General features: G+C 33.3%; 305 protein-coding genes, 24 tRNA genes and 2 pseudogenes (1 of these 331 cut by a window edge). 144 read left to right on the top strand and 187 right to left on the bottom strand.

The features are described from left to right. A pseudogene (locus tag ABD940_RS15160) lies at nt 1-695 on the bottom strand (T9SS type A sorting domain-containing protein); the annotation flags it as partial. Nucleotides 696-1,912: 1,217 nt separating this feature from the next. Between ABD940_RS15160 and ABD940_RS15155 the strand changes: the two are divergent. From ABD940_RS15155 to ABD940_RS15140, 4 genes are read left to right on the top strand one after another with little or no spacing between them, the layout of a single operon-like run. Further along, on the top strand, nt 1,913-2,539 hold the full coding sequence (locus ABD940_RS15155) for an NUDIX hydrolase (RefSeq protein WP_345205647.1): 627 nt from the start codon (nt 1,913-1,915) through the stop codon (nt 2,537-2,539). A gap of 27 nt (nt 2,540-2,566) precedes the next feature. Next, nucleotides 2,567-3,373, top strand: coding sequence for a lysophospholipid acyltransferase family protein (locus ABD940_RS15150; protein ID WP_345205644.1), 807 nt, complete (start codon nt 2,567-2,569; stop codon nt 3,371-3,373). A 13-nt stretch (nt 3,374-3,386) separates the two neighbouring features. Next, the gene (locus ABD940_RS15145) at nt 3,387-3,824 is read left to right on the top strand and encodes a hypothetical protein (RefSeq protein ID WP_345205642.1); all 438 of its coding nucleotides are present in this window, start codon (nt 3,387-3,389) and stop codon (nt 3,822-3,824) included. A gap of 6 nt (nt 3,825-3,830) precedes the next feature. Beyond that, complete coding sequence (locus ABD940_RS15140) at nt 3,831-5,168, top strand: UDP-N-acetylmuramate--L-alanine ligase (protein ID WP_345205638.1); 1,338 nt, start codon at nt 3,831-3,833, stop codon at nt 5,166-5,168. Between the two features lie 66 nt (nt 5,169-5,234). On the opposite strand, the gene ABD940_RS15135 is transcribed toward ABD940_RS15140, so the two are convergent. From ABD940_RS15135 to ABD940_RS15125, 3 genes are all read right to left on the bottom strand, one after another. Then, nucleotides 5,235-5,627 carry a RebB family R body protein gene (locus tag ABD940_RS15135; RefSeq protein WP_345205635.1) on the bottom strand — a complete coding sequence of 131 codons (393 nt, stop codon included), beginning with the start codon at nt 5,625-5,627 and terminating at the stop codon, nt 5,235-5,237. A 103-nt stretch (nt 5,628-5,730) separates the two neighbouring features. Continuing rightward, complete coding sequence (locus ABD940_RS15130) at nt 5,731-6,552, bottom strand: tetratricopeptide repeat protein (RefSeq protein WP_345205632.1); 822 nt, start codon at nt 6,550-6,552, stop codon at nt 5,731-5,733. 18 nt (nt 6,553-6,570) lie between these two features. Next, on the bottom strand, nt 6,571-7,446 hold the full coding sequence (locus ABD940_RS15125) for an aldo/keto reductase (RefSeq protein WP_345205629.1): 876 nt from the start codon (nt 7,444-7,446) through the stop codon (nt 6,571-6,573). A 131-nt stretch (nt 7,447-7,577) separates the two neighbouring features. Here ABD940_RS15125 and ABD940_RS15120 point away from each other — a divergent pair, with 131 nt between their 5' ends. Then, nucleotides 7,578-8,012 (top strand): GNAT family N-acetyltransferase, encoded by a 435-nt coding sequence (locus ABD940_RS15120; protein ID WP_345205625.1) that lies wholly within the window; start codon nt 7,578-7,580, stop codon nt 8,010-8,012. Nucleotides 8,013-8,120: 108 nt separating this feature from the next. Here ABD940_RS15120 and ABD940_RS15115 read toward each other — a convergent pair whose 3' ends face one another. Both ABD940_RS15115 and ABD940_RS15110 read right to left on the bottom strand, forming a co-directional pair. Next, nucleotides 8,121-9,038, bottom strand: a complete 918-nt coding sequence (locus ABD940_RS15115) for a LysR family transcriptional regulator (protein ID WP_345205622.1) — start codon at nt 9,036-9,038, stop codon at nt 8,121-8,123. Between the two features lie 218 nt (nt 9,039-9,256). Next, the gene (locus ABD940_RS15110) at nt 9,257-9,736 is read right to left on the bottom strand and encodes a metallophosphoesterase family protein (protein ID WP_345205619.1); all 480 of its coding nucleotides are present in this window, start codon (nt 9,734-9,736) and stop codon (nt 9,257-9,259) included. A 352-nt stretch (nt 9,737-10,088) separates the two neighbouring features. Between ABD940_RS15110 and ABD940_RS15105 the strand changes: the two genes are divergently transcribed. The 3 genes from ABD940_RS15105 (at nt 10,089) to ABD940_RS15095 (ending at nt 11,903) form a co-directional block, all read left to right on the top strand. Beyond that, nucleotides 10,089-10,703 (top strand): NAD(P)H-dependent oxidoreductase, encoded by a 615-nt coding sequence (locus tag ABD940_RS15105; protein WP_345205616.1) that lies wholly within the window; start codon nt 10,089-10,091, stop codon nt 10,701-10,703. Next, nucleotides 10,703-10,990: a putative quinol monooxygenase gene (locus ABD940_RS15100; RefSeq protein ID WP_345205614.1), complete on the top strand. Its 288-nt coding sequence runs from the start codon at nt 10,703-10,705 to the stop codon at nt 10,988-10,990. The genes ABD940_RS15105 and ABD940_RS15100 overlap by 1 nt, the downstream gene beginning before the upstream one ends. Nucleotides 10,991-11,228: 238 nt before the next feature. Then, the gene (locus tag ABD940_RS15095; protein WP_345205611.1) at nt 11,229-11,903 is read left to right on the top strand and encodes a type 1 glutamine amidotransferase domain-containing protein; all 675 of its coding nucleotides are present in this window, start codon (nt 11,229-11,231) and stop codon (nt 11,901-11,903) included. Between the two features lie 122 nt (nt 11,904-12,025). Here the strand turns inward: ABD940_RS15095 and ABD940_RS15090 are convergent, their stop codons facing one another. From ABD940_RS15090 to ABD940_RS15080, 3 genes are all read right to left on the bottom strand, one after another. After that, on the bottom strand, nt 12,026-12,469 hold the full coding sequence (locus ABD940_RS15090) for a carboxymuconolactone decarboxylase family protein (protein WP_345205607.1): 444 nt from the start codon (nt 12,467-12,469) through the stop codon (nt 12,026-12,028). Between the two features lie 6 nt (nt 12,470-12,475). Then, on the bottom strand, nt 12,476-12,907 hold the full coding sequence (locus tag ABD940_RS15085) for a DoxX family protein (protein ID WP_345205605.1): 432 nt from the start codon (nt 12,905-12,907) through the stop codon (nt 12,476-12,478). A 63-nt stretch (nt 12,908-12,970) separates the two neighbouring features. Then, on the bottom strand, nt 12,971-13,543 hold the full coding sequence (locus ABD940_RS15080) for a Crp/Fnr family transcriptional regulator (RefSeq protein ID WP_345205602.1): 573 nt from the start codon (nt 13,541-13,543) through the stop codon (nt 12,971-12,973). Nucleotides 13,544-13,608: 65 nt separating this feature from the next. Here ABD940_RS15080 and ABD940_RS15075 point away from each other — a divergent pair, with 65 nt between their 5' ends. Together ABD940_RS15075 and ABD940_RS15070 are read left to right on the top strand one after the other, a co-directional pair. Further along, nucleotides 13,609-13,974, top strand: a complete 366-nt coding sequence (locus ABD940_RS15075; protein ID WP_345205600.1) for a DUF1304 domain-containing protein — start codon at nt 13,609-13,611, stop codon at nt 13,972-13,974. 10 nt (nt 13,975-13,984) lie between these two features. Continuing rightward, nucleotides 13,985-14,827: a hypothetical protein gene (locus tag ABD940_RS15070; RefSeq protein WP_345205597.1), complete on the top strand. Its 843-nt coding sequence runs from the start codon at nt 13,985-13,987 to the stop codon at nt 14,825-14,827. A gap of 1 nt (nt 14,828) precedes the next feature. On the opposite strand, the gene ABD940_RS15065 is transcribed toward ABD940_RS15070, so the two are convergent. Then, nucleotides 14,829-15,320 (bottom strand): redoxin family protein, encoded by a 492-nt coding sequence (locus ABD940_RS15065; protein ID WP_345205594.1) that lies wholly within the window; start codon nt 15,318-15,320, stop codon nt 14,829-14,831. Nucleotides 15,321-15,468: 148 nt separating this feature from the next. Beyond that, nucleotides 15,469-17,541 (bottom strand): TonB-dependent receptor plug domain-containing protein, encoded by a 2,073-nt coding sequence (locus tag ABD940_RS15060; protein WP_345205591.1) that lies wholly within the window; start codon nt 17,539-17,541, stop codon nt 15,469-15,471. A 123-nt stretch (nt 17,542-17,664) separates the two neighbouring features. Here ABD940_RS15060 and ABD940_RS15055 point away from each other — a divergent pair, with 123 nt between their 5' ends. The 7 genes from ABD940_RS15055 (at nt 17,665) to ABD940_RS15025 (ending at nt 25,529) form a co-directional block, all read left to right on the top strand. Beyond that, nucleotides 17,665-18,852: a homogentisate 1,2-dioxygenase gene (locus ABD940_RS15055; RefSeq protein WP_345205586.1), complete on the top strand. Its 1,188-nt coding sequence runs from the start codon at nt 17,665-17,667 to the stop codon at nt 18,850-18,852. Between the two features lie 166 nt (nt 18,853-19,018). Beyond that, nucleotides 19,019-20,293 (top strand): acetyl-CoA hydrolase/transferase family protein, encoded by a 1,275-nt coding sequence (locus ABD940_RS15050; protein ID WP_345205583.1) that lies wholly within the window; start codon nt 19,019-19,021, stop codon nt 20,291-20,293. Between the two features lie 141 nt (nt 20,294-20,434). Then, the gene (locus ABD940_RS15045) at nt 20,435-21,214 is read left to right on the top strand and encodes a hypothetical protein (RefSeq protein ID WP_345205580.1); all 780 of its coding nucleotides are present in this window, start codon (nt 20,435-20,437) and stop codon (nt 21,212-21,214) included. Between the two features lie 232 nt (nt 21,215-21,446). Next, the gene (hppD, locus tag ABD940_RS15040; protein ID WP_345205576.1) at nt 21,447-22,577 is read left to right on the top strand and encodes a 4-hydroxyphenylpyruvate dioxygenase; all 1,131 of its coding nucleotides are present in this window, start codon (nt 21,447-21,449) and stop codon (nt 22,575-22,577) included. A gap of 71 nt (nt 22,578-22,648) precedes the next feature. Then, complete coding sequence (locus tag ABD940_RS15035) at nt 22,649-23,134, top strand: hypothetical protein (protein WP_345205572.1); 486 nt, start codon at nt 22,649-22,651, stop codon at nt 23,132-23,134. A 159-nt stretch (nt 23,135-23,293) separates the two neighbouring features. Beyond that, nucleotides 23,294-24,541, top strand: a complete 1,248-nt coding sequence (gene fahA / locus ABD940_RS15030) for a fumarylacetoacetase (RefSeq protein WP_345205570.1) — start codon at nt 23,294-23,296, stop codon at nt 24,539-24,541. 166 nt (nt 24,542-24,707) lie between these two features. Then, entirely contained in the window at nt 24,708-25,529 is an 822-nt protein-coding gene (locus ABD940_RS15025) for a flavin reductase family protein (protein WP_345205567.1), read from the top strand. Nucleotides 25,530-25,603: 74 nt separating this feature from the next. On the opposite strand, the gene ABD940_RS15020 is transcribed toward ABD940_RS15025, so the two are convergent. Together ABD940_RS15020 and ABD940_RS15015 are read right to left on the bottom strand one after the other, a co-directional pair. Beyond that, a complete protein-coding gene (locus ABD940_RS15020; protein WP_345205565.1) occupies nt 25,604-25,816 on the bottom strand; it encodes a hypothetical protein in 213 nt (70 codons plus the stop codon). 104 nt (nt 25,817-25,920) lie between these two features. Beyond that, on the bottom strand, nt 25,921-26,760 hold the full coding sequence (locus ABD940_RS15015) for an alpha/beta hydrolase family protein (RefSeq protein ID WP_345205563.1): 840 nt from the start codon (nt 26,758-26,760) through the stop codon (nt 25,921-25,923). 198 nt (nt 26,761-26,958) lie between these two features. Between ABD940_RS15015 and ABD940_RS15010 the strand changes: the two genes are divergently transcribed. The 4 genes from ABD940_RS15010 to ABD940_RS14995 all read left to right on the top strand — a co-directional run bounded on the left by ABD940_RS15010 (nt 26,959) and on the right by ABD940_RS14995 (nt 30,332). Next, the gene (locus ABD940_RS15010; protein WP_345205560.1) at nt 26,959-27,732 is read left to right on the top strand and encodes a HipA family kinase; all 774 of its coding nucleotides are present in this window, start codon (nt 26,959-26,961) and stop codon (nt 27,730-27,732) included. Then, entirely contained in the window at nt 27,719-28,102 is a 384-nt protein-coding gene (locus ABD940_RS15005; RefSeq protein WP_345205558.1) for a DUF3037 domain-containing protein, read from the top strand. Before ABD940_RS15010 ends, ABD940_RS15005 begins: the two co-directional genes overlap by 14 nt. Before the next feature lie 21 nt (nt 28,103-28,123). Continuing rightward, entirely contained in the window at nt 28,124-29,146 is a 1,023-nt protein-coding gene (locus ABD940_RS15000; protein WP_345205556.1) for a prolyl oligopeptidase family serine peptidase, read from the top strand. Nucleotides 29,147-29,243: 97 nt separating this feature from the next. Beyond that, a complete protein-coding gene (locus ABD940_RS14995; protein WP_345205554.1) occupies nt 29,244-30,332 on the top strand; it encodes a serine hydrolase domain-containing protein in 1,089 nt (362 codons plus the stop codon). 49 nt (nt 30,333-30,381) lie between these two features. Here ABD940_RS14995 and ABD940_RS14990 read toward each other — a convergent pair whose 3' ends face one another. The 10 genes from ABD940_RS14990 to ABD940_RS14945 all read right to left on the bottom strand — a co-directional run bounded on the left by ABD940_RS14990 (nt 30,382) and on the right by ABD940_RS14945 (nt 40,383). Beyond that, a complete protein-coding gene (locus ABD940_RS14990; RefSeq protein ID WP_345205552.1) occupies nt 30,382-31,143 on the bottom strand; it encodes a phospholipase D family protein in 762 nt (253 codons plus the stop codon). Nucleotides 31,144-31,239: 96 nt separating this feature from the next. After that, nucleotides 31,240-32,064 (bottom strand): alpha/beta hydrolase, encoded by an 825-nt coding sequence (locus ABD940_RS14985; protein ID WP_345205549.1) that lies wholly within the window; start codon nt 32,062-32,064, stop codon nt 31,240-31,242. Between the two features lie 169 nt (nt 32,065-32,233). Further along, nucleotides 32,234-34,567 carry an ATP-dependent helicase gene (locus ABD940_RS14980; RefSeq protein WP_345205545.1) on the bottom strand — a complete coding sequence of 778 codons (2,334 nt, stop codon included), beginning with the start codon at nt 34,565-34,567 and terminating at the stop codon, nt 32,234-32,236. Nucleotides 34,568-35,004: 437 nt separating this feature from the next. Further along, entirely contained in the window at nt 35,005-35,760 is a 756-nt protein-coding gene (locus tag ABD940_RS14975; RefSeq protein WP_345205543.1) for a hypothetical protein, read from the bottom strand. Next, nucleotides 35,757-36,026 (bottom strand): hypothetical protein, encoded by a 270-nt coding sequence (locus tag ABD940_RS14970; protein ID WP_345205540.1) that lies wholly within the window; start codon nt 36,024-36,026, stop codon nt 35,757-35,759. The genes ABD940_RS14975 and ABD940_RS14970 overlap by 4 nt, the downstream gene beginning before the upstream one ends. Before the next feature lie 144 nt (nt 36,027-36,170). Next, nucleotides 36,171-37,160 carry a hypothetical protein gene (locus ABD940_RS14965; RefSeq protein WP_345205537.1) on the bottom strand — a complete coding sequence of 330 codons (990 nt, stop codon included), beginning with the start codon at nt 37,158-37,160 and terminating at the stop codon, nt 36,171-36,173. 12 nt (nt 37,161-37,172) lie between these two features. Then, the gene (locus tag ABD940_RS14960; RefSeq protein ID WP_345205535.1) at nt 37,173-37,571 is read right to left on the bottom strand and encodes a hypothetical protein; all 399 of its coding nucleotides are present in this window, start codon (nt 37,569-37,571) and stop codon (nt 37,173-37,175) included. Between the two features lie 115 nt (nt 37,572-37,686). Further along, nucleotides 37,687-38,181 carry a DUF6705 family protein gene (locus ABD940_RS14955; protein ID WP_345205533.1) on the bottom strand — a complete coding sequence of 165 codons (495 nt, stop codon included), beginning with the start codon at nt 38,179-38,181 and terminating at the stop codon, nt 37,687-37,689. Between the two features lie 40 nt (nt 38,182-38,221). Beyond that, nucleotides 38,222-38,800 (bottom strand): DUF6705 family protein, encoded by a 579-nt coding sequence (locus ABD940_RS14950; protein ID WP_345205530.1) that lies wholly within the window; start codon nt 38,798-38,800, stop codon nt 38,222-38,224. 2 nt (nt 38,801-38,802) lie between these two features. Next, the gene (locus ABD940_RS14945) at nt 38,803-40,383 is read right to left on the bottom strand and encodes a hypothetical protein (protein WP_345205528.1); all 1,581 of its coding nucleotides are present in this window, start codon (nt 40,381-40,383) and stop codon (nt 38,803-38,805) included. 182 nt (nt 40,384-40,565) lie between these two features. On the opposite strand from ABD940_RS14945, the gene ABD940_RS14940 reads away from it, so the two are divergent. Beyond that, nucleotides 40,566-40,931, top strand: coding sequence for a helix-turn-helix domain-containing protein (locus ABD940_RS14940; RefSeq protein ID WP_345205525.1), 366 nt, complete (start codon nt 40,566-40,568; stop codon nt 40,929-40,931). 335 nt (nt 40,932-41,266) lie between these two features. On the opposite strand, the gene ABD940_RS14935 is transcribed toward ABD940_RS14940, so the two are convergent. After that, nucleotides 41,267-41,635 (bottom strand): response regulator transcription factor, encoded by a 369-nt coding sequence (locus ABD940_RS14935; RefSeq protein ID WP_345205522.1) that lies wholly within the window; start codon nt 41,633-41,635, stop codon nt 41,267-41,269. Nucleotides 41,636-41,638: 3 nt separating this feature from the next. After that, nucleotides 41,639-43,492 (bottom strand): sensor histidine kinase, encoded by a 1,854-nt coding sequence (locus ABD940_RS14930; RefSeq protein ID WP_345205519.1) that lies wholly within the window; start codon nt 43,490-43,492, stop codon nt 41,639-41,641. A 181-nt stretch (nt 43,493-43,673) separates the two neighbouring features. Here ABD940_RS14930 and ABD940_RS14925 point away from each other — a divergent pair, with 181 nt between their 5' ends. The 3 genes from ABD940_RS14925 (at nt 43,674) to secG (ending at nt 47,567) form a co-directional block, all read left to right on the top strand. Next, entirely contained in the window at nt 43,674-44,987 is a 1,314-nt protein-coding gene (locus tag ABD940_RS14925) for a M16 family metallopeptidase (protein ID WP_345205517.1), read from the top strand. A gap of 54 nt (nt 44,988-45,041) precedes the next feature. After that, on the top strand, nt 45,042-47,087 hold the full coding sequence (locus ABD940_RS14920) for a M16 family metallopeptidase (RefSeq protein WP_345205514.1): 2,046 nt from the start codon (nt 45,042-45,044) through the stop codon (nt 47,085-47,087). A 132-nt stretch (nt 47,088-47,219) separates the two neighbouring features. Next, a complete protein-coding gene (gene secG, locus ABD940_RS14915) occupies nt 47,220-47,567 on the top strand; it encodes a preprotein translocase subunit SecG (RefSeq protein ID WP_345205511.1) in 348 nt (115 codons plus the stop codon). Between the two features lie 76 nt (nt 47,568-47,643). Here secG and ABD940_RS14910 read toward each other — a convergent pair whose 3' ends face one another. The 4 genes from ABD940_RS14910 to recR are packed head-to-tail and all read right to left on the bottom strand — an operon-like array spanning nt 47,644 to nt 51,267. Beyond that, nucleotides 47,644-48,672, bottom strand: coding sequence for a WaaS/CpsH family glycosyltransferase (locus tag ABD940_RS14910; RefSeq protein ID WP_345205508.1), 1,029 nt, complete (start codon nt 48,670-48,672; stop codon nt 47,644-47,646). Next, on the bottom strand, nt 48,669-49,799 hold the full coding sequence (locus tag ABD940_RS14905) for an NAD-dependent epimerase/dehydratase family protein (protein ID WP_345205505.1): 1,131 nt from the start codon (nt 49,797-49,799) through the stop codon (nt 48,669-48,671). The genes ABD940_RS14910 and ABD940_RS14905 overlap by 4 nt, the downstream gene beginning before the upstream one ends. A gap of 19 nt (nt 49,800-49,818) precedes the next feature. Next, the gene (locus ABD940_RS14900; protein ID WP_345205503.1) at nt 49,819-50,631 is read right to left on the bottom strand and encodes a glycosyltransferase family 2 protein; all 813 of its coding nucleotides are present in this window, start codon (nt 50,629-50,631) and stop codon (nt 49,819-49,821) included. A 21-nt stretch (nt 50,632-50,652) separates the two neighbouring features. Next, nucleotides 50,653-51,267 carry a recombination mediator RecR gene (gene recR / locus ABD940_RS14895; RefSeq protein WP_345205500.1) on the bottom strand — a complete coding sequence of 205 codons (615 nt, stop codon included), beginning with the start codon at nt 51,265-51,267 and terminating at the stop codon, nt 50,653-50,655. Between the two features lie 212 nt (nt 51,268-51,479). Between recR and ABD940_RS14890 the strand changes: the two genes are divergently transcribed. The 7 genes from ABD940_RS14890 to ABD940_RS14860 all read left to right on the top strand — a co-directional run bounded on the left by ABD940_RS14890 (nt 51,480) and on the right by ABD940_RS14860 (nt 59,091). Beyond that, complete coding sequence (locus ABD940_RS14890) at nt 51,480-52,085, top strand: LURP-one-related family protein (RefSeq protein WP_345205498.1); 606 nt, start codon at nt 51,480-51,482, stop codon at nt 52,083-52,085. A gap of 19 nt (nt 52,086-52,104) precedes the next feature. After that, nucleotides 52,105-52,596 (top strand): hypothetical protein, encoded by a 492-nt coding sequence (locus ABD940_RS14885; RefSeq protein WP_345205496.1) that lies wholly within the window; start codon nt 52,105-52,107, stop codon nt 52,594-52,596. Between the two features lie 81 nt (nt 52,597-52,677). Continuing rightward, entirely contained in the window at nt 52,678-54,123 is a 1,446-nt protein-coding gene (locus ABD940_RS14880; protein WP_345205493.1) for an aminoacyl-histidine dipeptidase, read from the top strand. Nucleotides 54,124-54,198: 75 nt separating this feature from the next. Then, nucleotides 54,199-55,164: a tetratricopeptide repeat protein gene (locus ABD940_RS14875; RefSeq protein ID WP_345205491.1), complete on the top strand. Its 966-nt coding sequence runs from the start codon at nt 54,199-54,201 to the stop codon at nt 55,162-55,164. 1 nt (nt 55,165) lies between these two features. Then, nucleotides 55,166-55,747 (top strand): LOG family protein, encoded by a 582-nt coding sequence (locus ABD940_RS14870; protein WP_345205489.1) that lies wholly within the window; start codon nt 55,166-55,168, stop codon nt 55,745-55,747. Nucleotides 55,748-55,792: 45 nt separating this feature from the next. Then, nucleotides 55,793-57,946 carry a prolyl oligopeptidase family serine peptidase gene (locus ABD940_RS14865; RefSeq protein WP_345205486.1) on the top strand — a complete coding sequence of 718 codons (2,154 nt, stop codon included), beginning with the start codon at nt 55,793-55,795 and terminating at the stop codon, nt 57,944-57,946. 143 nt (nt 57,947-58,089) lie between these two features. Beyond that, nucleotides 58,090-59,091 carry a GTP pyrophosphokinase gene (locus tag ABD940_RS14860; protein ID WP_345205483.1) on the top strand — a complete coding sequence of 334 codons (1,002 nt, stop codon included), beginning with the start codon at nt 58,090-58,092 and terminating at the stop codon, nt 59,089-59,091. Nucleotides 59,092-59,149: 58 nt separating this feature from the next. On the opposite strand, the gene ABD940_RS14855 is transcribed toward ABD940_RS14860, so the two are convergent. Continuing rightward, a complete protein-coding gene (locus ABD940_RS14855) occupies nt 59,150-59,479 on the bottom strand; it encodes a 2Fe-2S iron-sulfur cluster-binding family protein (protein ID WP_345205481.1) in 330 nt (109 codons plus the stop codon). Nucleotides 59,480-59,491: 12 nt separating this feature from the next. Next, entirely contained in the window at nt 59,492-60,547 is a 1,056-nt protein-coding gene (locus ABD940_RS14850) for an NAD(P)/FAD-dependent oxidoreductase (RefSeq protein ID WP_345205478.1), read from the bottom strand. Nucleotides 60,548-60,703: 156 nt separating this feature from the next. On the opposite strand from ABD940_RS14850, the gene ABD940_RS14845 reads away from it, so the two are divergent. Together ABD940_RS14845 and ABD940_RS14840 are read left to right on the top strand one after the other, a co-directional pair. Then, nucleotides 60,704-61,474, top strand: a complete 771-nt coding sequence (locus ABD940_RS14845) for a DUF3108 domain-containing protein (RefSeq protein ID WP_345205475.1) — start codon at nt 60,704-60,706, stop codon at nt 61,472-61,474. Nucleotides 61,475-61,595: 121 nt separating this feature from the next. Next, the gene (locus tag ABD940_RS14840; RefSeq protein WP_345205473.1) at nt 61,596-64,025 is read left to right on the top strand and encodes a DUF5916 domain-containing protein; all 2,430 of its coding nucleotides are present in this window, start codon (nt 61,596-61,598) and stop codon (nt 64,023-64,025) included. A gap of 677 nt (nt 64,026-64,702) precedes the next feature. On the opposite strand, the gene ABD940_RS14835 is transcribed toward ABD940_RS14840, so the two are convergent. The 4 genes from ABD940_RS14835 to ABD940_RS14820 form a co-directional block, all read right to left on the bottom strand. After that, on the bottom strand, nt 64,703-65,344 hold the full coding sequence (locus ABD940_RS14835) for a response regulator (RefSeq protein ID WP_345205471.1): 642 nt from the start codon (nt 65,342-65,344) through the stop codon (nt 64,703-64,705). Next, nucleotides 65,341-66,906, bottom strand: coding sequence for a sensor histidine kinase (locus ABD940_RS14830; RefSeq protein WP_345205467.1), 1,566 nt, complete (start codon nt 66,904-66,906; stop codon nt 65,341-65,343). The genes ABD940_RS14835 and ABD940_RS14830 overlap by 4 nt, the downstream gene beginning before the upstream one ends. Nucleotides 66,907-67,158: 252 nt before the next feature. Beyond that, nucleotides 67,159-68,169 carry a phenylalanine--tRNA ligase subunit alpha gene (pheS, locus tag ABD940_RS14825; protein WP_345205464.1) on the bottom strand — a complete coding sequence of 337 codons (1,011 nt, stop codon included), beginning with the start codon at nt 68,167-68,169 and terminating at the stop codon, nt 67,159-67,161. Nucleotides 68,170-68,301: 132 nt separating this feature from the next. Further along, complete coding sequence (locus ABD940_RS14820; RefSeq protein WP_345205462.1) at nt 68,302-68,961, bottom strand: YceI family protein; 660 nt, start codon at nt 68,959-68,961, stop codon at nt 68,302-68,304. 85 nt (nt 68,962-69,046) lie between these two features. On the opposite strand from ABD940_RS14820, the gene ABD940_RS14815 reads away from it, so the two are divergent. Next, nucleotides 69,047-69,982: a sulfate/molybdate ABC transporter ATP-binding protein gene (locus ABD940_RS14815; RefSeq protein ID WP_345205460.1), complete on the top strand. Its 936-nt coding sequence runs from the start codon at nt 69,047-69,049 to the stop codon at nt 69,980-69,982. A 364-nt stretch (nt 69,983-70,346) separates the two neighbouring features. On the opposite strand, the gene ABD940_RS14810 is transcribed toward ABD940_RS14815, so the two are convergent. Next, nucleotides 70,347-70,709: a hypothetical protein gene (locus ABD940_RS14810; RefSeq protein WP_345205457.1), complete on the bottom strand. Its 363-nt coding sequence runs from the start codon at nt 70,707-70,709 to the stop codon at nt 70,347-70,349. A gap of 6 nt (nt 70,710-70,715) precedes the next feature. Then, nucleotides 70,716-71,060, bottom strand: a complete 345-nt coding sequence (locus tag ABD940_RS14805; RefSeq protein WP_345205455.1) for a zinc ribbon domain-containing protein YjdM — start codon at nt 71,058-71,060, stop codon at nt 70,716-70,718. Between the two features lie 55 nt (nt 71,061-71,115). Here ABD940_RS14805 and ABD940_RS14800 point away from each other — a divergent pair, with 55 nt between their 5' ends. From ABD940_RS14800 to gwsS, 23 genes and pseudogenes are all read left to right on the top strand, one after another. Next, nucleotides 71,116-71,562 carry a hypothetical protein gene (locus ABD940_RS14800; RefSeq protein ID WP_345205452.1) on the top strand — a complete coding sequence of 149 codons (447 nt, stop codon included), beginning with the start codon at nt 71,116-71,118 and terminating at the stop codon, nt 71,560-71,562. An 83-nt stretch (nt 71,563-71,645) separates the two neighbouring features. Continuing rightward, nucleotides 71,646-72,851 carry an RsmB/NOP family class I SAM-dependent RNA methyltransferase gene (locus tag ABD940_RS14795; RefSeq protein WP_345205450.1) on the top strand — a complete coding sequence of 402 codons (1,206 nt, stop codon included), beginning with the start codon at nt 71,646-71,648 and terminating at the stop codon, nt 72,849-72,851. 213 nt (nt 72,852-73,064) lie between these two features. Continuing rightward, complete coding sequence (locus ABD940_RS14790; RefSeq protein WP_345205447.1) at nt 73,065-74,729, top strand: GLPGLI family protein; 1,665 nt, start codon at nt 73,065-73,067, stop codon at nt 74,727-74,729. A gap of 322 nt (nt 74,730-75,051) precedes the next feature. Continuing rightward, nucleotides 75,052-76,725 carry an asparagine synthase B gene (gene asnB, locus ABD940_RS14785; protein ID WP_345205444.1) on the top strand — a complete coding sequence of 558 codons (1,674 nt, stop codon included), beginning with the start codon at nt 75,052-75,054 and terminating at the stop codon, nt 76,723-76,725. Further along, nucleotides 76,703-76,882: a hypothetical protein gene (locus tag ABD940_RS14780; protein ID WP_345205441.1), complete on the top strand. Its 180-nt coding sequence runs from the start codon at nt 76,703-76,705 to the stop codon at nt 76,880-76,882. Before asnB ends, ABD940_RS14780 begins: the two co-directional genes overlap by 23 nt. Before the next feature lie 260 nt (nt 76,883-77,142). Next, a complete protein-coding gene (locus tag ABD940_RS14775; protein ID WP_345205438.1) occupies nt 77,143-77,955 on the top strand; it encodes a hypothetical protein in 813 nt (270 codons plus the stop codon). 145 nt (nt 77,956-78,100) lie between these two features. Continuing rightward, entirely contained in the window at nt 78,101-79,510 is a 1,410-nt protein-coding gene (locus ABD940_RS14770) for an MFS transporter (protein ID WP_345205435.1), read from the top strand. A 452-nt stretch (nt 79,511-79,962) separates the two neighbouring features. Beyond that, a complete protein-coding gene (locus ABD940_RS14765; protein WP_345205432.1) occupies nt 79,963-80,838 on the top strand; it encodes a pirin family protein in 876 nt (291 codons plus the stop codon). Between the two features lie 200 nt (nt 80,839-81,038). Further along, nucleotides 81,039-81,349 (top strand): annotated as a pseudogene (locus tag ABD940_RS14760) (GNAT family N-acetyltransferase). Nucleotides 81,350-81,428: 79 nt separating this feature from the next. Further along, a complete protein-coding gene (locus ABD940_RS14755; protein WP_345205429.1) occupies nt 81,429-82,331 on the top strand; it encodes a pirin family protein in 903 nt (300 codons plus the stop codon). Nucleotides 82,332-82,350: 19 nt separating this feature from the next. After that, a complete protein-coding gene (locus tag ABD940_RS14750; RefSeq protein WP_345205661.1) occupies nt 82,351-82,884 on the top strand; it encodes an NADPH-dependent FMN reductase in 534 nt (177 codons plus the stop codon). Further along, nucleotides 82,884-83,462, top strand: a complete 579-nt coding sequence (locus ABD940_RS14745) for a TMEM175 family protein (RefSeq protein ID WP_345205427.1) — start codon at nt 82,884-82,886, stop codon at nt 83,460-83,462. Before ABD940_RS14750 ends, ABD940_RS14745 begins: the two co-directional genes overlap by 1 nt. Before the next feature lies 1 nt (nt 83,463). Next, nucleotides 83,464-83,682: a (4Fe-4S)-binding protein gene (locus ABD940_RS14740; protein WP_345205424.1), complete on the top strand. Its 219-nt coding sequence runs from the start codon at nt 83,464-83,466 to the stop codon at nt 83,680-83,682. Beyond that, nucleotides 83,682-84,080: an OsmC family protein gene (locus tag ABD940_RS14735; protein WP_345205422.1), complete on the top strand. Its 399-nt coding sequence runs from the start codon at nt 83,682-83,684 to the stop codon at nt 84,078-84,080. The genes ABD940_RS14740 and ABD940_RS14735 overlap by 1 nt, the downstream gene beginning before the upstream one ends. 1 nt (nt 84,081) lies before the next feature. After that, on the top strand, nt 84,082-84,381 hold the full coding sequence (locus ABD940_RS14730; RefSeq protein WP_345205420.1) for a GNAT family N-acetyltransferase: 300 nt from the start codon (nt 84,082-84,084) through the stop codon (nt 84,379-84,381). Nucleotides 84,382-84,531: 150 nt separating this feature from the next. After that, nucleotides 84,532-86,091, top strand: coding sequence for a sodium:solute symporter (locus ABD940_RS14725; RefSeq protein WP_345205417.1), 1,560 nt, complete (start codon nt 84,532-84,534; stop codon nt 86,089-86,091). 109 nt (nt 86,092-86,200) lie between these two features. Then, nucleotides 86,201-87,052, top strand: coding sequence for a transketolase (locus ABD940_RS14720; RefSeq protein ID WP_345205415.1), 852 nt, complete (start codon nt 86,201-86,203; stop codon nt 87,050-87,052). Between the two features lie 97 nt (nt 87,053-87,149). Beyond that, complete coding sequence (locus ABD940_RS14715) at nt 87,150-88,094, top strand: transketolase family protein (protein WP_345205413.1); 945 nt, start codon at nt 87,150-87,152, stop codon at nt 88,092-88,094. A 326-nt stretch (nt 88,095-88,420) separates the two neighbouring features. Next, nucleotides 88,421-88,594, top strand: a complete 174-nt coding sequence (locus ABD940_RS14710; protein WP_345205411.1) for a hypothetical protein — start codon at nt 88,421-88,423, stop codon at nt 88,592-88,594. A gap of 46 nt (nt 88,595-88,640) precedes the next feature. Continuing rightward, nucleotides 88,641-88,814 carry a hypothetical protein gene (locus tag ABD940_RS14705; protein WP_345205409.1) on the top strand — a complete coding sequence of 58 codons (174 nt, stop codon included), beginning with the start codon at nt 88,641-88,643 and terminating at the stop codon, nt 88,812-88,814. Between the two features lie 65 nt (nt 88,815-88,879). Continuing rightward, the gene (locus ABD940_RS14700) at nt 88,880-89,869 is read left to right on the top strand and encodes a hypothetical protein (RefSeq protein WP_345205407.1); all 990 of its coding nucleotides are present in this window, start codon (nt 88,880-88,882) and stop codon (nt 89,867-89,869) included. Then, the gene (locus ABD940_RS14695; protein ID WP_345205405.1) at nt 89,866-90,825 is read left to right on the top strand and encodes an ATP-grasp domain-containing protein; all 960 of its coding nucleotides are present in this window, start codon (nt 89,866-89,868) and stop codon (nt 90,823-90,825) included. Before ABD940_RS14700 ends, ABD940_RS14695 begins: the two co-directional genes overlap by 4 nt. 134 nt (nt 90,826-90,959) lie before the next feature. Beyond that, on the top strand, nt 90,960-92,042 hold the full coding sequence (gwsS, locus tag ABD940_RS14690) for a grasp-with-spasm system SPASM domain peptide maturase (RefSeq protein ID WP_345205402.1): 1,083 nt from the start codon (nt 90,960-90,962) through the stop codon (nt 92,040-92,042). Nucleotides 92,043-92,071: 29 nt separating this feature from the next. On the opposite strand, the gene ABD940_RS14685 is transcribed toward gwsS, so the two are convergent. The 3 genes from ABD940_RS14685 to ABD940_RS14675 all read right to left on the bottom strand — a co-directional run bounded on the left by ABD940_RS14685 (nt 92,072) and on the right by ABD940_RS14675 (nt 97,919). Beyond that, a complete protein-coding gene (locus ABD940_RS14685) occupies nt 92,072-92,449 on the bottom strand; it encodes a hypothetical protein (protein ID WP_345205400.1) in 378 nt (125 codons plus the stop codon). A gap of 68 nt (nt 92,450-92,517) precedes the next feature. Beyond that, nucleotides 92,518-92,988: an Lrp/AsnC family transcriptional regulator gene (locus ABD940_RS14680; protein WP_039371059.1), complete on the bottom strand. Its 471-nt coding sequence runs from the start codon at nt 92,986-92,988 to the stop codon at nt 92,518-92,520. 134 nt (nt 92,989-93,122) lie between these two features. Then, on the bottom strand, nt 93,123-97,919 hold the full coding sequence (locus tag ABD940_RS14675; protein ID WP_345205394.1) for a translocation/assembly module TamB: 4,797 nt from the start codon (nt 97,917-97,919) through the stop codon (nt 93,123-93,125). A gap of 4 nt (nt 97,920-97,923) precedes the next feature. Here ABD940_RS14675 and tsaD point away from each other — a divergent pair, with 4 nt between their 5' ends. Genes tsaD through ABD940_RS14660 form a run of 3 tightly spaced genes read left to right on the top strand, consistent with a single transcriptional unit; the run spans nt 97,924 to nt 100,074 of the window. Then, on the top strand, nt 97,924-98,940 hold the full coding sequence (gene tsaD / locus ABD940_RS14670) for a tRNA (adenosine(37)-N6)-threonylcarbamoyltransferase complex transferase subunit TsaD (RefSeq protein ID WP_345205391.1): 1,017 nt from the start codon (nt 97,924-97,926) through the stop codon (nt 98,938-98,940). Further along, nucleotides 98,937-99,347, top strand: a complete 411-nt coding sequence (locus ABD940_RS14665; protein WP_345205389.1) for a hypothetical protein — start codon at nt 98,937-98,939, stop codon at nt 99,345-99,347. Before tsaD ends, ABD940_RS14665 begins: the two co-directional genes overlap by 4 nt. A 31-nt stretch (nt 99,348-99,378) precedes the next feature. Next, entirely contained in the window at nt 99,379-100,074 is a 696-nt protein-coding gene (locus ABD940_RS14660) for an RsmE family RNA methyltransferase (RefSeq protein ID WP_345205386.1), read from the top strand. On the opposite strand, the gene ABD940_RS14655 is transcribed toward ABD940_RS14660, so the two are convergent. Both ABD940_RS14655 and ABD940_RS14650 read right to left on the bottom strand, forming a co-directional pair. Beyond that, nucleotides 100,071-100,736, bottom strand: a complete 666-nt coding sequence (locus ABD940_RS14655; RefSeq protein ID WP_345205383.1) for an XAC2610-related protein — start codon at nt 100,734-100,736, stop codon at nt 100,071-100,073. The genes ABD940_RS14660 and ABD940_RS14655 overlap by 4 nt on opposite strands. Beyond that, nucleotides 100,736-101,410 (bottom strand): TrmH family RNA methyltransferase, encoded by a 675-nt coding sequence (locus ABD940_RS14650; protein ID WP_345205381.1) that lies wholly within the window; start codon nt 101,408-101,410, stop codon nt 100,736-100,738. The genes ABD940_RS14655 and ABD940_RS14650 overlap by 1 nt, the downstream gene beginning before the upstream one ends. Before the next feature lie 80 nt (nt 101,411-101,490). On the opposite strand from ABD940_RS14650, the gene ABD940_RS14645 reads away from it, so the two are divergent. Continuing rightward, the gene (locus ABD940_RS14645; RefSeq protein WP_345205379.1) at nt 101,491-102,507 is read left to right on the top strand and encodes an asparaginase; all 1,017 of its coding nucleotides are present in this window, start codon (nt 101,491-101,493) and stop codon (nt 102,505-102,507) included. 56 nt (nt 102,508-102,563) lie between these two features. Then, nucleotides 102,564-102,650, top strand: a tRNA-Ser gene (locus ABD940_RS14640). A gap of 54 nt (nt 102,651-102,704) precedes the next feature. Here ABD940_RS14640 and ABD940_RS14635 read toward each other — a convergent pair. The 10 genes from ABD940_RS14635 to ABD940_RS14590 all read right to left on the bottom strand — a co-directional run bounded on the left by ABD940_RS14635 (nt 102,705) and on the right by ABD940_RS14590 (nt 114,984). Further along, nucleotides 102,705-102,947: a hypothetical protein gene (locus ABD940_RS14635; RefSeq protein WP_345205377.1), complete on the bottom strand. Its 243-nt coding sequence runs from the start codon at nt 102,945-102,947 to the stop codon at nt 102,705-102,707. Nucleotides 102,948-103,092: 145 nt separating this feature from the next. Beyond that, nucleotides 103,093-103,788, bottom strand: coding sequence for a hypothetical protein (locus ABD940_RS14630; RefSeq protein ID WP_345205375.1), 696 nt, complete (start codon nt 103,786-103,788; stop codon nt 103,093-103,095). A 248-nt stretch (nt 103,789-104,036) separates the two neighbouring features. Continuing rightward, nucleotides 104,037-105,569 carry a M20/M25/M40 family metallo-hydrolase gene (locus ABD940_RS14625; RefSeq protein WP_345205372.1) on the bottom strand — a complete coding sequence of 511 codons (1,533 nt, stop codon included), beginning with the start codon at nt 105,567-105,569 and terminating at the stop codon, nt 104,037-104,039. A 38-nt stretch (nt 105,570-105,607) separates the two neighbouring features. Further along, nucleotides 105,608-105,967, bottom strand: coding sequence for a hypothetical protein (locus ABD940_RS14620; protein ID WP_345205370.1), 360 nt, complete (start codon nt 105,965-105,967; stop codon nt 105,608-105,610). A 3-nt stretch (nt 105,968-105,970) separates the two neighbouring features. Beyond that, on the bottom strand, nt 105,971-106,360 hold the full coding sequence (locus ABD940_RS14615; RefSeq protein ID WP_345205367.1) for a hypothetical protein: 390 nt from the start codon (nt 106,358-106,360) through the stop codon (nt 105,971-105,973). An 8-nt stretch (nt 106,361-106,368) separates the two neighbouring features. Then, a complete protein-coding gene (locus tag ABD940_RS14610) occupies nt 106,369-108,081 on the bottom strand; it encodes an AraC family transcriptional regulator (RefSeq protein ID WP_345205364.1) in 1,713 nt (570 codons plus the stop codon). Nucleotides 108,082-108,709: 628 nt separating this feature from the next. Continuing rightward, nucleotides 108,710-110,158, bottom strand: a complete 1,449-nt coding sequence (locus ABD940_RS14605) for a TolC family protein (RefSeq protein ID WP_345205360.1) — start codon at nt 110,156-110,158, stop codon at nt 108,710-108,712. Then, nucleotides 110,145-113,339, bottom strand: coding sequence for an efflux RND transporter permease subunit (locus tag ABD940_RS14600; RefSeq protein ID WP_345205357.1), 3,195 nt, complete (start codon nt 113,337-113,339; stop codon nt 110,145-110,147). Before ABD940_RS14600 ends, ABD940_RS14605 begins: the two co-directional genes overlap by 14 nt. Before the next feature lie 23 nt (nt 113,340-113,362). Beyond that, a complete protein-coding gene (locus ABD940_RS14595; protein ID WP_425550369.1) occupies nt 113,363-114,445 on the bottom strand; it encodes an efflux RND transporter periplasmic adaptor subunit in 1,083 nt (360 codons plus the stop codon). A 146-nt stretch (nt 114,446-114,591) separates the two neighbouring features. Further along, complete coding sequence (locus tag ABD940_RS14590) at nt 114,592-114,984, bottom strand: hypothetical protein (RefSeq protein ID WP_345205352.1); 393 nt, start codon at nt 114,982-114,984, stop codon at nt 114,592-114,594. Between the two features lie 424 nt (nt 114,985-115,408). Between ABD940_RS14590 and ABD940_RS14585 the strand changes: the two genes are divergently transcribed. The 3 genes from ABD940_RS14585 to ABD940_RS14575 all read left to right on the top strand — a co-directional run bounded on the left by ABD940_RS14585 (nt 115,409) and on the right by ABD940_RS14575 (nt 117,499). Continuing rightward, on the top strand, nt 115,409-116,284 hold the full coding sequence (locus ABD940_RS14585) for a hypothetical protein (protein ID WP_345205349.1): 876 nt from the start codon (nt 115,409-115,411) through the stop codon (nt 116,282-116,284). A 327-nt stretch (nt 116,285-116,611) separates the two neighbouring features. Beyond that, on the top strand, nt 116,612-117,013 hold the full coding sequence (locus ABD940_RS14580) for a hypothetical protein (protein WP_345205347.1): 402 nt from the start codon (nt 116,612-116,614) through the stop codon (nt 117,011-117,013). A gap of 42 nt (nt 117,014-117,055) precedes the next feature. Next, nucleotides 117,056-117,499: an META domain-containing protein gene (locus ABD940_RS14575; RefSeq protein ID WP_345205345.1), complete on the top strand. Its 444-nt coding sequence runs from the start codon at nt 117,056-117,058 to the stop codon at nt 117,497-117,499. Nucleotides 117,500-117,575: 76 nt separating this feature from the next. Here the strand turns inward: ABD940_RS14575 and ABD940_RS14570 are convergent, their stop codons facing one another. The 9 genes from ABD940_RS14570 to ABD940_RS14530 all read right to left on the bottom strand — a co-directional run bounded on the left by ABD940_RS14570 (nt 117,576) and on the right by ABD940_RS14530 (nt 128,141). Continuing rightward, complete coding sequence (locus tag ABD940_RS14570; protein WP_345205343.1) at nt 117,576-117,833, bottom strand: SemiSWEET transporter; 258 nt, start codon at nt 117,831-117,833, stop codon at nt 117,576-117,578. Nucleotides 117,834-117,919: 86 nt separating this feature from the next. Next, a complete protein-coding gene (locus tag ABD940_RS14565; RefSeq protein WP_345205341.1) occupies nt 117,920-118,954 on the bottom strand; it encodes an NAD(P)/FAD-dependent oxidoreductase in 1,035 nt (344 codons plus the stop codon). 57 nt (nt 118,955-119,011) lie between these two features. After that, nucleotides 119,012-119,950 carry a type IX secretion system ring subunit PorN/GldN gene (gene porN, locus ABD940_RS14560; protein WP_345205338.1) on the bottom strand — a complete coding sequence of 313 codons (939 nt, stop codon included), beginning with the start codon at nt 119,948-119,950 and terminating at the stop codon, nt 119,012-119,014. A gap of 9 nt (nt 119,951-119,959) precedes the next feature. After that, nucleotides 119,960-121,549 carry a type IX secretion system motor protein PorM/GldM gene (porM, locus tag ABD940_RS14555; protein WP_345205335.1) on the bottom strand — a complete coding sequence of 530 codons (1,590 nt, stop codon included), beginning with the start codon at nt 121,547-121,549 and terminating at the stop codon, nt 119,960-119,962. A gap of 53 nt (nt 121,550-121,602) precedes the next feature. Then, complete coding sequence (gene porL, locus ABD940_RS14550) at nt 121,603-122,295, bottom strand: type IX secretion system motor protein PorL/GldL (RefSeq protein WP_345205333.1); 693 nt, start codon at nt 122,293-122,295, stop codon at nt 121,603-121,605. 60 nt (nt 122,296-122,355) lie between these two features. Then, a complete protein-coding gene (gene porK, locus ABD940_RS14545) occupies nt 122,356-123,774 on the bottom strand; it encodes a T9SS ring complex lipoprotein PorK/GldK (RefSeq protein ID WP_345205330.1) in 1,419 nt (472 codons plus the stop codon). A 108-nt stretch (nt 123,775-123,882) separates the two neighbouring features. After that, nucleotides 123,883-125,736, bottom strand: a complete 1,854-nt coding sequence (glmS, locus tag ABD940_RS14540) for a glutamine--fructose-6-phosphate transaminase (isomerizing) (RefSeq protein WP_345205327.1) — start codon at nt 125,734-125,736, stop codon at nt 123,883-123,885. A gap of 27 nt (nt 125,737-125,763) precedes the next feature. Continuing rightward, a complete protein-coding gene (locus ABD940_RS14535) occupies nt 125,764-127,356 on the bottom strand; it encodes a DUF4270 family protein (protein WP_345205324.1) in 1,593 nt (530 codons plus the stop codon). A gap of 14 nt (nt 127,357-127,370) precedes the next feature. Then, on the bottom strand, nt 127,371-128,141 hold the full coding sequence (locus tag ABD940_RS14530) for a glycogen/starch synthase (RefSeq protein ID WP_345205321.1): 771 nt from the start codon (nt 128,139-128,141) through the stop codon (nt 127,371-127,373). A gap of 181 nt (nt 128,142-128,322) precedes the next feature. On the opposite strand from ABD940_RS14530, the gene panC reads away from it, so the two are divergent. Beyond that, the gene (gene panC / locus ABD940_RS14525; RefSeq protein WP_345205319.1) at nt 128,323-129,171 is read left to right on the top strand and encodes a pantoate--beta-alanine ligase; all 849 of its coding nucleotides are present in this window, start codon (nt 128,323-128,325) and stop codon (nt 129,169-129,171) included. Nucleotides 129,172-129,608: 437 nt separating this feature from the next. Here panC and ABD940_RS14520 read toward each other — a convergent pair. From ABD940_RS14520 to ABD940_RS14505, 4 genes are all read right to left on the bottom strand, one after another. Further along, a tRNA-Lys gene (locus tag ABD940_RS14520) sits at nt 129,609-129,681 on the bottom strand. Between the two features lie 178 nt (nt 129,682-129,859). Next, a tRNA-Lys gene (locus ABD940_RS14515) sits at nt 129,860-129,932 on the bottom strand. A 73-nt stretch (nt 129,933-130,005) separates the two neighbouring features. After that, nucleotides 130,006-130,088 (bottom strand) — tRNA-Leu (locus ABD940_RS14510). 35 nt (nt 130,089-130,123) lie between these two features. Continuing rightward, nucleotides 130,124-130,196, bottom strand: a tRNA-Lys gene (locus ABD940_RS14505). A gap of 114 nt (nt 130,197-130,310) precedes the next feature. Here ABD940_RS14505 and ABD940_RS14500 point away from each other — a divergent pair. After that, nucleotides 130,311-130,826 (top strand): shikimate kinase, encoded by a 516-nt coding sequence (locus tag ABD940_RS14500; protein WP_345205316.1) that lies wholly within the window; start codon nt 130,311-130,313, stop codon nt 130,824-130,826. Nucleotides 130,827-130,835: 9 nt separating this feature from the next. Here the strand turns inward: ABD940_RS14500 and ABD940_RS14495 are convergent, their stop codons facing one another. Next, nucleotides 130,836-131,276, bottom strand: coding sequence for an RNA-binding S4 domain-containing protein (locus ABD940_RS14495; RefSeq protein ID WP_345205313.1), 441 nt, complete (start codon nt 131,274-131,276; stop codon nt 130,836-130,838). Nucleotides 131,277-131,333: 57 nt separating this feature from the next. Between ABD940_RS14495 and ABD940_RS14490 the strand changes: the two genes are divergently transcribed. After that, on the top strand, nt 131,334-132,080 hold the full coding sequence (locus ABD940_RS14490) for a hypothetical protein (RefSeq protein WP_345205311.1): 747 nt from the start codon (nt 131,334-131,336) through the stop codon (nt 132,078-132,080). 47 nt (nt 132,081-132,127) lie between these two features. Here ABD940_RS14490 and ABD940_RS14485 read toward each other — a convergent pair whose 3' ends face one another. Both ABD940_RS14485 and mtaB read right to left on the bottom strand, forming a co-directional pair. Beyond that, nucleotides 132,128-133,645 (bottom strand): glutamate synthase-related protein, encoded by a 1,518-nt coding sequence (locus ABD940_RS14485; protein ID WP_345205308.1) that lies wholly within the window; start codon nt 133,643-133,645, stop codon nt 132,128-132,130. A gap of 201 nt (nt 133,646-133,846) precedes the next feature. After that, a complete protein-coding gene (gene mtaB, locus ABD940_RS14480; RefSeq protein WP_345205306.1) occupies nt 133,847-135,193 on the bottom strand; it encodes a tRNA (N(6)-L-threonylcarbamoyladenosine(37)-C(2))-methylthiotransferase MtaB in 1,347 nt (448 codons plus the stop codon). 141 nt (nt 135,194-135,334) lie between these two features. Here mtaB and ABD940_RS14475 point away from each other — a divergent pair, with 141 nt between their 5' ends. Next, nucleotides 135,335-135,694 (top strand): nuclear transport factor 2 family protein, encoded by a 360-nt coding sequence (locus ABD940_RS14475; RefSeq protein ID WP_345205304.1) that lies wholly within the window; start codon nt 135,335-135,337, stop codon nt 135,692-135,694. A gap of 42 nt (nt 135,695-135,736) precedes the next feature. On the opposite strand, the gene ABD940_RS14470 is transcribed toward ABD940_RS14475, so the two are convergent. Both ABD940_RS14470 and ABD940_RS14465 read right to left on the bottom strand, forming a co-directional pair. Beyond that, the gene (locus ABD940_RS14470; protein WP_345205302.1) at nt 135,737-137,830 is read right to left on the bottom strand and encodes a T9SS type B sorting domain-containing protein; all 2,094 of its coding nucleotides are present in this window, start codon (nt 137,828-137,830) and stop codon (nt 135,737-135,739) included. 134 nt (nt 137,831-137,964) lie between these two features. Further along, complete coding sequence (locus ABD940_RS14465; RefSeq protein ID WP_345205300.1) at nt 137,965-138,762, bottom strand: hypothetical protein; 798 nt, start codon at nt 138,760-138,762, stop codon at nt 137,965-137,967. 204 nt (nt 138,763-138,966) lie between these two features. Here ABD940_RS14465 and glgP point away from each other — a divergent pair, with 204 nt between their 5' ends. Continuing rightward, nucleotides 138,967-140,631, top strand: coding sequence for an alpha-glucan family phosphorylase (glgP, locus tag ABD940_RS14460; RefSeq protein WP_345205298.1), 1,665 nt, complete (start codon nt 138,967-138,969; stop codon nt 140,629-140,631). Between the two features lie 154 nt (nt 140,632-140,785). Here glgP and ABD940_RS14455 read toward each other — a convergent pair whose 3' ends face one another. The 5 genes from ABD940_RS14455 to ABD940_RS14435 all read right to left on the bottom strand — a co-directional run bounded on the left by ABD940_RS14455 (nt 140,786) and on the right by ABD940_RS14435 (nt 145,357). Then, on the bottom strand, nt 140,786-140,971 hold the full coding sequence (locus tag ABD940_RS14455; protein ID WP_345205295.1) for a DUF6496 domain-containing protein: 186 nt from the start codon (nt 140,969-140,971) through the stop codon (nt 140,786-140,788). Between the two features lie 12 nt (nt 140,972-140,983). Further along, entirely contained in the window at nt 140,984-141,457 is a 474-nt protein-coding gene (locus ABD940_RS14450) for a hypothetical protein (protein WP_345205293.1), read from the bottom strand. Nucleotides 141,458-141,654: 197 nt separating this feature from the next. Continuing rightward, entirely contained in the window at nt 141,655-142,566 is a 912-nt protein-coding gene (locus ABD940_RS14445) for a hypothetical protein (protein ID WP_345205290.1), read from the bottom strand. A 10-nt stretch (nt 142,567-142,576) separates the two neighbouring features. Then, a complete protein-coding gene (locus tag ABD940_RS14440; protein ID WP_345205287.1) occupies nt 142,577-143,494 on the bottom strand; it encodes a hypothetical protein in 918 nt (305 codons plus the stop codon). A gap of 483 nt (nt 143,495-143,977) precedes the next feature. Further along, nucleotides 143,978-145,357: a hypothetical protein gene (locus ABD940_RS14435; protein WP_345205286.1), complete on the bottom strand. Its 1,380-nt coding sequence runs from the start codon at nt 145,355-145,357 to the stop codon at nt 143,978-143,980. A gap of 453 nt (nt 145,358-145,810) precedes the next feature. Here ABD940_RS14435 and ABD940_RS14430 point away from each other — a divergent pair, with 453 nt between their 5' ends. Then, nucleotides 145,811-147,940, top strand: a complete 2,130-nt coding sequence (locus ABD940_RS14430; RefSeq protein WP_345205285.1) for a S9 family peptidase — start codon at nt 145,811-145,813, stop codon at nt 147,938-147,940. An 88-nt stretch (nt 147,941-148,028) separates the two neighbouring features. On the opposite strand, the gene ABD940_RS14425 is transcribed toward ABD940_RS14430, so the two are convergent. Further along, nucleotides 148,029-148,286: a DUF2281 domain-containing protein gene (locus ABD940_RS14425; protein WP_345205284.1), complete on the bottom strand. Its 258-nt coding sequence runs from the start codon at nt 148,284-148,286 to the stop codon at nt 148,029-148,031. An 87-nt stretch (nt 148,287-148,373) separates the two neighbouring features. Here ABD940_RS14425 and ABD940_RS14420 point away from each other — a divergent pair, with 87 nt between their 5' ends. The 5 genes from ABD940_RS14420 (at nt 148,374) to recG (ending at nt 156,412) form a co-directional block, all read left to right on the top strand. Next, nucleotides 148,374-150,029 (top strand): peptide MFS transporter, encoded by a 1,656-nt coding sequence (locus ABD940_RS14420; RefSeq protein ID WP_345205281.1) that lies wholly within the window; start codon nt 148,374-148,376, stop codon nt 150,027-150,029. Nucleotides 150,030-150,163: 134 nt separating this feature from the next. Further along, on the top strand, nt 150,164-152,050 hold the full coding sequence (locus ABD940_RS14415) for a peptide MFS transporter (RefSeq protein WP_345205279.1): 1,887 nt from the start codon (nt 150,164-150,166) through the stop codon (nt 152,048-152,050). 153 nt (nt 152,051-152,203) lie between these two features. Then, entirely contained in the window at nt 152,204-153,682 is a 1,479-nt protein-coding gene (locus ABD940_RS14410; RefSeq protein ID WP_345205276.1) for a peptide MFS transporter, read from the top strand. 39 nt (nt 153,683-153,721) lie between these two features. Next, nucleotides 153,722-154,255, top strand: coding sequence for a thioredoxin family protein (locus ABD940_RS14405; protein ID WP_345205273.1), 534 nt, complete (start codon nt 153,722-153,724; stop codon nt 154,253-154,255). 72 nt (nt 154,256-154,327) lie between these two features. Beyond that, nucleotides 154,328-156,412, top strand: coding sequence for an ATP-dependent DNA helicase RecG (recG, locus tag ABD940_RS14400; RefSeq protein ID WP_345205271.1), 2,085 nt, complete (start codon nt 154,328-154,330; stop codon nt 156,410-156,412). 592 nt (nt 156,413-157,004) lie between these two features. Here the strand turns inward: recG and ABD940_RS14395 are convergent. The 4 genes from ABD940_RS14395 to dapA form a co-directional block, all read right to left on the bottom strand. Continuing rightward, nucleotides 157,005-157,451: a response regulator gene (locus ABD940_RS14395; RefSeq protein ID WP_345205267.1), complete on the bottom strand. Its 447-nt coding sequence runs from the start codon at nt 157,449-157,451 to the stop codon at nt 157,005-157,007. After that, nucleotides 157,448-158,026, bottom strand: coding sequence for a helix-turn-helix domain-containing protein (locus tag ABD940_RS14390; protein ID WP_345205264.1), 579 nt, complete (start codon nt 158,024-158,026; stop codon nt 157,448-157,450). The genes ABD940_RS14395 and ABD940_RS14390 overlap by 4 nt, the downstream gene beginning before the upstream one ends. 293 nt (nt 158,027-158,319) lie before the next feature. Continuing rightward, entirely contained in the window at nt 158,320-158,823 is a 504-nt protein-coding gene (locus ABD940_RS14385; protein ID WP_345205261.1) for a GNAT family N-acetyltransferase, read from the bottom strand. A 94-nt stretch (nt 158,824-158,917) separates the two neighbouring features. Then, complete coding sequence (gene dapA, locus ABD940_RS14380; protein WP_345205259.1) at nt 158,918-159,790, bottom strand: 4-hydroxy-tetrahydrodipicolinate synthase; 873 nt, start codon at nt 159,788-159,790, stop codon at nt 158,918-158,920. A 195-nt stretch (nt 159,791-159,985) separates the two neighbouring features. Between dapA and ABD940_RS14375 the strand changes: the two genes are divergently transcribed. The 4 genes from ABD940_RS14375 to recO are packed head-to-tail and all read left to right on the top strand — an operon-like array spanning nt 159,986 to nt 164,677. After that, the gene (locus tag ABD940_RS14375) at nt 159,986-160,753 is read left to right on the top strand and encodes a 5'-nucleotidase C-terminal domain-containing protein (protein ID WP_345205256.1); all 768 of its coding nucleotides are present in this window, start codon (nt 159,986-159,988) and stop codon (nt 160,751-160,753) included. Then, complete coding sequence (locus tag ABD940_RS14370) at nt 160,753-161,703, top strand: bifunctional metallophosphatase/5'-nucleotidase (protein ID WP_345205253.1); 951 nt, start codon at nt 160,753-160,755, stop codon at nt 161,701-161,703. The genes ABD940_RS14375 and ABD940_RS14370 overlap by 1 nt, the downstream gene beginning before the upstream one ends. Nucleotides 161,704-161,705: 2 nt before the next feature. Beyond that, the gene (porZ, locus tag ABD940_RS14365; RefSeq protein WP_345205250.1) at nt 161,706-163,991 is read left to right on the top strand and encodes a type IX secretion system anionic LPS delivery protein PorZ; all 2,286 of its coding nucleotides are present in this window, start codon (nt 161,706-161,708) and stop codon (nt 163,989-163,991) included. Further along, nucleotides 163,991-164,677, top strand: a complete 687-nt coding sequence (gene recO, locus ABD940_RS14360; RefSeq protein ID WP_345205247.1) for a DNA repair protein RecO — start codon at nt 163,991-163,993, stop codon at nt 164,675-164,677. Before porZ ends, recO begins: the two co-directional genes overlap by 1 nt. A gap of 20 nt (nt 164,678-164,697) precedes the next feature. Here recO and ABD940_RS14355 read toward each other — a convergent pair whose 3' ends face one another. The 7 genes from ABD940_RS14355 to ABD940_RS14325 form a co-directional block, all read right to left on the bottom strand. Then, nucleotides 164,698-167,352 (bottom strand): MGH1-like glycoside hydrolase domain-containing protein, encoded by a 2,655-nt coding sequence (locus ABD940_RS14355; RefSeq protein WP_345205658.1) that lies wholly within the window; start codon nt 167,350-167,352, stop codon nt 164,698-164,700. 439 nt (nt 167,353-167,791) lie between these two features. Continuing rightward, on the bottom strand, nt 167,792-168,601 hold the full coding sequence (locus ABD940_RS14350) for a glucose 1-dehydrogenase (RefSeq protein ID WP_345205245.1): 810 nt from the start codon (nt 168,599-168,601) through the stop codon (nt 167,792-167,794). Between the two features lie 75 nt (nt 168,602-168,676). Continuing rightward, entirely contained in the window at nt 168,677-169,150 is a 474-nt protein-coding gene (locus ABD940_RS14345) for a GNAT family N-acetyltransferase (RefSeq protein WP_345205242.1), read from the bottom strand. 3 nt (nt 169,151-169,153) lie between these two features. Continuing rightward, nucleotides 169,154-169,768 (bottom strand): DUF1684 domain-containing protein, encoded by a 615-nt coding sequence (locus tag ABD940_RS14340; protein WP_345205240.1) that lies wholly within the window; start codon nt 169,766-169,768, stop codon nt 169,154-169,156. A gap of 119 nt (nt 169,769-169,887) precedes the next feature. Beyond that, a complete protein-coding gene (locus tag ABD940_RS14335) occupies nt 169,888-170,289 on the bottom strand; it encodes a hypothetical protein (RefSeq protein ID WP_345205238.1) in 402 nt (133 codons plus the stop codon). Nucleotides 170,290-170,364: 75 nt separating this feature from the next. Next, the gene (gene mqo / locus ABD940_RS14330; protein WP_345205236.1) at nt 170,365-171,870 is read right to left on the bottom strand and encodes a malate dehydrogenase (quinone); all 1,506 of its coding nucleotides are present in this window, start codon (nt 171,868-171,870) and stop codon (nt 170,365-170,367) included. Between the two features lie 367 nt (nt 171,871-172,237). After that, the gene (locus tag ABD940_RS14325; RefSeq protein WP_345205234.1) at nt 172,238-173,275 is read right to left on the bottom strand and encodes an NAD(P)H-dependent glycerol-3-phosphate dehydrogenase; all 1,038 of its coding nucleotides are present in this window, start codon (nt 173,273-173,275) and stop codon (nt 172,238-172,240) included. Between the two features lie 227 nt (nt 173,276-173,502). Here ABD940_RS14325 and ABD940_RS14320 point away from each other — a divergent pair, with 227 nt between their 5' ends. Continuing rightward, nucleotides 173,503-174,540: a peptidoglycan DD-metalloendopeptidase family protein gene (locus tag ABD940_RS14320; RefSeq protein WP_345205231.1), complete on the top strand. Its 1,038-nt coding sequence runs from the start codon at nt 173,503-173,505 to the stop codon at nt 174,538-174,540. Nucleotides 174,541-174,619: 79 nt separating this feature from the next. On the opposite strand, the gene ABD940_RS14315 is transcribed toward ABD940_RS14320, so the two are convergent. The 4 genes from ABD940_RS14315 to ABD940_RS14300 form a co-directional block, all read right to left on the bottom strand. Next, entirely contained in the window at nt 174,620-175,270 is a 651-nt protein-coding gene (locus ABD940_RS14315; protein WP_345205228.1) for an NAD(P)-dependent oxidoreductase, read from the bottom strand. A gap of 60 nt (nt 175,271-175,330) precedes the next feature. Then, complete coding sequence (locus ABD940_RS14310) at nt 175,331-175,741, bottom strand: Rrf2 family transcriptional regulator (RefSeq protein ID WP_345205226.1); 411 nt, start codon at nt 175,739-175,741, stop codon at nt 175,331-175,333. A gap of 66 nt (nt 175,742-175,807) precedes the next feature. Then, nucleotides 175,808-176,758, bottom strand: coding sequence for a hypothetical protein (locus ABD940_RS14305; RefSeq protein WP_345205223.1), 951 nt, complete (start codon nt 176,756-176,758; stop codon nt 175,808-175,810). A 95-nt stretch (nt 176,759-176,853) separates the two neighbouring features. After that, nucleotides 176,854-177,288 carry an FKBP-type peptidyl-prolyl cis-trans isomerase gene (locus ABD940_RS14300; protein ID WP_345205221.1) on the bottom strand — a complete coding sequence of 145 codons (435 nt, stop codon included), beginning with the start codon at nt 177,286-177,288 and terminating at the stop codon, nt 176,854-176,856. Nucleotides 177,289-177,497: 209 nt separating this feature from the next. Here ABD940_RS14300 and ABD940_RS14295 point away from each other — a divergent pair, with 209 nt between their 5' ends. Further along, a complete protein-coding gene (locus tag ABD940_RS14295; RefSeq protein WP_345205218.1) occupies nt 177,498-178,496 on the top strand; it encodes a catalase family protein in 999 nt (332 codons plus the stop codon). Between the two features lie 73 nt (nt 178,497-178,569). On the opposite strand, the gene ABD940_RS14290 is transcribed toward ABD940_RS14295, so the two are convergent. From ABD940_RS14290 to ABD940_RS14260, 7 genes are all read right to left on the bottom strand, one after another. Next, nucleotides 178,570-179,607, bottom strand: coding sequence for a TerC/Alx family metal homeostasis membrane protein (locus tag ABD940_RS14290; RefSeq protein ID WP_345205215.1), 1,038 nt, complete (start codon nt 179,605-179,607; stop codon nt 178,570-178,572). An 86-nt stretch (nt 179,608-179,693) separates the two neighbouring features. Beyond that, complete coding sequence (locus ABD940_RS14285; protein ID WP_345205213.1) at nt 179,694-180,305, bottom strand: TerD family protein; 612 nt, start codon at nt 180,303-180,305, stop codon at nt 179,694-179,696. A 67-nt stretch (nt 180,306-180,372) separates the two neighbouring features. Further along, nucleotides 180,373-181,323: a hypothetical protein gene (locus ABD940_RS14280; RefSeq protein ID WP_345205210.1), complete on the bottom strand. Its 951-nt coding sequence runs from the start codon at nt 181,321-181,323 to the stop codon at nt 180,373-180,375. A 15-nt stretch (nt 181,324-181,338) separates the two neighbouring features. Continuing rightward, nucleotides 181,339-182,511 carry a toxic anion resistance protein gene (locus ABD940_RS14275; protein WP_345205207.1) on the bottom strand — a complete coding sequence of 391 codons (1,173 nt, stop codon included), beginning with the start codon at nt 182,509-182,511 and terminating at the stop codon, nt 181,339-181,341. A 6-nt stretch (nt 182,512-182,517) separates the two neighbouring features. Then, nucleotides 182,518-183,072, bottom strand: coding sequence for a TerD family protein (locus tag ABD940_RS14270; RefSeq protein WP_345205205.1), 555 nt, complete (start codon nt 183,070-183,072; stop codon nt 182,518-182,520). After that, nucleotides 183,062-183,886, bottom strand: a complete 825-nt coding sequence (locus tag ABD940_RS14265; RefSeq protein WP_345205202.1) for a phosphoribosyltransferase family protein — start codon at nt 183,884-183,886, stop codon at nt 183,062-183,064. Before ABD940_RS14265 ends, ABD940_RS14270 begins: the two co-directional genes overlap by 11 nt. After that, entirely contained in the window at nt 183,883-184,563 is a 681-nt protein-coding gene (locus tag ABD940_RS14260; RefSeq protein ID WP_345205200.1) for an HAD family hydrolase, read from the bottom strand. The genes ABD940_RS14265 and ABD940_RS14260 overlap by 4 nt, the downstream gene beginning before the upstream one ends. A gap of 607 nt (nt 184,564-185,170) precedes the next feature. Here ABD940_RS14260 and fusA point away from each other — a divergent pair. After that, nucleotides 185,171-187,237 carry an elongation factor G gene (gene fusA, locus ABD940_RS14255; protein WP_345205198.1) on the top strand — a complete coding sequence of 689 codons (2,067 nt, stop codon included), beginning with the start codon at nt 185,171-185,173 and terminating at the stop codon, nt 187,235-187,237. A gap of 220 nt (nt 187,238-187,457) precedes the next feature. On the opposite strand, the gene ABD940_RS14250 is transcribed toward fusA, so the two are convergent. After that, nucleotides 187,458-188,996 carry a SulP family inorganic anion transporter gene (locus tag ABD940_RS14250; RefSeq protein ID WP_345205196.1) on the bottom strand — a complete coding sequence of 513 codons (1,539 nt, stop codon included), beginning with the start codon at nt 188,994-188,996 and terminating at the stop codon, nt 187,458-187,460. 677 nt (nt 188,997-189,673) lie between these two features. Between ABD940_RS14250 and ABD940_RS14245 the strand changes: the two genes are divergently transcribed. Next, the gene (locus ABD940_RS14245) at nt 189,674-190,090 is read left to right on the top strand and encodes a transposase (protein WP_345205194.1); all 417 of its coding nucleotides are present in this window, start codon (nt 189,674-189,676) and stop codon (nt 190,088-190,090) included. Then, complete coding sequence (locus tag ABD940_RS14240; protein WP_345205191.1) at nt 190,091-190,447, top strand: helix-turn-helix domain-containing protein; 357 nt, start codon at nt 190,091-190,093, stop codon at nt 190,445-190,447. Nucleotides 190,448-191,824: 1,377 nt separating this feature from the next. Here ABD940_RS14240 and ABD940_RS14235 read toward each other — a convergent pair. From ABD940_RS14235 to ABD940_RS14225, 3 genes are all read right to left on the bottom strand, one after another. After that, nucleotides 191,825-192,046, bottom strand: a complete 222-nt coding sequence (locus ABD940_RS14235; RefSeq protein WP_345205189.1) for a phosphate ABC transporter substrate-binding protein — start codon at nt 192,044-192,046, stop codon at nt 191,825-191,827. A 130-nt stretch (nt 192,047-192,176) separates the two neighbouring features. Then, nucleotides 192,177-192,698: a DUF6584 family protein gene (locus ABD940_RS14230; protein WP_345205187.1), complete on the bottom strand. Its 522-nt coding sequence runs from the start codon at nt 192,696-192,698 to the stop codon at nt 192,177-192,179. A 279-nt stretch (nt 192,699-192,977) separates the two neighbouring features. Further along, nucleotides 192,978-194,495 carry a TROVE domain-containing protein gene (locus tag ABD940_RS14225; RefSeq protein WP_345205185.1) on the bottom strand — a complete coding sequence of 506 codons (1,518 nt, stop codon included), beginning with the start codon at nt 194,493-194,495 and terminating at the stop codon, nt 192,978-192,980. A gap of 479 nt (nt 194,496-194,974) precedes the next feature. Here ABD940_RS14225 and ABD940_RS14220 point away from each other — a divergent pair, with 479 nt between their 5' ends. Next, nucleotides 194,975-195,421 carry a VOC family protein gene (locus ABD940_RS14220; RefSeq protein WP_345205183.1) on the top strand — a complete coding sequence of 149 codons (447 nt, stop codon included), beginning with the start codon at nt 194,975-194,977 and terminating at the stop codon, nt 195,419-195,421. Nucleotides 195,422-195,478: 57 nt separating this feature from the next. Here ABD940_RS14220 and ABD940_RS14215 read toward each other — a convergent pair whose 3' ends face one another. From ABD940_RS14215 to ABD940_RS14050, 34 genes are all read right to left on the bottom strand, one after another. Then, nucleotides 195,479-196,030 (bottom strand): 3'-5' exonuclease, encoded by a 552-nt coding sequence (locus ABD940_RS14215; RefSeq protein WP_345205180.1) that lies wholly within the window; start codon nt 196,028-196,030, stop codon nt 195,479-195,481. 27 nt (nt 196,031-196,057) lie between these two features. After that, nucleotides 196,058-196,603: a 3'-5' exonuclease gene (locus tag ABD940_RS14210; protein WP_345205178.1), complete on the bottom strand. Its 546-nt coding sequence runs from the start codon at nt 196,601-196,603 to the stop codon at nt 196,058-196,060. Between the two features lie 185 nt (nt 196,604-196,788). Then, entirely contained in the window at nt 196,789-197,352 is a 564-nt protein-coding gene (locus ABD940_RS14205; RefSeq protein WP_345205175.1) for a metallophosphoesterase family protein, read from the bottom strand. A gap of 133 nt (nt 197,353-197,485) precedes the next feature. After that, nucleotides 197,486-197,929 carry an MBL fold metallo-hydrolase gene (locus ABD940_RS14200; RefSeq protein ID WP_345205173.1) on the bottom strand — a complete coding sequence of 148 codons (444 nt, stop codon included), beginning with the start codon at nt 197,927-197,929 and terminating at the stop codon, nt 197,486-197,488. A 194-nt stretch (nt 197,930-198,123) separates the two neighbouring features. Beyond that, nucleotides 198,124-199,137 (bottom strand): RNA ligase, Rnl2 family, encoded by a 1,014-nt coding sequence (locus tag ABD940_RS14195; RefSeq protein WP_345205170.1) that lies wholly within the window; start codon nt 199,135-199,137, stop codon nt 198,124-198,126. A 13-nt stretch (nt 199,138-199,150) separates the two neighbouring features. Further along, nucleotides 199,151-199,522 carry a cyclic-phosphate processing receiver domain-containing protein gene (locus tag ABD940_RS14190; RefSeq protein WP_345205167.1) on the bottom strand — a complete coding sequence of 124 codons (372 nt, stop codon included), beginning with the start codon at nt 199,520-199,522 and terminating at the stop codon, nt 199,151-199,153. 7 nt (nt 199,523-199,529) lie between these two features. Beyond that, a complete protein-coding gene (locus ABD940_RS14185; RefSeq protein ID WP_345205165.1) occupies nt 199,530-200,342 on the bottom strand; it encodes an ATP-grasp domain-containing protein in 813 nt (270 codons plus the stop codon). Nucleotides 200,343-200,438: 96 nt separating this feature from the next. Next, nucleotides 200,439-200,924, bottom strand: a complete 486-nt coding sequence (locus tag ABD940_RS14180) for a ribonuclease H-like YkuK family protein (RefSeq protein WP_259108854.1) — start codon at nt 200,922-200,924, stop codon at nt 200,439-200,441. A gap of 127 nt (nt 200,925-201,051) precedes the next feature. Then, nucleotides 201,052-201,122 (bottom strand) — tRNA-Trp (locus tag ABD940_RS14175). Between the two features lie 8 nt (nt 201,123-201,130). After that, a tRNA-Gln gene (locus ABD940_RS14170) sits at nt 201,131-201,203 on the bottom strand. Nucleotides 201,204-201,209: 6 nt separating this feature from the next. Then, nucleotides 201,210-201,282: transfer RNA gene (locus tag ABD940_RS14165), tRNA-Phe, on the bottom strand. An 88-nt stretch (nt 201,283-201,370) separates the two neighbouring features. Next, nucleotides 201,371-201,444: transfer RNA gene (locus tag ABD940_RS14160), tRNA-Leu, on the bottom strand. A 195-nt stretch (nt 201,445-201,639) separates the two neighbouring features. Continuing rightward, nucleotides 201,640-201,712: transfer RNA gene (locus tag ABD940_RS14155), tRNA-Glu, on the bottom strand. An 82-nt stretch (nt 201,713-201,794) separates the two neighbouring features. Continuing rightward, nucleotides 201,795-201,878 (bottom strand) — tRNA-Tyr (locus ABD940_RS14150). 184 nt (nt 201,879-202,062) lie between these two features. Then, nucleotides 202,063-202,144, bottom strand: a tRNA-Cys gene (locus tag ABD940_RS14145). Between the two features lie 288 nt (nt 202,145-202,432). Continuing rightward, nucleotides 202,433-202,507: transfer RNA gene (locus ABD940_RS14140), tRNA-Asn, on the bottom strand. A gap of 6 nt (nt 202,508-202,513) precedes the next feature. Continuing rightward, nucleotides 202,514-202,587, bottom strand: a tRNA-Met gene (locus ABD940_RS14135). Nucleotides 202,588-202,592: 5 nt separating this feature from the next. Continuing rightward, a tRNA-Glu gene (locus tag ABD940_RS14130) sits at nt 202,593-202,665 on the bottom strand. Between the two features lie 6 nt (nt 202,666-202,671). After that, nucleotides 202,672-202,743, bottom strand: a tRNA-Pro gene (locus ABD940_RS14125). 68 nt (nt 202,744-202,811) lie between these two features. Continuing rightward, nucleotides 202,812-202,883, bottom strand: a tRNA-Asp gene (locus tag ABD940_RS14120). Nucleotides 202,884-202,980: 97 nt separating this feature from the next. Beyond that, nucleotides 202,981-203,054: transfer RNA gene (locus ABD940_RS14115), tRNA-Arg, on the bottom strand. Nucleotides 203,055-203,130: 76 nt separating this feature from the next. Then, a tRNA-Ile gene (locus ABD940_RS14110) sits at nt 203,131-203,204 on the bottom strand. A gap of 836 nt (nt 203,205-204,040) precedes the next feature. Beyond that, nucleotides 204,041-204,316, bottom strand: a complete 276-nt coding sequence (locus ABD940_RS14105) for a hypothetical protein (protein WP_345205157.1) — start codon at nt 204,314-204,316, stop codon at nt 204,041-204,043. Further along, on the bottom strand, nt 204,317-204,604 hold the full coding sequence (locus ABD940_RS14100) for a hypothetical protein (protein WP_345205155.1): 288 nt from the start codon (nt 204,602-204,604) through the stop codon (nt 204,317-204,319). It abuts the gene before it with no gap. A gap of 55 nt (nt 204,605-204,659) precedes the next feature. Continuing rightward, nucleotides 204,660-205,682, bottom strand: a complete 1,023-nt coding sequence (locus ABD940_RS14095) for a tetratricopeptide repeat protein (RefSeq protein ID WP_345205153.1) — start codon at nt 205,680-205,682, stop codon at nt 204,660-204,662. Beyond that, nucleotides 205,675-207,381, bottom strand: a complete 1,707-nt coding sequence (locus ABD940_RS14090) for an APC family permease (protein WP_345205151.1) — start codon at nt 207,379-207,381, stop codon at nt 205,675-205,677. The genes ABD940_RS14095 and ABD940_RS14090 overlap by 8 nt, the downstream gene beginning before the upstream one ends. Continuing rightward, complete coding sequence (locus tag ABD940_RS14085; protein WP_345205148.1) at nt 207,371-209,767, bottom strand: hypothetical protein; 2,397 nt, start codon at nt 209,765-209,767, stop codon at nt 207,371-207,373. The genes ABD940_RS14090 and ABD940_RS14085 overlap by 11 nt, the downstream gene beginning before the upstream one ends. Then, complete coding sequence (locus ABD940_RS14080) at nt 209,758-210,501, bottom strand: hypothetical protein (RefSeq protein WP_345205146.1); 744 nt, start codon at nt 210,499-210,501, stop codon at nt 209,758-209,760. The genes ABD940_RS14085 and ABD940_RS14080 overlap by 10 nt, the downstream gene beginning before the upstream one ends. Then, a complete protein-coding gene (locus ABD940_RS14075) occupies nt 210,474-211,607 on the bottom strand; it encodes an AAA family ATPase (RefSeq protein WP_345205143.1) in 1,134 nt (377 codons plus the stop codon). The genes ABD940_RS14080 and ABD940_RS14075 overlap by 28 nt, the downstream gene beginning before the upstream one ends. Before the next feature lie 180 nt (nt 211,608-211,787). Next, nucleotides 211,788-212,489 (bottom strand): hypothetical protein, encoded by a 702-nt coding sequence (locus tag ABD940_RS14070; RefSeq protein ID WP_345205141.1) that lies wholly within the window; start codon nt 212,487-212,489, stop codon nt 211,788-211,790. Then, nucleotides 212,476-213,120 carry a hypothetical protein gene (locus tag ABD940_RS14065; RefSeq protein ID WP_345205138.1) on the bottom strand — a complete coding sequence of 215 codons (645 nt, stop codon included), beginning with the start codon at nt 213,118-213,120 and terminating at the stop codon, nt 212,476-212,478. The genes ABD940_RS14070 and ABD940_RS14065 overlap by 14 nt, the downstream gene beginning before the upstream one ends. Nucleotides 213,121-213,402: 282 nt before the next feature. Further along, entirely contained in the window at nt 213,403-213,792 is a 390-nt protein-coding gene (locus tag ABD940_RS14060) for a VOC family protein (RefSeq protein ID WP_345205136.1), read from the bottom strand. 8 nt (nt 213,793-213,800) lie between these two features. Further along, entirely contained in the window at nt 213,801-214,244 is a 444-nt protein-coding gene (locus ABD940_RS14055) for an acyltransferase family protein (protein WP_345205654.1), read from the bottom strand. Beyond that, complete coding sequence (locus ABD940_RS14050) at nt 214,223-214,942, bottom strand: acyltransferase family protein (protein WP_345205134.1); 720 nt, start codon at nt 214,940-214,942, stop codon at nt 214,223-214,225. Before ABD940_RS14050 ends, ABD940_RS14055 begins: the two co-directional genes overlap by 22 nt. 109 nt (nt 214,943-215,051) lie before the next feature. Here ABD940_RS14050 and ABD940_RS14045 point away from each other — a divergent pair, with 109 nt between their 5' ends. After that, nucleotides 215,052-215,906: an AraC family transcriptional regulator gene (locus ABD940_RS14045; RefSeq protein WP_345205132.1), complete on the top strand. Its 855-nt coding sequence runs from the start codon at nt 215,052-215,054 to the stop codon at nt 215,904-215,906. 153 nt (nt 215,907-216,059) lie between these two features. Here the strand turns inward: ABD940_RS14045 and ABD940_RS14040 are convergent, their stop codons facing one another. The 5 genes from ABD940_RS14040 to ABD940_RS14020 are packed head-to-tail and all read right to left on the bottom strand — an operon-like array spanning nt 216,060 to nt 224,239. Next, entirely contained in the window at nt 216,060-216,542 is a 483-nt protein-coding gene (locus ABD940_RS14040) for an SMI1/KNR4 family protein (RefSeq protein ID WP_345205130.1), read from the bottom strand. A gap of 48 nt (nt 216,543-216,590) precedes the next feature. Beyond that, nucleotides 216,591-216,974 carry a hypothetical protein gene (locus tag ABD940_RS14035; RefSeq protein WP_345205127.1) on the bottom strand — a complete coding sequence of 128 codons (384 nt, stop codon included), beginning with the start codon at nt 216,972-216,974 and terminating at the stop codon, nt 216,591-216,593. A gap of 1 nt (nt 216,975) precedes the next feature. Beyond that, complete coding sequence (locus tag ABD940_RS14030) at nt 216,976-219,732, bottom strand: hypothetical protein (RefSeq protein WP_345205125.1); 2,757 nt, start codon at nt 219,730-219,732, stop codon at nt 216,976-216,978. Next, complete coding sequence (locus ABD940_RS14025; RefSeq protein WP_345205122.1) at nt 219,725-220,087, bottom strand: hypothetical protein; 363 nt, start codon at nt 220,085-220,087, stop codon at nt 219,725-219,727. Before ABD940_RS14025 ends, ABD940_RS14030 begins: the two co-directional genes overlap by 8 nt. 18 nt (nt 220,088-220,105) lie before the next feature. Next, nucleotides 220,106-224,239 (bottom strand): hypothetical protein, encoded by a 4,134-nt coding sequence (locus tag ABD940_RS14020; protein WP_345205120.1) that lies wholly within the window; start codon nt 224,237-224,239, stop codon nt 220,106-220,108. A gap of 384 nt (nt 224,240-224,623) precedes the next feature. On the opposite strand from ABD940_RS14020, the gene deoD reads away from it, so the two are divergent. Next, nucleotides 224,624-225,334: a purine-nucleoside phosphorylase gene (gene deoD / locus ABD940_RS14015; protein ID WP_345205118.1), complete on the top strand. Its 711-nt coding sequence runs from the start codon at nt 224,624-224,626 to the stop codon at nt 225,332-225,334. Nucleotides 225,335-225,418: 84 nt separating this feature from the next. Here deoD and ABD940_RS14010 read toward each other — a convergent pair whose 3' ends face one another. The 12 genes from ABD940_RS14010 to ABD940_RS13955 form a co-directional block, all read right to left on the bottom strand. Further along, nucleotides 225,419-226,204: a TatD family hydrolase gene (locus tag ABD940_RS14010; protein WP_345205115.1), complete on the bottom strand. Its 786-nt coding sequence runs from the start codon at nt 226,202-226,204 to the stop codon at nt 225,419-225,421. 11 nt (nt 226,205-226,215) lie between these two features. After that, nucleotides 226,216-227,040 (bottom strand): SIR2 family NAD-dependent protein deacylase, encoded by an 825-nt coding sequence (locus tag ABD940_RS14005; RefSeq protein WP_345205112.1) that lies wholly within the window; start codon nt 227,038-227,040, stop codon nt 226,216-226,218. A gap of 17 nt (nt 227,041-227,057) precedes the next feature. Beyond that, nucleotides 227,058-227,127, bottom strand: a tRNA-OTHER gene (locus tag ABD940_RS14000). A 6-nt stretch (nt 227,128-227,133) separates the two neighbouring features. After that, nucleotides 227,134-229,050, bottom strand: coding sequence for a hypothetical protein (locus tag ABD940_RS13995; RefSeq protein ID WP_345205110.1), 1,917 nt, complete (start codon nt 229,048-229,050; stop codon nt 227,134-227,136). Then, nucleotides 229,043-229,540, bottom strand: coding sequence for a hypothetical protein (locus ABD940_RS13990; protein ID WP_345205107.1), 498 nt, complete (start codon nt 229,538-229,540; stop codon nt 229,043-229,045). The genes ABD940_RS13995 and ABD940_RS13990 overlap by 8 nt, the downstream gene beginning before the upstream one ends. A gap of 106 nt (nt 229,541-229,646) precedes the next feature. After that, nucleotides 229,647-229,717 (bottom strand) — tRNA-Asp (locus tag ABD940_RS13985). Nucleotides 229,718-229,720: 3 nt separating this feature from the next. Further along, nucleotides 229,721-229,793 (bottom strand) — tRNA-Gly (locus ABD940_RS13980). A gap of 86 nt (nt 229,794-229,879) precedes the next feature. Continuing rightward, nucleotides 229,880-229,953, bottom strand: a tRNA-Asp gene (locus ABD940_RS13975). Nucleotides 229,954-229,962: 9 nt separating this feature from the next. Continuing rightward, nucleotides 229,963-231,327 carry an SDR family NAD(P)-dependent oxidoreductase gene (locus tag ABD940_RS13970; RefSeq protein WP_345205105.1) on the bottom strand — a complete coding sequence of 455 codons (1,365 nt, stop codon included), beginning with the start codon at nt 231,325-231,327 and terminating at the stop codon, nt 229,963-229,965. Between the two features lie 121 nt (nt 231,328-231,448). Then, a complete protein-coding gene (locus ABD940_RS13965; protein ID WP_345205103.1) occupies nt 231,449-232,099 on the bottom strand; it encodes a hypothetical protein in 651 nt (216 codons plus the stop codon). A 2-nt stretch (nt 232,100-232,101) separates the two neighbouring features. After that, nucleotides 232,102-232,815 (bottom strand): DUF434 domain-containing protein, encoded by a 714-nt coding sequence (locus ABD940_RS13960; protein ID WP_345205100.1) that lies wholly within the window; start codon nt 232,813-232,815, stop codon nt 232,102-232,104. 15 nt (nt 232,816-232,830) lie between these two features. Continuing rightward, nucleotides 232,831-233,823, bottom strand: coding sequence for a hypothetical protein (locus ABD940_RS13955; RefSeq protein ID WP_345205098.1), 993 nt, complete (start codon nt 233,821-233,823; stop codon nt 232,831-232,833). A 433-nt stretch (nt 233,824-234,256) separates the two neighbouring features. On the opposite strand from ABD940_RS13955, the gene xylA reads away from it, so the two are divergent. From xylA to ABD940_RS13935, 4 genes are all read left to right on the top strand, one after another. Then, a complete protein-coding gene (gene xylA / locus ABD940_RS13950) occupies nt 234,257-235,585 on the top strand; it encodes a xylose isomerase (protein WP_345205095.1) in 1,329 nt (442 codons plus the stop codon). 223 nt (nt 235,586-235,808) lie between these two features. Continuing rightward, complete coding sequence (gene xylE, locus ABD940_RS13945) at nt 235,809-237,230, top strand: D-xylose transporter XylE (protein WP_345205093.1); 1,422 nt, start codon at nt 235,809-235,811, stop codon at nt 237,228-237,230. Between the two features lie 334 nt (nt 237,231-237,564). Then, on the top strand, nt 237,565-238,593 hold the full coding sequence (locus ABD940_RS13940) for a LacI family DNA-binding transcriptional regulator (protein WP_345205090.1): 1,029 nt from the start codon (nt 237,565-237,567) through the stop codon (nt 238,591-238,593). Nucleotides 238,594-238,599: 6 nt separating this feature from the next. Then, nucleotides 238,600-239,160, top strand: a complete 561-nt coding sequence (locus tag ABD940_RS13935; RefSeq protein WP_345205087.1) for a hypothetical protein — start codon at nt 238,600-238,602, stop codon at nt 239,158-239,160. Nucleotides 239,161-239,212: 52 nt separating this feature from the next. On the opposite strand, the gene ABD940_RS13930 is transcribed toward ABD940_RS13935, so the two are convergent. Next, nucleotides 239,213-239,770, bottom strand: coding sequence for a hypothetical protein (locus ABD940_RS13930; RefSeq protein WP_345205085.1), 558 nt, complete (start codon nt 239,768-239,770; stop codon nt 239,213-239,215). A 161-nt stretch (nt 239,771-239,931) separates the two neighbouring features. Between ABD940_RS13930 and ABD940_RS13925 the strand changes: the two genes are divergently transcribed. From ABD940_RS13925 to ABD940_RS13910, 4 genes are all read left to right on the top strand, one after another. Then, nucleotides 239,932-241,707 (top strand): leucine-rich repeat domain-containing protein, encoded by a 1,776-nt coding sequence (locus ABD940_RS13925; RefSeq protein WP_345205083.1) that lies wholly within the window; start codon nt 239,932-239,934, stop codon nt 241,705-241,707. A gap of 292 nt (nt 241,708-241,999) precedes the next feature. Further along, nucleotides 242,000-242,485, top strand: coding sequence for a hypothetical protein (locus ABD940_RS13920; protein WP_345205651.1), 486 nt, complete (start codon nt 242,000-242,002; stop codon nt 242,483-242,485). A gap of 469 nt (nt 242,486-242,954) precedes the next feature. After that, nucleotides 242,955-244,367 carry a dGTP triphosphohydrolase gene (gene dgt / locus ABD940_RS13915; RefSeq protein ID WP_345205080.1) on the top strand — a complete coding sequence of 471 codons (1,413 nt, stop codon included), beginning with the start codon at nt 242,955-242,957 and terminating at the stop codon, nt 244,365-244,367. Between the two features lie 54 nt (nt 244,368-244,421). Next, nucleotides 244,422-245,132: a hypothetical protein gene (locus ABD940_RS13910; protein WP_345205078.1), complete on the top strand. Its 711-nt coding sequence runs from the start codon at nt 244,422-244,424 to the stop codon at nt 245,130-245,132. 131 nt (nt 245,133-245,263) lie between these two features. On the opposite strand, the gene ABD940_RS13905 is transcribed toward ABD940_RS13910, so the two are convergent. The 8 genes from ABD940_RS13905 to kduI all read right to left on the bottom strand — a co-directional run bounded on the left by ABD940_RS13905 (nt 245,264) and on the right by kduI (nt 255,395). Continuing rightward, the gene (locus ABD940_RS13905; RefSeq protein WP_345205076.1) at nt 245,264-246,883 is read right to left on the bottom strand and encodes a UxaA family hydrolase; all 1,620 of its coding nucleotides are present in this window, start codon (nt 246,881-246,883) and stop codon (nt 245,264-245,266) included. Between the two features lie 6 nt (nt 246,884-246,889). Beyond that, complete coding sequence (locus tag ABD940_RS13900) at nt 246,890-248,353, bottom strand: tagaturonate reductase (protein ID WP_345205074.1); 1,464 nt, start codon at nt 248,351-248,353, stop codon at nt 246,890-246,892. Between the two features lie 179 nt (nt 248,354-248,532). Next, nucleotides 248,533-250,062, bottom strand: coding sequence for an MFS transporter (locus ABD940_RS13895; RefSeq protein WP_345205072.1), 1,530 nt, complete (start codon nt 250,060-250,062; stop codon nt 248,533-248,535). A 22-nt stretch (nt 250,063-250,084) separates the two neighbouring features. After that, nucleotides 250,085-250,744, bottom strand: a complete 660-nt coding sequence (locus tag ABD940_RS13890) for a beta/alpha barrel domain-containing protein (RefSeq protein ID WP_345205070.1) — start codon at nt 250,742-250,744, stop codon at nt 250,085-250,087. A gap of 220 nt (nt 250,745-250,964) precedes the next feature. Continuing rightward, nucleotides 250,965-251,969 (bottom strand): sugar kinase, encoded by a 1,005-nt coding sequence (locus tag ABD940_RS13885; RefSeq protein ID WP_345205068.1) that lies wholly within the window; start codon nt 251,967-251,969, stop codon nt 250,965-250,967. Between the two features lie 381 nt (nt 251,970-252,350). After that, the gene (gene uxaC, locus ABD940_RS13880) at nt 252,351-253,748 is read right to left on the bottom strand and encodes a glucuronate isomerase (RefSeq protein WP_345205065.1); all 1,398 of its coding nucleotides are present in this window, start codon (nt 253,746-253,748) and stop codon (nt 252,351-252,353) included. An 18-nt stretch (nt 253,749-253,766) separates the two neighbouring features. After that, complete coding sequence (locus ABD940_RS13875) at nt 253,767-254,549, bottom strand: gluconate 5-dehydrogenase (protein WP_345205063.1); 783 nt, start codon at nt 254,547-254,549, stop codon at nt 253,767-253,769. A 9-nt stretch (nt 254,550-254,558) separates the two neighbouring features. Beyond that, on the bottom strand, nt 254,559-255,395 hold the full coding sequence (gene kduI / locus ABD940_RS13870; RefSeq protein WP_345205060.1) for a 5-dehydro-4-deoxy-D-glucuronate isomerase: 837 nt from the start codon (nt 255,393-255,395) through the stop codon (nt 254,559-254,561). Between the two features lie 878 nt (nt 255,396-256,273). Between kduI and ABD940_RS13865 the strand changes: the two genes are divergently transcribed. The 17 genes from ABD940_RS13865 to ABD940_RS13785 all read left to right on the top strand — a co-directional run bounded on the left by ABD940_RS13865 (nt 256,274) and on the right by ABD940_RS13785 (nt 280,176). Next, nucleotides 256,274-259,288, top strand: coding sequence for a SusC/RagA family TonB-linked outer membrane protein (locus tag ABD940_RS13865; protein ID WP_345205058.1), 3,015 nt, complete (start codon nt 256,274-256,276; stop codon nt 259,286-259,288). An 11-nt stretch (nt 259,289-259,299) separates the two neighbouring features. Then, the gene (locus tag ABD940_RS13860) at nt 259,300-261,123 is read left to right on the top strand and encodes a RagB/SusD family nutrient uptake outer membrane protein (protein ID WP_345205055.1); all 1,824 of its coding nucleotides are present in this window, start codon (nt 259,300-259,302) and stop codon (nt 261,121-261,123) included. An 82-nt stretch (nt 261,124-261,205) separates the two neighbouring features. Further along, a complete protein-coding gene (locus ABD940_RS13855) occupies nt 261,206-262,228 on the top strand; it encodes a pectinesterase family protein (protein WP_345205053.1) in 1,023 nt (340 codons plus the stop codon). Between the two features lie 40 nt (nt 262,229-262,268). Continuing rightward, nucleotides 262,269-263,684: a pectate lyase family protein gene (locus ABD940_RS13850; protein ID WP_345205050.1), complete on the top strand. Its 1,416-nt coding sequence runs from the start codon at nt 262,269-262,271 to the stop codon at nt 263,682-263,684. A gap of 61 nt (nt 263,685-263,745) precedes the next feature. Then, nucleotides 263,746-265,005, top strand: a complete 1,260-nt coding sequence (locus ABD940_RS13845) for a glycoside hydrolase family 88/105 protein (protein WP_345205047.1) — start codon at nt 263,746-263,748, stop codon at nt 265,003-265,005. 213 nt (nt 265,006-265,218) lie between these two features. Further along, entirely contained in the window at nt 265,219-266,862 is a 1,644-nt protein-coding gene (locus tag ABD940_RS13840; RefSeq protein ID WP_345205045.1) for a glycoside hydrolase family 43 protein, read from the top strand. Nucleotides 266,863-267,054: 192 nt separating this feature from the next. After that, nucleotides 267,055-267,897, top strand: coding sequence for a rhamnogalacturonan acetylesterase (locus ABD940_RS13835; protein WP_345205042.1), 843 nt, complete (start codon nt 267,055-267,057; stop codon nt 267,895-267,897). 3 nt (nt 267,898-267,900) lie between these two features. Continuing rightward, nucleotides 267,901-269,568, top strand: a complete 1,668-nt coding sequence (locus ABD940_RS13830) for a glycoside hydrolase family 28 protein (RefSeq protein ID WP_345205040.1) — start codon at nt 267,901-267,903, stop codon at nt 269,566-269,568. A 214-nt stretch (nt 269,569-269,782) separates the two neighbouring features. Beyond that, on the top strand, nt 269,783-270,694 hold the full coding sequence (locus ABD940_RS13825) for an alpha/beta hydrolase (RefSeq protein ID WP_345205037.1): 912 nt from the start codon (nt 269,783-269,785) through the stop codon (nt 270,692-270,694). A gap of 51 nt (nt 270,695-270,745) precedes the next feature. Next, nucleotides 270,746-271,714, top strand: a complete 969-nt coding sequence (locus ABD940_RS13820) for a pectinesterase family protein (RefSeq protein ID WP_345205034.1) — start codon at nt 270,746-270,748, stop codon at nt 271,712-271,714. A gap of 147 nt (nt 271,715-271,861) precedes the next feature. After that, entirely contained in the window at nt 271,862-272,596 is a 735-nt protein-coding gene (locus ABD940_RS13815) for a rhamnogalacturonan acetylesterase (protein WP_345205031.1), read from the top strand. Between the two features lie 182 nt (nt 272,597-272,778). Further along, a complete protein-coding gene (locus ABD940_RS13810; protein WP_345205029.1) occupies nt 272,779-273,120 on the top strand; it encodes a cupin domain-containing protein in 342 nt (113 codons plus the stop codon). Nucleotides 273,121-273,125: 5 nt separating this feature from the next. Then, a complete protein-coding gene (locus ABD940_RS13805; RefSeq protein WP_345205026.1) occupies nt 273,126-274,031 on the top strand; it encodes an alpha/beta hydrolase in 906 nt (301 codons plus the stop codon). Between the two features lie 41 nt (nt 274,032-274,072). Further along, nucleotides 274,073-274,978 (top strand): alpha/beta hydrolase, encoded by a 906-nt coding sequence (locus ABD940_RS13800; protein ID WP_345205023.1) that lies wholly within the window; start codon nt 274,073-274,075, stop codon nt 274,976-274,978. A 16-nt stretch (nt 274,979-274,994) separates the two neighbouring features. Beyond that, nucleotides 274,995-277,469, top strand: coding sequence for a glycoside hydrolase family 95 protein (locus ABD940_RS13795; protein WP_345205021.1), 2,475 nt, complete (start codon nt 274,995-274,997; stop codon nt 277,467-277,469). A 15-nt stretch (nt 277,470-277,484) separates the two neighbouring features. Continuing rightward, nucleotides 277,485-278,774, top strand: a complete 1,290-nt coding sequence (locus tag ABD940_RS13790) for a DUF1593 domain-containing protein (RefSeq protein WP_345205019.1) — start codon at nt 277,485-277,487, stop codon at nt 278,772-278,774. A 283-nt stretch (nt 278,775-279,057) separates the two neighbouring features. Beyond that, nucleotides 279,058-280,176, top strand: a complete 1,119-nt coding sequence (locus ABD940_RS13785) for a pectate lyase family protein (RefSeq protein ID WP_345205017.1) — start codon at nt 279,058-279,060, stop codon at nt 280,174-280,176. A 127-nt stretch (nt 280,177-280,303) separates the two neighbouring features. Here the strand turns inward: ABD940_RS13785 and pelA are convergent, their stop codons facing one another. The 5 genes from pelA to ABD940_RS13760 all read right to left on the bottom strand — a co-directional run bounded on the left by pelA (nt 280,304) and on the right by ABD940_RS13760 (nt 284,447). Then, nucleotides 280,304-281,326 carry a pectate lyase gene (pelA, locus tag ABD940_RS13780; protein WP_345205015.1) on the bottom strand — a complete coding sequence of 341 codons (1,023 nt, stop codon included), beginning with the start codon at nt 281,324-281,326 and terminating at the stop codon, nt 280,304-280,306. Nucleotides 281,327-281,534: 208 nt separating this feature from the next. Beyond that, nucleotides 281,535-281,954, bottom strand: coding sequence for an ester cyclase (locus ABD940_RS13775; RefSeq protein WP_345205013.1), 420 nt, complete (start codon nt 281,952-281,954; stop codon nt 281,535-281,537). 36 nt (nt 281,955-281,990) lie between these two features. After that, a complete protein-coding gene (locus ABD940_RS13770; RefSeq protein ID WP_345205011.1) occupies nt 281,991-282,641 on the bottom strand; it encodes an HD domain-containing protein in 651 nt (216 codons plus the stop codon). 67 nt (nt 282,642-282,708) lie between these two features. After that, complete coding sequence (locus tag ABD940_RS13765) at nt 282,709-283,566, bottom strand: helix-turn-helix domain-containing protein (protein WP_345205009.1); 858 nt, start codon at nt 283,564-283,566, stop codon at nt 282,709-282,711. 158 nt (nt 283,567-283,724) lie between these two features. Continuing rightward, nucleotides 283,725-284,447 carry a hypothetical protein gene (locus ABD940_RS13760; protein WP_345205005.1) on the bottom strand — a complete coding sequence of 241 codons (723 nt, stop codon included), beginning with the start codon at nt 284,445-284,447 and terminating at the stop codon, nt 283,725-283,727. A gap of 231 nt (nt 284,448-284,678) precedes the next feature. Between ABD940_RS13760 and ABD940_RS13755 the strand changes: the two genes are divergently transcribed. From ABD940_RS13755 to ABD940_RS13745, 3 genes are all read left to right on the top strand, one after another. Beyond that, nucleotides 284,679-287,666, top strand: coding sequence for a ligand-binding sensor domain-containing protein (locus tag ABD940_RS13755; RefSeq protein WP_345205003.1), 2,988 nt, complete (start codon nt 284,679-284,681; stop codon nt 287,664-287,666). Then, nucleotides 287,666-288,292, top strand: a complete 627-nt coding sequence (locus ABD940_RS13750; RefSeq protein WP_345205000.1) for a response regulator transcription factor — start codon at nt 287,666-287,668, stop codon at nt 288,290-288,292. The genes ABD940_RS13755 and ABD940_RS13750 overlap by 1 nt, the downstream gene beginning before the upstream one ends. Nucleotides 288,293-288,448: 156 nt before the next feature. Next, nucleotides 288,449-288,928: a hypothetical protein gene (locus ABD940_RS13745; RefSeq protein ID WP_345204998.1), complete on the top strand. Its 480-nt coding sequence runs from the start codon at nt 288,449-288,451 to the stop codon at nt 288,926-288,928. Between the two features lie 213 nt (nt 288,929-289,141). Here the strand turns inward: ABD940_RS13745 and ABD940_RS13740 are convergent, their stop codons facing one another. Next, nucleotides 289,142-289,528, bottom strand: coding sequence for a helix-turn-helix transcriptional regulator (locus tag ABD940_RS13740; RefSeq protein ID WP_345204995.1), 387 nt, complete (start codon nt 289,526-289,528; stop codon nt 289,142-289,144). Nucleotides 289,529-289,696: 168 nt separating this feature from the next. On the opposite strand from ABD940_RS13740, the gene ABD940_RS13735 reads away from it, so the two are divergent. From ABD940_RS13735 to ABD940_RS13720, 4 genes are read left to right on the top strand one after another with little or no spacing between them, the layout of a single operon-like run. Next, nucleotides 289,697-291,307: a hypothetical protein gene (locus ABD940_RS13735; RefSeq protein ID WP_345204993.1), complete on the top strand. Its 1,611-nt coding sequence runs from the start codon at nt 289,697-289,699 to the stop codon at nt 291,305-291,307. 10 nt (nt 291,308-291,317) lie between these two features. Next, complete coding sequence (locus ABD940_RS13730; RefSeq protein ID WP_345204990.1) at nt 291,318-291,896, top strand: DUF6705 family protein; 579 nt, start codon at nt 291,318-291,320, stop codon at nt 291,894-291,896. A gap of 39 nt (nt 291,897-291,935) precedes the next feature. Further along, nucleotides 291,936-292,520, top strand: a complete 585-nt coding sequence (locus ABD940_RS13725; protein ID WP_345204988.1) for a DUF6705 family protein — start codon at nt 291,936-291,938, stop codon at nt 292,518-292,520. Between the two features lie 39 nt (nt 292,521-292,559). Continuing rightward, on the top strand, nt 292,560-293,039 hold the full coding sequence (locus ABD940_RS13720; RefSeq protein ID WP_345204986.1) for a hypothetical protein: 480 nt from the start codon (nt 292,560-292,562) through the stop codon (nt 293,037-293,039). A 79-nt stretch (nt 293,040-293,118) separates the two neighbouring features. Here ABD940_RS13720 and ABD940_RS13715 read toward each other — a convergent pair whose 3' ends face one another. From ABD940_RS13715 to ABD940_RS13640, 16 genes are all read right to left on the bottom strand, one after another. After that, the gene (locus ABD940_RS13715; RefSeq protein ID WP_345204984.1) at nt 293,119-294,894 is read right to left on the bottom strand and encodes a chloride channel protein; all 1,776 of its coding nucleotides are present in this window, start codon (nt 294,892-294,894) and stop codon (nt 293,119-293,121) included. Nucleotides 294,895-295,336: 442 nt separating this feature from the next. After that, nucleotides 295,337-296,104, bottom strand: coding sequence for a hypothetical protein (locus ABD940_RS13710; RefSeq protein ID WP_345204981.1), 768 nt, complete (start codon nt 296,102-296,104; stop codon nt 295,337-295,339). Between the two features lie 27 nt (nt 296,105-296,131). After that, nucleotides 296,132-296,893 (bottom strand): hypothetical protein, encoded by a 762-nt coding sequence (locus ABD940_RS13705; protein ID WP_345204978.1) that lies wholly within the window; start codon nt 296,891-296,893, stop codon nt 296,132-296,134. 18 nt (nt 296,894-296,911) lie between these two features. Next, nucleotides 296,912-297,667 carry a hypothetical protein gene (locus ABD940_RS13700; RefSeq protein WP_345204975.1) on the bottom strand — a complete coding sequence of 252 codons (756 nt, stop codon included), beginning with the start codon at nt 297,665-297,667 and terminating at the stop codon, nt 296,912-296,914. Between the two features lie 284 nt (nt 297,668-297,951). Next, entirely contained in the window at nt 297,952-298,284 is a 333-nt protein-coding gene (locus ABD940_RS13695) for a 7(1) septoil knot domain-containing protein (RefSeq protein WP_345204973.1), read from the bottom strand. Between the two features lie 335 nt (nt 298,285-298,619). Then, nucleotides 298,620-301,829: a VIT domain-containing protein gene (locus tag ABD940_RS13690; RefSeq protein WP_345204971.1), complete on the bottom strand. Its 3,210-nt coding sequence runs from the start codon at nt 301,827-301,829 to the stop codon at nt 298,620-298,622. Nucleotides 301,830-303,147: 1,318 nt separating this feature from the next. Continuing rightward, the gene (locus ABD940_RS13685; RefSeq protein WP_345204968.1) at nt 303,148-303,711 is read right to left on the bottom strand and encodes a hypothetical protein; all 564 of its coding nucleotides are present in this window, start codon (nt 303,709-303,711) and stop codon (nt 303,148-303,150) included. 183 nt (nt 303,712-303,894) lie between these two features. Continuing rightward, complete coding sequence (locus ABD940_RS13680) at nt 303,895-304,809, bottom strand: hypothetical protein (RefSeq protein WP_345204965.1); 915 nt, start codon at nt 304,807-304,809, stop codon at nt 303,895-303,897. A gap of 4 nt (nt 304,810-304,813) precedes the next feature. Continuing rightward, entirely contained in the window at nt 304,814-305,671 is an 858-nt protein-coding gene (locus ABD940_RS13675; protein ID WP_345204963.1) for a hypothetical protein, read from the bottom strand. A 23-nt stretch (nt 305,672-305,694) separates the two neighbouring features. Beyond that, entirely contained in the window at nt 305,695-306,615 is a 921-nt protein-coding gene (locus tag ABD940_RS13670; protein ID WP_345204961.1) for a hypothetical protein, read from the bottom strand. A gap of 1 nt (nt 306,616) precedes the next feature. Then, complete coding sequence (locus ABD940_RS13665) at nt 306,617-307,501, bottom strand: hypothetical protein (protein WP_345204959.1); 885 nt, start codon at nt 307,499-307,501, stop codon at nt 306,617-306,619. Nucleotides 307,502-307,503: 2 nt separating this feature from the next. Then, a complete protein-coding gene (locus tag ABD940_RS13660; RefSeq protein WP_345204957.1) occupies nt 307,504-310,545 on the bottom strand; it encodes a hypothetical protein in 3,042 nt (1,013 codons plus the stop codon). 2 nt (nt 310,546-310,547) lie between these two features. Then, nucleotides 310,548-311,024, bottom strand: coding sequence for a DUF4280 domain-containing protein (locus ABD940_RS13655; RefSeq protein WP_345204955.1), 477 nt, complete (start codon nt 311,022-311,024; stop codon nt 310,548-310,550). Between the two features lie 42 nt (nt 311,025-311,066). Continuing rightward, nucleotides 311,067-312,122, bottom strand: a complete 1,056-nt coding sequence (locus ABD940_RS13650; RefSeq protein ID WP_345204952.1) for a hypothetical protein — start codon at nt 312,120-312,122, stop codon at nt 311,067-311,069. Between the two features lie 845 nt (nt 312,123-312,967). Next, on the bottom strand, nt 312,968-313,126 hold the full coding sequence (locus tag ABD940_RS13645; RefSeq protein ID WP_345204949.1) for a hypothetical protein: 159 nt from the start codon (nt 313,124-313,126) through the stop codon (nt 312,968-312,970). A gap of 10 nt (nt 313,127-313,136) precedes the next feature. Continuing rightward, entirely contained in the window at nt 313,137-313,448 is a 312-nt protein-coding gene (locus ABD940_RS13640; RefSeq protein ID WP_345204947.1) for a hypothetical protein, read from the bottom strand. A 340-nt stretch (nt 313,449-313,788) separates the two neighbouring features. Between ABD940_RS13640 and ABD940_RS13635 the strand changes: the two genes are divergently transcribed. Next, nucleotides 313,789-313,986 carry a bacteriocin-like protein gene (locus ABD940_RS13635; protein WP_345204945.1) on the top strand — a complete coding sequence of 66 codons (198 nt, stop codon included), beginning with the start codon at nt 313,789-313,791 and terminating at the stop codon, nt 313,984-313,986. Between the two features lie 98 nt (nt 313,987-314,084). Here the strand turns inward: ABD940_RS13635 and ABD940_RS13630 are convergent. Both ABD940_RS13630 and mce read right to left on the bottom strand, forming a co-directional pair. Further along, a tRNA-Ile gene (locus ABD940_RS13630) sits at nt 314,085-314,158 on the bottom strand. Between the two features lie 62 nt (nt 314,159-314,220). Then, nucleotides 314,221-314,619 (bottom strand): methylmalonyl-CoA epimerase, encoded by a 399-nt coding sequence (gene mce, locus ABD940_RS13625; RefSeq protein ID WP_345204943.1) that lies wholly within the window; start codon nt 314,617-314,619, stop codon nt 314,221-314,223. Nucleotides 314,620-314,709: 90 nt separating this feature from the next. On the opposite strand from mce, the gene rbfA reads away from it, so the two are divergent. The 10 genes from rbfA (at nt 314,710) to ABD940_RS13575 (ending at nt 323,623) form a co-directional block, all read left to right on the top strand. Next, the gene (gene rbfA / locus ABD940_RS13620) at nt 314,710-315,069 is read left to right on the top strand and encodes a 30S ribosome-binding factor RbfA (RefSeq protein ID WP_345204940.1); all 360 of its coding nucleotides are present in this window, start codon (nt 314,710-314,712) and stop codon (nt 315,067-315,069) included. A gap of 3 nt (nt 315,070-315,072) precedes the next feature. Further along, nucleotides 315,073-316,278, top strand: a complete 1,206-nt coding sequence (locus tag ABD940_RS13615; protein ID WP_345204937.1) for an ABC transporter permease — start codon at nt 315,073-315,075, stop codon at nt 316,276-316,278. A gap of 48 nt (nt 316,279-316,326) precedes the next feature. Further along, nucleotides 316,327-318,135, top strand: coding sequence for an endonuclease (locus ABD940_RS13610; RefSeq protein ID WP_345204934.1), 1,809 nt, complete (start codon nt 316,327-316,329; stop codon nt 318,133-318,135). Nucleotides 318,136-318,196: 61 nt separating this feature from the next. Continuing rightward, nucleotides 318,197-318,934 (top strand): shikimate dehydrogenase family protein, encoded by a 738-nt coding sequence (locus ABD940_RS13605; protein ID WP_345204932.1) that lies wholly within the window; start codon nt 318,197-318,199, stop codon nt 318,932-318,934. Nucleotides 318,935-319,012: 78 nt separating this feature from the next. Further along, nucleotides 319,013-320,818: a DUF349 domain-containing protein gene (locus tag ABD940_RS13600; RefSeq protein ID WP_345204929.1), complete on the top strand. Its 1,806-nt coding sequence runs from the start codon at nt 319,013-319,015 to the stop codon at nt 320,816-320,818. A 60-nt stretch (nt 320,819-320,878) separates the two neighbouring features. Beyond that, a complete protein-coding gene (gene ribD / locus ABD940_RS13595) occupies nt 320,879-321,898 on the top strand; it encodes a bifunctional diaminohydroxyphosphoribosylaminopyrimidine deaminase/5-amino-6-(5-phosphoribosylamino)uracil reductase RibD (protein ID WP_345204927.1) in 1,020 nt (339 codons plus the stop codon). A 118-nt stretch (nt 321,899-322,016) separates the two neighbouring features. Continuing rightward, a complete protein-coding gene (locus ABD940_RS13590; RefSeq protein ID WP_345204925.1) occupies nt 322,017-322,238 on the top strand; it encodes a hypothetical protein in 222 nt (73 codons plus the stop codon). 264 nt (nt 322,239-322,502) lie between these two features. Beyond that, a complete protein-coding gene (locus tag ABD940_RS13585; protein ID WP_345204923.1) occupies nt 322,503-322,694 on the top strand; it encodes a bacteriocin-like protein in 192 nt (63 codons plus the stop codon). 35 nt (nt 322,695-322,729) lie between these two features. Continuing rightward, a complete protein-coding gene (locus ABD940_RS13580) occupies nt 322,730-322,894 on the top strand; it encodes a bacteriocin-like protein (RefSeq protein ID WP_345204921.1) in 165 nt (54 codons plus the stop codon). Between the two features lie 126 nt (nt 322,895-323,020). Continuing rightward, the gene (locus ABD940_RS13575; protein ID WP_345204919.1) at nt 323,021-323,623 is read left to right on the top strand and encodes an IMPACT family protein; all 603 of its coding nucleotides are present in this window, start codon (nt 323,021-323,023) and stop codon (nt 323,621-323,623) included. On the opposite strand, the gene ABD940_RS13570 is transcribed toward ABD940_RS13575, so the two are convergent. Then, nucleotides 323,620-324,309 carry a zinc metallopeptidase gene (locus ABD940_RS13570; RefSeq protein ID WP_345204917.1) on the bottom strand — a complete coding sequence of 230 codons (690 nt, stop codon included), beginning with the start codon at nt 324,307-324,309 and terminating at the stop codon, nt 323,620-323,622. The two genes, ABD940_RS13575 and ABD940_RS13570, sit on opposite strands and share 4 nt — an antisense overlap. 105 nt (nt 324,310-324,414) lie before the next feature. Between ABD940_RS13570 and ABD940_RS13565 the strand changes: the two genes are divergently transcribed. The 12 genes from ABD940_RS13565 to ABD940_RS13510 form a co-directional block, all read left to right on the top strand. Beyond that, nucleotides 324,415-325,542 carry a GTP cyclohydrolase gene (locus tag ABD940_RS13565; protein ID WP_345204915.1) on the top strand — a complete coding sequence of 376 codons (1,128 nt, stop codon included), beginning with the start codon at nt 324,415-324,417 and terminating at the stop codon, nt 325,540-325,542. 339 nt (nt 325,543-325,881) lie between these two features. Beyond that, nucleotides 325,882-326,253 carry an NADH-quinone oxidoreductase subunit A gene (locus ABD940_RS13560; protein WP_047397472.1) on the top strand — a complete coding sequence of 124 codons (372 nt, stop codon included), beginning with the start codon at nt 325,882-325,884 and terminating at the stop codon, nt 326,251-326,253. A gap of 101 nt (nt 326,254-326,354) precedes the next feature. Beyond that, the gene (locus ABD940_RS13555; protein ID WP_345204911.1) at nt 326,355-326,915 is read left to right on the top strand and encodes an NADH-quinone oxidoreductase subunit B; all 561 of its coding nucleotides are present in this window, start codon (nt 326,355-326,357) and stop codon (nt 326,913-326,915) included. Between the two features lie 4 nt (nt 326,916-326,919). After that, a complete protein-coding gene (locus ABD940_RS13550) occupies nt 326,920-327,414 on the top strand; it encodes an NADH-quinone oxidoreductase subunit C (RefSeq protein WP_345204909.1) in 495 nt (164 codons plus the stop codon). 75 nt (nt 327,415-327,489) lie between these two features. After that, nucleotides 327,490-328,713 (top strand): NADH-quinone oxidoreductase subunit D, encoded by a 1,224-nt coding sequence (locus ABD940_RS13545; protein WP_345204906.1) that lies wholly within the window; start codon nt 327,490-327,492, stop codon nt 328,711-328,713. A 103-nt stretch (nt 328,714-328,816) separates the two neighbouring features. Continuing rightward, on the top strand, nt 328,817-329,326 hold the full coding sequence (locus ABD940_RS13540) for an NADH-quinone oxidoreductase subunit NuoE family protein (RefSeq protein WP_034677026.1): 510 nt from the start codon (nt 328,817-328,819) through the stop codon (nt 329,324-329,326). Nucleotides 329,327-329,413: 87 nt separating this feature from the next. Continuing rightward, on the top strand, nt 329,414-330,772 hold the full coding sequence (gene nuoF / locus ABD940_RS13535; RefSeq protein WP_345204895.1) for an NADH-quinone oxidoreductase subunit NuoF: 1,359 nt from the start codon (nt 329,414-329,416) through the stop codon (nt 330,770-330,772). A gap of 1 nt (nt 330,773) precedes the next feature. Then, a complete protein-coding gene (locus ABD940_RS13530) occupies nt 330,774-331,655 on the top strand; it encodes a hypothetical protein (protein WP_345204892.1) in 882 nt (293 codons plus the stop codon). Nucleotides 331,656-331,697: 42 nt separating this feature from the next. After that, complete coding sequence (locus tag ABD940_RS13525; protein WP_345204889.1) at nt 331,698-332,696, top strand: NADH-quinone oxidoreductase subunit G; 999 nt, start codon at nt 331,698-331,700, stop codon at nt 332,694-332,696. Between the two features lie 93 nt (nt 332,697-332,789). Then, a complete protein-coding gene (nuoH, locus tag ABD940_RS13520) occupies nt 332,790-333,854 on the top strand; it encodes an NADH-quinone oxidoreductase subunit NuoH (RefSeq protein ID WP_345204887.1) in 1,065 nt (354 codons plus the stop codon). 58 nt (nt 333,855-333,912) lie between these two features. Further along, nucleotides 333,913-334,470 carry a NuoI/complex I 23 kDa subunit family protein gene (locus ABD940_RS13515; protein ID WP_345204884.1) on the top strand — a complete coding sequence of 186 codons (558 nt, stop codon included), beginning with the start codon at nt 333,913-333,915 and terminating at the stop codon, nt 334,468-334,470. Further along, nucleotides 334,470-334,824, top strand: partial view of an NADH-quinone oxidoreductase subunit J family protein gene (locus tag ABD940_RS13510; protein WP_345204882.1) — the 5' portion only. 143 nt of this gene lie beyond the right edge of the window; only the first 355 of its 498 coding nucleotides appear in the window; its start codon is at nt 334,470-334,472; its stop codon lies beyond the right edge, outside the window. The genes ABD940_RS13515 and ABD940_RS13510 overlap by 1 nt, the downstream gene beginning before the upstream one ends.

Here is a 334,824-nt window from a genome sequence, read left to right as displayed (position 1 = left end):
CTTCTTGAATAAACTCCCAGTAAAGCTCCGCCATCTTTTGTAGGGATCATTTTTTCAACTTCATCGAGTCCTTTTCCGCCTAAAACAATCTGAGATAATTCTTTCCCGTTTTTGTCCAGTCTTACAATCAAAACATCTTTGGAACCGTAGCCTTTGGCTGAGTTCTGAACATTACCTGCAACAAAATACCCGAAATCAGTCGTTTGGATTACGCTTCTTGCTTCTTCATCGCCTATAGAACCAATCGTTTTCTGCCACAATTCATCCCCGAATTCATTGATTCTGATCAGCCAAATGTCTGAACCTCCTTTTGATTCTTCTTTTTTATCCAAGCCTTTTCCTGAATAGGAAGTTCCGGCAAGTAAAAATCCTCCTTCCTGTGTATTTACCGTTGCCGATAAAAAATCATGGTTTTTCCCCGAGAAGTATTTCTCCCAGACTTCATCGCCCTGCTGATTCAGTTTGACCAAATGTAAATCGTAACCATTATTCTGCTTACTGCCTGCTGCCTGAAGATTACTGCTTTGAATACTGCTGCCTGTAATTAAATACTGCCCGTCAATTGTTGTGGTGACCTGGGAAAGGAAATCCTGCGTCGAGGATTTGATATCCTTTTGCCAGACTACCTGTGTTTCCTGAGCCTCAATACCCAGAACCGTGCACATGGAAAGTGCAGTCACATAGAGTCTTTTCATTCTTAGTGTTAAGTTTTTAGTTATTATTTGTGTCCTAAATTATGAAGAGTTTTTCGTTAGAAAATAAGGGAAACCCCAATCTTAAAGAATTGTTATTGCTGATGGAAATTATCCGAAAGTCATTTGTGTTGATCATGGTTTTTGTTTTTTTAGTTTTTATTATTAAAAGATTTCACCGTTAATTCTTCCCCTGTTTGGCAAAACTAATCCTTACAAACGTCAAAGTATGTCGTATTATTTTAAGGATGCCGTTTTTTGCCTTTAGGTTGGAAAATTGTTTTAACATGAAAAAGCACGGAGCAAAAGTCAATCCGTATTAGAGGTACTGCGAAGAACCCTGTATCCAAAAAGACTTAGCCCGTGCCATATGGATACACGGGCGTAAGTCTATCAAAATTTGGATACATGAAGATTCGCAGTTTTCTAATACCAATATGATAGCTTACGCTTGTTTCGTTAAAATTATAAGGCGAAATTAGAAAAAATAATTACATCTGCAAAAAATAGATGTTACAGACGGTCAGTAATAAAATAATTGGTGGTGAATAATATTTATATTTTCTTGCAGTTAAGATATTCTGATTCTTCATATTTTATATTTTAACAAATAATTTTCTACTATAAAACAAAATAAATTAATTTCAAAAAAGTGTAATTTGTTTGCTTATCCTGTTAAAAATCAACATTAAATAAAGCTTTCTACTATCGATTTCATCTCAGAATAGTATTCTTAATTATTAAATATTTGGTAAATAAAACTTAAAACTCTGTCATATTTTTTCCGAAAATCGTTCGGGTGTCCTTCGACAATCCTTCGGAAAAAATCCCATTTTTCCGAAGCCGACCCGAAGAAGACCCGAACATGATCCGAAGAAATGGGTTTTAATACCGGTCAAAACCGGTCAAAAGATGTCAAAACCGGTCATAGTTTTCACAGGTGATTAAAAATGAAAATTTCTGTTATACCTTCGTTTCTGTTAACCAAAAAAAATGACACAAAAATGGCAATCAGAACACAAAAAAGCTTTATCTACCCCGTAAATTTTTTCAGAATTTTCATTCATCATATAAGATCTGAAGCTTTTATAAACCGGAATTTATAAAATAATGATTAAAATATCAGCCTTCCCACTCCTTTTACAATGTTCTTATTCTTTTTACCATTAATTAACACTCATCACTCTTCCTTTCTTCAAAAGAAATTATTAAATTTGAGAATGAGTTTTGGAAAAGATTTATTAAGAAAAATAAAAACTGCGCAGTTACCTGGAATAAATGCTCACGGTGTTTTTTCACCACCTTCACGACCTGTTTTTACCTATGAAGAGGTTTTGGAAAAAAATCCGAAATTTGCAGCTGTCAATATTGTTTTGTATCTGAAAAACGATGAATGGCATTTTCCCTTAATTCAAAGGACTATCAATGAACATGACCGACACAGCGGACAAATTTCTCTACCGGGCGGAAAGCGCGAAGAAATGGATCAGGATTTTGCAGAAACGGCTGTCCGTGAGACTTCAGAAGAAATCGGGATCGACAAACATTATGTAAGAATTATAAGAGAAATGTCGCCAATCTACATTCCGCCAAGTAATTTTTACGTTTATCCTTACATTTCATATACTAAAAAGAATCCTGAATTCGTTTTGCAACAAAGCGAAGCAGTAGAAGTCATAGAATTTCCTATTACATGTTTCCTAAATCTTCCTGATCAGCCAGAAATAATGGCTTTACCCACTGCAGGAGGAAATGAAGTTCCGGTGATCAATTTCAACGGATATATCATTTGGGGAGCTACAGCGATGATATTGAGCGAATTCAGTCAGTTGCTGAAAAAAATGTAACTTTGCATTACCGTGTTTAATTGAGAGATGGCGAAGAAAAGTATTTTCACCGACGCGTTCGGAACTCCTTATTTTTTAAAAAGGTTTATTATTTTTATTTTAGGAATTGTGTCTTACAGAAGATTCAATGGCTTTAATAAATTAAAAATCACCGGAACCGAACATCTTGTGGATCTTCCGGATTCCAATGTTTTGTTTGTGGCAAATCATCAGACTTATTTTGCAGATGTAGCGGCAATGTATCACGCATTCTGTTCGGTAAACAACGGATATTTAAATACCATAAAAAACCCGATCTACCTTTTAAATCCAAAGATAGACTTTTACTATGTAGCTGCCGAAGAAACCATGAATAAAGGCATTCTTCCAAAAATTTTTAAAATTGCAGGCGCAGTAACTGTAAAAAGAACCTGGAGAGCTGAAGGCAAAAATGTCAATAGAATGGTGGATATGAGCGAGGTTGATAATATTATGAAAGCTCTTGACAACGGCTGGGTAGCAACTTTCCCTCAAGGAACTACTGCAGCTTTTGCACAGGGAAGAAGAGGTACAGCAAAATTGGTCAAAAATCAGCGACCAATCGTGATTCCGATAAAAATCAACGGATTCCGAAGAGCGTTTGACAAAAAGGGTCTCCGCGTAAAGGTTACAGGCGTAAAACCGACAATGGAGTTCAAACCGCCTCTTGATATAGATTATGACAAAGAAAATGCTCAGCAGATTTTATATAAAATCATGACTGCCATAGAGCAGACTGAGGATTTCAATATACTACACAGTTATGATGAAGAATTAAAAGCTAAAAAATTAGAACAAAAGGACTCAGATAATTAAAGTAGAAAAAATTATGAAAAGAATAATAGGGATCTTATTCGCCATCATAGTATTAATTTCATGTAACAGCCAGAAAGTATATTCGGATTTTGACATCAGTTATTCCAAAAGTGGGGGTTATACTCCTATATATGAGAATTTACTGATTAAAGGAAACAATGCGCACTATTCTTTCGAAGGGCAGGGAAAAAAGTATAAGCAAGATTTTAAAATTACAGATGAAGATCTGAAAAAACTAGACAATACGCTTTCTCAAAATAATTTTAGAAGAATACAGGAAGATCGCAAAAAGATCTACGACAATATCGCAACTTCTATCAATGTAAAGAAAGGTCCTAATGAAGGCAGTAAAACAGATGCGAGTTCAGTAATGCCAAATTTTAAAACAAACTGGGCGAACATCACCAATGCCTTTCAGGAGATCATAAATATTAATGTAAAAAAACCATAAATACAATTGAAGACCCATTTCATCGCTATCGGCGGAAGCGCTATGCATAATCTTGCGATTGCATTAAAAGATAAAGGATATCAGGTAACAGGTTCAGATGATGCTATTTTCGAACCCTCAAGATCAAGACTGGAAAAGAAAGGAATTTTGCCCGAAGAAATGGGTTGGTTTCCTGAAAAAATCACCTCTGATATTGAAGCCGTAATTCTTGGAATGCATGCTCATCAGGACAATCCTGAACTGGCAAAAGCAAAAGAACTGGGCTTAAAAATATATTCTTACCCTGAATTTTTATACGAACAGTCAAAAAATAAAACAAGAGTTGTTATCGCAGGTTCTCATGGGAAAACGACAATTACTTCAATGATTCTTCATGTCTTGAATTTCCATCAGAAAGATGTAGATTTCATGGTGGGAGCTCAGCTGGAAGGCTTTGATTGTATGGTGAAATTAACTCAGGACAATGATTTCATGGTATTGGAAGGTGATGAATATCTTTCCTCTCCTATCGATCTTCGTTCTAAATTTTTGCTGTATCAACCGAATATTGCTTTGATGAGCGGAATTGCATGGGATCACATCAATGTTTTTAAAACGTTTGATGATTATATTGAACAATTCAGAAAATTCGTCGCAAGCATTACTGCAGGCGGTGTTTTGGTATATAATGAAGAAGATGCTGAAGTGGTAAAAGTAGTGGAAGCAGCTGAAAATTATTTCAGAAAGATCCCTTACAAAACGCCTGAATACGAAATCATTAACGAAAAAGTTCATTTAAAAACCGAAATGGGAGATGTTCCGCTTTCTGTTTTTGGAGCTCACAATTTACTGAACCTTGAAGGGGCAAGACACATTTGCCATACTTTGGGAATTATGGATGAAGATTTCTATGAAGCAATTATGAGTTTCAAAGGGGCTTCTAAACGTTTGGAGAAAGTAGAAAGAGAAGATAAAGGAACGCTTTACAAAGATTTTGCACATGCTCCGAGCAAGGTAAAAGCTGCGGTAAAAGCCTTTAACGAACAATTTAAAAAAGATAAAAAATACGGATTCCTTGAATTACATACGTATTCAAGTTTAAATCCAGTATTTTTAGAACAATATGATCATGCGATGGATGGTTTGGATGAAGCTATTGTTTTCTATTCCGAAGATGCTTTAAAGATCAAAAGAATGGAACCAATTTCACCTGAATTCATTAAAGAAAAATTCAAAAATGAAAATTTAAAGGTTTTCACAAATGCTGAAGAACTTCATGCTTATTGGGATTTATTAGATAAAACAAAAGGTGTTTTTCTGATGATGAGTTCCGGTAACTTTGGCGGACTTGATTTAACGAAATAATTTCATTGATATAAAGCAAAACTCCTTTCGATTTGAAAGGAGTTTTTTATTGTTAAAAATTTTTTGTTAACCATTACCTACTCCACCTGAGCCAGTATTTTCACCTTCTTCATCATCAATTTGATTCTCATCATGTTCTGGTTCTACTTTCGCACTTGTAGGATTGAGCATTCTCTCAATAGAAATCGCATCTGCAACCGTATCCATACTATAAATTTGCATAACCCCTTGCGTCGTCGCAGCCTGTCCCAAAATATTCTGTTGATTTTGAGTATTTACAGCATTTTCAAACATAATTCCTGTGGAATGTGCTGCTGTTTGATATACATTACCTAAAGCAATTGCCGGAGCTTCATCAACAACTTTTACATTAGATTGCGTTACAGCGTCTGTAATTTGCTCATTAACTGATTCCGGAACCGCATTTGCTGTCGGTTTTTTGTTTTCTTCTGAATTCATAATATTAGTTTTTAGATTTAAGTAAAGTTAAGAATTACATAAATAAAAAAAGCAATAATTTAAATTATTGCTTTCCTTATAAAAATTAATGACAGGCAACTTCTCAGTTATCTGCCGTTATTGATTTTAAAGTGAATTTTGCCAGTTCTACATTTGATATAGTTGCATCAGGTGAAAAAATAAGATTTCCTAAAAGCTTTTTAGCTTTTTCCTTCTCACCGCTCTCGTTTAATATAATTGCTTTATTGATTTCTAAAATTCCTTTCGTATCTGCATCAGGATTTTTAGAAAGCCCCTTCTCAATAGCTTTTAATCTTTCTATTTTATTATCAAGCAAAATTGCAAGATCTTTCCAAGCCGGAGGAAAGTCTGGGATTTTTTCCGTTATGGCTCTTGCTATTTTCATTTTTTCACTTACGTCATCTGTCCATTCAATCTGCATATACGCAACATATAAACCTTTCGGGAATTTTCCTGATTTTTCCCCTTCCAAAGTATATAAAGCAGTTTTTGAAGTGAAAAATCCTTTAGGTTCTAATTCGTCTGTTTTCTTATAAAATTTTAAAGCATTATCATAATCACCTTTTAACAAATAAGTATATGCCAAGTCGTAAGTTGGATATGCCCAATTAGGCTGAATATCTATTGCTTCTTCAAGTTTTGCAATTGACAGGTCATAATTGCCCTTTTGTCCAAGTTCTCTCGCTTCATGATGTAAGCTTATTGCTTTTGGATCAATTGTTTGATTACTCATAATTTCATAATTTACCTTTCCTGTAATATTTTCAAGATCTTCTTTCTTTATAGAATGTCCTGAGCTATCTTTAAAAATTATGTTTTGCTGATTTTTATTTGTCTTATCTGATGAGTTTTGACATGAAAAAAATGATAATAAAAATAAGCCATAGAAATTCTTTGTAAGCATTATTTTAAATCGTAAGTATTAAATATCTGCTACAGAATTCAGCATCTTCTCTTCCCAAGCGGCATCTTTCGGATCGAAGAACAATCTTTTTCCAGTATCTAAAGAACGAACCACATTCATTTCATCTTCCGATAATTCAAAATCAAAAACATTGAAATTTTCCTCAATTCTAGAAGGCGTCACAGACTTCGGAATCACACAGAAACCTTCCTGTAAATGCCATCTCAAAATAACCTGAGCGACTGTTTTATTATATTTTAAAGCAATATTTTTTAATTCTGAATTATCTAAAAGTCCTGCATTTCCATTTCCAAGCGGGCTCCAAGGTTGAGTAACTATGTTATTTTCTCTATCGTAAATCTGCAATTCTTTTTGTTGGAAAATAGGGTGCAATTCTATTTGATTAATAACAGGCAAAACCGTTGAATTTACTTTCAATTCCTCCATTTTCTCAACGGTAAAGTTACAAACTCCGATCGCTTTGATTTTTCCCTCATGATACAATTCTTCCAACGCTTTCCAAGCACCCACAAAATCCGAATAAGGCCAGTGAATAAGGTACATATCCAAATAATCCAGCTGTAATCTGTCCAACGTTCTCTGAAAAGCACCTTTCGCCTTATCATAAGTTGTATCCTGAACCCAAAGTTTAGAAGTCACAAACAAATCTTCTCTGTCTATTCCACTATTTTTAATGGCATTTCCGACAGCCGTTTCATTTTGATAAATAGAAGCCGTATCGATCATTCTGTAACCAGTTTCAATTGCTCTGATCACGGCATTTTCACATTCCTGCATATCTTCCATCTGCCAAACTCCGAAACCTAAAGCCGGAATATCAACTCCATTGTTTAATGTAATTACAGGTTGTCCTGTATATGTTTTTTGTCCCATAATAATATCTTGTTTAATTTTAATTAAAGTCAAACAAATTTCCGACAAAATTTTGGAATTTCCAGTTACCAATTTTACTTTAGATTTTATGTTTTACTTAAATATTTTACTTTTACAGAAAATCTAAAACTATGTCACACCCAATCAGAATAGCTGTATCAGAAGATTATCCGAGAATTATGGAAATCTGGGAATCAGCTGTGAAAGCAACTCACAATTTTCTTACTGAAGAAGATTTTAATTATTTTAAAGAAATTATTCCTAAACATTATTTACCTAATCTTGAAGTATACCTTATTTTTCAACACGAATTAATACAAGGTTTTGCATCAATCTCAGAAGGAAATCTGGAAATGTTGTTCATTCATGATGATGTACGTGGAAAAGGTTTGGGAAAAGAATTGTATCGATTCATGAAAGAAAAAACCGGCTTAACAAAAGTTGATGTGAATGAACAAAACCCGCAAGCGATTGGGTTCTATGAAAAGATGGGATTCAAGCAAATTGGGAGATCTGAAAAAGATGGTTCCGGGAAAGATTATCCTATTATTCATATGAGTTTGTGAGAAAATAATCTACGCAGTGTCATTCTGACGAAGGAAGAATCCCACTATAAATGATTAGAGATTCTTCAATCCGCTTTGTTTCTTTCAGAATGACAAATCCTACAAAAATTAAACAATCAAAGCCTCATTCTTACTCATCATTTTTCTAAACAAACCTTTAATATGATCGATTTCTTCTACATAATTCGTTTTTTTTCTGCATCCGAAATATAATGTATTCTCTAATTTTTTTTCACCTTCCCAAATCAGTTTTACATCACCGCTTTCAATTTCGTTTTTACATAAAAAATCAGGAACGACAGCTAATCCTGTTCCACCTTTCAGACAACGGATAATGGAATTTAAATTAGGAACAATATAATTCGGACGGAAATTCGGTTTATGACCAAAATTCAAGATCCAGAACTGGAAAAGATGTTCCATATCTCCCGTTGTTCCGTACCATTTTTCCTGTTTCAGCCATTCTTCGACATGTTCTAAACCTTTTGTAGCAATCACTTCATTGAAACTTTCTGTATCCACATTTTTTCCACCAACCAAAATAATTTGTTCAGAAGAAAATGCTTCATGTAAAATATTAGGTGAAGTTCCTTTTTTGGGTGTAATAATTAAATCTAAAATCCCTTTATCCAGCTGATCCAACATTTCAGGATATTCTCCAAAACTGATGATTAAATTAAAAGGTAAAGTAGAAACATACTGCTCCAAAGTCGTCTGAAAAGTCTCAAAACACATTCCTACACTGATCGTCGGTGTATGTTTTTCCGTAGATTTCTGAAAGTTTTTCTCAACATCTTCCAGCTTTGTCAAAGGCTCGGAAACCGCATTGAATAAAACCTTTCCTCTTTCCGTAGGAATCATTTTTCTGCCGGTTCTGTCAAATAATTTATATCCGACATACGCTTCCAGAGAACTCAAATGTAAACTTACTCCCGGCTGAGAAATGAACAGAGAATCTGCCGCTCCCGTTAAAGTTCCTGTTTTATAAATTGCTTTAAAAGTTCGGTACCATTCTAAATTTACCATAATTTATAAATTTGTGAATTGTGAAAATTTTCAATTGAAATAAATGAAAAAGTGATTGCCTATTTACAATTTACCCATCATATTTCTAATACAAAATTACAAAATAATCATATTACTGATATCTTTTCATTTCTTAAAAACGAAGCGTAATAATCTGGAATTTCACTTTTCTCGATTTTTTGGGCAACTTCTTCAAGAGGATAATTCAACTGAATGATTTAGGGAATAATTTTTTCTTCATTTAAAGTCAAAATAACATAAGAAGCCAATCTGTTTTCTTCCCTTGAACGTCCTACAGAACCGGCGTTAATTGCCCACTTTCCGTTAAAATATTTCGTAAAAGATAAATGAGTATGTCCCATTAAAATTACATCAGACTGAGATTCATTCAAGATATTTTGAAAAATTCCATCGTCTTCATTTTCATACAAATAGACATCATTACTCTTTAAATTGGAATGTACCAATTGAATATTCCAATGTTTTTTGCCTATCTTATAGTTTAATTTTAAATAAAATGGTAATTCTGACAAAAATATTTTATTCTCTTTTGTAATATATTTTTTAGAATGATCAATTGCTAAAAATCTGGCTTCGGTTTCTTCCTGAGAATGTTTACTTAAAGGAACTACAGGAATGTCAAAAGCAATTCTTTCATCGTGATTTCCCATTAAACAAGGAATATTTAAAAACTTCATTTTTTCAATAACTTCATTTCCCCAAGGTGCAAAATCCACCAGATCTCCCAGACAAAACTTTTAACTTTTGTTGTATCCCTCTCTCTTCAATATCATTTAACACAACTTCCAACGCAGGAAGATTTCCATGCACATCACTAAAAACTGCAATCTGTATCATTTTATCCGTCAATTTTATCAAACAAATTTACAGTGCAGAATTTTAAAATAGATTTAATTATTAATGATATTCAACATGATTTAGAAATTTCAATATATCATTTTTATAATACTTAACTATAATTCATATTATTTTTATTATACAAAGCTCCATCCTAACTTTGCATCATAAAATTTAAACAATCATACAACAATGAAAAAAGTATTAATCATTAACGGTGGACAAAATTTCGGACATTCCGGAGGAAAATATAATCAGACAATCGCAGATAATACATTGGAAGTTTTAAAAGAATTTGAAAATGTAGAGGTAAAAATAACGAATGTAGGAGAAGGCTATGATAAAAACGAAGAGGTAGAAAAATTTGTTTGGGCAGATTATATTATTTATCACACCCCGATCTGGTGGTTTCAGTTACCGAATGGTTTGAAAAAATATATCGATGAAGTTTTTACAGCAGGTCATGCCAAAGGAATTTATATGAGCGACGGAAGAACTTCGGATAATCCAAAAATAAACTACGGAACAGGAGGAATGTTGGGTGGAAGAAAGTACATGGTAACAACAAGTTGGAATGCACCTGAAACGGCTTTCACACTTCCCGGAGAATTCTTTAACGAAACAAGCGTAGATAACGGACCATTATTTGGTTTTCATAGAATGAATTCTTTTGTTTCTTTGGAAAAGATAGAAAGTTTTCATTTCCATGATGTAGAAAAAAATGCGAATATTGAACGCGACATGAAACTTTACAGAGAACATCTTACAACAGTTTTTGAAAAAGAATTAAAACCACAATTAGTCTAATGAAAATTTATTTGACAGCCGTTATTAAGGCAAAAGAAGAACACAGATCTGAAGTCTTGGAAGTTCTTCAGAATATGGTAAAAGAAACCGTAAAGGAAGAAGCGAACGAATTATACTCGCTTCATCAGGGAATTGAAGATAAAAATCAATTTGTTTTCTATGAAATATGGAAAAGTGAGGAAGGTTTAGCGCAGCACAATCAACAATCATATATTCAAGCTTTTGGAGCTTTAGTTGATGAAAAATTGCAGGAAAAACCACAGATTTATTTAACTGAAATTATTTAATATTTTTACCGCAAAAGAATCAAAAGAAATGATTGAAAACAAGAAATACGAAAGAAGACAAAATTCCAAGTTCAATTTTGTACACTTTTAAAATTCTAAAAATGCAATAAAATCTATTGATTCTTTTGTGGTAAAAAATCCAAACCAATACAATTTAAACATGAAAAAATTAGTGTTTTTAGTGCTTGCCATTTTCACAATAGGATTCGTTCAATCGCAAACCAAAAAATCTAAAAATATGAAAAAGAAAATTTTATTTGTCGTGACCAGTCATGATAAAAAGGGCGATACAGGCGAGGAAACCGGATATTATCTTGGGGAAGTATCTCATCCTTGGGAAGTTCTTCACAATGCCGGTTACGAAATCGATTTTGTAAGTCCTAAAGGCGGAACTCCTCCTGTTGACGGATTTGATTTAAAGGATCCGGTAAACAAAGAATTCTGGGAAAATAAAGAATACAAAAATAAAATCGACCATTCTTTAAAGCCTTCCCAAGTGAATCCAGGTGATTATTCAACCATATTTTACGCAGGAGGTCACGGTGCAATGTGGGATTTTGCGGATAATGCAGAGTTATCAACAATTGCTTCAAAAATTTATGAAAACGGAGGAATTGTTGCAGGAGTTTGTCACGGTCCTGCAGGTTTGGTGAACATTAAACTAAACAATGGTAAATATTTAGTTGATGACAAAAAAATCAACGCTTTTACCAACGAAGAAGAATCTGAAGTAAAATTAACGAATGTTGTTCCTTTTCTTTTGGAAGATAAATTGAAAGAAAGAGGCGCAAAATTTGAAAAATCAGGACTTTGGCAGAATCATGTAGTGACGGATCAAAGAGTAATTACAGGGCAAAATCCACAGTCTGCAAAAAGTGTTGGTGAAGCTATTTTAAAAGAATTAAGTAAATAATATTTTAATATTTAATCCCAAAAGAAAATTTTTCAGACAAACGAAATGGAAAATCTTACAATAAACAAAAGCGCTTCTCAATATTGGGAAGTGCCTTTTAGTAAATAACTTAAACTCAAGATTTATTTCGCAATCGGCAAATGGGTACTAATTCCGATTCTGTTCCATGCATTAATTGTAATGATTGCCATGATGATCTGTGCAATTGTAGCTTCGTCAAAAACCTGTTTTGCCTTGTAATACGTTTCTTCTGTTAATCCTTTTTGACTGATTAAAGTAATTTCTTCTGTCATTTCCAAAATCACCTGTTCTTCTTCCGTGAACAATTCTTTCGCTTCTCTCCATGCATTTAAAAGGAAAATTCTTTGTGGAGTTTCGCCGTATTTTAAGGCATCTTTCGTGTGCATATCCAAACAGAATGCACATCCGTTGATTTGTGAAGCTCTGATTTTGATCAATTCCTTCTGAATTTTGTTTAAAGAAATTGTCTGAAGGTAACCTTCTAATCCTAACATTGCTTTGTAGGCAGCCTTATCGGTCGTTGCCATGTCTAGTCTTGTACTCATACTATTTTATTTTTTGTTTGTTAAATTATCTATTGTAAATGAATATTTTTCCTGATTTGCCAATAAAAATGCAGCTGCACTTCCTACCCAGACTGAGTAATCCAAAGGTGCTTTAATTCCCAATGCAACCGACATCGACAAAGCAAAAATCAACAATAAAAATCCCGCTCCATAAGCTGCTATCTTAGTTTTAAAACCTAAAATAAGCATTAATGGAAAAAGTATTTCTAAAAAAGTTGCAGCATATGCGGAAAATGTGCTTAAACTTTCAGGAAGAAAAAATGTGAGCTGTTTTGTATATTTTTCAAAATTTTCCCAGTTTCCCCAAGCGGAATTTTTACCCCAAAATCCAAATCTGTCGGCAATTGCAGAAAGCATTGTTACAGCAATTGCTATTCTCAAAAATAGCTGTGGAAATAAATTGTTTTTGTTTGTCATGATATTGGCTTTTTATTACATGACAAAGTTGCGACTTCTGAATCGCAAAAATCTTAAACTGGTTTAAGAACGTAATTTTGCTCTGATTTCACTTAAATATTCCGGAGTGAAACCTAAATAGGAAGCAATTAAATATTGTGGAATTCTTTGGATAAATTCAGGATATTGAGTGCTGAAATGAGTGTACAATTCTTCCCGGCTCATTTCATATAAATAGCGGATTCTCCTTTCTGATGCAGCATAAGCTCTCTGATAGATCATTCTGAAATAACGCTCCATTACCGGATGTTCTTTCAATAATTCTTCCTGAGTCTGAAGATTAATCTCCAAAATAACAGATTTTTCTACCGCCTGAATATAAAAGTCTGATTTTATTTGTCTTTCATAAGCGAAAGTATCGGTAATCCACCAGTTTTCTATAGCAAATTCTGTGGTCTGCTCTACTCCCTTTTCATTCACGAAAAACTTTCTCATACAACCTTTTACGACAAAAAACATCGATTTGCAAACTTCGCCATCATGCATCATATTGTGCTTTTTCTTTACTTCCAATACCTGAAAAAAAGAAACAACAGAAGCAAATTCTTCGTCATTTATATCAATGAATTTATCTAAATGTGTCTTGAAAGTTTCCATTTTTGAAATTGTGTAACCAAACTTAACTTTATTTTTTTAGTTTTACAATGACAAAACAGTAAATCATGGAAATCGTTGCTAAAATTTTAATCGCAATTGTCGCAATCGAACACATCTACATTCTTTGGATGGAAATGTTTGCATGGGAAACCAAAGGAAAAGAAGTCTTCAAAAAAGCACTTCCTGCAGAAATGTTTAAACCAACGAAAGGTTTAGCCGCTAATCAGGGGCTTTACAACGGTTTTCTTGCAGCAGGATTAATCTGGTCTTTTTTAATTGAAGATCCGAAATGGCAAACTAATATTTCCCTATTTTTCTTGGGTTGTGTTGCTGTAGCCGGAATTTATGGCGCAATTTCTGCGACGAAAAGAATATTTTTTGTTCAGGCTTTGCCGGCTATTTTGGGGATTCTTGCTGTTTTGTTGAAATAGTTTTTTATTAATGTCTAAAGAAAAATTTGAATTTAAAAGAAGCTTTTTTGATAATGATTTTAATTTAGCTTTTATTTCAATTTTAGGATTACCTTTTATTTTAATAAAAAAAGGTTCACTTGATTTGACATTCGGAAGTATTATTTTTACCATTTACTCATTGATAATTTATTTTTCATTATCAAATGTTTTTAAAATAATAATATTTAATAATGAAACAGAGCTAATTAACGTTTTTGGAAGAAAAAAATTAATACCCAACAGTAAAATATCCTTTTCAGAAGAATATTACAAAAAAGAGGCTAAAGATTTTGTTATACATACCCGTAAATTAAAAATTCAATTTCCAAATAATAAAATCACAATTTATAAAGACGATCAATTAAATTACAATGAATTAGTTGCTTATTGTAAAGAAAAATATGTGCAAGCAAATACTAAAAAAATAAATTCTCAATTTTATTTGATTTCGGCATCAATAATTTGTTTTGGAATATATTTTTTAATCTTAACAAAAAATTGTTTTAAAGAAAAAAAACACGATAATTTAGAAAGTATTCAAAAGTTTGGGTATGTAAAAATAGAAGGTACTTTTAATGATTATAAAAACATTGGAAGAGGCAGTTCTCAAATTCTTATTCATCTGGAAGAATATCCAGAGTTTGAATTTTCACCTAATGATTTCTCGCAAAACCAATCGACATACTATGACAAGCTAAATATGAAAGGAAAAAAAATTACTTTTTATATTTCGCCAAATGAATACAAGAAAAAAATTCAAAAATCTATTCCTCTAAAATTTTATGATAAATATTTTGAATATAATGAAATTACAATTTATAAATTGCAATAAATTATTCAAATCCTAAAAGTTCCGACAACTTCCTTTTCATTTCTTCAGTCTTGAAAACCCCTTCATGATATTCAACCAAATTCTGATCTTTATCTAAAATAATCCACAACGGATAAACAGGCTGATTTTTATTTTTAGATAAAGCCAAGACCAACTCATGAATTCCTGAATTTCCATTTGGAAGATAATTAAATTCTTTCCCCTGAAAATTGATTTTCTCTTTTGTTTTTTCAGCTTCAAAATTGATGAAATAAAAATCTTCATTAATCGTTTTAACCAAATCTTTATCTTTGTTCAAGTTAAAAAATTCGATTTTACAAACTGAGCACCAACTCGTATAAATATGAATAATAATCGGCTTAGGATTGTTTTTTTGCTGAATTTCCAAATCAGAAAAAGTGCCTGTTTTTATCTGTGAAAGACAAAAACACGGCACTAACATTAAAAATAAAAATATCGTTAAAAGTCTCATTTCATAAATTTTATGATTCATGATTTTATTTTTACCACAAAAGAGACAAAAGATTTTCAAACTTTCCTTAGTTATTTAAAAGCATAGCGTTTAAAATTTCACATTTTGTAAACTTTTTAAAATCTAATTTTTTCAATAATTTCTTTTGCTTCTTTTGCGGTAAAAACGTTTATTTCAAAATATATTTTACGCCCATAAATCCTCTTATTTTCTGCATCGGAGCATATCCGTAAGTAGTATCAAAAGTATAATGATTGGGATTATTAATCGGATCATCAACATTCTTATCAAACGGATCAAACGGTCGCATTAACGGATCTTTCGGAGTGAAATTGAATAAATTTTTCACCCCACAATACACCTCAAATCCGGATTTGAAACTCTTCGAAACCTGAATATTGGCAAGATTATAAAACGGCGAATATTCCGGTCTGTAATCATTCGGTAAAACCGGCAGTCGCATCGGTCCGTAAAACTGTCCTGTAAAATCTACCGTCACATTATTTTTGAATTTATAGGTCAGATTATAGGTTCCACTCCATTTTGGGGCGTGAAGTTGTTGTGATTTTTCATTTTCTCCATCAAATTTCTGATAAACATCGAGGTATGTCACTCCAACATTCACACTTAAATGAAAACTGAAGCTATAATCCACATTTAAAGAAGCACCTCTCGAAATCCCATAACCATGAAGATTATCATAAATAATTTTCTGAGGATCCGTATCAAAATCTCCTACAATTTTATTGCTGAAATAGGTGTAAAATGCAGAAGCATCGAGATTAAGTAATTTATCCCCAACAGGAATTTTCCACATATAATTTAAATTTCCATTGATAGATTTTTCTGGTTTTAAATTAGATTGAATCACAACATCCCGAGAACCTGTCAACGCTGCATGATCTTCCGTAAACAAGTTCACCACACGGAAACCTGTCCCAAAATTGAATCGTAACGTATGATACGGATTGGGTGAAAATTTCCACGCAAAACGCGGTGAATGCACAGAATGATGGATTTTATCATAATCAAATCTGTAACCCAACAACAACGTATTTTTTTCATTAATTTCCCATTGATCCTGAATAAATGCACCCAAAATTGGGGATTTCATCGGCTCGTTTGTAAATCCGTCGGAAGATGAAGTTCCTGGTGTATTATCGTCATAAAAAGTTCTTTTGAAAGTCACGCCCAAAATCAAATCATGATTTCCAAGTTTTTTATCCCAATATGTTTGTGCAAAAGCCACTTTTTGGGTTGCCATAAAAGGATTATTTCCATAAAAAGAATTCTGATCATGAAAATTATAAGAAAGCTGTGTCACTATATTTTCCTTCAAAGGCCATTGATAGACTCCAAAAGCTTCTACCCTATTTGTATAAATACTTTCACCGTAGACATCTCCACTTCCGCGATACGATTTATTCCACTGCATTTCTCCGCCGAAACGGTCTTCATATAAATATCTCAACGCAAAACTTGCCAATCGGTTTTCTTTTCTCTGGAAATTCCATTTATTAAATATTGAGATTCTGTTTTGCAATGCTGCATCCGTGAAATTATCTTTATTGTAATCGAATCTTTTGGTATAATTAAAATAATTCAAGCTTAATAAAGAAGCTACATTTTTTCCAAAATTAAATTTCGTTGACAAGTCCACATTATTCTCGTTCCAGGTCGTTGTCATCAGATCAACACTCAGTTTTGGAGCCGTTAAAGCGTTTTTAGTGATAATATTAATGACTCCGCCCATCGCTTCAGAACCATAAAGTGACGAAGCCGGACCTTTCACGACTTCAATTCTGTCAACTAAGCTATTTGGAATTCCACTCAATCCGTAAACTGTTGAAAGTGAACTCACAATTGGCATTCCATCAATTAAAATCATGGTATAAGGTCCCTCTAAGCCATTAATGTGAATATCTCCTGTATTACAAACCGAACAATTAAGTTGAGGTTTTACACCATTCACCATTGCAATTGATTCAAAAATATTGGGAGTAGGATTTTTCTGGAAAAATTTCTGAGTGTAAATTTCTACTGCAACAGGACTTTTCGATTTACTTATCGGTTTTATTGTTCCCGTAATTACAACATCTTCAATCAGTTTGGTTTTGATTTCCTTTTTGTTTAAAATTTTAACCGAATCCTGTTTTTTAGATTGATTTAATGCTAAACTATCCGTTTCCTGTGAGAAACAATAAGTTGATAAAAAGAGTAAAGAAAATAATATTCGTTGCATGAAATTAAAATTGTTAGACAAAACTAACATTTATTTTTAGAATAACAAAACTTGATTAAAAAATGTTATTTAAATCAATTCATGAAAAAGTATTAAATTTGAGAAACTAGATATAAAAGTAAAATGAGATATCATCAGTCGGGAAATATCCCACCAAAAAGACATACGATTTTCAAGTCTCCGGAAGATAAATTCTACTACGAACAGCTTTTCGGGACGGAAGGTTTTCACGGAATTTCTTCATTATTATACCATATTCACCGTCCGACTCAGATAAAATCTATCGGCGAAGCAAAAGATGTAGCGCCGAAAATTGCTGTTGAAAAAAATGTGACTCCAAGAATGTTTAAAGGAATGAATGTAACTCCTGAAGACGATTTTATGGACAGCCGAAAGTTTTTAATGGTAAACAATGACCTGAAAATGGGATTGTCGAAGCCTAGAAAATCAATGGATTATTTCTATAAAAATGCTGAATGTGACGAGCTTTTATACGTTCATAACGGAAGCGGAATTTTGAAGACTTTTGTAGGAAATTTAGAATTTTCTGTCGGTGATTATCTGATCATTCCGAGAGGAACAATTTATCAGGTTGAATTAAATTCTGATGACACTGTTTTCTTTGTAGTAGAAAGCCATTCTCCGATTTACACGCCAAAAAGATACAGAAACGAATTCGGACAACTTTTAGAGCATTCTCCGTTTTGTGAAAGAGATATCATCGCACCAACTTTTGTTGCACCAAAAGACGAAAAAGGAGAGTTTTTAATTAAAGTAAAAAAAGAAAACCAGATCACGGATTTCATTTACGCAACACATCCTTTCGATGTTGTAGGTTGGGACGGCTATTTTTATCCTTATAAATTTAATATTAAAAATTTCGAACCGATTACAGGTAGAATTCACCAACCGCCACCGGTTCACCAGACTTTTGAGGCACACAATTTTGTGGTTTGCTCGTTCTGTGCAAGAATGTATGACTATCATCCGATGGCAATTCCTGCGCCTTACAATCACTCGAATATCGATTCTGATGAAGTTTTATTCTATACAGAAGGTGATTTCATGAGCCGTAACCACATTGACTTAATGGACTTTACTCTTCATCCGGGAGGAATCGTTCACGGACCTCATCCAGGTGCGATGGAAAGAAGTATCGGAAAAAAATTCACCGAAGAATATGCTGTGATGGTTGATCCTTTCCGTCCTTTAAAACTTACGGAAGAGGCTTTAAAAGTAGAAGACCCTTCTTACAAAACTTCATGGTTGGAAGAACAGGATAAAACAATGGAAGACCGTTCACAAGAATAATTCTATTTTAACAATTAAACATATAAAAAGGACTGAATGTAGATCATTTAGTCCTTTTTTTGTTGGATTTAAACCAAAACATGACAAATATCTGCGAATATTTGGGTTCAATAAAAACAATATGAACTATCTTTAAGACAGAGAAAAATTCATAAAAAATTTCAATATGCCAAATTATATTACCGCAGAAGAAGCTATTTATACCATTAAAAGCGGAAACCGCGTTTTCTTTCACGGAAGTGCATGTACTCCAAATTATTTAATTGACGAATTAGCGAGACAATCACATCGTTTAGATAATATCGAAATGGTTTCCATTACTCAACAAGGAAATGTAGAAATCGCAAAACCTGAATATAAGGACAAATTTTTCGTAAATTCTTTGTTCGTTTCGACGCCGGTTCGCGATGCGGCGAACTCTGACAGAGGAGATTTTGTGCCGGTTTTTTTAAGTGAAATTCCTATTTTATTCAGAAAAAATATTTTACCGCTGGATGTTGCTTTAATTACGGTTTCTCCTCCCGACAAACATGGATTTTGTACATTGGGAACTTCCGTTGATGTAGCAAGATCAGCTGTTGATACGGCAAAAATTATTGTGGCAATTGTTAATCCTTTAATGCCAAGAACTCACGGTGATGGAATGATTCACATTAGCAGAATTCATAAGCTGGTTTGGCATGAAGAAGAACTTCCAACTGTTGATTATAGCGCAAAAGTTGGTCCGGATGAAATGCTTGTCGGAAAAAATGTGGCAGAGCTTATTGAAGACAGATCTACCCTTCAAATGGGAATCGGAACCATTCCTGATGCTGTTTTAAAATGTCTGGGAAACCATAAAGATCTTGGTGTTCATACGGAAATGTTGAGCGACGGAGTGATTGATTTAATTCAAAATGATGTCATTAACAATAAATACAAAGGTTATAACGATAATAAAACGATCACAAGTTTCTGTTTCGGAACAAGAAAACTGTATGATTATGTTGATGACAATACAGTGTTTTCGTTTGATGATGTAAGCAACGTCAACTTTCCTATCAATATCATGAGAAATAAGAAAATGGTTGCCATTAATTCTGCCATAGAAATTGATTTAACAGGACAAGTCTGCGCAGATTCTATCGGAACCATGCAGTACAGCGGAATTGGCGGACAAATGGATTTTATGAGAGGAGCAGCATTGAGTGAAGACGGAAAACCTATCATTGCTATTACTTCAAGAACAAAAAAAGGAGTTTCCAGAATTGTTCCTTATCTTAAACAAGGAGCAGGAGTTGTAACAACAAGAGGTCACATTCATTGGGTAGTTACAGAATACGGAACGGCTTATCTATACGGAAAAAATCTTCGCCAAAGAGCTCAGGAACTGATCAGCATTGCGCATCCGGATGACAGAGAAATGTTGGAAAAGGCAGCTTTCGAAAGATTTAAACATTAAATGTTTAAGCACTAAAAGTTTTTTTATTATATATTTGTCATGCTATCAAAATGTATTCCTCATTTAACATAATAAAATATTGAGAAAGTATTAAGTATTTGGCGGTATATTTGATAAAAAAGCTTTTAAAAACATTGGAGATTGAAAACTATATATAATTCGATAAGGGAGGAGGTTGTAAAGCATTCTAAGGTAAAGAATTCGGTTTTGGGGAATGTACAAGAATGGAAACGAAGCCATTATATTATTCTTTCCGAAATCATTAAAGATGAATTATCCGAAGCTGAGGAACTAAAAGGAGGAAAAAAATTCGAGATAGGAAATACTATTTCGCACGTTACATTGCAGCGTTTTTTTGAAAATGATTATCAGGATAAAACGCATAATGATCTGAGATTTCTAAAAACTTTAGATAAGATCTGTATTTTTTTAGGTTATAAAGATCTGAATGCCTACATACAGTTTGTCAAGGAAAAAAGACAGGAAAATGAGGAGAACAATAATCAGAAATTTCTTCAGATTGTATATGATTACTGTTCGACTGTTTTCGAATTTTACAAGCAATTTCCTGATCATAAGACAGAGATGTTCAAAGAATTAGTTTTCGATGAGTCTCCGTTTTTAGAAAGAGCATCGCAGTTCAGTAAGGAATTGTGTGACAGAGATTTTCAGTTGGTAACAAAAAATAACCGTTCCAATTATGAGGTTTTCGACATTCATGTTGTAACGGATGAACCTGATAAAAAAATCCTCGAATCTCAGGAATTTTGGAATCTTTTATTTAAAGTTGGCGAAACCGGGGAAGAACATTTTGTAAATCAACTGAACACTCAAATTTATTTCATTAGGAAAATAAATAATGTCTGGAAGATTTGGGATAATTATAATCCTGATGCAGGAAGATTGAACAATATTAAATAAAAAAAGCTGCAGGAAAATCCTACAGCTTTTGTGTTTCGAAATATTTTTTTTTCACTTGTTGTGAATACAAATGTATACATATTAGTTGCAACACAATAAACTTAAGCATACTTAAATGAACTCTTCTTTAAGCCTATATTAATCTTGCCTAACGTTTGTTTGTTTATATTTTTCGTATTAGTAAGAAATTCGTAATTTGCATACCCATAAATATAAAAGTAAAAATAGAAATATGTCAACACTTACATTTGCCGAAAAAATTGCTCAAGCTGAGAATTTTTTGCCAATCAACGGTACAGATTACATTGAGTTTTATGTAGGAAATGCTAAACAGGCTGCTCATTATTATAAAACCGCTTTCGGTTTTCAGTCTGTTGCATACGCTGGTCCTGAAACAGGAGTAAGAGATCGCGCTTCTTATGTTCTTCAACAAGGGAAAATAAGATTGATTTTAACGACTGGTCTTAAATCTGATTCTCCAATCAGCGAGCACGTAAAAAAACACGGTGACGGAGTGAAAATTTTGGCACTTTGGGTAGACGATGCTTATGCAGCTTTCGAAGAAACTACAAAAAGAGGCGGAAAACCATATTTAGAGCCTGTAACTTTGACAGATGAGCACGGTGAAGTAAGAATGTCCGGAATTTATACTTACGGAGAAACTGTTCACATGTTTATTGAAAGAAAAAACTATACAGGTCCTTTCATGCCTGGTTACGAAAAATGGGAAAGCGCTTATCAACCTGAAGAAGCCGGTTTATTATATGTTGACCACTGCGTAGGAAACGTAGATTGGGACAGAATGATCCCAACTGTTGAATGGTACGAAAAAGTAATGGGATTTGTAAACATCCTTTCTTTTGACGACAAACAGATCAACACAGAATATTCTGCTTTAATGTCTAAAGTAATGTCAAACGGAAACGGATTCGCAAAATTCCCGATCAACGAACCGGCAGAAGGTAAAAAGAAATCTCAGGTAGAAGAATACCTTGATTTCTATGAAGGTGAAGGAGTACAGCACATTGCAGTTGCCACAAAAGACATCATTCATACAGTAACAGAATTGAAAAAACGTGGTGTAGAATTCCTTTCAGCTCCACCAGAAGCATATTATGACATGGTTCCTGAAAGAGTTGGTCATATTGACGAAGATCTTAAAAAACTTCAGGATTTGGGTATCCTTATTGATCATGATGAAGAAGGATATTTACTTCAAATCTTTACTAAACCCGTAGAAGACCGTCCTACTCTATTCTTCGAAATTATTGAAAGACACGGAGCTCAGAGTTTCGGTGCAGGTAACTTCAAAGCTTTATTCGAAGCTTTGGAAAGAGAACAGGAAAGAAGAGGAAATCTTTAATTTTAACAACAATATAGAGTTTTGTCAGGATGAAAAGTCTTGACAAAACTTTTTTATAAAAACACATTATTATGAGAAAATTTTTAGTTGGAATTTTATTTTTTGGAGCAACATTTGGGTTAAAAGCACAATATGGTTCATTAAATGGTATTCTTGACCGACTTGAAGAAAGAAAAGGAGTCAACCAAAATCTGGAATCTGTAAATATCGATAACAAAAAATTTATCTTTATTAAAGATGAAGCAGATCATACGGAAAGGGATTTTATTGTAATTAAAGGCAATAAAGCGACTTATGTGGAAGTTTTCGACGACAAAGCAACAGGAGAAACAAGTTCAAACGTTTTTTCCGGTGATATTGTAAGAAACAGAAAAAACATTATTTCTTTAAGAGCAGATCTTTTGGAGAATAAAAAAGTTCCCATTCCGGTTACCAAAACTTTATTGCTAACAAGACAGGACAACATTTTGTATCTGATTGACGTTAACACTAAAGACAGATGGATTGACGAAGAATCTTTCTCTAAAACTAAGGCAAAAAATAAATCTAAAAAATAAATTCAATTGTCATTTCGAGAAACGAAGTGAAAAAGCAATTTTTAAACACAAATCCCAAATATCTTTCGCAAATATAGTTATCATAAAACTTGTGCTTATTCGTGTAAAGATTAATGAATTTGGTGTTTAAAATTCAAATCCAAATTAAATTTAAAAATTATGAAATCATTTGTAGAGTATTCATCAAATTCAGATTTTTCAATACATAATATTCCGTTCGGAGTAGCAGTTTTCAACAAAGAATATATCGCATGTTGTACAAGAATCGGAGATCAGATTGTTGATCTTGCAACATTACACGATCTTTCTTATTTTGAAGAGATAGAAGGTCTGGACGATAATTTTTTCGAAGCTTATACCTTAAATGAATTCATTGAATTGGGAAAACCAATTACAAATGCCGTTCGTTTGAAAATTCAGGAATTATTACTGGAAGGTTCAATTTTATCTAAAGACGAAAAAACAATCGAAGATGCTTTCTACGATTTAGATCAGGTAAAAATGATGATGCCTCTTCATATCCCGAATTACACAGATTTCTACAGCAGCATCGAACACGCAACCAACGTTGGAAAAATGTTCAGAGATCCTGCAAATGCTTTGTTGCCAAACTGGAAACATTTGCCTGTAGGTTATCACGGTAGAGCTTCATCGATCGTAGTTTCCGGAACCGATATTATTCGTCCAAAAGGTCAGACAAAACCTGCAGATGTAGAAAAACCAATTTTCGGACCTTCAAAACAATTGGATTTTGAACTGGAAATGGCTTTCATCATCAATCAGAACACCGAAATGGGCGAAAGTATTTCTACAAAAAATGCTGAAGATGCAATTTTCGGAATGCTGGTTTTCAACGACTGGTCTGCAAGAGATATCCAATCTTGGGAATATGTTCCGCTAGGACCATTTTTGGGTAAAAATTTCGGTTCGTCAGTTTCTCCATGGGTTGTTACTATGGAAGCTTTAGAACCATTCAGAACAACTTCTCCAACTCAGGATCCTGAAGTTTTAGATTATTTAAAATTTGAGGGAGATAAAAATTATGATATTAATTTAGAAGTTTATTTACAGCCAGAAAACGGTGAAGAAAATTTAATTTCTGAGAGTAATTATAAATTCATGTACTGGAATATGGCTCAGCAATTGGCTCATCATACAGTAAATGGCTGCAACGTTGAAGTTGGTGATCTATATGCAAGTGGAACAATCTCAGGAAGCGATCCGAAATCTTTCGGTTCTATGCTTGAATTAACTTGGAGAGGTCAGAATCCAATCCAATTAAGCAACGGACAAGAAAGAAAATTCATCGACGATAATGACACTGTAACTATGAAAGCTTGGGCTGAAAAAGATGGTGTGAGAGTTGGTTTCGGTGAAGTTTCAGGGAAAATCACTCCTGCGATTTAATTATAATTTTAAACAAATAATTGAGATGCTTCGACGAGCTCAGAGTGACATCGCTACAAACTGGTTGCTAAAACATTACGTTTATCACAGCTAGTATTAGAAATGTCACTCTGAGCTTGTCGAAGCATCTCTATTTAAGATATAAACACTTTCAGTATCAAAAAACATGAAAACAGTAATCCCCTCCGAAATAACACCCGTACAGCTACAACTTGTCATGCAAACAGCCGTTTCACCGCGTCCGATTGCATTGGCTTCGACAGTTGATAAGAATGGTGAAATCAATTTATCGCCGTTCAGTTTTTTCAATATGTTCAGTACGGTTCCTCCGATTTTAATTTTTTCACCATCGAGAAGAGTTCGTGACAATACCACAAAACATACTTTGGAAAACGTTTTGGAAACCTCTGAAGTAGTTATTGGAACTGTAAATTTTCCGATTGTGCAACAGATTTCTTTGGCTTCAACAGAATATGGAGATGGTGTAAATGAATTTATAAAATCCGGTTTGACGATGAAAGATGCTGATTTGGTTAAGCCTAAATTAATCGAAGAATGTCCTGTTAATTTTGAATGTAAAGTTTTAGAAGTAAAACCTTTAGGAGATCAAGGCGGTGCCGGAAATCTGGTTATTTGTGAAGTTCAGAAAATTCATATCAGAGAAGAATATTTGGATGAACAGGGAAATCTGGATCAGGCAAAACTGGATATGGTGGCTCGTTTAGGCGGAAACTGGTATTCGAGAAATAATGAAAATAATCTTTTTGAAGTCCCAAAACCTTTGGTAACAAAAGGAATTGGTTTCGATCTTCTTCCTAATGAAATTAAATTAAGCAAAATCTTTACAGGAAACGATTTGGGAATGCTTGCTAATGTTGAGGTTTTACCTGCAGGAGAGTATTATGCAGATGAAAATATTCATCAAAATGCTCAGAAATTGTTACTTGAAAGTAAAATTGAAGAAGCTTGGAAAATTTTAATTAAATAATTTTCAAATTATACTTAAAACATAAAAGGAGTGAAAAATTTTCACTCCTTTTTTTATTTCTTAATACTAAACATTTAATAGCAGCATTTCCATCGTCCTTGAGCATCTATAACTTCTGTTCCTAAATAAGGCGGTGCACACGGAGGTACAACACATCTGCCTTGTCCATCACCAATATAATCACTAAAGCAACCGCTTAAATTACATAGATTTTTTTCTCCACCTGTAATTTGCTTTTGAGCTTCTCTGCTTAATTTTTGACCATTTTTTAAATTTGAATTTTTCATAATAATTTTAATTCTTGGCGTTATTAATATTTTTCACTAATATATGAAAAATTCAATATAATTAAGAATATCAACATTGAAATTCAATAAATTACAAATAATCCTTACATCTTCTCTTTGATAAATTTAATAGATTTTTCCACAACGCCATTCAGATCTTTAGGTAATTCTTGCTCTTCCCAAGGTTCTTTTGCACCAAAAGTATGATTTGAATTTTCAATTAAATACAATTCAGAATTTGGGTTTAAAATATGAAGATGTTCCGCATTTTTCACATTCACACTTTCATCATTTGTACCATGAATAATTAAAACATGAGCTTTTGCCATTTCAGTTGCTCTCTCTACATCAAATCGATGCTCATCTTTTTCAAAATCTTCATAAAACTGATAATAATGAGGCATTTCTTGTTTCGTCCGTCCGTTTGTAACATAATAAACCCCTGCTTCTTTCCATTTTTCAAAAGCATCATTTTTTGGAAAACGATCCAAAGTATCGACACTTGCCAAAGTAATCAACCCATTGATTCTTTCATCCTCATATGTTTTAACAATAGAAACCCCTCCTCCTCTACTGTGACCAATTAAAACGATTTTCTGATCATCAACTTTTCCATTTTTTACAAAATAATCAATTACAGCTCCCAAATCAGAAAGTTCTTTTGAATAATTATTGTTCCCAAAAGCTTCCAAATCCGCAAAATTATGAGGATCTTCAACCGTCGTTCCGTTATGGGAAAAATTAAACTTAACAAAGAAAAATCCAGCTTCTGCAAACTTTTCCGCCATCAAATTCCAGGCTCCCCAATCTTTGTAGCCTTTGTAACCGTGAACGAAAATGACTAAAGGTAATTTTTCTTCTGTTTCAGGATAAAATGCATCGGCAAGGAAATCTCTGGTTTCCGGATTTGAGATGATGGTATTTTGTTGTTTTGTGATCTGCATATATTTTGTTTATAATTTGTTAAACGTTTTTTATCATTTCGACGAAGGAGAAATCTTTATATTTAATAGATTCTTCATTACGCTTCGCTTCGTTCTGAATGACAAACGTACCTCAAAAAAAGATTAATCAAAAATTATTTTCCACTTAAAAATATTAAAAATAGAATTAAACACAAAGGAAAACCTTATTTTTGCTTCATGTTGGATTTAAGAACGGTAACCGTGATGCGTTATATTCTGCCGCTTCGTGAGGGAGGTTCGCTTCCGGCCTTGGCAGAAGCTGATGATGATTTTAAGTATGTATTGAAATTCCGTGGCGCTGGTCATGGCGTTAAAATGTTGATCTCCGAATTATTAGGAGGAAAAATAACAGAAGCTTTAGGATTAAAAATTCCTGAACTCGTTTTTGTTAACCTTGATGTAGATTTCGGAAGAGCTGAAGCGGATGAGGAAATTCAGGATTTATTGAAAAATTCTGAAGGATTGAATTTAGGATTGCACTATCTTTCCGGCTCGATTACGTATGATCCAAGTGTAAAAATTGATTCAATTCTGGCTTCAAAAATTGTTTGGCTGGATGCATTTATCACGAATATTGACCGAACTTTCAAGAACACGAATATGCTAATGTGGCATAAAGAATTATGGGTGATTGACAACGGTGCATCTTTTTATTTCCACCATTCGTGGCAGAATTTTGATACGGCAGCAAAAACTCCGTTTAAATATGTAAAAGATCACGTTCTGCTTCCGCAAGCAACAAAATTGGATGAAGCCGATACGTTTGCGAAAGAAGTTTTAAATGACACTCTATTCAGAGAAATTGTCGATCTTATTCCTGAAGACTGGTTGCATTGGAATGATGCCGATGAAACTCCTGAAGAAATCCGTGAGATCTATTTCAACTTTTTGAAAACACGACTGGAAAATTCTGAAATCTTTTTAAACGAAGCCAAAAATGCAAGAGGATAAAATTTACGAATACGCTGTAATACGCTTGGTTCCGAAGGTTGAAAGAGAAGAATTTTTCAACATCGGATTGGTGATGTTTTCTAAAAGAGAGAAATTTATTAAGGTTGAATTTTATTTATGTCCCGATAAATTCAGATTAATGCACAGCAAACTGGATTACGATGATATCATTCAAAATCTGGAAAGCTTCAAAAAAATCGCGGAAGGAACGAAAGACGGAGGACCGATCGCTCAACTAGAAATTCCGGAACGTTTCCGTTGGTTAACGGCTGTGAGAAGTTCTGTGGTTCAGACTTCCCGACCTCATCCCGGAAAATCTAAGGATCTGGAAAAAACTTTTGGTAGACTTTTTGAGGAGTTAGTGAAATAACACTCTTCAAAATAATATTCTATGAAATCATTCAATAACAATATAATTTACAGGTTTTCCATGAACCTGTTTTTTATTTTACTTTTAAATTTATTCAGCTTAAGTTATTCTCAACCTCCAATTAATGAATCCAAGCTTCCTCCAAGTACTCTTCTTCCTGAGAAAACTACATTTTTAAAAGATATTTCCTATAAAAACGACAATTCAGGAAAACCTCTTCTTTTAGATATTTACAAACCGAAAAACTCGACTTCTGAAAATCTTCCTGTAGTCATTTATGTTCATGGCGGAGCATGGGCAAAAGGTGATAAAACAGTAAGAGCCGACAGTTATATCGAAAGTTTTATTTTAAAATTAGTAGAAAAAAATTACGCTGTCATCAGTATTGATAATACTTTGGTGAGTGAAACAGTTCATTTTCCATTGCCTGTTCAGGATACAAAAGATGCTGTAAGATGGGTAAGAAAAAATGCAGAAAAATATCATTTTGATCCCAATAATATAGGTTATTTCGGAGCTTCATCGGGCGCTCATTTGTCAATGCTTTCTGCTTATTCCAATGATAACGATTATGTTGGAAGTTCCGAACTTTCGTCTTATTCCGGAAAGGTAAATTATGTGGTAAGTAATTTTGGACCGACAGATTTAAATAAACTTTTACATACAAGATTAGGTAAAATTCCGGTAGCTATTGTCGGACTTTTCTTTAAACCAATTGTTGAAATCAGGCAAAAACTGGTATTTGGAATTTCAGGATATGATATTAAAAATGATAAAAGAAAAGCAGTTGATTATTTAAAAACAGTTTCTCCGATAAATTATACTGATAATGCTGTTCCTACCTTTATTCTTCATGGAGATAAAGATAAAGTTGCACCTATCAATCATTCAAAAAGATTGGTTAAAAAACTCAAAAAGCAAAATATTGAAACAAATTTAATTATTGTAAAAGATGGAACCCACGGTTTCGGAACAACTGATAAAACTTACATTAATCAACTGAATGATGAAATGGTGAATTTTATTGTTGCGCATACGAAGTAGTTTTTATGAAATAAACAAGATTAAACTTTATTTAACATTATAAATTTAACTAATATAAATTTTATTTATCTAAAAATCAGAATTAAAACTGATTTCCATGAAAATAAAAAATCTACTTTCAATTTCTGCATTTTGTTTCATTGCACTATCCTGTAGTTCCGATGATTCTATTGAGCAACCAACGCAAACCGACAATACATCAACGGAAGCCATGTATTTCCCGCCGTCAAACAGTGATACATGGGAAACAAAATCACTATCAAATTTAGGATGGCATCAGGATAAAGTTCAGGATCTGTTGACTTATCTTGATACAAAACATTCAAAAAGTTTCATGATTCTTCAAAACGGAAGAATTGTAATGGAAAATTATTTTTCGGGACATACTTCTACAACACCTTGGTATTGGGCAAGTGCAGGAAAAACATTAACCTCAACCATGACCGGAATTGCAGAACAGGAAGGATTTTTAAATATCAATAATAAAGTTTCAGCATATATCGGAACCGGCTGGACGAGCGAACCTTTAGCCAAAGAAAATCTCATCACCTGCAAAAATCTATTAACCATGACTTCAGGTTTGGATGATAGTTTAGGTGATGATGTAACTCCCGCAAACCTACAATATAAAGCAGATGCGGGAACAAGATGGGCTTATCACAATGTCTATGTAAAACTTCAGGATGTCGTTGCAGCCGCAACCGGACAAACCTGGTCGCAATATTTCAATACAAAACTGAGAGATAAAATCGGGATGACCGGAAGCTGGATTCAAAGTGGTGACAACAGTGTTTACTGGAGTACGACGAGAAGTATGGCTCGTTTTGGATTAATGGCTTTAAACAACGGCAACTGGAACGGAACGCAAATCATTAACTCTAATTATTTTCAAAGTGCTACAACCACTTCTCAAAATATCAATCTTGCTTATGGATATTTGTGGTGGCTGAATGGAAAAGCAAGTTATCATATGCCACAAACACAGTTTCAATTTAATGGAAAACTGATTCCGAGTGCGCCGGATGATATGTTTTGTGCTTTGGGTAAAAATGATCAGAAAATCTATGTCGTTCCGAGCAAAAAATTAGTCATTATCAGAATGGGAGATGCAGCGGATAATGTGAATCTTGCCCTTTCTGATTTTGATGATGTTTTGTGGCAAAAAATAAATGCAGTGATTAATTAAAAAAAGCAAATTCACCCATCAACTATTAATTAACAACCATCAACCAACTCTAATTAATCGGCTCATCATATAACTGGCTTCCCCAAAATTGTATATCTCGTTCGGGTAAACCTGAATGATAAAAAACTTCTTTCACTTCTTCTATAATCTGGGCAACTGCATTCGGGTCGGAAGTTCTGATTCTTGTTTCATGATTATCTTTTACCCCGCTTCCAGTGAAGTTAAGAGAACCCAGATAAGCAATTTCATCATCAATAATATAGATTTTACTATGAATGAAAGTTTTATTAGAAGAATTTCCGCTATTGGGTGACACAAAAACTTTAAATGGAAAAAGCTGTTTATAAGTGTAATGATAAACTTTTGTTCTTTTAATTTTTTTCACAACAGAATCTCTCAGAAAAAACATCAGAGCAACAATAATAAAACCAAAAGCAAGTTTAAAATTGTTCAAAAGATACATTAACGGAAGCAAAACCACACCTAAACCAATCATTGCAAAAAGCAAAGTTCCGGATAAACTCATAAGATTATCTCTTGTCTGTTTTGCCTTTTCATCAATTTTTTTATGTTGAATGATAAGCTTGTGGATATTTTTGTCATAGCCATAAAAATCCTCAATTTCATCGGTGGTAATCAGTCTGATTTTAATTCCTCTTGAATGAAGATTAATCAGTTCTTTAATCAAAAAAGGTGAAAGATAAGGCGAAACAATTTTCACATTTCTCTGAGCATTTCTGATGTCCTGCATCATCTTTGCACCCGCACTTTTCCCTATATAAATATCACAAACCGCGTTGTTATAAAACATATTTTCGAAATAATTTAATTTGCTCTAAAATAAAAAGCTTCGCAAGATAAAACCTGCAAAGCAATTATTAAATAAAATTTGTACTATTTATTAAAATTATTTTTCTTTTTTCAGCTTTTCTACCCTTTTGATTTCGTTGATTAATAACGGAAATGCGGGTTGCGCCATTCCGCCGTGATCAAAACCTTGCAATTCGTACAAAGTTGTTTCTTTATGACCTTTCAGTTTCATCATTCGAACCATGTAAGCGTTTTCTTCGTATCGTCCCAATAATTCTTTTTCACGATCACCTGTAATTAATAACAAAGGCGGCGCATCGGCTCTGATAAAATGAAGCGGCGCAAAATTATCAATTCTTGCATCCAGTTCATCTATTCCTTTTTCTTTTCTGATTGTAAAATGTGAAATCATCTGTCCGCTGAAAGGAATAATTCCGGCAAATTTATTGGCATCAATTCCGTATTTGTTTAAATAAGATTTGTCTAAACCTACCATAATAGCGAGATAACCTCCTGCAGAATGTCCTGAAATAAAGATTAAATCTTCACTGCCTCCATAATTTTTAATGTTTTTAAAAATCCATGCCGTTGCTGCGGCGGCATCTTCAATGTATTTCGGAGCATTTACTTTCGGTGAAAGTCTATAATTAACACCGATTACAGCAATTCCCTTATTTTTTAAAGCTTCTGGGATTTCCTTTTGTCCGCCAGTTAAACCTCCTCCATGAAACCAAATTACTGTCGGGAAATTTTTCACATTTTTCGGAATATAAATATCCAATACACATCTTTCATTGATGTAAGCATTAGATGTATTGATTTTTGCATCGTAATAATGAATATTATTTTCTGTACGATATTCCTGAGAAAAAAAAGGATTTGAAAATAGTGTTAGAATTAAAAATATCAGAATCTTTTTCATTGTAAGCTTTTAATATTTAAATATACAAAATTTACATTGTCTCATTTTGAGTTATAAATATTTATTTGACTTTTAAAATTAAAATTCCCACAGATTTCAGGGATTGAGATTTGTGAAATTTGTGGGAAATATTTTGAGATTGCTTCGTCGCTTTGCTCCTCGCAATGACCTAAATCTTCGTCAGTTTAGCATATTTTAAAATCAAATTCTTCTCGCCTTCATGCATGAAGATTACTTTTGCTTTAATATTTTGAGGATCGGTTCCGTCAAGGAAAGAAACTTCTCCGATTCCGAAACGGTCGTGTCTTACTTTATCTCCAACTTCAATATCCTGAGAAGAAGCTCCGCTTGGATTGATAATTTTTGCTGTAGCAACAGGTTTCAGTTTTCTTGGTTCAGCAATTGGTTTTGAGCCTTCTGCTCTTTCGATGGTTTTCTTTTCAACCCTTTTGAAGCCTTTCAGTTCAGAAGGATGTTCGTCGAAAATATTAGACTTAACTCCTGAATTATTAATAAAACGTTTTTCAATTGCCGGATTTACGAATTCAATAAATTGATCATCAATTTCGCTTAAGAATCTTGAAGGTTCTGCATCGGTAATTTTCCCCCACTGAAAACGGGAAATTGCATACGAGAAAAATGCCTGTTTTTCGGCTCTCGTTAAAGCAACATAGAACAAACGTCTTTCTTCCTCAAGATCTTCTCTGGTTGTAGAACTCATGAAACTTGGGAAAAGATTTTCTTCCAAACCAACCAAGTGAACAACCGGAAATTCCAATCCTTTTGACAAGTGAATCGTCATTAATGAAACCATTTCTTCCTCATCATCCTTATTTTGAGTATCTGCAGAAAGAGCAATATTTTCAAGGAAATTTGGTAAACTCGGATCTCCGTCTTCGATCTGCATTTGTTCTTCAATGAATCCCTGCATCGAGTTCATTAATTCCTGAACATTTTCTACACGTGAAATTCCTTCTGGAGTCTGGTCGTCTTTTAGAAATTTGATCAACCCGCTTCGTTTCGCAACTTCCATCGCAACGCTGTAAGCTGTTTCTGTTTTAAGCAATACCTGAAACGCTTTGATCATTGACCAAAAGTCATTCAATTTATTCAAAACTCCATTATTGAAGCCTAATTGCGGAGCGTACATCGGAAGATTGTCCAAAACTTTTGAAACCGCAACATTATGAGAATCTGCAAAAACGATCAGTTTATTCTGAGTAGTTTCTCCAATTCCTCTAGTCGGATAATTGATAATTCTCATCAATGCTTCCGAGTCATTTTCATTGACCAACAATCGAAGATAAGCGATTAAATCTTTCACCTCTTTCCTTTGGTAGAAAGACAGACCTCCGTAAACTTTGTACGGAATATTTTTACGTCTCAAAGCATCTTCAAAAGCTCGTGTCTGAGAGTTTGTTCTGTATAAAATGGCAAAATCGCTGTATTTTCTCTGTTCCCTGTTTCTTGTTTCCCAGATGTTTCCGGCTACGAAATTGGCTTCATCTGCATCGGAAAGTGAACGATAAACTTTAATTTTCTCCCCTTCTTCATTTTCACTGAAGACATTTTTCTTGAATTGCTGAAGGTTTTTTGCGATTACTGCATTTGCTGCATTTACAATATTTTGTGTTGAACGGTAATTCTGTTCCAAAGAAACTGTAATTGCGTCCGGATAATCTTTTTTGAAGTTTAAAATATTATAGATATTCGCGCCACGGAAAGAGTAAATCGACTGTGCATCGTCTCCTACTACGCAAATATTTTCAAATTTTGAAGCTAATGCTTTTACAATTAGATACTGCGAATGGTTTGTATCTTGGTACTCATCTACCAAAATATATCTGAATCTGTCCTGATATTTTGCTAAAACTTCCGGAAAACGTGTTAATAATTCATTGGTTTTTAACAATAAATCATCAAAATCCATCGCTCCGTTTTTGAAACATTGTTCTACATATTTCTGATAAATCTGCCCGATGAATTTCATGTTGGCTTTTTCATCGGCTTCCATTAATTCGGGATTGTTGAAATATGCTTTTACAGTAATCAGGTTATTTTTGTAAGTCGAAATTCTTGACTGAACTTTTTTAGGCTTATAAAGATCAGCGTCGATATTCATGTCTTTGATCACTTTTCGGATAACATTCAGGGTATCTTGCTGATCGTAAATGGTAAAATTGGACGGATAGCCCAAATAATGTCCTTCACTTCTCAGTATTCTTGCAAAAACAGAGTGAAAAGTTCCCATCCAAAGACTTCTCGCATTGCTTTGTCCAACTACTTTTGCAATACGTTCTTTCATTTCTTTTGCTGCCTTATTGGTAAAGGTCAACGCCAAAATATTGAAAGGGTCTACTCCATTCGTGATCAAATGAGCGATACGCATCGTAAGAACACGCGTCTTTCCGGAACCCGCTCCCGCAAGAACCATCAATGGTCCCTGTAATGTGGTAACGGCTTCAAATTGTGATTCATTCAGTCCTTTCAAATAATCCTCCATGCTGCAAAAAATTTTGGGAATACAAAATTAGTGTATTATAAGGAGAATTCAAATTTTGAAAAATATCTTCATAAAAAAGAGGCTATCTATTTTGATAGCCTCCTATGAAAACAACTAATTATTTATTGTCATTAAGGTTTCTTCTGAAACTTTATATTCACCTTTTGATATATAAATAACTTTAGTAGCAACTCCAGTATTATATAAATCTCCAACTATTTGACAGAAAGCTAACCCAGAAGTAAGATTATAATTCTCTTTTTCATAGCTGTAAAAAATTGTAGGAAACTACAGCTTAAGTTATTTTACTGTTTTATCAGATAATAAATTCCCTTATTTATTTCAAACTGTTTTAAATAATTCAAAGTATCTAATTGTGCTTTACTCTGAATGATAAAGAGCAAAACATAAAATAGAAATATTTTGAAGACTTTTCCTTAGCGATATACTTTGATGTCCGATATTATTTCATCCCGTAATAGTAGGATCTCTTTTGTTCCTAAAGTATTTTTATCTAACAGTAATTTATTATTCAATGGGTTTTTCCATATAATTTGAATTGAATCTTTATTACGTTTATCTTTATCGAAAACTTTTCCATAATTTAGAAAAAAGGTTGTTTTATATATTTTTCCAGATTCATTATGATCCTGCTTGTATTCAGTAAAATATACAGGCTTAATATTACATAAAAAATCTTCAAATCTTTTGCCTATATAATTCTTTTTATTATCAAAGAGATATTTTGTAAATTCTCTTGGAATCTTTTTGAACCCACAGTGCAAGAATCCAAAAGAAACCGCTTGATTTTGAACAGAAATATCTTTAATTATAATCTTTTCTAAAAATGATTTCTCTTCTTCTGTAAAATCTGAAACTTCTAACCATTTTTTATTTGTAAAAAACAGTGGAGTAGTAACTATAGAATTTTCCCATTCTATATTCATGCTCATAAAGGTCTTTGTATTTTTTGAAAAACCAAAGCTTGAAGCATAATAACAACCATTATTATCTAAACTCGATATTACTATTTTATATTTTAGCTTACTTAATAATTTAGCAAATGGTTTTCCAATATATTTGCCTTTATTTACTTCAAACTGTTTTAAATAATTCAAAGTATCTAATTGTGCTTTACTTTTAATTATAAAAAGCAAAGTACAAAATAGAAATATTTTAGAAAACCATTTCATCTTCGATATACCTGTATATCTTTCACTATTTTAGAATCAAAAAAAGATTCTTCATCTTTAGTAAAATAGTTATTATTTTTTTCCTCAAGAGAGCGATATCCTGAATCTCTGTAGTGCAGAGATTCTTCCCAAGTAATGGAGAGACAGCCTGCATTATCAGGATCAAAAGGACACCTTTTGTTAAAACAAAAAATTGTTGCACTCACTAACTTTACAATTCCATGTATAGGTCTTTTCCTCATCATGCTTGGCTTAGCAAATTTCATCTCATTAGCAATTTAGAAAAAGGTTGCCCTATATAATTTGCTTTATTAATTTCAACGGTCTTTACATAGGTAAACTTGTGCATTTATTTAAAGGAAGATGATATTATTAATAAAAATAAAATTATCATTTTCATATTAATCTTGTTATTCTAATTTGAAATTTTTATATCTTTCATTTATTATCTCTATTTTTAGTTTTACCAAATCATCAACATAAGTTCCCATGAGTGGTATTGCTTTACGGCTTTTAATTTTATAATATGGAGGTTCATATTCCTGTTCATTAGGTCTAAACGGGTCATTATTCAAAGTATCAATTTTTAAAGAGTTATCAAATTCAATATATTGAGCTTTAATAGATTTCTTTTTACTAGCCTTATCAAATTTGTATGGATCACCTGGGCTTGCCCATTTTCCGTCTTTAGTTTTGTATACGTCAAAGTATTGATCCGATTCATGATATAGTTTCCCGCAAGATTCTCCTACAAAAAGTAAGACTGTATTATATTTACTGAAACGAGGACTTCCATAATGATCATAAGTAGAAAAAGATATAGTATCTTTTGGATAATGCCCATAAATTTGTTGTTCTATCTTATAAACACTTTTGTATTCCGCACTTAATGGAATGATATCACAATAATATGGATCATCCTGCATATTTACAGAAATTTTTTTCGCAACAAAAATATAATAATTAGCAGGCTTACTCTGTTCACAATCTACTTTGTAGCTACAACGTTCAGGTTTCAGTTCTACTTTTATTTTATGTTTTATAATATCTACTACTTCATATTTTTGCGTGAAATGTCTGCTACTGTAAAAATATAGAGTGTCAGAAAGTTTTGCTTTTATCTCATAATTTCCATTTTTATCAACATTTGTATACAATTCAGCATTTTCAAGTAATTTAGTATAGCTATTTTTTTCTCTCCATTTTTTCCTCTTTCCTTTCATTTCTTTTAGAAACTCCATATGTTTTTTCAGTGTATCATTAACTACAATTCTTACAGATCTATAATCTTTTGTTGTGTCTCTAGCAATCCCTCGAATGATTATTTTTTGAGATTTATAAAATGTAGATATAATAATACATAAGAATAAAATAATCTTAAATACTATATGACGGATCATAATTATTTTCATTTAATTAGTTACATATATGGATATATTTTTTATAATCTTATTTCCATAATAACTTCTCTCATCATTAGTAAAATAGAAATGATTTTTATTTTCATAATATTCTGTTTCTGTTGCAGGAAGTGGAGTTTCCCAAGTAATAATCATATTCACTGTTCCGATATTAAATTCATCAGCTGCATTGCTAAATTTTATTAAAGAATAGCGAGGTTGATTTGTACATAATGATTTAGGTTGTAATAAATTCATTTCGTTAAGTAACTTTGAAAAAGGTTGTCCAATATAATTGGCTTTATTAGTTTCAAAATTTTTTACATAAGCCAATGTATCAGAAACCTGTGCATTTACTTTCGAAAAAGGAAATATTGTTAATATAATTAAGATCTTTATAATTGTTTTCATATTTGTGTAAAAAGGCTGTAGTTTTCGCTACAGCCTAAATTATTTTATTGCTTCATCAAATAATAAAAACCTCCAGGAATTATGGGATCACATGCCTGATACATATCATGAGGTTTCATTTTGAATATTTGTATAGCGGTTGTCCATTTAAAGTTAATACCCTTAAATAAATATTACTAAAACAATCATTTTCTTTAATAGATAATTTCACATAATTGTTATCAGTTGTATATTGATCAAATGGACTCAATGTTGGTTCTCCAATCCAATTACCTGAAATAGGATATTTTATAGGGTCACTTTGAATAATATTTAAATTATTAATAACTTCAACACCATTTTTTTTATATTGAAAACCTCCGATAATACAATCTTGAAAATACTGCCAAATCGGAAATTTTATCTTTTTAACTAATATTATTTTAAAATAAGATGTTCCATCATCATATACCCAAGTTCCTTCATAGGGGTTAAATTTATCACCAATATCTTTATAATAAGTATTGGGAGTGTTTGTGGGATAAGTATTATGTAAATCAATAATAGCTTGGCAGGATGTTAAACTTGAAATTAACATTCTTAAAGCTAAAATTGTAATTATGATTTTCATGGCTTTAAAAAGCTGTAGTTTTTGCTACAGCCTGTACTATTTATTGCTTCTTTAGATAATAAAAACCTCCCGGAATTACAGGATTACAATCTTGTGGTTGTTCAAATGGTTTTCCTTTGTCAATCTGTATAGTAGGTTGTCCGTTTAGTGTTAATGTTCTTACACTCATATGGCTAATACATCCATTTTCTATTACAGATAATCTTATTCGTGTATTATCAGATGTATATTGATGGAAAGGCGTTATTGGAGAATTAGAATAAAATTTTCCTCTTATTGAATAATCTCTTACATCAGCTAAATTAGTATTTAGTGTATTAAGAGTATTAATGATATCAATTCCACTTTTTTTATATTGGAATGCTCCGATAATGTAATCTTCATAATGAGTCCCAATAGGTGCTTTTACTTTTTTTATCAATACTATTTTTATATAGGATGTTCCATTATCATACACCCAAGTTCCTTGATAAGGATTAAATTTATCCCCGATATCTTTGTAATAGGTATCGGGAGTATTTATTGGATAACTATTATCATGTATGTCAACAATTGTTTGGCAGGATGCTAAACTTGAAAGTAATATCATTAAAGCGGTAAATAAGTGTATTTTTTTCATAATTATTCGCAAGGTGTTTCGGTTATTGTATTTCCATCTGTAGTTAGCTTCATCCATTTGTTGGTTGTTTTATTAAATCGGTATAAGGATAATCCAAAGTTACCATATTTCTGTAAAAATCTCTTTTCTAACTCTGTAGGATTATCATTTAATCCTTCGTAATATAAGTCATCTTCTTCCATTAGTAAGTCCCTCTTATTATCTTCTGTTTTACCAATCAAATCAGGGCGGTTATACAGATCTCCAAGTTTTGTATTGAGTTCATCTTTATTATCAGTCGCAATAGCATATAAATTGGCTGTAGTATAATCAGTTGGACTTAGATGATTGGCACAGACAGTAATGTTGTACGCAACAGCACTTATAGGGAATATATCTCTTTGACAGATACTCAGCCATTTAATGTCTCCTAAAGAAGGTATTCTTATCCCATCCTTTGGATGATTATGTGCATTTCCTTTTATAAATTCTCCTGTTGCTGCTACAGAACTGAATGAATCTCCCTCTCGCAAATTTGTTGTATAATCATAGTTTTGCGTTATATCATTATATTTTCTCTCAATTTCCTGAGTAAATTCTTTCTTATCTAAAAGTGTTTTTGGCTTCAATACATCTATTGCATTTTTTACAGTAGAATTTTCAATCATTTTTTGCAAGGTTTCACAGGGAGATTGTGGAGGCAGCAATTCTTCGTCTGTCACATTATCATTTTCATTACATTGTTGCGATATCCTGTAAAATACTGTTCCAGACAACGTACACGGATCTTTCGGAGGTTGAGGTCCTGGAGCTCCGCCTCCGCCATCACCACCTCCCGATGTGTTGGGAATCTGTGGCGTTGCATCACCATCCGGAACACTTATTACCACATCATAACATATATTCACATGGCATTTTTCCATGCAATTATCACATGAGCCTTCCCCATGATGAGAGCATTGCCAATAGACTCCACAGGATTGAAGCCATATCATTTTTCCGTTCTGCTGTGCGGTAGCCGTGGAAGTGGTGAAATTTTTAATTCGTATTCTTCCGTATTCATTATTATACTTCTTGCCGACAAAAAGATCTTTCGGGATATTGGTGAAATCTTCATTCCCAAAAGTCTTATTATCCATATACATAAAAGTATAAAACATCTGCTCCCGAAAATCCTTATCTATTTTTTCACTGTAGACAATATTTTCCAACAATTTATTGTCATAATCTTTCACGCCGATTATAGAATTTTCATCATCTAGTGTAGCAAAAAGCACAGAGCTCATCGTTTCGTTATCATCTGAAAGCGGAATCATCAATCCTGTTGCAGTTTCAGTATCTACAACCTGCATCTTATCCCAGATCGGCATTCCTTTTTGGTCAGGCATAGTGGTGAGGAAATCGTTTTCACGGTTATACTCTTCGAGAATGCTCACATAATCTACTCCTGATTTTGCAGTAGCGGAAGATACATGTTTAAAGAAATTGGCATTGTTTCTTTGAGGTTCAGCTTCGCCTTTGGCAAAGTCTTCATTGTGACACGACCATAGCAAGGTCAGAAAGACTGTCAGTATAGACAGCCACGAAATTAATTTTTTCGTCATGATCATTTTGTTTTTTATAAATTAAATAATAAATCTTTTTATATATAGATGTAGTATTTTGTCTTTAGGTTGGAAAAGATTTAAAAAAAATTTCAATCTATATATGAACAGGGACAAAACTATTATTTATTTTTGCTCAACATCATCAATATTTTAATATTTTTGATTAAAATTTTAATATTATGAGTTTAGGAACTAAAGTGAGACAATTTAGAGAAGCAAAAAGATTATCCCAAGACGATCTAGCTTTGCGTTTAGATGTTACACAGAGTACGATTTCAAATATAGAATCGGATAAAAGTATTCCTAATTCTCTGTTGTTAAAAAAAATTGCTGATGAATTGGAAGTTGATGTAAACAATTTATATGATGATAGAATTACAAATATTAGCAATATTGAGAAGAATGATGGTATTGTGAATACTGGAAGTGGTACTGTAAATATGCAATCGCCTGAATTAATAGAAAGTATACTAAAAAACCAAGAACAAATGGCAAAATTAATGGAATCCCAAAATAAATTAATTGAAGCTCTTCTAAAAAAATAAGCAGAACCTGTTTAGGTTTGCGTTTTCTCAGAGTGAGAAATTGCCATCCTAGATAAGTTCTCACCGTATCACTATTAGAAAGTCTAAACCTAAAAGAAGGGAAATCGTCTCAAGCTGAGAAACCTTCCAACAAAATAGATTTACCCTGTCTCAGATTGAGAAAGCTTAAATCTAAAATAAAAAACACGATAGTAAACTAATATCTTTCGGAAAACTTATAGAGTAATACGAAGAAAGAATAAAAGAAAAGGACGAACAAATCGCCTATTGAAAAAAAAAAGCAGAAGGAAAATAATAATAATAATAATAATCCTTCTGCTTTTTTATAAATTGATTTATTTTATATAAGATCTCATACGGGAAATCATATCTTCCATATCGAAAGGTTTAGCGATGAAATCGTTTGCACCTGCATCCAATGCAGACTGTTCAAGACCGCGGCTTGCAGACATTATCACAACAGGAATATCACGAAGGCTTTCATCGGCTCTTATAGTTCGGCAAATATCTCTTCCGTCTTCTCCGGAAAGCCACATATCCATCAAAATAACATCAGGTTTAGCCTCCGGATTTAGTGCATTGAGCATATCTGATCCTTTATAGAACTTAGATACTGTTAATCCTTCAAGCTCCATCATCATTTCGATAGAATCAACAATGGCAGGACTGTCATCCAGGACTAAGATTTGTGTAGAAGTAGACATGTATTATATTTTAATTTTAGGTATTTCGAAGCAAAAATCAGACCCATTTCCTTCTATAGAGTTAACATAAATTTTTCCGCCGGATCTTTTTATGATTTCTGATGAGATATAAAGTCCCAATCCTAATCCCGGAAAAGTATGTTCTTTTGTACCACTCACACGATAATATTGCTCAAAAACTTTATGCTGTTTGTCGGATGGAATTCCGATTCCGAAATCTTTTACACTGAATTTAATCGTATTATCTTTTAATTCTGTAGAGACGAGGATTTCATCTGCATCGGGAGAATATTTAATAGCATTACTTATCAAATTACTAATTACCTGAGAAATTCTGTGTCGGTCTGCAGTTATATTTCCGATATGATGTTTATCAAAAAGAATTTTATGTCTTGCCGTCATTTGCTGTTCTGCAATGACTTCTTCCACAAGCTGATCAAAATCAAAATCTGACTCATTAAGCTGAATTTTACCATTTTGAATTTTCGTAACATCCAGTAAATCATTAATTAGCTCTGTAAGTTTATCAATTTGATAATTCATTCTTTTTGCCACTTCTGCATTTTTCGAATCTCCTTGCTTGTTAAGATTCAATTCAATAAACTGAGTGTACAATTTCAAGCTGGTAAGTGGAGTTTTCAGCTCATGGCTTGCAATTCCTAGAAAATTATCTTTTTGGGTCTGTAACTGTTTAAAATCATCAATATCTGTAAAAGTTCCGATCCAGCGGTTTATTTCTCCGTTTTCATCATAATTGGCAACTGCTCTTCCTAAAAACCACCTGTAAACTTCAGGATTTTGAGGATCTAAAAATTCATATTCAACTTCAAATGGTTTTCCCGAATGAACACTTTCTTCCCAAATTCTTAAAATATTAGGATAGACTTCAGGTTTGATGATTTTTCGAATTTGTTCATTGGCGTCTTCATCTTTATTGAATCCCATGTATTTGTACCAACTCTCATTCATGTAAGTGATCTTACCGTTTTTGTCGCAAGTCCAGACAAACTGAGGCATAGAATCCGCAAGATCCTTATATTTTTTTTCGCTTTCCTGAATCTTCTTTCCTGCTATGATCTGATCCGTAACATTAATGGCTGTATTATAGATAGCATATACTTCACCGGAAGAATTTTTCAGAGGTTTGTAAGAAAAATTATAATAAAAAGTCTGCAGTTTTCCGTCTACAAAAAGATTCACCTGATCTTCAGTTGCGGTATATGTTTTTCCTGTTTTAAATATATCTTTTAAAATTCCGATAAATGGCTGTCCTTCCAGTTCAGGAAGCGCATCTTCCAGTTTCATTCCGATTACAGAAGCGTCTTTACCCCAGGTTTTCAGCATCGGTTCGTTGGCCAATTCCACATAAAGATCTTCTGAACGGTAAATAGCAATACAATAATCCGACTTTTTAATAAGGTCTTCAAAACGATATTCGCTTTCCTTTAGTTTTTGTTCTGAAATTACCTGATCCGTAACTTCTGTAGCTACAACACTTACTCCGATAATCTTTTTATCATCATTATAAACAGGTGCATAGATAAAATTGAAAAAATGCTCTTCATAATTTCCGTATTTATCTAAAAAAACCGGCCATTTATTTCCATTGAAAATTTCGCCTTTTCTGTAAACATCATTTAATATTTCAAAAAGACCCTGCGATTTTATTTCAGGAAGTGCGTCATACAAAGACATTCCGATTACAGAATCACCTCTTCCCCAAAGATCAAGAATCTGTTGATTTGCATTGGTAATGATAAAATCATCTCCCATAAGCAATGACATGGCAACCGGAGCCTGACTGAATAAAGTAGAGAGAGATTCCGGAGAAATATTGGGGTCTAAAAAATTTTTCATTGTTACAATGCTTTCTTGTTTACAAAATTAATCCTTATTCTAAATCTTATTAAAATTTTTAATACCACGTTTTTAAAACATTATGTTTAATTAAAAAACTTTTCCTGAATGTAATATTTTATTTTGAGAATGTAACAATTGATGTAATTTTGGCACTAATTGACAAAACAATTTCTACTTTATGAAAAAGCGACTTCTTTCTGTTGCTGCAGCGGCTTTCTTCGGAATGGCTCTTAATGCACAACAAATTAAATTCGAAGAGTATGACTTACCAAACGGTCTTCACGTAATTCTTCATCAGGACAATTCTGCGCCGGTTGTAACGACAGGTGTAATGTATCACGTAGGTGCAAAAGATGAAGTAAAAGGAAGAACAGGTTTCGCTCACTTCTTCGAGCATCTTTTATTTGAAGGAACACCAAACATCAAAAGAGGTGACTGGTTCAAGATAGTTTCTTCAAACGGAGGACAAAACAACGCTAACACGACAAATGACAGAACGTATTATTACGAAACTTTCCCATCGAACAACGAACAGTTGGGTCTTTGGATGGAAGCTGAAAGAATGCGTCACGCGGTAATCAACCAAGTTGGTGTAGATACTCAAAGAGAGGTTGTAAAAGAAGAAAAAAGATTGAGAATGGATAACCAGCCTTATGGAAATCTTTTCACAACAATTCAGAAAAACTTATTTACAAATCACCCATACAACTGGCCTACAATCGGTTCTATGGAAGATTTGAACTCTGCGAAATTAGAAGAATTCCAGGCTTTTTATAAAAAATATTACGTTCCGAATAATGCTACTTTGGTAGTTGCAGGAGATATCAAACCTGAAGAAACTAAAAAATGGATCGAAACTTATTACGGAAGCATTCCAAAAGGAACAGTTTATCCTAAAGATTTCCCGAAAGATGCTCCTATCACTCAGGAAAAAGAAGTTACGGCAACTGACCCGAACATCCAGCTTCCAGCTTACATTTTCGCGTACAGAACTCCGGGTAACAAAGAGAAAGATGCTTACGTTTTAGATATGCTTTCTTCTTATTTAAGTAATGGTAAATCTTCAGTTTTATACAAAAAATTAGTTGATCAGGATAAAAAAGCGCTTCAGGTAGCTGCTTTCAACCAAGGTCTTGAAGATTACAGTATTTTCGCATTCTTCGCAATCCCGATGGGACAGACTACAAAACAAGCTTTACAATCTGACATCGATGCTGAAATTAAAAAACTTCAGACTACTTTAATTTCTGAAGACGATTATCAGAAACTACAAAATCAATACGAAAACCAGTTTGTAAACGCAAACTCAAGCATCCAGGGAATTGCAGCTTCATTAGCTACAAACCATGTATTGATGGGTAACACGAATTTGATCAATAAAGAAATCGACATTTACAGAGGAATCACAAGACAGGATCTTCAAAATGCGGCTAAAAAGTATCTTAATTCCAACCAAAGAATAATCATTAATTACGTACCTGAGAAAAAGTAATCTACTAAACTTTTTAGGTTTAAAAAATGATTATTAAAAATTTAATTTTTACAAATGAAAAAGCAATTAACATATATAGCTGCAGCGTTTTTATTCGCGGGAACGATTTCAGCACAAAAAATAGATCTTAATGCAATGCCAAAGCCGGGACCAACTCCTGCAATCAACATTGCTAAGCCAAAGACTTTCCAACTAAGCAACGGTCTTACGGTAATGGTTGTGGAAAACAACAAATTGCCAAGAGTAAGTGCAAGTCTTTCTATGGACAGAGCGCCATACAACGAAGGTACTGTAACAGGGGTAAGCGAAATTATGGCGGAACAGTTCGAAAACGGAACGACAAACATGAGCAAAGATGATTTCAACAAAAAAGTTGATTATCTTGGAGCTAATCTTAATTTCTCTTCAAACGGAGCTTCTGCAAATTCACTTTCAAAATATTTCCCTCAGGTTTTAGGTTTAATGGCTGATGCGATTATCAATCCTAAATTTTCTGCTGATGAGATCCAAAACTCTAAAGAAAGAGCTATCGAAGGATTAAAATCTGACGAAAAAAATGCTTCTTCTATCGCAGGAAAAGTTTCTAACGCTTTGATGTACGGAAAAAATACTTCAAGAGGAGAATTTGAAACAGTTGAATCTATCAACAAAATTCAGTTAGCCGACGTTCAAAATACTTACAAAAAATATTACGCTCCGGACAATGCTTATTTGGTAATCGTTGGAGACGTGAAATTTGATCAGGTAAAACCTTTGATCGAAAAAGCATTTAACGGTTGGAAAAAAGCAAACACGCCAATTACACCACTAGAACCTGCTGCAAACGTTGCTAAAACTGAAATCAACGTGGTTGATGTACCTTCTGCTGTACAGTCTGTTGTTTCCCTGAACAACCTGAACACGCTGAAAATGAAAGATGCAAACTACTTCCCTGCAACAATCGCCAACTACATTCTTGGAGGTGGTGGTGAAGCAAGACTTTTCATGAATCTTCGTGAGAAAAACGGTTTCACTTACGGTGCTTATTCAAACATGAGCTCAAGCAAATATTCTCCGCAATTTTCTGCTAGTGCAAGTGTAAGAAATGAGGTTACTGATAAAGCTGTTAAGGAATTCATGAACGAACTTAACGCTATTTCTACAGTAAAACCTGAAGAACTAGAAAATGCTAAAGCTAAGTTGAAAGGATCTTTCATCATGTCTTTGGAGCAGCCTGCAACGATTGCAAGATTTGCTTTAAACCAAAAAGTTCAGGATCTTCCAGCTGATTTTTACACAAACTACTTAAAATCTATTGATAAAGTAACTGCTGCTGACGTTTCTAACGCTGTAAAAGCTACAATTTTACCAAACCAAAGCAGAATTTTCATCGCTGGTAAGGCTTCTGATATTTCTGAAGGATTGGAAAAATTGGGTTACCCTGTAAAATATTTCGATAAAGAAGCAAATCCTGTAGCAAAACCAACTGTACAGAAAGTTGATGCGGGTGTAACAGTAGCTTCTATCGCAGATAAATATATTAATGCGATCGGAGGAAAAGCTAATTTGGCTAAAATTACTTCTTATACCACGAACGCTTCAATGTCTATGCAAGGGCAAACTATTGATTTCAAAATCACTAAAGCTCAAGGTGGTAAAGAATCGACGACTGTAACGATGATGGGAAATGTAATGCAGAAGCAGGTATTTGACGGAAAAACAGGTTATTCTGAACAAATGGGCAAAAAGGTTGATATGAAGCCTGAGCAAATTGCTGAAAAACTTAAGAATACTGAACTTTTCGAAGAACTTGGTTTTGCAAAATCAGCTAATTATACATTAGGCGGAATTGAAAAAATAGGAGGTGAAGATTCTTACGTTGTAAAAGGAGGTGATACTACTTATTATTACAGCGTAAAAACAGGACTTAAAACAGGAGAAACAAGAACCGTAAAAGCTCAGGGACAGACTATGACTATTCCTACAACATTCTCGGATTATAAAGATGTAAGCGGTGTGAAAATGCCATATTCAATCTCTGTAAACCAAATGGGAATGGATATGACCATGACTGTAAAATCTTACGAAGTAAATCAGGCTAAAGATTCTGATTTTAAATAAAACATTCTATTTCTATAGAAAAAACGGCAACAATTGTTGCCGTTTTTATTTTTATTAACATTTGACAAGATCTTTCTTTGCTATTCGATAAAAAAAGATTAAATTTGCCCATTCAAAAAGATATCAAAATTAATGGATACTATATTTATACTCTTGATGGTTCTTATTATGATTGCTAGTGTTTTATTAGTAATCGTTGTTATGGCTCAAAACCCAAAAGGTGGAGGTCTTTCAAGCACATTTGGAGGTGCATCTTCTGCACAGTTTGGTGTACAGAGAACCAATGACTTCATGGAAAAAGCAACATGGACTCTTGGCGGAACAATTATTGTTCTTATCCTTTTAAGCGTTGTATTAACAGGGAAACCAACACAAGCTGCTCCGGTACAGGTACCAACTCAGAAAGAAGCTCCGGCTAAGCAATCTTCAGCTCCGGCTTCTAAAGCTACTCCGGCTCAGACTCCTGCGCCAACTAAATAAGCAAATAATATTTTTACATAATGAAAGCAACTCAATTGAGTTGCTTTTTTATTTTAATTAAGTCAAAAAATTGATTTTAATTTTCTCTGAAAGAATTCCAGTAATCGTCCTGATCGTGGTCGAAAATACATTCTATAAAAGAATCCAGAGACATTTTATATAACACATCTTTATCCATTTCTTTAAAATCAGTGTTAAAAAAATCAGGATCTACCTGAATATTCTCTCTGTCTATAACCAAAATATTATTCGGACAGTAAAAAGGATAATTTTTAATATCAGAATTGGTTGTAATCAACTTTCTTCCTGAAGCCAAAACTTCGAAAGTTCTTATCGTCAAACCATTTTGAAAAGGCTTATTAATATCTAATACAGATTTTGTTTTTTTATAAAAATCTATGATTTGCTGATGATTCAATTTATCAAAACTGACTTTATTGATATCGAATTGTTTTAGATTTTTATCGATAATCTTTTTTAATCTAAAAGCAATTCTTCCCATCGCATAATAATAAAAGTACGATTTTAGATTAAGTTTATCTGCGATCGTTCGGATATTTTCACCTACAATGTATCGGTCCGTATGTGCACTTCCGATAAAAACAATATCATAATCCGGATGGGAATTTTGTTTCAGATCTTTGTATTCATCAAGATAAAACAGCGGTCTGAAACCTATATTAAACTTAACTGAATCATTATATTCGAAAGTAAATTTTTTATCGAAATATTTTAAATTAGAAATAAGATTCGGATATTCCGTCAATGGATCAAAATTATAATAGATCATCTCCATTTCAGGGTTGTTTTCCTTTATTTTTTCAAGAAAAAAAGTAGGAATGGCTTCTCCTTTGATCAGAAAGAAATAATCGTATTTTTTGCCTTTAATTTCATCTAAAATATGATTGTAGTAGTTGTTTATTTTTAAATGGTAAAAACCTTTATTCAGGCGGATAATTCCTTTGGAAAGATTGGAATTGGAAGGTCTTTCATCATAAAAATCCACTTCAGCTCCAATCTCAGAAAGTCTTTTTGCTATGGCTTTCTCATATTTAAAAAAACTGACTGACAGAAAAAGAATTTTTTTGTCTTTTAAACTAATCATTTTAAAAGCCCTTTTACTTTCATTTCGTCCAAAGATTCTTTGAATTTCACGTCTTGAATATTCTGTTGCAATACCCAATTCGTAAACTTCGACATTCCTTCTTCGAAAGATATTTTCGGCTGAAATTTCAATTTAGATTTGATCTTGCTGATATCTGCAAAATTGTGTCTGATGTCTCCCAAACGAAATTGTCCTGAAACATTTATTTCAAAATCTATATCATAAAATTTTCTCAGATTTTCAGCTACAGTCGTAACCGAAGTTGAAACTCCCGTTCCTACGTTGAAAATTTCACCGTTTGCCGCTTCATTTTCAATACATTTTATAGTAGCTTCTACTGCATCATCGACGTGAATAAAATCTCTGGATTCATTTCCGTCTTCAAAAACATTAATATTATTTCCATTAAGAATCTGTGATGAAAAAATGGATAAAATTCCCGTGTATGGATTCAGTAAAGACTGACCTTCGCCGTAAACGTTCTGAAATCTTACCGCTACAGGAGCAACTCCCATTGAAGAACAAGCGGTCATTACCATCTGTTCCTGCGTATATTTTGTAATTCCGTAGATGGAAGTCGGATGTATTTTCGATTCTTCATCTGTAGGCAAAGCGCGAAGCATCTGTCCGTCCGGGTAAATGATTTCAAAGTTACCGTTTCGCATTTCTTCAACATTTCTTGGTCTGGGAAAAATCAATCCTAACTCAGGATGCAGATATTTTCCTTCACCATATACAGCTCTCGAAGATGCAATGATTACTTTTTTTACATTATGTGGCTTATTTACCAAAAGATCCAGCATTTTTGCTGTCCCTGAAACATTCACTTCTGTATATTTTTCGATCTGGTACATGGATTGTCCGGTTCCTGTCTCTGCCGCAAAATGCACAATTACTTCCTGCCCTTCAATTACTTTTTCCCAGTCTTCAAAATTAACAACATCCCCTTTAATGAAATTAACTTTACCTAAAATACTCTTATATAGTGGCGAATCCTCCTCAGGATTTTCACCGTGAATCTGAGAAGAAAGATTATCTAAAACCGTAACTTCATACCCCTTCTTCTTAAGTTCTAAAGACAACTTACTTCCAATAAATCCGGCTCCTCCTGTGATGAGTATTTTCATGCTAATATTTGTGAAATAATTATTTTTTTGTTTTGTTTAAATTATAATAAAAAGTTCGGAACAGCAAAAGTAAATATTTTGCTCTGTAAAAAAGTCTAAATGAAGCATATTGCAAATAATTTATTTCTTTCAAAGCATACATTTCTCTGAGATTTTTCTCAAAACCTTTCGCCATCTCCGGAAGATTTGCCGACAATCCGGAAACTCCAAAACTCCTTTTTCCCTTTCCCACAATCACAAGACTTTCGCTTAAGATATACATTTTGTTCTTTAATGATACTTTCATCCAATAGTTTACATCTTCTGCATATCTTTGGTTATCATCAAAATACCCTGTGTTCTCAAGAACTTTCTTCCTAAACATTACTGTTGAAGGCTGTGCTTCGTTTCTGATCAGAAGTTTTCTAAAAGTGATCTCTGCAAGTCCGTTTTTTATCTGATATGGAAATAAAATTTTATTATTATTTCTTGCTGTCGCCAAAAAGTCTATTTGCAGACTATTATTTTCAAAATAATGTATTTGTTTTTCGATTTTCGCTGAATTCCATTCGTCATCTGCGTCCAGTAAAGCAATATAATTACCTTTTGCAATCTTCAGACCTGTATTTCTGGCCTTTGAAACTCCTCCATTTTTCTGATGCAGCATTACAATATTCATCAGAGGATTTTCTTTGATATAATTTTCTACAATCGCAGAACTTTCGTCTGTAGAACCATCATTCACAATGATAATCTCAAATTCTTCCTGAGGAAAAGTCTGGCGTTTTACAGAATCTAAAGTCAGAACAATAGATTGTGAAGCGTTATACATTGGAATAATTACGGAAATCATGATTGGATTAAATTGAAAAATTTAAGAACTTCCTTCATTATAAGGCAATCTATTCATAATCGATCTTCCCAAAGAAATCTCATCCGCATATTCGAGTTCATCTCCTACTGAAATGCCTCTTGCAATGCTGGAAAAATTCACATTAAATCCTTTAAATTTTTTATAAATATAATATGCCGTTGTATCTCCTTCCATCGTCGCACTCAGAGCAAAAATAAACTCTTTTACCTTTCCGTCATTCAATTTCTTTTCAATACTTGGAATGTTCAGCTGATTGGGTCCTACTCCTTCCATCGGAGAAATCTTTCCGCCTAAAATTAAATATTTCCCTGTGTATTTTCCCGTATTTTCAATAGCAATCACGTCACGAACATCTTCAACAATACAAATTACCTCATCATTTCTTTTTTCATTACTGCAAATTTCACAAATTTCAAAATCGGAGAAATTATGACAATCTTTACAGTATTTTATTTCATTAACAAGATTAATCAGGGAATTTCCAAGGCTTGTTGCTCTGGAATTGGGCTGTTTCAATAAATGTAATGCTAATCGCAAAGCTGTTTTTCTTCCAATACCGGGTAATCCTGCAATTTCATCCACCGCTTTTGCCAAAACTTTACTTGGGTAATCCATAGAACAAAAATAACGATAATAGTTGAAAAAATGAGAGAATTATAGATGTTCGATTTTTACTTATAAAAGAATTGAAAATTCATCATTGAAGCAAAATTTTCAGTTATCATTAGCAAAAAAATAACATTCAGAATCCCATATCAACCATTCAAAAGTCTAAAAAAATCTTATCTTTGAGAATCTAAATATTAACTTGAAAAAATAAAAACTAAATGGCACTTAACAATTTAAATTATCCACTGGATTTTAAATTTAAGATTTCAACATTGGCAAGTGATTTCAATATCACTGATAGAAATGGTAATTATGTAGCTTACGTTCGTCAGAAGATGTTCAAATTGAAAGAAGATGTAATCGTTTTCAATGACGAGAGCAAATCCAAAGAACTTTTCAGAATTAAAGCCAACAAATGGATCGACTTTAATTCTTCATATTCTTTAACAGAAGTTGCAACAGGAAGAAGTTTCGGAAGACTTGCCAGAAAAGGGATGCGTTCTATCTGGAAAGCAAGCTATGATGTTTTGGATGGAAACGATCAGGCAAAATTCAAAATCCAGGAAGATAATGCATGGGTGAGATTTTTCGACGGAATGGTTGGCGAAATCCCTGTTATCGGAATGTTTACAGGATATTTTTTAAATCCGACTTACACAGTTTCTGGAATTGACGGAAAAGCCTATTTCAAACTAAAAAAAATGCCGTCTTTCTTCGGAAGAAGATTTCAGCTTGACAGATTAGTTGACATAAATGATGATGATGAAAGTGCAGTAATCCTTTCATTATTGATGATGACGCTCCTTGAAAGAGCAAGAGGATAAATAAATTAACCCACAAACAATGAAATATTTAATCATTTTCTTTTTTGCAATCCTGTTGGTTTCCTGTAAAAAAGAGCAGCAGACAGTTCAAAATCCGACATCAGCAGATTCTGTAAAAGTAATTCAGGATTCTGTGGCTATCGATACTTCTTCAGGAAAAATTTCAGTTGAAGAATTTCCTTTTCCAAAAGAGATTAAGGAATGTTCATGTTATTTTGCGAAAAATAAGGCTGATTTTGAAAACGAAAAATATATTTATGCCGATGATGCAGGAAAAATGGCTTATATGAAACTGGACGGAAAAAGATTGGCAATGAATCTGATTTCCTCAAGCGACATGGAAGTTGATGAGGAACTGAGCAAAGAAATCGAAAGTGATAATTATAAAATTTCTGTAAAAGGCAAGAAAATAAAAGGCGAAGAAGCTTTATTATTTCAAGGGACAATTACCATCGAAAAACCGGACGGGACAGTTGAAACACTGCCTATTTACGGTGAATGTGGGTGTTAAAAATCCAATTAAAACAATAAAAAAATGCTTCTGATTTACGGAAGCATTTTTTATTTCGTAATTTTGATAAAAATAAATTTCATGGAATTATCTAATATAGAACCGCAGATTATCTGGAAAAACTTTTCCAAGTTAAACGCTGTTCCAAGACCATCAAAAAAAGAAGAAAAAGTAATTGCTTTCATCAAAGAATTTGGTGAAAACTTAGGTTTGGAAACTAAAGTTGATGAAGTAGGAAATGTGATTATCAAAAAACCGGCAACTGCGGGAATGGAAAACCGTAAATCTGTTGTTTTACAATCGCATTTAGACATGGTTTGCCAAAAAAACAATGATGTAAATTTTGATTTCGAAACAGAAGGAATTAAAATGGAAATCGACGGAGACTGGGTAAAAGCAAAAGGAACAACTTTGGGAGCTGATAACGGTTTGGGAGTTGCAACGATTATGTCGATTCTTGAAAGTTCAGATATTCCTCACCCTGATTTGGAAGCGCTTTTTACGATTGATGAAGAAACCGGAATGACAGGAGCTTTAGGTTTAAAACCAGGACAATTAACAGGACAAATTTTATTAAATCTTGATACTGAAGAAGACGATGAAATCGATATCGGTTGCGCAGGAGGAATTGATGTTACGATCTCTCAAAGCTATGAAACCGAAGCTGCAAACGGACAAATTGTAAGGTTTGAAGTTAAGGGCTTACAAGGTGGTCATTCAGGAATGGATATCCATAAAGGTTTCGGGAATGCAAATATCATTTTGGGAAGATTATTTTATAAGGCTTTAGAAAAAGAAAATATTCAGTTGATTTCTATTGACGGAGGCGGATTGAGAAATGCAATTCCAAGAGAAGGTGTTGCGATTGCTTCCGTGAGAAATGCTCAGGAATTCATCGAAGAATTAACGAATGGGCTTAAAAAAGAAATTCTGGAAGAATTTGCAACTGTTGAACCTAATCTTCAAATCAATATTGAAAATGCTACTTCTTCCGAAAAAGCAATTTCTGAAGCAGATTCCAAGAAAATTATTTTGACTTTAAAATCTCTTCACAACGGAGTTTACAGAATGAGTCCCGATGTAAAAGATTTGGTAGAATCATCAAACAACGTAGCAAGAGTTGAATTAAGAGAGGGAGAATTGAAAATTTTAAACCTTTCAAGATCTTCTGTAGAATCATCTAAAGATTCTGTTGCAGAACAGTTGAAATCTGTTGCAGAATTAGCAGGAATGAATACTGTTTTCAGTGGTTCTTACCCAGGATGGAAACCAAAACCAGGTTCTGAAATTGTTCAGTTGATGGAGAAAATCTACACTGAAAAGTTCAATGAAAAACCTCACGTTGTAGCTTGTCATGCAGGTTTGGAATGCGGAATTATCGGAGCCAATTACCCTGAAATGGAAATGGTAAGTTTCGGACCGACAATTCGTGGAGCTCACTCTCCGGATGAAAAAGCGAATATTCCTTCTGCACAGAAATTCTGGGCTTTTACGAAAGATATTTTAGCGAATATTCCTCAAAAATAAAATTGTAAAATTGCTATATTGAATATCCAAAGTCGCTTTGATTTTGGATATTTGTTTTTAAATAAAACTAATTGCATGAAAAAACTATTATTGATCATTTTATTTATTTGTTACATCAAAAATTATTCACAATCACAACAATTAAAAGGCGAATGGATTTTAGATAAAATTGTAAAATCCGATGGAGAAAACTTAGAAATAAATAATTCAAAATATTCAATGGAAATTTTCTATAAAATCAACCCGAATGAATTATCTATTAATGAAATTAAATTTAAAGCGAAATTTTATCTTGATAAAATCAGCCTTGAAAACCGTAAATTTAAATATTGGTTTGAAGAAAAATATCTTCTTCTCCAAGAAGATAATGAAGTGTCTTTATTATTGAAAGCCGAAGATTTTATAAAAAAATATCCAGAATTCAAACCAAAAATTGAGATTAGGAATAATGACAGCCTATTAATTGCCAATAAAATAATTCACCCAATATTTAATAATGAAAAAACTTTTGACGATTTTATAATTCCATTGATGACACAGGAAGCATCAAAAGATATGGATGATTTATATTTTAAAATACAATATATTCTAACAAAAGATAATAAAATAACTAATATTGAAATACTTGATAAACGTACTCCACAATATGATACACAATTTATTCAGGCATTAAAAAAAGGAGAAAAATATTTTGAAAATCCTTATGGAATGAATATGCTTGTGACAAAAGAAATCCATTTTTTAAAGTTTTATCAGGATTTAAATGATAAGTCAGAAAAAGAACTGTATAATATTATTCATGAAGGTTCACAGTATTATGACAATAATAATTTCGACAAAGCAATTGAAAAATTCAATAAACTTAACGAATTAAAAATTAAAGAAAACCGTTTTACGATAAGACTTCATGAAGGATATACTAAATTAGCTATATCATATCTTGCTGTTGGTAAAAATGATGAAGCTTGCATTAATTTCAGAAAAGCGGGTGACTTAACTAATTTTGAAGTTAGAAATTATTTAATAAATTTTTGTAAATAATATGAAAAGCATCACAGTATTTTGCGGATCAAGCTTTGGTTCGGACGATATTTATAAAGAACAGGCTACTTTACTTGGTCAAACATTAGCAAAACAAAATATTCAATTAGTTTATGGCGGTGCAATCACTGGTTTGATGGGCGCTGTCGCAGACGGAGCTTTAAACGCAGATGGAAGAGTTGTAGGAGTTCTTCCCCACTTTTTACAATCTAAAGAAATTGCTCACAAACAATTGACGGAATTGATTTTGGTTGAAACCATGCACGAAAGAAAAACCAAAATGAATGAACTTTGCGACGGCGTGATCGTTCTTCCAGGAGGTTACGGAACGTTGGAAGAGTTTTTCGAGATGATAACTTGGGCACAACTCGGACTTCACAAAAAACCAATCGCTGTTTTGAATATTGACGGATTTTATGATGATTTAATCAAACTTGTTCAAACAATGGTTGATAAAGGGTTTTTGAAACAAATCAATAGAGATATGTTGTTGATCAATGATGACATTAATGATTTATTAGAGATGATGAAAAATTATGAAGCTCCGACGGTTGGAAAATGGATTTCAAAAGACGAAGTTTAGTACATTTGTAATATCAAAATTTATCACACACAAAAGAAATACATAATGAAAAATATTTTTTTGACAGCAGGATTATTTTTAAGTCAAATAATTCTTGCGCAGTACACTTATCCTACAACTCCTGAAAAAGTGGTTGTTGACGATTATTTCGGAACAAAAATCACAGACAATTATCGATGGATGGAAGATCTTACCAATCCCGAAGTACAGTCTTGGTTTAAAAATCAATCTGATTACAGTAACAGTATCATCAGTAAAATTCCTCATCGGGAAGATCTTTTCAACAGGATGAAGGAAGTTCAAAAAATGAATGGAGATACTTTTGGAAGTGTTTTAGAAAGGCAAAATGTATATTTTTATACAAAAACGAAAAAAGACGAAAACCTTTCAAAGCTTTATTCGAGAGATCTTTCTACAGGAAAAGAAACATTAATTTTTGATCCTGAATCGCTTGGCAAAAATACTCAGATCACAAACTTTAATATTGATTCAAAAGCTAAAAAAATTGCTATTTTATTATCAAAATCAGGTGGCGAGATTTGTGATCTTAAAATTTTTGATCTTACAACAAAGAAATTTCTGAATGATGAAATTGGTCCTATCTGGAGTGAATTTGCTTTTGATTTTACGCCGGATGACAAATCGATCATTTATACCAAAATGAGTACGGCAGATCCGAACAGCAATATGCTTTTAAAAGATATGAAAGCAATGCTTCACGTAATCGGAACTGATCCAAAAACGGATAAAATACTAGCTTCAAGAGAAGAATATCCGGAATTGAATGCTTTAACTGAACAATTTACAGATATTTCTTTCTCTGACGATTATCAATACATGGTTTTGAGATTAAGTTCTGTAAAGTCGGAAAGCCCGATCTTTGTAGCACCTTATTCAGAATTAAAAAATAAAAAAATCAATTGGAGACAAATCATTAAACCTTCAGATGATATTACTGATATTTGTATTTCTGGAGATAAACTTTTCTTATTGACTCATAAAGATGCCCCGAATTATAAAATCACGCTTACAAGTCTTTTAAAGCCAGATTTTAAGAATGCAAAAACAGTCGTTCCTGAAAGTAAAGATGCTGTGATTATTGCCATTCACAACTCTAAAAATTATATTTATTATTCTTTAGGAAACGGAATCACGAGAGATAAATATCAGATAAATCTCAATACATTAGCTACAAAAAAAATAGACCTCCCTACAGGTGTAAATACTTCATTATCATTAAATCGACATGAAAATGACAACATCTATTGTGATAATGTAAACTGGCTGACTCCACTTACAAATTATGAATACAATCCTGAAAAAGGCGTTGCTGTAAAAAGTAAATATCTTAATTCTGAAACAAATTTTCCGGATTACAATAAACTTTATACCGTAAAAGAAATCGAAGTAAAAAGCCACGACGGAGTAATGGTTCCACTTTCTATTATTTACCCTAAAAATATGAAAATGGACGGTAAAAATCCTGCTTATATAACAGGTTATGGTGGTTACGGATTTTCTTATGAACCACGTTTTTCAACCAGACTTTCCGTGTTGCTTGAGCAAGGAGTTGTAATTGCAATTGCGCACGTAAGAGGTGGCGGAGAAAAGGGCGAAAACTGGCACAAAGCGGGAATGAAAGCCACAAAGCCCAATACGTGGAAAGATTTTATTGCATGTGCAGAATATTTAGTAAATCAAAAATATACTTCCTCATCAAAATTAATTGGAAACGGAGTAAGTGCAGGAGGAATTCTTATCGGAAGAGCCCTTACCGAAAGACCTGATCTATTTGCCGTTGCTATTGCCGAAGTTGGTATGACCAATGCATTACGTTCCGAAACTACAGCAAACGGACCAAATCAAATTCCTGAAGTTGGAAGTATTAAAAATGAGGAAGATGCCAAACATTTAATGGAAATGGACGCTCAAAGTAAAGTAAAAAAAGGCGTAAAATATCCTGCAGTCATTATAAGAACAGGAATGAACGACTCAAGAATTGTTCCTTGGGAACCTGGAAAATTTGCTGCAACATTACAAAAAAATTCAGCTTCCGGAAAACCTGTTTTACTGTACGTAAATTACGAAAACGGGCATTTCACAAGTGACATGGATGTTGTTTTTAATGAATATGCAGATATTTATTCGTTTGCATTGTGGCAAGTAGGTGATCCGAAGTTTCAGCCTGTGAAGAATTAAAATAAAACTTTTCAATGATTTTAAGGTTCTTTTTGAAAAATTTTAATTTAAAATATATAGCGGGCTTTTCAATATTCCAGATTTATCAATAATAATTATGTTACTATTAAAAACTTTGTACATTTAAATAATAGCTAATCGGTATGATAAATGACGACCTAAATAAAATTCTGGCAGAATATGAGGAAAAATCCTCCCTGTATTCTTCTTTTAGTTTTAAAGTTGAAAAAGTATTAAAAAAATTATGTAGAAATTTTTCAATACATCAGATTACAAGCCGGGTAAAAACAAAAGAGAGCCTTGCCCAGAAAGTAATAAAAAAAAATAAATACATTCATCTCGATGATATTACAGATATTTTAGGGCTAAGAATTATCACTTATTTCGAAGATGATATTTCAAAAATAGAAGAAATTCTCAATAGAGAATTCAAAATTGACTGGATAAATTCTACAGATAAAGGAAATATTGAAATTGATAAGTTTGGGTACAGAAGTGTTCATTATATTTTACAATTGAGTGATAACAGAGCTCAATCTTCAGAGTTTGCAGAATATAAGGATATTAAATTTGAAATTCAGATCAGAAGCATCCTTCAGCATTCGTGGGCAGAAATAGAACACGATTTAGGTTACAAATCTTTCATCGAAATTCCCCAGAAAGCAAAGCGAACATTTTATAGAGTTGCCGCTTTATTGGAACAGGCAGATATTGAATTTACCAAATTAAAAAAAGAAATTCATTATTTTGAAAATTCAATCAGCAAAAATTCGAGAGATAAGAAAAAGCTTATAGAAATCAATGAATCTACCATTATTGCTTTTGTAAAAAAGAGTCAGCTTTTGCGGGAAATTGAAAATGAAATAAAAAAAGCACTGAAACTTCCTGAAATCCCTAAGTTCGACTCAACCTATATTTCTTTAAATAACCTCTCTGCAAAACTGAAAGATCTACAAATATTTAATCTGACACAGCTTGAAGAAAATCTCAGAAATCATAAAATAGAAATTATTGCCCGACAAATAGATTACCTGAAATCTTTAAACAAAAATTTACATCATAATAAAATTAAAATCTCTTTGATACAAGGTGCTCCGATAATTTGGTTAATAAATTATCTGGAAAATAAAAATATAAGTCTATAAACAGAAAACTCCCAAAGAAAAATCTTCGGGAGTTTTTTATAATTTAAAATTAAATTTTCTAAGGATAAGGAGCAATTTCCACTTCAAGACCTTCCATTGCCATTGCCATGTGCAATTGGCAACCCAATCTGCTGTTCTCTTTTACATGGAAAGCTTCGCCTAACATAGCATCTTCTTCATCTCCCATCGGCTCAAGTCCGGGATCGTTGATCACGTAAACCTGACAAGAAGCGCACATCGCCATTCCTCCGCAAACTCCAATTGTTCCCTCTTCTGCCAATTCATACGAACGAATAATTTCCATTAAATTCATGGACATATCCGTTGGCGCGACAACATCGTGGACTATACCTTCCCTATCGGTGATTTTTATATTAATATCTGACATAATTTTGCAAAATTAGTCAATTTTTTTCACAACTGCTTTTTCAGCTTCTTTTCTACTTCCGTCGAATCCATCTACACCACTTACTGTTGTATACTTTAATACGAATTTTTTACCCGGATTTAATCTGTTATAAACACTTTGACACATCAAAGTTGCTTCGTGGAAACCGCAAAGAATCAACTTCAGTTTTCCAGGATAAGTATTGATATCTCCGATTGCGTAAATTCCGTCGATATTAGTTTGATAATCAAGAGCGTTATTTACAACGATTGCATTTTTTTCGATATTTAATCCCCATTGAGCAATTTCACCCAATTTTGGAGTTAATCCAAATAATGGAATAAAATAATCCGTTTCAATATCGTAAGGATCCTGTCCGTCAACTGCAACAGTAATTGCTTCAACTTTTCCGTCACCTTTAATTGCTGTAACTTCAGCTGGAGTAATTAATTTAATTTTCCCTTGATTCTTTAAATCCTGAACTTTTTCTACGGAATCCAAAGCTCCACGGAATTCGTTTCTTCTGTGGATCAAAGTTACTTCACTTGCCACATTCGACAAGAAAACGCTCCAGTCCAGCGCAGAATCTCCACCTCCGGCGATTACTACTTTTTTATCTCTGAAATGTTCAGGTTCTTTTACGAAATATTCAAGACCTTTTTCTTCATAATCTGCAACGTTATCCATTGTAGGTTTTCTTGGTTCAAAAGTTCCCAATCCTCCTGCAATAGCAATTGCTTTACATCTGTGAAAAGTTCCTTTGTTAGTAACAACTTCAAACCATTCATCATCAACTTTCGTATAAGAAACGGCTGTCTCTCCTAAAGTGAATCCTGGTTGGAATTGCTTGATCTGTTCCATTAAATTATCCACCAATTCACCTGCATTTACAGATGGATAACCCGGAATATCGAAAATAGGTTTTTTAGGATAAAGCTCAGCCAATTGTCCTCCCGGTTGAGGAAGTGCGTCAATAATGTGGCACTTCATTTTTAATAAACCTGCTTCAAAAACAGCAAAAAGTCCAGTCGGGCCGGCTCCTATGATCAATATATCGGTCGTTATCATAATTATAAGATAATTTAATTATACTTGTGGCTGCAAATTTACTAATTTTAATGCGAAGCATATTTAATTCATTCTAAATAAAAAACTGAGATTTATCAAATATCCTGAAAATCTTATCGTTTTTTAATTTGGCAGTGTTTTTGTAAAATTTTATTTATGAAGAAAATTTTTAATTTTTTATCCCTATTTGTATTCTTTTTAGGTTTTGGCCAAATAGATAATATTGCAGACGGAGAATCTATTACGTTAAGAATTCACTATGGATTTTTAAATGCCGGAACTGCCAATCTTACGGCTCAGAAAACAAATTACAGAGGAATTCCCCATCTTCATGTAAGAGGCACCGGACAAACAACCGGAGCTGTAAGAGCTTTTTTTAAGGTTGAAGATTTTTATGAAAGCTATATCAATATGCAGACAGAACTTCCAAGTTTCTACGTGAGAAATGTAAAAGAAGGAAGCTACCGTCAACATTTTGAAACAACTTTTAATCATGATAATAACACATTAGTTTTAACTGATAAAAAAACTCCGGCAAACGGATCAAAAGTAATAAAATCAGTGAAAGGAGTTCAGGATATGCTTTCATGCTTTTATTATTTAAGAAGTAAAAGCCCGGCTGAATTAAAAACAGGAACAATTATTAATATGAATGTCTGGATCGATGATGAAATGTTTCCTTTTCAGCTAAAAGTGGTGGGAACAGAAACTCTTGATACAAAATTCGGGGAGATCAATTGTCTTAAAATAATTCCATCTGTAAAAAGCGGCAGAGTTTTTAAAGAAAAAGAAGGTGTAACGATGTGGGTTTCCAATGATGCCAATCATATTCCAATTTTATTGAAAGCCGAATTGGCGGTAGGTTCTTTGAAGGCAAGTATTGACGGATATAAAAACATAAAATATCCTTTAAAATTCACAAATTAAGCAAATCATTAATCTTTTATCATAACGAATGTCTGTAAAATTTACAGACATTTTTTTATTTCCATGTAATAGATCTTAAATCTTGGTTGTCTTCTTTTTATAAACATTAAGACCTAAGACTATGAAAACTCAACTGCTGATCATTTGCCTCATATTATGCTCAGTTTTTACATACGCTCAGAAAAAAGAGGATGAAAATATTGTGAGAAAAAAAATAGTAATTACAAAGACCTCATCATCTCCAAAAATCGATGGAATTCTGGATGATTCAGTATGGCAAAACGCGCCAATTGCAACTGGATTCATTGAAAGAAGCCCAAATAATGGAAAACCTCAAGCCGATTCTATAAAAACTGAGGTCAGAATTTTGTATGATGATACAGGAATTTATTTTGGAGCACAAATGTATGATCCTACTCCTAATAAAATTGCAAAAGAATTAACAGAAAGAGACGGCGTCGGTAATGACGATTTTTTCGGAGTTGCTTTGAATGGTTATAATGATAAACAGCAAAGTTTAGAATTTATGGTAACCGCAGCGGGCGTTCAATTTGATGCAAAATTAACGACAGATGGCGAGGATGATACATGGAATTCAATTTGGTACAGTGGTGCGAAAATCAATGAAAAAGGCTGGTCTGTAGAAATGAAAATTCCTTATTCCGAATTGAGATTTCCAAAAAGCAATGTTCAGGAATGGGGAATGAATATGTTCCGAAGAATCCAGAGAATTAAAGCTTCTTATGACTGGAATTTTGTGGATAATGCCAAAAATTCTTATACTTTATTCGATGGAGTTTTGCAGGGAATTGAAAATATAAATCCTCCTACCCGACTATCTTTTACCCCTTATATTTCGACTTATGTCAATAGTTTTGACGGAAAAACAACTTCTAATTTTAACGGAGGAATGGATATCAAATATGGAATTAATGATGCTTTTACCTTTGATATGACTTTGATTCCGGATTTCGGACAGGCGAATTTTGATAATTCAATTTTAAACCTGACTCCATTTGAACAGCAATTTTCTGAGCAACGAACATTCTTTACCGAAGGAACCGAATTGTTCAGTAAAGGAGGAATGTTTTACTCCAGAAGAGTCGGCGGAGAACCTTCAAGGTATCCTACAACCAGCGAAAACGAAGAAGTTACAGAATATCCTGCGAAAGTAAAATTATTTAATGCTTTTAAAATTTCAGGAAGAACAAAAAAGGGTCTTGGAATCGGGTTTTTCAATGGAGTAACACAGAAAATGGAAGCTACGATTTTAAACCATGAAACCGGAGAAGTCAGAAAAGAAGTTGTAGAACCCTGGACAAATTACAACGTCTTGGTTTTTGATCAAAGATTTAATGGAAATTCTTCTGTTTCATTAATCAATACCAATGTTACGAGAAATGGAGATTTCCGCGATGCCAATGCAACGGGAATTCTTTGGGATATCAACAATAAAAAGAATACATACAAAACTTTCGGAAGCTTAAAAGGAAGCTGGGTAATGGATGGCGAAACGAAATTCGGGACAAAAGGTGAACTTGGTGTCGAAAAAATTGCCGGAAAACATCGTTTTAATATTAACGGAAATATGACAACGAAAGATTGGGACATTAATGATGTAGGGTTTTCAACAAGAACCAATTTTGGAAATTATAATGCTTGGTACGGATACAGAATTTTGCAGCCGACAAAGACTCTCAACAATATGTATCTGAATTTTAATATTAATTATTTTCACAGATTAGAGCCGTTTATTTTCCAGAATATTATTTTTAACAACAATAACAGTTTTACGGATAAAAATTTCAGGGTTTTCGGTGGCGGAATTGAATTTTCTCCTCTTACTCAAAACGATATTTATGAACCGAGAACATTTGGAAGACACCTTAAAGTTCCGGGATATTTTGATTCGTGGATCTGGTTTGAAAGTGACAGCCGAAAAAAACTGCAATATAATTTTGAGTTCGATTATTATGCTTTTGATGAAAAAGGAAGAAATCAGATTATTACTAATTTCGGACTGCGTTATAGATTTTCAGATAAATTCAATGTTCATTGGACCTTTAACCCAAGCTTCAGTAACAATGAAACAGGTTTTGCAGGGAAAGATAATAATGATATTTTCATTGGAAGAAGACAGAGAAACACTTACGAAAATGCTTTAACCTCAAAATACACATTTAATGAAAAAATTGCTTTATCATTAACTTTTCGACATTATTTTTCTGATGTTACCTATAAACAGTTTTACACTTTAAATCAGGATGGAAGTTTGGCAGAAACCAATCTTTTTGATAAAAATTTAAATGGAACTTATAATGCATGGAATGTCGATTTAAGATTTTCATGGTGGTTTGCTCCGGGAAGTCAACTGACTTTATTGTACAGAAATGCGACATCAAATTATCTTGAATTTTCAAGGCTGAATGTGACAAAAAATTACGATATGCTCTTCAGTGAGCCCACAGTGAATAATTTTTCTTTAAAACTCACATACTTTTTAGATTACAACAGAGTAAAACATTGGACGAAGAAAAAAGCTAAAGGTTAATCAAGATTTGTTGAATCTCTTTCATACAAACTTTTCAAAACAACCCTAAATAAATTTTCAATGGAATCTAGTTTTTAATTACGTTTTGTTTCTTAGGTCAGTAATTAAAAACGTCAAGCCTCCGAAATTTCGGAGGCTTGATTTCATTGTGTGTGTTTTTTTAGGCTGCTTCTTACCTTTGCTACCCTTTTTAAGTATCCATCACAGAGCTTTTCAGCTCTGCAATAATGATACTAGTATCATTTGTGCTTTACGATCTTTGATTCTGAGTTGGTTTCATCATTTGTGTTTTCAGAACCAAAGACCATTTTTAAATTATTGGTTAAATAATTGTTTATTATTACTGATACAAAAATACCAACATCCTGATAAATAATTATGATAAATCATGTAGATATATATCGACAAGCACATAGATGTTTGTCTACAAACTCGGCTACTATTTTAAATAAAATCGTCAGATAAATTCATGTAACATCATAATAAAAAAACAACTTCTGAAAATCTCGGAAGTTGTTCTGTTTCATCTGTGCTTACGTCGTAAGTTTGAATTCTTTTTGATCTCTTGTGTTTTAATTTTTTTCCTTACAATGTTATTGCAAAGATAAAAACAAACCAGTATTCATTTATATTAAACCCAGTAGATATATATCGGTTACCTTGTAGAAATTTATCTATTAATGATCTTTAATTAATTCAATAAGTTCTACAATATTTTCAATTTTAAGTTTATCAAATATTCTCTTTTTTATTGTACTTACCGTGTTTTGTTTTACATCCAGTCTGTTTGCAATTTCAAGATTACCCAAACCTTCCGCGTACATTTCTGCAATCTGCCGTTCTCTTTCTGTTAAAGAAAATAAAGGATTTATCAGATTACGATTATGTAAGGAATTCATTAATAAAATCTGCGTTGCCGGTGAAATATATTCACCATGGCTCAACATTTTAAGAATAGCTTGTTTTACTTCTTCTTCTTCACTCAGCTTGCTTAGAAAACCGTTTGCTCCTGCATTAATAAATTTAAGAGCGTGTACATTTTCATCTATTCCCGTGAAGATCAAAACTTTAGTTTCCGGTCTTATCTTTTTGATTTCAGGTATGATCGAAAGGCTGTTTCCATCAGGAAAATGGGCATCAATAATAGCTACATCTATTGCATGTGTTTTTATGAATTCTACCGTCTGCTGCAAATTAGAGGCATGAAAAACTTCATAATCAATATCAATATCTTCAAGAAGAAAAACAATTCCCTGTCTTATCAGACTATGATCATCTGCAAGTAGAAAAATGGTAGATTTATTATCTAACTGATTCATTTATTAATATTTAAATTAACCGAAAAAGTTACTGTTGTTCCTTTTCCAACTTCACTTTCCACCGAAATATTTCCTGAGTATAATTCTACAATTTCCTTACACAAACTCAGTCCCAAACCTGCACCAAGATTTTCTACATCTTCCGATAATACTCCCTGATAATAAGGTTCAAATATTTTTTCAAGATCAGATTTTGAAATTCCTGCACCGGTGTCGCTTATTTTTGTAATTAAAGAAATTGTATTTTCGTTTATACTTTCAGTTTCAGTATTAGCGGTAATTTGTCCGTTTTCTGTAAACTTATTTGCATTTCCAAGAATATTCATGAAAATCTGGTTAATTTTCTTGTTATCAGAAAACACGACAAGATTCGGATCTATATTTTCATGAATGACAAACTTGTTATTTCTCGTTTCGATATAAGGTTCAATGGAAGTTAATATCGAAGTAATTTCATTTTTAAGATTAAAAACAACCGGAATCAATTTATTTTCAACAGCCTGATTTTTAGTATATTCTAAAATCTGATTTGCCTGCATCAATAAAGTATCATTCGTAAAGCTTATGGATTTCAGATATTCTTTAATTTGTTTATCCTCCGTTTTCTTATTAATTCTGTTAATAAAAAGACCGATAATTTTCAATGGCGACCTCAATTCATGGCTCAACATTCCCAAAATTCTGTTTTTAAAATTCAGATTTTCTTTGATCTGATTATTCGCCGCATTTAGTTTTCTTTCGTAAATAAACGCAATTCTGGTCATGAACATAATTAATATTGAAACAATGAACATTAAAATCATCGCCCCGAAAATTAAATTCTTTCTTACCCTATTGCTTTCAGAATTCTGCTTATTATATTCTTTTTCAAGATCAGATTTAGAATCTTTGATGGCAACTTCATAAATATTCATTAAACCATTACTGTAAACCAAAAGGTTGCCGAACATTTTATAAATTTTATCTTCATTATCTTTTTTCTTTGTAGCGTTGCCCGAAGTATTTATCTGTATTTTTTTAATTTCTCTGTAATAATGATTATTGACTAATTTCATGATACTGTCAAAATCCGACTTTATCAATGAAGAAATTGGCTTTTTACCTTGTTTTACAGTAACTACGGTACTGTCTTTACGTACACTTTCTTTTCCCGAAATCGCATCTCCCAAACGTCCGAATAATCCTTTTTTCTTTATAGTATCTGTAAAGGTTTTGGTTTCAACATCAAACTTATCAAAATTATAATCCGGAATATATTTTTCCAGTTTAGGCATATCATAATTTGGCTTAAACTGAGGCTGCGTAGAAAAATGATAAGTAGAATCAATTAAAACCTTTAATTTTTTAATTTCTGATGTATCTTTTTTCTGTGACGATAAAATGTTTTTTAATCTTGGGTATTTGTATCTGTAATTATTGATGCTGTCTAAATTCTCACCAAGTTTATTCAAAGACTGAAAATAAGAATCCAGATATTTTTCATCTTTATTCATTACATAATTCTGAAAATATCCCTGAGCATTCAAAAGTTCTTTTCTGGAATTGTCCGTAAAGTTTTCCAACGAATGAACATCTTTAAGTTGTTTCTCAATAAAGGTTAAATTTTTCCTATTAATGTACTCATTATAGAAAAATCCTACTATAAGTAACTGTATTAATAGAATACATATAATTAAAGAATAGTGAATTATCTTCCTTGATTTAAAATTCAATAATTTTTTAAACATTTTTGCGTAAGTTATAGGATAAAATTAATAAAAAAATCCTGTAAATTGAATTTTTACAGGATTTGAATTTATTTAAGTTTAAATTAATTATAAAGTTTTAAACTGTTCTAATGTTCTGATATCATTTTCGAAAAACATTCTGATGTCGCTCATTTGATAAAGAAGCATTACAATTCTTTCAATTCCCATTCCGAAAGCATATCCCGAATATTTTTCCGAATCGATGTCTACATTCTTTAGAACTGCAGGATCTACCATTCCACAACCCATAATTTCCAGCCAGCCCGTTCCTTTTGTGATTCTATAATCTGTTTCAGAATTCAGTCCCCAATAAACATCAATTTCTGCACTTGGCTCCGTAAAAGGAAAATATGATGGTCTTAATCTGATTTTCGACTTTCCGAAAAGTTCCGTTGTAAAGAACTGAATCGTTTGCTTCAAATCTGCGAAGCTTACGTTTTCATCAATGTACAAACCTTCAATTTGGTGGAAAATACAGTGTGAACGCGAAGAAACCGCTTCATTTCTGAACACTCTTCCAGGAGATAAAATCCTGATCGGCGGCTGATTTTCTTCCATATAGCGAATCTGTACCGAAGAAGTATGCGTTCTCAAAAGAATATCCGGGTTTTGTTCAATGAAGAAAGTATCCTGCATATCTCTTGCGGGGTGATATTCCGGAAGGTTCAATGCGGTAAAATTATGCCAGTCATCCTCGATTTCCGGTCCGTCTGCAACAGCAAAACCAATCGATTTGAAAATCTCGATGATTCTGTTTTTCACCAAATTAATTGGATGTCTGGAACCCAAATCCAAGGGAAAAGCAGGTCTTGTAAGATCTTCTTTTTCAAGTATAATAGAAGATGCGGAAGAATTTTTCAAATCCTCCAATTTTACGTTGACAGCATTCTTCAGAGTGTTGATCTTCTGTCCGAAATCTTTCTTCTGGTCGTTTGGAACTTCTTTAAATTTTTCAAAAAAATCATTCAGAATTCCTTTCTTACCATTATACTTGATTCGGAAGTTTTCGATCTCCTCCTTAGATGTAGTATTGAAGCTGTTTACCTCAACCAGTAATTCTTCTATCTTTTCTATCATTGTTTTACCCTTTCAAAATGTTTTGCAAAAATACGGTTTTTCAGTTAAATAATTTTCTTAAAAATGTTAAAAAAATCTGCCTCTTTTTTCGGGAGGCAGACTTCAATCACTTATTTCACTTAAATAAAAAAATTATTTTTTTTCTAAAGCTTTTACATTAATCTGAAGAGTCACCTCATCTTTTATCACCCCGTTTGCGGCAGGAGCCTGAAACTTCACACCAAACTCTTCTCTTTTAATATCTTTTGGCTCTGTAGCAATATTTACCAGACCTTCTTTCACAGAAACATTAGCTTTGAACTGGACAGGTTTTGTAATTCCCTTAATCGTTAAATTACCATCCAAAAGCGTATTGTAATCACCTTCTGCAGATGGAGTAACTTTTGTCACTTCAAAAGAAGCTGTTGGAAATTTTTCCACTTCGAAGAAATCTCCGCTTTTCAGATGTCCGTTTAGTTTTTTCAAATTTTCTGCGTCGTTCTGTAGATCTTCAGAAGTAAGAGAGGTCATATCTGCAACGAATTTTCCGCTTTCCAGTTTTCCGTCTTTTACAGTAACGTCACCGCTTTCAAATTTAATGGTTCCGAAATGACTTGTATTTTCAGATTTAAAAATTTTATAACCCTTCCACTCTACTCTGCTGTTCAGAGTATCAACCGTATATTGAGCTCCATCTTTAGTTGTTGCCATTTCATTACTCTCGCTGGAAAGAGGCTTGTCTTTTTTACAAGAAACCACTGTAGATATCGCGAAAAATGCGGGAATAACTAACGAAAACAGCTTTCTTTTCATAATTTATAAATTTTTATTACTTCTGCTAAAATAATAAAAAAAATTGTTCTTTCCTAAAAACATTTCAATTCATTACATTTGTATTATGCTATTAGAAATAAACAATTTATACTTTTCATATTCCAAAGAAAAACCCCTGTTTCAGAACCTAAACCTGAGATTTGAGGAAGGTAAAATCATCGCTCTTGCCGGAGAAAGCGGATGCGGAAAATCGACTTTACTCAATTTGGTTTATGGGCTTTTGGATTGGGAAAGCGGCGATATTATTTTTGATGGTGAAAAATTAATGGGACCAAAAGGAAATCTTGTTCCGGGTGAAGCACAGATGAAATTTGTGGCTCAAAATTTTGATTTGATGCCTTATGCAACAGTTGCGGAAAATGTAGGAAAATTTATTTCTAATATCAATTTAGCAAAGAAAAAAGAAACTGTAGCAGAGCTTTTGGAAGTTGTCGGCTTGGAAGAATTCGCCACTGTTCTGCCTAAATATTTAAGTGGCGGTCAACAGCAAAGAGTTGCCATTGCAAGAGCTCTTTCTGTACTTCCAAAACTTCTGATTCTTGATGAACCTTTCAGCAATCTGGATTTTCCGAGAAAAATTGAGTTGCGTGAAAAATTATTCAGATATGTAAAGCAAAATAATATTTCTTTGGTGATTTCCACTCATGAGCTTCAGGATATTATTCCGTGGCTGGATCAGATTATTGTTCTTGAAAATGGAAAACTGATTCAGAATGACAATCCGGAGGAAACTTTCAGAAATCCTTATAATTCTTATGTTGCCAAACTTTTTGGTGAAGTGAATATTTTTAATGAATCTGAAATTGAAGATTTTCAGCTTTCGAAATTTTCCTACTATCCAAAAGAAGTAAAAATCTCCGAAAATGGTTTTGAAGCCGAAGTTCTGGAAAGTCGGTTTGCAGGAAATCATTACTGGAACAAGGTGAAATCAAAAAATAAAGAACTTGTGATCTACACAGACAAAAAAATAGAAAATTCTGTTACTATCTCTTTTGTTTAAAAGTTTATATTTATTCCTGAGGTTGAGATGAATACGAAAATCCTAGCCCCGATTGACGTGGAAATCCTTTTTTGAAAAAAAAGATTGCAACAGAAAGCGGGAAATTGCTCCTAAAAAACAATACAACATAATTTGATGTAATCAAATCGCCTAATCATCACATTTACCAACACTTATTGTGAATTTGTGGATAAAAAAATACAAACATAAGAATTGCGTTTGAAACTTTTTCTTACATTTGTATTTCCACAGCATAAGGAAATTTTTGGTTAATTCTCTTTCTGCCTCCTGAGACGAAAATCAGCAATCTTGCGATCTAGTCTTTTGAAAGATTACACTGTCCAATTCTTTCCTTTTTTTTATTTTATAGACTTTTTTTCTTTCTGTAGTAATAAAATCCTCCAACCTGTAATATCAAAAATACAGAACCTGAAATACTATTTATAGCCTGCTCATAACCTTTTTCGTAAAAACAGTAAAAGAATAAAAAGATAAAAAGCATCGAATATGCAACCCAAAAAGCATTTACAGTATTGCCTTTGTATAAAAAAAGCAAAATATTTTCCATTACCAAACTGTATATCAAGAAAATAATATATAACAGAAATATCATCGCTACTGATAAAGCCGCTCCCTGTCCATTAATCTTGGAAAATGTCAGGAAAATAATACAGGACAGAAAAAAACCTGTCACGCATACTGAAATGCTTCTTAAAATATTTTGCACGAAAGATTAAGCCTTTTTTACAAATTCTGATTTCAAAGCCATTGAACCGAAACCATCGATTTTACAATCAATATTATGATCGCTTTCCGGTCTCAAACGAATATTTTTCACTTTTGTTCCTGCTTTTACAGGTTTTGGAGCACCTTTTACGGGAAGATCTTTAATTACTACGACAGAATCTCCATCTTGAAGTTCGTTACCATTTGAATCTAAAATCTTTCCTGAATTTGATGCACCTGCAACCTCTTCTTCCGGATTCCATTCGTAAAAACATTGGGAACATACCATCATATTATCACTTGGATATGTAAATTCGGAACTGCATTTTGGGCAAAGTAAAGTATCACTCATATTTTTAATTTTTGCAAAGGTAGATTTTTTAATATTTTTAATTAAAATTTTAAACATGAGATATTTTGGCTTTTTATTGTTGTTTCTTTTTCTTGGATGTAAAAAAGAAAGTGTCCTTGATGAAAACTATAAATATCTCGAAGGAAAATGGAGAATAAAAAGTCAGCCTTTCGATTTTTTCCCTTTTGATTATGATGAAACGAAATGTTCTCTAGATAAAAATGCCATCATTGAAATTAAAGATAATGGTGAAATTATTTTCAGCTCAAAAAACTGCAGTTTTCAGAAAAACTATCAAATATCTATGGACACCTTTCTTGAAACAATCTATAAAAACAAGCGGCTTAGCTATGGAATTACCAAGAAAAATAATAATGAAATTACATTATTTAGCGGAGATTTTCCAACGAATATCATTAAAAAAAGAAAAATAGATTTGTACGAAGTTGCAATGATTGAAAAAAGAGGTTTTGAAATCGAATTAGAGAAAATTAAAGAATAAACAATTACTCATTTATTGATAAATATTTACTTATAAATTAAAAGTCGTATTTTTGCAGATTCAAAATAGCAGAACCCAATTTTATGGAACTTATTCACAGAAACCTTGCAATCGGAATTCACGATGCTTTGCAGGAAACATTTTTCGAGAAAAATAAATATGCCGATAAAGTAATAGAAAGACTTTTAAAAGCACACAGAAAATGGGGAAGCCAAGACAGAGCCGTTGTTTCTGAGATTTTCTACAACATTATCCGTTGGAAAAAACGTCTTGAATATTACATGGGAGAAGGTGTAAAACCGAACAATATTTATAAATTAATTATTGCTTATCTTCTTTGGAGCAAAACAAATTATAAAAAGTTTGAAGAATTCGACGGAATAAAAGTTGCCGATATCCTTACAAAACTTAAAAAAGGTACGGTTCCTACAAAAGCTATCGAACATTCTATTCCTGAATGGCTTGCCGAAACTCTGGAAAAAGAATTGGGCGAAAAATGGGAAAAAGAAATGCACGCTTTGAATGAGCAGGCTCCGACAGTTTTAAGAGCAAATTCTTTAAGAACAACTCCTAGAGAACTGATTTCTGATCTTTCCGACGAAAGTATTGTTGCTTATCCTATTAAAAATTATCCCGATGCTGTTCAGCTTGAAGAGAAAAAGAATGTTTTCCTTACAACTGCCTTTAAAGAAGGATTGTTTGAAGTTCAGGATGCTTCTTCACAGAAAATCGGATATTTCCTTGATGTAAAAGAAGGACAGAGAGTTGTGGATGCTTGCGCAGGAGCGGGTGGAAAAACGCTTCACCTTGCAGCTTTGATGGGAAATAAAGGACAAATTATCGCTTTAGATATCTTCGAATGGAAACTTGCAGAGCTGAAACGCCGTGCAAAAAGAGCCGGAGCTCACAACATCGAAACACGTATGATCTCCGACAACAAAGTGATCAAAAGACTTCACGATAAAGTTGACAGATTATTGATCGACGCACCATGTTCAGGTCTTGGAGTTTTGAAAAGAAACCCGGACAGCAAGTGGAAAATCGATCAGGATTTTATCGACAGAATTAAAAAAGAACAACAGCAGATTCTTCAGGATTATTCTAAAATGCTTAAAGCAGGAGGGAAAATGGTGTATGCAACTTGTTCTATTCTCCCTTCTGAAAACAATAAACAGGTTGAAGAATTCGTTAAAAACAATCCTAATTTCAAAATGATTAAAGATGAAAAAGTAATGCCTAGTCAAGGTTACGATGGATTCTACATGGCTTTGATTGAAAGAGTTTCTTAATTAAAAACTTCATATCAAAATATATCAACTACTCTATTTTAGGGTAGTTTTTTTATTAAATAATTTCCATTGAATCAAATATTTATCACAAAAAATCACATAAGTGTAACTTTTACACAATCTTTAATACCTATCTCTAAAAACTAATGTAAAAACTCACAAAGTTGATATTATGTTAACTAAAATTATCTTTGTGAAAAACCATTCTCAATTATGCATCAAAGAATTTTATTAAGCTTCTTTACATTTTTATTCTGTTTGTCTTTCGGGCAGACTTACGAAGTTCAGTATATCAGTTCGTACAACGGAAAAATTCAGACGGAGCAATCTCCTACTCTGGTTTGGGCAAACGAAAAGGAAAATTTTATCCTGAATAATAAAATCAGAGAACAAAAAGCAGATCTCCCTTTCGAGATAACGAAAATTGAAAAGCCATCAAATACGGTAATTTCTTACGCATTCTTAAAGCCAAGCGAAATTATTTCGACTTCGGATTCAGAATCCATAGGAAAGCAAACTTTTGAATTAACGAATGAAACTAAGAAAATTTTAGGATATAGCTGTAAGAAAGCGGTTACAAAAATCAATTCAAATACGATTGAAGTTTGGTACACCTCCGATTTGAAAATACAGGGAGGGCCTTCAACAATCGGACAAAATCTTGGTTTTGTTTTAGAAATCGAAAGAAATAAAAATTCTGTAATTACAGCAAATTCCATTAAAAAAGTTAAGAAAACTGATATCGACAATATTCTTAAAGGTTCGATCAATTCTACAGACCAATTAGGCTACAGAGATCTTCTTTGGAAAAGCCGATTCACAACCTTGAAAGTTTTTGATAATGAAACAATCAATTTTTCTGATGAATCAAAATCTGACGAAAACATAAAAAGATTCGCGAATGGAACAATTATCCTGAAAAAAATTAAGTTCCCGAAAATTTCAGAAGGTGAAAATATTTTCGTTGAATTAAAACAACAATCGAACGGCGACGCTTACGATAGAACAGGAACCGTTTTCTTCGTTCCGCAAGACAAATCTCAGTCTTTCTTCGACGGACTGGAAAAAGGCGTAAAAACGCTTCCTATCTATGAAAACGGCAACGGAAAACAATATTACGGAATAAATGCAACCGAAAATTATAATCCTTCGGTTGAAATGATGAGATTTTTCACAGCTTTCGGAATCAATAAATTCAATCATATTCAATTAAAAGATAAAAACTGGCAAACAATCAGTCCATATCGGGAGGATATTACCGATTTAAAACCTTCTCTTTCTGAAAAGGAATTATGGATCGGGACATTCATCGGAAATTACGACAAAGGCGGTCACAAAGTAAGTCTGGAAATCACGATTCACAAAAGTGATCAGACAATCTATAAAAATAATACCGTGATTCCTTTATTTAACACTTTAAATATTATGGAAATGGCGGGACAGGATTATTCTACCATGTTCAATAATGATAAAGGATTATTTGTAGAATTTATCTTAAAAAAGGATCTGAAAAATGCTCAGTTAAAATATACTACAACAGGTCATGGCGGCTGGGAAAACGGCGACGAGTTCATTCCAAAAACCAATTCTATTTTCTTAGATGGCAAAATGACCTTTTCTTTTACACCGTGGAGGTCAGACTGCGGTTCTTACCGTCTTTACAATCCTGCATCAGGAAATTTTCCGGACGGATTATCATCATCGGATCTAAGCAGATCAAACTGGTGTCCCGGAACGGTTACCAATCCTAATTTTATTCCGCTTGGAGATTTAAAAGCAGGGAAACATACCATTCAGGTAAAGATTCCGCAAGGTCCAACGGAAGGAACAAGTTTCAGTTCTTGGAATGTCTCTGGAATTCTCTTAGGATCCGAATAAAAAAAAACCTTCTCGCAAATTGAATTGCAAGAAGGTAAAAACACAAATGATGAAAAAAAATTATTTCGAGCCACAAAGTAAGGGCGAAAATTCATTAAATAAATTATCATAGATTAAGAAATATCTCATAATAATTTCGTATACAGTTAAAGATTTCGATTGCACAGCGAAAAAAATTAACCATAATCACATTTTTCATTAAAAATAATTAAAATTTTTCTCTTTATGAGTTAATTTAATTAAAAATATAAACTTAATTAAAATTTTTGTTGTTAATTTTAAACTACACCTTTATTTTTGTTTCAAATTAAATGACAAAAAAATGTGTGGAATTGTATGTTTGTTTGATGCCAAACAAAAAACCGAAGTATTAAGACCCCAAGTTCTGGAAATGTCAAAAAAAATCCGTCACAGAGGTCCGGATTGGAGCGGAGTATTTCAGAACGACAAAGTAGTTTTCTCTCACGAAAGATTGGCAATCGTAGATCCTACTTCGGGAAAACAGCCTTTATTTACAAAAGACGGAAAAGTAGTTTTAGCTGTAAATGGAGAAATTTATAACCATAGAGAATTAAAAGAAGAATTTCCTGATTACGAATTTCAGACTCAGTCTGATTGCGAAGTTATTTTAGCACTTTATAGAAAATACGGAAAAGATTTTGTTGAAAAGCTGAACGGAATTTTCGCTTTCTCTTTATATGATACGGAAAATGACATTTACCTGATTGCCCGTGATCACATGGGAATTTGCCCGCTGTATCACGGTTGGGACAAAAATGGAAACTATTATGTAGCTTCAGAATTAAAAGCATTGGAAGGTGTTTGTAAAACAATTGAAACATTTTTACCAGGACATTTTGTGTACAGTAAAGATGGAAGCCAGCTTCAGCAATGGTACAAAAGAGACTGGGAAAGTTTTGATAATGTAAAAGACAACGAAACTGATATCGACAAGATAAGAAAAGGACTTGAAGATGCTGTTCACAGACAATTGATGAGCGACGTTCCTTATGGAGTTTTACTTTCCGGAGGGTTGGATTCTTCTGTGATTTCTGCGATTACTGCAAAATATGCAAGACAAAGAATTGAAAGTGGAGACACTCAGGAAGCTTGGTATCCTAGATTACACAGTTTTGCGGTTGGATTAGTCGGTTCGCCGGATTTGGCAGCGGCACAAAAAGCGGCAGAACATATTGGTTCGGTTCACCATGAAGTTAATTTTACGGTTCAGGAAGGTCTGGATGCAGTTCGTGATGTTATTTATCATTTGGAAACTTATGATGTAACAACGATAAGAGCTTCCACTCCGATGTATCTTTTGGCGAGAGTTATTAAATCGATGGGAATAAAAATGGTGCTTTCCGGAGAAGGTTCTGATGAATTATTTGGTGGATATTTATACTTTCATAAAGCTCCGAACGCAAAAGAATTCCATGATGAAACGGTAAGAAAATTAGGAAAACTTCACCTTTATGACTGTTTGAGAGCCAATAAAGCTTTGATGAGTTGGGGAATTGAAGGTCGTGTTCCTTTCTTAGATAAAGAATTTATGGACGTTGCGATGACCATTAATCCAAAAGACAAAATGGTACAAGCAAATGAAAGAAAAATCGAAAAGTGGGTTTTAAGAAAAGCTTTTGAAGATATTCTTCCGGAATCTATCGTTTGGAGACAAAAAGAACAATTCTCAGACGGTGTCGGATATTCTTGGATCGATACTTTAAAAGAAGTTGCCGAAAAAGAAGTGACCGATGAAATGATGGCAAATGCAAAATTCAGATTTCCATTAAATACTCCTCAAAACAAGGAAGAATATCGTTACAGAACAATCTTTGAAGAACATTTTCCAAGTGAAACTGCGGCGGCAACAGTTCCGTCCGTTCCTTCCGTTGCTTGTTCTACACCAATTGCTTTGGAATGGGATGAAGCTTTCAAAAATATGAACGACCCAAGCGGAAGAGCGGTGAAAGTACATGAAACCTCTTACGGAGAATAAAATTTTTCCAAGTGAAACTGCGGCGGCAACAGTTCCGTCCGTTCCTTCCGTTGCTTGTTCTACACCAATTGCTTTGGAATGGGATGAAGCTTTCAAAAATATGAACGACCCAAGCGGAAGAGCGGTGAAAGTACATGAAACCTCTTACGGAGAATAAAATTCGAGTGGTGTTGTAGGAAATCAGGATGTGAGGAAATAACTCTTTTCATGTTTCAGAAATATGAAATTATTAGCTCTAAAAAACTAAATCTTAAGTCCTAAAACCTACTACTCAAGATAAAAATTTATCAATCCTGTAGCAATACAGGATTTTCTTTTGAATTAACGTTAATAATATTGTCAGATTTTAACTGTTAATCAAAAATAATATCTAATAAATAATTATATTTGGAAAACGAAAATATCAATTATAAAAAAATGAGAAGAAACATTACTATCTTATTTGCTTTATTATCCATGACTTTTGCTTTTGGACAAGGAAAATATGGTAAATATCTTAGCTCCAAAAAACTGGCAATGGTGTATAAAAGTGTGAAAGATGGCGATAAAGACGACTTTTACCAGCAATACTATTGGTTGGCAAAAGCCGAGCAATTGAAAACTTATCCTCACCTGAAAGATGTAAAACCAAAAGTTTTATACGAATTTGTAAAAAAAGTAAACCCTCAGAATCCGACCAAAAAGCTTGATGCAAGAGGAAAAGAGCTGAGAACAACTGCAGAATTATCTTTGAACCAGTATTTTAAAAACAAAAATCTGGATAACAATTCTGTTTTAATGTACAACCTTGAGACGTATGTAGATCCGTCAAAAGGACAATACTATACAAAGGTAGATGCTGAAAAAATCAAGGAACTGGTTCCTAAAGAATTATATGCATTCAACTCGAACAACAGAAATACGGGAGAAGATAAAACATATTATCTTTGGATCAATAAAGAAAAAGACGATTTCAATATCGTAGATATTATTCCTGAAGAGAAAGAAAACAAAGCTTTCTATGCAAGAGTAAAGCAATATCTTCCAAGCTACAAATTCTCAAAATATGTTCCTTCAGTGAAAAAAGGTACAAAAACGGACAGAACAGATGCAGATTATTATTACATCATGCCGTTTGAACAAAACACTGATAACATTGAATACAAAACAAAAGATTTCAAAACTTTCGAATTGAGCCAGTACAGAAAAGCTGGTGATGAATGGAAAGGAGTAGAAAAACCTAGAAAATAAATCAAAAAAAGTCCTGTGAAATTTCGCAGGACTTTTTAATTTTTTACAGTATTCGTCATCTAAGGAATAGATGTTGCTTTCAAAACAGCATCCCTATTCCTTGAACTAAATAAATCTGGAAAGTTTAATTTTCAGTAACAACCAAATGTCAGAAGTAATTTCGCAACCCAACGATTCGATCAAGAAAATTTTACCATTGATTCTTGCTACAGCAATTTTCATGCAGATGCTCGATTCCACAATCTTAAACACATCTTTGCCTTCAATAGCAAAAGATTTACAGGAATCTCCGCTTAATATGCAGAATGCAATTATCAGTTATGTTTTAACTTTGGCTGTATTTATGCCTGCAAGCGGATTTTTGGCAGATCGGTTCGGAACAAAAAAAGTTTTTATTTTTTCTTTGGTTCTTTTCAGTTTGGGATCATTGTTTTGTGCTATGTCACAGAATCTTACTCATCTTGTAATCTCCCGCGTTATTCAGGGAGTTGGAGGAAGTTTGATGACACCGGTCGGAAAATTAGCTTTAATTAAAACTTTCGATAAAAACGAATTATTAAAAGCCATGAACTTCGCCATTATTCCAGCATTGATTGGTCCCGTTTTAGGACCTTTGGTTGGAGGTTATATGGTAGATTACCTTTCGTGGCACTGGATTTTTTTAATAAATATTCCGATTGGGGTTTTAGGAATTGTTTTAGGGCTAAAATATATGCCTAACTATAAAACCGAAAACGTAGACTTCGATCTAAAAGGCTTCCTAATTTTTGCAGCAGCCTCTCTCCTACTTTCTATTTCACTCGAACTTTTTGGAGATTTACAGAATACAACGCCTGTTTTGGTTGTTTTTATTTTAGGATTTCTTTTCATGTATTATTATTACAGACATGCAAAAAGAGACGACAGTCCCATTTTCCCGTTGAATTTATTTCAGGTCAGAACTTTCAGGGTTGGAATTGTGGGAAATCTTGCAACGAGATTGGGAATCAGCTCTGTTCCGCTATTATTACCTTTAATGATTCAAATTGCATACAAACAGTCAGCCGTAACTTCAGGCTGGATTATCGCTCCAATGGCATTGACAGCGATGTTCGGAAAATCTTATGTCATTAAAATTTTAGATAAATTCGGATATAGACAGACCTTGATGCTCAATACATTTATTATCGGAACTATGATCTGTCTTTTAGCTATTCCCAATGTTCATTCATCTTTATATTGGTTTGTTCCGATTATTTCAGTTTTGGGATTTTTCAACTCTATCCAATTCACTTCTATGAACACGATTTCCATTGCAGACCTCAGAAATTTCCAGACCAGCAGCGGAAATTCACTGTTATCCGTCAATCAACAACTTGCTATTGGGTTCGGAATTGCCTTTGGATTAATTGTTCTAAAAATTTTTGAAAATAGTCCCGAACTCATCAAACATGAAACTCACAACGCTTTCAGACTTACATTTTTAACGATCGGAATTCTTACCATCATTTCCGGTTTTGTTTTCCGTAGACTTCACATTTCAGACGGAAAAAACATGAAATCAAAAGAAGAATAAATAATTATAAATTCCGCTTATTTTCAAAGTTTGTCATTCTGACGAAGGAAGAACCTATTATCCTCAACAATATAACTCAAAAACTTCAAACCCCTTTAATTCTCAAATCCAATAAGGAGCTATTTCCCGCTTTCCACTATATCTTTTTCGCCAACGCTTTTCTAAGAAGCCATTTCAGAAAAAGGATGCCGTTGCAATCGGGGCTAGGAAATTGCGACTGTATAAGATAAACCGTTATTTACTTTATAAAAGCGTTTCGGGTTTGTTATTATAAACCACCCCGTCAAAAATTCCAAAGAATTTTCGCCAACCCTCCAAAGAAGGGGGATTCCAACTTCAACAAACTAAGAAAACCTAAAAACGATTAATTAACAAACCACGCTCTTATTACCACAGATCAATGCACCGGATTTTTAGTTAAAGTAAATTTGTTTCATAATACCAACAATATTATGGCAACAAAAAAAATACAAAATATAATACCTCCGAAACCTGCACATTTTGTAGGTGACGGATTTCGGGTTCATAATTTCATTCCCGGCGTTCAGGGAATGGATATGAAGAGAATGGATCCGTTTATTATGCTTGATTATAATTCAAAATTTCATTTCAACGGAACAGATCAGCCGAGAGGTGTCGGAGTTCATCCGCACAGAGGTTTTGAGACGGTGACGATAGCTTACCAAGGTAAAGTTCAGCATCACGACAGCGCAGGAGGCGGTGGAATTATCGGAGAAGGAGACGTTCAGTGGATGACAGCTGCAAAAGGTGTTCTTCACAAAGAATATCACGAAAAAGAATGGGCAAAAGAAGGCGGAATTTTCCAGATGGTTCAGCTTTGGGTAAATCTTCCGTCAGTGTACAAAATGAGCTGTCCAAAATATCAGTCAATCAAAAATTCGGATATGACGAAAGTTGATCTCGGTGAAAATGGTTTTATTGAAATCATTGCAGGAGATTATCAGGATCAGAAAGGTCCAGCTTTTACTTTCAGTCCGATTCACATGATGAATGCAAAATTGAAAAAAGGCGGAAAAGCAGATTTTAATTTTCCTGAAAATTTCAATACGACAGCTTTGGTTATTGAAGGAAATATTATTGTAAACGGAGAAGAAAAAGCACCGATTAATAATATGGTTTTGTTTAAAAATGAAGGAGAAACTTTCACGATTGAAGCAACAGAAGATTCAATTGTCTTAATTATCAGCGGAATGCCTTTAAATGAACCGATTTATCCTCATGGACCTTTCGTAATGAATTCCAGAGAAGAAATTATGCAGGCTTTTGAAGATTATAATTTGGGCAGATTCGGTTACTTAGCGGATTAATTTTAATTAAAAATCATTATTGAGCTATTCTTTTTCTTAATTTTATGTGATTATGTTTAACTCATAAAACATCAAAATTCAACACCATCTTTGTCATTCCGTAGGAATCTATACTTATTATTAGAGATTAATTTTTAATTATTATAGCTTAGATTCCTACGGAATGACAAACTAAGTGGAAAGATAAAAATCCCAAAACCATGAAACCAGAATTTGAAAATATCCCTTTAATAGATACAGGAAGTAGATTTGAAATAGAATTCAATGGAAGTTCTGCTTTTATAGATTACCGTCAAATGGGAAGCCAGATCGCTTTGAATCACACCGAATCTGATTTGTTGATTGCCGGAACAGGCGCTGCAGCCGCAGTTGTTGAGAAAACATTGAGTTATATTGAAGAACACAAAAAAAAGCACTTCCCTTTTGTCCGTACGTTGCAGCATTCATCAAAAAAAATCCGGAATGGAAGCGAGTCGTGGACGAAAGATTTCATGGATATGACCAGCTTTAATTTTCATTAAAGCACCATAAACATTAGAAAAATTGATTACATTAGCTTAAATATTATTTAAAAAATCACTTTACATATCATGTCAAACATCGGACTTATCATAGAAGAAAAATCAGCAGATATAGGAAACTTTTTGGTGGGAAGATTATTGCCTTTCCGTGAAAAAAGAGCAGTCGGACCTTTCGTATTTATCGATCATATGGGACCTTCAGAACTAAAAGATTATCAAAATCTTGATGTTCCGCCACATCCGCATATCGGACTTTCGACTTTAACCTATCTTTTGGAAGGCTCAATTTTCCACAGAGACAGCATTGGAAGCGCATTAGAAATCAAACCTGGAGCTGTAAATTGGATGACTGCAGGAAAAGGTGTCGTCCATTCCGAGAGAACTCCTGAATATTTGAGACATACAGACAAAAAACTTCATGGTTTTCAGATTTGGGTGGGACTTCCGAAACATTTGGAACAATCTGAACCAACTTTTCATCATATAGAAGCTGACGAAATTCCGGTTTGGGAAGAAGATGGAATTCAATATAAATTAATTGCAGGAGAAGCATTCGGAAGAAAATCTCCGGTTCCGGTTCACAGCAAATTATTTTTTATTGAAATTAAAACCAAAGACGCGAAAAAAATCAGCATCGGAAAAGATCTTTATGGAGAAGCTGCGATGTATGTTTTAGACGGAACAGTTACCACAGACGGAAATTCTTACGGCTCAAAACAATTAATGATTGCCAAAGAAACAAAACTTTGCGAGTTCGACATGAGCGAAAACGGAACAGTCTATCTTTTCGGCGGCGAACCTTTTGACGAGGAACGTTTTATATTCTGGAATTTTGTAAATTCAGACAAAGAATTGATCGACGAAGCAAAAGTAAACTGGAACGACCAGAATCACGACGCTTTTCCTTTGGTTCCAGGAGATGAAGAAGAATATGTTCCGCTTCCGAAAGCCATTTTAAACAGAAAACCTTAAAAATTTAAAAAAATAAATGATGAAAATATTAGCATTTGCAGGAAGTACATCTTCCACTTCGATCAACAGAGAACTGGTAAAATTTGTTTTGAAAGATTTTCAGAATGAGGAAATTAATTTAATTGATTTAAATGATTTCGATATGCCTGTTTTTTCCGTTGACCGTGAAAAGAAAGGTTTTCCTGATGAAGCTCACAATTTCTTAAAAGTAATCGAAGAATCCGATGTGATTATTTGTTCGCTTGCAGAGCATAACAGATCTTACAGTTCGGCTTTTAAAAACGTTTTTGACTGGGCTTCAAGAATTAATGTAAAAGTTTTTCAGAACAAACCGATGCTTTTAATGTCGACTTCTCCGGGAGGTTATGGCGGCGGAAATGTGATGAATACGGCAAAAACATTCTTTCCGAATTTTGGAGCGGATATTAAAGATACTTTTTCTTTACCGAAATTTTACGAAAATTTTGATCTGGAAACAGGTGTCATTAATCCTGAAATGTTGAAAGATCTGAAAGATAAAATCGAAAACTTCAAAAATCAGGTTAAAAACTAATGAGCAAGGGAAGATTAGAAGCTTTCAGTGATGGTGTTCTTGCAATTATTATTACCATCATGGTTCTTGAGTTAAAAGTTCCTGAAGGAAGCAATTGGCAGAGTCTCAAACCTCTTATTCCAAAATTTTTAGCTTATATTTTTAGTTTTTTATATGTAGGAATTTACTGGAACAACCATCATCATTTGTTTCAGGCTGTAAAGAAAATCAACGGAAGTGTTCTTTGGGCAAATCTTCATTTGCTGTTTTGGCTTTCATTAATGCCTTTTGCAACAGACTGGATCGGAGAAACTCATTTTGCAGAAAATCCCGTCGCAACTTACGGAGCCGGATTGGTAATGTGTGCCATTGCCTATACAATTCTGGAAAATGCAATTACGAAAGATGAACGTGAAAACTCGCAACTTAAAGAAGCCATCCAATCTAGATTCAAAGAATATGCTTCGATTGTTTTGTATGTTTCGGGAATTATCACTTCGTTTATTTATCCTTATATTGCAGTAGCTTTATATTACATCGCAGCATTGTTGTGGCTGATTCCGGACAGAAGAATTGAAAAATCATTAAACAAAAACTGATATGGAAACACATGAATATGTTAACGGAGAGATCACCGTTATTTGGCAGCCGCAGAAGTGCATTCACTCTGCTGTTTGTGTAAAAACGCTCCCAAAAGTTTATAATCCTAAAGAAAGACCTTGGATAAAAGTAGAAAATGCAACACCAACGGAGCTCAAAAATCAAATCGACTTATGTCCTTCAGGAGCATTAAGTTATAAATTCAATACAAAAAAATAATGGCGATTACCGTAAAAGCAAGCTTAGGCACAGAAAAATATTACACAGAAGTTGTCGCCGGAGAAAATACTCTGATAACGGATGAACCTGTAGATAAAGGCGGACAGAATAAAGGTTTCAATCCTTTTGAAATTCTAGCAACTTCTTTGGCAAGCTGTACCGCTGCGACATTAAGAATGTATATCGACAGAAAAGAATGGAATGTTGAAAAAATAAACGTAGAAGTAGAACTGGAAAACTTTCCTTTAACAAAAAGAACCATCTTCATTACCAATATCAGCTTTGAAGGCACAAATCTTGATGATGAACAGATGAAAAGGCTTCACACCATTGCCAATGCGTGTCCTGTTCATAAAATACTAACAAACGATATCGAAATACTAACCAAATTTTCATAATATGATTGAAGTAAAACAAAACAACGACGAAAAACACGGAAATTTTGAAGCATTCATAGAAGGAAACAGCGCAGGTTTAATGACTTACACATGGGCTGGAGAAGAAAGATTCATCATAGATCATACTGAAGTTGATGAAGCATACAACGGACAAGGCGTCGGTAAAGAAATGCTTTTGGCTGCTGTAGACTTTGCAAGAAAAAACGGAAAAACCATTATTCCGCTTTGTCCTTTTGCAAAAGCTACTTTCCAGAAACATGAAGAGCTTCAGGATGTTTTGGTAAACCAGACTCAGGCTTAATTTTCAGGATAATGCTAAGATTGAGATTGATAAAGTTTAAATTTAATCTCATCCTTTAAAACATAACCTTTCGGAACATCAATCCGGAAGGTTTTTTCTTTTTTTATCAGACCATAAAAAAACTATATTTGCTAAAATTTAAATTAAAGCATGAATTCCGGAACAACACTTCTGCTATTTGTTTTTATCTATTTCGTTGGACTTTTGGTAATTTCTTATTTTACCAGCCGAAACTCTGATAACCAGTCTTTTTTTATCGGTAATAAAAAAAGTAAATGGTGGCTTGTAGCTTTTGGAATGATTGGTACGAGTTTAAGCGGAGTGACTTTCATTTCCGTTCCCGGAACTGTCGGAAAAATGACGGGAAGTGAATACATCTACGGAGGTTTTGAATATTATATGATGGTGATCGGTTTCTTTATCGGTTATTTTATTGTTGCTGCGATCTTGCTTCCGTTGTATTATAAAATGAATCTTACCTCGATTTATACGTATTTAGGGAGAAGATTCAATGTTGAAGCACATAAAATTGGATCAATATTTTTTATCATTTCAAGGGCAATTGGTGCAACGGCAAGATTGTATTTGGTAGTGAATGTTTTACAGATCTTTTTGCTGGAAGGTTTGGGTGTTCCGTTTTGGCTGACCGCTTTGGTACTTTTATTAATGGTACTTTTATACACTTTTGAAGGTGGTGTGAAAACCATTGTAATTACAGATACTTTGCAGACTTCATTTATGATCATCAGTTTGGTTGCATGTATTGTTTATATTTTATCCAATTTAAATTTATCCTTTGGAGAAGCTTATACGATCTTAGAACAGAAAAATTATACACACTTTATTAATTTTGATCCTAATTCCAAGACGTTTTTCCTTAAAACAATTTTAGGAGGAATCTTCATTACGATCGCAATGACAGGTCTTGATCAGGAAATGATGCAGAAAAATATCTCTGTTGATAATCTTAAAAATTCCAAGAAAAATATGTTAACTTTTGCAGGAACACTACTTTTTGTGAATCTTGCATTCTTATTTTTAGGAGGACTTCTTTATCTTTTTGCAATACAAAACGGTGCTTCATACGGACAGATAAATGGAGAAACTATTACCAATATTTTCGGATTTAAAGATTCTGCAGGCGAGATTAAAAACATCATGGGAGACGATTTATTCCCGGCTTTATCACTTCAGGGACATTTTCCGATGATCATTTCCGTTATTTTTATTATTGGATTAATTTCGGCATTATTTCCTTCTGCGGATGGCGCTTTAACGGCTGTTACAAGTTCGTATTGTGTTGATTTGTTAAACCTTAATGAGGATAAAAATAAAACAGAAAAAGAGAAAAAATATCTTCGTATGAAAGTTCATTTAACTTTTACGATCATTTTCTTTATTTTAATAATGATTTTTAAAGCATTGAATGACAAATCAATAGTTTACCTGATCATGGAAATTGCAGGTTATACTTACGGACCTCTTTTAGGACTTTTTGCTTTCGGAATTTTTACAAAATTTCAAATCTCAAAAAAATATTCGATCCTTACTGTGACTATTTTAGCTCCAATTGTAACGTATTTAATCAATTATCTGGTAACAACTTACACAGATTACAGAATTGGTGTCGAGTTAATTGTTTTAAACGGATTGCTTACTTTTATTGGATTGTGGTTGGTAAGACATAAATCGTATTTGAAATTAGTTTAAGCAATAATTTATTTTCTAAATAATATAAAATCCGGACAAAAAATCCGGATTTTTGCATTTCCGTAAGCCAGTAAAAAATCGTAAATTCGCGTAAATAAATCTTTAAATAATGAGTAAAAGTATCGAAGAGCTAAAATCTCTTACTACGCAAATCAGAAGAGACATTTTAAGAATGGTTCATGCTGTAAATTCTGGTCACCCAGGTGGAAGTTTAGGTTGTACTGAATTCTTCACAGCACTTTACGGAAAGGTAATGAACTACAAACTTCCTTTCACTATGGAGGGTAAAAATGAAGATCATTTCTATCTTTCAAACGGACACATTTCTCCGGTATTCTATTCTACTTTGGCAAGATTTGGCTTTTTCCCTGTGGAAGAATTAAGCACTTTCAGAAAATTAAATTCAAGATTGCAGGGTCATCCGACAACTCACGAAGGTCTCCCGGGAATCAGAGTTGCTTCAGGTTCTCTTGGACAGGGACTTTCTGTTGCTTTAGGTGCGGCTCAAGGTAAAAAATTAGATGGAGACAGCTCTTTAGTTTATTCTTTACATGGAGATGGAGAATTGCAGGAAGGTCAGAATTGGGAAGCTATTATGTATGCAGCAGGTAAAAAAGTTGATAATATCATTTCTACAATCGATTATAACGGTCGTCAAATTGACGGTGATACAGATCAGGTATTAACTTTAGGAAATCTTCATGCAAAATTCGAGGCTTTCGGATGGATCGTTTTGGAAGAGAAAAACGGTAACGATCTTGAAGCGGTAATCGCGATTCTTGAAAGAGCAAAAACTGAGACAGGAAAAGGAAAACCTGTAGTAATTCTTCTTCATACAGAAATGGGTTATGGTGTAGATTACATGATGGGAAGCCACGCTTGGCACGGAAAAGCTCCTAATGACGAGCAATTGGAAACTGCAATCAAGCAATTATATTTGGAAGCTCCCGCTGATTATTAATTATAAATGATAAATTATTAACGATAAATGATGATTACAAGTCTTTACAATATCATTAATCAACCTGTCATTTATCAATTATTAAAACTTTAGTAAAATGAAATTTACATATACAGAAAAAAAAGATACACGTTCAGGATTCGGAGCCGGATTAGCTGAATTGGCTGATAAAAATCCTAATGTTGTAGCACTTTGTGCAGACCTTATCGGTTCTTTGAAAATGGAGAAATTCATTGAAAAGGCTCCTGAAAGATTTTTCCAAGTTGGTATCGCAGAAGCGAATATGATCGGTCTTGCTGCAGGTCTTAGCATCACAGGAAAAATTCCTTTTACGGGAACTTTCGCCAACTTTTCTACTTCAAGAGTGTATGACCAAATCCGTCAGTCTGTTGCTTATTCAAACAAAAACGTAAAAATCTGTGCTTCTCACGCAGGTCTTACTTTGGGAGAAGACGGAGCAACTCATCAGGTTTTGGAAGATATCGGAATGATGAAAATGCTTCCGGGAATGACAGTTATCAATACTTGTGACTATAATCAAACCAAAGCTGCAACGTTAGCAATCGCTGATTTTGAAGGTCCTGTTTATCTTAGATTCGGAAGACCTGTAGTTCCTGTTTTCATTCCGGAAGATATGCCTTTCGAGATCGGAAAGGGAATTTTGCTTCAGGAAGGAACTGATGTAACGATTGTTGCAACAGGTCACCTTGTTTGGGAATCTCTTGTAGCTGCAGATGAGCTTGAAAAAGAAGGTATTTCTTGTGAGGTGATCAATATCCACACAATTAAACCTTTGGATGAAGAAATCATCTTAAAATCTGTTGAAAAAACAGGAAAAATAGTGACTGCAGAAGAACACAATTATCTTGGTGGTTTAGGTGAATCTGTTGCCGGAATGTTGGCAAGAAAAAGACCTACAAGACAAGAGTTTGTTGCTGTAAATGATACTTTCGGAGAATCTGCTACACCAGCTGAATTGATGAAGAAATATAAAATTGATTCTACGGCTGTAATTGAAGCGGTGAAGAGAATTTTATCTTAAAATTTTCTTAAATAATAAATAAAAAAACATCCTTTTCAAGGATGTTTTTTTATTTTCCAAATCTTAATTTATTAAACAATAATAAATATATAATTATTATAAAAACACAAATCAAATAATTAATTGGAATATTTTTAACACAAAAGCAATTTTAATTGAAAAATATTCATAAAAAACTTAATTAACATAATAATTAAATAAAGTTAAATATTATTAATTTTATTTATAGTTTGATTTATGTTTTTATTTTTGAAATGTCAATAGTGACACAAAATTAAAACAAAAAATTCGAAGTGAAAAAACAAAAAATTTTGAAACCATCTGAAATGAGTAAATTATTTGGTGGAAAAACAATCAAAACGCAAGGCAAAACCGTTACCAACAGTACTACAGGTTGTCAAACTACAATCACAGATTCTTATGAAGATAACAATGGTAATGGTCACCTAGACTGTGGAGAAACCCATTCTGAAACAGTAACAATAGTTTGTCCAAATTAACAAATAAACAAATTAGGTCATGAAAAAAATTCTTAAGAAAAACACAATGTCTCAAATTTTGGGAGGGAAAGTAGTTAATACTAAAGGAACGGTTACAACAACCTGTGGTAACCAAACATGTACTACAACTCAAACTGATTCTTTCGATGATAAAAATGGAGATGGTATTAGAAATGAAAATGAATCTGGTACTTCAACAGTAACAACTGTTTGCCATTAAAAAGTAATAAGCTGTTTCATTAGTTTAAATGAAACAGCTTTCTTTATATTAAACACAAATTAAATATGAAATTCAATTTAATTCCAATTTTTCTTTGTTTATTTTTAGTATTATCTGGACAAACAAAAATAACGAAAGCATATAATTATATCTACGCAGGTGAAGTAATGCTTAAAGAAAAGAAATATAATGAAGCTTTAAATTATTTTGAAAAATCATTTAAATTAGCTTATACTGACAATCCAAATTATTTACTAGATGCTGCTCACTCGGCTTTCAAATTAAACCAAGATAAACTTGCAGGTAGTTTTTTAGAAAAATCAATATTAGAATACAAAGTACCTTTAATTTTTTTAAAAACATACGACAAATTAAAAGAATTTAAAAATAATGAAACTTTTCAAAAAGTAATTAACAATTATAATTCTATTTATGGCAAATTCTATAGTAATAAAAAGAATTTAGATGCCTTTTTAGAAGTCGAGGAACTAAAGCATTATGATCAATACGTTAGAGAGATAGACGCATATTATTCCGGATATAATTCTGATGATTTTAATCAATTGGATGAAAATCATCAACCAAAAGAAATAAGTAATAAAGATTATATAAATTTTAGAGACAAGCTTATGGACAAAACTGATTCCTTAAATGCTTTGCGACTAATTGAAATAACTAAAAAATATGGCTATCAAAAGAATTCTTGGCTATTAATATGGCATCATAGAACAACTTACAATAAAGATGATTATTTTTGGAGTTATTTTAAACCTTTTATTCAAAAACAAATAGAAATTGGAAATATTGAAAAGTCATTTTTAGCTCAATTCGAAGATACAATAGATAGTCTTTATAATGGAAAACAAAAATATGGAACAACGTGGGATTATTCAGTTCCAATTGAAGATATAAAAAATGTTGATAAATTGAGAGAAGAGATTAACCTCCCACCTCTTTATTACAACTATTATGTTTACGGCTCACCCTTACCTGAAGATTATAAGCTTGATTATAAGGATTTCATTAAGATAATAATAAATAATATTAAAGAATGATTAATATTATTTCAGAAGCAGGTGATGTTTCCAGTAATGAAGTTATAGAGTATTTATTATCTTTCAAAAAAAACTTTAAAAGATTTAATGTTGAAGATCAATCATCATTAACCATATCTATAGATGATAATAACTTAAATCTTCCTTTTAAAAATACATTCCATAGGAGAGCAAGATTGAACACATTATCTAACGATCATAAAAACAGTATTTTCCGTGTTTATCTTAAAAATGAAGAGAATCCTGTTATTAAATCATTGGAATATATTGCCAAAAAAGAAAATCATAATTATGTTGGTGAATATAATGATGAAGAACAACATAACAAAATCATAGATTTATATATTGCAAAAGGCGTTGGGTTGAAAATACCAAAAACAATTGTTTCTAATAATCGAAGTGATATTCTAGCTTTTTTCCATGATTGTAATAAAAAAATTATTACTAAATGCATCAAATACCCTCTTAATATAAGACTTCAAAATTCTTCAATTGTTGGAAAGAACACTTTTTTTGTAAAACAAAAAGATATTAAAACTCTCGCTCAAATCAATACTTTAGGAATTTATCAGGAATATATTGAAAAACAATTTGAAATAAGAGTATTTTTTTACAAAAATGAAATATTCCCGATGGCAATTTTCTCTCAACAAAATAAAAAAACTAAAATTGATTATAGAGAATATGATGAAGAAAATCCAAATCGATATGTTCCATATAAGCTTCCAATTAATATCGAAGAAAAAATTAAGTTATTTTGTGTTAATAAAAATATAAATACTGGCTCAATTGATGTAATACTTGATAATAAAGACAACTATATTTTTTTAGAAAATAATCCACAAGGACAATTTGATTGGGTTTCTAAAAGTTGCAATTATTATATCGAAAAATTCATAGCCGAAGATTTAGTAAATCATGAAGAAAAATCAATTATCAATTTATCTGAAAAATAATGATAAAATTATGTTTGAACCTCAAGCAAACAAAAAAAATAAATTAAAAAATAAAATAACAATTAAAAAAATATCCACAGACAAATTTACAAACAGCAGTTTTTACAAACCAATAACTAAATTTATAAATTTTGATGACTTCTAAAAAAATTAAAATTTATACGAACTGCATTGCTGTCAAAGGGAGCAAGAATGCTATTATATGTGATTTACAAAGACATACTTTTGAAAATATTTCAGTAGATCTTTATAATTTTATAAATAATTATGATTCTATTGATATTGTAACCATTACTAAAATAGAGGGTAAAAAAAAAGCTAAAAAATACATAAAGTTTCTTATTGACCATGATTTTGCATTTCTTACAAGCAATCCAAAAAATTTTCCAAAACTAGATGTATCTTTCAATTATCCATTTGAAGTTTCCAACGCATCAATTACTGTCAATAAAAATACACCTATTGATAAGGTATTGAATGAACTTGAAAATCTTAATTGTAAATTTTTAGAATTTATTGTAGAAGAAAATGTGTTGGAAATCATTTCATACATTAATAATTATATAGAGAAAGAGCAAATGATTCTTTCTTCAATTGGTTTCGTTATCAAATACGAAAAAGGAGTTACAAAAGAAAAACTTTCTATTTTATTAAAAAAATTTCCTAGACTAATCTATATAATTACAATGAATTATATAGAAAATGACTTTATCCCACCAATACGACCAAACAATACAGGATATTTAATTTTCTCAAATACTTTATTCTTTTCAGAGAAATCTTGTGGTGTAGTTTGCTCTGGTTATTTTGCTTCTAATATAAAATTATTTACGGAAGCAATTAAGCACAATTCATGTCTTCATAAAAAGATATCAATCGATAAAGATGGAAACATAAAAAATTGTTCTGCGATGTCTCAAAGTTTTGGAAATATATATACTACAACTTTAGAACAAGCTCTTAACCAAAAGGATTTTAAAAAATATTGGAATCTTACAAAGGATAATATTGAAGTATGTAAAGATTGTGAATTCAGATATATTTGTACAGATTGTAGAGCTTATACCGAACAAAATCATATGAATGAAGATGGTTTAGATATTTCGAAACCATTAAAATGCGGATATAACCCTTATTCTGGAGAATGGAAAGAATGGAGTACAAATCCATTAAAACAAAAAGCAATTCAATCTTATGGATTACATGAATTAATGTAAAATGAATCTTATCACTAAAAATTTTGTTTTCACCTAAAAAACTTCCATTTCGGAATAATCGCCAACATACCAAAACCTGTAAAAAGGAAAAGGTTTGTCACATCTGTATAAAGGAAAGTGGATAAATAATAGCTGTGCATAAAAAAATGCAGTATTAACAATGCTGGAAAAGTAAATATGCCTATTTTTTTATAAAAAAACATTAAAACTAAACTGATAACCATTAATGCATCAATTGCGAAAACAGTGTAAGCATACCAAGATGGAATATTTAATGTTTCATGTTGAAGATATTCATCCAGATCGATCCCGAATCCCATTATCGTAAACAACAACAAGGCTGCAAAAGCCAGAATAAATCCCCATCCTTTCTTCGGATCTTCGTCAAAATAGCTGTATTCTTCCATAGGTACAAAAATAAAGAACTTATGAGAGATTTCATAAGTTCTTTTATATAATTCGTTTAAAATTTGAATTAGATAGAGATTGCGTTTATCAATCTGTTTTTGTCACTTAGGAATTCCTCCATAGAGATCATACTCTCAGTTCTCATTACATCCTGAATATCATCTATTTGATAGATAATTCTCTTCGCATCATCAGTATTCTTCGCTCTTACTTTACAGAAAATGTTATATTTTCCAGAAATAACGCTTGCTTCAATTACGTTAGGAAGAGTAGACAATTCTTTCAAAACTTCCTGAGTTCTGTTAGATTTTGTCAATAAAATTCCGATGAAAGCTGTGAAGTGATAGTCTAGCTTTCCGTAATCGATGTTAAGAGATGATCCCAAAATAATACCTGCATCCTCCATCTTTTTCACTCTTACGTGAATTGTTCCTGCAGACACGTCCATCTGTTTTGCAATTTCAGTAAAAGGCATTCTTGTGTTTTCTACTAAGAAATCAAGAATTTTCTTGTCTATTTCGTCCAGTTGATAGTTCATATTAGTTAAATTACAATTTTCTTAAAAAAACAATGTATTTTTTGCAAATTTATGAAAAATAATTTAACTAAAAAAATTATATCAAACATTAACAATAATTAACACGGATGATAAAAATCATTAAAAAATTAGAATTATTTCGCTTCTGATTTTGTAGAATCTGTTTTTATTTCAGTTTGTGCAGGCGTCTGTTTTTTATCTTTTTTCTTCTTTTTGAATATAGAATTGAAACTCTTGGTCCAAACGATACCTCCTCCATACGCTTGATTCGCAGTTCCGTTTGACCCCGCTCCATTTACCATTCCGATATTGGAAGGTTTGGAATATCCTCTTAAAATAAGACCTCCGTCATTCTTTTTAGAAATATCGTATTCTATCGTTCCTTCTCCCGAAAGATAATTTGTTTCTGTATTTTCGGTTTTTGTTAAAGGAATTCCCAATCCTGTTTTTACTTTAATTCTTGGCGAAAGTGCAAAACTGACTCCCGCATTTGCTCTGTCCCCTGTATTGGAATATTGATCCCCTTTTACATAATTAAGGTCAATCTGAAATTCGTTACTCATTGTATTAAGAACGGATCCCAATTGTTTTAAAAGCATATTATATCCTGAAGATTCGGCTACTCCCGCAACATCGACATCTACTCCACCAGTATTGGAAACGTTAAAACTACTTAACAATAACACAGAACCAAACTGAAGAACTTTTTCTCCTTCTTGGCTCATTTTTGCCGCCAAAGTTTCTTTAACCTGGCTGGAAACATCCAATGCAGTCACATTTAGGTCAACTTTCGGATCAATAAGCGATTGTGTAATATTGGCTTGAAGTAAAATACTGATCGGCTGTAAACTACCCATATTCAGATATTCTCCGGCGTTTGAAACCATTCTTACATAATTTGCAGTAATGTCTAAAGCAGGTTTCATAGCATCACCATCCCAACGAATACTACTGGCTTTCTCGATCTGGAAAGTTTTGTTTAGGATAGCTTTAGAAATAAACGTTCCATTATCCACTCTATATGTTCCGTTCATGGCAATATTTCCTTGTCGGTTCATCTGGAAACGTAGTTTTTCAGCAGCTCCTTTTACCATAATGCTTCCTACATCATCACCAATCAAAACATTTACTGTGGTTCCTTTATCAACATCCAAAGCAAAATCTATATTCATATTTGCCCCGGATTTCTTTTTATCTTCAAGAGTTACCAATCCATCTTTTCCTTCTTTTAAAAACCTCAGCATTTTAAATTCTTCCACATTAGAAGTTGAGCCAGAATTGAAAGTAAAAGTACTTCCACTCAATGCTTTCATATTCGGAGTTGATATGTTTAAACCTGAAACAGGTCCGTCAACATACAAATCCCCTTGTCCATAAACTCTTCCCCAGAAAAGATCCAAATCTTTCTGAGTAGTATTCAACATTAATAAATTATCCGCTCTCATTACAAGGTTGACACCCATCGAGGAAAGTGTCTCAAACTGAATCGCACCGGAAATATTCCCTTTAGAATTCGTTCTTCCATCATGAACTTCAACATTGTTGAGAATCGCCAAACCTTTCGTTAAAGGAATTACCGTATCATCAAAGGAATAATCTACTCCTGTAAATAATAGTTTTAAACCAAAACCTTTCAAAGCAATATCTCCACTATAATCCAGATTGCTGAATTTTCCTGCGATTTTAAGATCTCCCGTTGCTTTTCCTCTTAAATTTCCAAAAACTGTGGTGACAAACTGTTGAGCAAAAGCTACATCAAAGTCTCTCATTTCCGCAGTTAAATCGATCGTTGGCGAAGAAGTATTATTATTAACTGTCCCTGTAACATGAAGACTGTTATTTCCAATAACTCCGGCAGAATTCACCTTGATATCAACATCGTAAACATTCAATGAGAAACCATTCGTGGCAGAAATAGTAATATCTCCCATGTCATTTCCGTTCATCATAATATCATCGATCGTCATATCGACTAAAGGCTGAAGTGTGTTCTTATCCATCTTGATTTTCACACTTCCGTTGGCAAGACCTTTAAGATTTAAGGAATTTCCTCCGGCTTGCATATCCATCAGTTTTTCGATAGCAAAATTGTTGACTTCTGCATCTACGTAAAAATCTTTTGCCGATTTAAACTGAGCTTCTTTCACAAATAATGCGCTGTTATCAGAATAAATCCTCAGATTCTGAATATCAAAATCACCTTCTTTTTTACGATAGGTAATAGAATGATTTAGTTCAGGACTTGTATCAATCGCCCAAGTCACATCATTAAATTTCACTTCCGTCGGCTCAAACCTGAAAACAAAATCCCCTCCTGCATTGGTTGACTGGTTGACATTGATCGCGTATTCTTTGAGATTATCATCCAATTCATCTTCAGGACTTCCATGTTTGAATTTTGTAGCTAAATGAAGAATTGAATTATTTTCGTTTCTTCCACTTAAGGTAATGTCTTTAAGAACATTTTTATTGTATAAGACTCTATTAATTTTAGCAAAAATTTGTTGATCAAGATTTGCCGTATTTATTCTTACCATCACACTGTCCACCATTGCGCTGTCTCGTGTGATGTTGTCTCTTTCATTAATTTTATATGCAGGATTAGAAGCAGCTAAAGCTTTATCAGCTTCCGTGATTTCCTGAGTTTTGGTCATTATATATTTTAATGATGCCGCGTCAAGATTTAAGATCAAATTATTTGAATTACCATCATATTGACCTTCAACTTTCGCACCTTGAGGAATTTTCAGATCCGGTAAAAAGTAACTTACCAAACCTTGCTGAACATCAAAATTCATCGCAAAATTCTGACCTCTGTATAATTTTCTCGGAGCAGGACCGACTAAGATTTTATTTAAACCGTTTTCTACCATTCCGGCAAGATCTCCTAAACTATATCTTCCTGAAATTTTTCCGTTTACTGCTCCAGGTGCATCAACATCGATGACACGACCGCCGTTTTCAATAAAAGTTTTCACTTTTGCATTCGGGATAGAGTATTTCTGCGTTGCTGTTGAGAAATTAATTCCGTTGGCTTCAACATCTAAAGTTAAATCATTAATGGAAGTCATTGCCATTTTACCGTTCACCTTTCCGCTTACAATCTGGTTGCCCGGTTTATTGGTAAAATAATTCATATTCAAATAATTAACATCAGCATCCACATTCATGGAAATTCTTGGAGTACTGAAATCAATTAAACCTTTAATTGTTGCTTTTGCCTGTTCATCATTTACGGTGATTAATCCGTTATATTTTTTATGATCCAATAATCCGTCTAAGTAAAGATTATTGATCTCTTTATTCATAATTTCAACGCTTGTGATCTGAGATTTTGTAGTTAATCTCATCGTATTCACATCGAAACTCTGTCCGTTAATATCAAACCTTCCGGAAATTAAACCAACCGATTTATTTTTAGTAATAACTGACGTATTCAAATCTTTAACCTCAGCAATTCCTACATATTTTGGCATTGGAGAACTATAATCTGTCAAAGAAAAGTTTGTGATTTTTGCCTGTCCGATTCCAGTCATTAAGTTTCCGTTCGAAACAAATACTCTATTAGAATTTACACTTGCTGTCCCGTTATATTTTAGCTTTCCAAAGTCATCCGCGAAATTCTTCATCTTTTTGGAAATAAATGAAGGCATCATCGCTTTCAGGTCTTTATAAGTAAAATCCGCAGAAAGATTATTGGTTTCAATTAAAAACTTACCGCCTTTAAGCAGTTTATCGACCTTCATTGTTTTGGTGGCGATGTTCACATCAGGATTTCGGATCAGAAAATTTTCAAGCTTAAAATTATTTAATGGACCAGTCATTTGCCCCGCGATATTAAATGGAATAAAATTATCCCAATTGGTAACAAAATAGCTGATATCATAACCACTCAACTGACTTCCCTGCTTGATATTCATTTCCCATTTTACTTTGTCAGCAAAATCAGCCCACGATCCGTCGTCGTGAAGATTAAATTTAATATCTCCCTGCAAAAGTGAGTGATCTGTATTCAAAGTCAGGTCTTTTAATGCAAGAAAATCTTTTGTCATTGACAATTCTGTAGAAAAAGTATCTACAAAATGAGATTTGCCCCATCTTTTTGTCGTGAAAGACATATTATTGATTAAAGCAGAGATATTTCGTCCGTTTACTTTTACGTTCGGAGCTTTAAGATTGAAATTTGTAGCTGTTAACCATTTTCCTTTTTCTCCTGGAGAATTAAGGTTAACAATAGAAACTTTAGAGTCCAGAATCTGCAACCTTGAATTTAACTGAAAAGGCGGTTTGTTCGGATCCCGTTTTTTCCCACTGTCGAATAATTGTGTAAAACGGATAAAATTTGAGATACTGTCACCTTTATAAGTAATGACTTTTACATCAGCATTTTTTAAGGTTAGAGAATTAAAACTTAGAGAATTGTGTTTTCCGATATTGGTAGCCAAAGAAAACCAATCTGAATTGGCAATGAATTCTTTTGACTGAATAAAATCATAGCCTTTGTAATCCTTTATTTTTAAGCCTTTAATCTTAACATTTCCGAAGAAATTCACTTCAACACTTTCTGTTGACATCTGTGCTTTGAAATCTTTATTTACAATTTGTAAAGCCTGATCTGCAGCCCATTGTTTCGTCACAGGAAGATTAATAATGATAAAAACAGCAGTAACAAGACCTAATATAAGCCAAAAAAGAATCAATAAAAGTCTTGCCCACCAAGAATAACTTGTAACATCTTTTACAGCCTGTTTTCCAAACTCTTCAGCTGTCTGTACGGGATGATGAATCGCGTCTGAAGCCAGTTCAGATGCTTCTTTAACTGTTTCCTTTACAACGCCTTCTGCATTCTCAACAGCCTTCTGTACCTGATCACCTAAGTTTCCAGCTACCGATTTTTTCTCATTCTCGTTATTATTCTCTAACTTTGCCATTATTATGAGCGACTCTATAATTTTAGGTATTGAATCGTCTTGCGACGACACATCAGCAGCTATCATCAAGGGAAATTCTATTCTGTCGAATATTGCAGCGAATCAGGCTATCCATAAAGAATATGGAGGTGTTGTTCCCGAATTGGCTTCGCGTGCACATCAGCAAAATATCATCCCCGTTGTTGAAAAATCTTTAACTAAAGCAAATATACAACAAAATGCAATTTCTGCGATAGGATTTACACGCGGACCCGGACTTTTGGGATCACTTCTCGTGGGAACTTCATTTGCTAAGTCTTTGGCAATGAGTTTGGATGTTCCGTTGATTGAAGTAAACCATCTCCAGGCGCACATTTTAGCCCATTTCATTGAGGATGCAAATCCTATGCCGCCCAAATTTCCGTTTCTGTGTCTTACGGTAAGCGGAGGTCATACAATGATCGTTTTGGTGAAGGATTATTTTGATATGGAAATTATCGGAAAAACCATTGATGATGCTGCAGGAGAAGCATTTGACAAGATCGGAAAAATCTTTGATCTGGATTATCCGGCAGGTCCGATTATTGACAGATTGGCTAAAGAAGGAAATCCTGATTCATATAAATTTAATAAACCAAAATTAGAGAATTACGATTATTCTTTCAGTGGAATTAAGACTTCTGTTTTGTATTTTATACAAAAAGAAGTTAAAAAAAATCCTGATTTTATTAAAAATAACATGAATGATCTTTGTGCTTCCGTTCAGAAAACCATCATTGAAATTCTGATGAATAAGTTAGAAAAAGCAACAAAAGATCTAGATATAAAAGAAGTGGCAATTGCAGGTGGAGTTTCTGCCAATTCGGCTTTGAGACAAGCGATGCAGGATAATCATGAAAAACTGGGATGGAATATTTACATCCCGAAATTTGAATATACAACTGATAATGCTGCAATGATTGCAATGGTTGCACAGCTGAAATTTGAGCGAGGAGAATTTACAGATTTAAGAACGTCTGCAACAGCAAAATACGATTTATGAAAATACTTTTAGAAGAAAAAATACTTGGAACTCAATCTAAGAAAAATTCAAAATATTATTGGGTACTGGAAACGATAACAGGAAAAAACGAAGTCGTTGCCGAAGCTGAAGAAGACGATTTTTTGATGAATAGTTCAGAGATTGGATATATTCAAAATATAAAGGAAGAGATCGTAGAGAAAATTAATTCAGAAAATGTATTTAGTTTTACTTACGAACCGAAAGAAGGAGATTATTTATCCATCAAAAATAATTTAAGAAAAAACGAATATTTGAATTTAATTTTCATGAACAATAAGTGGATTGAAGAAATCTACGCATGTTCATACAGAGATTGTGAAGGCGATATTTATACCACGATAAAAACCGGTGTGGCATTTTTAAGCGATAATGAAATTTACTTTTAATAATCACTTATCTATAAAATTCAGGCAGAATATGAAACTTTTTTTTGGCGAAATCAATAACGGAAAGGCAATAATTAATGATGAAGAGCAACAACATATTGTAAAAGTTCTTCGCATGAAAAATGGTGAAGAAATCTATGTGACAGATGGAAAAGGAAATCTAGCTTCGGGAAAACTGATGATTGAAGGTAAAAAAGCAAATATCGAAGTTTCCGAAATTAAAAGTGATTATCCTGATTTCAACCCAAAACTTCATATTGCCATTGCTCCAACGAAAAATATTGACCGTATCGAGTTTTTCGTAGAAAAAGCTGTAGAAATGGGAATTTCTGAGATCACCATTTTACAGACTGAAAAAACAGAACGTAGAAATATTAATATCGATAAATTAAGAAAACAAGCAATTGCCGCTTCTAAGCAAAGCTTGAGATTTCACTTTCCTATCATTAATGATTTGACTAAAATTCAGGATTTTCTGAAAAATATCAATCCTGAACATACTTTTGTGGCTCATTGTCACGAAAATTTAGATAGGATTGAATTAAAACAAATTCCTAAACTACAGGAAATTACATTCTTAATAGGTCCGGAAGGAGATTTTTCTGAAAAAGAAATTTCATTTTTGGCTGAAAATAATATAAAAGCAGTTTCATTAGGCAATCAAAGATTGAGAACGGAAACTGCGGGAATTTTTGTTGCAGCTTGGAATTACAATAAGATGATTTAGTAATCTTCACCTTCAACTTGTTCATAGGTTTTTACAAATTTCCCGTTTTTGTAATTGTATGTTTCAAAATGATATTCTGTTGGACCAATATGATATTTGGAAGTAATTTCTTTATCCTTTTTATTAAGTATAGGATTTAAAATACCGCTAAAGGATTGACAAAGATTATATTTCTTACTTTTTTTATCATAGATCCATAAATAGTATTCCACATCAACCATTCCAACAAATTTTATCATTTTAACATCTGGAAATCCATCAAAATTCCAGTCTTCATTGGATGAGAAATCGAATTCATAATCGTGATAAATAATTGCAGAATCTTTAGGAATTTTTATTTCCTGTATAAGTTTACCTGATTTAAGAATTTTTATTTTTCTAAGATTAACAACTTCATTTTTTTGCTCCTCGCAATAAATTTTATATTTAAAATTGTTATTTGTCTTTTCAATAGTATATTTCCTAATAATTTGCGATCTCTCTCTTTCCTCTTCCTGCTGAATCTTTAAAATTTCTTCATTGCTTAACTCTTTTTCAGGCTGATCATCTTTTATGACAACAGGAGAATCTTGTACAGCTTTACTTACTGTTGAATTTATTTTTTCGGCTTTTTTGCATGAAAAAAATGTGAGTGAAATAATCAATAAAATTATGATTCTCATTAACTAAAATCAATGTTATTATCCTTCAAATATTTATCAAAAATCTGTTGTCCGCTTCTGATGGAATTTACTGTCCAAAGAATTTTCTTTCTTAAAAGTTTTTCTTCGTTTAATTTATAATCAATGTCTGACTTGATCAGCTTTTGTTTCAATTCATACATACAGATTGAAGCAGCAACCGACACATTAAAACTTCTCGTAAAACCATACATCGGAATTGCCAATGTTTCATCTGCAAAATCCAGAATTTCCTGTGAAACACCTTCCATTTCTGTTCCGAAAACCAAAGCTATCGGTTCTGTAATTTCGTATTCAGGAAGCATTTTAGCGTTATTTTCCAGTGAAACAACGACTATTTTGTAACCTCTATCTTTAATTTTTTGAAAAGACTCCATATTTCTGGGAAGTTTTTCCACTTCAACCCAAGTATCTGCACCTTTTGTTACACGAAGATTGGGTTCAAAACTATACTCTTCCTGCAAAGCCACCACTTTATGAAAACCACAAGCTTCCACAGAGCGTACAATCGCCGCCGCATTTCGAAACTGATAAATATCTTCTACGACAGGAAGCACAAAATCTGAACTTTCCGGTGAGAAATGTTCAATTTTTGCTAATCTTTCCTCTGTTAAAAACTGTTTTAAATACTCAAAAGTTTGTTCTAAATCTTTCATTCATTTTCAAATCTTTGCAAATTAACGTAATTTTGAGGAACGAACCTGAATCAGGTTTAAAAATCTAAGAAAAGTCCTCTATGAAAAGAAAAGTCCTGTTGATATACACCGGTGGAACGATCGGTATGGAGAAAGATTATGAAACTGGAAGCCTTCGTGCCTTTGATTTTGGAAATATTTTTGAGAAAATGCCCGAAATGAAGCTCATGGAATGCGAAGTGTTTGTACATCCTTTCGAAAAACCGCTTGACTCTTCAGATATGGGACCCGAAGAATGGAAAATTATCGCTCATTACATTCATAAAAATTATGAAAAATATGATGGCTTTTTAATTCTTCACGGAACAGATACAATGTCTTATACTGCTTCTGCATTGAGTTTCATGTTAAAAGGATTGACAAAACCCGTAATTTTGACAGGTTCACAACTTCCGATCGGAGATTTAAGAACAGATGCAAAGGAAAATCTTTTGACGAGCTTGTATTACGCAAGTTTGTATGAAAATGATGAAGCAGTCATTCAGGAAGTTGCGATTTATTTTGAATATAAATTATTAAGAGGAAACCGTACGCTGAAATATTCTGCGGAGTATTTTGATGCTTATTCCAGTCCGAACTACCCTATTCTTGGGCAATCCGGAGTTCATTTAAATATTATTAAAGATAATCTTCACCGTGGCGATTCAAGTAGTGAATTTTATGTAGACGATCATATTTCGGAAGATATTATTTTCTGGAGAATCTTTCCGGGAATGAATCTTAATCATTTTAAAGAAATCCCGAAGATGAAGGTTTTAATTCTTCAGGTTTTTGGATCTGGAACTATTTTCAGTAGCGAAAAAACGGTAGAAACATTACAGCAAATCAGAAACAACGGAACAGAGATCGTAGTTGTAAGCCAGTGTATTTCAGGAGGAATATCATTCGGAAAATATGAAAATAGCAATATTTTCTCAAGAATCGGAGCCATCAGCGGAAAAGATATGACTGCGGAAAGTGCGATCACAAAAGCAATGCATTTAATTGATAATCCAAATTACGAAGGAAGTTTTGCTGATAACTTTTCCAAAAGCCTTTGTGGAGAAATTTCCGAGTAATTGCATTTTGAGTTTGCAGATTCAAGAAAATACCCTATTTTTGCAGTCTCAAATAAAGAGAGGTGTCCGAGTGGTTGAAGGAGCTACCCTGGAAAGGTAGTATGCGGGTAACTGTATCGAGGGTTCGAATCCCTTCCTCTCTGCAAAAAAAAGTCTTAGGTTTTATACCTGAGACTTTTTTTATTTCCAAATTTATTTTATTTTTTTTCTTTTACTGAGTTTGTCAAATCAACTTTCAAATGATACATTTTATCACTACTTCGATCTTTAACCTCTGTATAAATTATTCCTGTTTTTGTATCTAAAATTGACATATAAACATCACTATATTTTGTATCAATTGGAATATACCTTCCTGTGTTGTTGAAAAAAATAAATATTAACGAGGCACAAATGAAGCCTGCAACAAAAAACAATAAATGTATTAAATTTCTTCTCATTATATATTTTAAATGTTTTGAAAGGTAAAAAAATTTGTTGATTAAATAAAAATCCCAATCAAAAAGACTGGGATTTTCGTTTGAAAAAAAGTACCAACTCGTTTTCAAACTACAATTTAGCTATATGAATGTTTTGGTGTAAAAATTAATTGCACATGGTGAGAAACTGATGGCTCATCTGTACTTTGAATCTTGCCTCAGATTTTAATTTTATATAAATCATACTTTCGAAAGCGCGAACGTCTTTTAATTTCTGATCAATAAATTCTGCGATCTGAACAATAGAGAATAAAAAATCTCTGTAAACAGCAATATTTACCGTTTGTCCATAAACCGGAAGATAAGCTTTCAGGAAAGGGATTGTCGATTGATGCTGATTGTAATTCACACAATATTCAGCTCCGTTTCTTGAGGTAATTATTTCACAATTGTTGATGAAATCAAGTATATTTTTATTTTCCTGATCATTATTTTTAGAAAAATGTCTGTTGATTTTATCTAAAATATGTTGAGCATATTCCATCATCGTGATTGTTTTCCATTCGAACTGATGCTTTATATTTTTTGTATTTTTCACGGATTTTCCGTCTTCACAATTTGTGCAGAAAGAAATTCCGATCTTATCATAATCCGGGAAAAAGCAATCCTTGATCTGAATCGAAGCATCCGCCTGAAGTCTGTCATTCGCGAAATTATAATACAAATAAGAGCTGTATAATTTCGAAAGTTCTTTGAGATAATCTATCTCACTTGTATTCTGATATTCTTCAAACCATTTTTCAAGGTTGTCGTAATAGCGGTTTTCAAATTCATTAAAACTTAAATATAATGGCAGTTCCATAGCTTTGTATTTTTGATATGACAAAACTAATGGCGTAATACGACAAAACTTGACGTGTTATTTTTTGTTTTAATTTTTTTTTTGAATTGTCTCTAAGTTAGAGTGTAATAAAGTGAAAAATCTTAGGAATCCTTCGACTGCTTCGCGCTCAGGATGACATCTCTAATACTAACTGTTATTAATGTTGAGTTGTTTTTAATTGTAAAATTATCATTCATCATTCATCATTCATCATTCATCATTAAAAACTATTTATCATAATTCAACATAATGAATTCAAAATAATGGATCATTTTCATGTAATTTTCGATGCTTAGATATTCATTGGTGTTGTGAATGGACTGTTTTTCAGCATCATTGATTTTGATAGGCATAAAACGGTAAATATTTTTGCTGACAATCTGATATTTATAAGCATCGGTCGCACCTACTGTGAGATAAGGTGTCGCAATCGCTGTCGGATGAATTTCTTTGATTGCTGCTTCAATTAATTTAAATGCTTTTGTATTAGTTGGTGAAACATCTGAAGCTTCTTTTACACTGTCAACTTCTTCAATTTCCACATCAAAACCTTTGGTGGCATTGGCAATATGCTCTTTAACATCTTTAACTGAATTTCCGGGAAGAAGTCTAAAATTGACCACGAATTCCACTTCAGGCGAAAGAACGTTTGGTGCATCACTTCCTTTCATCATAGTTAACGCTGTTGTTGTTCGGACTAAAGCGTTGGTGGAATTATTTTTTGTCAATTGAGCTAAAAGTACTGGTTTTAATAACCATTGATTGGAAATTCCCATTCGATTCACAAACGACATTGATCCACCAATATTCGTAAAAAATTCATTGATCAATGGAGTAATCATAGGTTTCATCTGATCGTGTTCCAGTCTTTGCATAATAACTGCAGCTTTTCCGATTGCGCTTTCCATCGGAGGCATAGAAGCATGACCGCCTAATCCTTTTACTTTAATCTTAACGGAAAGAAAACCTTTTTCTGCACAGCCAATCACTGCAACATCGGAATCGATTCCCGCAACACTCCCCTTTTCTAAAATCAAGCCGCCTTCGTCATAAACAGCATCAAATTTTATGTTTTTACTTTTAAAATATTCAGCAATTTTTACTGCGCCCTGTTGTCCGCCAACTTCTTCGTCAAATCCAAAAGCTAAGTAAATATCACGTTGTGGAACATGCTTATTTTTAATTAAATTATTCATGGATTCCATCAGAGAGAAAAGCATTCCTTTCATATCGATTGATCCTCTTCCGTAGATTCTTCCATTGGCAACTGCTCCGGAAAACGGTCCGAAATCCCAATCTTCCGCAACTTTGGAAACAGCAGGTAAAGGTTTATCATCGGGTCTGAAAATATTTTCGCTTTTATCTTTCACATCCGCATCTCCGGGAGGAACGACATCTGTGTGAGAAAGAAATAAAATCGGATCAAGAGACGAATTTTTGCCTTTTAACTTAAAAACTAAACCGTATTTATTAACTTCTGTAAACTCTGTATTTTCGTAAATTAAGGGATAGGAAGTTCTTAGATATTCTTTTATTGTATCAAATGTGGAATAATCAAAAGTGCCCAATTCTCCTGAAGAAACTGTCGCAATTTTCAGTCCACCCGAAAATCTTTGAATAGCTGAATCGTTTTTAACAAATTTCCAACCTTCAGAAGTTTTTGAGTTTATTTTTTTGAAAGGATAGGTGAATGTTTTGATTAAAACAATAATTATTAAGACGATAACAACACTCAGAATAATGAAAAGAAGTTTCCTCATGATGATTTTATTTTAAATCAAATATAATGAAGATATTTTCATTTTAAAATCCTCAATTTCTTGTCATACATATCATAAATTATTTTACAATGATCTTTTTTATAGAGTGTGAGGTAAGTAACATTTTTCTTCTTTACTATAGAATCTCCTAATTTAATAAGTGTAAAAAAATCTAAATCATCTATATAAATCTTTTTATAGTCGGAAGATTTTATTAAATAAGTATGACTCATTTGATCATAAGAACGATAAATAACTCTCCCATTAAAATGCTGCTCAAAATATTCATATTTATCAGAATTTGGATCAAAAACCTGCTTTACAATTCCAAAACAGAAAACTCCAGCAAAGAAGTACAATATAATTTTGGTGAAATTTTGTTTTAAAAATTCCATCATGAACTAATTTACGTCTATAAAATAAGTACTTTTCTTTCCCTTAGTAAGTTTCTGCATAAAATTACTTTTATCAACTCGAATTGTATCTGATCCTTTTATTATTTTCAAATTTTCAAATGGAAAATAATCGGAATTTGGTGCTCCAATATATGAGAACAAAAAGATGTTTGTATTTTTATCTAACTTATATAAAGCATTTTTATCTGATGAATTACTCTTCTTTGAAACAATAGAATCATAAAATGGTCCTTCATTAGCCAATAAACGAGATTCTATTGCACGATTTGTTTCAACATAAATATTATCCTGTGATCTGTTCGCAACATATATTGAATAACCAGGATCACAACTTATCAACAAGCCAAATAAAAGTACAATGATTATTTTTTTCATAGTTATATTTAAACTGTTCCGTTATTTTCAATCTCCTGTTTCCTTTTTTTAATAAAATCCGTTGGACGAATTCCGTTGATTTCATAGAAAAGATCTGAAAAATTTTGTCTGGAAGCAATTCCGCATTCTTTTGCAAGAGTTTCGATGTTATATTTCAGATATTTTTTGTCTTCGAAAAGAAGATTTGTGATATAATTGATACGAAGTTCACTTAAATATTTATTGAAATTTGCCTTTTTATATTCATTGATAACTTGGGAAAGATAGTTGGAATTCGTTCCCAGTTGAGTTGCCAATTTACCGATCGTCAAACCTTTTTGAGTAAACTCTTTTTTATCTTCAAAAGTTTTCAGTTTTCGTAACAGTTCTCCTACTTTCCCTTCTGTAAGATTTATTTTCTTTTCTTCAATAACCGGAATTACATCTTCCTCAACAATATTTTGATGCGCTGCAAATTTTTCTTCCACCAAAATATATTTTTGCTGAATTTCTTTGGCTTTTTTATGCCTCCTTGTCAATAAAGTAACCAAACCGATTGCCCAAATCACTAAAACAATAATGATAATAGTTCCAAGATAATTTATACTCTGAAGCTTATCTTTTTCTTCCAACAACGTTTTTGTATCGTAATCTTTGTGGATTTTTGGAGAAAGATAGATGAAATCTTTAGACATTATGCTATCTGCTTTCAAAAGCTGACTTGTATAATACAATTGTTGAGTCTGATTTTTCTCTTTTTTTGAATAATCGATCAAAATTTCATAGTTTTCCCTCAATTCAGGAAGAATAAACTGATGTTTTTGAAAAATTGAATCTATCTTTTTAAAGTAGATAATGGATTCTTTAGTCTTTTTTAATCCGGAATAACTTTTTCCAATGTAAAAATAATCAACCGAAAGCCTTGCAAAATCCCGACTGTCTTTTATAGCCGGAAGCGATTCATTAAAGTTTTTCAAAGCCGCTTGAAATTGATTTCTTTTGTATTCAGAAATGCCTTTAGATACAAGAAAATAACCTTTTTCCAGATCATACTCAGGATTATTTCCTATTTCTGCAAGTCCGGTTTGTATTGCAGCATCAGCTTCCTTATTTTTCCCGAGATTTCTGTAACAGATAATTAATTGATGAAGACTGTTCAAATAGCCTTTTGTATTGTTATAAATTTCATTCGGATGAAGCTTTGTGATAGATCTTGCTTTTTCCCTGTAATAAACAAGACATTTTGTGAACAATTCCGAAGCATCTTCATGATATCCCAAATAACTTTTTACAACACCGATATGATAAAGGTTTTGATACTTTAAATATTCATTTTTTGTGTTTTTTGAATACTTATAAGCTTCAAGATATTCATTAAGAGCAAGTTGAAATTTTTTATAATGATAATAATAAATAACGCCTTTATCAACATGTGCAATAATCTTAAGATCTTCATTGCTCGATTGATTGGCTGCCCAAACCATACTGTCTGCATATTTTAATTTTTCTTCATTTAAAGAAGAATAAAATACACCGTCCTTATAGCCCTGAACTAATTTATCATAGTTCTTTTCTCTCTTTGCTTTATTGATGTAAGGTTGAATAAACGGAAAAGCCTTTGAATCATTTTCTGCAAAATTTTCATATTTCTCTCTCAATTTATAGAAGTCGCTATACGTTTCCTGAGACAGTAGAAGTTGAAAAACTCCTATTAAAAATATAAAGAATAGTTTTTTGATCACTTTTTGAATTATTCCGTGTCTAAATTTGACTCAAAAGTACATAAAATACATTAGTTTTTCTCAATGAATAATGAATTAATAATAACAATCGAACTATTTCTATTTTACAAAATAACAAACTAAATATCAACAAATTAAATAAACCTAATTCGCGAATTATGACGTCACAATTTACGAATAAAGACAACAAGTGTTTTTTTTTATCGTGGCAACGTTATAATTTCGGGCTCAGAAATCGAATATCAACAAAGCTAACTGAGACAATTTTTTAAAGAAACCTTGAATAGAAAAATAAGCACAAAAAAGACACATCAAGATAAATTTTGAAAAAACCGATATAAATGATGATTCTATTCATAAAAAAATCCACCTTCCTTAATCGAGGAAATTACTTTTAGGGAAGGATGGTATTTTAAAATTTAATTTAAAAACTAATAACCTCTTTTTTTGAGGTAAAAACTAATAGCCATTGAAAAAATTTAATTTAGTTGCGATCATTTCCTGCAGGTAAATTGGAGAAAAGGTTCAGTAAGATGAGCTTTTTTATTAAAGTTTTCAGTTTTAATCGAAAAGAGACTGTTCCTTGCGGGCAGCCTCTTTTCTTTTTAAAACATTAAGGATTTACAAATCACTTCCAGCCTCCGCCTAAGCTCTTGTAAATATCTACAACTGTACTCAGCTGTTTCTGTTTTGCTTCAACCAGTTCCATTTTTGCATCCAGTGCATCTCTTTGGTTCAGAAGAACTTCCAGATAATCTGCTCTTGAATTTCTAAATAACTGATTAGCAATATCGATAGATTGTTCCAAAGCCTTTGTTTCCTCAGACTTCAGTTTGTAATACTGATCTATGTTTTTCACTTTAGACATTAAATTGGCAACATCTAAATATGCATTAAGAATCGTTTTATCATACTCATACAAAGACTGAATCTGTCTTGCATCCGCTGTTTGGAAATTTGCTTTGATCGCACTTTTATTGATAAGCGGACCAGCCAGTTCTCCCACCAAACTTGAAGCAATAGATTCCGGTAATTTCACCAAGTAAGAAGGTTTGAAAGCTTCCAATCCTAAAGTTGCAGAAATTTCCAATGTAGGATAAAACTCTTTTCTCGCTGCTTCTACATCTAATTTTGTTGATTTTAATTCCAATTCAGCTTGTTTGATATCAGGACGGTTTGCCAATAATTGTGACGGAATTCCTGTATAAACCGTTTGCGGAATGGTTGTCATAAAATCTTCTTTCGTTCTTACGATCGGCTGTGGATAACGACCACAAAGAGCATTAATCTGATTCTCTTTTTCGGTAATTTCCTGGCGGATTGTATATTCTGACGCTTTTGATTTCGCTAATTCAGCCTCAAACTTTTTCACCGCCAATTCAGTTGCTGCTGCAGCTTCTTTCTGAATTTTTGAAATTTCCAAAGCTCTCTGCTGAAGTTTCGTGTACTGCTGAATAATATCCAACTGATTATCCAAAGCCAGCAATTCATAATAGTTATCCGCAACTTCTTCAATTAAATTTGAAAGAACGAAATTCTTTCCTTCAACTGTTGAAAGATAATGCGCAACTGCAGATTCTTTCTCTGTTCTTAATTTTTTCCAGATATCAACTTCCCAGTTCGCCATCAATCCTCCTTCGAAATTCCCAAGGATATCGGGTACTTCTTTTCCAGGTTCGATTTCCGTACTCGCGTCACCCGCTCCTTCGCTTGTGTAACGACCTGCTTTTGTTGCTCCGGCTCCAAGTCCTGCAGTAACAGTTGGAGTTAATCTTCCTTTTTTCGCTAAAACACCGCTTTTTGCAATTTCAATTTCCTGCAAAGTGATCATTAACTCCTGATTGTTCTTTAATGCCGTTTCAATTAAAGCGACTAAATTCGGGTCAGTAAAAAACTGTCTCCAAGGTGTTGTTCCGCTGTTATTATTTGCGTCACCCTGATCTTCCTGATTAAAATTCTGAGGCACATTTTCTTTTACCTCATCTTTTATGACGGTCGCCATTGGCGCCTTACAGCTTGCTAAAACAAGCGATAAGGCAATGGCTGCTATATATTTATTATAATTATAAGTCTTCATGTTTATCATCGTGTTGATAAGGTTCTGTTTGTTCTGTTAAAGGATTTTCTTCTTCATATTTTGCCAGTTTCGATTTTTCAGCAATCGTTCCGAAGATGTAATACAATCCAGGAATGATCATTAATCCGAAAATAGTTCCGATCAACATACCTCCTGCTGCAGCTGTACCGATTGTTCGGTTACCAATCGCACCCGGTCCGGTTGCCATTACCAAAGGAATCAAACCTGCAATGAATGCAAAAGATGTCATCAAAATCGGGCGGAAACGGATCGCAGCTCCTTCAATTGCAGCCTGTGCCACCGGAATTCCTTCTTCCGCTTTCTTCTGTACGGCAAATTCCACGATCAATACGGCATTTTTACCCAAAAGACCAATCAACATGACCATCGCCACCTGAGCGTAGATGTTGTTTTCCAATCCTAATAATTTCAAACATAAGAATGCTCCGAAAATCCCCGTCGGCAATGATAAAATTACCGGTAGCGGAAGAATGAAACTTTCATACTGCGCCGCAAGAATTAAATAAACAAATCCTAAACATACCAAGAAGATAAATATCGCTTCATTTCCACGACTTACTTCATCCTTAGAAATACCTGCCCAGTCGATACCAAAACCTCTCGGAAGTGTCTTATCTGCAACTTCCTGAATGGCAGCAATCGCCTGTCCGGAACTGTAACCCGGCGCAGGAGTTCCACTTACCTCGGAAGAGTTATACATATTATGTCTTGTGATCTCTGATAGACCATAAACTTTTTCCAAATGCATGAAATCTGAATACGGAACCATCTGATCTTTATCATTTTTAACATATAACTTCAATAGATCCGTTGGTAGCGCACGATATTGTGGACCAGCCTGAACAATCACTTTGTAAGGTCTGTCGAAACGAATGAAACTTGTCTCATAATTCGAACCAATTAAAGTGGAAAGATTGTCCATTGCTTTTTCAATCGTAACTCCTTTTTGTTCGGCAAGATCATTATCGATCTTTAGCATATATTGAGGGAAACTCGCAGAATAGAATGTAAATGCAGAACCCAGTTCAGGACGTTTTTTCAGTTCCTTTACAAAATCGTTACTTACTTTTTCCATTTTCTGATAATCTCCACTTCCTGCTTTATCCAAAAGACGAAGTTCAAAACCACCGGCTGCACCATAACCCGGAATTGAAGGCGGTTGGAAGAATTCTATATTTGCTCCCGGAATATTTTTAGCTTTTTCTTCAAGTTTTTCTATAATTTCCGCGGCAGATTCTTTACGGTCTTCCCAACTTTTAAGGTTGATCAAACAAGTACCTGAATTTGAACCTGTACCTTCTGTCAAAATTTCATAACCAGCCAATGAAGAAACAGACTGTACTCCATCAACGTCTTCAGACTCTCTTAATAATTCCTTAGCAATCTGATTCGTTCTTTCCAATGTAGAACCTGGAGGTGTCTGAATAATTGCATAAATCATCCCCTGATCTTCCGCCGGAATAAATCCTGAAGGAAGCGAGTTGCTTAAGAAGAATGTACAAGCACAAAATGCCAATAATAAAGGAAGAGTGAATGTTTTCTTTTTAACAGTTTTATTCAACATTTTCTCGTACTTCCCTGCTCCTTTTGTAAATAAATTGTTGAATTTATCTAAGAAAATAGTGATCGGAGTTCTCTTTTTAGCTTTTCCGTGGTTGTTCTTTAAAATTAAAGCACATAAAGCGGGAGTCAATGTCAAGGCTACAACTCCAGAAAGGATAATTGCAGAAGCCATTGTAATTGAGAACTGACGGTAAAATACCCCAACCGGACCAGACATGAATGCAATCGGAATGAATACTGATGCCATTACCAAAGTGATCGCGATAATCGCTCCACTGATTTCGTGCATTGCTTCTTCTGTTGCCTTTAATGGAGATAAGTGTTTCTCTTCCATCTTAGCGTGAACCGCTTCAATTACAACAATCGCATCATCGACGACAACCCCAATTGCCATTACCAAGGCAAATAGTGAGATCATGTTTAACGTAATTCCAAAAGCGGACATGACTGCGAACGTACCGATCAATGAAACGGGAACCGCAATTGCCGGAATCAATGTTGAACGCCAGTCTCCTAAGAAAAGGAATACCACAATTGCCACCAAAATGAAGGCTTCAAATAATGTATGGATTACTTTTTCAATCGACGCATCCAAGAATCTTGAAACGTCATAACTGATGTCATAATGCATTCCTTTCGGGAAGCTTGTTTTCTGCAAATCTGCCATCAAAGATTTTACATTTTTGATAACGTCACTTGCGTTGGAACCATACGATTGTTTTACCGTGATCGCTGCAGAAGGTTTACCATTCAATGTAGAATAAATATCGTACATCGAAGAACCGAATTCTATATCTGCAACATCTTTTAATCTGATAAATTCTCCGTCTGGTTTTGCTTTAAGAATAATATTTCCGTAATCTTTTTCATTATTAAAACGACCCGGATATTTTAAAATATATTCAAATGACTGCGATCTTTTCCCGGAACTTTCCCCCGTTTTACCCGGAGAAGCTTCCAAACTCTGTTCATTTAACGATTCCATTACTTCATCAGCTGAAATACTGTAAGCCGTTAATCTGTCAGGTTTAAGCCAGATACGCATTGCATATTCTCTTGTTCCTAAGATATCAGCGAAACCAACACCACCTACTCTTCTTAATTCAGACATCACGTTGATATCTGCGTAGTTGAAAAGGAATTTCTGGTCAGCTTTAGGATCATCACTATACAAATTGATATACATCAACATGTTAGGTTCTTCACGAGTAATTTTCACCCCTTCACGAACTACCAATGGCGGAAGTTTGTTCACAACTGAAGATACACGGTTCTGAACGTTTACGGCTGCTACGTTCGGATCGGTTCCTAAGTCGAAAACCACCTGAATCGAAGCTTCCCCGTCGTTTCCGGCATCGGAAGTCATATATTTCATTCCCGGTACACCATTTAAACCTCTTTCCAACGGAATAACCACGGATTTAATCAACAATTCGTTGTTAGCTCCCGGATATTCTGCGGTGATGTTTACTTTTGGCGGTGAAATGGATGGGAACTGAGTAACCGGTAATTTTACCAGTGACAGCACTCCCATAAATACAATAATCAATGAGATTACAATAGACAGAACAGGTCTGCGAATGAATTTCTTAAACATAATACTGCTTCATTTATAGAGTCCTACTCTGCTTTTAATTTCAATGATTGAAGAACTTTTTTCGGATCCTGAGCTTTAACCTGAACTTTCTGATCGTCTTTCACTTTCTGAACTCCTTCCAATAAGATCTGATCACCTGTTGCCAAGCCTGAAGCTACAACATATACATCCGGAAGCTCATAAGCTACTTTAATATTTCTTGATTTTGCTACTCCGTTTTTATCTATTACGAAAACATATTTCTGATCCTGAATTTCGTAGGTGGCTTTTTGAGGAATAATTAAAGCATTTTTCAATGGTAAAGTCATTCTTACTTTTCCTGTTTCTCCGTTTCTCAGTAATTTGTCGGGATTCGGGAATTTAGCTCTGAAAGCAATATTTCCTGTTTCACTGTCAAATTCTCCTTCGATCGTCTGAACTTCACCTTTTTGAGGAAAAACGTCTCCGTTTGCCATTACCAAAGCAACTTGATTGCTCCCTCTTGATGCCACATTTCTCTGATAATTCAGGTATTCCGGCTCTGAAACGTTGAAATACGTGTAAATGTCATTGTTATCAGACAAAGAAGTTAATAAATCTCCTTCGTCAACCAAGCTTCCTAATTTCAAAGGTAATCTGTCGATAATTCCTGAAAACGGTGCTTTGATGTTTGTAAATGACAAATGTGTCTGAGCAAGATTTACTTCTGCGTTTGCTGCATCCAATTTAGCTTTTGCCATTAATCTTTCGTTTTTAGAAACAATGTTGTTGTTGGCTAAAGTGCTTGCATTTTTCAATTCAATAGTAGCCTGTGCTACTTCTGCCTGTGCTTTTAACAATTCTGCCTGATACAATTTAGGCATGATTTGAAATAACACCTGTCCTTGATGAACATACTGACCTTCGTCTACGTAGATTTTTTCAAGGAAACCTTTCTCCTGTGCACGAACTTCAATGTTCTTTACAGACCTGATCTGAGCTACAAATTCCTTATCAATTACCGTATCCATTACTACTGGAGAGGTAACCGGATAAACCGTAGCTTCTTCTTTCTCTTCTTTTTTCTTGTTACAACCTGTGAACAATAAAAGACTGCTTAGCGCAATGCTTGCGACAACTCTTTTAATCATAATTTTAGAGTTTATGTAAATCGTTAATGTTTTAATATGAAAATGGTAATAAGAAAGTGGAGCGAAGTGATGATTACCGGCAAACACAACGCATAATATTCTCCGCTAAACAAATTAGTGGAAAATAAATCGAAAAATGGATCTTAGATTCTGATAGAACGTATCAGAATGAATCTTTTAATAGTAGAAAATTCGGATAAAAAACCGTGAATAGTTGGTTTTAATCTCTTGAAACTTTTTAAACCAAAAACATATACCAATGTGAAAACACTCGCAAAGAAAACAATTGTCTGTAATGTATCAGAGAATTGAAAATCATCTTCTGCAAGTTCCAGCGAATAAGCATTACCTGTATCATCGGGAGCCTGCTGAACTGAAAGTTTTTCGTAAGTTTGATTTAAACGGTTCGCTCTTTTTGGTAAATTCTGAGAAGTATGACTAGTATAATCATTTCGTAATGTTTTGACATTAACCTTGCTTTCCACTACGAATAGCAGAAAAAGGGTGGTCAAAAAATATACTATATAATTTCTCATGATTTCAAGGCACAAATGTAGGTTTTAGTTTAAATACATTTCAAGACAATCTCATGATAAATGACATGTATTAACAATATTTAACACTCCTTTAAATAACCTGAATTCACTAATACAACATTATTTTAAGCATACAAAAAAGCCTATACATAAATGGTTAGCAAACAATTATCAATAATAAAAGTAATTTAAAATTTAATTTAAATCAAATTCTATCCATAATAAAATGATTTAAAATACCACACCAACGTTAACTAATCATAAATAGGGTGTTTTAATTAAAAAATATTATGATTTAAATTAATTTTATTTAATTATTAACAATCATAAGGTATTATTTGTTATTTTTACATAAATAAATATCAAAAATAAATTTGATTTTAATTACAAAAAAAACCTCAATAACCTAAAACTAAATAAAACTATGAAGAACAAACTTTTCCTGGCAGGAATCTTATTCGCATCGAGTTTATCATTTGCACAAGTTGGTATCAATACAACAAATCCGGATGCATCAGCTATTTTGGATATAACATCAACTAATAAAGGAATTTTAGGACCAAGAATAAGTCTTACTTCCGCAACAATGCAATTAGGAACTGCTCCTAACGCCAACGGACTTTTAATATACAATACAGGACCAACTATTCCTTCAGGATATTATTTCTGGAACGGAACTGAATGGAGAGTATTTAACACTTCTTCTTCCACCGGCAGTACAGCAAATCCCAGTTTGGCATCTATAGAAAGTCTTGCAGTAATGGGACCTTTAACTGCTACTACTGATAACGGAAGAGCAGGATATGCTATTTCTATAACAACGCCCGATGGTAAGTTTTCCGTACGTTGCTTTATTCCTACAGGAACTGCATTTGCAGATGTAAACTTACAAATCAGAAATAACAGCGCTTCTACTGTCGATATTATTTCGAACGGACATTATTTATGGGGAGGAGCAGGAGGCTACATGCAAAATCAGCTGAGATTACCTGTAGGAGCATGGGCAGGAGATAATGCGGTTTCAAGTGCATCTTTAATTAATGCTACAACGGGGGCAAATATACAAACAGCCAGTACCAATCCATATTGGGGAGATCCCGGAGTTTATGCAGGAGGAATGCCTGAACAGAGAATCTACTCATGGACAACAAACAACGGCGCGGATAAATCTTTTTATAAAATGTATTTTATGATGGGTTCATCAACTCCTGCAAACGTAGGAAACGCAACAAACTGTCCATCAGGAAACTGCAGTACAACAAAAGCATTCTTTACAATAGATCAGATAACGGCACCATAGATTCTAAAAACACACAGTTTTGATTTTAGAAAGAGGCGTTCCCTAAACGACCTCTTTTTTTATTAAACTATTTTAAAAATCCACATATTTATCTTATTGAGGATTTATCAAGTCATCATTTCTATCCTTTATTCATGGTTCTTTGCAACTTTTATCACAATCTGATTTAATAAAAGTTACTTTACCAAAAGTCTTAAACACCTATAAAATATAAAGAAATTTAATTAATTTATATAAAATTAACATATTATTTTTAATAAAAGTCGTAATTTTATAGAATAATAACACCATCATTATCAATGAATCACCTAAAAGTCACTTATTATCATGAAAAAATTATTAAAGATCCTTACCATAGCCGTTTTGCCGGTTTTTACCATAACAGCATGTAGGCATCAGTCTAAAGAAGAAGAGGTAAGTTTACAAAATGTAGCCGAAGTTCAAAACACCGACAAAATCTCAAAAGATGTTTACACAGATGAATTTGGGGATCAGCTGGAAGTAGCCGTTAATGAAACTCAAAATACAATAACCATACGTCTGGACGGAAAATCTTATGAATTGAAAAAAAATGAAGAACTACCTGAATATACTGCCGGAGATGCTGATTTTCAATATTCTGACATTAGAGGGGAAGTTACTTTTCTGAAAAAGGATTATAACATGGTGCTATTTCATCATAAAAAAAATAAATCTTCTTCCCCAAACACCAAAATGGCTTCTTATTAATAAATCACCTTAAGAATTTTATTAATCACAAAATTTAAAATTATGAAAAAGTTATTGACATATTTTTGCTCACTTTTAATTATTATCATAACAGCTTCATGCATGAGCAAACCAACTACTACTCTACCTGAAAAATCACAGGACATCACAGGAAAAGTTTGGAAATTAACAGAAATAAATGGGCAGCCTATAAAACTTAAAAATCCAGCAGCAAATCCTTATTTCACTTTAAATACAAAGGATATGAGATATGAAGGACATGGCGGATGTAATGGCGTTGGCGGAACTTTTGAAATAAAACAGGAAGTTATGCGTATCAAATTCAATCAGGGAATGTCTACGATGATTGCCTGTGACGATTTGGACACTGAACATGCTTTTACGCAAGCTCTTCTTTCGGCCGACAATTATTCTGTAAACGGAAATATTTTAACGCTGAACAAAGCAAGAATGGCTCCTTTGGCAAAATTTATTTTACAGAAATAAAATCTTCAAATTAATAAACACATCAATATAAATAAGAACACTTCTGTACTGCAGGAGTGTTCTCTTTTTATGAAAATTATTTCTTTTTGTAAATCATATAACAGATCAATAAAGTTATATTCACGATCACCGCAAAAGAATTCGAAAGAATAATCGGAAGTTCATCTTTTATAAAACCATACCAAATCCACAACGAAAGCCCCGAAATAAGCACTAAAAGCATTATCCAAGACAATTCATCGGCGTTTTTTTCTTTTATAACTTTTATCAATTGCGGAATCATCGATACTGAAGTAAGAACTCCGGCTATAATTCCTAAAATATTTTCATCCATGAATGATTCTTTATTTCATTAACCATTGAAGTTAAGAATTATAAAGTACCTATACAATGATTACAGTCATTCAAATAATGTAGAATTTATTTAAATCTTTCTATAGAAATTTCTTTAGGCAAAGGAATATTTTCTTCAATAAAATCATATAAATTCTTAGAAAAATAACATCCGTTTAAAATTCCTCTTGCACCAAGACCATTAAAAACATAGAGATTTTGATGCTTAGAATGCCTTCCTATAATTGGTCTACGATCTTTTACTGTTGGTCTGAAACCAAAGTTTACATGATCAATTTCAAAATCATAAGGATAAAACTCTTCCAAACCTTTTTTTAGCTGTTCAACTGCAGAATCATCAATATTATGATGTAGTTGCTCTCTATCGTAGGTTCCACCATAAAAATACAGTTCATCATTTACAGGAAATAGAAAATGCTTTTTCTTGATCGTAATATTTTGAGGAATTTGTTTTGAAAGTTTAACTTTAATATGATGCCCTTTATTTGGAATCACAGGAATATCAGAAAAAAATGGATTTTCTTTTACAGCCATTCCTTCACAAAATAAAATATTTTTGAATGTAAAATCTTTGTAAGTAGAATTTTCAGTATCCAGTTCGGAATAATAGAACTTTTCTTTAATAAGATCACCTCTATTTTCTAAAAAATCAAATAAACCACTGAAAAATCCATTAACGTTAAGCCTCGCAGATTGATTTACCTTTCCTGTCTGAAAATCGTTTTTTAATACATTTAAATGATCGAAATTTTTGTCTAAAAAATTTATAAGTTCATCATTTTCGGATTTTTTCAGCCAAAGTCTCTGTTCATTTTCATCATGAAAAATTCTGTGAATAGGTGCTTCAATTAAATAATTTTTTCCTGTATAATTCTCAATCTCTTTTAAAGATATTTTTAAAAAATCAATTTGTTCCTGAGCTTTCCAGAAAGTCGTGAATTTTTTAAGCACAACAGGATTTATAATTCCCGCAGAAACCTGTGAAGCACTTTTTTTACCTTCCGAAAATATAACGAAAGATTTATTATTTTTTATCAGTTGATGTGCAAAAAACAATCCTGCATATCCGTCTCCAACGATTATATAATCTACATTTTTCATAATAAAAAAAAACCTGAGTAAAAATACTCAGGTTTTCTATAATTATCAAGTGAAATCTTAGTAATTCCACATATCATTTTCCATTTGAAGGATCTGCGCCTTAATTCTGTCGCTTTCCTCAAGTTGATCTTCAGCATCTCTTGGGATATAATCCTTAATAACACCGTCTCCTAAACCTGTAGAAGATTTAAAAACAACAGAAGAGAATCTTCTTGCGTTGATCAAATCATCAAAAGATAAATCTGCAGATGAATTTTTTCTGTTGAAAACGTAGTTATTAGCTAAAATATCTCTCGCATTCGGATAATATACCCAGAAAAGATCAATCAAATCATTAGCACCTGGTAAAGGTTGACCGTCCGGAGTTGTTCTACCAATCAATTTTGGATCTGGACCCATTGCAGCAATTCCCAGAGGTCTGTACTTCAATTGTCCGTCTCTTTTATCGATGAACCACATACCGAAGATTTTTAAAACTTTAACTTTCTCAGTTGTAGTTTCATAAACGTCAGTAAGCTCTTTTTTCTCCTGCTCAGTTAACTGACGTCCACTGTTCAAGATATTGATAGCTTCGTCGTCAACTCTTACGTCTACTAATCTTGTTTTGATTTGCTCTGGAGTAAGTCTCTGGACGAAATTTTCATCATCATAAACTTCTTTAATATCTCCATTGAAAGCTCCATCTAACAATAATTTGTATAGAGATTTTGTTTCTGTAGATAATAATCCATCAGGATTGTTATAATAGAATGGCTGATTGATCTTATCATTCATATCGATAACTTCCCAAACAAACATGCTTTTAAGGATATCCTTATCGTCAACAAATCCGTATTCCAAAGGCTTAACTTTTTTGTCGATAACAGTATCTCCAACTTTCATTTTGTTCTCAGCTCTCATTTTTCTGAATTCTTCAGGAGAAGAAGCATTCAGGATAGTTTGGGAAAACATGAATCCCGAAACTAATACTAAAAAACTGCTAATATATTTTTTCATAATTCTTTATTATTGAACATTGATTAATACAGGTGAAATATTCGGAACAATTGTATTTCCTAATCCAGTAGCTGTTGCTTTAATATCAAATATATAAACACCATCTCCCGCTCTTAAGTTTCTAAACATTCCAGCTGCACCTTGTAATGAATTACCCTGAACCTGCATTGAAGCTCTACCAGGTACTCTTACCATGAACGAAGTCACGTTAAATGATACCGGGAAGTCAAAGTCTGGAATAACAGCCTGAAGTTGCTGATTTTCAACAGAAGTTGCTGGTAATGTTAACACATTTTTCCCTCTGATCTGACCTTGTGGAGGAGGTACATTCTTGATTCTGTATTCGAATACCTGAGAAATACTCTTTCCGTAAGGATCTGTTCCTGATAAAGTAATTTTTAACACGCTACCCGCACCAGGTTTTACATCCCACTTACCAGGTCCTGTACTCTTCACAGTAGCTCCCGGAGCAGATAATGAAAGTTTAGAATTGTCAGCACCTAAGATAGAACCTGAAACAGGGTTATCTAGATTTCTATACATTACATTCATCTTATCAGCAGAAAGCAATAAACCTTTCTGAAGTTTCACTTCTTGTGGACCAGCAATTACATTATATGTATGTGTGAATGGGAAGCTTTGTGCTTTACCAGTAGCATCAGTTAAAGTAATGTTTCCACTTAAAGTACGTTCTCCGATTCCACTTGTATTAAGTGAAGCGTAACCTTTACCATTTTCTTGTCTGCTTACACCAGAGATAGAAATCTTGTTACTGTTAGAATAGTTTCCTAACATGATCACAGCTTCAGCCGGTTTACCAGAAACAACATCTACAGGCGCAGAAACAATAGCTTCGTAGCTTGTAAATTTAATACTAGCATCCACTTTTTCCTGAAGCATTAATGCTAATGCATCAGACTGTACATTTCTTGCATCATTCTGAATAATTTCTAAATTCGAAATAGCTGCAATTAAAGGCTGATGATAGAATTTGTTTTGGAACCAAGTTTTATCATTTGGAGATTTTCCTTTCGGATATTCTGCAATTAAAGATTTATTAGCTCTTTCAACTAAGTCTTTTAATTGAGGATTGTTTCCAAAAGTTTGGTTGATATAATTTCTTACATCATCGATTTTAGCTTTTAGATCAGTCGCTCCTTTTGAAGGTGTATTTTCATCTCCTTCTTTAAAAAAATACTCAGTTGTAGCTTCATTATTATTCAATGCTGCAAAGTTTTCACTTACATCGATATCTTTTCCTTGTGCATCTTTATCGTGAAACTCTGATTGTTTTTTTAATGATACTTTAATTTTTTCAGCATCAGCAACTAAACTATTGATCTTATCTCTTAAAGTTTTATACTGCTCCCAAGGCTGTGCATAAGTATCTGGTACTTGTTGAGCTTTTGCTTCAAGAGTTTTTTCAAAAATCTTTTCGTTTTTCTTTTCAGTTAAAGATCTAGTTTCATTAAGAGCTTTAGTAGAATCATAATATGACCTGATGATTTCTGCATCAATGTTTAGGGCCATCATAGCGATGAACACCAAATACATTAGGTTGATCATCTTCTGACGAGGTGTCTGTTTTCCTGCTGCCATTCTCTTTTCTTTGTTTTTTGATTAAGTAGTTAAATTTAGAAATGGTTTGGAAATTAAGACTTCATAGCAGTTAGCATACCACCGTAAACTCTGTTTAAGCTGTTCAAGTTTGAAGTTAAACCTTGTAATTCCTGATTGAATTTTTCTGATTGTTCAGCAGATTTTTGCATATCTGCTACATATTTATTAGCAAATTCTGATTGTCTCTTACCGCTTTCCAACTGCATAGTATATAATGCATTCATGCTTTCCATGTGCTGAGCTGCTTTATTTAACTGCTCATTATATTTATGTGTAGAAGCTGATACGTCAACAGTTTGGTTGATTTGATCAACAGAGCTAGAAAATTTGTCGATTCCTGTTCTTAATCTTTCGAATAATTGAACATCAAGTTTAGCATCCTGAAGCATTTTGTCCAATTTAGTTGAAAGAGAATTTTCTAATTCAGCAAATTGAGCAGCAGCATTGCTTTTAGATACATTTGAGTGTAATGGATTAGGGTTTGCGTGCTTATCTAATAATTCTGGATAAACATTTTCCCAAGCATAAGACTCTTCAGATTTTGGCGGGTCGAAAGCGAAGATAATGAAAATGATAGCTTCCGTGATAAGTCCCACTGTAAGAGCGATGTTACCATTGATTGGTCCCAAAGTAATGTGAGTAATTTTAAGCCAAGCTCCAAGAATTACAATTGCAGCACCGAATGAATAGAAGAAATTCATCCAAGCATCTTTAGTCTTAAACATATAAGTTAGTTTTTTTTAATGTTAAATAAAATTGTTATTGAAAATAATGGTTCTATTGAATTATCTGTTAACTTTTCTTGGCTTAACAGCAGCTTCAGGAATATCCTGTGCAGTTCTAAATCCGATATAGCTTCTAGCTGAATCTTTTCTTTCCCAATCTCTCGCACCAGTCATTAGCATATATCCAACATCTTTCCAAGAACCACCTCTTACAGATTTTTTAGTATCAGTTTTATCTTTAGTCGAAGGATTTAAAGTAGATGAGAATCCGTATGAAGAGTTATTATAAGCAGATTCTGTCCATTCAGAAACGTTTCCAGCCATATCAAATAACCCAAATCCATTTTTTCTAAACTTCTTTACTGGAGCAGTATATGTATAAGTACCTTTTTTATCATCTTCCATATAGTTACCTCTCTTAGGTTTGAAGTTTGCTAAGTAGCAACCTCTGTCGTCCATTAAATAAGGACCTCCCCAAGGATAAGTAGCATTTTGCATTCCCCCTCTAGCAGCATATTCCCATTCGATTTCTGTAGGAAGTCTGAATTTCAATGGTCTTTGTTTCTTTCTTTTTAAACTTTCGTTGTAATCAGACTTCAATTTAGATCTGAAATCACAATAAGCTCTTGCCTGATCCCAAGTTACCCCAACAACAGGATAATCTTTATAAGCTTTATGCCAGAAATATTGTTCAAACAATGGTTCGTTATAAGCAAAGTGGAAATCTTTTACCCATACAGTTGTATCAGGATAGATTGCAATACTTTCGCTTCTAAGGAAGTTTACTCCTCTTTCTTTTTCAGCTAAAGCAACATCCATATCTCCCCATCTGTATGTATATTTTAATTTACTAACATCTAGGATTCTTTCATTACCAACTCTAGAAGAAGCAGGCAGATACATTGATTCCAGAACCTCTGCATATTCTACATCAGGATATTTACTAGTATTCCAATGCAATGGAACTTTCCAGTCAATTTTTTTAGTTGGATCGAAGCTTCCTTCATTTCCACCACCTTGTCCTTCTAAATATTCTTGATATGGTGTTAAATTTTCTTCTTTTTGAGCAAGATAAGCATAATCTCCAATTCCTGTCCCTTTACCTTTACCTTCACCACCTTCTCCGGCAGCTTCAGCAAGTAAAGTTCTAGCAATAGAATCTCTTACATAGTTGATAAATAACCTGTATTCCGCATTAGTAGTTTCTGATTCGTCTATAAAGAAAGAAGAAACAGTCACAGTTTTTGCTTGAGCTTTTTCAGGACTATTTGTGAAATCCTGATCAGTTAACCCCGCAACAAACGATCCTGCAGGAATTGCAACCATGCCAAATGGTCTTTCTGCAACAAATGATTTTGCTTTTTCTCTTGGTATCAACTCTCCTTTTGTTCCTGGTTTCCCCACAGAAGAAGTACCACCACCTGAACAAGATACCGACGCTACTGACGCAGACAATAATAAAAGAAATATCCTTTTCATGTTAATTTTTATAATTAAGCCGTAAATATATAATTTTTTTAAGAAACTTTTAAGATTTTTTTTGAAATAACGAAAGAAATCTAAATTTATTTTATTTACAAGTAATTTTTATTCCACAGTTACAGATTTTGCAAGGTTTCTCGGTTGATCGACATTCGCACCTCTATATACAGCAATATAATAAGCTAATAGCTGTAAAGGTACTGACGCAACGATTGGTGAGAAACATTCTGATGTTTCAGGAATTTCGATAACATAATCTGCCATCGCACTTACTTGAGTATCTCCTTTATTTACAACAGCAATAACTTTTCCTTTTCTCGCCTTAATTTCCTGAACGTTACTTACAATCTTATCATAATGTCCTTTTTTTGGAGCAATGATAACAATTGGCATATTTTCATCAATTAAAGCAATCGGACCGTGCTTCATTTCTGCAGCAGGGTATCCTTCAGCATGAATATAAGAGATTTCTTTCAATTTCAACGCACCTTCCAGTGCTGCCGGATAGTTATATCCTCTTCCTAAATATAGGAAATTTGTAGCACCTACAAAATCTTTTGCAATGTTTTGCACTAATTCGTGTGTTGAACTCAGAACTTCTTCAATTTTTTTAGGAATAGCATCTAATTCTGCAATTAAGCTCATGAAGTCTGCATTTCCTAAATTTCCATTATGTTTACCTAATTTAAATGCAATTAGAGTAAGAATTGTCAACTGAGCAGTGAAAGCTTTTGTAGAAGCTACCCCAATTTCAGGACCTGCATGTGTATATGAACCCGCATCTGTTATTCTTGCAATCGAAGAATCTACAACATTACAAATACCATAGATAAATGCTCCTTTTTCTTTAGCTAATTTCAATGCAGCCATTGTATCAGCGGTTTCTCCAGATTGAGAGATTGCGATAACTACATCTTTATCAGTAATAATTGGATTTCTATATCTGAATTCTGAAGCATATTCTACTTCCACAGGAACTCGTGCATACTCTTCAATTAAATACTCTCCGATAAGACCTGCATGCCAAGAAGTTCCACAAGCAATAATGATGATTCTGTTCGCATTTTTGAATTTCTCAATATGATCCCAGATTCCTGCCATTTTAATAACTCCTTCATTTAGAATGAGTCTACCCCTCATCGTATCATGTATAGATTTAGGCTGTTCGAAAATTTCTTTAAGCATGAAATGTTCGTAACCACCTTTTTCAATCTGTTCCAGACTCAATTTAAGTTCTTGAATTTCCGGCTCGATTTTAGAATTTTCATTAATAGTTCTGATATCTACTCCATTTTCCAAAGAAATTGTAGCCATATGACCTTCTTCAAGATAAATAGCCTCTTTTGTAAATTCTACAAAAGGAGATGCGTCAGAAGCAATAAAATATTCTTTTTCACCAATTCCAATCGCTAAAGGAGAGCCTAATCTACCTACGACCAATACTCCAGGGAAATCTTCATGCATAACCGTAATTGCATATGCTCCATAAACTTCGTTAAGCGCATATCTTACAGCAGTAGGAAAATCTGTTTCAGTATTCAAATCCATGAAATACTGGATAAGATTCACCAAAACTTCCGTATCAGTTTCAGATTTAAAAGTAAATCCTTTTTCAGTAAGCATTGTTTTAATTGTATCATAATTTTCAATGATACCATTGTGAACAAGTGCTATTTTATCATTATTAGATAAATGCGGATGAGAATTTCTATCACTTGGAACCCCGTGGGTTGCCCAACGAGTGTGTCCCATTCCTACTTTAGCAATTCCTTTTAACTGACCGGAGATATTAACAAGATCGTCTACTTTACCTTTCGTTTTTTCAACTTCTAGTTTATTATTAGCATTCTCCAGAACAATTCCGGCACTATCATAACCTCTATATTCCAATCTTCTAAGACCATTAATTACGATATCGTAAGCGTCCTGAAAACCTGTATATCCAACAATTCCGCACATAATTATATCAAGTGTTTTTAAATTTTTTTATTTTGTACCGTAGATAACTTTTAACTGAACCTTATTTGGATCTGTTGTATTTGAACCGACAAAAACAGCTCTACTTGTATTGTAAGGTGTAGTCTTGAATTTATATCCTGCTAAGCTTGTTCCATCAGTATTAGTTTGGAAAGAACCCATATCAATTCTGAAATATATTGTATTTCTTTTGGTAGAATCATAATCTACTTTTTCGACAAGGTCTTTTACAGATTTTGTAACAACAAAATCATAGTACGCCGGATTTTTATTTAAATCATAGGATTTATAAATTGTATAACCTGCAAGTCCTGACAAGCTCAATAGATCATCAGTAAAATTTGTTACTGTTAAAGGTAGACCTGTAATAGGATTAAGTTTAGTAGGATCTTTATATTTCTGTAAGAACGTAAATTCAGCTGGTTTAGCATAATTAGAATTACCCCATGAACCATCTGTATATATTCTAATTTTAGCACTAATGATTGCTGCTTTATTCTCCACATAACGCTTTGTAAGGCTATCAATTGTAGCTTTTGGAATTTTAATCCCAATAGACGCTCCACCCATACCTTGTGCATACAATTTTTCATCTCCTGTTGTAGAATTACTTGTTGCCATTGCATTTGTATATGTACCAGATCTGCTATAAACATAGTTTCCAATATGTGTATTTGCAGAACCCAAGGCAAATGTATAAGTTGTTTGAGGTCTTGTTGCGGGTGTTACATCTGTCTTATCATATTTATAATACATTATCAATTCCATGTCGTTTGGAGAGAATTGAAATAAATATCCATCAGATTCATCAACCGAAATTTTAAGCCCTTTAAAATATCTTATAAAATTAGAAGCATCCTGAAGCTCAGGTTGATCTTTTTTCGCTATGATCTTATTCTGGAAAAATGTTTTATCCAACGGAATTCTAATTCCAGGAGTTGCAGCTGTGAACAAAGCTGCTCCACCGTCATCTTTTGTAATAGCTACAGAGCTAACATTACCTTTAAATTCTTTCGATCCTAAAAGCGTAGTTGCCGGATATGCATAATTTGACTTTGCAGAATCTGAAGCACCCTTTAGGAACTCATCAACTTCATTCACTCTTATATTAAACGTTCTTTTTGCTTTACCAAATTTTAAAACAGGATATGTATTCACTACTTTTTTAGCATTCACACTTCCGTCTGCAGCAGTGATATATGTAAAATTATCATCTACCGTATTAGTAGTAACAGAGTCAGTTGCATATCTTGGTTTTATAACCAAAACCACAGAATCTACCTGTGCATTTGTCCCAAAATCGGGATCATATGTTGATAATCTTAGTTGTGTAAGATAAGACGCCTTCTGCATACCAAACTGACCTTCATCAAAAGCACCAAGTACACCATAAGTTAATTTACTTGCATCACTTCTGATACTATCATTATTATTAATATTAAATGCAACAACGTCGAAAGACTTTTCATTACCCTGCGCTGCTCCGTCCAAAAACAATTGCTCACCTAAAGTATCCGCATCCGGTTCGCAATTATAAAGTAATGCACTTCCAAAAACCACCAGAGAAAATACGGTGATTGCTTTTTTAATAGTATGGATCATTAAAAATGTGTTTTTTAATAAAGTTGATTTATAGAATCTACGTCAAGATATTCCGATTTTGAAGTAGAAGTTTCATTGAAAGCTTTATCTAGGTCTTCGTCTAAGAACTCATCTCCTTTTACTACTGTGTCAACATAGTTCATGCTTTCTATTACAAAAGTTTTTACAGTTGGATTATCTAACGCTTTTAATCCTGAAATATTATCAAACTTAAGTTTCTCATCAATATTTTTCGCTAAAGGAGCATCTTTTTCATTATATAATGAAAGAACAATTTTAGCGTCTTTGAAATAAGTATCAGATTCGTAGTAAGTTTTTAAATAAATTGGAACGAAAGAAGACATCCATCCATTTAAATGAATCACATCAGGAACCCAGTTCAGTTTCTTGATCGTTTCAATAACTCCTCTTGCGAAGAAGATTGCTCTTTCGTCGTTATCTTCGAAAGACTGTCCGTCATCATCAAGATAATATTGTTTTCTTTTGAAGTATTCTTCATTATCGATAAAGTAAACCTGAAGTCTTTCCCCCGGAAGAGACGCTACTTTAATAATAAGAGGTTGATCTAGATCATTAATAATAATATTCATTCCCGAAAGGCGGATTACCTCATGAAGCTGGAATTTTCTTTCACTAATTTGTCCAAATCTTGGCATAAAAACTCTTACATCATTGCCTTCATTGTGCATCTTAAGTGCCATTTTGTTTACCACTGCAGCCATATTGGTATCTTCCTGATATGGATACATCTCTGTAGTAATGTACAGTATTTTTTGATTCGGCATAAACTTCTATCTAATTTTTGTAAAAATGCTTTAATGCGCAAAATTACGAAAAAACATCCAACATTATTTTAATTAACATTTTTTTACGATAATTCCCTTTCCTAAATTATTAAAACTACCACAAATTGTACAATAATTATATGATATTTTTAGTATTTTTGAATTACTATTAAAATAAACTATGGAAGTTTTAAAAAGTAAAAAAGTTCTTCAGGATTTCATTGAAAGACAGAAAGAAATGGGCAAAAAGATAGGTTTTGCACCTACTATGGGAGCCCTTCATAATGGTCATTTGTCTCTTTATAAAGCTGCACGAGAAGAAAATGATTTAGTGATATCATCAATTTTTGTTAATCCTACTCAGTTTAACAATCCGGAAGATCTCGAAAAGTACCCGAGAGACATCAACCGGGATATTTTAATCCTTAAAAATTCAGGTTTGGTAGATGCAGTCTATATTCCCGAGGTTGCGGACATTTACCCTGAAAAAACTGAAAGTCAGCATTATGACTTCGATGGTCTGGAAAATGAAATGGAAGGAAAATCAAGACCAGGCCATTTTGATGGTGTTGGAACAGTAGTTGAAGAGCTTTTTAATCAGGTAAAACCAGACAATGCTTATTTTGGTGAAAAAGACTTTCAGCAATTAGCCATTATCAAAAAAATGGTTGAAAAGAAAAAACTTCCAATTAATATAAAAGGAGTTTCTATTTATAGAGCCAAAAATGGCTTAGCATTAAGCTCAAGAAACCAAAGACTTCACGAAGACAGAAGAGAAGCTTCAAAAGTCATTTATGAAACTCTTAAAAAAGTAAATGATTGGTTCAGAGTAGTAACAGTTACAGAAATTAAAAAAAGGGTTCAGGATATTTTTGATCATCAAAAAGGGATGCAACTGGAATATTTTTTAATTGCAGATGAAGAAACCTTAAAAGAGACAGATTTTTTCTACAAAGACAGAAATTTCAGAGCATTTATTGTCGTTGTTGTCGATGGAGTAAGATTGATTGATAATATGCATTTGGATTAAATTGAAATTGAGAATGAGATTAAAGTTCAGATTTAGATTAGTTTAAAACTTAATTTTAACTATTTTTTGAATAATATATATGTGTTGCTTTTTTAAGTGACGCATTTTTTTGTTTTAAATTTCAATTAATTTTTTAATTCAATAAAGATCCTTCGACTGCTTCGCGCTCAGGATGACACCGTGAAATCAAGTATATGATATTATAACGTTTAGTATTAGCGTCTGTCATCCTGAGCGCGAAGCAGTCGAAGGATCTCTCGTTAACCAATCCAAGATATTATTTTACCTCATATTGAAAATTAAAAAGAATCTATAAAAATGTAATGAATATTGATTTAGCTTTGAGTATATAAAAAATCAAAGGCTTCTTACGAAGCCTTTGAAACACCAAATCACAAAATATTAATATGAAAAAAATTTACTTTTCAGTAAATTAGTGACCCGGCTGGGATTCGAACCCAGGACCCATACATTAAAAGTGTATTGCTCTACCAGCTGAGCTACCGAGTCGGTCACTTATTTTACGAATACATTTATAATAATGATTTTCGTTTTAAGCGGTGCAAAGATACAAAAAAAATTGTTCCTGCAAAATTTATTTTTAAAATTCAAAGGCTTCTTGAGAAGCCTTTGAAACACCAAATCACAAAATATTAATATGAAAAAAATTTACTTTTCAGTAAATTAGTGACCCGGCTGGGATTCGAACCCAGGACCCATACATTAAAAGTGTATTGCTCTACCAGCTGAGCTACCGAGTCGGTCACAATTGTAATGATAAATATAAATTAAATTCTAATAAATCACATCAATTATTTCAATTTTTCTGCAGTGTGCCTGCGACTGGATTCGAACCAGCACATCCTTAGGAAACCACCCCCTCAAGATGGCGTGTCTACCAATTTCACCACGCAGGCAATAAATTACAAAAATCTAGTAATTTTCTTGCTTGTGACCCGGCTGGGATTCGAACCCAGGACCCATACATTAAAAGTGTATTGCTCTACCAGCTGAGCTACCGAGTCGGTCACTTTATCCATGATTAACACTGTGATAATGTCTCTCATTTTTAGTGGTGCAAAGATATGAGTTTTTTCGTTATCTCAAAACTTTTTCGCACATTTGTTTAAAAAAAATTCATGATAATTTCACTGGTTGGATACATGGGAAGTGGCAAATCTCACATTTCCAAAATATTAAGCGAAAAAATAAATTTTAAATTAATTGACCTGGATAAAGAGATTTCCAGAAGAAATAAATTAACCATTCCCGAAATCTTCGAGAAAAAGGGAGAAATTTACTTTAGAAAGCTTGAAAGAGAGACTTTGGAAGAAATCCTTGCGTCTGAAGAAAACGTAGTTTTGAGCCTTGGTGGAGGAACGCCTGTTTATTATAATAACATGGAAATTGTAAATCTCAACTCAAAAAGTATCTTTCTGAGGGCTTCGATTGGAACTTTAGCAGAGAGAATTTCAAAACAAAAAGATAAAAGGCCATTGATAGCAAAGATTTCTGAAGAAGATCTTCCTGAATTTATTGCTAAACATTTATTTGAAAGAAACGAATATTATGGAAAGGCTCAGTTTAACATCAATACAGACAACAGAGAACCTGAAGATATTGTCAACGAGATAATAGAAAAGCTCTATCTCTAGAGCTTTTTATTAATCTTCCTTTTCTTCTGAATCTTCACCTGTTTCGCCAAAGAAATCGTCCCAATCGGTAAAATCTGAGTCAATGTCGTTTCCAACATAGTCGTCCATTTCACGTCTGTCTTTTTTGGTAGGCCTACCCTCACCTTTGTTTCTATAATAATCTTGTGACATTTTGCGCATTTTCAACAACTCATATTGCTCAACATCTGTCACATCCTTTATATGAAGAGGAACTAACTTGGCTCCAATCCTACTTTTAGGAATCTGGATGACTTTAATTTTATAATCAATCTGATTTTTTCTGATTTTAATAATATCCCCTTCTTTTACCTCTTTAGATGACTTTACGGTAGACTCTCCTATAGATACTCTGTTTTTCTTAATCTCCTCAGTAGCAATGCTTCTCGTCTTATAAAACCGAATACTCCATAAAAATTTATCTATTCTCATAATTTTTTATACTTTTGTCGTTATATTATTTGTAAAGTAATTAAAGTTTTTTGAAAAATGAAAAAAATATTTTTATATATCCTTGCTGGATCTCTTTGTTTCACGGCATGTAAAAAGGATGATGATGATGTGGCAACTTTTACAGAGCCCGATGACATCGCTACAAGAAATTCTTATGATGAACAAGCGATTCAGAAGTTCATGGACGATAACTATTTGGACATACAAGGAAATATAAGAGCATTTAGTTCAACAGATGCAACAGATGATAACTATAAAAAATTATCTGAGCTTAATCCTGTAAAACTTCCATCTGGAGTTATTTATATTATAAGAGATGGAGTACAACCTTCACCTGGTAAAACGATTGAATCCACTAGTCAAATCAGAACAATGATCAAGGCAAATTACTATCTTGCAACAAATACCGATGGAATTGCTTTCAATCCTATCTATACAGGAAGTCTTATAAATACAGTAGATGGATCAGGCTCACCAATTACAGATCCATTATTTTACTATGTTAAAAATTCTGTATTGGCTGCCGCAACAACTGATGCAGCAAAATTAAGAAGCTATTACGAAATTGAAGGATTTCAGGAAGGGCTTAAATACTTTAAAGCTTATGATAACAAGTCAGATGGTGATGCTTACAACTTACAAGGTGTAATTCTTGTTCCTTCAAAAGCTGCTTTTGCCAGAGATCTTCACTATAATTATAACGGTTATACGCTTCAAAACAGATGTTTCGTATTTAATTTCGAAATTTATAATGCGCAAACAAGACCTTTAGCTGATCAATAAAAAAACAAAAGCGCTTCATTTTAGAAGCGCTTTTTTATTTATAAAAATCAGTATTTAGCTTTCTGTTTCACATTCCCCAAAATATCAGGGAAATAAAGATCAGCCAAATGATCAAACTCATCTCCCCTCATAAACATTGTAGCACCAACTTCTTCGTAAGAACTTTTTCCTGCCGCTGCAATTAATTCATTACAAGTGTGAAGTGTATTTTTATGAAAATGATAGACTCTTTCTGCCTTATCTGTTACATCAAGTCCTTTAATTAGCATTTTATCCTGAGTCGCAACTCCGGTCGGACACATATTATTATTACATCTTAGTGCCTGAATACAGCCAAGAGAAAACATAAAACCTCTCGCATTATTACACATATCCGCTCCCATTGCAACTGCTCGCAAAATATCTAAACTTGTAAGAACTTTTCCACTTGCGATAACTCTCAATTTTCCTCTCAGATTATAATTATTCAACGTTCTATTAACGAAAATCAAAGCTGGTTCTAAAGGCATTCCGACTCCGTCTGAAAATTCCGGTGGTGCGGCTCCAGTTCCTCCTTCTGCTCCGTCAATGGTTATAAAATCAGGATAAATTTTTAGGACATTCATCTGAACACATATGTCTTCAAATTCTTTTGTATCGCCGATACATAATTTAAATCCAACTGGTTTTCCTCCTGAAAGCTCTCGTAATTGCTGAACAAACCTCAACAATCCCGCTGCATCAGAAAAAGAAGAATGTGAAGGCGGAGAAATAATGGTCATTCCCGGTGTGACGTGACGGATTTTTGCAATTTCAGGGGTATTCTTCACTCCCGGTAAAACACCTCCATGTCCTGGTTTTGCACCTTGAGATAATTTAATTTCGACCATTTTTACATTTGGAAGTGTTGAATATTTTTTAAATAATTCAGGATTAAATTTCCCTTCATCATCTCTACATCCAAAATATCCTGTTCCGATTTGCCAGCAAAGATCACCCCCTTCCAAATGATGGGGAGAAATCCCTCCTTCACCTGTATTATGATAAAAATTTCCTTTTTTAGCACCTCTATTCAACGAAATTTGGGCTCTGTCACTTAAAGCTCCAAAACTCATTGCTGAAATATTAAACAAAGAAGCATGATAAGGCTGTGAACATTGCTCACCTCCCACCCAAACTCTCGGAAGTTCTTCTTTAGGAGATTTAGCATAAATTGAATGCTTAATTCCCTCATATTTTCTATGATTAACTTCTAACTGTGTCCCAAAAGGAACTGTATCACTAAGATTTTTTGCACGTCTGTACACTGCAGAACGCTGATTTCTTGGAAAAGGTTTTCCATCCGTTTCTCTTTCAATAAAATATTGCTGCATTTCGGGCGAAATACTCTCAAAAAAGTATCTGAAATACCCTACAACAGGAAAGTTCCTTAAAATCGCGTGCTTTGATTGGGTAACATTATAAACGCCAACAGCATAAATAACCGTAAATAAAATAGGAATCCACCAATCAGCTTTTATAAAAAAAGCAACAGCCCAGGAAACAACTAAAATAACCGCTCCCCAAACCAAAAATTTATCTCTCATATCGTTTTTGAATTTAATCAAAGTTAAAAAATTTTAACCGATATGAATGCTTTAAGACACATTAAAAATCATTATTAATGCCTTAAAAAAAATTAATTTTCAAGGTTAGATTTATTGTCAATTTATAATAAAATAAATGAATCATCATAAAATAACGATGATGAAAAATAGCATGAGAATTCATTGCTAAAAATCAGAAGACTAAATTTTTTCTAAAAAACTTTCAAAAGAATTCATAACTGAAACTGTTCCATCAGCTTCAATTTTTTCGAGCTTTAAAAATTCAATTTGATTTACAGAAGATTGATCAAAATCTTTTTGAACTCTCACATAGTTTTCTGTGAAGCCATACATTTTGCCGTCTTTATTTTCATGTTCCCAAAGAACAGGAAGCGTTTTCCCTAGTTGAGTCTGGTAAAATGCCATCTTTTTCTTTTCAGATAAAATTCTAAGCATTTTATTACGTTTTTTTCTTTCAGGAATCGGAACAACACCTTCCATTCCTACAGCTTCTGTATTTTCTCTTTCAGAATAGGTAAAAACGTGTAAATATGTGATTGGAAGATCGTTCAGGAAATTATACGTTTCCATGAATCTTTCTTCTGTTTCTCCCGGAAAACCGATAATTACATCCACACCGATTGCCGCATCAGGCATTACTTCACGGATTTTATTAACTCTGTCGTTGTATAATTTCGTTAAGTAACGACGTTTCATTTTTTTCAATAAATCATCGCTTCCCGATTGCAAAGGAATGTGGAAATGAGGAACAAAACTTTTACTTTTAGAAACCAATTCAATGCTTTCATCTTTCAAAAGATTCGGTTCGATGGAAGAAATACGGATTCTTTCGATACCTTCAACTTTATTTAATTCTGAAATTAAATCTAAAAAAGTATGTTCATGTCTTTTGTTCCCAAATTCGCCTTTTCCGTAATCACCGATGTTTACACCAGTTAAAACAATTTCTTTGATGTCTCTTGCAGCAATTTCTTTGGCATTTTTAACCACATTTTCGATAGTATCTGAACGGGAAATTCCTCTTGCCAAAGGAATTGTACAGTAAGTACATTTATAATCGCAACCATCCTGAACTTTCAAAAAAGCTCTGGTTCTGTCACCAATTGAATAACTCCCGATAAAGAAATCGGTTTCTTCAATCTCACATGAATGAACGATACCTTCACTTTCGGATTTCTCCAAATCATCAAGATAACTTAAAATGTTGAATTTTTCTTTAGCTCCAAGAACCAAATCTACACCTTCAATCTGTGAAATTTCTTCAGGTTTCAGCTGTGCATAACATCCAACAATGACCACCAAACCTTCAGGATTGGCTTTCATGGCTCTTTTCACGTGAAGTTTACACTCACGGTCTGCGTTTTCAGTTACTGAACAGGTGTTGATTACATAAATATTCGCACTTTCATCAAAACTCACCTTATCATAACCTGCATCTGTCAATTGACGGGCAATAGTAGATGTTTCTGCAAAATTTAATTTGCAGCCAAGTGTATGAAATGCGGCAGTTCTGTGAGAGTTAGACATTTATTGATCCTGAATTTTGTGGGTGCAAAGATAATAATTTTAATATGAATTCTAAATTGATTCAATCTATTGAGAATATTTCCAAATAATTAATAAAACCAAATTAGCGTTTATCACGTATATAAATGTAAATTGCAGCCTATGAATTGTAAGATTAGCCATTTTATGCAGGATTTGAATTCCTTAAACATTGGAAAGCTGGAAAAATGGTTTACTGATGATAGTACGATTTGGATTCCTCCTGTTAAAGAAATTTCGGGAAAAACCAGAATTTTAGCTTTATTTAGAGCAATTTTCAGACGTTATGAAAAAATTGACTGGCAGGTTTCGGAAATATTTCCGATAGGAAATGATAAATATTTCTACTTAACTACATCTTCGGGAAATATGTTTGGACAAGGCTTTTATGAAAACGAAATTTGTACTCTCGTTCAATTTTCTGCTGAAGGAACTATAACTTATCTTTCTGATTATTTTAAAGATACACAAGCATTCAATTAAAAAACCACCTTTTGAAAGATGGTTTTTTAATTTGTAAAATTTTTATTCTCTGTTTTTTACCATTACCCAACCTGTATATTTATATAATGTATTCTTCTTATCATTTTCATTCCACGTTACAGAATACCAGTAAGTTCCTGTCGGTACTTTTTTACCTCCGATTGTTCCGTCCCATTTGTAATTATTAAATTTATCAGCCTGGAAAATCTTTGTTCCGTATCTGTCAAAAATATTAAATATTAAATTTTGTTTGCTTCCCAACGCAGAATAATCGATAATATCGTTAACTCCGTCTCCGTTTGGTGTAATCACATTTACCAAATTAGGAACAACAATCGTGATACCAATAGGATCGCAATCATAGCCATCTTTCACAAAAACATGACTGTCACCTCGCGGAACATTTGTAAATACATTAGAATCCTGCCAATTTACATTGTCCAATGAATATTTGTATGGCGGAGTTCCTCCTGTAACATTTACCGTAACTGTATTATTTGTAATATCAACTGTAGAAATTACAGGTTGCTCTGAAGCATAAACTTTCACGGTTTGTTTTGCTGTACAATCACCAGTTTTCAATTTTACCCAATATGTTCCGACCCCTACATTATTAATTGTTTGAGTTGTTGCTCCTGTACTCCATTCATAACTTGTAAATCCAGAACCTGCATCCAATGTTGTTTTATCTTCCATACAGATTATTTTATCTTGAAGAATACTGGAATAAACCGGAGGAATTACAACTAAAGTTACTTTGGCAATCGCATAACAATTATTAGAATTAAAAACTTTAATATAAATAACACCATTCGGAGCAATATAATTTAAGAAATTCAGAATTTCATTAGTTCCGTTTTGTGCATCAATCAAAGAAGGATAATATTTTTTTGTACTTGTTTGTGTTGTTATGGGTGCAGTTGTAAGATTAAATAAAGCTGTCGAAGGATCTGATTCTATAAAACAAGACCTCAACGTTGCTTCAGTCACAACAACGACAGGATAAAATTTCAATGTAATTATAGCGATTGCAGTACAGCCATACTGTGACGTAATCTTTACATATACTGTTCCTTCAGCCGAAACAAATGCAGCAGGATTTGCAATTGGATTAGTTCCCGCATTAAGATCTGAAAGTGTATTATAATATTGTTTTGTAGCCGTAGGATCACCAAAAACAACTGCTGAAGTAAGATCAAAGGTTGCAACTCCTGCATTGTTATTATTACAACTATAAAGTGTAACATTTGTTCCTGAAATATTTCCGAATTTAAATTTAAAAGCTCCTACCTGCCTGCAGGAATTAATCGGATTATTCGGATTGGCCGGATCCTGATAATGAACGCTGTAATAATAAATCGTTGTCGTATTAACTGTTATTGGGCTCAAAATAGGATTTGCTCCAGAAAGCGCTTCATTTTGTGACGTATGATAACTTATCTGAAAATTAGTATTTCCATTCAAAATTCCGGCAGATAAGGTACTGAAATCAAAAATCATAGGATTTTCGCAAACAATAATTTCTCTCGGATCTGCAGGATTTGCCGCAGGAGCTCCAGGTGGATGAAACGGCTGAGTCTGTATCGCAGGATCTGTAAACGGAGAAGCCAAAGTAGCTGTTCCTCCCCAAGTTAAAGAAAAAGGCGCAACGGTTGTACTTCCCGCTCCTACCCAGTTATCAATATAAAGATAATATGTTTGACCAGGTAAGACATCCATATATTGACAGTATGGCGTAAGAGAACCTCCCGCAGCACTTATAATTGTGCTTGTCATATTCAATCCTGTAGAAGCTCCGACTCCGATCACAGTTGCTGCATTACAACGTATCGGTGATCCAAGGGTTCCGCAGGTAACATTAGGTCCGTAAATCGCCCAGTCATAATCTGCACCGGGATCTGTTGGAATCAAATCAAATGTAAGAGTTCCGCCTGTCGCAATGGTAAATCTATACCATATTGAGTTGTGTTCACCTGAAGACAGACAACCTCCAAGATTTTCATTAACGGCACCGATTCCCGTCGGAGAATATGTAATATTAGAATTTCCACAAACTGTAAGCGCTGTAGCGCAGTCTGCCTGAGCAAAAAAAGTCCGTGAAATGATCAGAAAAAAAAGAAGTAGAATTTTTTTCATATCCTGTGAAATTTGGTTATTAATTCCGTGATGTAATTTGTTGTCTATCAAATATAAACAATTCAAACTAAAAATAATAAATTTAACCAAAATAATTCAATTAAAACTGAAAAATAATACGACTTTTACAATAACTATTTAATACTTGTAATGTTTCCGCAAAGATTTTCTAAATGAAAAATCTTGTGAAAAGGGCTTTTTACTTCATTTAAATGTTCTCTGTCCTGAATAAAAGTATATCGCGAAGCAATGGAATTCATATCCGAAACAATCACCAGCCAACATTCATCAACAGAAGTGTCGTAATAAGGAAATTTTTCGTTCTTTTTTTCTATCAATTCTAAAATTTTCTCCGAGCATAATTCATCAAAAAGATTCATATTATATTCGTGAGTGATGAATACATTTCTGCGATGAGAAGATTTCCTGATACTTTTTACATATCCGACAGATTTTCCTTTTTTAATGCTTTTATAAATGTTCAGGATAATTTCTTCATGGCTTTCAACAGTATCCAGCTTAATATTTGGGTAGAATTCTAAAAAATAAACACCACGATATTTCGTAGTGTCTTCTTGTTCCAATAATATTTCTGCCTGACGGAAAATCTTGTTCAAATTACTTTCAACCTTTTTCATTTCCAGATGGTTAATTACTTCGGTCAATTCGATGCCAATTTTTTTGTCGTTGAACTTTGCGATAAAGTCGGGACTTTCGCAGGTAAGGTTTTCAAACTGTACATCCGGAAAATGGTGCATAAAAGAATTGAGGAGTAAAATCTCGGCTTTCTTCTTATATTTTTCGCGGTCATGAAGCGGAGACTCGTCTATTTTACGATGATACTTTTCTATCGGCTTTTTTTTCAAATGTCGATTCAGATAATATAAACTAAGATTTTTAATTAAATCTTCATCAGAAAATGCCTTTTTCATTTGTTAATTTTTATTATCGTTATGGTATACATAAAACCTACGGTTTCACCTCATGAATGTTTTGATTTTCAAAATTTTACAGATTAAAGGTAAAGAAAAAAACTGCTCGAAATTTATTTTTAATGTTAATTTATAAAATAATTAATCTAGAGTTTATTTTCATAATCGATACCTTTAAGGCTTCATTATAAAAACTGTTGATGTATGGATTTTAAAAATTTTAAAATACCCTTTAGTGTAAATCCACAATATTCTAAAAAAGTAGCCTATTTCTCAATGGAATTTGCCATTGAACAGGTCTTAAAAATATATTCGGGTGGTTTGGGATTCTTGGCTGGATCTCATATGAGAAGTGCTTATAACCTGAAACAGGATCTTATCGGAATCGGGATTCTATGGAAATTCGGTTATTATGATCAGGCGAGAAATCATGATCAGACTTTGCAGCCGACATGGACAAAAAAAATGTATAGTTTCCTTGAAGACACAGGAATCAAATTTCAGATTGAAATACACAGTGCGCCGGTTTGGGTAAAAGTATATTATCTTGATCCTGAAATTTTCAATACAGCTCCGATGTTTTTCCTTTCTACGGATGTTCCTGAAAATGATCATGTTTCAAAAACAATTAGTCACAGATTGTATGATGCAAACGAATCTACAAAATTGGCGCAATATATTTTATTAGGAAAAGGCGGTGCAAAATTATTAGACGAAATAAATGCTGAAAGAGATATTTATCATTTAAATGAAGCTCACGGACTTCCTGCCGCTTTCCATTTATTGAAAAAATACAATGGAGATTTAAACAGAGTTAAAGAAAAATTAGTTTTCACAACCCATACTCCTGAAGAAGCCGGAAATGAAAAGCACAACTTAAGACTTTGCTACGATATGTCTTATTTTTCAGGTTTCAGCATGGAAGAAATAAAAAGCATTGAAGGTTCTGATGACGACCGTTTCAATCATTCTCTTTGTGCTTTGAAAATGGCAAGAATCGCAAATGGAGTTTCTCAACTTCATGGCGACGTTTCAAGAGCAATGTGGAGCAAATATTCCGGGATTTGTGAAATTACTTCGATCACGAATGCTCAGGAATTCAAATATTGGTCGGACAAACCACTTTACAATGCAAAAGATGAAAATGACGAAACCGTTTTTGATTACCGTAAAAAACATTTAAAGAAAAGATTATTTAAAATAGTTGCAGATCAGACAGGAAATTTATTTAATCCAAATATTTTTACGATTGTATGGGCGAGAAGATTTGCGGGTTACAAACGTGCGGATTTGCTGTTACACGATAAAGACAGATTTTATAAATTATTAAACCATCCAAAATATCCCGTTCAGATTATTTGGGCTGGAAAACCTTACCCGATGGATTATTCTGCGATCTCAACATTCAATTTATTGGTTGAAGAAAGCAAAAATCATAAAAATATGGCGGTTCTTACCGGTTACGAATTGTCATTAAGTAAATCTTTAAAACAAGGTTCAGATCTTTGGTTAAACAATCCAAGAGTTCCGAGAGAAGCTTCCGGAACTTCTGGAATGACGGCTGCAATGAATGGTTCTATAAACTTATCAACAGACGATGGATGGATCCCCGAATTTGCAAAACACGGAGAAAATTCTTTTGTAGTTCCAAAGGCAGATTACCACAATATGAGTATTTATGAGCAGGATAATTATGATTTGAATAAATTATATGAAATTCTTGAAAATGAAATACTTCCAACATATTATGACAATCAGAATAAATGGAGAAAAATTCAGTACAATTCGATGAATGATGTGAAAGATCAATTCAACAGTGATAGAATGGCGGATGAATATTATAAAATTATGTATAATCATAAAGATTAATTGACTGAAATATTAATAGATGCTTCGACGGAGCTCAGCATGACATTCCTAATACTAACTGTTATTTTGAAGCGATGTTACGTTGAAACTCTCAAAGAATCTTTTAAATAAAAAAATCGGCTTGGAAAATACTTCCAGCCGATTTTATTTTTGATTAATCTTTTTTCTTTTTAGGTACTTTAAGACCTTTTTCTCTAGCTTCAGAAATACCGATGGCTACTGCCTGTTTTCTGTCTGTCACTTTTTCTCCGGAAGAAGATTTCAGCTTTCCTTCCTTGAATTCGTGCATTACTTTTCCTACTTTGTCCTGAGCTTTTTCCGAATATTTTGTCTTGCTCATGATATTAATATTTTAAGATTTGGGTAAAGACACTCCTATTTCGTAAACATTTGCATGTTTCAGGTACTTTGAACGCTCTCTTGATGTTACAGACTCAAAATGATCATTTTTAATCACAACAATTGGGTCTTCTGTATTTTCAAGTTCAAAATTGGCAAAATATCTTTCTTCGGGACTTGATTGTTTTTGGCTAGCCTTTATTTTTTGTAATTCGTCCGCGTATTTTCTGAATCCCGGATCTGATGAATGTATGAATTTATATTCTGGTCCTGCATCTACAAAATAGTGAAGTTTTTTTTCAATTAAATCTGCATCCTGACAAATTTCAGGATTATCATTTCCGTCCTTAAAGCCTACTTCTACCAAACTTCCTCCTTTTTTCTGAGCACATTCTTCAGCATCTTGAAAACTTGAAAATCCGGTATATACGATTTGATCGTTTAAATCATAACGGTTCAGTTTTTGGTTAAAAGCATTCGTTTCCATAATTATTATTTGATTGATTATATCTTAACATATTCAATTCTTTTGCCAAAACATTCATTAAAAAGAAAAGTTTTAAGAAAATCTTTTAAATTTCAACATAAAAAAATCTTCCGAAATTGGGAATCGGAAGATTTTGGTTTGTGTTTTTAGAATCTTATCAAATCAAATTTTATTATTGTTTGATGATCATTCATTATTTAGAGTTTAGTAACAATTAAATATCCGTAATTATCACTACTATTGGGCTGGTTCATGCTACAGGTAGATGTATTATAACTATCTCCTCCTGCATAATTAACAAACAGTGCGACTTTCTCATTAACTGTCGTACTTTGATAAGCTACAACCAATTTTTGAGGATTAGCATAGGCATAACTGTTAACATGAATAGCACCTGAAGCCAACCTTCTAGCAACAGCATAATCTCTAAAAATAGTATTTGTAGAATAAATTGAACTTCCGCTATTTGCTGTCGCAAATATCGTATTTATTGCGACTTGTCCCGTATTTGAACTTGTAGTAGGAAGACCTGTACAAAATGCAGTCTGATACATCTCAAAAAGATATACACCAGGCTCCGGAACTATAATGTATTTTATATTACTTACAGATTGTGAATTAACAGTAGCTGATGCATCAGTTCCGAAATCGAAACCTACAGTATTTCCTTTAACATCAGATCCATCTGCAAATGGAATATTTGTATACGTATTTGTGTTTGATAAGGTAAAATTTCCAAATGATGTACTTCTCTTAAAATAAAAATATTTTGTAGTCGTAGCTCTTGAAATTCCAGCTCCTGAAGTTGCAACAGCAAGAACGCTATAAGGAAGCGATAAAACAGGTAAATTTTCATGTTTTATATCCGTTTTTACATCGAGCATTGCAGTAGGTGTTGCTGCTCCTAAGTTTATCCCGGTATATTGATTATCCATTGTCTTCAACAGTTCTACATTACTCGAATTTTTGACATCAAAGGCTTTTGTAGCAGCTGTATTTCCTGTAGAAACAACATCTAGCATGGATGAAGGTGTGGTTGTATTAATTCCCACCTGACCTAAAGCATGTATAGAAGATATTGCTGAAAATATTAATATTATCCTTTTCATGATTTCAAAATTATAATTTGGAAATATTAACTGTAACTTTATTACTTAATCCTGGAGGCGTAGCAAAAGAACAGCTACTTGAAGTAAATAAATCTCCAAAACCATAATTCACAAAAAAAGCTATTTTTTCGTTCGCCGTTGTAGTTTCAACTATTAAAAATACAGTATGAGGCAACGCAAAATTATACGGATTAGCAATTATTGTACCTGTATCATTTCTTCTTGGCAATCCATTGTATCTTACAACTGCCTGTCTCACATAATTTGTACTTCCTGATGTTGCTTTAAAAAGCGCAGTTCCAACTCCAAGCATATAACCTGAATAAGTATTAGGATCTCCCGAGCATAAAGTATAATAATTTAAATTAATCTTATAAACTCCCGCACTTGGAAATGTAATATATCTTACGTTAGAATAAGAAAGTGTTGAAGTATCTAAAGTAGCTGTAGCATCTGTCCCAAACGTCGTTGCCAAAGTATTTGTTACTGATTGAGTTGCAGTAAGAGGAATATTTGTATAAACATTCGTATCCGACAGTGTAAATGATGAAGTAGCTGTAGCTGAGTTGAGTTCCATATATAAATATTTTGTGGGCTCCGGAACATAAGTACCTACCGTACCGTCATCTTTTATTGCTAAAGGGCTAACTGCACCTGTAACTACCGGCAGATTTTCATATTTTACACTTCCGTTTGTATGAAGTTTCGCTGTAGGGGTCGGAACATTTATTCCTACATTTCCGTTATCTAAAACGGTAACCATTTCTGTACCGCTTGAGTTATTGATTTCCAAAGCTTTAGTAGCATTTGTATTTCCTTTAGACTTGATATCTAAAGCCGCAGAAGGATTAGTTTCATTAATACCTACTTGCGCGTACGTAAACATTGAGCATAAAATGCTTACGCAAATCATTACATTTTTCTTCATTTTAAAATTCAGTTTTTAATAAGGGTTAAGGATAAAAGGTATAACCAAGCTATTTGATAACTTGTTAGAAATATTCGTATATCAGCAGATGATATTTAATCTTTAAAATCTAAACCAAATAGAAAAGTTTAGACTGGAGCAAATGAAATGCTCAAAAAAAATGAAAAGTAATTTTGTTATTCATCAGATAATTTTTAGTTATTGTTAATTGTGTTATTGTAAAAAATGAAATATTAAAGATTAGAAATTAATCAAATTCTATTTCGTTCTAAAATTTACAATGCAAATGTATTATTCTAATTGAAAAAACTCACACTGCATTTATACTGCAATAAACTAATCAATTATAAAACAATAACTTAATAAATAAAATATGGTATATTTTTTTCTTTAAAAAGTAGAATTATCATTCAAATAATATCAATTTTTAATGGTTAGATTATTCTGATTCATTAAATAATCTCTTCAAATTCTTATAAAAAGTTATCGACTAAGTACCCAATTATTAAAATCTACATCAGTCGCCAAATCTATTTTTTTGCGTAATCTGTACTTTTTAGATTCAACAGTTCGGATTGACATGTGCGCATATTCTGCAATTTCTTTGTTAGAAAATTTTAATTTTATTAAAGCAAAAAACTTCATATCATTTACAGTAAGCTGTGGATATTCTGATCGAAGGGTTGTATAAAATTCAGAATACACTTCTTTGAATTTTACGATAAAGGACGGATCATCAGTTATAGCAAGATGTATGACCTCATCAATGGCAGTATCCAGCTTTTTCTTTAAAAGATCAGTTTCCTGTACTTTTTGATGAATGGTAGTATCGTTTTCCTTTTGTTTCTGATTAAAAAATCTAATTAACATACAGATGATGAACAAACTAATCAATGTTACTCCTATAATAATATAATAAAGACTGTTTTTGCTCTTTTCATTTTCTTCAGCCTGATCGTTGAGAAGTTTTTCTATAGGAAGATTTGCCATTTGTTTTTCAACCTGATTCAAACTATCGTTGAGTGCAGAATATTTTAACAGATATTCATTTTCTTTCTGAAGATCATTTTGCCCTTTGTAAGCCTCGTAAATTAATTTATAGGATTCCAAATCTCTTTTCTTAAAATTCATTTTTTTAGTTATTTCAAGAGATTCGAAAAGACATTTTAAGGCTTTATCGTATTCTTTCTTTTTTATATATAATTTCCCATAAGCCCGTAAAACATTAGATTTTCCTTCGATTGGAGCCTTCTTTGCCAAAACCAGATCATTCGCTTTATCCGTATAATATTTTGCAGAATCTATCTCTCCTTTGTCCAAATGCCTACTTGCGATTGTAATATAAAGCATCGGCATAGGTGAAGCCATACACTTTCTTTCGTTGCTGTAAACAGAATCCATCTGATTCAAAGATTCAAAACTTGATCTTTTCCAATCGTATACATTATATTTAAGCTTTTCGCTCAGTTTTTTATCCTGAATTTTATTAGCGAAATCCAATGATTTATTAAAACTTTTAATAGCCTGCTGATGAAGTTCGAGGCGGTAATAATATGTTCCGTAAAGAAAATACAACCGTGCTTTTAAAGGATTATCATCAAAGCTTTTGAGTTTTTTCTCAGCAATATTCAGAAAATAAAAACTTTCCTGATTTTTGTTCATACCACCTAAAGCATGTGCCAAGCCTAAATATCCTGTAATTTCGCCCTTTGTATATTTTATTCTTTTAGATTTTTCAATAATTTCTTTTTGTAGTAAAACACCTTTTCTATAATCACCGATGTTCCATTGTATTTTAGAGATCTGTTTTTGTAGAGTGTCAATCTCGGCAGTAGTAGTTTTTTGAGCTGTAATTGGGAACATTATCAGCACAAATAAGAGACAGTATATTTTATTAAAAATATAATATAACTTCATCATTTTTTATCCTTGAGTTTTAAGCTTGTAAAATTAGTGTTTTAAGTAATTAAAATTAATTATTAAAACCGAAAAATATATAAATGTGGTATTTTTATATAAAATAATCAAATATTATTTAATTATAATTAGAAAAATTTAAAAAATCAACCAAAAGAGAAATAATAATTAAATACTAAAATTTCATTATCTATAAAGTCCCAATATCATTCTGATCAATATATTCTGTGAAATTCTAAATAACAACTATATGATTAAAGAGTAAATATTTTCAGTAAAAGAATTAAAAATGCTTATACTTCTTTTAATAAAGTCTATAACAACACTTTTTAACTCCAATTTCGTTTTATGTTGTAATCTTGCTAAGAATTATTAAATTTGGAATCATTAAAATTAGAAATGAAAAGATTATTATTAACTCTAACTATCGCTGCTACTTTTCAAAGTTTATCAGCACAGGAAATCACTTTAGATAAAATATATTCAGGATATTACCGTGGAAAGGGCATTGCCGGAATCACTTCCATGAAAAACGGTGAAAATTATCTGGTTATTGAACAGGGCGGAATTGCAAAATATTCTTACAAAACTTCTCAAAAAGAAGGAAACCTTGTGGACGGACAATTTCAGAGCTATGAATTTTCTGATGATGAGTCTAAAATCTTGTTATTAAAGGATAGTCAGCCAATCTATAGACATTCTTTCTTAGGAAAATATGACGTAAAAGATCTAAAATCAGGGAAAACAGTAAGTTTAAATGAAGGAAAATTTGTTCAGGAACCAAGATTTTCGCCTGATGCAACGAAAATTTCTTTCATCGTTGATAATAATTTATTTTATCAAGATTTAAATTCAGGAAAAATTACGCAAATCACCGAACATGGCGTAAAAAATAAAATATTAAACGGTCTTGCAGACTGGGTTTACGAAGAAGAATTCGGGCACGCAAGATTGTATGAATGGACAAAAAATTCGGATGCGATTCTTTTCGTAAAACTAGACGAAACAGAAGTTCCTGAAATTTACATTCCTATTTATGGTAAAACGCTTTATCCAAGCGAAATGCGTTACAAATATCCAAAAGCGGGAGAGAAAAACTCTGTGGCTTCAGCGCATATTTACCAGTTGAGCGATGGTAAAAAAACGAGCGTAAATTTAGATAGTTTCAAACATTATTATATTCCAAACGTTATTCAAACGGCAAAAGCAGACGAGATTGTTTTGATAACTTCTGACAGAATTCAAAATGCATCTGATGTGTTGAAAGTAAATACAAAAACGGGAGCTGTTCAAAAATTATTCACTGAAACAGACGATAAATGGATCGATACAGACAGTCCAACGCTGGAGTTTTTAGATGATAATTCTTTCCTTTGGGGTTCTGAAAGAGATGGAAACCGTCATTTATATTGGTACGACAAAGATGGAAAACTGAAAAAGCAGGTTACAAAAGGAAATTGGGAAGTAACAGATTATTATGGATTTAATCCCAAATCAAAAGAAATTTACGTTCAGACTACTGAAAAAGGAAGTATCAATAAAGTTGTTTCTAAAATAAATATCGAAAACGGAAAATCTCAAGTGATTTCAAACGGAGATGGAAATAATTCTGCAAACTTCAGCAAAAACTACAATTATTTCATCGAAACATCTTCTACCGCTGCCAAACCTTACACTTATGTTTTAAAAGACGGAAATGGTAAAGTGGTAAAAGAACTTCAGAATAACGATGCTCAACTTCAAAAATTAAGAGCTGATAGTTTCACTGAAAAAGAATTCATTACGATTCCAAATGAAGCAGGAGATCAAATGAATGCATGGATTATTAAGCCTAAGAACTTTGATAAAAATAAAAAATATCCGTTGTTCATGTTCCAATATTCTGGTCCTGGTTCTCAACAAGTTGCCAACTCTTGGGACAATGGAAACGGAATCTGGTTTGAAATGTTAGCTCAAAAAGGTTATATCGTAGCGTGTGTTGACGGACGTGGAACGGGCTACAAAGGTGCCAAATTCAAGAAAGTAACGTACATGAATTTAGGAAAATATGAGATTGAAGATCAAATTGCGGCTGCAAAATGGTTGGGAAATCAATCGTATATCGACAAAACAAGAATCGGAATGTTCGGATGGAGTTTCGGAGGTTACATGACGAGTTTGGCAATGACAAAAGGTGCTGATGTTTTCAAAATGGGAATCGCAGTGGCACCGGTTACAAACTGGAGATATTATGATTCGGTTTACACTGAAAGATTCATGAGAACACCTCAGGAAAACGCTGATGGATACGACAAAAACTCTCCTACTGAATATGCGAATTTATTAAAAGGCAAATTTTTGTTAATCCACGGAACTGCTGATGACAACGTAGATTTTCAAAATTCTATGGAATTCTCAGAAGCTTTAATTCAAAACAAAAAACAGTTCGATTTCATGGCTTATCCGGATAAAAACCACGGAATTTATGGTGGACAGACAAGACCGCAGCTGTTTCAAAAAATGACTGATTTTATTTTGGAGAATTTGTAATTTCAAATAAAATTTAAACATAAAAAAATCCGGATCTCTTCTTTAAGATTCGGATTTTTTATTTTGTTGAAACTTAAATGTATCTCAATTAATTTTTGCTTGAAGCAATATAATTCTTGATTTTCTTTTGAGCAGATTCATGACTTATTGTTCTGTCATTTTCGATATCATCCAAACCTTTCTTTAATGATTCTCTCTGAGGTTCAGATAACATTCCTGACCAATCTTCTGAATTTGTTCTGTTATATTTTGTCTTCAAAAAATCAATAAAATCATTCACTTCCTCGTAAAAGTTTTCAGGAAGCGTCTTGATATTGTTTTCTAAATCTTTTAATGTAATTTCCATTTCCTTCACCTTTATTTTATCCAAAGTTAATAAAATCTGATTATTGTTTTTAAAATTTTATATTTGTGAAATTTGAAATTTGAAAATATGAAGACTAAACATCCTAAAGGGTTGCCTTTCCTCTTCTTTACTGAAATGTGGGAGCGTTTCGGATACTACTTGATTCTCGGAATTTTCGTTTTATACGTCATCGAACCAACAGGTTTAAAAGGCGGTCTCGGACTTCCTGACAAAACTGCAGACGACATTTTCGGAACATACATAGCTTTGACTTATCTTACACCTTTCATCGGAGGATTTTTGGCAGACAGAGTTTTAGGCTATATTAAATCTATTTATTTGGGTGGAGTTTTAATGGCAGCCGGATATATAGGGATGGGTGTTTTCAAAGATCTGACCTTATTTTATTCTTCATTAGCTTTAATTATTATAGGAAATGGTTTCTTTAAACCAACAATTTCGACATTATTAGGAAATTTATATTCCGAAGAACCTTACAAAGCCAATAAAGATTCCGGATACAATATTTTTTACATGGGAATCAATATCGGAGCATTTATTTGCAATATTATCGCTGCATTTATGCGAAATAAATTCGGCTGGGGTGAAGCCTTCATCACTGCCGGAGTCGGAATGCTGATCGGGATGGTTATTTTTACCGTCGGTAGAAAACATTACATTCACGCAGCTAAAATGAAACCTGTACAGGAAGGCGATACGAAGCTTTCTGAGATTTTATTAAAAGTTTTCGTTCCTGCAATTATTGCCGGAGTTATCGGTTGGTTTATTCCTAAAAATATTTTTGGAAGTGACAGTACAGATGCCTTTATTTTCGCTTGTATTCCTGTGATTTATTTTTATGCATCTCTTTATTTTAAAGCAAAACCAGAAGAAAAATCTTCCATTGGAGCTTTGTTATCGGTATTTTTAATCAGTATGTTTTTCTGGGCAGTTTTTAAACAAAACGGAACAGCATTAACAAGATGGGCAAATTATTACACTGACAGAAGTGTTCCTGCATCGATGGAAAAACCGTTGGAAGGAATTTATATGGTCGACGGAAAAAGCTATGAAGACAAAGAAGTTTCGGTTTACGACGATCAATATCAATCTCAAAAAGATAAAGACGGAAATACCATTAAAGAAAAAGGTAAAGACGTTTATTTTAAAAATATTTCTCCTGAACAACGGGCTGTATTAGAGAAAAATCCGGAAAGCAAAACTTATTTATACAATACCGAATTATTTCAATCCATCAATCCATTTTGGGTAATTGCTTTAACGCCGGTTATTGTCGGTTTTTGGGCTTTATTAAGACGAAAAGGAAAAGAACCTTTGACGCCAACAAAAATTGTTTTGGGATTATTTATTTCAGGATTATCCTGTTTGGTGATGGTTTTAGCAGTTTGGGCGGGAGATAATGGAGCTGTAAAAGTTTCGCCGTGGTGGCTCATTGCAAGTTATGGAGTAATTACAGTTGGAGAACTTTGCCTTTCTCCAATGGGACTTTCTTTTGTTTCAAAGCTTTCACCTGCAAGAATTACAGCTTTAATGATGGGTGGATTTTTCCTTGCAAACTCCGTTGGAAACAAGCTTTCAGGTATTTTGGCAAGTACATGGTATAGTTATAATAACAAAATGAATTATTTCCTTGTAAACTTCGCCTTGTTGATATTTGCCACATTTTTAGGTTTATCAATGTTAAAAAGATTAAATAAAATTATGAAAGAAAAAGGGCATTAATCCTTACTTTTCATAAAGAATATCAAGCTGTAGAATCGCTCTGCAGCTTTTTTATTTAAATATAAAATTAAAACCTTGCTGAAAACACAAAAAAAACTATATTTGTCAGTCTTAACAAAAATTAACAAGTAAATATGGATACTGTTCAAAAGAAAGGTCACCCTAAAGGTCTATGGGTACTATTTGGTACAGAAATGTGGGAGCGTTTCAATTTCTATGGAATGAGAGCTATTCTTACATTATTTATGGTAAATGCTCTTCGTTTGGGAGAATCTAATGCATCTATCATTTATGGTGGCTTTTTAGCATTATGTTATTTAACTCCGCTCTTAGGAGGATTTATAGCAGATAAATTCTTAGGAAATAGATATTGTATTCTTTTAGGAGGGACTTTAATGGCTATAGGACAGTTTTTACTTTTTTATAGTGCAACCATATTTGATGGTAATTTAGAAACATCCAAAATAGCATTTTGGCTAGGTCTCTTAGTTATTATTTTTGGTAATGGATTCTTTAAACCTAACATTTCATCAATGGTAGGAAGCTTGTATCCTGCACAGGAAAAATCTAAGTTAGATTCTGCCTTTACTATCTTCTATATGGGTATTAATATTGGTGCTTTATTAAGTCAATATTTTGTTCCAATAATTGCTGACGTTGTAGTTGATGGACAAAGAGATATTTTTGTTTTTAAATGGGGATATTTAGCTGCGGGTATTGCTATGGTTCTTGGAACATTGATATTCTTATTTTTAAAAGATAAATATGTTGTTACACCGGAAGGAAAGCCAATCGGAGCATTACCATCTAAAGCAAATAGTACAGAAGAAGATGGAGAAAAAGCAAAGTTCTCATCTTTATCATTAGGAATTACAGCTGCTTTATTTGTTGTCTTATTCTTCGTATTTAGATATCTTCATGTAAGTGAGGTATTTTTTAGCAAATTTGAAATTGGAAGTTTAGTAAAGGGTATAATTTATCCAATCATATATGCTTCCGGTATTTCCTTAGCTATTCTTATTCTTATGGATAAAGCTTTAACAAAAGTAGAAATCCAGAGAATCTTAGTAATCTACATTGTATCATTCTTTATTATATTCTTTTGGGCTGCTTTTGAACAAGCAGGATCATCTTTAACTTTTATTGCTGATAATCAAACTGATAGAACATTCTTATTTGGATGGAAAATGCCAGCATCAATGGTACAGATTTTCAACGGGTTGTTTGTTGTTATTTTAGCAGTTCCATTCAGTCTTCTTTGGGATAGATTAAGAGAAAAAGGTAAAGAACCGGTATCTCCACTTAAGCAAGCAATCGGATTAGCTTTAATTGCTCTTTCTTATTTTATCATTGCTTACAATGTAAAAGACTTAGGAAATAGTGGCTTATTAGCTATTAAATGGCTAGTATTGCTTTATTTCATCCAGACATGTGGTGAGCTATGTTTATCTCCGATTGGATTATCGTTGGTAGGTAAATTATCTCCAAAAAGATTCGCATCATTATTATACGGGGTATTTTTCATTTCTAACGCTGCAGGTTATGCTTTAGCAGGAACATTAGGTTCTATTTTACCAGCTACTGGAGATAAATTTATGGCTGCAGAAAAACAAGGAATTGATTTACAAGCTGTTTTAGATAAAAAACATGATGCTTCTCCAAAAGAATTATTTATTTTAGCACAATACGATCTTGCTAAAGTTGATAAAGAGAAATTAGATAAGACAAAAATCAAACTTACTAATATTATCGAAGATAATACTAAGAAAATTAACGAAATAAAGAAAGCTGATAAAAAGGCTGAAATAAAACCTGAACAACTTTCTTATCCATCAGATTCTGAATTAGCCAAACTAAAATCTGAAAATGTTATTACAGTAGAATATAATTCATTTGCAGGCTTTACAATCCACAATTTATTCGAATTCTTCATGGTATTCGTTGTATTATGTGGTATTGCAGCTGTAATTTTAGCTTTAATTTCACCAATCTTAAAGAAAATGATGCACGGTGTAAACTAATTCGCATCAATAAAATATAATTAAAACCTCTGTTAAGTCGGAGGTTTTTTTTATTTTCGTGTGTTATTTATTAATGATCTAATGTTTGACATATTGCGTCAACAATTGAATTAGTTGATAAAAGCTTCTAACTAAAAATTATCATATACAATTATGAACTTAACTCTAGAGGAAATCCAAAATTTTAAAGGAAAATATCCGAAACAATTGTGGACACTTTTTACGGTAGAAATGTGGGAACGCTTTTGTTTCTACGGAATGCGTGGTGTTCTTACATTTTTCATGGTAGACCAGCTTTTGCTAAAAGATGATGTTGCCAATCTTCAATACGGAGCTATTCAGGCTTTTGTGTATGCATTTACTTTTATTGGTGGAATTTTTGCAGATAAAATTTTAGGTTTTAAAAAATCTTTATTTTTTGGTGGAATTGTCATGATTCTCGGCAATCTTCTTATTGCTTTTGCACCAAAAGATATGTTTTATTATGGTATTGCATTTTCTATTATCGGAACCGGCTTTTTCAAACCTAATGTCTCTTCGATGGTAGGAGAATTATATCATGAAAAAGATCCCAGAAGAGATGCGGGATACGGAATGTTTTATGCCGGAATCAATATTGGAGGGCTTTTGGGTGGTGCATTGTGTATCTATTTAGGAAAATATTATTCATGGACTGCATGTTTTCTTGCTGCAGCAATAGTGATGATTATCGGGTTATTAACTTTTCTTTTTACTAAGAAAAATTTAGGACCTATAGGAAATTCACCATTAATTAATATGGATTCCGGAAAAAGAAAAATCAGGGAAATTGCGGTTTATGTTCTATCATTACTAAGTATTCCGCTGATTTTCATCATGGTTAAAAATACTGCTTATACAGATTATTTCATGTATACGATTGGTGCAGTCGCTATCGGATATTTTATTTTTGAATTGATAAAATTAAGCGAGATCAGCATACAAAAAAAGCTGATTGCTGCCTTTGCTTTTATCTTTTTTTACTTCCTGTTTAATGCTATTTATGAGCAAAGTGGAGGTTCTTTATCTTTATTTGCGAAAGATAATTTGGATCACAATTTATTGGGTATAAATATGGATCCCAATGTTGTTAACAATAGCTCGAATACACTTTTTGTTATTATTTTAAGCCCTATTATCGGTTTACTTTGGTTATTTTTAGCTAAGAAAAAAATAGAACCCAATACTTTAATAAAATTCGGAATAGGATTTTTATTCTTATCTGCTTCATTCTATATTTTTTATTACACTAAATTCTTTGCAAATGCAAAAGGAATAACATCATTAAATGTTTTTGCTTTTGCCTATTTCATAACAACTATCGGAGAATTATGTTTAGGACCGATTGGGATGTCAATTATCACCAAATTATCTCCTAAAAAATTATTTGGGATGATGATGGGACTTTGGTTTTTAGCAAGTGCTTTCGGTCAGTTAGCTGCAGGAAAATTAGGTGCCGAAATTTCTCAGTCAAATACAGGAAAAGATCTGTTATCTAAATTACAGTCATATACCGATGGGTATTATCAATTGGCTATTTATGCATTAATTGCCGGAGTTGTATTAATTTTGATCTCTCCTTTTATAAAAAAATTAATGCAGGAGGTGAAATAGAAATAAGTAAATGCTTATTTTTACTTTAAATACCAAATCATGAGAAAAATTATAAGCATAATCTGTCTGTTTTTGTTGACTTTCAACTTTGCGCAGGTAAAATGGATGACGATTGAAGAAGCATTGAAAGCTCAGAAAGAAAATCCGAAGAAAATATTGATCGATTTTTATGCAGACTGGTGCGGTCCGTGTAAGATTATGGATAAAAAAACGTACGGACATCAGGTTATCACTGATATTTTGAATGAAAGTTATTATCCTGTAAAATTCAATGCGGAAGAAAAAAATGAAATCGAAATTTTCGGTAGAAAGTTTTCAAATCCAAACACGGAACATAAAAAAGGCAGAAATTCTTTACACGAGTTTACTCAGTTTATGAATGTAGCTGCGGTTCCGAGTACTGTTTTTCTCGATGAAAATGGAGATCCGTTAACTATTTTACAGGGCGAATTATCTGCAAAAGAGCTTGAACCCTATTTAGAATTGATTTCAAAAAATTTATTCAAAAAAATAAGAACAAGAGAACAGTGGGAAGATTATCAGAAAAAATTTAAATCTAAAATAAAAGATTAAAAAATACAGGCTTTCAGTAATGAGAGCCTTTTTTAATTTCTAATTTTTCCCGAAATTCGTGGCTCATAAAAAATGAACCTCGACACATCTATAGAATACGTGAAAGGAATCGGTCCTGAAAAAGCCAAACTCATCAAAAATGTGTTGGGAATTTCCACCGTGGAAGATTTTCTGAACTTTTTTCCACTCCGCTACCTTGACAAAAGTAAAGTTCATAAGGTTTTTCAACTTGGAGATGTAACTACCGAGGTTCAGTTGAAAGGAAAAATTACAAATGTTCAGGAAATACAAACCGGAAAAACAAAACGTCTCTCTGCAAAATTCAATGATGATACGGGAACGATGGATCTGGTTTGGTTTCAATATTCAAAATGGTTGAAAGAACAGCTCCCGATTAATCAGGAAATTTATATTTTCGGGAAGATCAACGTTTTCAACAATCAATTTTCCATGCCTCATCCGGAAATAGAAGTTGAGGAAAAAAAAGATACCGAAAATCGTTTAAAACCAATCTATCCAAGTTCGGAAAAATTAACCAAAAGAGGTTTAAATCAAAGGTTTTTTCAAACTGTCTTAAGAAATATCTGTAAGGAAATTCCTAATTTAATTCATGAAAATTTTCCGGATTATCTGATAAAAGGTTTTAAGTTTTTATCACGGCAACATACTTATCTCAATGTTCATTTTCCAAAGGATATGGAATATTTTGAGAAGGCAAATTATCGTTTAAAATTTGAAGAATCTTTCTTTTTCCAATTAGGATATGCTTTGAAAAAACTTCATCATAAAAGTCATACTGCAGGAAATCCTTTTCCGATCGTTGGAGATTTTTTTAATAATTTTTATACTCATCATCTTCCGTTTGAATTAACGGGCGCTCAGAAAAGGGTTTTAAAAGAAATCCGTCTGGATATGAAACGTCCGATCCAAATGAACCGACTTTTGCAGGGAGACGTTGGATCAGGAAAGACCATGGTCGCTTTATTGACAATGCTTATTGCAAAAGACAACGGTTTTCAAAGCTGTATCATGGCTCCCACGGAAATTCTTGCCCAGCAACATTATAACGGAATTAAGGAACTTTTAGAAAAAACCGAAGTTAAGGTTAAACTTTTAACAGGCTCAACGAAAAAATCTGAACGGAATAAAATTCATGAGGAACTCGAAAATGGCGAACTTTCTATTTTGGTAGGAACTCACGCTGTTTTGGAAGATAAAGTTAAATTTAAAAACCTTGGTTTGGCTATAATCGATGAGCAGCACAGATTTGGAGTTGCACAACGGGCAAAACTTTGGGCAAAAAATAAAATTCCGCCACATATTTTGGTGATGACCGCTACTCCTATTCCTCGAACTTTAGCGATGAGTTTTTATTCTGATCTCGATGTTTCCGTAATTGATGAACTGCCGATCGGAAGAAAGCCAATTATCACGGCTCACAGACGTGAAAAAGACAGAGCTTATGTTTACAATTTTTGTCGTGAAGAAATTCAGAAAGGTCGACAGGTTTATTTTGTGTACCCTCTGATTGAAGAGTCTGAAACTTTAGATTATAAAAATCTGATGACAGGGCTTGAAAACATCATGGATAATTTCACACACTACAATGTTACAATGCTTCACGGAAAAATGCGTCCTGACGAAAAAGATGCAGCAATGAATTATTTTGCTTCAGGAAAAGCGCAGATTATGGTTGCCACAACCGTAATTGAAGTGGGAGTCAACGTTCCCAATGCTTCCGTAATGGTCATCGAAAGTTCCGAAAGATTTGGTTTGTCACAGCTTCATCAGCTTCGTGGACGTGTCGGTCGTGGTGCGGAACAGAGTTACTGTATTCTGATGACTTCCGACAAATTATCCAAAGACAGCAGAACCCGTATTAAAACAATGGTCGACACGAATGACGGATTTAAGATTTCTGAAGTTGATATGCAGCTTCGTGGTCCCGGAGATATTTTGGGAACTCAGCAAAGTGGTGTCGTAGATTTCAAAAGACTTGATTTGGTAAATGATGCAGTTATCATTAAAACAACAAAAAATACAGTAGAAAAGATTCTAGAAGCCGATCCTCTATTGTCCAGACCAGATAATCAGATCATTAAAAATTATTATCTGAGAAATTATAACGGCAAAAACAAGTGGAGTAAAATCTCTTAAAAACAAAAAACCGCGAAAAGAAAATGAATCTTCACGCGGTCCCCCTTATAAAACTGTTATTTTGAAGAAATTACTTTACTTCGTTAAAATAATTTACTTAATTCTTTTCGTTTAATATTTTGTGATGTGGTGTTTGAAAATATCTATAAATTATTTGAGCTTAAGCTTAAAATAAAGTAAAAAAACAAAATGAATTATGTTTCCAACTTGTTTATTATAAAAACTAACTGAGATTTCGTCGAAGGATTTTTTTAATGAAACGAATATAATATCCTCCAACTACTTTTTGAGTTTTCATGATTGTACCGTTTTGTTTAAAGATCTTCTGCGCTTTCTAATTGGAAATTGATATAATTCATTTTGTTTAACTAACATTGTGATTTATATAATTTAGTTTCTCAATTGAAACAATTTTTTTCTGATCATTTATTGTTTTTAATATATAATAAATCTGTGTTCCAATTGATGAAATAAAAATTCACTTTTTGCAAAAACTTCTACTTTTTCAAGTATCAATTATCACCTTTATGTGAATATTATCTTACAAATATAATACTTAATTTTAATTCCAACAATAGTTATTTATTTTTTTTCACGCTTTCATGATAAAATTATTTTTATTCAACCCAGACGTGTGGTATTGCCAATTTATAATAACGATTTCTGTGAGGGATTTTTTCAGATCTTTATAATTATCAGGCTGTTGCATAAAAACATTGGCTCCTTTCAGAAAAACATCTTCTTCTTCATCTGCTGACAGCCGTGAAGAATAAATTGCAGTTACCATATTGTCAAACTTAAAATTTGATTTAATTTCACTTAAACATTCCAGACTGCTTTTCTCCGGAATATCATAGTTCACAAATAAAATTTCCGGAACTGAAGACTCTTTATCATTCAGATAATTCATCAGATTTTTACCATCGTAAAATGACCGAACCTTAATATTTATTTTTAAATCCTGAAATACATTTTTAAAAAGTATATGAATACCTTCATCAGAATCAGTCAAGATCACATTAAGATATTCTTTGTTCATACAACTTTAAGATATTCATGATTCGCATGCTGTATTCTTCTTCTCATGGTAACGATTTTCTGGAACTGAGAGGGCGTCATTCCTGTTGTATTTTTAAATTGCGTACTTAAATGTGCAACGCTGGAATAATTCAATCGGTCAGCAATTTCTGTAAGACTCTGTTTTTTACTGATGATTAATTCTTTTGCATATTCAATTTTTTGAATGATAATAAAGTTTTCTATCGAAGTGAAAGCGGTTTCAGAAAAAAGATTGGAAAGATATCCATAACTGTGATTCAGCTTTTCTGCAATATAAATCGAAGCTTTTACAGGAATGATTTTATCCGAAAAGACCAATTCTGTAATTGTATCCTTTATTTTCTGAACCAAAGCTGTCTTTTGGTTTTCTATAATTTCTATCCCATAATCTTCAAGGGTCTTTTTGAAATTTTTATGCTGATCCTGCGTAAAAGAATCATAAATCTCTACCTCTCCAAAGTTCAGAAGACGGTATTTCAGCCCATGTTCTTTAAGCTTTTCATCCAACACTTTCTTACAAAGTGTGTTGAAATCAAATTTAACATACATTTTCATCCTTATATTATGTATTTAATGTTTACGTAAATATAAATATTTTATTTCACTTTTCAATGACATAAAATGAAATCTCTATTTTATGCATAAAATAAAAAATCCCTGCATTATTAAAATACAGGAATTTAAACACTAAGGATGAAAAAAAATATACTGATAAAAAGCTAAAACAGCTTAGCACCAAGCATATGAATGTATTATTATAAGTGATTTGGTTCTATTGCAAAGATGTACAAAAAAAATAAATCACATTTTATAGAATTATAATTAAATGTTACAGAATTTCAATCTCATTATTTTTTAATTGTGAATTCCATCAGATAATCATCCATTACATAACCATTTCCAATGTCAAAAACACCTTCGTCATATATACTAAAGCCTTGTGATTCATAGAATTTCTTCGCAGAATTAAATTTATTGACATTTAAAATAATTCTTGAGTCTCCACTTTCTTCAACCTTTCCATTTAAAAATTCCAATGCACCTTTTCCGAAACCTTTTCCTTTACTTTCAGGAATCAGATAAATTCTGTGAAGTTTCGTTGTTTTTTCTTCATAGCTGTTTTCATATCCGATAAAACCTTCAAAAGAATCACTATTTTCATCTTTAATTAAATAATAATGATAATTTGAATTTTGTAAATGAGTGGCAATTTCTTCCTGAGAATACATTGTTGATAACATATATTCCATCTGTTCGTTGGAAAGTATTTCTGCATAAGCATTTTCCCAAGATCTTCTCGCCAAATCCTGAATTAAAGGAATATCGTTTTCTGTAGCTTTTATAAATTTCATTATTTTAAAATTTTATAATTAAAAAAGGTGAAAAGCATTGAACCTTTCACCTTATATGTTAGTTGTAACTTTAAAATGTTACTGGAAAATCGTATTAAATGTTTGCCATTTCCGCTTTGATTTTCGCGTAAAGTCCTTCTGAAGCCTGAACCAATGGAAGTCTCAAATAATTTTTAATAATTCCTTTTTCTGTTAGGATTACTTTAATTCCGCAAGGATTTCCTTCTGCAAAAATCAATCTTGTGATTTCTACCAATTTGTTGTGAATTTCATATGCTTCATCAACTTTTTTATCAAAAGCCAACTGAACCATTGTAGAAAATTCTTTCGGATAAGCCTGCCCGATTACAGAAATTACTCCTGCTCCACCTGCTAAAGTTACAGGAAGTGTATATTCATCATCACCTGAAACTAAATTGAAACCTTCTGGTTTTTTTCTTAAAATATCAAAATACTGTAAAATATTTGGTGCAGCTTCTTTAATTAAAAATAAATTCGGGAATTCATTTGCCAAACGTAAAGTTGTTTCCGCCTCAACATTTTGCCCTGTTCTTGAAGGAACATTATAAATAATGATATTTTTTCCTGTAGAAGCTAAAGCTTTATAATGCTGATAAAGCCCTTCCTGATTAGGTTTATTATAATATGGAGACACAGAAAGTACCGCTTCAAATTCTGAAAGATCAGCTTCTTCAATCTGTTTTTTTACTTCAAGAGTATTATTTCCGCCAATACCCAAAACCAGAGGAACACGTTTATTATTAACCTTAATGATATGATCAACTACCTGTTTCTTCTCGTCGTCAGAAAGCGTTGCAGCTTCCGCCGTAGTTCCCAAAACAACTAAATAACTGGTTCCGTTTTCGATGTTATAATCAACTAATTTTGTTAAACTGTCGAAATCTACGGATAAATCTTCATTAAAGGGTGTCACCAACGCAACACCTACTCCTTTTAAAATGCTCATCTGTTAGAATTATTTTTGCCAAATTTAATAATTTCGACTAAGAATTTCTAATAATTAATAATGTTTTATTATACATATAATTATATTTGCATATACTAAAAGATATTATGACATCGCTATGACCGAAGTTGTGTATAAAAGCACAGTAACTATTAGTGATTACATATGACCTTTAAAAAAATTAATTTGCAACATATGAAAAATAAATTCTTGTTACTAGGAATTGCTCTGGCTGCACTTTCCGCTTGCAAGACGGCTTCTTCGGTTTCGTCGATGCAGCTTACCGATGTGAAGACTCAGAAAAATATTTCTATTAATAACGAGCTGAAGAATGATGGGGAGTTTGTAAAAATTATCGAACCTTATAAGCAAAAATTGGATAAAGAGATGAATCAAAAGATCTCCCACACCAATGTTGATCTTACAAAACAAGGTGACAATAGTAATTTGGGCAATCTTTTAGCAGACTATACATTTGACGGAGCTGATGAATGGACGGAAAAAAATCTCCAGAAAAATGTTGATGCCGCATTGATCAACATCGGAGGAATCCGTACAACGATCGGGAAAGGTGATATTTGGCTGAAAAGTGTGTTTGAAGTAATGCCTTTCGAAAACGAAGTAATTATTGTTAAAATGAAAGGTTCGGATTTACAGGGGCTTTTTGATTATTATGCAAAAACTCAGGTGAATAATCCGGTTTCTCATTTATACATTGAAACTAATAACGGACAGTTAACCAAATATTTAATTAACGGAAAAGCTGTAAACGCTACTCAGGATTATTACATCGCAACGTCTGATTATCTGGCTTTGGGAGGTGACAATATGAAATTTTTCTCAAAAGGAGAATCAATTTCTACAGGAATTAAATTAAGAGATCTTTTCATTGATTATTTTAAGAAAAATCCTGAAGTGGTCGCAAATACAGATGTTCGTTTAAATTTTATCGGTAAGAAGTAATGGATAGAAAAAAGTTTTTAAAAGCAATAGGTGGCGGAACTTTAGCAATGGCTTTAGCTCCCAATATGATGATGGCGGAAGAATTAAATATTCTTGACTTAAAATCTGCAAACAAACTTACGATTCTTCATACCAACGATCAACACAGCAGAATTGAACCTTTTGATGCAAGTTATACCAAGAATCCCAATCAGGGAGGTTTTGCGAGAAGGGCAAGCTTAATTCAGCAAATCAGAAATCAGGAATCTAATGTTTTGCTTCTTGATTCTGGTGATATTTTTCAGGGAACTCCTTATTTTAACTTTTTTGGAGGCGAACTGGAGTTTAAATTAATGTCCATGATGAAGTACGATGCTTCAACCATGGGAAATCATGATTTTGATAATAGTTTAGATGGATTTTTAAAGGTTTTGCCAAATGCGCAGTTTCCTTTTATCTGTTCAAATTATGATTTTAAAAATACTATTCTTGACGGAAAAACTTCTCAATACAAGATTTTCAACAAAAACGGAATTAAGGTTGGAATTTTTGCCGTAGGAATTCAATTGGATGGATTAGTTGGGAAAAAGCAATACGGAGAAACAGTTTATTCTGACCCAATTGATGTTGCCCAACATTATTCAAACTTTCTTAAAAACGAACAAAAATGTGATCTTGTAATCTGCCTTTCACACATCGGCTACGATTACAAAGACGAACCCAATAAAGTAAGTGATAAAATCTTAGCTGCCAAAACAGAAAATATTGATATTATTCTGGGAGGTCATACTCATACTTTCTTACCGGAACCTCAGACTTTTACCAACAGACAAGGTAAAAATGTTTTGGTAAACCAGGTTGGATGGGCAGGACTTCTTTTGGGCAGAATAGATTTCTTCTTTGATACTAATAAAAACGTAAAACATATTTCCTGGAATAATCAGGTAATTGACAGCAGCATAATAGCATAAGCATGAAAAAACTCTCTTTAATTTCTCTTGGTATTTTGGCATCCCTGCAAGTTGCAAATGCACAGACTATTTCTTCAAAAAAATGGGCAGATCTGTTCTCATACAACAACGTTCTCGCCATGAAAGAAGACAACGGAAAAATAGTTGCGGCAGCGGAAAGTGGGGTATTTTATTATACTGTTTCAACAGGCGAAATTACTAAGCTGTCTAAAGCAAACGGCTTACACGAGGTAAAAATTTCAGCGTTTGATTATAATCCGCAAAATAAAATAGGATTAGTTGGCTATCAAAACGGTTCATTGGATGTTATTGCTCCTGATGGAGTTACGTATGTTGTAGATATTCCTATCGCAACCGGCTATAATGGAAGTAAAAAAATCAACCATATCTCTATTACAGGAGATTTGGCGGTTATTTCTGTGGGATATGGTGTCTCTATTTTTGATTTAAAGAAAAAGGAATTTAAAGATTCTGCCTTTTTCTTGTCAGGCGGAATTTATGAAGCAAGTAATGAAGCTACTATTTTTGGAAATAAGGTTTTTTCTGTGACCAATTCAGGTTTAAAAACCCATGAAATGAATACAACCTTCCCTGTTTTCACAACATGGGTCAATGAAATGGCTGGTTCTTTCAAACATATTGATTCGGAAGGAGTTTTGAGTTTTTCTTCAGCAAATTTAGCTTATCTATACAACGGAGGAAGTCCTGTCGCTCTTTCACAGTCATTTACAAATGTTCACGATTTAGTAGTTAATAATAATAACATTGTTGTTACAGATCTTAGCAGAGTTTACACATTTAATACTAACGGAACGTTTAGTGGTAATGTGACTTTTGGTGAAGAGTGTAATACTGCTACAACTGTAGGAAGCAGCGTATATGGAGGAACAATTTTATCCGGAATAAAAAATGAAGGAGGTAATTCTTTCAGACCAGATGGACCATATTTAAATTATGCTTACAAAATAAGCTTATATGGGGAAAACCAAATATTGGTTTCAACAGGTGGAAGGGAAGCAAGATTTAACACTCCAATTATAAATACAAAAAACCCGGGGTTTTATTATTTCGATGGGGCAGGTTGGATACATCCTTCCTATTTTAAAGGCAATTCTACAATATTCAATGTATTAGATGTTGTTGCAGATCCTGTAAATCAAAATGATATATTCTTTACCAATTATACTACATCAGCCGGACGTGGTGTTTATAAAATGAAATATAATGCCGGCAGTAAAGATTTTACCTTTACAAAAAATTATAATCTTGGTACCAATGACTTGTCTGCAAGACGTGCTGTAGGTCTTACTTTTGATGATTCTAATAATTTGTTTGTAACCATTGCTTTTTCAAGTGATGGAACAGCATATGGTCCTTTTACAGCTGTTGGCGCTTATGACAGAGGCACAGACGACTTTCTTATAAGAAATACAACGCAAAGCTTCGGAGTGGCACAAAAGGCATTATTCCATGACGGTTTACTTTGGATACCAACTCCAAGAGTTAATAATTTCATAGCCTATGATGCAAAAAACACCGTAAATACATCTGATGATAAAGATTATATATTAACTCAGGCTAATGGTTTTGCCACTACTTCAGGAGGAACACTTTCTGTAGCCATCGACAAATCCGGAGATGCATGGATTGGCGGAGACGTCGGATTGAGAGTTTTACCTAATGCAGCCTCAGCAGTTAAAACACCTGCAAATGTTACTGTTGAGCCAATTATTATAGAACAAAATGGTCTTGGAGAAGAGCTTTTCAGAGATGGGCAAATCTTGCAGATTGAAGTAGATGCAGGAGATCACAAATGGGTTTCTGTAGATGGCGGTGGAGTTTATTATCTTTCAGCAGACGGGCAACAAACGATCAAACATTTTACAAAAGAGAACTCGCCACTTCCTACCAATAGCATCACAGATATTAAAGTTGATAAAAAAACAGGAAAAGTATACTTTGTTTCTTATGACGGAATTGTAACATATCAAGGTGATGTTGCTGATGTTACATCAGATTTTGGGAATGTTTTGGTATATCCGAATCCTGTTGTTTATTCTAATTTTAAAGGAAAAGTTACGATTAAAGGTTTGGCAGAAGTTACCAATATCAGAATTGCTGATACGGCAGGAAATGTAGTACATTCTGCTGTTGCAAGAGGTGGGTATTATGAATGGGATCTTAACAATCAGAGAGGAAAAAGAGTTGCTTCGGGCATTTATTTTGTATTAATGACCAACGAAGACGGTTCTGATAAAGCGACAGCAAAAATCGCTGTGGTCAATTAATGAATTCACAAAACGGATTTTTATTATCATACATAAAATACGGTGAAAATGATGCAGTTCTGCATTGTTTTACAGAAGAAGATGGCTTTCAGTCTTATTTTTTAAAAGGAATTTACGCCAAAAGAAATAAGAAAAAAGCCTTACTTCTCCCGTTGAGCAAACTCAATTTTTCTTTAAATCCTATAAAAGGCAACGGAATACAGACCATTTCAAAATTCGAAATGGTAAAAAGCAACGATATTTACACAGATATAAAATGTAATACCGTTGTGTTTTTTGTTTCAGATTTTTTAAATCAAAACTTAAAACACGAAAACAAAAACCACAATATTTTCTTTTGTTTGGAAGAATTTATTGATGAATTAGAAAACGAAAATTATCAGTCGCATCTAATTTTTTTAATTAAAATTTTAAAAATACAAGGAGTTGCACCGTTAATTAATAACGGAAAATTCCTCGATCCTGAAACCGGAACTTTCACTTTCGAATCGACGCATCAACTTTTTACAGAAGATATTTCCACCATTTGGAAAACCGTTCTTTCGGTTGAGAATCCTTATCAGATAAAGATTCATTCAACCTTCAGGAAAGATTTTTTAGACAGTATTCTGGTGTATTTTCATTATCACATTACGGATTTCAGAATTCCAACTTCTTTGGAAGTGATTCAACAAATATTTGAATAATCTTTTAATAAAATTCAGCGTCACTTTGCATCTTCGGGCATTTCTGTTTCCGATTCTGCAATTTCTTTTTTAGAAAATCTCGGCATCAGAATTTTTGCAATTAAACCGGTCCAGCCTGTTTGATGAGATGCTCCTACTCCACGACCGTTGTCTCCATGAAAATATTCATAAAATAAAATATAATCTTTAAAATCGGGATCTGTCTGAAATCTCGGATATTGTCCATTGAAAGGACGATTTCCATTTTCATCTTTCAAAAATAACTTTGCTAATCTTTTGCTTAAAGCATCTGCAATCTCATCTAAATTCAAATAATTTCCACTTCCTGTAGGATATTCAACCAAAAAATCGGGACTATAATAAAAGAAAAAACGTTGCAGACTTTCAATAATTAAAAAATTGATCGGAAACCAGATCGGACCACGCCAATTGCTGTTTCCGCCGAAAAGCCCGCTATCACTTTCTGCAGGAGTATATTTTACCGCATAATCTGTTCCGTCTAAATTGATGGCAAACGGATTTTTTTCGTATTCCTTAGACAAAGCACGAACTCCAAATTCACTCAGGAATTCATCAGGATTCAACATTCTGTGAAGCAATCTTTTCAAACGATGACCGCGCAAAAGTGAAAGCAAATGCTTTGAATCTTCACCCTTCACTTCCCAATGAGAAACCAAAGCTGCCAATTCCGGTTTGTTTTCTAGCACCCAGGTCATTCGTTTTTTGAAATTTGGTAATTTTTCAATCATTTCATCATCAATCACTTCGACTGCAAACATTGGAATTAAACCAACAATCGTCCTCAATTTCAAATACATATGATCTCCGTCACTCGAAGCAAGTGCATCATAAAAAAATTCATCCTCTTCATCCCAAAGACTGAAACATTCTTCTCCCATATTGTCCAAAGAATTCGCAATCGAAAGAAAATGCTCAAAAAATTTCATCGCCATTTCTTCATACACATTGTTGTAAAGTGCTAATTCCAAAGCGATTCTCATCATATTCAGGGCAAACATCGCCATCCAGCTCGTTCCGTCGGATTGTTCAAGCTGTTCGCCATTTGGAAGTGTTGTATTTCTGTCAAAAACACCGATATTATCAAGTCCTAAAAATCCACCTTCAAAAATATTGTTCCCATTACTGTCTTTTTTATTCACCCACCATGTAAAATTCATTAAAAGCTTCTGAAAAGCACTTTCAAGAAATTCTAAATCAGGTTTATCTTTTAAATATTCATCAATTTTAAAAACTCTGAAAACCGCCCAAGCATGAACAGGAGGATTTACATCACTCAAGTTCCATTCGTAGGCAGGAAGTTGACCGTTCGGATGCATATACCATTCGAAAAGAAACAGTTTTAACTGCTGTTTTGCAAAATCGGGATCGATTAACGAAAAACTTATGGTGTGAAAAGCCAAATCCCACGTTGCATACCAAGGATATTCCCATTTGTCGGGCATAGAAATAATATGGTCGTTATTCAGATGCTTCCATTGGTAATTGCGGATTTTTTCACGTGATTTTGGCGGTGGCATTTCTGCAGGATCTCCTTTTAGCCACTTTTCGACATTGTAATGATAAAACATTTTGTTCCAGAGCATTCCTGCAAAAGCCTGTCGCTGAACCAATTTTTCATCATCTGTTTTGATTCCGTTTTGAATTTCTGCATAAAATTCATCTGCTTCTTTTTGTCTTGAAGTAAAAATTTCTTCAAAATCCTGAAATGGCTGTTTTAAATCTTTATCTGAAATTCTGAATTCAAAGGTTTTTGTTTCTTTTGGTTTAAAATTTACATCAATAAAAAACGATGCTTTTGTTCCGAAATCTTTCGGATTGATAGATTGAGAATTTCTATTAATTATAAAATCATTTATTCCGTCTTTTGTATATTTTGATTGATTAGGAGATTGATACAATCGTTCATCATTCGTTTCATTATCGCAAAACAAAACTTTTTCAGATTGATTTGCGTAGATGTTTTTTATTTCTAAATCTTTATGATTGATTTTTATTGAATTTGCATCTTCAGCATTCATTTGAGGCTTGTAATTATCATAACCCCAGTTCCATGTATTTCTGAACCAGATTGTAGGAAGAATAATCAACGGAACTTCTTTTTCAGATTTATTCACAATCGTCAATTTTACCAGAATATCATTCTGATTTTCTTTTGCATATTCAATGAAGATATCGAAGTATTCATTTTTGTCGAAAATTCCGGTGTCAATTAATTCATATTCAGGTTCTTCCTTGCTTCTTTCGCCGTTTGTTTTTATCAAATCTTCGTAAGGAAAAGCATTTTGAGGATATTTGTATAGCATTTTCATGTAAGAATGCGTCGGTGTGGAATCCAAATAATAAAAATATTCTTTTACATCTTCACCGTGATTTCCCTGTCCGTTTGATAAGCCAAAGAAACGTTCTTTCACCATTTTATCCTTTTTATTCCAAAATCCTACGGAAAAAACTAACTTCTGAAGGTCATCACAAATTCCGCAAATTCCTTCTTCTCCCCAACGATATGTTTTGGCTTCCGCAATGTCATGATTGGTATAATTCCATGCATCTCCGTCTGCGCTGTAATCTTCGCGCACAACGCCCCACTCACGATTGCTGACATAAGGTCCCCATTTTTTCCAGGTAACGTCGGATAGTCTTTCTTTTTCGTTCATATTATTGTATAAATGATGATTGATAGATGATAAATGATTAAATCTAAGGTTTTTGAAACGTAAATTGTTAGTTTGTGTCATTCTGAACGAAACAATGTGGAGTGAAGAATCTCTAAAAATAAATCCTAGATTCTTCCTTCGTCAGAATGACAAACTTTACGAATATTTTTTATTAATAAATTCTTTTTAAGCTAAAATTTTATAGCAAAGTGATACAAAGTTTTTCTTTACCATTTTTCTTATGGATTAAAATAAATAAAGACACTCCGCTTATTTCTGAATTTGCTTTAAATCGACAAGCAACTTCCAAAAGACCGCCGTTTCTACTTTGACTGATCGCGCCCCGGATTGAACGGCATGTCTGAGCTCTTTTTGTAAGCCCTGGAAAAGCAAAGGCACAAAAAAGCGAGTAGTGAAAGCCGGAAATGTGCGCCAAAAACTATCCTCCCGTTGAAAAACTTTCGAAAGTCGTCATTCCGCCATCGACAAAAATACTTGTTCCTGTGATGTAATCTGCCAAATCGCTCGCCAAAAATGCAGCTAGATTTCCAATATCTTGCGGTTGACCAATTCTGTTATACGGAATTAATGTTAAAAGTGAATTAAGTGCTTCAGGAGTACTCCAAGCTCCTTTATTGATCGGCGTTTGAATCGCTCCGGGACAAATGGAATTTACACGGATTTTGTCTTCTCCATATTCCTGAGCCAACGTCTGCATCAACATTCTGATCGCACCCTTACTCGAAGCATAGTTTGCATGACCCGCCCAAGGAATAATCTCGTGAACCGAACTGATGTGAATGATTTTCCCACAGGCAACGGAACGTGAAGTATCGATTCCGCGGCGAAGAAATTCTTTGATCGCTTCTCTTGCACATAAAAACTGACCTGTGAGGTTTATCCCAATGACAGTATTCCACTGATCAAGCGTCATTTCTGTGAATTTTGAATCTTTTTGAACTCCTGCATTATTGATTAAGATATCAACTGTTCCGAATTGTGATACCACGTCCTGAAACATTTTCACGACCTGATCTTCCTTGGAAACATCGCATTGATAAGTAATTCCGTTTCCGCCTGCATCGGTGATCTCTTTTAAAACAGCCTTTGCTTCATCCATAGAATGTTCCGAAGAATGATTGACAATGATTGTCGCTCCTGCAGAAGCCAATGATTTTGCAATTCCTGAACCAATTCCGCTGGAAGCTCCTGTAACTACAGCAACTTGATTATGAAGGGATATTTCCATATTTTATTATTTGATATTACTCAAATTTAGCTGAAAGTATCACGCCAAACATGAAAATTTTTGATTAAAAATTTCTTAAAGTTTTTTAACCATTAAAAATTGGGGTCCGCTTCTGCCGATTCTTGTTTTTCCTTCATATAAATAGCCTGTTTTCAAATACAATTCGTAAGCGGAAATATTATTTTGATTCACGGCAAGGACAATTTCTTCACAGTTTTGGAAATTTTCACGAACGAAACCATCGATTTCGATCATTGCAAGTTTTCCTATTCCTTTTCCCTGAAATGCGGGATTGATCGATAAAGAGCGAAGTAATGTTGAGTTTGAGTTATCCGTAATATCTAGTTTATCTTCTCCAAAATCCAATGTGAAAAATCCGACCGGCTTTTCATCCTTGAAGATGGTAACAGGAAATTCCAAATCTGTATTTCTTTTCGCAATTCTATTTAAAGCAAATTCTGAAGATGAAGTGTATTGTAACTGCAGTTCGCTCAGTGGGTAATTTAATTCCGGAAAATCTTTTTGCGTGAAAAATTTTAGGCTAATCATATTTTAATGATGATAAATATCTTCATACATTACTCCTGCACGAATTTCAACAGGAAGTTTGTTTTCTTCAGGAACAATCGGGCAATTGTAATCATAAGCATTGTAAGCGCAATATGGTTGATATGATTTATTGAAATCCAGAACGATTGTATTTCCTTTCGGAATTGTTAGATCCATATATTTTCCACCGCCATACGTTTCTTTTTCATTGGTTGCATCACGGAAAGGCAGAAATAAATGGTCTTTATATTTTTCCTGTTTAATTAGATCCTGACTTTGATATATGGTTAAAATATAAGTTTTTCCGTCTAAAATGAAAGTTGCTTTACCATATTCTTTATATAATTTTGTTTTTCCGGAAGATGTGGGAAGATCAAAAGGCTCGGCATTTTCTGTTTTTGTAAATTTTGCTGTAACCCGATACTTTGAATTTATCGGAAAGAATGGATGTTTTTTAAAATTTGTGAAATTATCTCCACGCAAAGGTGTTTCTTTGGGATTTAAATATTCTGCATCCAGTTCTTTTTGAAATTTTTTCACTTCCGATTCTTCTTTAGAAACCTTTTGAGAAAAGATCAATAAAGGGAAAAGTAAAAATATTACTATATATTTCTTCATGAATTTTTAATTTTAAAGCTAGAAATTTTTAATTCTTTACTGATTAAGAATTTGTTACGAAAAGATTGATAACGAATTGAATCATATCTTTCTCTAGTAATTGTTTTCGTATAATTTTTCTAATAAGATTCAGAAATTTTCACACGATAAATATCCGAAGAATTTCTTTTGATCGATTCTACAAAAAAACCGCCTTCTTCCGGAATAACTTCTTTTAGATCAAAACTTGTACAATCTTTTGGAAGTCCCTGAAAAACTAATGTAAACCAAAAATCCTTCATAAATGGAACCGGCGTCCAATTGGGATAAATCGTAATATTTTCAGCGTGGATAAGTTTACTTTGATGTTCAGACTGATTATCAATCAGGTAAGTGGAGTTCCAAATTCTGATGAGATTTCCAAAAAACGGCGATGCCGGAAAACAACAATGCACAATAACCTGTCGTTCCTCCTCGACTTTCGCCTGAAGGGATTCCAACAATTCTTTTACGATTACAGGTTTTGTTATTGTTTCTGACATGCTGATAAAAATGGATAATAAGCAATCGCAAAGTTACTTCAATATTGCTCATTATCCATTGATTATTACTTATATTTAATACTCAAGTTCTAATTTTTCTTTAGAGTAATTTCTCACCTTCTCTGTAAGTTCAGGATGGTCGGCCAGTTTTTGTCCGTAAGAAGGAACCATTTCCAATAATTTTTCTTTCCATTCTCCGTGAAGTTTTTCAGGGAAACATTTTTCAAGAACATTCAGCATCGCATAAACAGCTGTTGAAGCTCCCGGAGAAGCACCTAATAATGAAGCGATTGTTCCTTTTTTGTTAACCACAACTTCTGTCCCGAATTCAAGTTTTCCTCCATTTTTTTCATCTTTCTTAATAACCTGTACTCTTTGTCCGGCAACTTTCAATTCCCAATCCTCTTCTTTTGCATCTTTGATGAATTCTCTTAAATGCTGTATTCTCTGAGACTTCGTCATCGCAACCTGCTGAATCAGATATTTCGTTAAAGGAATATTATGCCACCAAGCTCCAAAAAGTGATTTTAAATTTTTAGTATTGACACTTTCCGGCAGATCAAGGTAACTTCCTTCTTTTAAAAATTTTGTTGAAAATCCTGCAAAAGGCCCGAAAAGTAAAGCTTTTTCACCATCAATAATTCTCAAATCCAAATGAGGAACAGACATCGGCGGCGCATCAACAGTTGCCTGTGTATATACTTTTGCCTGATGTTTTTCCACCAATTCCTGATTGTGAGTAACCAGCCATTGTCCGGAAACAGGGAAACCTCCATACCCTTCACTTTCTTTGATATCTGAGCTATCCAACAGTGGTAATGCATAACCTCCGGCTCCGATAAATACAAAATCTGCTTCCACTTCCTGTTTATGATTGTGAATCCTGTCTTTTACTTTCATTTCCCAAGTTCCGTCTTCTTTCGGATCTATATCTTTTACTTCATGATAAAGAAAGACTTCAACATTGGAATCTTCCAGCAAATGTCTTCCCATTTTTCTTGTCAGTGTCCCGAAATTCACATCTGTTCCCAAATCCATTTTGGTTGCAGCCATTACTTCAGACTGATTTCTTTTGCTCATTACCAAAGGAATCCATTCTTTCAGTTTTTCATGATCCGTCGCAAATTGCATTCCTTTAAATAAAACGGACTCCGACATTTTATCATGACGTTTCTTCAAGTATTCAGCATCTTTTTCTCCAAATACCAAACTCATATGAGGACAGGAATTAATAAAATCTTTAGGCTCGCTGATGTATCCTTTTGTAATTAAATAAGACCAGAACTGTTTTGAAATTTCAAATTGCTCGGCAATACTTTCCGCTTTGGAAATATCGATCGTCCCATCGGGTTTTTCGGGAGTATAATTAAGCTCACAAAACGCTGAATGACCTGTTCCCGCATTATTCCAGGCTGCTGTACTTTCTTTTGCAAATCTTCCCAGCCGTTCAAAAATGGCAATTTCAAGATTTGGATCAAATTCATGTAATAATGTAGCTAAAGTGGCACTCATAATTCCGCCACCTATTAGAACAACGTCGTATTTTGGTTTCGGCGTTCTGCTTGTAAGCGATTGTGACATAGTTTAAATTTTGTTATCTCAAAGTTCGGGAAAAGTTCTTAAAATTGGGATTGGTTTCAAGATTTTAACATGTTATTTTATCAAAAAAATTGATTTATAGAATCAGTCGGATATTTGTGTTTTTAAAAAGATTTTATCCTAACAAAATGTCATAAATATTACCAAACGTTTATACAATCGGCTTCCATCCTAGCCCCGATTGTAGTGAAAATCCCGCAATGGAGCGGCGGAACGAAGTGGAGCCGCGTAATGAGGAATTGCAACGGAAAGCGGGATAAAGCTTCAAATAAAAAATTAAGAAATTCAAACAACAAAAAAACATCAATGAAAAAATCACTGATGCTTTAGTTTATATTTGATCTGAAAATTAATCCAGTTTGGCTGTTAACTTTTTAAATTGTTTTTCTGCATTTTTCCCTTCATATAAAATTCCGTAGATCGTGTCTACAATTGGAAGTTTCAAGCCTTTTTCCTTCGAAGTTTTATAAATAGAATCTGCGGCGTAATATCCTTCAGCAATCATATTCATCGATTGAATCGCTGATTTTACGGTATATCCTTTTCCGATAAGATTTCCTAAATTCCTGTTTCTTGAAAACAATGAATACGCAGTTACCAGTAAATCACCTAAATACGCACTTTCATTAACGTCTCTTGGTGCTTCATAGATTGCTTCCAGAAAAGTTTCCATTTCACGGATTGCATTTGAAACGAAAACAGCCGTAAAGTTGTCTCCATATCCTAAACCGCTTGCAATTCCTGCTCCGATCGCGAAAATATTTTTAAGAATCGCACTGTATTCGTTTCCTAAAATGTCTTTACTGGAGTGCATTTTAATAAAATCAGAATTGAAAATATCCACCAATTTCTGTGAAACTTCATCCTCCACTGTCGCAACTGTAAGATAGGAAAGTCTTTCCATCGCAACTTCCTCTGCGTGACAAGGTCCTGCAATTACTGCCTGATTTCTGAAACCTATTTTGAATTCATCTCTTAAATAATGAGCCACAACATCATTCACTTTTGGAATGATTCCTTTGATCGCCGAAACGAAAATCTTGTCTTTATAATCACAAGTCATTTTATCCAAAGTATCTGAAAGATAGATCGATGGAGTTGCCAAAACAATTACATCACATGCAGAAACCAGTTCGTTAATTTCTGTTGTCAGTTTTAAATTTTTAAGATTAAAATTAACCGCTGTAAGATATGTAGGATTGTGACCTCTTTGTTCAATTGCACCTTTTACATACTCGTTTCTTACGCACCAATGTACGATTTTGCAGTTCTCAACAAGCATTTTCACGATTGCAGTCGCGAAACTTCCGCTTCCAACAACGCCTACTGCAACATCATTTTTGCTTTTTTTCGGATTCGATTCTGTATTCGTTTTATTTTTAGCCATAATAGAAATGTGAACTGCAAATATATTAAAACAAAGATTTAAGAATGCTTTTCAATACATGATAAAACTTAATTTTAGATAAAATTAACACTTCAATACAATTAAATATTTAATTAGCCGTTAATTATAGAAATAACTAAATTTTCGTTAAAAATAAGTCGGAAAGTTTATTTTTAATTAAATTTGCACCCTTAAAACCGTTTTGTAATTATACTAAGAGAAGAAAAATGAAAAAATTTCTAAGCCGTAAAAGGAACGTAAATGTACTTCTGGGAGGACTTTTACTAGTAGTTTTTGCACAAGGTATTTTCATCGCAAAGTTGTATTCCTCAAAGGACGACAAAAATTATGAAGTGAACCTTGTAAAAATAAACACTGAAAGAGACAGTGTAGATTACTTAAAAATGAAAACAGATCTTACTTTGGTAGATCAAACTGTCGCACAGCTGAATTCTTTCCTTAAATCTAAGGATATCCAAAGTGAAAAAATTATGGCGCTGAAACAGGACAGTATTTCCAATTCTGTTTACCTGGCAAAACAGTCGAACAGATACAGCCAATATTTAATGGATCTTCAGAATAAACTGATGACAGTTCCTTTAGGAATGCCGACTGATGGATATATTTCGTCTAATTTCGGAATCAGAAAAAACCCTATTCCATTTAAAACTGTTTATGCTTCTGTAAAATCCGGTGTTGCCACGGAATCAAAACCAACTGCAGTAGCTGCTTCAAAACCTGAAGTAAAAGCTGAACCAGTTGAAAGAATTATCGAAGTTACCGACAGTCATGGAGAAAAAAGACAGGTAAAAGTAATGGTAACTCCAAAAGTAGCAAGCGCACCGTCTCCAGCTTCTACTCCTGCAACAACTTCTTTTGCTTCAAAAACTACAGCAACAAATACAAACAATAAACCAACAGAGAAAAATAATCCGCCCGCAGAAGCAGATCAGATGCAATTCCACAAAGGATTGGATATTGCTGTAGCTTATGGTTCTGATGTAAGAGCCGCTGCAGCCGGAACTGTTATTTTCTCAGGTCAAAAGGGAGGATATGGAAACTGTGTAATTGTTTCTCACGGAAATGGTTTGGCAACACTTTACGGGCATTTATCCGAACTTGTTTCAAAGGTAAATGATAAGGTAAAAGTAGGTCAGGTTATTGCAAAATCCGGAAATACAGGACGTTCTACAGGACCTCATCTTCATTATGAAGTACATAAAAACAATACTCCGGTAAATCCGAAGCTGTTTATGAATTTGTAAATTTTATTAAAAATATTAAAGTTTCGGCGGCACCTTTGGTGCCGCCGAAACTCTTTAAAAAACATATCTACAAGAAAAATTAGTAAGCCGCCGTAAAACGCTCACGAATGTGATTGTTTTGTTCTAATTCATCTACCAAAGCTACAGCAACATCTTCTACAGAAAGAATACTTCTTCCGTTCTCATCAAACACTGGATTTTCCAAGGCTGTTCTGTATTTTCCAACTCTTACACCTGCAGTTCCCTGATGCATTTCGATTGCCGGACTGAAAAACGTCCAATCCAATGTATTATTTTCTTTAATTTTATTTAAATAATCTCTTGCTGCAGTCGCACCGGCTTTATAATCTGCAGGAAATTCAGGAGAATCTACCAATTGATTTCCATCGATGTAAAGACTTCCCGCTCCACCAACTGTAATGAATCTTTTCACTCCCGATTTTTCAACCGCTTTTTCAATATTGATTGAGCCATTCAAGAAATCATCATATAAATTCGGGTTTGTCCAACCTGCATTGAAAGAACTGATTACAGCGTCATTTCCTTTTAAAGCTTCTGCCAATTCATCAACATTATTTACATCAACACTTTTTGCTGTTACTTTTTCATTTTCCTGAACTTTTGAAGCGTCTCTCACAATAGCTTCCACTTCATATCCTCTGTTTGTTAATTCATTTACTACCTGTGTTCCCACAAATCCAGTTGCACCGATTACTGCTACTTTTTTCATAATAATTTTATTTTAAAATTAAATTGTAATAATATTTGTTACATTTATAAATAAAAATTTTTACTTGAATTGATCACTGAATTCTTTCAACGATTTATCTCCTAAAAAATTTAAAACCAACTGATCCGTTTCTGAAAATAATGTATTTAAATGTTCATTAATCTCCCTTCCGACAGCACAAGCCGGATTCGGATTGTTATTTTTTTTACCTAAAACTTCTGTGTTTTTTACGGCTAAATAAATTTCAGAAATACTTATCGCATCAGCACTTTTTGCCAGTTGGCTTCCTCCCTCTTTTCCTTGTCTGCTGATAATTAACCCAACTTCTTTCAAAACACCAATTTCCTTACGAACAATTACAGGATTAATATTAATACTTCCCGCCATCCATTCGGAAGTGAGCCATTCCTGCGGACTTTCCGCCAATAAAGTCATAATATGTATTGCCGTAGCAAATCTTGTATTGTTCATCGTAATTACATGACAAAGGTAAATAAATTTTTAAATGTAACAAATATTATTACAGTTAAATTTTTCTTAAAGAATTAATTTATCCAAATCTAAAAGTAAATAATTGATATTCTGATTAATCGTTCTCGTTGCTGACTGCATTTGGTTTAACATCGCGGCTCGATTATGTAAATCATCTGATCTATAAAAGCCTCCACTGCTGAAAATCACTGATTGATCTGCCTCCATTTTATTATCATCAAACTGGTAATGAAGCCATCTTTCTTTCATACTGGAAATAATAGAATGTTTCTCTTTGTTAGAAAAGCTTTTTTCCGTGTACATATACCAAATGAAAGGCGGAAAATTTGGAGATTCCAGTTTTTCATTCCAAATATCTCTCAACAAATTTCTTTGATGAATAAATTCGACCTTTTTACCTTTCGGATTTAATGTTGCTAAACCAAAACCGGCTCCTAAAACTCCACCTCCGATATCAACAGCATTGCTCCATGCGTTATCTTTAATAATTCCTCCTGCAATTGAAGCTGCTGCTCCTGTTACAATCGAATATAAAATCAGTTTATTATTTCTGGAATCGTTTAAATTATCGACGTAATTTCCGATTTGCGCGACTCTTTCACCTTCACAGTCAAATTCTGCAGCAACTGCATCTAATTCTGTTAAAGCGATGGTTATTTTACTGTTAATTTTAGATTTTAACTGTAAAACTTTAACCTGAGATTCCAAAGAAGTATCTTTTTTAAGCTCCATGATCTGATGAACTTCATCAAGATTATCCAAAGCATTCAAAATCAAAATACTCTGATCAGAAAATTTATCTTTTAAATCAATGTTTGCAGCAACAATAGAGTCCGCATTATAAGACGGTATTTTATTGACATAATTGTATTTAAAAGGTGCTTTACAATAACTGTCCTTTAATGTTAAGATATTCTGTTTAATCGCCTGATTTTTCTTAGAAACACAGGAAGTCAATAATCCTAAAAAAGCAAAAAAGTAAAGTAGTTTCTTCATTTCGCAAATTCTTATCCTCAATAATTACTAATATACACAAATAAAAAAATTTACCCGAAAATCGAGTAAATTTTTAAGATATTTTTAATGATAAATTATTTGATATCCAACAATTCCACTTCGAAAACAAGTGTGCTGTTTGGTCCGATTTCCTTGCTGATCTGCTGATCTCCATAAGCCAAATGTGGAGGAAGTATCAATCTCCATTTGCTACCTACAGGCATCAACTGAAGAGCTTCAGTCCAACCCGCAATCACTTTATTCAATGGAAATGAAGCCGGAGTTCCTCTTTTTACAGAGCTGTCAAAAATTTTTCCGGTAATTGTAGTTCCATGATAGTGGCATTTTACGGTAGATCTCGGACCCGGTTTTGCTCCGTTTCCTTCTGTGATGATCTCATATTGCAAACCGCTTGGCAATTCAACTACGCTTTCTCTCTTCCCGTATTCTGCCATATATTCCTGACCGTCTTTCAGGTTCTTTTCTGCCAATTCTTTTTTACGTTTAAATAACATATCTGCTACTCCCATAATTATATTTTTTACAAAGATAAGGTTTTAAGATGGGAAGATAAAAAGGTACAAATTCAACTATTTATAATTAATAATTTAAAAGAAACAGAATCGTATTTATCATAGATTCAAACATTTAATATTTTGTAAAATTAATTCAAGTAAGTTTAATACTACGTTAACACGATTCTCGCAACTTGGCGTTATAATTGGATTTTAAAAACTAAATGCCAAGTCCACTAAAATATAATAAAAAATACGACAAGCTGACAGACGAAGAAAGAGAACTTCTTGAAATCAACAAAGGAAGCATTGCCGATTTTGTTGAACAGTCAACTTCCATAAGCGATGTAGATTATGCAACCAGAAATGCTCATGCAAAAACGTATGCCGTTGCAAAAGGCGAATTTATTATCGAGAAAAATGTTCCTGAAGAACTTCAACAGTTTTTTGATAAAGAAAAATATAATTTGACGATTCGTTTTTCGAACGCGCATCTTAAAATTAATAAAAGTAAAAAAGATATTCCTGCTTACGGATTTTCTGTAAAAATTAAGGACGAAAACGGCGATTTGCTGGCAAATTATCCATTGGTTAATTTTCCTTTATTTCCCATCAATTCGGTGAGTACTTTTTTGAAATTATTTACTTCTGTGAATCGTTTTTTTGTTAAAAAATGGAGTTCTTTTTCGTTGCTGATTCAGGTTTTAAGAATTACACCTTCGATTTTTACAGGCTCTTTTTTAAAAAACATCATTAAATTGATCAGCAAAAGAAATGACTTTATCTTATCATTTGATTTCCACTCTGTAGGAGTTTATAAATTAGGCGAAAACATGATGAAGATCAAACTAAAACCTAAATCTATTGACAAACATTTTGGGAAAAAACTAAAGGTAAAAAATTCAATTAAAAGTTATTTTAAAACCAATGATTTTACTGCCGATGTTTTGATTCAATTATGCTATGATTTGAAAGATCAGCCGATCAATAAATTAAATGTTGAATGGAAAAATTCGCCTTATATAAAAATCGGAGAAGTGAAAATTGAAAAAGACGGACTTTTGGATCCAAATTCCTGCGAAAACGAAATGCTTTCTTTTAATCCGTTTGAAAGTAAAATTTTCTTTCAACCAGTCGGAAAAATTCAAAAAATTCGTGATGAAGCGTATAAGGTTTCTATTCAAACAAGACGAAAAATCAATAAACTTCTGAAATACAAATAATTATTTTTAATTTAATCTAAATAAAAAAGGCTCTACAATCTGTAAAGCCTTTCTATTTTTATTGTAATTGATATTATTCTTCAATTTTATCTTCCTCTTTTTTATCAGGGAAAATAATGGATAAAAGTACCGAGATCACTAAAACTCCACCCACAATTCCTAATGAAAGCGGTGATGAAATGTGAATCCACGGTGCAATCAGCATTTTCACTCCAATGAAAGACAAAATAACCGCCAATCCGTAAGGTAATTTGCTAAACATGTGAATAAAGTTCGCCAATAGGAAATACAAAGATCTAAGTCCTAAAATCGCAAAAATATTCGATGTATAAAGAATAAACGGATCATCTGAAATTGCGAAGATTGCAGGAATAGAATCTACCGCGAAAAGTACGTCAGTAAATTCAATTACAGCAACAACTACCAAAAGTGGAGTCGCCATTTTAATCCCGTTCTGAATGGTGAAAAATTTATCTCCAACATAATTATCAGAAACTTTCCAGAATCTTTTGATCAATCTTGCTCCTGCTGTATTGCTATAGTCTTCATCATCGTCATCTCCACCGTCTCCCCAAGATTTGATTCCCGCGTAAACGAGAAACAGACCGAAAAGAACCATGACAATATTAATCTGAACAGCTTGTCCGAAGATATTCATTTCAGGTAAATAAGTAAGATTAATTAGTCCTACACCTGCAAAAATGAAAATCGCCCTGAAAATCAACGCTCCGATAATTCCCCAGAAAAGAACTTTATGGTGAAGATATTTCGGAACTTTGAAAAATCCGAAAACCAAAATGAATACAAATAGATTGTCTACAGACAAAGCTTTTTCAACCCAATAAGCAGCTTGATATTGCGTAAATTTTTCCACTGCTAATGCATGACTTTCCGGACTTCCGTCTGTGTTGAAAACCCAATACACAACTCCTGAAAAGATCATTGAAAGCGAGATCCAGACAATCGACCAGATCGTAGCTTCTTTGGAGGAAACCTCATGGCTTTTTTTATTGAAAACTCCTAAATCCAGAAGTAACATGATAACTACAGTTATCGCAAATCCCCAAACCAAACCGGGATGAAGATCTATAATACTTTGATGTTTGTCCACTTTTTATTGTGCTTATTATACGATAAAAGCAATAGCTGTACAAAGTACAATTATTGCTAATTTATTATTCTTATGATTTATAATCCTTACAAATACTTTTGCTTTACAGTCTCAATCGTTTCCTGTAATTTTCTATCTGCAGTCGGATCTCCAATGGCGTTGAATTTCCATTCTCCGTTTCTCTTATAGAAAACTCCCATCACCATTGCAACGTGACCTTTAAAAGATGCATCATTTGCAATATCATATTTAGCGAAAACTTCTCTTACATTTGTCGGAGTTCCTTCGTAAATTCTGATTGAAGCGAAAGGAATTGTTCCGAAATCCTGACCTTTGTAGCTATTTAAAACCAAAGCAACATGTTCTACATTTGATTCCAAGTTGCTGAAATCTATAGTAATCACCTCGTTGTCAAGACCGTCGTTTCCATTGACGTCACCTGTTAAATCATCACCGCTGTGTCTTACCGCACCGTTTTTAGATTTTAAGTTTCCGAAGTAAATTATTTCAGTTGCGTTTTTGTTTGAATCATATAAAATACAGCTTCCGTCCAAGTCTACTGCTTCTCTTGTAACTCCACCGAAAAATCCTTTTTTCTCAATTGCTCCCCAGTTGATTCCCACACAAGCTTGTGAAAGAGTCGTTCCGTTTTCCTTCGTAAGGTTAATTCTCTGACCTTTTTGTAAGTTAATAGCCATCTTTTTATGTTTATATTATTATTTTGTTTTGGCGAAAAAAGATTGTTTTAAAACCTTCTTTGCTTTTTTAATTATTATTCAAATTTAAATTAAGCATTGCACGAAGAATATTGGTTTCTTCATTAATGTCAAACATTTTGCTCATGATATCCGTGTTTTCGAGATTTTTAATGTAATCTTTCAACACATTGATCACTTGTTCCGGTAATATTTTCTTCCTTTCGTTCATTGTTTCTTCCAGGTGTTCATTTTTCTTTTTCAGTTGATTAATAATCGTTCCCTGATTCGATTCATTGGGCATTGTATCTAGTTTTTCCAATTTTTTCGGATCAATTAAATACATTTTCTTGCCTTCAAGATCAAAAATAAACTGATCATCGGACTGAAAAATCTTAAACAATTCATATTCATTTCCGGAAATTACATAACCGCAAACAAAACGAACCTTAAAACCCTGAATATTAAGCCTTCCCAACAATTTTCTCTCTATCAGATAATCCTGATATTGGTACGCTGGAAAAGCTCCGGATTTCAATAATTCTTCATCAACATTCGATCTGTAAAACTCTGTTGCATATTTTTTATAGAAATACAAAACATTGTCCCAATTCAACCGGAATTTGTCTTCCGTTAAATCATTGTACAGATTTTTCAATTGATTTGAAAAAATACCGCTGTACATTTTCCGATCCGTTTCAAAACCGTCTACACGCTTTTCTTCAAATCCGGAAATGTATTTACTATTGACATCAATTTCATTAAGCACCGCCAACATATCATTTTCCTTTTGTCTTTTAATTTTAGTTAAAAGTTCAATGAGACTGTCGGTGAACTGAAGGTGAAAAAGCTCGAGTTTACTGTAATCCAATCCCTTATTTTCCTGAAAAAGATTATGAATAATATCCGTCTTAATGTAGATCGAAATTATATCAACATTTTCAAAAAAATTCGCAAGAAGCTTAAGTTTCGTTAACCTTCTTTTGCTTTGAGATAGTATGTTTACAGCATCATCATTCACCTTTTATCCTAATTATTATCCTCTTACGTTTGCTTTTAATTCGTGTTCCAAAGTCATCAAATCCTGATCCAATTTTCTTCTTCCTTCTGCACCTTGTTTTTGAATTTGCTTCACTTCGTTTAATGTACTGATTAATTTCGCCGTTGTTTCTCTCAAAACATCAACAGAAACGATAGTCTGTTCGTTTGCTCTTGCAACATTTACAGAATTCTGACCTAAACGTTCTGCATTTTTTCTCAAAATTTCTTCTGTTGTAGCCGAAACTTTTTGCTGAATTTCAATACTTTGCTGTTGTCTGTACATCGCAACTGCCAATGAAAGCTGATTTTTCCAAAGTGGCAACGTCGTTGTCAAAATGGTTTGTGCTTTTTCAGCGATCGAAACGTTGTTATTCTGAACCAATCTAATCTGCGGTAGCGACTGCATCATGATTAAACGAACCACTTTAAGATCCGCCAACCTTCTGTCTAATCTTGCGATAAAATCTCTCTTATCCGCAATCTGATAATCCTGAAAATTCTGTGGAGCAGCTTCCATTTCTGCTAATTCTGCACCTGCTTTTTCCATTCTCAGATTTCCGACAATGACCAATTCTTCTATTTGTTTGATTGCATTTACATTGCTTTCAAAAATCGTCTGAAGAACAGCATTATCTTTCGTAGAAGTGATGATTCCTGCGTTTACTTTATAAGCGATCTGATCGATATTATTAACGATCTTATCATATTTAGCAAATAAATTCTCAATCTGCGTCATCACCCCTTTCATAAAAGGCAATTTGCTTAAAAAACTTTTGAATTTATTTTGATTTAATTCCTCAACATCTACATAATTCAGTTCGACCAATAAATTATTAATCAATTCACCTACTTCACCAGAATTTGATCTTCTTACATTTCCTAAGAAACTATCACTCTGATTTGATAACGTTCTCTGAAGATCTGCTCCAAAGTTTACGATTGATCCCGGATTTGTTTCATCAATAGAATCTGCAAGAACTTCGTATTTTTTACGCTCTTCTACTTGTAATTGGGTAAGATTTACATTTCCGTCTCTGTCCACAAGCGGTGCAGGAGGAGTACTTGGAGCTGCCATACTCGGTGGCGGAGCCATTGGAGTTGGTTCAAATGTTTTTAAAGGTTCAATAGATCCAAGTGGATCAATCGGTTGATTTTCTTGATTATCCATGGTAAATTATTGATAAATTGATACAAATTTTTCAAGACCGTCTCTCTGTCCTGCTCCAACTGCTTCGAATTTCCATTCTCCGTTTCTGTTGTAGATTCTTCCGAATTCGACTGCAGTTTCGATAGAGAAATCTTCGTCTAATTCGTATTTTAAGATTTCTTCATTCGTATCTGTATTGAAAATTCTGATGAAAGAATTTCTCACCTGTCCGAAGTTTTGTCTTCTTGCATCTGCATCGTGAATAGTCACCACAACAGTGATTTCCTTTACAGCGTCATCAATTTTAGTTAAATCGATTTTAATCTGCTCATCATCTCCGTTTCCGTCACCCGTCAAGTTATCACCAGAGTGAATAACTGCTTTATCCGGAGATTCAAGATTATTGTAAAAAATAAAATGATTATCAGAAACTAACTTTTTGTTCTCGCCCAATAAAAATAAAGACGCATCTAAGTCAAATCCTGTTCCAGTAGATGTATTGTTGGTATCCCATCCTAAACCTACCGTAAATTTAGGTGCATTTATATTTTCTCTCTGTCCTTTTTGTAAGTTAATAGCCATAATATAGTTCGGTTTGCGTTAAAGTGTTTATATTGTTTTCGTATTCTTTTATTAAATGATAATTGTTGCTGATTGCCAGTTCCAGCAAATTATCCATATGTTCCTTTGTTACTTTAGACGTAAGATACTCAAAATTACTTGAATCTAAGCCTAAAATATATTTCACGATCCTTGTATTGAACTGAAAACTAGGCTTTACCATTACATCTGCGATATGTTCTACATTTTTTACCGCGTAATAATTAAAATAGTTTTCAATTTTAGGATCAAGCTCAAAATTCATCAGTTCAGCATAATACATGAATAAAAAATCTGCTTCTACATTGTATTCATCCAGGATTTTATTCACTGTAAATTCATGACTTCCTGTGATCTTAATATCATCTATAAAAATACAAAGTTTTCCTCTAAGAAAATCTTTATCAAGATAATAAGTATCATTGGCAATCAAATTTTTACGATCTTCGAAATTTAAATTACCATAATCGGTCGTATACGTGTGATTTCTGTTGATTTTCGATAAAATACTTGATTTTTTTCCTTTTTGAAATAAATAAAAATCCAAATATTTCTTAAAATAAAAACATAAAAAATTAGAAGCCGTCGGAATCGCCATGTAAGGACTCGGCAATACCACAATTTCTTTATCTGTATTTAAAATACCTGCATGTTCGGAAATAAATCCTTCGAATAATTCTTTGGCAAATTTCTCAGCATACGACTTATCGCCATACTTGAAATAACTGTATTCTGCGGGTGAAAAAGTAAACTCATCCGCCGAATGAATGTGGTGTAAGCTGTACCTTTTGTTCATAAATTATATTTTGTGTTAAGTAAGTGTGCGTTGAAACCAAAATCCATTGCGCCTTTATAATCAGCAATCGGATTGTCACCAATGTGTAAAATCTGTTTTAAATCTAAATCCTGATTTTTAATTAAATTTTTCACTTCCTGAAATATCTGAGGATTCGGTTTTGAACAATTAATTTCATCAGAATAAATATGAAAATCGATATATTGATCAAGGTTTTGATTGATCAGGAATTTTCTCATCGTTTTTCCTTTGATAAATCCTGTATTACTCAAAATATTGATCGTCTTTCCATGATTTTTAATTTCATCAAAAAACTGATGCAAATTTTCGAAAATCACAACAGGTTGATATTCCAGAAACAAGTCTTCGCTTTTTTGGTAAAACGTATTTAATTTCTCTTTATCTAATTGTTTTAAATCTACTTCCAAAGAATGTAAAATCAATAAATAAATTTCAAAAGTGTCTACATTCTCTCCAATTACCTCATTGATAGAATTACACAGATCATCATAATATTTTACGACTTTCGCAACTTCATCAATCGGTTTTTTTACATCAAAAAATGAGGAGAACAGCTCAACTCTTTTTGCTTTAAATTCAGGGTGAGATTTTATTAAAGTAAGCCACAAATCAAAAGAAAAATGTGAGTGATTGTGGATGTCAATATCTGTTTTCAAAATGGTTTAGTTAAAGTTTTATTTAGCTTATTTCCTGAAAAAGATGTTTAATTATTACTAAGTTATTCATCATCAAAATATGTTTTAAATTTTCAATTCTACCCAAAGATAAAATTTTTAAATTAATGTGTAAATGTAGTTTGATGTTTTAAGATATTTTTATGATTTCCCGTAATTTGAATTTTATTTTTTTTATCTATTAAAAAAATTCATCACTTTTTGCTGTTTGCAAAAAAATTAAAAAAAGTTTTTGTTGTTTAAATATTTTTTCTAATTTCGCAACCGATTAACAATCAACAATGTCAACAAAAATGATAAATATTATAACTTTAAGCAATCCTATCAGAGCTGTGTACTTTGGTAGCACTAAATATTTATCTGAATAAAGATCGACCTTTATAAAAACAAAAATATAACGAAGGCCTATCTGTTCAGATAGGTCTTTTTTGCTACCCTACTTTTCAGCTTTTACATTCGAAAAAGTTGTCAAAAATTTTTAACGAAAATAAAATTGAATTTCTTACTGAAACAGAATGTAAGATCATGGAATTTTTGTGCTTAAAATTTTAAATACAACCTTAAAAATCAACAATTTAAATTAAACAAAATGAAATACAACACACGAAATATAGGGATAATAGCACACGTCGATGCCGGAAAAACTACACTCACGGAAAGATTGCTTTATTACACCGGAATGATCCATAAAATAGGAAACGTAGACGATGGAAACACCACGATGGATAAAGACATTCAGGAGAAAAACCGGGGAATTACCATTTCATCTGCTGCAATTTCTACACAATGGAAAAAAGATGATAACGTTTTCAATATCAACATCATTGATACTCCGGGACACATTGATTTTGCGGTGGAAGTTGAACGTTCTTTACGAGTTTTGGACAGCGTTGTCGCAGTTTTCTGTGCTTCTTCGGGAGTTCAGCCACAAACGGAAAATGTTTGGTTTCAAGCCGAAAAACATGGAATTTCAAAAATCTGTTTCATCAACAAAATGGATAGAATCGGAGCAGATTTCTTTGCTGTTTTAAATGAAATCCGAACAAAACTGGATGCTGTTCCTTTGGCTTTGCAAATTCCGATCGGTTCTGAAAACAATTTTGAAGGTATTATCGATTTAATCAAACAAAAAGCATTGTACTGGATCGATGAAAATGGAGAAACGATTATTGAAAAAGAAATTCCTGAAAATTATCACTTAGAAACCAATGAGTGGAGAATGAAATTAATGGAAACATTAGCTGAATTTGACGAAGCTTTCTTTGAAACATTCATGAATTCTGAAATCCAGATTTCTGAAGAAATGATTCTTGAAGCCATAAAAAGAACTTGCCAGTCAAGAAGTTTGGTTCCTGTTTTATGTGGTTCTGCTTTTAAAAATAAAGGAGTTCAGCCGTTGCTTGATGCGATTATAGATTATCTTCCCGCTCCGAATCAATTGCCTTCTATCAATGGAAAAGATGCGAAAACGGAAGAAACAATCGAGCTTGAAAGAAATGAAGAAGAAACTTTTTCGGGATTGGTTTTCAAAGTTGTGATTGATAAACACATGGGCAAGCTGGCAATGCTTAGAATTTATTCAGGAAACATAAAATCCGGAGATACAGTTTTGAATGTGAGAACTGGCGAAAGTTTCAGGATTTCTAGAATTTTGCAGATGCAGTCGGACAAAACGTTAACGATTGAAGAAGGAAAAGCAGGCGACATCGTTGCTTTAACAGGAATAAAAGATGCGAAAACAGGCGATTCTTTATCATCCATTGAACGAGCTGTTTTACTTGAATCCATCACCATTCCTGCTCCGGTTATCCGAGTTTCGATTGAACCGAAAACGAATGCTGATGAAAAATCTTTCGGTTTGGTTTTAGCGAAAATTCAGGAAGAAGATCCGTCGTTGGTTGTCGAAAGAGACAAACAAACAGGCGAAACTTTGTTGAGCGGTTTGGGAGAATTGCATCTTGAAGTGACTTTAGAAAAGATCCGATTGAATCATGGAATTGAAATCAATCAAGGAAAACCGAAAGTTTCATACCGAGAAATTTTAACCGAAACCAAAAGACACAGAGAGAAACTTTCCAAACAAAACGGTGGAAGCGGACAATTTGCCGATATCACTTTTGAAATCGGACCTCGTGAAGACAATGAAATCGGTCTGGAATTCATTAACCAAATTAAAGGCGGTGCTATTCCGAGTGAATTTATTCCATCTGTTGAGAAAGGTTTCAGAGAGGCGATGGAAAACGGAGCTTTGAGCGGAAATCCTTTGGAAAGTATGAAAGTGACGCTTTTGGATGGATCGACGCACTCGGAAGATTCCAAAGCTTATGATTTTGAAGTGGCTGCAAGAGATGGTTTTAGAGCAATTGCAAAAAGTTGTAAGCCGAAATTATTAGAACCAATTATGCAGGTTGAAATTCAAAGTATTGAAGAATATACTGGAGCTGTGACGGCCGATATCAACAAACGAAGAGGAATCATCACTTCGATTGATGAAAAATCAGGAAGAAAAATCTTTACGGCAGAAGTTCCTTTGGCTTCTACTTTCGGATATATTTCTGATCTGAGAACGTTGACAAGCGGCAGAGCTTCGATCAGCATGAAATTATCGCACTATTCTTTGGTACCCGATTTCATTGCAAATACATTAGTAACCTAAAAAACGAGGGCTGTAAATTTATTTTGCAGTCCTTGTTTGGTTTATTGGGGTTAATTGTCAATGGTGAGTTGTGAATTTTTTCTCTTTAAGTTTTCTTTTTTCTCTTGCGGATTTTTTATTTTCCCACAGATTTCACGGATTTCCACAGATGTTTGCTTAATATTTTAAACTTCCATCATCCAACTTCCAGCCCATTAAATTCCAAAACGCTCCTACTCTCCTACTTTTCAGGCATCACTTTATATGTTGGATCGTCCTGAATATTAACTTCTATTACTGCTTCGGCATTTTTCAACATTTTTCGACAGTCTTCACTTAGATGTTTTAAATGTAATTTTTTATTTTGCTGAGCATATCTTTTGGATAATTTGTCTAATGCATCAATCGCGCTCATATCGACAATCCTGCTTTCTTTAAAATCGATAATGACTTGTTCAGGATCATTTGTGGGATCAAATTTATCCGTAAAAGTTGTCACTGAACCGAAAAATAAAGGTCCTGAAATTTCGTAATATTTAATTCCATTTTCATCAATATACTTTTTCGAACGAATTCTTTTCGCATTGTCCCATGCAAAAACCAAAGCTGAAATAATGACTCCAACCAAAACTGCCAACGCCAAATTATGAAGAACAATGGTAATTAAAGCCACCGTCATTCCGACAAAAATATCAGACTTCGGCATTTTATTGACAATTCGAATCGAAACCCATTGAAATGTACTGATTGCAACCATCATCATTACACCAACCAACGCAGCCATCGGAATTTTTTCGATAAATGGTGCTCCAACTAGAATGATAATTAAAATCGTAATAGATGCTATAATTCCTGAAAGTCTGGCTCTAGAACCGGCATTTAAATTTACCAAAGTCTGTGCAACCATCGCACAACCACCCATTCCACCGAAAAATCCATTGGTAATATTTGCCAAACCTTGAGCAATTGATTCTTTATTCGTATTTCCTTTTGAATTGGTGATTTCGTCGACCATAGATAATGTTAATAAAGATTCAATCAAGCCAACTCCTGCCATAATTAAGGCATAAGGAAAAATAATTTTCAGAGTTTCCAACGAAAAAGGCAATTCGGGAATGTGAAAATTGGGTAAACTTCCACTTATATGAGCAATATCTGCAACCGTTTTTGTATTAATATTGAATCCTAAAACTACTGCAAAAACAATTAAAATAGCAACCAAAGAAGCCGGAACAACTTTTGTGATTTTTGGAAAGAAATAAACAATTCCAATCGTAAGAATTGTTAAACCACTCATTATATATAAAGATGTACCTTGCAACCAACCGACAACTCCATTCGCGTCTGTAACTTTGAATTGTTCAACCTGCGCCATAAAAATAATGACAGCCAAACCATTTAAAAATCCGTACATTACGGGTTGAGGAATTAATCTCACGAATTTTCCAAGCTTGAAAACTCCGACTAATAATTGAAAAACGCCTGCTAAAACCACTGTTGCGAAAAGATATTCAACGCCGTGAGTTTTAATTAAAGCAATCAAAACGACAATTGTTGCTCCTGCTCCACCGGAAACCATTCCGGGGCGACCACCTAAAATTGCAGTAACTAATCCCATCATAAAAGCTGCGTACAAACCCGTTAAAGGAGAAAGTCCTGCAAGAATTGCGAACGACAATGATTCAGGAATCATGGTCATGGCAACGGTGAATCCTGCTAAAAGTTCGTTTTTATAATTTATTTTCTGAGAAAAGTCGAATAAAGTGAGCGTATTTTTCATGCCTTGCAAAGGTATGCACAAGATTTCTTACAAACAATTTTCATCAATTCAGACTATGAAATTTTCACAAATACGTGTGTTAAAAATTTTCAGCATTAAAACCAAGATACCACATATTTTTCACCATATATTGATTATTTAAAATCATTTTTAACAAAAATTTGATTTTAATGAAATATTTTAATTTATTTTTTTGGTTTGTTTTGTATTTTTTCTATATTTGAAATTAAACAAATGAGCTATTTTCTGTGTAATTTTCAACAGATGATTAGCAACAATTAAAAATTATATAAAGAGAAACTGCATGAAATAATTTTAACAGATAAAATATATTATTCATACTTAAATATAAAAGTTGGGAATATGAGTTTTACTGAGCAAAATGGAGAGAGACAAAAAGAATGATCTACTGAAAGCATTGGCAAAATGAAAAATAAAATGCAAAAATTCTTTATGTACATATTAAATAAATAACAGAATCCTGATCATTAATTATCATAAAAAATGGTAGTTTTGACGAAAAGATTTCAAAGCGTGATTCTGTAGTCTATTATTTACACTTTACAACCTCAAGAAAACTTTTTAGAGCCAAATTTTAATTTTAATAAAAATAATATACATTTTTGTTGTGTTTTGCATGCAAATTGTTTTATGAACACCTAAGATTTATCAATAACATGTTATATAAAGAAATACATATAGGGAAATTTATCAAAGAAAGAGTTCTGGAGCTTGAAATGAGTATGGAAAGAGTCTGCAGTTTTTTGAAAAAAGAGGAAGAAGCAGTTGAAAAAATTTATGAAAGTAAATCAATAGACACGGATCTCCTTCTAAGATGTTCAAAATTATTGGAGTATGATTTTTTCAGAATTTACAGTTCTCATTTAATTTTGTATTCTCCTCCATCTGCTGTAGATAAAAACAAAAATCCGAAGTCAGACAAAATTCCTTATTTCCGAAAAAACATTTACACTCAGGAAATTAAAGATTTTATTATCGAAAAAATACAATCCGGCGAAATGACACACAGTGAAATTATTCAGGAATATTCTATTCCGAAAAGTACACTGCATCGCTGGCTTCAAAAAATCTAAATGAAGAATCGAATGCGCCCAAATTATACAAGAATTTACCAGGATATGCTGAAAGAAAAGGATCCTGAAAAATTAGAAGATCCTAAAATTCAACATCTTTTAAAGAATTTGAAAACTACGGAGGATATTTTGAATTTTAATGAATTGGTTTTTAAATCATCAAAAGAAAGCCTGAGAAATAATCAAAAGCTAAAAACTTATGATAAAAAAACTATGATCAAACTTCTTCAATATCAACAGAAACATGGTCTTTCTACCAATTATATGTCTAAAAAGTATAAAATAAGCAGAACAACCATTGCAAAATGGAAAAGAACTTTTGAAGAAGAATATGAAAAAATAACATCTAAAAATTAATTTTAGATAATTTAGTTTATAAATAAAAATCCGTTGAAGCAAAGTTCAGCGGATTTTTTTAAAGGTAAAAATCGAGAAAAGAAGCGGGGCAACGTAACGCCGGAGTCGAACCGGATAATCTTGCCAGAGTAGCTGACTTCATTATTCCTCCCCTTCAGATGATGACGAAGTAACTTTTCTCTACGACACTTTATATTTTAAAAACAAGGCAACAACCAAAAAGCGTATTGTCGTGCTCTAACCAACTGAGCTACTTTTCCTATTTAGATCTTGTGTTTTATTTGTGGAAAAGGCGGGACTCGAACCCGCGACCCCGTCGTAATGAGCGAAGTAACACTATTCTACGACACTTGTTTATATTTTAATGCAAATAAGGCAACAGGCGAAAAGGAGTTTGCTCACTTTTATGAGCGCCGCTCTTACCCGTTTTGGGCAGTGAGCCGGCAATTCTACATCTACGAGAGACTTACGTTTTCTTACGAAAACTTTTGCCCAGTTGGTTTTCAACCCAACCTCGCTAGTTCGGTCACCCGAATTACGCTACCTTAGGACCGTTATATTTACGAAGGAACCCTTCTCTACGACACTTATTGGCAATAAATTTTTATAAAAAAGAGGCAAAAGACGAGAAAACTCTTTATATAAATCATTTTCAGATTTATTCTGGAGTCGAACCAACATCATAAGATTAACCGAAGTAAGTTTTCTCTAACGGCACTCTTTATTTTTATCAAGGTAAATTTCGTACAGACACTTACTCTTATGTCCTACCATTAGACGACTGTTTTCACAGACAGGATTCGAACCTGTATCTTAAGTCTGGAATCGAAGAATTTCTATACTACGACACTTGATATATTTTTGTTTTTAAATTAAAAAAAGGTAAAAGGCGAAAAGACAGACATGCACCCATTCCTTACTATTCTTACGGAAATTGCACTTTTGTATAGATTTTGAGGTCTAAATTTTAATCGAAGTAAGCCTTTTCTACGGCACTTTTTATTTTTTAAATCAAGGTAAAAATTATAGAATCTTTCAGTGCTTTTGCTCTACCAACTGAGCTACTTTCCCCTAAGAAAAGGCGGGATTCGAACCCGCGACCCAAAGATTAAATATCGAAGTATGATTCTATGACGACACTTGATTTTTTATGTTTAAATATTATTTTAAAGAAAACCGAGTAATTTATAAAAGAGCTTTAGTTCAAGTGAAAGTCGAAGGAACTCTTTTTTACGACATCGATTATGTTAAGTAAGGTAAAAATCAAACAGAGACTTATCGACAGAGCGATACCATTACGCCATTCCAAAATAGGAAACAGGATTCGAACCTGTATTGCTGCCCCCCGAAGTAACTCTATTCTACGACACTTACTTTTTAAGTTTTCCATTGGGTTTTTCTGTATTTTTTCCAATTTCTCTGAAACTTCATTTCTTTTGAATTAATTGTTTCATAGCCGTGTGGAAAACAATAAGAGCATCCCAAATCGTCTCCATATAAAATTCTGGAAACCTGGACATTTGAAATTTTCTTCGGAAAATCAATTAATCCGTATTCATTGATTCCAAAAACTTGTCTTAATGACTTCAATTTTTTCATAAGTATTGAGTATTTAACCTCAATACAGTGCTTCTTTAAGACATTTTTTATAATTTTTCATGGTTATTGTTTTTTGTTGAAGCAAAATTATCGTGTTAGTACGCATTCTTTTTACGCAGTTAGAATTATTTTAAAATAATGAAGCTATTAATTCAAATAATTTTACAAATCCTAAAATCGGAAATAAAATTACACCTCCAATCACTAAGCAAAATTTCACTGTATTCAAAAAGCTATCTTTAGATTCTGTATAATTTCCTTTTTCTCTTTGCTTTCTTTTAAAATCAGGAACTCTTTTTACTTTCTTCAAACTATCCGATTCTAATTCTTTCAAAATATCTTTTGCGTGATTCGAAAGTTTATTTTTATCTCCACGAAAAACGATATCTTTTAAAATAGCATTTCCCGAATTACCTAATGAATTTTTGTAAAGCTCAACAGCTTTTTTCATTTCTGAATTTTTCGATTCAGACAAAATCCAAAATTTTCCGGCTTCATCCAAAAATCCTGAATCATAGTAAATCTGTCCTAATTTTTCTCTCAACGAAATATCATCTGGAAATACATTGATCAGATTTCTCAATCTGTCACATGCTTTTTTCTTTCTTCCTGCTTTCATGTCTTCTTCAATTCTGTAGAAAATATTTCCCATGATTTATATTTTGAATTAAAATAAATTTTTCGTTTTGCCTTAAAGCAATATTTTTTCATGTCATTGCGAGGAGCGAAGCGACGAAGCAATCTCAAAATAGATTCTTCACTTCATTACATTTCGTTCTGAATGACAAACTAACGTTATTAAAACATTGCACTTTCTTAGTCCATTATAGCAAGATCTCTTTTTTAAACGATTTGAAAAAAAAATATAGTGGAAAGCAGATTAAGCTCCTAAAAAATTGGTTATTAGTTTTTATTTTAAAAGCAGTGCCTTTTACAGCACTACTTTTTTAATCATTTCTACGGCAGACTTTCGGTCTTCCAAAGCATTCAATACATCGAAAATTTTGTCTGACCAACCTGCGATAAGATATACATCATTTTTTCTGACATCCAACGGTTGTTTTCCGTAACCTGCCAAATCAAAAATATACAATTTTGCATTTGGGTTGAAACTTTTGTATTGATTCCATGAATTTTCAAAAGAATTTCTGCCACCATTGCTATCCCAAAGCTGAGTATCGGTGAATAACATTACTTTATCCACTTTTTCACGTCTGTTTAATAGATCTTCGATCACCAAATAACCATTTGTAGAATAACCCACTTCACCTTCTCTTTTGTAGAAAGCATCTACGTTTCTCAGGATACCGTTTTTAGGCATTGAAACTCTTTTCCAAATGTCACCGAACATACCCGAAATCACATTTTTACACTGTGACTGCAGCATCATCGACATCAAAAGTCCAATATCGTACAACAATACTTTAGATTTCGGAGAAACCGGCTGTTGCATCGAAGCTGAAACGTCTGCCGCAATTAACACCGAAGTATCGAAACCAAAACCTTTGATATTTTTTGCACTCACCATCACTGCATCTTCCAATGCTTCCAGGATTGATGAGGTATACTTTGAATCAATATTTTTCAATTCTCTGTACGCCGATAGAAATCTGAATGGCAATTGTTTTGAGTTTCTCACTGCTCTTTCATCCGACAAATAGTTGCACACTTTGTACATTGCGTCTGAAGAAACGTTGGCTTCCAGAATATTTCGTAAGTTTCTCAACGTTGCCATATAACCCAGTTTGTTACTGAAAATCAGTTCTTCCCATTTGTTTTTGAAAGCTGATTTTCTTTCTGCCTCGTCTGCAAATTTTGTTTGACCTAAAACCGAAAGTTCAACTTCCCAAGTATATGGAGTTTCCAACGTATCGTTGACGATTTTATTGAAAATTGCCTGTTGATTTTCATCTTTTGCTTTTGGGTGAACCAAGAACAAGGCATCTTTCAAAGTCACTTCCGCTTTTCTGTTATATTTTGCGAATTGATATTCATCAAATTTATTGAAAGATTTTACCAAACCTTTTTGGATTTGTTTTGAAAGTTTGTTCAATTTTTTCAAATCTGTTCTTTCGTTTGCTAATTGGTAATACGCCAATAATTCTGTGATTTCGTCTGCTCTTTGGATAACGCCGTCAACCGTTTTGCTCACCAAGTCTGTACCTGAAGTTTGTTTCGCCAATTCGGTCGTCAAAACCAATGGAATTGAACGCAAATACATATCTTTTCTTGCATAAACCGCCAATTTTGCTACGAATTCCGGATCATTTTTCTGAATCAGAGACTGTATTCTCGCCAATCTGTCATTTCCCTTTTCATAGGTTGTATTTGATAATCCTGTTGTAACAACAGCACTATATAGTTCTTCTGCAGGCGTCATTGTATAAGCTTTTGCACCTTCGTAGTTCATTACTACTTTATTCTCTTTTCTTAAAAAATTAAATTTCATGGTTACTGTTTTTTGTTAAACATTTGGAAGATCATCACTTCCTCTCTGATTTCTAATGCAAAGTAAGGATGATATTGCGCATTGTTTTTGCGTAGTATAATTTTTTGTAAAAAAGTTTTCATTTTTTTGATCGTTGGTACTCGTAAAGGCACTATTTTTTATTATTAATACATTTTAAGGCGCAAGGATTTTATCTGCGACAAAAATTTTGTTGTGTAAATGAAAGTAAATTTTTTAGGCGAAATATTTTTCCACAAAGTTTGTCTTTCCTTAGGAATCTAGACTGTTTTTTAATCATTGAGATTCCACGCTCCACTTCGTTCCGCTCTGAATGACAAACACCTTGTTGAACAAACAGCTATCAACAAATAACCATCAAACAAAAGAAAAAATCTATTATTCATTTTACATAAAGGAATTGCTAATTTGAAGTTTTTGGAAATCCGTTTTCTAGCTTTGCGTTAATTAAAATTAAAGCTATGATTAAAGGATTATACGAAACTCATGTTCAGGTAAGCAACTTGGAAAATGCGATTCAATTTTACACTGAAATTTTAGGATTGGAATTCGCTCATAAAGAAGAAAGTCGGAGAATTGCATTTTTATGGATTGGAGAAAATAAAGAATCCATGCTTGGTTTGTGGGAGCAAAAGGAAAATTTGCAGACAAGACATTTTGCTTTTACAGCTGACAAAGAAGATATTCTGAATTATTCCGTTAAGTTTTTAAACAATAAAAATTTAAAGCCTTACAATTTCCTGAATGACGGAATTGAAAAACCAATGGTTTTTGCTTGGATGCCTGCTTTGGCGATTTATTTTAATGATCCGGATGGAAATCAACTGGAATTCATTTCGATTTTGGAAGGTAATGGAAAACCTGAGCTAGGTGTGCTTTCTTATGAAGATTGGTTGGAGAAGAAATAAAAAATTCCCTCTAAAAAGGGAATCATTGTTCATTTTTATATGGTTAAATTGTTACATTTAGTATTGCTTCAAACACCAATACAAAATTTTCGCAATATTCTTGGCATCATCAATACCTCTGTGATGGGTACCTTCAAGCTTGAAATTAAGTTCGCCTAAAGCTCTTGCCATTCCTACACTTTTGCGAACGGTCGGATGCAATTCTCCGAATAACGTTTTCACATTGATATGATCATCACTCAAAGGATAATCGACATTGAATCTTCTTGCCTGATTTTGAAGCATATTCAAATCGTAGTTCCCGTAACTTGCCCAAGTCAGGTCTTCAGAATCATATTCTGCTCTAAGAATATCTAATGCATCCTCCAACAAAATGCCTTCATCATCAAGCATTTGTTGCGTAATGGAAGTCAGTTCCGTGCAAAACGGACTTACTTTTGAAAATTGAGGTTTTACTAAAATTCCCTCATTCTGTGAAATCTTACCGGTTTTTGCATCCATAATACAAACTCCGATTTCTATAATTTCACTTTCCTGACCTCTCGGCGGTCGGTCATTCCAACACGTGGCTTCGAGGTCTATAATTAATATATTATCTGTTGTTTTCACTTTTTTAAATTGTTTATTGTTAAAAATTTACTGCAAAATCTCTCTTAAAATTCTGGCAGCATTGTAAGCATCGTCTGCTCCGCTGTGATGATTTCCTTCAAAATCCATATTCATAGCATGAAGAGCTCTTTTTAAACCCATCATTTTGTAAAGTCCATTATAAGCTTTGAACTGATGCATAATGTTAAGATAATTTTCAGAAAAAGGATTTTCGATACCGAGATAATCACATTGTTCCATGATCTGCTCTTTATCAAAATTTCCAAAACCTGCCCAAGTAAGAGAAGTTGAATTGTATTCATCTCTAATTTTTTCGCAAGCTTCTTCAAAATAAATTCCTTTTTCTTCGATTAATTTTGGAGTAATTCCTGTAAGGTCGGTACAAAATTTACTGATTTTAGACCTTTCCGGAATGACGTAAATGCTTTGTTTCCTGGAAATTGCTTGTGTTGTTTTGTTTAATTCGCAAATTCCTATTTCTATAATATCGACTTTTTGACCAGCGGGAATTTTATCGTTTTCCCAACATGTGGCTTCCAAATCGATAATGATTATTTCATTAGTTGTTTTCATTTTTATTATTATTCTATCTATTTTTTCATTCATCTGCATTTGGTTTTTCGTTGGAGAAGCGGGAAGAAATACCCTAAAGAAGAATTGCTATTGTTGCTAAAGCTGTGCAAAGTTAAAACAGTCAGTACGCACTCTATTTACGCAATAAAAAATAATTTCAGAAAAACTCCCCGAAGGGAGCATTTCTAATTTCTAGGTGCAAATGGCGGAGTCCATTTTTTCTTTTTCATGATTTCCTTCACTTCTTCGTAAGAAACAGGGTAGAAATTATGACAATCTACTCCGACATCGAAACTCAAAGCCATTTCATCATCGGATAATGTTCCGTGAGAATGTCCGTAGAGTTGCCAAACTCCTCGATGCGAACCGTTCCAGGTTCTCATGGCGTAATGAAAAAGAATGATTTTCTGTTTGCCATTGCTGTTTTCAGGTTCATCAATTTTCAATTCGTGATAATCTCTGATGGAGGCAAATCGTTTAGGATATGTCAAAGCTGCACCTTCGTGATTGCCTTTTATTAAATGAATATTTCCGTTTAATCGATCCAAAATTTCTTTTGTAAAATCTGGTTTGCCTAAACTCATATCGCCCAAATGGTAAACAGTGTCACCATCTGCAATTCTTTCATTCCATCTTTTGATGAGTTCTTCATTCATATGCTCCAAAGACTCAAAAGGTCTTTCGGAGAATTTTATAATATTTTCGTGACCAAAATGGTGGTCTGCTGTAAAAAATATATTGGGTTTCATTTTTTGTCTTGTTTAAATTTTTAATTAATTCCTCGAAATGCTTTATAAAAAGCTGTTTCGATTTCCAACTTATCACTTTCGACATATCTTCTTGAAAAGTGAATAGGGATTGCTTCTTTCACCTCACATTCATTCATAATTTTTCCTGATGCAGATGCAAAACTGTGATAATTGACCTTTGCAAATTCCTGATCTTCATCTTTGTAAAAGGTTTCGATGTAAACCATATTTGCTCTTTTGAAACAATCTCACGAATTTCATATTCAATCGCATTTTCATCAATTAAGTTCCAAGTGTAAGATTTTAACCTTGCTTCAATTTGTTGATGAATATTTTTCGGTCCGCAAATCACAATTTTTTCTTCGCTTCCAATTTGATGTCTGAAAATTCCATCAAAATTTGAAAAGTGATCAATGTGAGTATGACTGATGAATAGCGCTGAAATCGACTGTATTTCTTTCACTGTCAGTAAACTCGCTTCACCGCAATCACACAAATAATGTTTTCCTGAATTGGGTACTTTTATTAATATACTTATGTCTTCTCTTAAAAGACTTTTTATTTCTGCCTGTAACATTTCTTTTTATTTTTTACCACAATTAATCATTCTCAGTGTTATTCTGAATGAAACGAAGTGGAGTGAAGAATATACTTTAATATTACGAAAGTAGATTCTTCCTTCGTCAGAATGACAAACTTTCTGCATATTAAATCGATTATTTTATGGTTTTGTTAAATACATAAAAAAGTTTCGATAATAAATTACCGAAACTAAACTTTAAGAGTCATCAACTCTTCTTTTACAATATCAATGACTAAAGAATTCAATTTTTTGTTGATTCTTTTCTGTTCGTCTTTTTCTATAGTTATGAAAACTTTCGGGAAATCTTTTTCAAAATCTTCCAAAATATCCTGTGAGAAAAGACCAATAACTTTTCCAATCATTTTGGGTTCAAATTCACCAATCTTGCTAACAACATTATTCAACCTGTTTACAGTTGCGTATTTTTGGATTTCTTCCCAAATTTCCTGAGCCTTTTCACCAAAATGAACTTCTTTTTGAGTCGGCTTGTCTTTTCTAACCATTTTAGATTTTTCGACCCATTTTTCATTTTTATTTTTTAAAATGACCCTTGAACCGTTTCCAAAATATTTGGTTTTCAAAGTTTTAATAATAGTTCCTTCACACATATTATTCTCGATTTCCGGTAATTCCAACCAAGCCGGGATTTTAGAATCGAAAACATTAGGGAACTTCAAAGCCTCATCCAAAGTTCCCTGAAACAAGATTTTCGCATAGAAAAATCCGGTTTCTTCGAAAATTTGGTTGGCCAAATCGGCATCCAAATAAGTAGTACCATTCAACTTAATATCGAATGCATAAAATTCATTATAAGGTGCATATTCAACACCTTTTTGAACTTTTATCGCATTTTTTACGGGCTCAACTTCTTTGTGCTTGTAACCACCACCGAACAATTCACCATAAATAACAATGGTTTCTAAATCCTGGTAAATAGTTTTCACTTTTTCAAAGACATTAATTACGTTTTTTCTGTAACGTTCTAAAATCTGATGTGCATTGTAGAATTTTTCATCCTTTTCGATGAAAGCGGTTCTTTTGGCAATCTTAATTTCCTTTCCATCGGTAAAGAAAGAGAAATTAGCGCCGTGAACCTTTTCCTGCACGATGAAAACCTCATCTCCAAAACCCTGCATCCTGATCTGATCGATCACGCGGGTTTGGTAAGCATTTTCTATAGAGTTATATGTTTTGAAAATCATTTTTTTTAAATTTTTAATAGTTTTTGAAATTCTTTAAAAGGCTCTCAATATTTTCCTTTCCAACAGGATTCATGGAGTGGCAATAGAATTTTGGTAAGTCCAAATAGTTATCCATACAATATTCTACGAGCCATTTTGCACAATCGTAACCCGTTTTCTCAACAAACTCCTGAGAATTGGGTTCTAAATAATGTTCATCTGCAAGGTCATGGTCAAAAGAAATCATTTCCGGAAGTCCTTTTTCCAAAATCCTGTTGACAAACTGCTCATAATTTCGAACAATATGCCAATCTTTTCTGAGGAAAATGTCCTGTTTGCTATAATGATACGCCTCGATTGGATATCTTATATCGTCCAGAAACAGTAATCTTTTTGTTATTTCCATTGCTTTTCTATTTACTTTTCACAATACTCGCCAATTCCAGTTTTGCATCTTCAGGAAACCCTGAAAGACCGGGAATATCGTTGTATTCTAAAATCACTTTTTCTCCGTTTTCTGTTTCCAGAACATCAATAGCAACAATATCTGCTTTTATATTTTCCTGTAACAGCTTTACTTTTTCTATCCATTCTATTTCCGGCTCGATGATTTGATATTCCTGAGTTAAAGAATTGGCTTTCCAATATTTGCCTTTTCTTTTCATTGCCCAAACTTTATCATTTATAGCCAGATAACGAATGTCATATTTATAGTTAATAAATTTCTCTGTCGTCACATAATCCTGATGGATAAACAGCAAATCTTTCAGCTCTTCCCATTGTTCTTCGGTCGAAACCAAACTTTTCCCGTATCCACCGTGATGATTTCCAACTTTAACAACGAAAGGAAACTGCATTTCCAAATTTTTCAATTGAGTTGTATTGGTTGTTATATTAAAATCAATAACAGGTAATCCAAGTCTTTTCAATCTATTTAACATTGATAATCTTTCGTATCCCATTAATAAAGTTGAAGCTGAATTCACACAAGGAATTCCTGAATATTCAATCAATTCCAAAATATTTCTATGTTTTGCTTCAGGATTTACAGCTCCCAATCTCCAAAAAATAACATCAGGTTTGCAGACTCCATCTGCATCAATAACATACAGTTCAGCATCTTTTACAATAAATTCTGAGATTTGAGCTTTCTTCTGAACCACATTAAATCCTGCAAAATAATCTTTCCAGTATTTTTCTCCGTTAATGATTAAAATTGTTTTCATAATTTATTTTTTTGGATTGAAGTTAAAAGCTGGATGTAGGGAGTTTATATGCATTAAAAAAAACTTTCATCTTCCTACATCCCACTTCCCGCTATTTTACACCATCATATCAGCACAATTTGAACTTGCGAATGCGTAAGGTTTTGCTTTAAACACATATCCCATTCCCAGAATATATCCCATTGCATCTTTCAAAGCAACGTTGGATTTAAAATCCGGATCGGTGTTAATGTCTGCGTGTACCTCCATTTCCACATCATAAGTTTCCAGAATAGAGCAAATTGCATAGGCGATTTCTACAGATTTGTTGACCTCGTTCAACATTCGCTCTTTGATACTGATATTCTGTATTTCTCTTTCTTTTCTGATAAAGGTAAACGCTCCTTTTCCCTCACGAATAAAGACAACTGCCGTAGCATAATTAATGGCATCACCATAAACGTGGGAGTCTGAACCCACACACACTTTCAGTCGGTGTCCATTTGCCTGTTCGCGGATGATGGCTTCTTCTACCAGCTGTATGATAGAATGTTGGAAAATTTTTCCAGTCATATTTTGCCATGTTTGTTGTTGCGTTTCCATTTTTTCTACATGTTTGTTTAAATACTTATTTGTTAATAATAATTGTGAATAGTCAATTCGCTTTGCTTATCAATTTTTTTTAATTCACTTGTGATACAAAATTCACGATTGAATATTCACCGTTTTGCACTCCGAACTGGACTCGAACCAATACCATCAGTTTTGGAGACTGAGATGCTACCATTACACTATCGAAGCAATTTCTGTTGATTCATCAGGACTCGAACCTGAACAACAAGAGTCAAAGTCTTGTGTGCTGACCAATTACACTATGAATCAATTTTGCGGAACAGACAGGAATTGAACCTGTACCTTTAGTTTTTCAGACTAACGTGCAGACCTTCTACACCACTCTTCCAATTTTATAAATGATAATTGTTAAGTTATAAATAATACCATTGTTGCTTTTATCATTTATTATTGATGATTTATCAATTATGCTTTTGTACGGGAAAAGGGAGTCGAACCCTCAATATCTTGAGCCTAAATCAAGTGTGTCTACCATTTCCACCATTCCCGCGGATTTTCTATAAATAATAATTGATGAGAGATAAATGATTTTAAATCAGTGCTTTTTAATCAATTATAATTTATCTTTTATCATTTATAAAAATTAGGTCTGAGAAAAGCCTGTCTATATTTATAAACTATGCCTGTTATATTTGTAAAGATCTTCTGCGCTCAACAAACTTTTCTCTTTTCCATTTAAACCTAGTACTCTATAAGGGAATCGAACCCTTGTTTTCTGCTCGAAAGGCAGGCGTCCTGAACCGTTAGACGAATAGAGCAATTAACCAACTGACCAGGAGTCGAACCTGAACAACAAGAGTACATTTCCTGCATGCTGCCATTACATTATCAGCGGTTTTGTGGAAGTAGTAGGATTCGAACCTACTCAGCAGTGAAGCAACAGATTTACAGTCTGCCCCGACTCTCCAACTTCGGCGTACTTCCCTTTTTTATAGATGATAATTGATCAGAGATAAATGATTTTCATTCTAACTTCTAATTTCTAGCATCTAACTTCTTTTTTGTGAAGAAAAACAAAGCCTGTCTTTTATTTTTAGTTTGATGTAAGAACTTCTTCGCTCGACAAACTTTTCTTTTTCTTCGGAACTAATCTCATTTTAGTTATTTGAGATGGTTATGGGATTCAAACCCACTCAGTCTTCACAACGGTTTTGCAGACCGCCCCGACTCTTCCACTTCGGCGAACCATCGTTTTCTATTTATAATTGATAAGAAATAAATGATAATTGATATTTCTTTCTCTTTAAAATTTTCATTAAAAAAATAAAGTCTGTCTTAATTTTTTGTTTGATATAAGAACTTCTGCGCTGTGACAAACTTTATTTTACCTAAAAATTTATATTATGTTTAAAACTTTCATTATCCTGCCTCTAGTGAGTTAAGAAAAAGCCTGTCCATATTGTGTTTTTGGCGTAAAGATCTTCTGCTCTCGACAAACCTTTTCTTTTCCTCTTTTGAAACAATTAACATTTAGTTATTGGCGATTCTGGAAAGATTCGAACTTTCAACTTCTGGTTTAACAGACCAGCGCTCTACCATTGAGCTACAGAATCATTTTGTAATTTCGGAAGGATTCGAACCTTCAACCTTCGGCTTATGAAACCGATACTCTAACCCATTGAGCTACGAAATCATTTGTACTCCATAAGAGAATCGAACTCTTATCTACTGCTCGAAAGGCAGCCGTCCTAAACCATTAGACGAATGGAGCAAATTGTCTGGAAAGCAAGATTCGAACTTGCGACCTCCCGCGTCCAAGACGGGTAAACAACCACCGTTATCTTTCCAGTTTTGCAGATTCACTTCAAAATTCTTTTCCGAGAGACAGTCGGATTGGAAATTTTCCGTGAATCTTTGCGGTCTATGCGAGAATCGAACTCGCAGTTCCTGAGCGACAGTCAGGCAGGTTAGCCATTACCTCAATAGACCTTTTTTGCGGAGAGCAAAGGAATCGAACCTTCACTACTGTCGTAGAACTCATTAGCAGTAAGCCGCAACAATCCAATATTTGCCTACTCTCCTTTTGTGATTCCGACAGGACTCGAACCTGTAACCCTGGGTTTAGAAAACCCATGCTCTATCCAATTGAGCCACGGAACCGTTAAATGTGAATTGTGAATAGTCAATTTGCTTTGCTTGTCAATTTTAAACTCACCATTGACTTATTCACTTTTTGTAATCCCAGAAGGACTCGAACCTTCAACCTTCGGCGTATCAGACCGATGCTCCAACCAATTGAGCTATGAGATTGTTTTAATTTTAAAATAAAACCATAAAAAAAGCACCTCTTTTCGGGAGGCGCTTTATATATTTTGACGTGTCAGTTTATTAGCTGACCCATTTATATAAGCACCTTTTATCCACAAATTCACTATCAAGAAGAATAATACAAGCATACCCTTGCCCCATCGGCTCTTGTCCGTGTAATCTTGAATGTGGATTAGATATGTTATTAAATTGTTTCATTTTATTTTTCTTGTTTTAAAAAAGTTTTTTTGAAAAGATTAAAAACGTGTTGCTTTTAATTTTCGGTTGCAAAGTAAGTATGAAATTTTTTAACTCGCAAATTTATTTTTCAATCAACTATTTGAAAATCAGTTAATTATATTTAAAGTTCAGGATAGAGAATTTCCGTCCGCAATATTTTGCAGATGCCTTAATTACCTAAATGACTGTCTCTCATTGGGTTACTTATCACGCTTTATTTTCTTATTAATTGTTCATTGCTGATTAAATAATTTTCACTTTTATGGTTATTTTTTTTCATTCTAAATAATTTCTGCTCTAAAAACACAAAAAACGCCCCGATCATCGAGGCGTTTCTGCAGTATTTTGATTAAATTTTTACGAGTTTACAGTAAATAATTTTCAAAGCAAGCACATTTCGCCTCATCCAACATCATCCATTCATATCCAAACGACCCCTTTAGTACAGGGCGATCGCATAGATTTAAACTGATATGTGCTCTTTGTATTGTCATAATTTTATTGGTGCAAAGATAAATGTTTTTCTTAACGTTTTAACGAATTTTGTGATTGTTAAATAAAAAACTGGTGGCTTCGAGAACTTCCTGTTGCGTATTTTATTAATCTTTATTCTTGTTTTCTGCTTCGTTTATTAGTTTATTCAATTCTTCAAGATCAGGAAGTAAACTTCCTTGATAATCATACAAACTTTTGTGTTCAGATGTTGCAATAATTACTATTTCCTTTGCTTCCATTAAAGAAATATAAGGGAAAATCTCTCTAATTTTCGTTATTGCAAACAATGGAGTTTTATATTTGGTCATAATTTTATGTACAATTTCATATACATTTTCCCCATCATATTTTAAGTAGAGATATTTGTTTGTATTATCCATCTACGATATATTTATTCCTAAATTTTCTTTATTGTTCAAGGCAATTTCAATGAACTTTAGCAAATTATTAATTCTAAATTCTACAAACTTTTTAGAATAATTTGTTACTAAACTTATTTCATTAATATTTTTCAAAATAATCTGACAATCTTCGTAAACTGTTTGAAGTTCGTCATTAATTATATAAAGATCACTTTCATTTAATTTTGGAATAATTGTACATCCGAGATCTTTAAGTTTATTATTTCCCCAAAGTTCTTTTCGACATATTTCAACTTTGTGTTTCAATATCCTTATTGAGATCTTCAAACAGATATAAAAATGATATGGTAAGACTCATAATCTAGTTTCTAAACATCCTATTTCTACCAGTTTTATACCTCGAAATATCTTTCAAGATAACCTCATCATCAGGATTAAAATGTTTCAATTCATTGACGATTTCTGAACGGGTTGTTACTTTTTCGGCGATGATTTCGTAGGCGATATTTCTTGTAGTTGTTTGAAGTTTCGGATCTTTTTTAAATTCATGCTTTATGGCTTCAAGATAAGTGATCTTTTTATCAGAAGGTGTTTTTTCATAAAGCCATTGAATTTGGTCATCAAGCTTTTTAATATCAAAAATATTCGCAAAATAATTATTCAGACAATTGAAAGCATCACGATCTTCTTCCCAACCTTTCAGTAAGATTTTCTGAGCTTCATCGGGCATTTCCATTTTTTTACGATAGATCAATGAACCTTTTACCATTTGATTGTTGTTTACATAATCATCCACAACCATTTGATAGTAAGTATTTGAATTTTTAACATCATTAATTTGTCTGTACAAATCCCCTACTTTTTCTTTTTGTTCGAGTTCTTTATATAAATCGATTGCCTTTTTATATTGCTTGGCTTTTTCATAACAATTCGCAGCTTCAGATTTATTTTTTAATTTCTTGAGATAAATTACTGCTGCTTCATTATACAAACCACCGTCTTCCAACGTTTTTGCCCCACGATAATTATCTTGAAGAAGATTCATATATACTTTTGCTGCCCGTTTATAATCTTTTTCATCAATGTATTTCTGAGCCAAATCTTCATATTTATTTCTGATTTTATCGAACAATGAGGATTCAAGATAGAAATTTCCACCTCCGGCTCCGCCTCTGCGACCGCCTGAACTTTTCTCTTTTTCTTTATCTTCCAACCGAAGAAGGACAATAAAAATGATGAACGCAACAATCGCAAAAACCACCAAAGTCCCAATAACACTCCAAAAACTCTGATGAAAAAGCTGTGCTAAAATTCCGATGACCTTTATGATCACCAAAATAAAAAATGCAGCCATGAATTTATCTATAAACTTTTGCCTATTCATCTTTGTCCGTTTTTAAAATAGTTTTGTCTTCGCTGAAAAGACGGTAAAGAAGCAATACAACACCGATAATGAGAATCCATACAAACCAGTTGTAGCCGAACATTTCGATCAAAGGATAGAAAATATACACCAACATCGCAACTAGTACAACGACAAGAAAAATTTTGATTCCGCCCGGCACATTATTACCTCCGATATTTAAAGACCTTCTTTTTACGATAAAAGAATACAATCCGACGACACCTGTCATAAAAATAATCAACCAGATAATCTCCGAGAAAGAAATATCATGTTTTAAGTAAGGCTTTTCATTTTCAAATGTTTCTACTTTTCTTGCTTTATTGGGATCAACAGGACGCTCAATATATTCTTTTGTCCCGTAAATACGTCCAAGTGAATCTTCTACCAAAATCTGTTTCTTTCTCAGGATGGTTTTTACAATTCCTTTATCAGCAAGTTTTCCTGAACTAGTCTTTTTAATAGAATCTGTAATTTTTTTCTTTATTTTTTCTTCACTTTGAGTTAAATATTTTACGATTTTTTTACTGTAAACTTTTTTTAAAGAATCTGTTGCAGTCGTAATTTTATTTTCTATTGAATCAGCTTCTTTTGAGATTTTTTCAATAGGTCTTCCCCCATTTTTAAGATATTCTTTATAACTTTCTTCTTCAGTATTTCCTGTAAGAAGCATTAATTTCTCAGTAGCCAATTCTTGTCTTTTTCTTCCATACATAGAATCGATCTTCATATCTATATCTGTAACTCCTGACTGATAAGCAACAGTAGGCTTCATTTGATTTTCATCTATTTTGGAAACACTTTCTGATGCTTCGAGAGGTATTGTTTTTTCAGATTTTTCTTTATTGAAATACATAAACAATCTGCCGAATCCGATAGCAATCAAAAACACCCAAAATATCCAACGGTATTTTTGAGAATACGTTGAATTTGAAGCATCTTCAGAATCACCGCCAAAAAGTTTTCCGAACCATGAATTCTGAAATTTAAATTTCCCGAAACCATCTCCTCTTGAAGTTCCCATGATATCAAGCGGAACTCCCAGTTCTACCGCTCTGTCCGGATATTTTTCAATATAATTTAAATATTTTTCAATTTCTTTTTTATTTCCAGCCATCACCTTTTTCATGTCAAAAGGAAGATTTTTCATCCATTCTTCTTCGGTTTGCGGCTTTTGAAGGGCTTCCAATACTTTTTCATCGTCCATTTCGACGGTATAACTTTCAATTTTCTGAGGAATTTTTACACCGTTCAATGGTTTCCTGATTTCGTCTTCCGACTGTTTCGGATTTTGAATGAGTGAGATCCAGTCGATTTCTTCATTTAATTTTACCAATCCGAATTCGGGATGCATGATCAAAAACTTTGATTCGACATTTTGCCAGTCTTCAGGATTTATTTTCGGGTAAAAAGTAGTGTTTTCAGGAATGAAAAATTTATTATCAATACATTGGAAATAAGAATTTCGTCCTATTTCAGTTGGAGCCAAATTTTGAAAAACAAAAAAACAGCCAAATAAAACATTCGGTTCGGTGGAAGGAATCGGAAATGACTGAATCTGATTTAAATCTATTCCTAAAATTTCCATCTCGTGAAGCCATGTCAATGGTGAAGAACCTTTTATTAAAAGTCCTTTTTTGGGATAATTATTTTTCGGAAAAGGTTTTATTCTAAGTTCCATATTCCTTAATTTGATCTATAAATCTTTCCAGATATTCAGCATACATATCTTCCATTTTTCTTACTTTCAGCAAGGTATTTTGAGGCAGATAATATTCTGAGCCGCCAAATTCCGTCTGAGTTGCCAAAGCTAAAAATCCGTATTCTGTCGATGGAATATAAAATTCCGGAATATTTTTATTGCTGCTTTTGAAAGTCAACATTCCGCGGGAATCCGTAATAATTTCACTTCCGTCCGAAAACGTAAATTTATTTTTATCCTGATTGGCAAAAATCTTTATCTGATGTTTATTTTTATATAATGTTAATGAACTATCATATTCATATACCTCCGTCAACTCATTATTTGAAATCACTAAATTATTTTCCGAATTGATGCCGATGTTACTGAAATTATTTAAAATTTTAATTCCGCTGTTCCGTAATTTATCTAATTCGGTTTTTACTTTTCTATCATTTTTTTCAACCTCATAAAGATCATTTTTAATCAATTCAATTGAAATATTTCCTTCTAAATTAATTTTATAAACATCATCAATTCTTTGCTCAAACAAGTAGAAATTTTTGTTGAAATACGCGAGTTCAAACCAGTCTTTAATATTATATCCCGTCAAATTCAGTTCAGAATATTCTTTTGTATTCAAATTTAACTTTGAAATCAATTTTTTATCGGGTTGATATTGACACAGGATAAATTGTTGCTGCTTATTTTTAGCCAAAGCAAACTGACCTTTTGGCTTTACAGAAATATCTTCAAATAAAACTTCACAACCACGATGAATTTTATAATGTTCGTAATAATTTTTATTATAATAATTATCAGACAGATACGTTCTAAGCAACTGTTTTTTACTGCTTAAAATAAAAAATTCACCTTCATATAAAAATGTCTCAATTTTATTAACCGGCGTCGGAAATAAAACCGGATAATTCATCGGAACATCTGTTCTTTTCCAGTTTTTCGATAAATTATTTTCTCCTTTCTGTCGACGTTGTTGAGGTGGATTTGCCCATAATTCCTTTAACGGAAGAACAATTTTCTGAATGTGTTTTCTCGTTCCTTTATGATGTTTGTAAAAATTCAGTTCGCCATCGGAAGAAGTTGTTACCAAAAATTTCAATCGGTCTCTGTTTTCATGAATGACTTTCTGAAGATTTTGATGGGCTAAATTTTCCTGATTCGTAATAAAAAAAACTTCCAGATCTTTTTCCTTATGTTCTTCGTTAAAAAACTTTTCGAGCGCGTGAGAAACCTCCAAAACCGGACTAACCTGATTCAGATTTTCTACTACTTCTTCTACTTTATCCAAAGAAATCGGAATGTTGGTTTGTCCCAACGCAAAAACTTTACATTCCGAATGTGCTTTCGGATGTTTGATCACCGCAATTGCAGATGCAAAACCCAAAACTTTCGGAGTTCCCCAATTTTTCAGGGAAGTATCGATAAGAATAATTCGTTCAAAAATATTTTCTTCAGGCGGAATTTCCCGTTGAATATATAATGCTTCGTTATTCGCGACACGGTTCATGAAAACCTCATCTTCATTAGCAAATTCTGACAAAAGCATTCTGTTGAAATCGCCTTTATTGGTCATATCAGAAATCCCTCCAATCGGCTGTTCTCCGGGAGAAAGGTGACGCATCGGGATTTTCAGACCGCTCCAGATTCTTTTAATTAAACTTCCAATTTGGAAAGTTTTTGGTTCTTCAATGAGTTCCTGAATAAAATCTTTGTCGGTTTCGACGGTGGTTTCTTCCTGTACAACTTCGTCTTCTAAATCAGGAATTTCCTTGAAACCTTTCATGGCTTCGATGATGGATTCTGTTGTTGGGAATCTCTTATTAGCTTGAGCCAATACTTTTAAATCTCTTTTTAGTACATCAATATTAAGCTCTGCTTTTTGGGAACTTTCTTCAATAATCCTTGGAAACTTTAAATAAACTTGATACATTCTTGTCGCGAATCCCTCTGAATGTATCGTTCTATCTTCCGAAAAAATAGTTTGAATTAATACAACTCTATTTTGACCTTTTTTATAATTATTATTTAAAGCCTGAAGCTTTTCAAGAAACCTTTTTGCATCTAACAAATAGAGTCCAATCTCCTGAAGAGGATAAATTTTAAAATTTGAGAAAAGTGTATCCAATCCAAGATACATATCTTGAATTGAAAATAAAACCATAAGCAAAGAACCAAATGGTGGCCAACCTTGCAACCTTAACTCTTTTAAAACTTCAATCACGTAAGGTCGATAAGCCACCGTCCCTATTCCTGTAAAATAAATAATATTATTCTCATTATATCCTGTGTCATCTGGAACGTCTTCATCAGTCGTCCATTCCCAGAAATAATCTTCGTATGATTGGAAATAATCTTTTACATCCATTCTTTTGCTTTTTCAGTCAGGCGGAATGAGCTTACGGACAATTTTCGGAAATCATCTTTATTAAGTTGCAAAACATTTCCGTTTTCGTTCCACAAAAGCCATTGATCCTGACTTGCATTATATTTTCTTTGTAGTAAAGAACTCAAATTTTTAAACTCAAAATCGTAACCAGTTGGCAAAAGATGTCCGTCTTTCGTCCAATAGGTTTTTCCCGGAAAACTCAATAAAGGATTTCCTATAAATAATGCTTTATCGTTAATGACAATCCAATCCAATTTTTCTAATTTGAATTTTGGCAAAGCAATAATTGTTTCTTTAACTTCAGTCATTGAACATAATAAAGCTGTTGCAGGCTGCTCTTCTTCACTTGGTTTCAATTTAACTTCAATTTTTTCATCAATTCCGAAAAAATTCTGATTGGATGAAGGAAAAGTTAATCGCAATGCTTTATCAATCGGAGTCCAAAGCAAAGCGGTTCTTACCTTTTTACTCGGAACCAAAGCATCTTTTCGAAATAAAAGACCTTCTCTTAATTCATACAACAGAAAATTTGGCAACTGCTGAATTTCCGAGGAAACAGCCTGTTCAGTGGTAAAACCTTTTAGCCAGATTATTTCTTCTTCCAATGCGATCTGAACATTTTTCCAGTCACGGATCGAACCTAAAGAATCTTCATCAACACGCGGAAGTTCTGCCCAAAAGTCTTTTATACCGTTTGAAGAATCTTTTGCCATAGACTTTCGATTTCTTGTTGAATGTACTGTTTTTGTTCAGGATGTCTGATCCAATCGCAACGGGTTTGAAGGTATCTTAATTTGTCTTTGATCACATTTTGTTCTTCAAAACTCAATGTCTCATTATTCCATTTTTCAATTAGGATTTTTACGTCTTTCATCACTTCTTCCGGATTCGGAGTTTTGTTCTGTGAAGCTTGTGGATGAGATTTCGGGTTGTCATCTTTTTCAATCGTTCTGTTGATGATTCCTTCCAGAATTTCGATCTGTTCTTCGGTATCCCAAATATGTTTTAGCACCCATAAATCAGAAAGAATAGCTTCATTTCTGCCGCAAATTAAAGCACTTGCAGCGATAAGGTTCTGCAGTTTCACCGCTCGACGGTCAGAGATGGCGATTCCTGTATTTCGAAGATTGATAATTGTATTTAAATATACTTCGTAAATCGGCTTTAAGTCAATTGTTTTACACAAATTCTGAAGTTCTCTGATTTCATTTGAAAGGATTTCAGGAGTTTCTGTTTCGGTATTATTTTCCAATTTTCTTCCAGCTAAAAGTACTTGCTGGAGAAGATCTGGATGGACATAATCAACATTAATTCTGATCAAAAAACGGTCGAATAAGGCGTTCAAAGCTTCATCTTCGGGAAGAACATTACTTGCTCCCACGAACATCAATGCGGGAAGATTCTTTGTTTCTTTTCCTCTTTTGAAAATCTTTTCATTTAAAGCCATCAAAAGAGAATTCAAAATTGCTGAATTGGCATTGAAAATCTCATCCAGAAAAACCATTGACGCTTCGGGCATCATTCCTTCTGTGTTTGTCAGCAATTCTCCTTCCTTCAATTTTCTGATATCAAAAGGCCCGAAAATTTCGTTCGGTTCGGTAAAACGTGTCAACAAATATTCGAAGTTTTTGCCGTCTTTTACAGTTTTTGCCAATGTTCTTACGATGGCAGATTTTGCAGTTCCGGGAGGTCCGTATAAAAAAGCGTTTTCCCTTGCCAAAAGGCAGATTCCCAATAAATCTACTACATCATTTTTTCCGACAAAAGTGTCTTTGACGTAGGTAAGAACCGTGTTTAATTTTTCTATATTCTGAGTCATTAATTATTGTTTTTTTTGCTACGTTTTAATGCAAAGTCCGTAAAGTTTCTTTTAATAGCTAGCTGTTTTTTAAGCTCGCAAGGATATTTGACTTCGTCGAATCTTCGATTTCACTTAACAAAGTAAGCAAAGATTTTTAATTATTCTTATTCTTTTCTCCAAGGTAAATAAGGTTTAACTCTATTTAATAAAGAATCTTAATAGGAAAAAGTATATAAATTGGCTTATCGTCATTGCAAGTAAAATATCAATATAAAATGATAATGGAAACATAAAATATGTCAGATCATATACGAAATACAGCACTATCAGAACAGCCATAAAAACGAATCCCAAATACTCCCAAAGTGATGAAATTAAATTCAACAGGAAAGAAAGAATCATCAGCAATAAGACTATAAAACACAAGAAAAATACTTTTCCATACATCTGATAATTTTTTGAAACCATAGGAATCAGCTGATTATAATCTATTTTTTTCGTAATTAATTCATAAGCAATTATCAAAATATCTTTACAAATTTTAACGGGATTATGCCCTAAAATTAAAGCTATCGAAAAAAGCACGAAAACAAGTATGCCATGATAGATAAAATTGATGATGTTTGATCTTTTCTGAGCATATTTTATCTTTTCTTTATCATCCAGATCATCTCCATCTTTAAATTCTATTGAGCTTCCTGGAATATATCCGAAATTAATTTTGATTCCGTTTTTTAAAGTATAACTGTATAGAGACTTCCCGAAATGAATAAACATGGAAATACCTTTTATATTTTCCTTTAATAAAAATTTATTGATATAGTAAGGAATAACGCAAAATAGAAACATGTAGGAAGCAATAAGAATTCCTACAATAAGTGCCGAATTAATTTCCATCATTAATTGTTTTTAATTCTCTCCAAAAAATATCTTTATATATCCCAAATTCAGCGATCAATAATTGATTGATATATGGAATTTCCGCCAATGAATAAGCTTTCTTTTCCACAATTCTTTCCAGATATAATTTTCGGTATGTTTCGTCTTTTAATTCTTCTTCCCAATGGATATTCTTTAATTCCAAATCATATCCGATGGCTGAATAATGAAATTGTGTTAGAATATTTTCAAGCATTTTGATCAACGCATCTTCCGGATCTGCATTTTGTAAAACAGCAATAATCTGTGGTAAAAATCTTAAAGATAAATCGGCAGATAATATGGATGAAGTATCTCGTTTTCCTTTAAATTGCGGAATTAATTTATTTAAATCTTTCGCCGTATTTTCTCTTATCAAATGTAATTGTGCACTGTGATACATCACTTTTGCCGCCCAAACAGCCGTTTCGCGGTCACAGCTGATCTGATCAATTAAAAATTCTAACCGTTCCTTTTCGAATTCTGATTCAAAATAATCTGCAGCTTCCTGTTCTTCTTTTTTTGAAATTTCCTGAAGGTCTGTGAAAATGGTAATGCATTCTTCCTTTCGAAGCAAAAATAGAGTGTCTAAAAAAGGGGATTTATTTTCCATCATTAAACAAAAATAAAAATATTATTTGTGAATTTTCAATTTTGCTTGCAAGATATTAAGTTGATTGCTTACAATTGATTAGAAAACTTATAAATGAGATTAATTATTGTTTAAATCGTAATTAGAGTTGATTATTTTTCATTTTTGTGTTGATCGGATTACATCCGACCTTGATTTAAATCGTCCCTTCGGGACTCTTTCTTTTCAGATATAAAAATTCGGCTCAGATCTTCGATTTGAGCCGAACCAAAGTAAACAATAAATCCACTTTGAGAATTAAACCTATTTTATAATCTCGATGATGTTGTTTTCAGGGTCGAGAATTACACTTTCGTAATAGCCGTCGCCGGAAGTTCTAGGCTCTCCAACAACTTTGTAGCCGTCATTTCTTAATATTTCAGTCAGTTCATCAACTTTTTCTTTGCTTCCTGTTTCAAAAGCAAGATGAATAATTCCGAATTTCTGAGCTTCAAACGAATTGTTTCCTTCCTGAATATCCGGTCTTGTCATGATTTCCAATCTGCTTCCGTTCTCAAAACTTAAAAAATAAGAATTGAAATTTTTTACAGGATTATGGTATTTCTCATTGGAAACAGCTCCGAAATATTTTTCATAAAAACTCTTCATTATTTCCAAATCTTTTACCCAAAACGCTACGTGTTCTATTTTCATTTAATATTTTATTTTTTTGAAATTAATTTTTTGCTTAACCATTTTCTCACCGGAATATCGTAGAATTTCATAAAGCAATATGCTAAAAGTATTGAAATAAAAACTATTACAAATCCTAAAATCCAAGACTGAGATTCTTCCAAAGTATGTTTTCCATTCACAATCCATGCCATATAAACATACACCAACGGAAAATGAGTAATATAAATCGGATACGAAATATCACCTAAAAATTTACACAATCGATTGGCTTTTTCACCAACAACTTTTCCACCTGCTCCCAGTAAAATAACAACCGGAAACATGATCATTAATGTAAAACATTCATAAAAAGCATTCTGCCAATGTTCCGTGGTTCCTCCTAAACGCGGAAATGCAAATAAAATGATTAATAAAATACTTGTGGTGAAAAAAGCATTTTTGGTGAATTTTAATTTAACTGATCTTGCCAGGAAACACCCATTAAAAAAGGAAAAGCTAATCTTGTAAAACCAATTTTCAATTGTGTTGCATCATCGATAGACCAGCCTCCAATTATGTCTCCATTTGGATTCGTAAAGGCATAATGAATAGTAAATCCAGCAGAAATTAACACCAAAATTCCTAATACGATTTTAGAAACTCTTCTTAAAATCAAAGCATAAACGGTGTTCGCAATATATTCGAAAAACAGTGACCAAACCGGTCCGTTCAATGGATGCATTTCGTTCCAACCTCTTATATCGAGACTTTTTCCGACAAGAATCACCGTCATTCCGATGAACATCACTAATATTAATTTCCAAACCGGAGTAGTTGAAATCCCACTCCAACCAAGTCCTTCTGATTGCTGAAAATAAAATAAAACTGCTCCAACCAGAGAGCCAATGATAATCATCGGCTGCAATCTTACTAAACGACGGATGAAAAAATCTTTCAAGGTCATTTGATTCCAGCGATTATCGTAAGCATAACTGATTACATATCCCGAAAGCATAAAGAAAAAGTCCACCGCCAAATAACCGTGATTAATGATCTGTTTTGTGTGATCTCCATTTGAAAATGTTTCAAAAACATGGAAAAATACAACCATGATAGCCGCAACACCACGCAATCCGTCTAAGATTTCATAATGCGGTTTTGATTGAGAAATATTTAAAGCTTGATTCATATTTAACTTAAAAATTAATGCAAAAATATAGGGTATTGTCTTAAAAGGATTGTTTTATATTTTTTTATTATTGTCTTATATTTACATTATCTCTATTTTAATTCTTTAAATGAAGCAAAATTTAAAATATTATCCAAACGCAAGAACCAATACTTTCCATTTCGATCACGTTCATATCAAGTGGAATCAACAGGTTCCGCTTCATCAACAGGAAACGTGGGAATTGTCTTATATTATCACCGGAAGTGGTGCAAGAATAATTGGAGATGTTGTGGAAAAATTTTCGAAAGGGGAAGTTATCCTGATTCCGCCCAACATTCCGCATTGCTGGTCTTTTGATGAGGTTGTTCATGATAATGAAGGTAAAATCGAGAATATTACGATTGTTTTTGAAACCGATTTTCTGGAAAGCTGTAAAAATCTTTTTCCTGAACTTTTCGATAACATTGCTGAGCTTCAAAGCAATGAAAATGCAGTTTCTTTTAAAGATGAACTATTGGAAAAAATCCAGATTTTAATGACTTCCATGATTCATCAAAATAGTATTGAAAGGATTTCGTCTTTTATTAAATTATTGGAGTTGATTTCTTACTGTAAACATATGCAGATTGTCGGCAGACCCGTTATTGAAAACAAAAAGGAGAAAAAATTGCAGGAAATCTATCTTTTTATATTAAGTAATTTTCAACGAAATATTACTTTGGAAGAAATTTCAAAATCTGTAGGAATGCAAAAATCTTCTTTCTGCGTCTTTTTCAAAAAAATGATAGGAAAATCTTTTTTTACTTATTTAACCGAATTCAGGATTGAATCTTCTTGTCAAATGTTATTAAAGACAAAATTATCTGTTGCTGAAATTTGTATTGCTTCGGGTTTTAGTGATATTCCTTATTATAATAGGGTTTTTAAGAGGATTAAAGGTTTGACGCCGACGGGTTTTAGAAGAAGTAGTGGCTCAAACTAGCTTTCAATTATAAATCATTTCTACTTGAATAAATTTTCAATTAAAAAATAACATTTAAATTCACATATAAAAAACCGCAACGACTTAAGTTGCGGTTACTATTTTGAGTCATATAGCAATATACTTGCCAATACGTCAGATTAATTAGCAAATCTACCATCCATCTTTTTCTATTCTTTTAGCTGCATCTATTTTATATTCTATAAAATTACTGAAACTCATTTCTAAAGATTCTATTTGTCTTATATTCTCTTTAGAGGTATAATCTACTAAATATACATTTGGATTTTCTGTATTTTCATTCAAATAAAAAAAATAAAAAACTTCACATGCATTACTTTCTGCAAAAAGCCAATAAGGTTTTGTAAGTTCTTTCTTTAGATTCGTTTGGACTATTTCTTCTTTTTGTATTTTTTGATGCCAATCTGATGAAATAGTTTTTAAATCATCTGTATCTAACATTGGAAGATTTCCAGCATACTTCCCTGCCAAAGACAAATACTCTTTGTAAGCCTTAGGAAACTTAATACCAAACTTAGCTTCCACTTTGGCTATTTCTATTTCCGAAACACCTTCTATAATTTCTGAGCCTATTTTTTTATTTTGCTCTAATTTCTTTAGGAATTCAATTATCATGCATCTCTTTGTAATATGCTTTTCAAATTCTGGATTTGCTCATATATATTAATCTCGTTGTGGACCTTTGAATAATATATTAGGTTTGTATCTAGTTCCTACGTATTTCATAAGTTCATTTATTTCTTCCCGAGACAATAAAGGGTTGAAAACTATTTTATCCCCTATAAGCTTAAAAACATCTGAAACTTCAGGACAGAATTTAAAAAAATCAGGATAGATAGTTTTTTTGTAATTATTCAATACAAAATGGTCTTTAAAATATTCGGTATTGATAGCTCTTTTGTCATTATATACTTCGTATAGCCATTTCACCAAACCTAAACGACTAGAATCTACATCCCATCCGTCCATATTATTAATTGCATTTTTCAATATTTCTTTCTCTTGGCGAAGAAGCATATTTGCTACTATTTCTATTTTAGGTTTCATATTATTTATTTTTTATTAAATCATTAAGGTATTCAAAAATATCTTTATACGGAACTTCTCTTCCTTTGTATTCATCTTTTATGTGTTTTTTTATACTTTGGATAGTACTATAGTCTGGAACAGAACCTGAAGATATTTGAAAAGCACGTTCATGAAAATAAGCTCTTAGTTCATGCATTTTATTGTCTCCCATAGTTTTAATAATTTCGGTTTCAGAATACCCTTTTTCAAGAAGTTCTTTCATTTTTCTAATATCTAAAATATGCGATCCTTCATGAACCACTTCCCCCATAAAACGCTCAACAGGAGCATTTGCTCTTACCATAATAGTTTCCATATCTGCAATCATTGCAGTAGTTTTTTCTGCTTCTTGGAAAGAGTTACCACTTTGAATTAACATTTCGGTAAATTCTGAACTTTCAATAAATTTAATATTGATTTTTCCTTTCTCCAAAAGATTTGCTATCTCATTTGATTTAGCTGTAAATCCTTTAAGATTAATAATTATTTTTGTTAGAGAGATTTGTGACGCAACAAGATTTTTAGAATTTGCTTTATTTATAAACTCCCTAAATCTTTTTCTTTCAAAAAGCGGCTCTTTTTTTCCTTTTTCCGCATTTTCTAAAGCAATTACTTCTTCTGCAAATTCATCTGTCTTAGATAAATCATTACTTTTATTAAAACTTTCTTCTAATTCTCTAAAAATATTCTCTTTCTCCTCTTTCCTAAGCTTTCTTCTTGTACCATTTTCTTCAATTACTACATCATCCAATTGTTTCTCCAGCTTAGCAAGGTCTTCTTCTTTTTCTACAAGTCTTAAAGCAGATCGCTTCAATCCATTTCTGATAGCAATCGTAAGTTCTCCACTCAAAGATAACATTTCTATCCAAAATAAATATTCACAAAATGCCTGTCCGAGAACAGAATCTTCTGCGTTGGCTAATTTTAATACAAGATTGGCTACAGAACTTGTAATTCCTGCGACTGCTCCTACTCCACGCGCAACAGCTAAAGTCCCAATAATTTCTCCGGCGGCTATTCCGGAAAGCGTACCGGAACTTCCTACAATTACGGCAACATCAAGAGCATATTCTCCGGATTTTATCACATTATGCCAAAACTGTTGATTAGAATTCGCAAATAACATAAAAGCAGGAACAATGGCATCCAATTTTATAGCCGTTTCCTGATCCTGATTATCTTCATCAGCATTTTTTATTTTTACAGGATAGAAGGGATTATAATAGTAATAATCAATGATTTCTTCATCATCCTGATAAGCTCCAGCTTTTGGATGTATCTTCGTGACTTTTTTAGTTTTTCCTGTTTCAAATTTAAATCGTAAAAATCGTTCTTTTTTATCATTGGGACTATTCTCAAAACTTGCAGATACATTACTAAAAAAGAACCCGGCAAGTTTCTCTGAATGATAAGGCAAAAGCTTAGGTCCGTTGGTAGAAGCAAATTCAGGATTGGTTTCTAAACTGTAATCTACAAAACGTGTTTTTCGCCATGCCTTGTTTACGATATCTGCAAACTCTATAAAGTTATTTCCATTTATTCTACTATTGAAGAATTCTAAAAGCATTTGAGGATTCTTATCGCTTACTTTTTTATTCAGCCTTTCAATAAATTTTACGGCATTTTGATCTGTTGAAACAAGAACCTTTAAAATTTTAAGGAAAATATCTTCTTCTTTAGAATACGGTTTATTCGTAAAACTATCATTCGCAATCGCTTTATCAAAAAACTTCCATAAAAACCCTTCCGGGAGCATATAAAACAGGCTTTCCGGAAGATAATATAAAGCCTGTAAAGCATCATAATACGAAAATGTAGATTTGCTTTCTAAATTTCTTATTAAAGGAAGGATTACAATTTCCTTATATTGATCAAGAAAAGCCGGTCTTTTTTCTTTAGTAAAGTTTTCTGTCTGGCTAAAAATAGTATCATTAAGATAAGCCATAAAAGTCCCCAAACTATTGAACATCAATGATACCACCGGAATATTTTCATTAGAAAAATAATTCCTGTTTAGATAAAAAGGAACAATTTTTCCGTCATCTTTTTTATATACATGATAATCTGCATAATATCTTCCGGTAGATTCTTTAATAATGGGAATTATACTGATAAGTTCAGCTATTCGTGTTTGTGTAACAATAACGTCACTATCTGAAACATGTTTTACGAAAGGATCTCCTTCAGGATCATTATTTGAAATAAAAAAGCTGACAAAATCATATACCCAAGTCCTATGTGTTTTATAACTATAATTCAATGTTTCTACCTGATCAAAATCTGCAAGTAGATCGGAATTTGGATCATAGGGAATACTTTCCTGGAAGACCTGTATATTTCTTATAAAAGTAACATCAATAACAACGCAGTTCTTTACCGAATCATAGAAATATTTTTCATAAGGAAAATCTTCTAAAGGAACCACATAAACATCTGAAGGTGTTATACTTGTATTAATTTGTTCCGTGTTGATGTTAAAATAGGTTCCTGCACTTGTTTTTACATAAAATTCTTTTCCCACAACACTGTTTAAAATAAAAACTTCGGTCGTAGCAAAAAGATTAAAAATATCTCTTAAAAGCTTTAGTCCATTCGTTTCTTGAGAGCCAAGTTCGTAATCTTCTTTTGTTTCTAATACCGTTAATGCTATTTTATTACTTCCAGAATATCTTTTTTCAGATTCTTCATATCTTCTATTAAGTCTGAAAAATTCTACAATATTTTTAAAATTACTCATCTTCCGTATTTTTATTCATTAAACATTCCAGTTCATTCATAGGAAAAAGCTCTTTTGTTTTAATATGTTCATAAAGCTCATCGATCCTATTTTTATCTAATACTAATAAATCCAAATGATAATCTTTCTCAACTAAGACATTTGCATTTTTTAGTTTACATTTAGCTTGTACTAATATATCCCAGTCTTTTCCTTTCAGCTCATTCCATCGTTCCAATGGAAGCCTTCCTCTGCTTCCGAAAAGAATAATCTTTTCTACGGCAGTAATCTCATTAATCTTTTCCTTTAAGGACATGAGAATATAAGGCAACACTTTATCGTGCTGCCAAATAGACTCGGTTTTCACCTGACTCATAATATTAAATGATTAGAACTATATTAAGAACTTACTTAAAAGAGCTTTATCTGTAAAATCTGACTTAGATAGTTTTTGTCCATCTTTATCTAAAATTCTTTCCCCATAAGAATCAAATTCGGGAGAATAAATTTTTAAATATTCTTCCTCAGTATTAACAGTAAATCTTAAAACATCAAAAGGTTCTCCGAAAGGTCCTTTCTTAAAACTAAAATTTTTAATCTTAGTTACATTAATTTTGAAAGTAATTCCGTTCTCACCTGTAGGATATGATTCCAAGCCTTCTATTTGAGAAATCTCATCAGCTAAAGCCTTATACATTTTGTTAATAGAGTCAGTCTTCAACCAAGTAGCATCCCTATTAACAATAATTTTATTACCTAAGCATTCATATACTTTTGGAAAGAAATCATAATCATCTGCATCTCCAATAGTTTTATATGTTGATAACTGATCCATATTATTGAAGGTTATTTCCATCAATTTATCTCCAGTTTGTCCAACCTGATTTTGATTCAATTCAAAATTGCTTCCACACATTTCCCCCAGATTATCATCGAATTTCACTCCTGGTTCACAATTACAAGGCAATGCTTTTTCTACTTTCAGACCGATAGAATCTGCCTGAAGGATTGTAAGAGCAGTCGGAATTTTCTCTCTCCAAGGTTCACCTTCTTTTGTTGCTTTCGGAGAACGCATTTCGTCCACAATAGATAAGAATAAAGGATCATCAATTACCGGAACCTCTCCTCCATTCCAGATTTGTCCCGTTGAGAAGAAGTGTCTTACAGTTTCTTCGAATCCAGGTCTTACGGTAACGATTACTCTTGCCATTCCGGATTGCATAAAGGCTCTGAAAACAGGATCATTATCATCAAACTGATACAAATCTCCCCAAGATTTTCTTTCTCCCCAATAATACGGATAGAAATAATAACTCATGATTTCCCATTCAAAAGCCTGCTCCATAAATTTAACGAATGCTACATATTGATCCAGTTTTTCATCAACTTTAATATCAGTATTAAGGAAAGTCTCTTCCGCTCCACCATCGTTTGTATAATATTTCTTTTTACCAAACGTAAGATCTACATTTGGATGTTGATCCAACATGTAAGAAATACAGTTTCTTCTCAAAATAGTGTTTTCTATTTTTCTGTAGAAACCAGGATTAGAACCTTTGATCTGTACTTCTAAAGCTTTTGCATCTGCTAATGCCTGGTTGTACTTATCCATTTCCATTTCATAAGCTTCGATGATTTTGTTGAATGTTTTTTGTAACCATTCATTCTTAGCTTCCTGAGTAAGCTGACATTTAATACTTATATTTACACTAGATGTTAAAAGTCCCAATTGTGAATATGAAACAGGAATTTTATCTCTAAAAGAATCAATGTCCTTATAGGCATTCCATGCACCACTTTCCACCTGAATATTTCCAACTAACACTTTAGCATCCGACCAAATAGGATTATTAGAATCATAACGGTCTCCTGAATCTCCGGTAACCATACGTGCAGAAATTGTTTTATATCCTCCAGGAACTTCTACATCTGCGGATTCTGAAGCCAATTCCCATGCATTACCTTTTGGTTCGGGTGATTTATAATTAAAGCTTTTTCCAATAAAAATAAATTCTTCCGGCTTTTTATCTATTTCTACATTATATTTGCTTAGCCAGTATTTTAATTTGATTTCATCTTCAAGAGATGAGAAATTTTCTAGTTTATGCACAACCGATTCTCTTGGATCGACCGGCTTTATTAACTGATTTTCTGTATTATTCGAAATTTTCATTCCTAAACTATGAAGCTTTGCAGGTTCAGGAACCATGAATTCGAACATCATACGTTTACCGTAATTATAGATCTGATTTTTCACCACCTTATCTACCCATCGGTAAACCCCTACAACATGGCTGCTTCCTTTGGTATTATCAAAACCGTGTTTGTTGTTTTCTTCATATTCTTCCAGAATTTTGTCAATACGTTCTTCTTTTATTTTGGTGACAATTCTGTCCAATGCTCTTGCTGTAATATCTTTGGCATCAGTTACAGCTTGCCTATTACTTTCTTCTTTAGAATTATGGGTTGCATAATTAGCACTTACACTTAAACCATACTTTCCTGTTGACGCCTCATTTCCCCAGCTTGCGCTAAATCCTGCTTGTGCTGCAAAATCTCTAGATTCTTGGAGGATTTTTGCAACTTCACTCTGCATTTCATGTCTTTCGGTGGAAGTTGTATCTGTAAGTTTTTCTTTTTCCGTTTCAGATGAAGTAGTAGTTTGAGATTCGCTTCGTTTTAATCTTCTGGTAGCTCTTTCCTTATATTCTCTTGCCATGATGTTTTCGATGTGAGCGACATCTCCTTCCATATAACAATAAGTACTTTGTTCTACTTTCTTATAATCGGTAATCCCGATATTTTTCATTCCAAAACCTGACGGAATAAAAATATCTGTAGATCCCTGATTTCCTGTAGAGGTTCCGGGATTTTCAGGATTTCCAGGATTCTCTGGTGTTCCCGGATTTTCAGGCTCTGCTGGTCTTTGTATCAGTGTTAATGCAGCACTTCCTTTGAAAGCTCCCTGTTTAAGCACTGTATTCATATCAGAATTATCTCTGATTAAAGTAACACTTAATGAATAAGTCTTTCCGTCATCTAAAATAACTTCTCCCTGCAAAACAAATCCTCCTGTATTTAGTGTTTGAGAAGCAGGAATAGCAGATCCATTATAATAAAGTGATGTCACTCCATTTATTGTTGAAACAATATTTGCAGATGAAATTTCAGTTCCGTTAATAGTTACTTTATAGGATCCGGAAACGATATTATGTGTGTAATTTTCGATAGTAAGCATAATAAACCAATCAGAATTTCCTCTGTTGTATGTTTTTACACTGTAAGGAATCCATCCGTTTGTATTTAAAGAATTGATTACCGGAATAACCACACCACCGACAGTTGTAGAAACTTGTTGACTAATAACAGTATTGTCTAAAACCGTCTGTTGTAAGATCTGATTGTTTTGATAAATTAACTGATTAAGCTCCGTAAATGTAGAAATACTATCTAATGAAGACGAAGAGCCCTGTAAAATTTTATTCAATGTATTTTTCTGAATATCTGTAAGTTGCCCAAGCAGATTCTCTGTTTTTACTTCAGAACGAAATTCAAAATTTAGTTCTGGAATTTCCGGCATTGAAACAGTATTTCCCAATTCCTCTTGTAAGCTTTTAAGTTCTTCCTGTGAACGTTCATCTTTAAAAAAGAGTTCAGGATTTGCAATGCTTATCTTAGAAAGATAATCAATACGTGCTTCTATTACTTTTTTACGGCTATCTGCTTCTTCTAATTGAGCTTTGTATTCTTTTTTAACTGGAGCTACATTCTTTTCATATGCATCTGAAGCTTCTTTATAAGCCAGTTGATATTCTTTTCTGTAATTTTGCTCAATATTTTTCAATACTGAATCCAGATTTTCATTGTCTTTTAGCTGTACTTTGGCCTCGGCGAACTTCATGCTTTTGTCATTGTAAAGAACATTAGGCTCTACTGTACCACTTGCTCTTAATGCAAGACCTGAAGAAGCAGAAGTATTAGTGTCCGATTTGAAAAGCTCTCTCGGAAGCACCACTTTAGCTTTAATAACATCATTATAGATTTCTTCATTTCCATTACTGTAGACAGTAAGAATATGATTCAGATGTAAGAACTGCATCAAAGTTTCCTTCGCATAAAAATCTTTCTGAGTAACAACCTGATAGATTAAATTATCCCAAATATTTGAATATGAAATTGTTGATACAGGCATGATCATCGCTAAATAATCTCTATATTCTTTAATTTTCTGATCAAATTCTACCTTATCTGCCGTAACTTTATTTCTTGCTACCCAAACCGCCAATTCATAAAATACAGGATTTTGTAATTTTAAAGACTGTTCGGTTTCTATTGTTAAGCCCGTTGGATTTTCACAAACTTTTTGAAGAGATTCACCTGCTTCTACTCTTGCATCAATAACTCCTTTCTGAGAATCATAATCTCTGAATATAAATCTTCTTTCTTTGTTTTTAGGATCGGATAATTCGGCATTTCGCGTGGATGCGAATCTGAAAAGCGTCTGAGACGCATTGTTGTTTGTAAACATTTGTGTAAATTTGTCTGGTTTTATAAAGGTTAAGATTTGAAGGTTCTTTTTAGTAGAATTACTTCAAGTTTTAGCCTTATTTTTTTAGGTGGTTTTCAGGCTAACGTATGTCCACCATGAGTTTTAATATCGAGTTTCATTTTCTGTGTCTTTCTATAATGCAAATATCCATCAGGGAAGCGACAAAACTTGACGTATTAAATCAATATTAAAAAAAAATTCTATGAATAATTAAAATTTCATTCAACAACACATATTAAAAAATTCTCATATAAATCTAAAAATCAATGAATTAAATCTCAATAGAATTTTTAAATTCAAATTAATTAAAATGTAGAAGGCTCATAACATATTTATTATCTTTGCCCATTCAAATAAAAAATTATGAGTATCCACATCAGTGCAAAAAAAGGAGAAATTGCTAAAGTTGTTTTACAACCCGGAGATCCGTTGCGTGCCAAATATATTGCTGAAAATTTTCTTGAAAATGCTAAATTAGTAAGCCAGACAAGAGGCATTTTATACTATACAGGTCTTTACAAAGGGAAGGAAATTACTGTTGGAGCAAGTGGAATGGGTTTCCCAAGTATCGGAATATATTCTTTTGAATTGTTTACAGAATATGAAGTTGACACGATCATCAGAATCGGAACTTGCGGTGCTTATACAACAGATTTGAAAGTTTTTGATATTTTAAATGTGGAAAATGCTGCGAGTGAAAGTACTTACGCAAAATTCGCATGGGAAATTGAAGAAGATGTGATTTCTCATCAGGGAAATATCTTTAATACAATTAATGAAACAGCAAAAGAAATATCTTTAACGGCAAAAGCTACGAACATTCATAGCAGTGATATTTTTTACAGAAAAAATCGTGATATTCCGGCAATTGCAACAAAATACAATTGTCCTGCAGTGGAAATGGAAGCATTCGGATTGTTTGCCAATGCAAAACATTTAGGAAAAAATGCAGCGACAATTCTTACGGTTTCGGATATCATTCCGACTCACGAAAACATTTCGGCTGATCAAAGAGAAACAGCTTTAAAACCAATGATAGAATTGGCTTTGGAATCGGCTTGGAAGAGTTTATAAAGTTTAGACGAAAAGATTATTAATTATTATTTGTCTAAAACATTTAATAAAAAAGAGCTTTACATCAATCTGTAGAGCTCTTTTTTATATCCTGAAAAATTTTCTGGTGACTTCTGTCGTTTCATCGGCAACTTCTGAAATACCTATCTTCTTCAAATTGGCAATAGTTTGTGCAACGTAGGGTAAAAATGACGGTTCGTTCCTTCTATTCTGCATTCTGGGCATATTTTTAGGAAGCATAAAAGGCGCATCAGTTTCTATCATCATCCTATCAAGCGGAACATATTTGATGACATCTTCTAAATGCTTAAATCTTTTATCATCACTGATCGCTCCTGTAAATCCAAAGTAAAATCCTTTGTCGAGATAAGTTTTTGCTTCATTTAAAGTTCCTGTAAAGCAATGAACAACAGCTTTTGGAAGTTTTGATAAATATTCGTCTGTAATTTCATTAAATCTTTTAAAAGCCGATCTTTCGTGAAGAAAAAGTGGTTTATTAACTTCAATCGATAATTCCAGTTGAGCGCGATAACACCTTTCCTGCACTGGTCTTGGTGAAAAATCCCTGTCAAAATCCAATCCACATTCTCCGACAGAAACGACGTGATCTTGTTTTAAAAGTTTCCTTAGTTCATTAATACTTTCGTTGTTGAAAGATTTTGCATCATGAGGGTGAATTCCTGCCGTGGAAAATAAAATCTCGGGATAATCTTCTGCAATTTCCGCAGCTTCTTTACTTCCGCGAACGCTCGTTCCTGTTAGAATCATTTGTTCTACCCCATTATCGAGGGCACGATTGACGATTTCCTCATGTTCGTTATTAAATTGTTTATTGGTCAAATTGATACCAATGTCGATAAATATGTTCATTTTTTATATTTTTATTTTAAAATTTCTTCAAGCATATTTTTTAATTGTGGAAGCGCAACAGAACTGCTTTCCCGAACAGAATATAACGTTTTACTTCCTTTTAAAATATAATCAAAATAAGTGTCGTTTTCAGGATTGATAAGTACGATCCATTTTGCTCTTATTTTTACAGTTTCTACAATATTGATGGGCAAAGTCGTTGATCCTGAAGTTCCTACTACAAACAAAATATCTGTATGATCTGCAATATCATAAGCTGTATCGAAATGATAATATTTTTCGTTATAGCTTTCATCAAACCACAATGTATTCGGACGAAGCCAATTTCCGCATTTTCTGCATTTCAGATTGTCGATATCTTCCGGAGTTAAGTCTTCGGTATATTCTTTAAACTTAATATTTTCAGGAAAATCGATCGGTTCGCTGCATTCTTTTGAGCAACGGACTTTTTGTTTACTTCCGTGGATTTCATAGACTTTTTGAGTTCCGCTTCTTTGGTGAAGTCCATCTACGTTTTGGCTAATTAATTTAAATCTTTCACCTAAAAGCGATTCGATTTCCGTAATGGCAAAATGTCCCGGATTCGGTTTTGCTTCTTCAATCATTTTTTTCCAGAAAAGATTGTACTGCCAAACTTCTTCCTGATTTTGGCTAAAATATTTATACGTTCCAAATTCTTCAGGACGATGATATTTTGTCCCTTTGATCCAGATTCCGTCAATCGAACGGTAAGTCGGAAGTCCGCTCTCCGCAGAAATTCCTGCTCCTGTAAGGAAAGTGATGTATCCTTGTTTTTCTTTAATTATTGTATTTAAAATTGATTGTAATTCTTCCATGATTTTTAATTTTAAATAGAAACAAATGGGGTTCGAACCCATAACTTTCCTTTGAGTGGAATGTTTTTCCAATTAAACTATTGTTTCTGTTTTTTATGTTTCAACTTCTAAAAGACTGAAATATTCTGTGGCTGTTAAAGCTCTTATACTTCCTCTTGGTGGAATTGTTTTCTTCAATTCACAAATCAGCAAATCTCCCTGTCTTTTTAAACATTTGATATGCGGAATGATGTTTTCATGAATCCTGAATGTGGAAGCAATCGCCGATAAAGCATTATTTTTATATTCTTCTTCGATCCACAGCCAATGTTCTTTTTCTGTAGAGGGGCACCAGCATTTTACAGCATAAGAATACTGATTTCTTCCACCCCAGACAAATATTCCCAATTTTTCATTTTCAACCTGATGAACTTCATAATGATTCATTTTTTCCGTTAAAAATTCATTCCCGTTGTCATCATATCCAAAATAATTGACTTCAATTTTCGCTTCATTGATCTTTACCGCTTTTAGGTTTTTCATCAAATTTCCTACTCCAAAATAACTAAAACAGAAAAGTTTAAAATTCCGGTTTTGATCACTGAAAAATACTTCAAATTTTATCGGTTCAACCTTATTCCATAATTTTTCAATTTTATCTAAAATCTTTTCGAAAAGAGGGGAATTTACCTGATCCCATTCTCTTTCTACTTCACGGGTTTTAAAATTTTGAAAACTGCTGTGTCTTAATTTTAAAATCGAAACCAGCTTTTTCAGATTATAATGTGGCAAATGAATAATATGATTAAACTGCGTTCTTCCCACAATGAATTTATCTTTCGTAAGATAAAGGCTATCTGTTATTTTAAAATAAACATTCTTTGCCAGATGTTCCAAACCCACGTGCGTTCCGTAGAAATAATGATTAATCTCCTTTAAAGCCGGAAAATGAGAATCTTTCAAATTAATATTATCCAGATTTCCTATATATTCCAGCGATTTTAAAGTAACCTTTGAAGAACTCTGAATTTTCCCGTTGATTCTTTTCAAATGGTCAAAATCAGCTTTTGTATGTATCGCAAAATCTCCTCCTACTTCAATGATATTCGGGGCAAGGATCTGATAAGTAGAAAATGTTCCTTTTACTTTTTGAAGCGTATTCAGGTAACAGGTTTCAAAACCAACATTCTGAAGATTACCACCCACTTCATTTAATATAGGAAAAAAAGCACCACAATTATGATTTATCATGATTCCGCCGGATTTTTCCAAAGCCGGAAAAGTAGCGTAAGAACCATTTTCCAGATGAATATTTCCGCTGGTTTCCTTAAGTTTTGGAAAAGATGCTTTGGTCTTTTGAAGCCTAAGATTTCCGATCATTTTTTTCAATACCGGGAAATTATAGGTAAATTCATTCGTTGATTGATCATTACTTTCCATCTTGAGCCAGCCATGAACAAATTCCAGATTAGGGAAAGAAACATTCTTACCAAAAATATTGATTCTTCCACGGATTTCCTGATGCGGAATAACAATATTATCTCCAAAAATATCTATATTAAAGATTCCATCTTTTGGTAGCTTTTCCACTTCGTACTGACGATTGATCGGGATGATAACCCTACCCTTTATAAGCTCATTATTCTTCGCATAAACAGTAGATTTTTTCAACTCGACACTTCCTCCAATTGCTGTTAAATTTTTAAAGCTAAAATCAATAATACATTTAAAATTGCCTTTTACTTTTTCCAACTGATCTACTATTGCAGGATGGTGCATTGTAAAATTTCCTTCAACTATTTTCAATATAGGAAATGAACAGTTTTGTGCATCAATGGAAAGATTACCTCTCACATTTACAAGATTCGGAAAACTGCAGCCTTCGCCACGCAATAAAAGATCCCCTTTGATTTCAATAAAATCAAAAGTCATGTTTTTAGCATAAATTTCTATCAATGCAAGCTCATCAAAAATAGCTTCCGATATGTCTTTTTCGGAAAATATTTTACATCTTTTTAAAGTGTTAGTCATATGCATTTTCTATGATTCTTGTTATTGGGTTATATTCCTGTTGGATATATTTTACAAAACATTCACTTTCTATACGCAATGTTTTATGTTCATTATGTGTAATAAAAGCATCCTGTGAAATAATAAAAGTTTCCGTAACTCCGTTTTTGTCATAAATTCTATAATTCAGAGTCTTCAATATATGCTGATTGCTTGTTTTTTCAAGGCAGTATTCTTTATAATCTTTTGTGAATTCTGATAGGTTTTCAATTTTCTTCTTGTTGCTGATTCCTCTTTTTCTTTCAATCAGAATTAATGATTTTTCCTTTACTACCTTTTCTTTAATTAAATTGTTTACAGGTGTTTTCGCTACTATTTCAGCGCTTGTTATAATTTCAGCTTTTTTAATTTCCGGCTTTCTTTCCACAGGAAATCTCTCTTTCCATTGCAGTGGAACAGGAGTCTGCACTTCATCGACAATTTTTAGAAAAACCAATAATTTTTTTAACATGACATTTTATTTTTTAATAAAGCAAAAGAAGACCGGGATCGAACCGATAACTTATTCGGTCGGAATATATTTTTCCATATTAAACTACAGCTTTTGCTTTGTATTGGGAGCACAACAGGATTCGAACCCATATTTCCGGCGCGATAAGCCGATGTCCTTCCATTAGACGATATGCTCTTTCAGAAACGACGGGACTCGAACCCGTAACCTCTGACTTGGAAGGTCAGCGCTCTTCCTTTGAGCTAACGTGTCTATGTTGGGAGATAAGCAGGAATCGAACCTGCAACTCATTTTAGCAGAATGTATTTTTCCAATTTTATTACTATTATCTCCATTTTGGAAAGCGTGTGGGACTCGAACCCACGACCTCCGCCGTGATAAGGCGGCATTCTTCGCTGCTGAACTAACGCTTCCTCTATATTTTACCAGTTATTAATTTTATAATTTTTCAATAAAACTCCACTGTAATAATTTCCATTGATTCCTTCCACAATCGGATGCAGAATTCTCGCAGCACCGTCCACAGAATCCAACGGCGGAATATATCCCTGTTCAAACTGTTTCTTTCTTAAACTTTCCTTCGCACCTGTAGAAATCCAGCCAACGTCAACAGCAGTCATATAGATTTGGTCTTTTTCAAATTCTTTTGCAGAAGTAAGTGTCATCATATTCAAAGCAGCTTTTGTCATATTTGTGTGAGGATGAAACATCGTTTTATTGTCATAACTGAAAATACCTTCCGAAGACGTTACATTAACGATAAATTTTTCTTTAAAAGCCGAGTTCTTCATTAAAGGTTTTAATTCTTTGATCAAAAAATAGGGCGCAATATGATTAATTAAATTTACTTCAACCAATTCATACATCGAAACTTCTTCCAAAGTGGAATTCCAGCTCGTTTTATCACGATTATCAACAGGTTGTCCGAAACGTGTTAAAGCAACATTCGTTTCTTCATTTTGAGCATATTCCAATTTTCCGATCTCGGTAGAAATTGCTGTCTGATTTGGAATTAATTTTTGATTGTTTTTAAACTCAACCAACATTTCGTTTTCACGTTTGATGATCGGCAAGTAATATTCATCGGGATATTTAATCGTTTGTGCTGCGTTATTGATCAAAATATCAAGCGCATCAAAATTTGATTTATAAAAATCTATAAATTCCTGAATTTCCTTTAAATTTCTTAGATCTAAACCATACACCCAAAGTCTGTCTTTCCAGTCTTCGTAATCCGCTTCCATCTGTAAAGTTTCCAAAGCCAAAGCAGGAAAACGGGTTGTCAAAACCAAATTGGCTCCGTTTCTCAATACTTTTAAAGCAGTTGAAAATCCTACTTTTACCCTTCCTCCTGTTAAGATTACATTTCGTCCCGTTAAATCTGTTGACAAAAAACGTTTTTCGTAGTTTTCATCTGCACACTTCGGGCATAATCTTGTATAAAAAGAATGAGCGTATTGATAACTCTGATTACAACAGTAGCAATTTTTTGGAATTTGTAGTTTAGTAAGTTGTGTTTCGTCTTTCTGATCATCGTAAAAAGCAGAAACTCCCGCCAAAGCTTTCTTCATCAACACAGATTCGGAATTGATTTCCAAGTCTTGCGTTTTCATTTCAGCGTAACTTTCCTGACGATTTTGTTTTTTGGCGTTCTTATGAATTTTCGTAATGAGTCCTGAAAAAATTTTATTGTCAGGATTCAAAAATGGCTCGTCTTTTAAGGCATTTAAAACCTTAAGACATGATTCCCATTCGTTTTGCGAAAAATTTTGATTAGAAAATTCCATTGCTTTTATTTTACACTGACAAAATTATCAATGTAATACGCAATGTTTTTACGCAGAGAAAATATTTTTTAAAATTTAGAAATTATAGGTTAGAATTTAGTCTAAAATGATTTGTTTTCATTTATTCATTAATGAAAAATTCCAAAAAACCAATCAGGCTTTTTCCACCGTGGCTCCAACGAATTCCGTGACCTTCTTTTTCTCTGACTTCAAAAACCAATTCGTGTTTGTAATGAAAGAAAACATTCCACCATGTTTTATGATCCAGAATGTAATTAATTTTTTCCATTACGATTTGCTGTTTCTGTTGATTATTTCCTTTTACTTCGCCCCAAAACTGGTCATCCATTCTTCCGACATGCTTTTCCCAAGCTCTTTGTGCGATTGTAATTTCATTATTAAAAGGTTTTTCACAAGCTTCAATCAACACATTTTTCAACGGAGGAATAGCATTTTCATTGCGTAAACTTGCTGAGGTTAATCTTTGCCCCAAAATATTTAGCCAATGTTCAAAAGGAATTTCTTCTAATTTTTTGGTTTTAATTTGATCTGAATTTTGAGATTCGAAAATATAAATGAATATGTTAAAACTTTCATCGCGATCGATTTTGAGCTCTTCATTAAAAAAAGGTAGATCAAAATCTAAAGTCTGATCTTTAAACTTCTGAATATTTTCATTTAAATTTTTTAAATGCTCTTCAGCTAAAATTGCATGATATTTTTCTTTCCATTCATCAGAAAATAACGGAATGTATCTTTCAAATAAATTCATGGTTAGAACATTTTCACAAGATTAACGGAAAGCTTTTCTTCTGTAATTAAATATCCGACAAGATTGAACCATTTTTTACAATGATCCAAAATCCATGCGTCTGAAGAAACGATTATTTCTGCATTTTCAACTAAAAATCTATCGGGATTGAATTCAAGTTCGACTTCCCAATTGAGGTTATTTTCCGATACAAAATCTAAAATAATCTGTTTGATTCTTCCACTGTTGGAAACAGGTTTATCGAAGATCCAGATCAATTTTTCAGCATTGGATTTTTGAAAAAAAGAGGCAACCAATTCAATTGAAGTTAAAGTCTGATTTACTCTTTTATAAGTTCCATGAACACCGGAAAGATCACGAGAACAACCATCAACACCTTCAAAAATATAGGCTTCTGAAAGCAAACTTTCCAGTAAAATCAAAATATTAAAACCATCAAGATAAATTGTTTTATTTTTTAGATCTGAAATTTCAAATTCCTTTGATTTCCTCTCCTTAATCTGATTTTCCGAAGCCGAAGCTCCACGCAAAGCCTGAATTTGTCTGGTTTTTAATCGATAGTGATTTCCAACCAATTCCGAAGAAGTTTTTTCCGCATAATTACGGCTCAACAAATATTGCATATCCTGAACTGCAGATTTCAGTTTATCCATCTGTTTCTGTGAAGAAAATAATGTGTCGTCGCCTGTATTTTTTCCGCGATTTCTGTTGTTCATGCTCAAATGTAGAGGTTATTTTTCAGTATAGGTATAATAATTCGCCTCGGAATCGAAAATAACAAGAGCATTTCTCTTTACTCCGTAAGTTGCATTCTCACTGATAAAATCGAAATTCTCAGGTAAAATTTCTCCGTTAATTTTTAACAGATTGTATTTGTTATCTTTTCTAAATGCTCCAATAACTTTAGTTTGATAAGCAGGTGTAATACATTCGAACGAAGTTGAAAGAATTAAATTAAGTTTACTATTTTCATAGGTATAATAATTCCATGCATTATTTTCAAACAGCATAATGTAATTTCCTATGAACTTTGCTTTTTCATAATTTATTTTGAGGATTTCGTTTCCATTAGAAAGATACAGACCATATTTATTTTTCTTCTTTAAGATCAATAAGTTTTGATTTGTATTATCCTTATAAATAAACTCTTGTTTTGAAATAATAGAATCCATCTCTGTTTTAAAGATTGGTTTCCTATTACTATCAATCAAATTATATTTTCCGTTTTTTGTTTTTGAGATAAAGTAATCGGGAGTTGCGGGCATAGCACAATAAATGGAAGATTCCCGGAAATCTCCGTATTTTACATCATATTTTACATTACCATCAAATACTGCATATTTTTCATACGAAGTTAATTTTATCGGATAATTGAATTCTGAATAAAAAATAAATCCTCCGTTTCGATCAATTAATCCCCATCTATTTTTATACTTCACAACAGCCGCTTTTCCTACAAATGGATAAGCCATTTCAAATCCATAAGGAAATAGTTTTTTCTTTGTTTTGCTGTTATAAAAATAAAAGTCTTTAGAATCATCGGTCGTTTGAGAATTGGAATTACTTACAAAAACAGAATCATTGTCTGCCCTCTTCACAAAATTATCCAATACATTAAAATCAATTTTCTCTTTAAACTTAGAAAGTTGATTCTGCGAAAAAAGGCTTCCCGAAAAGAATATCAAAATAAAAAAAGTATATAATATTTTCCTCTGCGATTTCATGGTATAAAAAACATATTTAAAAATTACAAAACTATTTAAATAAACCATATAAAAACCAAAATTGTTTTTCAGGAACATTTTTCGGGAAATAAAATTGCTTTTTTATTCGTTTTTTTTGAAAATTATCTTAAAAATAAAATCAAAAAAAAGCTATTAACATTCTATAAAATAAAGAAATACACATACCCTTATCATACAAAATAAGATATTATAAAAAATTTATTGCATATAACATAAAATTATTACATTTAAAGACTTCCAATTATTAATAAAACATCAATTTTAATTAATAATTGATATTGAAAGTTAAGTAAATCTTAGAATTTCCAAATATTAACGGTTAAAAAAAAATAAATATCCGGAAATTCTAAATCGAAATGCAATCGATTGCATTTTATTGATTACAACTAAAATTTAAACAAATAAAAATATAATGGCAATTACATTAGGAAACAAAGAATACTTTAAAGGAATCGACAAAATACAGTTTGAAGGAAGAGAGTCTGATAATCCTTTAGCATTCAAATTTTATGATGAAAACAAAGTGGTTCGCGGAAAAACGATGAAAGAATATTTCAAATTCGCGACAGCTTACTGGCATACGTTCTGCGCAACAGGAGGAGATCCGTTCGGCGTTGGAACACAGCAATTTGATTGGTTATCAACTTCAGATGCCAAACAAAGAGCAACCGAAAAAATGGATGCTGCTTTCGAATTTTTCACAAAATTAGGTGTTCCTTACTACTGTTTCCATGATTATGATTTGATTGACGAAGCCGATAATTTCAAAGAATCTACAAAAAGATTAGAATTTATTACAGATTATGCTAAAGAAAAGCAATCTGAATCCGGAGTAAAATTACTTTGGGGAACTTCCAACTGTTTTTCAAATCCAAGATTTATGAACGGAGCTGCAACCAATCCTTCTTTCGACGTTTTGGCGTTTGCCGGAGGTCAGGTAAAAAATGCTTTGGATGCAACGATTAAATTAGGCGGTGAAAACTACGTTTTCTGGGGCGGTCGTGAAGGTTACATGTCTTTGCTGAATACAGATATGAAGCGTGAGTTGGAACATATGGCTAAATTTTTACATTTGGCTAAAGATTATGCCCGTTCACAAGGTTTCAAAGGAACTTTCTTCATTGAGCCAAAACCGATGGAGCCTACAAAACATCAATATGATTTTGATGCGGCAACTTGCCTTAATTTCCTTCGTCAGTACGATTTATTGGATGATTTTAAATTAAATCTTGAAGTAAACCACGCTACTCTTGCTCAACATACTTTTGAACATGAATTACAGGTTGCAGCCGACAACAACGTTTTGGGAAGTATCGATGCGAACCGTGGAGATTACCAAAACGGATGGGATACAGACCAATTCCCTGTTGATTTGTATGAAATGACTCAGGCAATGTTGGTCATTATCCAAGCCGGAGGTTTCCAGGGAGGAGGTGTAAATTTCGATGCTAAAATCAGAAGAAATTCAACGGATTTAGAAGATATTTTCATCGCTCACATCAGTGGAATGGACAATTTTGCGAGAGCTTTCCTTGCTGCGGATTCAATTTTAGAAAAATCAAAATACTCTGAAATCAGAACCAACAGATATTCTTCTTTTGATGGCGGAAAAGGAAAAGATTTTGAAGATGGAAAACTTTCATTACTTGATTTGGCTTCTCACGCAGAAGGTCTTGGAGAAGTTGGCAGAGAAAGTGGAAAACAGGAGTATTTGGAAAGTTTGATTAATCAATATTTATAATTTTTTTTGTTGGAAAAGCGCAAAGGCGCAATTTATTTAAGACTTATTATTTTATTTAAGGCGCAAGGATTTTGTCCTTGACAAAATTTAAGAACGCAAAACTTGTCGAAAATCTTGGAGTTTCTTTCGCCTTAAAATATTATAAACAATCAAAAAACTTTGCGCCTTTGCGCTTTTACAACAAAACATTTAACACCTTAACAATTAAAACTACTATGAAACTATGCAAATAATAGATTCCGGTCCGAAATATTCCTCAGGAGTAAAGGCGGAGATAAATATGACCTACGTCACGGTATTAACTTTAGTGGCAACATTAGGCGGACTTTTGTTTGGATACGACACAGCCGTAATTTCCGGAGCTGAAAAATCCATTCAGGAATATCTGATTATTCCTTTAGGATTAAGTTCTTTGGCGCATGGAGCCACGATTTCCAGTGCATTGATTGGCTGTATCATCGGAGGCGCAGTTTCAGGATATTTTTCAACGAAATTGGGAAGAAAAAGATCTTTGATGCTTGCTGCTTTTTTGTTCTTCATCAGCGCTTTGGGAGCGGCTTATCCGGAATTTCTGTTCTTTAAACAAGGCGAACATTCAATGGGAGTTTTGCTGGCTTTTAATTTTTACAGAATTATCGGCGGAATCGGAGTTGGACTTGCTTCAGCGGTTTGTCCGATGTATATTGGAGAAATTGCTCCGGCTGAAGTTCGCGGAAGATTGGTTTCTCTGAATCAGTTTGCGATTATTTTCGGAATGCTTGTCGTTTATTTTGTAAACTGGGGAATTGCCGACGGGAAATCTGTAGAATGGATCAACGATATCGGGTGGCGTTATATGTTTTTATCATTAACAATTCCTGCCGCTTTATTCGGCGTTTTATTATTTTTTGTTCCTGAAACACCAAGATATTTAACCCTGATCAAAAAAGATGATGAAGCTCTTAAAATTTTAACCAAAATTAATGGACAGCTTCGCGGGCAACAGATTTTCAGTGAAATCAAAGGAACCGTTGCAGAGCATAAAAGTGAGCTTTTCGCTTTTGGTAAAACAGTCATTATTATTGGAATTTTACTTTCTGTTTTTCAGCAATTTGTAGGAATAAATGTTGCTTTATATTATGCACCGAGAATTTTTGAAAGCATGGGAGTTCACAAGGATGCTTCCATGTTTCAGACTGTTGTGATGGGATTGGTGAATGTAATTTTCACGGTCGTAGCAATTTTCACGGTTGATAAATGGGGAAGGAAACCTTTATTAATTGTAGGCTCCGTCGGAATGGCAATTGGAATGTTTGCTATTGCCATTTTCTCCTATTTACAGATTATTGGAATTGCAACGTTGGTCTTCATCATTGTTTATACAGCCTCTTTTATGATGTCTTGGGGACCGATCTGCTGGGTTTTGATCTCAGAACTTTTCCCGACTAAAATCAGAGGATCTGCAATTGCAGTGGCTGTAGCTGCACAATGGGCAGCAAATTATTTGATTTCTTCAACTTATCCGTTTATGATGGAATTCAGTGGAGCATTTACTTATGGTTTTTACGGAGTAATGAGTGTTTTATCATTGTTCTTCGTATGGAAAATGGTTCCTGAAACCAAAGGAAAATCCTTAGAAGAAATTGAAAAACTTTGGAAAAGGTAAATATTTTTTACATCAATAGTTAGTTAAATAAAGGACATCGGTTTTCGGTGTCCTTTTTTGGTGAAATAGATTTCTATTTTTTTCATCATTTAAAACTAAAATTTAAGATAAATTAATTTGATTTCCAGCTAATCCAAACTTTTATCTTAAGTAAAACTTCACTTAATTACAATAAAATCAACCATTTAAACAGGTTTGGTTTTTAATATAATTTTAATCTCCCACAATCTAGTATAAAATAGATAATATTTGCTTTTTAGTAGCCATAATTTGATTAAATTTACGTCAATAATGTATGTTATTTTAACGTATAAAAACACTTAGAAAAACCTGTATGAATAAGAAAAGTGCCACAATCTATGATATTTCGAAGAAGCTAAACGTAAGTGTGGCAACTGTTTCCAGAGCATTAAATGATCATCCCAGAATAAGTGAGGCAACAAAAGAATTGGTACGAAAAACTGCCAAGGAAATGAATTATAAGCAAAATAATCTTGCTAAAGCTTTAAAGAGCGGAGAAACAAAAAATGTCGGAATTATCGTTCCGTATGTAAATACAAATTTCTTTTCATCTGTGATTCGCGGGATCGAGGAAGAACTTTCTCCTCATGGTTATCATGTTATTATCTGTCAAAGTCATGAAGATGTAAATATTGAAAAAAAACATCTCAATACTTTACTGAATGCTCAGGTAGACGGGATTTTCATGTCGGTTTCAAAAACGACAACAGATACGGAACATATTCAGAGTATTTTGGATACAACCAACACTCCGATTATCTTTTTTGACCGGAAAAAAGACATCGCGGGAATCAGCACGGTGACAATCGACGATTACCGTGGAGGTTATATTGCAACTGAACATTTAATCAATGAAGGATATAGAAATATCTGTCATTTTTCCGGTGATCTGAATCTTGAGATCTATCAGAACCGTCTGAACGGTTACAAGCAGGCTTTAATTGATCATAAACTAACTGTAAAAGATGAAAATATCATCACAACCGGAAGTTCTATCGATGCCGGAATTGATGCGATAAAAACACTTTGGGACAAAAAATCTGTTCCTGATGCTATTTTTTCTTCGAGTGATTTTGCTGCGTTAGGCGCTTGTCAGGAACTTAAAAAACGTAAGATTAAAATTCCCCAGGAAGTTGCTGTTATCGGTTTTTCTAATGAACCTTTCACACAATTTATGGAACTGCCGATAAGCTCTGTAGATCAAACTCCCGTTACGATGGGAAAAATGGCAGGACAAGTTTTCCTGGAAAGAGTGAAAGAAAACAGCTCAGGAATTTCTATTGAGAAAAAGGTGATATTGGAACCGCAGATTTATATTAGGAAATCTTCGAAAAGAAAGTAATCTTTAATGAAATCACTGACGATAATATTATCAATAGTAATTATTAGCCTGATCTGTACAATTTATGCTAAATTTTGCGATCCGGAAATAACTCCTTTTAATGAACTTATCGCAAAATTTAATCCTCAATTAAATAGTGCCGTAGAAGGTTATTTTATTTCAGAAAACACTTTTAAAGTAACGTATTCACTTGATCCTAAAATAGAAATCGGCAGTGAAAATAAGGTTTTTGAATATGGTCCATTTGGCAGCCGCTGCGAAAGCTACGAATTGGGAAGTAATGTTGATAAATCATTTTTTGGAGCCAAAAATATTCGACTGTTATATTTATATAAAGATCGTAGTAAAAATGGAAAACTGGTAACACCGATATTTTATGGTGAAGGAGTCCCAATAGTCAAAAATAAAACTGTAGAATATTATTATAAGAAAGTTTCAATAAATAAAGCTCCATACGTAGCAGAACGTCGTTTTTATACTCCATTGGATGCAATTAGGAAATGGCTGAAGCAACCTGATAACACTAAACCGCTTATATGGAAAAGTAAAATAGTAGAATACAAATAGCGATAGTATAGGTAAACCCAATTATTATTTTAATTGAAGATTGATATAAATATTAGAATAATTGTCTTAAATCATTAAGATATCCTAAAGTTTCAGGAATCGTATTATTTTCTATTGCTTCTTTCATCGTAATACTTTCCAATTCTTTTATTTCAGGAATTTTGAGTCTTCTTACCGAATCTTTTAAGCCATAATCTTTAAAATATAAAAGTTCTCCTCTACGAATCAATTCATCTCCGTAAAATTCAAATGTGATTATTTCTTTATCTTTAACCGAAGTTATCACAACATTGTGTTTCTTATGATATATTAAAATCAAATAATCTTTATAACATTCCAGCAAATAAATATCGCAACCATATCTTGGATGCATGGTTTTAGGCGGAAATTCAAAAAATGTATTATTCTCGAAAATTATAAATAACTCATCTCCGTTATTTACGTTGAGCTGAAACCATGCTGTTTTTCCGTCAGCAATATCAATATTATCTACATTAATCGAATTTTTCAACCCTGAAGAATCTTTCCATATAATATTTCTTTCATCTTCTATGATAGCATTTAAATGTTTACTATTTAATATTTCTGCTACTGTGTTTAGTTTATCCATTGTTTCTGAGCTTTAGATTACAAATATAATTTAATGTCAATATTTTGTAATCAATAATTATTTTATATTGGAAAATAAGCGTGATTTTTACAGTAGTATGATCACGTTTGTTTTTCCTTCTTCTCCGAATAATTGTATCTTGCAAGTATCAACTAATATATATGGAAATTTTATCTGAATTAAAAACACTTATTACCAACGGCACTACAGAGCAAATCCAACAGGCAAAACATATTGCTTCAGAAAAACAACTCAACACAATTATAGAGATTTGCGATTTCTTTGAAGCTACAATCAATGACAGCAGCTATTATGTGCATGAAATCAAACGCTTTTTGCTAGCCAACTTTGAACATTATCCTTCTCATCATTTATCCCTTTCACCACTGAATTTTAGCGGTATTGTTATGGATTATTACTATTCTAAAAAAACAATGTTCGGATCCAGATTACCTGAAACCATCGGTTATCTGCAAAGTCTTACTTCATTTGCCTGTAACGGCTGTTTTGATGAACTACCCATTGGTTTTGGAAAACTAACAAACCTTAAAAAACTGGTTCTGTCTCAAAACAAGATGAAAGAATTTCCTAAGATGATTCTTAACTTCAAAGAACTTGAACATCTTGATCTTTCTTTAAACTCTGAAATAACAGCAATTTCTGAAGAAATAGGAAATCTAAAGAAACTTAAGGTATTACAACTCGGCTATAACGCTATTGAAGAACTACCTCAAAACATTGGGTTGCTATCCGAGTTGGAAGAAATCCGAATTCAGGGCAACAAGTTGACAACTATTCCCGCTTCTTTTGGGCTACTCACAGGGCTCAAGAAATGCGATTTCAGCGAGAACAATATTTCCGGAATTCCACAAGAGCTCAAAAAGCTGGATAACCTCGAATCTGTAAACTTTTCAGATAACCCACTCTCTCCTGAAGATGAACTTTTGCTGATGCACCTTAATCCCGCAGCCCACACATTTACATCCCTTGAAAAAGCATTACTTTATAAGGATAAAGCTACAATCCTAAACCTTAGTAAACAGAATCTTAGGGAGGTTCCGCTTGCTATCGGTGAGTTGAAAAATCTGAAAACTCTGAATCTGAGTGAAAACAAACTTACCGAATTGCCGGAAACAGTTGCCCAATTAATACAGCTCACAAATCTAAATCTTAACAGAAATCAACTTCAAAAGGTGCCCTCAGTAATTGGTGAACTCAAAAAGCTGGAAGATCTGGATTTATCTCGCAATCAACTTACCGATCTCAGTATCGATTTTAGTAAATTAAAAAAACTGCATACCCTCTTTTTAGATTATAACAAAATTCTGGAATTACCTTCAAGTATAGGTCAGCTCAAAAAGCTTGATTTTCTTTCCATTCCTAATAACAAGCTGAGTACATTACCAGATACCATTGGAAATCTTAAAAAGCTCAGATGTCTATTCCTGAATCATAATGCAATAACGGAATTACCAAAAGAAGCTGGGCAACTCTCCGGTTTAAAAATTCTTGAATTATCCTTCAATCAACTCAGTTCCCTGCCACAAGAAGCTGCACAGTTATCAACCTTGAAAGAATTGAACATGGAAGGGAATCGCTTCAGTGAATTTCCGACATCCATTGTCAAACTTCAAAAATTGGAAATACTGGATCTAAGTGAAAACCAAATTACGGTAATCCCATCTTCTGTAGAACACTTAATAAAACTTAAAGACCTGAATCTGCACGATAATCAGGTAGAAGCATTACCTTCAGCCATAGCAAAAATGCCTGCTCTGTTTTCTATAGGTATGGACAATAACAAACTTAAAGCTTTACCCGAGGAACTAAAAAATGCTAAAAAACTGAAAGAATTGTCCTTGATTGATAATGAATTTACAGAGGAAGATCAAGACGAAATTCAAGACATGTTTTCAGAAATTGAATTTTTATTTTAAATAAACAGATATGATTTTGCTGTAAAATCTACTTGTAAAAATAAAATCTCCTTGTTATACGGGCACAAAGAAAGAGCGAATTATGATAATAGTTCGCTCCTTTTTTGTATCAATACAGACTAAAATTGTTGATGTGATATTGAATATTGTAAATTGTTTGTAATATCACTGTTTTTCAAAAAAAACCTCCAACTATTTTCCACATATATTGAAATTTTTTCTACCTTCGTTTTTCATTAAAAAAAAACACACGATTTTACATAAATAGTATTAACCTTTAAAATCAAAAATGATGGGATTAACAAATTTGAACTCCACCCATTTGAGCAGTGCAAAGATCACTGCGGCACAGGATGCCATCGCGGCATTGGAAACAGCTCTTGCTGAAATCACAATCAATCTTTCGCCGGAAGACCGTAAAAAATACGGAAGTATCAACGAGCAAAATAAGCTGTTTGTGAACAAAGTGTACGACTACAATCAGAGCCAATCTAACTTAAGCTCTCCCGAGGTAGACTGGGACGAATTCAACAGAGATCACTCCTCCCGAAACAACATGGAAATGATGATCAGTAAACTTGAAAGCATTATCACCAGATTGAACAATGCAAAAACACTTCATGATTACGACAATTATCAATCGGCGTTGGTAGATTATTCTTACACAACCTACAAATCGGGAACTTCAGCACCGGGATTTGAAAACAAATACAAAGACCTGAAACAGTTTTTTGTAAAAAATTCAACTTCTACCACTCCATCGGAAGAGAAGAAGTAAAAACGTTACAATTAAAAACCCCCTTCAATCAACTTGGAGGGGTATTTTTATGGTTTTTCTCCGTCTTTCATATGTTTAGATACGTTTTGTAATGGTCGGTCGACGTTCTTTAACCATCTTGAGAAGTTCATTATAGATATGGATACGTCTCTCAATTATCTGGAGACGTTCTTTAGTGGTCGGATGAGGTTGTTTAGCATTCGGGATACGTTCTAGAAAGGTACAGAGTGGTCTTTTACCTATCCGGAGAGGTTGGATGACGTGTCGGGAGAGAGATATTACCTCATCGGAGGCGTCGATAACCTCGCCTGACTTCTGATGAACGTATCGAGATAGATTTCGGACTTGTCGGTTGGGGTTCAGAACGTCAAATTTGGGGTTTTGGACGTGGGGAATAGGTTTTTCTTTTTTGATTGAACAGTTAGAAAATTAAAGAATTTCATTAAATTTGTAGATTAAACTAATTTAAATGAATAACCAAAAAAAGTGGAAACTATTATTACAAGATTATAGATTTAGAGAAAAAACTCCAGCAATCTCGACTGATGGAAGAAACCCTTTTGAAAATGATTATGGTAGACTTATTTCAAGTGCTCCCATCAGAAGATTACAAGACAAAACTCAAGTTTTTCCGCTAGAACAGAGTGATTATATTAGAACAAGATTAACTCACTCCCTTGAAGTTTCTTACATTGCAAGTTCTATAGGTCAAAGCATTGAAAATATTTTAATTAATAAAAAACAGATTGATCCTAAATACAAAGGATATTTAAGTTCTTTATTACGAGTTTCTGGCTTAGTTCATGATTTAGGTAATCCTCCTTTTGGACATTTTGGAGAAGAAGCTGTAAAAAAGTTTTTTAAAGATTATTTTAAATCACAAGAATTTATTGATTACGAAAAACTTGTGCAAAATGAAAATAAATCAGATGCTCCAATTTTAAATATTTTTGAGAAAGCCGATTTTGAAAATTTTGATGGAAATGTGCAAACTTTACGAATTTTATCAAAATTATATTATTTTGGGGATGAATTTGGTTATAATCTAACTTATTCAACACTTGCATCCTGTATAAAATATCCTTCAAATTCAGTAAAAGGTAATTTAGGGAAAAATAAAAATATAAGAAAAAAGAAGTTTGGTTATTTTGTGACAGAGAAAGAGATTTTCAAAACACTAAATAAACATCTGAAATTAAATAATAAAAGAAGTCCAATTGTTTATTTAATGGAATCTGCAGATGATATTGCATATAGCGCTGCAGATATTGAAGATGGAGTAAAGTTGAAAATTATTGACATCTATGATGTTAGAAAAATATTTAAGAAGAATTTATCTAAAAACAAAAAGATTGTAATTGCTGAATTAGATGAATTGATTGAGAAACATGAAAAAGGTGAATTTGATGAGTCTATTGTCATTCAAAAATTTAGAATATTTACTCAGAGATTAATGATTTCAAACATCATTGAAACTTTTGAGAAAAATTATGATTTAATAATGAATGGTGATTTAGAATATGAAATTATTGACGTATCTAATGCCTCGGATATTAGAGCAGCGTATAAACAGTTACAATATATTGTATTTGATGATAAAAATATAGTTAAGAAAGAAATTGCAGGTTGGGAAGCCATTTATGGATTATTAAAAATTTTAGTTAAGGCGTCACAAAGCCCCAATTTTAAGAAAGAAGGAAACACATATGAATCAAGAATTTATAAACTAATCTCATCAAGTCATAGATTCGTCTATGAAAGAGTTGAAAAATATGAAAATCAGGAGTATAAAAAATTACAGATGATTACTGATTTTATTTCTGGTATGACAGATACATATGCGATTACACTATATCAAGAACTAAAAGGAATTAAGTTATAATTGAAAAATATAAAAGACATAAAGACTGGATTCTATCTTCATTTTACTGAACAAATGAAGATAGAAGGCTTTATGGGTTTTTTTTATGAATTATTTATGACTGGTTCAGCATACGTTGTTGGTGGTTATTTTAGAGATTTCTTACTTAGTAAGTCAAGTAGAGATGTTGATATTATAACGGATTTGAGTCAAAACCAACTTATCTCGTTAGTTAATAATGCAAATGTAAATTTTAATATTAATAGACACGGTGGTCTCAAAATTTCTTTGACTCAGATAGAAATTGATATCTGGACAATTGATAACAATTGGGCATTTAAAAATAATTTAGTTAAACTAAATGAGAATGATATACTCAACAGTATTGCTAAAGGATGTTTTTATAATTTTGATTCACTAGCAATAAATTTACACACTTTCAATTATAGTATACGATATTTTAGTGAATGCTTAAATAAAAAGGAACTGAATATTTTGCAAGAAAATTCTATATATAAAAACTTAAACCCTTCAATAGAAGCTAATATTTTAAGAGCAATTTACTTAGGTAAAATATACAACTTAAAATACTCACCAAACACCATTAATTATTTATTTTCAAAGATAGGATTTATTGCAGATAAATTTAATAATCCATTAGAAAGAATTCTTACTGTTCGTGAACAATATCCGAAATATTCAATAATTAAGGAAAATGATATTCTTAATTTATTTTTTAACTTATTAGAAGGACAAGATTCAAAACAATTAAAATTGGATTTGTAAAATAAATTATTGCAATAAAAATATTTTATTCTGTATTAATAATCCAAAAAAAAGAAAATGCTCCCTACCGAAGCAAGAAGCATTTTCAACCCTAATATTTATATAATTAAAAACAATAATTATAAAATTCACTATAAACTTACGCCTCGTCTCCAAGGGATAAAATCATTTTGATTCAGTAAATCGGCTTTGGCTTTTACTTCGCCGCTTGCTACTTTGATGATGTATTCTAACAGTTCATCTGCCGCTTCCGGAATTGTTTTATCTCCGCTAATTACTGTCCCTGCATTAAAATCGATAATATCCGACATTTTTTCTGCCAAAACCGTATTTGAAGAAATCTTCACGACTGGAGAAATAGGATTTCCCATCGGTGTTCCCAAACCTGTGGTGAAAAGAACAACTGTTGCGCCTGAACCTACCAAAGCGGTTGTACATTCGGCATCATTTCCTGGAGTACACAGAAGATTCAGTCCGGGTTTTGTAGCATATTCTGTAAAATCAAGAACTTCTACGATTGGTGCTGCACCACCTTTTTTGGCTGCTCCAGCGGATTTCATGGCATCAGTAATCAAGCCGTCTTTGATATTTCCGGGAGACGGATTCATATCAAAACCTGAACCTGCTGCAACCACAGATTTTTCAAAATCTTTCATCAACTGAAGAAACTTTACACCATCTTCATCGTTGATGCAACGGTTGACCAGCTCCTGTTCTACTCCACACAATTCTGGGAATTCAGCAAGCATGGTTGTACCGCCAACTGCCGCCATAATATCGGAAACTTCACCCAAAACAGGGTTTGCAGAAATTCCTGAGAAACCATCTGAACCACCACATTCCAAACCAATATTCAGCTTGGTGATGGGTGAAGGTTTACGCTCTATATTGTTAGCTTGTTTAATGCCTTCATAAGAATCTTTGATAACACCTGTCAGCATTTCGTCAATCGTTCCTGATTTTTGCTGTTCGTAAACAACAATCGGTTTTTTGTTATTTGGAGCCAATGCATGCAATGAATCCATGAAAATTTGCACCTGAAGATTTTGGCAACCTAAACTTAAAACCGTTGCTCCTGCAACATTCGGGTTGTTCACATATCCTGCGAACAGTCTTCCCAGCGCTTCAGCGTCCTGACGAATTCCACCACAACCACCTTGGTGCGTGATGAATCTTACGTCAATATTTTTAAATACTCTTGTATCCGGTTTTTCCTCTTCTACTACAACATCAGAATCCGTTCCGCCATTTAATAACGACCTTAATAATAATTGATGTTTGCTGGCTTTATCGTGCAGTAATTCTTTTTCAAAAATATCTTTTAGCGTCTCGATATTCTTGTTTTCACAGAATACCAATGGGAAGAACAGCCAAACGTTTTCTGTTCCCACTTGTCCGTCTTCACGGTGATATCCCATGAAAGTTCGGTCTTTCCATTTGTCAATATTCGGTGGATTCCAGCCTAAAGTAGCAGTTTTACCTTCTACTTTTGCACTTTGATGTTTTACGTTTTCAGTTGTAATAACTTCACCTTTTTTGATGTGTTGATTCGCTTTTCCAACAATTACGCCATACATAATGATATGGTCGCCATCTTCAAAATCTACGGCAGCGAATTTATGTTTAGCCTTAATGTCTTTTACAACCGTGTAATCTGTACCGTCTAAATGCACCGATTCTCCGGCAGACAAATCCAACAGCGCTACAATAACGTTGTCTTTAGGATTTACTTTCAGTACCTTCTTTTGCATGATTTCTTAAGAATTGAATTGTACAAAATTGTTATACGCAGTTTCCATATCATTGTGGTCGATTTCGTACAATGCTTTGGCAACTGCTGTTTTCAAACCTTCAACCTGAGTAAGGTCTGTGTCCCAGAAAGATTTTTCCGAAAGTGCTAATTCAGCTACTTTTTCGTAATCTTCATTTGCCCAGATTTCTTTAAATTTAGCAATAATTCCTGCTTCATCATTCAATGGAAGTACTTTTTCGCCAAAACTTCCCTGATAGAATCTGATTAAACTTGCCAAAGAGAAGGTAAGATTTACAGGTAATTTTCCGTTGGTTTGAACGTAAGTAAGTAAACTTGGTAAAACTCTTACTTTAAATTTTGAAACAAAATACAAAGCAATACTTGCCAAATGATGTTTGATGAAAGGATTTCTGAAACGGTCGAAAACTTCTTCCGCAAAATCTTTCAATTCATTCATATCTAAACCTAAAGTCTGATTGACTTCATTAAAAATAGAATCACTTAAAAAAGTTCCGATAAACTGGTCATCAATTGCTTCTTTTACCAATTCTTTTCCTGATAAAATCGCAGGAGCCAACATCAACGTATGTCCACCATTCAAAATTCTGACTTTTCTCAAACGGTACGGTTGAATATCATCAACCACCAAAATCTGCTCGGTGATTTTATTGAAAGGAATTTTTTCATTTAAATTTCCAGCTTCCTGAATCACGAAAAGTAGAAAACATTCTGAAACAACCATCATCTGATCTTCATAATCCAACTGATCTTCGTAAGATTCTGCATCATCTTTCGGATAACCTGGAACGATTCTGTCAACCAATGTATTATGGAAATAATTGTTTTGGTTCATCCATTGCACAAATGAATCTTCTAAATTCCAAAGTTGTGCATATTTAATAATGATATCTCTTAATGCAAAAGCATTGTCTTCAATTAATTCACAAGGAATAATTCTTAATCCTTTATCAACCGCTCCATTGAAATGCTTAAATCTTTCATAAAGCAAAACTGCCACTTTCGCAGGGAAATTCTTGTGCGGACCTTCGTAAGATGTTTCCGTTTCATCATAAGCAATTCCTGTTTCTGTTGTGTTTGAAAATACAAACTCTAATTCTTCTTCTTTCGCTAAAGCTAAGAATTCATCGTAATTTGCATAAGGATTAATTGACTTCTGAATTGCAGAAATTACTTGCTTCTCATCATGGATTTCTCCTTTTTTAATTCCTCTTGTGAAAAGTGTATATAAATTGTCCTGCTCTTCCATTTTCTGAATAGAGCCATTTGGAGTTGCCTGTAAATTGACAATTCCACCCTTCCAATCAGTTTCTTTATTTAATTTATCAATCACATAATCTGTGAATCCTCTCATGAAATTTCCACCACCAAACTGTACAATTTTAATGGGAAGTTTTTCCTGAGAATTGTTTAATTCACGATTCAATTTTTGTTTTATCTGATTTTCCATCTTTTCTAATATTGTTGCGCTGATTTGTTTAAATCTGTTTTTAAACACAAACTCCGCAAATATTTCTTTTTAAATGCTTTATGTATATTTTTAAGTTCGCAAAGGCGTTTCACTTAAAAAAGACCTCAAAGTTATTTTCAAACCTTCAAGGTTTAGTTAACAACCTTTTTAAACTTTAATTATTTACTAATCACTTTATATTTTGGAACCAATGTTTTCATTACTGTCCACGCAATCAGATACGCTACGGCGCAGATTGAGAAAATGATCATATATCCTTTATCGATTCCGTCTACTACGACTGCACCTGTTTTTTTTAATTGCTCGAAGAATCCATCCGGTAATCTTTCGTTTACATATTGAGGATATTTTTCCAATAAAGGAGTTCCGTCAACCGTTGACCACGCCTTGTGAGCATGATCAAATAAAACTCCTGAAGATTTATTAATGATAAACGAACCAATTCCTCCAGCCATTCCACCAATTCCTGTGATGGTTGCAATTGCTTTTTTAGGGAACATATCGCCGACTGTTGAGAAGATATTCGCAGACCAAGCTTGATGTGCAGCTCCCGCCACTCCGATAATTAAAACCGGAAGCCAGTAAGTAATTGTTCCTAAAGGTTGTGCTAAAAGTGCTAACAAAGGGAAAAATGCGAAAATCAACATTGCTTTCATTCTTCCCGTGTAAGCATTCATACCTAATTTTTCCACAAAATATTTTGGAAGCCAGCCTCCGATGATAGACAATAAAGTAATCATATACAATACGAATAAAGGCAATGCACTTTGCGTGGAATCCATTCCGTAAACAGAGCTCAAATATGCCGGAGTCCAGAATAAAAAGAACCACCAAACACCATCTGTCATAAATTTTCCAAAAGCAAATGCCCAAGTCTGTCTGTAGCTGAAACATTCTTTGAACGTAAAAACTTTTTCCGGAACTGAAGTATCTTCATTCGGAAGATCATCCTGATCCTGATTGATATAATTTAATTCATGTTCGTTAACTCTCTTGTGTAGATGAGGCTTTTTATACACAAATACCCAAAGTCCCATCCAGATAAATCCTAAAGCACCAATGATGATAAATGCCCATTCCCATCCCATTGATTTTGCAATAAAAGGAATCGTAATCGGTGCTGCCAAAGCTCCTACTGTTGCACCTGCATTCCAGATACTTGTGGAAAATGCTCTATCTTTTTTAGGGAAATATTCTGCTGTCGTCTTGATCGCTGCCGGGAAATTTCCTGCTTCACCGATTGCTAAAACGAAACGTGCAAAAATGAATAAGGTTACACTCGTGCTAATGATTGCGGATGTATTGGAAACTGTAGAAATCAATTCTTTAGATCCATGAAACCCTGATAACCAATTTCCGGTAAGTATTCCTGAAGTAGCAACTCCACAGAAGGCATGCAGCACTGCACCGATAGACCAAACACCGATTGCCCAAAGAAATCCTTTTTTGGTATCCATGAAATCCACGAATTTTCCTGCGAAAAGCATTCCCACTGCATAAAATATGGAAAATAACGCGGTGATATTTCCGTAATCATTATTATTCCAATGAAATTCGGGTGCGATAAAATCTTTCCACGTCAATGATAAAACCTGACGATCCAAATAATTGATCGTTGTAGCAAGAAATAACAGTAGACATATCGTCCACCTGTACTTAGTTGGTTTTAGAGATTTAACTGAACTCATATTAATTTAAAGAATTTAGTTATTATTTTAAGGTCTGAATAATTTCCAGCACTTTTTTAGTTTCATTTTCAATGGTTGCATAATCTTTTGCAGCCATAATGTCTTTGCTTACCAGTTTGCTTCCCATTCCTACCGCAGAAACTCCTGCTTTGAACCAGCTTTCGATACTTTCTTTTGTTGTGTCTACTCCACCAGTCGGCATAAATTTAAGATTTGGGAAAACATCTTTAATAGCACTCATAAATCCTGTACCTAAAGCATTTCCAGGGAATAATTTAATGAAAGTTACTCCTGCAGCCTCCGCAGTGATAATTTCGGTCGGCGTCATACAACCCGGACTGTACAATATATCTTTTGGAATTAAAAATGTCGCAACTTCCGCCACAAAACCCGGACTGATAAAAAAATCTGCCCCAACTTTGTAATATTCTTCAGCCTGCTTTAGATTTTTTATTGTTCCGATTCCTAAAAGCATTTCCGGCATTTCCGCATTACGGATTTCTACCATTTTAGTAAAATTGCTTAATGCAGATTCACCACGGCTTGTATATTCCACTGCGCGAATTCCTGCTTTATAAAGCGATTTTAATATATCTATAGTTACTGCTTCATCAGCGTTATAATACAGAGGTAAAATTCCCTGATTAATGATGGCGTTTGTAACTGTTTGAATTTTTGTCATTTTGTTTAATTATCTTGATTAAAAATAATTTTTGATGGGTAATAATCTATCCTTTAGTGTGCTGTATATTTTTTACACAAAGGGTGCAAAGATTTTCTTTTAAAACTTGATCTATATTTTTAAGTTCGCAAAGCCGTTTCACTTAAATAAGACAACAAAGGTTTTTAATTTTAACTTTAAGTAAGTTGCTATAAACTATCAACCAGCAACTAACAACGATCTATCTCTTGATTCTTCCTCCTGAATTTCCAGCCATTACTTCGAGAATATCTTCTGCACCGCAATAATTGATATCGCCTAAAATAGTGTGTTTGATAGCACAAGCTGCGTTGGCAAAATTTAAAGCTTTTTCGTCATCGAAATTTTTTAAGCCATAAATTAAACCTGCGGCAAAAGCATCTCCCGTTCCGATTCTGTCGACTACATTGTCTATTTCTAAAAATACAGTTTCAAAATAATTTCCGTCAACCAAAGCTCTTCCTTGTGTCTGCTGAGAACTTGCCGTAACTCCGATTCTTATTTTGTCGAAAATTTTATGGATTGAAGGACATTGCTTTTTTAATTCCTCACAAGCTTCGATAAAGCCGTTTTTGTCTGATGAAAACTGAGTTCCTAGAATTTCATTAATTTCATTCACTCCACCGATGAAAATGGTTGATAAAGAAACCAATTCTTTCAAAACTTCATTTCCGTTTTTGCCGTATTTCCAAAGGTTGGAACGGTAAGCCGGATCTGTTGTAATCTCAACTCCCAATTCACGGGCTGTTTTCAAACCTTCCTTCAGACTTTCATAAGCTGATTCTGAAATTCCAGGGCTGATTCCTGTCCAGTGAAAATAATCGCAACCTTCCAAAGCATTTTTCCAGTCGATTTTGTCAGCTTGGATGTTGGCGAAAGATCCGTTCAATCTGTTGTAAGCAATTCTGCTCGCGCGAACCGATGATCCTACTTCTAAAAAGTACAAACCTAGAGGATGTTCATTTTTAGAAATAAAACTAGTATCAATTCCGAAGCTCTTTACAAAAGATAAAGCCGATTCTCCAACAAAATCATCAGAAACAGCGCTTATATGTTTCACTTCACAACCCATTGTTGCCAATGAAGAAGCGACATTAAGTTCAGTTCCGCCGAAGAAAAATTCCATTTCGTGGCTTTGCTTCATCGTTCTGTTTCCGGGAGGCGAAAGTCGCATGATGATTTCACCGAAAGTAAGTATTTTGCCCATAAGTTTTAATTAACTTCTTTATTTAACCACAAAAGGCACAAAAGATTTTGATACTTAAGTAAGTTGAAGTTTAAATTAATGAAAATAAAAGAACACATAAGTTTAAAAATCAGAGATTTTTTTAATGTTAATCTTTTAAAATTTTAGTTAATTATTTAAACCATTAAGATTTATTAAGGGGTTTAGAAAAATTAAGTTGAGCTTCGCTTTAAGCGTTTTGCTGAATGAAAATCTTGATTTTATCTTAATCAAACTTAACTTCTTAATTCTCCTTAATGGTTTAAAAATATTTTGAATCTCTCGCAGATTAAGCTGATGACGCAGATCATTTTAAATCTGCAAAATTTGCTCAATCTGCGAGAGATTTAATTTTATTTAAATTTAAAAATCAAAATAATTTTTAGCATTATGATAACAGATATCGGAAATTGTTTTCCCGATCAGTTCCATATCATCCGGCAATTCACCGTTTTTCATTTCCTCTCCGAAAAGATTACACAATACTCTTCTAAAATATTCGTGTCTCGGATAAGATAAGAAACTTCTTGAATCCGTCAACATTCCTACGAAACAGCTGATTAATCCCATGTTTGAAAGGGCATTCATCTGCTTGATCATTCCGTCTTTTTGGTCTAAAAACCACCATCCAGAGCCAAACTGCACTTTCCCTTTGATGCTTCCATCGTTGAAATTTCCAATCATCGTTGCAAAAATTTCGTTGTCGGCAGGATTTAAGTTGTACAAAATGGTTTTGGTTAATTTATCTTTTCCGTCTAAAGCGTTTAACAATTTAGATAAAGTTTCAGCCTGAACGAAGTCACCGATAGAATCCCAACCCGTATCCGGACCAAGAATTCTGTGCATTCTTTCGTTGTTGTTTCTCAAAGCTCCCAAGTGGAACTGCTGAACCCAACCAAATTTATGATAAGCTTCACCTAAGAACAATAAAATTGCAGTTTTGAATTGATTAACCTGCTTTTCAGCGATAACTTTTCCAGCTAATTTATCCGCAAAAATTGTTGAAACTTCAGCTTCTGATGCTTCTTCAAAAGAAATATTGTTCAATCCGTGGTCGCACAATCTGCATCCGTTTTCGTGGAAATATTCGATTCTTTTTGTTAAAGCATCACATAAAGTCTGGTAAGAATTGATTTCAATTCCTGCCGACTCGCCTAATTTTGCAATATAATCTGCGAAGTTGTGGTTTTCGATAAGAATCGCTTTATCAGGACGGAATGCTGTACTTACTTTAACTTTCCAGTCGCTTTTTGCTAAATCTTGGTGGTAATTTAAAATATCAGTTGGATCTTCTGTTGTACACAAAGATTCTACATTCATCATTTCCAATAAACCTCTTGTCGATTTTTCCGGAGTCTGAAGCTGAGCGCTGATGTTGTCGTAAATTTCTGAAGCGTTGTTTTCATTTAACAATTCATCAATTCCGAAATATCTTTTTAATTCTAAATGCGTCCAGTGATACAATGGATTTCTCAAAGTATACGGAACTGTTTTAGCCCAAGCCTCGAATTTTTCTTTATCTGAAGCATCTCCGGTAATGAATTTTTCATTTACTCCTATTGTACGCATCGCTCTCCATTTATAGTGATCGCCAGCAATCCAAACTTTAGAAATATTATCGAAAACGGTGTTTTCTGCAATATCTTTGGGAATCAAATGATTATGATAATCGATGATGGGCTGTTTTTCTGCATAGTTGAAGTATAATTCTTCAGCGTATTTATTTTGTAATAAGAAATTATCTGTAATAAAAGATTTCATTGTCGTAAAGTTCTGGTGTTACTCGTTTGAAGGCTTTCCAATGGTCGCTAAAATTCCTCCATCAACGTAAATAATTTGTCCGTTGATAAATCTACTTGCGTCTGAAGCCAAGAAAATAGCTGTTCCTGCAAGATCTTCTGGATTTCCCCATCTTCCTTCCGGAGTTCTGCTGATGATAAATTCGTTGAATGGATTTCCATCCACTCTTATTGGTTCTGTTTGCGACGTTGCAAAATATCCGGGACCGATTCCGTTCACCTGAATATTGTGTTTCGCCCATTCTGTTGCTAAATTTTTGGTAAGCATTTTCAGACCGCCTTTTGCAGAAGCATACGCAACTACATTGTCACGACCAAGCTCACTCATCATTGAGCAAATATTGATGATTTTACCTGATTTTCTTTTGATCATGTGTTTTCCAATTAATTTGGACATGATGAAAGGTCCTGTAAGATCTACATCGATTACTTTTCTAAAGTCTTCGACTTCCATTTCAACAGCCGGAATTCTTTTGATAATTCCTGCATTGTTGACCAAGATGTCTATTTTTCCATGAGTAGCTTCCATAAGGGCTACCTTCTGAGCGGCTTCCAGTTCGTCGGTTACGTCAAAAATATATCCTGTTGCTTTATATCCTTTAGAATGATAACAATCAAGCGCTTCGTCTAGTTTTGACGGTGTTGTACTTGTGATTGCCAGTTCAGCACCTGCAGCGGCAAGACCTTCAGCCATTGCCATTCCTAATCCGTGAGTTCCGCCTGTAACAACGGCAACTTTACCGGATAAATCGAATAAATTCATGTGAAAAAATTACTTTAATTCGTTTGTTTTAACAGCGTCCATATCGCCATAATCCATATTTTCTCCTGCCATTCCCCAGATAAATGTATAGTTGGAAGTTCCAACCCCTGAGTGAATCGACCATTCCGGAGACAATACAGCTTCGTTGTTTTTCATAAAGATATGACGCGTTTCATTTGGCTGACCTAAGAAATGACTTACCGCCTGACCTTCCTCAAGATTAAAATAGAAATATGCTTCCATTCTTCTGGTGTGTGTGTGAGAAGGCATTGTGTTCCAAACGCTTCCTTCGTGCAATTCGGTCATTCCCATTTGCAGTTGGCAGGTTTCCAATACGCTGTTTACAATCAATTTGTTGATCGTTCTTCTGTTTGCGTATTTTGTTTCGCCTAATTCTACAATTTCAGCTTCGTTTTTCGTGATTTTCTTTGTAGGATAAGAATGATGAGCCGGTGCAGAATTGAAATAAAATAAAGTCTGACCTTCATTTCCGTTTTCAAAAACTACATCTTTTGTTCCTTTTCCGATGTATAAAGCTTCTTTATTTCCCAGTTCGAAAACTTCGCCATCAACCGTCACCTTTCCGGCTGCACCTACATTGATGATTCCCAATTCTCTTCTGTCAAGGAAGTTTTCAGCTTTTAAATCGTCGGTTGGTTCCAGTTTCAATGCACTTTTTACAGGCATTGCACCACCAACAATCATTCTATCATACATAGAATACACTACATTGATCTGATCTTCATTAAATAAATCATTCATCAAAAACTCCCTTCTCAGTTCTTCAGTTGTATATTTTTTTACATCTTCGGGATGATGGGCGTAACGAAATTCTGATTTTGTCATACTACTTTATACTTTTTCTAATTTGCGGTTTTATCAAACCTGTTAAACATTGCGTAATCGATTGCATAAAATTACACTAAAATTCTGTAGGAATACTTGTGGGATAAATATATAATTATTCTTTAATTAGTTAACAAAAAATTAATTTTAATTTATAATTAATTGAAAAACAATAAAATAAAATTAACTTTTATCGAAATAAATGAAATATTCCAGCAAAATTTCGGGATTTATATTAACCAAAATTAATACTCAACCATAGCTTAAATATAAAATCATGCCAAAAAAAATTGTAAAAACAAAATACCAATTTGATAATAATAACTTAAAATCACTCTATATATAATACACAATATGATTAATCTTTATTAAGTAAAAAATTGCAATAAAATATAATGTTAAAAAGATGACAAAAATCAGGAAAAGAGTGAAATTTTTCTTCTCGGTCATCAATTTGGGGAATTTTTACAGACAAAAATCAGAAAAATTTTAAGAAAAATTTAAGTTTTAAAATGTCAAACAATAAAAAAATGAAAAAATTTATTGTGCTGTCAATTTATGATTTAAAAACAAACAAACTATTAATATTCAATAATTTAAATAAAACTAACAAACGTATGTTTTATGAAAATTAATACTTCAAACAATCAAATTAATGAAAAAATAATATTTTTTTCTTTGCGTATTAAAAAATAATATTAGTTTAGGAGCCAAGATATTTTTTATGAAAAATTACGCAATCGATTGCACTCCGGAAAGCGTAAAACATTTCTAAAAATATTTGCCACTAAAAAGCTGTAGAATACTTAAAAATCCACCAAAAGACAAAGATTGAGAAAAAACTTTCAACCAAAAAATTAAAACTATAAGGATACAAAATGGATAAAAAAGTACAATCAATAAAGTGGTTATATCTAACTGTCTTTCTACTTCCTGTCCTTGCACTGGCTCAAGAAAAAGAAACTAAAAAGGATAAAGAAACCAAAATCGACGAAGTGGTTTTGGTGGGATATACCAAAGTTTCTAAAAAAGACGTTACCAATTCCGTTGCTTCTGTAAAAGCAGACGCAATCAAGGATATGCCATCAACCAATGCTGCAGAAGCCATTCAGGGAAGAATGGCCGGTGTACAGGTTTCATTAAGTGAGGGTTCTCCAGGAGCTGATGTAGACATCGTGATCAGAGGAGGTAACTCTATTACAGGTAGTAATGCTCCACTCTACATCGTAGATGGTGTTCAGATGGACAATGCTTTATCAATTTTATCACCAAAAGAGATTGAATCTATTGAGGTTTTAAAAGATGCATCTTCTACCAATATTTATGGAGCAAGAGGTGCAAACGGAGTAGTTTTGATTACGACAAAAGGAGGTCGTAAAAGAGCAAAAACATCTATTAATTACAACGGATTCTTAGGTGTAAGAAAAATTCAGAATACGATTGATGTATTAGATCCGTATCAATATGTGCTTTATCAATATGAACTCTACAACAAAGCAGGTGTACAGACTGATATTGATGCTTTTAAAGCAAGATACGGAACTTATGATCAATTGAGTAAATATAAGGATGTCAAAAAAAGAGATTGGCAGGATGAAGTTTTTGGAAGAGAGGCATTCAACTTTACTCACAACCTTTCTGTAACTGGAGGATCTGATAATTCATCTTTTTCATTATCATTGAATAATGTACAGGAAGACGGAATCATGATCGGTTCAGGATTTAAAAGAAATATGGCGAATTTCAAATATGATTATGAGCTTTCAAAGAAAGTAAGTATGACATTGAACGCCAGATACAGCCGACAAACTATCTTTGGAGCAGGAACATCTTCTACAGGTTCACAAAGTACTAACCGATTGAGAAATGCTGTAAGATATCAACCATTTGAGGGAGGTTCTACAGTAAGTGTCGATGAATTTGATCCTTTATTTGCTGATCAAACGAACTTGGTAAACCCTATTTTATTAGCCAATAATGAAATTAAGGAAAACGGAAGAAATGATTTATTGTTAAACGGAACTTTGGAATATAAAATCAACAAAGATTTTACTTTCAGAAGTGTCATTGGATATGTACAGAGAGATGAATTTGTTAATCAATTTTCCGGTACTGTAACGACATTAGCAAGACAGAATAATGATCAGCCTGTAGTTTTTCTTAGCAAAACCCAATCAAGAAGAATTACCAATACCAATACATTAAATTTCAGAAAAACATTTGGAAACCATAAATTAGATTTATTGGCAGGACAAGAAATTGTTAAAACAGATGCCGAATCATTAACTATGAATATCAAATGGCTTCCAAAATCTATTAGTGCACAGGAAGCATTTGCCAATGTTCAGTCTGCTACAGCTCCATCCGGTTTGGTACAAGATATTCCAAAAACAAACGTTTTACCTGACAGAATAGCATCATTTTTTAGTAGAGCCAACTATATTTTTAAAAATAAGTATATCCTTACAGCCTCTATGAGAGTAGATGGATCCAGCGTATTCGGACCGGGAAACAGATGGGGATATTTCCCTGCAGCTTCTGCCGCCTGGAAAATTAGTGAAGAGAAATTTTTAAAAGACAGCAAAACAATCAGCGAATTAAAACTTCGTGCAGGATACGGTTTATCTGGGAATAATAGAATCCAAGCCTTTCTATATGATACGTTCTTTATCACATCATCTGACTACGGATATGCGTTTGGAAACAACGTAACACCTGGTGCTACTACAGGAAATATCATGGCTAACAAGAATATAAAGTGGGAATCAGCATCTTCTAAAAATTTAGGTTTAGACTTTGGTTTATTTAAAGGAAGAATATATGGTGCTCTTGATATATATCAAACAGATACCAAAGATTTATTGCTTTTAGCAAAAATTCCTCAGACTACAGGTTATGAATATCAATATCAAAACTCAGGAAGCACGACAAATAAAGGGATTGAATTCTCTATAGGAAGTACTATTATCAACAAAGATAATTTTACATGGAAAATTGACGCTAATATATCTTCAAATAAAAATACCATCAAAAGTTTAGGAAGTAACGGATCTGCAAGTGCTAATTCATATTTATATCCTTCAGGATGGCAAAACAGCTTAAATGACTTCTTGGTACAGGTTGGTAAACCGGTAGGAACATTTTGGGGATATGTGACAGCAGGAAGATACGAAATAAGCGATTTTGATTATAATCCGACTACACAGGTTTATACATTGAAATCAGGTATTCCAAGTTCTGCGTCTGCTGCAAATGGAGCAAAAGCTGTACAACCGGGAGATCTTAAACTTGCTGATCTGAACGGTGATGGAATTATTGACAATAAAGATATGACCGATCTAGGAAGTGCTCAACCTAAATTCTACGGTGGTTTCAACCAAACTTTCCGTTATAAAAACTGGGATATGAGCTTAATGTTCAATTTCTCAGTCGGAAACAAAGTATATAATGCCAATAAACTTGAATATTCAACGCAATATTTATACAAAGACAACAACATGTTGGCAGAAGTTGCCAACAGATGGAAATGGTTTGATGATGCAGGCAACAAGGTAAATGATCCTACGGCATTAGCGGCTCTAAATGCCAATACCACGGGATGGACTCCTCCTGCAGGTGCCTATTTCCTACATTCGTACGCTATTGAAGACGGATCTTTCTTAAGATTGAACAACGTAACTATCGGATATTCTCTTGGAAAAGATTTTACTAAACAATTAGGTCTTTCAAATTTCAGATTGTACTTCACTATGAACAATGTATTTACAATCACAGGATACTCTGGATATGATCCGGAAGCTAATACAAGAAGAAATCCTTTAACACCTGGTGTAGATTATGCCGCTTATCCACGCAGCAGATTTATCTTATCAGGAGTTGACATAACTTTTTAAACCCTAATATTATGAAGAAAAATAAATTTTTAGCTATTCTATTTTCCATTGCAGGATTAATATCTTTAAATTCATGTGAACAATATCTGGATGTAGAAAGCTTATCTAATACAGCTGAAGCACAGCAATTTGACTCCGCTTCTGATACGTTTTCAGCATTGACGGGAGTTTACAATGCTACTATGGGAGACAATACCTATGGTCAGAGAATGAACTTGATTCTTACACAATCAGGAGATGATTTAAGAACTTCAGGGGATTACAATGCCAATGACAGAAGAGGAATCAGCTGTTTTGGCGCAATACCTACAAACACAGAACTTATAAGACCTTTCTTAGATACTTATGCAGGAATTGAGAGAGCAAATCTTGTTATTAAAAACATTCCACTTTCACCTGTAATGCAAACTGGTTCTGCTGCAGACAAAGTATTAATGAACAGATATTTGGGAGAAGCTTTAACATTGAGGGCTCAATTTTACTCCGATCTTATTAAAAACTGGGGAGATGTTCCGTTTCAGGATGTTCCTTCGGCAGATCTTCCGGATTTGTATCTTGCAAAAACAGACAGAGATTTTATTTACGATAAAATTCTTGATGATTTGTTAAAAGCGGAAAGCCTTGTACCTTGGAGATCTGAAGGTGGTACAACAGCACAAAGAATTTCAAAAGGTGCAGTAAAAGGTTTAAGAGCAAGAATCGCATTGGCAAGAGCAGGATATTCTTTAAGAAGAAGTCCACAGCAAATGTTACAGGGTTCTAATCCACAAAAATATTATCAGATTGCTTATGATGAATGTAAAGACATCATCAATTCTGGGCAACATCAGCTTAATCCAAGCTATGAAGGATTATTCAGAGCTTTGCATACCAATTCTCAAGACGCAACGAATGAAGTTATTTATGCAATTGGTGCTTTCGGAGGAAATTCAAGAACAGATAGTAAAATAGGTTATTACAACGGTTTGAGACATGATGATACAGACTGGAAATCTTCAGGAGGAATCAATGCAATTCCTGTATATTTCTATGAATTCACTAAATATGACTTAAGAAGAGACGTAAACATCGCCATCTTCAGAGTAAATACTACAAAACAGGAAGAACTTCAGACCTCTATCAACTGGAATGACGGTAAATTTAGAAAATCATGGACTTCTATTACAGGAACTTCTCAGAACTTAGGAATCGACTGGCCTTTATTAAGATATTCAGATATTCTTTTAATGTTTGCTGAAGCCGACAATGAACTTCACAGCGGACCTTCTACAGAAGCTATCAATGCAGTAATGTCTGTTAGACAAAGAGCTTATGCAGGTAATTTAGGACAGGTAGGAACAATTCCTACAGACAAAACAGGGTTCTTTAATTATATTGTAAAAGAAAGACAATTGGAATTTGGTGGAGAAGGACTTAGAAAATATGACTTGATTCGTTGGAATTTATTAGAAACTAAAATCAATGAAACAAGAGCCAAGCTTACCCAATTCATGAATGGTACAGGAGCTTATGCAAACGTTCCGGAATATATTTTCTACAAAAAAGTAACGTATACTCCTACAAAAACAGCTCAGCAAAACGTTTCTGACATCGATTTTTATACAGCTACAGGAGTTGCAAAAGCAGATATTTTCTACAGCCCGAACCAAAGTGTGGCAACACCTTCCGGCTATACAAAAATAAACTGGAGACTTGCGATGACTCAGCCATACATCAGTGGTGATCCGGTGAAGAGTTATGCATATTATTTCCAGCCAAATAAGAGAGAATTGCTTCCATTAGCTTTAGATGTTGTTAATTCTAACTATAATCTTACACAGGATTACGGTTACTAGATAAAAATTTCACATTCATATCAAAGAAATACAGGCTTTCTCCGTAAAAAGAGAAGTCTGTATTTTAACTAAAAATTTTTCAATGAAAACGTTCACTTTTCTTAAAAATTTAACATCACTTTCAATCTTTTCGATCATCTTGTTAAGTCTTCTTTCTTTTAAAACCAATGATAAAATAATCGTGGTTTCAAAAGACGGAAAAGGCAACTTTACCACGGTACAACAAGCCATCGATGCCGTTGAAAATGGTTCTTCCACAAGAACAAAAATTTTAATTAAAGCTGGAACTTACAAAGAAAAAATTATCATTCCCGAATCTAAAGGAGCGATTCTATTAGAAGGAGAAAATCCGGAAAATACGATGATTACTTACGACGATTTTGCTTCAAAAAAGAATTCAGAAGGAAAAGACATCGGGACAACAAATTCTTCAACAATTTTTATTTATTCGAATGATTTTACAGCGAAAAATATTTCATTTGAAAACAGTTCAGGAAGAGTCGGACAAGCCGTTGCTGTATTAACTTCAGGTGACAGAATTGCTTTTGAAAACTGCAGATTCTTAGGAAATCAGGATACTTTATATTTAAAAGGAGTTCAGGATTCACCTGATAAAACAAAAGCTTCAAGAAATTATTTTAAAAACTGCTATATCGAAGGCACAACCGATTATATTTTCGGAGCAGGAACCGCCGTTTTTGAAAACTGTACAATTTATTCCAAAGAAACAGCAAGTTATGTGACAGCCGCTTCTACTCCGCAGGAAAACGAATTCGGATTTGTCTTTATTAATTCTAAAATCATAGGAAATGCTAAAGAAAGCTCAGTCTATTTAGGAAGACCTTGGAGACCTTTTGCAAAAACCGTTTACATCGATTGTGAAATCAATTCAACCATAAAACCTGAAGGATGGCACAACTGGAGCAAACCAGATGCAGAAAAAACAACTTTCTATGGAGAATTTAATTCAAAAGGAAACGGAGCGAATATTTCTAAAAGAGTTTCCTGGTCGCATCAATTAACAAAAGACGAAAGAAAAAAATATACTCTAGACAATATTCTGAAAGGAAAAGACAACTGGAACGTGAAAAAAAGTTTAAAATAAATTAAACCTAATCATCAAAAACACCAAAGCATTTTCAATCATGAAAAAACACTTCACAAAACTGTTCACAATAGGAATTCTACTCGGTATATCCACACCGAGTAATGCTCAAAATGTGTTAAGTTTTCCTGGTGCAGAAGGTTTCGGAAGATATACAACAGGCGGTCGTGGCGGAAAGGTGTATTTTGTAACAAAACTGACAGATGACGGTTCAGAAGGAACGTTAAGATACGCTTTAGATCAAAAAGGTTCTAGATATATTGTTTTTAAAACTGGCGGAACAATCTACTTAGAATCTCCTTTAAAAATAAAAGAAGGCGATGTCACCATTGCCGGACAAACAGCTCCCGGAGACGGAATTACTGTGGCTAACTACGAAACTTTTGTAGGCGCAAATAATGTGGTTATACGTTACATGCGCTTCCGAATGGGCGATCAGAAAAAATTTGAAGGTGATGCTTTAGGCGCAAGATTTATTAAAAACCTGATTGTTGATCATTGTTCAATGAGCTGGTCGACGGATGAAACGGTTTCCATTTATGTCAATGAAAATACGACACTTCAATGGTGCGTGATTGCAGAAAGCTTAAGAAATTCTTTTCACCAAAAAGGAGCTCACGGATATGGCGGAATTGCAGGCGGAAAATTTGCTTCTTTTCATCATAATATGTATGCTCATCACGACAGTAGAAATCCTAGATTGGGAGAATATGCAGGAAGCAAATTTGCATTGACGGATCTTATCGATTTCAGAAATAATGTCATTTACAACTGGGGACACAACAATATTTACGGCGGTGAAGGGATGAACGTGAATATCGTCAACAACTACTATAAACCGGGACCTGCAACCATGACCAAACAACGAATCGTTGCCATTGATAAAAATGAAAGACCTGAAACTGAAGTTTACAACATTTGGGGGAAATATTACATCAACGGAAATGTAATTGAAGGAAATCCTGAAATATCAAAAGACAATTGGACGAAAGGTGTTTTCGCTCAAATGAAACCATCTTACAATCTGACGGATAAAGACAAAAATGGAATAAAAATCAATGAGTCACACGATATTCAGAATAATGTAAAAACAGATTATCCAAAAGATGCTTATGACAAAATTTTGCAGATCGGTGGAGCAAGTTTGGTGAGAGACGCTGTTGATTTGCATGTTTTGAAAGATGTAAAAAACGGAAGCTTTACTTATAAAGGTTCAAAAGGAAGCACAAATGGAATCATCGATTCTCAAAAAGATGTTGGCGGATTTCCAGATTTAAAACAAGGAACACCTCTACCCGATTCTGACAATGACGGAATGCCCGATGAATGGGAAATAAAAAATAAATTAAATCCAAAAGTTGCCAATGCCAACGGAAGAGATTTAGATAAAAACTACGATAATATTGAAGTCTATTTTAATGATATTGTTAAAAAAATAACCGAAAAACAATTCTAATAACCATGAAAACTCTTTGTTAAATTCGGTAAAAAAATAATCAACTTTAAAGTTTAAAATCATGAATTTCATTAATAATAAAATAAAAGCATACGCTGTCGCAATTCTAGGATCAGGAATGTTTCTGGCTTGTGCACAGACAAAAACTGCAACTGCTGCAAAGCCATCAACTGAAACGTCAAAATTAGGAAAAATAGTTCCGACCAACCTAAAATGGTCTGAAAGAATGATGCTTTCCGAGATGCATAGATTTCCGGAAGCCTGGATGCTCGATTTCAGTAAAAGTCCGAAATGGACGTATCCTTCAGCAATTGTTTTAGATGGTGCTGAAAAATTATATGCTAAAACAGGCAAAAAAGAATATTACAACTACATCAGCGACTTTGGCGAAAAACTGGTAAAAGAAGACGGCAGTATCTTAACTTACGAATTAGACAAATACAACATCGATCTTCTGAATAGTGGAAATGTATTGCTTTATCTTTATGAAAAAGAGAAAAAAGAAAAATATCTAAAAGCATTACAAATGCTTCGCACACAAATCGACGGACAGCCAAGAACATCAGAAGGCTCTTTCTGGCACAAAAAAATATACCCGAACCAAGTATGGCTTGACGGTCTTTACATGGGAATGCCGTTCTACACACATTATACTCATGATTTTATAAAAGGAACCGATGCAACAAAAGCATACGATGACATTCTTTTACAGTTTGATTCGGTTCAGAAACACCTTTTAGACAAAAAAACAGGATTGCTGTATCACGCTTGGGATGAAAGTAAAAAAGAAGCTTGGGCAAACAAAGAAACAGGACTTTCTCCAAATTTCTGGGGAAGATCTATGGGTTGGTACGGAATGGCAATGGTTGACGTTTTAGATTTTTTACCTAAAGATCATCCCGGAAGAGCAAGATTAATTTCTTACATAAAATCGTATACAGATACAATTATCAAAGTTCAGGATAAAAACTCTGGTCTTTGGTATCAGGTTTTGGATAAAGCTGGGGAAAAAGGAAATTATGAAGAAGCAACTGCTTCAGCAATGTTTGTTTATACCATCATTAAATCTGTAAACAACGGTTACTTACCAAAATCTTATAAAGCGTATGCTAAAAAAGGCTATGATGGAATCATTAAAAATTTAATTACAGTTGATGAAAACGGTGTCGTTAATTTAAATAAATGTTGTGCAGTTGCAGGTTTAGGAGGAAAACCATACAGAGACGGTTCTTACGAATATTATGTAAATGAAGAAATTCGTTCCAACGACGCAAAAGGAACAGGACCATTTATTTTGGCGAGTATAGAATTTGAAAAATAAATTATTACAGAGCTGTCATTCAGAACGAAGCGAAAGCGTAGTGAAGAATCTATAAATATATAATAGATTTCTCCTAACGTCGAAATGACAAAACAAAAAAGCAGCTAGCCTTTGCTGAGTAAAACGCTTTTGCGAACGAAAAATATACAGCAAGCCATTAAAAAAATATTAGCGCATTTAGCGTTAAAAAGAAGCCAGATTAAAATCTGATTTATGAAGACGAAAAACATTTTAAATATACTTTCAGTAACGGTTCTTTCTATTGCATCAAATTTTTTGAATGCACAGGAAAAAAATTACGTTTCGGAAGTCTGGATTGCCGATCAGGGGAAAAATTACAAAAATCCTATCCTTTACGCAGATTATTCCGATCCGGATGCGATTCGTGTAGGTGACGATTATTATATGACGGCTTCAAGTTTCAATGAAGCTCCGGGGTTGCCCATTCTTCATTCAAAAGATATGATCAACTGGAAATTAGTAAATTATGCACTTCCTGATGTTTTACCAAATGAACATTTTTCCACACCAAAAAGAGGAGACGGAGTTTGGGCGCCAAGCATTAGATTTCATAAAGGTGAATTCTACATTTATTGGGGCGATCCTGATTTTGGAATTTATATGGTTAAAACCAAAGATCCTCTTGGTGCTTGGGAAAAACCAGTCTTGGTCATGGAAGGAAAAGGATTGATTGATTCTTGTCCTTTCTGGGACGATGATGGAAATGCCTATTTAGTTCATGGTTGGGCAGGAAGCCGTGCCGGAGTAAAAAGTATTTTATCTCTAAATAAAATGAATCCCGAAGGAACGAAAGTTCTGGATAAAGGTGTCCATGTTTTCGACGGTCACGATGCACATCCAACCGTTGAAGGTCCGAAAATGTATAAAAAAAACGGCTATTACTATATTTTTGCTCCTGCAGGTGGCGTTGCTACAGGTTGGCAATTGGTTTTAAGGTCAAAGAATATTTATGGTCCTTATGAGGAAAAAGTAGTGTTGGAACAGGGTTCAACAAAAATCAACGGACCTCATCAGGGAGCTTGGGTAGATACGCAATCTGGTGAAGACTGGTTCTACCATTTTCAGGATATTGATGCGGGCGGAAGAGTCGTTCACTTACAACCCATGAAATGGGAAAAAGACTGGCCAGTAATCGGAATTGATAATAATAAAAACGGAATCGGTGAACCGATTTTAACATACAAAAAACCAAACGTGGGTCAATCCTACCCTGTCATTACACCTCCTGAAACAGATGAATTTGACGGTGAAAAATTAGGAATTCAATGGCAATGGAGCGCTAATGAAAATATCGTTTGGTCATCCAAGCTTCCTGGACAGAAATTTTTAAGATTGTTTTCCATGAAAGTTCCTGAAGGTGAAAAAAACCTTTGGAATGTTCCGAATTTATTAACACAAAAATTCCCAGCTCCGAATTTTGCAGCTTCAACAAAAGTTAAATTAACTCCCGAAGATGCCAAAGAAGGAAAAACTGCAGGACTTTTAGTAATGGGATTAGATCATGAATCAATCGTAATTACCAACAAACCGGATGGATTTTATTTACAATTAAGAAGAGCCGAAAAAGCAGATAAAGGCGGGGAGGAAAAAGTTTTATTTGAAACCAAATTAAAAGGAAACGAAGCATATTTGAAAGTAAACGTGAACGAACCAAACGGTTTGTGCCAATTCAGCTACAGTGAAAACGGAAAAACTTTCACAAAAGTAGGTGACGTTTTCCAAGCAAAACCCGGAAAATGGATTGGAGCTAAAGTAGGCTTATACAGTGTAAGTACAGCAAAAGCTTCTCGTGGTGGCTATGCAGATTTTGATTGGTTTAGAATAACTAAAAATTAGAATTAGGGTTGGTAAATCGCAAAGACGCAAAGAAAATTTAAAAGTATACGCTTTAAGACGCAAGGATTTTATCGAAGATAAAATTGATTACCATAAAAAATTGCTAAAAATCTTTGATTTTCTTGCGCCTTAAAACATAATTAAGATAAAAAAACTTTGCGCCTTTGCGATTACCAACAAGATATATGAATCATGAAAAGAAAATTTAATATAGTTTCATTTTTATTCGTCGTTTTGCTGTTGTCTGCATGTCAGTCACAAAACTATGCTCAAAAGGCAACGGCAAAGCGCAATAAAAAAGTTACGCATATTTACCTCATCGGAGATTCAACGATGGCAGATTATACCGGAGATTACGAACCCAGAAAAGATTATATGAAAGTCCGTTACCCGATTACAGGTTGGGGACAGGTTTTCCAACCGTTTTTTGTAAAAGATAGTCTGGCTTCTTTGAAACCCGCAATTACAACAGATTCTGTTACCATTATCGACAGAGCACACGGCGGAAGAAGTACCCGATCTTTTTTTCAGGAAGGAAGATGGAGATATGTGTATGAACATTTGCAGCCGAACGATTATGTCATCATGCAGTTTGGTCATAATGATAGTTCAGAGAAAAATCAGGAACGTTATGTAAATATTCAGGGATATAAAGAATTTTTACGATTATTTGTTAGCCAGACAAGAGAAAAAGGAGGAAATCCTGTTATTTTAACTCCAGTTGCCAGAAATTACCCTTGGAAAGACGGAAAACTGGAAAATGTACACGGAGAATATTGGCAGGCTCCGATTGATATTGTCAAAGAAATGAATGTTCCATACATCGATTTAAATAAATTATCAATGGAATATTTTACGAAAAAAGGACAGGATTTTACAACCAATCATTACTTCATGAATCTACCGGAAAATGTGTATGTAGCTTATCCAAAAGGACAAAAAGACAACACCCATTTCCAGCCGGAAGGAGCGAAAGCAGTAGCATCAATTGTTTATCAGGAATTTAAAAAAGTAATTAAAACTCAGAAAAAATAAAAAATGAAGAAGTCTCTCAAAGTTATCGGTTTAATAGCAGCAATGATGTTTTCAGGGCAAATGTATGCTCAGAATTTAGATATTTATAAAAACATTGAGTTTAAAATGCCTCAGGTTGCAGAAACTTCTTTTGCAGCTAACACAGTTTCTATCATGCAATATGGTGGTGTTGCAGGCGGAAATGTAAAAAATACGGAAGCTTTCAAAAAAGCCATCCAGGATTTAAGTAAAAAAGGAGGTGGAAAATTAGTCGTTCCGAGAGGAATGTGGCTAACGGGTCCCATCGAATTAAAAAGCAACATCAATCTTCACATAGAAGAAGGAGCCTTTATTGTTTTCAGTAAAGATAAAAACGACTATCCTTTGGTAGATGTAAGTTTTGAAGGATTAAATACCATTCGTTGTCAGTCCCCAATTTCAGCGAAAAATGCAACCAATATTGCCATCACAGGAAAAGGGGTGATTGACGGAAGCGGTGATGCATGGAGAGCCATCAAAAAAAGCAAAGTTTCAGAATCTGAATGGAAAGAAATCGTAAAATCCGGCGGAATTTTATCTGCTGACGGTAAAAACTGGTATCCTTCAGAAAGTTATAAAAAAGGATTTGAAAGCAGTTCTAGCTTTAATGTTCCTGATAAAATTTCTAAAGATGAATTAGCAACAGTTAAAGATTTTCTTCGTCCGGTAATGGTAAGTTTGGTAGATTGTGACAAAGTATTACTGGACGGACCAACTTTCCAAAATTCACCAGCTTGGAATCTTCATCCATTGATGTGTTCTAACGTTATTTTAAGAAATCTTACGGTAAGAAATCCTTGGTTTTCTCAAAACGGTGACGGTGTAGATCTGGAATCTTGTAAAAATGTTTTGATTTACGACAATACATTCGACGTTGGCGACGATGCGATCTGTATTAAATCAGGAAAAGATAAAGATGGTAGAAAAAGAAATATGCCAACTGAAAATGTGATCATTAAAAATAATGTCGTGTATCACGGTCACGGAGGTTTTGTGATAGGAAGCGAAATGTCCGGAGGAGCGAGAAATATTCATGTTTCTGACTGTACTTTCATCGGAACAGATATCGGTCTTCGTTTTAAAACAACTCGTGGGAGAGGCGGAATTGTAGAAAATATTTACATCAAAAATATTGATATGATCAACATTCCAACACAAGTAATTGGATTCAATATGTTCTATGAAGGAGCATCTCCGGTTTTGGAAGACGGACAGAAGCAGGAAGGCAACAAAGCACCGGAAAAAGTATATCCTGTAACAGAAGAAACTCCGATTTTCAGAAATATTTTCTTTAAAAACATCAATGCGGTTAATTCTTATGAAGCAATCACATTGTTTGGTTTAGCGGAAATGAATCTTAAAAATATCGTAATTGAAGATTCTCAGTTTGACACAAAAAAAGGAATGACAATCATTGACGCAGACGGAATTCAATTGAAAAATATTAAGCTGAAATATACTGAAGGAACGGGAGCAACCATTTACAACAGTAAAAACATCAACCTTTCAACAGTGAAATTTGAATCTACAAATAAACCTGTTGTGAAAGTTTTAGGAAGCAAAACGGGAACAGTAATGTTACCGAAAGAAGTGACGTCTGATAAAAGTTCTCTTTCTATCGGAACAGATGTAGCAAAAAATGCGGTTAAATAGTTGGAAATAGCAAAGATTATTAATTTAAACACTTCGACAGGCTCAGTGTGACATCCCTAATAATAACTATTTTATTAGCGATCATTTTGTAGCCTTGTCATGCTGAGCTTGTCGAAGCATTGAAGTAAAATATAAAGCTTTTAAAAAGCATTGAATCTTTGCGATAATCCAAACAACAAAATAAAAAACAGTATTAAAAAAATTCCATAAGCGAATGATTTTTAACATACAACATACTTATATTTCTATTTTTTTTGTGGGGACAATGGCATTCGGGCAGGTAAATCGACCGAATGCTACTCCTTACACGAACGAAGGTACTTTTGAAAAATTCAAGAAAAAATATCCTTTCACAACTCCAATTGATCGACCTGTTCCGCAAAACATCAAAATCGATAAAGATGTAGAATATACCAATATCAACGGGCTTTCTTTAAAAGCTGATATTTATTATCCTCTTGATCAATCAAAACAACACCCCGGAATCGCAATGGTTCACGGCGGCGGCTGGGTTTCGGGAAGTAAGGAAAATGAAAAGTTCATGGCTATGGAACTGGCTTCAAAAGGTTATGTAGTAATCGCTATTGGTTACCGATTGGCTGATGTTGCAAAATATCCTGCCGGAATTGAAGATATTGAAACTGGGATTAAATGGTTAAAGAAAAATCATAAAAAGTATTCTTTAGATAAAAAGAAAATGGTGGTCTTGGGTGAATCTGCGGGTGCACAAATTGCGACTTTGGTTGGCGTGAAAAAAAAGAATAAAATTCAGGCTATTGTAAATGTAGATGGCGTTGTTTCTTTTATTCATGCGGAATCCGGTAAAGAAGGAACTTACGATGCTTATTGGCTGGGGTATCAGCAAAAAGACAATCCGAAAATCTGGAAAGAAGCTTCCCCTTTGGAGTATGTGAATAAAAATACACCTCCTACTCTTTTCATCAACAGTTCTCAACCTCGTTTTCATGCGGGCCGAGATGATATGATGAAAAAATTGAAAAGCTATAACATTCCAACAGAATTTCATGAAATCAAAGATACACCGCATTCTTTTTGGTCGGCAGAACCTTGGTTTACAGAAACATTGAATTTAACGGTTGACTTTTTAAACAAAGTTTTGAAATAAATTCAAGGCTAAGATTGAGGTTAAGATTAAGACCAACTTAAAGCAATTTTTATGAGAAAAATATTTTTAATTCTCTTCATTTCGATTACTCAATTTCTGTTTGCGGGAAATGATTCTTACATCAAAATTACCGTAGCCAAAGACGGAAGCGGAGATTTTACATCCATTCAGAAAGCGATAAATTCTATCAGAGATTTGGGACCGGCTGAAGCATTGGTTTTTATTAAATCCGGGACGTATAATGAGAAAGTTGTTATTCCATCTTCAAAACATAAAATCACGTTAGAAGGCGAAAATAAAGACAATACCACCATTACCAACAATGATTTTTCAGGAAAACCAGATTCATTTAATGAAAAAATGACGACCTTCAATTCCTATACTTTATTAGTAATGGGCGATGATGTTAAAATCAGTAATGTGACGATTCAAAACTCTTCTTGTAACGAAGGACAGGCGGTTTCTCTCCATGTAGAAGGTGACCGTTTTGTCATTAAAAATTCAAATATTTTGGGTTGTCAGGATACAGTTTATTCCGCAACCAACCACAGCAGACAATATTTTGAAAACTGTTATATCGAAGGAACGACCGATTTTATTTTCGGGCAGGCAACGGTTATTTTTAAAAATTGTACGATTAAAAGTTTAGCCGATTCTTACATTACTGCAGCGGCAACCGAAGCCGACAGACATTACGGGTTCGTGTTTTTTGACTGTAAATTAATTGCGAAAGAAGGCATTACAAAAGTGTATTTGGGAAGACCTTGGAGACCTTATGCGAAAACAGTTTTCATTAATACAGAAATGGGAAAACACATCCTTCCCGAAGGCTGGAATCCGTGGAATGGTGATAAGATGTTTCCTGATAAAGAAAAAACAGCTTATTATGCAGAATTTGGCAGCAAAGATGAAGGTGGAAATATTTCAAAACGTGTAAGTTGGTCACATCAACTGACGAAAAAAGATTTGAAAAATTATACATTAGAAAAGATTCTTGATGACTGGAATCCAAATAAATAATCAAAAAAAATAATTGAGATGCTTCGACAAGCTCAACATGACATTACGACAAATTTTACCGTTAAAATACGACGGTTAAGTATTAGCGATGTCATGTTGAGTTTGTCGAAGCATCTTTAAATAAGTTTAATAAAAAATCAATTTAAAATGAAAAAATATCTTTTATTATTATCTGTTTTCATTTCAATAATAACATTTGCGCAAAAACCTACTCTTTTCCTAATCGGTGATTCGACAATGGCTAACAAAGAAAATCCTGATAAAAATCCTGAACATGGATGGGGACAGGTTTTGCCACAATTTTTCACGACTGGAATTGAAATTCAGAATCATGCGATGAATGGAAGAAGCTCAAAAAGTTTCAGAACGGAAGGAAGATGGGATAAAGTTGAAAAACAATTAAAAAAAGGAGATTTCGTTATCATTCAGTTTGGTCATAATGATCAGAAAGTGAAGGATTCTACAAAATTTACCAATCCATACACTCAGTATAGAGCGAATTTAGAGAGATATGTCAACGAAGCAAGAGCAAAAGGAGCAACTCCAATTCTGATGACTTCTATCGTAAGAAGAGATTTTAATGAGAATGGAGTTTTAATAGATACTCATAAAGAATATCCTTTGGTGGTAAGAATGGTTGCCAATGATATGAAAGTTCCTTTCGTAGATATGCAATTATTAACAGAACAACTGGAAATTTCCTACGGTCCTGAAAATTCAAAAAAGCTACATTTACATTACAAAGAAGGCGAAGATCCTTATTATCCAAAAGGAAAAGATGATGACACGCATTTATCAACATTGGGAGCAGAATCTGTTGCAAAACTGGCAGTGAAAAATTTAAAAAGTTTAAAAATCGGTTTGGAAAAATATATTAAATAGTTTTAAACGCAAAGACGCAGGGAATTCTTGAATTTGTAAATATTCTTTAAGGCGCAAGGATTTTATCTTCGATAAAATTTCACACTGAATAACTGAAAATCTTTGATTTTCTTGCGCCTTAAAACATCATTAAATTAAAAACTTTGCGGCTTTGCGGATAACCAACAATAAAAAATTGAAAAATGAAATTCAAAAAAGAAGCATTCTTCGACGGCAATTCCGAGTGGGAAGATTTAGGAGGCGGAGTTTCCAGACAGTTTGTGGGATACAATTCTCAAGTTATGATGGTGATTGTGAAGTTCGAAAAAGATTCGATCGGAGCTTTACATCAGCATTTTCATTCGCAGATCACTTATGTTGCTTCAGGTAAATTTGAAGTTACCGTTGATGGCGAAGTTAAAATCTTACAAAAAGGTGATGGATTTTTCGCTCAGCCCAATATTTTCCACGGTGTAAAATGTCTGGAAGAAGGACAATTGATTGATGCTTTTACTCCGTTCAGAGAAGATTTTCTAAAATCATAATTCCTATGAAAAAATATGTTTTCTTATTATTGATTTTCCTTTTCAATTCATTATTCTCACAGGAAAAAATCAGTGTTTGGGCAAAAGGAGAAATGCCAAATTCTAAAGGTTTGAATCTGAAAATCGAGGAACAAAAAGAAGGTACAATTACACAAATTAAGGAAACCGAACTTTTTGCTTTTTTACCTCCGAAAGAAGACAGAAAAAAAATGGCTGTCATTGTGATTCCGGGTGGTGGATATTATAAACTTACTTATGATCAGGGTGGTTTTCAAAACGCAAAATGGCTCAATACATTAGGAATTTCAGCTTTTGTTTTAAATTACAGACTGCCTATTTCTCCAGACGTCAAACAAAGAGAACTGGCTCCGTTGCAGGATATTCAGGCTGCCATAAAATATATAAGAAAAAATGCAGATCAATGGGGAATTTCTCCTGATCAGATCGGAGTTTTAGGGACTTCTGCAGGAGGACATCTTGCTGCAATGGCAAGCAATATTACAACAGATTATACAGAATTAAAAGGAGATTGGACATCTATTTCCACCATTCCGAATTTTGCTGTTTTAATTTCACCGGTTATCGATTTGGGAGAATTTGCTCATGTCGGAAGCCGCAACAGTCTTCTCGGTGAAAATGCTTCTCCTGAAAAAATCAAGGAATATTCTATGCAAAATCGGGTGACGGAAAAAACACCACCCACAATTTTACTTCATGCTCAAAATGATAAAACTGTTCCCGTAATGAACAGCCTTCTTTATTATCAGGTAATGACAAAAAATAAAGTAAAAGGTGCATTGTTTATTTTTCCTGAAGGTGAACACAGAATCGGAGTCATCAACAAATCCGAACTTACAGACAACTGGAAAAAATTATGCTCAGACTGGCTTAAAACTATCGAAAGTAAGTAATTAATTTTATAAAAACTTTGATCTTTTAAAATTTATAATTAATGAAAAAAATTATTTTAATCTTAATTATTTTTCTCTCTCTTCAAATTTATGCGCAGGAAAAACTGATGGTTTGGGAAAAAGGTCAGATGCCAAATTCGAAAGGATTAAAATTAAAAATTGAAGAAGAAAAAGAAGGACGTATCACTCAGATTCAGGAAGCTGAGCTTTTCATTTTTTTACCCCCAAAAGAAGATCGTAAAAAAATGGCAGTAATTGTAATTCCGGGCGGAGGTTACAAACATATCACGTATGACTTGGGTGGTTTTCAATATGCAAAATGGCTTAATACACTAGGAATTTCAGCTTTTGTTCTGAATTATCGTTTACCAACTTCTCCGGATTTAAAACAGAGAGAAATCGGTCCGTTACAGGATATTCAAGCTGCCATAAAATTATTAAGGAAAAGTGCAGATCAATATGGAATTTCTCCGGATCAGATTGGCGTTTTAGGAACTTCTGCAGGAGGACATTTGGCTGCAATGGTCAGTAATATTTCTAAAGATTACACCGAGTTAAAAGGCGATTGGGGAAATATATCAACAATTCCAAATTTTGCCATTCTCATTTCTCCCGTGATCGATCTGGGAGAATTTGCGCATAAAGGAAGCTGTATAAATTTATTGGGAGAAAATGCTTCTCAGGAAAAAATCAAAGAATATTCTATGCAGAATCTTGTTAATGAAAAAACTCCTCCAACTATTTTATTTCATGCACAAAATGATCCTGCGGTTCCTGTTATCAATAGTATTTTATATTATCAGTCAATGTTAAAAAATAAGGTGAAAGGCGCCCTATTTATTTTCCCTGAAGGTGAACACAACATTGGAATTAGAAATAAAGCTGAGTTAACTGATAATTGGAAAGAACTTTGCTCAGACTGGCTGAAGACAATAGGCAATGAGTAATTTTTAAAATTTAATTATGTTTAAAATCATTCAACATAAAATATTTTTATTTGTTTGTGGAACAATGATTTCCATTTCAATTCAGGCGCAACAGAATTTAAAATTAACCTACAACAAACCTGCAGAAAACAGGAACGAAGCGTTGCCTATCGGAAACGGGAAGTTGGGAGCAATGGTTTTTGGCGGAGCAACCCAAGAACATCTTCAATTGAATGAAGAAACGATTTGGGCAGGAGAACCGGGAAATAATGTTCCGAAAAATACATTCGACAGTATTCAGAAAATCAGGAAATTGTTGAATGAAGATCAATTTCAGGAAGCTCAGAATGTTTCCAACAGAACCTATCCAAGACAAGCACCCAAAGATCTGAATTATGGAATGCCTTATCAGACGATGGGCGATTTGTTTTTAGATTTTAAAGGTCATGAAAATTTTAAAAATTACAATAGAACTTTAGATATAGAAAAGGCAGTCAGTACTGTTTCTTATGAAGTAAATGGAGTGACCTACAAACGTGAGATTTTTTCTTCGTTTGTGGATAATGTTATTATAATCAAATTATCTTCCAGCAAAAAAGGAAATTTAAATTTCTCCATCAACGCTTCTACTCCACATTTACAGAAATCGATTTTTACGCAAAACAATCAATTGATCATTAATGGAACGAGCGGTTCTGTTGATAATAAAATTGGCAAGATTAAATTCAAAACAGTTGCCGTTCCTGTTGTAAAAGGAGGAAAATTGACCTCAACAAAAGATCAACTTACGATTTCCGGAGCTGATGAAGTCGTAATCTACGTTTCTATTGCTACGAATTTCAAAAAATACGATGACATTTCCGGAAATCCTCAAACAAGAGTTGCAGAATATTTAAATAAAGCTTTAAACAAAAAATATAATGATGAATTAAAAGCTCACATTTACAACTATCAGAAATATTTCAAACGTGTGAGTCTCAATTTAGGAACAACTGAACAGACGAATAAAACAACCGATGTAAGAATTCAAGAATTTGGAACTTCAAGTGATCCGGATTTAGTGGCTTTATATTTTCAGTTTGGTCGTTATCTTTTGATTTCTTCTTCGCAACCGGGAACTCAGCCTGCAAATCTTCAGGGAATCTGGAATTATCAGTTAAATCCTGCTTGGGATAGCAAATATACGGTGAACATCAACACCGAAATGAATTATTGGCCAGCGGAAAATACAAACCTCAGCGAAATGCACGAACCTTTGTTTGATATGATTCAGGATTTATCTGTAACAGGGCAGGAATCTGCAAAGGAAATGTATCACGCAAGAGGCTGGAATATGCATCACAACACAGATTTATGGCGAATTACAGGAATTGTAGACGGTGGTTTTTACGGAATGTGGCCGATGGGAGGAGCCTGGTTAACACAACATATCTGGAATCACTATTTATATTCCGGAGATAAGGAGTTTTTAAAGAAAAACTATGAAGTTCTGAAAGGATGCGCTTTATTTTATCTTGATGTTCTTCAACCTGATCCTTCCGGAAAATACTTAGTTGTTTCTCCATCCATGTCACCCGAAAATACATATCTGAAAGGTGTTGGAATTACTGCAGGAACAACAATGGACAACCAATTGGTTTTTGATGTTTTTAATAATTTTATAAATGCTTCAAAAATTTTAAATGAAGATCAAAGTCTTTCGGATGAGGTCAAAATTGCCTTAGATAAACTTCCTCCGATGCAAATCGGGCAATATTCTCAATTGCAGGAATGGCTGAAAGATATGGACAAAACCGACGATAAACACAGACATATTTCGCATTTGTACGGTTTATTTCCTTCGGGGCAGATTTCGCCTTTCAGAAACCCTGATTTAACGGAAGCTGCAAAAAATTCAATGACTTATCGAGGCGATAAATCTACAGGTTGGTCGATGGGCTGGAAAGTGAATTGGTGGGCAAGATTACTGGATGGAAATCGTGCTTTTAAATTAATTTCAGATCAACTAACACCCGCTCCGATGGAAACAAAAGGTCAATCCGGAGGAACTTATCCGAATCTTTTGGACGCACATCCGCCGTTTCAGATTGATGGAAATTTCGGCTGTACTTCGGGAATTGCTGAAATGCTCTTGCAAAGTTATGATGGTTATCTTTACATTTTACCATCGCTTCCTGACGCATTACCAAGCGGATCCGTTAAAGGTTTAAAAGCAAGAGGTGGTTTTGAAATCGATATCGACTGGAAAGATTCTAAATTGACAAAATTAATTGTAAAATCTGCTTTGGGCGGAAATGCAAGAATCAGAATAGCTAAAGATATTCAACTTAAATCTAAGACTAAATTAACGCCTGCAGAAGGAGAAAATTCCAATCCATTTTATCAGGTGAATTCAATTAAAACTCCGTTGATTTCAGAAAAAGCTGAACTAAAAGAGTTTGTAATTCCGGCAACTCAGATTTTTGATTTTAATACAAAAAAAGGTGGAACCTATACTTTTGAAGTGAAATAATTCTAAATCTTGATTATGAAAAATATTGTTACCATCTTTCTATTGATCTCAAGTATTTTTTCACTGAAATCCCAACATCGAGTGGCAGAAAAACCAAGAATTCTCATAAGTACAGACATTGGAGGTACAGATCCGGATGATAATCAGTCGATGATTCATTTACTGATGTATGCAGATAAATTTAATATTGAAGGGTTGATTTCTTCACCGTCTTTTGGAAACGGAAATAAGGAGGAAATTTTAAAAATGATCGATCTTTATGAAAAAGATTTACCGAAACTAAAAAAACATAGTTCAGATTTCCCGGCACCTAATTATCTTCGTTCAGTTTCCAAACAGGGATTGCACGGAAATGCTCCTTACATCGGATATTCAAAACCAACCGAAGGTTCGGAATGGATTGTAAAATCTGCCAGAAAAAAATCTTCACAACCTTTGTGGGTTTTAGTTTGGGGTGGATTGGAAGATGTTGCTCAAGCTTTACATGATGCGCCGGATATCAAGAATAAAATTAAAATTTACTGGATTGGCGGACCAAACAAAAAATGGAGTGCCAATTCGTATTCTTACATCGTTAAAAATTTTCCTGATCTTTGGTTTATTGAGGTAAATTCTACTTATTATTCTTTTTTTTCAAAAAATGATGATCCAAACATCCTGAAAAGTTCCGAGTATTACGACAAATACATCAAAGGATATGGTCACATGGGAAAAGATTTTAAGAACTACTATAATGGAGAGGTGAAAATGGGCGACAGTCCTACTCTGTTTTATCTGATGCATGGAAATCCCAATGATCCGACTGGAGAAAGCTGGGGCGGAAGTTTTGAAAAGATCAATCGCAGTCCGTACATAATTGTTGATGGCACAAAAGGTACTTCTGAAGATATTGCATTTTGTTCTCTGATTGAATTTCGTTTTAAAGGTCCTGTTCTTAAAGAAAGTCTTACTTCCACGCCTTTTTACATGGAAACAATACACAAAAAAGATGTTCAAAAATGGGCTGGTTCCTATCTTGGAGACGGAAATTATGCTTTAAAATATATTCCGAAAACTGCAGAGCTTTTGAATTATAAATTTGTTTCGGATATTCCTGAACTAAACGGGTACAACGGAACATTAAATATCACGAACCTCTTTCCCGGAAAAGAAAACCAGACTGATATTCCTTTAGGAAATACTTGGTTTTCCGATAAATCTGATCCGAAACTTTTTGACGGAAAATTTCAGGGTGGGAAAACAATTTCAAAATGGAAAAATGATATTCTTCTTGATTGGGCAAAACGTTGGGAATGGCTCAAATAATAATTATTTAATTTAAATCAGGATATTTTAAAAGTGTAAAAAATATATCCCGCAGATTTCACGATTACACAGATTATTTTCTGTCGAATTCTGGAATCTGCGGGAATTTTTATTTATAAAACTAAATAAATTCAAATATTTTAAATAAATAACAAAATGCAACCGATTAAACAAATAAAATATTCAATATTATAATTATATAAATATTGATACTTTAAAATATAAAACAATTAAGTATTAATTATATAATTTTGCCCTACAACAAATTAAATAATTATATGCTATGAAAACAAAAATCAAAGCTGCCCTGTTTACGGTAGCTCTAAGCTCAGCTTTTGCTTTAATCGGCTGTGGTCAGGACGACATCAAAACGGAAGTAGCTGAAAATCCCAATGAGCTTAATCTTAAAAGTGAACTTGTCGCGAATGCGGTCGTTCCTTTAGCAAATTGTGTTGCTCCGGGATGGGCATCTCAAAACGGCGGAACAACAGGAGGCGGAACCGCTGCCGAAACTACAGTGACAACCTACGCGCAATTGAAAGCTGCCATCGAAAATACAGCCGTAAAAGTCATTAAAGTAACAGGAACGATCACAATTACAACCCGTTTATCACTTCAGGATCAAACCGGAAAAACACTTTACGGAGCGAGTGGAGCAAAACTCGTTTCTACAGACCAGACTGCAAGCGGTTCGGGAATTATCAATATTAAAAGATGTGATAATATCATTATCAGAAACCTGATTTTTGAAGGACCGGGAGCTTATGATACAGACGGTTGGGACAATGCGATTTTAGATGACTGTAGAAATGTCTGGATCGATCATTGTGAATTCCGAGACGGCGTTGACGGAAATTTTGATATTAAAAACAAATCTGATTTTGTGACGGTTTCCTACACAAAATTCCATTACTTAAAAGCTCCTAAACCGGGCGGTTCAGGCGGAACAGATGATCATAGATTCTCGAATCTTATCGGTTCAAGTGACGGAGCAACAACTGATGCAGGAAAATTGAATGTTACATTTGTTCGTTGTTGGTGGGCTCCCGGTTGCAGAGAACGTATGCCGAGAGTGAGATTTGGAAAAATCCACATTATCAATAGTTATTTCAATAGTTCCGTTAGCAATAAATGTATTGCAGCCGGAGTTCAGGCGAATATCCGTGTGGATGGAAATGTATTTGAAAATGTAAAAGAGCCTATTAATTTAATGACAGGTTTCACAGCAGTGACAGTTACTTCAAACAATACATTTACGAACGTAACAGGAAATACTGCAGGAAGCGGTACAGCTTTTACTCCACCTTATACTATTCCGACTTTGTCTTTATCTTCAGTAAAATCTGACGTAACGGCAAATGCAGGAGCTACTTTAACAGGAAATATCTGCAATTCTTTATAACAGGAATTTAAACACTTACTGAAAACAAGAAAGACTGAGAAATTCTCAGTCTTTTTTCTTGCAGATACATAGTCCCTAATTTTTTTACTAAAAATTTATCTAACTTTTCCTACGGATCTGAAATGAACTAATTATCAGAAATTTTATTTTTTTCCAGCCACTTTGGATATTCTTTATTCACAAGTTTATCTGCAAAATCACCAAACCAGCTGTAGCCGTTTCTTCTTTCTTCGGAAACTTCGTTATAATTGTATTTTACACTTCCATCGCGGTCACCAAAAAGAGGTTTGTTGTTATTAATATCATAAAATCTCGCCCAGATCACAGAATTTTTATCTTCAGCCAAAGTACGGACAGCTTTTCCGTTTACTTTTGAAACATTATAGCTGTATCCTTCGATATCATTATTTTTAAACCATTTTACAGCAGATTTTATAGATTTTTCAATTTCAGGATTAATAGGCTGAAGCATTAAAAATCTTACAATTCCAACAGACTCTGCAGTTGCCAAAGAGATAGGCTCAAAAGCTCTTGCTTTGTCAGGCTGCAGAGTAACTTCATTATACTGATCTCCCCAAATCGAAGGAATTCCTTTTTGAAGAACCTGAGTTTTTAAAATACATTCAATTCCTTTTTGAACAGCAATTTTTGATTTTTCTTTTAGTTTTGAATCAACCACATCGAAATCGTTTTTTCCTTCTGCAACATTATACAAAACCGTTAATGCATTAATCATCGCATTATCGTTGTATGTAACCTGTTTTCTGTACAATCCCGTATTCGGGTAATATTGTGGGAAACCTCCGTTTTTGTATTGCATCAACAAAAGATAACTGATTCCTTTTTCTGCAGACTTCAGATATTCAGGATTTTTTGTCGTAGAGTATGCTTTTATTAAAGCATTAATTTCCTTTGAAGTTGCGTTGTTATCAATGGTTGCATGATCGTCGCCGGATTCCTTTATTTTCTTTAAAAGTGCTTTGTCGATCGGAAGACTGTAGTTCACCACCGATTTATCACTTAGTTGTTTTCCCCAACCTCCATTCGGAAGCTGATAGATCAACATTTTTTCAGCCAAAGTATCTTTTACCTGGGCGGAAAGGTTAATGGTAATTAACCCAAGAGCTAGTGTATATATTTTTAATTTCATCCTTAATTATTTAATCTTTACCCGTAAAGGAATCACATGAATGCAACCGATTGCGCATGTTATTCCCAAAAGGGGAATTTTAGCTCTCAACATAATTTCATTCAAATAGTTAATTTTCCAAAAATAGAAATAATTTTTGTTTAAATATAAAAAATCCTCATCAATGACAAGGATTTTTTATATTTACTATCGGATATCAACTTATTGATTACTTTCTCAATTCTGCCAAAACTGCTGACAGTGTATTGATTCCCCAATGTTCAATATATTTTCCGTTTTTTAGACGAACCATATCGATTACGTCAATACTGATTTCTTTTCCGGTGGCTTCAATTCCTAAAAAAACACCACTGTGTGTACCTTTAATATTTTTTCTGGTCGTCACCCAATCTCCTTCCGCAACTTGCTGATAGATTGCAACTTTCATATCCGGCATTGCGGGGCGAAGAATAGCATTGAATGTATGAATCATTCCCTGTTTTGTTTTGTCACCTCCTTCAGGCGCAGAATTATTAATAAAATCATCATCCATCAAATCATTAAATACCTCAACATTACCATTTTGAATTACTTCTTCATTAAATCGTCTTACGACTTCTTTATTTTTCTTAAGCAAGGAATCATCCATATTCATTAAAATTTTAATCTAAGTTATTAAAAATTATTATTCGCTCCACGGAGAGTGCAAAATACAGTCGCAGAAGTTTTTTCTTTCGAAATTCGGAATCATGAATGCACAAACATCTGCTTTGATATTTCCGAAAGTCGTTTCAGTTTTATGTTTAAAACCTTCAAAAAATGTCGGAATAATATTTTTCTTAAAATCATTTCTCGGAAAAGCTTTGATAATTTCGTTTCTGTTCTCCTCACTCAAATGTTCATAACCCTCTCCCATCACATCCAAACCGACTCCGGAATACATTAAGGCTACTTCATTTTCTTTATGCTCTGCAATTCCGATAGTTGTATGAAGTGCGATCGTGTCCCAAACCAACTGCAATCTGTCGTTTGAAATTCCGTGGCTTTTCAGAAAATCTCTGGCGGCATTGGCTCCATCTACTTCAAACCTCAAATCCGGACTGCTGTAATGCGGAACCAACCCCAAATCATGAAAAACAGAACTTACATAAAGCAATTCTTCATCATATTTCATGTTTTGTCTTTTACCGTTTAACGAAGAAAAAAGGAAAACCCTGAGTGAATGATTGTAAATGAATTCTGTACCGTGTTCGAGTAATAATTCTGTAGCTTCGGTTGCAATTTTACTATCCGGAATTGTGATTCCTGCAACATTTTTTAATTTCTGGACTGCCATGTTCTTGATTTTTATAAGTACAAAAGTAGCATCCAAAAACATGGAAAGGAATGTCAAAATCTTCTTATCATCTGCCAATATTCACAAAAATTTTCCGATAATCCAAAGGTGAAATCTGAGTATATTTTTTAAAAAAGTGGCTGAACTGTTCCGGTGTGCTGAACGACAATTCGTAAGCAATTTCTTTAATTGTTCTTGCGGTGAACTGTAAATTTCGTTTTGATTCTGCAATAATTTGTCCTGCGATAATTTCTTTTGCACCTTTTCCGCTTTTCTTTTTTGAAATATCCGAAAGTTTACGCGGTGTCACAGAAAGCCTATCTGCGTAATACTGAACGTCATGCATTTTAATATATTCCGAACTTACCAATTCAAGAAATTTTCTGTAGATCTGATTATCAAAATCGTCGATTCCATCATGAAAAGACGGAGCAAGATTGGTTAATTTGATCATTAAAATTTTAAGATAAGCCGCCATTGCATCCAATTTATTAGGATAATCTTCAGAACTGAATTCTTCAAACATCATTTCGCAAACTGGATTTAATTCTGAAAAATCTTTTCCCTGCAAAGACATTTTCTGATGAAGTGCAGCGTCGTTGAATAATAATTGTTTACAGTTAGAAGCACTTGCAGGAGTTTTTTCCCAAAAGCAATTCCCGAAAATAATTTCAAAACCTGAAATCTTTGTTCCATCTGAAAATGAGAAAACCTGACCTTTCGAAATCAAAAGAATTTCCTGATCGCTAATTTCGAAATGGTTGTCATCGATCATCACATTTCCTTCGCCTTTGTGAATGATAAAAATGCGGTTGTTAATAACACTGATCGAATTTTCTCCATCAAAAACTATATTTTCCAGTTTTCTAATTTGAAAAGAATCTTTGATTTCTTTATCGAGGATAAGTTGTTCAGTGAATTGCATGATGATATTTTACTAATCCAAATTTACGGAGATCTGCTTATTTTTATTACTATCGAATAAAAAAAATAAAGCCCGTTCAAAGAACAGACTTTAACAATAACCTAACTAAAATTAAAGGATCAGTAAACACAATTCCTAATAATTTTTTATGCTGACATTTATGTTCCCAATTGTGTAATTGTAAAAGTATTTCCCGGTAAAATTGTATAATAATCTGTATTGGTAGCTGTGCTCGTCGTATTATTACCACCACATCCAAAGCAATGCGAAGATCCAAAATAAATTGTGGTTCCTGCAGTTAAATACAGTGAAATTGAGCCTCCTCCAAAAGAAACTGCTGTGTTGCTCAATGACGAGACATTATAACGGTTACTTCCAACAACAACCCACCAAGTTGCCGCATTTGATGTACCCTGATTAGGATCGATAGATCCTGCAAAAGACATCTGATAAATTCCGTTATTTGCAACTGTGTATTCATTATTTGAAGTACTCCAATTACCATCGTTAGTAAGAACAGAGCCAAAAACAAATTTTAAAAATGGTGGTGCAACGGTTGCTGTTCCAAAATTGATCTGGTTTACTGTCGTTCTTCCCGAGGCTACTACTTTAGGAATGAATGCTGTACTTTGAGTTGCCGCAACAGACACCCAATTTGTACCATCACTGTAATACATTTGTTTTCCTGCATCATCATATTTCATGGCTCCAGCTCCCGCAGCTGTTGCAGTTTGATTGGTATTTCCAAAGGCGATAGCAGAATTTCCAGTTATGGCTCTTGCGTCGAGATTTACAGCAGGATTTGAATTGCCTACCCCAATTTGTGCAACTGACACACCAAAAATTAAGAATGAGAGAAGTAGTAAAAGTTTGTTTTTCATGGTTATTAATTTTGTTTTTGCTACAATTTATTTTTTCAACACTTTTCGTGGCATTAGTTAAAATTTTTAACTCAAATCGCATTGAACGTGGTAAATTTACTTCTAACAAGAATTTTGGCTAAATTTTTTCTGTGGATAAAAAACTACATTTTGTAGAAAGAATTCTACATAAATTAAAATTTATGTTAAATCTTCCTTGTACATTTGCGCGTTAGAATATATCACTTCTTAATGAGGAACTTTCTCTTTATACTTTATTTATTATACTCATTTTCAGCTTTTGGGCAGCAATATTCATCCGTGTGGTATAATACGGATAACGGCATTCCTCAGAATAGTATTAAAGATATTGTAAAAGACAAATACGGTTTTATTTGGATCTGTACAGACGGTGGTATTTTGAGATATGATGGTGAAAATTTCATCAATTACAAAAACCTTAAGCTTACCAATTTCAGTTTTTCAAAATTTTTAGGAAATGTAAAGTCTAATCATATTATATTGAACAATTCCGGAGGATTTCAGTATCTTATTATTAAGGACAGAAAAATATCTGTTGTCCAAAAAAGTTCACCCAGCTTAAAAGGAGAAACTGAAAGAATTATTTTTAGGAATAAAGAATATATTAATTTTAATAAAAATAACTCTCATAATATTGTAGATTATGGGTTTATAAAGTTTCAGAAAGGAACTTATTTCTTTGATAGAAAAAGTATTATTTACAGGAAAAATTCAGGAGAGGGAAAATTAGTTCCGATCGAATTTAAACAGAAAAATCAGAAAAATCTTTTCAGTTTTGGTGAGTATTTGTTTTTCAGAGATATTAAAAATAAAAGAATTTTAAGGTTTTCTAAGGAGAATATTTCTGTTTTTAATGTCAATAATTCATTGTACGAAGATCCTTCAAGCCGAATTTTCTGGCAGGACGTGAATCAGCAGAATTTTATTATTAATAAAGGAAAAATTTATCTATCCCAACTTGAAAATGGAAGTCTGAAAACCACTCCTATTCTCGAACTGAAAAATAATGATATTGACATTTCTATGATTTACAGTTTGTTGTATGACAAGCAAAACAATACCATGTACATCGGGACATTAAATAAAGGATTAAATATCATTAAAATCCCTTCATTTTCTACTCCAAAAGTAGATCCTACGTTAGAAAACAGAGTACAATATTCTGTACTTCCCTTTGGAAAGAATAGAATTATCAATTTTCAGGGACGGGTTTATGACAGAAATTCTTTAATTGAAGATTATCATTTTAATACAATTGATGAATGGTGTCTTGTTTATGATGAAAATAAGAATATTCTTTACCCAAAGAGTGGAAAACTTTACAGAAGATTTGCTAAATATAATTATGAAAAATATGATTCTATAGATGTAAATGGAAAATCTGTTTTAGCAATTACAAAAAATAATTCTTTCTACATCTTAAAACTACAAGATCAGAAACAAAATTATTTATCAATTTATCCTAATGCCAATTTTCAGAAGCCAAGCTATACTTTTCAGTTTAAGTCTGAAATAAGTGGTGCAGTTCCTATAGATAAAGATAAATTTCTTGTAGGTTGTGACAATATTATATACATCGTATTTTTAAATAATCATTCCATAAAAAAACTCAATAGCCCCAATTTTTCCATCAGAAATATAATTTCGACATCCAATGGAAATATTTGGATTTTAACAACTGGAAAAGGTATTTATTTGTATCGAAATAATAAATTTATTCAAATGCCGATGGATGAGGCAGGTGATCTTTTTTATCCCAATAATATGGTTAAAGATCCCAACGGATTTTTATGGATTTCAAGTAATAACGGATTGTTTAAAGTTCCGGAAAATACACTTTTAAAATATGCAGAGAATAATCAAACAAAGGTTGTTTATTACCGCTACAAAAAAGAGGATGGCTTTAACATTAACGAGTTCAATGGCTCACCGGGTGGCTTTCTGAAGTTAAACAACGGAGATTACGTTCTTCCTTCCATGGATGGATATGTATTTTTTGATCCCCTTAAAGTTCCGTCCTATTATCCGAAGGCTGAAAATATTTATATTGAAAGAGCTCGATCAAAAGGTTCAAAATTTATTTATTTCAAAGATATTCTGAATCTTGAAAATGATTTTAGTCTGGCTTCCGTATATATTGATATTCCTTATTTTTCCAACAATGATAATCTTTATATCGAGGCAAGCCTTCAGCAGGGCGACCAGCCTGAAAAATGGCAGAGAATGAAAGATAAAGAATTTACTTTAAGCAATCTTTCTCCGGGAAATTACACTCTAAAAGTCCGGGTTCTCATTTCGCCCGACGGAAAATTTGCCTACAAAAAGATTTTTATTGCTATTCCTGCACTTTTTTATCAAACTATTTGGTTTAGGGTTTTGGTATCGATTTTATTTTTAGGTTTAATACTTTTTATCATTCTTTTAAGAACAAGAATTTTAACCACAAAAAATAATCAGTTAAAGAAAATTGTACACCAGAAAAATGATGAACTGAAAACTACGCAGCATCAGCTTAAAAATGAATCTGAATATCAGAAAAATCTTATTCAGACCATCAATCATGATATTACAACGCCTATAAAATATCTTTCGGTAATGTCTCAGAAATTATCTGAAACCGACAATCCGAAGCTGCAGAAACAATATTATGATACCATCTATAAATCATCGGAAGAGCTTTATAAATTTACTTTAAGTCTGAAAAATTACACAGAATTATTTAATAATGAAAGTAAGGCATTTCAGGAAGAATTTTATTTTATATTCGATATTCTGGAGACTAAAAAACGTCTTTTCGAAGAAATAGCTTCTCAAAAGAATACTGTTATCATCAATAATTCCTCAAAAAATATTAAATTGAATTTTAATGAAAGTATTATGGCTGCCGTCATTCACAATCTGTTGGATAATGCAGTAAAAAATACTTCCGGCGGAAAAATTATTATGAATGCAAAAACAGAAAAAAACCTTACGACAATCAGTATTTCAGATACCGGAACAGGAATGAGCTATGATTTGCTGGAATACTATAATAACCTCATAAAAAATATACAAAACAAACCTTCTTCCTTTAAAAATAATGGACTCGGGCTTCATCTTGTTGTTCAGCTTTTAAAGAAAATAGGCGGGAAAATAATTTTTGAGAATAATACTCCGAAAGGAACAAAAGTGGAAATCGTAATACAAAACCAGAGCTAATGCAGAAAAAAATACTTATTGCCGATGATCATTATGTGGTGAGAATGGGAGCATCTTTGCTTTTGCATTCCGCGTATGAAGATCTTGAAATTGACTTTACCGAAAACTACGAAAACGTAAAAGAAAAAATTTCCCAACATCATTACGATCTTCTTTTGCTCGATATCGATATGCCCGGAAGTATTTATCTGGAAATGATAAAAGATCTGAAAACTGGCGATCCGGCTCTGAAAATCCTGATGTTTTCTGCCTATGACGAAAAAACAGCCATCCAATACATCAATGAAGGTGCCGATGGATATCTCAACAAACAGCAAAGCGAAAATGTTGTAGAAGCCGTAACCTCAATTTTCAGGCAGGGTTATTATTATTCTCAGGAAGTTGCTTATCATCTGATCAACAATACAAAGGAAAAAAAACCGCTTGAAAGTTTATCCAAAAGAGAATTCGAGATCTTCAAATTGCTTGCAGAAGGAAATGGAAACCTCGAAATTTCCAATAAACTTGATATTAAAATGTCTACCGTAAGTACTTTCAAAAAAAGAATCTATGAAAAACTGAATGTGAAAACACTTGTTGAGATCATTAAACTTTATGAAAAGTCCGGCTTGGGAGTGGTGAAATAAAGATGAAATTAATTCACTATTTCGCATATTTAAGTTAATAATTTTACCTAAAAAATTATAAAGTTTAGTATAATTTATCAAATCCTCAATATTTATCAATTTTGTGTTCTCTAAATAATTACATTTGACGACTTAACAAATAAAGCACAAATTCTTATGAGTAACACAAATCAAATCAGTGTAGAAATTCCACAGGCGGTATTAGATGAAGTATCTCAGAAACTTCAGGACTGCAAAACCTTATTAGCCCCTTATTTACAAGGTTTGAGCGTAGACCAGAGAAAAAAACTTTTCAAGATGGGAGATAAAACAGTTGCCACCGTACAAAAAGTAAAATCTTATCTTGCTACCAATCCCGAGTTTGCACCTGCGTATATGGATAAGGTAGAGTTTCTGAAAGATGAAGCGGTAGTTACAGGTCTTAGTCCTTTGGGAAATCTGGCAGTACAATTGGCTTCTGATATAGACGACACCATCATGCTTGCAGGAAGTGAAGCAATAGTCGCTGCATTATTTTATTATGGAACTACTAAAGAAGCTGCCGACAAAGGAATTGCCACTGCAAAGCCTATCTATGAAGATCTTAGCCAAAGATTTGTAAGAAAAGGCAACAAAGCTGTCCCTAAAAAAGAATAGATCCTGCTCTTTTAAACTTAAAACGACTCTTTTACACTCGCCGTTGAGTATAAAAGAGTCGTTTTTGTCATAAAATGTGACAACGTTGTCACAAAAAGACTCGTCGTTGAGGTAAAAAGACTCAATAACCACACTAAAAGACTGGTTGTTGACACAAAAAGACTGAACAACCAGTCTTTTTACCTGAACAGCGAGTGTTTTATACTAGTTCTTCTAAGATCTCAACAGCTCGTTTTCTTCCTGAAGTTTTTTGTTCTCGTTTTTTAGCCTCTCGTTCTCTTCTTTTAAAAGATTGATATAATCTTTTTGAGTTTCAAGTAAAAATTCAGGAACATTATAATAGTTGTTGGTATTATTTCCAAAATTTCCAGAACTGTTATCAAAGTTCTGCATAACATTTGTCGCATCAGAATTTTCTTTTATTTCTTCAACCTCAACGTCCAAAAGTTTGGCAATACGCTCCCATTCGCTATCGGTAATCCCTGCCTCTCCTTTTTCTTTTCTCTGATACTGTGTCTGGCTGATATTCAGATGTTCGGCTATATCCTGCTGAGAAAATTTCTTCTGCTTGCGCAACCTTATAAGATTTTCTTTTACCATAAGACTATTTTTTACAAATATAGGATTATGCGAATAAACCCGAATAAAACCCGAATAAAATTCCCTGAAAAATATTTGTTTTTTATTTTACATTTGAAAAATATAATCACCTCGGTGTGATTAGTAAGAAAAATTATATATTTACGATTCTTAAACACAAAACAAATTATGAGAAAAAAAATTGTTCTCAGGCTATCGGTACTGATAGTCTTTCTGATCTTACTATGGTCTTGTCACAATGAAGACTTCGCCAAAGGCGAAACCGAACCCCAAAGAAATAATGCGAATTTCTTTAAACATTCTTCTGAGAATGCAAAATCCGGAGTAGATTACATTGCTATTTTGGATGCTTATAACCGCGAAAAAGATTTCCTCACGACAATGTCTGACCAGAAAGGGATGCCGATCTGGGAAAAAATGCAGGTAGTGGATACCGAAACGGCAACAGGGCTTATGATTCCACTTTCGCATGATAATGAAACCATGAGCTCTGTACTTTTTGCAACTTTGGATAGTGAAAATTCTGTAACAGGAGTAACAAATTACGATAACAGACTATTGGAGAGTGTTGTAAATGACCAAAGGATAAGCAAAAAAAACAGAGAAAATCTTTTTTATACTTTTATGTATATGGATAATAAGACCTTTGGGAATGAAAAATTTATAGGAATACCAGAGGATCTTTTTATAGGCGATAAATCCGATGGTGAGCGTAGCGAGGTCTGGATAAAAGATTTTTCCCCTACCAAGCCTAAAGCCAGTGAATCGGGAAAAATAATCATTGTAGAATCTTGTGTATTGGTGCTTCACTGTACGCATCATGGTACAGGCGCCTGTGACGCATCGAGTGGATGTACAGCGTGCGGACATACAGAATGCTCTTATGAGATTATAATAACAGGCGATTACGATCCTTTCCCTTCAACACCAGGTGGATGTATCGGATGTGGAGGCGGTGGCGGAGGAGGAACTCCGGGACCACAGCCACCAAAAGACCCTTGTTCTCTGAATGAAGTTTTCTACAGACTAAATCCACAATGCGGAGGTGGAGGCTGGAATATAGATATTCCTATTGAAGATCCTTGCGAAAAAACAAAGAGTTTATTGCAAAATCCTGAAGTGGATGATAAAATTAATGCCTTATATGCCCAGTCAAAATTGACACCACCCAATAATGGTGAAAAAGCTTTTAAATCTAATGCTGATGGCTCTACGACATCACCTATAATCATAGGAGGAGAACATAGTGCAGATTTGGGAGATATGACAGGATATGCAGGATATTATCATAACCATACACCCAAAGGAGTAAAAATTCTTTCTCCACCCGATATTTATAAGCTATTTCAGTTTATTGCGAACCAACCTGCAGGAACTCCTGTAAATGCTTCATTTGGAGGTATGGTTGCTACAGAAGTATGTGCAGGAGGTTGTCCAGATGGATATGAATATATTAATTTTCTTATTAGATTTGATGGTACTCTCACCGATGCACTTGCTATTAAAAACAGGAATTATACTGAAGAGGATTTGAAAATATTGAAAGATAATTTTGAACAATTTGAACAAAAGATAAGACCAAAATCGGGGTATTCTTCCCAAAATGGAAATTTTCTTAGCTTTAAAGGATTGGAAGAATTACTCTTCAATGCTTTAGATGATATGAATATTGATAAAAATAAAATAATTTTACAAAGAATAGATAAATACGGAAAAGTGTATAATGTAACACTTAATGCTGACGGAAAACCACAAGAAACACCATGTCCGGAATTATAAAAAAACAATTATGAAAAAAATACTATTATTATTAACTATAGCAATAAGTGTAATAAATTGCAAAGCACAACAGCAAATTTATCCTCTAAACACTTTTTATAAAGATGCCCCAAATTACGCTTATATGAAAGATTTAGATAATTTGCTTCCTCCATATGTAGGCACATATAAAGCTACTTATCAAGGAAATGAAATTACTCTATTTATTACTAAAGAAGATCATTCGCTAATTGACCATTCTAATAACAGAAAACATTATGAAGATGTATTACATGTAAAGTATAATGTTAAAAAAATAACTACGGGCTCAATCCTTCAGGATAATTTAAATCCGCCAAGTCCTATTAGAAATGAAATTATAAGTATGGGAACAAATGAGAATGATAATAACAGTATTTCTTTAAGATATTCAGGTACTAATTGTGGTGTAGGTTGGGGAAGAATAACTTTAAAGAAAATAAATAGTACACAGATCACATGGTCTTATTACCCCAATGATTCTCTTTTTAGTAACGGCGATTGTCCTGGTAGTCCTGACATAACAGTATATCTTCCTGATACTGAAAATCTGGTTTTTACGAAACAATAATATAAGTCTCTTAGGAGGCTTTACTCTATTAGCACAAATATGAAAAATATATTATCGATATTAACATTTGCTGTATGTTTAATAAATTGTAAAGCACAACAAGTATATCCTCTAAATACGTATTACGAAGACGCTCCTAATTATGCATACATGAAAGATCTGGATAATCTACTTCCTCAATATGTAGGTATATATAAAGCTAATTATGATGGAAATCAAATCACATTATTTATCACCAAAGAAGATATGTATCTAAAAGATTATGGTTCAGGAGATAGAAAATTTTATAGAGATGTACTCCATATAAAATATACTGTAAAGAAAATATCCAATGGAGCAATATTACAAGATAATCAAACTCCTAACCCTAATGATCCTAATTTGAATAAAATAATAAGTATGGGAACAAATGAAAATGATAATAACAGTATTTCTTTAAGATATTCAGGTACTAATTGTGGTGTAGGCTGGGGAAGGATAACTTTAAAGAAAATAAACAGTACACAGATCACATGGTCTTACTATCCCAATGATTCCCTTTTTAGTAACGGCGATTGTCCCGGTAGTTCTGACGTAACAGTATATCTTCCTGATACTGAAAATCTGGTTTTTACGAAACAATAATATAAGCCTCTTAGGAGGCTTTACTCTATTAGCACAAATATGAATATTATCGCTTTATTTACTTTCGCAATATGCATTATAAATTGTAAGGCACAAACAACACATGATTATATTACTTTTTATAATGATGTTGTTCCGAAATTAAATTTAATAATTCCTAATAAAACACAATTTTATGGACAGAATTTTTCAAATTTTCATACTGAATTACTAAATAAAAATGTAGTGCCTGATGGTTGGATTTATGACACAAAGATATCCCCAAGCACAAAATATTATGTATTGAAATTATTTTTTGTTGATATGCCTATGTTGAGAATTTCATCACAAAATTCATATCAATACCCCTTAGTCAAAATAACTTTTGAGAATGAAATTCCAATTCAAGTACAGACATTAATGGAAGAAAGTCATACACAATGGACTTATAATGTTGCACAATTTTTCTCCAATTTAAAAATTGAGAAGATAGAATTTATAGGAGTAAAAGGCTATGATAGCGATGATTATTCTGAATAAGAAATATTATAAAACCACCAATAAAATTTGGTGGTTTTTATATCTAAAATAGAATCTAAGTATTCAAAATTCTATGGAATTAATTCGAATACTCTTTCAAAAGCTGCCTGTAGCTCATTAAGATAGAAGATTTAGAAATAAACCCGATAAATTGATTATTATTATCCACAACAGGCAAATTCCACACTCCTGTATCGTCCAAAGTCTGCAGAATATCCAACGGTTGATTTTCAGGATGAATCACAGCCGGAGGAGCTTTCATGATCTGAGCAATGGTGACCGGAACCTCATCATTGGCAAATAAATAAGGTCTTATATCGTCCAGTGTTAAGATTCCCCTCAATGTTTTATTATTATCTACGACTGCAAAAACATTTTTGTTCCCGTTCTTTACCATATCAAACAATTCCGTGATAGAAGCATTTTCATTGACGGTCTGTGAATATCTGTCGATAAATTCTTCTGTTTTTAATGAAAACAATAAGTTCTTATCATGTTTATTCGTGAAAATTTTCCCCTGATCTGCCAAAGCTTTCAATTCCGGAGAGATGGGAGAAAACCATTTGGCAATTAAATATGATATAATGGAAACAATCATTAAAGGAATAAAAAGATCATACCCGAAGCTTGATTCCGCTATCAGAAAAATCGCTGTCAGCGGAGCATACATTACACCGCTCATTGCACCTGCCATTCCCACCAAAACAAGGTTGGTAACAGGAACTTCCGTAAAGCCTATCTGTTGACAAACAATTGCGAATAAATATCCTACCGTTCCGCCCGCGAAAAGTGAAGGTGCAAAATTACCGCCATTTCCGCCACTGAAAATCGTAAACGATGTTGCAAAAGCTTTAAGCAACAAAACCAAAACTAAGAAAATAATGATCGTAAAACCTTTGATCTCAAAATATCTGAAAAAGCTGTTCTCGATAATTCTGTGTGTATCGCCATTCGTAAATGCTTTCACGGTTTCATATCCTTCCCCGAACAATGGCGGAAAAAGCACACAAAGCAAAGACAAAACCGCTCCGCCAAACATTGCCTTTCTTAAGCGTGTCAATTTTAAACCTTTAATAAAATGCTCTACTTTCTGAGAAACCACCACAAAATATCTTGCATACAATCCCGTCACAATTCCCAGAATAAGGTAATACGGAACATTCTTATAATTAAAGGCTTCCCTTGTATAAAACCTAAAAAGCACATCTTCCTGCAGCAAAATCCTAGACAATAAACTTCCGCAAACCGCAGCTACCACCAAAGGAATAAAATCTGTGAAAACAACGCCCGTCAACAGAATTTCAAAAGCAAACATAATTCCGGCAATCGGAGCGTTAAAAGCCGAAGCAATTCCGGCAGTGGCTCCTGCAGCCAATAACAAGGTTCTTTCTTTATAGCTTAGTCTGTAAGTCTGTGCATAATTGGAACCAATTGCAGCTCCCGTTACCGCAATCGGGCTTTCCAGACCGGCAGAACCCCCAAGACCAACGGTCACCGCACTCTGAACAATCTGCGAATACATTTTCACCGAAGAAACAATACTGGAATTCTGGGCAACTTCATATAAGATCGCACCAATGCCTTTTCTGTCCTGCCCTTTAAATATCGTTAAAACAATAAGCGTCGTTAAAACAATTCCTAAAAACGGAAAAATAACATAAAAAAGAATCTGATATTCGAAATGAACTTTCGTCGTAATAAAATGATGAATATTGTGAACCAGAGTTTTCAGTAAAACGCCTGCCAATCCCGCTGTACATCCTACCAAAATACCCGACAGTACCAAAAACTGACTTCGGCTGAGTCTGTTGTTCAGCCAATGAAGGATAAGCTCGTAGCTTCTTGCTTTTTCCAAGCCGTAGTTTTGAAAATCCCTTTTAAATTTTAAAAAACTGAGATACTTTTTTTTATTGTGAATTTTCATAAGACTGGATTGATATTTCGGAACGAAATTGATAATGACCGTAAATTTACGAAATATATTTTCAGGAATTTTCATCCTTCGTCTGAAGTTCAGACGGAGCAAAACAATTCGTTCTTATCGTTGTGAACTCGCGACGGAGAGAACCAATAGTCAGGGAAGTAAATGTGAACGCTCGACAGGGCAAACCACAATTATTTTACGATGTTCGGAAACTTCCGACAGTGAAAATTTAGTAAGGGAAAGTTTCGGAGGTTTCCGACGGGATTTAAAAATTATGACGAAGAAACAAAAAACAATAAAGTCATAAATAAAAGCGAAAAGCCTTATAAATAAGGCTTTTCATACTAAAATCGATATAAAAAGGAATGTGCGTCTATAAATTTCCAAGATATTGCCAGATAACTTCCTGCTGATTGATCTTATTGGAAGTATCACATGTGAAAGTACCTCCCAAAATCCACTGAAAATATCCGGAAGTCTCTCCTGCGTTAAGAAAAACTACAGAAGAATAAGAAATATTTCTGTTAGCATATCCTGCCGGTTCTCCTCTGAAAGCAAAAGAAAATCTTATATCATTAGAATTGGTTCCTCCCAAATATGCCAAAACAGGAATATATTGTAGTGCTTGAGCTGTAATCCCAGTACTGATTGTAAATTTGTAAAATCCTGATTTGCTGGCTACAATAGTACCGTCAGCTGCTATGTTTGCATCTCTGGAGTTTAATGCAAACGAACCTCCGTTAAGATTAATACAAGAAGTATCAGTTGTGGTTTTTCTTCCTTTTGCAAATACTTCAGGAAGCGTAAGAAAAGTATTGATCTTTACATCATCCATCATTTCCTGCCATTGCGTTCCGTTGAAAACATAAGGAAGATCTTCATATACTTTTATTGCATCCGCTACTGAAGCACTGCTGTTATTTGTATTATAAATAACTAACCCTGCAGCAGGATTTGAAATTGTTGTAATATCTGTTTTCGAAGTAAGTGCCGCATGAGGAAGTATTAATCCTTTATTTGTACTTGCTAGCTCCAAAGCCGCAGAAGGAGTTGGTGTTGCCGTTCCAATTCCGACTTGAGGGTATATGAATGTTGCAAAAAGAATGCAGATAAAACTTAGTTTTATATTTAATTTTGTCATGATTTCGATTTTTTAAAATTCAGAAAATTATTCGCCCATATAGATCCAAACTACCTGCTGTTCGCCTATTCTGTCATCAGCTACGCAAGTTCCGGTTCCAGTACCATTATCACCAAGATCCCATGTAAAACCTTCCGAAGTCTGCCCTTGATTCAGATATACAGATCCTGAAAAATTGTTTGATTGCCAACCTCTTGCGCCTGTAGACCCCAACTGGAAAGCATATGTTAACATGCCTGGATAAATTGCAGGATTGTAAGCTTTTCTAAGCATAAATTGTTTAATATTAATAGACCAGTAATAATATCCACTTCTTCCTGCAGTAAGTGCGCCTGTAGAAGATATTGTACTTCCATCTACAGAATTCAGGCTGGTGAGTGCAAAATTAGCTGCTGTAATCCCTGTACAGGAAGTATCTGTAGTCGTTTTCTTACCGATTGCTACTACACTCGGATATAAAAAGCCTTGTGAATTGGTATTATTTTCCAGTAGTTCCTGCCACTGAGTCCCATCAAATTTATATAATGTTCCTGCTGTGATCTGAGTGTTTCCTGATCCAACCGTTGTGGACGCTATAATTAATGTTCCTCTTTTCGGATTGGAAATTGTAGTAATGTCGTTTCTCGATTGTAAAGGAACTTTATTAATTAAAAAACCTTTATCTATAGAGCCAATGTCCAGCAATGCCGAAGGATGTGGTGTCGCTGTATTAATTCCGACCTGAGAATATATATTTATAACACCAGTAAAGCCCATTAATAATGTAAAAAAAAGCTTATTATTTTTCATTTTTCTTTCTTATTTTGATTATAATGTACCTCCTATAAACTCCCAGATCACACTTTGTTCCTTTATTCTTCCTGCTGATCCGCAAATATTTCCTGTACCAAAGGTCCATTGCCAAGGTGGAGTCACCTGTCCTTGCACCAAATAGACAATACCTGAAGTAGCAGCTCCTTGATCGCCATATCCACTTCCTCTGAATTTATATGTGAAGGCATCTAACCCTACAGAAAATATAAATGGTGCGGTATTATAAGCCTGATTAGGATTCGCAGGCATATATTGTTTACTGTATACAGAAAAACTATAATATCCGCTTTGTGGAGCCGTAAATGCACCCGAACTTGAAAGTATGGCAGGATTGCTAATCTGCTCCAAAGCAAAAAAACCTTCATTTATTCCGTTGCAGGTTGTAGTTGTACTTACTTTTTTTCCGAATGCGACAACTTTAGGTACATTTCCGTTCAGGGTTTCATCTTTTGTACTTAATTTTTTCCAGATCGTTCCGTTGAATTTATAGATGCTTCCTGCTGTTACTGCTCCTAATCCTGTTCCTGCAGTTGCAGTATTAAAAATCATCAGTCCGGATGCAGGATTCGGAATTGTAATAATATCAGTTGTTGATTGTAATGCTACAGTCGGAAACTTCAGACCGCCTGCTTTAGAAGATTGGCTAAGATCTAAAATTGCAGACGGATCAGGAGTTGCTGTGTTGATACCGACCTGTCCGTTTGCCAATCCAAAGGCTGTTAGTAATAATGAAAAATAAATTCTGCTCATGTTAGTATTTTTACATCCTTAATTTTTATGAGAAATATCTTTTTTGTTTTAAAACAGTATTAAAAAAACAAAAAGTTTTTTCCCAACTACTTGGAAAAAGACTGATTTGTTTTTTGAGGAAAATTGTGTCATTAGTTTTACGCCTGATTTGATTGAGTGTAGAGAACAAACTTTTTTTCAGTGCGAAAATATGACCGATTTGTTTTTAAAAAAGAAGAAATCCTGTAGGAAGAAAACTACATTTTGTAGAATAAAAACTACAAAATTTTTACTGCTGAATATTTTTAATACATCAAATACTGTTTAGCCTTATTTCTCCAACCCGCCGAACTGGAATATTTTACAAAGAAAATCTTCAGATCTGCCTGACTTTCATAATCTACAAAATACATTTTCTTCTTTGCCTGACTGTCGTATTTTGTGAAAAACCATTTCCCTTCATTTCCGGCTGCCTGACTGTCGTACTGCACTTTATATACTTTAAGATCTGCTTGGCTTTCATTCTTGCAAACAAAGACTTTCACCTCAGCTTGGCTTGAATATTGAGTGGAAAAAACTTTTTGGGCATTCAGCTTTAGTCCGAAGAAAATTAATGAAAGAATAATTATAAGCTTCATGAGATTATGTTTTTATCATCAAAAGGTACAAAATATCATTATAATAAAAAAGCACCTGCATTTCTGCAGGCGCTCCAAACTCAATCTCCTTCATAATACATCGACCACTAAAATTAACATTTCCACATTCAAACTTATTTATGTCTTTATCCTCTTATTTCAAAAAATCCCGCAGATTCGCAGTGACCAATGTTTTTTAATTAAATTGATTAAAAATCTCAGATCATACGGTTTTATAAGGCTTAATTAAATCCATCGATCTGCTTTGCCTGCGAGAATAAAAACCTGAACAAATTCCATAACCACAATCACCGGAATTTGTAAAAGCTCCCTAACTAAAATTCAAATTCACCAATCAGAATCCCGTCATCATTTCCTTCATTCTCCTTCTGATTCTGAAACACCACTATTTTTCTTTCCTGTCTTCCTGTTGCATAATTAATATAAACTTCTGCCATGATTGCTGTTGGTCCCGCAATTCCAACCTGTCTTTCGCCAAAGAAATTGGTCTGAATTTTATATTTTCCTTTAATGGCTTTTTTCAGTAAAAACTGCTCCGGACCGAAACCTCCTGTGAAATCATTACTCAGTCTTCCGCCCATCTCTGTTTCTGAGTGACCATAATAGCAACGTTCGTTATTCGGATCTGTTACCCAAAGGTCAATATCCGTGTCGTCTTTATTCCAGTTGAGCACTACTCTTATATTCACCGGAAGATCTGCAATGATCTTAGGATTGATATTTTTAAGTTCCAATTTCTTTCCGTATCTGCTGATCAGTTCATTGATTTCCATGATCACCGTTTCCTCTATTCCGTCATCACGATTTGCCAATTCTTTTGTGTAAGACTGCGTCAGAATTTTATACAAATTATCCAAAGCATTCTGATACTGTCCGTTGTCTTCCAAAGCCAATGCATAATCTCTGTAGCTTTGAGGGTCAAAAGGTCGCCATTCCAACACTTTCTGAGTGGCAAAAAGTTCTTTGTCAAAAACTTCAGCCTGTTTTAATTTGTAAGCCAGTAATTTGTACAATTCTTCATTTTCGATATCAAGATCCGCAATAGAGCTCAAGACTTTTAAACCTAATTTTTTATCATTATTTTTAAACAGCAACTGAGCAATATCAAAATAATACTGAGGTAAACCTTCATAATCTTTTCTGTTTTTAAGATAGGTCTCATAAATTGCTTCTGCATTTTTAGCTCCATTAAAAAGCTCCATGTATTCTGCATTAGAATTCACATCGATCACACTCATTCTTCCTGAATTCACTATCTCCGAAATATCCTGAGTTTTCACAGAATCTGTTTGTGCACTCCATCCGGAATTGACAGCCATTCCCGGGGCTTTACCTTGCAATGCCTGAACTGCATTATTTGACGTTACAGATGACATTCCTCTTATATTTACTGATTCAGAAGTTACAGTCGATGCAGAGGCAACCATATCTGCTTTTCGCTTTATTCCCATTGCCCCTGTCATAACAACTTCCCGAATTTCATTAGACTTACGATCTTCAACAGGTGATCTGGATTCAACAATTTCTACAGCCTTATCTGCTTGTGCAACTGCGGGTGTAGGCGGAGTTGCATCTACTTTCGGAGCACTATTACTCATGACTGGTGTTGGCGGTGGCAATGTATAGGCAGGTTCTTTCACTGATTCCTGATTCGAAAATCCTCTTACCACAACCTCTTCAATTTGTTGGTTTCTTCCTGTGGAATCGCTAATTCCGTCATAATCAGGTTCTGGATAACGTTTTGACTTTTCTTTTTGTTTATATTCTTTTTTCCACCATTCTTTTAAATTTTTTGTCATTTCTTCGGCATCGCTCATCAAACCATTTACTCTTTCATCTTTTGCAGCTCTGTTATTTTTTACAATTTCATTGAACTGAGTTCTTAACTCTGCAGGCGGAGTAATGTCGTAACGCACGTAATCTTCAACATTTTCCAAAACCATCAAGCTCATATTATTACTTACCAAGCCGAATTGTTTGCTTACGTTTTTAATCTCGCTTTTGTTTTCTTTTTCAAAAATTTCCAGTTCGTTCAGTTTTTTCTGAGCCCAGAATTTTGAAATTTCCCAATCTTTTATTGCTTGTTCATTGGCATTTAAAGTAATGGTTTTTGTTTCCGTCACTTCATTTCCGTATCCGAATTTTGCTTTAATTGTCGCCTGATTTCCTTTTAAAATACCTGTCAATACAAAATCCTGCGAAATTGTCTGCGTCAAAGAAGGATAAACTTCCGACAGCGAAGCATTATTTTCAATTCCTAAAAATTTCAAAGGTTGAGATAACAGCTTTTTTACTTCTTTTTTAGGATCATTTTCGCTTAAGTTTAAAAATTCACCGCCTGTTTTATTACTGATAAATTTCAACTGATTAAAATTCACATTATTGGATGATGAAATGGTATAAGTCGGTTTGTTCCAGCCTAATTTCAATTCTCCGAAAGAAGATAATCCGTCTGTGAAAAATAGAATTTCATCTTCTCTTATCGATTTCAACTGTCCGAAATCTGTTCCGCCATCATAGGTTGTCTGCAATAAATATGATTTTAATTCATTCCAGTTTCCGTCATTTATTTTAAAAGTTTTGCCTTCATCGAAAGTATTATTGATGAAATATATTTTTACGGTAAGATCTTTATTGGTCTTAAAATATTCTTCCAGCAGGCTCCATTCTTTTGCATGATCGCGCTTTTTCCCGCTTAAAGAATTATCCCAGACAATCGCCAGTTTATTCGGAAGCTTTTTTGCTCTTTCATTGGAATTAATATTCAGATTTGCCAGAAAATAGGATGAATCGCTGGAAGCTTTTTGAATTAAAACGCTTTGGTTTTCATTATTTTGAGGGAAATTTATTTTTAAATTATTTTCAGGTTTATACTTTGTCCTGTGTGTTTCGGCAATCCAGATATTTCCGTTTTTAATAAAATCAAAGCTTCCATCCGGCTTTTCTTCCAGCTGCGGAGAATTTGTATTCTGGAAAACCGTTGTTTTGATATTGAATTCCGGAATTTCAGCAGTATAATTTAATGGTAAAAAATATTGATAACTGTTTCCCGATTTTTTTAATTCATAATTATAAGTAATCTGAACCGTTCTTTCACCACCATTAGCATTGATCGGGTAAATCGTTGTACGAAAATTGTTTCCTTCCACTTTTTCCAAAACTCCGGGATCAACGTTTCTCTTTTTGATCGTTTCGTAGACTTCTTTGGCTTTTTCTTTTTCTACCGGAACAGCATTTCGAAGTTTTCCATTAATGTCTAAAGCGTAACCGCTTGCATTGACTCCTTCCGGAAGCGGAAAAGTAAGTCGCCCTTCTCTCAATCGGTTTGAATTGTTCTTAAAAACCATCGTAACTACATTGGTAGAAATTCTCCCTGTAATCTTCGTCTCAATATTTAGTTTCTGAAGAACAACCTGATTATTTTTTTCGTATCCTCCTTTCCCGTCTCCCGTTTCAATGGTCGGAATCTGCGCCATGCACAGAACAGGAAAAAATAAGAGTAATTTTATATATAAACTTTTCATAGATAATGTCATTTTAGTTTGTAACAGCTGTTTCTATTTATATAGATGCAGAAAGTTGGAAAAGGGTTGGAAAAAATTTTAATATTTATAAAATATTTTATTACAAAAACAAAAAAGCCCATAAACAGGGCTTTTTGCATGAATTTAATTTTAAAAAAAATTTATATCTAATGATGAAGTATGTGAAATGATTATTCTGTTTGAGATCGTTTTGAATAGTTTTCACTGATCCAAATCCAATTCTTTAATTATCTTCTTAACTTCATAAAGGGCGTTTCGACATATTTATACATGGGGATTGATAATAAAGGAGTTAAGATCCAAAATAGAAAAAAATTGATTGGATTATCTGAAAAAATTGGAATTAATATTAACCAAATTACTATTGTTGAATTGAGAAGATATAGTGAATATGAAATGAGACTACCGTAAGTAATCAGATTGTTGAATACTGAATATTTTGTTTGAGGCAAATAATATATCGACGGAATCATAAGAAGTATAGAAAAAGGAATCAATGTAAAATAAATTACACTGTGATAGAATCCAAAATCTGTCATCAGATAATCTGAGTAAAATTTATGACTAAAAAAAATAATAAAACCTATGATAAAAAACAATCTTTTATTATTTGTGAAAAAGTCTTTTTTATAAATATAAAACCATGAGCCCAATACACCGATCAATATACTGTCAAGCCTTGTGATTATTGGTTTTCTAAAATTATTATCCCATATTGTTATGTGATAGAAATTTCGTAGATGGGGTAATTAAAATTGTGTTGTATAATAATTATTTCTTTAAAAGGTTTTCAATTTCAATACTATTTGGTGTCATAAGCCTAATGACATCTTCGTCTTTCTGAGGGTATTTATAAATATTATAAATAATACTACATTCACCTTTATAAGTGCCTTCTGTAATACAGGTTTTGGTAATATGCATGAATTTATTGTCAGCTTTTCCAATAAATATATCATCAATAAATTGGTTTTTCTGTAAAAGTTACCTTGTCTATATCAAAACTTCCATATTTTAAACCAATATATTGAGGATTATCTTTAGTTTGAGAATTACAGCTTTGAAATAATGCTATTAATATTAAAAAAAATAAATGATTCAATCTAAAATTATTTTTGGTCATCAGTATGCGTTTTAGGAGATCAAATAGTGTTTTTTCATTTTTAATAAACTTCCAGTTTTCCTTTTTTGATTGAACGGTATAGTTGTAAACCATATCTGCAAATAACCATTAATTTTTATATCAAAATCTCCACTTAAATCATAATTTAAAAATCTGTGGTTGTCATATTTTTAATTATTTAAATTTTATCCAATTACCTGAATAAAGCTTTCCTTTTAGCTCAGATTCATATTTCGGATTACAGATGAACAATACAGATTCCTCAATATTATCTTTTTCCACATCCTGAATAAACTTTTTATCTTTTTCAGAAACTATATTATGAGGATTTGAAAAATCTAATTTTAAAGCTGTGGCTAGTTTTATGATTTGATTATTATTTTTCCACGAGTATATAGTATATTTGATAAATCCTCCCATTTCCTCATCAACAATTTCAGGTTCAGTCCCAAACTTTTTGTTCAAATCAGATATAAGATTTTTAATTTCCTTCTCATTCACCTTTGCAACAGCGTTCACTAACATTAAATCTTTTTCTTTATTTACCATAAACTCCATTGTTCTAAATTTAATATTATTAAACTTTGCAACTACATCTTTTGGAGAATAGCTTTTTACGTTATATTGTATTCCAAGTATTTTATTTTTGTCACCCTTCCAATCGAAATCTGATTCTCTCAAAGTATCTTTTTCAACATATTGTTTTCCACTTGTAAATTTTATATTCTCTCTTTTCATTGATTCTTTATAAAATTTTTCAGGATCTAATTTAAAACTAAAGGATTCCAAATTAATTATGTCATTTTCATATTCTTGGGAATGACAAGAGATTGTAGTTAACAATAAAATTGAACAACAATATAATAAAATTGCATTTTTAATCAGTTTTATAATTTGTATTAGTTATTTAAAAATCTGTTTTTATTTAGGCAATTTACCTCCTATAGAATTTATTCGTATTACTTTTACTTCTTCCGCTCCTTGTGGAATATGAAGAATAACGGTATTATAATATACATTTTGTTTTTCCCTGTCTTCAGCAATTAGTACTCCCATTCCTCTATATTTCCCGTCAGGTATTTCTAAAGTTACAGTTTTTCCATTTCCCATAATTCTTAAAATTCCTTTATTATAAGGAATCATTTTACCTTTAAAATTGGAATAGCTATTCTTTAAATTATCCGTATACTCAATTTCTTGTGATTTGTTAAAATAGTTAGTTTTAAAAAATTCATTACTTGAGACTTGTATTTCATCTAAAAAATTTCCCACTTTTCCTTCATTTAATTGATTATAAAGTTCTTGAAATTTTTTCTGAACTTTTTCTTGTAATTCTTCTTTATCTAACTTAGTTAAGTCTTTTGAATTTTTCCATCCAATTATCTCATTGGGTACATTTGCATCAAATTCCCATTCTTGTTCATAAAAAGGTAAATCTTTTGGTATTGGAGAAAACTTTAATCTCTTTATTAAATTATAGGATTTATCGGAATTATTGACTTTATATAATGCACTTTGCTCACTCAAAATTTGTAGGTCTTTATCCTTTAATAATCCATTATTATAGTCTTTAGGAGCAAATACTTTTATGGAAATTTTTTGTCTTCCGCTGTTTAGGATATAATTATTCAACCTATCGGGACCTGAACGCCCATTAAAAACATCTTTTTCTAAAAGAACATCATTAATTGATATTTCATAGGGAAAACTAAAGTTATAATTTACATAGTACATTGTATTTATAGTGTCATTTTTATTTGTTTTTGTATCAGTAGTACTTTTACTACAGGACATTAAAATTGTTATGAGGTTAAAAAATATTACAAGTTCTTTCATTTTATTATTTCATTTCAAATTTTCCTTTTAATACGTCTAATTCTCCTTCTGCATCAGGGATAATGTCAAATTCCTCTGGCTCACCTCCACTTAGACCAAATTTTGCCCAAATTTTTAAATTAAGTCCTGAAAAATAAAAATCAGCATCCCAACTGTTATCATTCCCAAAATTTTTACCTAACGTTAATGCAACATATGACTTACCTTCAGCTCCAATACTTAATTCTGCTTTCTTAGTATCTGCTTTTTTATTAACATCACCATTGAATTTCTTCCCTTTATTCATTTCAATTTCTAAAGAAATACCAAAACTGGCAACCAATTTTCCCTCTAAATACCCTTGCAAAGCCACTCCTCCTTTTGTTATTTTTTTATCCGCAAAATTATAAGTAAGTGTAGCTGGTTTACTTTCTCCATCTACGGCATCCATACCTACTAAATTTATTTTTGCCGTCAATTGAAAATACAGTTCATAATTAATTTCCACACTGCCCCCACTAAAAAGATTAGCAAGCCAAGAAACTATATCCAGTGCATCTATTATAGCTCCCCAAGGTTTAAACTTACTACCTAATGCAAGAATATCTAATATTACATCTGCTCCAATGATGAGGTTAGCTTTCAATCTACCATCAAGTTCATAAGTGATAGTTCCATTCTCTGAAGTTGCGTAACCAATTCCTAAACCAACTCCTAAGCTTGGAGGTTTCAATTCAAAACTCCAAGGATATGCGTTGAGACGGTCAAATAATCCTTTGTTGGTATTAGAAAATGCTCTTTGATTGTTGCGTTCTGTCTTGGCTTCTGTTACTCCAAAACTGCTATCTAATGTATTAATAATAGATAAGAACAGAAAGATCAAAATTACTTTGCTTAATTATGGTTTTATTCAAAACCTTCTTCAAATGAATTTATTTTAAAAACTTGAAGTTTATTATCTTTTTTTGAAATTCCTAACATTATATAGTTTGGAAAAAAATTCTTATTTAATTTGTCTATACCCATTAAAACTCCTTGCCCAAGATAAGCTCTGTCCGTTCTTTCTAGACTGATAAGTTTCCCATTACCTAGTATTCTCAATTTGTAGTTCTCTATTGGAAGAATTGTATTTTTTTGTTTTGAATAAGTTACAAATTGGTTTTTTTTAAATTCTTTTTTCTCTGCCTCATTAAAATCATTGGATTCAAAATAAATTTGATTACTGTTTGAAATTTCTATCATAAATCGATTCACATCACCAGAATTTAAGTATCCTCTCAATTCATTAAACTTGTTTATTACATCTTTTAATAAAATGTCTTGATCTAAATTTCTTAAATCAAGAAAATCATTCAAATCACATTGAGAATTTTTCTTTTTTAAATTAATATTCCAAGATTGCTCAATAAATGGTAACGGAGTATTAACTTCTGAAAATGAAATTTTCTGAATCAATTTCATTTCTTTTATATCTTCATTTTCATATATATATTCGTAAATAGCTAATTCATTGTTTACCTCCTTAATTAACTTATTAGTAATAGAGTTAATTTCTTTATTGGGAGAATATATTTTTATTTTAATATTTTGTACATCGTTAGGAATTAAAAACTCGTTTAAATTACACGGAGGATAAGGTGGCTGATTCAAATCTATTTCTGCAACCATATCATTAATTAATATTTCAGCAGGATAGGGGATTGAATAATTTAGCATATACTTTGTTTTCATTGATTTATTTTGTTTCGTTATATTATTATCTTTTTTATTTTGACTACAGCCTATATTAATAAATAAGAGTGATATAACTAAAATTAGACTTTTCATTTTAGTAAACTTCCAGTTTTCCTGTTTTGATTGAACGGTATAATTGTAATCCAAATGTCCTTGTTTTACCACTATTATCTTTAGACATCAATGGCGTATTATAATTTTTATCTTGAAGTTCTACAATTAAACCATTAGGATGTATTACTATTTGTGTATTTGGTATTTGAAGCATGCCATTCTTACTTTTTTCAACTCTATCTGCTAAATTGGTAATATAATCCTCTTTTTTTTGTGCTGTATAATAGCTTGTTTCAGTTTCTCTTTCAATAGAATTTTTATAAAGTCTGAGGTATTCTTTAGAATCTCCCGAATTAATAATTCCCTGAACATTAATATAATAATCCTTAACTTCTTGAAATAACCTATCTATATTTTCTTGTGTAAGATTAGTTGCTATATTTTTAAGTTTACTTCTCATAAATGGTACTTCCATCTTTACTTTCCAATTATAAACCACCGTATTTTGAGGTTTGCTATATGAAGGTAATACTAAATTTTTTACCATTTTTAAAGGAGGAGTATCTCCATTTTCTGAAAAATAAATTTTAAGAGCAATACTTTTTAATACATTTGGTGATATTTCTGTATTCCCATTTTCAGGTAAAATTTTTATTGTGATATCTTGCTCACCAGATTCTTCGATAAACTGATTTAGATATTGATAATTCATTATTGTACCATTCGTATTTTTTCTTTCGATTAATATTCCATTAAAATATATTTCAAAATTTCCTCTAAGACTATAATCTATAAAATAACTATTTTTGTTCATGCTTTTATTTTTTTCTGATGTACTATTTATTATAGGGGTTTCTTTTGCGTTACTACACTGTAGAAATAAACATATGAAACCAATCATAATTGCTGATAAGTTCATTTTCATAACTAAAATTTAAATGTTTTAATTTCGTTAAAATGAGGAATTATTTTTTTGCTTATATCTGCTTCCTCATCGTTATTTTTATCATTAATACTTGCTTTAAACCAAACCTTCAATTCTATTCCTGAAAAGAAAAAATCCATATCTAAATTTCCATCTTTATTCAATTTAAACGGACATTTTAATTCAACATATGATGACGCTTGAACACCAGCTCCAATTTCCGCAATATTATGCTTGTCATTTTCAGGCTTTGCTTCCACTTTATTTTTGGACATAAATCGAACAGATAAGCTTATTTCAATTTCTCCTAATATTTTACCTTCTAATCCCCCATTAAAATCTAACGTTTTATCTGCAAAATTATATTTCATATTAGCCTCTGATTCATAAACAGCTGGCTCATCACCTTCGGCATCTTTTATTTTTTTTCCTACCAGTTTTACTTCTGCCGAAAATCTAACTTCTATTTTATACTCCAGCTCTAAACGACCACCGCTAAAAGCATTAGCCAGCCAAGAAGCTATATCCAAAGCATCAATGATTGCTCCCCATGGTTTAAATTTACTTCCTAAAGCAAGAATATCCAATGTTACATCTGCCCCAATAATTGGATCAGCTTTCAATCTACCATCAAGTTCATAGGTGATAATACCGTTTTTCGAAGTAGCATAACCAATTCCTAAACCAACTCCTAAACTTGGTGGTTTCAGTTCAAAACTCCAAGGGTAAGAATTAAGACGATCAAATAATCCTTTGCTAGTATCAGAAGAATTTCTTTGATCATTACGCTCAGTTTCTGCCTTTGACACTCCAAAACTGCTATCTAATGTATTAATCATAGATAAGAATGGAGACAGCATTTTCCTGTATTTTTCAGCAAAATCTTTTCCCAGATTTATCACATCATCTTCTCCACTTACCTCACATTCTATAGATAATCCAAAACTGCTTTTTGTTCCTGCATAAGGTTGCAGAATATTTGTAGTATTGCTCTCCTGTATTGCTGCTCTTCTGCTACTGTTTGAAGTTACAATATCAGAACCTTCATTATACCCGCTATAATAAGTTTCAAGAGCTGTAGATGACTTGTAATAAAGAGGTGTCTCAATATTATAGTTGAAATTAAGAACCCATTTCATATCCGGGAAAACACGAATTTGTGCAATCTGATTGGGATATCTGCAAGTAGTTACGGGAACGAAATAAATCTGTTCCAAAGGTTCATTCTTTATCCATTTTAATAGATAGTCTACCACCCAAAGATTTTTAAAATTATCCGATAAAATACCTTCTTTCAAATATTTTTGTTCCTCATACAGGTAATATGAGATTCTACTGTTATACATTTTATTGTATATATACTGCAGTTCCAAAGTAATAGAATCATTTCCTTCATCAATAGTATAATCTTTATCTGTTAATCCCTGTATACCTGCAACTGTAACTGCTTCGTACTTTTTCTGCTCGTCTTCAGAAGTCTTCATCCCTTTTGCATCTTGATCTGGTTTATTCCATTCTAATTTTGGAGAAGAAGAACCGTTGGAAGGATTATAAAACTTAGGTTTATTTCCTAAGCCCAGCATTTTCATATACCGTTCTGCAAAAAGTGCAGGATCTTTGGACGGAACCCATTGCCCCACAATCCATCCCATTTTAAAGACATCATTAATCCCATTATGGAATTCTCCATCATTTAGGATTTTCTGGCACGAATGTCCGTTTTGTAGTGTTCGGACAGCTTCCGGCTTAGCATCTTTATTTTTCTTAAATTTTGCTGTTACTTTTACTTTCTTTTTATCTTTATCACCGACAACAATATCTACAAATCTGCTTGTTTCATCATCAACTTTTTTATTGAGTTTGTATTCGTTAAAAATTTCAATATCATTTTTTCCATCGTTTACTGTTATTACAGAAAAAGCACAGGGGTTATTTTCTTTTCGGTTGTATTCAATATCACCGATGTATTGAATCATGTTGTGTTTCTCAATCTCTCGCTTGGCTAAGATCTCACTTATAAAATCTTTCTGTACTACAATCCTGCTTGAGATAGAGCTTTCCTTAATATCTATATCTTTAATTGATAACGTTTTGGAATCATATTGATATAGATTATTGGTAGGCTGCGCCAAAAAATTCCTAAATCTTTTGACTTTATAAGTTACGTTTCCCCAATAATCGTACTTTTTTGCGTACACAACTGAGATTACAGAAAACTGTTTTTCTTTAACCTCTCCTTTTCTCCAATTTTCGTAATCAATTAAAATGGAATATTTTCCTAAAGAATTTACTCCTTTTTCTCGCTTGTCAATTTCGGGCATTGGGCTTTCTTCACTCGACCAAACACTTACGTGTTTTATATTTTCAAAATCAATCTCATTACCTTCTTCCGCTGTTATAGCCTTGTTGCTATTATTATTTTCAATTACAAAAACCTGCGAATACAAAATATTATTATCTGTAGAGCATAAATTATGATAATGCACCAACAAATTTACAGCTTCTCCATACTGCCAGTTTTTCTCGCTATTTTCAAAATGGGCGAAACTGATATGAGGATATGATACAGGAATAATATAAAATGTAAAACCATCTTCTGGTTTATCCGTAAAAACAATAACCTTTTGTATATATCCATAATAATACATAGATTCACTATTTCCAAGCAATTTAACTGTAAGAAATTCTCCTTTTTTATAATGCTTGTCCATTCCTAAATATTTAATGGATTTATCTCCTTCATTTAATGCCCACAGTTCAGGAGGAATATTTCCACCTTTTGTACTGGCATCATAAAATGCGTGCTGATATGCCATTGTCCACTTTACATTTGGTGAAATTTTATTATCCTCAAAGCAAGATGCATCAACATAAAATTTGGCATTATTTGTAAAACCTGTATCTACAATTATTACATCATCTTTTTTTATCCTTTTTCTTTCTTCTTCTAATAATTTAGCTTTATGAGGATCTATAGGCTTTTTGGAACGTCCATATACTATAACTTCGTCTCTGTCGAATTTACAACCAATAATCTTTGCCATAATTAATCTGTTTTCAAGTGATTATAAGGTTCTTTTTTCTCAAAATTCTTCATATTGACAACAGGCAGGATATGAGACTGCAATTCCTCATCTGCATTTTTGAAATTCTGCTTAGAAGGCTCCGCCACCTGTCCCGATTTCATAATAGTGATACAGTCTTTTCCACCAACAGGACAGGTTGCTTTACTGTCTTCGGTAAGAATATAGCCTTTTGGCGGATCATATAATACTTTATCATAATATCCGCTCCATGCGGTAACAATAGCTGTGCAGGGATTGTTATTCATTTTTTTGCACGATCCAAAAGTGTTTTTCTCAAAAGTAGCTCCAATGTCTTTGTGTGTAGCTGCTAATTTACTTTTACCTTCGTGGTCATTCAGGTAATACTTACTTTGGGTAAGAACTTTGAGTTTGTCGGGAGTAGTACCGAAATTACATTTACAGGTTGCTCCCTGTACGATCATTTCTTTTAGTGCCATCGTATTTTGTGTTTGTTTTTAGGTTAATAATTTTATTTCATATTATCCGAGAAAATCCCAAAAACCTCTTTTTGATTTCTTCTCTTTATAGAGTTTATATTGTTCGTCTTCAAACTTCTTCCATTCCTGATAAGTATAGTTTTTACCTTCATAAGTTTTATAGATCTCTTTTTCATTTTCATCTTCCTCATACACCTGAAAGGGACTTCTTTTTTCAGCTATGGTTATTTTATTAGCTTCTGTATCCTGCTGATATTGACTAAATTCAATTCGTTTTATTGGAGTCTTTCTTCCTTCTGTATCTTTTGAATACACCTCAAAATAAGCTCTTGTGTGCATCGGAAAAAGATAATAAACATCTAAATCATAATACACATCCAATCTCATGAAAATATTATCTTTTGAGGCGATTTTATTTTTTGGAATAAAATAATCATGTGCTTTCATCTCATCAGATCTGAAATGAATCTCTACCGAATGATAATCTGTAATTTCAGTGTTAACTTTTTGTTTGCCCGTGAACTGTATCGGATATTCGTAAGGAACAACAGCTAAATATAAATCTGTTTTTACTGAATGCTCATTGCCGTAATCAATATATTTAGGATGGAAAAGCAAATTCCAAAACAAATCATACTGCATACTTTTTTCAAAAACATTTCTGTTCTCAAGATTTCTTTCAAATGCATCATAAAATGATTTGGCAATTTGGGTTGTATATTTTTCAGTCGCTTTTAGTTTGTTTCTGTACCATCTACTGTTAACAATATGATTAAAGTTGGATATTTCTAAAAAAGTACCCTGCTCATTAATTTTTGCCTGAACAGGATAAATAGTCTTAGATAATTCATCTGCAATCAATTCACTGATTAAATCAGGTTCATGACCGTCAAACCAAAAGCTATGTTTGTGAATGTCTAGCAGCCAAATGTTCTTGTTTGGGGTTATAGTAAAACCAGTTTCATAATCAATTCTTTTTGAAGAAGATGTTGTTTCTCCATCAAAATATTTTACTGATACTGAATAATTTCGAGATTTTAAACTGCCAAAATTGATTTTTGGAGCATTATCTTTGAGGGATATGGTTTGTTTTTTCATTCATTTGTGTATGTGTGTTCATTGATAGCTTGTAGGGAACTTCAAACTACATAGCAAGTTTACAAAATATTTCTCAAACTGATCACATTATACTTTTATAAAATTTCTTAAATTTTAAATAATAAATAAAATCAATCTTGTTTTTTGATGTAATATCGAAGTTTGATTCTTTTTATATCTCACGAGACTCTTTTAGTATAGCGCAAGATACTTTTTATATCAAACTTGATTCTTTTTGTATCTCTCGAGACTCTTTTTGTATCACGCAAGATACTTTTTATATCAAACTTGATTCTTTTTATATCTCGCGAGACTCTTTTAGTATAACGCAAGATACTTTTTATATCAAACTTGATTCTTTTTATATCTCGTGAGACTCTTTTAGTATAACGCAAGATACTTTTTATATCAAATTTGATTCTTTTTATATCTCACGAGACTCTTTTTGTATCACGCTAGACACTTTTTATATCAAACTTGATTCTTTTTATATCTCGCGAGACTCTTTTAGTATAACGCAAGATACTTTTCATACCACATTATCTAAAAATACAAATGAAAGGCACAACGTTTGTTTTTATGAAAATACCATCACATCACAAAATATATTTTTCAAATTACTCCCTGTCATTTTTTTGTCAGGGATTTTTTTTTCAACTGAGCTTTTAATAAATTACAGTTACTCTCTTTAAAACAGAAAAGCATCCTTTCGGATGCTCAGATTTCTGTTTAAATAAATCAAATCATATAAATAGAAAATTCAAGATATAATTTGCGCAAAAAATAGATTAAAGTTTCTTGAAAGATTATATTTAAACAGTTACAGATGAAAAATCAGAGAATGATTATTCTGTAGAAGGCAGTGTCTTATTTCCTTTTCTGGTAAACCTTTGCTTAAGATCATCATACACTGGTTTTGCCGTTACTACACCATTCGTCGCTGCCTGTTTAGACATTCCGTAATACAGCATCGCTGCTACCAATGCTTCACTTCCTGCAAGCATAATAGTATCATCAAGATCCGATGATAGCTGTCTTGCTACGTTGGATATAGGATTTAGCCCTTGTAACTACCGCTTCATCTTTCAGGAACTCCTGCTTATCCATATAGCCGGGAGCAAATTCCGGATTGGTCGTAAGATAGCTTTTCACTTTCTGTACCGTGGCTACGGTTTTATCTCCCATTTTAAAAAGTCCTTTTCTTTCGTCCTTGGTAAGCCCATAAAGATAAGGAGCCAAAAGGGTTTTACACTCCTGAAGTTTCTGTGAAACCTCATCTAAAACAGTTTGTGGAATCTCCACACTGATCTGGTTGTTGGTTGACATATTTTGTGTTTAAAAAATTAAGGATACGAATGTAAATAATCGCAGATATAAAAAAAATTTGAAATGCAGATACTCTTACAATTTCATAAAAGTTGCATTTTTTTATAATTCTTTATAGTAAATTTTTTTTCGAAAATTTTTTATGAACGAAAATTTTTAACATCTCGAGTTTTTTATTTTTTCGATTATGAAATTATTGTGCTGGTCTGTAAAAAAAATTAAAGAAGAGGCGAGATTCTCATTAAAGATTTACCATATTCTTGGTATTTCTTACTGTAAAAAGAGTTTATAATTTAGTCTCCAATTCAAAACTAATTTAAAAAAATTAAAATCAATTATTATGAAAAATTTAAAAAAAATGTCGAGAGAAAGTTTAAAATCTATTAGCGGTGGAATAAATACTCAAACTCCCGGTGACTGGATGTGTGAACCTGGTAAAAAACAAGCAAAATGTGTTGATCCCGATACCGGAGCAACATATTGGCAATGTACACCCAATGGAGATCCAAGATTATGTATGAGAATTATACCGGTTTAAAAAAGTATTTTTTTTTGATAATTTCCTAATGATAGTGATTAGGAGATGTTGAAAATTAAAACCGTAATACTCTTCTTGAGTATTACGGTTTATTATTGTGGTCCCACCTGGGCTCGAACCAGGGACCACCTGATTATGAGTCAGGTGCTCTAACCAACTGAGCTATAGGACCTCAAAATTTGGTTAAATTTTGTGATTGCAAAAATAGCAAAATTTATTTCACTACAAAACTTTTTATTGCTTTTCTTGACAAAGTTCTATCAACACTCCGTTGGTAGACTTAGGATGAAGGAAGACAACCAATTTATTATCAGCACCTTCTTTCGGTTCTTCAGAGATAAAAATAAATCCTTCTTTTTTTAGTCTTTCTATCTCTTCGAGAATATTTTCTACCCCAAAAGCTAAATGATGAATACCCTCTCCTTTTTTATCAATGAATTTTGAGATTGGACTTTCTTCTTTACTCGCTTCCAAAAGTTCGATTTTGCTTTCTCCGGCTGCATAAAATGAAGTTACAACCCCTTCCCTTTCTACAGATTCTTTTTTATAAGACTCTTTTCCCAAAAGTTTTGCAAAAAGTTCATCAGAAACTCCCAAAGATTTTACAGCAATGCCGATATGTTCTAATTTCATAAAATATTAAATAAATTAAGTCGTAAATTTGATACAGTGACCAAATTTCAAAGTATCAATTCAAACAAAAGTACTAAATTTGCAGAAATTATGGAAAGTAACAGACAAAGAAAAGTAGCACAGATTATACAGGAAGATTTCGCAGAACTTTTCCGCAAACAGGCTGCAGAAAGCAAACAAAGCATTTTAGTATCAGTTTCAGACGTGAAAGTGACTGCAGATCTTGGTATTGCCAAAATTTATTTAAGCATATTTCCACAGGAACACCGTAAAGCTGTGATGAAGGAAATTGAAGAAAATAAAGCTCAATACAGAAATTTTATCGGTCAGAAAATGGCAAAACAGGTTCGTGTAATTCCTAATCTTAATTTCTATTTAGATACTGCTCTTGATGATGTTGAAAAATTGGAGAGAGAATTAAGAGGTGAAGGTGACAATCCTATTCTATAAAACTTGAAAAACATTGCATTTTATATAGCATCAAGGTACCTTTTATCAAAAAAAGGGAGCACTGCCGTTACCTTCATTACGTGGTTGGCGGTTGGCGCTATGACGGTTGCCGTTACTGCAATGTTTGTCATTATTTCGGTTTTTTCGGGGCTTGAAGATCTTAATAAAGAGTTGATTTCCAACCTCCATGCAGATCTTACAATTAAAAGCACTTCCGGAAAAACGTTGAAAGATTTTAATAAAATCAATGCAATTTTAAAAAGCAATAAAGAAATAAGCAATTTTTCGAGAGTAATTGAGGAGAAAGTATACATCAATTATAATGGAAAAGGTGACATTGCTTATTTAAGAGGTGTTGACTCCGCTTATACAAAGGTTAATCCTATTAATAAAGACATTTTCTACGGAATTTATCCCAGTTTTCAATATTCCAATGAGGTATTGATGGAAAATTCTTTAGATAACAGATTATCAATTCCTGTGTCTTCTGAAAATGGTTATGCGACGATTTTCATGCCTAAACCCGGAACTGGTATTATTAATAAGGAAGAAGATATTTATAATAAAAAAGACATCCTCGTAACAGGAGTTTTCCCAGGAAAAGACCAGTTGGACAATTATATTATTTCTCCGATTGAATTAACGGAAGAATTATTATCCTTACCAAAACATTCCGCTTATCAGATTGTTATTAAATTAAAAAATCCTGATAATACAGATACTGTAAAGCAACAACTGATTTCATCTTTAGGCAAAAATATTACAATCAAAACCAAAGAAGAAGAAAATGCAGCCTTCTGGAAGATGATCAATACCGAAAAATTATTTATTTATTTAATTTTCGCTTTGGTTATTTTCATTACTACTTTTAATTTGGCGGGAGCAATTATTATTTTACAATTAGATAAAAAAGAACAGGCAAAATCTTTGGTTTCATTAGGATTTCCTCTAAGTCATTTAAGACAGGTTTATTTCTACACAGGAATTTTAATTGTCGTTTTAGGAATTATTTCAGGATTGATTTTAGGAACAGGGCTTTGCTACTTCCAGCAATATACAGAATTCTTCAAAGCAAACGAAACATTGCCTTTCCCTGTAAAAATTGTCGGTAAAAATTATTTAATTGTTGCGATTACTGCATCAGCATTTGGATTTGCAATTTCCTGGGCATTTTCAAAAATCGGGAAAGATTACATTACCAAAAGTTAACACCATACCCATTCATTTTTTCGTACCTTTGCGTCCCAATTTTTAAAAATGAAACGTACATTATTCTCTTTACTAATGAGTTTTGCCTTTATCAGTGCATTTGCTCAGATTCCTACGGGATATTACGACGGAACTGCAGGTCTTTCCGGAGCTGCTTTAAAAACTAAACTTAAACAAATTATTACGAATGGTCATGTTGATCATGGATATAATGGTTTGTATACTGGTTATCAAACGACTGACCGCGATAATATCGCTGGAATTCCAGGATTGGAAAATGACAACACAATTTTAGATATTTATTCTGAAAACCCGAATGGGACAGATCCTTATTCCTACAGTTATCCTGGTGCACAATGTGGAAATTATAATAGTGAAGGAGATTGCTACAATAGAGAGCACATTGTACCTCAAAGTTTATTCAGCAGTAATGCTCCCATGGTTTCTGATATTCATTTTATCAGACCGACCGATGGAAAAGTAAACGGAATGAGATCAAACTATCCTTTCGGAAAAGTAGGTCCTACGTCTTACACTTCTCAAAACGGTTCAAAATTAGGAACTTCTGTTTCTCCGGGATATTCGGGAATTGTTTTCGAACCGGTTGATGCTTTCAAAGGAGATGTTGCAAGAATGATCCTGTATTTCGTAACAAGATACGAAACTCAGCTTTCAGGTTTTGGAACAGGAAATATGTTGGGAGGTTCTTCTTTCCCGGGATTACAGGCTTGGGAACTTAATCAGTTGTTAGCTTGGAATACTGCAGACCCGGTTTCTGCAACTGAAATTGCAAGAAATAATGCTTCATATGCTTATCAAGGAAACAGAAATCCATATATCGATCACCCTGAATATGTTGATCAGATTTGGGGATCTCCGGTAGTTGATACTCAAGCTCCGACAGCTGCTACAAATTTAGCAACAAACAACCCTACTTCAAATACTATTTCATTAAGCTGGACTGCTGCTACAGATAATATTGGTGTAACTGGCTATCAAATTTATGTAAACGGTGTTTTATATTCTACTGTTACAGGTACTACAGCAACAGTTTCAGGACTAAATCCATCTGCAACTTATAATTTCTATGTTATCGCTCAAGATGCTGCAGGAAATTCTTCTCCACAAAGCAACACAGCGACAGGAACTACACTTGCGGGAGGACAGCCGGGAGGAAGTTGCGGAACAGAAGATTTTTCAAATATTCCGGCAAGCGCTTCTAGTTATGCAACACAAACTTGGACAAGTAATAATATAACTTGGACAGCGACTGACGCAAGAACAGACCAAAATATAAACGGAACCGGAGATAAAGCAATCACAATAAGAAACGGAAGCTTAACCAGTTCTACAATTTCTGGCGGAATCCAAAGTTTAACTGTAAAAGCACAATTGAAATTTTCAGGTAGTGCAAGTAACTTAAATCTTCAAATCAATGGTGTAACAGTGGGTACAATTCCGTACACTTCTACTTCAACTGCTGCAGTTACTATTAACAATATTAATGTAAGCGGAAACGTTGTAATCAGTCTTGTAAACCCTGTAACAGATAACAGAATTGCAATTGATGATTTAAGCTGGACTTGTTATACAGGTTCTTTAGGAACTGTTGAATCATCAAAAGATAAAGCAGGTTTCTCAATTTACCCTAATCCTGTAAGAAACAACGAATTATTTGTAAAAGGTGAAAACTTAAGTAAAATTTCAAAAGCTCAGATCTACGATTTCTCAGGAAAACTGATCGAAACTATTGAAAATCCTTTCAAAAATTCTAATAAAATCAATCTTAAAGGTTTAGTAAAAGGAAATTATATCTTAAAAACAGATTCTTTCTCTACCAAATTTATTGTAGACTAAAACTTAAAAAATATTTTAACTAAAGACCGGTTTTTTCCGGTCTTTTTTTTATTTTTATACTATGGATTCCAATAAAAAATTAGGCTTGATCGGAAGAAATATTTCTTATTCTTTTTCGAAAAAATTCTTTGAAGACAAATTCCAAAAACTAATGTTGAAAGGCTATTCTTACAACATTTTTGATTTAACGGAAATCAATGAGGTTGAAAATCTTTTTTCTACTCCTGAATTATTAGGTTTCAATGTTACGATTCCTTACAAAGAAAAAATCATTGATTATTTGGATGAATTAAGCGATGAAGCAGAAAAAATTGGTGCCGTAAATTGTGTTTTGATTGAAAACGGTAAAAAAAGAGGCTATAATACGGATGCTTTCGGTTTTGAAAAAACATTCCTTCTTCACAGGAAACCCCATCATGATTCTGCCTTAATTTTAGGAAACGGCGGTGCTGCAAAAGCTGTAAAATATGTTTTGGATAAACATGGAATTCCTTCGATCACAGTTTCAAGGAATACAGAGATCAATTACGATAATTTGGATAAAGAAACGGTAGAAAATCATAAAATTATCATTCAATGTACTCCGGTCGGAACTTTCCCGAATGTAGAAGAATGTCTGAATTTTCCTTTTGAAGGACTTTCTAAAAATCATCTAATTATAGATCTAATCTACAATCCAAACTATACACAATTCATCATAAAAGCCTCTGAAAAAGGAGCAAAAACAGTGAATGGATATTACATGCTTGAGCAGCAAGCAGAAAAAGCTTGGGAAATTTGGAATTTTCAAAAAAAATAACATAAATTAGTACTATATTTGGCTTTTTAACTATATATTTAGGGGATATTTTAATGCCACTCACATAAACGATTTGCTATGATTACAGAAAACAACCTTTCTGAGAACGAGGAAAACAAAAACTCCAACGAAGTACCTCAAGAAGAAACATCAGAAAATGTCGTATCTCACGATGAAAACACTCATAATATTGAGGCTGAACATGAAGAGGAACAAGCAGATGTAGACATTTCTCTTGCTGATGCCCTTAAGGAAATGGAAAAGATCATCAATGCTCCGAATGCAGGTGAGGATTTCAAAACATTCAACCAGTTAAAAGAGAAAGCAAGTCATTATATTCATGATGAAGTGGAAGACAAAAAACATGAATATGTAGAAGCCGGAAATCCAGCTGAAAATTTCAGTTATGAACATCCTTCACAGGCAAAGTTCTCAGCTTTGGTGAATATTTTCAGAGAAAAGCACGACACTTACCAAAAAGGACAGGAAGAAGAGCAGAAGAAAAATTTGGAACACCGTCAAAGCATTATTGAAAGGCTTAAAAATCTTTATACAAACTCAGAGCCCGGAACCAACCTTTTCAAATCTATAAGAGAAGTAAAGGAAGACTGGTCTAATGCAGGTCAGGTTGCAAAGTCTGAATTCAAAATTCTTAATAATAACTATTTCCACCATTTGAATCAATTTTATCAGATGCTGGATCTTAATAAAGAATTTCTGGAACAGGAATACAGCCACAATCTTGAGAAAAGGCAACATATTATCGAGCGTGCAAAACAGCTTGAACATGAGCCTGTAATTCAAAAAGCATTAAACGAACTGCAATATCTTCACAAACTTTGGAAAGAAGAGGCAGAACCTGTTTCAGAAGAATTCCGTGAAAAAACATGGGAAGAATTCAAAGAAATTTCCAACAAAATTCACGAAAGAAAATCTGAACTTTCTGCTGCAATTGAAACTGAGCAAAACCAAAATCTTGAAAAGAAAAATCAGATCATTGCTGAGATTAAGAAACTTTCTGAGCCATCTGAAACGCCAAATCATAATTATTGGCAAAACTCGATCCGAAGAGTTGAAGATCTTCGTTCAGAATTCCTGAAAACGGGAAGCGTTCCAAGAAAACTTTCAAATCAGAACTGGAACGAATTCAAAACAATTCTAAGAGCTTTCAATACAACAAAAAATACGTATTATAAATCTTTAAAAGGTTCTCAACAGGCTAATTTGGAGGAAAAATTAAAATTAATCCAAACTGCACAGGATAATGCCAATAACGAAGAATGGGACATTGCTGTTCCGTTGTTCAAAAAACTTCAGGAAGACTGGAAAAAAATTGGACATGTTCCAAAGAGCATGACGAACAAAATCTGGGATGAATTCCGTGACGCTTGTAACGCTTTCTTCAACAATTACAGAGAAAAAAGCAATGCTTCTACCGATAACTGGAAAGAAAATTACAAGAATAAAAAAGCTATTCTTGACGAATTGAAAACTGTTACCGACGAAGAAGGAAGTGTCGAAAAAATTGAAGCTATCAAAACAGCCTGGAATAATATTGGAAAAGTTCCGAGGGATAAAATTGCGATCAATACAGAATTCAACAAAACGTTGAGAGAAAAACTTAGACTAAACAAAATCAATGAGTTAGAACTTAAAGAAGAAGGTTTATCTGAAAATCAGCTGACTGATAAAGCAAGAAAAATCAAGAGCCAAATCTCTGATCTTGAAGCTGAAATCGTGAAATTGGAAAACAATTTAGCATTCTTCAAAAATCCATCAAGAGAAAATCTTTTACTGAAAGATACTTTTAATTCGATCGATGAGAAAAAAGCTCATTTGGAAACTTTAAAACAAAATCTTCACAATATTATTGCTGGAGAATAATATAATTTTAAAATCTAAAAAGGCGGAGCAAAGTAATTTGTCTTCGCTTTTTTCATTAATATGCAAGACGAATTTTACATAAAAAGATGTATTGAGTTAGCTCAAAAAGCGATTGGTAAAACCTATCCGAATCCTTTGGTAGGAAGTGTGATTGTTCACAACGATAAAATCATTGGTGAAGGTTATCATCACAAAGCCGGAGAAAATCACGCAGAAATCAACGCTATTAATTCTGTTAAAGACAAGTCTTTGATTCCTGAATCTACTATTTACGTTTCTTTGGAACCTTGTGCACATTACGGAAAAACTCCGCCTTGCGCATTGAAAATTAAGGAATTAGGTTTCAAAAAAGTAGTGATTGGAGCAATGGATTCTCATGACAAAGTGAACGGAAAAGGCAAAAAAATTATTCAGGATGCAGGAATTGAAGCTGTTTCAGGAGTTTTGGAAAAAGAATGCGTTGAATTAAACAAAAGATTTTTCACCTATCACGAAAAGAAAAGACCATATATTATTTTAAAATGGGCAGAATCCGGTGATGGATTTTTAGATAAGGATTTCAAACCTACTTCGATTTCCAATGGTTTGGTGAATCAATTTGTTCATCAATTAAGAGCCAATGAACATGCAATTTTAGTCGGCACACAAACTGCGCTAAATGACAATCCGAGTTTAACCGTAAGAAATGTTGAAGGTGTAAATCCTGTGAGAATTTTAATTGATTTTAATTTGAAAGTTTCTCAAGATTTCAGCATTTATAATAAAGAATCTAAGACAATTGTTATCAATTCAATTAAAGAAGAAATTCAGGAGAATATTTATTTTATTAAAATTGATAAAGAAAATTTTCTGACAGGTTTAATGAATGTTTTATATAAGGAACAAATTCAGTCTGTAATTATTGAAGGCGGAAGATTTACTTTGCAACAATTTATTGATGAAAATCTTTGGGATGAGGTCATTATTATTAAAAATGAAAATTTGAAACTTGAAAACGGAACAAAAGCTCCTGAATTTAATTTTAAGCCTAACAAAATTTTGAATTTCAGAAATAATATTATTGAAAAATATATTAAATAGTTGATGCAATAAAATGAATTTCATAAAATTTGAATTTAACATAAGAAAATAATACAATTTTATCAAGCCTTACATGTAAATAATTCATTAATTTGTTATACAAATCAAAACAATTATTATGAAAAATTTAAAAAATGTAAAAGGCGCAAAAATGCTTACAAGAAATGATCAAAAATCAATTATTGGAGGATTCAACCAATGTGGTGCAGCATGGCTACCGAATCAAGGATGCGGACCAAATCAATGCTGTATAGGAAGTGCTTGTCATCCTATTTCAGATGCCGGTCAACACTGGGGATTATGCAACCCTCCTGTGGAGCCACCATGTTGTGAAGACTAGCTAATATTATAAATTAGTATATCTGAACAATACAAATCAGAGAGAAAAATTCGATTTCAATAATCCTTCTTTTCAAATATTTATCAAATAAATGTTGAAAAGAAGGATTTTCATTTATTATAAATCATAATTTTATAAAAATGAATTGAAAATATTGCACTTGAAAATTATCTGATCATTTACCATGTTTATGGTATTTCCTTTACAGAAAAAAGTTCCGATTTTAGTTTTAATAAAACAGATAAACAAATTAAAACTTTAATTATGAAAAATCTAAGAAAATTATCTAAACAGGAATTAAAATCTGTAAACGGAGGAATCGTTAATTGTCCAAATATTTCAATGTATGGATATCCTACACCAAAATGTCCATGTAACCCACATACTCAAATTGAATGTAATGGACAATGTGTTCCTAAAGGACAATTGTGCCCTACTCCACCAATTGGAGGCTAAATTTTAACTAAAACAAATCTAGAAATATTAAAATTATGAAAAATCTAAAAAAACTTCGAAGAGAGGAATTAAAAAATGTGGCAGGAGGAATGGCTCCAAGATGCTGTTCTTATTATCCTCCAAATTTACAGAGATGCTGCGCAACGCCATCAAGTATGAGCTGTCCACCACCTTGGGTAGATGGCGCTTTTCCGTGTTAATAAAATGATAAGAGAGCTTTAACGGTTCTCTTTTTTTGTGTAGCATTCTTAAGTTTGTCTCTCAAAAAAGCTTTAACTTTGAAAATTAATTCTAAAATCAAAGCGCAAACAGCTTCTTTATAACATATGTTCAATTTTAAAACGATAGAATCTCCGGTAGAAAATACTTTATTAAAAGAAAAAGGGAGCAAATTTATCGGGTTTGCTTTTCCCGTGAACAATGAGAAAGAACTTAAAAACGCTTTGGAGAAAATCCGTAGTGAACATCCTAAAGCAACACATCATTGCTATGCTTTCAGAATAGGTTTGAATGGTGAAAATTACCGTGCCAATGACGATGGTGAACCTTCCGGAAGTGCCGGTTTACCAATTTACAATCAATTATTAGCCAATGAAATCACAAATGTTCTGGTTATTTCCGTTCGATATTATGGCGGAACAAAATTAGGTGTTTCTGGTTTGGTGAAAGCTTATAAAGAGTGTGCAAAAATTACCTTGGAAGAGGCTACTATTATTACCAAAGAACTTGAAACTGAAATTGAAATTCAGTTTAATTTTAATCAACAAAATACTATTTTCACTTTACTTTCAAAATATGATGCTAAAGTTTTGAATTTTGATGCTAATGAAAACTGCATTGTTACTGCATCTTTAAAACTTTCACAAAAAGAAAGCATCTCAGAAAAGCTTTCCGAGATGCAATATATTTCTTTTGAATTTCAAGATTAATTTCTTCTTCCGCCCATCAGTATAGACAACCAATAAAGAAGCTGTACTAAAGATCCTAAAGCTGCGACAACATAAGTTCTTGCCGCCCATTTCAAACTGTCCTGAACTCCTACAAACTCTTCAGAAGTTACCGTTCCTGTATCTTTCAGCCATTTCATTGCTCTGTTACTTGCATCATACTCCACCGGAAGCGTCACAAAAGCGAAAAGCGTTGTTACAGCGAACATAATAACACCAATTGCCAATACCAGTTTATTTCCGCTCATTGCCATTACCAAAATACCTCCCATGATAATAAACTGCATCAGATTTGAACTATATTCCACTACCGGAACCAACTTTGAACGTAACTGAAGCATAGAATATCCAACTTTATGTTGTACAGCATGACCGCACTCGTGAGCAGCAACAGCTGCAGAAGCAGCATTTCTTTGCATATAAACCGCTTCAGAAAGATTCACTGTTTTATTTGCAGGATTATAATGATCTGTTAATTGTCCAGGAACAGAAATTACCTGAACATCATTAATTCCGTTATCTCTTAACATTTTCTCTGCCACCTCTTTCCCGGAAAGTCCGTTTCGAAGGTGTACTTTGGAATAATATTCAAATTTCGATTTTAATTTCCATGAGACGTACCAGCTCACAGCCATCGAAAGTATAATAATCAAATAATAACCACCCATCTTAATAACTTTATAATATATTTTTCACCCGATATGATGTAAAAACTATGCCAAAGTTTTCCTTTTAATTATTTATATTTGCTATAAAAATCGTCCGTAAACACTATGTCAAACGTTTCAGTAATCGAAGTAAAAAACCAAAACGAATTAAAACAATTTATAAGGTTTCCGATGGATCTCTATAAAAACAACCCTTATTATGTTCCTTCTTTTATTAAGGATGAATATAAAATTTGGGATGCAAAAGAAAATCCAGCTTTAAATTATTCAGAATCCAAACAATATCTTGCTCTTAAAAACAATAAAGTGGTCGGCAGAATTGCTGTAATCATCAATCATAAAGAAGAAAATGAGTTAGGCATTAAAAAAGTACGTTTCGGATGGATTGATTTTATTGATGATAAAGAAGTTTCTGCAGCTCTGATTCAGAAAGCAATTGATTACGCTAAAGAACATAAGGTAAATAAAATTGAAGGTCCGATGGGTTTTACCAATCTTGATAAAGCCGGAATGCTTACAATGGGATTCGAAAAACTGGCAACAATGATTGGGATTTACAATTATGAATATTATCCTAAACACATTGAAGATCTTGGCTTGGTAAAAGAAAAAGAATGGGTAGAATTTGAAATGAATTTCCCAAAGATTTTGCCTGAAAAAGTAGAAAAATTCAGTGGATTGATTGCTCAGAAATATAAGCTTAAAGTTCTGCATTTTAATTCTAAAGAAGAGATCTTACCTTTTGTAGAGCCAATGTTCAAATTATTGGATGAAACTTACAAGCATCTTTCAACGTATACTCCGATTTCAGAGGAACAAATAAAGACTTATAAAGAGAAATATTTCCCCTTCATTGACAAAAACTATGTAATCTGTGTCGTTGATGAAAATAACGAATTAGTTTCTTTTGCCATTACAATGCCTTCATACTCAAAAGCTTTACAAAAATCTAAAGGAAAACTATTTCCATTCGGATGGTGGCATTTTTTACAAGCAAGTAAGAAAAATGATCGTGCTAATTTTTACCTTATCGGAATTCATCCGGAATATCAAAGACGTGGCGTAACGGCAATTATTTTTAAAGAAATTTTCGTAAGATTTACAAGCATGGGAATCGATTTCGCCGAAACCAACCCTGAATTGGAGGAAAACAAAAGCGTTCAGGTTCTTTGGCAGGATTACAATCCTGTAAATCATAAAAGAAGAAGAACCTACTCTTTGGAAATTAAATAAATTTCATCATTAAAAATCAGACTTATCTGTAAGTTTTATCTATGAAGCCACATCTTATTGTTTTTGGCATTTTAATCGCCGGATTTATCATTTATAATCTTTTTTTTCAGCTAGAAGACGAAAGAACGAATACTGCTGTTAATATAATTTATGCAAGTGTTCTTTTTGGGTATATTTCTTTTATGGCGTATTCTTTAATCAGAAAAATGAAGAAATAATTGTTATTTTTATTGATTCTAAATTGCTATTTTTTCCTATTTTAATCCCACTTTTAAGCTGATTAATTTCATGCTTTCTTGTTTATTCGCTAAATTTGCAAATTGAGATAATAATGCAAAAATGAATTTACCTGAAAGTTATATTCCAATCCTATTACAGGCAGGTGTTGCGATAGCATTCGTAGCAGTTTCTTTGCTTGGAGCGCATTTTTTAGGACCGAAACAGAAAAAAGGAAATTCTGTGAAAAACCAAAGCTGGGAATGTGGAGTCCCGGTAGAAGGAAATGCAAGAACACCGTTTTCCATTAAATACTTTTTGACTGCGGTATTATTCGTACTATTCGATATTGAAATCGTATTTTTTTATCCTTACGCTGTAAACTTCAGAGAATTCGGAATGGAAGGATTCCTGGCTGTACTTATGTTCGTGGCGATTTTTTTCATGGCGTTTTTCTATGTCTGGAAGCGTGGCGCACTAGATTGGGATAAATAAAAATTTTAAATTAAAAATTACAAGTTTTAGATGATGATTTTCAATTAAAGTTAACATTAACAACAATTTAGAATCTAATTTAAAATCTAAAATCTACTAAAATGTCAGATAACAAACCAGTAATAAGAACAGATGCACCTGCTCCGGAAGGATTTGAAGGAGAAGGGTTTTTCGCAACGAAACTGAGCAGTGTAATCGGTATGGCTAGAAAGTTTTCGCTTTGGCCTTTACCTTTTGCTACCTCTTGTTGTGGTATCGAGTTTATGGCTACCCTGAACCCGACGTATGATGCTTCAAGATTTGGTATGGAAAGAAACTCTTTCTCACCAAGACAGGCAGATTTACTGATGGTTTGCGGAACTATATCTAAGAAATTAGGACCTGTCCTAAAAGAAGTTTACACTCAGATGGCAGAGCCGAAATGGGTGGTTGCAGTTGGAGCTTGTGCTTCCAGCGGTGGTATTTTTGATACTTATTCTGTATTACAAGGAATCGATAAAATTATCCCTGTTGACGTTTACGTTCCCGGATGTCCTCCAAGACCGGAGCAGATTATCGAAGGTGTAATGCAGGTTCAGGCTCTTACAGAAAGCGAAAGCATCAGAAGAAGAGATATGCCTGAATACCAGAAATTATTAGATTCTTACAATATAAGCAACTAACGGAATGACAAACGAATTTGTATTAGAAGCAATCACAAGAGAATTTCCGGAGTCTGTAATCTCTAGTTCAGAGCCTTATGGAATGTTGACAATCGAAGTGAAGAAAGATGATATCAAAAAGATCATTCATTATTTGAAGGATTCATCATTGGAATTTAATTTCCTTACAGACATTTGTGGAATTCATTACCCAGAATTTCCGGATAAAGAAATTGGCGTTGTTTATCATTTGCATAATATGATGGCTAATTTCAGATTGCGTCTTAAAATCTTTATGTCCAGAGAAAATATCGAAGTTGATTCCTTAGTAGAATTATACGCAGGAGCCAACTGGATGGAAAGAGAAACTTTTGATTTCTACGGAATCAAATTTAAAGGACATCCTGATCTTAGAGCTATTTTAAATATGGAAGATCTTGGATACCACCCAATGTTGAAGGAATATCGTTTGGAAGACGGCACAAGAACCGACAAGAACGATAGTATGTTTGGAAGATAAAATATAATGCAATAAGCAGTAAGCAGCAAGCAATAAGCTTAAAGCCTAAAGCCTATAGCCTAAAGCATTTAAATTATGAAAGATAACTCATTATCTAATATACTAAACCAGTACGAAAGTAAGGAACAAATTGACGGTCAACTTTATACCCTTAATTTAGGACCAACTCACCCTGCAACGCACGGGATTTTCCAGAATATCTTAACGATGGACGGAGAAAGAATCCTTCATGCTGAGCAGACTGTTGGATATATCCACAGAGCATTTGAGAAAATTTCTGAAAGAAGAAACTATTCTCAGATTACTACCCTTACCGACCGTATGAATTACTGTTCTGCACCGATCAATAATTTAGGTTGGCACATGACAGTTGAGAAGCTGATTGGTGTTAAAGTTCCTAAACGTGTAGATTATATGCGTGTAATTTTAATGGAATTAGCAAGAATCGGTGACCACCTTATTTGCAATGGTGTAACCGGAATGGACTCCGGAGCAATTACCGGTCTTACTTATATGTTTATCGAAAGAGAACGTATTTATGATATGTACGAACAGATCTGTGGAGCAAGAATGACAACAAATATGGGAAGAATCGGAGGTTTTGAAAGAGATTTCACTCCAAAATTCCATGAGTTATTAAAGGATTTCCTTAAGACTTTCCCGGCAAGATTTAAAGAATTCTGTACTTTATTAGAAAGAAACAGAATTTTCATGGACAGAACCATCGGAGCAGGAGCAATTTCTGCGGAAAGAGCATTAAGCTATGGTTTCACAGGTCCGAATTTACGTGCAGCAGGTGTAGATTATGACGTAAGAGTTGCACAACCTTATTCTTCTTATGAAGATTTCGATTTTATTATTCCGGTAGGAACTGCAGGTGACACTTACGACCGTTTCATGGTCCGTCAGCAGGAAATCTGGGAATCACTTAAAATTATCAACCAAGCATATGACAATCTTCCAGAAGGACCATTCCACGCGGATGTTCCTGATTTCTATCTTCCTGAAAAGGCAGATGTTTATCAAAAAATGGAAGCTTTGATTTACCATTTCAAAATCGTAATGGGAGAAACAGATGTGCCTAAAGGTGAAGTTTACCACGCTGTAGAAGGTGGAAACGGAGAATTAGGATTCTATTTAGTGAGTGATGGTGGAAGAAGTCCTTACAGACTACACTTCAGAAGACCATGTTTTATCTACTACCAAGCTTATCCTGAGATGATTACAGGTTCTGTAATTTCTGATGCGATTGTAACGATGTGTAGTATGAATATTATTGCGGGAGAATTAGACGCATAAAAAGAAGACGTCGGACATCAGATTTAGATGTTAGACTCTTCGCTTTATATATAAATTTAAAATCTGATGTCTGAAATCTGGCATCTGAAATCTTAGATAAAAAATGAGCGAAACAATAGCTTTTAAACCGGAAAGTTTAGCACAGGTACATAAAATCATGGCGAGATATCCTGAAGGCAGACAAAAATCTGCTCTTCTTCCTGTTCTACACATAGCACAGAAAGAATTCGGAGGATGGTTAGACGTTCCAGTGATGGATTATGTTGCAGAATTATTGAGTATCAAGCCAATTGAAGTATATGAAGTGGCAACTTTCTATACCATGTTCAATATGAAGCCGGTTGGTAAATATGTTTTGGAGGTTTGCAGAACGGGACCTTGCATGGTTTGCGGGAGCGAAAAAATTCTTGACCATATCAGAACGAAACTAAACATTAAGGACGGACAAACTACTGAAGACGGAATGTTCACATTAAAACCTGCTGAATGTCTTGGTGCTTGTGGATATGCTCCAATGATGCAGTTAGGAAAATTCTTTCATGAAAATTTAACGATAGAAAAAGTTGACGAAATCCTTGATCTTTGCAGAGAAGGACAAGTTGATTTGGGTTAAATAAATTTTAAACTAATTAAAAAAGGCGCAAAGCTCTCACACTAAGCTTGCCGAAGTGTAGAAGCCATCCGCTAAAAGCATATTAAAATGAGTAAAAAACTTTTACTTAAAGACGCACATATAGAAGGTATCCGCTACTTTGAAACGTACCGTAAACAGGGAGGTTACACAGCAGCTGAAAAAGCCTTGAAAATGACACCCGAAGAAATTCTTGAAGAAGTAAAGGTTTCAGGACTTCGTGGACGTGGTGGAGCTGGATTCCCAACTGGGATGAAATGGAGCTTTTTGGCAAAACCGGAAGGCGTTCCAAGACACTTGGTAGTGAATGCCGATGAATCTGAACCGGGAACTTTCAAAGACAGATATCTGATGGAGTTTCTTCCACATTTATTGATTGAAGGAATGCTAATTTCATCTTATACTTTAGGTTCAAATGTTTCTTATATCTACATCCGTGGAGAATATTCTTGGATTCCGGATATTTTGGAAGAAGCTATTGAAGAAGCTAAAGCAGCAGGATTTTTAGGTAAAAATATTTTAGGAACTGGTTTCGACTGTGAAATTTACGTTCAAAGAGGAGGTGGAGCATATATTTGCGGTGAAGAAACTGCATTGCTTGAATCTCTTGAAGGTAAAAGAGGAAATCCGAGACTTAAACCGCCATTCCCAGCTGTAAAAGGACTTTGGGAAAGACCAACGGTAGTAAATAACGTTGAATCTATTGCGGCAATCGTTCCAATCATTGATATTACAGGAGCTGAATATGCTAAAATCGGAGTTGGAAGATCTACAGGTACGAAATTAATTTCTGCTTGTGGAAACATCAATAAACCAGGAGTTTATGAAATCGATATGACAATTACTGTTGAAGAATTCATTTACTCTGAAGAATATTGCGGCGGAATTAAAGACGGAAAAAGATTAAAAGCTTGTATCCCTGGAGGAAGCTCAGTTCCGATTGTTCCTGCTAATTTATTATTAAAAACCGTAAACGGAGAACCAAGATACATGAACTATGAATCATTAGCAGACGGCGGTTTCGCTACTGGAACTATGATGGGTTCAGGAGGTTTCATCGTACTGGATGAAGACCAGTGTATCGTAGATCATACCATGACTTTGGCGAGATTTTACAATCACGAAAGTTGCGGACAATGTACTCCTTGCCGTGAAGGAACGGGTTGGATGTACAAGATTTTAAAGAAAATCGAGAAAGGAGAAGGAAAAATGGAAGATATCGATCTACTTTGGGATATTCAGAGAAAAATCGAAGGAAACACGATTTGTCCATTGGGTGATGCAGCGGCTTGGCCTGTTGCAGCGGCTATTCGTCACTTCAGAGATGAGTTCGAATGGCACATTAAAAACCCAGAATTGTCTCAGACACAAAATTACGGATTAGCACATTATGCAGATCCAATCCCTGCGGTAGAGAATAATGCTTAGAATGAAAAAATTATTGGCAGTAGGTCTAATGATTTCTGGCTTTGCTTTTGGACAAGTAAAAAAAGATACATTAGAAAAAGAATATAAATTGGAGGTTGCTCCATATAAAGCTGAAAAGAAAGTAAAACCTTTACCTTTAAGCAAAAAAGGACAGGTCTTCGTTTTCTACGGTTGGAACAGAGGAGCTTACAGTAATTCTGATATTCATTTTACCGGAAACGGGTATGATTTTCAGTTGAATAATGTATCTGCAAGAGATAAGCCTACAAGCTTTGGAATCGTATATTTTGATCCAAGCTGGTTTACCGTAACACAGTATAATTTCAGATTGGGATATTTTATTAAAGATAATTTAGCTCTAGTTTTAGGAATTGATCACATGAAATATGTAATGAAACAAAACCAGACGGTTGATTTTTCAGGATATATTTCAGATCCTAAATATGCAGGAATGGTTCAGAATGGACAGGTCAATTTAGCCGATGAGCAATTTTTGACTTTTGAACATACAGACGGACTTAATTATGAAAACTTAGGTCTTGAAAAATACAAAAATCTTATTCATAAGAAAAATATAGATTTAGTATGGTCTTATGGAGCCGGAATCGGAGTAATGTTCCCAAAAAGTAATATCAAACTTTTTGGAAATGAAAGAAGCGACCGTTTTCACGTTGCAGGTATGGGAACCGATCTTAGATCTAGTTTAAACATGGTTTTTTGGAAAAACTGGATGATAAGAGCAGAGGTAAAAGCAGGCTATATTAACATGTGGGATATTAAAACTACATTGAATAATAAACCTGATAAAGCTCGTCAGGATTTTGTTTTTGGACAGGTCCTTGCAGGAATCGGATATACATTTAACACGAAGAAGTATAATTAAAATATAGCTTAACGCCTAAAAGCATAAGCGAAAGCATAGAATATGAGCGAAGAGGTTAAAAAATTCACAATAACTATAGACGGACAGACTACTGAAGTTTTGCCAGGTACTTCTATTTTGGAGGCTGCAAGACAAATTGGTGGAAAATCTGTTCCTCCTGCAATGTGCTACTACAGCAAATTGGAAACCAGTGGAGGAAGATGTAGAACTTGCTTAGTAGAAGTTTCTAAAGGGTCTGAAGCAGATCCTCGCCCTATGCCAAAATTAGTTGCAAGTTGCAGAACTAATGTGATGGACGGAATGGAAGTAAAAAATCTTACTTCCGATAAAGCTCAGGAAGGTAGAAAAGCTGTGACTGAGTTTTTGTTGGTTAATCACCCATTAGATTGTCCTGTTTGTGATCAGGCTGGAGAATGTCATCTTCAGGATTTGGGCTATGAGCATGGAAATCTTCAGACAAGAACTGAGTTTGAAAGAAATACTTATGAAGCAGACGATCTAGGTCCTCACATTAAATTGAATATGAATCGTTGTATTCTTTGTGCAAGATGCGTATTAGCTGCAAACCAATTAACTGGGGAAAGAGAGCACGGAATTTTGTTCAGAGGAGATCACGCTGAAATTTCTACTTATTTAAATAAAGCTTTAGATAATGATTTCATCGGAAACGTAATTGACGTTTGTCCGGTTGGAGCATTAACAGACAGAACTTCTCGTTTTGCAAGCAGAGTTTGGTTCACAAAACCAATGAATGCTTCTTGTAAATGTGATAAATGTTCAGGAAAAGCTACGGTTTGGATGAAAGGTGATGAAGTTTCAAGAGTTACAGCCAGAAAAGATCAGTGGGGAGAGGTTGAAGAGTTCATCTGTGATACTTGCCGTTTTGAAAGAAAATCATTGTCAGACTGGAATATCGAAGGTCCTAGACACATCGACAGACATTCAGTTATTTCATTGAATCACTACGAAAAACCAAAGGATGAGTTAAGAGTTTTAGACAATCCGATGGCTAAAGAAATCAGTGAAAAAGACGAAAAATAAATTTAATAAGACATCAGATTTCAGACATTAGATAACAGTCTTTTTGTGATTCTAATTTCTAACTTCTAATATCTAACATCTATAAAAATAAAAATGGATTTACTTACATTTAAACTTATACTTGTACTAGCGCTTTTCTTGCTTTCGTTAACGATCGCAGCCTACTCTACTTGGGCAGAAAGAAAAGTTGCCTCTATCATGCAGGATAGAATTGGTCCCAACAGAGCCGGACCTTTCGGATTACTGCAACCTCTTGCTGACGGTGGAAAGTTTTTCTTTAAAGAAGATTTTACACCTGCCAATGCAGAAAAATTCCTTTTCGTATTGGGACCGGCATTGGTAATGTTTATTTCATTAATCACAGGAGCGGTTATTCCTTGGGGTAAAAGTTTAAATTTTGGTGGAGTTTCTTACGATTTACAGGTTGCAAACATTGATGTTGGTGTACTTTTCATTATCGGAATGGCTTCAATCGGTGTTTACGGAATCATGATCGGAGGTTGGGCTTCGAACAACAAATATTCATTATTAGGTGCAATTCGTGCTTCTTCTCAGATGATTTCTTACGAATTGGCAATGGGTTTAGCTTTACTTTCTATCATTATGATGACAGGAAGTTTAGATTTAAAACAGATCACTGAAAGCCAGACAACTGGAAAATTATGGGGAGTTATTCCTTGGATTTCTGGTATGAACTGGAATATTTTCTATCAGCCAATTGCTTTCTTAGTATTTTTTGTAGCAGCTTTAGCAGAAACAAACAGACACCCTTTCGATTTACCCGAGTGTGAATCTGAATTGGTAACAGGATATTCTACAGAATACTCATCCATGAAGTTAGGTTTATATATGTTCGGTGAATACGTGAACATGTTTATTTCTAATGCTTTCATGGTAGTTCTTTTCTTCGGTGGTTACAACTACCCTGGAATCGAATGGGTAACTCAACATTGGGGTGAAAATACTGCAGGAATTTTGAGTATCGTAGCATTCTTAACTAAAACGGTGATCGGAATTTTGATCTTCATGTGGATCAGATGGACGCTTCCAAGATTTAGATATGACCAATTAATGCATTTAGGTTGGAAAACTTTAATTCCAATGGCATTGGTAAACTTATTAATTACAGGTGCTGTAATTTTAGCGTTTGCAAACTAAGAGATAAGAATATATTTTTAAATGCTGAATAGAAGTTCAGCCTAAAAAATTAAAATAAATGAAACTTACGAACAGATCAAAAGTTGTTTCTAATAAAGAAATGACCCTTGCTGAAAAAATCTACTTACCTGCGATTTTTACAGGAATGGGGATTACATTTAAGCATGCTGTAAGAACCGTGATGAAAGGTGCTCCCGCAGTATATTCGTATCCGGAAGTACAGAAACCAAGAGCAGAAATCTGGAGAGGTCAGCACGTTTTGAAAAGAGACGAGGAAGGCAGAGAAAGATGTACCGCTTGCGGACTTTGTGCGGTAGCGTGTCCTGCAGAAGCAATTACAATGACTGCTGCCGAAAGAACTAAGGAAGAAAGAGATCTTTACAGAGAAGAAAAATACGCTTCAGTATATGAAATTAATATGCTAAGATGTATTTTCTGTGGTATGTGTGAGGAGGCTTGTCCGAAATCTGCGATCTATCTTACTGACAGACTGGTAGATGTGGAAACCAACAGAGGTTCTTTCATCTATGGAAAAGATAAATTGGTTGAAAAAATAAATCAAAGGATTGATATCACTGAAAGACAATCCGAGAAACAAAAAAATGCGGTAAAATAATGGATCAGTTTTTATTTTTCTTGGTGGCGTTTTTAGCAGTAGCAAGTGCGGTGTATTTCGTATTTGCGAGAAATCCTTTATATGCTATTTTGTCATTAATTGTTACGATGTTTTCTATTGCAGGTATGTACATCCTTCTGAATGCACAATTCCTTGCGATTATTCAGATTATTGTTTACGCCGGAGCGATCATGGTATTATTCCTTTATATCCTGATGATGCTTAACCTTAATAAACAAGACGAAAGTAAGAAGAGTAATACTTTAAAAATTACTGGAGTTCTTACAGCTTGTCTTTTATTAATTGGAGTTTTAGGTGTATTCAGAGGAGTTCAGCAAAACCATGTGGTGGTTG

This window comes from Chryseobacterium ginsengisoli (assembly GCF_039542325.1).
Lineage (GTDB): Bacteria > Bacteroidota > Bacteroidia > Flavobacteriales > Weeksellaceae > Chryseobacterium > Chryseobacterium ginsengisoli.
This window is presented reverse-complemented; position numbering and strand designations above follow the sequence as displayed.

What these genes read in the sequence shown, in the direction of transcription:
- ABD940_RS14345 (WP_345205242.1), bottom strand. Translation starts at nt 169,150, where the DNA reads ATGATTAGCCTAAAATTTTTCACGCAAAAAGATTTTCCGGAATTAAAT.
- ribD (WP_345204927.1), top strand. Translation starts at nt 320,879, where the DNA reads ATGCAAGACGAATTTTACATAAAAAGATGTATTGAGTTAGCTCAAAAA.
- ABD940_RS13840 (WP_345205045.1), top strand. Translation starts at nt 265,219, where the DNA reads ATGAAGACGAAAAACATTTTAAATATACTTTCAGTAACGGTTCTTTCT.
- ABD940_RS14905 (WP_345205505.1), bottom strand. Translation starts at nt 49,799, where the DNA reads ATGAAAATACTCATCACAGGAGGAGCCGGATTTATTGGAAGTAAGTTG.
- ABD940_RS13720 (WP_345204986.1), top strand. Translation starts at nt 292,560, where the DNA reads ATGAATATTATCGCTTTATTTACTTTCGCAATATGCATTATAAATTGT.
- ABD940_RS13890 (WP_345205070.1), bottom strand. Translation starts at nt 250,744, where the DNA reads ATGACAAAAATTCAAACAGTTACAAACGCCATCATTAATCAGGGAATT.
- ABD940_RS15080 (WP_345205602.1), bottom strand. Translation starts at nt 13,543, where the DNA reads ATGGAAACTTTCAAGACACATTTAGATAAATTCATTGATATAAATGAC.
- ABD940_RS13935 (WP_345205087.1), top strand. Translation starts at nt 238,600, where the DNA reads ATGAAATCACTGACGATAATATTATCAATAGTAATTATTAGCCTGATC.
- ABD940_RS15145 (WP_345205642.1), top strand. Translation starts at nt 3,387, where the DNA reads ATGAAAAGAATAATAGGGATCTTATTCGCCATCATAGTATTAATTTCA.
- ABD940_RS14970 (WP_345205540.1), bottom strand. Translation starts at nt 36,026, where the DNA reads ATGAAATTTGCTAAGCCAAGCATGATGAGGAAAAGACCTATACATGGA.
- ABD940_RS13565 (WP_345204915.1), top strand. Translation starts at nt 324,415, where the DNA reads ATGTCAAACGTTTCAGTAATCGAAGTAAAAAACCAAAACGAATTAAAA.
- ABD940_RS13575 (WP_345204919.1), top strand. Translation starts at nt 323,021, where the DNA reads ATGTTCAATTTTAAAACGATAGAATCTCCGGTAGAAAATACTTTATTA.
- ABD940_RS14565 (WP_345205341.1), bottom strand. Translation starts at nt 118,954, where the DNA reads ATGAAAAATGTAGATTATATAATCGTTGGAGACGGATATGCAGGATTG.
- ABD940_RS13650 (WP_345204952.1), bottom strand. Translation starts at nt 312,122, where the DNA reads ATGAAAAAACAAACCATATCCCTCAAAGATAATGCTCCAAAAATCAAT.
- ABD940_RS14265 (WP_345205202.1), bottom strand. Translation starts at nt 183,886, where the DNA reads ATGAACAAAAGGTACAGCTTACACCACATTCATTCGGCGGATGAGTTT.
- ABD940_RS14820 (WP_345205462.1), bottom strand. Translation starts at nt 68,961, where the DNA reads ATGAAAAGAAAGCTGTTTTCGTTAGTTATTCCCGCATTTTTCGCGATA.
- ABD940_RS13745 (WP_345204998.1), top strand. Translation starts at nt 288,449, where the DNA reads ATGAGTAACACAAATCAAATCAGTGTAGAAATTCCACAGGCGGTATTA.
- rbfA (WP_345204940.1), top strand. Translation starts at nt 314,710, where the DNA reads ATGGAAAGTAACAGACAAAGAAAAGTAGCACAGATTATACAGGAAGAT.
- ABD940_RS13910 (WP_345205078.1), top strand. Translation starts at nt 244,422, where the DNA reads ATGAAGATAGAAGGCTTTATGGGTTTTTTTTATGAATTATTTATGACT.
- ABD940_RS14940 (WP_345205525.1), top strand. Translation starts at nt 40,566, where the DNA reads ATGAGTTTAGGAACTAAAGTGAGACAATTTAGAGAAGCAAAAAGATTA.
- ABD940_RS14880 (WP_345205493.1), top strand. Translation starts at nt 52,678, where the DNA reads ATGGAATTATCTAATATAGAACCGCAGATTATCTGGAAAAACTTTTCC.
- ABD940_RS13735 (WP_345204993.1), top strand. Translation starts at nt 289,697, where the DNA reads ATGAGAAAAAAAATTGTTCTCAGGCTATCGGTACTGATAGTCTTTCTG.
- ABD940_RS15035 (WP_345205572.1), top strand. Translation starts at nt 22,649, where the DNA reads ATGAGAAAATTTTTAGTTGGAATTTTATTTTTTGGAGCAACATTTGGG.
- ABD940_RS14020 (WP_345205120.1), bottom strand. Translation starts at nt 224,239, where the DNA reads ATGTTTACAAACAACAATGCGTCTCAGACGCTTTTCAGATTCGCATCC.
- ABD940_RS13770 (WP_345205011.1), bottom strand. Translation starts at nt 282,641, where the DNA reads ATGGCAGTCCAGAAATTAAAAAATGTTGCAGGAATCACAATTCCGGAT.
- ABD940_RS14235 (WP_345205189.1), bottom strand. Translation starts at nt 192,046, where the DNA reads ATGAAAAAATTGAAGTCATTAAGACAAGTTTTTGGAATCAATGAATAC.
- ABD940_RS14740 (WP_345205424.1), top strand. Translation starts at nt 83,464, where the DNA reads ATGGAAACACATGAATATGTTAACGGAGAGATCACCGTTATTTGGCAG.
- dgt (WP_345205080.1), top strand. Translation starts at nt 242,955, where the DNA reads ATGAATAACCAAAAAAAGTGGAAACTATTATTACAAGATTATAGATTT.
- ABD940_RS14050 (WP_345205134.1), bottom strand. Translation starts at nt 214,942, where the DNA reads ATGAATCAAGCTTTAAATATTTCTCAATCAAAACCGCATTATGAAATC.
- ABD940_RS13530 (WP_345204892.1), top strand. Translation starts at nt 330,774, where the DNA reads ATGAAAAAATTATTGGCAGTAGGTCTAATGATTTCTGGCTTTGCTTTT.
- ABD940_RS15010 (WP_345205560.1), top strand. Translation starts at nt 26,959, where the DNA reads ATGTTGGATTTAAGAACGGTAACCGTGATGCGTTATATTCTGCCGCTT.
- ABD940_RS15025 (WP_345205567.1), top strand. Translation starts at nt 24,708, where the DNA reads ATGAAAACAGTAATCCCCTCCGAAATAACACCCGTACAGCTACAACTT.
- ABD940_RS15155 (WP_345205647.1), top strand. Translation starts at nt 1,913, where the DNA reads ATGAGTTTTGGAAAAGATTTATTAAGAAAAATAAAAACTGCGCAGTTA.
- ABD940_RS14450 (WP_345205293.1), bottom strand. Translation starts at nt 141,457, where the DNA reads ATGGAAACGAATGCTTTTAACCAAAAACTGAACCGTTATGATTTAAAC.
- ABD940_RS14210 (WP_345205178.1), bottom strand. Translation starts at nt 196,603, where the DNA reads ATGAAAACAACTAATGAAATAATCATTATCGATTTGGAAGCCACATGT.
- ABD940_RS14600 (WP_345205357.1), bottom strand. Translation starts at nt 113,339, where the DNA reads ATGTTTAAGAAATTCATTCGCAGACCTGTTCTGTCTATTGTAATCTCA.
- ABD940_RS14950 (WP_345205530.1), bottom strand. Translation starts at nt 38,800, where the DNA reads ATGAAAAAAATACACTTATTTACCGCTTTAATGATATTACTTTCAAGT.
- ABD940_RS15135 (WP_345205635.1), bottom strand. Translation starts at nt 5,627, where the DNA reads ATGAATTCAGAAGAAAACAAAAAACCGACAGCAAATGCGGTTCCGGAA.
- ABD940_RS13660 (WP_345204957.1), bottom strand. Translation starts at nt 310,545, where the DNA reads ATGGCAAAGATTATTGGTTGTAAATTCGACAGAGACGAAGTTATAGTA.
- ABD940_RS14315 (WP_345205228.1), bottom strand. Translation starts at nt 175,270, where the DNA reads ATGAAAAAAGTAGCAGTAATCGGTGCAACTGGATTTGTGGGAACACAG.
- ABD940_RS14720 (WP_345205415.1), top strand. Translation starts at nt 86,201, where the DNA reads ATGAGTAAAAGTATCGAAGAGCTAAAATCTCTTACTACGCAAATCAGA.
- dapA (WP_345205259.1), bottom strand. Translation starts at nt 159,790, where the DNA reads ATGAGCATTTTAAAAGGAGTAGGTGTTGCGTTGGTGACACCCTTTAAT.
- porM (WP_345205335.1), bottom strand. Translation starts at nt 121,549, where the DNA reads ATGGCAGCAGGAAAACAGACACCTCGTCAGAAGATGATCAACCTAATG.
- nuoF (WP_345204895.1), top strand. Translation starts at nt 329,414, where the DNA reads ATGAGTAAAAAACTTTTACTTAAAGACGCACATATAGAAGGTATCCGC.
- ABD940_RS14910 (WP_345205508.1), bottom strand. Translation starts at nt 48,672, where the DNA reads ATGATTAGTTTAAAAGACAAAAAAATTCTTTTTCTGTCAGTCAGTTTT.
- recG (WP_345205271.1), top strand. Translation starts at nt 154,328, where the DNA reads ATGAACCTCGACACATCTATAGAATACGTGAAAGGAATCGGTCCTGAA.
- ABD940_RS14660 (WP_345205386.1), top strand. Translation starts at nt 99,379, where the DNA reads ATGAAACTTTTTTTTGGCGAAATCAATAACGGAAAGGCAATAATTAAT.
- ABD940_RS14890 (WP_345205498.1), top strand. Translation starts at nt 51,480, where the DNA reads ATGGCACTTAACAATTTAAATTATCCACTGGATTTTAAATTTAAGATT.
- recR (WP_345205500.1), bottom strand. Translation starts at nt 51,267, where the DNA reads ATGGATTACCCAAGTAAAGTTTTGGCAAAAGCGGTGGATGAAATTGCA.
- ABD940_RS13590 (WP_345204925.1), top strand. Translation starts at nt 322,017, where the DNA reads ATGAAAAATTTAAAAAATGTAAAAGGCGCAAAAATGCTTACAAGAAAT.
- ABD940_RS13805 (WP_345205026.1), top strand. Translation starts at nt 273,126, where the DNA reads ATGAAAAAATATGTTTTCTTATTATTGATTTTCCTTTTCAATTCATTA.
- ABD940_RS14530 (WP_345205321.1), bottom strand. Translation starts at nt 128,141, where the DNA reads ATGCCGAATCAAAAAATACTGTACATTACTACAGAGATGTATCCATAT.
- ABD940_RS14010 (WP_345205115.1), bottom strand. Translation starts at nt 226,204, where the DNA reads ATGAACATATTTATCGACATTGGTATCAATTTGACCAATAAACAATTT.
- ABD940_RS14835 (WP_345205471.1), bottom strand. Translation starts at nt 65,344, where the DNA reads ATGAATCAGTTAGATAATAAATCTACCATTTTTCTACTTGCAGATGAT.
- hppD (WP_345205576.1), top strand. Translation starts at nt 21,447, where the DNA reads ATGTCAACACTTACATTTGCCGAAAAAATTGCTCAAGCTGAGAATTTT.
- secG (WP_345205511.1), top strand. Translation starts at nt 47,220, where the DNA reads ATGGATACTATATTTATACTCTTGATGGTTCTTATTATGATTGCTAGT.
- ABD940_RS13815 (WP_345205031.1), top strand. Translation starts at nt 271,862, where the DNA reads ATGAAAAAATATCTTTTATTATTATCTGTTTTCATTTCAATAATAACA.
- ABD940_RS14995 (WP_345205554.1), top strand. Translation starts at nt 29,244, where the DNA reads ATGAAAATAAAAAATCTACTTTCAATTTCTGCATTTTGTTTCATTGCA.
- ABD940_RS13600 (WP_345204929.1), top strand. Translation starts at nt 319,013, where the DNA reads ATGATTACAGAAAACAACCTTTCTGAGAACGAGGAAAACAAAAACTCC.
- ABD940_RS14535 (WP_345205324.1), bottom strand. Translation starts at nt 127,356, where the DNA reads ATGATCCATACTATTAAAAAAGCAATCACCGTATTTTCTCTGGTGGTT.
- ABD940_RS13610 (WP_345204934.1), top strand. Translation starts at nt 316,327, where the DNA reads ATGAAACGTACATTATTCTCTTTACTAATGAGTTTTGCCTTTATCAGT.
- porZ (WP_345205250.1), top strand. Translation starts at nt 161,706, where the DNA reads ATGAAAAAACTCTCTTTAATTTCTCTTGGTATTTTGGCATCCCTGCAA.
- ABD940_RS15120 (WP_345205625.1), top strand. Translation starts at nt 7,578, where the DNA reads ATGTCACACCCAATCAGAATAGCTGTATCAGAAGATTATCCGAGAATT.
- ABD940_RS14770 (WP_345205435.1), top strand. Translation starts at nt 78,101, where the DNA reads ATGTCAGAAGTAATTTCGCAACCCAACGATTCGATCAAGAAAATTTTA.
- ABD940_RS15105 (WP_345205616.1), top strand. Translation starts at nt 10,089, where the DNA reads ATGAAAAAAGTATTAATCATTAACGGTGGACAAAATTTCGGACATTCC.
- ABD940_RS14065 (WP_345205138.1), bottom strand. Translation starts at nt 213,120, where the DNA reads ATGGAAAATAAATCCCCTTTTTTAGACACTCTATTTTTGCTTCGAAAG.
- ABD940_RS13800 (WP_345205023.1), top strand. Translation starts at nt 274,073, where the DNA reads ATGAAAAAAATTATTTTAATCTTAATTATTTTTCTCTCTCTTCAAATT.
- ABD940_RS14885 (WP_345205496.1), top strand. Translation starts at nt 52,105, where the DNA reads ATGAAATATTTAATCATTTTCTTTTTTGCAATCCTGTTGGTTTCCTGT.
- ABD940_RS14900 (WP_345205503.1), bottom strand. Translation starts at nt 50,631, where the DNA reads ATGATTTCCGTAATTATTCCAATGTATAACGCTTCACAATCTATTGTT.
- ABD940_RS13525 (WP_345204889.1), top strand. Translation starts at nt 331,698, where the DNA reads ATGAGCGAAGAGGTTAAAAAATTCACAATAACTATAGACGGACAGACT.
- ABD940_RS14395 (WP_345205267.1), bottom strand. Translation starts at nt 157,451, where the DNA reads ATGAACAAAGAATATCTTAATGTGATCTTGACTGATTCTGATGAAGGT.
- ABD940_RS14930 (WP_345205519.1), bottom strand. Translation starts at nt 43,492, where the DNA reads ATGAAAAATTTTTTAGACCCCAATATTTCTCCGGAATCTCTCTCTACT.
- ABD940_RS14860 (WP_345205483.1), top strand. Translation starts at nt 58,090, where the DNA reads ATGATAAATGACGACCTAAATAAAATTCTGGCAGAATATGAGGAAAAA.
- ABD940_RS14445 (WP_345205290.1), bottom strand. Translation starts at nt 142,566, where the DNA reads ATGAAAAGGATAATATTAATATTTTCAGCAATATCTTCTATACATGCT.
- ABD940_RS14485 (WP_345205308.1), bottom strand. Translation starts at nt 133,645, where the DNA reads ATGAGAGATAAATTTTTGGTTTGGGGAGCGGTTATTTTAGTTGTTTCC.
- ABD940_RS15055 (WP_345205586.1), top strand. Translation starts at nt 17,665, where the DNA reads ATGAGATATCATCAGTCGGGAAATATCCCACCAAAAAGACATACGATT.
- ABD940_RS14060 (WP_345205136.1), bottom strand. Translation starts at nt 213,792, where the DNA reads ATGAAAATAGAACACGTAGCGTTTTGGGTAAAAGATTTGGAAATAATG.
- ABD940_RS13855 (WP_345205053.1), top strand. Translation starts at nt 261,206, where the DNA reads ATGAAAACGTTCACTTTTCTTAAAAATTTAACATCACTTTCAATCTTT.
- ABD940_RS14850 (WP_345205478.1), bottom strand. Translation starts at nt 60,547, where the DNA reads ATGATAACGACCGATATATTGATCATAGGAGCCGGCCCGACTGGACTT.
- ABD940_RS14585 (WP_345205349.1), top strand. Translation starts at nt 115,409, where the DNA reads ATGAAGAACAAACTTTTCCTGGCAGGAATCTTATTCGCATCGAGTTTA.
- ABD940_RS14220 (WP_345205183.1), top strand. Translation starts at nt 194,975, where the DNA reads ATGATTAAAGGATTATACGAAACTCATGTTCAGGTAAGCAACTTGGAA.
- ABD940_RS15065 (WP_345205594.1), bottom strand. Translation starts at nt 15,320, where the DNA reads ATGAATCATAAAATTTATGAAATGAGACTTTTAACGATATTTTTATTT.
- ABD940_RS15020 (WP_345205565.1), bottom strand. Translation starts at nt 25,816, where the DNA reads ATGAAAAATTCAAATTTAAAAAATGGTCAAAAATTAAGCAGAGAAGCT.
- ABD940_RS14840 (WP_345205473.1), top strand. Translation starts at nt 61,596, where the DNA reads ATGAAAACTCAACTGCTGATCATTTGCCTCATATTATGCTCAGTTTTT.
- ABD940_RS15050 (WP_345205583.1), top strand. Translation starts at nt 19,019, where the DNA reads ATGCCAAATTATATTACCGCAGAAGAAGCTATTTATACCATTAAAAGC.
- tsaD (WP_345205391.1), top strand. Translation starts at nt 97,924, where the DNA reads ATGAGCGACTCTATAATTTTAGGTATTGAATCGTCTTGCGACGACACA.
- ABD940_RS13730 (WP_345204990.1), top strand. Translation starts at nt 291,318, where the DNA reads ATGAAAAAAATACTATTATTATTAACTATAGCAATAAGTGTAATAAAT.
- ABD940_RS14335 (WP_345205238.1), bottom strand. Translation starts at nt 170,289, where the DNA reads ATGTCAGAAACAATAACAAAACCTGTAATCGTAAAAGAATTGTTGGAA.
- porN (WP_345205338.1), bottom strand. Translation starts at nt 119,950, where the DNA reads ATGAAAAAATATATTAGCAGTTTTTTAGTATTAGTTTCGGGATTCATG.
- glgP (WP_345205298.1), top strand. Translation starts at nt 138,967, where the DNA reads ATGGATTTTAAAAATTTTAAAATACCCTTTAGTGTAAATCCACAATAT.
- ABD940_RS14090 (WP_345205151.1), bottom strand. Translation starts at nt 207,381, where the DNA reads ATGGAACTTAGAATAAAACCTTTTCCGAAAAATAATTATCCCAAAAAA.
- ABD940_RS14800 (WP_345205452.1), top strand. Translation starts at nt 71,116, where the DNA reads ATGAGATATTTTGGCTTTTTATTGTTGTTTCTTTTTCTTGGATGTAAA.
- pelA (WP_345205015.1), bottom strand. Translation starts at nt 281,326, where the DNA reads ATGAAATTAAAAATATATACACTAGCTCTTGGGTTAATTACCATTAAC.
- ABD940_RS14195 (WP_345205170.1), bottom strand. Translation starts at nt 199,137, where the DNA reads ATGATTTTCAAAACATATAACTCTATAGAAAATGCTTACCAAACCCGC.
- ABD940_RS14490 (WP_345205311.1), top strand. Translation starts at nt 131,334, where the DNA reads ATGAAAAAAATATTTTTATATATCCTTGCTGGATCTCTTTGTTTCACG.
- xylE (WP_345205093.1), top strand. Translation starts at nt 235,809, where the DNA reads ATGCAAATAATAGATTCCGGTCCGAAATATTCCTCAGGAGTAAAGGCG.
- ABD940_RS13850 (WP_345205050.1), top strand. Translation starts at nt 262,269, where the DNA reads ATGAAAAAACACTTCACAAAACTGTTCACAATAGGAATTCTACTCGGT.
- ABD940_RS14845 (WP_345205475.1), top strand. Translation starts at nt 60,704, where the DNA reads ATGAAGAAAATTTTTAATTTTTTATCCCTATTTGTATTCTTTTTAGGT.
- gwsS (WP_345205402.1), top strand. Translation starts at nt 90,960, where the DNA reads ATGACTTCTAAAAAAATTAAAATTTATACGAACTGCATTGCTGTCAAA.
- ABD940_RS14990 (WP_345205552.1), bottom strand. Translation starts at nt 31,143, where the DNA reads ATGTTTTATAACAACGCGGTTTGTGATATTTATATAGGGAAAAGTGCG.
- ABD940_RS14455 (WP_345205295.1), bottom strand. Translation starts at nt 140,971, where the DNA reads ATGAGCAAGACAAAATATTCGGAAAAAGCTCAGGACAAAGTAGGAAAA.
- ABD940_RS14975 (WP_345205543.1), bottom strand. Translation starts at nt 35,760, where the DNA reads ATGAAATGGTTTTCTAAAATATTTCTATTTTGTACTTTGCTTTTTATA.
- ABD940_RS14440 (WP_345205287.1), bottom strand. Translation starts at nt 143,494, where the DNA reads ATGAAGAAAAATGTAATGATTTGCGTAAGCATTTTATGCTCAATGTTT.
- ABD940_RS13580 (WP_345204921.1), top strand. Translation starts at nt 322,730, where the DNA reads ATGAAAAATCTAAAAAAACTTCGAAGAGAGGAATTAAAAAATGTGGCA.
- ABD940_RS13515 (WP_345204884.1), top strand. Translation starts at nt 333,913, where the DNA reads ATGAAACTTACGAACAGATCAAAAGTTGTTTCTAATAAAGAAATGACC.
- ABD940_RS14475 (WP_345205304.1), top strand. Translation starts at nt 135,335, where the DNA reads ATGAATTGTAAGATTAGCCATTTTATGCAGGATTTGAATTCCTTAAAC.
- ABD940_RS14730 (WP_345205420.1), top strand. Translation starts at nt 84,082, where the DNA reads ATGATTGAAGTAAAACAAAACAACGACGAAAAACACGGAAATTTTGAA.
- recO (WP_345205247.1), top strand. Translation starts at nt 163,991, where the DNA reads ATGAATTCACAAAACGGATTTTTATTATCATACATAAAATACGGTGAA.
- ABD940_RS14665 (WP_345205389.1), top strand. Translation starts at nt 98,937, where the DNA reads ATGAAAATACTTTTAGAAGAAAAAATACTTGGAACTCAATCTAAGAAA.
- ABD940_RS15085 (WP_345205605.1), bottom strand. Translation starts at nt 12,907, where the DNA reads ATGACAAACAAAAACAATTTATTTCCACAGCTATTTTTGAGAATAGCA.
- ABD940_RS14420 (WP_345205281.1), top strand. Translation starts at nt 148,374, where the DNA reads ATGAAGACTAAACATCCTAAAGGGTTGCCTTTCCTCTTCTTTACTGAA.
- ABD940_RS13940 (WP_345205090.1), top strand. Translation starts at nt 237,565, where the DNA reads ATGAATAAGAAAAGTGCCACAATCTATGATATTTCGAAGAAGCTAAAC.
- ABD940_RS13995 (WP_345205110.1), bottom strand. Translation starts at nt 229,050, where the DNA reads ATGACTAACACTTTAAAAAGATGTAAAATATTTTCCGAAAAAGACATA.
- ABD940_RS13750 (WP_345205000.1), top strand. Translation starts at nt 287,666, where the DNA reads ATGCAGAAAAAAATACTTATTGCCGATGATCATTATGTGGTGAGAATG.
- ABD940_RS13905 (WP_345205076.1), bottom strand. Translation starts at nt 246,883, where the DNA reads ATGCAAAAGAAGGTACTGAAAGTAAATCCTAAAGACAACGTTATTGTA.
- ABD940_RS14410 (WP_345205276.1), top strand. Translation starts at nt 152,204, where the DNA reads ATGAACTTAACTCTAGAGGAAATCCAAAATTTTAAAGGAAAATATCCG.
- ABD940_RS14755 (WP_345205429.1), top strand. Translation starts at nt 81,429, where the DNA reads ATGTCAAACATCGGACTTATCATAGAAGAAAAATCAGCAGATATAGGA.
- ABD940_RS15070 (WP_345205597.1), top strand. Translation starts at nt 13,985, where the DNA reads ATGTCTAAAGAAAAATTTGAATTTAAAAGAAGCTTTTTTGATAATGAT.
- ABD940_RS14190 (WP_345205167.1), bottom strand. Translation starts at nt 199,522, where the DNA reads ATGGAAATAACAAAAAGATTACTGTTTCTGGACGATATAAGATATCCA.
- ABD940_RS14590 (WP_345205352.1), bottom strand. Translation starts at nt 114,984, where the DNA reads ATGAGAAATTATATAGTATATTTTTTGACCACCCTTTTTCTGCTATTC.
- uxaC (WP_345205065.1), bottom strand. Translation starts at nt 253,748, where the DNA reads ATGAAATCTTTTATTACAGATAATTTCTTATTACAAAATAAATACGCT.
- ABD940_RS14305 (WP_345205223.1), bottom strand. Translation starts at nt 176,758, where the DNA reads ATGAAGAAACTACTTTACTTTTTTGCTTTTTTAGGATTATTGACTTCC.
- ABD940_RS14680 (WP_039371059.1), bottom strand. Translation starts at nt 92,988, where the DNA reads ATGAACTATCAACTGGACGAAATAGACAAGAAAATTCTTGATTTCTTA.
- ABD940_RS14080 (WP_345205146.1), bottom strand. Translation starts at nt 210,501, where the DNA reads ATGGCAAAAGATTCTTCAAACGGTATAAAAGACTTTTGGGCAGAACTT.
- ABD940_RS14495 (WP_345205313.1), bottom strand. Translation starts at nt 131,276, where the DNA reads ATGAGAATAGATAAATTTTTATGGAGTATTCGGTTTTATAAGACGAGA.
- ABD940_RS13900 (WP_345205074.1), bottom strand. Translation starts at nt 248,353, where the DNA reads ATGGAAAATCAGATAAAACAAAAATTGAATCGTGAATTAAACAATTCT.
- ABD940_RS15115 (WP_345205622.1), bottom strand. Translation starts at nt 9,038, where the DNA reads ATGGTAAATTTAGAATGGTACCGAACTTTTAAAGCAATTTATAAAACA.
- ABD940_RS13775 (WP_345205013.1), bottom strand. Translation starts at nt 281,954, where the DNA reads ATGGATGATTCCTTGCTTAAGAAAAATAAAGAAGTCGTAAGACGATTT.
- ABD940_RS13725 (WP_345204988.1), top strand. Translation starts at nt 291,936, where the DNA reads ATGAAAAATATATTATCGATATTAACATTTGCTGTATGTTTAATAAAT.
- ABD940_RS14945 (WP_345205528.1), bottom strand. Translation starts at nt 40,383, where the DNA reads ATGACGAAAAAATTAATTTCGTGGCTGTCTATACTGACAGTCTTTCTG.
- ABD940_RS13670 (WP_345204961.1), bottom strand. Translation starts at nt 306,615, where the DNA reads ATGAAAAGTCTAATTTTAGTTATATCACTCTTATTTATTAATATAGGC.
- ABD940_RS14385 (WP_345205261.1), bottom strand. Translation starts at nt 158,823, where the DNA reads ATGAAATTTATAAAAGCTACAGAAAACGATATTCCTTTAATTCAGGAT.
- ABD940_RS14575 (WP_345205345.1), top strand. Translation starts at nt 117,056, where the DNA reads ATGAAAAAGTTATTGACATATTTTTGCTCACTTTTAATTATTATCATA.
- ABD940_RS14700 (WP_345205407.1), top strand. Translation starts at nt 88,880, where the DNA reads ATGAAATTCAATTTAATTCCAATTTTTCTTTGTTTATTTTTAGTATTA.
- ABD940_RS14240 (WP_345205191.1), top strand. Translation starts at nt 190,091, where the DNA reads ATGAAGAATCGAATGCGCCCAAATTATACAAGAATTTACCAGGATATG.
- ABD940_RS13860 (WP_345205055.1), top strand. Translation starts at nt 259,300, where the DNA reads ATGAAGAAAAATAAATTTTTAGCTATTCTATTTTCCATTGCAGGATTA.
- ABD940_RS14795 (WP_345205450.1), top strand. Translation starts at nt 71,646, where the DNA reads ATGGAACTTATTCACAGAAACCTTGCAATCGGAATTCACGATGCTTTG.
- ABD940_RS14925 (WP_345205517.1), top strand. Translation starts at nt 43,674, where the DNA reads ATGAAAAAGCGACTTCTTTCTGTTGCTGCAGCGGCTTTCTTCGGAATG.
- xylA (WP_345205095.1), top strand. Translation starts at nt 234,257, where the DNA reads ATGGCAATTACATTAGGAAACAAAGAATACTTTAAAGGAATCGACAAA.
- ABD940_RS15015 (WP_345205563.1), bottom strand. Translation starts at nt 26,760, where the DNA reads ATGCAGATCACAAAACAACAAAATACCATCATCTCAAATCCGGAAACC.
- ABD940_RS13765 (WP_345205009.1), bottom strand. Translation starts at nt 283,566, where the DNA reads ATGCAATTCACTGAACAACTTATCCTCGATAAAGAAATCAAAGATTCT.
- ABD940_RS13560 (WP_047397472.1), top strand. Translation starts at nt 325,882, where the DNA reads ATGAATTTACCTGAAAGTTATATTCCAATCCTATTACAGGCAGGTGTT.
- fusA (WP_345205198.1), top strand. Translation starts at nt 185,171, where the DNA reads ATGAAATACAACACACGAAATATAGGGATAATAGCACACGTCGATGCC.
- ABD940_RS14465 (WP_345205300.1), bottom strand. Translation starts at nt 138,762, where the DNA reads ATGAAAAAGGCATTTTCTGATGAAGATTTAATTAAAAATCTTAGTTTA.
- ABD940_RS14320 (WP_345205231.1), top strand. Translation starts at nt 173,503, where the DNA reads ATGAAAAAATTTCTAAGCCGTAAAAGGAACGTAAATGTACTTCTGGGA.
- ABD940_RS14230 (WP_345205187.1), bottom strand. Translation starts at nt 192,698, where the DNA reads ATGGGAAATATTTTCTACAGAATTGAAGAAGACATGAAAGCAGGAAGA.
- ABD940_RS14815 (WP_345205460.1), top strand. Translation starts at nt 69,047, where the DNA reads ATGCTATTAGAAATAAACAATTTATACTTTTCATATTCCAAAGAAAAA.
- ABD940_RS13755 (WP_345205003.1), top strand. Translation starts at nt 284,679, where the DNA reads ATGAGGAACTTTCTCTTTATACTTTATTTATTATACTCATTTTCAGCT.
- ABD940_RS14765 (WP_345205432.1), top strand. Translation starts at nt 79,963, where the DNA reads ATGGCAACAAAAAAAATACAAAATATAATACCTCCGAAACCTGCACAT.
- ABD940_RS14095 (WP_345205153.1), bottom strand. Translation starts at nt 205,682, where the DNA reads ATGAATAGGCAAAAGTTTATAGATAAATTCATGGCTGCATTTTTTATT.
- ABD940_RS13645 (WP_345204949.1), bottom strand. Translation starts at nt 313,126, where the DNA reads ATGCTTGCAGGAAGTGAAGCATTGGTAGCAGCGATGCTGTATTACGGA.
- ABD940_RS15095 (WP_345205611.1), top strand. Translation starts at nt 11,229, where the DNA reads ATGAAAAAGAAAATTTTATTTGTCGTGACCAGTCATGATAAAAAGGGC.
- panC (WP_345205319.1), top strand. Translation starts at nt 128,323, where the DNA reads ATGGAAGTTTTAAAAAGTAAAAAAGTTCTTCAGGATTTCATTGAAAGA.
- ABD940_RS13685 (WP_345204968.1), bottom strand. Translation starts at nt 303,711, where the DNA reads ATGAAAAGAGAGAATATAAAATTTACAAGTGGAAAACAATATGTTGAA.
- ABD940_RS13895 (WP_345205072.1), bottom strand. Translation starts at nt 250,062, where the DNA reads ATGAGTTCAGTTAAATCTCTAAAACCAACTAAGTACAGGTGGACGATA.
- ABD940_RS13555 (WP_345204911.1), top strand. Translation starts at nt 326,355, where the DNA reads ATGTCAGATAACAAACCAGTAATAAGAACAGATGCACCTGCTCCGGAA.
- ABD940_RS13540 (WP_034677026.1), top strand. Translation starts at nt 328,817, where the DNA reads ATGAGCGAAACAATAGCTTTTAAACCGGAAAGTTTAGCACAGGTACAT.
- ABD940_RS14285 (WP_345205213.1), bottom strand. Translation starts at nt 180,305, where the DNA reads ATGGCTATTAACTTACAAAAAGGTCAGAGAATTAACCTTACGAAGGAA.
- pheS (WP_345205464.1), bottom strand. Translation starts at nt 68,169, where the DNA reads ATGATAGAAAAGATAGAAGAATTACTGGTTGAGGTAAACAGCTTCAAT.
- ABD940_RS13705 (WP_345204978.1), bottom strand. Translation starts at nt 296,893, where the DNA reads ATGAAAAATAATAAGCTTTTTTTTACATTATTAATGGGCTTTACTGGT.
- ABD940_RS14085 (WP_345205148.1), bottom strand. Translation starts at nt 209,767, where the DNA reads ATGGATGTAAAAGATTATTTCCAATCATACGAAGATTATTTCTGGGAA.
- ABD940_RS14955 (WP_345205533.1), bottom strand. Translation starts at nt 38,181, where the DNA reads ATGAAAATCATAATTACAATTTTAGCTTTAAGAATGTTAATTTCAAGT.
- ABD940_RS13695 (WP_345204973.1), bottom strand. Translation starts at nt 298,284, where the DNA reads ATGAAGCTTATAATTATTCTTTCATTAATTTTCTTCGGACTAAAGCTG.
- ABD940_RS14275 (WP_345205207.1), bottom strand. Translation starts at nt 182,511, where the DNA reads ATGGATAATCAAGAAAATCAACCGATTGATCCACTTGGATCTATTGAA.
- ABD940_RS13545 (WP_345204906.1), top strand. Translation starts at nt 327,490, where the DNA reads ATGAAAGATAACTCATTATCTAATATACTAAACCAGTACGAAAGTAAG.
- ABD940_RS14035 (WP_345205127.1), bottom strand. Translation starts at nt 216,974, where the DNA reads ATGAAACCTAAAATAGAAATAGTAGCAAATATGCTTCTTCGCCAAGAG.
- ABD940_RS13810 (WP_345205029.1), top strand. Translation starts at nt 272,779, where the DNA reads ATGAAATTCAAAAAAGAAGCATTCTTCGACGGCAATTCCGAGTGGGAA.
- ABD940_RS14470 (WP_345205302.1), bottom strand. Translation starts at nt 137,830, where the DNA reads ATGAAAAAAATTCTACTTCTTTTTTTTCTGATCATTTCACGGACTTTT.
- ABD940_RS13925 (WP_345205083.1), top strand. Translation starts at nt 239,932, where the DNA reads ATGGAAATTTTATCTGAATTAAAAACACTTATTACCAACGGCACTACA.
- ABD940_RS14655 (WP_345205383.1), bottom strand. Translation starts at nt 100,736, where the DNA reads ATGAGAATCATAATTTTATTGATTATTTCACTCACATTTTTTTCATGC.
- ABD940_RS14310 (WP_345205226.1), bottom strand. Translation starts at nt 175,741, where the DNA reads ATGAACAATACAAGATTTGCTACGGCAATACATATTATGACTTTATTG.
- ABD940_RS14500 (WP_345205316.1), top strand. Translation starts at nt 130,311, where the DNA reads ATGATAATTTCACTGGTTGGATACATGGGAAGTGGCAAATCTCACATT.
- ABD940_RS14105 (WP_345205157.1), bottom strand. Translation starts at nt 204,316, where the DNA reads ATGGATAATACAAACAAATATCTCTACTTAAAATATGATGGGGAAAAT.
- ABD940_RS14075 (WP_345205143.1), bottom strand. Translation starts at nt 211,607, where the DNA reads ATGACTCAGAATATAGAAAAATTAAACACGGTTCTTACCTACGTCAAA.
- ABD940_RS14630 (WP_345205375.1), bottom strand. Translation starts at nt 103,788, where the DNA reads ATGGAACTGCCATTATATTTAAGTTTTAATGAATTTGAAAACCGCTAT.
- deoD (WP_345205118.1), top strand. Translation starts at nt 224,624, where the DNA reads ATGAGTATCCACATCAGTGCAAAAAAAGGAGAAATTGCTAAAGTTGTT.
- ABD940_RS14270 (WP_345205205.1), bottom strand. Translation starts at nt 183,072, where the DNA reads ATGGCTATTAACTTACAAAAAGGACAGAGAGAAAATATAAATGCACCT.
- ABD940_RS14430 (WP_345205285.1), top strand. Translation starts at nt 145,811, where the DNA reads ATGAAAAGATTATTATTAACTCTAACTATCGCTGCTACTTTTCAAAGT.
- ABD940_RS13990 (WP_345205107.1), bottom strand. Translation starts at nt 229,540, where the DNA reads ATGTTAAAAAAATTATTGGTTTTTCTAAAAATTGTCGATGAAGTGCAG.
- ABD940_RS14030 (WP_345205125.1), bottom strand. Translation starts at nt 219,732, where the DNA reads ATGAGTAATTTTAAAAATATTGTAGAATTTTTCAGACTTAATAGAAGA.
- ABD940_RS13845 (WP_345205047.1), top strand. Translation starts at nt 263,746, where the DNA reads ATGAATTTCATTAATAATAAAATAAAAGCATACGCTGTCGCAATTCTA.
- ABD940_RS14695 (WP_345205405.1), top strand. Translation starts at nt 89,866, where the DNA reads ATGATTAATATTATTTCAGAAGCAGGTGATGTTTCCAGTAATGAAGTT.
- ABD940_RS14425 (WP_345205284.1), bottom strand. Translation starts at nt 148,286, where the DNA reads ATGGAAATTACATTAAAAGATTTAGAAAACAATATCAAGACGCTTCCT.
- mqo (WP_345205236.1), bottom strand. Translation starts at nt 171,870, where the DNA reads ATGTCACAATCGCTTACAAGCAGAACGCCGAAACCAAAATACGACGTT.
- ABD940_RS14415 (WP_345205279.1), top strand. Translation starts at nt 150,164, where the DNA reads ATGGATACTGTTCAAAAGAAAGGTCACCCTAAAGGTCTATGGGTACTA.
- ABD940_RS14045 (WP_345205132.1), top strand. Translation starts at nt 215,052, where the DNA reads ATGAAGCAAAATTTAAAATATTATCCAAACGCAAGAACCAATACTTTC.
- ABD940_RS13570 (WP_345204917.1), bottom strand. Translation starts at nt 324,309, where the DNA reads ATGGGTGGTTATTATTTGATTATTATACTTTCGATGGCTGTGAGCTGG.
- glmS (WP_345205327.1), bottom strand. Translation starts at nt 125,736, where the DNA reads ATGTGCGGAATTGTTGGATATACAGGTTTTCAGGACGCTTACGATATC.
- ABD940_RS14620 (WP_345205370.1), bottom strand. Translation starts at nt 105,967, where the DNA reads ATGATGGAATTTTTAAAACAAAATTTCACCAAAATTATATTGTACTTC.
- ABD940_RS14745 (WP_345205427.1), top strand. Translation starts at nt 82,884, where the DNA reads ATGAGCAAGGGAAGATTAGAAGCTTTCAGTGATGGTGTTCTTGCAATT.
- ABD940_RS14250 (WP_345205196.1), bottom strand. Translation starts at nt 188,996, where the DNA reads ATGAAAAATACGCTCACTTTATTCGACTTTTCTCAGAAAATAAATTAT.
- ABD940_RS14710 (WP_345205411.1), top strand. Translation starts at nt 88,421, where the DNA reads ATGAGTAAATTATTTGGTGGAAAAACAATCAAAACGCAAGGCAAAACC.
- ABD940_RS13960 (WP_345205100.1), bottom strand. Translation starts at nt 232,815, where the DNA reads ATGAACAACAGAAATCGCGGAAAAAATACAGGCGACGACACATTATTT.
- asnB (WP_345205444.1), top strand. Translation starts at nt 75,052, where the DNA reads ATGTGTGGAATTGTATGTTTGTTTGATGCCAAACAAAAAACCGAAGTA.
- ABD940_RS14350 (WP_345205245.1), bottom strand. Translation starts at nt 168,601, where the DNA reads ATGGAAATATCCCTTCATAATCAAGTTGCTGTAGTTACAGGAGCTTCC.
- ABD940_RS14645 (WP_345205379.1), top strand. Translation starts at nt 101,491, where the DNA reads ATGAAAAGAAAAGTCCTGTTGATATACACCGGTGGAACGATCGGTATG.
- mtaB (WP_345205306.1), bottom strand. Translation starts at nt 135,193, where the DNA reads ATGTCTAACTCTCACAGAACTGCCGCATTTCATACACTTGGCTGCAAA.
- ABD940_RS14705 (WP_345205409.1), top strand. Translation starts at nt 88,641, where the DNA reads ATGTCTCAAATTTTGGGAGGGAAAGTAGTTAATACTAAAGGAACGGTT.
- ABD940_RS14985 (WP_345205549.1), bottom strand. Translation starts at nt 32,064, where the DNA reads ATGAAAAAGATTCTGATATTTTTAATTCTAACACTATTTTCAAATCCT.
- ABD940_RS14070 (WP_345205141.1), bottom strand. Translation starts at nt 212,489, where the DNA reads ATGATGGAAATTAATTCGGCACTTATTGTAGGAATTCTTATTGCTTCC.
- ABD940_RS14625 (WP_345205372.1), bottom strand. Translation starts at nt 105,569, where the DNA reads ATGAGGAAACTTCTTTTCATTATTCTGAGTGTTGTTATCGTCTTAATA.
- ABD940_RS15090 (WP_345205607.1), bottom strand. Translation starts at nt 12,469, where the DNA reads ATGAGTACAAGACTAGACATGGCAACGACCGATAAGGCTGCCTACAAA.
- ABD940_RS13700 (WP_345204975.1), bottom strand. Translation starts at nt 297,667, where the DNA reads ATGAGCAGAATTTATTTTTCATTATTACTAACAGCCTTTGGATTGGCA.
- ABD940_RS14225 (WP_345205185.1), bottom strand. Translation starts at nt 194,495, where the DNA reads ATGAAATTTAATTTTTTAAGAAAAGAGAATAAAGTAGTAATGAACTAC.
- ABD940_RS13605 (WP_345204932.1), top strand. Translation starts at nt 318,197, where the DNA reads ATGGATTCCAATAAAAAATTAGGCTTGATCGGAAGAAATATTTCTTAT.
- ABD940_RS13885 (WP_345205068.1), bottom strand. Translation starts at nt 251,969, where the DNA reads ATGGGCAAAATACTTACTTTCGGTGAAATCATCATGCGACTTTCGCCT.
- ABD940_RS14435 (WP_345205286.1), bottom strand. Translation starts at nt 145,357, where the DNA reads ATGTTCCCAATTACAGCTCAAAAAACTACTACTGCCGAGATTGACACT.
- ABD940_RS14965 (WP_345205537.1), bottom strand. Translation starts at nt 37,160, where the DNA reads ATGATCCGTCATATAGTATTTAAGATTATTTTATTCTTATGTATTATT.
- ABD940_RS15100 (WP_345205614.1), top strand. Translation starts at nt 10,703, where the DNA reads ATGAAAATTTATTTGACAGCCGTTATTAAGGCAAAAGAAGAACACAGA.
- ABD940_RS14295 (WP_345205218.1), top strand. Translation starts at nt 177,498, where the DNA reads ATGCCAAGTCCACTAAAATATAATAAAAAATACGACAAGCTGACAGAC.
- ABD940_RS13785 (WP_345205017.1), top strand. Translation starts at nt 279,058, where the DNA reads ATGAAAACAAAAATCAAAGCTGCCCTGTTTACGGTAGCTCTAAGCTCA.
- ABD940_RS13740 (WP_345204995.1), bottom strand. Translation starts at nt 289,528, where the DNA reads ATGGTAAAAGAAAATCTTATAAGGTTGCGCAAGCAGAAGAAATTTTCT.
- ABD940_RS14805 (WP_345205455.1), bottom strand. Translation starts at nt 71,060, where the DNA reads ATGAGTGATACTTTACTTTGCCCAAAATGCAGTTCCGAATTTACATAT.
- ABD940_RS13550 (WP_345204909.1), top strand. Translation starts at nt 326,920, where the DNA reads ATGACAAACGAATTTGTATTAGAAGCAATCACAAGAGAATTTCCGGAG.
- ABD940_RS14675 (WP_345205394.1), bottom strand. Translation starts at nt 97,919, where the DNA reads ATGGCAAAGTTAGAGAATAATAACGAGAATGAGAAAAAATCGGTAGCT.
- ABD940_RS13585 (WP_345204923.1), top strand. Translation starts at nt 322,503, where the DNA reads ATGAAAAATCTAAGAAAATTATCTAAACAGGAATTAAAATCTGTAAAC.
- ABD940_RS14750 (WP_345205661.1), top strand. Translation starts at nt 82,351, where the DNA reads ATGAAAATATTAGCATTTGCAGGAAGTACATCTTCCACTTCGATCAAC.
- ABD940_RS14870 (WP_345205489.1), top strand. Translation starts at nt 55,166, where the DNA reads ATGAAAAGCATCACAGTATTTTGCGGATCAAGCTTTGGTTCGGACGAT.
- nuoH (WP_345204887.1), top strand. Translation starts at nt 332,790, where the DNA reads ATGGATTTACTTACATTTAAACTTATACTTGTACTAGCGCTTTTCTTG.
- ABD940_RS13825 (WP_345205037.1), top strand. Translation starts at nt 269,783, where the DNA reads ATGATTTTTAACATACAACATACTTATATTTCTATTTTTTTTGTGGGG.
- ABD940_RS14615 (WP_345205367.1), bottom strand. Translation starts at nt 106,360, where the DNA reads ATGAAAAAAATAATCATTGTACTTTTATTTGGCTTGTTGATAAGTTGT.
- ABD940_RS13830 (WP_345205040.1), top strand. Translation starts at nt 267,901, where the DNA reads ATGAAGAAGTCTCTCAAAGTTATCGGTTTAATAGCAGCAATGATGTTT.
- ABD940_RS14025 (WP_345205122.1), bottom strand. Translation starts at nt 220,087, where the DNA reads ATGAGTCAGGTGAAAACCGAGTCTATTTGGCAGCACGATAAAGTGTTG.
- ABD940_RS13920 (WP_345205651.1), top strand. Translation starts at nt 242,000, where the DNA reads ATGGGATTAACAAATTTGAACTCCACCCATTTGAGCAGTGCAAAGATC.
- ABD940_RS13970 (WP_345205105.1), bottom strand. Translation starts at nt 231,327, where the DNA reads ATGGAATTTTCTAATCAAAATTTTTCGCAAAACGAATGGGAATCATGT.
- ABD940_RS15075 (WP_345205600.1), top strand. Translation starts at nt 13,609, where the DNA reads ATGGAAATCGTTGCTAAAATTTTAATCGCAATTGTCGCAATCGAACAC.
- ABD940_RS13690 (WP_345204971.1), bottom strand. Translation starts at nt 301,829, where the DNA reads ATGAAAAGTTTATATATAAAATTACTCTTATTTTTTCCTGTTCTGTGC.
- ABD940_RS14935 (WP_345205522.1), bottom strand. Translation starts at nt 41,635, where the DNA reads ATGTCTACTTCTACACAAATCTTAGTCCTGGATGACAGTCCTGCCATT.
- ABD940_RS13680 (WP_345204965.1), bottom strand. Translation starts at nt 304,809, where the DNA reads ATGAAAGAACTTGTAATATTTTTTAACCTCATAACAATTTTAATGTCC.
- porL (WP_345205333.1), bottom strand. Translation starts at nt 122,295, where the DNA reads ATGTTTAAGACTAAAGATGCTTGGATGAATTTCTTCTATTCATTCGGT.
- ABD940_RS14300 (WP_345205221.1), bottom strand. Translation starts at nt 177,288, where the DNA reads ATGGGAGTAGCAGATATGTTATTTAAACGTAAAAAAGAATTGGCAGAA.
- ABD940_RS14390 (WP_345205264.1), bottom strand. Translation starts at nt 158,026, where the DNA reads ATGAAAATGTATGTTAAATTTGATTTCAACACACTTTGTAAGAAAGTG.
- ABD940_RS14185 (WP_345205165.1), bottom strand. Translation starts at nt 200,342, where the DNA reads ATGAAAACAATTTTAATCATTAACGGAGAAAAATACTGGAAAGATTAT.
- ABD940_RS14725 (WP_345205417.1), top strand. Translation starts at nt 84,532, where the DNA reads ATGAATTCCGGAACAACACTTCTGCTATTTGTTTTTATCTATTTCGTT.
- ABD940_RS14960 (WP_345205535.1), bottom strand. Translation starts at nt 37,571, where the DNA reads ATGAAAACAATTATAAAGATCTTAATTATATTAACAATATTTCCTTTT.
- ABD940_RS14205 (WP_345205175.1), bottom strand. Translation starts at nt 197,352, where the DNA reads ATGAAACCCAATATATTTTTTACAGCAGACCACCATTTTGGTCACGAA.
- ABD940_RS13710 (WP_345204981.1), bottom strand. Translation starts at nt 296,104, where the DNA reads ATGACAAAATTAAATATAAAACTAAGTTTTATCTGCATTCTTTTTGCA.
- ABD940_RS14005 (WP_345205112.1), bottom strand. Translation starts at nt 227,040, where the DNA reads ATGGAAGAATTACAATCAATTTTAAATACAATAATTAAAGAAAAACAA.
- ABD940_RS14685 (WP_345205400.1), bottom strand. Translation starts at nt 92,449, where the DNA reads ATGGAAGAATACAGCTATTTTGACGAAGATCCGAAGAAAGGATGGGGA.
- ABD940_RS15005 (WP_345205558.1), top strand. Translation starts at nt 27,719, where the DNA reads ATGCAAGAGGATAAAATTTACGAATACGCTGTAATACGCTTGGTTCCG.
- ABD940_RS13930 (WP_345205085.1), bottom strand. Translation starts at nt 239,770, where the DNA reads ATGGATAAACTAAACACAGTAGCAGAAATATTAAATAGTAAACATTTA.
- porK (WP_345205330.1), bottom strand. Translation starts at nt 123,774, where the DNA reads ATGAAAAGGATATTTCTTTTATTATTGTCTGCGTCAGTAGCGTCGGTA.
- ABD940_RS14865 (WP_345205486.1), top strand. Translation starts at nt 55,793, where the DNA reads ATGAAAAATATTTTTTTGACAGCAGGATTATTTTTAAGTCAAATAATT.
- kduI (WP_345205060.1), bottom strand. Translation starts at nt 255,395, where the DNA reads ATGACAAAATCAGAATTTCGTTACGCCCATCATCCCGAAGATGTAAAA.
- ABD940_RS13760 (WP_345205005.1), bottom strand. Translation starts at nt 284,447, where the DNA reads ATGAAAAACAAACTTTTACTACTTCTCTCATTCTTAATTTTTGGTGTG.
- ABD940_RS14355 (WP_345205658.1), bottom strand. Translation starts at nt 167,352, where the DNA reads ATGAACGAAAAAGAAAGACTATCCGACGTTACCTGGAAAAAATGGGGA.
- ABD940_RS13955 (WP_345205098.1), bottom strand. Translation starts at nt 233,823, where the DNA reads ATGAAATCGCAGAGGAAAATATTATATACTTTTTTTATTTTGATATTC.
- ABD940_RS14340 (WP_345205240.1), bottom strand. Translation starts at nt 169,768, where the DNA reads ATGAAGAAATATATAGTAATATTTTTACTTTTCCCTTTATTGATCTTT.
- ABD940_RS13965 (WP_345205103.1), bottom strand. Translation starts at nt 232,099, where the DNA reads ATGAATTTATTTGAAAGATACATTCCGTTATTTTCTGATGAATGGAAA.
- ABD940_RS14200 (WP_345205173.1), bottom strand. Translation starts at nt 197,929, where the DNA reads ATGTTACAGGCAGAAATAAAAAGTCTTTTAAGAGAAGACATAAGTATA.
- ABD940_RS13790 (WP_345205019.1), top strand. Translation starts at nt 277,485, where the DNA reads ATGAAAAATATTGTTACCATCTTTCTATTGATCTCAAGTATTTTTTCA.
- ABD940_RS14715 (WP_345205413.1), top strand. Translation starts at nt 87,150, where the DNA reads ATGAAATTTACATATACAGAAAAAAAAGATACACGTTCAGGATTCGGA.
- ABD940_RS14605 (WP_345205360.1), bottom strand. Translation starts at nt 110,158, where the DNA reads ATGAAGACTTATAATTATAATAAATATATAGCAGCCATTGCCTTATCG.
- ABD940_RS14855 (WP_345205481.1), bottom strand. Translation starts at nt 59,479, where the DNA reads ATGTCAGATATTAATATAAAAATCACCGATAGGGAAGGTATAGTCCAC.
- ABD940_RS14735 (WP_345205422.1), top strand. Translation starts at nt 83,682, where the DNA reads ATGGCGATTACCGTAAAAGCAAGCTTAGGCACAGAAAAATATTACACA.
- ABD940_RS14405 (WP_345205273.1), top strand. Translation starts at nt 153,722, where the DNA reads ATGAGAAAAATTATAAGCATAATCTGTCTGTTTTTGTTGACTTTCAAC.
- ABD940_RS14375 (WP_345205256.1), top strand. Translation starts at nt 159,986, where the DNA reads ATGAAAAATAAATTCTTGTTACTAGGAATTGCTCTGGCTGCACTTTCC.
- ABD940_RS14875 (WP_345205491.1), top strand. Translation starts at nt 54,199, where the DNA reads ATGAAAAAACTATTATTGATCATTTTATTTATTTGTTACATCAAAAAT.
- ABD940_RS13875 (WP_345205063.1), bottom strand. Translation starts at nt 254,549, where the DNA reads ATGAATTTATTCGATTTATCCGGTAAAGTTGCCGTTGTTACAGGCGGA.
- ABD940_RS13640 (WP_345204947.1), bottom strand. Translation starts at nt 313,448, where the DNA reads ATGTCAACCAACAACCAGATCAGTGTGGAGATTCCACAAACTGTTTTA.
- ABD940_RS14245 (WP_345205194.1), top strand. Translation starts at nt 189,674, where the DNA reads ATGTTATATAAAGAAATACATATAGGGAAATTTATCAAAGAAAGAGTT.
- ABD940_RS13655 (WP_345204955.1), bottom strand. Translation starts at nt 311,024, where the DNA reads ATGGCACTAAAAGAAATGATCGTACAGGGAGCAACCTGTAAATGTAAT.
- ABD940_RS14650 (WP_345205381.1), bottom strand. Translation starts at nt 101,410, where the DNA reads ATGAAAGATTTAGAACAAACTTTTGAGTATTTAAAACAGTTTTTAACA.
- ABD940_RS15060 (WP_345205591.1), bottom strand. Translation starts at nt 17,541, where the DNA reads ATGCAACGAATATTATTTTCTTTACTCTTTTTATCAACTTATTGTTTC.
- ABD940_RS14920 (WP_345205514.1), top strand. Translation starts at nt 45,042, where the DNA reads ATGAAAAAGCAATTAACATATATAGCTGCAGCGTTTTTATTCGCGGGA.
- ABD940_RS13820 (WP_345205034.1), top strand. Translation starts at nt 270,746, where the DNA reads ATGAGAAAAATATTTTTAATTCTCTTCATTTCGATTACTCAATTTCTG.
- ABD940_RS14180 (WP_259108854.1), bottom strand. Translation starts at nt 200,924, where the DNA reads ATGGAAACGCAACAACAAACATGGCAAAATATGACTGGAAAAATTTTC.
- ABD940_RS14780 (WP_345205441.1), top strand. Translation starts at nt 76,703, where the DNA reads ATGAAACCTCTTACGGAGAATAAAATTTTTCCAAGTGAAACTGCGGCG.
- ABD940_RS14325 (WP_345205234.1), bottom strand. Translation starts at nt 173,275, where the DNA reads ATGGCTAAAAATAAAACGAATACAGAATCGAATCCGAAAAAAAGCAAA.
- ABD940_RS14040 (WP_345205130.1), bottom strand. Translation starts at nt 216,542, where the DNA reads ATGATAATTGAATTCCTAAAGAAATTAGAGCAAAATAAAAAAATAGGC.
- ABD940_RS14570 (WP_345205343.1), bottom strand. Translation starts at nt 117,833, where the DNA reads ATGGATGAAAATATTTTAGGAATTATAGCCGGAGTTCTTACTTCAGTA.
- ABD940_RS15110 (WP_345205619.1), bottom strand. Translation starts at nt 9,736, where the DNA reads ATGAAGTTTTTAAATATTCCTTGTTTAATGGGAAATCACGATGAAAGA.
- ABD940_RS14635 (WP_345205377.1), bottom strand. Translation starts at nt 102,947, where the DNA reads ATGAGAAGAAATTTAATACATTTATTGTTTTTTGTTGCAGGCTTCATT.
- ABD940_RS15000 (WP_345205556.1), top strand. Translation starts at nt 28,124, where the DNA reads ATGAAATCATTCAATAACAATATAATTTACAGGTTTTCCATGAACCTG.
- mce (WP_345204943.1), bottom strand. Translation starts at nt 314,619, where the DNA reads ATGAAATTAGAACATATCGGCATTGCTGTAAAATCTTTGGGAGTTTCT.
- ABD940_RS13665 (WP_345204959.1), bottom strand. Translation starts at nt 307,501, where the DNA reads ATGAAAATGAACTTATCAGCAATTATGATTGGTTTCATATGTTTATTT.
- ABD940_RS15125 (WP_345205629.1), bottom strand. Translation starts at nt 7,446, where the DNA reads ATGGGACAAAAAACATATACAGGACAACCTGTAATTACATTAAACAAT.
- ABD940_RS14370 (WP_345205253.1), top strand. Translation starts at nt 160,753, where the DNA reads ATGGATAGAAAAAAGTTTTTAAAAGCAATAGGTGGCGGAACTTTAGCA.
- ABD940_RS14775 (WP_345205438.1), top strand. Translation starts at nt 77,143, where the DNA reads ATGAGAAGAAACATTACTATCTTATTTGCTTTATTATCCATGACTTTT.
- ABD940_RS14580 (WP_345205347.1), top strand. Translation starts at nt 116,612, where the DNA reads ATGAAAAAATTATTAAAGATCCTTACCATAGCCGTTTTGCCGGTTTTT.
- fahA (WP_345205570.1), top strand. Translation starts at nt 23,294, where the DNA reads ATGAAATCATTTGTAGAGTATTCATCAAATTCAGATTTTTCAATACAT.
- ABD940_RS15130 (WP_345205632.1), bottom strand. Translation starts at nt 6,552, where the DNA reads ATGCTTACAAAGAATTTCTATGGCTTATTTTTATTATCATTTTTTTCA.
- ABD940_RS13635 (WP_345204945.1), top strand. Translation starts at nt 313,789, where the DNA reads ATGAAAAATTTAAAAAAAATGTCGAGAGAAAGTTTAAAATCTATTAGC.
- ABD940_RS14980 (WP_345205545.1), bottom strand. Translation starts at nt 34,567, where the DNA reads ATGGAGGATTATTTGAAAGGACTGAATGAATCACAATTTGAAGCCGTT.
- ABD940_RS15150 (WP_345205644.1), top strand. Translation starts at nt 2,567, where the DNA reads ATGGCGAAGAAAAGTATTTTCACCGACGCGTTCGGAACTCCTTATTTT.
- ABD940_RS14790 (WP_345205447.1), top strand. Translation starts at nt 73,065, where the DNA reads ATGCATCAAAGAATTTTATTAAGCTTCTTTACATTTTTATTCTGTTTG.
- ABD940_RS13795 (WP_345205021.1), top strand. Translation starts at nt 274,995, where the DNA reads ATGTTTAAAATCATTCAACATAAAATATTTTTATTTGTTTGTGGAACA.
- ABD940_RS13835 (WP_345205042.1), top strand. Translation starts at nt 267,055, where the DNA reads ATGAAAAGAAAATTTAATATAGTTTCATTTTTATTCGTCGTTTTGCTG.
- ABD940_RS13865 (WP_345205058.1), top strand. Translation starts at nt 256,274, where the DNA reads ATGGATAAAAAAGTACAATCAATAAAGTGGTTATATCTAACTGTCTTT.